We start from the raw sequence: 455,194 nt of genomic DNA, 5'->3' as shown, positions 1-455,194 counted from the left end.
CCTTTTGCGCCAGTTCGGCGCGGGTGGTGTCGGCCACGATGTCGTTGTTGAATTCACCGTCCGACAGGTCCAGCGCGAGCGCGCACAGTTCGGTGGTTTGCTGCTCGTCCTTGAGTTCCGGCGAGTTGGCGGATTTGCGCGGTACGGGGCGCTTGTTCTTAGGCATGTAGATGGGGTCGTCTTATCGTTCGTGGTGGAAGGCTTCGTGCAGCTCGTCGAGCAGGTCGGCGGTGTCGTCCTCGGACAGGCCGAGGTGCCGGCACGCCAGCGCGCCGCCTTTTTCCCATTCGTAGGACATCGGGCGGCCGTGCAGGCGTTCGATGCCTTTTTCGGCCAGCAGCGACAGCGCCACCAGCGAGCGCACGGCGTCGTCGGTGGCGGGGTCGTCGAGCACGCGGTAGTCGTGGTGCAGCAAGATCGCCCAGGAGACGTCCGGCGACAGCCCCCAGTTGCGCGCCAGCAGGCAGCCGATGGCGGCATGGTTGGTGCTGTAGCGCAGGTCTTCAACGGCGGTGAACGGCAGCTCGGCTTCGTGGCAGGCGTCGGCGTAGGTGTCGGCGTAGTCGCTGAAACGGTTCATCAGCAACGGCACGCCGATGTCGCAGAACAGGCCGAAGGTGTGGGCGATGTCGGGCGGGGCGATGCGCAGCTTGCGCGAGGTGAACACCAGCGCCTGGGCGCGCCGCGCCGACACTTCCCAGAACGCGTTCAGGTCCGATTCCTTGCCTTCGATGGCCTGGCGCGCGAGCAGCCCTGTCAACAGCGCGGCGCACTGGTCGACGCCGAGGAAGTTGATGCCCTGTTCGACCGACTTGGCCTTGCGCGCGGCGCCGAAGAACGGCGAGTTGGCCAGCTTGAGCAGCGCGCCGGACATGCCGACGTCGTTGCCGATGATGCGGGCGATGCGGCGCGGCGACGGGTCCGACTGGGCCAGCTCGCGCTGCAGGTCGACGAGCAGGCTGGGCCTTGGAGGAATACGGATGGAGCGCATCAGCGCTTCTTCCACCGCGTTTTCTACTGGCATGGCTGGGGCAGCAACTGTCGTCATGTTGATCTTCAGGGATAAAGGCGGCGCGCGGCCGGGGTGGGCGGCCGGCGCGGGCAAATGTTGATGGCATGCATAAGCAATATTATCGCCGCAAGCGCGCGCCGGTTGCGCGAATTTCTCCCAATTTTATTGCTTTGGGGCTATTCGGGCTTTAAATTTGTCGCTAATTTCCGCCCGCCCGTCAAATTTGATGGCGCTTTGATAACGATTCGATAGCCCGTTCGTGATCGCGCGGTCCAGATTGGCATTTACAATATCGCCATGACTAATGTTATCGCAGGGATCAATTTCGCCGCGCCATCGCACGAGGTGGCGCGTCTGCTCATCGGCGTGACGGTGCTGGTCGACGGCGTCGGCGGGCGCATCGTCGAGACCGAGGCCTACGACCGCGAGGAGCCGGCCTCGCATTGCTACATCGGCCAGACGCCGCGCAATTTCTCGATGTTCGGCCCGCCCGGGCGCAGCTATGTGTACCGCTCGCACGGGCTGCACTGGTGCCTCAATTTTGTCTGCCGCGAGGAGGGCCACGGCGCCGGGGTGCTGATCCGCGCGCTCGAGCCGGTGGCCGGACTGGACGTGATGCGCGAGCGGCGCGGCATGGACGACGAGCGCCTGCTGTGCGCCGGGCCGGGGCGGCTGTGCCAGGCGATGGGCGTGACGCGCGAACACAATAACCTGCCGCTCGACGCGCCGCCGTTTGTGCTGCTGCCACGCGATCACGCCTTGCCGGTGGAAGTGCTAGCCGGCCCGCGCATCGGCATTTCCAAAGCCATGGAGCTGCCGTGGCGCTTCGGCGTGGCCGGCTCGCGGTTTCTCAGCAAGCCCATGAGCAAACCCATGCGCGCCTGACGCTTGGGCGGGTGCAGCCTTCGGCGCGGCCGGCGGCTCGACCTTGAACACCGACACCGCCTGCGACAGGTGCACCGCCTGGTCCTGAAGGCTCTCGGCGGCGGCGGCGGCCTGCTCGACCAGCGCCGCGTTCTGCTGCGTCACATCGTCCATCTGGCCGACCGCCTGGTTGACCTCGGCGATGCCCAGCGCCTGGTCGGCGCTGGCGTCGCTGATGCGGGCGATGATGTCGTTGACCTCGCGCACCGAGTCGACGATGTCGCCCATGCGCTCGCCGGCCTGGTGCACCGAGGCGCTGCCGCTGTCGATGGTCGCCACCGAAGCCGCGATCAGGGTTTTGATCTCCTTGGCCGCCGCCGCCGAGCGCTGCGCCAGGGTGCGCACTTCCGAGGCCACCACCGCGAAGCCGCGTCCCTGTTCGCCGGCGCGCGCCGCTTCCACCGCGGCGTTGAGCGCCAGGATATTGGTCTGGAACGAGATGCCGTCGATGACGCTGATGATGTCGACGATCTGGCGCGAACTGGCGCGTATCGACGTCATCGTCTGCACCGCCTGCTGCACGGCGGCGCCGCCGCGCTGGGCCATGTCGGTGGCGCTGGCGGCCAGCTTGCACGCCTGCTGGGCGTTGGCGGCGTTTTCCTGCACCGCCCGGGTCAGGCTGTCCATTGCGCTGGCGGTTTGTTCGAGCGAGCTGGCCTGCATTTCGGTGCGGGTCGACAGATCGAGGTTGCCGCTGGCGATTTCGTGGGCGGCGGTGTCGATCGAGCGCACCGCCGTCAGGATGGTGCCGAGCGTCTGCGTCAGGTTGCTCATGGTTTGATCGAGCATGCGCGCGGTGTCGGCGATTTCATCGCGTCCGTCGTTGCGCTTGCCGGCCCCGAGCCGCCCGGCCGCCAGCGCCACCACCACGTCGGCGATGCCGCGGATGTCGCGCAGCATGGCGCCGCGCACGGCCATCGTCACGCCCAGCGACAACGCGATCGATAGCAGCACCACCACGCCCATGGTGGTGGTGAGGGTGGCGAAGTCGCCGGTGGCGCGCGCGTACGCCTGTTCGCTCAACTGTTTTTGCAGCGCCGATAGTTCGGCCAGCTTGTCGTTGAGGCGCAGGAACTGCGTCTCGGCCTTGGCCATCGAGTTGGTGGCGATGCTTTGGTCCATCTGCGCCATGTCCATGGTTTCCAGCACGGCCTTGCGGTAGGCCGCCAGCGACTGCAGCGATTGCTCGACGATCTTGTACTCGTCGCCGTCGACCTCGGACGCCGCCGCCAGCTGGCGCAGCCCGGCCTCGACGCCGGCGTGGCGCGACTTGATTTGCTTGCCCAGGGCGTCGAGCCGCGACTGCGCGAAGCTGCCGTTGACCCAGGCCAGCAACTGGTAGATGTGGGCGTGCGCATAGCGCGCCTCGCCGGAGACGTCGGCTGCCGCCTTGAGGCGCTCGGCGCGCACCCGCACCAGGTTCTCCATCGAGGCGTTCTGGCGCACCATGCCGTAGTAGCCGGCGGCGGCGGTGACGATCAGCAGCACCAGCACCAGGCCGGGCGCGAGCAGCAGTTTGGGACCTATACGTAATTTCTTCAACATGATGCTCTCCGGCTCTGCGCGCGAACGGCGGCTGCGGTTAGTGGTGCTTACTTTTTATAGATGCCGGCTTCCAGCACCGCATCGCCAACCCGCAGGATGTAGGTCGTCTTGGGCTCGATCTTGCCGGTGGTCGGATTCTTGTACTGGTAGTCGACCCAGCCGCTGCCTTTCTTGGCGGCCAGTTCGATGATCTCGCGGCGGTATTTTTTGCCGCTGGCGTCGGGCACGTCGGTCAGGTCCTTGCCGACGATGGACGGGTTGATCGGATGCGCCAGCACGATGCCGGTGTTGATGTCGCGCATGTCGACGTACAGCGAGCCTTGCACGTAGTCGGGATCCTTGGCGCTGATCTTTTTCATCATCGCTTCCTTGCCGTTGGCCTTCATGAAGGCGGCGCCTTTTTCGGCCATGGCGATGGCGTCTTTCTCGGTCGGCTCGGCGGCGATGGCGGCGTTGGCGGCGCACAGCGTGAACAGGGCGGTGGCGGCGATGGCGGCCGGGGCGAAGTACGGTTTCATGGCGGTTCCTTGTCAGGTGAGGGGGATTGCTCGGGTAAACTTTACGCCGGCGCCGGTGGCCGGGGTTGCGCTGTCGCAAGGTGTGGCCGCGTGGCAATTGCAACCGTGGTTTTATTGCCGCTTGCGCACAGTCTCTAAATATTTCCAAGCGTCACTTGATTTTGGGCAATTTGAACGGGCCTCGGGCGGCCTAGCATGGAGTTTCCGCCACCTCACAAAGCGATAGGAAACCGTCATGAGCACCCACCTGATTTCTTCCGCGAACCCCAGCGCCGCGCAGGCGCCCAAGTTCAAACCTTTCATCCGCCAGACCATCGCCAATTCGCGCCAGTGGGAGTGGATCCCGCCCGAGTTGCAGGAGGCGGTGCAGGTGGTGTCGCATGTGCTGCCGTTCCGCACTAACGAATATGTGCTCGACCACCTGATCGACTGGAACAACATCCCGGACGATCCGATCTACCGGCTGGTGTTCCCCCACAAGGACATGCTGCAGGCGGACGACTACGCCCAGCTGCGTGAGCTGGTGCTGGGCCACGCCAACCAGCCGGCGATGGCTGAACTGGTGCGCAAGATCCGCATGCGCATGAATCCCCATCCGGCCGGGCAGATGACCCACAACGTGCCGCGCGTGAACGACGCGCCGGTCAAGGGCCTGCAGCACAAGTACAAGGAAACGGTGCTGTTCTTCCCCAGCGCCGGCCAGACCTGCCACGCCTATTGCACCTTCTGCTTCCGCTGGCCGCAGTTCGTCGGCATGGACGACATGAAGTTCGACGCCCGCGAGTCGCACGAGCTGGCGGCCTATCTGAAGCTGCACCCGGAGGTGACCGATGTCTTGATCACCGGCGGCGATCCGCTGATCATGAACACCCGTTCGCTCGAGGCCTATATCGAGCCGCTGCTGGTGCCGGAGCTGGCGCACATCCAGAACATCCGCATCGGCACCAAGTCGGTGGCGTACTGGCCGCAGCGCTTCGTCACCGACCGCGACGCCGACGATCTGCTGCGCCTGTTCGAGCGGGTGGTCGCCAGCGGCAAGAACATGGCCATCATGGGGCACTACAACCACGCGGTCGAGCTGCGCTCGGAAATCGCCCAGCGCGCCGTCAAGCGCATCGTCGGCACCGGCGCGACGTTGCGCATGCAGGGCCCGTTGATCCGCCATATCAACGAAGACCCGAAAAGCTGGGCCGAGTTGTGGCAGACCGGCGTGCGCCTGGGCGCGATTCCCTACTATATGTTCGTCGAGCGCGACACCGGCCCGCGCGAGTATTTCGAGCTGCCGCTGGCGCGCGCGCACGAGATCTTCCAGGAGGCTTACCAGATGGTGTCGGGCCTGGCGCGCACCGTGCGCGGACCGTCGATGAGCGCCTTCCCCGGCAAGGTGGTGATCGACGGCGTTGCCAGCATCGGCGGCGAGAAGGTGTTCGCGCTGCAGTTCCTGCAGGCCCGCAATCCGAACTGGGTGCGCCGGCCGTTCTACGCCAAGTACGACCCGAACGCGACCTGGATGGATCATCTGAAGCCGGCCTTCGGCAAAGAGAAGTTCTTCTTCGAAGAGGAGGGCGGCAGCCGCAGCGAGTACGACATCGAGACGCCCGGCCACCGCAAGGTGATCCCGTTGATCTCGGCGCGGCAGGAGGCTGCCGCCGCTGCGGCGGCAGCCGGTTGCAGCGCCCCCAACGCCGCGTAGGTGGCGCCGTGCTGATCGGGGAACGTACGCGGAACGACGTGGCGATCCGCCATGCCGCCGCAGGGGGCGCCCCCCGGATGGGCGCCGAGGCCGCGACGCCGGTTTGCCGGCCGGGCGCGCCGGCGCCGAAGTTGTCGGGCGCCGCCGTGTTCATGTTGGTGTTCCTGCCGTTCGCGCTGGGGCACTATCTATCAAGCCTGATGCGCACGGTGAACGCCACGCTGGCGCCGCAGCTGGTGACGTCGCTGGCGCTGACGCCGGGCCAACTGGGCTTGCTCACCAGCGCCTTCTTCTTTTCGTTCGCGCTGGTCCAGCTGCCGGTCGGTATCGCGCTCGATCGCTGGGGCCCGGCCAAGGTCCAGTTGCCTATGCTGATCGTGGCGGCGCTGGGCGCGCTGGCTTTTTCGGGCGGCCACACTTTCACCGAACTGCTGGTGGCGCGCGCCGTCATCGGCCTGGGCGTGGGCGGCTGCTTCATGTCGGCGGTGAAGGCGATTTCGACCTGGATCGCACCGTCGCGCATGCCGTCGGTGCAGGGCTACCTGATCGCCGTCGGCGGCCTGGGGGCGGCGTCGGCCACCTTGCCGGTGCGCCTGGCCCTGCACTACACGGACTGGCGCGGCCTGTTCGTCGGGCTGGCGGTGGCGGCGGTGACCACCGGCCTGCTGATCCGCATGCTGGCGCCGTCGCAGCCGCCGTCTGCCACGCCCGGACCGGGGCGGGCCTCGGTGTTTTCGGCGATGGCCGACGTGTACCGTCATCCCGCCTTCCGCGAGGCGGCCATGCTGGTGCTGATTCCGCACACGGTATTCTTCGGCATGCAGGGCTTGTGGATCAGCCGCTGGCTGACCGACGTCGCGCGGTTTCCGGAGGAGGCGGTCGCCTACCTGCTGTATCTGAGCATGGCGGCTATCATCTTCGGAGCCATCGCGGTGGGCATGATCACCGAGTGGGCCGGCCGGCGCGGCGTGCCGCCGATCAGGGTGGCGGCGGCCGGCGTGGCGCTGTTCATGCTGGTACAGCTGGGTTTTGTATGCAACTGGGCGCCCAGCTTCCAGACCCTGGCAGTGTTGTTCACGCTGGTCGGCACGGTGACCGGCATCGAGTACGCGATCATCGCGCAAAGCCTGCCCGGCCGGTTGACGGGACGGGCCGCCACCTGTCTGAACCTGCTGATTTTCCTGGGTGCGTTCGCGGTGCAGGCGGGCTTCGGCATGGTGGTCGGCTGCTGGCGGCCCAACCTGCTGCAACAGTACCCGGCCCAGGCCTACCAGGTCGGCTTCGCGGTGCTGGTGTTGCTGCAGTCGCCAGGATTGGCGTGGTTCGTTTGGCGGCGCTGGAGACGGCCGGCCGGTTCCGGTAGAATGGACCTCCATTCCGGCAACCCGGCGACCAGCCCTCCATGACGCGATGACCAAACTTCAACAGGCACACAACGGCAACCGCGCGGACAACGCGTTCACCTCCCTGCCGCGCAGCTGGCAGGATTGGATCACGGAGAATCTGGCGCGCGCGTGCAGCCCGCTGGACATGGCCAACAGCATGGCCCGCTCGGGCCAGTACAGCATGGCCGTGGCCAGCGCCGCCATCGACGAGGCGCTGCGCATGCGCGCGCAGGGCGATGGCGGCGCCGTTGCTGGCGCTGGCGCGCCGGTGGCGGCGCAGAGCGTGTTCGTGGCGCCGCAGCAGATGCCCTTCATCGATATCGAACGCAATCGCGTGGCCGCGCCGGACCGCGACGTGGAGCTGCTGTTCGTGCTCAAGCAGCCACAGGTCATCCTGCTCGGCAATGTGCTCAGCATGGAGGAGTGCGACGCCATCGTCGCCCACTGCGGCACGCGCTACACCCGCTCGACGGTCACCGGCGAGGCCGACGGCGCCAGCGTGGTACACGAAGGGCGCACCAGCGAGATGGCCTTCATCCAGCGCGGCGAGGCCGAGGTGGCCGAGCGCATCGAACGGCGCCTGGCGGCGCTGGCGCACTGGCCGGCCGAATGCGGCGAGCCGTTCCAGCTGCAAAAGTACAACAGCACGCAGGAGTACCGTCCGCACTTCGACTGGCTCGACCCGGACAGCAGCGGCCATCAAAGCCACCTGCAGCGCGGCGGCCAGCGCCTGGCCACCTTCATCCTGTACCTGAGCGACGTGGAGCAGGGCGGTGGCACCGTCTTCCCTGGCATCGGCCTGGAAGTGTTCCCGAAAAAGGGCAACGCGCTGTGGTTCCTCAACACCGACGCCAACCACCAGCCGGACCGCCAGACGCTTCACGGCGGCGCGCCGGTGGTCAGCGGCACCAAGATCATCGCCAACAAATGGTTGAGACAGGGACGCTACGGTTAGAATGTCGCAGACATCTTAACCAAGGAACTGTATGAGACTCGTGCGTTACGGCCGTCCCGGCAAAGAAAAACCAGGCCTGATCGACGACGAAGGCAAGCTGCGCGACCTGTCCGGCGTGATCGCCGACATCGGCGCCGAGCAGCTCTCGCCCAAGGCGCTGCGCAAGCTGGAGAAGATTCCGCAGGCGTCGCTGCCGCTGGTGCGCGGCACGCCGCGCTACGGCGTGCCGGTCGCGCGCGTCGGAAAATTCATCGGCATCGGCCTCAATTATTCGGACCACGCGGCCGAAATCGGCATGCAGCCGCCGAAGGAGCCGGTGGTGTTCATGAAGGCCGTCACCTGCATCAATGGCCCGGACGATCCGGTGATGCTGCCGCAGGGGTCGAAAAAGACCGACTGGGAAGTGGAGCTGGGCGTGGTGATCGGCACGCGCGCGCAATACGTCAGCGAAACGGACGCGCTCAAGTACGTGGCCGGCTATTGCGTGGTCAACGACCTGTCGGAACGCGCGTTCCAGCTGGAGATGGGCACGCAGTGGGACAAGGGCAAGGGCTGCGACACGTTCGGCCCGATCGGACCGTGGCTGGTGACGCAGGAGGACATCTACGACGTGCAGAAGCTCGACCTGTACCTGGATCTGAACGGCAAGCGCATGCAAACGGGCTGCACCGAAACGATGGTGTTCTCGGTGGCGCAGATCATCAGCTATCTGTCGAAGTTCATGACCCTGGAGCCGGGCGACGTGATCGCCACCGGCACGCCACCGGGCGTGGGCCAGGCGCGCAAACCGCAGCGCTTCCTGAAAAAAGGCGACACGCTGCGCCTCGGCATCGCCGGCCTGGGCGAGCAGCAGCAGGACGTCATCGCCTGGCAAGCGCGCTAAGCGTTTCTGTCATCAACGCCGGGGTCAAGTCTGTCATTCGGACACGACCCCATCAGCAAAGCCGTGGTGATGGCTGAGGCCGTGTCCGATTGCCAGACTTGACCCCCTCAAGCGCGCTGCGCCTCGGCATCGCCGGCCTCGGCGAGCAGCAGGACGTCATCGCCTGGCAAGCGCGCTAAGCGTTTCTCTCATCAACGCCGGGGTCAAGTCTGTCATTCGGACACGACCCCATCAGCGAAGCCGTGGTGATGGCTGAGGCCGTGTCCGATTGCCAGACTTGACCCCATCGAGCGGTGGTGATGGCTGAGGCCGTGTCCGATTGCCAGACTTGACCCCCTCAAGCGCTCAAGCGAGATCACAGCACGCTCGCGAATGCCCGTTTGACTGCATCCTCGAGGCGGCTGGTAATCTCCGCCAGTTCGGCGTCGGTGCTGGTGAACGGCGGCGCTAATAAGATATGGTCGCCCAGCCGGCCGTCGATGGTGCCGCCCATCGGATACACCATCAATCCCACCGCCATCGCCTGCTCCTTGATCGCCGCGTGCAACTTGAGCGCCGGATCGAACGGCTCCTTGCTCTCGCGGTCCTTGACCAGCTCCATGCCGATAAACAGCCCGCGCCCGCGAATGTCGCCCACATGCGGATGCTGGCCGAACGCCTCGCGCAGCATGCGGCGGAAGCTGGCGCCGCGCACCGTGACGGCGCCCAGCAGATCGTCGCGCTGTATCACTTTTTGCACCGCCAGCGCGGCGGCGGCGGCGATCGGATGCCCCATGTACGTGTGACCGTGCTGGAAGGCGCCGCTGCCTTCGCGCAGGCGGGCGACGATGTGCTCGCGCGCCAGCACCGCGCCGATCGGCTGGTAGCCGGCGCCCAGGCCCTTGCCCAGCACTACCAGGTCGGGCAGCGCGTCTTCCTGCTCGAACGCGTACAACGTTCCGGTGCGGCCCATGCCGCACATGACTTCATCGGCGATCCACAGGATGCCGTACTGGTCGCACAATTGACGCACGCCGCGGAAGTAGCCCGGCGTGGGCGGCACCGCGCCCGAGGTGGCGCCAACCACCGTCTCGGCGCAGAAGGCGATCACGCGCGACGGCCCGGCGGCAAGGATGCGCGCCTCCAGCTCGCGCAGCAGGCCGTCGGTATAGTCGTCGACGCTTTGGTCCTTGGGACGGTGCCGGTATTCGTAGCAGGGCGACACGCGCGGCACGTTCATCAACAGCGGTTCGAACGGGCGGCGGCGCCATTCGTTGCCGCCGATGGCCAGCGCGCCCAGCGTGTTGCCGTGGTAGCTCTGGCGGCGCGCGATGAAGACGCTGCGTTCATTGTCGCCGGCCTCGACGAAGTACTGGCGCGCCAGCTTGAGGGCGGTCTCCATCGCCTCCGAGCCGCCGGAGACCAGGTAGACGTGATCGAGGTCGCCGGGGGCGTCGGTGGCCAGCCGGGTGGCCAGTTCCTCGGCTGGCTCGCAGGTGAAGAAGGCGGTGTGGGCGTAGGCATTGCGGTCGATCTGGGCGTGCATCGCGGCCAGCACGTCGGGGTGGCCGTGGCCCAGCGACGACACGGCGGCGCCGCCGCTGGCATCGAGATAGCTGTTACCCTGGCTGTCGCGCACCGTCAGCCCGGAGGCACTGACGGCCAGCGGCGGCGGGCGGCGCAGGTTGCGGTGGATGATGTGGCTCATGGCGTCCTTTCTGGCGTGGGGAAGAGTGTGACCGACAGCAGAAGATAGCGCCGATCGACTTGTATTCCCTTGATAAATGCCGGAACATAAGTAAATAGTTTCCCAAAGCCACAAGGAACAATGCTATGAACGATCGACTGGGACCGATTCCCTTCGCACACATGAGCGCGAGCCAGCAGGTGGCGGCGCAGGCGGTCATCGACGGCCCGCGCGGCGCGTTGTACGGGCCGTTCGTGCCGCTGATCCGCAGCCCGGAGCTGATGGCGGCGGCGCAGCGCATGGGTGAGTATTTGCGCTACCGCAGCGCCATCGGCACGCGGCTGACGGAGCTGGCGATCCTGGTGACGGCGCGCCAGTGGAGCCAGCAGGTGGAGTGGGCGATCCACGAGCCGATCGCGCGCGACCACGGCATCGCCGACGAGGTAATCGCGGCGATCGCGGCGCGCCGGCGGCCCGAGGACATGGCGCCGGACGAAGCGCTGGTGCACGATTTCTGCGTGATGCTGCATCAGCGCCAGCGCATCGACGACGACACCTATGCGGCGGCACTGGCCATGTTCGGCGAACATGGCGTGGTCGATTTGATGGGGATCAACGGCTACTACACGTTCCTGGCGATGGTGATGAACGCGGCCCAAACGGAAGTGCCGGCATCGGCCGCCCAGCCGCTGCCCGAGGTTTAGATAACGCGCTTGAGCCAGGCGCTGATGTCGACGATTTCTTGCTGGCACAGCGAGTGCTGCATCGGGTAGTCGTGCCATTCGACGGCGTAGCCCAGCTGTTTCAATGCGTCGCGCGATTGCTCGGCGCGCGCCAGCGGTATCACCGGGTCCATGCGGCCGTGCACCATGAAGATCGGCGTCGCCAGGCTCTCCTTGGTGTGCTCGGCGACAGCCTTGGGCGCGATCGGCAGGTAGCCCGACAGGCACATCATGCCGGCCAGCTTTTCCTTGAGCCGCAAGCCGGTCTGCAACGTCATCGCAGAGCCCTGCGAGAAGCCGCCCAGGATGATGCGCGAGGTGGGAATGCCGCGCGCGTTTTCGCGGGCGATCAGCGCTTCGATCTTCATCTGCGAGGCGCGCAGACCGCCCTCGTCCTCCTGCCGTCCGAGGTCGCTGGCGACGATGTCGTACCACGAGCGCATGACGTAGCCGTTGTTGACCGTGACCGGCATCGTTTCGGCGTTGGGGAAGATGAAGCGGATCGGCGGCAGGCCGCGCAAGTCGAGTTCCTGCGGCATCGGCAGGAAGTCGTTGGCGTCGGCGCCGAGGCCGTGCATCCAGATGATGGCGACGCCGGGGTTGTCGCCGGTTTCTCTTTCAATCGTTTGCAGCAGGGGGCTGGTCGTGCTCATGGGGCTCCTCGGGGATGCGGATGGTCGTTGGGCGAAATATAGCAGGCCCGCCGCGCCGGCGGCGCGCAGCCAGCGGCGCCGCGTCAGGCCCGGCGGGCGCTGGGCGGCCATGGAATGTTTCTTCAGGCTGCCGGCTGCGGGCGCAGCGCGGATTTGGGACGGAACGCCTTGCACACGGCCGGGTCGGTTTCCATATAGGGTCCGCCGATCAGGTCGATGCAGTAAGGCACGGCGGCAAAGATGCCGCCGGTAATGGTGGCGCCGTCGGCATCCTTGAGCCCGCCCAGCGTTTCGGCGATGGCCTTCGGCTGGCCCGGCAGGTTCATGATCAGGGCCGCATGGTCGGGCGTCTCGCGGATCACCGCCGTCTGCCGCGACAGGATCGCGGTCGGCACGAAGTGCAGGCTGATCTGGCGCATTTGCTCGCCGAAACCGGGCATTTCCTTGGTGCCGACGGCCAGGGTGGCCTCCGGCGTAACGTCGCGCCGCGCCGGCCCGGTGCCGCCGGTGGTCAGCACCAGATGGCAACGGTCGATGTCGACCAGGTCGGTCAGCGTGGCTTCGATGAGCGCGCGTTCGTCGGCGATCAGGCGGGTTTCAAGGCGGTAGGGAGTGGTCAGCGTACGCGCCAGCCACTCTTCCAGCGCCGGAATGCCCTGGTCCTGATACACGCCGCCGCTGGCCCGGTCCGAGACCGAGACCAGGCCGATGACCAGCAGTTGCGCCGGATCGACCGCGGCGCCGTCGACGATGGTGGTATTACTCGTCATCTTGCTCGCTGTCGTCGGCGCTGGCGTTGTCGGCGTCGTCGGTGGCCGCTTGCTTCTTCTTGCCGTCGATCTGCTTGAGGATCTGGAAGATCTCGCGGTAGGCCTTCGGCGGTTTGTTCTCGGCCTGTTCCTTGCGCGCGTTGCGGATCAAGGTGCGCAGCTGCTGCACGTCCAGTTCCGGGTTCTCTTCCAGCAGCACGGTCAGCGCCTTGTCATCGGCAAGCAGCTTGTCGCGGCGGCGTTCCATCGCGTGCATGGCGGCCGTCTCAGACTTGGAGGCGCCTTTCCAGCTGTCGATGGCTTTCTGGATCTCGGCCACTTCGGCCTCGTCGAGGGTGCGCATCTTCTTGCCGACGAACTGCATCTGGCGGCGGCGGCCCTCGTGGTTGGTGATTTGCTGGCACTCGAGGATGGCGTCGCGCACGTCCTCGGGCATCGGCACGCGCTTGACGCGGTCACGCGCCGCTTCGACCAGCGTTTCGCCCATTTTCTGCAGGGCGTCGGACTGGCGCTTCATCTCGGATTTGGAAGGGCGTTCGTATTCTTGCTCGAATTCGGTGGAGCTGAAGCCGACCGCGCCGCGATTTGGATTTACCATAATATCAACTTTCGGTGGGGCGTGTGCCTGCCCCTGTAAACTGTAAACGACTGCTATGATAACTGTTTTAGCGGCCAACCGAAGAAAACAGCCCATGAGCGATACCCATTTCACCCACACTCAGGACCAGTTGAGGCAGCTCGCGCGCGATGTGCTGGGCTTTGCCAAGGCGCAGGGCGGCACCGATTGCGCGGTCGAAATCAGCGAAGGCAGTGGTTTGTCGGTGTCCGTGCGCAAGAGCAAGATCGAGACGATCGAGCAAAACAAGGACAAGGGGATGGGCGTGACGGTGTTTATCGGCCAGCGGCGCGGCAACGCCAGCACGTCCGATTTTTCGCCGGCCGCGCTCAAGGCGACGGTGGAGGCGGCCTACAACATCGCCCGTTTCACCGCCGACGACGATTGCGCCGGCCTGGCCGACGAGGACATGCTGGAACTGGCGCCGCGCGACCTGAAGCTGTTCTATCCGTGGGACCTGAGCACCGAGGACGCGGTGGCGCTGGCCCAGCGCGCCGAGGCGGCGGCGTTCGACGTCGATCCGCGCGTGACCAATTCCGAGGGCGCCAACGTGCATGTGCAGCAGTCGCATTTTGTGTCGGCCAACTCGCGCGGCTTCATCGGCGGCTATCCGTTCTCGCGCCACACGCTGTCGGTGGCACCGATCGCCGGCAAAGGCTCGAAGATGCAGCGCGACGACTGGTATTCGTCGGTGCGCGACGCCAAGAAAATGTCGTCGCCGGAGGCCGTGGGCCGCTATGCCGCCGAGCGCGCGCTGGCGCGCCTGAACGCCCGCACCATCGATACGCGTACCTGCCCGGTGCTGTTCGAGGCGCCGCTGGCGGCCGGCTTGCTGGGCGCGTTCGTGCAGGCGACGTCCGGCGGGGCGCTGTACCGCAAGTCGAGCTTCCTGATCGATTCCCTGGGCAAGCAGGTGCTGCCCAAGCATGTGCAGATCCACGAAGACCCGCACATCGTCGGCGGTGTCGGCTCGGCGCCGTTCGACGACGAGGGCGTGCGCACCGTCAAGCGCGACGTGGTCAAGGACGGCGTGGTGCAGGGCTACTTCCTGTCGACGTACACCGGCCGGAAATTAGGCATGACAACCACCGGCAACGCCGGCGGCGCGCACAACCTGTCGCTGACGTCGACCCTGACCAAAAAGAGCGACGACTTCGTGGCCATGCTGAAGAAAATGGGCACCGGGCTGCTGGTGACCGAGTTGATGGGCCAGGGGACCAACTACGTGACCGGCGACTATTCGCGCGGCGCGTCGGGCTTCTGGGTCGAGAACGGGATCATCCAGTATCCGGTCGAGGAGATCACCATCGCCGGCAATATGAAAGACATGCTGGCGCAGATCGTCGCGGTCGGCGCCGATGTCCTGGCGCGCGGCACCAAGGAAACCGGCTCTATCCTGATCGAAAACATGGTGGTGGCAGGCGGTTGATCCGCCCTCCACACTAGCGCGGCTTGCAAAGCCGGCTTGACGGCAGGCCGCAGGAGATCAGCCGTTGCAGGCTATCGGCTGGCACCGGCACAACCGGCCGGGCCGCAGCGCCGCCTGCGATCTGCTGATCAGCCAGCGACAACAGCGGAATCGGATTGGCCGCCATCACCAGATAACGCAAGCGGTCGACCGCGCGCAGCGCCAGTTGCGACGCGCGCGAGCCGGCTTCCTCGTGCGTCATGCGCAGCAGCGTATCGAACAGTATCTTGCTGCCCAAGCTCTCCGACACCAACATCAGCGGCAGGCCGGCCGGCTCGTCGCTGGTTTCCAGCGCCTGCAAGATCGCGTCCCGCATGCGGCGCTGGATCTGGTCGCGCGCCACGCCCTGATAGATCAGCGCGTCCGGCAGGCAATCGTCGACCAGCACATCCTTGACGCGGGCGGTAGGGCGTGCTGCAGCCGCCCAGGCATAACGCCAGTGCGAATGCCCGCGTTGGCGAGATGGCGCACGCGAACGCGCGGCGCATCGACGATATCAAGATGATCATGGTGAACCTCCCGAAGCGGCACGGATGCGCCATATGAGGTTCAGTGTATTTTTCCCTGCGACACGCATATTGTCGTGCCGCAGGGATTGCCTTCAGCGCGCCTCAGGCCGCCAGGGAGGCGGCCGGGCTCAACGCATTACTGCTGCGCGAGCAGCGACTGCAACACCGGTTGCAACACCGCACGGCCCAGCTCGGCGCTGCGGGCGCCGTTCCAGCCGGTGTCCGGGTCCGGATCGTTGGCGTTGTCCTTGAACGGCATTTCCAGCGTCAGCGACAGGCAGCCGAACGCGTGGGTGATGTGCGGCGAACCCATCGTCAACGTCTCCGGCGTGTACGGCGTTTCGCCGTAGCCATACTCGTCCTGGAAGTCCGGGCTGGCGATCAGGAAGTTGTCGATGAAGTACTGCTGCGCCTCGGCCTGATCCGCCGTGAACTCCGGCAACGATTCGCTGCCGGCCACGAACACGTACGGCAAGCCTTCGTCGCCGTGGATGTCGAGGCACAGGTCGCAGCCGATCTCCAGCATCTTGTTCTTGACCAGGAACACTTCCGGGCTGCGTTCCATCGTCGGATTGAGCCATTCGCGGTTCAGGTTGGCGCCGGCCGCGTTGGTGCGCAGGTTGCCGCGCACCGAGCCGTCCGGATTCATGTTCGGCACCACGTAGAACACCGCTTCCTTCAGGCACTGGCGGCCGAACGGATTGGCCGGATCGAGCAGGGCGTCGACCATGCCTTCGACAAACCACTCGGCCATCGTCTCGCCCGGGTGCTGGCGCGCGATGACCCACACCTTTTGCTCCGCTTCCGGATCGCCGATGACCAGCATGTTCAGGTCGCGGCCGTCGATGGTGCTGCCCAGGTCGACCTGTTTGACCAGCGGCGACAGTTGCGCGTTGTCCAGCAATGCCAGATGGCGTTCCCACGAGTACGGCTCGAAATAGGCGTAGTAGACGCTGTCGTATTCCGGCGTGTGGTTGATCGTCATGACTTGGCCGTCATAGGTGGTCGGCACGCGGAACCAGCTGTCGCGGTCGTAGCTGGCGACGGCCTGGTAATCCTTCCAGCCGTCCGGGTAGGCGGCGTTGCCGGCGTTGAGGAAACGCAGGTTCAACGGCGTCGCTTGGGCGCCCTGGACGCGGAAATAAAACCATTGCGTGATGTCGGCGTGGGAATCCTTGCGGATGTTCAGGTCGATGGCGGCCGGATCGTCGGCACGCACGACTTCGATGGCGCCGGCATCGAATTGCTGGCTGATTTTGATAGACATTGCGTAAGTCCTGGTGGATTCAGTGTAAAGAGTATTTTTGCACTTTTGGCGCAGTGCCGACATCATACAGGCTCGCGGGGGCGGCGGGCGCGCGCTGATCCATGACGTTGCCGGCTGGTTAATGTTGTGTCAGACCGCCAAAGCGCTCGAAGAATGCCGGCTCGGCGGCGGGCGCGGCGGTGTCCTCGCGCCGCAGCACCGCCTCGACATGGCGCTCGGCGTCCGCGTACACCGACTGATATATATCGCGTGCCAATTCGTAGGCCAGCGCTCCCGGCCACGGCGTGGGCAGCAATTCCATCGGTAGTTGTGGATCGTGCAACTGCACGCGCCGGTAGGCATGGATCAGCAAGGTGCGGATCACGAAGGCCTGCTCCGGCGTCGGCTTGATGTCGCCATGTTCGCGCAGCGCCGCCAGCAGCGGCTCGAAGCGCGCGATAAAGCCCTGGTATCCGATCGCCACGTCGCTGACGTCCCAGCCGCTGGCCACCAGATCGCTCAACGGCCGCCCGGCGACGCGCTCCATCGACTTGGCCTGCACCACAAACAGCTTTCCGACCACGCCCAGCCGCTTGAGCAGCTCATCGAGCGCGCCGCCGTCGGCCGCCGGATGGCCCATGATACCGGGCGCGATCACGCTATAGCCTTCCCACAGCAACTCCTTGCGCACGGCGCTGCGTTCGGCCGCGTTGAGCGCGCCGTCACCGTTGAGCACCAGCGTCCAGCTGCCATCCCAATGCACGTTGAGCGGCGCGTAAATGCGGCGGTAGGCGTGCACGAAGCGGGCCATCGCGTCCGGCGTGATCGCGTACGAGCTGCGGCGGCCGTCGCGCTGGGCGCCCAGCCAGCCCTCCTGCGCCAGTCGGAACACGGACGTGCGCAGCAAGCGGTCGTTGACGCCGAACGGCGCCAGCAGCTCGATCAGGCTGCCCAGCCACACCATGCCGCCGTGCGGGACGATGGCGTCGCCGAAGATGGTCACCACCAGCGACTTCGAGCGCGGCGGATCACCGGCGAGGCAATCCGCTATCCATTCGGAATAATTCATAGGCAAACGTCGGTTCTGTACATGGAAACAATAGTTTACTTTGCCTCGACTGCGGCGCAGCATTTATTTGTCCCGCGTTTCTCTTGGGATACTCTATTCTAATATGATTCAAAAAAGACGTAGCAAAATCAGATTGTGTATCGTAATATGATGTGACACGAGGAGACAGCTATGTACGCACAAATGGTGGAAACCGGCCTGAGCACCGTCCGCACGGCCGACGACATGGCCGCCGACGAGCGCGCTTTCCAGGCCCGCATCGACGACGGCGTCAAGATCGAGGCCAAGGACTGGATGCCGGAGGCCTACCGCAAAACCCTGATCCGCCAGATCTCCCAGCACGCGCATTCGGAGATTGTCGGCCAGCTGCCGGAGGGGAACTGGGTCACGCGCGCGCCGACGTTGAAGCGCAAGTCCATCCTGCTGGCCAAGATCCAGGACGAGGCGGGCCACGGCCTGTATCTGTACAGCGCGGCCGAAACGCTGGGCGTCTCCCGCGACGAGTTGCTGGACGCGCTACACAGCGGCAAAGCCAAGTACTCCAGCATCTTCAACTACCCGACCCTGTCGTGGGCCGACATGGGCGCGATCGGCTGGCTGGTCGACGGCTCGGCCATCATCAACCAGATACCGCTGTGCCGCTGCTCTTACGGGCCGTACGCGCGCGCCATGATCCGCGTGTGCAAGGAGGAGTCCTTCCACGCTCGCCAGGGTTACGACATCATGATGTCGCTGGCGCGCGGCACGCCTGAACAAAAGGCGATGGCGCAGGATGCGCTCAACCGCTGGTGGTGGCCGTCGCTGATGATGTTCGGTCCCTCGGACGCGGAATCGGTCAACAGCGCGCAATCGGCGCAGTGGCGCATCAAGCTGTTCTCCAACGACGAACTGCGTCAGCGCATGGTCGACCAGACCGTCCCTCAGGCGGAGTTCCTCGGCCTCACTGTGCCGGACCCGGACCTGAAATTCAACGCCGAGACAGGCCACTACGAATTCGGCGAGATCGACTGGAGCGAATTCCAAAACGTCTTGAAGGGCAATGGCCCATGCAACCGCGAGCGCCTGCGCACCCGCGTCAAGGCATGGGAGGACGGCGCCTGGTTCCGCGAGGCGCTGGTCGTCCACGCCGACAAGAAGGCCGCCAAAGCCGCCGCATAAGTGGATCCACGTAGGGCGTATTAGCGAAGCGTAATCCGCCAAGCGCCGCCACCAGCATAAGAAAATCGAGGAGCACAACATGAGCAAAGAATGGCCCCTGTGGGAAGTATTCATCCGCAGCCAGCACGGCCTGGCGCACAAACACGTTGGCAGCCTGCACGCGCCGGATGCCGAAATGGCCGTCAACAACGCGCGCGACGTCTACACGCGCCGCAATGAAGGCGTCAGCATCTGGGTGGTGCGTGCCGCCGATATCGTCGCCAGCAGCCCTGGCGACAAGGGCGCGCTGTTCGAGCCGGCCAACAGCAAGGTCTATCGCCATCCGACCTTCTTCCCGATGCCGGCCGAAGTCAAGAACCTGTAAGCGGAGCGCATCGTGGATAACAAAGTCAATTACCTTTTGCGCCTGGGCGACAATGCGCTGATCCTCAGCCAACAGCTTTCGCAGTTGTGCGGCAAAGGCCCCGCGCTGGAAGAGGACATGGCGTTGACCAACGTCGCGCTCGACCTGCTGGGCCAAACCCGCCTGTGGTACGAATACGCCGCGGAAGTGGAAGGCGCCGGCCGAGACGAGGACAAGCTGGCCTACCATCGCGACGCGCACGACTTCAAGAACTGCCTGCTGCTCGAACAGCCGAACGGTAACTACGCCGACACCATGATGCGGCAGTTCTACTTCGACACCTGGCACTACTTCCTGATCGAAGGCCTGACGCGAAGCGCCGACCCGCGCATCGCCGCCATCGCCGAAAAGTCGCTCAAGGAAGTGACCTACCACCTGCGCCGCAGCGGCGATTTGATCGTGCGCCTGGGCGACAGCACCGAACTGGCGCATGCGCGCACGCAGACCGCCGCCGACGAACTGTGGATGTACAGCGGCGAAGTGTTCGCCTATGACGCCATCGACAACGCAATGGTGGACGAGGGTATCGCGCCACCGGCCGACGAACTGCGTGCGCATTGGCTGGCGCACGTGGCCGAAATCTTCGCCGAGGCCACCCTGACCATGCCGCCGGCCGACGCCTGGATGCAAAAGGGCGGCAAGCAGGGGCGCCATACCGAGCACCTGGGCTACATCCTGGCCGAGATGCAGTTCCTGCAGCGCGCCTATCCCGGCGCCGAGTGGTAGGAGTGTAGAAATGACAGCCGCCGCTATCGACGCTCCCGTCTTGAGCACCGCGCAGGTGTGGTCCTGGCTGGCCGAGGTGTCCGACCCCGAGATTCCGGTCATCTCGATCGTCGACCTGGGCATCGTGCGCGACGTGCGGCTGGACGATGGCGCCTGCACGGTCACGATCACGCCGACCTACTCCGGCTGCCCGGCGATGCAGGTCATCGCCGACGCGATCACCGAGGCGCTGCACGCGCACGGTGTCCTGGATGTCCGTCTGCAAAACCAGCTCTCGCCCGCCTGGACCACCGACTGGATGAGTGAAGAGGGCAGGGCCAAGCTGTCGGGCTACGGCATCGCGCCGCCAGCCGAACAGGTGATCGACATCAGCGGCCTCGCTGGTGGCGCGCGCGGCGCGCTAGCGGCCATTTCGCGCCGCCCGCAGCCGCGCGTGGCCATCGTCTGCCCCAATTGCGGCTCTTCTCACACCGGGATCACCAGCCAGTTCGGCTCCACGCCCTGCATGGCGCTATACAAATGCCTGGATTGCCGCGAGCCTTTCGACTACTTCAAGTGCCACTAACCACCATGAGCAAATTCCACCCGCTGACCGTCTCGCAAGTACGCAACGAAACGCGCGACACCATCGCCGTCACGTTCGCCGTGCCGCCCGAGCTGCAAGACAGCTTCCGTTACCAGCAGGGGCAGCACCTGACCTTGCGTGCGATGATCGACGACGAGGATGTACGCCGGTCGTACTCGATCTGTTCGGGGGTGCAGGAAGATACGCTGCGCGTGGCCATCAAGCGCACGCAGGGCGGGCTGTTCTCCAGCTGGGCCAACGAATCGATCAAGCCTGGCTTGACGCTCGACGTCATGCCACCGATGGGTCACTTCAACGTGCCGCTGGACGCCGCGAACCGCAAGCACTACCTGGCCTTCGCCGCCGGCAGCGGCATTACGCCGATCCTGTCGATCGTCAAGACCACCCTGGCGGCCGAACCGCACAGCCGCTTCACGCTTTTCTACGGCAACCGCGCCTCCTCGTCGGTGATCTTCAGGGACGAATTGTCGGACCTCAAAGATACGTACATGGATCGCCTGAAGCTGGCCTACGTCATGAGCCGCGAGCAGCAGGACATCGAATTGTTCAACGGCCGCATCACCAAGGACAAGTGCGCGCAGTTCCTGCGTCACTGGGTCCGCGTGGACGACATCGATGTCGCCTTCATCTGCGGCCCGGAGGACATGATGCTGGGCGTGTCAGAAGCGCTGCAGGAGGCCGGCATGCCGAAGTCGAACATCAAGATCGAGCTCTTCGCCGCCAGTATCCCGAAACATCAGCACAAACCGCGCGCGCTCGATGCGGCAGCGGCGCGCCACGAAACCGAAGTCACCGTCATCATGGACGGTAGCGCCAGCAGCTTCACCATGGACCAGGACAAGGAGTCGCTGCTCGACGCCGGCCTGCGCGCCGGCATCGACATGCGTTATTCGTGCAAGGGCGGCGTATGCTCCACCTGCCGCTGCAAACTGCTCGAAGGTAAAGTCGACATGGACGTCAACTACGCGCTGGAAGACTACGAGATCGCGCGCGGCTATGTCCTCAGCTGCCAGAGCTTCCCCATCACCGACAAAGTCGTCATCGACTTCGACCAGGCCGAATAAAAGAACGGAGACGCCATGAACTACGAAAATATCCTTTTTGAGATCAACGACGGCATCGCCCAGTTGACGCTGAACCGTCCCGACAAGCTGAATAGCTTCACGCAGGCCATGCACGACGAGGTGCGCCACGCCGTCAACAAGGTTGGCAGCGACAAAAGCGTGCGCGTATTGATACTTACCGGCGCGGGGCGCGGCTTCTGCGCCGGCCAGGACTTGTCCGACCGCGCGGTAGAACCGGGCGCGCGCGCCGTCGACCTGGGCGACTCGGTAGAAAAAAACTACGCACCGCTGGTGCTGGCGCTGCGCGGCTTGCCGATGCCCGTCATCTGCGCCGTCAACGGCGTGGCCGCCGGCGCCGGCGCCAATCTCGCGCTGGCGTGCGACATCGTCCTTGCCGCCAAGTCGGCGTCGTTTGTCGAGGTGTTCTGCAAACTGGGGCTGATCCCGGACACCGGCGGCACCTACTTCCTGCCACGCCTGATCGGCAGCGCCCGCGCCATGGGTCTGACCATGCTGGGCGAAAAACTCAGCGCCGAAAAAGCCGAATCCTGGGGCCTGATCTGGAAGGCCGTGCCGGACGAGGAGCTGGCCGCCGAAACCATGGCCATGGCGCGCCACTTTGCTACCGCGCCGACCAAGGGCCTGGCCTTCACCAAGCAGGCGCTGTACGCCAGTCCGCACAACACGCTGCAGCAGCAGCTCACGCTCGAATGCGGCATGATGAGCGAACTGGGTCGCACCGAGGACTACCGCGAAGGCGTTGCCGCCTTTATGGAAAAACGCGCACCGCAATTCCAGGGGAAATAACTATGCCAGCATTGAGCAAGGACCGTCTGGTCGCCGTCATCGGCAGCGGCGCGATGGGCGCCGGCATCGCGCAGGTGGCCGCCGTCGCCGGCTACACCGTCAAGTTGTACGACACGCGGCCGGAGGCGGTGGCCAAAGCCATCTCCGACATCGCGCTGGTGTTCAACAAGCTCGTGGCGAAGGATCGCATGAGCGCCGTCGCCGCCGCCGCCGCCATCGCCCGCCTGCACGCAGCCGTCACGCTCAGCGACGTGGCCGGCGCGGGCCTGGTGGTGGAAGCCATCGTCGAGGACCTCGGCGCCAAACGCGGCCTGTTCGCCGAATTGGAGGCGCTGGTCGCCGACGACTGTATCCTCGCCACCAACACCTCGTCTATCTCGGTGACCGCCATCGCCGCCAGGCTGCGCAAACCGGAGCGCCTGGTCGGCATGCACTTCTTCAATCCGGTGCCTTTGATGGCGCTGGTCGAAGTGATCAGCGGCCTGGCCACCGACGCCGCCGTCGCGCAAACCGTGTGCGACACCGCCGCCGCATGGGGCAAGAACCCGGTGCACGCCAAGTCGACGCCGGGATTCATTGTCAACCGCGTCGCAAGGCCGTTCTACGCCGAGGCTTGGCGCTTGTTGGGCGAACAGGCGGCGGATGCCGCCACCATCGACGCCGTCATGCGCGAAGCGGGCGGCTTCCGCATGGGGCCTTTCGAGTTGATGGACCTGATCGGGCACGACGTCAACTTCTCGGTGACGCAATCAGTGTTCAACGCCTACTTCAACGATCCGCGCTTTACGCCGTCGGTGCTGCAACAAGAGATGGTCAATGCCGGATATCTCGGCCGAAAATCGGGGCGTGGATTCTACGTCTACAGCGAGGCAGCGACCGCTTCGCCTCAACCGCAAACCGAGTCCGCGCAGCCGGTGCCGGAATTTGTCAGCTACACCGTCGAAGAGGGCGCGAAGGCGGGCGCGCCGCGCTTTTCCGGCAGCGCCGCCAGCGACGCGCTGGCCGAACGTCTGCGCGCGGCGGGCATCACCGTCGCCCATCGCCAATCGCCGGAAGCGCGCGGGCATGCCGCCGGTGCTGACGGCGCGCCTGCCTTCCACTGCAACGGCGCCGCCGTCTACCTGACCGACGGCCGCAGCGCCACCGAGCGCGCGCGCGACAACCATCATCCGGATACGGTTTTGTTCGACCTCGCGCTGGATTACGCCACCGCGAACCGTATCGCCGTCACCTGTGCCGACCAATGCTCGCCGGCCGCGTATCAGTCGGTGGTGGGGCTGTTCCAGGCCGCCGGTTTCGTCGTCACGCGTCTGGACGATGTTCCCGGCATGGCCGTCATGCGCACCGTCGCCATGCTTGCCAACGAGGCGGCGGACGCCGTCAACCAGGGCGTGTGCAGCGCCGAGGCGGCGGATATCGCCATGCAAAAGGGCGTCAATTACCCGCGCGGGCCGTTGGCGTGGGCGGATTCGATCGGCATCGGCCAGATCGTCACCGTGCTGACCAACCTGGCCGCAAGCTACGGGGAGGACCGCTACCGCGTCTCGCCGCTGCTACGCCGCAAGCATGCCAGCGGAGGCGGGTTTCATGCATAAGCCGCAGCCTTTGTCGTCGATCGCATCGTCCGACGATGCGCAAGCGTTGGCGGAGAAGGTTGCCGACGCGATGTTTTCACGCGATCCCGCTTCAAGGGGCTTGGGGATGACGATCAACGCGGTCGGTCCCGGCCGCGCCAGCATGTCCATGACCATCCGCGCCGATATGCTCAACGGCCATCAAAGCTGCCATGGCGGCTTTATCTTCACGCTGGCCGACAGTGCTTTCGCCTTCGCCTGCAACAGCTACAACCTGAACACGGTCGGCGCGGCCTGCACCATCGATTACCTGGCGCCCGGCCGTCTGCACGACGTGCTCACCGCCGAAGCGGTGGAGCTGGCGCTGAACGGCAAGAGCGGTGTGTACGACGTCAGGGTCAGTAATCAGGAAGGCCGTACGATCGCCCTGTTCCGCGGTAAATCGCTGCGTGTCGGCGGCGAAGTCATATAAAGAACGAGGAGACACCGATGGTCCAACGCATCCCCGAGCCGTCCGATCTGGAGCTGATCGAACGCGCCAGCAAGGACGAACTCCAGGCACTGCAACTGCAGCGCATGCAGTGGTCGCTGAAGCACGCGTATGACAACGTTCCGCATTATCGCGCCGCGTTCGACGCCGCCGGCGTGCATCCGGACGACCTGCGCACGCTTGCCGATATCGCCAGGTTCCCGTTCACCGGCAAAAAAGAGCTGCGTGATAATTACCCGTTCGGGATGTTTGCCGTCGCACGAGATAGAGTGGTTCGGGTGCATGCGTCAAGCGGCACCACCGGCAAGCCGACCGTGGTTGGCTATACGCAGAACGATATCGACACTTGGGCCAACCTGGTCGCGCGGTCGATCCGCGCGGCCGGCGGACGTCGGGGCGACATGGTGCACATCTCCTACGGCTACGGCCTGTTCACCGGCGGCCTGGGCGCCCACTACGGCGCCGAGCGGCTTGGCTGCACCGTCATCCCCATGTCCGGCGGGCAGACCGAGAAGCAGGTGCAATTGATCCAGGACTTCAAGCCGTCGGTCATCATGGTCACGCCGTCGTACATGTTGAACATCATCGAGGAGTTCGAGCGCCAGGGCCTCGATCCCGCCGCCAGTTCGCTCAAGGTCGGCATTTTTGGCGCCGAGCCATGGACCGATGCCATGCGCGCCGAGATCGAGCAGCGCGCCGGCATCGACGCCGTCGACATTTATGGCCTGTCCGAAGTCATGGGACCGGGTGTCGCCAGCGAATGCATCGAGAGCAAGGACGGTCCCGTGATCTGGGAAGACCATTTTTACCCCGAGATTATCGATCCCGAAACAGGGGAGGTGCTGCCGGACGGCGAGGAGGGCGAGTTGGTGTTCACGTCGCTGAGCAAGGAGGCGCTGCCGATCATCCGCTATCGCACGCGCGACCTTACGCGGCTGATGCCGGCCACGTCGCGCTCGATGCGCCGCATCGGCAAGATCACCGGCCGCTCCGACGACATGCTGATCATCCGGGGCGTCAACGTCTTCCCGTCGCAGATCGAAGAACTGATACTCAAGATGCCGAAACTGGCGCCGCAATACCAGCTGATCGTCTCGCGCGACGGCCATCTGGACAAACTCGAGGTGCTGGCCGAATTGCGCGCCGAAGCAGGCGACCTGCCGTCCAGCGAAACCGAGGCGCTGGCCAGGGAGCTTGAACAGCGCATCAAAACGAATGTCGGCGTCACCACCAAGGTGCGTCTGCTTGCCGCCAACGGTATCGAACGCACGCTGACCGGCAAGGCGCGCCGGGTGGTCGATCAGCGGCCGCGCGACCGGACCTGAAAGGCGAAACATGGTCAAGGTTTATGAGATCAATGGCGTTACCCCGGTGGTCCATCCGACCGCCTACGTGCATCCGAGCGCGGTGCTGATCGGCGACGTCATCGTCGGTCCGCGCTGTTACGTCGGCCCGCTGGCGGCTTTGCGCGGCGATTTCGGGCGACTGATACTGGAGGAAGGCGCCAATCTGCAGGACACCTGCGTCATGCACGGCTTTCCGGGCGCCGATACCGTCGTCGAACAGGATGGCCACATCGGCCATGGCGCCGTGCTGCACGGCTGTCGCATCGGCCGCAACGCGCTGGTCGGCATGAACAGCGTGATCATGGATAACGCCGTCATCGGCGCGGACAGCATCGTCGCCGCCATGACATTCGTTCGCGCGGGCATGGAGGTGCCGGCCCGCAGCCTGGTGGTCGGCACGCCTGCCAAGGTGGTGCGCGAACTGCGCGACGACGAAATTCAATGGAAGACCGCCGGCACCGGGCAATACCAGGAGCTGGCCGTGCGGTCCATGCAAACCATGCGCGAGGTGGATGCGCTGACCGAAGTGGAAGCGGACCGCAAGCGCATCGAGTGGGAAAGCTCGCTGCCACTGCACCTGCATAAAAACGCCTCGGCATAAATCACGGAGAACAGAACATGGCACCAATTTCAACCCCGGTATCAACCCTGCAAAGCCTGATCGGCGGCCGCTGGATAGGCCGCGAAGCTTCGACGCCGCTGCACAGCGCCTTGAACAACTCGCTGATCTACCACACCCACGCCGAGCGTATCGATTTCGACGAAGCGGTCACCTATGCCCGCAAGACCGGCGTACCGGGTCTGATGAAGCTCGACTTTCAGCAGCGCGCCGCGCGCCTGAAGGCGCTGGCGCTGTATCTGGTCGGCCGCAAGGAGGAGCTATATGCGGTCTCGCACCTGACCGGCGCCACCCGCGCGGACAGCTGGGTCGATATCGAAGGCGGCACCGGCACCTTGTTCGCCTACGCCAGCATGGGCGGGCGCGAACTGCCTTCGTCGAACGTGCTGCACGAAGGCCCTGCCATGGCGCTGGGTAAAAACGGCGGCTTCTCAGGCACGCATATCCTGGTGCCGCGCGGCGGCCTGGCGGTGCACATCAACGCCTTCAACTTCCCGATCTGGGGCTTGCTGGAGAAGTTCGCTCCCAGCTTCCTGGCGGCGATGCCGTGCATCGGCAAGCCCGCCACCGCCACCAGCTACCTGACCGAGGCGGTGGTGCGCATGATGCACGAATCCGGCCTGCTGCCCGATGGCGCGCTGCAGCTGGTCATCGGCAGCACCGGCGACCTGCTGGACCGGCTAGGCGGCGCGGACGTCGTCACCTTCACCGGCTCCGCCGACACCGCCGCCAGGCTGCGGGTCAATCGCAACCTGATCGCCAATTCCGTGCCGTTCACCGCCGAAGCGGACTCGCTCAACTGCGCCATACTGGCGCCCGACGTGATGCCGGACGACGCCGAATTCGACCTGTTTGTCAAAGAGGTGGCGCGCGAGATGACCGGCAAGGCGGGGCAGAAGTGCACGGCGATCCGCCGCATCATCGTCCCGGAGAACATGGTCGACGCGGTCGGCACGCGGCTGCGCGAACGCCTGGCCAAGGTCAGCGTCGGCGACCCCTCGGTCGAAGGCGTGCGCATGGGCGCCTTGGCGTCGAGGGACCAGCAGCGCGACGTCGGCGAGCGGCTGGCGATGCTCGCGCAGGGCAACGAGTTGCTGTTCGGCGAACGTGACGGCTTCAAGCCGGTCGGCGACGGCGTCGCGGAGGGCGCCTTCTTCGCACCGACCTTGCTGTTGTGCCGCGACGGCATGGTCAACGACGCCGTGCACGACGTCGAAGCCTTCGGGCCGGTCAGCACCATCATCAGCTACAACGGCATCGATGAGGCCTTGGCGTTGGCCGCGCGCGGCAAGGGCAGCCTGGTCTCGACGTTGGTGACAAAAGAGCCGGCCATCGCCGCGTATGCGGTGCCGGTGGCCGCCGCGTCGCACGGCCGGGTGCTGATACTGGAGCGCGAGGCATCGGTCGACTCGACCGGCCACGGCTCGCCGCTGCCGCAGCTCAAGCACGGCGGCCCGGGACGCGCCGGCGGCGGCGAGGAGTTGGGCGGCATCCGCGCGGTGCGCCATTTCCTGCAGCGCGCGGCGGTGCAGGGATCGCCGACGATGCTAGCCGCCGTCACCGGGGAATATGTGCGCGGCGCCAGGGTGCAGGAGAGCGAAGTGCATCCGTTCCGCAGATACTTCGAGGAGCTGAAGATCGGCGATTCGCTGCTCACGCACCGCCGCACCGTCAGCGAGGCGGACATCGTCAACTTCGGCGGCGTTTCGGGCGACTACTTCTACATGCACTTCGACGACATCGCGGCCAAGGACACGCAGTTCGGCAAGCGCATCGCGCACGGCTACTTCGTGCTGTCGGCGGCGGCCGGCCTGTTCGTCTCGCCGGCGCCCGGACCGGTGCTGGCCAACTATGGGCTCGACAACCTGCGCTTCATCACGCCGGTGGCGATCGGCGACACCATCCGCGCGCGTCTGACGTGCAAGCGCAAAGTGGACCGCAACCGCACCGACGACAAGGGTGTCGGCCAGGGCGTAGTCGCCTGGGACGTGCAGGTCACCAACCAGAACGACGAGCTGGTGGCCAGTTACGACATCCTCACCCTGGTGATGAAACGTAGCTGATGCTGGAGCGATGCTTTCCTTTTCCAGCGCCGCCGGTCACAATAGCGCTTTATTTTTAAGCAGGCGGCAGTCATGGCGAGCACCATCACCCAACACAAAATCGTTCTCAATCCACTGGAAAACCCGCGCAGCTGGCTGACTTTCGCCGTGGCGGTGTTGTGTCTGATCGTCGTGACGCAACTTCCACGTGGGTGGGATCTGGTCGGCGTGCTGCGGATAGTGTTGCTGGGCTTTGCCGGCTACATCGCCTCGGCGGCGATCGAGCATCTGCCGGTGCGCGGCATGGTGTCGGCGGAGGGCAGCACCGCCTTCCTGGGCCGGATCGCCCAATTCGGCTACATCCCGGCCGGGGAGACCGCGCAAAGCCGCACCTTCGTGCGCAAAAGCGGCTCGCCGCTGCGCGCGATGTTCGGCCCGATCATCGTCGGCCGGCCGGTAGGAAACGAATTCCCCGTCACCGTCCCGCTGCGCTTCCACCGCGCCCTCAAACGCATCCAGGCCTAAAAATCTGCGGGGGTCAAGTCTGTCATTCGGACACGAACTGAGCAGCATAGTGCCTGAGCCCGTGTCCGAATGACAGACTTGACCCCCTTTTTTTTCAGCTGAGGACGACCTTCCGGAAAACCTCGTAGCCCACCAGCGCGAAAAAGATATACGCGCACCAGGGAATGACAAACGCCGGAACGGCGGCAATGTAAATCGCCTTGTCCAGGATCGTATAGATCGAGGAAAAAGCGAAAGCCGCCGCCAGCACCCAGTTCTTCTGCTTTGTGAAAAGGCCGACACACGTTATCGATGCGGCCAGGCTGAGTATTGTCGCAGTCTGCATCGTGATACTCAGCGCGTCAGGCCAAACGGGTCGTCGATGCTGTGCGCCGGTTCGGTGAACCATTTCGGACCGTTCTCTGTCATGTAGAAATGGTCCTCGTGGCGCACACCGAATTCGCCGGGGATGCAGATCATCGGTTCGTTCGAGAAGCACATGCCCACGTCGAGCGGCGTCTTGTTGCCGCCCACCAGATACGGCCACTCGTGGATATCGAGCCCGATGCCGTGACCGGTGCGGTGCGGCAGGCCTGGCAGTTTGTAGCCGGGGCCAAAACCATCCGCTTCCAGCGAACGCCGTGCCGCTTGGTCCACTTCCTCGCATGGCACGCCCAGTTGCGCCGCGTTGAAGGCGGCCAGTTGCGCCGCCTTCTCGCTGTTCCACACCGAACGCTGACGCTCGCTGATCTCGCCATACACATAGGTGCGGGTGATGTCGGAGATGTAGTTATGCAGCTTGCAACCGGTATCGATCAGCACCGTGTCGCCCGGCTTGAGCGTCTGCACGTAGCTGACGCCGTGCGGATAAGCGGTGGCTTCGCCGAACAAGACGATGACAAAGTACGATCCCGAGGCGCCGACCTTGCGGTGCGCGCGGTCGATGAATTCCTCCACTTCGACCGTGGTGATCCCTTCGCGCAGAATGCTGGCCGCTGCTACGTGCACGGCCATCGTCATGTCCTTGGCGCGCTGCATCAGGGCGATTTCGTTGGCCGACTTGCGGGTGCGGCAGTGTGCGGTGACGGTGCTGGCGTTCTCCAGCGCGTAGCCCTCGGCCAGCGGACGGATGCCGTCGTAGATGAAGAAGGCTGCGCTTTCGCATATGCCAACGCGCGGAGCGGCCGCGCCGTCGGCGGGCGCGATGCCCATGCGCTTGAGCGTATCGATGAACAGCTGGTACGGGCTTTCATGCTCCTGCCAGCAGTTGACCGGCCCCTCGACCAGCATGAAGTCCTTCAGCGTACTTTCCTCGAACGCCGGGGCGATGTATTCGACGGCGCCGCTGGCGGGGATGATCGCGCCGACCATGCGTTCGCTGGCGTGCCACTTGGTGCCGGTGAAGTAGGTCATGTTGGCGCCGGCGTTGACATAGATCGCGGCGATGCCCTGCTGGCGCATGAAGGCCTGCGCGCGCTCGACGCGCTGCAGGTGTTCCTCCTTGCCGATAGGGATTGCGCCCGCCGTCATATCGGATAACGTCGACAAAGCCTGTTCTATGGTTTTTCCGCCAATAGTCATTTTTTTAACATCCCTGTTTGAGTTTTCGAGCGCCTGCGGAAGCGATCCGCGACAGCCCACGATGATAGCAGTTTTGCGCGCGCGCCTTGTCGGTCGGTCATCGTGCTGTCACAAGCAAATGCTAGTGTGCCGGCTTCTCCGCATTCACTTTCAGGACAATAGCATGCAGCGCAAAAAAGCCTTTTCCACCCGTCTCCTGTTGATTCCAACGGCCGCCGCGATCCTGGTGGCGGCCGTCGCCTGCGGCGGTGGCGACGAGCCAGTCCACTCGAGCGTGCCGCCGTTGCAAAGCGGCCGCTGGATCGCCGGCGATCTGCACACCCACACCACCCAGTCGGCCGACACGGATGTCAGCCAGACCCTCGACAAGGTGCTGGGCAAGGCCTTCACCACGTTTGGGCTGGACTGGATGGCGGTGTCCAACCACCTGCGCGTATCGACACGCGACGAAAAGGGCGCGACGCTGGCGTCGTCGATACCGATGTCGGTCGGCGCCGAGCGCTACGAAATCCCCCACGTGCAGGCCTTGCAGGCTGCCGGAACCTACGCCGACAAGCTGATTTTCAGCGGCTTCGAATGGGATATGCCAACCCACGACCATATTGGCGTGGGCATCTTCCAGGGCGCGGACAAGCTGACCTCCAGCACCAAGGGCATGAAGGAATTCGAATACCTGTTCACCACCCGCGACCCGGCCATGTTCGACGCCGCCGATGTCGCCGCGTGGAAGGCGAAGTACGGCGAGACCCGCTACAACAAGACCGCCGACGACGCGCTCAAGGCGATCAGCTGGTTGAAGGATAACTACCCGGACAGCAGCTATGGGGTGATCAACCACCCATCCCGCAACAAGGGCAGCTACACGGTCGACGACTTCCGCCGCTTCAACGATATCGCGCCGAACATCATGTTCGCCATCGAAGGCATGGTCGGCAACCAGATGGAACCGGATCGCGGCGGCTACACCGCCGCCTACACGCCGGAAAACGCGCCCCTGCGCGCCTATGGCGGCGTCGATTACGTGGTGGCCAAAGTCGGCGGCGTGTGGGACGCGCTGCTCGGCGAGGGACGTCGCGTCTGGAACCTGACCGATTCCGACACCCACTTCAAGATCGTGAACGGCAACAGCAGCGGCTACTTCCCGGGCGAGTATGCGAAGAACTATGTGTTCAACGCGGCCCAGGGAGCTCCCGCCATGAAGGACCTGCTGCAGGGTCTGCGCTCCGGGAAAATGTTCTCGGTCTACGGCGATTTGATCAACGCGCTGGACTTTAACCTGGCCAGCAAGGACGATCGCAAGGAGATGGGCGGCGAGTTAAAGGTCGCCAGCGGCGAAAAGGTGATCGTCACGATCCGCTTCAAGACCCCGGCGAAGAACAACTACGAGAAGCCGGTCGATAGCGGCACCGCCGCCAATGTCAAGCCGGTGGTCGATCACGTCGACCTGATCGTCGGCGATGTCGGGTCAAAGGCGGCGCAGGGCAGCGCGGCCTACAGCGTGGCCACCAACGCCAGCGCCAAAGTGGTCAAGCGCTTCACCAGCGCCGACTGGAAAGTCGATGCCGATGGCTACTTCACCATCAGCTACGAGACCACCGCCAGCAAGAACCAGTACTATCGCCTGCGCGGCACCAATCTGGGCACCGATGTCGCCGGCCTGACACAGGGCGGAGAACCGTTGGCGGACCAGCGCACCGAAGGCGCCGACAACACCCAGCGCTTCAACGACATCAACGACCGTAACTACCGCAGCCTGTGGTTCTACTCGAACCCGGTGTTCGTCACGCTGCGGTAATCGGAACAAGCCTCACTTGGCGAGCAGGCTGACTTTGTCGAGGACGAAGGAGGTTTTCAGCGATGCGTTCTCGCGCATCGCGAAGTGCAGTGTTACCTGTTTGCCCTTGAACTCACTGAGGTCGAAGCTGCGGACCTTGTAGCCGTCGGCGGCATCGACGTTGGAATAGGTGGCCAAGGTGCGCAACACCCGTCCGAGGCTGCCGCGCACGGTGACCACCAGCGTGTCGTGCGCGGTGCCGGTCGTGTCGGCGCTGTCGATGTGCAGCGCGAAGCTCAGCTCCGCGCTGGCCGATTCCGCCGGCACCGTTAGCGCCTGCGTCAATGTCTGGGTGGTCCGTTTGCCTTTGCCGCCCATCCAGGCAAAGCGGGTGCCTTCGTACGCGGTCTGACCGGGCAGACCGCCGATGGTAGTGGTGGCGCCGCGCCAGCCGGTGGTGCCGGTTTCGAAGCCGCCGTTGACAACAAGTTCGGTGGCATCCCCACCACCACCGCCACCACCACCGCCACCAGCCCCCGCTTCGTCGATATCGGCGCCGACGTTGATCGCAGCATAGGCGCGCTTGACGGCGATGGCTTCCTTCGAGTCGGCGCCGTACAGTTCTTGCGCCGATGCCAGCACCTTGTTGCGGGCATCCGCATAGTTGGTCGACGACGTGAACTTGGTCGTCAGCGCCTTGAACCAGATGCGATAGGCCTTGTCGTTGCCGATGCCGCTCATCGCCGCCGGCTGCTTGACCAGGTATTTGCTGTAGTAGTCGCTGGCGGGATCGGCGTTCGATCCCTGCGACAGGAAGTAGAACATGCGGTTATTCGGACCACTCGAATAGTGCACGTCCAGATTCTTGAGTGAGCTGCTCCAGGCATCCGGGCTGCTGCCATCCTTGCTTGGCTTGTACATCCAGCGCAGCGGTTCGCCGGTCTTGCTGATTTCCTTGCCCGTCACCCAGTCGTTGCCGGTCGCGGGCACCACATTGCCGGCGCCTCCCGCCCGCGCATAGGCTTCGACCATGTCGCCGCCGATGTCGGAATTCGACTCATTCAAGCCGCCCGATTCGCCGGAGTAGATCAGGTCCGCCGTGGAGGCAGTGACGCCATGCGACATCTCGTGGCCGATCACGTCGATCGAGCCAAGGTTGTAGAAAAACGAGCCGTCGCCGATGTACATGCATTTGCAGCTGTCGTCGTAGAAGGCGTTGTCGTAGTTCTTGTCGACGTGGACGGCGATGTAGGTCGCCGTATTGTTCCCGTCCAGCGACTGCCATCCCAGCACGTTCTTGTTGGTGTCGTAGGTGTTCATCAGTCCCCATAACGCGTTGACGGCGGCGGTCTGCCCATTCGCATCGGTCGTGCTGCCGCCGTTGTACTGCTGGCCGTCGCCCCAGTCGTTGGTGCCGTTGGTGTAAACGCTGCCGGGATTGGGATTGTTCGCCGAGCTGTGGTTGGCATTGGTGATGGCCATGCCGCCGAATTTTCCGCCGGTGCCGCGCGTCGCGTCCAGCATCTGGAAGGTGCTGCCCGATTGCGATGTACTAATCGGCACTACGCCGTTGTACTGGCTCTTGCCCTGGCCGACGACGGTTTGCAGCGCCTGCCACTGGGCGATGATCGCGCCCGTCTTTGCGTTGACCACGGTGTCGTAGTAGAACGGTTTGCCATCCTGCGCCATGCGGGTCTGCACATAGTAGGCCAGCTCGTGGCGCTCGACCACCTCCTGGAGATCGAGCGCATTGAGCTCGGCTTCGGACTTGCTGGCCGCCGAGGCCACGCGCACGGTTTTCATGATCGGATAGAGCAGCAGTTCGGCGCTGGGCGCCCAGCGGTGCACGCCGAGCGGCGAGGCCGACTTCACGGCGACATCGATCGCCTGTTCCGCCGTCAGCGCCGGCGTCATGTCCGCCGGCGTGGCGGCCGCGCTGGGGACCAGGCCGGGGCGCCGGTCCGTCACCGAGGAGCTGACGATGTCGCCGGCGTTGTTCGTCACTACCACCGACTCGGAGCCGAACACCCGCAAGCCCTTGTAGGTGTGCTGCGCGCGCGTGATCTTCTGACCGGCCACGCCGGGATGGTGGCCGCTGATGCGGAAGCTGTAGTCGGCCGGTACGCCGCGCGACCGTTCGAGCGCGGTCAGTTTCGATACCAGCCCCGCGCTTTCCTGCGGAGACGACGGAGTGATAGGCGCGGCCATCATCTGGACACCCGTCTGCGCAATGGCGGCTGTGCCCATGGTGGCGCTGGCGATGCAAGCGGCGATGCGTTTGCGAAGTAATGGCTTGTGCAGGTTCATCTCGTCCTCCTAATCCGTTCCGACGGGCATCGATTGATGGCGCCGACTCCGCAAAAAAGCGGATAAGTCACGCTAGACCGTCCGGGCGCGTGCGTTCTGTCGCAGATCAAAATATTATTAATTATGCACCAGTGTTGGCGCGCGCGGCAAGACGATGACCGTAGCGTGTGGGCGAGATGAGGAGTGGTTATTTTTGATACGGGGAGGGCGACACCTGGCAGGCCGCTGCGGCCTGCCAGGTGTTGTTATGACTGGTGGCGCACCAGCTTATTCCGCCACTTATTTAGCCAGCTGGTCGCGCACGCGTGCAATGGCCTTGCGCACCTGGTTGGGCGCGGTGCCGCCGACGTGGTCGCGCGCGGCCACCGAGCCCTCGAGCGTGAGCACGGCAAAGACGTCGTCCTCGATCAGCGCCGAGTAGGCCCGCAACTGGTCCAGCGTCATCTCGGACAGGTCGATCTTCAAATCGTCGCAGGCGCGCACCGCGTGGGCCACGGCTTCATGGGCGTCGCGGAACGGCAGGCCTTTTTTGACCAGATAGTCGGCCAGGTCGGTGGCGGTGGCGTAGCCTTGCAGCGCGGCGGCGCGCATCGCCTCCGGCTTGACGCTGATGCCGCCGGCCATGTCGGCGAAGATGCGCAAGGTGTCGACCACGGTGTCGACGGTGTCGAACAACGGTTCCTTGTCTTCCTGGTTGTCCTTGTTGTAGGCCAGCGGCTGGCCCTTCATCAGGGTCAGAAGGCCCATCAGGTGGCCGTAGACGCGGCCCGTTTTACCGCGCGCCAGTTCCGGCACGTCCGGGTTTTTCTTTTGCGGCATGATCGATGAACCGGTGCAGAAGCGGTCGGCGATGTCGATGAAGCCCACGCGGGGGCTCATCCAGATCACCAGTTCCTCGGACATGCGCGACACGTGCGTCATGATCAGCGAGGCGGCGGCGGTGAATTCGATCGCGAAGTCGCGGTCGGAGACGGCGTCCAGCGAGTTGTGGCAGACGTCGTCGAAGCCGAGCGTCCTGGCCACGCGCACGCGGTCGATCGGGAAGGTGGTGCCGGCCAGCGCGGCGGCGCCCAGCGGCAGGCGGTTGACGCGCTTGCGGCAATCGAGCATGCGTTCGGCGTCGCGGCCGAACATCTCGACATAGGCCAGCATGTGGTGGCCGAAGGTGATCGGCTGCGCCACCTGCATGTGGGTAAAGCCGGGCATGATGGTGTCGGCGTTTTTCTCGGCCAGGTCGGTCAGCGCGCCGCGCAGGGCGCCAAGCAGTTCGACCACGTCGTCGATGGCCGCGCGCACGTACAGGCGGATGTCGGTGGCCACCTGGTCGTTGCGGGAGCGCCCCGTGTGCAGGCGCTTGCCGGCGTCGCCAACCAGTTCGGTCAGGCGTTTTTCGATATTCAGGTGGACGTCTTCCAGGTCGAGCAGCCATTCGAACTGGCCGGCCTCGATCTCGGACGAGATTTGCGCCATGCCGCGCTCGATCTCGGCGCGGTCGGCGGCGCTGATGATGCCTTGCGCGGCCAGCATTTCGGCGTGCGCCAGCGAGCCCTCGATGTCGGCCTTGGCCAGGCGTTTGTCGAAGAAGACGGAGGCGGTGTAGCGTTTGACGAGGTCGGAAACAGGTTCGTTGAAGCGGGCCGACCAGGCTTCGCTCTTTTTGGAAAGTTGTGCGGTCATAGTGGTGGGAATGGCTTTCGCGGTATTGGTGTCGATTGTCAGGACGGATTATAAACCGTCAACTGCTCAAAAATATGTCATTATTGCTATTTTGGCCACGTAAAACATGACGACCCTGCAGATCAGCACCGACAAGGCGCGACTCGACGTGCCCCTGATTTACCAATTCCTCAGCGAGCAATCGACGTGGGCGATCGGCATGCCGCGCGCGGTGCTGGAGCGTGCCATCGTCAATTCGCTGTGTTTCGGCGCCTATCTGGACGGGCGCCAGGTCGGCTTCGCGCGCGTGGTGACCGACCGCGCCACCTTCGCCAACATGGTCGACGTGTTCGTGCTGCCGGAGCACCGGGGGCAGGGGTACAGCAAGCGCCTGGTGGAGGCGATCGTCGCGCATCCGGATTTACAGGGCTTGCGGCGCTTCACCCTGGCCACCGGCGACGCGCACGGTTTGTACGCGCAGTTCGGATTCACGCCGCCGGTGCGGCCGGCGACGCTGATGGAGCGCTACTGCCCCGACGTCTACCGCAATTAGTCGGGCGGATTAGGCGGAACGCCGTAATCCTCCCTGCGTCGTTCAGATTGACGCTTTGGCCTATTGCCAGTTCATCAGCACCGGCGGCACCAGCAGCGCCAGCGCCATCACCGCGTAGATCAGCTGCAGCGGTATCATCCACTTGGCCCAGGTGATCCACGGCACCCGCGCCAGCGCCAGCACGCCGACCGTGATGCCGGAAGTCGGGATCATCGGCGTGGTCAGCTCGCCGAACTGGAACGCCAGGATCGCCGTCTGGCGCGTCACGCCCACCAGGTCGGCCAGCGGCGCCATGATCGGCATCGTCAGCGCGGCCTGGCCGGTGCCGGAGTGGATGAAGAAGTTGATCACCGTCTGGATGCCGAACATCTTCCACGCCGTGAAAATGGGACTGGACGATTGCACCAGCGGCGTCAGGCCGTGCAGCATGGTGTCGATGATCTGGGCGTCGCGCGCCAGGATCATGGTGCCGCGCGCGAGCGCGATGACCAGCGCCGTGCCCACCAGATCGCGCGCGCCCTGGATGAAGCCCTCGACGATCTGTCCCGAGTCGAGCCGGCCCACCAGGCCGATGACCACCCCCATGGTCAGGAACAGCGCGGCGATTTCGTCGATGTACCAGCCGTAGTGCACCACGCCGACCACCATGATCGCCAGCGAGCCGGCGAAGATCCACAGCACGCGCTTGTGGCGCGCGGTCATGCCATGCAATTGGCCCAGGCCCTCGGGTTGTTCTTTGCGCTTTTCCAGATCGAGCGCGTAGGTCGGGCTCAGTTGCGGGTTTTTCTTCACGCGCGCCGCGTACCACATCAAAAAGGCGGCGGTGATGGCGGTGGCGATGGTCCAGGCGATCAGCCGGTAGCCCCAGCCGGAAAACACCGGCACGCCGGCGATGCCCTGCGCGATACCGACGTTGAACGGATTGAGGAAGGCGGCGCCGAAGCCCACCTGCGAACCGAGGAAGGGGATCGAGACGCCGGTGATGGTGTCATAGCCCAGCGCCAGCGCCAGCGGCACGAAAATCAGGATGAACGGTATCGCCTCCTCGTTCATGCCGAAGGTGGCGCCGCCGAGCGAGAACAAGGTGACGAACACCGGGATCAGCGCCTTCTGGATAAAGGCCGAATCCTTGTGCGCGCGCGCCAGCGCCTTGATCATCGAGTCGACCGCCTCGGTCTTTTGCAGCACCGCGAAGGCGCCGCCGACGATCAGCACGAAGCCGATGATCTGCGCCGCCTCCACGAAGCCCTTGATCGGCGCCTTGAGCAGCGCCACCACGCCCTGCGGCGCGCTTGGCACGTAGTGGAAGCTGTCCGGCACGATCAGCTGTTTGCCGTCGACCAGATGGGTGTCGTATTTGCCGCCCGGGACCAGCCAGGTGGCGGTGGCGATCAGCGCCAGGATGATGAACAGCAGGACGAAGGTGTGCGGTAGTTTGAATTTTTTGGTGGTCATGGGGACGCCGGCGTTGTGGTCGTTTTTATTGTTGTGGTTTTATTGGCTCAGCAAGTCGCCGGCGCGGTAGGCCTGTGTGCCGGCCACTTTGCCGACGTTCATCCCGCGCAGCACGTGGCGGTGGGCGCTGCGGGCGAAGAACACGCCGGCCACACCGGCGCGCAGCACCGTCGTCTCGCCGCTGACCGGGTCGATCAGGTCGGCGATGGCGTCGCCGGGGGACACCTGCTCGCCCAGGTCGCGGGTGTAGACCAGCACCCCGGCGTGCGGCGCGTACAGCGGCTCGACCCCTTCCAGCGGCGTGGCCTGGCACAGCGCTGCCGGCAGCGGCGCGGCGGCGATGGCGGCGGCGCCGGCGCCGCTGCCGTCGTCGAGCAGCACGCCGTTCAGCACCAGGAAGCGCAGCAGGCCGGTGGCGTCCTTCTCGGCCAGGTCGTAGCGCACTTCCATTTCGCCGCGCAGTTCCACGGTGGTCGACAGGCACGCCGGCGGAATCGGATATCGTCCTTCGAAGTGGCGCTCCAGATCCCACCACAGGCGGCTGCATGCCTCGTCGAACGGCTCGCCGCCGGCCTGGTAGGCCAGCAGCAGCGCGTGCGCGCCCATCAGCGCCGACAGCGGCGCGGTGGCCTCGGCCAGCGGCGTGCCGACGTAGATATGCATCACCGCCTCGTTGTCGCAGTGCAGATCGAGCACGATGTCGGCGTCGACCGCCATCGTCATCAGCGCTTTTTTCAACGTGTCGGCGTCGGTCGACGGGCGCCAGGCGGCGATGGCGGCGCGCGCGTGTTCGCGGATCAGGCGCACGTTGGCGTCGGCGTCCTGGCCGAGCAGGCCGTCCAGCGATTTTTTCAGGTCCTCGAACACGTGATTGTAATTGCGGTTGAAATTGACGCCGGTGGTCAGGTCGAAGCGGCCGAAGGCGGCGCCGTGGATCGCCTGCGCCAGGCCGATCGGGTTCGCCGCCGGCACCAGTATGACTTCGCCGGCGATCTGGCCGGCCGCCTCCAGCGCGACCAGGCGCCGGCGCAGGAACTGGGCCACCAGCATGCCGGGCACCTCGTCGGCGTGCAGCGAGGCCTGGATGTAGACCTTTTTGCCGGCGCCAGGGGTGCCGAAGTGCAGGCTGGTCAGTTCGAACGCGGTGCTGCTGTGCGGGCCGGAGAGGGGATGTTTTTGTACTTGCATGATGAGCTGGCAGGGAAGGTTGACGGGTCGGCGCGGGCCGTGGGCCATGCGTGGCCGTGATTTAGCGATTGAGTATGTAGCACTATTTTCACAAAGTAAATCGTTCGGCCCGAATCGGACGGCGCTTTCTTGAGTTTTCGGCGCGATGTGCGTACAGTTAGTTGATTAGAATTATTAACATATATCATAACTACCGGCGAGAGAGAAAAATATGGCAGAAGTGCACGGCATGCGAATTTCCACGATGGCGCGCTCGGTGCGCCGCGCGATCGGTCTGGGCGCGGTCATCGGCGTCCTTGGCCAACCTGGTCTGGCCCTGGCGCAGGATGCCTCCGCGCAGGACGCGCCGGCGCCGGCCGCCAAGCCGATGCCGCGTGTGGAAATCACCGGCTCGGCGATCAGGCGCATCGAGTCGGAGACGGCGTTGCCGGTCCAGGTCATCACCCGCGAGGAAATCGACAAGGTGGGTGTGACCACCGCCTCGGAAATCCTGGCCCGCCTGTCGGCCAACGTCGGCGGCCTGACCGACGGCGCCAGCATCAATGTCGGCGGCGACCAGCGCGGCTTCAACAGCGCCAACCTGCGCGGCATCGGCACCTCGTCGACGCTGGTGCTGCTCAACGGCCGGCGCATGGCCAATTTCGCCTCGCCCGGCGACGACACCGGCGTCGACCTCAATAACATCCCGGCCGCGGCGATCCAGCGCGTCGAAGTGCTGCTCGACGGCGCCTCGGCGCTGTACGGCACCGACGCCATCGGCGGCGTGATCAACTTCATCACGCGCAAGGATTACCAGGGCGTGGAGCTGAACGCCTACGGCCTCAAAACCGAAGAAGGCGGCGCCGGCAAGCGCAAAGCCAGCATCACGGCCGGTTTCGGCGACCTGGCCAAGGACGGCTTCAACGTCTTCGCCGTGGCCGACATCCAGAAATCGAACGCGCTGAGCACCTCGCAGCGCGACTTCATCGGCGATCTGCGGGTGCCCGAGCGCCTGCCGCACCTGTTGTCTGGTTATACGTCGCCGGCCAACATCCGCCTCTCCAGCGCCCAGCGCGACGAACTGCAGGCCCAGAATTTCCTCATCAACGGCAAGCCGATCACCAACCGCACCATCAATCCATCGGTGCCGACCTGCGCGGCGCCGGCCAACCTGTATCTGCCGGCCGGCATCGGCGGCATCGACGCCTGCACCTACGATTACATGCGCGACACCGAGTTGTTCCCCAAATCGGACAAGACCAACCTGCTCACGCGCGGCGTACTGCAGCTCACGCCGAACAGCCAGTTGTACGCCGAGGTGGCGCTGAGCCGCTCGAAAACCTGGTACATCGGCTCCGGCGCGCGCGCCGACGACGCCGAAATCGACTACAAGAAGATTCCGGCCTTTGCCGGCTTCACGCTGTCGCCGGAGGAGGATGCCGATCCGGACGCGCCGGTCACCGTCGGCCTGCGCATGCGCATGAACGAGGCCGGCCGCCGCGCCACCGAGTTGACCAGCGAAAGCCAGCGCTACGTGGTCGGCCTGACCGGCACCGCCGCCGGCTGGGACTATGATTTCGGCGTCAACCACAGCGTCAACAAGATCAAGGACCGCGACACCCACGGTTACCTGCTGAAGGACCGGATGCTGCAGGGGATCGCCGATGGCCTGATCAATCCATTCGGGCCATCGAGCCAGGCCGGCATCGATCTGCTCAACGGCATCCAGGTCGACGACGTCGCGCGGCGCGCGCGCGGCACCATGGATTCGGTCGATTTCAAGCTGTCGCACGCGATCGGCGCGCTGCCCGGCGGCGACGCCGCGCTGGCCGTCGGCGGCGAGTACCGCCGCGAACGCACCAGTTACAACCCGTCGGAGCTGCTGTTGAGCGACAACATCAACAACGATCCGGCGCCGGAGGAGGAGCGCGCCTACAGCAACAGCCGCAAGGTCAAGGCGGTGTACGGCGAGCTGCTGCTGCCGTTCACCAAGCAGTGGGAGGCGCAGCTGTCGGCCCGTTACGACCACTATCAGGTGATCGGCGGCGCCGCCAGCCCGAAGGTCGGCGTCAGCTACACCCCGACCAAGACCATGCTGTTCCGCGCCTCGGCCGGCCGCGGCTTCCGCGCGCCGTCGATGACCGACCTGTATCGCTCGACTATATATAGTGTCACCGCCACCTTGCCCGATCCGGTCGCCTGCGCGGTGGAAGACGCCACCCTGGCCGATTGCGCGGACAACTGGAGCACGCGCCGCTATTCGAACGTCAACCTCAAGCCCGAGCGCAGCCGCCAGTTCTCGACCGGCATGGTGATCCAGCCCAGCAAAAACGCCTCGATGACGATCGACTACTGGAACATCAAGCGCACCGATTTGATCAGCGAGATCGGCGACGATATCATCCTCGGCAACCTGGCCAAGTACGGCAACCTGGTGCACCGCGACGACGATGGCGTGATCGACTACATCGAACTGCGCAAGGAAAACCGCGGCGCGCAAAAAGCGTCCGGCATCGACGTGATCCTCGATTACAGCGGCGTGCGCACCTGGGCCGGCAATTTCGGCGGGCGCCTGTCGGGTACCTATGTGCTCAACTCGAAGATCCAGAACGACAACAACGACCCGTTTGTGAGCAATCTGGGACGCTTCGTCACCGACGGCGTGGTGCAGCGCTGGCGCCATACCATCAACTTCGACTGGGACAAGGGACCGTATTCGGCCACGCTGTCGAACACCTTCTCGAGCGGCTACCATGACCAGAACTCGGCCATCAACACCGACGACGGCACGGTGGTGGCGCCGAACGACGTCAGCTCGTATTCGCTGTGGGACCTGTCGGGGGCATGGCAGGTGAGCAAGTCCTTCAAGCTGCGCGCCGGCATCCAGAACCTGTTCGACAAGGCGCCGCCGTTCTCCAACCAGGCGTATTTCTTCCTGTCCGGTTACGATCCGACCTACACCGACCCGCGTGGCCGCCGCTTCTTCGCCAGCGCCACTTACGCATTCAAATGAAAGCCCCCACAATGTAATACATGCTTAAGTAATTGATTGGTATCATCTGTATTACCACGGCGCCGCGCGTAAGCCCCCGGCGCCGGTTTCATCATTGGAAGGGCAACATGAAATTTACAGGTTTTACGTTCCAGCGCCTTTGCTTGCTTTGGCTGCTGGTGTTCGCCGGCGTCAGCGCGCATGCGGCCCAGGGAGCGGCCGCCGCGTCGTCGGCCAAGGCGCAGTCGGGAACCAAGGCCAGCAAACCTGCCAAGGCGGTGCCGCCGCCCAAGCCGGTGCTGGCGCCGCCGGCGGGCAACCTGGTCATCATCGGCGGCGGCCTGCGCGCCGACAACGCGGAAGTCTGGCAGCGCATCGTGCAGCTGGCCGGTGGCCGTGGCGCGCGCATCGGCGTGTTCGGATCGGCCTCGATCAATCCGGAGAAGTCGGCGCAGAACACGGTTAACAAACTCAATCAATACGGCGCCCAGGCGTTCTTCATCCCGCTCGGCGTGACCCTGCCCAACAGCGATTACCGCAAGGCCGCCGAGGATCCGGAGGTGGTGGCGCTGATCCACTCGGCCACCGGCATCTACTTCACCGGCGGCGACCAGGCCCGCATCACCAAGGCGCTGGTGCGGCCGGACGGCTCGCGTACGCTAGCGCTGGAGGCGGTGTGGGACGTCTACCGCGACGGCGGCGTGGTGGCCGGCTCCAGCGCCGGCGCGGCGATCATGAGCACGACCATGTTCTACGACGCCAAGGCGACGCTGGACATGCTCAAGCAGGGCGTCACCGAGGGCAACGAGATCGCCCCGGGCCTGGGCTTCATCGGCGACGACGTCTTCGTCGACCAGCATTTGCTGGTGCGCGGCCGCTTCGCCCGCATGATCCCGGTGATGTTGAAAAAAGGTTATCAGATCGGTCTGGGCATCGACGAGAACAGCGCGATGGTGGTCAACGCCCGCCGCGACGTGGAAATCATCGGCTACAGTGGCGCGCTGCTGCTCGATCTGTCGGCGGCGATCACGGACCGCGGCATCAAGGGTTTCAATATTAGTAACGCCACCATCAGTTATCTGGACCGGGGCGACAAATTCAACCTGGTGTCGCGCGAGTTCACGCCATCGGCCGACAAGGCGGACAACAAGCTCGATCCGAACCAGCCGGATACGCGCGGCACCGTCTTCACCAACGACATCCTCGGGAACAACGCGGTGTTGGACCTGATGGTGAACCTGATCGACAACGCCCAGCAGGAGGCCATCGGCATCGCCTTCGGCAACCCGCGCGACTCGGCGCCGGACATCGGCTTTGAATTCCGCTTCAGTAAAACCATCAATAGCGTCGGTTACAGCTCCACCGAGGTGGAGGCCTATTCGGTGCTCAAGCTGAGGATGGACATCCGGCCGATCCAACTGCAGCAGCCGCTTTACCGATACCGGTAGCGGGCAAATCGGGTTATATTCGACGGGACGGCGCTTAAAGCACCGTCCCGTTTTTATTTGGGGAGTCGGCTGCCATGCGCACACCAGGCACCATGTTGAAGCACCTGATCCGGATGGTCCTGATGCTGGCCGTTCCGCTTGATGCAGCAGCGGCTGCTGCCGCTGCTGCGTCGGCGTCGCCTGCTCCCAAGGGTACGCTGGTGATCATCGGCGGCGGTCTGCGGGGCGACAACGCCGAAGTCTGGCAGCGCATCGTCGCGCTGGCCGGCGGGCCGGGCGCGCGCATCGCCGTGCTGCCGTCGGCGGCGGCCGATCCGCAGCGGACGGGCGACATGATCGTCGGCCGCCTCAATGGCTACGGCGCGGCGGCCTTCGTGGTGCCGCTGGCGGTGCGTCTGCCCGGCAGCGATTTCCGCCAGGTGGCCGAGGATGGCGAACAGGCGGCGGCCGTGCGCGGCGCCGGTGGCGTGTTCTTCTCTGGCGGCGACCAGTCCCGCATCACCCAGGCGCTGGTGCGCGAGGACGGCAGCCGCAGCGCGGTGCTGGAGGCGGTGTGGGACGTCTACCGCAAAGGCGGCGTGGTGGCCGGCGACAGCGCGGGCGCCGCCATCATGAGCAGCACCATGTTTTATTCGCCCCAATCGGTGTTCGGCACCCTGCGCGGCGGCGTCAACGACGGCCGCGAGATCGCGCCCGGCCTGGGCTTCATCGGCGACGATGTCTTCGTCGACCAGCACCTGCTGGTGCGTGGACGCTTCGCCCGCATGATCCCGGCGATGCTAAAGAAAGGCTACAAATTCGGACTGGGGATCGACGAGAACACCGCGATGGTGGTCGACAACCGCCGCAACGTGGAAATCGTCGGCCACAAGGGCGCGCTGCTAATCGACCTGTCGCGCGCGACCACCGACACCGCCAGCGCCGGCTTCAACATCTCCAATGCGGTGATCAGCTATCTGGACCGGGGCGACCGCTACGATTTGGCCTCGCATACCTTCACGCCGTCCGAGGCCAAGGCCGGCGGCCGGCTGCGGGCCGCGCATGAAGTACTGCATCAGCCGGTGTTCTCGCCCGATATCCTTGGTAGGAACGCGGTGGTGGAGCTGATGGAAAGCCTGATCGTCAACCGCCGCGTGGAGGCGATCGGCATCGCCACCAGCGGGCCGCAATCGCTGCTGCCGGAACTGGGCTTCCAGTTCACCTTCCGGAAAACGCGCGATAGCGTCGGCTATGCATCGGCGTCGGCGGCGCCGCAAAGCTACTCGATCCTTAACGTGAGGCTCGATATCCGCCCGCTCGATATCGGGCAGTCGCTGACGACGCCGAAAAACTAGGCAGGTCCGGGGCGCGACGGGATTAAAATAGCGGACACGTTTTCAATCGACCGCCAGGATTCCCATGACACTCTTTGCACGCTCTCGAGGCTTGATCGCCGCGCTGTTTATATCGGCGCTATCCGCCGGCGCCGTTTGCGCGGCCGCCACGCCGGCGGCGACCGACCAGCCGGCCACCGTCCGCCTCGACTACATCCACAGCGGCAACGCGCTCAACGAGCAGTACGCGATGGAACGCGTGGTGATCGAGCCGCTGCCGTGGCCGGGCGACATGCGCCGCACCATCGATGACACCAATCGCGGCAACAACCTGGTGGAGGTGGTCGACGCCGCATCCGGCAAGCTGCTGTACTCGCGCGGTTTTTCAACCGTGTTCGCCGAATGGGCCAGCACCGAGGAAGCCGGCAAGACCAATCGCGGCTTCCAGGAGTCGGTGCGCTTTCCGAAACCGGACAAGCCGGTGAAAGTGCGCATCCTCAAGCGCGACGAGCGCGGCGCCTTCTCCGTGGTGTGGACGACCAGCGTCGACACCGACGCGATGGACGTGGTGCGCAAGCAGGCGCCCGCGCCGGAAAAGCCGATCGGCATCCGCGTCAACGGCCCGTCGAAGGACAAGGTCGACCTGCTGATTTTGGGCGACGGCTACACGGCCGGCGAGATGAAGAAGTTCGAGGCGACCGCGCGCCGCCTGGCCGACCATCTGTTTAACACCTCGCCGTTCAAGGAGCGCGCCAAGGACTTCAACGTCTGGGCGCTGGCCTTGCCGACGCAGGAATCGGGGGTGTCGCGGCCATCGACCGGCGTGCACCATTCGTCGCCGCTGGGCACCCGCTACGACATCTTCGGCAGCGAGCGTTATGTGCTGACCACCGACAACCGCGCGCTGCGCGAACTGGCGCAGAACGCGCCCTACGAATTCATCGAAATCCTCGTCAACAACGACACCTATGGCGGAGGCGGCATCTTCGGCCAGTTCAGCACGGCGGCGGCCAACAACGATTGGGCCAACTATCTGTTTGTGCACGAATTCGGCCACCACTTCGCCGGACTGGCGGACGAGTACTACACCTCGCCGGTGGCTTACGCCACGGGCGGCGCCACGCGCCCGGAGCCTTGGGAGCCGAATGCGACGGCGCTGCACGATCCGACCAACGTAAAGTGGAAAAAGTTCGTCAAGCAGGGCACGCCGTTGCCGACGCCGTGGAAGAAGGACGACTACGAGGCGGCGTCGCGCGAGTACCAGAAGGAGCGCGTCGCGCTGCGCAAAGCCGACCGGCCGGAGTCGGAGATGAGCGCCTTGTTCCATAAGGACCTTCAGCACACCAACGAACTGTTCTCGCGCGATCCGAACCGCCACGTGGTGGGCGCCTTCGAAGGCGCCAACTACGAGGCCAAGGGTTATTACCGTCCCGAGATGCAGTGCATCATGTTCGACCGCAGCGACAAATTCTGTTCCGTGTGCGCGGACGGGATCAGCACCATCATCGATCTCTACTCCCGTCCGAAAAGCGAATAATCGGTTTAAGTACGCTACCGTACAGAGTTCATCGGCTTGGGTTGCTATTCTGGATACGTGATCTGGCGCTTCTAAACAAGAGCGCGACGCAGGCAAGGCCCGAGGCCCTGCCTTAATAAGATAAGAACGCATCCAAATTAAACTTGAGAGGAAATATCATGAGCAAAATCATCGCTACCCTGATCGCCGGCCTGTTCGCAACCGCAGCTTTCGCACAGACCCCTGCACAGACCAACGAAGTCGCCAAGGCGCAGCAAGAAGCCAACAAGGACGTCGCCAAGGCTGAACAGAAAGAGATGAAAGTTGACGCTAAAGCCGACAAGAAAGCCAACAAGGCCGTCGCTAAAGCCAACCAGTCCCACGACGAAGCCCAGGCTAAAGTAAACGTGGAAGCCGCCAAAGCGAACGAAAAAATCGCCAAGGCAGACCCGGAAGACAAAGCCAAAGCCGCCGCCAAAGGCGAAAAGAACATCGCTAAAGCCGAAGAAAAGGCCAACAAAAAGGCCGTGAAAGCCGACGCCAAAGCGATCAAGGCAACCGTTGACGCCACCGAAGACAAAGCGCTGGCCGCCAACAAGACCGATGCTGTCAAAGCCAAATCGGCAGCAGAAGTTAAAGAAGCCGCCGCTAAGCATTAATTAGCGCGCAATAGAAAAAAGACGGGCTTGCCCGTCTTTTTTTTCGTCCAGAGATTTGTCGATCCGGGGTCGGTAACGTGACCCCGGAGTTGTATCAGACGATAGGGGTGAGCGAGGTTGGCTTGATCTTCGTCGCCAGTGCCTTGCCTTTGCGGGCGCGCTTGCCGAAGTGGACCGCCAGGGCCGACGCCGACAGACGCTCTTCCTGCGCTTTGCCGCCACGTCCGATGCCGGAGACGATCACGCCTTTCTGGCTGATCGGCTTGGCCGCGATCAAGGTCTCCTTGTCGTCCAGTTCCATCAGGATGACGCCGCGGCCGCCGTTGGTCAGCACCTTCATTTCGTCCATGCCGAACACCAGCACCCGCGCGTTGGCCGACAATACCGCGACCGCGCTCGCGCCATCGGCCACCACCGCCGGCGGCAGCGGCACGTCGCCCTCGTCGAGGGTGACGAAGGCCTTGCCGCCCTTGATGCGGCTGACCATGTCGCCGGCCTTGGCGATGAAGCCGAAGCCCGCGCTGGTGGCCATCATCAGTTGCGTCGCGGCGGGACCGGCGAAGTAGTGCTGGATGCGCGCGCCGGAAGCCAGGTCGATCAAGGTGGTGATCGGCACGCCGTCGCCGCGCGCGTTCGGCAGCGCAGCCACGGGCACCGAGTACACCTTGCCGTTGCTGCCAAAGGCGAGCAGGTTGTCGACCGTGCGGCATTCGAACGCGCCGTACAGCGTGTCGCCTGCCTTGAACGTGAATTGCGTGGCGTCGTGGCCGATGCCGGTGCGCGCGCGTATCCAGCCTTTTTCCGAGATGATGACGGTGACCGGTTCGTCCACCACCTTCTGTTCGACCACGGCTTTTTGCGCTTCTTCGATCAGCGTGCGGCGGGCGTCGCCGTATTGCTTGGTGTCGGCTTCGATTTCCTTGATGATGGCGCGCTTCATCGACGATGGATTGTCGAGCAGGTCCTGCAGCAGCTGCTTTTCTTTGCGCAGTTCGGCCAATTCCTGTTGGATCTTGATCGCTTCGAGCCTTGCCAGTTGGCGCAGGCGGATTTCCAGGATGTCTTCGGCCTGGATGTCCGACAGGCGGAAGCGCTCCATCAGCGCCGCTTTCGGTTCGTCCGAGTTGCGGATGATGTGGATCACTTCATCGATGTTCAGCAGGATGGTCTCGCGGCCTTCCAGGATATGGATGCGCGCGTCGACCTTGCCCAGCTTGAACTTGGTGCGGCGGGTGACGGTGATGAAGCGGAAGTCGATCCATTCCTGCAGAATCTCGCCCAGGCCTTTTTGGCGCGGACGGCCATCGCCGCCGATCATCACGAGGTTGATCGACGCCGACGATTCGAGCGAGGTATGCGCCAGCAGCATCAGCATGAATTCCGTCTGATCCTGGTTCTTCGACTTCGGTTCGAACACCAGGCGCACCGGCGCCGCGCGGCCCGATTCGTCGCGGATGGTGTCGAGCGAGTTGAGGATCAGCGATTTGAGCGCCATCTGTTCCGGCGACAGCGCCTTCTTGCCCATCTTGATCTTGGGATTGGTCAGCTCCTCGATCTCTTCGAGCACTTTCTGCGACGAGGTGCCCGGTGGCAGTTCGGTGACCACCGCCTGCCACTGGCCGCGCGCCAGCTCTTCGATCTTCCAGCGCGCGCGCACCTTCATGCTGCCACGCCCGTTGGCGTACATCTCGCTGATCTGCGCCGCCGGCGTGATGATCTGGCCACCGCCCGGGAAGTCCGGACCCGGCACCAGCGCCATCAACTCGCTGTGCGAGATCTTCGGATTGCGGATCATGGCGACGGCCGCCTGCGTGACCTCGCCCAGGTTGTGCGACGGGATTTCCGTCGCCAGGCCCACCGCGATACCGGAGGCGCCGTTCAGCAGCACCATCGGCAGGCGTGCCGGCAGCAGGCACGGTTCCTCGGTGGAGCCGTCGTAGTTGGCCTGGAATTCGACCGTGCCCAGGTTGATCTCGTCGAGCAGCACCTTGGCGATTGGCGTGAGCCGCGCCTCGGTGTATCGCATCGCCGCCGCGCCGTCGCCGTCGCGCGAGCCGAAGTTACCCTGGCCGTCGACCAGCGGATAGCGCAGCGAGAAGTCCTGCGCCATGCGCACCATGGCGTCGTACACCGACTGGTCGCCGTGCGGGTGCAGTTTGCCCAGCACGTCGCCAACCACGGTGGCCGATTTGCGCGGCTTGGCGGTCGGGTTCAGGCCCATTTCGTTCATTGCGTACAGAATGCGGCGCTGTACCGGCTTCTGGCCGTCGCACACGTCCGGCAACGCGCGGCCCTTGACCACCGAGATGGCGTAATCGAGGTAGGCGCGTTCGGCGAAGGTGGACAGGGTCAGCGTTTCGCCGCCGTCGCCACCGTTACCGCCATCGCCGCCGTCGGGCGGACCGTCGCCGTCGCCGCCTTGTGGCGGAACGGGAGGCACAGGGGGCTGCGGCGGCTGGCCGGCTTGGGCCGGCGCCGCTGCGGATTCGTCAAAGAGATTTGCTTGAGTCATAGTCGTTCAAAATTAAATATCGGCTTCGGCTTCGTTGCCGTGTTCTTCGATCCACGCGCGGCGGGCGGCGGCTTCGCCTTTACCCATCAGCATATTGAAGCGCGCGGCCGATTCGCCGTGGGCGAAAGCGCCTAGCGACACCGGCAGCAGGCGGCGGGTGTCCGGATTCATCGTGGTTTCCCACAGCTGTTCGGCGTTCATCTCGCCCAGGCCTTTGAAGCGGGAGATCGACCAGGCGCCTTCCTTCAGGCCGTCCTTGCGCAGCTTGTCCTCGATGGCCACCAGCTCGCCCGGATCGAGCGCGTACAGTTTCTGGATCGGCTTCTTGCCGCGCGCCGGCGCGTCCACGCGGTACAGCGGCGGACGCGCGATGCAGACATTACCGTTGGCGATCAGGCCCGGGAAGTGCTTGAAGAAGAGCGTCAGCAGCAGCACCTGGATATGCGAGCCGTCGACGTCCGCATCGGAGAGGATGCAGATTTTGCCGTAGCGCAGACCGGACAAGTCGGGCGTGCTGTCGGCCGTGTGCGGGTCGACGCCGATAGCCACCGAGATGTCGTGGATCTCGTTGTTGGCGAACAGGCGGTCGCGGTCCGTCTCCCACGAGTTGAGCACCTTGCCGCGCAGCGGCAGGATGGCCTGGAATTCCTTGTCGCGGCCCATCTTGGCCGAACCACCCGCCGAGTCGCCCTCGACCAGGAACAATTCGGTGCGATGGACGTCGCTCGATTCGCAGTCGGTCAGCTTGCCCGGCAAGACGGCCACGCCGGACGATTTCTTCTTCTCGACTTTTTGCAGGGAGCGCAGGCGCGATTGCGCCTGTTTGATGACCAGCTCCGCCAGCTTTTTGCCGTAATCGACATGGTGGTTCAGCCACAACTCGAGCGCCGGCTTGGAGTAGGTCGACACCAGGCGCACGGCGTCGCGCGAATTGAGGCGTTCCTTGATCTGGCCCTGGAATTGCGGGTCCAGCACCTTGGCCGACAACACGAACGAGACGCGCGCGAACACGTCCTCCGGCAGCAGCTTGACGCCTTTCGGCAGCAGCGAGTGCATCTCGACGAAGTTCTTCACGGCGCCGTACAAGCCGTCGCGCAGGCCCGACTCGTGAGTGCCGCCGTTCGGCGTCGGAATCAGGTTGACGTAAGATTCGCGCACCACCGCGCCTTGCTCGGTCCACGCCACCACCCACGCCGCGCCTTCGCCCTCGGCGAAGCCTTCGGCGTCCGGGCCGGCGAACTGCGCGCCCTCGAACAGCGGGATCAGGGTCTCGCCGTCGGTCGATTGCGCCAGCGCCTCGGTCAGATAGCCGCGCAGGCCGTCGTTGTACTGCCAGGTTTGCGATTCGCCGGTCTTGGCGTTGGCCAGGGTGACGGTCACGCCGGGCAGCAGCACCGCCTTGGAGCGCAGCAGGCGCTGAAGTTCGGTCTGCGAGATCGCCGGCGAGTCGAAGTATTTGGCGTCCGGCCAGGCGGTGACGCGGGTACCGGACTTTTTGCCGTCGCGCGGCGCGACGATGGAGGACAGCGGCTCGACCACGTCGCCGTGTTCGAAGGCCAGCTTGTGCAGGCCGGTGCCATCGGGTTCCTTGCGCCAGACGGTGATCTCCAGGCGCTTCGACAGCGCGTTGGTGACCGATACGCCGACGCCGTGCAGACCGCCCGAGAAGGCGTACGCGCCGCCCGAGCCCTTGTCGAACTTACCGCCTGCGTGCAGGCGGGTGAAGACGATTTCCACCGTCGGCACGCCTTCTTCAGGGTGCAGGCCGACCGGGATGCCGCGGCCGTCGTCTTCGACGGTGATGCTGCCGTCGGCGTTTTGCGTGACGATGATGTTCTTGCAATGGCCGCCCAGCGCCTCGTCGGAGGCATTGTCGATCACTTCCTGGATGATGTGCAGCGGATTTTCGGTGCGGGTGTACATGCCCGGACGTTGCTTGACTGGTTCCAGGCCTTTGAGGACCCGGATGGATGATTCGCTGTAATCGGAAACTGGTTTTTTAGTGGCCATACGTTCAAGCTTGTGATTTTAATACTGGGTTTATGTACAGTTTTATACGTTCGTTTGCGTATTCTATCCTCAACCGGAGGCGATCGAGGCCTAAAACTGGACAAAAAATAGCTGCGGGCCAATTTATACACGATGTTTACAACGGGGACATGACTTTTTAGACCGTTTTTACGGGCGCTTGGATAAGCTGGTTTGTATCGCAACGATCAATCAGGAGTTCGATATGCCCGCTTTTTCCACTTCCCGAAACGCCTCCGGCGCCGAATTCGGCCGCTTTGTCGACCGGCCGGCGTCTTGATCGCGGCGATCCTGTCGCCAAATTTGTCAACCACTAGAAAGAACCGCAACATGAACAAACTAGTACTCGTCGCGGCGATCAGCGCCGCTTTCGTCTGCGGCCAGGCTTGCGCCGAGGATGGCGCGCCGGCCGTCGTCGCCAAGCCGGATAACGAAACCAGCTTCAATGCCGCCGTCGTCTCCGACTACCGTTATCGCGGCATCTCGCAAACCCGCCTGAAACCGGCGCTGCAGGGCGGCGTCGATTATGTGAACAACCCAACCGGTTTATATGTCGGCACCTGGCTGTCGACCATCAAATGGACCAAGGACGCCGGCGGCGATGGCGACGTCGAGGTGGACATTTACGCCGGCAAGCGCGGACAGGTCAGCGAGTCCGTGTCGTACGACGTCGGCGTGCTGACCTACGTTTACCCGTCCAACGACCTCAAAAACGTCCGCGGCTTCGCCAACGCCGACACCACCGAGATCTACGGGCAGCTCGGTTATGGACCCGCCTATATAAAGTACTCGCACGCGGTGACGAATCTGTTTGGCTTCGTCGACAGCAAAAACAGCGGCTATGTGGACATTGGCGCGAATATCGACGCCGGCCAGGGCTTCACCGTCAATCTGCATGCCGGCCACCAGAAGGTGAAGCACAATGACGCCTCCAGCTACACGGACTGGAAGATCGGCGCGACCAGGGACTTCGGCTTGGTGACCGGCGCGCTGGCGGTGATCGGCACGAATGCCGGTAAAACGGCTTACGCTTCGCCGGCCAACGGCAAGTTCCTCGGCAAGACGGCTTTGCAGCTGACGATCAGCAAGGTCTTTTAAGTTATCGGCCTGGATAGGCGAACATCATCCGCCCATCCAGGCTAGCTGTTAAACACTTCCCTGTACAGATGCCGCACTTCCGGCGCGCATAGCACGTTCGGGCATTTGTACATTTCCGGTTCCAGCTCGCTATGGTGCGAGTGATACCCGCCTTGCCCGTCCAATATCAGCATATCGGCCAGCCGCGCGCCAGGCAAGTGCGCGACGAACACCAGCACACACCCGGTTTGATGTGCCGACAGCGGCACGCTGCCATGCGCCACCGTGATCAGGATGCGCGCGCCGGGATTGGCCGATTGCGCTGCGCGCAGGCGTTCAAGAAGCGGCGCATGATCGGACAGCTCCAGCTCTTCACGCCGCAGCAGCGTCACGATCACGCTTGCCCGCGCCAGCGCCGCATCGGCCTTAACGCGCGCCGGCGCCGGCGAGATGCCTGCATCTGCAATCGGCGAGGCGTCGACCACAAGGTCGTCGTACAGCCGGGGATCATAGGCGCCGGGATCGGGGCACACCAACAGCACCCGGTTGCCTGCGGCCACCCGCAGCAGCGCCAGTTCCTCGGCCAGGTCGGAGACATCCCGATTGCCGTCCATTCCGGTGAGCGCGACGATCATATGGCCTCCGCCGTCAGGCGGACATGCGTGGCCGGTTGCTCGGCCTCGCAGCGATAGAAAGGTATTTCATCGAGCTCCTCCAGCGCGGCGGCTATGCCAAGCTTGCATTCGGTGCTGGCGGGTGTCATGGGCAGGCGCAGTTCGTCGCCCATCCGGCCCTGGATCGACAACGCGGCCTTGAGGGGCGCCGGATTCGGCTCGCAGAACAGCAGGCGGATGATTGGCAGCAGACGATCGAACAGGTCGCGCGCGTCCGCGAGCCGCTGCGCGCGCACCAGATCGTATAGCCGCACGTATAAATCAACTCTGATATGCGCGGCGGCCGAGATGGCGCCGTGGCCGCCGCCGCACAGCGCCGCGAACAACAGCGCGTCGTCGCCGCACAGCATCGACAGCGGCGTGCGGCGCACCAGCTCCGTCATCTGCTGCAAGCTGCCGCCGGCTTCCTTGATGCCGATGAATTGCGGGTTGACGGCAAGCCGGCGCGCGGTGGCCAGTTCCAGGTTGACGCCGGTGCGCGCGGGCACGTTGTACAGCACGATCGGCTGCGCCGTGGCGTCGGCGATCGTCTCGAAGTGGCGTATCAGTCCTTCCTGCGATGGCCGCACATAGGCCGGCGTGGAGACCAGGTAGCCGGCCACGCCGGAGTCGTCGAAGCGCAGCGCCTTGCCGGCTGCGGCGAAGGTGTCGCTGCCGCCGATGCCCATCAGGACCGGGCAGCGCTTGCGCGCCACTTCCAGCACCGCCGCCAGCGCGGCGTCCTGCTCGTCGAGGTCCAGCTGCGCCGCTTCGCCCGTGGTGCCACAGACCACCAGGCCGTGGGCGCCCTGGGCGATGAGTCCATCGGCCAGGTTCTGTAACAAGGTCAGGTCGATTTCGCCATGATGCAGCGGTGTGGCCAGCGGCACCCAGATGCCGCGAAGGGAGGTAAGCATGGTTTTCTCAGGTAGTGGCAATCGTTAAAGCTTATGCCGACGTTTGTAAAAATTATCTAAAGAGTCGGGTCCGGGGCGTAAACATCGTGTAAACGCGGACCGGTACAGGATTTTTACGGTTTGTTTACACCGCGTTCCGAAGTCTTTACAAAATCTTTAGACCCTTCCCGCTAACCTTCTCATCATCAAAACAAGACCTGTGAGGGTGTGATGGACATAGTATTTATCGGTGCGATGGTGGTGTTCTTTGCCGTGACCGTGGCGTTTGCCGCAGGTTGCGACAAGCTCGGAGGCCAACCATGACCCTCTTCTACATGATTGGCGCGATCGCCGCCGCCGGCCTGCTGGTGTACCTGATCGTGGCGCTGCTGAAGGCGGAGGAGCTGTGATGACCCTGCAATCGACCATTTTACTGGTGGCTTTCCTGGCTGCCGTCATCGCGCTGGCCTACCCGCTCGGCATCCTGCTGGCGCGCGTCGGCGACGGCGGCGTCATCCCCGGCATGGGCTGGATCGGCAAGATCGAGGCGCTGCTGTACCGCGCCGCCGGTATTGGCGACAAAGGCAGCAAGGACGGCAAACCCGAAGGCCAGAACTGGAAAGCCTACGCCATCGCGCTGCTGGCCTTTAACGGCATCGGTGCGCTGGCCGTCTACGCGCTTCAACGGGTTCAGGCCTTCTTGCCGCTCAATCCCCAGGGCCTGGCCAACGTCAGCCCCGATTCGTCGTTCAACACCGCCGTCAGCTTTGTCGCCAACACCAACTGGCAGGGCTACAGCGGCGAACAGACCATGAGCTACCTGACGCAGATGCTGGTGCTGACGGGGCAGAACTTCTTCTCCGCCGCTACCGGCATGGCCGTCGCATACGCGCTGATACGCGGTTTTTCCTCGCGCTCGGCCAAGTCGATCGGTAACTTCTGGGTCGACGCCACCCGTTCGACCTTGTATGTGCTGCTGCCGCTGTCGCTGGTTTTCGCAGTTTTCCTGATGGGGCAGGGCGTGATCCAGAACTTCTCCGCATATAAAGAAGTCACCTTGCTCGATCCGGTCACCTACACCCAGCCGAAAGTCGGCGCCGATGGCCAGCCGCTGAAGGACGCCAAGGGCGAGCCGGTCACCGAAACGCTGACCGCCACAACGCAAACCATCGCCATGGGGCCGGTCGCTTCGCAGGAAGCCATCAAGATGCTCGGTACCAACGGCGGTGGCTTCTTCAACGCCAATTCGGCGCACCCGTACGAGAACCCGACACCGCTGACGAACTTCCTGCAGATGCTGGCCATCTTCCTGATCCCGGCCGGCTTGTGCTTCGCCTTCGGCCGCATGGTGGGCGATCCGCGCCAGGGCTGGGCGGTGCTGGGCGCGATGACGTTGCTGTTTGTCGTCACCACCGTGGTGGTGCTGGGCGCGGAGCAGCAGGCGCATCCCGCTTTGCAGGCCATGCATGTCGATCAGGCCATGAGCGCGCTGCAATCGGGCGGCAATATGGAAGGCAAGGAGACCCGCTTCGGCATCAGCGCCTCGGCCTTGTTCGCCGCCGTGACGACGGCCGCCTCCTGCGGCGCGGTCAACGCCATGCACGATTCGTTCATGCCGCTGGGCGGAATGATCCCGATGCTGTTGATACAGTTCGGCGAGGTGATCTTCGGCGGCGTCGGCTCGGGCCTGTACGGCATGCTGATCTTCGCCATCATGGCCGTCTTCATCGCCGGCCTGATGATCGGCCGCACGCCGGAATACCTGGGCAAGAAGATCCAGACCTATGAGATGAAGATGACCTCCATCGCCATCCTGGTGACGCCGACCCTGGTGCTGGTTGGCACCGCCATCGCCGTCATGACGGACGTCGGCAAGGCCGGTATCGCCAATCCAGGCGCCCACGGCTTCTCCGAGATCCTGTACGCATTCAGCTCGGCCGCCAACAACAACGGCAGCGCTTTCGCCGGCCTGTCCGCCAACACGCCGTTCTATAACAGCATGCTCGCCGTGGCGATGTGGTTCGGCCGCTTCGCGATGATCGTACCGATCCTGGCGATCGCCGGTTCGCTGGCCGGCAAAAACAGGCTGCAGGCGAATGCCGGCACGATGCCAACCCACGGCCCGATGTTCATCGCGCTGCTGTGCGGCGTGGTGGCGCTGGTCGGCGTGCTCAATTACGTTCCGGCGCTGGCGCTCGGCCCTGTGGTCGATCACTTGCAGCTGTTTGCAAAATAAGGAATCACCATGTCGCAGACTATACAAAAAGAGATGACCATTTTTACCAATCCACCGGTCAAAAAGCAGGGTATGTTCGATAGTGAGCTGCTGATGCCGGCGATCGCCGACTCGTTCCGCAAGCTCAGTCCCGCCACGCAGTTGCGCAGCCCCGTGATGTTCGTGGTCTATGTCGGCAGCATCATCACGACCTTGCTGTATGTGCAGGCGTTGTTCGGTAAGGGCGAGACCAGCCCCGGTTTCATCCTGGCGATCGCCGTCTGGCTGTGGTTCACGGTGCTGTTCGCGAACTTCGCCGAGGCGATGGCCGAGGGGCGCAGCAAGGCACAGGCGGCGTCGCTGCGCAGCCTGAAGCAAACCGTGGTCGCCAAGAAGCTGGCCAGCCCGAAGTACGGCACCACCTGGCTGCCGCAGCCGGCGCTCGATCTGCGCAAGGGGAACTACATCCTGGTGGAGGCGGGTGATGTGATCCCGATCGACGGCGAGGTGATCGAAGGCGTGGCCTCGGTCGACGAGAGCGCCATCACCGGCGAATCGGCGCCCGTGATCCGCGAGTCGGGCGGCGACTTCTCGTCCGTCACCGGCGGCACGCGCGTGCTGTCGGACTGGCTGGTCGTGAAGGTCACGGCCAATCCGGGCGAGACCTTCCTCGACCGAATGATCTCGATGGTCGAAGGCGCCAAGCGCCAGAAAACGCCCAACGAAATCGCGCTGACGATCCTGCTGGTGGCGCTGACGATCGTGTTCCTGATCGTCACCGTGACCTTGCTGCCGTTTTCGCTGTTCTCGGTGGCCGCCAGCGGCAGCGGCGCGCCGGTGACGATCACGGTGCTGATCGCGCTGCTGGTGTGCCTGATCCCGACCACCATCGGCGGCCTGCTGTCGGCCATCGGCGTCGCCGGCATGAGCCGCATGATGCAGGCCAACGTGATCGCCACGTCGGGCCGCGCGGTGGAGGCGGCCGGCGACGTCGATGTGCTGCTGCTCGATAAAACCGGCACCATCACCCTCGGTAACCGCCAGGCGTCGTCGTTCGTGCCCGCGCCCGGCGTGACCGACCAGCAGCTGGCCGATATCGCGCAACTGGCTTCGCTGGCCGACGAGACGCCGGAAGGGCGCAGCATCGTGGTGCTGGCAAAGCAGAAATTCAACCTGCGCGAGCGCGAGATGGCGTCGCTGAACGCGGTGTTCGTGCCGTTCACCGCGCAAACCCGCATGAGCGGCGTCGATATCGGCGACCGCCAGATCCGCAAGGGCGCGGCCGACACCGTGCGCAAGTACGTCGAGGCCATGGGCCTGCCGTATCCGGGCGAAGTGACCCGTGCCGTCGACGACATCTCGCGCCGGGGCAGCACGCCGCTGGTGGTGGTCGACGGCGGCCGCGTGATGGGTGTCGTTGAGCTGAAGGACATCGTCAAAGGCGGCATCAAGGAGCGTTTCGCGGAACTGCGCCGCATGGGCATCAAGACCGTGATGATCACCGGCGACAACAAGCTGACCGCCGCCGCCATCGCCGCCGAGGCGGGCGTGGACGACTTCCTGGCCGAGGCGACGCCGGAGGACAAGCTCAAACTGATACGCAGCTACCAGTCAGAAGGCCGGCTGGTGGCGATGACCGGCGACGGCACCAACGACGCGCCGGCGCTGGCGCAGGCCGACGTCGCGGTGGCGATGAACTCCGGCACGCAGGCGGCAAAGGAGGCCGGCAACATGGTCGATCTGGATTCCAATCCGACCAAACTGCTGGAGATCGTTGAAATCGGCAAGCAGATGCTGATGACGCGCGGCTCGCTGACGACATTCTCGATCTCGAACGATATCGCCAAGTACTTCGCCATCATCCCGGCGGCTTTCGTCGGCACCTATCCGCAACTGAAGGCGCTCGACATCATGCACCTGGCCAGCCCGTCGTCGGCCATCATGTCGGCGGTGATCTTCAACGCGCTGATCATCGTCGCGCTGATCCCGCTGGCGCTCAAGGGCGTGCGTTACCGCGCCATCGGCGCCGTCGCGCTGTTGCGCCGCAACCTGCTGCTGTACGGCGTGGGCGGCATCATCCTGCCTTTCGTCGGCATCAAAGCCATCGACCTGCTGCTGTCGGCGCTCAACCTGGTTTAAGGAGTTCATCATGTCGTTTTCCGCTATTCGTCCCGCCGTCGTCATTTTCGGCGCTTTGACCCTGATCTGCGGCGTGGCCTATCCGCTTGCCGTCACCGGTATCGGCGCCGCCGCGTTTTCTGCCAAGGCGGCCGGCAGTCTGGTGCAAGCCGGTGGCAAAGAGGTCGGCTCCACACTGATCGGGCAGTCGTTTTCGTCGCCGGAGTATTTCTGGGGCCGTCCGTCGGCCACCGGCCCGATGCCCAACAACGCGGCCGGCTCCGGCGGTTCCAACCAGGGACCGAATCATCCGGCGCTGCTGGACGCCGTCAAGGGCCGCATCGACGCGCTCAAGGCGGCCGATCCGTCCAATACCGCCGACATACCGGTCGATCTGGTGACGGCGTCCGCCAGCGGACTCGATCCCGAGATCAGCGTGGCTGCCGCGCGTTATCAGGCCGGTCGCATCGCCGCCGCCCGCAAGCTGCCAGCCAAGCAGGTGCTGGCGCTGATCGAGCGCCACCAGATCGCCCAGGTGTTCGGCTTCTTCGGCGAACCGAGGGTCAATGTGCTGGCGCTGAATATGGCTTTGGATTCGGCGCAAAGGCGGGCGGCAGGGCCGGACAAAGGGTAAAATCACCGCATGTCCATGTTCCCCAACGAGAGCCAACGACCCGACCCCGATGCGCTGCTGGCGCAGGTGCAGGCGCAGGAGCGCAAGGCGTCGCGCGGCAAGCTGCGCATCTACTTCGGCGCCTCGGCCGGCGTCGGCAAGACCTACGCGATGCTTGCCGCCGCCCGCAAGTTACAGGCGGACGGCGAGGCGGTGCTGGTTGGCGTGGTCGAAACCCATGGACGCGGCGAGACCGCCGCCATGCTGGGGGATCTGGACGTGCTGCCACCGAGGCAGATCGAATATCGCGGCAAGACGCTCGGCGAATTCGATCTCGATGGCGCGCTGGCCCGGCGCCCGCGGCTGATCCTCATGGACGAACTGGCGCACTCCAACGCGCCCGGCTCGCGCCATCCCAAGCGCTGGCAGGACATCGAGGAGTTGCTCGACGCCGGCATCGACGTGCTCACCACCGTCAACGTGCAGCATCTTGAAAGCCTCAACGATGTCGTCGGCGGCATCACCGGTATCCGCGTCGGCGAGACGGTGCCCGACACCGTATTCGACCAGGCCGACGAGGTGGTGTTGGTCGACATTCCGGCCGACGAGCTGCTGGCGCGCCTCAAAAGCGGCAAGGTCTATCAGGAGCAGCAGGCCGAACGCGCGTCGAAAAACTTCTTCCGCAAAGGGAATCTGATCGCGCTGCGCGAGCTGGCGCTGCGCCGCACCGCCGACCGGATCGAGGACGACGTGCGCGCCTATCGCGTCGAGCAATCGATCGCCGACATCTGGAAGACCGGCGCGGCGCTGTTGGCCTGCGTCGGCCCGCGTCCGGGTGGCGAGCACACGGTGCGCAGCACGGCGCGGCTGGCCGGCCAGCTGGGTACCGGCTGGCACGCGATCTACGTCGAAACGCCGTCGCTTCACCGGCTGCCGGCCGCGCGGCGCGAGCAGATACTGAAAACCCTCAAGCTGGCGGAGAGCCTGGGCGCGACCACGGCGGTCATCTCCGGGCGCGATATTGCTTTGGCGGCCGTGGAGTACGCGCGCAGTCATAATTTGTCGAAGATCGTGGTCGGCCGCGCCCATCCGACATGGCCGTGGCGCCCGCCGCACATCAAGCGCCTGGCGCTGTATGCGCCCGACCTGGACCTGATCGAGATCGGCCGAGCCAGCAAGGAGACGGAGACGACATCGCTCGCACCCATCGGCAGGGAGGCCGACGCCGATACCTTGGGCGACGCCGACGACAATGTAAAAGTGCCCTGGCTGAGGAGCCGCGCCGCCGGCTACCTGATCGCGGCGACGGCCAGCGTGGTGACCGCGCTGGTGGCGACGCCGCTGGCGGTCTGGCTCGACCTGGCCAATATCGCCATGTTGTTTTTGCTGATGGTGGTGCTGGTGGCGGTGCGCTTCGGCCGGGGGCCTTCGGTGCTCGGCACCTGCGTCAGCGTGGCCTGCTTCGACTTCTTCTTCGTTCCGCCCCGTTTTACCTTTGCCGTGACGGATTTTCAGTACGTGATCACCTTTGTCGTCATGCTGGCGGTGGGTCTGATCACCGGCCACCTGACGGCCGGCCTGCGCTTCGAGGCGCGCATCGCCTCGCAGCGGGAGAAGCGCTCGCGCGCGCTGTACGAATTCGCGCGCGAGCTGTCGGGCGCACTGCAAACCGAGCAAATCTTCGAGACCACACAGGCGGCGATCCAGCGCGCGTTTCGGGCCCGCTCGACCTTGATGGTGCCCGACGACGATGGCCGGCTGCGGATGCCGGCTCCCGGAAACGGTGGCGGCAGCCTGGCCGTCGATGCCGCCTACATCGCGCACCGCTCCGACCTCGACATCGGCATCGCTCAATGGTCGTTCGACCACGCCGAAAGCGCTGGCCTGGGTACCGGCACACTGCCGGCCAGCCGCATTTTCTACCTGCCGCTGGAAGCCCCGATGCGCACGCGCGGCGTGTTGGCGATCGAGCCGGCGAACCCGCGCTGGATACTGATCCCGGAGCAGCGGCAGCAGCTCGATACCTTCGCCGCGCTGGCCGCCATCGCGCTGGAGCGGGTGCACTACATCGAAGTGGCGCAGAATGCGCTGGTCAACATGGAGTCCGAGCGGCTGCGCAACTCGCTGCTGGCCGCGCTGTCGCACGATTTGCGCACGCCGCTGACGTCCCTCGTCGGCCTGTCCGAATCGCTGGCCGGTTCTAAACCGGCGCTGTCTCCCTCGCAGCAGGATATGGCGGTCGCGCTGCACGACGAGGCGCTGCGTATGAGCGCCCTGGTCTCGAATCTGCTCGATATGGCGCGCATCCAGAGCGGGGAGGTCAAGTTCAACCTGCAATGGCAGCCGCTGGAGGAAGTGGTGGGCAGCGCGCTGCGCGCCAGCGGCTCCCAGCTGAAAGGCCATGTGGTGAGCACACGGTTGCCGCCCGGGTTGCCGCTGCTGCGCTACGACGCCGTGTTGATTGAACGGGTGCTGTGCAACCTGGTGGAAAACGCCGGTAAATATACGCCGCCGGGATCCCACATCGTCATCGCCGCCGAGCTGCATGGCGCGTGGATGAATATCCTGGTCTATGATGATGGTCCGGGTTTGCCGCCCGGGCGCGAGGAAGCCGTCTTTGAGAAATTTACGCGCGGCGAGCGGGAATCCGCCAAGCCTGGCGTCGGCCTGGGGCTGGCGATCTGCCGCGCCATCGTCGAGGCGCACGGCGGGCGCATCGCGTCGGCGCCATCGCCGTTGGGCGGAGCGGGCTTCGCGCTCGCACTGCCACTTGGCACACCGCCGGAAATGCCGGAGCTGCACGAGCTGGAACAGGATAGCTGATATGGATGACGTAAATGAGTGAAGCACCGAGCGCCCCCGTCGCCTTATTGGTCGAAGACGAGCCGCAAATCCGCCGCTTCGTGCGCGCCGCGCTGGAGGAGGAGGGCTGGCAGGTGCACGAGGCGGCGACCATGCAGCGTGGCCTGATCGACGCCGGCACCCGCAAACCGGACCTGATCGTGCTCGATCTGGGCCTGCCCGACGGCGACGGCATCGACTTTGTGGCCGATCTGCGCAAATGGTCGACGGTGCCGGTGATCGTGCTGTCGGCGCGAGTCAACGAGGCCGATAAGATCCGCGCGCTCGACGCCGGAGCCGACGATTACCTGACCAAACCTTTCGGCGTCGGCGAGTTGCTGGCGCGGGTGCGCGCCACCTTGCGGCGCCAGCGCCAGCCGGCCGCCGACAACGACGGATTGATCGTGTTCGGGGATGTGGCGGTCGATTTGAAGAATCGCCGCGTCACGCGCGGCGGCGAAAACGTCCATCTCACCCCGACCGAGTATCGGCTGCTGGCGGTTTTGGTGGGCAATGCCGGCCGCGTGATGACCAATCCGCAGTTGCTGCGCGCGGTGTGGGGGCCATCGCAGGGGGAGAACGGCCACTATCTGCGCATCTATATGGGGCATCTGCGGCACAAGCTGGAAGCCGATCCCACCCAGCCGCGCCATCTGCTGACCGAAACGGCGGTCGGCTACCGTTTGCAATTGCAGCCATGACGGCGCCGGTGCAGCCGCGTTTTGCGCGGGTGGCCGCCGCGATTGGCGAGCCGACACGCGCGTTGATGTTGTCACGGCTGCTCGACGGGCGCTGTTACACCGCCACCGAGCTGGCCGAACATGCCGGCGTGGCGGCTTCCACGGCATCGCAGCATCTCAAGTTGCTGGTGGACGAAGGGCTGGCGCAGGTGCGGGCGCAGGGGCGGCACCGCTATTTCATGTTGGCCGATGCCGATGTCGCGCATGCGCTGGAGGCGCTGCTGCGCGTGGCCGACGGCGCGCTGCCGGAGACGACGCGGTGGCACGGCCCGGCGTTGCGCGGGCTGCGTCATGCGCGCAGCTGTTACGGCCATCTGGCCGGGGAGCTCGGGGTTCGGGTGTGCGAGGCGATGGTGGCGCAGGGCTGGGTGGTGGAGGAGGGTGGCCGCGAATATGCGCTGACTGCGGCGGGGCGCGAGGGGCTGGCGCAACTGGGCGTGCCGGTGGAGGCCAGGGCGGGACGGCGGCAATTGTATGGCTGTGTCGACTGGTCGGAGCGGCGCGATCATTTCGCCGGTCCGCTGGCGGTGGCGATGCTCGACGCGTGGATAGAGCAGGGCTGGCTGCGCCGCGAGCGGGATACAAGGGAGCTGACGTTGACCGCTACCGGCGCCCAGCGGCTGGCGAGATTTTGACCGCCTGCGTCACTTGCTCAGGGTCCGCATGGCGCGTTCCAAGCCATCCATCGTCAGCGGGAACATGCGGTTGTTCATCAACTGGCGGATGATGCTGACCGATTGCCGATACTGCCAGATGCCTTCCGGCTCCGGATTGAGCCAGACGAATTTCGGAAACGCGCTGGTGAAGCGCGCCAGCCATTCGCTGCCCGCCTCGGGGTTGTTGTACTCCACCGAACCGCCCGGCTGCAGCACCTCGTAAGGGCTCATCGTGGCGTCGCCGACGAATATCAGCTTGGTGTCCGCCGGGTACTTGCGCAGGATGTCCCAGGTCGGAAAGCGCTCCGAATGGCGCCGCCGGTTGTTCTTCCACATATAGTCATAAACGCAGTTGTGGAAGTAGAAGAACTCCATGTTCTTGAACTCCGTTTTCGAGGCCGAGAACAGTTCCTCGGTGCGCTCGATATGGTCGTCCATCGTGCCGCCGACATCGAACAGCATCAACACCTTGATGTTGTTCTTGCGCTCGGGCTGCATCTTGATGTCCAGATAGCCGGCGTTGCTGGCCGTGGCGCGGATGGTGGCGTCGAGCGCCAATTCCTCCTCGGCGCCCTGGCGCGCAAACTTGCGCAGGCGCCGCAGCGCCACCTTGATGTTGCGCGTGCCGATTTCCTTGTCGCCGTCGTAGTCCTTGTAGGCGCGCGCCTCCCACACTTTGACCGCTGTGCGGTTGCCGCCCTTGCCGCCGATGCGCACACCTTCCGGGTTGGTGCCGCCGTTGCCGAAGGGCGAGGTGCCGCCCGTGCCTATCCATTTGCTGCCGCCTTCGTGGCGCTCCTTCTGCTCCTTGAGCAGCTCCTGCAGGCGGTCCATCAGTTTGTCGTAGCCGAATTTCTCCAGTCCGGCCCTTTGCTCGTCGCTGAGCTCACGCTTCATCCGCTGCAGCAGCCAGTCCAGCGGAATCGCGCTATTGGTCTCGAAGACGTCGTTGACGCCTTTGAAGTACATGCCGAAGGCGCGGTCGAATTTGTCGAAGTGGGCCTCGTCCTTGACCAGCGTGAGTCGCGACAGATAATAGAAGTCGTCGAGCGAGGCGTCGATGACGTTCTTCTGCATCGCTTCGAGCAGGGTCAGAAACTCCTTGATCGTGACCGGGATCTTGGCGTCCTTCAGCGTAAAGAAGAAATCGATCAGCATCTCAGACCTTCCCGTGCCGTTCCAGCCGGTAGCGCAGCTGCGCCTTGATCTCCGGCCACTCGCCGGCCGCGATGCTGTACATGACCGTGTCGCGCACGGTGCCGTCGCGCCGCACCGCATGGTGGCGCAGCACGCCGTCCTTGCGCGCGCCCAGGCGCTCGATGGCCGCCTGCGAGGCGTGATTGAAGTTATCGGTGCGCAGGCCGACCAGCGCCGCGCCCAGTTTCTCGAACGCGTGCGTCATCAAGAGCAGCTTGCAGGTGGTGTTGACGTGGCTGCGCTGGTGGCTTTTGGCGTACCAGGTGTAGCCGATCTCGATACGGGCGATGGCCGGCACGATGTCGTGATAGCTGGTCGAGCCGATGACGGCGCCGCTGGCCGCGTCGATGACGGCGAAGGCCAGCCGGCCGGGACGCATCTCCAGCGCCTTGTCGATGTAGGCGTCCACTTCGTTCGGCGCCGGCACGGAGGTGACGCGCAAGGTCCACAGCTCGCCGTCCTGCGCGGCGGCCAGCAGGCCCTCGGCGTGCTGCGGCCCGAGCGGCTCGAGCCGCACGCCGTTCAATTCCAGGGCGACGGGGGCGGGGGTTTTCATCAGCGGTTGGTCCTCGACATGAACACCAGCCGCTCGAACAGATGGACGTCCTGCTCGTTCTTGAGCAGCGCGCCGTGCAGCGGCGGCACGATGGCTTTGGCGTCCTGGCTGCGCAGCGCCTCGGCCGGGATGTCCTCGGCCATCAGCAGCTTGAGCCAGTCCAGAAACTCGGACGTCGACGGCTTTTTCTTCAGCCCCGGCACGTCGCGCACTTCGTAGAAGCTCTGCAGCGCCTGCGCCAGCAGATCCTTCTTCAGGTTCGGATAGTGCACTGCGACAATTTGCTCCATCGTGTCGCGGTCGGGGAACTTAATATAGTGGAAGAAGCAACGGCGCAGGAAGGCGTCCGGCAGCTCCTTCTCGTTGTTCGACGTGATGATCACCAGCGGGCGGTGCACGGCGCGCACCATTTCGCGCGTCTCGTAGACGTAGAACTCCATGCGGTCGAGCTCGCGCAGCAGGTCGTTCGGGAACTCGATGTCGGCCTTGTCGATTTCATCGATCAGCAACACCACCGGCTCGGGCGCGGTGAACGCCTGCCACAGCACGCCCTTGACGATGTAGTTCTGGATGTCGCGCACGCGCTCGTCGCCGAGCTGGGAGTCGCGCAAACGCGACACCGCGTCGTATTCATACAACCCCTGTTGCGCCTTGGTGGTGGACTTGATGTGCCATTGCATCAGCGGCATGTTCAGCGCCGCGGCCACTTCCTCGGCCAGCATGGTCTTGCCGGTGCCGGGCTCGCCCTTGATGAGCAGCGGACGTTGCAGCGTCAAGGCCGCATTCACGGCCAGTTTCAGGTCATTGGTCGCGACGTACTGGTCGGAACCCTCAAAGCGTGGAGTGGCTTGCATGCGTGATGTCTCGGTGAAAAAGGGATTTGACGAGTATAGGGGAGAACGGCCAAAGTTGTGGGCCGGTATCACGCGGAGCGGCGAGCTCAGCACTGTGTGGTTTCGGCAATGATTCTGGGTAGCTTAGAAAAATTTCTTGGGTTAGAATCGCAGGCTAATAGTGCAAAAGTCAAGTTTTGCATCCGCGGTAGTATCCGATTACTTACCTTGCAAACACCATGAAAAAAATCACCGCACTTCTCGTGCTCGCAGGCCTCGCTCAGACCGCCCAGGTCGCTGCCGCGGCGGAAATCGTGGGCAATGCCCAGAACGCCAAGGCAAAGGTTGAAATGTGTATCGGTTGTCATGGAATTCCGGGCTATAAAGCCACGTTCCCGGAAGTGTTTCAGGTGCCGATGATCGGTGGCCAGTCGGCCAAGTATATTGAAAACGCGCTGCAGGCCTACAAGAAGGGCGATCGCAAGCACCCATCCATGAAGGGCATCGCCGCCAGCCTGTCCGACCAGGATATCGCCGATGTCGCCGCGTTCTACGCGCAGCAGACGCGCACCGCCGCGAAATGAGGAACGCCACTATGAAAAAACTGATCGCCGCATTGTTCTGTTCCGCCCTGTCGTTCTCCGCCGTCGCCGCCGGTAACGTGGCCGCCGGCAAGGCCGTGGCCGACAAATACAGTTGCTTCGCCTGCCACGGCAAGGATTACAACAGCCCGATCGACCCCAGCTATCCGAAGCTGGCCGGCCAGCACAAGGATTACCTGCAGCACGCGTTGACCGCCTACAAACGCGGCGACAACGCCAACGGCCGCAACAACGCCATCATGACCGGCCAGGTCAAGCCGCTGACCAATCAGGACATCAAGGATCTGGCGGCGTACTTCAACAGCCTGCCCGGCAACCTGGCGGTGCATCGCTAACCGTAGCGACACCGTTCAGCCCTGAAAGCCACGCATTGCGTGGCTTTTTTGCATCTTATGCGCGTTTTTTTTTGCGCCGGTCTACGTAGTTTCTTTGCCTTTCCTTAAGTGTTATCCCTCATCTGGCGGCAACGTTGCGCTGCTAAAATCATCTTTCTTGATAATATCTATGGACACTCGCGCAATTCTATTGTCGGTTTTTACCGAAAGTAAGCATTGCGCAAGCATCGGCAGCCGTCACCCTCTTCGTCCGCGCGCACTCATCGCCGCGGCCGACCAGCCACCTTCGAATGCCACTTCCCGACGCCACCGGCGTGCGTGATGGCCGGCAACGCCAGTCCCGAATACAGTCGGTATCTATGAATGGAGTTACGTATGCGGAAGTCACTTGTAATTTTGATGTCGTGCCTGATCCTGGCCGCATGTAGCAAATCGCCGGCGCCCTCGGCCGACAAACCGGTCGACGTGCTGCTGGTCGGCGCCGGCACCATGAGCGCGACCTTGGGCGCCATGCTCAAGGAAATGGACCCGACCCTGACCATGGCGATCTACGAGCGCATGGATTCGGTTGCGGCGGAGAGCTCCGACGCCATGAACAACGCCGGCACCGGCCACTCGGCCTTCGCCGAGCTGAACTACACGCCGGAAGCGGCCGACGGCCACATCGAGACCAAGAAGGCGGTTGAAATCAACGAGCAGTTCGAGATTTCCAAGCAATTCTGGGCTTACCAGGTCAAGAACAAATACATTGGCGCGCCGCAAACCTTCATCAACAACGTGCCGCACATGGCCTTTGTCTGGGGCGACGACAACATCAACTTCCTGCGCAAGCGCTATGCCGCGTTGCAGAAGGAAAACCTGTTCAAGGGCATGCTGTACTCGGAAGATCCGGCCGTCATCCAGCAATGGGCGCCGCTGATCATGACCGGACGCGACAAGGGCCAGAAAGTGGCCGCCACCCGCATGGAGATCGGTACCGACGTCAATTTCGGTAACCTCACGCGCGCGCTGGTCAAGCACCTGACCGACACCCACGGCACCACGTTGAACCTGCGTCACCAGGTGGAAGACATCAAGCGCGGCACCGACGGCACCTGGAACGTCACCGTCAAGAACCTGGCCGACGACTCGGTCAAGACCGTGCGCGCCAAGTTCGTGTTCATCGGCGCCGGCGGCGGCTCGCTGCCGTTGCTGGAGAAATCGGGCATTCCGGAAGCCAAGGGCTACGGCGGCGTGCCGGTCGGCGGCCAATGGCTGGTCACCACCAACCAGGCGCTGATCGACCAGCACGCCGCCAAGGTGTACGGCAAGGCGTCGGTCGGCTCGCCGCCAATGTCGGTGCCGCACCTGGACACCCGCATCATCGACGGCAAGAAAGCACTGCTGTTCGGCCCGTTCGCCACGTTCTCGACCAAGTTCCTGAAAAACGGCTCGTGGATCGATTTGCCGGCGTCGATCGACAGCGGCAACGTTCGTCCGATGCTGCAAGCCGGCTATGACAACATCCCCCTGACCAAGTATCTGATCGCTCAGGTGATGAACTCGCCGCAAGACCGCCTGGCCGCGCTGAAAGAGTATCTGCCGACCGCGAAGCTGGAAGACTGGACGCTGCAAAACGCCGGCCAGCGCGTGCAGATCGTCAAGGATGACCCTGAAAAAGGCGGCCTGCTGCAATTCGGTACGGAAGTGGTGGGTTCGGCCGACGGCAGCATCGTCGCGCTGCTGGGCGCCTCGCCCGGCGCCTCGACCGCGCCGCCGATCATGATCAAAGTGCTGCAAACCGCGTTCAAGGCCAAGCTGGCCACGCCGGAGTGGGACGCGAAAATGAAGGCGATGGTACCGTCCTACGGTCACAAGCTGAACAGCGATCCGGTGCTGGCGAACAAGATACGCCACTACAGCAGCGACATCCTGGGTTTGAAGGCGTTCACGCTGGAAGAGCCGGCCGTGGCCGCCGCTCCGGCAGAGACCGCCGCCAAGTAAGCTCAGACAGCCGCAAAAACAAAAGCCACGCAGACGCGTGGCTTTTTTCATCCGCGCAATTTTATTTGATGCGGCGCTTGATCGCTTCGATGTAGGCGTCGCCGTCCGGCGGGGTGCCGGTGCGCTGGGCGTTCCAGATCATTTCGCCCAGGCATTCCATGATCTCGTGCTGCGCTTCGTGCGCGGAGTCGAGCTTGAGGGTGAGGGCGGTGGCGGCGTCGCGGATGCCGCGCGGCTGGTCGATCGAGATCTGCTCGTCGATCGACAGGTGCATCGACAGGTGCAGGAACGGGTTGGCTTGCGCGCCTTCGACCGAGTAGTCGCGCGACAGCGCCGTGTCGACATCGGCCAGCACGTCGTGGTATTCGGGGTGGTGGCGCGCCCAGTCGGCCGCCATCGCCTCGAGCGGGGTGAGGATTTCGTTGGCGCGCTGCTTGCGGTAGGCCTCGCAAAAGAAGCGGCGGACGTCGTCGGAAGATGGATTAAACATAGCGTCATTGTACCTCCGGCGAAAAAAAAGCGGGACAGTGTGCCTGTCCCGCTTTTATTCTTGCCGTCCTGCTAACCGTTCAGCTGTCGCTTTTGACCGGTTCGGCCGGCCCCGCCGCGACGGCGGCCACGCTGGAGGCGGCTACCGCCTCGGCCGGCGCGCAGCCCGAGCCCGGCGGTTCCGGGTTCGGACGCGGCGCGTGCGGCTGGCGCAAGTAGCGCGAGCCGTGCTGGCGCCGGTCGTGGCCGTTGGCCGGCCACGTCAGGAAGCGCGACAGCTCCTGCAACGCGCGCTGATAGACGTCGCGCTTGAATTCAATCACGACATCGAGCGGCACCCAGTATTCGTGCCAGCGCCAGGCGTCGAATTCCGGGTGGTCCGTCAGCCGCAGGTTGACGTCGTTGTCGCGCGCGCACATGCGCAGCAGGAACCAAATCTGCTTCTGGCCACGGTAATGGCCGCGGATTTCCCGCTTGATAAAATGATCCGGCACCTCATAGCGTAGCCAGTCGCGCGTGCGGCCGACGATTTTTACGTGCTCGGCCCGCAGGCCGATTTCCTCTTCCAACTCCCGGTACATCGCCTGCTCAGGCGTTTCTCCATATTTGATGCCGCCTTGCGGAAACTGCCACGAGTGCTCGCGCACACGTTTTCCCCACCATACCTCGTTCTGCGCGTTGAGCAGGATGATGCCGACGTTGGGCCGAAACCCCTCCCGATCGAGCATATTGCACCTCAAACTTTCTGCGACTGAGCTCCCTGCTTATATTTTTGCCCATAAAAAGACGCCTCGGCGGGATTTTCGGGGTACGAAAACGGTCGAAGGGCCATCTATTGAACGCATTTGTATAAAGTATGGACGCATCAGCCAGCTAATCCTTTAAAATTAGGTTGATTATAACTCTCTCTTTTTAAAAAGAATTCACCGTATGCGCGCCTCACGATTTTTTATTTCCACGCTTAAAGAAGCGCCTTCCGACGCCGAGATCGTCAGTCACCAGTTAATGATGCGTGCAGGCATGATCAAGCGCCTGGGTTCGGGCATCTACACCTACATGCCGATGGGCCTGCGCGTCATCCGCAAAGTCGAAGCGATCGTACGCGAAGAGATGAACAAGTCCGCCGCCATTGAGCTTCTGATGCCGCTGATCCAGCCGGCCGAGCTGTGGCAGGAGACCGGCCGCTGGGACAAGATGGGCGCCGAGTTGCTGCGCATCAAGGATCGTCACGGCCGCGAATTCGCCTTCCAGCCGACCGCCGAGGAAGTCATCACCGATGTTGTCCGCTCGGAAATCAAATCGTATCGTCAACTTCCGTTGAATTTTTACCACATTCAGACCAAGTTCCGCGACGAACGCCGTCCCCGCTTCGGCCTGATGCGCGGCCGCGAGTTCACGATGAAGGACGCGTACTCGTTCGACCGCGACCTGGCCGGCATGCAGGCGTCGTACAAGGTCATGTATGACGCCTATGTGCGCATCTTCAACCGTTTCGGCCTGAAGTTCCGCGCCGTGGCGGCCGACAACGGCGCCATCGGCGGCACCGGTTCGCACGAATTCCACGTTATCGCCAGCACCGGCGAGGACGCGGTCGTCTACTGCCCGACCTCCGACTACGCGGCCAATATGGAAGCGGCCGAGGCGCTGCCGCTGAACGCCACGCGTCCAGCCGCCGCCCAGGCGCTGACCAAGGTCGCCACGCCGGACGCCACCAAGTGCGAGCTGGTCGCCGAGCAGCTCAAGCTGCCGCTGGCGCAGACCGTCAAGACCCTGGCGCTGACCGTCGAGACCGAAAAAGACGGCAAAGTAGCTAAACAGTATTTCATGTTGCTGCTGCGCGGCGACCATGAGCTCAACGAAGTCAAGATGGGCAAGGTGGCCGGCCTGGCCGCGCACCGCTTCTCGACCGAGGCCGAAATCCTGGAAGTGTACGGCTGCGTGCCGGGCTATCTGGGCCCGATCGGCACCCTTGGCCCGGTCACCGTGGTGGCCGACCGCACCGTCGCCAACATGGCCGACTTCGTCTGCGGCGCCAATGACGCCGGCTTCCACTACACCGGCGCCAACTGGGGCCGCGACGTGGCCGAGCCGGCCATCGTCGCCGACTTGCGCAACGTTGTCGAAGGCGACGCCTCGCCGGACGGCAAGGGCGTGCTGGCGATCGAGCGCGGCATCGAAGTGGGCCACGTGTTCCAGCTCGGCACTGCGTACTCGGAATCGATGAAGGCCACCTTCCTCGACGAGAACGGCAAACCGGCGCCGCTGCAGATGGGTTGCTACGGCATCGGCATCACCCGCATCCTGGGCGCGGCGATCGAGCAGAACTTCGACGACAAGGGCATCATCTGGCCGACGTCGCTGGCGCCGTTCGAACTGGTGCTGTGCCCGATGGGCATGGACCGCAGCGAGGCGGTCAAGGAAGCGACCGAGAAACTGTACGCCGACGCGCAAGCGGCCGGCATCGACGTCATCCTCGACGACCGCGGCTTGCGTCCGGGCGGCATGTTTGCCGACTGGGAGCTGATCGGCGTGCCGCACCGCGTGGTGATCGGCGACCGTGGCTTGAAAGAAGGCAACCTGGAATACCAGGGCCGCCGCGACACCGAAGCGACCGCCGTGCCGGTGGCCGACGTGATCAGCTTCATCCAGGGCAAAATGTCGCAGTGAGCAGAAGCAGTGTAGCCGGCGCCTGGTTGGCGCTGGCGCTGTCAGTGATGATGGCGCCGGCCGCGCAAGCCGGCAATCAGAAGGAGGAGGCGCTGGCCGATGCGGTCCGCGTCGCCCTCGCCAACAGCATCAAGGACGCCACGCCGCCGCGCATCGTTTTCCGCAACGACGCCGAACGGCAGCGTTACGAAGGCTGGCTGGCGCAGATGTCGGCGCGCCTCAAGCGCAAGCTGCCCGACGAGCAAACCCGCCATGAGTTTCTTGCCACCGTGTGGTACGAGTCGCGCCGCGCCGGGCTCGAGCCGGGCATGGTGCTGGGATTGATTCAGGTCGAATCGGCGTATCGCAAATACGCGGTATCGCTGGTGGGCGCGCGCGGGTATATGCAGGTAATGCCGTTCTGGACCAATGTAATCGGCGACCGTGATCGGAGTGCGCTGTTTAATATGCAAACCAATTTGCGCTATGGCTGCGCGATATTGCGGATGTATATCGATATGGAGGGCGGTAACCTTTATCTGGCGCTAGGCCGCTATAACGGTAGCCGTGGACGGCCGCAATATCCGAACGCCGTGCTCACGGCGTGGAATAACTGGAAATAACCTTTAGAGTATCAATATGCCCTGGAGCGACGAGATGTTTTCGGCATCGGACCAGCTGCCGAGCAGGCGTCCGTCAGCGTCGAATTCAAGCAGCTGCTGGCCGTTGCCGCCGTTGTCCGGGCCGTGGCCCTGCCAGTTGGCGACGATCAGGCGGCCATCGCTCAACTGTTGGAACGTGGCGTAGAAAAACGGTGCGACGTCGGCCGGTACATCCGCTTCGCCACCAAATGTGCCCAGCAGTTCGCCCTCCGCGTCGAACCGCGCCATGAAGCCGCCATATCCGGCCGAGACCAACGTCGTCCCATCCGCGCACGGTTCCGCCTTCCACGCATGAAAGAAGCCCGGTGCCCGCAACTCGCGCACCGCCTTGAGCGCGCTGTCGGTTTCCAGAATGTGATCGTTCATGCATAGCAGATAGCCGCCGGCGGCGGTTCGGCGCATCAGCCGCACATAGTCGCCGTCGCGGCGCGCCGTGTGCGTCAGATTGAAGTCTCTATCCAGCGTCAACACGTTGATCCCGCCTGTGCCGTCCAGGTTGTAGCCGGTCACCAGGGTCGAGCCGTCGTCGAGCCGGCACGCGGAAGTGACGTCGCTCCAGCGGTCGCAGGACGCCAGCACCTCGCCGGTGCTGATCCGCAGCTCGAAGAATCCCCGTTCGAAGCCGATCAGCACGCGGTCGTCGTCGAGCCGTTGCATGTCGCGCGCCAGCGGGAAGTCGGCCAGATCGCGCGACCATAAGGCGCCGGTGCGCGTGGTGTCGATCAGCGAGATGCGCTGGTGGCCTTCGTCGATGGCAAGCAGTTTGTGTATCAATGTCATGTGGTTGTGTCCTCGTTACCAGTAGGGTTCCCACGTGCGGCTCAGGCGCACCAGGGATTCGAAATAGAAATAGTCGCCCCAGATGCAGCTCTCGTCGATGCCGATGCGGTGCGGCTTGTGATAGACGGCGTGACGCAGCAGCCCGCCGCCGGGCATGCCGTCCGTATCGGCGTACTGCTCGGAAAGTTGCCGCACGGTGCGCAGCGCGGCGGCCTCGTAGTCGCTGCGCAGCGGGTCGAGCAGCGGCAGGTTCTTGGCCAGCTCCAGGAGGCCGCAGGCGGCGATGGCGGCCGCCGAGCTGTCGCGCTCTTCGCTACCGGACGTAAAGATCAGATCCCAATAGCAAATGCCGTCTTCCGGCAGGCGGTTCAGATAATAATTGGCGAGCACTCTGGAGAGGTCGAGCAAACGCGTGTCGCCGTTGTGGCGGAACACCAGCGGGAAGCCGGAGATGCCCCACGCCTGGCCGCGTGCCCAGCAGGAGTCGTCGGCGAAGCCCTGGTGCGTCTTGCCGTGACGCGGCAGGCCGGTCGCCGTGTCGAAGAAGAAGGTGTGGAAGGTCGAGCCGTCCGGCCGCACGATGTGGCGCGCTGCCATGTCGATATGCCGGTCGGCGGCCTCTCGGAAGCGCAGGTCGCCGCTGTGCTCGCTCGCCCAGTACAGCAGCGGCAGATTCAGGTTGCAATCGATGATCATGCGGCCGCTTTGCTCGGGATCGTTCAGGTCGCCCCAGGCCTGGATGATGCCGGCGCGCGGCTGGTAGCGCTCGAGCAACAGATGGGCCGCGCCCATGGCCGCCTCGGCCGCGATGGCGCTGCCGGTGAGCTTGTAGGCCGCCACGCACGACAGGCTGTACAGGAATCCCAGGTCGTGGTGGTTGACGTTGATTTCTTCCGCCTGCCGCTGGTGGAAGCTGAGCACGTGCCGCTCGGCGGCGTCGCGGTAGCGCTGGGCGCCGGTCGCTTCGTAGGCCAGCCACAACATGCCGGTCCAGAAGCCGTTGGTCCATTCGATATTGCCGATGGCCGGGTAGACGCCGGCGGTGCTCGATGGTGCCGGGAAGCCGTCGCCGAAGTGGGCCAGGTTGCGGTCGATCGACGCCAGTGCCTGGTCGAGCGCGCGCGTCAGCATTTGCCGGCTTTGCCGGTCCGGCGCGGTGGCGCCTTTCAACGGTTCGATGACGGCGGCGTTCAGGGGTGCGGACATGGAATTTTCCTTGGTAATCACAGGGTTTTTTGCAGCGGCTCGGCCAGGTCGTTGGTGTCGGGCTTGCTGACGCTGCGGCGCGGCGTTTCGGCCGGCGTCGGCTCCAGCGCGAAGGCCGACAGCGCCAGGAAGACGAGTCCGAGTCCCGCCAGCAGCAGATAGGTCGACGGGAAGCCAACCATGTCGTAGCTCTTGCCGACCATCGGCGACAGGATCGCCAACCCCAGCGAGTGGCCGAAGCTGACGCCGACCATGTACAGCGTGGAGGCCAGCCGCGTGTCGAAATGGTGGGCGATGTAGCGAAATACCGACACCACCAGGATCGGCAGCTCGATCGAATGCAGCATCTTCAGCATCGAGATCGACACCGGACCGACGGCGAAGCTGGAGCCGCCGATGCGCACCATCATGATGGCCCCGGCCAGCATCAGCCCGTTCTTGGCGCCGATGCGCTTGATCAGTATCGGCGACAGGAACAAGCCGCCGGCCTCGATGAAGATCTGCGCCGAGTTCAGGTAGCCGAACATGGCCGCGCCCTGCTGCGGCGTCGGGAACAGCGAGGCGAAGTAGCTGGGGAATTGCTGGTCGAACACCAGGTACAGGTTCGTCACGCCCAGGATGAAGACCATGAAGCGCCAGAACTTGGGATCGCGCAGCAGGCCGAGCGCGTCGCCCAGTTTGACCTTGTTGGCTTCGGTGACGGCGCCGGTGTCGGTCTCGGTGCGCCACACCAGCAGCATGACGATCATCAGCAGGCCGGCGCCGGAGGCGATGAAGAAATTGATGCCCGGATTGATATTGAACAGGTGGCCCGTCATCATCGCCGCGCTGGCGAAGCCGAGCGAGCCGCACAGGCGCACGCGGCTGTACTCGAAGCCGTAGCGGCGGCCGATGCGGTCCACGTACGATTCGATCGCGTAGCTGCCGGCGATGAAGGTCACGCCCAGGTACAGGCCGCCGATGGCGGCGCCCAGCAGCAAGTTGGCCTTAAGCAGCGGCGCGTAGACGAACATGAAGAACAGGCCGCACATGGTGCACAGCGCGCTGACCGTCCACAGGATGTGCTTGCGCATGCCGACCTTGTCGGAGATAAAACCGTAGATCGGCTGCGAGCACATGGCGGCGATGAAGTTGGCGGCAAACACCACGCCCGCTTCGGTGCCGGACAGGTGCAGCGTGTTGCGCAGCCACAGGGTCAGCAGCGAGATGCTCATCGCCTGCGCGAAGAAGTACACGAAGACGAAGACGCTCAGGAACCGGAAATGCGATTGGGTTTGGGTCATGACGGGTTCCTGTTATGGCTGCGCCGGGGTGATCCGGATGGCCACGCCACCGGAAGCGGACAGCTTGGCGTCGATGACGGTTGAGGCGTCGACCGCCCGCCGCTCGATGCCGACGCGGGTGGCCGTGGAAGCGCTCGCATCATCGGCATACAAAGTGGCTTGATATTTTTTACCCTTTTCCAGGAAGCTCAGCGGGATGCTGACGTTGCGCGCGTCGTTGTTGGTGATGGCGCCAATGAACCAGTCGGCCCCGCTGCGGCGCGCGATCGTGACAGATTCGCCCGGCTTGCCCGAGATGACTTTGCTCTGGTCCCAGGTCACAGGAATTTTGTCCCAGAACTCCAGCTCCGGCTCGTTGTTCTCCTTCTCCGGACGGTCGTACCAGTACAAGGTCTGCAAAGGGCTGTAGTAGATCGCCGCGAGCGCCAACTGGTGCGCGTGCGTGGTCTTGATGCGCGGATCGAAGTAGCAGATCGTGTAGTCTGCCGCGCCGGCCAGGTAGCGGGTAAACGGCAGCACCGTGTTATGCGTGGCGTCCGGCATCTCCTCGTTGCCGCGCACGCCTTCGGACGTCAGCAGATTGGGCCAGGTGCGCTGCTCGCCGGTCGGGCGCCAGTCGTCGTGGATGTTGACCATGATTTGCGCATCGGCCGCTTGCTGGATGGCCTTGTTGATCCAGGTGGACCAGCGGTGCGAGCCGACCTGGACGAAGCCGAACTTCACGCCTTTGACGCCCCAGTCCTTGTAGGTTTTGAACAAGGTGTCGGACTGCGTCAGCAGCGCTTGCTGGTTGACGTACAGCCAGATGCCGACGCCGCGGTCCTTGCCGTATTTGATGATGGCCGGCAGGTCGAAGTCCGGTATCGCCACTTTCGTCGCGTCGGAATCGAAGGAGAAGGCGGGGCCGTACCATTTCCAGTCGAACAGCACGTACTGCAGCTTGTGCTTGACCGCGAAATCGATGTTGGCCTTGGCGGCGGTCGTGGTCTGCGTCATCACGCGCATGATCTTGCCGGGCTTGATCCAGTCCGGCTTGGCGATCTTCGACGGCGGATTGAGGTTGAGGATGAAGTGGTTGTTGTCGGCCAGCGCGCCGGCCGATTCGGCGACCATGATGCCGCGCCACGGCGTGGCGAACGGCGAGATCAGGTCGGCCGGATCGTACATGGCGGTGACGATGGTATTCGGCTTGCTCGTGCTGAGTTTGAACTTGGTGCGCGAGTAGTCGACCATTTGCGCTTCGAGCAGGGCGACGTGGGTGCCGCCGAGCAGTTCCAAGGTCAGCGGACGTTCGGCTTCGTCGGGCCAGTTGGCAAGGTCCAGTTTTTTGTAGGGCGCTTGCGCCCAGCCGGCGAACCAGGCCTTGGTTTCCACCGGCAGGGTGAACTCGGTGTTCTCCTGCGTCACGCGGTAGTAGCTGCCTTTGGGGTTTTCCGGGAACACGTAGCGGAAGGCGACGCCTTCGTTGTAAGCCCGCACTTCCAGCTTCATCGTGTAGTCGGGATTGTCGTCCTTGACCATGTTCACGGTGAGCTGATTGTAGTTGTCCGGGATCTCTGCTTGCTCGCCGTGCAGCGGTTTCCAAGTGGCGTTGTGGCTGATGGTGGTGTTGCCGGTGATCGCCAGGTTGTCGAACCACCTTTTGTGGCGGTCGATTTTCAGCGCCATCGAGCTTTCGGACAGGTGATTGTCCAGTTGCAGGTCGAGCAGGGAATCGAGGATGACCGCTTTGTGCTTGTAGTTGACGCGGTAGTACAGCTGCCGCTCGCCGGTGGCCGCTGTGGTTTGGTAGAAAATGTACTGCAGGTGCTTGTCGGGCGACTGTACCGTGGCCAGATGCTGCTGCTCCGCCGCGTGGCTCGGCGCGCCAAGCGCAAGCAAGACAATCAAGATCAGGCACGGAAAAACATAGGGCGGATTAGCGAAGCGTAATCCGCCAATCCGGTGTAATGCGTGGCTTATGTGGGCCAATATGTTCATTCTTGTCTCGTTTATAGTTGTCTTATGGATCGATTGTAGACTGTCAGGGCTCGGCCGCGATCAGATTGAGCACCTCGTAACACGCGCCCATCGTGTGGTAATCGACCTTGCCGGCCGGGCTCTTCTGGTTGCTGAGCTTGGCGTTCGACGGACTCAGCACCCGATACCACGCTCCATGCTGGTGATCCACAAAATGCTCCCAGCTATACGCCCAGATCCTGTCGTACCAATCCCAGTACCTCGGATCGCCGGTCCGCTCGGCCAGCATGGCCGCCGCCGCGAAACTTTCCGCCTGCACCCAGAAAGATTTGTCGCCATCGCATATCTCGTCCCCCGGGCCGAAGCCGTAGAAAATCCCGCCATGCTCCGCATCCCACGCCTTGCCCAGTGCGATGTCGAACAACTGCGCGGCGCGCGGCGCCATCCATTCGGTGGCGCCGTCCAGCGCCACCGGATGCCGCTCCAGTTGCAACAGCAACTTGGCCCATTCGGTCAGATGCCCCGGCTGGTAGCCCCACGGACGGAAGATATTGCTCTTGTCGTGACGGTTGTAGTGCCAGTCCACCGACCAGTCGGCGTGATAGTGTTCCCAGATCATGCCGCCGGCCAGCCCCGCCTGGCGCATCGTGATGTTGCGCGCCAGCGTGACGGCGCGCTGCAGATAATGCGTCTCGCCCGACGCCTCGAAAGCGGCGATCAGCGCTTCGCAAGCGTGCATGTTGGCGTTTTGCCCGCGATACGGATCGAGTACCTTCCAGTCGGCGCTGGCCTGGTCGGCGTACAGTCCCGGCTCCGCCTGCCAAAAGCGCTTCTCCATCAGATCGAACGTCTCTTTCATATAGACGCGCGCTTCGGTGATGCCGGCCGCCAGCGCCTGCGAATACGCCAGCAGTACGAACGCCAGGCCGTAGCAGTGGTTGTCGCCGTCGGTGACCTGTTTCTTGCCGTCGCGCCACGACAGCTGCCAGGCGTAGCCGCCGGTGCGCGCGTTGCGGTGGACGTTGCGCAGGAAGGCGACGCCGTGATGCAACGCTTCCAGATACGCCGGGTCGCGGAACTGGCGGTAGGCCTTGGCGTAGTTGAAGACAAAGCGCGTGCTGCTGACCAGGTGCCGCGTGTGGCGGTCGTAGACGGTGCCGTCGTCAAGGAAGAAGTGGAAGAATCCACCGCTCGGGTCGATGCAGCGCGGATGGTAGAACCGCATGGTGTGCGCGATGTGCGACAGCAGCATGTCGCGGGAGCGAAAGTCGGGATGCATGGTCCGGTTCTCCTAGCGGGTGGGGGGCGTGGCGTTGGGCCAGGCGGCGATGCGGTAGCGCGTGTGCCACGGTTGTTCCGGACTCAGCGCGACGCCGAGCCTGTCTTCCAGCGGATGGCCGGCCGGTGCGCGGGCGACCCTGCCCAGGTCGAACAGGCTGTTGACCGGCTCGGCGCCGATCGCCAGGTGACGGCTCATCCACGGATAATTGATGCGGCCGCCGTTGCTGATCCACAGCATCAGGTCCGGCAACTGCGCGGTGTCCCACCACATGCCGACGCAGGCGTCGTAGTCGAGGTAGTGCAGCGCGAACGGCGGCGCGTCGCCGGTGCTCGTCAAGGTGCTGACCTGCATCAACTCCTCGGTCGGCATGGTCAGCGGTAATTGCGCCAGATCGAGCGGACCATCGATGCCCGCCATGGCCGAGAGCGCGCCGGAGCGCACGTCCGGCAGCAGGCGCGAGACGGCGCCGGGCGCGGCGGTCGGGTAGCTGTGGACGCCGGCGTGCTCGCCGAGCACCACATTGACCCGTCCCGGCGTCGGCGGAATGCGGAAAGTCGGATGCAGGCCGACCGGCATGCGCGAGCGCCGGCGCGACCAGATGCCCAAGCTGATATCCAGCGCGGCAGCGTGTGGATCGACCGCGATAATTCTTTCGACGCGGGCGATGGCGCTGCCGGCCGGGTAGTCAATCGCCAGATGCACGCGGTGCGGCGTGGCCTCGATGCAGCGCCAGTGGTGATTGGCGGCGTAGCCGTGCATCCAGCCGTCGCCGGCTTGGTCGTTGTCGCCGGTGCGCAGCCAGCCGGGCGGCAGGGGGCCGGGATCGTCGGTGCGGCCAAACGGCACACAAGGCCATTCGCCGCGCATGCGCCGCAGCAGGCCGGGCAGGGCGGCCGCGCCGGTTGTGCTGGCCCACGGCGCCACGTGCATGATGTCGAGCTCGCGCTCGTCGTCGAGCCGCAGGCTCACCGGGCCGAGCATGCCGCCCAGCGCCTGCACCTCGGCGCTGCCGAAGTCCCACGCCAGTTGCCAGGCGCGGCTCGTCGCCTTTTCAGCCCGTTCGGTCATGCGGTTCGTCTCGTTCATCGCGCGAGCCACCCGCCATCCACCGGCAGGGTGATGCCGTGCACGTAGTCGCTGGCGCCGCTGGCGAGGAACACCGCCGCACCGGCCAGGTCTTCCGGCTTGCCCCAGCGTCCGGCCGGGATGCGGGCCAGTATCGCCTCGGAGCGCCGGGCGTCTTGGCGCAGCGCCGTGGTGTTGTTGGTCTCGAAGTAGCCCGGCGCCAGTGCATTGACGTTGATGCCTTTGGCGGCCCATTCATTCGCCAGCGCGCGCGTCAACCCGGCCAGCGCGCTCTTGCTGGCCGCGTAGGCCGGCACGCGAATGCCACCCTGGAACGACAGCAGCGAGGCGACGTTGATGATCTTGCCCGCGTGGCGCGTCGCCATGTGCCTGGCCACCGCTTGCGACAGGAAAAAGACCGATCGCAGATTGGTGTTCATGACGGCGTCCCAGTTTTCTTCGGTGACGTCGAGACTGTCGGCGCGGTGGATGGTGCCGGCGTTGTTCACCAGAATATCCAGCTGCCCGTTGAAGGCGATTGCCGCGTCGACCACGCGTTGCACCGGCTCGGTGGAGCCGAAATCGGCATTGACGAACAGAAAGCGGCGGCCCAGCGCTTCAACGTGTGCAGCGGTGTCGTCGGCGGGGCTGCGGCCGGCGGCAACGATGTCGGCGCCGGCGCCGGCCAACGCGATCGCGATCGCCTGGCCCAGCCCCGTATTGGCGCCGGTGACGAGCGCGGTGCGGCCAGCAAGATTAAACAGTTCGGACATCGATGCTCCTTATTTCAGCTGACAGATATCGAGCACGTTCATGTCGGTGTAGTCGAGGTTTTCGCCGCCCATGGCCCAGATGAAGGCATAGTTGGCCGTGCCAGAACCCATGTGAATCGACCAAGGTGGCGAGACGACGGCTTCTTCATTGGCGACGATGATGTGGCGCGCCGAATCCGGCTCCCCCATGAAGTGGAAGATGCGCTGTTGCTCGTCGAGGTTGAAGTAGAAATAGACTTCGGAGCGGCGGTCGTGCAGGTGCGGCGGCATGGTGTTCCACACGCTGCCGGTTTTCAGTATCGTCAGGCCGAGCAGCAGCTGCGCCGATTTGCATACGCCGGGAATCACGTATTGATAAATGGTGCGGGCGTTCGACGTCGCGGCGCTGCCGCGCTCCAGCGGAACGGCCTGTGCGTGGGTGATCTTGGTCAGTTCGTGGCGGGCGTGGGCCGGCGTCGAGGCCAGGTAAAAGCGCGCCGGATTGGCCGGGTCGACCGCTTCGAAGCTGACCTCATTGCTGCCCATCGGGATGTACAGGCCGTCGAGCGGCGCCATGTCGAACACCTGGCCGTCCACTGTGACGCGGCCGGCGCCGCCGCCGACGTTGATCACCCCCAGCTCGCGGCGCGACAGGAAGGGCTGGCCCAGCGCGGAAACCGGCTCGGTGTGCGTCGGCAGCGTGAGCGGCTCGGCGACGGGCGCGGCGCCGCCGATCACGAAGCGCTCGTGGTGGCAGTAATTGAGCTTGATCCGGTCGCTGACGAACAGGTTGCTGATTAAATAGCGCTCGCGTAACTGTTCATTGCTCACTTGCGTCATCATGTCCGGATGGGTGGCATGAAATATTTTTTCGTACATCTAAGTCTCCTGGAAATGAATTCTACTGATATCTGTTATCGATAACAAGTATAATGTCATACCCGTTTGAAAAGCAACGCGCAGGAAGCCGGGGATCGTGGTTTTTGCGATCCGGCCTGATCAACTTGAAGATTGATTCGTTAGGAGTGGTCCGTTGAAAACCGCTGTCGCCCTGTTGTTTAGCCTGTGTACGGTCTCGGCCGCCGCGCAGCCGCCGTCCAGCCAGCCTTGGGTCGCCGACCTCGGCAACGGCCAGTATCAGAACCCCATCCTGTACGCCGACTACTCCGATCCGGACGCCATCCGTGTCGGGCAGATGTTTTATATGACGTCGTCCAGCTTCAGCAACGCGCCCGGGCTGCCGTTGCTGCAATCGTCGGACATGGTCAACTGGGAGCTGGTGGGGCATGCGCTACCGAAGCTGGGACCGGAGGATGTGTTCGCCAAGCCGCAGCCGGGCAAGGGCGTGTGGGCGCCGGCGCTGCGCCACCACGCCGGCAAATTCTGGATCTTTTATCCTGACCCGGATTTCGGCGTCTACGTGATGACGGCGCAGCGTTTCGCCGGTCCGTGGAGCGCGCCGCATCTGCTGCTGGCGGGCAAAGGCATCATCGATCCGGCGCCGCTGTGGGATGACGACGGCAAGGCCTGGCTGGTGCACGGCTGGGCAAAGAGCCGCTCGGGCATCAACAACATCCTGACCTTGCGCAGCATGGACGCGGACGCACGCACACTGCTCGACGAGCGCGGCAAAGACATCATCAATGGGGACAAGTTGCCGGGCTATCATACGGTCGAAGGTCCGAAGTTGTACAAGAAGGATGGCTATTACTATGTTTTCGCGCCGGCGGGCGGCGTCGAACATGGCTGGCAGTCGGTGTTCAGGTCCCGCAATATCGAGGGACCGTACGAGGACAAGATCGTTATGGCGCAGGGCACTTCGACGATCAACGGGCCGCACCAGGGCGCCTGGGTCGACGGGGTGGACGGACGCGACTGGTTTTATCATTTCCAGGACAAGGGGCCGTATGGGCGCGTGGTCCATCTGCAGCCGATGCAGTGGCGCGATGGCTGGCCGGTAATCGGCGTGGATAAGGACAACACCGGCGTTGGCGAGCCGGTGCTGACTTACGCCAAGCCGGCCGGCAAGGATCGCGGCGTCCTGGTGCCGCCCACGGGGGACGAGTTCGGCGGCGGGGCGCTCGGCTTGCAGTGGCAGTGGAATGCCAATCCGGGGGTGGGCGCTGCTGGCGGTTGGTACTCGCTCGCGGCGCGGCCTGGCTTCCTGCGCCTGCCGGCCCTGGCGGCGCCGGAGGAGGGCAGCGTGCGCGAGGTGCCGTCTGTGTTGACGCAAAAGTTCCCCGCTCCTGTTTTTACCGTCGATACGAAGATCGAGGCGCGCGGGTCCGGTTTTCAACGGGCAGGGTTGCTGGTGCTTGGGATTCGCTATGCGTGGCTGGGTTTGCGTGACAGCGACGGCGTGAGGCAGCTGGTGCTGTCCACTTGCGAGGAGCCCGCGCTGACGTGCAAGGAGCGTGTGGAACCGCTGCGCGCCGTTGGCCGCCAGCCGGTGTATCTGCGCGCCGAAGTCGGCGATGGTGCGGTGGTGACGTTCTCATACAGCCTGGACGGCAAGCAGTACACGCCGGCAGGCAAGCCGTTTCAAGCGACTGTCGGACGCTGGGTTGGCGCGCAGGTCGGCCTGGTCAGCACGCGGCGGCCAACCACCGGCAACAAGTCCTCTGAGATGGACGTCGATTACTTCCGGGTGACACGGTAATGTGATAGCATCGGCCGCAATCGAGTTATCGATAACATGAAAATAAAATCAGGAGACTAGCGTGTTCAAAAAGATTCTAGCGGCGGCGGGTTTGCTGTGGTGTGCGTCGGCGTCGGCGCAGGTGCAGGTGTTCCCGTTCCCGGAGCCGGTCCGGTATTCGCACCACAACGACGACTTCACGGTGCGCGTGCGCACGCCTGGCGGCGTATGGCAGGACCTGTACGAATACAAAGTCAAAGTCGACCTCGATACACAAAGTACCGCCTCGATGGTCTATTTCAATTTCGACGGTCCGGTCGAAGTGGCGGTGCAAAAGAACAACGGGCGCTTCTCCAGCGTGGCGATCCGTCCGGACGCCAAAGGCATCAAACCGGTCATCAAGGGCCAGACCGCCTTCTTCACGCTGAACCGCCCGGCCAACCTCAGCATCGAATTCGACGACGACCGCCTGCACAACCTGCATCTGTTCACGCACGCGATCCGCAAGGACATGCCGAAGCCGCCGGCGCCCAAGCCGAACGAGGCGATCGGCAAGGGCGAGACGCCGGACTTCACCCAGCCTGTGGTGTATTTTGGCCCGGGCGTGCATGACGGCGAGTTCAACGTGCGCTCCAACACCACCGTGTATATCGACGGCTCGGCCATGCTCAAGCGGCCGCTGATCATCAACGGCGTGCAAAACGTCAAGGTCATCAGCGACGGCCTGTTCGACAGCGTCGATATGCTGGTGATCAAGGATTCCAAGAACGTGGTGATCGACGGGCCGATCTTCTTCAACCAGACGCACGGGACGATGCGCTGCATCACGTCCCAGGATATCGAGGAGCGCAACATCCGCACCATTGGCGGGGGCAAGTGGTCGGACGGGCTGGGTCACTTCGCCTGCGAGCGCGTCACCATCGCCGACAGCTTCATCCGCACGTCCGACGATTGCATCACCCTGTATAACCACCGCTGGGATATCTGGGGCAACACGCGCGACATCGTCGTCAAAGACTCGACCTTGTGGGCCGACATCGCGCACGCGGTCATGATCGGCATCCACGGCAACACGCCGTCGCCGGCGCATCCGGAGCCGGAGGTGCTGGAGCGCATCCGCTTCAGCAACATCGACATCCTCGATCACGACGAGGACGACCCCGAGTATGAAGGCGCGATCGGCATCATGGCCGCCGACGACAATCTGGTGCGCGATGTGGTGTTTGAGGATATACGGGTGGAGCGCATCGAGGAGGGCAAGCTGTTCAACCTGCACATCGCCTTCACGCCCAAATACAACACCAGCCCGGGGCGGGGCATCGAGAATGTCACGTTGCGCAACATCCATTTTTCAGGCAACGGCTCGCCCAGCGCTTCGGTGATTTACGGGCATGACGAAATGCGTAAGGTGAAGAACGTCACGATCGACAATGTGACGGTCGGCGGACGAAAGATAAGAGGCGCGGAAGCCAATGTGCTCGACATAGGCAAATTCGTCGAGGGCGTGACGTTCAGGTAGAGCGAAGACACTCTCGCGCTGTAGCAATCATGGGCAATCGGGGTCAAGTCTGTCATTCGGACACGAACCCGGCAATCGGGGTCAAGTCTGTCATTCGGGCAATCGGGGTCAAGTCTGTCATTCGGACACGGCCCCAGGCGTAGGCTGTTGAGTCCGTGTCCGAATGACAGACTTGACCCCCGCAGATTGCGGTTGCGGAAACCGACAGCCGTAGGTTCTTCGGGGGCGTGACATTCGGGTCGAGCGAAGACACTCTCGCGCTCTCGCAATCTTGAGTTCTGCTGAATGTTTCCCCGCTCATACGCACTTGTTTGGCCTAAAATTATGGCTCAGAAGTGGTTGCGGCACCCGTGGCGATTCGTCCGGTGGCCACACGAACGGCTTTCGCGTCGAAAGCACGGCGTAGCGCCCGTGAGGAGAAACAGTGGAATTTATCAGAAACGTAATAATTCTAGCGTTGGCTTTGGCTTTCACCGAAAACATTCACGCGCAAGAGAAAACGCTCTACGAACGGCTCGGTGGCGGCGAAGTTATTACGCGGGCGGCAAATGAAATAGTAGAGAACGTTTCACATGATCCCCTTTCAAGCCGTTCGTTCGAAGGGGTGGCGTTGAAACCGTTGAAGGCCAAGGTGGCCGAGCATCTGTGTGCCATTTCCAACGGGCCGTGCAAGTACACCGGCGAGAACATGGCTGTCGCCCATACGGGGCTGGCGATCACGGCTGACGAGTTCCAGATCATGGGCGCATACCTGCACACAGCGTTTTCGCGTCAAGGGGTCGATCCCCAAGCGCTAGCCGAGTTGGAAGCAATCCTCGAACGCCTGCGTCCAGATATTCTGCTTAAATAGGCAACTGGACCTGTTGCGGTGCCATCGGCGAAATGCCCGTGTTACCGCAGCTGAGCCGCAACAGTGCCTTGTTAGATGATGATATCGCTCTTCGGCGTGGCCGCCTTCGCTTCCAATTCCGCCAGACGCGTTTCCAGCGTTTCCAGTTTCGCGCGGGTTTTCGCTAAAACTTGCGTTTGAACATCAAATTCCTCGCGCGTCACCAGGTCCAGTTTGGAGAATCCCTGCGTCATCATGGACTTGACGTTCTTCTCAATGTCCTTTGCTGGTGAGTTTTGGACGGCTTGGCTGATCTTGTTTTGCAGGTCGTTAAAAAAAGTGTTCATATCCATAATATTCCTTGATCAGGTGGGGTTATGTGCGCACTATCGAAGTGCGCCAATGCATCATTGTGGTGCAAAACCAAAGACTCTTCCGTTCGACGCTTTCAAATTGTCACTTTCCTACGAGTACGTCCATTGTCGCGGATGCCACGGCAGCTATCCGGCGAGCAATATTAGCTGGCACGCATTCTGCTAAAGAAGTAAATGAATGCCGCTCTCTGCTTTGCCTCATAAGGATTTTACCCGTAACCGTATTCCCTATCTGTGACTAAGTTCGATAACTACAAGGACAAAATTATGAAAAGCACGAACCTGACCCTGCTCGCAGCATTGACGTTTGCATTCGCCACCATGGGCGCCTCCGTGGCGCAGGCCCAGGAAGCGCAACCGGCGCCTGCCGCCGCACCCGCTGCCGAACCGGTACCGGATAACCAAATCAGCTACAACGTGGCTGTGGCCAGCGACTACCGTTATCGCGGCATCTCGCAAACCCGCCTGAATCCGGCGCTGCAAGGCGGCGTGGATTACGTCAACAATCCGACCGGCCTGTATGTCGGCACCTGGGCGTCCACCATCAAGTGGGTCAAGGACGGTGGCGGCGACGCCGACGTGGAAATCGATATCTATGGCGGCAAGCGCGGCGAGATCGCCCCGAATGTGACCTATGACGTCGGCGGCCTGTATTACTACTATCCGTCCAACAAGCTGGCCACCAGCGCCAACACCTTCGAACTGTACGCCCAAATCGGCGTCGGTCCGTTCTCCGTCAAATACTCCCGTTCGACCACCAATCTGTTCGGCACCCCCGACAGCAAGAACAGCGGCTATGTCGACGCCCAACTCAACACCGATATCTATGACGGCTACTTCCTGAACGTCCACCTCGGCCGCCAGACCGTCAAGAACAATTCCGCCGTGAGCTACAACGACTACAAAATCGGCTTCACCAAAGATTTCGGCGTGGTGACCGTGGCGGTGGCAGGGATCTTCACCGACACCGACGCCTACGTCGGGCGCGGTAAGAACCTCGGCAAGAGCGGTGCCGTGCTTACCATTTCCAAAACCTTCTAAGCGAGGCCAGCATGAAAATGATTACCGCCATTATCAAGCCGTTCAAGCTCGACGAGGTCCGCGAGGCCCTGTCGGCGATCAACGTGCAAGGTATTACCGTGACCGAGGTGAAAGGCTTCGGTCGCCAGAAAGGCCACACCGAGCTGTATCGCGGTGCCGAATACGTCGTGGACTTCCTGCCGAAGACCAAGATCGAGGCGGCGGTGGACGATGCCATCGTCGAACAGGCGATCGAAGCGATCGAAGGCGCTGCCCGCACCGGCAAAATCGGTGACGGCAAGATCTTTGTGTACAACCTGGAACAGGTGATCCGTATTCGTACCGGTGAAACCGGCCACGAAGCTCTTTAAGGGGAAAATTGATGAAGAAAACTATAACAACATTGCTCGCTGGGGTTTCCATCCTGTTCGCACTAGCCGCGCCGGTCCATGCCCAGGAGGCCAAGCCGGCTGACGCGCCCGCCGCCGCAGCCACCGCGCCCGCCGCCGCCGCACCGGAAGCGCCGGCCGCGCCTGCCGCCGCGCCTGCCGCAGCCGCGCCTGCCGCAGCCGCGCCTGCCGCTACGGAGGCAGCACCTGCCGCCCCGGCGCCGGCGCCACAAAAAGGCGACACCGCCTGGATGATGGTCTCGACGCTGCTGGTGATCCTGATGACGATTCCCGGCCTGGCGCTGTTCTACGGCGGCCTGGTCCGCTCCAAAAACATGCTGTCGATCCTGATGCAAGTGTTCATGGTCTTCGCGCTGATCGTGGTGCTGTGGTGCGTGTACGGCTATTCGCTGGCATTCACCGAGGGCAACGCCTTCTACGGCAAATTCGACCGTGCCTTCCTGAACGGCATCTGGGATCCGGCCAAGGGCGCGTTCTCGTACGCCGCCACCTTCAGCAAGGGTGTGGTCATTCCTGAATTTATCTACGTCGCCTTCCAGGCCACGTTCGCCGCCATCACCTGCGGCCTGATCGTCGGCGCCTTTGCCGAACGCGCCAAGTTCACCGCCGTGCTCGCTTTTGTCGTGCTGTGGTTCACCTTCGCCTACCTGCCGATCGCCCACATGGTCTGGTTCTGGACCGGTCCCGACGCGATCAAGGACGCCGCGACCCTGGCGACCGAAACCGCCAAAGCCGGTTTCCTGTTCCAAAAAGGCGCGCTGGACTTCGCCGGCGGCACCGTGGTGCACATCAACGCCGCTGTTGCCGGCCTGGTCGGTGCCTACATGATGGGCAAACGCGTCGGCTACGGCCGCGAATCGATGGCGCCACACTCGGTCACCATGACCATGATCGGCGCTTCGCTGCTGTGGGTCGGCTGGTTCGGTTTCAACGCCGGTTCGGCGCTGGAAGCGGCTGACATCGCCGCACTGGCCTTCATCAACACCTTGCTGGCCACCGCCGCCGCCACCGTGGCCTGGGTGTTCGCCGAGTGGATCTTCAAAGGCAAGCCATCGATGCTGGGTGGTGCTTCGGGTGCGGTGGCCGGTCTGGTCGCCATCACCCCGGCCTGCGGTTTCGTCGGCCCGATGGGCGCGCTGGTCATCGGCCTGGCCGCTGGCGTCATCTGCCTGTGGGGTGTTAATGGTCTGAAACGCCTGCTGGGCGCCGACGACTCGCTGGACGTGTTCGGCGTTCACGGCGTCGGCGGTATCCTCGGCGCCATCCTGACCGGTGTGTTCGCCGCGCCATCGCTGGGCGGCCAGGGCATCTTCGACTACGTCGCCAACAAGGCATCGGCGGACTACTCGATCGCGGCCCAGGTCACCACCCAGGCGACCGCCGTCGGCGTCACCATCCTGTGGTCGGCTGTCGTCTCGTTCATCGCTTACAAGCTGGTTGACGTCGTCATCGGTCTGCGCGTTCCGGAAGAAGAAGAGCGCGAAGGCCTGGACATCACCACCCACGGCGAGTCCGCTTACCACGCTTAATTTTTAAATCTGGTCTCCCAAAGCGCCTCTGTATGAGGCGCTTTTTTTTCGGGTCAAGTGAGGGGACCGCTGAATTGCTTGATCCGCTGACCGATCTGCTGGATCGTGGACTGACACCGATTTGAGACTGTGCCCGTAGCCGGTGACGGCAAGCGTGAGCCCATCCCCGCCTTTTTTCCATTTCCACCTTTAAAATAGGGTTTTCGCCCCGATTTGGGCTATCTGCAAGGTAATATTTGAGGTTCTGCTGCCTGGAGGGCCGTCCTCCCGCACATTTAAGGAAGTAATCATGGTTCCCCATCTCGTCACGGCTCTGACCGGTCCGCTGCTCGATCTAGAAGAAAAAATCCTGGCCGCCACGCCGGCCATTGAGCGCTGGTTCCGTCTGGAGTGGCAGGAGCATACGCCGCCGTTCTATTGCTCGGTCGATATGCGAAACGCCGGCTACAAGCTGGCGCCGGTCGATACCAACCTGTTTCCGGGCGGTTTCAACCATCTGGCCACGGAAATGCTGCCGCTGTCGGTGCAGGCCGCCATGGCCGCGATCGACAAATACTGTCCCGACGCCCGCAACCTGCTGCTGATCCCGGAAATTCACCAGCGTCACCCGACTTACTGGCAAAACATCGCGCGGCTGATGCAGATTTTCCGCCAGACCGGGCTGCACGTGCGCCTCGGTTCGCTGGCGCCGGAAGTGACGCAGCCGACGCCGCTGGCTCTGCCGGACGGCAATATGCTGGTGGTCGAGCCGCTGGTGCGCTCGGCCAACGGCCGGCGCGTCGGGCTCAAGGACTTCGATCCGTGCACGATCTTGCTGAACAACGACCTGTCGGCCGGCATCCCCGAGATTTTGCAGAACATTCATGAGCAGAGCCTGCTGCCGCCGCTGCACGCCGGCTGGGCCGTGCGCCGCAAGAGCAACCATCTGAACGCCTATGACGAGGTGGTCAAGAAGTTCGGCAAGCTGATCGGTGTCGATCCGTGGATGCTCAACCCGTTCCACGCCAAATGCGACGCGGTCAACTTCCGCACCGGCGACGGCTACGATTGCCTGGCCGCCAACGTCGACGCGCTGCTGGCCAAGATCAAGAAGAAGTACAAGGAATACGGCATGAAGGACCACAAGCCGTTCGTGATCGTCAAGCCGGACGCCGGGACCTACGGCACCAGCATCCTGACGATCAAGGATTCCAGTGAAATCAAGGACTTGAGCCAGGCCCAGCGCGACAAGATGATCGTCATCAAGGATGGCAAGGAAGTGACCGACTTCATCATCCAGGAGGGCGTGCCGACCTTCGAGAGCATCAAGGACGACGTCGCCGAGCCGGTGGTCTATATGATCGACCGTTATGTTGTCGGCGGTTTCTACCGCGTGCACGCGGAAAAGGGCGTCGACCAGAACCTCAACGCGCCCGGTTCGCAATACGTGCCGCTGGCGTTCGCCCAGCAGCACGCCGTGCCCGATCTGAAGGCCAAGCCGGGCACGGCTGCGCCGAACCGCTTCTATGTCTACGGCGTGGTGGCGCGGCTGGCGCTGCTGGCGGCGTCGCTGGAAATGGAACGCACCGACCCGAATCCGGAAGTGTACTAAGCTAATATTGATGACTTGGCAAGCGCCACCGGGGTAGCGGCCTCATCCGCTCCCCGGTGCGGTCGGCGAATCTCGGCTAAAATCAGGCATTACCCAGACTGGATGCGCCCATGAAAATAGCTTTCCTCGCCGATCCCTTGGCCAGTTTCAAGACCTACAAGGATTCGACCTACGCCATGATGGTGGAGGCGGCCAAGCGCGGCCACACGGTCTACGCCTTCGAGCAAAAAGACATGGCCGTCAACGGCGGCGTGGCGTACGCCAAGGTTGCCGAAATTACCATTCTGGACGACCTGAAGGACTGGTACCGCGCCGCTCCGGCCGTGGAAACCAATCTGGGCGAGTTCGACGCCATCATCCAGCGCAAAGACCCGCCGTTCGACATGGAGTACATCTACGGCACCTATATGCTGGAGCTGGCCGAAAAGCAGGGCGCCAACGTCTTCAACAAGCCGTCCACCATCCGCGACCACAACGAAAAGCTGGCCATCGCCCAGTTCAGCGAGTTCACCTCGCCGACCTTGGTGACGGCCGACGAGGCGCGCATCCGCGCCTTCCAGGCCGAGCATGGCGACGTCATCCTCAAGCCGCTCGACGGCATGGGCGGCACCGGCATCTTCCGCGTCAAGCCGGACGCGATGAACCTGGGCGCCATCATCGAGACGCTGACCGACAACGGCAAGCGCACGATCATGGCCCAGCGTTTCATCCCGGACATCGCCAAGGGCGACAAGCGGATTCTGGTCATCGGCGGCAAGCCGGTGCCGTTTTCGCTGGCGCGCATCCCGCAAAACGGCGAAGTGCGGGGTAACCTGGCGGCCGGTGGCCTTGGGGTAGCGCAACCTTTGACCGAACGGGACTTCGAAATCGCCAATACCCTGGGTCCGGTACTGGCCGCGCGCGGCTTGTTGCTGGTAGGATTGGACGTGATCGGAGATTGCCTCACGGAAGTCAACGTTACCAGCCCGACCTGCTTCCAGGAAATCACCCAGCAAGCCGGTTTCCCTGTGGCGGCGATGTTCATCGATGCCGTCGAGGCGGCGGTGGCGTCGGTGGCAGGTCCGCGATGACGGATATTCAAAATAATTTTGCCGGACGGCCTCAAAAACCTCCGCGCTCACTGGCGGTTTAAGAATATGGTTGGCATACTGCTTATGACGCACGCTCCGCTTGGACAGGCATTCATTGCCGCCTGCGCGCATGTGTTCCGTGGTCCGACCGAGCGGCTCGAGGCGATCGATGTGATCGCCGACCAGGACCTCGGGGAAGTGCAGGCGCTGGCGGCGGCGGCGATCAGGCGGCTCGACGACGGCGACGGCGTGTTGATCATGACCGACGTCAAGGGCGGCACGCCCGCCAACTGCTGCGATCGGTTGGCGGACGCCGGCCGGGTGGAGGTCATCGCCGGCATCAGTTTGCCGATGCTGCTGCGGGCCATCACGTATCGCCGCGACACGCTCGACGTGGTGGTCGAGATGGCGCTGGCTGGCGCGCAAAGTGGCGCGGTGCGCGTCGACAACCGGATTCGCGTCGTGTAGCGACGACGCGGGAATTTTTTGTGCGGCTTATTTGCGCGGCGGATGTTTTGTAACGACTGCTGCGCTGATTTCTCATTGAGACAAAAGAAAAATGATTCAACAAGAACTTGAGATTATCAACAAGCTTGGGCTCCATGCCCGCGCTTCCGCCAAATTTACCCAACTGGCAGCAAAGTTTCAAAGCGATGTCTGGCTGACCCGCAACGCGCGCCGCATCAACGCCAAGTCGATCATGGGCGTGATGATGCTGGCCGCAGGCAAGGGCGCCAAGGTGACCCTGGAGGCCGACGGCCCCGATGAAAGCGAATGCATCGCCGCGCTGTCGGCGCTGGTCAACGACAAGTTCGGCGAAGGCGAGTAATGCCCTCGGATCGCGGCCGTTCCCGCATTTTCACTGGTCCACCCATGGCTTCCTTCACACTGCACGGCATTCCGGTCTCCCGCGGCATCGCCATCGGCCGCGCGCACAAGCTGGCGCCGGCGGCGCTCGACGTCAAGCACTATCTGGTGGCCGAGGAGCATCTGGAAGCGGAAGTGGTGCGGTTGCAGCAGGCGCTGGCCCAGGTGCACAAGGAACTGCAAACGCTGTGGAACGAGCTGCCCAAGGACGCGCCGACCGAGTTGGGCGCCTTTATCGACGTCCACGCGCTGATCCTGTCGGACCCGATGATCTCGGAGGCGCCGCTCGACATCATCCGCGCGCGCCACTACAACGCCGAATGGGCGCTGCTGACGCAGATCGACGAGCTGTCGGCGCAGTTCGACGAAATCGAAGACCCGTACCTGCGCGAGCGCAAGGCCGACATCCAGCAGGTGGCCGAGCGCGTGCTCAAGGTGTTGATGGGCACCGCGCAGATCCTGCCGCCGACCACCGCCGACGGCGACGAGTTCCAGGCGCAGATGATCATCGTCGCCCACGACATCTCGCCGGCCGACATGCTGCAGTTCCGCGACCGCTCGTTCATCGGCTTCGTCACCGATGTCGGCGGCCAGAACTCGCACACGGCCATCGTCGCGCGCAGCCTGGACATCCCGGCGGCCGTCGGCATGTCCGGTGCCTCGACCCTGATCGAGCAGGACGACTGGTTGATCATCGACGGCGACGCCGGCGTGGTCGTCGCCAACCCCAGCGCGCTGGTGCTGGAGCAGTACCGCGAGCGCCAGGGCGCCGCGCTGCGCGCCCGCAAAAAGCTCAATAAACTCAAGAAGACGCCGGCCATCACCAAGGACGGCACCGAGATCACGCTGCTGGCCAACATCGAGCTGCCGGACGACTGCCCGGCGGCGATGGAGGCCGGCGCCAACGGCGTGGGCCTGTTCCGCTCCGAGTTCCTGTTCATGGGCCGCAACAGCAAGATCCCGTCCGAAGACGAGCAGTTCGAACAGTACAAAAAGGCCGTGGTGGCGATGAAGGGCCGGCCGGTGACGATCCGCACGCTCGATATCGGCGCCGACAAGCCGCTCGACCAGACCGAGCACACCGCGCTCAATCCGGCGCTGGGTTTGCGGGCGATCCGCTACTGCCTGGCCGAGCCGCAGATTTTTCTGACCCAGTTGCGCGCCATCCTGCGCGCCTCGGCCTTCGGCAAGGTCAAGATCCTGATTCCGATGCTGGCCCACGCGTTCGAGATCGACCAGTCGCTGGCGATGATCGCCCAGGCCAAGGCCGAACTGCGCGAGGCGAAGATCAAATTCGACGACACCGTGCCGGTGGGCGCGATGATCGAAATCCCGGCGGCGGCGCTGGCGCTGCCGATGTTCGTCAAGCGCATGAACTTCCTGTCGATCGGCACCAACGACCTGATTCAATACACGTTGGCGATCGACCGGGTTGATTATGAGGTCGCGCACCTTTACAATCCGCTTCATCCGGCTGTGCTGCAATTGATCTCGATGACGATTGCGGCCGGGCATAAAGCCGGGATCGACGTCGCCGTGTGCGGCGAAATGGCGGGCGACGTCAAGCTGACACGCCTGCTGCTGGGCATGGGGCTGCGGGAGTTCTCGATGCACCCGGCGCAGCTGCTATCGGTCAAGCAGGAAATCCTGAACAGCGACCTTGCGCGTATCGTTCCGCAAACCCGCAAGATCATGCGCTCGATGGAACCCAACGTAATTGCAGACGCGGTCGAACAATTACAGTTGATGTAAGTCGGTGGGACCCATCCTCGCGGTCCCGCCCAGATTGATGGCCCGTGGGGCCGCCCCCAAACTCTCATAAAAATATGTCATCCCTGGGATACGTCAAACCGCAAACCATGCATTTCGCGCAGCCGCTGCCGCTGCAAAGCGGCGCCGCGCTGCAAGACTACATGCTGATGTACGAAACCTACGGCACCCTCAACGCCGACAAATCGAACGCGGTGCTGGTGTGCCACGCGCTCAACGCCTCGCACCACGTCGCCGGCGAATATGAAGGCGTGCCGAAAAGCCTGGGCTGGTGGGACAACATGGTCGGTCCCGGCAAATCGCTCGACACCGACAAGTTCTTCGTCATCGGCATCAACAACCTCGGCTCGTGCTTCGGTTCCACGGGGCCGATGCACACCAATCCGGCCACCGGCAAGCCTTACGGCGCCGCCTTCCCGGTCGTCACGGTGGAGGACTGGGTGGCCGCGCAGGCGCGCCTGGCCGACGCGCTGGGCATCACGCAATTTGCCGCCGTCATGGGCGGCTCGCTGGGCGGCATGCAGGCGCTGGCCTGGTCCATCATGTACCCCGAGCGGTTGCGCCATTGCGTGGTGATCGCTTCCACCGCCAAGCTGTCGGCGCAGAACATCGCCTTCAACGATGTCGCCCGCCAGGCCATCCTGTCCGACCCGGACTACCGGGGCGGCGATTTCTACGAATACGGCGTGGTGCCGAAAAACGGCCTGCGCGTGGCGCGCATGGTCGGCCATATCACCTACCTGTCCGACGACGACATGGCCGAGAAATTCGGCCGCAGGCTGCGCGCGGCGGTGGACGACATCGCCGGCGTCCCGGGCGACAATCCGGCCAATTACAAATTCGGCTTCGGCGTCGATTTCGAGATCGAATCGTACCTGCGCTATCAAGGCGACAAGTTCAGCGAATACTTCGATGCCAACACCTATCTGTTGATCACCAAGGCGCTGGACTACTTCGACCCGGCGCGCCACCATGGCGGCGACCTGGCCAAGACGCTGGCCGGCACCCGCGCCAAGTTCTTCCTGGCCTCGTTCACCACCGACTGGCGCTTCTCGCCGGAGCGCAGCCAGGAGATCGTGCAGGCGCTGGTGAGCAACCGCCGCCAGGTGACCTACGCGGAAATCGACGCGCCGCACGGCCACGACGCCTTCCTGCTGGAGGACCCGCGCTACCTGAACCTGGTGCGCGCCTACTACAACCAGGTATGGAACGACATCAACGCTCCAGTGAAAGGCAGCGCATGAACTTTACCCAATTAAGCACCGCCCGGCCGGACCTGGCCTTCATCGCCCACTGGGTGCCCAACAACGCGCACGTGCTGGACGTCGGCTGCGGCGACGGCGTGATGATGGACTACCTGCAAAGCGACAAGCAATGCAGCGGCTACGGCATCGAGATCGCCGACGACAAAGTCCTCGACAGCACCAAGCGCGGCGTGCAGGTGATCCAGCAGGATATGGAGAACGGCCTGTCGCTGTTCGGCGATAACACCTTCGACACGGTATTGTGCCTGTCGTCGCTGCAGATGATGAAGCACGTCGAGGCGCTGCTGCGCGATATCGTCCGCGTCGGCAAGGAGGCCATCGTCTCGTTCCCCAACTTCGCCTACTGGCCGCACCGCGTATCGCTGCTCAAGGGCCGCATGCCGGTGTCCGAATCGCTGCCGTACGAGTGGTACGACACGCCCAACCTGCGCTGCGCCACCATCAACGACTTCCGCGACCTGGCCGTCGAATGCGGTCTGGAAGTGATCGAGTACGTGGCGCTGGCGGAGGGCCGGCGCGTGTCGTTCCTGCCGAACCTGCGCGGCGACCTGGCGGTTTTCCGCCTGCGTAAGAAGCTCACCACGAAAATCGACGCGAAGGCTGCGCACTGATGACTACCCAGGAACCGAAGCGCCACTGGCTGTCTTACCTGAACGGCCGCACCATCTCGATTCTGTTCCTGGGCTTTAGCTCCGGGCTGCCGCTGTACACGCTGATCTACCTGATGCAGGCGTGGCTGGCCAAGTCCGGGCTGGATGTGAAGGCGCTCGGCCTGTTCGCGTTGGTGACGTTCCCCTACACCTTCAAATTCCTGTGGGCGCCGTTCATGGACCGCTACACCATCGGCCCGCTGGGCCGGCGGCGCGGCTGGATGGCGGTCACGCAGGTCGGCCTGTTCCTCGTCATCGGGGGACTGGGCATGCTCGATCCGAAGCTGGAACTGACGCTGATCGCGGTTTTCGTCGGCGTCATCGCCTTCCTGTCGGCCAGCCAGGACGTGGTGGTCGACGCCTACCGCCGCGAGATCCTGGCCGAGGACGAGCAGGGTCTGGGCGCGGCAATCATCGTCAACGCCTACAAGGCGGCCAGCCTGATTCCCAGCGCGCTGGGGCTGGTGCTGGCGGACACGATGTCGTGGCAGGCCGTGTTCTGGATCGTCGCCGCGTTCATGCTGCCGGGTTTTATCTGCACCCTGCTGGCGAAGGAACCGGCCGTCTACGGAGCGCCGCCTAAGAATTTGCAGGAGGCCGTGGTGCTGCCGTTCCGCGAATTCATCCTGCGCGACGGCTTGAAGCAGGCGATCATCATCATCATGTTCGTCCTGCTGTACAAGATCGGCGACAGCATGGCGACCGCGTTGTCGACCAAGTTCTTCCTCGATGTCGGCTTCACCACCAAGCAAATCGGGCTGGCGGCCAACGCCACCGGCTGGTGGGCGAGCCTCGCCGGCGGCGCCGTCGGCGGCATCTGGATGATCAAATTGGGCATCAACCGCGCGCTGTGGGTGTTCGGCGTGCTGCAGGCGATTGCGATTTTGGGCTTCGCCTGGCTGGCCAACGTCGGGCCGGACCCGGTGCTATTGAGCGCCGTCTTCGGCTTCGAGGCGTTCGCCAGCCTGGGACTTGGATCGGCGGCGCTGGTGGCATTTATGTCAAGAGCGACCGATCCCCGCTATACTGCCACCCAGTACGCGTTGTTTTCCAGTCTGGCTGCGGTCCCGCGCACATTCATTAATTCCTCGGTGGGTTATATTGTCGCCGAAACTGGTTGGTTCTGGTTCTTCATCGTGTGCTTTATCCTCGCCTTCCCGGCGATGATGATGCTGCCGAAAATCGCTCCTTGGAATAGTGCAAATGAAAAAGCTTAAATTAAAAAGCGCCGCCATGGTGCTGGTCTGCGTGATGGGCGCCTTGCCTGTCCACGCGCAAAACGACGGTATTCCGGTCGAAAAGCTGTCGCGCATGCGTGGGCTGGGTGGCGATTCCGCGCAGTTCGATCAACAGTCCAAGCTTCAATACGACCAGATGCTGAAGCAGGCGCACGACAAGGACGCCGTCGCCAGCGATAACAACCCGCAGCTGATACGCCTGCGCGCCATCGCCAAGCGCCTGATTCCATTCACCTCGCGCTGGAATCCCGACGCGGCGCAATGGAAGTGGGAAGTCAACCTGCTCAAGTCCGACACCGTCAACGCCTTCTGCATGCCGGGCGGGCGCATCGCTTTTTACAACGGCATCCTGACCAAGCTGAATCTGACCGACGATGAAGTGGCGGCGGTGATGGGTCACGAGATCGCCCACGCGCTGCGCGAACACGCGCGCGAGCAGGCCGGCAAGAACACCGTCACGCAGGTCGGCTCGCGCATCCTCGGCGCCATCGGCTCGGCCTATTTCGGTGTCGATCCACGCCTGGGCGATGCGGCAGCGGGCATGGTCTCGCAGGGCGCGGCGTTGACGTTCTCGCGCGGCGACGAAAGCGAGGCCGATCTGGTTGGCATCGATCTGGCTGCGCGCGCCGGCTTCGATCCGCGCGCCGGCGTGGCGTTGTGGCAGAAGATGGGCGCGATCAACAAGAGCCAGCCAATCAGCTTCCTGTCGACCCACCCGACCGGCAAGGACCGCATCGCGAACATGAACAAGAACATGCCGCTGGTGCTGCCGGTGTACGCCCGCGCCAAGGGACTGGACCCGAACAACCTGCCGAAGTACCACTCGCTGGCGCTGCCGAAGTCCTGATGTCGCTGCCACCGTTGCCGATGCGCGACGGCGTCGCGCCCAGCTATCTGTGGCTGCCGGAAGGGCAGTGGCCGGACCTGATCACCTTCCTGGTGGCGCGCTTTCCCGATGTCGACGTATCGACCTGGTACGAGCGCATGGCGCGCAACGAGGTCGTGGACGGCGACGGCAAGCCGCTGGCGCCGCACAGTCCATTCAAGCGCGGCATGCGCATTTTTTACTACCGCGAGCTGGAGGCGGAGACGCCGATACCGTTCACCGAGGAGATCCTCCATATGGACGAACATCTGGTGGTGGTCGACAAGCCGCACTTCCTGCCGATGACGCCGGGCGGGCGCTTCCTGCACGAGACCTTGCTGGTGCGGCTGAAGAAAACGCTGGGCGAGCAGGCGCTGACGCCGATCCACCGGCTCGACCGCGAGACGGCCGGCGTGGTGATCTTCTCGCGCAAGCCGGAGAGCCGTGGCGCGTATCAGTCGATGTTCCAGAAGCGGGTGATCGAGAAGGAATACGAGGCGCTGGCGCCGACGTTGAAGGGTGTCGAGTATCCGTTCACGTACCGCAGCCGGATGGTCGACGGCGACAAGTTCTTCATCATGAAGGAGGAGCCGGGCGAGCCCAATTCGGAGACCATCATCGAGGTCATCGAGCATCGCGCCGATTGCACCTTGTACCGGCTGTTTCCGCATACGGGCCGCAAGCACCAGCTGCGATTGCATCTGGCCTCGCTTGGCATCCCGATCATCAACGACGCATTTTATCCGGTGGCGCTGCCGTGCAAGGCGGACGACGTGTCGCAGCCGCTTAAGCTGCTGGCACGCCGCATCTCCTTCCTGGACCCGCTGACCAACGATTGGCGCGAGTTCAGCAGCCGCCGCAGCCTGTGATGTCCGACACCGGCGCCGACACTGGCACCGACGGCCCGCAGGCCCGGCACGACGGCATCCGTGCGCCTCACTCCGTATCGCGCGCGCCCTTGCGGTATTCCGTGGGACTACTCCCCGTCCATTGTTTGAACGCGCGGCAGAACACGGCGGAATTGGAGTAGCCGAGATCCTGCGCCAGCGCGGCGACGCGGACGTTCGAATGCGTCAGCCGATGCACGGCGATGTCACGCCGCAAATCGTCCTTCACCCGCTGGAAGGCGGTTCCCTCTTCGGCGAACTTGCGGGTGAGGTTGCGCACGGAGATATGTAAAGCTGCGGCGAGATCCTGGATCGTGACCGGTTCAACGATACGCGGCTCCAGAAAAACCCTCGCCTTCGCCGCGAGCGAAGTGCGGTTGACCGCAGCGAAAGTCCAGTCCTCCGGCGCGCGTTTGAGAAATCCCCATAGCTGGTGCTTTTCCCGTTTGAACACGGAGGCGCAGTCTTTTTCGTCGAGGTGGATGCTGGTCTCCGCCGCGTTGAAACCCACACCGCCCGGAAACAAAAAAACATAGTCTTTGACGTGGCGTGGCCGGGCAAAGCAAAACTCGACTTTGTGCACGGTGATCTCCCGCCCCAGCAGCCACGACGTTACGCCATGTATCAGCTTCATCATCAATCCGTGACCGAGCGGGTTGGCGCCGGTGCCGGGCGTGCGCGCGATCAGCGCCAGCCGCACCACGGTGTTTTTCCTGACCATGTGCAAGCGGTAATCGTCGAGCAAAAGATTCCAGAAACGGACGAAGCGGTTGAGCGCCACCATGATGGTCGGCGTATCGAGCAAACTGAGCATCAGATATTTCAGGGTGCCGCCGCGTATCGGCCGCGACCACAGACCCAGCATCTCGTCGTCCAGCTGCGCGGCCACCGCCTTGTATAGCGACACGTATTGCCGGCGCGTGATGCGGGCGTCCGGCTGTGCCAGCAGCGATTGGGGAATGCCGGCGCCGGCCAGCGCGTCGGCAATGGCCTGCCCACCCCGGCTGGCGCGCAGGAAGGTCAGCATTCCCTGCACGACATGCACGGAAAAAGTGTTGAAGATCAGTCCGGTCATCGTCAAAATGTTGGCGCGTTATGCATATCTGTTGGCTTGAACGGTCAAGCATGCGACGGCATGCGCACCTATACTCCCTTGAATCGCAGCGAACTGCGCCATCGCCGGGGCCGCTTAGCCTCGCGCCGGAATGGCGCGGTTTGCCTATTTTGCATGGCTTATCTTGATGGGACAAGTTTTGATGAACAAACGTATCGTCGTCACCGGCATGGGCGTCGTCTCGCCGCTCGGCAGTGGTTGTGAAACCGTGTGGCAACGCCTGCTGGCCGGCCGGTCCGGCATCGCCCGCCTGGGTGATGAGTACACCCTGGACATCGCGTGCAAAGTGGGTGGCATGGTCCCCGACTTTGACGCGGCGCTTGCCGTCGAACCGAAAGACCAGAAAAAAATGGACCGCTTTGCCTTGTTTGCCTTGGCGGCCGCGCGCGAAGCGCTCGACCAGGCCGGATGGCATCCCGCGACGGAAGACGAGCGGCTGCGCAGCGCGACCATCGTCGCGTCCGGCATAGGCGGCTTTGGCGCGGTGGTGGAGGCGGTGCGGACCACGGACGGCCGTGGCCCGCGCCGCCTGTCGCCGTTCACCGTACCCGGCTTCCTCGCCAATATGGCCGCCAGCCATATCTCCATCCAGCACGGCCTGCGCGGTCCGCTGGGCGCGCCGATCACCGCCTGTGCGGCCGGTGCCCAGGCCATCGGCGACGCCGCGCGCCTGATCCGTTCCGGCGAGGCCGACATTGCGGTCTGCGGCGGCGCCGAGGCGTGCGTCGACCGCGTCAGCCTGGGCTCGTTCGCGGCGATGCGCGCGTTGTCCACCGGTTTCAACGATGTTCCCGCATCGGCATCGCGGCCGTTCGACCAGGCGCGCGATGGCTTCGTCATGGGGGAGGGCGCGGGCATACTCGTTATTGAAGAGCTGGGGCACGCGCTGCGCCGGGGCGCGGTGCCGCTGGCGGAGCTGGTCGGCTACGGTACCACCGCCGACGCCTATCACATGACGTCACCACCGGATGACGGCGCCGGTGGCCGGCGGGCGATGGCCTTGGCGATACGCCAGGGCGGTGTGTCGGTCGCGGCGATCGGCCATCTTAACGCCCACGCGACGTCCACGCCGGTTGGGGATGCGGGCGAACTGGCCGCCATTCGCGCGGTCTTTGGCGCGGACGGCGGTCCGGCCATCTCCGCCACCAAGTCGGCCACCGGACATTTGCTGGGCGCGGCCGGCGGCGTGGAGGCCATTTTCACGGTTCAGGCGTTGCGCGACCAGATGGCGCCGGCGACATTGAACCTGGCCGAGCGCGACGCGGCGGCGGACGGCCTCGATATTGTGGCGGGCGCGCCCCGGCAGCTGCGGACCGAGTATGCGATGTCCAATGCGTTTGGATTTGGCGGCGTCAATGCCAGCCTGCTGTTCCGCCGCTGGCAGTGCTGATGCATCGATCCGCTGAACGGCGACCGGGGGAGAGCGGTCGCCCTTTATCGCTCATTGACGTGCACACGCGCTCGGTCGTGCGCGTAGTCCTCAGTCGTGCGCGTAGTCGATGATCAACGGCGCATGATCGGAAAACTTCTGTTCCTTGTACACCGCCACCGTGGTGGCCCTGGCGGCGATGCCCGGCGTCGCCACGTGATAGTCGATGCGCCAGCCGACGTTTTTCGCATACGCCTGGCCGCGGTTGCTCCACCACGTGTACTGCTCCTCGCGCGGGTCCAGGCCACGGTGCACGTCGACAAAGCCCACTTCGTCGAACACGCGCGTCATCCATTCGCGCTCCTCCGGCAGGAAGCCCGAATTTTTCTTGTTGCCCTTCCAGTTTTTCAAGTCGATTTCTTTGTGGGCGATGTTCCAGTCGCCACAGATGACCACTTCGCGGCCTTCGGCGTGCAGCTGCTGCAGGTGTGGCAGGAACAGCGCCATGAAGCGGAACTTGGCCTCCTGACGCTCCGGGCCCGATGAGCCCGACGGGCAATATACCGAAATCACGCTGAGATTACCGAAATCGCAACGAACGTAGCGGCCCTCGGCATCGAATTCCGGCGCGCCGAAGCCAATGACCACGCGGTCCGGTTCGATCTTGCTGTAGACGCCGGTGCCCGAGTAACCCTTTTTCTCGGCATAGTGGAAGTGGCCGTGGTAGCCGCCCGGGTTCAGGAACTCGGGCGTCATGTCCGGGGCCTGCGCCTTGAGTTCTTGTACGCAGATGAAGTCGGCGTCCTGCGTGGCCATCCACGTGAAAAAGCCCTTGGAGGATGCCGAACGGATGCCGTTCAGGTTGGCGGAGATGATTTTTGGCATGGAGAGGTGCTTAAGAAAGAGTGCTTAAAAATGAGACAGCATTTTGGAATGCGTTAGTGTAGCGTTAAAATACGGGCACTTTAAAGAAATGAGGCAGCATGAACAATCTACGTCAGCAATTTATCGAGTTTTCAGTCAACACCGGTGTGTTGCGCTTCGGCGAGTTCACCACCAAGGCCGGGCGCCAGTCGCCTTACTTCTTCAACGCCGGCCTGTTCCACGACGGAGCGACCCTGGCCCAGCTGGCACAGTTCTACGCGCAGACGCTGCTCGATTCCGGCATCGAGTTCGACATGCTGTTCGGCCCGGCCTACAAGGGCATCACCCTGGCGTCGGCCACAGCCGTGGCGCTGGCCGGCAAGGGCCGAAATACCTCGTTCGCCTTCAACCGCAAGGAAGCCAAGGCGCACGGCGAAGGCGGCAACCTGGTCGGCGCCAAGCTGCAAGGCAAGGTTGTCATCATTGACGACGTGATCTCGGCCGGCACCTCGGTGCGCGAATCGGTGGAGATGATACGCGCCGCTGGCGCCGAGCCGTGCGCGGTGCTGATCGCGCTTGACCGCATGGAGCGCTCGGGCGACGCGAACGGCGTGCTGTCGCCGAATTCGGCGGTGCAGGAAGTGTCCAACCTTTACAATATTCCGGTGATTTCGATCGGCAACCTGGATGACCTGTTCGCGTATTTGAACGGCAAGGGCGCCGATCCGCAGTTGCTGCAACATAAAGACGCCGTGGCGGCGTATCGCGAACGCTACGGAATCGCCTGATCTATCGCTCGGTTTGGTGTTTGTGCATTGTCGAATCGGCCATATTGCTAGACTTTGATATTTCTTTGGTGTAACCTTTTGAGACGGCATACAGGCCGTCGACAAACAAGGCAGATCCATGAACATCGCAACAATGAAGGTACACGGCGACGACGACGGGCTGGCGGACGTCCGCGACGGCTTGCCGACCGAACCCGATAGCGACTGGCAAAAGGGCGATGTCAAACCCGACGGCCGGGTGCGCATCGATTCCGGCTTCTATGTCGGCATCGGCACGGACGAGAATCCGGACGAGCTGCTCAAGCAGATCCGCCACTATCTGGCCGAGTGCCAGGCGCGAGGCATCCACTTCGAACGCTCGGACGTGGCGGCCGAACTGCGCGTCTCGTTCACCACCGAGCGTGGCGCGGCGACACCCAGCCTGGACTTCACGCTGGCCGATTTGACCTTGCTGGTCGAAATGGGCATCACGCTCAGCATCACCGCCTGATGCGCTTCGCCGAAACGCGGCTGGCCGCTTTTCGTTGCGGCCAGGCCGAGCGGCGCATTCATATCTGGGAGCCGGCGGCGCCGACGCCCCCTCGTGCCGTGCTGCTTGCCATCCACGGCGGCATGGCGCACGGCGGCGACTATGTCACGCCGGCGCTTTATTTCCGCCAGCATGGCGTCGCCACCGTCGCCTACGACCTGTGCGGGCATCAGGACGCGCGCCGGGTCGATATCCCCGGCTTTCACGTGTTTCTTGACGACAGCGTGCTGTTCCTGCACTGGGTCAAGCGTGAGTATCCGGGTGTGCCGGTGTTCGTCATGGGCCATTCGATGGGCGCGCTGATTGCCACGCATCTGGGACTGGGCCACTTCGCAGACGACGCCGCCATCGCAGGCTTTATCCTGTCGTCGCCTTACTACGTCAACGCGATCAAGGTGTCGCCGACGCTGCTGGCGCTGGCCGGCGTGCTGGGCGCGCTGGCGCCGCGCATGAAGGTGCCGCTGGCGCCGTTGACCGATGTGCTCACGCACGACAGCGCCATCACCGCGCGCCATCACGCCGACGAGCGCGACGGCGTGCGCGCCACCGAGATCACGGTCCGCTTCGGCAACGCGCTGACGGCGGCGCAGCGGGGACTGGCGGCGCGGCTGCCGTCGTGGCGGCACCACCTGTTCGCCGTGGTGGCGGGGGACGACAAGCTGGCCGACGCCGACGCGTCCGAGGCCATGCTCAAGTCAGTGCCGGCGTCGCTGCTGACGTATCAGCGCCATCCGCAAAACTATCACGAGAATTTCAACGAGCTCAATCGCGAGCAAATCTTTGCCGACATCCTCGATTGGATGCGGCTGCCGCTCGCCTAGGTTCCCGCCCCGGAACCAATCGTCACAGGGCGGGAGGCCTGCCTATTCCAGCGACCCGACTTATTGCACTTTCAAGGTCGAGTCGACCGGCTTGCCGCGCAGCGCGTGCCATCACGCCGGCAGTCTGATCGTGAAACGCGCACCGCCCAGCGGAGAGTCATCGACCGCGATATCGCCGTGGTGCAGTCGCACCGCCTTGAGCGCGATCGACAGCCCGAGTCCATAGCCGCCGACGGCGTCGTCCTGCTCGCGCGCCAGCCGCACGAAGGGATCGAACACCTTGCCGCGCGCGTCCAGCGGAATCCCCGGACCATCGTCTTCGACCACGATGACAACGGGCCCCGCGCCATCGCCCTCGCGCGCGGCGCGCAGCGTCACGCGCGAGGCGGCGTATTTCACGGCGTTGCCCAGCAGGTTGTTGAGCGCGCGGGCCAGCAGCCGTTCGTCGCCATCGAGATCTCCCAGGTCGGGCGCAAGGCTGGCGTCGTAGCGCAGCGCCGCCGATGGCGCGCAGCGGCGCAGCATCGGCGCCAGCGCGAAGCGTCGCGTCGACATGGCGCCGGCGTGATCGAGTTGGGTCAGATCGAGCAGTTCGTTGACCAGCGTTTTGAGCTCGTCGACATCGCTCTCCATCGCCAGCACGCGTTGCTCCAGCGCGGGATCGGCGGCGCCATGCCGATGGCGCAGCAGCTCGAGTGCGAATTCGAGCCGCGCGATCGGCGTGCGTAGTTCGTGCGATACCGAATGCAGCAAGTGCTTGCGCGTCTCGAGCAGCAGCGCGATGCGCCCGGCCATGTCGTTGATGCGGCCGGCCAGCGGGGCGACGCTCGAGGTGGCGCGTGGCGCGGCGCGCGCGCTCAGGTCGCCCCGGCCGAAATCGTCGGCGACCCGCGACAGCGCCTGCAAATCGCGCCAGTGGCGCCGCGACCACCAGCCGATCGGCACCAGCAGGCACAGGGCGATCACGCCGAAGCGGATCACCTCCATCGCCAGCGCCTGGCCGATGTCGATGGGCAGGCGCTGCGCGTGGATCACGTCGTCCCCGCTGCCGATGTAGCGCGCGCCGGTCAGGTCGACGCGGCGGTAGAAGGATGCGGTGCCGGGGTCGATGACGATGGCGCCTTGATTGAGCCGCGCCTGTTTCGATGCCGGCAGCGCGGCCAGTGCGGCCGGCAGCGGCACCAGCTCGAAGGTGGCCTCCGACACCTCGCGAACCTTGTTGAGGCGCGCCAGCCATTGGTCGGCCGGGGCCTGGTCGATATATTGCTCGAGCAGGAAGATCTGGCCGGTGGCCTGGCGCCGTGCGATTTCGTCGACCGGATCGCCGAACAGGGCGCTGAAGGCGGCGTAGACGACCAGGGTGCCCACGCTGATGGCCAGCAGCACCAGCGCCGCGAAGCGTGGAAAAATCCGGTTCATTCCCAGGCCGATGGGCTAAACAGATAGCCTTCGCCCCAGACGGTTTTGATGCGTTCGGCGGCGCCGTCGTCGAATTTGCGGCGCAGCCGCGAGATGCAATTGTCGATGCTGCGGTCAAGGCCGTCGAACTCGATGCCGCGCATTTTGATCAGGATGTCGTTGCGCGACAGGACCTTGCCTGCCGCCTCGGCCAGGATCAGGAACAGCTTGAACTCGGCGCCGTTCATCGCCACCTCGTCGTCGCGCCAGAACACCGCGCGGTTGGCGCGCGAGATGCGCAGCGCGCCGACCACTACGTCGCTGTCGACCGGTGCGCTGCCGCGCCGCTGCAGCGCGCGCAGCCGCGCCAGCAGCACGCGCGGCTGGATCGGCTTGTTGACGTAGTCGTCGGCGCCTTGTTCGAGTCCGGACACTTCGTCGAACATGTCCTCGCGCGCGGTCAGGATCAGTATCGGCACGGGGCTTAGCTGGCGCAGCTGGCGGCAGACGACCATGCCATCGATGCCGGGCAGCGTCAGGTCCAGGATCACCAGGTCGGGCCGGGTGGCGCTGAAGCGATCGAGCGCGCGGTCGCCGCGGGTGACCACATCGACCTCGTATTCGAATTCGCCGAGATATTCCTTGACCAGCGCTGCCAGGCGCGCATCGTCTTCCACCAGCATCACTCGCTGCATCGGGCCTCCTTTTGGATCAGCATTGTAGCGGCACGCGGCGCCGGCGTGGCAAATCAGACAATCGCATACAGATTCGTACACTTTCTATACAAATGCGTCCTACAAATTGACGACAATTGGTAGACAGTCCGAGGGGGATTTCAGCGGCGGCCGGTTTTAACATTCGAGGCTCTTACCTCAACCCGGAAACCATCATGAAAAAAATCCTTGCAAGTGCCGCCGTCACCCTCGTCCTCGCCCCCGCCCTCGCGCCTTCCGCGCAGGCCGAGGACCTGTATTTGGGCGCCAACATCGGCTCGCGCATCGACGGCTACGTCAACGAGCGCAATGGGGGCGTGACGACCCGCCACGACGCCGCTACGCATCAGCGGCGCGTCGGCGTGTTCGCCGGCTACGTGTTGACGCCCGTCTGGGCGCTGGAGACCGGCTATCAGGGCTTCGGCGGCTCGACCGGTTACGAGCTGGCCGGCGGGCGGATGGAGGTCAGCACCCAAATGGCCTATCTCGCCTTGCGGAGCACCTGGCGGCTTGGCGACGACTGGTCGCTGTACGGCAAGTCCGGCGTGGCGCAGGGGCGGCTCAAGGTCGATCTGACCGGCGGCGGCACCAGCGAGGCCCGCACTGCGCACAAGAATGGCGCGTACTTGGGCGTCGGCGCCGCTTGGAGGGTGGCCGGCGACGTGTCGCTGCAATTGGAGTTCGAACACACGAGCAAGATCAAATACGAAGGGTTGACGGCGAAGATGAACAAGTTATCGCTCGGCGCGCGCTTCGGCTTTTAAGGAAAACATGAACCAGCTGTCCCCGATATTCGCGTTACTTTCCCTGGCCGCGCTGCCGGCGCTGGCGGACGATGGCGCCGTTGGCATGATGCCAGACGGGAGCACCGATATGTACGTGGGACTGGCGATCGCCTCCCGCCTGTCGTCGGTCGACGACCACGAGCCGTCGACCGCGCTGCGGCCGCTGCTTCAGGTCCAGTGGAGCAACGGTATCTTCGTTTCCGCCAGCGGCGTGGTTGGCATGCATCTGTCGCACACGCCGGGGGTGGAGTACGGCCCGCTGCTATTGGATAGCAACGGCCGCGAACCGGGCGACAACCGCCGGCTGGCCAATACGCATTCCATCAAGGGTTCGTGGGACGCCGGCGGATTCTATAACTACTATCTGGGCTGGCGGGTGCGCCTGCTGACCAGCGCAGCCTACGATACCAGCGCCGGTGGCTTAGCTGGCAGCGTGGGGCTGCAAAAGACGCTGGCATCGGTGGTGCCGCACCACACCATCACGTTTTCCGCCGGTGCTACGCTGGGCAGCGGGGCCGTCATGCGGGAGCGCTACGAGGTGTTCGGCGCCTACCGCCCGTCCGGCGGCGTGATGGCGGTGAACGCGGGCGCCAACTGGAACTGGGAGTTGAGCAGCCGTTGGTTGATCAACACCGCCGTGTCGGCCCAGCGTCTGGGCAATGAACCGGCCGCCAGTCCGATCGTCGGGCGGCGCAATGTCGTGACGTGGTCCAGCGGGCTGGCATACCGGTTCTAGAACGTCATGGTCAAATTCTTCCTGCTCTGGCTTGTCGTCGCGCCCACGCTTTGTTGGGCGCAGCAGACGTCGGACTGGATCAGCTACCGGGACGTCTACCGGCAGATGATCTGGTTTGAAAAGTACGGCAAGCCGAAGCAGTTTTTGCAGAATCACTTTCGCCTTCGCCAGCGCGAGGCGGGCGCACAGGGTGAGGGACTGCGCCTGACGCTGGTCGGCAAGACGACGCGCGTCGATTTGCCGCTGGACGCGTTGGGGCGGGCGGTTTTTCCGTTTTCCAAGGCGGCCTATGACGAGAACGCGGAGCTGGTATTGAACCGTCCGGCGCGGCAGTTTTTTTCCGGTCCTTGGGTGTCGCTGGTGACGCGCGCCGATGGCGTGTACGCGGTCGCCGACCTGGCGACCGCGTGCGAACAGATGGCGGCCTATTTGCGCTACGTAGGCGCGACCGGCGGCAAGAACTGCGCCGGCGTGCAGTTCTCCTACGCGGCGGGCGAGGCGCCGCAACTGCGGGTGGTCAAAGGTGAGGGCACGGCCCCGGTGCTGTTGGCCGGCAGGGACGGTCCGGCTTTTGCCGGCGACGCGCTGGCCGGCTTCCGCAACTTCGTTTATCGTTTTACTGCCCATCCCGGCGGCGTCCAGGTGCTCACCAGCAGCACGCCGCTGGCGATCAGCGCCGTGCTCGAATAGGGCGCCGCGCGGCCCGAAAAATAAGCCGCGCAGCGCGCGGCTTTCTCATTGTCAGCCCGCCACGAGCTGGCGGTTCGCCGCGCCCGGCAGCATGCGCAAGGTCTTGCCGACCGACGCGCTGTAGGTCTTCGACTGGATGGTGTCGACATAGCGGTACTCGGCGCGCGTTTCGGTCGGCGTCACCGTCAGCACCACGAAGCCGCGCAACGACGTTTCCGCATATTGCAGTGGTCCGATCAGCTGTTCCATGCCGCCCGCCACGGTCGCCGGCGCGGCGCCCGGGAAGTAGCTCTCGAAGCCGGGCGAGGTCACCGACGGCACGCCGAATTCGACGCCGACCGCCTGGCCGTTGACGTCGGCCAGGTCGCTGGCCCAGGCGTTGTGGGTGTCGCCGGCCAGCACCACCAGATTCTTGTTGAGCGTGCGCGACATGTTGAGCACCGTCTCGCGCGCGGCCGCATAGCCGTCCCAGGCGTCGAGGTTGTACGGCACCGTCGGCGCGGCCAGCTGCTGCTTTTCGGTCTCGCTCAGGGCCACGCCGGCGCGCACCTTGGCGGCGATGCCGAGGTAAGTCGGGTAGCCGACGGTGCCCAGCACCATCGGCGCCGGCAGCATCATGCGCGCCATCAGCACCTGCTGGCCGAGGATCTGCCAGGTGGCGGTCGACTTGCTCATCTGGCCTTGCAGCCACGTGGTCTGCTCGGCGCCCATCAGCTGGCGCGCCGGGTTGGACACGTCGGCGGCGAAGGCGGCGCTGTTGAAGCTCTTGTCGGCGCCGACGTAACTGGCGAACGCCAATTGCTTGTCGCGGCCAATCACGCGCGTGTCGAGCATGTGCAGCGACAGCAGGTTGCCGAAGTCGAAGGAGCGGTAGATGCGGTCCGGCCGCGCGGCGTCGGGCACGCGGATCGGCATCCATTCGTGGTACGCCTGGATCGCCATCTTGCGCCGCGCCGACCACAGGCCCTCGGTGAGCGGGTCGTGGTTTTCCGCGCCGTCGCGCCAAGTGTCGTTCGACAGCTCGTGGTCGTCCCAGACGGCGATGAACGGGATGCGCGCGTGCACCGCCTGCAGGTCCGGATCGGTGCGGTATTGCTGGTAGCGGCGACGGTAGTCGGTCAGGGTGATGATCTCGGTGGCCGGCTGCGACACGCGGTTCAGGGTGGCGGCGTTCTGCGAGGCGTAGCCGCCGGCCGCGTATTCGTAGATGTAGTCGCCCAAGTGCAGGCCGACGTCGATGTCGTCGAACTTGGCCGCGTCGCCGTAGACGTTGAAGTAGCCGGCCGGGTAGTTCGAGCAGCTGAAGACGGCGAAGCGGGCGCGCGACACGGCGCCGGTCGGCAAGGTCTTGGTGCGCCCGACCGGCGAGTCCACGCCCTGGCAGCGGAAGCGGTAGTAGTAGGCACGGTTGGCCGACAAGCCGGTGGCGTCGACCTTGACGGTGTAGTCGCCGGCGGCGCCGGCGCGGGCGGTGCCGGAGGCGACGACTTTGGCGAAGGCGCTGTCTTCGGCCACCATCCAGCCGACGTCCATGTCGTCGGCGCCGGGCGTGGCCGTGACGCGGGTCCACAGGATGACGCGGTCGCTCAGCGGGTCGCCGCTGGCCACGCCGTGCGCAAAGCTGATCGGCTGGTAGTACGGGTCGCCGCCACCGCAGGCGGACAGCGAAATGGCGGCGGTGCCGACCGAGAAATTGCGGATGAACTGGCGACGCGAATTCGATTGTGTCATGGTTGGGCAATTGCCGAAAGTGAAAGAACGCGTATCTTAAGCAGCGTGCGTGACGCTTTGATGACATCGTGTATCGGGCGCGGAATAACTGTCGGTTTCAACGTCGATGCTTTTCGAGGAAGCGCCAGATGAGGTCGTTGGCGTCGATGTCGCGGGTGGTTTTCCCGATCGGCAGGCCGACGTTGAACGGGTCCGCGCCGGGCCAGGTGTGGCCGCCGTCCCTGATGGTCGCCAGCGCCACGCTTTGCCGGCCGTTGCTCTGCTCGACCCAGGTGACGTCGGTGCCGTCGCCCGGATCGGCGTCGATGACACGGCGGCTGGCGCTGTCGGCGCCGGCGCCGTTCCATTTCGCCCAATAGCCGAAGGTCTCCTCGGCCGACAAATACCCGGTCGGTTTGCCGCCATAGGCCACCACCTGGTCGGCGCTGCCGTGCAGCAGCAGCACGCCAACCTTGTCGGGCTTGGTATGGTGTTTGAGCACCGGTTCGGGCATTGGCGCGCCGACCGAGGCGACGGCCGCGAACAGGTGCGGCAACTCGGCGGCGATCCTCAGCGCGAAGAAGCCGCCGCGCGACAGGCCGGCCGCGTACACGCGTTCGCCGTCGACGCGGTAGTCCTGTTTCAGCCTGGCGAGCAGCGCTTCGGTAAAGCCGATGTCGTCGGTGCCGTCGAGATAGGACATGCCGAAGCCGACGTTCCAGTCCTGCTTGATACCCGCCGGATAGACGACGATGAACTGGTGGCGGTCGGCGGCGCGGTTCATTTGCGTGTAAAGCATTTGTTCGGCCATGGTCATGCCGCCGCCGTGGAAGTTGAACACCACCGGAAAGGCCTTGCGTGGCTCGCTGTCATAGGACGGCGGCGTGTAGACCAGGTAGCGGCGCTTCTCCTCTTTGTGGGGAAGGGATTTCACTTGCGCGACAGTGGCCTGCGAAGTGCAGGTGAGGACCAGCAGAGCGACAAAGATTTTCATGCTGCGTATCCGGAAGAAGTTAGGGAGTACGCAGCATAGAAAACCGGCGGTGAAATCCCGGTGAAATCCGGCCGGTTTCAGCGGGGGCGTGGCTGCACGAGCGGCACGGGAGGCATGAGAGGCACGATGTCGACCCGGTACGCCGCCGCTTCGGCGTGGAAGGCGATTTCCCAGTCCATGGCCTTGGCGATGCGCCGCAAAAGATGCTGGCCGTGCAGGAATCCCTGCATCGTGCCGGCCCGGTCGGGATCCACCGTGTTCGCGATGCTGAGCACGCCCTCGACGAACGACAGCCGCAGCCGGCAGCCGGCGCCGCCATGGAACAGCGCGTTGCCCAGGCAGTTATTTAGCAGCAGCATGGACAGATGGCGGTTTCCCGCGACCTCCAGCCGCTCCGGCAACTGCAGCGCCAGGCGGTCGTCGTCCCAGCCGGCCGTCTCCAGCAGGCGCAGCAGGCTGTCCTCGATACAGCCGCGCAGGTCGACCGCCTGGTTCGGGATGTGTTCCGCGCGCGCCAGGGCGAACAAGACGTCGACGGTGCCACCGAGCTCGCCGAGGCCGGCCCGCAGCTGCGATAACTCATGCGCTTGCAGCGGGCGGGACGCCGCCTGGCCGAGGACATTGTTCATGACCGTCAGCGGGGTGCGCAACTCATGGCCGACGTCGCGCGTGAAGGCCTGCTCGCGCTGCAGTGCCGCGTGTAACGCGGCGATCGTCGTGCCGAGTTTGTCCGCCAGGTAGCCGATTTCATCGCGGCGCCGCCGGGCGCTGAAGTGGACCGATCCCTCCGGCTTGAGGCTCTTTACTTCGTCCGCCAGCACCTGCAGCGGCAGCACCAGGCGCCGCGACAGCAGGTAGGCGAGCAGCAGCGCCAGGGCGGTCAGCCCCAGCGCGACCGCCACGAGCACGCCGCCGACGTCCTGGAACAGCTTGGACACCACGAGCAGCGGACCGACGTCGGCCAGCAGGTAGAGGCGTCGCGGACCGTTCTGCGCGCCGAGATCCAGAACGCGTAAATGATAGTGCTGGCCTGTGTCGGTAAAGATCTCGCCGCGTTCGCGGCCGGCGGCGACCTGCGCCCGCACGACGGGCGGCAACGCGTCGGCGTCGCGGTAGACGCGAATCAGGTCGCCGGTCGCTTGGATGTCGCCGCGCAGTTGGAATTGCGCGGTCACGGCGGCCGCCTCCCGCTGCAGCAGGCGGTCGACCAGCATGTCCTCGGTCACGTAGGAGATAATCAGCGCCAGGCCGGTATAGCAAACACACAGCAGCACCGTGAAGCCGGCCAGCGCCGCGAACAGGCCGTGGCGGATCGACCTAAACATGATCCGCCACATCTGGCTTGAGGCGGTAGCCGAGTTGGGGGATGGTGACGATGATGTCCGGCGCACCGGCCAGTTCCAGCTGTTTGCGCAGTGCGTAAATGTGGGATTTGAGGGCGTCGCTGTCCGGCGGATTGGCGCCCCACAGCGCGTGCGTCAGCGTCGACCGGGACACGGCATGCGGGTGCGCGGCGCACAGCGCGGACAGAATCTTGAAACCGGCCTGCGTCAGCGGCACCGGGGCGCCGTTGTGGAGCGTGCGCTGCTCCCTGGTAAGCAACGTCAGCGGGCCGACGCACAGTTGCTGGTCGACATGCAATTGTCCGCGCCGCGCCAGCGCCTCGCAGCGCAGGGCCAGTTCACGCAGGTCGAACGGTTTGGTCAGGTAATCGTCGGCACCGCCGTTGAAGCCGCGCGCCTTGTCTTCGAACGCGTCGCGGGCGGTGAGCATCAACACCGGCACGTTGCGCGGCGCGCGCGCCTTGATCGCGCGGCAGACTTCGAGGCCGTCGATGTCCGGGAGGTTGAGGTCGAGCAGGATGACATCGTAGGCCTCGCGCGTGGCCAGGTCGATGGCCAGCGCGCCGGTGGCTGCGTGGTCGGTTTGCCACTTCAGGCCATCGAGGAAGTCCACGATCTGGCGCGCGATCGTCGGGTGGTCTTCCACCACCAGGATGGTCAGGGAATTTTTCATTCGACGGTATCCGCCCCCCGGCTCGCTTTCTTCCGGAACTGGGCCGCCTTGTAGCGATTGCCGCACAGGGCCATGCTGCACCAGCGCCGCTTGTGCGCCTTGGTGCGGTCGTAAAACCAGAGAATACATTCGGGGTGCTCGCATTGCTTGACGAGGTCGAAGTCGCCTTCGACCAGCAGTTGCGCCGCCGCCTCGGCCACCGTGCCCAACATCGACGCGACCGGATCTGCGCGCACCAGGCGCGTGAGGGTCAGCCGGCCTTCGCTGTCGCGCGCCAGGTGGGGCGCGCTAACGTGCGCGTGCAGATACGCGTCCAGACCCGCGATATCGCCTAGCCTGTCCTCCTTGCGTTCCGCGATCAGCCGCTTGACCAGTGAGCGCAGCGTTTGCGCGCGTGTCAGCAGTGCGTCCAGGTCCATCTGGCTTTCCGTGCTCAGCGGCACGATGCCGTGCCGTGCCAGCCATCTGAGAACATCGTCTCCGCTATGCCAATAGTCGACCGTTTCTCCGTTCACGCTGGCCTCGGTGTTCAGCAGATCCATCGCCAAATGGTCGCCCACCATCGGCGCCTCGGATGAACCGCTACCGGGATGCATTTCTACTCTCATTTTTAGTAACCGTTAAAATTTATGTTGACAGGTTACTCAAAAGTTCCGATACTCCGTCTCAAGTAACCAACTTGAATCAATTATAGCGGTTATTCAAGCCGCTCAACGTTTACCAGTCAAAGGAACCATCATGAACCTCAAACCGTCGCTGTTCGCCGCAGCCAGCCTGGCCACCGCCCTGGTCGCCAACGCCGCAGACAATCCCGTGCAGGTCCATCACCGCACGATGGAAATACAGGGCGTCAACGTCTTCTACCGCGAAGCCGGTCCGGCCCAGGCGCCAGTCGTGCTGCTGCTGCACGGCTTCGGCGCCTCGTCGTATATGTTTCGCAATCTGATACCGCAATTGGCCGCGAAGTACCATGTGATCGCGCCCGATCTGCCAGGTTTCGGCCAGACGAACGTTGTGCCCGGCAAGCAGTTCGCCTACACCTTCGACAATCTCGCCAGCGTGATCGACGGCTTCACCGTGGCCAAGGGAGTGGAGCGCTACGCGATATACGTCTTCGATTATGGCGCCCCGGTCGGCTGGCGCCTGGCGGTGAAAAATCCGCAAAAGATCACGGCGGTCGTCACCCAGAACGGTAATGGTTACGAAGAGGGCTTGAGCGAAGGCTGGGCCGATATGCGCAAGGCCTGGGCCGAACCGACCGTCGCCAACCGCGAGGCCTTGCGCCGCTTTAATACGCTGGACATGACCAAGTGGCAGTACACCGAGGGTGTGCGGGATGCGTCGTTGATCGCGCCGGAAACGTGGCAGTTGGCGCACGCCGCCATCGAGCGCATCGGCGTCGAGGTGCAGATGGACTTGCTGCTGGACTACGGCCAGAATATCAAGCAGTACAGCCAGCTGCATGAGTTTTTCCGCAACCACCGCCCGCCGACCTTGGCGATCTGGGGCAAGAACGATCCGTTCTTCCTCCCTGCCGGCGCCGAGGCCTTCAAGCGCGACAACCCGAAAGCGGAAGTGCGCTTCCTGGACACCGGCCACTTCGCCATCGAGACCCATGGCGACGAGATCGCCAGTCAGATGCTGGAGTTTTTGAACCGTAGCGTCAAGCCTTGAGTCACAGGGCCTGGATCGACCTGATTAGATTCAGGCCGTGACCACCGAGACCATCCGCCGGGGGGAGTTTCGCTAGCACTTTCATCAGGTTCGGAACTAGCGGTAGTAGAGCTTGTAGTTCGTTGGAGTGGGCATCTAGTATTACCACCGCTAGACCCCGCCGGTTGCGAAAACGCCCCACAAGTCTCGCGGCTTGCGGGGCGTTACCGGTAGCTGATGTGATCGGCTTAACCGGCCAGCTTGGCCTTCAGCAGCTCGGTCAGCTGGGCCGGATTGGCCTTGCCGCGCGAGGCTTTCATCGCCTGGCCGATCAGCGCGTTGAGCGCCGCTTCCTTGCCGGCGCGGTACTGCTCCACCGACTTGGCGTTGGCGGCGATGACGTCGTTGACGATCGCTTCGAGTGCGCCGGTGTCCGAGATCTGCTTCAGACCCTTGGCTTCGATGATCGTGTCGACCAGATTCTCGTCGGTCGATTTGGCCTCCCACATGCCTGCGAAGACTTCCTTGGCGGCCTTGTTGGAGATCGTGCCGTCGGCGATGCGCTTGAGCAGCGCGGCCAGCTGCGCGGCCGATACGGGGGAGTCGTCCAAGTCCACGCCTTCGCGGTTCAGGGTCGACGAAACGTCGCCCATCAGCCAGTTGGCGGCGGCCTTGGCGTTTTCCTTGCCGGCCTTTTCCACCACGGCGACAAAGTAGGTCGCCATCGATTTGGACGCCGTCAGCACGAGCGAGTCGTATTCCGGCAGCGCGTATTCGCTCACAAAACGCGCGCGCATGGCGGCCGGCAGTTCCGGCATCGAGGCCTTTACTTTCGAGATCCATTCGTCCGAGATCACCAGCGGCGGCAGGTCCGGGTCCGGGAAGTAGCGGTAGTCCTGCGCGTCTTCCTTGCTGCGCATTTCGCGCGTCTCTTTGCGGTCCGGATCGTACAGGCGGGTGGCTTGCACGACCTTGCCGCCGTCTTCGATCAATTCGATCTGGCGGCGCACTTCGACGTGCACGGCTTCTTCGATGAAGCGGAAGGAGTTCAGGTTCTTGATCTCGCAGCGGGTGCCGTATTCCTTTTGGCCTTTAGGGCGCACCGAGACGTTGACGTCGCAGCGGAACGAGCCTTCCTGCATGTTGCCGTCGCAGACGCCGAGCCACATGACCAGCGAGTGCAGCGCCTTGGCGTAGGCCACCGCTTCGGCGGCGCTGCGGATTTCCGGCTCGGAGACGATTTCGAGCAGCGGCGTGCCGGCGCGGTTCAAGTCGATGCCGCTCATGCCGGCGTAGTCTTCGTGCAGCGATTTGCCGGCGTCTTCTTCCAGGTGCGCGCGCGTCAGGTTGACGGTCTTGGTGACGAATTCGCCATCCTTCTCGTAGCCGAACGTCAGCGAGCCGCCGATGACCACCGGGTCTTCGAATTGGCTGATCTGGTAGCCCTTGGGCAGGTCCGGATAGAAGTAGTTTTTACGGGCGAAGATCGACGCCGGCGCGATTTTCGCGCCGACGGCCAGGCCGAAGCGGATGGCGCGGTCGACCGCCTGCTTGTTCATCACCGGCAGCACGCCTGGCAGCGCCAGGTCCACCGGACTGGCTTGCGTGTTCGGCTCGGCGCCGAACTTGATCGGCGAGCCGCTGAAGATTTTTGATTCGGTCGTGAGCTGCACGTGGTTCTCAAGACCGATGACGACTTCCCATTCCATATGATTCTCGCTCTGTTCTATGTTAGATGCCGGCCGGAGCGCGGGTGTGCCAGTCGGTCGCCAGCTGATACTGGTGGGCGACGTTGAGCAGCTTCGCTTCGCCGAAATGCTTGCCGATGATTTGCAGTCCCACCGGGCGGTTGGCGTTCTTCTCGCCCTGGCCGAAGCCGCACGGGATCGACATGCCGGGCAGGCCGGCCAGGCTGGTCGACAGCGTGAAGATGTCTGCCAGGTAGGCGGCGACCGGGTCGTCGGACTTGTCGCCCAGGTCCCAGGCGACTGTCGGCGCGACCGGTCCCATGATGACGTCGCAGACGGCGTTCGGGCCGTTGAGCACCGCTTCGAAGTCCTGCGCGATCAGGCGGCGGATCTTTTGCGCCTTGAGGTAGTAGGCGTCGTAGTAGCCGTGGCACAGCACATAGGTGCCGACCATGATGCGGCGTTTGACTTCGGCGCCGAAGCCTTCGGCGCGGGTTTTGCGGTACATGTCCGACAGGTCTTTATATTCCGCGGCGCGGTGGCCGTAACGCACGCCGTCAAAGCGCGACAGGTTCGACGACGCTTCGGCCGGGGCGATCATGTAGTAGGCCGGGATCGACAGCGCGGTGTTCGGCAGCGAGATGTCGACCAGCGTCGCGCCCAAGGCCACATATTGTGCCAGCGCGGCGCGCACGGCGGCTTCCACATCGGCCGCCAGGCCTTCGCCGAAGTATTCCTTCGGCACACCGATGCGCAGGCCGGTCAGCGGCTGGCCCAGTTCACGCGTGAAGTCCTCTTCCACGCCGCCCAGTTCCGGCGTCAGCGAGGTCGAGTCGCGCTCGTCGAAGCCGGCCATGGCGTTGAGCAGCAGCGCGCAGTCCTCGGCCGTTTGCGCCATCGGGCCGCCCTGGTCGAGCGACGAGGCGAAGGCGATCATGCCGAAGCGCGACACGCGGCCATAGGTCGGCTTGATGCCGGTGATGCCGCAGAACGCGGCCGGCTGGCGGATCGAGCCGCCGGTGTCGGTGCCGGTGACGGCCGGCGCCAGGCGGGCGGCGACGGCGGCGGCCGAGCCGCCCGACGAGCCGCCCGGCACGGCGTTCTTGTCCCACGGGTTCTTGACCGGGCCGAAGGCCGAGTTCTCGTTGGCCGAGCCCATGGCGAATTCGTCGCAGTTCAATTTGCCCAGGGTGACCATGCCGGCCTTGCGGAACTTCTCGACGACGGTGGCGTCGAACGGGCTGACGTAGTCGGCCAGCATTTTGGAGCCGGCCGTCGAGCGCCAGTCGCGCGTGACGAAGATGTCCTTGTGGGCGATCGGCACGCCGGTCAGCGCGGTGGCGGTGCCGGCGGCGATGCGGGCGTCGGCCTCGGCGGCCTGCGCCAGGGTCAGGGCGCGGTCCACGTGCAGGAAGGCGTTCAAGTCGCTTTTCTCGATGCGGTCGAGGAAGTGCGTGGCCAGCTCGGTGGCGGTGACGGCTTTGCTTTGCAGGAGCGCGGACAGCTCTTTAAGGGTTTTGGTGTGCATGGCGTTTCAATTCAATTCGGGGATGATCGATGCGTAGGTGGGGGCGGATACGTGGTAAACCACGGCAAAGCCACGGCGCTTTTTTGCTTATTCGATCACTTTCGGCACAAGGTACAGGCCATCCTGTGTCTTGGGCGCGACGCTCTGGTAGTCCTCGCGGCGATTGGTTTCGGTGGCCGCGTCCTCGCGCAGGCGCAGCGCGATGTTGTTCATGTGCGCCGCCAGCGGGTGGCTGAGCGGGGCGACGCCGTCGGTGTCGACCGCCTGCATCTGTTCGGCCAGCGCGAAAATGCCATTCAGCTGCTCGAGCGCGGTGGCGCTTTGCTGCTCGCTCATCTCAAGTTGGGCCAGTTTGGCAATGCGTGTTACGTCGGATAGGGTCAGGGACATAGCGAATGGCGCGGACGGGCCGCGCGGGGTTTAATTGTTACATTGATAAAAAACTTGAAGTTCTGGCTAATCGCTGGCAAAAGCGGACGATTGCCGCTTAACTTGCAAGCTGGGCCGATACACTTTTGGGTGGATTTTCGGCAAATCGCATTCAAATTATAAGGTAGAATGGCGGGTTGATGCGTTGCCGGGGCTGAATCATTGCCGCCGCCGCTCACCACAGGACATCTTTCTACAGCTTACGCGCACCCAGCGGCGCCACAGGACACACATGTTTGGTTTTTTACGCAGGTATATCTCCACCGATCTGGCCATCGACTTGGGCACGGCCAACACCTTGATTTACGTCCGCGGCCAGGGCATCGTTCTGGATGAACCATCGGTCGTCGCGATCCGCCAAGAAGGCGGCCCCAACGGCAAGAAAACGATCCAGGCGGTTGGTAAGGAAGCAAAGCAGATGCTGGGTAAAGTCCCCGGCAACATCGAGGCGATCCGCCCGATGAAAGACGGCGTGATCGCCGACTTCACCGTCACCGAGCAAATGCTCAAGCAGTTCATCCGCATGGTGCACGACTCCAAATTCTTCCGTCCTTCGCCGCGCATCATCATTTGCGTACCGTGCGGTTCGACCCAGGTCGAACGCCGCGCGATCCGCGAATCGGCGCTCGGCGCCGGCGCCTCGCAGGTGTACCTGATCGAGGAACCGATGGCCGCCGCGATCGGCGCCGGCCTGCCGGTGTCGGACGCCACCGGCTCGATGGTGGTCGACATCGGCGGCGGCACCACCGAGGTGGGCATCATCTCGCTGGGCGGCATGGTCTATAAAGGCTCGGTGCGCGTCGGCGGCGACAAGTTCGACGAGGCGATCGTCAACTACATCCGCCGCAACTACGGCATGCTGATCGGCGAGCAGACCGCCGAGGCGATCAAGAAGGCCATCGGTTCGGCCTTCCCGGGTTCGGAAGTCAAGGAGATGGAAGTCAAGGGCCGCAACCTGTCCGAAGGTATTCCGCGCTCGTTCACGATTTCGTCCAACGAAATCCTGGAAGCGCTGACCGACCCGCTCAATAACATCGTCTCGGCCGTGAAGAACGCGCTGGAACAGACCCCGCCCGAACTGGGCGCCGACATCGCCGAAAAAGGCATGATGCTGACCGGCGGCGGCGCGCTGCTGCGCGATCTGGATCGCCTGCTGATGGAGGAAACCGGCCTGCCGGTGCTGGTGGCCGAAGATCCGCTGACCTGCGTGGTCCGCGGCTCGGGCATGGCGCTGGAACGGATGGACCAACTGGGCTCGATCTTCTCCTACGAATAATCCAAGACGGGGCCGCGAAACAGCGGCCCCGGTGCTTTGGGTGAGTTGACAGTCTCGTGGGCGCGGGAGCGCCGGATTATTGGAAGTCATGGAATACAGTCCTCCGCCACTTTTCAAGCAAGGCGCTTCGGCCCGGGTCAAGATGACGGTGTTCGCGTGCATATCGATTGCACTGCTGTTGGTCGACGCGCGCATGCGCACACTGTCGACCGTGCGCCAGGTCGCGGGTACCGTGCTGTATCCGCTGCAAATGGTCGCGCTGCTGCCGCGCGACGCCATCTACGGCGTCGGCGATTACTTCTCCACGTTGTCGTCGATGAAAAAGCAGGTCAATGAGCTGAAACGCCAGCAGATCGCCGACGCCCAGGCGCTGCAGCAGGCGCAGCTCCGCACCGTCGAAAACAACCAGCTGCGCAAGTTGATGGGCGCGCGCGAGCAGCTACCCGTCAAGTCGATGCTGGCCGAGGTGCTGTACGACGCGCGCGACGCCAACAGCCGCAAGATCATCCTCGACCGCGGCATCAAGAGCGACGTCATGCTCGGCATGCCGGTGATCGACAACCAGGGCGTGGTCGGGCAGGTGACGCGGGTATTCCCGTTCACCTCCGAGGTCACGCTGCTGACCGACAAGGAGCAGGCCATTCCCGTGCAGCTGCTGCGCAACGGCTTGCGCAGCGTCGCTTATGGACGCGGCAAGGTCGGCGCGCTGGAGCTGCGCTTCACCGCGCCCAACGCCGACATCCAGGTTGGCGACATCGTCGTCACTTCGGGCCTGGACGGCATCTATCCGGCCGGTCTGGCCGTCGCGCGCGTGACGCAGGTGGAAAACAGCGCTGGCGGTTCCTTCGGCGGCGTGATCTGCCAGCCGCTGGCCGGCGTCGCCAACAATACCCAGTTGCTGATCCTGATGTCGACGCCGGAGCTGCCTCCGCGTCCGCCGGCGGAAGAGCCGCGCGCGCTCAAGAAGGGCAATAACAAGATGGCGCCGGTGAAGGATCCGGCGAAAGAGGGCGCCGACGGCCAGGCCGCGCCGGCCGCCACTGCGCCCACCGCCACCAACGCCGCGCCGGGACTGATGCCGGTGATGCCGCCGCCGCTGCCGCCGAAGGCCGCGCCGGCCGACGGTGCCGCCACGACGCCGGCAAATGGCGCCGCCGCCAAACCGGCGACCACCGCGCCGTCAACGGCGACGCCGCCCGCTGCAACGCCAACCACCGCGCCGGCGGTCCGCGCTGGGGCCGCACCGGCTGCGACCACGGCTGCTCCGGCTACTCCGGCGGCCACCAGGGCCGTCGCACCTGCCGCAACTGCCACACCCGCCGTACCAGCTGGCCAAGGCCAGGCCCCGGCCGCCGCCACCACACCGAAGGAGCCGGCACGATGAATCGTCCGCACTATATTCTGCTGCCGGTCAGCCCGCTGTTCATCGCCTTCAGCCTGTTCTGCGCCTTTTTACTGAACCTGCTGCCGTGGGGGCAGTTCGTCGGCGTGCCCGATTTCGTCGCGCTGGTGCTGGTGTTCTGGGGCGTGCACCAGCCGCGCAAGGTCGGCATCGGCACCGCTTTTTTCCTCGGCCTGCTGATGGATGTCCACGACTCGACGCTGCTGGGCGAGAACGCGCTGGCCTACACATTGCTGTCGTACTTCGCCATCATGCTGCACCGGCGCGTGCTGTGGTTCCCGCTGCTGACGCAGGCGATGCACGTGTTTCCGCTGCTGGTCATGGCGCAGTCGATCCAGCTGGTGATACGCTTTTTCGTCTCGGGTAAATTCCCGAGCTGGTACTACTTCGTCGAAAGCGTGGTTGCCGTGGCCCTGTGGCCGGTCGCCACGTGGTTGCTGCTGGCGCCACAGCGGCGCGCGGTCGACCGCGACCACACCCGCCCGATCTGATTCCAGCCCGTTATGACTGAGCTTAAGGACAACCAGCGCGAACTTCACAAGTTCCGTCTGCGCCTGACGGTACTGGGCGGGCTTGTGTTCCTTTGTTTCGGGCTGCTGCTGGCGCGCTTCATCTGGCTGCAAGTGGTCAAGTACAGCGACTTCGCCGTCAAGGCGGAGGACAACCGCATCGCCATCGTGCCGATCGCGCCCAACCGGGGCCTGATACTGGACCGCAACGGCGTGGTCCTGGCGCGTAACTACTCGGCTTACACGCTCGAGGTCACGCCTTCGAAGCTGGCCATGACGCTCGACGAGACGATCGACGAGCTGGCCAAGCTGGTGGCTATCGAGGTCAAGGACCGCAAACGCTTCAAGAAGCTGCTGGAAGACTCCAAGCGCTTCGAGAGCGTGCCGCTGCGCACCCGCCTGACGGACGAGGAGGTGGCGCGCTTCTCGGCCCAGCGCTTCCGTTTTCCCGGCGTGGAGATCCAGGCGCGCCTGTTCCGCCAGTATCCGCTGGGCGAGGTGGCCTCGCACGTGATCGGCTATATCGGCCGCGTCAACCAGACCGAGGCCCGCGCCATCGCCGAAACCGACGACGCGGCCAACTACAACGGCACCAACCAGATCGGCAAGGAAGGCCTGGAAAAAAGCTACGAGAAGCAGCTGCACGGCACCACCGGCTACGAGGAGGTGGAGGTGTCGGCCGGCGGCCGGGCGATCCGCACGCTCTCGCGCACCAACGCCACGCCGGGCAACAACCTGATACTGTCGATCGACATCGAGCTGCAAAAGGTGATCGAAGAGGCCTTCGGCGAGTGGCGCGGCGCGCTGGTGGCGATCGAGCCGGAAACCGGCGACATCCTGGCCTATGTGTCGCGGCCCGGCTACGACCCGAACCTGTTCGTCGACGGCATCGACGCGCAAAACTGGAACGAACTCAATACCTCGCTCGACCGGCCGATGGTCAACCGCCCGCTGTCGGGCACCTATCCGCCGGGATCGACCTTCAAACCCTTCATGGCGCTGGCCGCGCTGGAGCTGGGCAAGCGCACCCCGCACCAGGCCATCTCCGATCCGGGCCACTTCACCCTGGGCGGGCACCGCTTCCGCGACGACAAGCCGGGCGGCCATGGCACCGTCGATATGTACAAGTCGATCGTCGACTCGTGCGATACCTATTACTACATGCTTGGCAACGACATGGGCATCGACGCGATCAGCGACTTTATGAAGCCGTTCGGCTTCGGCCAGCTCACGGGCATCGATCTGGAACACGAAAAGCAGGGCGTGCTGCCGTCGAAGGAATGGAAACGCAACCGCTTCAAGAAGAACGTCGCGGCGCAAAAGTGGGTCGGCGGCGACACCATCTCGATCAGCATCGGCAACGGCTACAACAACTACACGCCGCTGCAGATGGCGCACGCGGTGGCCAACCTGGCCAACAACGGCGTGGTGATGAAGCCGCACCTGGTCAAGATCGTCGAGGACGCGGCCACGCGCGCGCGCCGGCTGACGGTGCCCAAGGAAAGCTACCGCATCGCGCTCAAGCAGGAAAACATCGATTTCGTCAAAAGCGCGATGGTCGGCGTGACCACCGGCGGCACGGCGGCGCGCGCGTTCGCCAACGCCGGCTACACCTCCGGCGGCAAGACCGGGACCGCGCAGCTGTTCGCCATCAAGAAGAACGAGAAGTACAATGCCGCGCTGATATCGGAGCGCCTGCGCGACAACGCGCTGTACACCGCCTTCGCGCCGGCCGACAAGCCGCGCATCGCCATCGCCGTGGTGGTGGAAAACGGCGGCTTCGGCGCCGCCGTGGCCGCGCCCATCGTCCGCAAGGCCCTCGATTACTACATGCTCGGCAAGCGCTCCGGCGACAAGGACACCACGCCGGTGCCCAAGGAGGACGCGGTGCTGCGCTCCGTGACCGAGCTCCAGGCCGAACAGGGCGTGGTCGATGAAAAAAAACCGGGTGCTGAAACCCCGGGCAATACCGAATAAAAGGATCTGCATGCGCATCAACGAAAGGCGTTCCCTGTGGCGCCGTCTTCGCCCGTACTTCACCGTGTTCGACGGGCCGCTGACCTTCATCATCCTGCTGCTGCTGACGGTCAGTACGATCACGCTGTACTCGGCCAGCATCGGCATTCCCGGCAAGATGGAAGACCACCTGCGCAACATCCTGCTGTCGTTTGTGGTGATGTGGGTGGTCGCTAACATTTCGCCGCAGATGATGATGCGCATCGCGGTGCCGGCCTACACGGTCGGCATGATCCTGCTGGTGGCGGTGGCGCTGGTCGGCACCATCAAGCTGGGCGCGCGGCGCTGGCTGCACGTGGGGATCGACATCCAGCCGTCGGAGTTCATGAAGATCGTCACGCCGATGATGCTGGCCTGGTTCTTCCAGCAGCGCGCCGGCCAGTTGCGCTGGCAAAGCTACGCCATCGCCGCGCTGCTGTTGATGATGCCTGTGGGCCTGATCGTCCGGCAGCCCGACCTCGGCACCGCGTTGCTGGTGGTGGCGGCGGGTTTCTCGGTCATCTTCCTGGCCGGCCTTTCCTGGAAGGCGCTGGGCGGGCTGCTGCTGGCCGGCGCCGCGAGCCTGCCGGTGATCTGGTCGCTGCTGCACGACTATCAGCGCGAACGCGTGATGACCCTGATCGATCCGACCTCCGACCCGCTGGGCAAAGGCTTCCACATCATCCAGTCGACCATCGCGGTCGGCTCGGGCGGCATCACCGGCAAGGGCTGGACGCAGGGCACGCAGGCCCACCTCGAATTCATCCCCGAGCGCACCACCGACTTTATCTTCGCGGTCTATTCCGAGGAGTTCGGCCTGGTCGGCAATCTGGTGCTGATGCTGTTGTTTCTGCTGCTGATCGGGCGCGGCCTGATGATCGCCGGGAACGCGCCCAATTTCTTCAGCCGCCTGATGGCCGGCGCCATGACGATGATTTACTTCACCTACGCGTTCGTCAACATGGGCATGGTCAGCGGCATCCTGCCCGTGGTCGGCGTACCGCTGCCGTATATGAGCTACGGCGGCACGGCGCTGCTCACGTTGGGCATCGCCGGCGGTATCCTTATGAGTATCCAGCGCCACCGCAAGCTGGTGCAGACGTGACGCGCGCTGCGAGCGATGACGGCGACGCGCGCCGTTTCCGCCGCCGCCTCAAGGGGCTGGCGATCGTCGCGTTCATCGGCCTCGGGCTGCTGATGGCGCGCATCGTCTGGCTGCAGGTGGTGCGGCACGACGATTATGCCGCCATGGCCGAACACAATCGCGCCGCCGCGCAGCCGTCCGGGCAGCCGCCCGCCGGCGCCAACTAGGGGCGGCCGCATGCACTTCAACGACGGGCGCTCGCCATGGCAGCGCCTCCGCCCCCACGTCATGGTGTTCGACATTCCGCTGGCCCTGATCATCCTGGCGCTGCTGTCGGTGGGACTGGTCACGCTGTATTCGGCCGGCATCGCCATTCCGGGCAAGGTGTCAGACCAGTTGCGCAATATCGCCGCCGCCTTTGTCGTCATGTGGCTGGCCGCGAACATCCCGCCGCGAACGCTGATGCGTCTCGCCGTGCCGGTGTACGCGCTGGCCGTGGTGTTATTGATCGCCGTCGCCCTGGCGGGCACGATCAAAGGCGGCTCGCGCCGCTGGATCACCATCGGCATCCAGCTGCAGCCGTCCGAATTCATGAAGATCGCCATGCCGTTGATGCTGGCGTGGTTCTTCCAGCGCCAGGCCGGCCAGTTGCGCTGGCAGGGGTATGGGCTCGCCGCGCTGCTGTTGGTGGTTCCCGTCGGGCTGATCGCGCGCCAGCCCGATCTCGGCACGGCGCTGCTGGTGGTGGCTGCCGGCGCCTGCGTGATTTTCCTCGCTGGTCTGTCGTGGAAGGCGCTGATGGCGCTGGGCGCTGCCGCCTGCGTCGGCATGCCTTTGTTGTGGTCCGCGATGCACGACTACCAGCGCGAACGCGTGCTGACGCTGATCGATCCATATCACGACCCGCTGGGCAAGGGCTTCCACATCATCCAGTCGATGATCGCCATCGGTTCCGGTGGCGCGGCGGGCAAGGGCTGGACCCAGGGCACGCAGACGCACCTGGAGTTCATCCCCGAGCGCACCACCGATTTCATTTTCGCCGTCTTCTCCGAAGAATTCGGCCTCACCGGCAATCTGGTGCTGATGGTGCTGTACCTGCTGCTGATCTGGCGCGGGCTCTCCATCGCCCTCAACGCATCCACTCTCTTTACGCGCCTGCTGGCGGGCGCCATGACTATGATTTACTTCACCTACGCTTTCGTCAACATGGGCATGGTCAGCGGTATCGTGCCAGTGGTCGGCGTGCCGTTGCCGTTCATGAGCTATGGCGGCACCGCGCTGCTGACCCTGGGCCTTGGCGCCGGCATCTTAATGAGTATCCAGCGGCACAGCCGCAGTGTGCGTGACGGTTCCGGCGTGCCTGCCTGGGGCGCGCTGGCATGATGGAGATCAAAGACACGGAACGCGAACTGAAAGAGTTCCGCACGCGGATCGCCGTGCTGGGATTGACGGTGTTCATCTGCTTTGGATTGCTGCTGGCGCGTTTCATCTGGCTGCAGGTGATCAAGCATGACGACTTTGTGGTCAAGGCGGAGGAGAACCGCATCGCCATCGTTCCGATCACGCCCAACCGGGGCCTGATTTTGGACCGCAACGGCGTGGTCTTGGCGCGTAACTACTCGGCCTACACGCTGGAGATCACGCCGTCCAAGCTGACGGCCACGCTGGACGAGACGATCGACGAGTTGTCCAAGCTGGTCAACGTCGAGGTCAAGGACCGCAAACGCTTCAAGAAGCTGGTGGAGGAATCCAAGCATTTCGAGAGCGTGCCGCTGCGTACCCGGTTGACCGACGAGGAGGTGGCGCGGTTCACGGCGCAGCGTTTCCGGTTCCGCGGGGTCGAGGTGCAGGCCCGCCTGTTCCGTCAATATCCGCTGGGCGAGACGGCGTCGCACGTGATCGGCTACATCGGCCGCATCAGCCGCGCCGAGGCCCAGGCCATCGAGGAGGGCGACGACGCCACCAACTACAAGGGCACCGACCATATCGGCAAAGAGGGGCTGGAAAAAAGCTACGAGCAGCAGCTGCACGGGCGCACCGGCTACGAAGAGGTGGAGGTCACTGCCGGCGGCAGGGCGGTGCGCACCTTGTCGCGCAAGCCCGCCATCCCGGGCAGTAACCTGATACTGTCGATCGATATCGAGTTGCAGAAGGTGGTGGAAGACGCCTTCGGCGACCGCCGTGGGGCGCTAGTGGCGATCGAGCCGTCCACCGGCGACATCCTGGCGTACGTGTCGCGTCCCGGTTACGATCCCAACCTGTTCGTCGACGGCATCGACGCACAAAGCTGGAATGAACTTAACACCTCGCTGGACCGGCCGATGGTGAACCGGCCGCTGTCTGGCACCTACGCGCCGGGGTCCACCTTCAAGCCGTTCATGGCGCTGGCGGCGCTGGAGCTGGGCAAGCGCACGCCCATGCAGGCCACTTACGATCCGGGTTACTACTACCTCGGTGGCCACAAGTTCAACGACGATCTGGTCGGCGGCCATGGATCGGTCGCCATGCACAAGTCCATCGTCGTCTCGTGTAATACCTATTACTACGAGCTGGGTCATGACATGGGGATCGATATGATCCACGACTTCATGAAGCCTTTCGGATTCGGGCAAAAGACCGGCATCGACCTTTTCAACGAGAAGATCGGCGTGCTGCCGTCGCAAGAGTGGAAGCGCAAGCGCTTCAAGGGTGCGGCGGGACGCTGGGTCGGTGGTGATACTATCTCGGTCAGCAATGGTTCCGGCTACAACGCCTACACCCCGCTGCAGATCGCGCATGCGGTGGCCAACCTGGCCAACGACGGCGTGGTAATGAAGCCGCACCTGGTGAAGATCCTCGAGGACGGCGGCACGCGCGCGCGCACGCTGACGGTGTCGAAGGAGAGCTATCGGATTCCGCTTAAACAGGAGAACATCGACTTCATTAAAAACGCGATGGTCGGTGTGACCACGGAGGCCGGCGGCACCGGCGTGCGGGCGTTCGCGGGAGCCCAGTACCGCGTCGGCGGCAAAACCGGTACGGCGCAGGTGATCACGATTAAGAAGGGCGACAAGTACAATGCCGCCAGGCTGGCGGAGCGCCTGCGCGACAACGCGCTGTTTACCGCGTTCGCGCCGGCCGAGGCGCCGCGCATCGCGATCGCGCTGGTGGTGGAAAACGCCGGCAAGGGCGGCCTCGAAGCGGCGCCGATCGCGCGCAAGGCCCTTGATTATTACCTGCTGGGCAAACGCCCGGCCGGAAAGGATACAACCAAAGTGGAAAAAGAAGACGCGGAAGAAATCGTGCCTGTAGAAGGTCAAACCTTGGAAGAACAAGCTGCCGCAGCGCGGCTTCAGAGCGGCGGTGCCGGTGGCGCGAACGGTACGGCGCCGGCGCAGCCAGCGGGACCGGGCACACCGGCGCCATCGCCGGCCCCGGTGCCCGCCGCGCCGGCGCCCGCCACGCAACCGGCACCGGCGGTGCGGAAAAACCAATGAGGATGACGCCATGCGAATGAACCGACGCCAACTCCGAAACGCGTGCGGGACCCTGGCCCTGCTGGTGCTGGCCGGCTGCGGCACCGTTCCGACATCGGACGAGACGATCTCCAGGTCGCCGCGCACCTCTGGACCGGTGATCAAGGCGCCGTCCACCTCCAAACCGGCCACCGGCCTGCCGTCGCTGCCGCCGGCTAATTCCGGTCGCGGTGGCTATTATCAGGACGACGGCCCTGGCGATTCGCCGCCGGAGAACCTGGCCGACGTGCCGGACGCCGATGTGCGCAACGATCCCCTGCTGCCGCGCTCCAACAGGCCTTACGTCGTCTTCGGCAAGACCTACACGCCGCTCACCGACAACGAGCCGTTCACGCAGGTCGGCATGGGCACCTGGTATGGTAAGAAATTCCACGGACAACGCACGTCGTCGGGCGAGCTTTACGACATGTACAAGATGACGGCCGCGCATCCGACGCTGCCGATTCCGTCGTATGCGCGTGTGTCGAACATGGTCAGCGGGGCGACGGTGATCGTGCGTATCAACGACAGGGGGCCATTCCATGCCAAGCGCGCCATCGACGTGTCGTACACGGCGGCGCTGAAACTCGGATTGCTGGGCAAGGGCAGCCATGAGCTGAAGATCGAGCGCATTCTGCCCGAGGAGATCGACCGCATGCTGGCGACCAGGGAGGGTGTGTCGGGGACGAAGGCGCCGCGTTTGCAGCCGTCGTCGCAGTCCGGGGTGCGCCTGGCGTCGTACTCGGGGGAGAGTAGCAGGCAGCTGGCGACGACGCCGCAGCCATTGGTGCTGACACCGAAGGCGATATCGGGCGGGACGGCGGTCGCGGCGCCGATTGCCGCGGCGGTGGTGCCGGTCGTGGCGTCAAGCGCGAAGCCGGAGATCGAGGCGTTGATGCTGGCCGATAGCGTGCCGGCTGCCGCGAGCGGCTTTTATCTGCAGCTTGGCGCATACACGCGGGCGGAAAACGCGGAAGCCGTGCGTGGCAAGCTGGCGGGGAATGGTTTTTCTACGCTGGAGGTGGTGCAGAGCGGTCCTGTGCATCGCTTGTTCGGCGGCCCGTTCGCGAGCCGGCAGGAGGCGTTGCAGGCGGCGCAGGGATTGCCGTCGTCGCTGAGCCTCAAGCCGATCGTGGTGCAGCGCTGAGGCTAAACCTTATCTGCAGCTATGGGTTTGCGTATTCGGGAAATCGGCGCGGATCTTTTCCAGGTTGGCTTGCAATTCCGCGTCGACGTCGCGGAACTGGAACGCCAGCAGTTTGCTCCCGCTCATGCGCGGGGTGACGCGGGCGGTGCGCACGCCTTGCTTGACCAGCGCCGCAAGCTGGTTCTGCGCCGCCGTTTCGGTCTTGAACACGCCCAGCGAGATCGCCCAGCGCATCGGCGAGTTGTCGGACATGACGAAGTAGTTGGTCACTCCCATCCCTCGCAATTCGGCCGCTTTCTTGTCGGCGGCTTCCTTGCTGCCCATCGGCGGGATATGCACGATGTAGCTCGAAATCTCGGTGCCCGGCAGGTTGCGGCGCGATTGACGGTCGCCCAGGTTCAACGCGGCCAGACGCGCCTCGAACCGGCGCGCGTCGGCGATGACGAAGCTGCCGATCTCCACGCATGCCAGCGGTTGCGGCGCGGCTTTGCCGTCAACCGGCGCAGTGGCCGCGTCGCCCGCCGGCGCGTGGCCGGCGCTCTCCGCCGAAACGATCGTCAACTGATTGGCGTTGAGCTGATTGCGAAGGCGCGCCGGTTCGCGCTCGTTGCCGCTGAAATGACCGAGATAGCCCTGTCCATACGCGAACAGCGTGGCGTTGACGGCTAACAGCGACCAGAAAATAAACTTCAGCACGGGCATCCTCGGTGGGCCAATTCGATTCAGTCGGTCGGCGCGGCGCCGACGGCGGCGGCGGCGTGCAGGCCTATCAACACGATATTTTCGACGATACGGTGCGGCACCTTGAGCATCGGCGCGATGTAGGGCGCCGCGCCGCCGGAGATGATGCATTCCACCGCCTGGTGCCGCGCAAACGCGTGCTCGATGGCGCCGCTCTGCGCGGCCAGGCAGCCGCTCAAAATGGCGTCGTCGGTATTGTCGGCGAATCCGTCAGGCAGCTTACCGTCTTGCGCAATTTGCGGCAACTGCGCCGTGTTGCGCGCCAGCGAGCTGGCCATCAGCCCCAGGCCGGGCAGGATCATCCCGCCCAGGAACACGCCGTCGGCGGTGATGGCGTCGATGGTGGTGGCGGTGCCGCAGTTGGCGACGATGATCGCGCGCCCCGGCGCCAGCGTGTGGCCGGCGATGGCGGCGGCAAAACGGTCGCAGCCCAGTTGCGCCGGATTGCGGTAGCCGTTGGTCAGCCCCGCCAGCGATGGCCGCGATTCGAACCAATCTATAACCTGCGCCATGGCGGGGAAGGTCCGCCGCAGCACATATTCCAGGTGCACCCGCAGCGCGTTGCCGGCCACGTTGGCGATGAGGATACGCTCGATCGGGCCCTGGCCGACCGCCTCGCTCCAGATCAGCTCAAGCTGCGTCAGGTCGGCGTGGACCACGGCGCCATGCGCCAGCCACGCGCCGGAAGGTGCGCCGGCTTCCGCCAGCGCCCATTTGACGCGGGTGTTGCCGGCGTCGATCAGTAAAATCATGATAATCCGATGGAGGAGGGGATGTTTGATGACAGGCGCAGCGAGACATCGCCGGACAGCACCTCGACCCGCCCGTGTTCCGTGTCGAGCATCAGGCGTCCGATGGCGTCGACCCCGGCCGCGCGGCCCTGCTGCAACACCTGCCCGTGATCGAGGATGACGACCTCCTGTCCCTGCCACGCGTGCAGCAGGTTCCAGCGCTCGGTGAACGGGGCGAAGCAGGTATCGTCGAATTCGGCCAGCACGGCGGCCAGTCGGCTGAGCAGGGCGGCCATCAATTCGTTGCGGTCCATTTTTGCCAGCCACGGCGCGGCGGCCACCGCGCGGCCGATCTGTTCTTCCAGTTCGTCCGGCATCAGCAGGTTGATGCCGACGCCGATGACGGCCCACACGGCGCCGTCGCCGTCCCTGCGGGCGGACTGGGTCTCGACCAGGATGCCGGCCAGCTTTTTACCGTCGCGCAGCAGGTCGTTCGGCCATTTGATTTGCACCGGCACGCCCAGCGAGGCGATGGTTTCGGCCAGCGCCACGCCAACCGCCATCGGCAGGCCGGTCATGCGGTGCAGCGGTCCCTTGAAGCGCCAGGCCAGCGAGAACATCAGCGCGGCGCCCGGCGTGGACAGCCAGCTGCGGCCGGCGCGGCCACGGCCGGCGGTCTGGTTGCCGGCGATGCGCAGCAGCGGGCCGTCGAGCGTGTCGATGCGGGCCAGCAGGTCGGCGTTGGTGGAGCCGGTTTCGGCGACGACTTCGATCGCCACATGGGTGGCGCTGGTGGCGCAGCGGGCGGCGATGGCGTCCGGCGATAACGATGGAGATAACGATGGAGATACAGTGGTCATGGTGCGGCCTTGCGCGGTTTGTGCGGCGCCTTGGCAAAGGCGAAATCGTAGACGGCGTTCGGCAGCAGGCGCAGCACCTTGGCGACCACGCCCATCTGCCACGGGATGACGGCGTAGCTGCTGCCGGCGGCGATGGTGCGGGCGGCCCTGGCGGCGAATTTCGCCGGCGCCATCAGGAACGGCATCGGATACGGATTCGCCTTGGTCATTGGCGTATCGATGTAGCCGGGGCAGAGCGTGACGACCTTGATGCCGTAGGGTTTCATCTCCAGCCGCAGCGATTCGCAGTAGCTGATCACGGCCGCCTTGGAGGCGCTGTACGCCTCGGCGCCTGGCAGGCCGCGTATGCCGGCCACGCTGCCGATGCCGACCAGCCGCGCCGGCGTGCGCTGCGCACGCATCGCCGCGATGAATGGCGCGAAGGTGGCGGCGGTGGCGACCACGTTGGTGGCGATGATGTTGTCGAACACCGCGATATCCTCGGCGTACTCGGTCAGGGTGCCGACCGAGATGCCGGCGTTGGCGATGACCACGTCGATGCCGCCCGCATGCGCGAGGAAGTCGCGCGCGGCGGCCGCGATGGCGGCGTGGTCGCGCACGTCTACGACGTAGACGCGGTGTTTTTCCGGATGGGGGAGGGAGGCGACCAGGCTGTCGAGCGCGTCGCCGCGCCGGCCCAGCAGTCCGAGGACCGCGCCTTGCGACGCGTATTGCACCGCCAGCGCGGCGCCGATGCCGCTGGAGGCGCCGGTGATGAAGACGCGTTGACCGCTCATGCCACGCGCGGGGCCGAAGCCGTTGTCAACGCGTCCTTGGAAAGCATGCTTACTTCTTTTCCGCTTTCGCTTTCGCGACCAGGATATCCATCACCTGCAGGCCCTGGGTATGCAACTGGGCTTCGCTGGTGGCGCTCTTCGATCCTTCGTCGGACATCGACGGCGACGTCACATACTTGCCGTCGATGGCGAACATCGGCCACGAGTCGACGCCGTAGGTATCCATCATCGCCGTGGCCTTGCGGATGCGGGCCTGCACGCCGAAGCTGCGATAGGTGTCGATGAATTTCTGGCGGTCGATGCCCTGCTTGGCGATGAAGTCGAACACCATCTCGTCGCGGTTCATGCGGTTGCGGTTGACGTGCATCTCGGTGAAGATCTTGGTGTTGATCGCCTCGTTCATCAGCCCCATGGCTTCGAGCGTGAAGAACATTTTTTGCTGCGGCAGCTCGGTGCCGGTGCGCGAGATGTGGGTGCGCTTGAAGACGATGTTATCGCCCTGCTTTTTGACCCAAGCGGTCAGCGACGGGTCCAGCGCGTGGCAGTGCGGGCAGGCGTAGTCGAAGAATTCGATCACTTCCACCTTTTTGCCGGTATCGACCGGCTGCGGCGTCGGCAGGGTTTTGTATTCGACGCCGTTCTTCGGCTCGGCCGGGGATGCGGAAGCCGACATCGACGACAAGGCGACGGCGCTCAGCACCAGCGTACTCAAAACGTATTTCAGAATTCGCATCATTACTCCTGGCTTGGTTCGTTACTTTTGATTGCGTACGACTGCGACGTCGACGCCGTTTTCAGACAATTTGCTGCGGACTTTGTTCATCGCCTCGACCTGGTTGAACGGGCCGATGCGAACCCGGTGCAGCACGCCGGTGTCGGTGGTGCGGTCCGACAGGTTGGCCTCGAAGCCGAGCAATGCCAGCTTGGCGCGGGCGCTTTCGGCGTCCGCCACTTCGCGGAATGCGCCAGCCTGCAGATAATAGATGTACTTTTCGTCGCCGCCGCTGGCCGGCGCGGTGGCGCTTGCCGCCGGCGCCGCCGTATTCGCCGGCGTTTTGGCGACCGGCGTCGGCGTCACGTTCGATGCCGACGGCACGGTTTTCGGCTTGTCGGCGGCTGCGCCCTGGATGCGGTCGACCACCGCCTGAAGCGGATCGGCCGCCGGCGCTTTTGGCGCGGCTGGCGCTGGCGCGGGGGCTGCGGGCGCCGCCGGCGCGGTTTGCGGATCGCGGCCCAGGTCCTTGGCCGCGGCGCGCGCTGCTTCCTTGCTGCCGTACATAGGTTTGTTCGGATCGGCCGCCTGGCCCGCCGTCGTTTCCGTACTCTTGTTGCTGCGCCCCTTGTCGGTGAACGGGGAGGCCCCCTTGTTGATCACCAGCGCGACGACGACGGCGACGGTCAGGCCGATGACCAGTCCGATGACGATGCCGATGAAGGTGTTGCCCTGTTGGCGCGAACGCGGAGTGAGACGGGTACGGAAATTCATTGTGCGGGATATCCTTCGCAATTACATTTTGTTGGGAGCGGAGACGCCGATCAGCGCCAGGCCGTTTTGCAGCACCTGGCGGGTGGCGACCATCAGCGCGATACGGGCCGCCTTGAGCGCCTCGTCGTCGACCAGCACGCGTTCGGCGAAGTAGAAGCTGTGCAGGTTGGCGGCCAGGTCGCGCAGGTAGAACGCGATCTGGTGCGGGCCCAGTTCGGCCTGCGCGCGCGCCAGCGTCTCCGGGTACGCGGCCAAGGTGGCCAGCAAGGTCGCCTCGGTCGGCGCGGTCAGCGGCGACAGGTCGACATCGGCCAGCGCGGCGACGTCGCCGGTGAACTGTTCGAGCATGCGGCAGATGCGCGCGTGCGCGTACTGCACGTAATACACCGGATTTTCATCCGAGGTTTTCAGCGCGACGTCGACATCGAACACGAATTCGGTGTCGGCCTTGCGCGAGATGAGGAAGAAGCGCACCGCGTCGCGGCCCTTGGTGATGTCGCCGCCGCCGGACCATTCGATCAGGTCGCGCACTGTGACGTAGGAACCGGCGCGCTTGGAGATCTTGACCTCCTCGCCGCCTTTCATCACGGTGACCATCTTGTGCAGCACATAGTCCGGGAAACCCTGCGGGATGCCGACGTTGACCGCCTGCAGGCCGGCGCGCACGCGGGCGATGGTGCCGTGGTGGTCGGAACCCTGGACGTTGATCGCCTGGCCGAAACCGCGCTGGAACTTGACGATGTGGTAGGCCACGTCCGGCACGAAGTAAGTGTATGTGCCGTCCTTCTTGCGCATCACGCGGTTCTTGTCGTCGCCGTAGTCCTCGGTGCGCAGCCACAGCGCGCCTTCCTCTTCGTACGTCTTGCCGGATTTATTGAGCATGTCGACGGCCGCGTCGACCTTGCCGTCTGCGTACAGCGACGATTCGAGGTAGTAGTTGTCGAACTTGACGCCGAACGCCTGCAGGTCGATATCCTGCTCGTTGCGCAGGTAGGTCACGGCGAAGGCGCGGATCGATTCGATGTCGTCGATGTCGCCGGAAGCGGTGGCCGGCGCGCCGTCGGAGGCGGAAACGGTCTTTTTGGCCTTGAAATCCTCGGCGATGTCGGCGATGTAGTCGCCGTTGTAGGCCGATTCGGGCCACTGGGCGTCGCCCGGCTTGAAGCCGCGCAGGCGCGCCTGGACCGAATTGGCCAGCGTCTGGATTTGCACGCCGGCGTCGTTGTAATAGAACTCGCGGGTGACAGCGTAGCCCTGGGAGCCGAACAGCGACGACAGCGCGTCGCCCAGCGCGGCCTGGCGGCCGTGGCCCACATGCAGCGGGCCGGTCGGGTTGGCCGAGACGAATTCGATGATCACGCTCTTGCCGGCGCCGGCGTCGCTGCTGCCGTAGGCGGCGCCCTGCGCCAGCACGGCCTTGACCACGGCCTGTTTGGCGGCGGCGCTCACGCGCAGGTTGATGAAGCCCGGGCCGGCGATGTCGGCCGATTCCACCAGGCCCTTGCCGGCCGGGTTGGCCAGCAGCGCCTCGACCACCTTGGTGGCCAGTTCGCGCGGGTTCATTTTGAGCTGCTTGGCCAGTTGCATGGCGATGTTACAGGCCACGTCACCGTGCGACGGGTCGCGCGGGCGCTCCAAAACGACGTTGGCGGTGATGTCCGTACCCGCCAGTATCGGTGCGAGGGCGGCCTGGAACAGGGCGGTGATATCTTGTTTTTGTTGGGCGAGCATGAGCGAAATGGCGGCCGGGCCGCGCTAAAAAAATCATCTGAAAGCGAAAACGGCCGGCGCTCTGGCACCGGCCAAACAGTGACCATTATACTGGTTTGCACGGCGCCGGTGAGGGTGCTCTAGCGCTCGCGCTGCCGTGGCGCTAACCGACTTTTACATTCTTGTCGGCGACTTGTCATATGCGCTGCTGTGGCACTACTGTATACTGCGCGATCACGGCTGCCGGCCGCTTTCTGGAATTAGCATATGAACAAGCAGCGCCCGACGCTCTCACTGAAGTCACCCGCCAAGGCGGCAGCGCCGAAGCTGCGCGCCAGCCATGCGCGTGACCTGAAACCGGCGTTGCAGACCAGCTTCCAGACCGGCTTGCGGCCCGATTCGCTCGCTTTCAGCCTGATCGGCGCCGCCCACGCGGTGGCCCAGGTCCGCACCGGCACTAATTTGCCGCAGGCGCTGGCCCAGGTCTGGGCGAAGTTAGAGGTGAATCGCGAGGCCAAAAACGACCTCACCCCGCAGGCGCGCGGCGCCATGCAGGACATCGCCTACCGCTGCATGCGCCAGCTGGGCCAAAGCGAGACCTTGATCGCGCTGATGGCGCCCAAGGCGCCGGACCCGCTGGTCGGCGCGCTGCTGGCCTGCGCGCTGGCCCTCATCACCGCGCCGGACGCCGTCAAGCCGTACGAGGAATTCACCGTTGTCGACCAGACCGTGACGGCGGCCGACGCCCATCCGGACACCGCGCGCGCCAAAAACATGGTCAACGCCGTGCTGCGCCGCTTCCTGCGCGAGCGCAAGGCGCTGCTGGAAACCGCGCTGTTGCAGCCGCTGGCCAAGTGGAACTACCCGCAATGGTGGATCGACGCGGTGCGCGCGGCCTGGCCGCAGGACTGGCAGGCCGTGCTGACGAGCGGCAACAGCGCGCCGCCGCTGACGTTGCGCGTCAACGTCCGCAAAACCTCGGTGGAACAGTATCTGGCGACCCTGGCGCAGGCCGGCATGGACGCCACGCAAATCGGCCCTTACGCGGTGCGGCTGGCCAAACCGGTCGGCGTGAGCCAGATTCCAGGCTTCGCCGACGGCCTGGTGTCCGTACAGGACGCCGGCGCCCAACTGGCCGCACCGCTGCTGGACGTGCAAAACGGCATGCGCGTGCTCGACGCCTGCGCCGCGCCCGGCGGCAAGACCGGCCACATCCTCGAGCTGGCCGACGCCGATGTGACGGCCCTGGACGCCGACCCCAAGCGCCTGGCGCGGGTCGACGAAAATTTGCAGCGATTGCAGCTGAAAGCCGCATTGCAGGCGGCCGAGGCGCAAACGTCGACCTGGTGGGACGGCAAAAAGTTCGACCGCATCCTGGCCGACGTGCCCTGCACGGCCTCCGGCATCGTGCGTCGCCACCCGGATATCCGCTGGTTGCGCCGCAAGGGCGACACGCTCCAACTTGCAACACTTTCGGCCAAAATCCTCGACAACCTTTGGCAGATGCTTGCCCCGGATGGTAAATTGCTGTTCGTAACGTGTTCCTTGTGGCCGCAGGAATCGGAAGCGCAGGCGGCCGCCTTCGCCGTGCGCAACAATGCGGTGCGGCTCGATGCGCCCGGTCAGTTGCTGCCGGCCGGCGGTGACGGCCAGGACCACGATGGTTTGTTCTACGCGCTTTTCCAGAAAAATGCGTGAGCGTTTTTCCGGTTTTTTTGCCCGTTTTTTAGCAATACTCCCTGTCGCACCCCCGCGTATTACGCACCTATTGAGCACCGGCCCACACGTGATACAACGATTTTTTCGCCTGCTGATCGGGCCCTTGCTGCTGATACTGGCCTGCGCGCTGCCGCAGGCGGCCAGCGCTGCCGACGGCGTCGAGATCAAACGGGCCTACGTGGAGGCCACCGACGAGGGCTACCGCCTGTCGGCCAATTACGGCTTCGACCTCAGCCATGGGCTCGAAGACACCCTGCAATACGGCGTGGTGCTGTATTTCACCACCAGCATCGAATTCACCCGTCCGCGCTGGTATTGGTTCGACGAAAAGGCCATCGTTGCGCGCCAGACCATCAGCCTGTCGTACAACGTGCTCACGCGCCAGTACCACGTGGCCGTCATCGGCAGCGTGCGGCAGAGCTTCTCCTCGCTTGACGACGCGCTGTTCCTGATCCGCCGGCCCAACCGCTGGATCGTCGCGCCGCGCGGCGCGCTCAAGGTCGGCGAGACCTACAGCGTCAAGCTGAGCATGGGACTGGACCCGAACTACCTGCCCAAACCGATCCAGATCAACGCCCTCAATAATAATGAATGGCGCCTGGCGTCCGACAAGAAAACCTTCCTCTACAAGGCCGAGTAAGTGAGCACAGCGCTCCGGTATTTTGCCGTCATCGGCGGCGCCGTCGTCAGCATCCTGCTATTCCTGCTCGCCTCGGCATCCGACAATTCCGGCTTTTTCGACCGCTACTACGCCTGGCTGCTGGGCCTGAACGCGGCGGTGGCCGTCGCGCTGCTGCTGCTGGTGGCGGTGTCGCTGTTCCGGCTGTACGGGCGCTACAAGAGCGGCAAGTTCGGCTCCAAGCTGATGACGCGGCTGGTGCTGCTGTTTGCCGCCGTCGGCGTGCTGCCGGGACTGGTGATCTTCCTGGTGTCGGTGCAGTTCGTCTCCCATTCGATTGAATCGTGGTTCAACGTGCCGGTCGAGGAGGCGCTTGAGTCGGGCATCAACCTGAGCCGCGAGGGCCTGGATCGCGCCCTGAACGAGCTGACCGCGACCGCCGCCCGCACCACGCAGCGCCTCGCCGGCGAGGGCGACGGCACCGAACGGCTGATCCTGGCGCAGCTGGTCAAGGAGCAGCCGGGCATGCAGAACGCAATCATCGTCGACGCCGAGGGCGGGCTGGTGGTCAGCGCCCGCGCCAGCCGCAGCGGCAACCTCAGCGCCGACCTGCCGACCCGCGAAATGATGGCCAAGGCCAAGAGCGACGACGCTTACGGCGCACCCGAGGGCGGCAACGAGCTGCGCAGCGACCTGGTCGACGCGCCGGTCAACGCCCAGGACAGCATCAGCCAGCTGCGCCTGCGGGTGGTGATGGCGATTCCCGACCAGGTGCGCGCCAACGGCACCCAGCTGGCGCCGCGCTACCTGCAACTGATCCAGCTGGCGCCGGCGCAACTGGCCGCCGACGGCGAAACCATCCGCAGCGCCTATTCCAATTACAAGGAGCGCTTTGTCGCCCGCGTCGGCCTGCGCAAGATGTACATCGTCACCCTGACGTTGACCTTGCTGCTGGCCGTGTTCGGCGCCATCGCCAGTGCCTTCCTGATTGCCAGCGATCTGGCGCAGCCGCTGCTGCTGCTGGCCGAGGGGACGCGCGCGGTGGCCGAGGGCGACCTGTCGCCGCGCCCGATCGTCGCCACCTCCGACGAGCTGGGCACGCTGACGCAGTCGTTCAACACGATGACGCGCCAGCTGTCGGACGCCCGCAGCGCCGTCGAACGCAACCGCGCGGCGCTGCAAAACGCCAAGGCCCACCTGGAATCGGTGCTGGCCAATATGTCGGCCGGCGTGATGGTGCTGGACCACGAGTTCCATCTGATTAGTTTCAACGATTCGGTCGAGCGCATCCTGCAGCAGGCCGGCGTGACGATGATAGGCCGCAAGCTCAACGAGGTCGAGGGCATGCAGGAATTCGGCGCCGCCATCGTCGCCGCGTTTGCCGCGCAAAGCGCGCAGTCGGCCGCCGGCCGCAACCTGCAGCGCATGCACTGGCAGCGCCAGATCGAGGTGCCGCGCCGCTCGGCCAGCCTGGACGACAACGACCTGACGTTGCTCACGCGCGGCTCGCGCCTGCCGATCGAGGGCGGCATCGGCTACCTGGTGGTGTTCGACGATATCTCCGACGTGATCTCGGCGCAGCGCTCGATCGCCTGGGGCGAAGTGGCGCGCCGCCTGGCCCACGAGATCAAGAACCCGCTGACGCCGATCCAGTTGTCAGCCGAACGCCTGCAAATGAAACTTGAGGGTAAGCTGGCTGCGGACGACGTGCTGCTGCTGAACAAGGGAACCGCCACCATCGTCAACCAGGTGGCGGCGATGAAGCGCATGGTCGACGATTTCCGCGACTACGCGCGCACGCCGCCGGCGGTGCTGGAACCGCTCGACCTGAACGCGCTGGTCGAGGAAATCCTGCATTTGTACGTCAGCGGCGAGGGCGACGACATCATCCATCCGCAGCTGGCCGCCGGCCTGCCGCTGGTGATGGGCGACGCCACGCAACTGCGCCAGGTGATCCACAACCTGCTGCAAAACGCGCAGGACGCGATGGCCGAGCAGGCGGCCGGACGGCCCGACGTGCAGCCGCGCATTGACGTCGTCAGCGAAGCCATCCATTATCAGGGTGCGGACGGCAGCACGCGCGTGGCGGTACGGTTGGGTATCGTCGACAACGGCCCCGGGTTCGCGCCCAAGATCCTGGCGCGCGCGTTCGAGCCGTACGTGACGTCGAAGGCGCGCGGCACCGGCTTGGGTTTGGCGATGGTGAAGAAAATTATCGACGAGCATGGCGGCAGGATTGATATCCAGAATCATGTCGATGGAAGTGGCGCGTCAGTATTGATTTTGCTGTTAAAGTTAGCACCGACGACGCACAATGCGTAAAGTGAAGTTCAATACAAAATCATTTGCCGCATCGATGGCGAAAATGAGGAAGGCAAGGGAAGATGGCAAACATTCTGGTAGTGGACGATGAGATGGGTATCCGCGAGTTGCTCTCGGAAATCTTGAGCGACGAGGGACACGCAATACAGCTGGCCGAGAACGCCCAGCAGGCACGCGAAGCGCGCGCCGGCGGCGCACCGGATCTGGTGCTGCTCGATATCTGGATGCCCGATACCGACGGCGTGACCTTGCTCAAGGAATGGCAGCGCGACGGCCTGCTGACCATGCCGGTGATCATGATGTCCGGTCATGCGACTATCGATACGGCAGTCGAGGCCACGCGCATCGGCGCGCTCAATTTCCTGGAAAAGCCGATCGCGCTGCAAAAGCTGCTCAAGGCGGTACAGCAGGGGTTGACGCGCGCGCAGGAAACCGTGCGCGCGCCGGTGCTGGCGCCGCGTCCGGCGGCGGTGCAGCAGGAGGAAGCGCCCAGCGCCGGCTTCAACGCGCCGAACCCGGCCGCGGCGATCGCGGTGCGTGGCGGCGCCACCATCGCCGGCGCCGACAACCACATGTTCAACCTGTCGTTCGACCTGCCGCTGCGCGAGGCGCGCGACGCGTTCGAGCGCATGTACTTCGAGCACCACCTGGGTCGCGAAGGTGGCAGCATGACGCGCGTGGCCGAGAAGACCGGTCTCGAACGCACCCACCTGTATCGCAAGCTCAAGCAGCTGGGCGTCGAGCCGGGCAAGCTGGCCAAGAAAAACCTGTAACGCCGTGAGCGGTGTGGATGCCACCGGCGCCGGCGCTGCCGTGCGGGCGCCGGTGCCGACCTGGCTGGTTACCGGCGCGCGCGCCGGCGTTCGCGAAGCCGCCATCGCCGCCCGCCTGGGCAGCGAGGGCGCCGACCACGCACGGCGCGGTGTGGAATTGCCCACTGTTATCATTCTGGAAGGCTTGTCGGACGGCGGTTCGGCGCTGGCCTTCGATCCCGCCGACGGTCCCGTCGGTGTTGCTCCTGTTCCAAAAGTGTTGCGAATTGCCCCAGGCTGTCTCCATTGCAGCGGGAATCTCGTTTTGCGGGTAACATTGAATCGTGTGTTGCGCCATCCACCAGCGCAGCTCTACATCAGTCTGGCCACTGCTGAACACCTCGAACTGCTGCGTGCATGGCTGTCCGAGCCACCGTACGGCGACCTGCTAGACTTGCAATCCGACATCGCGGCCTAAGCCCTGCCTGCAGATCGGGTCCTGTTCTTTAGACTTGAATCGTCCACTTTAAGCCCCATGTGGGTTAGGAAGTGAAACCAAGCAGTGTTTCGCCCCTGAAGAAAGGAAGCAAAATGAACCTCATCTATAACAGCGAGCAATACAGCGTTGTCGAATTCGGCGCCGATCGTAGTCTGGATGCATTGCGCTTTGGCGGCTATGAAATCGTCGACAAAGGCGGCAAGCGGGAGATCTTTATCAACGGTATCCTGGCGCAGAATTTCCGCCGCGACGTCAACGAACTGATCGCCGGCGAGCCGACCATGGCCGAGATCGATGAATTTTTAGGCAGTTACGACGAACTCATGAGTCATCCGGTGTTGTTGCACTGATAACGTTCGGGCGCCGAGCGTGGTTGGCTTAACAGGGCGGGTCATCCTCGGGTGATCCGCCCTGTGCATTTCGGCGTTGGGTGTCGCTCTTCCGGCATTGGTTTTTCTACGCCACCTGTTATATTGGTGGTCGCAAGTAACGCTAGAAGAGAAAAGAAACAATGTGTCAGCTACTCGGCATGAACTGCAATGTCCCAACCGACATCGTGTTCAGTTTTACCGGCTTCGCCATGCGCGGCGGCCATACGGATACCCACCACGACGGCTGGGGTATCGCCTTTTTCGAGGGCGCCGGCGTGCGCCACTTCGTCGACCACCAGGCGGCCATCGCCTCGCCGATCGCCGAGCTGATCAAGCGCTATCCGATTAAATCCACCAACGTCATCGCACATATCCGCAAGGCCACGCAGGGCCAGGTGGCGCTGGAGAACTGCCATCCGTTCGTGCGCGAGCTGTGGGGGCAGTATTGGGTGTTTGCCCATAACGGCGACCTCAAGGAGTTCCAGCCGCTGCTGAACGGCGCCTTCCGCCCGGTCGGCACCACCGACAGCGAGCGGGCGTTTTGCTATATTTTGCAGCAGCTGCGCGCCCGCTTCGGCGAACAGCGGCCGGCGCTGGCGGAATTGCGGGCGGCGTTGGGCGCGCTGGTCGACGAAATCGCCGCCCATGGCACCTTCAACATGTTGCTCTCGTCGGGCGGCGAACTGTTCGCCCATTGCTCGACCAACTTGTTCTATCTGGTGCGCAAACATCCGTTCGACACCGCCAAGCTGTCCGACGAGGACGTCAGCGTCGATTTCTCGCAGGTGACCACGCCCAACGACCGGGTGGCGATTATCGTTACCCAGCCGCTAACGACCAATGAACAATGGACAGCATTTGCCAGCGGCGAACTGAAGCTTTTTATCGACGGCGTGCCACAAGCGGTTGATTAGCAGCTAAATTGTCAAGACAGTCTGGATTATTACTGTCAAAATCTTAGTACAGCGAAATATTCGCTCCCTGACAAGAATGGCAGAAGCAATGATCGATCTTTCCCAACATGACGCCGGTCCGCGCAATCTGCGCGTGCGCGAATTCTATCTGGGACGCCAGCCCATCCTCGACCGTAACCAGAATCTGTTCGGTTACGAATTACTCTTCCGTAATGCGCCCGTGGGTCCGGCCCATATCACCACCGAGCTGTCGGCCACGGCGGCGGTCATCGCCCACGCCTCGCAGCTGGGCATGGAAAAGACCATTGGCGACGCGCTCGGCTTCGTCAACGTCGATGCCGACGTCATCATGACCGACATTTTTTCCTTCCTGCCGCGTGAAAAAATGGCGCTCGAACTTTGCGCCACCGAGCCGGTCACGCCGCAATTGCTGGCGCGCGTGGAGGAGCTGGCCGGCCAGGGCTTCCGCTTTGCGCTGGCCGATGTCAGCGGCGAGAACGACACCGTCGTCGCATTGCTGCCGTGGATCGAGTACGTCAAGATGGACATGCGCAGCACGCCGCTGTCGACCCTGATGAAGCTGGCGCCGCGCTTCCGCCAGCAGAAAAAGAAGCTGGTGGCGGAGAAGGTCGAAACCCGCGAGGAATTCAAGAACGCGCTGGACCTGGAGTTCGATTATTTCCAGGGCTATTACTTCTCGCGGCCGGTCATCATGAGTGGCAAGAAATTGTCGCCGTCGCAGCTGGCGGTGATGGAGTTGATGACCCTGGTCACTTCGGACGCCGACAACGTCGATATCGAGCGCGCGATCAAGCGCGACGTCTCGCTGGCGCTCAACCTGCTGCGGCTGGTGAACACGCCGGCGGTGGGCGCGCGCCAGCGCATCGATTCGCTGAGCCAGGCGGTGACGTTGCTGGGCCGGCGCCAGTTGCAGCGCTGGCTGCAGATCATGCTGTATGCCGAGCCGAGCAAGCGCGGCCACAGCATGACGCCGTTGCTGATGCTGGCGACCACGCGCGGCCGCCTGCTGGAATTGTTGGGCGCCAAGCTGCGGCCGAGCCAGCGGCACGTCGCCGATATCGCCTTCACGGTCGGCATCATGTCGCTGATGGATACCTTGTTCGGCATGCCGATGGTCGAGATCCTGGCGCAGATTCCGGTCAACGACGACGTCTCGCAGGCGTTGCTGCATCGCGAGGGCTTCTACGGCGACCTGCTCAAGCTGGCCGAATGCATCGAGCGCATCGAGGAAATGGACGAGCATATCGTGCCCGCGCTGCGCAATCTGGCGATGTCCACCGACGAGCTGGTGGAGCTGGAGCTGGCCGCGTTCGAGTGGAGCGATAACGTGGTGCGGTACGCGCTGTAAGAAGTGCGGCGGTCACGCTCCAAGGATACTCAATCACCTCGGAATCACAAGGGCGTATTGGCGCACCCAGCAGGTTGAACGTGACGGCCCAGAAGTGCCGCTCAGCGTTTCAAGCCGTCGATGAAGCCGGACAGATCGCGGTTGAAGCGGTCCGTCTCCTCGATGAACGGCGCGTGGCCTGAGACGTCGTACAGCACGCTGCGGATACGCGGATTCACCTCGACAGCCCTGGCGATCGACGGCCGCGCCTTGACCAGCGCATCTTGTGCGCCGTAGATCAGCAACACCGGCACCTTGGCCTTGCCCAAACCGCCGGTGAGGTCGACCTTCATCGACTGGACCGCGCGCTGCATGTCCCAGGACGCGACGGCGGCGTTGGCCAGCAGGCGCTCGAAGTCGGATGCGGCGGGCTGGGTATGGAAGCACAGGCGCAGGAACGCGCGCACCGCGTCCAGGTGCGTCTTCAAGTCCGGCGCGTTAAGGTCGCGGTAGACCTCGGGATGGGCGACGATTTGCTCCGGTTTCAGTTCGATTACACCGTCGACGTAGACCACGCCGGCGATGGCGCCATCCCCGTACGCCGCCAGATAATTCGTGATGACCGCGCCGCCCAGAGACCAGCCGACCAGCACCGGCCTGGCCGCCCCCGACGATGCGATGACGGCGCGCAGATCGTCGGCCCAGCGTTGTCCGTCGCTGTACGCTTCGGCGACGGCCTGCTTGCCGGACAGGCCGTGTCCGCGCATGTCGTAGCTGATCAGACGGTAGCGCTGGAGCCGTGGATCGCCGACTTGCGCTTCCCAGTTGAGAGTGCTGCCGAGCAGGCCGTGGATGAAGATGACCGGGGCGCCTCGCGGATCGCCCGATTCCCGCACCGCTAAGGTGACGCCGTCCGGGGCTGTGACGGTATAGGTTTTTGTTTCGGCCATGGCGGACGAGGCGGCGGCCAGCGTGCAGGCGAGCAGCATGGCGCGCAGCAGTAAGAGCATTGATGGGAAGAGGGTCGACGGTGACATGATGCGGCTCCAAAAGTTGATCGGGAGCGCGTAGTGTCAAGCCTCACACCGGTGTCAGGGTCAAGCGAAAAGTGCTATGCTTTTCGCATGACCAACGCAAATCATTCCGAGCCGCTCAGCATCGGCAAACTGGCCAGTGCCACCGGCGCCAGCGTGCGCTCGATTCGCCACTACGACGAACATGGGTTATTGAAATCATTACGGGCGAGTAACGGCTACCGGGTGTTTTCGCCGGCGGCCGTCACCCAGGTGAAACAGATCCAGCGCATGATCGCCAGCGGATTCAGCTTGGCGGAGATCCGCTCGTTTCCCGATTGTATGCTGATGATCGAGGGCGCGGCCGCGTGCAGCGAGACCACCGACGCGCAGCGCAAGCGGCTGGCGTCGATTGAGGAACAAATCGCGGAGCTGGAAAAGCGCCGCGCGCGTCTGCTTAAAACTTTATCCGAGGGCACAATCCCGCCGCTCGATTAGGCGGCGGGGCGGCTCAACGGTAGAGCCCGTGTCCGAATGTCAGACTTGACCCCCGGTGGTTTAGGAGAGATTGGGGGCGAGCCAGCGCTCCAGTTCGGCCTTGTCGACGTTGCGGCGGGCCGCCATGTCGGCCAGTTGGTCCTCGCCGATTTTGCCGACCACGAAATACTTCGATTCCGGATGCGCGAAGTAAAAGCCCGACACGGCCGCGCCCGGGTACATGGCGAACGATTCGGTCAGCTCCATGCCGATCTCCCCGGCCTGCATGGTCTTGAACATGTCGCGCTTGACGGTGTGCTCCGGGCAGGCCGGGTAGCCGGGCGCCGGACGGATGCCGACGTACTTTTCGGCGATCATGTCGTCGTTGGTCAGCGCTTCGGCCGCCGCGTAGCCCCACAGGTCCTTGCGCACGCGCTCGTGCAGATATTCGGCGAAGGCTTCGGCCAGACGGTCGGCCAGCGATTTGAGCATGATCGACGAGTAGTCGTCGTGCGCGTCTTCGAAGCGCTTTTCGTACTTCTCGATCCCCAGGCCGGCGGTGACGGCAAACATGCCGATGTAATCCTTCACACCGGATTCTTTCGAGGCGATGAAATCGGACAGGCACTGGTTCGGCCGCTGCACGCCGTCGACCACCGGCTTGACGCCTTGCTGGCGCAAGCCGTAATAGGTGAAGTCGACCTTGCTGCGGGTGTCGTCGGTGTAGATCTCGATGTCGTCGTCGTTGACGGTATTCGCCGGCAGCAGCGAGATGACGCCGTTGGCGGTCAGCCAGCGGCCGTCGATGACTTTTTTCAGCAGCGCCTGGCCTTCCTCGAACACCTTGGTGGCCGCTTCGCCGACCACTTCATCGGTCAGGATGGCCGGGAACGGGCCGGCCAGGTCCCAGGTCTGGAAGAACGGGCCCCAGTCGATGTAGCGCGCGATGGTGGCCAGGTCGACGTTTTTGAATTCGCGGCGGCCGATGAACTTCGGTTTGACCGGCGCGGCGGCGCCGTCGAAGGACAGCTTCATCTTGTTGGCGCGCGCGTCTTTCAGCGACAGCATCGGCAGCGCCTTTTTGTTGGCGTGCTGCTCGCGGATGCGCACATAGTCCGACGCGATGTCGTCGATGTATTGCTGGCGGCTTTCGGGCGTCAGCAGTGACTGCGCCACCGACACCGAACGCGAGGCGTCCGGCACGTACACCACCGGGCCTTCGTAGTTGTGGGCGATCTTGACGGCGGTGTGGGCGCGGCTGGTAGTGGCGCCGCCGATCAGCAGCGGGATTTTGAGCATGCGGAAATGCTCGTCGCGCTGCATCTCTTTCGCCACGTAGGCCATCTCCTCGAGCGACGGCGTGATCAGGCCGGACAGGCCGATGATGTCGGCGTTTTCCAGCTTGGCGCGCGCCAGGATCTCGGAGCAGGGCACCATCACGCCCATGTTCACCACCTCGAAGTTATTACACTGCAGGACCACCGAGACGATGTTCTTGCCGATGTCGTGGACGTCGCCCTTGACGGTGGCGATGACGATCTTGCCCTTCGGTTTGGCGACGATGCCGGTGCGCTTTTCCTCGGCCAGCTTTTCCTCTTCGATGTACGGAATCAGGTGGGCCACGGCCTGCTTCATCACGCGCGCCGATTTGACCACCTGCGGCAGGAACATCTTGCCCTGTCCGAACAGGTCGCCGACGATGTTCATGCCGTCCATCAGAGGGCCTTCGATCACATGGATCGGACGGCCGTTGGCGGCCAACACCTGCTGGCGCATTTCCTCGGTGTCGTCGGTGATGAACTGCGTGATGCCGTGCACCAGCGCGTGCGCCAGGCGCTTTTCGACGGGCGCGTTGCGCCATTCGAGGTTCTGCGCGTCCTGCTTGCCGGCGCCAGCCTTCAGGGTGCCGGCGATGTCGATCATGCGCTCGGTGGCGTCGTCGCGGCGGTTCAGCACCACGTCCTCGACGCGCTCGCGCAGTTCGGCCGGCAGGTCGTCGTAGACGCCGACCATGCCGGCGTTGACGATACCCATCGTCATGCCGGCCTTGATCGCGTGGTACAGGAACACCGTGTGGATGGCTTCGCGCGCCGGGTCGTTGCCACGGAAGGAGAACGAGACGTTGGAGACGCCGCCCGAGATCTTCGCGTGCGGCAGATTTTCCTTGATCCAGCGGGTGGCGTTGATGAAGTCCACCGCGTAGTTGTTGTGCTCTTCGATGCCGGTGGCGATGGCGAAGATGTTCGGGTCGAAGATGATGTCTTCCGGCGGGAAGCCGACCGTGTTCACCAGCAGCTTGTAGGCGCGCTCGCAGATTTCGGTCTTGCGCTCGAAGGTGTCGGCCTGGCCTTTTTCGTCGAAGGCCATGACGATGACGGCGGCGCCGTAGCTCAGGCACAGGCGCGCCTGGCGGATGAATTCCTCTTCGCCTTCTTTCATCGAGATCGAATTGACAATCGATTTGCCCTGCACGCATTTGAGGCCCGCTTCGATCACCGACCATTTCGACGAGTCGATCATGATCGGCACGCGCGAGATGTCCGGTTCGGACGCAATCAGGTTCAGGAAGCGCGTCATCGCGGCCTGCGAGTCGAGCATCGCCTCGTCCATGTTGATGTCGATGACCTGGGCGCCGTTTTCCACCTGCTGGCGCGCCACCGACAGCGCTTCGTCATACTGTTCGTTCAAAATCATGCGCGCGAACGCCTTCGAGCCGGTGACGTTGGTGCGCTCGCCAACGTTGACGAACAGCGAGCTCTCGTCGATGGTGAACGGTTCGAGGCCCGACAGGCGCTGCGCCACCGGCACGTCCGGCACCGCGCGCGGCGCGGTGGTGGCGAGCATTTCGCCGATCGCCTTGATGTGGTCCGGCGTGGTGCCGCAGCAGCCGCCAGCGATGTTGACGAAGCCGGCGTCGGCGAACTCGCGCAGCAGCGCCGAGGTGTCGGCCGGCAGTTCGTCGAAGCCGGTGTCGCTCATCGGGTTGGGCAGGCCGGCGTTTGGATAAATGCAGACGAAGGTGTCGGCGATCTGCGACAGCTCCTGCGCGTAGGGACGCATCAGCGCCGCGCCAAGCGCGCAATTGAGGCCGATCGTCAACGGTTTGGCGTGGCGCACCGAGTTCCAGAAGGCCGGCACGGTCTGGCCGGACAGGATGCGGCCCGACGCGTCGGTGACGGTGCCGGAGATCATCAGCGGCAGGCGCGGGACGCCCGGGTTCTCGGCATAGAATTTGTCGATCGCGAACAGCGCGGCCTTGCAGTTCAGGGTGTCGAAGATGGTTTCGACCAGCAGCACATCGACGCCGCCTTCGACCAGCGCCGTGGTTTGCTGGTGGTAGGCGTCGACCAACTGGTCGAAGGTGATGTTGCGCGCGGCCGGATCGTTGACGTCCGGTGAAATCGACGCGGTTTTCGGCGTCGGCCCGAGCGCGCCGGCGACAAAGCGCGGCTTGTCGGCGCTGCTGTACTTGTCGCATGCGGCGCGCGCCAGCCTGGCCGCTTGCAGGTTCATCTCGTAGGCCAGGTGGGCCATGTGATAGTCGTCCTGCGCGATCGTGGTGGCGCCGAAGGTGTTGGTCTCGATCAGGTCCGCGCCGGCGGCCAGATAGCGTTCGTGGATCTCCTGGATCACGTGCGGCTGCGTCAGCGTCAGCAGCTCGTTGTTACCCTTGACGAACAGCTCGCGCGCGCCGCTGTCGGCTGGGGCGGCGAAGTCGATGAAGCGTCCCGTCGGGCCGCCACGGTAGGCGGTCTCGTCGAGTTTGTACTGCTGAATGATCGTGCCCATCGCGCCATCGAGGATCATGATGCGGCGCGCCAGGATCTCGCGCAGCTGGGCATCGCTCTTGGACATGACGGTATGGGACACGGTGTTATTCATTGATTACTTTCTTTGAGCTGTGGGCGCGGCGGACGAGTGCGGTCGCCGGTCTAAAATTATACGGCATACCAGAATAAGCTTCAGGCCACCGCTGCGTCTCAGCAACAGAAATTCGGTTGACAAGGTCTATCTACCGATGAATACTGTACATATCGGTTCGCTTTTGAACTTTTGTCTCTGCGGGCAGGGGGAAGCATTTATACTTCTCGTTCGCAAAATAAGGAATTCTGATGTCCATATCCCTCGTATTTCGCTGCATCGCCGCCGCCGGCGCGCTGACCCTGGCGCTCGGCGCCAATGCCGAGAGTTTCGCTTCGTCGGCCTCCAGCGCCGGTTCCGCCTCGAGCGGCAGCGTCTCCGATTCGCTGTCCGGCTCCAGCGACAGCTCCAAGGGCGACCGCAAGGTAGCCGATGGCGACTACCGCATCATCCAGATCGCGCAAACGCCCGACCGCGCAGGCCGCACCCGTTTGACGCTGCAGGCCGACAATCCGGACGAACGCATCGTGCTCGATATGCCGCAGGCCACCTTCGAGCAGCAGCAACTGGCGGCCGGCGACAAGATGTACGCGCAAAACCGCGTCTATGGCATCGAGTTCGGTCGCGGCGACACGCGCCAGCCGTTTTATCTGGTGCTGGCCGACGAGTGGTATAGCGAACTGGCTTCGCGTCCCGTCACTCTTTAAGTCTTTGTGAAGATTTTGCGGACGCTGGCGCCGCTGCTACTGGCGTGCGGCGCGCTGGTCCTTTCAGGCGCGGCGTATGCCGGCGGCTCCAACTCATCGCGCTTTTGCGACCGTGCGCAGCCGCTGACGGCGGCCGAGCAGGATCGCTTGCTGCGCTTCGCCGGCGTGCTGCGCGAGGAGCTGGCCGGCGGTGGCGACAGCGTGGCGCTGGTCAGCCGCTCCGGCCTGGACTTGTCGCGCTTCGGCATCCGCTATTCGCATGCGTCGCTGGCCTGGCGCTCGGAGGAGGGCGTGTGGTCGGCGCGCCAGTTGTATTACGCCTGCGACGAAAGCCGCCCGCGTATTTTCGATCAGGGCCTGGCCGGTTTTGCCATGGGCACCGACGATCCCAAAGTGGGTTATCTGAGCATCGTGCGGCTGCCGCCGGAAGCGGTGCTGGCCGTGCGTCCCGCCTTGCTGGACCGGCCGCGCGTGCAGAGCATGCTGGCCGCGCAATACAGCGCCAACGCTTACGCTTACGGCACGCGCTATCAAAACTGCAATCAGTGGGTGATGGAGATGCTGGCCGCCGGCTGGGGCGACCTGGCCGATGGCGGCGATCTGCGCGAGCGCGCGCAGGACTGGCTGCGCTTGCAGGGCTATGCGCCGCAGCCGGTCGATGTGGATTCGCGTTTGTTGATGCTGGCGTCGTACTTCGTGCCGCTGGTGCATTTGAGCGATCATCCGCAGCAGGATGTGGCGGAGATGAAGCTGCGCGTCAGCCTGCCGTCGACGATAGAGATCTTTGTACGGGCGCGCTTCCCGGCCAGCGAGCGCGTGGAGCTGTGTCATGATGAACGCCAGATCGTCGTCCGGCGCGGCTGGACGCCGATCGCCGATGGCTGCAAGCCGGAACAGGGCGACCGCGTCGTGCGGCTGGATTAGGTCTTGGCTTCGCGCTGTGCGTGGGCCAGGGCGTCGTCGAGCCGGTCGTTCCCCCAGAACATCGCATCGTCCACCATGAAGGTCGGGGCGCCAAAGATGTGCAGCGCCTTGGCTTGTTCGGTGCGCGCGCGCAGGCGGGCTTTGTTGTCGTCGGTTTGGGCGTCGCGCAGGATGGTGCCGGCGTCCTGGCCGAGGGCTGAGAGAATCTCGGCAATGCAGTCGGTGCTGGCGATGTCGCGGTCGTCGGCGAAATTGGCCAGCATCACCCGTTCGCAGAAGTCCGTCATCCATGGCTGGTTTTCGCACAGGAGGCCGACGCGCGCGGGCCAGCATCGAGTTGCGCGGGAACGCGGATGGCTGGCGCCAAGGCAGGCCGTATTTCGCGCATTGGCGCGGCATGTCCTGCCAGACGTAGGCGCCTTTATCTTTTTGCAGAACGAAGGGCGAGTTGTTCCAGCCTGCGTCCTTGAAGATGGGACCGAGCAGGAAGGGGCGCCACACCACGCCATCGGGGGCGAGCTGGCGGATGCGCATCACGCTCAGGTAGCTGTAATTGCTGGCGAAGTCGAACCAGAATTCGATGGGCATGTGAGGCCTTCTTCCGTGCTCGGGGTTTTACAGGGCCGTCACCAGCTTTTCGCGTGGACGGCGTACTTTCTTCAGGCCTTCCAGCCAGTCGCCTTCGGGTTCGCGGTGGCCGAGCGGCAGTATCACGACGCTGCGCAGGTTGCGCTCCTTGAGCGACAGGATAGTGTCGACGGCGGCCGGATCGAAGCCTTCCATCGGCGTGCTGTCGATGCCCTCAAACGCGGCCGCGACCAGCGCAACACCCAGCGCGATGTAGGTCTGGCGGGCGGCGGATTCGTAGTTGCCCTGCTGGCCGCGCGCGGCGACGATGGCTTTCAATTTGACGCGGTAGGCTTCCCAGCCTTCGTTGACGGTGCCGCGCTGCTCGTTGGTCAGGTCGAACATCATGTCGATGCGCGCTTCGGTGATGTCGTCCCACGCCGCGAACACCAGCAGGTGCGACGCTTCGGTCACCTGCGGCTGGCCCCAGGCGACTTCGCGGATCTTGGCGCGCAGCTCAGGGTTTTCAACGACGAATACTTCAAACGGCTGCAGGCCGCTGGAGGTCGGGGCCAGGCGCACCGCTTCGAGGATGCGGTCGAGCTGTTCGGCTTCCACTTTTTTGGCGGGATTGTAGTTTTTGGTGGCGTAGCGCCAGTGCAGTTTGTCGATCAGATCGGTCATGTAAGGCTCCTGTCAAAAGTGCTTCCAGGCGACGCTGGAAGCGGGGGAACCATCATAACGTGCAATCCGGGAGCTTGCTTGAACCCGCCCAAAACTTACCCGAAAGTAAGGTTCTCTAGCGGGAAACCCTTGATGAACTCGGCCGCCGGCAGGCGTTTGCCACCCGGTTTTTGCAGCTCCGTCAGGCGCAGCGCACCGGTGCCGCAGGCGACCACGATGCCGTGCTGCGCGTCGACCGCCAGCACTTGGCCGGCCGGCGCTTTGCTGTCGGCTTCCACCAATTCGGCGCCCCACAGCTTGACGTTGACGCCGTTGACGATGGCGTGCGCGCCGGGGAAGGGATTGAAGGCGCGGATCTTGCGGCCGATCTCGACGGCGGACTGGCCGAAGTCCAGCGCCGCCTCTTCCTTGCTGATCTTGGCGGCGTAGGTGACGCCTTCTTCCGGCTGCGTGACCGCTTCGAGCTGGTTGTGTTCCATCTTGCGCAGCGCTTCGACGATCATCTTGCCGCCCAGCGCGGCCAGCTTGTCGTGCACCATGCCGGTGGTGTCGCGCTCGCCGATGGCGACGCGTTCGATCAGCAGCATCGGGCCGGTGTCCAAGCCTTCCTCCATCTCCATGATGGTGATGCCGGTTTCGTCGTCGCCGGCCTCGATGGCGCGGTGGATGGGCGCGGCGCCGCGCCAGCGCGGCAGCAGCGAACCGTGGATGTTGAGGCAGGGTTTGATGTCGAGCGTGCTGCGCGGCAGGATCAGGCCGTAGGCGGCCACCACCATCACGTCATACGGCGTCGACAGCAGGCGCGCGTGGGCGGCCAAGGCCTCCTCGGCGCGCTGCGGGTCTTTGCTGTCGGTGCGCAGCGACAGCGGCTGCAGCACCTCGATGCCGTGCGCGACCGCGTATTGCTTGACGGCCGACGGTTGCAAATGCATGCCGCGACCGGCGGGGCGGTCGGGCTGGGTCAGCACCAGCGGGATTTCAAAGCCGGCCTCGTGCAGGGCTTGCAACGCCACGGCGGCGAATTCCGGGGTGCCGGCGAAGATGACCTTCATGCTCAGTACCGGCGCCCTTGGGCGCGCAGCTGGGCTTCGCGCTCCAGGCCGCGTTCTTCCTTGATCATTTTGGTCTTGATGCGGTTGCGCTTGAGCGGCGACAGGTATTCGACAAAGACCTTGCCCAGCAGGTGATCCATCTCGTGCTGGATGCACACGGCCAGCAGGCCGTCGGCTTCCACTTCGAACGGCTGGCCCTTGACGTCGAGCGCGCGCACCTTGATTTTGGCGTGGCGTTCGACGCCGTCGTAGACGCCGGGCACCGACAGGCAGCCTTCGTCGTAGACCTGCTTTTCGTCGCTGGCCCAGATGATTTCCGGGTTGATGTAGGTGACCAGGGCGTCTTTGGTCTCGGTGATGTCGATGACCAGCAGTTGCTCGTGCACGTCCACCTGCGAGGCGGCCAGGCCGATGCCGGGCGCGTCGTACATGGTCTCGGCCATGTCGGCGACCAGTTTTTCCAGGCGCTCGTCGAAGACGGTGACTGGCTTGGCGACCTTGTGCAGGCGCGGATCGGGGTAACGCAGAATATTTAAGATGGCCATGTCTGTACTGTGTTGATAACTATGTGATTGCCTTGATAACGCACGGTCCTGGAAGACGGACGCCGTGAGATTTTCCCCACCAAAAATGCAACAGCCGCGCTGCTTGCCGTAGCGCGGTTTCGCTTGCCAGTTCAGGGTTTTATGGGCAGAATTTGATTCAAATTAGCAACCTTATCCTCTGATAAGGGCACTGCTTGCTGTTGTGTGCCGGCGCTGGTTGCTAGCGCATCTACCGGACCTACTAATGAAAAATTTTAGCACAGTCGGCAACCGCTTAGTACGGACGGTGCTATTTTGCGGCCTGGTGGCGGCGCCGGCGGTCTCGGCGGCGGCGCTCAAGTGCGAGTTCCGGGCCGACGCGCCCGAGCAGCACACCGTGGTGCGGGGCGATACGCTGTGGGATATTTCCGGCAAGTTCCTGCAACAACCGTGGTGCTGGCCCACGGTCTGGGGCATGAACCGCGACGACATCGCCAATCCGCACTGGATCTATCCGGGTCAGATCATCTGGTTCGACCGCGCGGCCGGCCGCCTGCGCCTGGGTAACCGGATCGACGCCAACGGCGGCAACGATCCGGCCACGCAGCGCCGCGCGCCCGCAGTGCGCGTCGAGGGACTGGGCAAGGACGCGGTGCCATCGATACCGGCAGGCGTCATCGAGCCCTTCCTGACCCAGCCGCTGATCATCGAAAACGACGAGCTCAAGGGCGCGCCGCGCATCATCGCCACGCAGGACGACCATGTGTTCATCGGCAAGGACGACAAGGCCTACGTCCGTGGCGAACTCAACGGCAACACGTCGTTTCAGGTGTTCCGGCCGGGCACTCCGCTGCGGGACCCGGTCACCAAACAGGTGATCGGCCACGAGGCCTTCTATTTAGGTACGCTGAAATTGCAGAGCGCCGCGCAAGCCGGCAGCGGCAGCGACGTGCACACTTTTGTGGTCGCCAGCGCCAAGGAGGAAATGGGCAAGGGCGACCAGCTGCGCGCGATTCCGCCGATGCCGATGCAGAACTACGTGCCGCACCCGCCCGCGCAACCGGTCGAATCGCGCGTGATGGCGATCTACGGCGGCGTCACGCACGCCGGCCAGAACCAGGTGGTCAGTATTAATCGCGGAAAGCTTGACGGACTCGATGTCGGCGCCGTGCTGCAGCTGTACCATGCGGGAAGAACTGTGAGCGATTCCACCGCGCCGAAAAGCTGGCTGGGGATGCGCGAGCAGCAGGTCAGGCTGCCGGACGAGCAAGTGGGCAGCCTGTTTATCTTCCGCGTGTTCAGGCAGATTTCCTACGGCCTGATCATGCAGGTGACGGCGCCGGTGGAAGTGGGCGACGTCGCCAAGTCGCCGGAGTAACCCCCGCCGTGCAAGCCACGGAAACCCTGATCCCTCCCACGGCGCCCGCGCTGATCGCCTGGCTGCGCCTGGAGCGTACCGATGGCATCGGCCTGCTGAGCGCGCACCGGCTGCTCGACAAGTTCGCCTCGCCGCAAGCGATCTTCGACGCCAGTCGCCAACAATTGCTGGCGCTGGTCAAGCCCGGCCAGGCCGACGCCTTGCTGCGGCCGCCATCGCCCGCCGAGATGGCCGCCTTGACGGCCCAGGCCGACGCGGTGCTGGCCTGGCGCGAGCTGCCGGGCAACCTGTTCCTGACCTTGCACCATGCCGACTATCCGGCGAGTCTGCGCGAGATCGCCGCCGCGCCGCTGATGCTGTACGTTAAGGGCCGCGCCGAACTGTTGACGCGCCCGGCGGTGGCGGTGGTCGGTTCGCGCAACGCCAGCGTCCAGGGCATGCTCAACGCCGAGCGCATGGCGCGCGCGCTGTCGGAGGCCGGCTTGACCATCGTCTCCGGGCTGGCGCTGGGCATCGACGCGGCCGCACATGCAGGCGGTCTGTGCGGCGCCGGTGGCACCCTGGCCGTGATCGGCACCGGCGCCGACCGCATCTATCCCGCCAGCAATGGCAACCTCGCGCGCCGGATCGCCGAGGAGGGGTGTATCGTCAGCGAGTACCCGCTCGGCACGCCGCCGCTGCGCGACAACTTTCCGCGCCGTAACCGCGTCATCAGCGGGCTGGTGCGCGGGGTGCTGGTGGTGGAGGCGGCCGCAAAGTCCGGCTCGCTGATCACGGCGCGGCTGGCGATTTCGCAGGGGCGCGACGTGTATGCGATGCCGGGTTCGGTGCACGCGGCGCTGGCCAAGGGCTGCCACCGCTTGATCCGCGAGGGCGCCAAGCTGGTCGAGACCGCCGCCGACGTGCTGGAGGATATGCAGATGGCAACCGACGGCATGGCCGGCCCGCGGGCCGCGATCGACGACAGCTTCGTCGACCGGGTGCTCGACGCGATCGGCGAGCATCCGGCCGGCGCCGACGCCCTGGCCGCCTCGCTGGGCCAGTCCGCCGCCGAGCTGCAGGGGCAGTTGCTGGCGTTGGAATTGGCCGGTTTGCTCGAGCGTTTGCCGGGCGGAATGTTTCAACGCTTGCGTTCGTAAGCGGACGGACAAAGAGGCAAGCTGTGCGGTACTTGTGTCCGATCTGTTTTAACTGATAGAGTAGAGTCATGTTCGACATCCTTGTTTATCTCTACGAGACTTATTACCGTCCCGATGCTTGCCCCGAACCGGCTGCGTTGGCCAAGAAGCTGTCGGCTGTCGGTTTTGATGATGTCGAAATTTCCGAGGCATTGGTCTGGCTCAACGATTTGACCGCCATGGCCGGCGTCGAGCACTCGCTGACGGCCGCCTCGACCGGCACCCGCTTCTATGTCGAGGAAGAGCAGGACGTGCTGGGCACCGCCGCGATCGGCTTCATCCAGTTCCTCGAATCGGCCAAGGTCTTGTCTCCGCTGCAACGTGAAATCGTTGTCGAGCGGGCGCTGGCGCTGGAGGAGGCGCCCGTCACCTTGGGCAAGCTCAAGGTCATCGTGCTGATGTTGCTCTGGAGTCAAGGCAAGGAACCGGACGCGCTGATGTTCGACGACCTGTTCGGCTCGGACGAAGACCAGGCGCCGCGCCTGCTGCACTAATAAGAACAGCCGGCGGCACGCTGGCGATCGTTCTACGTTCCAAAAAGCAACACTTTAATCGGGACCTGCATCGCAGCGTGGCGCGCGGTTCGCTGCCTGCCAAAACGCGTCATCGCGCGGTTTGCTTGCAGTCCTGCCGACAACCCGCTTATCATTTGCGCTTTGACAAGACTGTCACACTTCGGCCTTGCCATCGGCGGCGCAAAAGTGCAGACTGCGGCGCGATCCATGTATGATGCGCATGCTGACCCCACCCAAAGTGTTAAAAACGAGATACGAAATATGACGAAAACCCTCATCATCGCCGAGAAGCCTTCTGTCGCGAACGACATCGCGAAGACGCTTGGCGGCTTTACCAAGCACGATGAGTACTTTGAGTCCGACGAGTACGTGCTGTCCTCCGCCGTCGGCCACCTGCTGGAAATCGCTGTGCCGGAAGAGCACGACGTCAAACGCGGCAAATGGAGCTTCGCGCACCTGCCGATGATCCCGCCGTACTTCGCGCTCAATCCGATCGCCAAGACCGAAGCGCGCCTCAAGGTGCTCAACAAGCTGATCAAACGTAAAGACGTCACCGCCATCATCAACGCATGTGACGCGGGCCGCGAAGGGGAACTGATCTTCCGTTTGATCGCCCAGAACGCCAAGGCCAAGCAACCGGTCAAGCGCCTGTGGCTGCAATCGATGACGCCTGGCGCGATCCGCGAAGGCTTCACCCATCTGCGTTCCGACGAGGAAATGCTGCCGCTGGCCGACGCCGCGCGCTGCCGCTCGGAAGCGGACTGGCTGATCGGCATCAACGGCACCCGCGCGATGACCGCGTTCAACTCGAAAGAGGGCGGCTTCTACCTGACCACCGTGGGCCGCGTACAGACGCCGACCCTGTCGATCGTGGTCGAACGCGAAGAGAAGATCAAGAAATTCGTCGCCCGCGACTTCTGGGAAGTGCGCGCCGAGTTCGTGTGCGCCGCCGGTGTGTATGAAGGCCGCTGGCTCGACACCAAGTTCAAGAAGGACGAAAACGATCCCGAAAAGCGCGCCGAGCGCCTGTGGAGCAAGACCGCCGCCGACTCGATCGCCACCGCTTGCCGTGGCAAGCAGGGCATCGTCACCGAGGAAGCCAAGCCGACCACGTCGATGGCGCCGGCGCTGTTCGACCTGACGAGCCTGCAGCGCGAAGCGAACTCGCGCTTCGGCTTCTCGGCCAAGAACACGCTGGGCCTGGCCCAGGCGCTGTACGAAAAGCACAAAGTGCTGACCTATCCGCGTACCGATTCGCGCCACCTGCCGGAAGACTACTTGCCGACCGTGCAGCAGGCGCTGGAAACGGTCAAGGAAAACCCGAACTACCACCAGTTCGCCAAGCAGATCCTCGACAAGGGCTGGGTCAAGCCGAACAAGCGTATTTTCGACAACACCAAGATCTCGGATCACTTCGCGATCATCCCGACCACCATTGCGCCGAAAAACCTGTCCGAGCCGGAACAGAAGCTCTACGACCTGGTGACGCGCCGCTTCATGGCGGTGTTTTTCCCGCCGGCCGAGTTCCAGGTCACCACCCGCTACACGGAAGTGTCCGGCCATCAGTTCAAAACTGAAGGCAAGGTCATGACCAATCCGGGCTGGCTGGCGATCTACGGCAAGGAAGCGTCCACCGACGACGACAAGGAAGGGAACGCCAACGGTAATCTGGTACCGGTCGCCAAGGGCGAGAAGGTGCTGACCGACAAGGTCAACGCCAACGGCCTGGTCACCAAGCCGCCGGCGCGCTACACCGAGGCGACGTTGCTGTCGGCCATGGAAGGCGCCGGCAAGCTGGTCGAGGACGACGAGTTGCGCGACGCCATGGCCGGCAAGGGCCTCGGCACGCCAGCGACGCGCGCGGCCACCATCGAAGGGTTGCTGACCGAGCGCTATCTGTTGCGCGAAGGCCGCGAACTGATGCCGACCGCCAAAGCGTCGCAGTTGATGACGTTGCTGCGCGGCCTGGGTGTCAATGAGCTGACCGCGCCGGAACTGACCGGCGAATGGGAATACAAGTTGTCGCAGATGGAAAAGGGCAAGATCTCGCGCGAGGAATTCATGCGCGAAATCGCCCAGATGACGCAGATCATCGTCAAACGCGCCAAGGAATACAACAACGACACGATCCCCGGCGATTACGCCACCCTGACGACGCCGTGCCCGAATTGCGCCAGCGTGGTCAAAGAGAACTATCGCCGCTTCGCCTGCACCAAGTGCGATTTCTCGATGAGCAAAACGCCGGGCAGCCGCCAGTTCGAGATCGAGGAAGTGGAACAGTTGCTCAAGGAACGCACCATCGGTCCGCTGCAAGGTTTCCGCTCGAAGATGGGACGTCCGTTCGCGGCCATCCTGCGCATCGTGCGCGACGAAGAGATCAAGAACTTCAAGCTGGAGTTTGATTTCGGCCAGAACGACGATTCGGAAGACGCGGAAGCGGTCGACTTCACCGGCCAGACCCCGCTGGGGCCTTGTCCGAAGTGCGCCGGCGGCGTGTATGAAATGGGTCTGGCGTATGTGTGCGAAAACAGCGTCGCCAAGCCGAAGACGTGCGACTTCCGCAGCGGCCGCATCATTCTGCAACAGGAGATTTTGCCTGAGCAAATGGCCAAGCTGATCAACGAAGGCAAGACCGACCTGCTGCCGGGCTTTGTTTCGCAGCGCACGCGTCGTCCGTTCAAGGCCTTCCTGGTCAAGGGCAAGGACAACAAGATCAGCTTCGAGTTCGAAGAGCGCAAGGCCAAGGCGCCCGCCAAGGGCAAGGCTGCCGCCGTAGCGGACGAAGGCGCTGACGGTGTCGCGACCGACGCGGCGCCAGCCAAGAAGGCGCCGGCCAAGAAGGCCGCCGCCGCCAAGGCCGCGCCAGCCAAGAAACCTGCGGCCAAGAAAGCGCCGGCTAAGAAGGCCGCGCCGAAGAAGGCTGCTGCGACCGCCGAGTAGTCTTCGGCAGGCTCGAATAAAAGGACCGTCGAAGGCAACTTCGCGGTCCTTTTTTTATCGATGTAAGTGCATCGCTTTCTGCTTATTATCCTGTTTCGACAACATAAACGATGACATCGCATCATTTAACTGTTGCGTACGCCAATCGGCGGTGTCCGTGACGTCCGGGTGCAGCGTCGGTCCATCCAATACGGTAGCCAAGTGAAATTAGTTTTTTGGCACATTTAACGGCTTGCTATCACAATTCTTTATTACAGCAGTAAATTAATTGCTGTGCTAAACTATTGATTCTTTAGGGCAACTCACGTCTTCTGCCCATTCGCGGTTCTCAAACGTCGCACCGCTTCTTAATTCCAGATACTGCCTTGACCGGCAATTATTACCATGAAAAATTTGAAAATCGGCACGCGCCTTGCCGCAGGCTTTGGCTTGGTCCTCGCCATGATGACTTTGATGACGGTGATCGGCATCACGCATATGCAAGACGTGGCAGAGGCGACCCGCGACATGATGCAACAGCCTTTGGCCAAGGAACGCATGATCAGCGACTGGTATCGCCTGATCCACACCAGCGTGCGCCGGACGTCGGCGATCTCGAAGAGCACCGATCCGTCGCTTGGACCGTTCTTTGCCGAGGAAACCGCCGCCTCCACCGCCGAGGTCACCGGCTTGCAAAAGAAGGTCGAGCCGCTGCTGGAGACCGAACAGGAAAAAACGCTGTTCGAGCAGATGATGGCCAACCGCAAGCGTTACCTGGCGTCGCGTGACGAGATCGTCAAGCTAAAGAAGGAAGGGCAGCTCGAGCAGGCCAACGAAGTGCTCAACCAACGCTTTACGCCGGACGGCAAAGCCTACCTGGGCTCGCTAAGCGGCTTGCTGGAAATGCAGCGCAAAAGCATCGACGCCAACGCCGCCGAGATCGAGACGATCTACCAGAACAGCCGCCGTTTCATGATCATGTTCGGTCTGGTGGTGCTGGCGCTGGGCGTCGTCTGCGCCTGGCGTCTGACGCGCGGCATCACGGTGCCGCTGAACCGCGCGGTGGACATCGCCGTGGCGGTGGCCAACAAGGATCTGACATCGACCATCGAGGTCGACAGCACCGATGAGACCGGACGCCTGCTGCAAGCGCTGCGTGCGATGAACGACGGCCTGATCGGCATCGTCAACGATGTGCGGCATGGTACGGAGAGCATCTCGACGGCGTCGAGCGAGATCGCCGCCGGCAATATGGACTTGTCTGCCCGCACCGAGGAACAGGCGTCCAGCCTGGAAGAGACGGCAGCGTCGATGGAAGAGTTGACCTCGACCGTCAAGCAGAATTCCGACAACGCCCGCCAGGCCAACCAGCTGGCGGTCAAGGCGTCGGAAGTGGCGCGGCGCGGCGGCACGGAAGTGGCTGACGTGGTCGACACGATGGAAGCGATCAGCGGCTCGGCGCGCAAGATCGTCGACATCATCAGCGTCATCGACGGCATTGCCTTCCAGACCAACATCCTGGCCTTGAACGCGGCGGTGGAAGCGGCGCGCGCCGGCGAGCAGGGCCGTGGCTTCGCGGTGGTCGCCAGCGAGGTGCGCAACCTGGCGCAGCGCAGCGCCACCGCCGCCAAGGAAATCAAAGCGCTGATCGACGACTCGCTCGACAAGGTCGACGCCGGCAGCACGCTGGTCACGCAAGCGGGCATGACGATGAGCGACGTGGTCGACAGCATCCAGCGCGTAACCGACATCATGGGCGAAATCAGCTCGGCCAGTCACGAGCAGAGCGCCGGCATCGAGCAAGTCAACCAGGCGGTGATCCAGATGGACCAGGTCACGCAGCAGAACGCCGCGCTGGTCGAGGAAGCGGCAGCCGCCGCCTCCTCGCTGAACGATCAGGCCGATGACCTGCGCGCCATCGTCAGCATCTTCAAAGTTGCCACCTAAACCCCGGGGTCAAGTCTGTCATTCGGACACAAACTGGACCTTAGCGCCTAAACCCCGGGGTCAAGTCTGTCATTCAGCGCCTAAACCCCGGGGTCAAGTCTGTCATTCGGACACAGACCGGACCTTAGCGGTGCTTGACCGACGGGCCCGTGTCCGAATGACAGACTTGACCCCCGCAGGTTTATTGCGCTTGCAGCTCGACGTTGACCATGTTGTCGTCGGGCTTGCGGTCGATGAGCTTGTTGTCGGGGTCGATGCCGGCCCTGGCCGGACGGCCGCTGACAATCACCGTGTAGCTGTTGTCCTTGCGCTCGATCAATTTGCGCTCGCGCAGCAGGCTGTTGCCGTCCTTGTCGTCGACACCGATGTCGATGTAGTCCTTTAACGCCGCGTCCCGCTCCTCGCCCTGGTCGTTGGCGCGCACCTTGGCCGCGCTGACGACGAAGCTGACCTCGTATTTGCCGTCGTTGAGCTTGCGCGCCGTCGCCGAGACGCCGTGGTTTTCGTACAGCACGATGTGGTTGAACAGGTCGTCGATCAGGTAGGCGTGCTCCGGCGGCGTGATGCCGCGCAGCGTCTCCACCAGCACCGATACGCTTGGATACGGCCCGCCGCTGCGCCCGTGTTTCAACAGCAGTGTCTTGAGCGCGTCGTTGATCCTGGCCTCGCCAAGAATGTCCTGCAACTGGTACATCGCCAGACTGCCCTTGCGGTACTGGATGTAGTTCTGGTTCTCGTTGTCCGCCAGCGGTAGTTCCTTCTTGCGTTCGAGCGCCCGTCCCAGCAGGTATTGATGCAGGTCGTAGTACAGGAAGCGGCGCATTTTATTGGCGCCAAAATTCTTCTTCATCACCATCAGCGCCGAGTATTCGGCCAGCGTTTCGCTCAGCACACTGCCGCCGCGCGTGTTGCCCCCGACCAGTTGATGGCCCCACCATTGGTGCGCGACCTCGTGCGCGGTGACGTAGAACGGGTAGTCGATGTCCTTGGGGTTGCCGTCGTCGACCTTGGCAATGAAGCCCAGCGATTCGGCGTACGGAATGGTGTTCGGGAACGATTGCGCGAACGTGGCGTAGCGCGGGAATTCGACGATGCGCACCAGTTTGTGCTGGTACGGTCCGAAGTTGCGCGTGTAGTAATCGAGCGATTCCTTGATGCCCTTGTTCATCCGCTCGAGGTTGTACTCGTGGCCAGGGTGGTAGTAGATCTCGATGCCGACATCCTGCCACCAGTCGCGCTTGACCAGGTAGCGTGCCGATTGGAAAGCGTAGAAGTTCAGGATCGGCTGGTCCATCTTGTAGTGGTAGTAGTGCCGGCCCTTGCTGCTCCAGTCCTTGACCAGCGTGCCCGGCGCGATGGCGATCTGGTCGGCGCTGGTGCTGACGATGGCGTCAAAACCGATCCAGTCGGCGTCGTTGCCGCTGGCATTGTTGGCCAGGCCACGGGCGTCGTCGCGCGGCAACATGCGTTCGCGCGCGGCCAAGTTGTGCTTCCTGCGGTCGCGCGCGTCGCTCAGTTCGTTGTCTTGCTGGTAGCCGATGTGCGGCAGCACGCTGTTGTTAAAGAAGGTGCCGTTGTACACGACCGGCGTGTCCTGGCCCATGCCGAAGATGCCCTTCGGTACGTAGTCAACTTCGAACTCGAACGCCATCCGCGCGCCCGGCGCCAGCGGCGTGGCCAGCTTGTAGGTGTAAAAGCCGAGGCCGCTGTCGCGCAGGCCCGCGCGGACTTCCTGGCTGAAGCGCGCCTTGTAGCCGGTGGCGTCGGCGTCCTGCTGGATGATGATGTCGCTGACCGGCTGCGTGGTCTTGTTTTGCAGCACGTACCGCCCCTTGACCTTGAGGCTGCGTTGCGCCGGCGTGATGGCGACGTCGAGCTTGACGTCGGTGATGCGCGGCTGCGGCAACGCGGCGTATTGCTTGTACTTGCGTTCGTAGTCGGCGCGCCCGGCGTCTTTTTGGTAGGTCGACTTGTAGGCGTGGACGATGTGCGTGTTGTAGAACAGTACCGCGCCGGCGCCGGCGAAGATCAGCGCGCCGGCCGCCGTCGCCGTCAGCACCGGCATGGTCAGCGCGTGGCGCGCCAGCTGCATGCGCTGGCGCCAGCCGTCGTTGGTGCCGCGCGCCCAGAACAGCAGCGCGGCAACCACCAGCAGCAGCGCGGCGCCGGCCCAGTAGGCTTCGAACCAGCGCTCGCGCGGCAGGAAGTGGCCGAAGCCGTTCATGGCGGAATAGATGAAGTGCGGCATGGCGCCGTAGGCCAGCAGCGGTTCTTCCAGGCCCATCGAGCTCATGGTCAGCAGCGCGACGTAGTACATGATCATCGCGAAGTAGGCCAGGTAGCGCTGGTTGATCAGCACCTGCAGCGCGATCGCCAGCACCGCCGCCAGCGCGTAGTCCGGCAGCTGGATCAGGAATAGCTGGTACAGATACAGCCCCGGCTCCAGATTGAAATAACCTTTGAAGATCTGGATCGTCATGCCGCACAGCATGACGACCACCAGCAGCAGCGCTTGCAGTCCGATCAGCGCGAACAGCTTGGACAACAGCGGCAGCCAGCTTGGGATCGGCAGCGCGTCGAGCATCTGTCCCATGCGCGCCTCGCGTTCGCGCCAGATCAGCTCGCCCGCGTAGAAGGTGGTGATCACCAGCATGAACAATTCAAACGTTTCCGTCACCGAGTCGAGGATCAGGTAGGTGGCCGGGAACGTGTTGGTGCCGAACATCGAGCCCATGTCCAGCGCGCCGGCGAACATCATCAGCACGCCGGCCAGCACGATGACGACGAAGTAAATGTTCTTGGTCGTTTCGCGCAGGTTCAGCCAGCTCATCTTGACGAGCAGCGCGGCCAGGCTGCGCGATTTGAAGTCCGGTGTTTCCTGGGTGTTGGTCGAGGTGGCCGATAGGTGCTGCGGCGGTTCGCCTTCGCCACGGCTGGCGTTGCCGCTGGCGCCGCTGTCGACGGTGGCGATGAAGTGGAAGCGCCAGTACCCGAGCAGCAGGCCGGCCAGCGCAAACGACGACCACAGCACGCGATTAATCAGGTACACGCCTTCCGGCCACACCATGCGCGTGTTGCGTTCGATGATGGGCCAGTATTCGGTCAGGCGCAGCACGGCGGTGGTGCCGAAGGGGTCGATCAGCGCGGCCAGGGTTTTGTAGTCGAGGTCGCGCGCCAGGCCGGGGGCGACGATGTAGCCGATCAGCATGACCACGCTGCTGATGTAGACCGGCAGCATGCGCCGCGTCAGCGCGGCGAGAATGAAGAAGACGGAGCCGAAGATGAAGATGTTGGGCAGGATGACGACGCAATACGGGATCAGGTAGCCCAGCGGGCCGGGCAGGCCCAGGCGCTCGGGGTCGATGCCCGGCAGCATGCTGCCCAGCCAAGCGCCCAGGATAATGCTGGTGAAGATGACCGCCAGCGTGAAATAGGCGCCGAGGAAGCGGCCGAACATGTACTGGTGCTTCTTGATCGGCGCGCTGAAGAAGAAGTGCTGCATGTCGTACTCGAAATCCTGCTGCACCGAGCGGCCCATCATGGCCGCGATCACCACCACGCCAAGCGAGCCGAGCGCGCTGACGGTGAACATCAGCGAGCGCGGCGAATTGATCGCCATGCTGCCGAAGGTGACCTGGGCTTCCTTGAAGAAGCCGCCGGCGGCGGCCATCCACAACAGCGATAGCGCCAGGAAACCGAGGAAATAGACCCAGGTCGACAGCAGCTTGAGGCGCTGGCGCGCTTCAAAATAGGCGATGGCGAACATGCGGCGCCTTAGTCGCAGGTGGCGGCGGCCTGGTGGCGGCCGGCAATGGTGGCGAAGTAGACATCCTCGAGGTCGCCGATAGCCTCCTCGAACCCGTCGCCGGGATCGTTGTCGCTGTAGACGTGGATCAAGGTCCGGCCCGACAGCAGGCGCGACGAGATGACCGGGTGGCGCAGCTGGAACGATTGCAGGTCGCGCTTGTCGATGAAGCGGGCCCAGATTTTGTCGCTGACCTCGTGGATCAGGTCCTGCGTGGGGCCGCACAGCAGCAGGTGGCCCTTGTTGATGATCGCCATGTTGGCGCACAGGTCGGCCACGTCGCTGACGATGTGGGTCGACAGGATGACGGTCTTGTCCTCGCCGATGTCCGACAGCAGGTTGTGGAAGCGCACCCGCTCTTGCGGGTCGAGGCCGGCGGTCGGCTCGTCGACGATGATGAGCTTGGGGTCGCCCAGCAGCGCCTGGGCGATGCCGAAACGCTGGCGCATGCCGCCGGAAAAGCCGCCAAGCCGTTGGTTGCGCACGTCGAACAAGTTGGTTTGTTGCAGCAGGCCGTCCACCACTTCGCGCCGGCGATTGCGGTTCGACAAGCCTTTCAGCTCGGCGAAATGGTCGAGCAGCTCGTAGGCCGTCACTTTCGGGTAGACGCCGAAGTCCTGCGGCAAATAGCCGAGCAGGCGCCGCACTTCGTCCTTTTCGTCGAGCACGTCGATGTCGTCGAGGAACACCGAACCGGAATCGCATTCCTGCAACGTCGCCAGCGTCCGCATCAGGGTCGACTTGCCGGCGCCGTTGGGTCCGAGCAAGCCGAACATCCCGGTGGGGATGGTGAGCGAAATGTTGTCCAACGCTACGACGCCGTTGCCGTAGGTTTTAGACAAGTTGCTGATGCGTAATTCCATGCTGACTCCTGAATGATTCTGCCGCGGCACAACCAGCATTTCTGCACGGCCATACACTTTTCACATGATGGCATTGTATTGAATTTGTTCTATACATGGGGCCCCATTGCGATGGGCGGCTGAAACCGTGCGCCAGACTGCGCAAACTACCTACCAGAACGGCGCACCGCGCGATTGAAATCGCGTTGCTTGAATAGACAACTTGCCCAATTCAGTACGCTTATCGGCATCAATTTCGGAACAGCACCGCCTCGCGGTTGAACCACCAGCGGCACAGCGCGAGCAGGGCGCCGGCTGTGACCGTGGTCGACAGCATGATCACCGACAACATGCTGTAGTCCATGGTGCCCTTGACCAGCTCTTTCATTGCCAGCGATACATTGGTCAGCGGCACCAGGGCCCACTTCCAGTTCATTTCCACGCCCGGCAGCAGCGCCGCCAGGGTCGGCAGGATGGTGACGATCATCAACGGCGAAATCAGGCCGGAGGCTTCCTTGTAGCTTTTCGCGTACACCGAGATCGCCAGCAGGATCGAGGCGAACATGGCCGCCGTCGGCACCAGCATCAGCGCCACCATGACCAGGTCGAACAGGCCGATCGAGCGCGCCATCAGCGCGACATCGCCGCTCATCAGCGACTCGCCGAAGATCAGCAGCGCGCCCAGGCTGGCGATCATCAGCAACGCCGAGGTCAGGCCGACGGTGAACAGCATCAGGAACTTCGCCAGCACGATGCGGGTGCGCGAGACCGGCGCCAGCAGCAGGGTTTCCAGTGTGCCGCGTTCTTTCTCGCCGGCGCCGGTGTCGATGGCCGGATACATCGCCGACACCAGGCACACCATCAACAGGATGTAGGGCACCAGGCCGCCGACCATGGCGCCGGTCTGCTCGCGCTTGTCGGCGGTCGAGTGGTCCTCCAGCTTGATCGGATCGAGCGCGAAACGCAGCTGGTCTTTAGTCAGATTGAGCGCGGGTAGCGCCAGCTCGCGCACCGCGTTGTTGTAATTGCCCAGCACCGCGGCCACGCGCTTGCGCGTCATGTCCACGGCCGAGGCGCTGTTGTAATGCAGCGCGATCACGCCTTGCCGGTGCCGCGCCAGCGTGCTCTCGAGGTCGTCCGGTATCACCAGCGCGAACTTGATGCGGTCGTCGCCGATGGCACGCTTGATCTCGTCGGGGCCGGACAGGACAACCTCGCGCAAGCCTTTCTCTTCGGCAAAGCGGGCCGCGAGCTGCGGCGCGTGCTCCTTGCCGAAAATGGCATAGGTCATTTGCGCCTGGCTGGCCTGCTTGAACATATTGGTCGACAGCATGCCGAAGCCGGTGAAAATGAGCGGCATCGCGATGACCGGCACGAAGATGGTGAAGAAGAACGTTTTGCGGTCGCGCACCAGTTCCAGCAATTCCTTCAGATAAATGGTCCACATGGCTCAGTCTCCCCGGTTGATGACGCCGACGAACGCGTCGTACAGATCGGCGCTGCCGCCCAGCTCGCGCAAGGCTTCGACGGTGCCGTGGAAGGCGGTCTTGCCGTGGTTGATGATGCAGACCCGGTCGCACAGTTTTTCCACCTCGTGCAAATGATGGGTGGAAAAGATCAGCGGCACCCGCAGCGCCTTGTAGCTGGCGATAAAGTCGAGCAGGACCTTGGCGGCCATCACGTCGAGGCCGGTGGTGGGCTCGTCGAGGATGACGATTTTCGGCTCGTGCACGACGGTGCGGGCGATCGAGCATTTTTGTTTCATGCCGGTGGACAGCTGGTCGGCGCGCTTGTTGCCGTACTCGTGCATTTGCAGCAGGTCGAACAGCGCGTCGCAGCGGCGCTTCAGGTGCTCGCCCCGCATGCCGTGCAGGCGGCCGAAGTATTCGACGTTCTCGCGCGCTGTCAGGCGGCCGTACAGGCCCGTGCTGCCGGACAAAAAGCCGATGTGCTGGCGCGCCACGAGCGGGTTGTGCAGCAGGTCGATGCCGTTGGCGTGCATGCTGCCGGCGTCGGGCTTGAGCGCGGTCGACAGCAAGCGCAAGGTGGTGGTCTTGCCGGCGCCGTTGGGGCCCAGCAGGCCGAGCACTTCGCCGGGCGCGCAGTTGAAGCTGACATCGCGGACTGCATGGAACCAGCCGTCGTGGTCGCGTGGATCGAGCGCCGGTGCGGCCTTGCCGCCGCGCGTGGGCAAGCGGAAGCGTTTGGCCAGGCCTTTTACCTCGATCATTTCGCCGTCCTTTGCTGTTCTTTTGTTAAAGGTTTCAAGAATAGCATGTAAAAATTCTGGCTTGCAAGCAAGTATGGCGACTAATGTCTTGTTATAGTGGTGATATGGAGAACGGTGGAATATGAATGCTCAGCTGCAGGAAAAAATACTCGCGGTGACGCAATGCGGCGTCGACCGCACCGAATGCACGGGCTTTTTCCGCGTGGCCCTGGGCCTGTATTACCTGTCCGGTCTGATGACCAAGGAAACGCTGGATTTCAAGGTGCTGGACCGCGATTTCAACCGCTTCATCTACCACACGATCGGCAAGGGACACAGCATCACCAGCATCCTGCAGTACATGAGCGGGGAAAAAGTGGTGCGGGTGGTCGAATCCAAGCGCTTCCTCAAGGCGTTTTCCGAGCATTGCAACGACGTGCCGGTCGAGAACATTCCCTTCCTGCTGGGGCTGAATCTGGGCGTGGCCAAGGATATCTCCAAAATCGACGTGCGCGGCCCGGTGGCCGACTACATCGAGCGTCAGCGGCAACTGCGCGAAGAGACGGACGCAAACTAAAACGCCCCTTTATAATGGTGTTTTCGACGAACCACGAACCGCCATGGCCGCCTTCCACCACACTCCGCTGGACCGTTTTATCGCCGATGCCGACAAGGCGCTGCGCGTGATCGCAGGCGTCGCCTCGGCGTCGCGGCCGACGCCGGGCGCGCATGCCGACGACGCCCAGCTGAGCGAGGCGGAGCAACGCCACAGCGCCGGCCTGATGCGGGTCAACCATGTGGGCGAGGTCTGCGCGCAGGCGCTGTACAACTCGCAGGGCCGCTTCGCCAAGACGGCGGAAATGCGGGCCCAGTTCGAGCAGGCGGGCAGGGAAGAGGAGGATCATCTGGCGTGGACCGCGCAACGGCTGGCCGAGCTGGGCTCGCACACCAGCGTGCTCAATCCGCTGTTCTATGCCGGCGCCTATGCGCTCGGCACGGTGGCGGCGGTGCTGGGCGACGCCCGCAGCCTGGGTTTTGTGGTCGAGACCGAGCGTCAGGTGGAGGCGCACCTGGCCAGCCATCTGGACAAGCTGCCGCCGCAGGACGCCAAGTCGCGCGCGATTGTCGAGCAGATGCGCATCGACGAGATCGAACACGGCGCCGCCGCGCAAGCGCTGGGCGCCGCGCAAACGCCGGCGCCGGTGCAGGCGGTCATGTCGGTGATGGGCAAGATCATGACCAGCAGCGCGTATTACATCTGACACATCTGACACATCTGACACATCTGACACATCTGACACATCTGACGGGTTTATTCGACTTCGACGATCTCGAACGAGTGCGTGATCTCGGCCATCTTGCCCAGCATGATGGACGCTGAACAATATTTGTCGTGCGACAGCGAAATCGCCCGTTCCACCGCCTCCGGCTTCAAGCCCTTGCCGGTGACGACAAAGTGGAAATTAATTTTGGTGAACACTTTCGGGTCGACATCCGCGCGCTCGGCCTTCAACGTGCATTCGCAGCCGCGAATATCGGCGCGACCCTTTTTCAGGATCAGCACCACGTCATACGCGGTGCAACCGCCGGTGCCGAGCAGCACCATTTCCATCGGACGCGGCGCCAGGTTGTGACCGCCGCCCTCGGGCGCGCCGTCCATGTTGACCAGATGACCGGAGCCGGTCTGGGCCAAAAAACTCATGCCCGACGGGCCGTTCCAGCTGACTTTGCATTCCATCATACTCTCCGTGAAAATTGTTGTGCGTATTGTAAAGGAGTCCGGGGGCGCGGTGCCGGGGCGGTCGCTATTTCAAGCCGGGCTTGACTCCGCTGGGCGTTCCCGCTTATACTTGTCGGCTTTCCGTTCGCTCAGGAAAGTAAATAAGAAGGCCGAGTCCGCTGAAGCAATGGCGGAACCACCATTTGAGCGTGTTTTACTATTTAGGAAGTCAACATGAAAACTTTTTCCGCTAAGGGCCATGAAGTCCAGCGCGATTGGTTCGTGATTGACGCGACGGACAAAGTCCTCGGACGTGTTGCCAGCGAAGTGGCACTCCGACTGCGCGGCAAACACAAGCCAGAATTTACTCCTCACGTCGATACCGGCGATTTCATCGTCATCATCAACGCAGGCAAACTGCGCGTGACCGGTACCAAAGCCACCGAGAAGACTTACTACCGTCACTCGGGCTACCCAGGCGGCATCTACGAGACCAACTTCCTGAAAATGCAACAGCGTTTCCCAGGTCGTGCTCTGGAAAAAGCAGTCAAGGGTATGTTGCCGAAGGGCCCACTGGGCTACGCAATGATCAAGAAGCTGAAAGTGTACGCTGAAGGTTCGCACCCGCACGCTGCCCAGCAACCTAAAGCACTCGAAATCTAAGGAACTGACATGATCGGTAACTACAATTACGGCACCGGCCGTCGCAAGAGTGCAGTAGCTCGTGTGTTTATCAAAGTTGGCACTGGCCAAATCATCGTTAACGGCAAGCCAGCGGCTGAGTACTTCTCCCGCGAAACCGGCCTGATGGTTATTCGTCAACCACTGGAACTGACCGGCAACGTCGAGCGTTTTGACATCAAAGTCAACGTGCACGGCGGCGGCGAGTCCGGCCAGGCAGGTGCTGTGCGTCACGGCATCACCCGCGCCCTGATCGACTACGATGCAGCGCTGAAGGGCGATCTGGCACGCGCCGGCTTCGTTACCCGCGATGCACGTGAAGTTGAGCGTAAAAAAGTTGGTCTGCGCAAAGCACGTCGCGCAAAGCAATTCTCGAAGCGTTAATTTATACGCTGTGGCGCGCTGCTTGCGGCGCGTCCTCAAAAAAGCCGCCGGCCTTGTGTCGGGCGGCTTTTTTGCTATTTGGTACGGTCATGCGCCTGTCGCGCATGGCTGATAAAATGGACGCCATTTCTCCACGCACTTATACCTCGAAGGAAAGAACATGATCAAAGTTGGCATCGTCGGCGGCACCGGTTACACCGGAGTGGAATTGCTGCGACTGTTGGCCGTCCACCCCGATGTGCAGCTGACGGCTATCACGTCGCGCAAGGAGGATGGTTTGCCGGTTGCCGACATGTTCCCTTCGCTGCGCGGCCGCGTGGACATCGCTTTCTCGTCGCCGGACAAGGCCGACCTCAAGCAGTGCGACGTGGTGTTCTTCGCCACCCCGCACGGCGTGGCCATGGCGCAGGCGCCCGAGCTGCTGGCGGCCGGCGTCAAGGTCATCGACCTGGCGGCCGACTTCCGCATCAAGGACAAGGCCGTCTTTGAAAAATGGTACAAGATCGAGCACACCTGCGCCGACCTGCTGGAAGAAGCCGCCTATGGCCTGGCCGAGCTGAACCGCGATGCCATCAAGGGCGCGCGCCTGGTCGCCAATCCGGGTTGCTATCCGACCACCATGCAGCTGGGTTACTACCCGCTGCTCAAGGCCGGCGTGATCGACGCCGGTTCGTTGATCGCCGACTGCAAGTCCGGCGTCTCCGGCGCCGGCCGCAAAGCCGAGATCGGCACCTTGTTCTCCGAGTCGAGCGACAACTTCAAGGCCTACGGCGTGTCGGGCCACCGTCACACCCCGGAAACCGTGGCGCAGCTGCAAAAGTTTGCCGGCGAAAAGGTTGGTTTGGTGTTCACGCCGCATTTGGTGCCGATGATACGCGGCATGCATTCGACCTTGTACGGCCGCCTGACCAAGGAAGTGAGCAACGAGGAACTGCAGGCCTTGTTCGAAGAGCAATACAAAGATTCGCCGTTCGTCGATGTGATGCCATTCGGTTCGCATCCCGAAACCCGCTCGACGCGCGGCGCCAATGTGCTGCGCCTGGCGCTGCATCGTCCCGACAACGGCAACACGGTCATCGTGCTGGTGGTGCAGGACAACCTTGTCAAGGGCGCATCCGGCCAGGCCGTGCAGTGCATGAATTTGATGTTCGGTCTGGAAGAATCGACCGGCCTGACGCAGATAGCGTTGCTGCCGTAACACGGGGCGCCATCGGGCATTGATATTTGCCACAAGACCCCCCATTTTTGAGGGGTCCGGAGCATAAACAACGCCAACGGTCTATAATGACCTAAATGTTTTCACGTAGGAGTCTGAAATGAATGCTGTCGCCGAATCACTAGTAGATGTAATCCCGTCGCCGATCATCTTCACCGATAGCGCGGCCGAAAAGGTTGCCCAACTGATCGAGGAAGAGGGTAATCCCGACTTGAAACTGCGTGTGTTCGTGCAGGGTGGCGGTTGTTCCGGCTTCCAGTACGGCTTCACGTTCGACGAAATCGTCAACGAAGACGACACCACCATGGTCAAGAACGGCGTTCAGCTGTTGATCGATTCGATGAGCTACCAGTATCTGGTGGGCGCCGAGATCGATTACAAAGACGACCTGGAAGGCGCGCAATTCGTCATCAAGAACCCGACCGCGACATCGACGTGCGGCTGCGGCTCCTCGTTCTCGGTATAAATCGGTTCTGGCTGTATAACGCGGCGGACAACTTCGGTTGTCCGCCGTTGTCGTTTACATCGTTCAATCGGGGTCAAGTCTGTCATTCGGACACCGGCCCAACCGTATCGTCGTCTTTTCGCATGGGTTCGTGTCCGAATGACAGACTTGACCCCGGAGGGGTTAGCGAGGGTAGAGGGCGCCCAGCACGCGTTCGCCCTTGGCGCCAGTGACGCTTGGCAGATTGCCGGCCAGGCGTTCGCTGAAGCGGTAGCCCAGCCAGGCGAAGGCTAGCGCCTCGACCCGGTTCGGCGCCACGCCCAGCGCTTGCGTCGATGCCACCAGGACGTTATTGCCCAGCGCGGTGCCCAGTTCGCTCATCAGCACGCCGTTGTAGGCGCCGCCGCCACACACGTACACCGCGTCCGCGTTGCCGCCATACGCCTGTATGGCCCGCGCCAGCGATACCGCCGTCAGCTTGGTCAGCGTGCGCTGCACATCCTCGGGCGCTGCCTCGTGATACACCGCCAGCCGGGTGTCGAGCCAGTCCAGATGGAACAGGTCGCGGCCCGTGCTTTTCGGCGCCGGCAGCGCGAAATAGGGCTCGTGCAGCAATTCCTGCAGCAGCTCCGGGATTTCCTTGCCAATCGCCGCCCAGGCGCCGTCGGCGTCGTATTCCTTGTCCAGATGGCGGCCGATCCACGCATCCATCAAGACGTTGCCAGGACCGGTATCGAAGCCGATCACGCCGCCTTCGCCGTCCAGCACGCTGATATTGGAGATGCCGCCGATGTTGGCCACCACGCGCGCCTGGCCGGGCCGGCCGAACAGCGCCTGGTGGAAGGCGGGCACCAGCGGCGCACCCTGACCGCCGGCGGCGATGTCGCGGCTGCGGAAGTCGGCGATGACGTCGATGCCGCACAGCTCGGCCAGCATGGCGGGGTTGTTGGTCTGGCGGGTGTAGCCCAGCTCGGGCCGATGGCGGATGGTCTGGCCGTGCACGGCAATGGCGCGCACCGTGTCCGCCTTTTGGCCGGACTCGTCCAGCAGTTGTGCGACGCACTGGGCGTAGAACTGCGCCAGCTGGTTGGCGGCCAGCGCCTCGCGCTCGATCTCGTTGTCACCGGGCGCTTGCAGCGCCATCAGCTCGGCACGTAACGACGGAGGAAACGCGATGTAGGCCGCCGCCAGCGTGTCGATCGTCTCGCCGGAGAAATCCGCGAGCGCGCCGTCGACGCCGTCCAGGCTGGTGCCGGACATCAAACCGATATAGTGGGTCATTGTTGTTTCCTCAAGCTGAAAAAGCTATTTTGCCTGAGCTTGCGTGTGGTGTCGCACGGAACAAGCGCTCTGGGCAGAGCATTATGTGTCTAGAGCAAAAGAAACAGGCGAAAAAAAACAGGCCGATGCGGCGGCCTGTTTCGTGTAGTGCGGTATGAAGCGTCGAGACTTATTTTGCCGCGACGCGGGTGCCGGTCGAGCCACCGGGTTGCAGCAGCGCGAAGCGGTGCGACATGTCCGATGCGTAGACTTTGAAGCGCGACAGTTCGGCAGCCGTCAACGGCGCCTGTGCGGTCACGTTCAGTTTGCTCGGATCTTTGGCTTCGCCGCCGACACGGAATTCGTAGTGGAGATGCGCGCCAGTCGACCAGCCGGTGCTGCCCACATAGCCGATCACGTCGCCCTGGCTGACTTTGCTGCCTTTTTTCATGCCAGGCGCAATGCGGCTCATGTGGGCGTAGGCCGTCGAGTAGTTGTTCCAGTGCTTGATGGTGACGAAGTTGCCGTAGCCATTCTGCGTGCCGGCGAAATCGATGACGCCATCGCCCGAAGCGCGGATCGGCGTCCCGGTGGGCGCAGGGAAGTCGATGCCCTTGTGGGCTTTCCACTCACCCGAGACAGGATGCACGCGCATCGAGAAGCCCGACGAAATCCGCGTGAATTCCACCGGCGACTTCAGGAAGGCCTTTTTCAGCGCCTTGCCGTCGAAGCTGTAGTAACCGCCGCCTTGCTTGGTCTGCGGATCTTCAAACCACACCGATTGATACGTCGTGCCGCGGTTGGTGAATTCGCCAGCCAGGATGCGGCCCGCGCGAACAAATTCCCCATCCTGCCAGAACGTTTCATACACCACATTGAAATGGTCGCCGCGCTTCAGGTCGCCCCGGAAGTCGATGCTGGTCGAGAACATCTCGACGATTTGCTTGACGATCGTGTCCGGCAGCTTGGTGCCGTCTTCGTTCGAATCGGTGGCGGCAAACAGGGTCGAGTTGATGGTGCGGGCATGCATCTCGACACGGCGTTCCAGCTTGGCCGGTTCTTCTTCGGCAACAAAGCGCTCGTTTTTGCGGGAAATCTTGATGTTCTTGACAGGGATATCCTTGCCGTCGACCACGACCGCGCGCAGCCATTGCAGATTGCCTTCGTCGTCGGTCTGCGCCTGGACGCGTTTGCCCGTCTTCAGCTGCATGACGCCTTTGGCGACCTTGTCTTTTTTGATGAAGTTCTCGGCGGCGTCGTCTTCCACACCCAGGCGGGTGAGCAGCGTTGCCAAGGTATCACCGGCGCGGATGCGTTCTTCGTGGACGAAGTGCTCGCTGGAGGATTGTTGCTCAAGTGCGTCGATCTGCGGTGCAAGATCCGGCATTGTGACGGCTTCTTGCACGGACTTAACCGGCAGATCGGCAGGATCCGGAGCGAGCGGCGCGACGCCGGCGGCACCGAACGCACATACTGTGAGGAACAGTGCCGAGGCGCTGACAATGCGCGCTTTGCGCGTTGAAGCCATCAGACTGTACAAGCGTGAGCTCGTGAATTTATGTATTTGGTTCATGCAATCAGTTAAAATTTGCCGCTTGAACTATTCAGGAACCTTTTATTTCTTCTAATTATTGTCGGGTTTCGTTTTCGTACGGCAAGATTGATGGATCGAGGATTATAACAAACTCCTGGCGCTGACTACCTTTTTTTGAAAAAAAACTCCCAAAATATATGACTACCCCTTCTTCCACACCGCCCGCCGCCTCGCCGGTCGCCTCTAAAGTACTGCCCTTGACCGACCGTGTACAAGAGGCGCTCGCGATCACCAAACGGGGTGTCGACGAGTTGCTGATTGAAAGCGAGTTCGCCCAAAAGCTGGCGCGCTCCGAGCAAAGCGGCGTTCCGCTGCGCATCAAACTGGGCCTGGACCCGACCGCGCCGGATTTGCACCTCGGCCACACCGTCGTGCTCAACAAGATGCGTCAGTTGCAAGATCTGGGCCATCAAGTCATTTTCCTCATCGGCGACTTCACTTCCATGATCGGCGACCCGTCCGGCCGCAATATGACGCGTCCGCCGCTGACCAAGGAGCAGGTCGAGCAAAACGCCATGACCTATTTCAAGCAAGCCTCGCTGGTGCTGGACCCGTCCAAGACCGAAATCCGCTACAACTCCGAGTGGTGCGATCCGCTGGGCGCGCGCGGCCTGATCAAGCTGGCCTCGCACTACACCGTCGCGCGCATGATGGAGCGTGACGATTTTAGCAAACGATTCAAGGGTGGGACACCGATTGCGGTCCATGAGTTCCTTTATCCTTTGATGCAAGGCTACGATTCGGTCGCTTTGAAGTCCGATCTGGAACTCGGTGGTACCGACCAGAAATTTAATCTGCTGGTCGGCCGTGAGCTGCAGAAAGACTACGACCAGGAACCGCAGTGCATTTTGACCATGCCGCTGCTGGAAGGGCTGGACGGGGTCGACAAAATGTCCAAGTCGAAGAACAACTACATCGGCATCACCGAACCGGGCAACACCATGTTCGCCAAGATCATGAGCATTTCCGACGTGATGATGTGGAAATACTATGAGCTGCTGTCGTTCCGCTCGATCGCCGATGTGGCGGCCCTGAAGGCCACCATCGACGGCGGCGCCAATCCGCGCGACGCCAAAGTGGCGCTGGCGCAGGAAATCGTCGCTCGCTTCCACTCGCAGGCGGCGGCCGACGAGGCGCTCAACGACTTCGTCAACCGCTCCAAGGGCGGCATTCCGGACGACGTGCCGGAAGTAGCGCTGGGCGGCGCACCGGTCGGCATTCCGCAATTGCTGAAGATGGCCGGCCTGTGCCCGTCCACCTCCGAGGCGATGCGCATGATCGACCAGGGCGGCGTACGCCTGGACGGCGCCGTCGTCAGCGACAAGGCCGTCAAGATCGAGGCCGGCACCTTCGTATTGCAAGTGGGCAAGCGCAAGTTCGCCCGCGTGACGTTGTCCGCATGATCGCGCTGCTGCAACGGGTCAGCGACGCCAGCGTGGTGGTCGATGGCGCCACCATCGGCGCCATCGGGGCGGGGCTGATGGTGCTGCTGTGCGCCGAACGCAACGACACCGAAAAGGACGCCGACACCCTGCTGACCAAAATGCTGGGCTACCGCGTCTTTTCGGACGATGCGGGCAAGATGAACCGCAGCGTGACCGACGTCGCCGGCGGCCTGCTGCTGGTGCCGCAATTCACGTTGGCGGCCGACACCAAGTCCGGCACCAGGCCGTCGTTCACGCCGGCCGCCGCGCCGGCGGACGGGCTGCGCCTGTTCAATCATTTCGTCGAGCAGGCGCGCTTGCGGCACTCGATGGTGCAAACGGGCCAGTTTGGTGCGGACATGAAAGTTACGCTGACCAACGACGGACCTGTAACGTTTTGGCTGCAAACCAACTCTAAAACAGATTGAAAATTCGGCCGGGAGACCAGTATGAAACTGTCGAGTGAGAGCTTTCGCGACGGCACGGCGATTCCAGCCGCCTGCGCCTTTGCCACCATGGGCGCCGATGGCCAAGTGGCGCTGTCCGCCAACCGCAATCCCCAACTGAGCTGGAGCGACGTTCCGGCCGGCACCGAGTCGCTGGTGCTGCTTTGCATCGACGGCGACTTGCCGCAGGACGCCACCGATGTCAATCGCTCCGGCGTCACTCTGCCGGCGAGCATGCCGCGCGACGATTTTTTCCACTGGAGCCTGATCGATATCCCGGTCGGCCTGCACCAGATCGCCGAGGGCGCCTTGTCCGACAATGTCGTCGCGCACGGCAAGCCGGGGCCGGAAACCAGTCTGGATGGCGTCGCTTTGCGGCATGGCGTCAACGATTACAGCCGGTGGTTTTCCACCGACCCGGCGATGGCGGGCGACTATTACGGGTATGATGGCCCCTGTCCGCCGTGGAACGACGAGCGCGTCCACCATTATATTTTTCGCATGTATGCGCTCGATGTGCCGCGTTTGGCATTGGTAGGGCGCTTCACCTGCGTCGACGTGCTCAACGCCATCCACGGCCATATCGTCGACGAGGCGCAACTGATCGGCACGTACACTTTGAATCCGGCCCTGGCCGCCGAATCGGGCCGCAAGCCCAGAAAAAAGACCGCATGAACAACACCAATATTTTGCTGATCCGCCACGGCGAGACGGCCTGGAACGCTGTGCGCCGGCTGCAGGGCCATATCGACATCCCCCTCAATGCCGAAGGCGAACGCCAGGCCGGCGCGCTGGCCCAGGCGCTGGCCGCCGAATCGCTCGACGTGATCGTCTCGAGCGACCTGCAACGCGCCCGCCAGACCGCCCAGGCCGTGGCCGACCAGTACGACGGCTTCGAGGTCCAGACCGACGCCAACCTGCGCGAACGCTGCTATGGCGTCTTCGAAGGCATGTTGTATACCGAAGTCGAGCAGCAATACCCGGCCGACTTCGCGCTGTGGCAGGCCCGCGATATCGACGCGGTGATGCCGCCCGGCGAGCGCGTGGCCGAAAGTTTCCGCCAGTTTTATGCGCGCGCCACGTCGGCCATCCGCGAGTGGGCCGAACGTTATCCGGGCAAAACCATTGCCATCGTCGCCCACGGCGGCGTGCTCGAATGCGCCTATCGCGAGGCGGTCGGCATGCAGCTCGACAGCCCGCGCGATTTCCAGGTCAAGAACGCCAGCATCAACCGCTTTAGCTTCTCGGGCGGGAAGTTAGCGCTAACTAGCTGGGGCGAAGTAGAGCACCTGAGCCTGGCCGCAATGGACGATGTGATCTGATCGTTCATAACGTTCAGGCTGCACATTTGCAGTTTTCATAAAAAATAGTGCTTATTATTTGAGCACCCCTTCGGTTAAAATAGAAGGTTCCTTCTTCCCCATCAGGTATCGCCAGTGCAAATCGGCCCTCATTTACTGCGCAACAACGTTTTTGTCGCTCCCATGGCGGGCGTGACGGATCGGCCTTTCCGCCAGCTGTGCAAGCAGCTGGGGGCGGGGTACGCGGTGTCTGAAATGGCGGCGTCCAATCCGCGCCTGTGGGCGACGGAAAAGAGTTCGCGCCGCACCGACCATACCGGCGAAATGGAGCCGAAGGCGGTGCAGATCGCCGGCGCCGACCCCAAGGATCTGGCCGACTGCGCCCGCTTCAACGTCGAGCGCGGCGCCCAGATCATCGATATCAACATGGGTTGCCCGGTCAAGAAGGTGTGCAACAGCTGGTGCGGTTCGGCCCTGTTGCAGAACGAGGCGCTGGTCAGGGAAATCGTCGAAGCGGTGGTGGGCGCGGTCGATGTGCCGGTCACGTTGAAGTTCCGCACCGGCTGGAACCGCGAAAACAAGAACGCTTTGAAGATCGCGCGCATCGCCGAGGACGCCGGCATCGCCATGCTGACCTTGCACGGCCGCACGCGCGCCGACGGCTACACCGGCGACGCCGAGTACGACATGATCGCGGCGGTCAAGCAGTCAGTGGCGATACCCGTGGTGGCCAACGGCGACATCACCACGCCGGAAAAAGCCAAGTTCGTGCTCGATTACACCGGCGCCGATGCCGTCATGATCGGCCGCGCGGCGCAGGGCCGGCCGTGGATCTTCCGCGAGATCGAGCACTACCTGCGCACCGGCAGCCATTTGCCGTCGCCGTACGTCGATGAAGTGCGCGCGCTGATGGACGAACACCTGCGCGCCCACTACGCGTTTTACGGCGAGTACCTGGGCGTGCGCACCGCGCGCAAGCACATCGGGTGGTATGTGCGCGACCTCGAAGGGGGCGAAGAGTTCCGCCAGAAGATGAATCTGCTGGAGTCCACCGACGAGCAGTTGCTTGCCGTTGACCAGTTTTTCGAATCCCAATGGACTTACGGCGAGCGGTTACAATACCGCCTCCCAGAATTGTTGCAAGCCGATAAGTTGCAAACGGCATAGGTCCAGCTAGCGAGCACTAAAAAAGTTATATCAGAAGGGTAAGCGCCGGGGTCACAAGTCCTGGATTGATTTACCAGCGTCAACAGATTATTTAGCGAACGACATCAAAATGAGCAAAGAAAGTATCCAGGAAGTAGTCCAGAAGAGCCTTGAAGATTACTTCAACGACCTGGGCGAGCAGCAGGCATCGAATATCTACGATATGGTCGTGCTGACCGTGGAAAAGCCGATACTGGAAGTGGTCATGACGCGCGCCGACGGCAACCAGTCACACGCGGCGCAGATGCTGGGCATCAACCGCAACACCCTGCGCAAGAAACTGCAAGAACACGGCCTGCTGTAAACAGCGGCGTTTTTCCGGCATGGCGGCTGGGAACGGCCGTTGGGCCGGTCCGCAATCAGATATCAACCCACCTAGCCTTTCACAGCCATGATTAAACAAGCTCTCATCTCCGTCTCCGACAAAACCGGTGTGCTGGACTTCGCCCGCGCGCTGTCCGCCATGGGCGTCAAGATCCTGTCGACCGGCGGCACCGCCAAACTGCTGGCCGACAACGGCGTGGCCGTGACCGAGGTCGCCGACTACACCGGCTTCCCGGAGATGCTCGATGGCCGCGTCAAGACGCTGCACCCGAAAGTGCACGGCGGCATCCTGGCGCGCCGCGATTTCCCGGAGCACGTGGCCAAGCTGGAAGAGCACGCGATTCCGACCATCGACATGGTGGTGGTCAACCTGTACCCGTTCCAGGCCACCGTCGCCAAGCAGGATTGCTCGCTGGAAGACGCCATCGAGAACATCGACATCGGCGGCCCGGCCATGCTGCGCTCGGCGGCCAAGAACCACAAGGACGTGATCGTCATTTGCGATCCGTCGGACTACGACGTGGTGCTGGGGGAAATGAAGACCACCGACAACGCGCCGGGCGTAGTCGGCTACGATACCCGTTTCAAGCTGGCCACCAAGGTCTACGCGCACACCGCGCAATACGACGGCGCCATCGCCAATTACCTGACCAGCCTGGGCGCCGAGCGCCAGCACGCCAGCCGCAACGCTTATCCGAACACCTTGAACGTGGCGTTTGAAAAAGTGCAGGACATGCGCTACGGCGAGAATCCGCACCAGTCGGCCGCGTTCTACCGCGACGTCGCCGCCACCGACGGCGCGCTGGCCAACTATCGCCAGCTGCAGGGCAAGGAACTGTCGTTCAACAACATCGCCGACGCCGATGCCGCGTGGGAATGCGTCAAGAGCATGGGCAGCTTCCAGCAAAGCGCGGCCTGCGTCATCGTCAAGCACGCCAATCCGTGCGGCGTGGCGCTGGGCACCGACGCCGCCGACGCTTACAAGCGCGCGCTGCAGACCGATCCGACCTCGGCGTTCGGCGGCATCATCGCCTTCAACGTCGAGATCAACGCGGCCGCCGCCACCGAGCTGGCCAAGCTGTTCGTCGAAGTGCTGATCGCGCCGTCGTACTCGGCCGAAGCCAAGCAAATTTTGTCTGCCAAGCAGAACGTGCGCTTGCTGGAAATTCCGCTGGGCAACGGCGTCAACGCGATGGACTTCAAGCGCGTCGGCGGCGGTTTGCTGGTGCAGTCGGCCGATGCGAAAAACGTGCTGCTGACGGATCTGAAAGTGGTCAGCAAGCTGCAGCCGACGCCGCAGCAGTTGCAGGACATGATGTTCGCCTGGCGCGTGGCCAAGTATGTCAAGTCGAACGCCATCGTCTTCTGCGGCAACAACATGACCCTGGGCGTGGGCGCCGGCCAGATGAGCCGTATCGACTCGGCCCGCATCGCCTCGATCAAGGCGCAGAACGCCGGCCTGTCGCTGACCGGTTCGGTGGTGGCGTCGGACGCGTTCTTCCCGTTCCGTGATGGCCTGGACGTGGTGGTCGACGCCGGCGCGACCTGCGTGATCCACCCGGGCGGCTCGATGCGCGACCAGGAAGTGATCGATGCGGCCAACGAGCGCGGCGTGGTGATGGTGTACACCGGCATCCGCCACTTCCGCCACTAATTCGCAGCGTCCCTCGGGGCGGACGGGCTCGTGTCCGAATGACAGACTTGACCCCCGCAGTGCGATAAAAGCGCCCGCTACCTTGCGGGCGCTTTCTTTACTGCATACAATCCAGCAATGATAATTCTCGGCATCGACCCCGGCTTGCGCACGACCGGCTTTGGCGTTATTCGCAAGCAGGGCGCGAAGCTGTACTATGTTGCCTCGGGCACCATCAAAAGCGGCGAGGGCGGCCTGCCGGCGCGCTTGAAGGTGATCCTCGACGGCGTGGCCGAGGTCGCCCGCATCTACCAGCCCGAATGCGCGGCCATCGAGCAGGTGTTTGTCAACGTCAATCCGCAGTCGACTTTGCTGCTGGGGCAGGCGCGCGGCGCGGCCATTTGCGCGCTGGTGTCGGCCGAACTCAGTGTGGCCGAGTATTCGCCGACGCAGGTCAAGCAGGCGGTCGTCGGCACCGGCCGCGCCGTCAAGGCGCAGGTGCAGGACATGGTGGCGCGGCTGCTGTCCTTGCCCGGCCTGCCCGGCACCGATGCCGCCGACGCGCTCGGCATCGCCATCTGTCACGCCCACAGCCGCGAGACCTTGACCCTGATCGCCGGCGCCGGCAAGGGCACCAGCACCGCCAAGAGCGGGCCGCTGGCCGGCCTGCGCATGAAGAACGGCCGCCTGGTCGGCTAACTCCCCTAATTAAGAAGGCTACAACACGATGATCGGTCGTCTCTCCGGTATTTTGCTTGAAAAAAATCCGCCGCAACTGCTGGTCGAGTGCGCCGGTGTCGGCTACGAAGTTGATGTGCCGATGAGCACGTTCTACAACCTGCCGCATGTCGGCGAAAAGGTGGTGCTGTTCACGCACCAGGCGATCCGCGAGGACGCGCATTTGCTGTTCGGCTTTGGCAACGCCGAGGAGCGCGCCGTGTTCCGCCAGCTGATCAAGATCAGCGGCGTGGGCGCGCGCACCGCGCTGTCTATCCTGTCCGGCATGTCGATTTCCGACCTGGCGCAGGCGGTGACGTTGCAGGAATCGGGGCGCCTGATCAAGGTGCCCGGCATCGGCAAGAAAACCGCCGAGCGCTTGCTGCTGGAACTGAAGGGCAAGCTGGGCGCGGACATCGGCGCCGGCGGCGGCCACGCGGTGCCCGATTCGCAGTCCGATATCCTCAACGCGCTGCTGGCGCTGGGCTACTCGGACAAGGAGGCGCTGCTTGCGCTCAAGACCGTGCCGGCCGGCAGCGGCGTCTCGGACGGCATCAAGCAAGCATTGAAGGCGCTGTCCAAAGGCTGATTCGCCTCAAACGAAGCGCCGGTGCCGCCGCCTATGATTGAAGGTCGAGCAAAGCGGAGGCGCCGATCATGGACCAGCCCGTTAGATTTCCCTGGGACGACTTTCCGGACATCCTGATTCACGCCTTGGCCAGGTTTCTTGCCATTACCTTGCACTGGCCCTACGACCATACAGTGGTGCAGGCCAACAAGGTTAGTCATACTGGCGCCAACGGGTTCGATCGGCTTCGACGCCTAGCGATTTTCAGCGGTGTTGTCGGAACTGGCCTAAACTACCTGATGGTCGACGACTTCATTGGTCAGGGAGGCACTCTGACCAACTTGAGAGCTCTTCGGGCTAAGGAGGAAACATGGAAACATTGAAGACTGGTGGCGCCAGCGCTTTGGCTACGGATTCGAGTGCCTCACCGCTTCAGAGGCCAGATATCTCAGGCGAACTCCAGCGAGCGAAACAATCCTTACTCGCTTGGAAGGAGTTGCTAGCTGAAGGCAAGGTAGAATCGTTGGTTGTTAAGCTTGCTCCGCCATTGGACCCCGGCACGCCTGCGCGAATGCTCACGCCGCAAGAGCTTGACCAATTGCGAGCATCCAAAAAAGCGATTGGCGATTACGTCGAGCGCATATTAAAGACACCACCACTGAAGAACGAATGAGCATCCAGACCGACAGCTTCACCGAACAGCGCATCATCGACGCGGCGCCGTCGTCGCCCAACGAGGAGGCGATCGAACGGGCATTGCGCCCCAAGCATCTCGATGAATATGTCGGGCAGGCCAAGATCCGCGACCAGCTGGAAATCTTCATCGCCGCCGCGCGCAACCGCAAGGAGGCGCTCGACCATACCTTGCTGTTCGGACCGCCGGGCCTGGGCAAGACCACCTTGGCCAACATCATCGCGCGCGAGATGGGCGTGAACCTGCGCCAGACGTCCGGCCCGGTGCTCGAGCGCCCGGGCGACCTGGCCGCCATCCTGACCAACCTGGAAGCGAACGACGTGCTGTTCATCGACGAGATCCACCGGCTGTCGCCGGTGGTCGAGGAGATCCTGTATCCGGCGCTGGAGGACTACCAGATCGACATCATGATCGGCGAGGGGCCGGCCGCGCGCTCGGTCAAGCTCGACCTGCAACCGTTCACCCTGGTCGGCGCCACCACCCGCGCCGGCATGCTGACCAATCCGCTGCGCGACCGCTTCGGCATCGTTGCCCGCCTCGAGTTCTATAACACCGAGGAATTGACCAAGATCGTTACCCGCAGCGCCGCGCTGCTCAAGGCCAATATCGCGCCGGACGGTGCCGTCGAGATCGCCCGCCGCGCGCGCGGCACGCCGCGCATCGCCAACCGCCTGCTGCGCCGCGTGCGCGACTACGCCGAGGTCAAGGCCGACGGCGACATCACCAAGACCGTGGCCGACGCCGCGCTGGTCATGCTCGATGTCGACACGGTCGGCTTCGACGTCATGGACCGCAAGCTGCTCGAGGCGGTGCTGTACAAATTCGGCGGCGGCCCGGTCGGCATCGGCAACCTGGCGGCGGCCATCGGCGAGGCGGCCGACACCATCGAGGACGTGCTGGAACCTTATCTGATCCAGCAGGGCTTCCTGCAGCGCACGCCGCGCGGACGGGTCGCCACGCCGGCCGCCTACAAGCACTTCGGCGTGACGCCGCCGCGCACCAATCCCAACGGCGAACTGTGGGACCTGTGATGCAGATCTGGGTTGACGCCGACGCCTGTCCGGCGGTCATCAAGGACATCCTGTACCGCGTGGCCGAGCGCATGCAGATGCAGGTCACCCTGGTGGCCAACCAGCTGCTGCGGGTGCCGCCGTCGCGCTTTGTGCGCTCGGTGCAGGTGCCGTCCGGCGCCGACGTGGCCGACCAGGAAATCGTGCGCCTGCTGGCGCCGGGCGACCTGGTCGTCACCGGCGACATCCCGCTGGCGTCGGACGTTCTCAAGAAGGGCGGCTATGCGCTCAATCCGCGCGGCGAGTTCTACACCAACGACAACATCGCGCAGATGCTCAGCATGCGCGCCTTCATGGACGAATTGCGCGGCAGCGGCGTCGACACCGGCGGCCCGGCCGCCTTCAACCAGGGCGACCGGCAGAATTTCGCCAACAGCCTCGACCGGCACTTGCGCAAATACGCCACGCCGCCGGCGTCGCCGTAACGCCGGATCAGCGGGGCGCGGCTTGTCCTCAACGCGTTCGCCGGCAAGGGCTCCGGCGTCATGAGCATAGAGCGACTGGTCGAACGCATGGAGCGCGACGAGTTCGACCTGATCGCGGTGGGCCGGGCGCTGCTCAGCGATCCGGAATGGGCCGCCAAGATCGAGGGCAGCAACACCGGGGTCCTGAAAAGTTTCGACGCGGTGGCGCTCGCCGAGCTCGTTTAAGCGTCGACAGAGGGCGGTGGCGCATGGCCGCTGCCGCCTGCTAAGGTTCGCGCGCGGTGGCGGCCGGCGTCGGCATCGTCGGCACGAAGCGTGTCAGATAGATGGTCACGCAGAACCCGATGAGCACGATCGACACCCGCGCGTACAACGGCTCGGTGCGCCAGATCGAGTAGCCCATCGAGCCCCACATAAAGAGCAGTATCCAGATTTTCCCCCGCAACGGGATGCCGTGGCCGTTCTCATAGTTGCGCAGATACTTTCCGAACACGCGATTGGTCTGCAACCAGTGGTGCAGGCGCGTCGAGCCGCGCGCGAAGCAGGCCGAGGCCAGCAGCAGGAACGGCGTGGTCGGCAGCAGCGGCAGGAAGATGCCCAGCACGCCGAGCGCCACCGCCACGCATCCGATCAGATTCAATACTATTTTCATCGAATGTGCATTGCTTGCTGGATTGCAAGCGTGACGAGAATCGTATCACCACTTCCATGAAAAAGTGTATATTGAACCGCCTGTAATGATAGCGCTAACTATACGGAGACGACACATGAGAAAAATCATATTGGCCTGTATGGCCGTGGCTGGATTGTTGCTGTGGGCGAGCGGCGCGCGCGCCGACGACCAATACAAAATCCTGGTGCTGGCCATGCCGGGAAAATACCACTACGAATACATTCCGATCGCCCGCGAAAGCCTGGAAAAGCAGGCCAAGCTGCACGCGTTCGAGCTGGTGTACACGCACCGGCCGGAGGTGTTCGACGGCGACCTGAGCCAGTATGCGATGGTGATGTTCCTTAATACCCCGGGTGAGGAGCTCAGCGAGCCGCGCCGCAGGAAGTTCGAGGACTACATGCGCAACGGCGGCAACGCCATGCTGGTGCACCGCGCGCTGATCATTCCGCCCAATACCTGGCCGTGGTTCGAGAGGTTGATCGGCCGCCGGGTCGGCAACCATCCGATGCTGCAGACCGGCGTGGCGGAGGTGGTCGACAAGACATTCCCGGCGACCTTCGGGCTGCCGGCGCGCTGGATCTGGAGCGACGAGTGGTACGTGTTCGACAACCCGTACAACATCAAGATCAACCCGGTGCTCAACGTCGACGAGAGCACCTACGACCCGACCAAGATCTGGCCGGGGCAGGTGTCAAAAGGGATGGGCAAGGACCACCCGGTGGCATGGTACCACCAGGTGGAAAAGGGCCGCGTGTTCGTCACCTCGCTGGGGCACAACGGCGAGATGTACAAGGACCCGCAATACCTGTCGCACCTGATGGGCGGCATCTATTGGACCGCCACCGGCAGGGGTGCCCAGCAGTGACGGGTCTTAGTTGCCCGATTTACCGGACTTGCGGGAGCGGCGGCCGCGCCAACCGATCAGCACCATGCCGGCCATCAGCATCGCGTAGGTTTGCGGTTCCGGCACCGCCGCCGCAGGCGTCAGCGCGGTGATCGTGCTGTCGATGCGGACGTAGCCTCCCGTGGGCAGGAAGTAATACAACTCATAGCCGGCGTAGTTGAAGCTGGACAGGCTCAGTGCCGTCGGCACGCCGCCGTGGTCAAATGCCGTGCCGCTGAAGTCATACAGGGAAATGTTGCTGTTGAAACTGCCAAAGTCAGGCGCCATCATCGTGGTGGACAGCGCCAAAATATCGCCGCCGGAGAACGTCGTCGCATCGTTGGCAATTTGCAGCAGATTCGTTTCATAGATCACCTCTTGCGGCCGGCTGAACACGGTTGGCGCGGTGATGTTGGTTGTGTTGTTGAGATCGTTGTATAACAGGTAAGTGCCGCTGGCCTGCGGCGCCGGCTGATAGATCGCGTTCAGTCCCATGGCGGTATCGTAGCTGAACGAGCCGTGGATCGCCTGTCCCACCGACACCGTCATCCCGGTTAACGTGCTCAGGTCCCGGAGGGTGGACGTATAAGCCGGTGGCAACGATTCTTCGATAGAAGCGACCGTTGCCGTGAAGTTGTAGGTGACAACGGCGGCATGCGCCGAACCCAGCATCGCGAACCCGGCGAGCAGTCCAATTATCTTTTTCATGTAAACCCCTAGTTTTATTTTAAAAGGGGCTTAGTAGAACACCAATGAAAAAATGTGTCAATTGGTCAATGAACTTGTCCGGGTGGTAATGCTGGTCCGGCGCTAGCGCCGGCTCATTCCTGGCGCACCCACACCTGCGAGCGGCCCAGCATCGGCATGCCGATGTAGCCGCGCAAGTTGAGTTTCTTGCCGGCGTCGGTCAGGTGCATCTTGGCCTTGTAGACCTTGCCGTTTTTCGGGTCGACGATCTCGCCGCCGTTGAATTCCTCGCCATCCTTTTTCAGCCCCGACAGGATCACCATGCCGACGATCGGCTGGTCCTTGCGCGCGCCCTCGCATTTGTCGCATTTCGGGTTCTGGTCTTCGTTCGGCTCGCGGTACAGCTTCTCGATCTGGCCCTGGAACGCGCCGTCGTTTTCGGTGATGCGGATCAGCGCCTTCGGCTTGCCGGTCTCGTCGTCGATGTTCTTCCACAGGCCGACCGGCGTGTCGGCGGCAAAGGAGAAGGCGGGGGCGATCGACAGCAGCGCGGCAGCGGCAAATGCGGCAAGTTTCATGGTGGTCTCCAAGGGGTTATTTTTTGTCAGACGAGTGTAGCAAATAAATGACCGGTCGTACTATTTTCTATCGAATTACACAAATTATCTAAAACAAGATAATATGTGCAGATGAAAAAAACACCCGAACAGCAAAACCTGCTGGCGCAGATGAAGCAGGTCGCCGACGGCCTGGGCCAAACGCTGGCGCCGTTTTGCGAGGTCGTGCTGCACGACCTGCTCGACCCGGAGCACGCCATCCTTGCCATCCACAACAACCTGTCGGGCCGCAGCGTCGGCGCGCCGGCCACCGAGCTGGGACTGGCGCGCGCCGCCAATCCGGACTTCGCGCAGGTGATCGCCAACTACCCGAACACCTTCGCCGACGGCCGGCTGGCCAAGAGTACCTCGATCGGCATCAAGGACAGCGAGGGGCGCTATATCGCGGCGCTGTGCATGAATGTGGACCTGACCGTGTTCCGCAGCCTGAACAGCCTGCTGACGCAGTTCGGCAGCGTCAATACCGCCGCCGGCTTCAGCGAGACGCTGGAGCCGGCCGGCGCCGACGCCATCCGCGCACGGATCGACCAGTTCGCGGCGCGGCTGGCGACCACGCCGCGCGCGCTCAAGGCCGACGAGCGCAAGGCGCTGATGCGCGAATTGAAGGAATCAGGATTGAGCGATGTCCGGCGCGCGATGGAAGTCGTCGCCGCGTATTTGAACGTCTCACGCGCCACGGTGTACAACGATGCCAGATAACGCAAGCCTCCTCTTATTGGACCGCGACCAGGCCGGCGCGTTGCTGCGGGCGGACGACGTGCTGGCGGCCGTGCGCGAAGCCTTCCTGCTGCACGCCAGCGGCGCCGGCAAGATCTTCCCGCTGGTGCGCGAGGCGCTGCCGGCCGGCGTGTTCGGCATCAAGTCCGGCGGCGTGCCGGAGCGCGAACTGCTCGGCATGAAGGCGGCCGGCTTCTGGCCCGGCAACCGCGCGCAAGGCGCCGACGGCCATCAGGCGACGATCATGCTGTTCGACCCGGCCACGGGGCGGCCGCAATGCGTCATCGACGGCAACGCCGTCACCACCACGCGCACGGCGGCGGCCGGCGCGCTGGGACTGCTGGCGTTGGCCCGTCCCGACAGCGAGAGCTTGTGCGTGTTCGGCACCGGCTTGCAGGGCGTGGCGCATACCGATTACGCGCTGCGCGTGATGCCGGGCATACGGCGTGTGCGCTATCTGACCTCCGACGGGCGGCGCGATGCACAATTCGAAGCGCTGTTCGCCGCGCGTTGCGACGTCGGCGCCGGCGCCAGCGCCGATGCCGCCGTCGCCGAAAGCGATATCGTCATCACCGCGACGCGCGGCGCCGGTCCGCTGTTTTCCGCAAGCGCGGTCAGGCCGGGCACGCACCTGAACTGCGTCGGCAGCGACACGCGCGGCAAGCGCGAACTGCCGGAAGGCTTGCTGGCGGTGGCCGGCGTCTGGGCCGACGACTTGCATCAGGCGCGCGCCATCGGCGAGCTGCAATGGGCGGGCGAGATGGTGGGCGAGATGGTGGGCAAGACGGCGCCAGGGGAGCTGGGCGCGCTGCTGGCCGGGCGCACGCTGGGACGCGACGCCATCGCCGCCGGCGCCATCACCATTTTCGATATGACGGGCATCGCCCTGCAGGATCTGACAGTGGCGCGCATGCTGTATCAGCGCGCTTTGGAAAACGGCAGCGGGACCAGCATCGTCTGGCCCTGGTAATCACAAAGGAACAAGATGAGCGAATACCTTCCAACCTATGCCGACGTCGTCGCCGCGTCGGAACGCATCGCCGGCCACGCGCACCGCACGCCGGTGTTGACCTCGCGCACGGCCGACGCCGAACTGGGCGCCCACGTCTTCTTCAAGGCGGAGAACTTGCAGCGCATGGGCGCATTCAAATTCCGCGGCAGCTACAACGCGCTGGCGAAGTTCGACGCCCAGCAGCGCCGCGCCGGCGTGGTGGCTTTCTCGTCCGGTAACCACGCGCAGGGCATAGCGCTGTCGGCGCAGTTGCTGGGCATTCCCGCCACCATCGTCATGCCGCACGACGCGCCGCCGTCGAAGATCGCCGCCACGCGCGGCTACGGGGCGCAAGTGGTGCTCTATGACCGCTATACGGAGGACCGCGAGCAGATCGGCCGCGACCTGGCGGCCAGGCATGGGCTGACGTTGATTCCGCCATACGATCACGCCGACGTGATCGCGGGGCAGGGCACGGCGGCCAAGGAGTTGTTCGAGGACGTGGGCGAGCTGGATTATCTGTTTGTCTGCCTTGGCGGTGGCGGTTTGCTCAGTGGCTCGGCGTTGGCGACGCGGGCGCTGTCGCCGAGGACGAAGCTATTTGGCGTGGAGCCGGAGGCCGGCAACGATGGCCAGCAATCGTTCCGCAGCGGCGCCATCGTGCACATCGACACGCCGAAGACGATCGCCGATGGCGCGCAGACGCAGCATCTGGGCCAACTTACGTTCCCGATCATCAAACGCGATGTGGACGATATTTTGACGGTGAGCGACGAGCAGCTGCGCGCCGAGATGCGCTTCTTCGCGGCGCGGATGAAGATCGTGGTGGAGCCGACCGGCTGCCTGGGGCTCGCCGCCGCGCGGGCGATGAAGGATCAGCTGCAGGGTAAGCGGGTGGGCGTCATCATCAGCGGCGGCAACGTCGATATCGAGCGCTACGCCGCGTTGCTGTCGCAATAATAATCGCGTTACCGCGTTACCGCGTTACCGCGTTAATTTGCGCGGTTGTTTTTCTTGGTGCGGCGCTTATGGCGGCGCGCGCGTTTTCCAGCGGCGTGCCCGCGCTGGGCGCGATCGTCTTCGTCGCCCCCCAGCAAGCGTTTGATGGATGCCTTCCGCGCGGCCCGACAGACATCGGCGAGCAGCCACTCATCGCTGCCCGGCAGGCGCAGCCAAATCGCTTTCCACGCGTTGCGGTTACCGCTGCCGTGTAGATTTGCAAAGCAGGACGGCGACACGGCTTGCTCTTCATATGTGATTTCCGCGCCCTCCACGCTGGCGAAATACGGCTGGCTGCCGAAATTAGCACGCAGTTTGGTCCCCTCGGGCAAAAAAACCTCCTTCCATTGGTAGCCCGGCTCGCATCGCGGCTTGGATAGCGCCGTCGGCAGCGGCTGAGGCTGGGATTGGACCGGCTGGGGGGCGATGTAGCTCCGAATCGCTTTGCAAATGTGGGGTTCCAGCGCTAGAGAGTCCGACCAGAAAAGGCCGGTGAATGCGCCTAATTCTTCAAGCAGTTCGCTCGGCACGCGAATGGGGAAGTGGAGAGACATGATGGTGGGGCTCCCGAAAAGGCGGCTTTTACTAGACATTACTAATCGCAGCTCATTTGTTCTAAAGCGCGCTAATACTTACTAAAAATTCCGTAGTGAACGCTAATCCACACTATTCTTGTAGCGCTTATATTCTTTAGAGGCAGTTAGTAGTATTTAGTTCAGAATTAGTACGCACCCGCGCGAAATAGCGCGTTCTCTCGTGATTTAGTAAGCGTTAGTACGTTTTAGTAAAACGCGCAAAAATGGGAGGGCATCCCTCTCCTGCTCATTGCGCCGGGTGAGATCCAGCGCGTCGCCTGCGCTCGCCGTCGGCGGCTCGCGGCGTGAAAAAAGCCGCGCGGCTTGCACCGGGCGGCTTTCTTGATTTGCTGCGGAGGGCTACGTCATCACGCCGCTGGCAGCTTGGCGAACTGCTCGCGCATCTTGTCCAGCGTTGCCGAGAAGTTGGCCACGCGTTCCTTCTCCTGCGCTACCACTTCGGCCGGCGCGCGGGCGACGAAGCTTTCGTTCGACAGCTTGCCGTTGGCCTTGTTGATCTCGCCCTCGACGCGCGCGATCTCCTTGGACAAGCGCTCACGCTCGGCCTTGACGTCGATCTCCACCTTCAGCATCAACTTGGTGGTGCCAACGATCGATACGGCCGCCGGCGATTCCGGCAGGGCGTCGACGATCTGCACTTCCGACAGTTTGCCCAGCGACTGGATGTAAGGCGCATAACCTTCCATCGCCGCCTTGTCGGCCGCGTTGCCGGCTTCAACGATCAGCGGCACGCGCAACGACGGCGCCAGCTGCATTTCGCCGCGCAGGTTGCGGGTGGCGTCGGTCAGCGTCTTGAGTTGCTGCATCCACGCCTCGGCCGCCTCGTCGATGTTGGCGGTGTTGGCGATCGGGTAGGGCTGCGTCATGATGGACTGGCCACCGTCCGCCGTCGCTTTGCCGGCCAGCGGCGCAACCGCCTGCCACAGCGCCTCGGTGACGAACGGAATCACCGGATGCGCCAGGCGCAGCACCACTTCCAGCACGCGCAGCAGGGTGTGGCGGGTGGCGCGCTGCTGGCCTTCGGTGCCGGTTTGCACCTGCACCTTGGCCACTTCCAGATACCAGTCGCAGTACTCGTCCCAGACGAACTTGTAGATGGTCGAGGCGATATTGTCGAAGCGGTAGTCGGCAAAGCCCTTGGCCACGTCCAGCTCGGCCTTTTGCAGCAGCGAGATGATCCACTTGTCGGCGTTGGACAGGTCGGCAACGCTGGCGCTGCAATCCTTCTCTTCCGTGTTCATCAGCACGAAGCGGGTGGCGTTCCACAGCTTGTTGCAGAAGTTGCGGTAGCCTTCGGCGCGGCCGAGGTCGAAGTTGATGTTGCGGCCCAGCGAGGCGTACGACGCCATCGTGAAGCGCACCGCGTCGGTGCCGTAGGCGGCGATACCGTCGGGGAATTCCTTGCGCGTGGCCTTGGCGATCTTTTCGGCCGCCTTCGGATTCATCAGCCCCGTGGTGCGTTTTTCCACCAGCGCGTCGATGCCGATGCCGTCGATCAGGTCGATCGGGTCGAGCGTGTTGCCCTTCGATTTGGACATCTTCTGGCCCTGCGAGTCGCGCACCAGGCCGTGCACGTACACGGTCTCGAACGGCACCTTGCCGGTGAAGTGCAGGGTGAACATTACCATGCGCGCGACCCAGAAGAAGATGATGTCAAAGCCGGTCACCAGCACCGACGACGGCAGGAAGGCTTTCAGGTCCGGCGTTTCCTCGGGCCAGCCGAGGGTAGAGAACGGCACCAGCGCCGACGAGAACCACGTGTCGAGCACATCGTTGTCGCGGCGCAGCGGACCGCTGCTGCCGGCCGCCTGCTGCTTGATCTGCGCCTCGGCCTCGGTCTTGGCGACAAAGATGTTGCCGGCCTCGTCGTACCAGGCCGGGATCTGGTGGCCCCACCACAGCTGGCGCGAGATGCACCAGTCCTGGATGTTGTTGAGCCACTGGTTGTAAGTGGTGCTCCAGTTTTCCGGCACGAACTTGATGTCGCCGCTGGCGACCTTCTCCAGCGCGACCTCGGCGATCGATTTGCCCGGGAAAAAAGTGCCTTCCGGCGCCGGCTGGCTCATGGCCACAAACCACTGGTCGGTCAGCATCGGTTCGATGATGACGCCGGTGCGGTCGCCGCGCGGCACCATCAGCTTGTGCGGCTTGACCTGTTCGAGCAGGCCCTGCGTGTCGAGGTCGGCGACGATCTGCTTGCGCGCGACAAAGCGGTCCATGCCGCGATACGCCTCGGGCGCCTCGTCGTTGATCTTCGCTTCCAGGGTCATGATCGACAGCATCGGCAGCTTGTGGCGCTGGCCCACCGCGTAGTCGTTCAAGTCGTGCGCCGGCGTGATCTTGACGCAGCCGGTGCCGAAGGCCTTGTCGACGTATTCGTCGGCGATGATGGGGATTTCGCGGCCGACCAGCGGCAGCACCAGCATCTTGCCCACCAGCGCCTGATAGCGCTCGTCGGTCGGATCGACCGCCACGGCGACGTCGCCAAGCATGGTTTCAGGACGGGTGGTGGCCACCGTCAGCGAACCGCTGCCGTCGGCCAGCGGGTACTTGATGTACCACATCGAGCCGTCTTCCTCTTCGGACACCACTTCGAGGTCGGAGACGGCCGTGCCCAGCACCGGGTCCCAGTTGACCAGGCGCTTGCCGCGGTAGATCAGGCCCTGTTCGTGCAGGCGCACGAAGACGTCGGTGACGACCTTCGAACGCGTCTCGTCCATCGTGAAGTATTCGCGCTGCCAGTCCGGCGACGCGCCCAGCCGGCGCATCTGGCCGGTGATGGTGGAACCGGATTTCTCCTTCCACTCCCAGACCTTCTTGACGAACGCTTCGCGGCCGAGGTCGTGGCGCGAGATCTTTTGCGCGTCCAGCTGGCGCTCGACGACGATCTGCGTGGCGATGCCGGCGTGGTCGGTGCCGGGGATCCAGGCGGTGTTGTGGCCCAGCATGCGGTGGTAGCGGGTCAGGCCGTCCATGATGGTCTGGTTGAAGGCATGGCCCATGTGCAGGGTGCCGGTCACGTTCGGCGGCGGCAGCTGGATGCTGAACGACGGTTTGCCGGCGTCGAGGGTGGCGGTGTAGTAACCGCGCTGTTCCCACTCGGTGCGCCAGAATTGTTCAATGTCGGCAGGCTCGAAAGACTTGGCTAATTCCATGATTTGGCTGATGTATTGAAGTAAACGCGGTCGCGAAAACAGCCATTATAGATGACGCGACGGCGGACGCGGACGGCGCCGCCGCGGGCATGTCAAAAAATCACTCCTCGCCGGCCAGGCGCCAGGCGTTGCGGCCGGCCGCCTTGGCCCGGTACAGCGCGACGTCGGCGCGCTTGTAGAGCTCCTCGTGGGCGCCGGCCTGGCCCTCCTGCCCGTCCTTGCCCTCCTTGCCATCGTGGACGGCGGCGCCGACGCTGGCGCTGATGCACATCGTGGCCGCGCCGTGCGGCAGCGGCTGCGCCAGGTTCTCGAGGATGCGCTGGCACACCGGTTCGAGCGTGGCGCGCTCGGTGGTCTGGCCCAGCAGCACGGCAAACTCGTCGCCGCCCAGGCGGAACGGCCGGTCGGTTTCGCGCACGGCCGCCCGCAGGCGCGCGGCGGCGGCCACCAGCAGCGCGTCGCCGGCGTCGTGCCCGAGGGTGTCGTTGATCTGCTTGAAGTGGTCGAGGTCGATCAGCAGCAGGGTGAAACCGGGGCCGCCGCGCGCCGCCTGCGCCACCAGGTGGCGCAGCTCGTCGTTGAACAGGCGCCGGTTCGCCAGCCCGGTCAGCGGGTCGCCGTAGGCCAGCTGCTCGAGCTGCGACTGCGTCGCGCGCAGCTCGGCGGTGCGGGCGTCGACCATCGCCACCAGCTCGCGCTGGCGGCGCCGCAGCAGGGCCGTGCGCGCCTGCACCAGCGCGGCCAGCAGCGCCAGCGCCAGCACGCCGGCGCCGGCGCGCGCGAGCGGGCGCTGGTGCCACGCCGGCAGCACCCTGACCGGCACCTCGAGCGGCGCCGACCACTCGCCGTTGCGGTTCGAGCCGCGCAGCTGCAGCACGTAGTCGCCCGGCGGCAGGTTGGTGTAGCCGGCCCGGCGCGACGTGGCGTCGGCCTTGATCCAGTCCTGGTCGAAGCCGGCGAGCCGGTAGGCGTAGCGGTTGCGCTCGGGCGCCGAGTAGTCCAGCGCGGCGAACTCGAGCGAGAAGCCGCGCCCGCGCCCCTGCGGCGTGACCGTGATCGGCGCGGCCCGGGCGCCGGCGCCGCCGGCGCCGCCAGCGCCGCCATTGTAGCGGCCGACCGGCATTTCGCGGTCGTCGACCAGCAGGCGGGTGGCCACCACGGGCGGGCGGTAGTGCCACGGGCTCAGGCGCTCCGGGCGCAGCACCGTCACGCCCGACAGGCCGCCGAACACCAGCTCGTCGGCGCCCGTGCGCACGCCCGAGGCGGTCCAGTAGGTGGGCACGTGGACGCCGTCGGCCGCGCCGAAGGTGCGGATCGCGTAGCTGACCGGATCGATGCGCGCCAGATTGGCGTCGGTGCTGGCCCAGATGGCGCCGGCGGCGTCCGCGAGCAGCATGTTGGCGCCGCTGTCCTCGAGGCCGTTGGCGTTGCCGAGCCGCCGGAAGCGGCGCCGGCCGTCGGCGTCGGTGCGCTCGAGGATCACCACGCCGGTGCCGAACTGCGACAGCCACAGGCGCCCGCGGCGGTCCAGCAGCATCGACGACACATAGCCGGGCGCCATGCGATCGGCCTCGGCCAGCACCGTCGGCACCAGCTCGACGCCGCCGTCGTCGCCGACCCGCGCCAGGCCGACGCGGGTGCCGACCCAGATGCCGCCGACGGCCGGCAACAGGTAGGTCACGCGCGGGTCGCCCAGGCGCTGCTGTTCGTGGCGGCGCAGCACCCATCGCCCGTCGGCGGCGCCCGAGAACGCCCACAGGCCCTCGGTGCCGCCCAGCCACAGTACGTCGCCGACCAGCGCCAGCGCCCACACCGCCGCGTCAAGGCGGCGCTGCGGCATGGCCAGCCGGCGCACGTTGCCGCCATCGGCGTCGGCCTGGTACAGGCCCTGCTCGGTGCCGAGGTAGACGGTGCCGCCGCGCCCCAGGGTCATCGTCAGCACGCGGCCGGTCGGCAGCGCGCCCGGCGTGCCGGCCGGCGCCGGCGTCAGGTGGGCCATGACGCCTTGTTGCGGATCGACGATGTCGACGCCGCCGCCGACCACGCCTAGCCACAGCCGCCCGTCCGGGTGGGCCAGCATGCTGGGCACGCTCAATTTGTTGGCGCCGCCGCCGACGTTGCCGATGTTGCCGGTGGTCCGGATCGTCGTCACCGCGCGCGGCAGCGGATCGTGCTGGCTCAACGCGCCCATGGTGCCGACGAAAATGATGCCGCTGCGCTCGCGGAACAGCGCCATGACGTCGTTTTCGTACAGGCTGTCGGGGGTGTCGGGCTGGTGGCGGATGCGGCGCGTGGTCCCCAGCAGCGGATCGACCGCCACGATGCCGCCGTTGACGCCGTCCGTGCCCAGCCAGACCTCGCCCAGCGCCGCCTCGACGATGGCGGTGACGCGCTCGCGCGCCAGGGTCGGCGCCGGCCCGCCCTCGCGCACGGCGCGCGCGGCGGCGCTGCCCGGCTCGATGACGAAGGCGCCGTGGTTGCGGGTGCCGATCCAGATCCGGCCCGAGCTGTCCTGCAGCAGCGCGCTGATGTTGGCGCCGCCGTCGCGCCCTTCGAGCGGCACGTCCAGCGGCGCCGGCGCGCCCGGCGCCAGTTTCAATAAACCGTCCGGCGTGCCGATCCACAAGGCGCCGCCGCGCTCGCGCAGCAGCGCGCCGACCGCGCGCGCCGGCAAGGCGATGGCGCCCGGCGCGCCGCCGCGGATAACGACGTCGCGCGCGTCGATATGATCGAGGCCGCCGCCGGTGCCGACCCACACGCCGCCGGCGCCGTCGTCGGCCAGCGCGGTGACCTGGGCGTTGCCCAGGCCGGACGGGCCGTGCGCGAAGCGGCTGAAGGTTTCCTGCTCGGCGTTGTAGCGCGCCAGGCCGCCCGAGCTGGTGCCGGCCCACAGCCGGCCGGCGCTGTCGACGAGCAGGCTGGTGATGTAATTGTCGGGCAGGGCGTCGCTGCGCAGCGGGTCGGCGAAAAATTTGCGCGGGCGGTGGCCGTCCCAGCGCACCAGTCCGGTCTGGGTGCCGACCCACACGAAACCGCTGCGGTCCTGCGCGAAGCTGACGCCGGCGCCGGTGTCGGCGTACGGTTGGTGCTTGAACGCCGTGTGGGTCAGCGCGGCCCAGCGGTCCGGCTCGGCGGCGAGCGCGCGCGCCGGCGCCAGCAGCCAGCACAATATCAGCGCCGGCACCGCCGCCAGCGCCAGCCACCGCAGCCACGGCCCGCATCGACCCCGGCGCGCCGGCATGGCATGGTCAGGCGGCGCGACAATAGCGCAATGAAAGTTGCATTTTGGCATAAATCGACTATACATCAGCCGAACTCAACCACGGCCACCAGCGCCATCGGGAGGCGTCCGGGCGTCGGATTTTCGCCACGCGCCGGCTGGTGCGTTTTGTGGTTTGTTCGCCGATCTGGCCGTTTTTATCATGTTGGCTCTGTTATAATCGTCCCGCTGCCGCAAGGCGGCACACGCTAGGGGTCCTGCGCGTCGTCATGCAATGCATGCGATGCGCGGGTGAGAAATACCCTCCGAACCTGATCTGGATAATGCCAGCGAAGGGAAGCTTAGGACAACGCCGCAATCCCACGATGCCATCGATTCCATCGATTCCATCGATTTTTCGGGCGCGGCGCCGTCCAACCTCCTTTGCTGGCTCCTGTAGCCCACCAAGGAGCCAAATGAACGCCAATCCCAAATTCCTGTCCGCCACCGCCACCGTGGACGAGGCAGCGATCAAACCGCTACCCAATTCCCGCAAGATCTACGTGGAAGGCAGCCGGCCCGACATCCGCGTGCCGATGCGCGCTATCACGCAGTCCGACACGCCCGCGTCGTTCGGCTTCGAGGCCAATCCACCGGTCTACGTCTACGACACCTCCGGCCCCTACACCGATCCGGACGCCGTCATCGACATCCGCTCCGGCCTGGCCGCCACGCCGCGCCTGCCGTGGATACTGGAGCGCGGCGACACCGAGGAGCTCGACGGCCCGACCTCCGACTACGGCAAGGCGCGCCTGGCCGATCCGGCGCTGGCCGAACTGCGCTTCAACCTGCACCGCAAGCCGCGCCGCGCGCGCGCGGGCGCCAACGTCACGCAGATGCACTACGCGCGCCAGGGCATCGTCACGCCGGAGATGGAGTTCGTGGCGATCCGCGAAAACCTGCGCCGCAAGGAATACCTGGAAAACCTGAAGACCTCTGGCCCGATGGGCCAGCGCCTGGCCGATTTGATGGGCCGCCAGCATCCGGGCCAGTCGTTCGGCGCCAGCATCCCGAACGAGATCACGCCGCAATTCGTGCGCGAGGAAATCGCCCGCGGCCGCGCCATCATCCCGGCCAACATCAACCACCCCGAGATCGAGCCGATGATCATCGGCCGCAATTTCCTGGTCAAGATCAACGCCAACATCGGCAATTCGGCGGTCACCTCGTCGATCGGCGAGGAAGTCGAAAAAATGACGTGGGCGATCCGCTGGGGCGGCGACAACGTCATGGACCTGTCGACCGGCAAGCATATCCACGAAACGCGCGAGTGGATCATCCGTAACAGCCCGGTGCCGATCGGCACCGTGCCGATCTACCAGGCGCTTGAAAAGGTCAACGGCAAGGCCGAGGACCTGACCTGGGAGATCTTCCGCGACACGCTGATCGAGCAGGCCGAGCAGGGCGTCGACTACTTCACCATCCACGCCGGCGTGCTGCTGCGCTACGTGCCGATGACGGCCAAGCGCCTGACCGGCATCGTCTCGCGCGGCGGCTCGATCATGGCCAAGTGGTGCCTGGCGCACCACAAGGAGTCGTTCCTGTACACGCACTTCGACGACATCTGCGCCATCATGAAAGCCTACGACGTGTCGTTCTCGCTGGGGGACGGCCTGCGCCCCGGCTCGATCTACGACGCCAACGACGAAGCCCAGCTGGGCGAACTCAAAACCCTGGGCGAACTGACGCAGATCGCCTGGCAGCACGACGTGCAGGTGATGATCGAAGGCCCGGGCCACGTGCCGATGCAGCTGATCAAGGAGAACATGGACCTGCAGCTGGAGCAGTGCCACGAGGCGCCGTTCTACACGCTGGGGCCGTTGACCACCGACATCGCGCCCGGCTACGACCACATCACCTCCGGCATCGGCGCCGCGCAGATCGGCTGGTACGGCACCGCGATGCTGTGCTACGTCACGCCCAAGGAGCATCTGGGCCTGCCGGACAAGAACGACGTCAAGGACGGCATCATCACGTACAAGATCGCCGCCCACGCGGCCGACCTGGCCAAGGGCCATCCGGGCGCGCAGATCCGCGACAACGCGCTGTCGAAGGCGCGCTTCGAATTCCGCTGGGACGACCAGTTCAACCTGGGCCTCGACCCGGACAAGGCGCGCGAATTCCACGACGAGACCTTGCCCAAGGACTCGGCCAAGGTGGCGCATTTCTGCTCGATGTGCGGCCCGCATTTCTGCTCGATGAAGATCACCCAGGAGGTGCGCGAGTACGCCGCCGCCAACGGCATGAGCGACGGCGTGGCGATCGAACAGGGCATGCAGGTCAAGGCGGTGGAGTTCATCAAGAACGGCGCCGAACTGTATCGCAAGCTGTGAGGCCGGCATGACGGACGACTGCATTTCGATAGAACTGAACGGCGCGCCGCACCAGGTGCCGCCGCAACAGACGCTCGACCAGCTGGTCGACGCGTTGTCGCTGACGGGCCAGGCGCTGGCGCTGGCGGTCAACCGCGCGGTGGTGCCGCGCCAGCAATGGCCGCGGCGCGTGCTGCAGCCGCTCGACAAGGTCGACATCGTGCGCGCCATCGGCGGCGGCTAACAAGGAAAGGAACAGACATGAGCAACGATGCAACAGACAATCAAGACTACCTCACCATCGCGGGCAGGCAATACGGCTCGCGGCTGCTGGTCGGCAGCGGCAAATACAAGGACCTGCAGCAGACCCGCGAGGCCACCGACGCCGCCGGCGCGCAGATCGTCACGGTGGCGATCCGCCGCGTCAACATCGGCCAGGACCCGAAGGCGCCCAGCCTGCTGGACGTGCTGCCGCCGTCGCAGTACACCATCCTGCCCAACACGGCCGGCTGCTACACCGCCAGGGACGCGGTCTACACCTTGCAGATGGCGCGCGAGCTGCTCGACGGCCACAAGCTGGTCAAGCTCGAAGTGCTGGGCGACGAGAAGACGCTGTTCCCGCACATGCCCGAGACCCTGATCGCGGCCGAGGCCCTGGTCCGGGACGGCTTCGACGTGATGGTCTACTGCAGCGACGATCCGATCCAGGCCAGGCTGCTGGAGGACATCGGCTGCGTGGCGGTGATGCCGCTGGCGTCGCTGATCGGCTCCGGCATGGGCATCCTCAATCCGTGGAACCTGTCGCTGATCATCGAGCAGGCCAGGGTGCCGGTGCTGGTCGACGCCGGCGTCGGCACCGCGTCCGACGCCGCCATCGCGATGGAGCTCGGCTGCGACGGCGTGTTGATGAACACCGCCATCGCCGGCGCGCGGGACCCGGTGCGCATGGCGCGCGCGATGAAGCTGGGCGTGCAGGCCGGCCGCGAAGCCTATCTGGCCGGGCGCATCGTGCGCAAGTTCGCCGCGTCGCCGTCGTCGCCGATGGCTGGCCGGCTGGCATGACGGGCACTGCGTCCGCGCGGCCCTGCGTGCTGGTGTTTTCCGGCATGGACCCTTCCGGCGGCGCCGGCATCGTCGCCGACGCGCAGGCGGTGGCCGGGCAGGGCGCGCACGCGCTGTGCGTGGTCACCGCGCTGACGGTGCAGGACAACGACCGCGCCTACGCGGTGCAGCCGGTCGAACCGGACCTGCTGCTGCGCCAGGCGCGCGCGCTGACGTCCAAGATCGCGGTGGCCGCCGTCAAGATCGGCATTCCGGGCAGCGCCGCCAACGCGCTGGCGATCGCGCAGGTGATCGGCGAGCTGCGCGCGCTGCAGCCGGCGCTGCCGGTGGTGCTCGACCCGGTGCTGGCCAGCGGCCATGGCGACATGCTCTCGCGCGGCGACGCGGTGGCGGCGCTGGCGCCGTTGCTGCCGCTGGTGACGGTGCTGACGCCGAACGCGCCGGAGGCGCTGGCGCTGAGCGGCCAGGCCACGGCCGACGCGCAGGCGCGGGTGCTGCGCGCGCTGGGCTGCCGCCACGTGCTGATCACCGGCGGCCATGGCCAGGGCCAGGACCAGGACCAGGACCAGGACGTCACCGACGAGGTGGTGAACCGCTGGTTCGGTCCCGGCGACGATCCACCCGACACGCGGCAATGGCGCTGGCAGCGCCTGGACGGCGGCTTTCATGGCAGCGGCTGCACGCTGGCCTCGGCCATCGCCGGCCAGCTGGCGCTGGGCATGCCGACCGGCTACGCCCTCGAACAGGCGCAGTCCTATTGCAATGCCGCGTTGCGCGGCGCCTACAGCATCGCCCCCGGCCAGCGTATCCCGCTGCGCTAGACCCAACCATCATCAGGAGAACGCATCATGCAAGGACTGTATCTGGTCACCCCCAACTGGGACGACACCGCGCGGTTGCTGGACGCGAGCGAAGAGGCGCTCGACGCCGGCGCGGCCGCCAAAAAGGACGGCATCGGCGGCGGCGAAGGGCTTGGCAACCTCGTCGCGCTGCTGCAATACCGCCACAAGGAAGCGGCGGGCGAGCTGCGCCTGGAGCAGGCCGCCGCGCTGCTGGCGCTGTGCCGGCGCTACGGCGTGCCGTTCATCGTCAACGACCACGTCGAGCTGTGCCTGCAGACCGGCGCCGACGGCGTGCACCTTGGCGGCACCGACGCCGATGTGGCGCAGGTGCGCGGCCGGCTCGGCGCCGACAAGATCATCGGCGCGTCGTGCTACGGCGACCTGCCGCGCGCGCTGGCGGCGCAGCGCGCCGGCGCCAGCTATGTGGCCTTCGGCGGCTTCTACCCGTCCCGTGTTAAGCAATACGCGGTCACCACGCGGCCCGAGATCCTCGACCAGGCGCATGCAACGATCCGCGTGCCGACGGTCGTCATCGGCGGCATGACGCCGGAGAACGCGGCGCCGCTGGTGGCGCGCGGCGCCGGCATGGTCGCCGCCATCAGCAGTGTCTATCAAGCTGAAAGCGTGCGCGACGCGGTCGGCCGATTCGCGGCGATGTTTGTCTTACACAACAACCGCAAATCATTCTAGCGCCAAGGTCTTTCCGCTTTATAATTGGGCCGTTAGCAATAGCCCAAGGTTGCCGCCACATGCCAGTTTCTCCTAGCCCCAAGCGTCTGATCCTTATCGTCGACGACGACCAACTGCTGCTCGATTTTCTCGGTGAGGTGCTCGGCAACGCCGGCTACGACATCCTGAAGGCCTCGTCGGCCGAGCAGGCGCTGGGCGTGATCGCCCAGCGCGAACCGGACCTGGCGCTGCTCGACATCCACATGCCCGGCATGACCGGCCTGGAACTGGCCAAGCAGCTGCACGCGACCAGCTCGGTGCCGTTCATGTTCCTGTCCGGACGCGGCGACGCCGACGCCGGCAAGCAGGCCGCCTCGTACGGCGCGGTCGGCTTCCTGGTCAAACCGGTCGACGAAAAACACCTGATGCCGGCGTTTGCCGCCGGCCTGGCGCGCGCCGACGAGATCCGCCAGCTGCGCCGCACCGAGCTCAATCTGAACGCCGCGCTGGCCGCCGGGCGCGAAACCAGCCTGGCCGTCGGCCTGCTGATGTGCAAATTCCAGACCGACCGCAACACCGCGTTCGAGGTGTTGCGCGACCACGCGCGCTCGAACCGGCGCAAGGTCAACGAGGTGGCCGACCAGCTGCTGGCGGCCGAGGAAACGTTAAACGGCTTGCACACGGCGTTTAACCAACGTCTGAAAAAGTAGACAACAGCGTCATTGCGTGACACCGAAGGCGGGAATTTCCCGCCTTTTTATTTCCTTGTGGAATTTTTGTTGTACAATATCAACTAGCAACACCGTACCAGTAACACAGCATCGACCGCCGCAGGGCCTGATCTTCGCCTGCCGCCGCTCCGGCCGCCACTTCCCCGCGGCCGTCCCAACCTCTCGGCCCAACTCCGCCGACCTGCTTCCGTCAGCTTTTACCCCATCGCTGCCGGCTTTGCATTGATTTCAGCCTTGTGCGGAGAACACCATGACCAACGATGCATCCAACGACACCTTTCGTGCGTTCGGCGACCACGACGGCGCCCCGATCGGCTTTTCCATCTACGCGGCCGCGCCGCGCGTGCTGCACATCGACAGCGACGCCGACGCCGCGCTGGTGCTGGCCACGTTGCTGGTGCCGGAAACCCAGGTGACCCACGTGGCGACCATGGCCGCCGCCCGCGAGCTGCTGCACCGCGAGCAGTTCGCGCTGGTGGTGATCGATCCGGACCTCGAGGACGGCGACGGCGGCGCGCTGCTGCACGGCTTGCACCAGCACCAGCACGACGCCCGCGTGCTGCTGTACTCGGCCCGCCATCCGGAACGCCACACGGCCGGCAGCAGCTTCCTGCCCAAGCCGTGGACCTCGCCGCGCCAGCTGTGGCGCACGGTGTCGGACCTGCTGGCCATCGGCCCGGCGATGCCGGTCGAGCCGCAATAGGCCGCCGCCGCTTGCAAGGCAGCTGCAATATCCCTGTTTGGCCCCCGGCTTGTTATCATGATGGATCGACCGCAACGGTTCGCCGTTCCGGTCTCCCGGATTCCGTCGTATTCCCTACACCGCCAAAGGACAAACAATGAAAACCAAAGCCGCCATTGCATGGCAAGCGGGCCAGCCGCTGACGATCGAGGAAGTCGAGCTTGGCGGGCCGCGCGAAGGCGAAGTGCTGGTCGAGATCAAGGCCACCGGCATCTGCCACACCGATTACTACACCTTGTCGGGTGCCGACCCGGAAGGCATCTTCCCGGCCATCCTGGGCCACGAGGGCGCCGGCGTGGTGGTCGACGTCGGCCCCGGCGTCAAGTCGCTCAGGAAGGACGACCACGTCATTCCGCTGTACACGCCGGAATGCCGCCAGTGCAAATTCTGCCTGTCGCAAAAGACCAACCTGTGCCAGTCGATCCGCTCGACCCAGGGCCGCGGCCTGATGCCCGACGCCACCAGCCGCTTCTCGATCGACGGCAAGCCGATTTACCACTACATGGGCACGTCGACGTTCTCCAACTACATCGTGGTGCCGGAAATCGCGCTGGCCAAGATCCGCGAGGACGCGCCGTTCGATAAGGTGTGCTACATCGGTTGCGGCGTCACCACCGGCGTCGGCGCGGTGCTGTTTACCGCCAAGGTGGAGGCGGGCGCCAACGTGGTCGTGTTCGGCCTGGGCGGCATCGGCCTGAACGTGATCCAGGCCGCGCGCATGGTCGGCGCCGACAAGATCATCGGCGTCGACATCAATCCGGCCCGCCAGGACATGGCGCGCAAGTTCGGCATGACCCATTTCATCAACCCGACCGAGGTGGAAAACGTCGTCGACACGATCGTCCAGCTGACCGACGGCGGCGCCGACTACAGCTTCGAGTGCATCGGCAACACCACCACGATGCGCCAGTCGCTCGAGTGCTGCCACAAGGGCTGGGGCCAGTCGATCATCATCGGCGTGGCGGCGGCCGGACAGGAGATTTCCACCCGTCCGTTCCAGCTGGTGACCGGCCGCGTGTGGAAGGGGTCGGCCTTTGGCGGCGCCCGTGGCCGCACCGACGTGCCGAAGATCGTCGACTGGTACATGGAAGGCAAGCTCAACATCGACGACCTGATCACCCATCGCTTGCCGCTCGAGCGCATCAACGAAGGCTTCGACCTGATGAAGAGTGGCGAATCGATCCGTTCCGTCGTGATCTACTAAGGACGATCGCCGCTTCGGCAAGGATGTAGAAAAAAAGTTCTAGACATAGCGTTCTAGATAATTTATTCTACATCCATCAACCGGGGAGTGCGGCATGGTTACGTTACACAGCAAGTCAGGTATTACGTTACGCATCGACATCAATTCACGGCGGGCAGGCCTCCATGGCTAGCGCGCTGTCCGTCCTCGTGCCGGCCATCGGCTGGGCGCTGCTGCACTTCATCTGGCAAGGCCTGCTGATCGGCTGGGGCGTGTCGATTGCGCTGTTTTTACTGCGCAAGGCGCGTCCGCAGACGCGTTATGCGGTCGCCTGCGCCGGCTTGTTGCTGTGCGCCGCGCTGCCGCTGGCCAGCATCATCATGCAGGTCAACGCGGCCGATGCCGCCGAGCGTACGCTGGGCGCCGGACTTGGCGCCGCCGCCTTGCTGATTCCCGTCCTCTCGGCCGGCGCCGACGCCGCTCAATCGGGCGTCGTCGCCGCCAGCGCGTTGATCGACGACGGCACACTGGCCGGCTGGGAAGCCACGTTGCGCGGCCAGCTGGCGTGGGTCGTCGGGCTGTGGCTGGCCGGCGCCGCGCTGATGTCGCTGAGGCTGACCATTGGCCTGAAATGGGTTGCCGACCGCACCCGCAGCGACCACTACACCGTCAACCATTATTGGCAGCGCCGCTTGTCGGAGATGGCGCGCCGCTTCGAGATTCCGCAACACGTGCGCCTCGGCGTGGCCGACCTGCTCGACAGCCCGATCACGGCAGGCTGCTGGCGCCCCATCGTGCTGGTGCCGGCCTCGCTGATCACCGGCATGGCGCCCAACCTGCTCGAGGCGCTGCTGGCGCACGAGCTGGCGCACATCAAGCGCCGCGACTATTTGGTCAACCTTATTCAAAGCGCGGTGGAAATCGTGCTGTTCTATCACCCTAGTGTTTGGGCCTTGTCGCGCCGTATCCGTGTAGAGCGAGAACAAATCGCCGATGACCTTGCAGTCACCATGCTCGGTCAACCGCAGATGCTGGCAAAGGCCTTGTCCGAACTGGATAAGTTCCAGTTCGATACCACACAACTAGCCCACGCGGCTCACGGAGGAAATCTCATGTCTCGTATTAAACGCTTGCTGCGTCCCGATGTTGAACCGGTCAGCTGGAAAATGACTGTGCCCCTGATCGGCCTGTTCGCGGCCACGGCCGTGTTTTATGTGCAGGCCGCGCCGCAGCCGTCGACCGCGCTGCCGGCTGCCATCGGGGCGGTCGCCGCCGTGGAAGCGGTGGCCGACGCCGCACCGGCCGCAGAGATGGCCGAACTTCCAGCGTTGCCTGAATTGCCGGAGCCGGCTTTGCCACCGGAGCCGCCCGAGGTGGCCGGAGTGGCCGGAGTGGCCGGAGTGGCCGGCGTGGCGCCTGCGGCACCGGCCGCGCCAGCCGCTCCCGCTGCGGCTGCGATGCCCGCCGCACCGGCGATGCCGGCCTTGCCTGCCATTCCAGCGGCCCCGGCAGCGCCAGCGCTTCCCGCCGCGCCGGCGGCACCGGCCGCGCCAGCTGCGCCTTTCTCGTTCGGCGCCAGCGCGATCAACCTGTCCGTCAACAGCGGCGACCATGCCTACGCGATCGTCACCAGGGATATCGATCAAGTTCAGGTTTCCGGCTCGTCCGACGACATGCGCCGCATCGCCGAACTGCGTACGAGCGCCAAGGGCGACTTCGTCTGGTACCGCGAAGGCGGCAAAACCTATCTGATCAACGACCCGGCCGTCATCGCCAAGGTCCGGCAGCTGTGGAAGCCCGTCAACGAGCTCGGCGAGCGAATGGACGCGCAAGGCAAGCGGATGGACCTGCAGGCCAAGGTCATGGACGGCCTGGCCGCGCGGATCGACGCGGTGACCCGCGACGTCGACAGTGGCCCTGTGGCGCAAGAGCGCCAGCGGCTGGAGCGCCAGATGGAAGCGCTGGCGGCGAAGCAGGAAGCGATCGCCGAGCGCATGGTGGCCGCGAGCGGACCGCCGAGCCACGACCAGGGCAAGGAAAGCCTGCGCAAACAGCGCGAGCTGGAGGCGGCGCTGCACCGCGAAATGGCCCCGACGCAACGCGAAATGGCGCAACTGCAGCGCGACATGGCCGAGAAAATGGCCGGCCTGCAGCGTAACCAGGCGCCGATGAAGGCGCTCAACCTGCAGATGGCCGAAGCCAGCAAACCGATGGCCGAACTGGGGCGCCGCATGGGCGAACTGGGCCGCGAGCAGGCCAAGGCCAGCCGCGAAGCCGAGCGCAACTTCAAGGCGCTGGTGCAGGACGCCATCCGCAGCGGCAAGGCGGTGCCTGCACAGGGCGTAATGTAGCGGGAGCGTTGGCCGCCGGGCCGCTTCGGCGCATCCCGGCGGATGCCGCAACGCCACACATGGACCGACCCCGAAAGGCCGCTGCCGGTATAATCACGGCATGCAAAATCTTCTTCACAATCTTAACGACGAACAACTCGCTGCCGTGACCCTGCCGGCCCAAAGCGCCCTGATTCTGGCGGGCGCAGGCTCCGGCAAAACCCGCGTACTGACGACTCGTATCGCCTGGCTGATCCAGACCGGGCAGGTGTCGCCGTCCGGCATCCTGGCGGTGACCTTCACCAACAAGGCCGCCAAGGAAATGACGGCGCGCTTGTCGGCGATGATGCCGATTAATACACGCGGCATGTGGATCGGCACCTTCCACGGATTGTGCAACCGGCTGCTGCGCACGCACCACCGCGACGCCGCACTGCCGCAGACGTTCCAGATCCTCGATTCGCAGGACCAGCTGTCGGCGATCAAGCGCCTGATCAAGGCCAACAACATCGACGACGAGAAGTTCCCGCCGAAGGATGTGATGTATTTCATCAACGGCGCCAAGGACCAGGGCCTGCGCGCCGACAAGATCGACCCGTACAACGCCGACGAGCGCAAGAAGGTCGAGCTGTACCAACTGTACGACGATCAGTGCCAGCGCGAAGGCGTGGTCGACTTTGCCGAGTTGCTGCTGCGCACCTATGAACTGCTCAGCCGCAACCAGCCGTTGCGCCAGCACTATCAGCAGCGCTTCCAGCACATCCTCGTCGACGAGTTCCAGGACACCAACGATCTGCAATACAAGTGGCTCAAGCTGCTGGCCGGCCACGGCGAGCAGGGCGGCGGCGCGCTGTTTGCGGTCGGCGACGACGACCAGAGCATTTACGCCTTCCGCGGCGCCAACGTCGGCAACATGAGCGCCTTCGAGCGCGAGTTCCACGTCAAGAACCTGATCAAGCTGGAGCAGAACTACCGTTCGCACGGCCACATCCTGGACGCGGCCAACGTGCTGATCGCCAACAACAGCAAGCGTCTGGGCAAGAACCTGCGCACCGACGCCGGCCATGGCGAGCAGGTGCGCGTGTACGAAGCGAGCTCCGACCTGGCCGAGGCGCAGTGGATCATCGAGGAAACGAAAAACCTGATCGCCGACGGCGCCTCGCGCAGTGAGATCGCCGTGCTGTACCGCTCCAACGCGCAATCGCGGGTGATCGAGCACGCGCTGTTCTCGGCCGGCATTCCGTACCACGTCTACGGCGGCCTGCGCTACTTCCAGCGCGCCGAGGTCAAGCATGCGATCGCGTATTTGCAGCTGATGGACAACCCGCACAACGACTCGGCCTTCCTGCGCGTCGTCAACTTCCCCACGCGCGGCATCGGCCTGCGCTCGATCGAGGCGCTGCAGGCGGCCGCCGACCAGCACCGGGTGTCGCTGTACGCGGCGGTGCCGTACGTGATGGGCAAGGCCGGCTCGTCGCTGGGCGGCTTCGTCAAGCTGATCGAAGGCGCCCGGTTTGAAACCCAGCAGATGGCGTTGCCGGAACTGGTGCGTGTGGTGCTGGAGGCCAGCGGGCTGCTGGCGCACTACCAGACCGAAAAAGAAGGCGCCGACCGTATCGAGAACCTGGAGCAAATGGTCAGCGCGGCAACGCAATTCGTCTCGGAAGAGGGCTTCGGCCAGGGCGCCCCGGCGCATCTGGGACCGCGCGCGCAGGAGCAGTCCGGCCTGCCGGTGGTCAACGAGGACGGCTTCGAAATCCTCGACGCCGACGCCCCGCTGGCGACGGTGATGTCGCCGTTGTCGGCGTTCCTGTCGCACGCCTCGCTCGAGGCCGGCGACAACCAGGCCACGGCCGGCCAGGAAGCAGTGCAGATGATGACGGTGCACTCGGCCAAGGGGCTCGAGTTCAACAACGTCTTCATCACCGGGCTCGAGGAGGGCTTGTTCCCGCACGAGAGCAGCTCGCGCGAGGACGGCGGCGTGGAAGAGGAGCGGCGCCTGATGTACGTGGCGATCACGCGCGCGCGGCAGCGTCTGTACATGTGCTTCGCGCAGACGCGCATGCTGCACGGACAGACCCGCTACAACATGAAGTCGCGTTTCTTCGACGAATTGCCGGAGGACGCGCTCAAGTGGCTGTCGCCGAAGGTGCAATCGCACTGGTTCGCCAACAAGAAGACGCCGTGGGACGATGTCGTGCCGCTGACCGGTTCGGACAACGCGATCGCGCAAAAGATCGCGCACAAATCGCCGGGCGCGGGCTGGCGCATCGGCGAGTCGGTCGCGCACGGCAAGTTCGGCGAAGGCGTGATTGTCAACATCGAAGGCAGCGGCGCCAACGCCCGGGCGCAGATCAACTTCGGCAGCAACGGCATGAAGGTGCTCGACCTCAGCATCGCCAAGCTCGAGCGCCTGAACCACTAACCCGTCGGGGTCAAGTCTGTCATTCGGACACGAGCTTAGCCGTGTGCCGCCCAGAGACGGATGCGTGCAGCGTAAACCGCCAAGCTCGGCCGTCGATTCATGCTGAACTACGGTCCAGGCCGTGTCCGAATGACAGACTTGACCCCGGCGTGGCCCGTGGTTAAAGCAGGGGCTCGGGGGTGTCGTCTTTAACAGGCACAGCGAGGTCGGTCGGGCCGAAGATTTGCCGGTACGCGACGTACAAGGTGCAGTGCGTCAGTACGATGGTGATCAGGAACAGCGTGAAGATGCCGGCCACCGCCAGTTGCGACGAGCCCAGGATCAGCACGACGATCTTGCAACCGACGAAGTACATCAGGTGCAACGTCACCGCAGCCGTCAGGAACGCTTTCCAGCCACGCAACACCGCGACCACGCTGAAAAACAGCGCCTTGTTCAACTTCATCTGTTGCCAGTAGATCAGCGGCGCCGTCAGGCAGGTCAGCATCCAGCCGACCGTGTAGATCGTCGACGCGGTGAACACCGCGCCGAGCAACCCTTCAAGCTGGTCCGGGTCCATTTTCGGCGGCCGCGTGCTCATCTGCATGACTGCGTCGCCGGCCATCGCGTACAGCACCCCCAGCGCCATCACCATCAGCAAAAAATTGAGCACGCCCATGGCCAGCAGCGGACTGCGCACCGGCTTGCGGAAACCGCTCAGCAGTAAATTCGGCAGCGCACGCTTGCCCTGGTCGACCTGCGCACAACCTTCCAGCAGCGCGACCGTAAACAGCGGCGTGAGGATGAACGGCGCGATCTGGCCCAGAAACGGCACGATCATCGAGAACAACGACACGAACATGCAGCAAAAGAACAGCGCCATGAGCCCGCCGGGCTGCTTGCGGAACAGCATCATGCCCTGCTTGACCCATTGCCATCCGGCGCGCGCGGGGAATTTATTCATCAGAAAAGCTTCGGCGCCAGCGTGGCGATGCGTTCGCGCAAGATGCGCTCAAAGTGGGTCGGATCGTGCGGGGTTAGCATTTCGGCTTCGCGCGGCTGGTAATAATCATACAGGCGCGACAGCCAGAAGCGCAGCGCGGCAGCCCGCAGCATCGGCTGCCAGGCGGTTTGTTCGGCCTCGGTGAACGGCCGCACGCCGTGGTAGGCGTCGAGCAGCGCGCGCACGCGGGCCGTGTCGAGCACGCCGGTGTCGAGGTCGATGCACCAGTCGTTGACCGTGACAGCCACATCGAACAGCCAGGTGTCGCAACCGGCGAAGTAAAAATCGAAGAAGCCGGTCAGCCGCTCGCCGTCGAACATGACGTTGTTGCGGAACAGGTCGGCGTGCACGGGGCCGCTTTGCAACTGGCGGTAGGTGGCGCAACCGGCAAACGCCTCCTGGAAGTGCATCTCGGCCTTGAGCAGATGGGCGTTGCCTTCGGACAGGAAAGGCAGCACTTGCGGCGTGGTGGCGTTCCACCAGTCCAGGCCGCGCAGATTGGGCTGTTGCAGCGGGTAGTCGCGGCCGGCCAGATGCATGCGCGCAAGCATGGCGCCCACTTCGGCGCAATGCGCCGGTTGCGGATCCATCTGCGAGCTGCCGTCGAGCTTGGTGACGATGGATGCCGGCTTGCCGTGCAGCGACGCGATCAGCTCGCCCTTGTCGTTGGCGATCGGCGCCGGCACGGCCACGCCGCGATCGGCCAGGTGGCGCATCAGGTTCAGATAGAACGGCAGTTGCTCGAACGATAAGTTTTCAAAAATCGTGAGCACAAACTCGCCGCGCTCCGTGGTCAAGAAGAAATTGCTGTTCTCGATGCCGGAGGCGATGCCCTTGAGTGCCAGCGGTTTGCCGAGGGGGAATTGCGTGATCCACTGGGTGACATCGTCCAGGGTGACCGGGGTAAACACTGCCATGTGCAAACTTGATGAGGTTCGGTGTAGCGGCGCCCGCCTTGGCGGACGTCCGGAATGCCTGCCGAGGCAGGCGCGTCTGTGATGATATGTTCGGTGATACTACCGCGTTTACTTGGCCGCTGGCGCTGCCGGCGGCGGTGGCGGGGCGTCGGCCTCGACCGCCGCTTCGTCTTCCGGATTTTTCTTTTTCTTGCCGCCAAAGGTCATCACGGTCCACTGCGGACCGCGCGCGGCGCCGGACATGGCGTCGCCCGGCAAGGCGCTGCCGACCGGATGGGTCGGGCGCAAGGTGTACGTGCTGGGACCGCTTTTAACGGTCGCTTCCACCACGTTGCCGCTGTTGTCGCGGCGTTCGGTGATCTGGCGCTCGGGCGCCGGCTTGGCGGTCACGGTGATCGGATCGTCGCCCACTTCCTCGATTTTTTCCAGTTTCGGCGGCGCCTGGCTCGGCGTCGACTGCGCGAACGCGTTGGCGCCGAGCGCCAGGAGGAGTGCCGGCCAGAGGAGGGAGGTGCGCGTCATGATGGATCGCCTTAGTAGGTAAGAAGCCGTGGAATTTTTATGTATGATCCATTGTAACAAACAGACACGCTTCGCTGTGCGCGGTGGCCGATTTCCGCCGGATTTATGGCGTAATTCCCAACAGAGAACATTGAATATTGTCATACTTGAAACGCGGGCCCGACAGGCGGACGCCGGTCAAAACCTGCGATAATGCGGCATTCGTGGCAAATCACGCGCTTTTGCCCTCACATTTCTTTAGTTCCTATGCAAAATACCCTGCTGTTAGTTGACGGTTCCAGTTACCTTTACCGCGCCTTCCACGCGCTGCCCGACCTGCGCAGCCCGGACGGCCACCCTACCGGCGCCATGCATGGCATGGTCAATATGCTGCGTCGCCTGCGCGCCGACTATCCGGCCGCCTACATCGCCTGCGTGTTCGACGCCAAGGGCAAGACCTTCCGCGACGACATGTATGCCGACTACAAGGCCACCCGTGCGCCGATGCCCGACGACCTGCGCCTGCAGATCGAGCCGATCCACGAGGCGGTCAAGGCCATGGGCTGGCCGATCCTGATGGTCGACGGCGTCGAGGCCGACGACGTCATCGGCACGTTGTCGGTGGACGCCGCAAAGGCCGGCATGAACGTGGTGGTGTCGACCGGCGACAAGGATCTGGCGCAACTGGTCAATCCGCAAGTCATGCTGATCAACACGATGACCAACGAGAAAATGGACGAGGCCGGCGTGCTGGCCAAATTCGGCGTGCCGCCGAACCGCATCATCGATTACCTGACCCTGATCGGCGACACCGTCGACAACGTGCCCGGCGTGTCCAAATGCGGACCGAAGACGGCGCTCAAGTGGCTGACGCAGTACGACAGCCTGGACGGCGTGATGGCCAATGCCGACAAGATCACCGGCGCCGTCGGCGAGAACCTGCGCAAGGCGCTCGAGTGGCTGCCGAAGGGACGCGAGCTGATCACCGTCAAGACCGACTGCGACCTGTCCGAGCACATGATGTCGATCAGCGAATCGCTGGTCGCGCGCGCCGAGGACGCGGAAACCCTGCTGACCTTCTTCGGCAAATACGGTTTCAAGACCTTGCTGCGCGAGCTGAACGCGCTGACCCCGGCCGCACCGATCGGCGCTCCCGGCAAAGCTGCTGCCGCTGCCGCTGCGGCCGGCGGCGCGGTCTCGGCCAACGGCGACCTGTTTGGCGAAGTGCCGAAGGTCAACGTCAACTACGAAACCGTGTTCAACGACGAGCAGCTCGACAAGTGGATCGCGCTGATCGGCGCCGCCGAGCTGACCGCCGTCGACACCGAAACCACGTCGCTGGAGCCGATGACGGCGCAGCTGGTCGGCATTTCGCTGTCGGTGCAGCCCGGCGTGGCCTGCTACATCCCGGTCGCGCACGCCTATCCCGGCGTGCCGGAACAATTGGCGCGCGAGCATGTGCTGGAAAAACTCAAGCCATGGCTGGAGGACGACACCAAGCTCAAGGTCGGCCAGAACCTGAAATACGACAGTCACATCTTCGCCAACCATGGCGTGCGGCTGCGCGGCATCCATCACGACACCCTGCTGCAATCGTATGTGTTCGAATCGCACCGCACGCACGACATGGACGGCCTGGCGCTGCGCCACCTGAACCATACGACGATTCCGTTCGTCGATGTCTGCGGCAAGGGCGCCAGCATGATCACCTTCGACAAGGTGGACATCGCGCGCGCCACCGCCTACGCGGCCGAGGACGCCGACATCACGCTGCGGCTGCACCTGGCGATGGTCGGCGAGGTCGAGAGCGACGAGCGCCTGAGCTATATCTACCGCAACATCGAGCTGCCGACGGCGGTGGTGCTGCAAAAGATCGAGCGCAACGGCGTCCACATCGACGCCGCGCTGCTCGACACCCAATCGGCCGAGCTGGGCGCGCGCATCGTCGAGCTCGAGGCCAAGGCGCACGAGCTGGCCGAGCAGCCGTTCAACCTGGGTTCGCCAAAGCAGATCGGCGAAATCTTTTTTGAAAAGCTGAAGCTGCCGGTGGTCAAGAAAACCCCGAGCGGGGCGCCGTCGACCGACGAGGAAGTGCTGCAAAAGCTGGCCGAGGATTATCCGCTGCCGAAGGTGCTGCTGGAATACCGCAGCCTGTCGAAGCTGAAGTCGACCTACACCGACAAGCTGCCGAAGGGCATCAACAAGGAAACCGGCCGCGTGCACACCAACTACGCGCAGGCGGTGGCGGTGACGGGACGTCTGGCGTCGAACGATCCGAACCTGCAAAACATTCCGATCCGCACCAAGGAAGGGCGCCGCATCCGCGAAGCGTTTATCGCGCCGCCGGGCAGCCACATCGTCTCGGCCGACTATTCGCAAATCGAGCTACGCATCATGGCGCACATTTCGGGCGATGAAAACATGCTGCGCGCGTTTGCCGAAGGCGTCGACATCCACCGCGCCACCGCCGCCGAGATCTTCGGCGTCGCGCCCGACGACGTGACGAGCGAGCAGCGCCGCTACGCCAAGGTCATCAACTTCGGGCTGATCTACGGCATGAGCGCGTTCGGCCTGGCGTCCAACCTGGGCATCGAGCGCGCCGCCGCGCAAAGCTATATCGACCGCTATTTCGCCCGTTTCTCCGGCGTGAAGCAATATATGGACGACACGCGGCTGCAGGCCAAGGCGCGCGGTTATGTCGAGACGGTGTTCGGACGGCGCCTGTGGCTGCCGGAGATCAACTCGCCGAACGGTCCGCGCCGCCAGGGCGCCGAACGGGCCGCGATCAACGCGCCGATGCAGGGCACGGCCGCCGACCTGATCAAGCTGGCGATGGTGGCGGTGCAGAACTGGCTCGAGACGGACAAGCTGCAGACCAAGATGATCATGCAGGTGCACGACGAACTGGTGCTGGAAGTGCCCGATGCGGAGCTCGAGCTGGTCAAGCGCAAGCTGCCGGAGTTGATGGCCGGCGTCGCGCAGCTGAAGGTGCCGCTGACGGCCGAAGTGGGCGTCGGCAAGAACTGGGATGAAGCACATTAATTGACGTTAAACCAAGGAGGAGTCGCATGGATGATTTGAAGCGGGACGCAGAGAGTTTGCTGACGAAAACCAGTTTGTCGGACGGTGTCGACCGCCGCGACTTCCTCAAGGTGGCGCTGGGCAGCGGTTTCGCCGTTGCCGCGATGCCGGTGATGGCGCAAAACGTCATCAAAACCGACACCGCCGGCCTGACCGCCGGTACCGTCACGCTCACGGTCGACGGCCAGACGGTGCCCGTCTACCGCGCCCAGCCGGAAGGCAAAACCAACCTGCCGGTGGTACTGGTGATCTCCGAAATCTTCGGCGTGCACGAGCACATCGCCGACGTCGCCCGCCGCTTCGCCAAGCTCGGCTACCTGGCGCTGGCGCCGGACCTGTTCGTGCGTCAGGGCGATCCGCAAAAATCCGCCTCGATCGCCGACCTGCAGCGTGACATCATCTCCAAAACCCCCGACACCCAGGTCATGACCGACCTCGACGCGCTGGTCGCCTGGGCCAAGGCCAACGGCGGCAATGCCGACAAGATCGCCATCACCGGCTTCTGCTGGGGTGGACGCGTAACGTGGATGTACGCGGCGCACAATCCGTCGATCAAGGCCGGCGTCGCTTGGTACGGCCGCCTGGTCGGCACCTCCAACGCCAACACGCCCACCAATCCGATCGATATTGCGGCCAAGCTGAACGTACCCGTGCTGGGCCTGTACGGCGAGAAAGACACCGGCATCACCCAGGATTCGATCAAGGCGATGCAGGCCATGCTGGCCAAGGGACCGAACAAATCGACCTTTGTCATCTACCCCAATTCCGGCCACGCCTTCCATGCGGACTACCGTCCCAGCTATGTGGAAGCGGACGCCAAGGACGGCTGGGGCCGCATGCTGGCGTGGTTCAGGCAGAACGGGGTCGCCTGAACCCGGTCAATACAGCCGTTTTAACTGTTTTTAGCCAAAAATGAGCAGGAAAGCGTGCCGGGCGGTAAAATAACGCCCCCGGCCTGCGCAGCGGCACGGCTCCAGGTACAAGAGGCTATAACATCGATCCCATTCTCATCTCCATATTACTGGCGACCACACTAGCCGGTGTCTTCAGCATTTCAGCCGCTGCCGTGTTCTCCTTTACGCTGCTGTCGAAGGTGGTCGAGCCCATGGTCAGCCTGTCGGTCGGCATCATGCTGTCGACGTCGCTGCTGCACGCCTTGCCGGAAGCGTTCGAATCGCACGCCAGCGCGCGCAGCCTGTTCGCGACCCTGCTGGCCGGCCTGCTGGCGTTCTTCCTGCTGGAAAAGCTGGCGATCATGCGCCATTCGCACCATCACGAGGGCGACGGCCACCACCATCATCACGGTCACGACAAGCACGAAGCAGGCAAGGCCGGCTGGATGATTCTGGTCGGCGACGGCATGCACAACTTCACCGACGGCATCCTGATCGCTGCCGCCTTCATGGCCAATCCGGAGCTGGGCCTGGTGACGGCGCTGGCCATCATCGCCCACGAGATTCCGCAGGAGATCGGCGACTTCATCGTGCTGCTCAACGCCGGTTTTTCGCGGACGCGCGCGTATGTCTACAATTTGCTGTGCAGCTTGCTGGCGATCGCCGGCGGCCTGCTGGGTTATTACACGCTGGACCGCGCCAGCGAGCTGATTCCGTATGTACTGGTGTTCGCGTCGTCGGGCTTCATCTACATTGCCGTCAGCGACCTGATGCCGCAGATGCAACGCCGCGCCACCTTGCGCGAATCGGTGCCGCAGGTGTTGCTGATCGCCACCGGCGTCGCGATCGTACTGTTCCTGACCCGCAACCATTGATCCACGCGTTCCGCTTGCGCTGAAGCGCTAGCGGCCAGCACCGCCGGGCGTATCATGGCGATACCTCACGAAGAAGTAATGGAGCAGGCTTGGCGCATATTGAATAGTCGTGCCAAGCCGAAGTAAGACGGGCTCAGTTGCGCATTCGGTCGGGCCGATTGCCAGGAGAAGATATGGATTTGAAATCGACAAAGCAGTTGGCGGCGTTTGCTGCGCTCTCCGATGCGGAGCGTTCACGCTTGGAGCAGTTGGCAGCGATGGCGAAGCTTAGCGCCGACGATCTTTGGCCGGATGTCTGGCTTTACGGTTTCGACGACGTCGAGAAGGGGATTCTTGCAGACATTGAAGCCGACGAGTACTTTAAGTCCAACGCGGGCATCGACAACGCGGAAGTGATGGCTGATATCAAGAAATTGATTGCTGTCCATGGCAAGCCAAGGGGCTAAGCAAAAGAACTTTCCCGTGCGCTGGATTCCCAGTGCGCGCAACGCCTATACGCAATCCATTACTTATATTGCTAGCCAAAACCAGGAGGCTTCGACGCTCGTAGCACAACGCGTGGAAAAAGCGCTTCTTCTGATTTCTGCTCAGCCAGAGATAGGAACTCCCACTCGTGCAGGGCGTCGCCGATACCCAGTGCCGAGAACAGGGCATATTCTGGAGTACTACTTCGCGAGCAATGAAGTCAGAATCACTCGTTGGGCGCGGCACAGTCGTGGGCCTTAGCCCCCGGTCGCCACTGGCCTTTCCGGGTCCGCGCACCACTCGCTCCACGAGCCGGGATACAGCGCCGCGCCGGGCAGTCCGGCAACCTCCAACGCCAGCAAATTGTGGCAGGCCGTCACACCCGAGCCGCACTGCATGATCGCTTGCGGCGCGGCCGCGAACAACGGCGAGAATTCCTGCTTCAACTGTTCGGCGCTTTTGAAGCGACCGTCCGGCGTCAGGTTGTCCTTGAAGAAGCGGTTTTTGGCGCCGGGGATGTGGCCGCCGACCGGATCGATGGTCTCGTTCTCGCCACGGAAGCGGTCGGCCGCGCGCGCGTCCACCACCACCCGCGTCTGCGTGACCAGGTTCGATTCCACATCTTCGACCGTGACCGTGTGCATCAGCGATGGCTTGTCGGCGATGGTGCCGCCGGAGCGCGTGACCACCATCGTCACCAGCGGCAAACCCTGCGACTGCCAGGCGGCCAGGCCGCCGTCGAGCACCGCCACCGCCGGATGGCCGATCCAGCGCAGCAGCCACCACAGGCGCGCGGCGAACATACCGCCGTGCGCGTCGTACGCCACCACTTGCGTGTCGTCGTCGATGCCCCAGCTGCGCAGCGTCGCGATCAGCGCGGCGCGATCCGGCAGCGGATGGCGTCCGTGGAACTTGCCGTCCGCATCGATCTTGGCGCCGGACAGGTCGGTGTCGATATTGGCGAACCGGGCGTTCTGGATATGTCCGATGGCAAAACCTTCCCGGCCCGCGTTAGGGTTCATCAGATCGTGCCGGCAATCGAGGATGACCCACTTGTCATCGTTCAGATGCTGGGACAGGTCGGCGGCGCTGATCAACGTGGTGTGCATATTCCGGACTCCTTAGACTTCGCTGGCGATCGGGTCGGTATTGGCGATGGCCTTACCGCGTTCGGTGTTGCGGGTATTGTAGAACGTCGCGGCCACGCCGGACGCCAGAATGATGCCGATGCCAGCCCAGCTGTGCCAGCTGAACACGTCGCCGAACACCAGCACGCCCCAGATGCTGGAGAAAACGATGCCGGTATATTGCAGATTGGCGACCACCAGCGTCTGGCCGAGGCGGTAGGCGCGCGTCATGGCGATCTGGGCGCTGGTGGCGCACACGCCGATGCCCAGCAACAGCAGGGCGCCGTGGACCGTGTTGACCGGATGCCAGACGGCAGGCTTGTCGCCGGCGAACAGGAAATTGCCGGCCACGCCGGCGACGATGTTCATCACCGCGAAGTAGAACACCACGCGGTTCTCCGGTTCGCCGGCCAGGCCCAGCTTGCGCACCTGCATATAGGCCATCGCCGTCAGCACGCTCGAGAACAGCGCGATCAGCGCCGGCACCAGCTGGTTGGCGTGGAAGGCCGGCTGCAGCAGCAGCGTGACGCCGACAAAGCTCATCGCCACGGCCACCAGCAGCGGCCATTTCACCTGGTCCTTGGCATGCCACCAGCCCATCGCGAACAGCCAGACGGCGATCCATATCGGCGACAGGTAGTTGAGCGTCATGGCCGTGGCCAGCGGCAGGTTGGCGATCGAGTAGTACCACAGCCACAGCGAGATGACGCCGATCAGGCAGCGCCAGAAGTGCGCCATCGGCATGGTCGTGCGGAAACTACCGCCTTGCGCGCGGATGATTACCCCCAGCACGATGACGCCGACGATGCCCCGGTACATGACCATTTCAGACGTGGAAAACTCTTCGGAAGCCAGCTTGACGCATACCCCCATGATGGCGAACATGAAGCTAGCAAACAACATCCAAAGCGATTGCATCCGAAATCCGTTTCTATAAGTCTATGTTGGCGCGGTACCACTCGTGGAAATGCTGCATGCCGTCTTCCATCGGCGACTGGTAGGGACCGGCGTCGCTGGTGCCGCGCTCGAACAGGGCCTTGCGGCCGGCGTCCATGCGCAGCGCGATCTCGTCGTCCTCGGCCACGGTTTCCATGTAGGCGGCGCGTTCGGCCTCGATGAACTCGCGCTCGAACAGCACGATCTCCTCGGGGTAGTAGAACTCCACCACGTTGCGGGTGCGCTGCGGGCCGTCCGGCCACAGGGTCGAGACGATCAGCACGTGCGGATACCATTCGACCATGATGTTCGGGTACAGCGTGAGCCAGATGGCGCCGTACGGCGGTGGTTCGCCGCCACGGAACTTCAGTACCTGCTCCTGCCAGCGCTTGTAGATCTCGGAGCCCGATTTGAGCAGGCCCTTGTTCACGCCCACGGTTTGTACGCTGTAGTCGCGGCCGAATTCCCAGCGCAGGTCGTCGCAGCTGACAAAGCCGCCCAGGCCCGGGTGGAACGGCTCGACGTGGTAGTCCTCCAGATAGACCTCGATGAAGGTCTTCCAGTTGTAGTTGCAGATCTGGACTTCGGCGTGGTCGAACATATAGCCGGAAAAATCCAGGTCGCCGGTCACCGACAGGTTCTTGAGCTTGTCCATGACGTTGTAGCCGTTCTGCTCGAACAGCAGGCCGTTCCAGCTTTGCAACTGGGTCTTGGGCAGGTTCAGGCAGGGCGTTTCGGCGAAATGCGGCGCGCCGATCAATTCGCCCTTGAGGTCGTAGGTCCAGCGGTGCAGCGGGCAGACAATGTTGTTGGCATTGCCACGGCCATTGAACATCAGCGCCTGGCGATGGCGGCAGACGTTGGACAGCAATTCAAGCCCGTTTGCGTTGCGCACCAGCATACGCCCTTCGTTTTCGGAAACGAGGGTCGCAAAGTCGCCGACGTTCGGCACCATCAGTTCGTGTCCGACGTAACGCGGACCGGCCTGGAATAATTGCTGCATTTCACGCTGCAACAGCGCTTCGTCGAAGTAGACGTTTACCGGCAGTTGCGCGTGTGGACGCGCCAGCTTGGCGTGGGTACCCAGATCGGACATCCCAACCCCCCTTAATATGTACATCAAACCAAAGAGAGACAGAATCCGTAAAGACCTGAATTCAAGTTCGTTGAAAATGGTATTTCGGACAGAACCGGCGATTATAGCGTGTTTCATCCCCTGCCGACAGACGCCAGTGCTTGTTTTCTGTGCAAAAACTTGTAACAAACACATGCAGATCATGCATATGGGGTCGATTGCGATAAAATCCATAGTTCGCCAACGGTGCGGCCGCTATAGTTCCACCGGAGAAGGTGGTTTGTTCTAAAATAACGGGCTACACTGCGCTGGCGGGTATTGTTAACCGCAAGTTAGCCTGGAATAAGCCCTGAAGTTTGCCTTGAAGCCTGAGTGACTATGTCTAAGAAATTAACCGCCGACGCGACCGCCGCCGCCCCCGTCTCGTTTGAAGAAGCGATGGCGGAGCTGGCAACCCTGGTCGCGCAAATGGAAGCAGGGCAACTGCCGCTCGAAGCGTCGGTGGCAGCCTATGCGCGCGGCTCGGAGCTCGTCAAGTTCTGCGCCGCCCAGCTGGAAAAAGTCGAATCCCAGGTCAAGGTGCTGGAAGGCGACATGCTCAAGCCGTTCGCCGACAGCGGCGAGGCCGACCAATGAGCGGCGCCTTCGACGACTGGATGAAAACGGTGCAGGCCGGGTCCGAAAACGACTTATCCGGTTTCCTGCCCGCCGCAACGACGGTGCCCGCCAAGCTGCACGACGCCATGCGCTATGCGCTGCTCGGCGGCGGCAAGCGCGTGCGTCCGCTGCTGGTGTACGCCGCCGGCGCGCTGTTCGACGCCGATGCCGCCACGTTGAGCCGCGCGGCGGCCGCCGTCGAAATGATCCACGCCTATTCGCTGGTGCACGACGACATGCCATGCATGGACGACGACGCGCTGCGCCGGGGCAAGCCCACCGTGCACATCGCCTACGACGAGGCGACCGCGCTGCTGGTCGGCGACGCGCTGCAATCGCAGGCTTTCCTCGTATTGTCGGAGGCGACCGGCGTGCCCGCGTCGCGTCAGGTGGCGATGCTGCGTTTGCTGGCGCACGCCTCCGGCTCGGCCGGCATGTGCGGCGGCCAGGCCATCGATCTCGACAGCGTCGGCCTCAGCCTGACGCTCGAACAGCTGGAGCAGATGCACCAGCTCAAAACCGGCGCCTTGCTGCGCGCTGCCGTGATCCTTGGCGCGCTGGCCGGCAAGGATCTGGACGACGCCGAACTGGCCGCGTTCAACACCTACGCGCGCGCCATCGGCCTGGCGTTCCAGGTGGTTGACGACGTGCTCGACGCCACGGCCGATTCGGCCACGTTGGGCAAGACCGCCGGCAAGGACGCCGCCGACAACAAGCCGACCTACGTGTCGATACTGGGTCTGGAACCGTCGCGCGCGCTGGCGCAAACATTGCGGCTCGATGCGCACGCAGCGCTCGCGCCGTTCGGAGACAAAGCTCTGCGGTTACGCGAACTCGCGGATTTGATCGTGCAGCGGAAGGCATAAATGAACTTGCTACAAAATATAGATTCACCAGCCGATGTGCGCAAACTGGCGTACACCCAACTGACGCCGCTGGCGCACGAACTGCGCGCCTACCTGCTCGATTCGGTCTCCAAGACCGGCGGACACTTGTCGTCCAATCTGGGCACGGTCGAATTGACGGTGGCGCTGCACTACGTGTTCAACACGCCGCACGACCGCATCGTCTGGGACGTCGGCCATCAGACGTACTCGCACAAGATCCTCACCGGACGGCGCGATCGCATGAACACCCTGCGCCAGTTGAACGGCATCTCCGGCTTCCCCAAGCGCGACGAGAGCGAGTACGACACCTTCGGCACCGCGCACTCGTCGACGTCGATTTCGGCCGCGCTGGGCATGGCGCAGGCGGCCAAGATCAAGGGCGAGCAGCGCCACGCCATCGCCGTCATCGGCGACGGCTCGATGACCGCCGGCATGGCGTTCGAAGCGTTGAACAACGCCGGCGTGCAGGACGACATCAACCTTCTGGTCATCCTCAACGACAACGACATGTCGATCTCGCCGCCGGTCGGCGCCTTGAACCGCTACCTGGCGCGATTGATGTCGGGGCAGTTCTACGCCGCCGCCAAGAACGTCGGCAAATCGGTGCTGCCCGGCCCAGTGCTGGAACTGGCCAAGCGCCTGGAGGAACATGCCAAGGGCATGGTGGTGCCGGCCACGATGTTCGAGGAGTTCGGTTTTAACTATATCGGCCCGATCGACGGCCACGATCTGGACTCGCTGATCCCCACGCTGCAAAACATCAAGCAGCTCAAGGGGCCGCAGTTCCTGCACGTGGTGACCAAAAAAGGCCAGGGCTACAAGCTGGCCGAGGCCGAGCCGACCTTGTACCACGGTCCAGGCAAGTTCAATCCGGCCGAGGGCATCAAGCCGGCTACCGCTCCCGGCAAGATGACCTACACCGAGGTGTTCGGCAACTGGTTGTGCGACATGGCGGCCGCCGACAAGAAGCTGGTCGGCATCACGCCGGCCATGCGCGAAGGCTCGGGCATGGTGCGCTTCGAGCAGGAATTCCCGGACCGCTACTTCGACGTCGGCATCGCCGAGCAGCACGCGGTGACCTTCGCCGGCGGCCTGGCCTGCGAGGACATGAAGCCGGTGGTGGCGATTTATTCGACCTTCCTGCAGCGTGGCTACGATCAGTTGATCCACGACGTCGCGCTGCAAAACCTGGACGTGACGTTCGCGCTGGACCGCGCGGGGTTGGTCGGCGCCGACGGCGCCACGCACGCCGGCAATTACGACCTGGCTTATCTGCGCTGCATTCCGAACATGGTCGTCATGGCCGCGTCGGACGAAAACGAATGCCGCCAGATGCTCACCACCGGCTACCAGTACAACGGTCCGGCGGCGATCCGCTATCCGCGCGGCGCCGGCATCGGCGCGGCCATCGCGCCGGAGCTGACCACGATCGAAATCGGCAAGGGCGAGATCAAGCGCGCGGGCAAAAAGATCGCGATCCTGGCATTCGGTTCGATGGTGACGCCGTCGATGACGGCGGGCGATACGCTCGATGCGACGGTCGCCAATATGCGCTTCATCAAACCGCTGGACGTGGAGCTGGTCAGGAAGCTGGCCGCAGACCACGACTATCTGGTGACGGTGGAAGAGGGTGCGATCATGGGCGGCGCCGGTTCGGCCGTGGCCGAGGCCCTGGCCGCCGAAGGCATCGCCAAGCCGCTGCTGATGATTGGTCTGCCTGACAAATTCATCGACCATGGTGATCCGGTCAAGCTGCTGGCCAGCGTAGGTCTGGATGGCGCCGGCATCACGGCCTCGATCAAGAAGCGCTTCGACAGCGCCGGCGAAGAGCCGCGCCTGGTGGTCGTCAACAACGGCTGATACGCGCGACGGTTACTGCAACCCCCTCGTCGCCACCTCTTTGGCCATCGCCTCGTATCCCGCGTCACCGGGATGCAGGTGATCGCCGCTGTCGTAACGCGGCAGCATGCGCGCCGGCCGTGCCGGATCGCGTAGCAGCGCGTCAAAATCGACCACCGCGTCGAACTCCCCGCCGTCCCTGATCCACCGATTGACCTCGCGCCGCACCACGTCTTTCGACGGCGTGTAATAACCTTCAAGCGGCGTGCCTTGCAGCGCGCCCTCGAACGGCAGCAACGTGGCGCCGACGATGCGCACCCCACGCACGCGCGCCTGCGCGATCAACTGACGATACACGGTGATCATGCGCTCCGCCCGCATCGGCGGCTCGTCCGGCGCAAAGGCGCTTTGCGGCCATCCTATGTCATTGATCCCCAAGAGCACCACGACAGTGCCGACACCCGGCTGGCTCAATACATCTTGCTCGAAGCGCGCCGCCGCATTGGCGCCCATGCGATCACCCAGCAAGCGCGCGCCGGAGATGCCGGCATTGACCACCGCAATGCCGTCCGGGCTTAACCGGGTGGCCAGATAATCCGGCCAGCGCCGGTCGAGATCCGGTGTCGAGCCATTGCCATCGGTGATGGAGTCTCCCAGCGCAATCAAAGCGCCCTTGCGATTCGGCGTTTCGACCACGATGGCGCTAAGTAGCGCGCGGCCATGCAGCGGCTGCGCATTCTTCAGCGCCGCCGCTCCAACAGCGTTGCCCTCGGCGATATGGCCGGTCTGCTGCGCGCCCCAATGGAAGGTCTTCAACTGCGTCGCCTGCGGCAGGTACACGCTGACCGCGAGCTTTTCCAGCGCGCCGACGCGCATCTCCACCGGATCGCTGACCAGCGGTGCGCCGGGCGGGATGGTGGCCGTGCGTTTGCCGCCGAAGGTCAGCTCGCGCGCGGAGCCTGCCATGTCACCGGCTCGGGCGACGCGCGCCTCTCCGATGACGAGCGGCCGGTCGCCGTAGCGGTTCGACAAGACGATACGCACGCGCGTCCCGCCGACGCTGATGCGCGCCGTTTCGCGCACGGTTTGCCGCTCCAGCGTGGCGGGAACGGCCGTCGGTAGCGGAAAATCCGCGCCCCAGGTAGCCTGCGGGCTGGCATACCAGCTGGTCACCCAGCCGCCGGATCGGTCGGCGGCAAATGACGGCGCAGCCAGTGCCAGCGCGGCGGCGAATGCGAAATGGTGCAAGGTTTTCATCGTGGGCTCCTGTAAAACTGCACGATAGGCCATTCGAGAAGCCACGGGAAGAGGAGGAAACAGACTATACTTCATTCAAATATCGAATAAGCCACTTATGGATACCATCCGTTCACTACGCTGTTTCGTGCGCGCCGTCGAATTGGGCAGCCTCTCGGCCGTCGCACGCGAAGAGGGCACCACCCAACCGACTGTCAGCAAGTTGATGGCGGCGCTGGAGCGCGAACTGGGCGTGCGCCTGCTGGAGCGCAGTACCACCAGCCTGTCGCCGACATCCGAGGGTGACCGCTTCTATCAGCGCGCGCTTGGCGTGCTGGCGGAATATCAGGAGGCGGTGGCCGAGGCGCGCGGCCAGACCGATACGCCGGCCGGGCTGATACGGGTCAACGCGCCAGCCGCCTTCGGCCAGTTGCGGCTGAACGCGATGCTGGCGTCTTTTCTCGACCTGTATCCGCAGGTCGATATCGAGCTGATACTGGACGACCGCATGGTCGATCTGGTGAAGGAGGGTGTCGATATCGCGCTGCGGCAGGGCCGCGAACTGCCGCCGGACGTGGTGGCGCGGCTGGCCGGCGTCTCGCCGAGGCATCTGGTGGCCGCGCCGTCGTACCTGAAGCGCCACGGCAAACCGCGCCAGCCGCGCGACCTGGCGGACTTCGATTACATCCGCTTCGCCTGGCTGGCCGATGGCGACATGCTGACGCTACACCGGGGCGAGCGGATTGAAATCGTGGCCACGCGCGGCCGCTTTCGCGTCAACCACGCGCTGGCGATCCGCGACAGCCTGGCCGCCGGCGGCGGTATCGGATTGTGTCCATTATGGCTGGTGCAGGATTTGCTCGACAGCGGGGCGCTGGTGCGCGTGCTGCCGCAGTGGGAAGGACAGCCGCAGGCGCTGCACCTGCTGTCGCCGTCGCGCCGCTATCAGCCGCTGCGCGCGCGGCTGCTGCTCGATCATCTGGCGCGGCACATCGCGCAACTGCCCGGCTATTCGGGAATGCCTCCCGCGCGTTGAGAATTCAGCCGCGTTTGCGCTCGTGCTGCCACAGCACGTCGCTGCCGCCGCCGAAGCGATTCAAGACCCGCGACAGCACGAACATCAGGTCCGACAAGCGGTTCACATACTGGCGCGGATGCTCGTGGATGGTCTCCGCCTTGCCCAGCGTGACGATGGCGCGTTCGGCGCGGCGGCACACGGTGCGGCACACGTGCGCCTGAGACGCCGCCCGCGAGCCGGCCGGCAGGATGAATTCCGTCAGCGCCGGCAAGGTGGCGTTGTATTTTTCCAGCAGCGTGTCGAGCCGCTCGACGTGCGCCTCGGTGATCATCTGGTAGCCGGGGATGCACAATTCGCCGCCAAGATCGAACAGGTCGTGCTGGATCGTCACCAGCTCTTCGCGCAAGTCGGCGGGCATGTCCTCACACAGCAGCAGGCCGATATGCGAGTTCAGTTCGTCGACTTCGCCGATCGAATGAATGCGCACGCTGTCCTTGTCGGTGCGGCTGCCGTCGCCCAGACCGGTGGTGCCGCCGTCGCCGGTGCGGGTGGCGATCTTTGAGAGTCGGTTGCCCATGGTGGCTCCTTGTATTGGTTATTTTCCCGCGACGCTGGCGCGCTTCGGGTTATACGGATGGAAGCCCGGCGTGTTCCAGAAGGCTTCGGTGCCCTTGGCCTCGTACAGTGCGATTTCCTCGTCATACATGGGGAACAGGCCGGCCAGGTAAATGGTACGGTCCTGGAGCTCGAACTTGACCTGGTCCTTGTCCATGAACTGCGGACGGTAGACGAAGCAGGCGTTCATCGCGCTGTCCTTCGACATCGGCATATGCAGCGCGAACGACGACTGGTAGGAGAACGGTCGTTTGTTGAAGAATTCCTGCGCGAGGTAGGCCGCGCTCTTGCCCCAGCCTTGATCGGTGGTCTGCAGCGCGAAGCTCAGCTCCGGCTTGCCGTGCACCCAATCCGGATGGCTGGCGCTCGACAGGCCGGCGGTAACGGCCGTCAGCATGCCCTGCGCCGGGAAGTCGGCGAAGTAGAAAATCAGCATGCGCGGACGACCGCTCAGCGTGATCTCGGCGATTTCCGTCGCCTGCCGGTTGAAGCGCCGCTCCAGCGCCAGGAGCCACTCTCTTTCAAAATTGTATTCCATACTATTCCAATGAGTTGATATAGAGACGGCCGGCAGATTATACGCCGCGTATCCGCCTAAGTACCCGCCAAAGATATCGCATGGCCGCACGTTTGTGCTTACAATCGAGGCCCACTCGTGTTTTCAGGCCGCCGTCCATGAACACCGTCATACCCGAAGCGGAAATTCTGGCCGATATCGCCAGCCGTCGCGCGCAGGTTTCTGCGGCGCTGCACCATGTGCTGCCGTCCGGTGCCATCCTGTCGGCGCCGGAGGATACCCGGCCTTACGAATGCGACGGCCTGGCCGCCTACCGCCAATTGCCGATGATCGTGGTGCTGCCCGACAGCGAGGCGCAGATTGTCGCCGTGTTGGGCGTATGCCGCGAGCTGAATGTGCCGATCGTGCCGCGCGGCGCCGGCACCGGCCTGTCCGGCGGCGCGATGCCGATCGCCGATGGCGTGGTGCTGTCGACCGCGCGCCTGAACCGCATCGTGCGCATGGACGCCTACTCGCGTACGGCGGTGGTCCAGCCGGGCGTGCGCAACCTTGCGATCTCCGAGGCGGCGGCGCAGCACCGCTTGTACTACGCGCCCGACCCGTCGTCGCAGATCGCCTGCACCATCGGCGGCAATGTGGCGGAGAACTCCGGCGGCGTGCATTGCCTGAAGTACGGCCTGACGGTGCACAACGTGCTGCGCGTGCGGATGGTGACCATCGACGGCGACGTGGTGGAACTGGGCGGCGAGGCGCTGGACGCGCCGGGACTCGATCTGCTGTCGGTCTTTGTCGGCTCGGAGGGAATGCTCGGTATCGTGACCGAGGTGACGGTCAAACTGATTCCGAAACCGGCGACGGCGCGCGTGATCATGGCGTCGTTCGAGCAGGTGGTGGCCGGCTGCGAGGCGGTGGCCGCGCTGATCGCGGCGGGCATCATCCCGGCCGGTCTGGAGATGATGGACCAAACCTCGTCGCGCATGGTCGAACCGTTCGTCCGGGCGGGCTACGACACCGACGCCGCCGCCATTTTGCTGTGCGAGGCCGACGGCACCGCCGAGGAAGTGGAGGAGGAAATCGCCCGCATGTCGGCCGTGCTGCAGGTTGCGGGCGCCAGCGCGATCGCCGTCTCGCAATCGGAGGCGGAACGCCTGAAGTTCTGGTCCGGCCGCAAAAACGCCTTTCCGGCGGCCGGCCGCATCTCGCCGGATTACTACTGCATGGACGGAACCATTCCACGCAAACGGCTAGGCGAGGTATTGACCGGCATCGCGCAAATGGAAACCAGATACGGCCTGCGCTGCGCCAACGTCTTCCACGCCGGCGACGGCAACCTGCACCCGCTGATTTTGTTCAATGCGAACATCCCCGACGAATTCGAGCGCGCCGAAGCCTTCGGCGCCGAGATCCTGGCGCTGTGCGTGGCGGTCGGAGGCACCATCACCGGCGAGCATGGCGTGGGCATCGAGAAGATCGATTCGATGTGCGTGCAGTTCGCGCCGTCGGAGTTGGCGGCGTTCTTCTCGGTCAAGCGCGCGTTCGACCCGGCCGGCCTGCTCAATCCGGACAAGGCGATACCGACCCTGAACCGCTGCGCCGAATTCGGCAAGATGCGCGTCAGCGGCGGCGCGCTGCCGTTCGCCCACCTGCCCCGGTTTTGAACGGAGCCACATGACTGACGCACTGAACGATTTATCGACCGACTCGTCAAGCGCCATCGCCGCGCAACTTGGCGTGCGCGTTCGCGCCGCCGCAGCTGCCGGCAAGCCGTTGCGCATACGCGGCGGCGGCACCAAGGACTGGTACGGACAGACACTAGCCGGGGAAGTGCTGGACACGCGTGCCTATTCGGGCATCGTGTCGTACGAGCCCACCGAGTTGGTGATCACCGCGCGCTGCGGCACACCGCTGGCCGAGATCGAGGCGCTGCTGGCGCGCCACAATCAAATGCTGGCGTTCGAGCCGCCGCACTTCGGCGTAGGTTCGACAATCGGCGGGGTGGTCGCCAGCGCCTTGTCCGGGCCGCGCCGCGCCAGCGCCGGCGCGGTGCGCGATTTTGTGCTGGGCGCCGTGCTGATGGACGGACGCGGCGAGGGGCTGCGGTTCGGCGGCCAGGTGATGAAAAACGTCGCCGGCTACGACGTCTCGCGCCTGCTGGCAGGTTCGCTCGGCACCTTGGGCCTGATCCTGGAGGTGTCTCTCAAGGTGCTGCCGGTGCCCGTCAGCGAAACCAGCCTGCGGTTCGAGATGAGCGAGATCGACGCGCTGACCCGCTTGAACGAGTGGGCGGGCCAGCCGCTGCCGATATCGGCAAGCTGCTGGCATCGGGGCGCGCTGTCGCTGCGCTTGTCCGGCGCGGGAGCCGCTGTGGACGCGGCGCGGCAAAGGCTTGGCGGCGTAGCGTTGGACGACGGCGCCGCCTTCTGGGCATCGCTGCGCGACCAGTCGCACGAATACTTCAGCGGCGGCGTGTTGTGGCGGCTGTCGGTGCCGCCGGCCGCCAGCGCCATCATCCTGCGCGGCGAGCAGCTTGTCGAGTGGGGCGGCGCCCAGCGCTGGCTCAAGGTGGACGGTTGCGACGCCGCACAGGCGGCAGGCATCCGCAGTGCCGTGGCGGCGGCGGGCGGACATGCGACGCTGTATCGTGGAGGCGATAAGCAGCTTGGTGTTTTTCATCCTCTGGCGCCGGCGGTGGCGAAGATTCACGACCGGCTGAAGCAGTCCTTCGATCCTGCGGGGATCTTCAATCCCGGCCGCATGTATTGACAAGAACCTATGCAAACCAACCTCGCTGATTTCATCAAGAACACCCCGGAAGGCGAAGAGGCCGACGCCATCCTGCGCTCCTGCGTGCATTGCGGGTTTTGCACCGCCACCTGTCCCACGTACCAGCTTCTGGGCGACGAACTGGATGGGCCGCGCGGACGCATTTATTTGATCAAGCAGGTGCTGGAAGGCGCGCCCGTCACCAGCAAGACGCAAACGCATCTGGACCGCTGCCTGACCTGCCGCAACTGCGAGACCACCTGTCCGTCCGGCGTGCAATACGGACGACTGATCGACATCGGCCGCAAGGTGGTCGAGGAGCGCGTCGCGCGTCCGCTGATGGAACGGCTCAAGCGCAAGGTGTTGAAGGAGGGCTTGCCGCGCAAGGCGGTGTTCACGGCGGCCCTGCGTGCCGGCCAGCTTTTCCGCCCCCTGCTGTCGCCGGCGATGCAGGACAAGATCCCGGCCATGACAGGCGCCGGCGCTTGGCCGATGCGCGAGCATGGACGCAAAATGCTGGTGCTGGAAGGCTGCGCGCAGCCGGCGATGGCGCCCAACATCAACGCCGCCACCGCGCGGGTGCTCGATGCGGTGGGCGTGCAGTTGATCGTCGCACCCAAGGCCGGCTGCTGCGGCGCGGTGCGTCATCACCTGAACGATCACGAGGCGGCGCTGGACGACATGCGCCGCAATATCGACGCGTGGTGGCCGTATGTGGAAAGCCGGGCGGTGGAAACGATCGTGATGACGGCGTCCGGCTGCGGCGTCACGGTGAAGGAATACGGGCATCTGCTGGCGCATGACAGCGAGTACGCCGGCAAGGCGGCGCGCATCGCGATGATGACGCGCGATCTGAGCGAAGTCATGCCGGAGTTCGAGGAGGGACTGACGCGCCTCGGCGCCGTCATCAAGGAGCGTGTCGCCTATCATCCGCCTTGTACGTTGCAGCATGGGCAGCAGATACGCGGCAAGGTGGAGGGCGTGTTGCGCGCGGTGGGCGTGGATGTGGTCTTGTGCGCGGAGAGTCATTTGTGCTGCGGCTCGGCGGGCACGTATTCGCTGTTGCAGCCGGAGTTGTCGTTGCAGCTGCGCGACCGCAAGCTGGCGAATCTGGCCGATACGGGGGCGACCACCATCGTCTCGGCCAATGTCGGCTGCACCGCGCATCTGCAATCGGGAACGCAGACGCCGGTGGTGCACTGGATCGAGTTGATCGACCGCGCGCTGGCGGCGCGCAAGCGGCGATAAGGCGCCGGCGCTTTTTCCTACCCCACGAACAAGGGTATCTGCGCGGTGCCGCCGGCCGGCCCCTCTCCATGCAGGCTGACGATAGGCGGTAGCCCTGCTGCGGCCTGCCAGGTCGGCGCCCGGTCGAAAGCGCCTACCCACGCCAGCACCTCGTCCGCCGGCATCGGCCGCGCGATACCGTAGCCCTGTACCAGATCGCAGCCCAGCCGCATCAACATGGCTCCGTGTTCGACCGTCTCGACGCCCTCGGCGATCACACCCAGGCCGAACGACCTGGCCAGGCCAATGACCGCGCTCACCAGATGCAGATCGTCGCGGTCGACCAGCATGTTGCGAACGAAGCTCTGATCGATCTTCAGCACGTCCGCCGGTAATCGTTTGAGGTAGGACATCGATGAATAGCCGGTGCCGAAATCGTCCAGCGCGAAGCTGATGCCCAGCGCCTGGCAGTCCAGCATGATCGTGCGCACGTGGTTGATATCGCTGAGGGCCGACGACTCCAGGATCTCCAGTTCCAGCATGTGCGGCGGCACGTCCGGGAACTCGGACAGGATCGCGGTGAGGCGGTCGACGAAGTCGCCGCGCTGGAAATGACGCGCGGCTATGTTGACGCTGATGACCCAGGCCGGATCGAAGCCGCGCCATTGCTGCAGCTGGCGCAAAGCCTCGCGCAGTACCCACTCGCCGATGTCGACGATCACGTCGCTATGTTCGACGATGGGCAGGAACTCCATCGGCCCGACGATGCCGCGCGACGGATGCTGCCACCGCAGCAGCGCCTCCATGCCGACGATGCGGCCTTTGCGCATGTCCAGCTTGGGCTGATAGTACAGCCGCAGTTGGCCGTCGAGCATGGCCGAGCGCACCTCGGTGCGGCGATTGTGGTGGGTGCGTACCTGCTCGTCGAGGTCCGCGTCGAAGAAGTGGAAACGGTTGCGGCCCATGATCTTGGCCTGGTACAGCGCCTGGTCGGCGTGGCGCAGCAGGCTGTCGGCGCTGATCTCGTTGCCGGTGTAGACGGCGATGCCGACGCTGGCCGACATGGCCACCGCCTGGCCGTCGGCCAGGTAGTCGCGCGACAGCGCCGGCATCAGCCGGTCCAGCGCCACCTCCACGGCGGCGCGCGAATGCATCTCCGGCAGCAGCAGCACGAATTCGTCGCCACCCAGGCGCGCGACGTAGTGGCGCTGGCCGGCAAAATCGTGCAGGCGGCTGGCGACCTGCTTGAGCACCTCGTCGCCGACGGATTGGCCCAGCGTGTCGTTGACCTGCTGGAAGTGGTCCAGATCGAACAGGCACACGGCCAGCAGGTAATCCTGCGCGCGAGCGCGCGCAACCTCGTTTTCGAAGCGCGCCGCCAGCGCCGCGCGGTTGGGCAGGCCGGTGAGCACATCGTGGTTGCTTTGCCAGGAGATCTGCTGCATCAGCTGGCGGCGTTCGGTCACGTCGCGGAACACCAGCACCGAGCCTTGCACCTCGCCGTGGGCGGCGCGGATGCCGTTGGCCGTGTACTCCACCGTGAAGGTCTGCCCGGTGCGGCTGCGCAGGCTCTGATTGCCGACCTTGACCACGTCGCCGCCTTCGTAGATGCCCGACATCGCCTTGAGCAGCGAGTGCTGGCCGAAGTTATTCGCCAGGACGAACACCTGGTGCAGTTCCATGCCGCGCGCGAGCGGCTCGGACCAGCCGGTGAGGCGCTGTGCGACGTCGTTGATCGATTCGATCCTGCCTGTGAGGTCGGTGGTGATGACGGCGTCGCCGATCGACGCCAGCGTCACCTCGATGCGCTCCTTTTGCGCCTGCAGCTGTTCCTGTGCGACCAGCGTGCGTTTCAGCTGTTCGCTCAACTCCTTCTCGCTCGCTTGCAGCCTGCCCACCAGCGCCTGCACGCGCTGCGCCATGTTGTTGAAGGTGACCGCCAGCATGCGCGCCTCCAGCGTGCCGCCAACCGGCAGGCGCACGTCATGTTCGCCGCCCTGGAAGCGCCGGGTGGCGTCGTTGAGGCGCTTGAGCATGCGCTTGTTGGCGAAGATGATAATGCCCAGCAGCGTGTAGATGACGGTCACGTTGAGGGCGGTGATGACCATCTGCTTCCAGACCGAGGCCCACACGCCCGCCACCGGCAAGGCGGGATCGAATTCGAGCACCAGGCTGGCGGTGCCGATGTAGATGTGGCGGCGGATCGGCTTGAGCGGGTGCAGCCTGGCGAACCACGCGGGGACGTCGGACCGCGGCAGCGGCGGTCGCAGCGCCTCGAGGTGGCCGCCGGCGAAGTCGACGCGGGCGGCGGCCAGGTCGGGACTGAGCAGCAGCGCGTCGGCCAGCGCGCTGTCGATGGCGGCGCGGTCGGGCACGGCCAGCGCCGGCAGCAGCGCCTTGTGCAGATAGATGCCGATGTCGCTGGCGTCCTTTTGATAGCGCGCGTCGGCGCTCGCGGTCTCCGCCTGGAACAGCAACGTGTAGCGGACGCCCACCACCATGGCGATGATGATAAAAATGGGCACGAACAGGCGGGAATACATCCCCATCCGCAGCCACGGCGACAGTAGTTTTCCAAACACGGACATAGGTACTTGATTCGATTGGAAAGGGCCAGGGCCCATTATTACCGAAAAGTTTAACCTAAAGCACGTTTTTCGGATGACAATTGCAGAACTTACATGATGTACTAGACAAGTTTTACACGCTTTTATTCTGCTAGCAGCTTCTCGATGTCCGCGATCAGGTCTTCCGGCTTGGTGGCGGGGGCGTAGCGGTTGAAGACGGTGCCGTCCTTGCGGATCAGGAATTTGGTGAAGTTCCACTTGATCGCCTCGGTGCCGAGGATGCCCGGCGCGTCCTTCTTGAGCTGGACGAACAGCGGGTGCGCGTGTTCGCCGTTGACATCGATCTTGGCGAACAGCGGGAAGGTCACGCCGTAGTTTTTTTCGCAGAAGGCGCCGATTTCGTCGGCCTGTCCCGGCTCCTGCGCGCCGAACTGGTTGCACGGGAAGCCGAGCACCGTCACGCCCTTGTCCTTGAACTGCTGGTAGACCTGCTCAAGCCCCTTGTACTGCGAGGTGAAGCCGCACTTGCTGGCGGTGTTGACGATCAGCAGGACCTGGCCCTGGTACTGGCGCAGGTCCACGGGGGCGCCGGTCAGGCTGTCTGCGGAGATGTCGAAGATGGTGCTCATGGAAGTCCTGGTGAAATGGTTGGGATTAGATCAGGCCCAGATGTTCGGTGCCGGCCGACAGGTCGCGGTTGGTGGCCGCCTTGCCTTCCAGCTTGATAGCCAGGCGCAGATCGTTCACGGAATCGGCGTTGCGCAGCGCGTCCTCGTACGTGATGATATCCGCTTCGTGCAAATCGAACAGCGACTGGTCGAATGTCTGCATGCCCAGCTCGCGCGACTTCTTCATCAGCTCCTTGATCTCGTGGACCTGGCCCTTGAAGATCAGGTCCGAGATCAGCGGCGAATTGAGCATGATCTCGATCGCCACCGCGCGGCCCTTGGATTCCTTCTTCGGGATCAGGCGCTGCGAAATCATGCCCTTGAGGTTCAGCGACAGGTCCATCAGCAGCTGCTGGCGGCGCTCCTCGGGGAAAAAGTTGATGATGCGGTCGAGCGCCTGGTTGGCGCTGTTGGCGTGCAGCGTGGCCAGGCACAGGTGGCCGGTCTCGGCGAAGGCGATCGCGTGGTCCATGGTTTCGCGGTCGCGGATCTCGCCGATCTGGATCACGTCGGGCGCCTGGCGCAGCGTGTTTTTCAGCGCGATGGCCCAGTCGTCGGTGTCGACGCCGACCTCGCGCTGGGTCATGATGCAATTCTTGTGCGGGTGGACGTATTCGACCGGGTCCTCGATGGTGATGATATGGCCGTAGCTGTTCTCGTTGCGGTGGTTGACCATGGCCGCCAAGGTGGTCGACTTGCCGGACCCGGTGGCGCCGACCATGATCACCAGGCCGCGCTTGGCCATGACGACGTCCTTGAGCACCTCGGGCAGGCGCAGGTCGTCGAGTTTGGGAATCTCGCTGGTGATAGTCCGCAGCACCATGCCGACCGAACTCATCTGCACAAACGCCGACACCCGGAAGCGGCCCAAGTCGCCGGGGCTGATGGCGAAGTTGGCTTCTTTGGTCAGCTCGAACGACGCAGTCTGCTTATCGTTCATGATCGAGCGGGCCAGGTCGACGGTGTGGGCGGCGGTCAGCACCTGGGACGACACGGGCGTCAACTTGCCGTCGATCTTGATCGCTGGCGGGAAGCCGGCGGTGATAAACAGGTCCGAGCCTTTTTTGCTGGTCATCAACCTCAGCAGATCGAACATGAATTTGGAGGCCTGGTCGCGTTCCATGATATCCCTTCAGAACGGGGTCAAGTCTGTCATTCGGACACGAGCTGTACCGCCACGTGTCGAGTCCGTGTCCGAATGACAGACTTGACCCCAGTAGTTTTAGCCGGGGAAGTTGTCCGGGGTTTTGGCGGCGCTGCGGGCGGCGGCGGCGGAGATGACGTTGCGCCGCACCAGGTCCGTGAGGTTCTGGTCCAGCGTTTGCATGCCGACGTTGCTGCCGGTCTGGATCGCCGAGTACATTTGCGCGATCTTCGATTCGCGGATCAGGTTGCGGATCGCCGGCGTGGCGACCATGATCTCGTGCGCGGCCACCCGGCCCGAGCCGTCCTTGGTCTTGAGCAGCGTTTGCGAGATCACCGCTTGCAGCGATTCCGACAGCATCGCGCGCACCATTTCCTTTTCGTCGGCAGGGAAGACGTCGACGATGCGGTCGATCGTCTTGGCCGCCGACGACGTGTGCAGGGTGCCGAACACCAGGTGGCCGGTCTCGGCCGCCGATAGCGCCAGGCGGATCGTTTCCAGATCGCGCAACTCGCCGACCAGGATGGCGTCCGGGTCTTCCCGCAGCGCCGAGCGCAACGCGTTGTTGAACGACAGCGTGTGCGGCCCAACCTCGCGCTGGTTGATCAGGCATTTCTTCGATTCGTGGACGAATTCGATCGGGTCCTCGATCGTGAGGATGTGGCCGTATTCGTTTTCGTTGAGGTGGTTGACCATCGCCGCCAACGTGGTCGATTTGCCCGAGCCGGTCGGGCCGGTCACCAGCACCAGGCCGCGCGGTTTGAGCGCGAATTCGGCAAAGATCTTCGGTGCGTTGAGCTCTTCGAGGCTGAGGATTTTCGACGGGATCGTGCGCAGCACCGCCGAGGCGCCGCGCTCCTGGTTGTAGGCGTTGACGCGAAAGCGCGCCAGTCCCGGTATCGCGAACGAGAAGTCGACTTCGAGCATCTCTTCGTAGGCCTTGCGCTGGCCGTCGTTCATGATGTCGTAGATCATGCCGTGCACTTCCTTGTGCTCCAGCGGCGGCAGATTGATGCGGCGCACGTCGCCATGCACCCGTATCATCGGCGGCAGCCCGGCCGACAGGTGCAAATCCGATGCCTTGTTCTTGACCGAGAATGCGAGTAGTTCGGATATGTCCATTTATAATCCCTGCCTGGCGTTGGTGTGATGACGCTTACCGCTGTCTTTTACTGGATGATTATGTCTCCGATCCCCCAAAACTTGCAAGCAATCACCGCGACTATCGTTGCCGCCGCTCAAGAATCCGGCCGGCCGGCGCCCACGGTGCAGCTGCTGGCCGTGTCCAAGACTTTCGGACCGGAAGCCGTGCTGGAGGCGGTGCGGGCCGGCCAGCGGGCCTTTGGCGAAAATTATCTGCAGGAGGCGCTCGACAAGATCGCGGCGTTGCGCGCGCAGCCGGAGGTCGCAACCCTTTCATTGGAATGGCATTTCATCGGGCCGATCCAGAGCAACAAGACGCGGCCCATCGCCGAGCATTTCGATTGGGTGCATACGGTCGAGCGGGAGAAGGTGGCGCAGCGCCTGTCCGAACAGCGTCCGGCCGGCATGGCGCCGCTGCAAATCTGTTTGCAAGTGAATATCAGCGGCGAGGCCAGCAAGAGCGGCGTCGCCCCGGAAGAGGTGGCGGCGCTGGCCCACAAGGTCGCGGCGCTGCCGAAACTGACGTTGCGCGGCCTGATGGCGATCCCCGAGCCGGCCGTGGAATTCGACCAGCAGCGCGCCGCGTTTGCGCAGTTGCGGAAGTTGTACGAGCAATTGCGCGCCGACGGCCTGGCGCTCGATACGCTGTCGATGGGCATGTCGGCCGACCTGCGCGCGGCGATTTTCGAGGGCGCGACCATCGTGCGCGTCGGCAGCGCCATTTTTGGAGCACGAACTTACAACAAGGCTTGATATGAAGATTGCATTTATTGGCGGCGGCAACATGGCCGCCGCGTTGATCGCCGGGCTGGCCGGCAAGTTGACCGCCGGTGCGGACATCCATGTGGTCGATCCGAATCCGGCGTCGCTGGCAAAGCTGTCCCAGCAACATGGTGTGACGACGGCCACCGCCGCCGACGCCGCCGTGGGCGCGGCCGACGTGATCGTGCTGGCGATTAAGCCGCAGAGCATGCGCGAGGTGGCGGCGCAGCTGCTGCCGTTGCTGGATTCGTCCAAGCAGACCTTGATCGTGTCGGTCGCGGCGGGCATCCGCAGCGCCGACCTGTCGCGCTGGCTGGGCGGCTATGGCGCCATCGTGCGGTGCATGCCCAACACGCCGGCGCTGATCGGCATGGGCATCACCGGCATGGTGCCGTCCGCCGGCGTGAGCGCCGCGCAAAAGCAGACCGCCGACGATATCCTGCGCGCGGTCGGACCAACCGTGTGGCTGGACGATGAATCGAAGATCGATGCGGTGACGGCCCTCTCGGGCAGCGGCCCGGCCTATGTGTTTTACTTTATCGAGGCGATGCAGCAGGCCGCCGGGGAGCTGGGCCTGAGCGCGGAACAGGGCACGCAGCTGGCGCTGGCCACCTTTGCCGGCGCGGCGCAACTGGCCAACCAGTCGAGCGAGCCGGTGTCGCTGCTGCGCGAGCGGGTGACGTCAAAAGGCGGCACCACTTACGCGGCGTTGACCAGCATGGAGGACAGCGGCGTGAAGGCGGCCATCGTGACGGCGGTGAAGGCCGCCGCCGCGCGTGGCAAGGAAATGGGCGACGAGCTGGGCGCGGCGAACTAAAGACCAACAAGGCCGGCCGCGCGCCAGGCCGGACGCGCGTTTATCGGCGCGACACCAGAATGCCGATGAGCACGCCAACGGCCGCGCCCACGCCGACCGCTTTCCACGGATTGTCGCGCACATAGACGTCGGCGTTCTGCGCGACTTCGTGGCTGCGGGCGATGACGCTGTCCTCGAGCTTGCGCAGGTCGGTCTTGGCGGTGCGCAGCGTGTCCTCGAAGCGGGCGCGGACCTCGGAGGCTTTTTCGCTGACCTGTTCGCCAGCATCGCTGAGGAAATGTTCCGCTTCGCCGATGGCGCTTTTCAAGCCGTCCATCAGCTTGTCGCGCGCCGCGCCGCTGGCGGCCTGGCCGTCGGCGACGCCATTACCGTTGCCGTTGCTGATACCGTTGCCGTTCTGATGAGTCTGATCCATGGTGGTGACCTCCTGTCTGTGGCTCGTTGAAAGGGGATAGCCAGTGTAGGCGCCGAATGCGGAACGCTCTTGCGCTGGCTCAATCGTTTCAGCGCAGCGCGTAATCGACGGCAATACCGGCGAACACCGCTGCACCCAGCCAGTTATTATGGCGGAAAGCGTAAAAACACGCGTCGCGCTCGCGTGCGCGGATGAGTGTGTAGTGATACAGCGCGATGCCGGTGGCCACCACCAGGCCGGCGACGAACCACAAACCCAATCCCAACTGCAAGCCGCACACCAGCAACAGCGCCAGGTGCACGCCGTAGCACAGCATGACGGCGGCGATATCGTAGCGCCCGAACGTGATGGCCGAGGTCTTGATGCCGATCTTTAAGTCGTCGTCGCGGTCGACCATCGCATACTCGGTGTCGTAGGCGACCGCCCAGAAGACGTTGCCCAGCAGTAGCAACCACGCCACCGGCGGCACGGTGTTCTGGATCGCGGCGAACGCCATCGGGATGCCGAAGCCGAAGGCGATGCCCAGGTACGCTTGCGGGATGGCGAAGAAGCGCTTGAAGTACGGATAGGTGCCGGCAATGATCACGGCCGCCACCGACAGTTGCTTGGTCAGCGTGTTGAGCGGCAGGATCAGGCAAAACGAGACGATGGCCAGCGCGGCGGCGATCGCCAGCGCTTCCTTGCCGCTGATGCGGCCGCTGGTGATGGGACGCTGCGCGGTGCGCTTGACGTGCTTGTCGATATCCTGGTCGGCGTAGTCGTTGATCGCGCAGCCGGCCGAGCGCATCAGCAGGGTGCCGAGCGAGAAAATCAGGATCAGCTTCCAGTCCGGTTTGCCGTTGGAGGCCAGCCACAACGCGCACAGCGTCGGCCACAGCAGCAGCAGTGTGCCGATGGGTTTGTCCAGTCTGACCAGGCGGAAATACAGCTGCAGCTTGTTCATCGATTGCGTCGCTTGAAGGGAAAGATGGGCATTATCGCAAATCTTTCCCGGACGGTCGTCGGACGGCCGGGGACACCCGGTTTATTCGTCGTTGCAGAGGGTGGTGATGCCGGGCAGGTTGCAGGAGGCGACAACCTCGCAGACAGCGTCGATGGCGGCCTTGCGGGTGAAGCTCTTGCGCCAGACGATGACCACGCGGCGCGATGGCTGCGGCGCGTCGAAGTTGCGGAATTGCAGCATGCCTTCGGTGGTGTTCATGTCGGGCACCGAGGCGCGCGGCAGCACGGTCAGGCCGATGCCGCTGGCGACCATGTGGCGGATGGTTTCCAGCGACGAACCTTCGAAGGTGCGTTGCATGCCATTACCGGGCGCCGAGAAGCGCGCCATTTCGGGACAGACTTCCAGTACCTGGTCGCGGAAACAATGTCCGTTACCGAGCAGCAGCATGTTTTCTGTCTTGAGGTCGTCCGCCGGGATGGTCTTGCGCTTGGTCCACGGATGCTGGGCCGGCATGGCGACCACGAACGGCTCGTCGTACAGCGCCTGCATCGCCATGCCGTGATCGGGCAGCGGCAGCGCCATGATGGCCGCGTCGAGCTCGCCCTGGCGCAGCATTTCCAGCAGGCGCACGGTGAAGTTCTCCTGCAATATCAACGGCATTTGCGGCACTTTGTCGATCATGCCCTTGACCAGCGGCGGCAGCAGGTAAGGGCCGATGGTGTAGATCACGCCCAAGCGCAGCGGGCCGGCCAGCGGGTCTTTATTTTGTTTGGCCAGTTCCTTGATCGCGGCGGTTTGCTCCAGCACGCGTTCGGCCTGGGCGACGATTTGCGCGCCCAGCGGCGTGACCGAGATCTCGGCGCCGCCCCGTTCGAACAGCACCACGCCCAGCTCGTCCTCGAGTTTCTTGATGGCGACCGAAAGCGTCGGCTGCGCGACGTAGCACGCTTCGGCGGCGTGCCCGAAGTGTTTCGCCCTCGCAACGGCTACGATATATTTCAGTTCGGTCAGAGTCATGAATCTATTTGAACACAGGCAATGTACAGATGCAATAATTGTGGGACAACAAAGATCATTGTAGCGGAATGGTGTCGATATAATGCACCATGGCAGCGCAAACCGACGAAAAGACCCACATGCCCCAATTTGAAGACAAGATTTGCACCCGTGAACAACTGGCCGCGCGCGTGGCCGCGCTGCCCAAGCCGGTGGTGCTGACCAACGGCGTATTCGACATCCTGCACCGCGGCCACGTCACCTATCTGGCGCAGGCGCGCGCGCTGGGCGCGTCGCTGGTGGTGGCCGCCAACACCGACGCGTCGGTCAAGCGGCTGGGCAAGGGCGACGACCGCCCGCTGAACAACTGCGCCGACCGCATGGCTGTGCTGGCCGCGCTGGAGTCGGTCAGCCTGGTGGTCGATTTCGACGAGGACACCGCGCTGGAAGTGGTTCAGCAGGCGCGGCCGGAAATTTACGCCAAGGGTGGCGATTATCGGATGGATGCGATTCCGGAAGGTAAGGCGGTACTGGCTTACGGCGGGCAGGCGATCGCGATCGATTTCGAGCATGACCGCTCGACCACCAAACTGTTGACCAAGGTGCGCGCGCAGCGTCCGGCATGAGGCTGCTGCTGATCGCCTTGGCGGTGCTGGTGTTTATCGGCGTGCTGTGGGGGCCGGTGACGTACGTGGCGTGGCGGCTCTGGCAGCGCGGCGACGCGGTCGCGTTCCAGCAGTTGCGGTTCATGCTGCCGGCGCAGCTGATGGCGGCGGTGGCGCTGGCCTTCGCGGCCGATGTGCTTGGCATGCGCAATCCTCCGGCGCTGTTTGCCGCCTCGACCATCATCGTCAGCGCCGTCGGCACGGGCGCGCTGGCGCTGGCGCGCTACGTCGCCAGGCGGCGCGGACGCTGAATCTCAGGCGCCGCCGGCGTAACCGTTCTGGCGCCAGGCTTCGAACACCACCACCGCCACGGTGTTGGACAGGTTCAGGCTGCGGTTGTCCGGACGCATCGGCAGACGGATGCGCTGGGCCGGCGGGAAATTCTCGCGCAGCGCCGGCGGCAGGCCGCTGGTCTCGGAACCAAACACAAACACATCACCCGGCTGGAAACTGGCCTGCGCGAACGGCGACGAACCGTGCGTGGTCATGGCAAACATGCGCGACGGGTCCGGCTGCAGGTCCGTCAAAAACGCCTGCCAGTCGGCGTGCACCTTCATCTTGGCGTACTCGTGGTAATCCAGCCCGGCGCGCTTCATCTTCGAATCCTCCAGCGGGAAGCCGAGCGGTTCGATCAAGTGCAGCTGCGCGCCGGTATTGGCGCACAAACGGATGACGTTGCCGGTGTTCGGCGGAATTTCGGGGTGGACCAGTACTACATGAAACAAGTTGTTCTCCTCATGACAATTCAATGCGACATTCAATGCGGCGGCGTGCGCGCGAACACCAGGTTGCTCACGCGCGCGGCGCCGTGGCGCTTCAACGTGGTCGCCAGTTCGTCCAGGGTGCGGCCGCTGGTCATGACGTCGTCGACGATGCCGATATGCCTGCCGCGCACCAGCGCGGCGTCCGGCACGGCGAAAGCGCCGGCGATATTGCGCTGGCGCTGCTCCGGCGCGACGCTGCTTTGCGCCACCGTCTCGCGCACCCGGGCCGTCAGACGCGGATGCAGCGCGACGCCGAGGCTGCGCGCCAGCGGCCGGGCGATTTCCAGCGCCTGGTTGTAGCCGCGCTCGGCCAGCCGGCGCGGTCCCAGCGGAACCGGACAGATCAGCGCAGGCAACACGAAGCCGGGCTGCTGCAAAACGGCGTCGCGCAGCAGGCGCGCGAACAGCGTGGCCAGCGCCAGCCGGTGGCCGAATTTCAGTTGCAGCACCAGTTGGTCGACCGGCATCGCGTAGTCGGCCGCCGTCAGCGTGACGTCGAAGGCCGGCGGATTCGTTGCGCACAGGCCGCACAACGGAGGGCGGGAGGCGTCGCGTGCCGCTTCACCGCTGTGGCCTTGGCGGTCCCGCGCCAGCGGCGCGCCGGGCAGCGGATTGGCGCAGCAGCCGCAACGCGCGAGCGCAACATCGGCGCCGAAAAACTGCGCGGCGCAGGCCGGGCAGAGCGTGTGGTCGCTGCCAAGGCCGCACAACGCGCACGAGGTCGGCAGCAGCGATCGCAGCAGTCTGGCGCTGGTGCGCCGCAGCAAGCCACCGGCCGGACCGGCGCTGGCGCCGCGTCGCCTGTCCGTTGCTTCTTCGATCAGTTTGTCACGCATGCCACGCTCCCGGCAAAAAACGCGGGCCTTGGGCGTCGCGTTTGCGTCCAACCATGTACACTGCGGACATTATCGCATTACAGACCACCCCACGATGCATGTGTCCGCAAATCCACCCAAACTGAGCGCGCCTATCGATCTGGAGCGTGTGCGCACGCTATTCTCCCGACCTGACCGCATCGCCCCGGCCGATTTCCTGCGCCGCGAAGTGTCGTCGCGCATGTTTGATCGCCTGGAATTGATCAAGATCACGCCACAGCGTGTGCTCGACGCCGGCTGTGGCACGGGTGCCGACCTGCCGCTGTTGCAAAAATCCTACCCAGCAGCACAAATACTCGGACTCGATGCCGCCGAGGCCCAGCTGCGCGCCGCGCAAGGTCAATCGACCAGGCCATCGTCGTTGAATCAGTTGTTGAGCAAACTGTTGCCGTCCAAGACGGGCGTCGACCTGGTGTGCGGCGATTTCGCTGATTTGCCGTTGGGACCGAACTCGATCGACCTCGTATGGTCTAACCTGGCCCTGCACTGGCATCCACAGCCGGACCGCGTGTTTGCCGAATGGCGCCGCGTGCTGCGTGTCAATAGTCTGCTGATGTTTTCGTGTTTTGGTCCCGATACCTTCCGCGAGTTGCGGGCGGCGTTTGCCGAGGCCGATCTGGCGCAGCACGCGCTGCCGTTTGTCGATATGCACGACTTCGGCGATCAATTGGTGGAGGTCGGTTTCTCGACGCCGGTGCTGGATATGGAAGTCATTACCGTGACCTACGACACGCCGCTGGCGATGCTGGCCGATGTGCGCGCGCTGGGCGGTAATCCGCTGGCGACGGTGAACAGGGGGCTGACGGGAAAGCATGCCTGGCAACGCATGCTGGACGCGCTGGAAAAGACCCGTCGCGCGGACGGAAAGCTGGGGCTGACGTTCGAGGTGATTTACGGCCATGCGTTCCGGCCGGCGCCGAAAGTGACTTCCAAAGGTGAAGCCATCATACGCTTCGATCTGCCCCGCAAGCCGCGCCAGTAGCGGGTTTGCGGCTGTTTCACCTGCCGCCGCCCATTTCGCACTGTGGTAAAGCTGAGTGCGCTGTGAGGGACGGAAGAGTTGCAAAATGGATTATTTGTTGATGTGCGCCGTTGTTGTTATATATAATCATTGACTAATTTTGCCAGCATGTCACGTCGCCAGCTATAACCCACCGACGCGAGGCGAAAGCAGTTAGAACGAACAAGAACAAGCAGTTGAATTAAGCAGAATCAGGCTTTTATGTTGTCCTTAGGCAGTATGTCGGGACGACATGACAAGTCTCAAGGTCCCGCCGGGGCCGCGTTGAAGAAATTTTCAAACGTGGCTGGCATGGGGCCTGAAGTTGTTTAAGGAGCGGCGCCGGTTCAGTTCACCGAAATCCGGAGTCGTTAAAAAAATACTTTTTAATTTCTTGGGTGGTTGGGGAAAACATGACACATGCGAAGCGACTTCAATCGTTGATGCTCGGGCTGACGATGACGGCAGCCAGTATCCCAGCGTGGGCGGCGGAGACGGCGGCAGGCACCTATGGCCCGGCGACCGGCGGCACCGGCGGCCCCGTCACCGGGCAGATGAATCTGCAACCGCCCGCAACCCAGATTGCTTCCCAGATCTACGACCTCCACACCTGGATGATGGTGGTCTGCCTGGTCATCTTCGTCGGCGTGTTCGGCGTGATGTTCTATTCCATTTTCAAGCACCGCAAGTCGCTCGGCCACAAGCCGGCCACCTTCCACGAATCGACCGCTGTCGAAATCGCCTGGACCGTGGTGCCGTTCCTGATCGTCATCGGCATGGCGCTGCCCGCCACCCGCACTGTGGTCGGCATGAAGGACACCTCCAACGCCGACATCACCATCAAGGCCACCGGCATGCAGTGGAAATGGGGCTATGACTACCTGAAAGGCGACGGCGAGGGCATTTCCTTCCTGTCGAACCTGAAAACGCCGCGCTCGCAAGTGGGCGCGCCGGGCTTTGCGCCGACCGAGGCGCGCGGCGACAACTACCTGATGGACGTCGACAACGAAGTCGTGGTGCCGGTCAACAAGAAGATCCGCATGGTCACCACCGCCAACGACGTGATCCACTCGTGGTCGATCCCGGCCTTCGGCGTCAAGCAGGACGCGATTCCCGGCTTCGTGCGCGACACCTGGTTCAAGGCCGACCACACCGGCACCTATCGCGGCTATTGCTCCGAGCTGTGCGGCAAGGAACACGCGTTCATGCCGATCGTCGTCAAGGTCGTCACCGACGCCGAGTACAAGACCTGGGTCGACGGCAAGAAAAAGGAAATGGCGGCAGCGGCCGACGATCCGAACAAGACCTGGACCATCGACGAACTGAAAACCCGTGGCGAAAAAGTCTATACGGCCAACTGCGTGGTCTGCCACCAGGCCACCGGCAAGGGCGTGCCGAACGCCTTCGCGGCGCTGGACGGCTCGGCCGTGGTCAACGGCCCGCGCGCCGCGCAGATCCACGTGCTGCTGAACGGCCAGAAGAGCGGCAAATACCCGGCCGAGATGCCGGCGTGGAAGCAACTGTCGGACACCGACATCGCCGCCGTCATCACCTATACCCGGAACAGCTGGTCGAACAAGGCCGCCGAAAACATCGTTCAACCAGCCGAAGTCTTGGCTGCACGTAAGTAATCAGGAGCGCACCACATGAGCACTAGCACCTTGGATCACGCACACGATCACGATCACGCTCACGACCACCCGCACGGGCTGTCGCGCTGGTTGTTCGCCACCAACCACAAAGACATCGGCACGCTGTACCTGTGGTTCTCGTTTATCATGCTGCTGTCGGGCGGCGTGCTGGCGCTGATGATCCGCAGCGAGCTGTTCAAGCCCGGCCTGCAGTTCTTCCAGCCCGAGTTCTTCAACCAGCTGACCACGATGCACGGCCTGGTGATGGTGTTCGGCGCCATCATGCCGGCCTTCGTCGGCTTCGCCAACTGGATGATCCCGCTGCAAATCGGCGCCTCCGACATGGCGTTCGCGCGCATGAACAACTTCTCGTTCTGGCTGCTGCCGCCGGCCGCGCTGCTGCTGGCGACCTCGTTCCTGGCGCCGGGCGGCGCCACCGCCGCCGGCTGGACCCTGTACGCGCCGCTGTCGACCCAGATGGGACCGGGCATGGACATGGCCATTTTCGCGATGCACCTGATGGGCGCGTCGTCGATCATGGGTTCGATCAACATCATCGTCACCATCCTGAACATGCGCGCGCCCGGCATGACCCTGATGAAAATGCCGATGTTCTGCTGGACCTGGCTGATCACCGCCTACCTGCTGATCGCCGTGATGCCGGTGCTCGCGGGCGCCATCACCATGACGCTGACCGACCGCCACTTCGGCACCACGTTCTTCAACGCGGCCGCCGGCGGCGACCCGGTCATGTACCAGCACATCTTCTGGTTCTTCGGCCACCCCGAGGTGTACATCATGATTTTGCCGGCGTTCGGCATCGTCTCGCAGATCCTGCCGGCCTTCGCCCGCAAGCAGCTGTTCGGCTACGCGTCGATGGTGTACGCCACCGCGTCGATCGCGATCCTGTCGTTCATCGTCTGGGCCCACCACATGTTTACCACCGGCATGCCGGTGACGTCGCAGCTGTTCTTCATGTACGCCACCATGCTGATCGCGGTGCCGACCGGCGTGAAGGTGTTCAACTGGATCGCCACCATGTGGAAGGGCTCGATGACGTTCGAGACCCCGATGCTGTTCTCGGTCGGCTTCATCTTCGTGTTCACCATCGGCGGCTTCACCGGCCTGATCCTGGCCGTGACGCCGATCGACATCCAGCTGCAGGATACTTACTACGTTGTGGCGCACTTCCACTACGTGCTGGTGGCCGGCTCGCTGTTCGCGCTGTTCGCCGGCTTCTACTACTGGTCGCCGAAGTGGACCGGCCACATGTACAACGAAACGATGGGCAAGGCGCACTTCTGGCTGTCGCTGATCACCTTCAACGTCACGTTCTTCCCGATGCACTTCCTGGGGCTGGCCGGCATGCCGCGCCGCTATGTCGACTACTCGGCGCAGTTCACCGACTACAACATGATCGCCACCATCGGCGCCTTCGGTTTCGGCCTGTCGCAGGTGTTCTTCCTGTTCGCGGTGATCATTCCGACCATTCGTGGCGGCAAGAAAGCCGAAGCGAAGCCATGGGAGGGCGCCGAAGGCCTGGAGTGGACCGTGCCGTCGCCGGCGCCGTTCCACACCTTTGAAACCCCACCGCAGTTCAAGTAACGCGGGTGGCATAGAATCATGACAGATCGTAAGAAGCCGAACAACGCGCGCACCGGCTGGATATTGGCCGGCCTCGCGCTGTTCTTTTTCCTGTCCGTGTTCGTCAAACGAATCTGGTTGAGTTAAACCTTGAACGGGATGCTGTGAGTCGCGACAACGAAACCAGCGGATTGAACCGCACCTTGTTGGGCAAGCTGATCGTCATCGCGGTGGTGATGTTCGGCTTCGCCTACGCGCTCAATCCGTTCTACCGCCAGATCTGCGAAGCGCTGGGGCTGAACGTGCTGACGCAAAAGGACGGCACGGTCGAGTTCGACAAGAACACGCAGGTCGACAAGACGCGCAACGTCGTCATCGAGTTCGACGCCAACGCGCAGGGGCCGTACCGCTTCCGCCCGACGGTGACGAACATGACGGTGCACCCGGGCGAGCTCGCCACGGTGATGTACGAAGTGGTCAACACGCAAAACCGCGATGTCGCGGCGCAGGCGATTCCAAGCTACGCGCCGCAGAATGCGATGCAGCACTTTAAAAAGGTCGAATGCTTCTGCTTCAAGCAGCAGGCGCTCAAGCCGAACGAGGCGCGGCAGATGCCGGTGGTGTTCTTCATCGACCCGGCGCTGCCGAAGGATGTGAAGACGATCACATTGTCCTACACCTTCTTCGAGGTGGGCGGCATGGACAAAACAGCGGACAAAACAGCGGCGGTGAGCGAGGGCGCTAAAAATGCCGTCCGATAAGAAGGAAAACGCTTCGTTCCTGTATTCGTTGCGGGCGGTGTTCTGGTCGTTTTTCGGCCTGCGCCGCAAGAGCGATTTCGATACCGATTCGGCGAGGCTGAATCCGTTGCACATCGTCATCGCCGCCCTGATCGGCGTGGCCGTTTTCATCGGCCTGCTGATCACGGTAGTCAAATTAGTAGTGGCACCATAAAAAGTAGCATCCTCGCATAAATGATTTAGGGAGATGAAGATGAGTTCACAGGTCGGTTCACACGTCGGATCACACGGCGCCACGGCCCCGTACTATTTTGTACCGGGTCCGTCCAGATGGCCGTTGTTGGCCGGCATTTCGTTGTTGATCACCATGGTCGGCGCCTCCGGCTGGGTGAACGATGCGTCATGGGGTATGTCGGTGAACTTTATCGGTTTGGCGGCGATCATCACGGTGCTGTATTTCTGGTTTGGCGACGCCATCAAGGAATCCGAGGCCGGCCAATACAGCCAGCGCATCGATTACTCGTACCGCTGGTCGATGGGCTGGTTCATCTTCTCGGAAGTGATGTTCTTCGGCGCCTTCTTCGGCGCGCTGTTCTATGCGCGCACGATCACGATGCCGTGGCTGGGCGACCTCGATCACAAGTTCATCTGGCCCGACTTCGCCGCGCACTGGGGCAACACCGGTCCGGCCGGCACCGTGGAAACCTTCAGCACGATGGGCCCGTTCCCGATTCCGACGATCAACACCGCTCTGCTGCTGACCTCGGGCCTGACGTTGACGATTTCGCACCACGCGCTGCGCGCCGGCCATCGCGCGCAGACCGCCATCTGGCTGTTCGCCACGGTGTTGCTGGGCGCGGTCTTCATGGGCTTCCAGGCTTACGAATACATGCACGCCTACTCGGAACTGAACCTGAAGCTGACCTCGGGCATCTACGGCTCGACCTTCTTCATGCTGACGGGCTTCCACGGTTTCCACGTCACGATGGGCGCGATCATGCTGTCGGTGGTGCTGTACCGGGTGCTCAAGGGCCACTTCACGCCGGACAACCACTTCGCGTTCGAAGGCGCGGCCTGGTACTGGCACTTTGTCGACGTGGTCTGGCTCGGTTTGTACGTTGTCGTGTACTGGCTGTAAGGGCGCAGCGTTATAATGCCGCGACGGGTTCGTCGCGGCGAAAAAGCCGCAGACGGGTTGCCCGGACGCGGCTTTGTTTTTTTGGTGTCCCGCTTTAACCCCTGATGCCGGTGGGGTGGATGTAGCCGAGCTTGTAGGCGAGCAGGATCAGCAGGAACAGGGCGATCGACAGGCCCACCCGCAGCGCGAGCGCGTTGACGGTGTTGTTGTTCTTGCCCTTGTCGCGCATCAGGAAGAAGAAGGCCGATCCCAGGCTGCCCAGTATCAGGATGAACGCGATGGCGACAGCAATTTTCATGACAGGACCGGGCGGTGAAATGATTGAGGCTCCATTGTAATGCCTATTAGCTTCCGCTTTAAACTGATCCCGTTCGTGGCGACGGTGTTGTTGGTGACACTCGGCATCCAGCTGGGCAACTGGCAGGAACGGCGCGCCGCGCAAAAAATCTCCGCACAGGATAAACTTGCTCAAGGCAATCTGGCCGGGCCGATGGTGCTCGACGGGAAGGCGCTCGACGCCGGCGCCGTCGAATTCCGCCGGGTCACCGCGACCGGCCGGTTCGTGGCCGACTGGCCGCTGTATCTGGATAATCGCCCGTACCAGGGCCGCTCCGGCTTTTACGTGCTGATGCCGTTCAAGATCGCCGGATCGGGCATGCATGTGCTGGTGCAGCGCGGCTGGCTGCCGCGCGATTCGGCGCAGCACGACAGGTTGCCGGCCTACGCGACGCCGACGGGCGAGGTCACGCTGGAAGGCGTGGCGCGCCTGACCCCGGGCCACGTGATGCAATTGGGAACGGCGCCGCCGCTGGCGCCAAACGCGATCGTGCAGAACGCCGATCCGCTGCAGGTGGCCGCGCAGAGCGGGCTGACGATGCAGCCGTTCGTGCTGCAGCAGACCGCGCCGGCCAGGCCGGGCGGCGACGACACCGGCATGGTGCGCGATTGGGCGCTGCCGGCGATGAGCGTCGAAAAACATCAGGGCTATGCCTTCCAGTGGTACGCGCTGGCGGCGATGGCCGTTGTCTTCTTTGTTGTGAACGGATTCAGACGTGCAAAACCCGCCAAATAATCAAATCTCCCGTGGCCGCTGGAAGCTGATGGTCGTGCTGGCCGTGTGCGCCGCGCCGCTGATCGCGTCGTATTTCATGTATTACGGGGTTAAGCCCAAGGGCGGCGTGACCAATTACGGCACCTTGCTCGATCCGCGCCTGTATCCGATTCCGGCTATGGCCAGCACCACGCTCGACGGCAAGCCGGCCACCCTGGACAACTACAAGGGCAAGTGGATCATGCTCAAGGTCGGCCCGTCCGAATGTCTGCAGGAGTGCCAGGACCAGCTGTTCGCGATGCGCCAGCTGCGCACCATGCAGGGCAAGGAGATGGAGCGCGTCGAGCGCGTGTGGCTGATCACCGATAACGAGCCGCTCGACACGGTGCTGATGCGCGTCAACGACGGCACCCGCATGCTGCGCGCGCCCGCCGACGTGGTCGACAAGTGGTTGCCGCTGGACAAAACGGTGCCGACCGACAAGCTCTCCGACCATGTCTACCTGATCGATCCGCTGGGCAACTTGATGATGCGCTACCCGAAAGGCGCGGTCTCCAGCGACACCGAAAAAGTGCGCAAGGTCCACAAGGACATCGCCAAGCTGCTTAAAGCCTCGGCGATCGGATAGCCATCATGCACATGACCCTGATCCAAATGGCCGTCACGGCGTTGCTGGTCGCGCTGCTGCCGTTGTCGCTGGTCTACACCTCGTCCGACGCCAGCAAGTATCGCAAGCTGGTGTGGGTCAGCGTGTTCCTGACGTTCGACCTGATCGTGTTCGGCGCCTTCACGCGCCTGACCGATTCCGGCCTGGGCTGCCCGGACTGGCCCGGCTGCTACGGCGCCGCCAACCCCTTCCTGGCGCACGCGCAGATTGTTGCCGAGGAAACCCTGCGCCCGACCGGCCCGGTGACCGTGGTCAAGGCCTGGATCGAAATGATCCACCGCTACCTGGCGATGGCGATCGGCGTGCTGATCGTGGCGATGATGTCGCAGGCGTGGTACCGCTGGATCAAGTCCAAGCGCACCCGCATCGAGTACGCGCCGGCCATGCCGACTTTCCTGTTCTTCTTTGTTTGCCTGCAGGGCGCGTTCGGCGCCTGGACCGTGACGTTGAAGCTGCAGCCGGTGATCGTCACCATCCACCTGCTGCTGGGCATGGGGCTGCTGGCGCTACTGGTGTGGTACGGCGGCCGCCAGAACCAGCTGATTTCGCCGACGCGTACCGTCACGGCGTCGCCGCCGGCGATGCGCAACATCCGCCTGCTGGCCGGCGCCTCGGCGCTGATACTGCTGGTGCAGATCGCGCTGGGCGGCTGGGTCAGCACCAACTACGCGACCCTGGCCTGCACCGATTTCCCGCTGTGCGGCGGCAAGCTGGTGCCGGAGATGGACTTCGAACACGGCTTCACGCTGTGGCGCGAGTTGGGCAAGACCGCCGCCGGCCACTATTTGCCGTTCTCGGCGCTGACGGCGATCCACTGGGTGCACCGGAACATGGGTTTCCTGGTGGCGCTGGTGGCCGGCTACACGGCTTGGCGGGCATGGGACCATCCGTCGCTGCACAAGACGGCGCGCGGCATCGCCATCCTGCTGGCGGTGCAGATCGCCAGCGGCGTCGCCACCATTTACCTGAGCTTCCCGTTGACCATCGCCGTGCTGCATAACGCCGGGGCGGCCATGCTGGTCCTGCTGCTTACCATGTTAAACTACAAGGCTAAGTACCAGTACGATCTTGCCAAAAAAGCAGCTTCAGGCTCGGCTTTTCCGCAGATCTTACCGGTCAGGCAACGATAAGCACACCTGATGACCACACACACCGCGATTTCCAAACCACCCAGCCGCGCCTCGCAATATTGGGCGCTGACCAAGCCGCGCGTCACCCAGATGGCGGTGTTTTGCGCCGTCATCGGCATGTTCCTCGCCACCGAGGGCATGCCGGACTGGCGCGTGGTGGTCGCCGCCACCATCGGCATCTGGTTGCTGACGGGCGCCGCCTTCGCCGTCAACTGCCTGGCCGAGCGCGAGATCGACGCCCGCATGGCCCGCACCGCGCGCCGTCCGATGGCGCTGGGCGACATCACCGTCATGCAGACGGTGGTGTTTGCCACCGTGATCGGCGGCGCCGGCATGTGGATACTCTACACCATGGTCAATCCGCTGACGATGTGGCTGACGTTTGTCACCTTCATCGGCTATGCCATCATTTACACGATGATCCTCAAGCCGTCGACGCCGCAGAACATCGTCATCGGCGGGCTGTCCGGCGCGATGCCGCCGGCGCTGGGCTGGGCCGCCATCGCCAACGAGGTGCCGATGGAAGCGTGGCTGCTGGTGCTGATCATCTTCGTCTGGACGCCGCCGCACTTCTGGGCGCTGGCGCTGTACCGTCGCGACGACTACGCCAAGTCCGGCCTGCCGATGCTGCCGGTCACGCACGGCATGCAGTTCACGCAGTTCCACGTCTGGCTGTACTCGATCGCGCTGGCCGCCACCACCTTGCTGCCGTTCGCCGTGCACATGAGCGGGCTGATTTATCTGGTGTCCGCCGTGATCCTCAACGTCGTGTTCCTGCATCACGCGTGGAAAATCTACCGTCACTACACCGACCTGGTGGCCCGCAAGGCGTTCACCTGGTCGATCATTTATCTGTCGCTGCTGTTCGCTGCGCTGCTGGTGGACCACTACTTCAAACTATGAAAAAAATTCTCGCCCTGGGCCTGCTGGCCGTCTCCATGATGTTGGCCGGCTGCGGCGAGAAAACAGCGGCGCCGACCTTCAAGAACGTCGACATCACCGGCGCCGCCTTCGCGCGCGACTTCGCGCTGACCGACCACACCGGCAAGCCGCGCACATTGGCCGACTACAAGGGCAAGGTGGTGGTGATGTTCTTCGGCTTTACCCAATGCCCGGACGTGTGCCCGACCACGATGGCGGAAATGTCCGCCGTGATGAAGGAACTGGGTCCGCAAGCCGAGCAGGTGCAGGTGCTGTTCGTCACCGTCGATCCCGAGCGCGATACCAGGGAATTGCTGGCGGAATATGTGCCGGCGTTCGACAAGCGCTTCGTCGGCCTGTACGGCACGCCGGAGCAGACCGCCGCCGTCGCCAAGGAATTCAAGGTGTTCTACGCCAAGGTGGAGGGCAAGACGCCGGGCAGCTATTCGATCGACCACACGGCCGCCAGCTACATCTTCGACCGCAACGGCAAGGTGCGCCTGCTGGTGCGCCATGCCCAGGGGCCGGCGCCGATCGTCCACGATATCAAGCAACTGCTATGAGCGGCGACGGCGCGGGACAGCGCTTCCAGCCATTTACCCGGCTCACCGCCGTCGTCCTGCTGGTGATCGGCTGCCTGTTCGTGCTGCGGCCGTTCCTGGCCGCGATCCTGTTCGCCTGCGCCATCGTCATCTCCAGCTGGCCGCTGTACCTGCGGCTGCTCGAGCGCGTCAAGGGGCGGCGCTGGCTGGCCGCCATCATCATGAGCGTCGGCCTGACCTTGCTGATTGTCGTGCCGCTGACTTTGGTCACCTGGAACATCGCCGACAACGCCTCCGAATTCTACGACCACTTCAAGGGCGATCTCGACACGGGCGCCTTGTTGCCGCCGGCGTGGCTGAAGGATATCCCGATCGTCGGCGACATCATCGACACCTATCTGCGCAAGCTGCTGGGCAGCCGCGACGAACTGGTCAACACGGCCAAGGGCATGCTGGAACCGGCGCGCCACTTCCTGCTGGGCGGCGGCATGGTGCTCGGCAGCGGCGTGGCGCAGGTCAGCCTGGCCGTGTTCGTCAGCTTCTTCCTGTACCGGGACGGTCAGAACATTGTCGTGTCGCTGTCGAACGCGATGAACAAGCTGATCGGCGCGGAACACAGCCTGTCGGTGTCCGACACCGTCAGCCGCACCGTTCGCGGCGTCATGTACGGTTTGCTGGGCACGGCGCTGGCGCAATCGGTGGTGGCCGCGGTCGGCTTTTTGATCGCCGGCGTGCCGGCCGTCGCGCTGCTGTCGGTGGCGACCTTTTTGTTCTCGCTGATCCCGGTCGGCCCGCCGCTGATCTGGGGCGGCGCGGCGCTGTGGCTGTTCAACGAGGGCAGCGTGGCGTGGGGCGTGTTCATGCTGGTCTGGGGCGTGTTCCTGATCAGCGGCGTCGACAACGTCGTCAAGCCCTTGCTGATCAGCCGGGGCAGCAGCCTACCGTTCGTCCTGGTGCTGCTGGGCGTGATGGGCGGGGTGCTGGCGTTTGGATTTGTCGGCCTGTTCATCGGGCCGACGTTGCTGGCGGTCGGGCTCGGGTTGCTGCGCAACTGGACCGGCCAGCCGGTGTGATCGTCCGCGTTTGTTGACATCGTCCCGTAGGGCGGTTTAGCGCAGCGTAATCCGCCAAGCGCCGTAGGCGGCCACAAAAAAGCGTTATCTACAGATGTCGCGTCTCCGCCGGCGGCGTTTCCCAATTGTCGTTGCGACCGTCCAGATAGGTGATCGGCGCGTTGATCAGCTCTTCGCTGGTGACGTCGTCGAGGCAGGTCACGTTGACGGCGTAGAACTCGCCCCAGCGCGGCGAATTGCCGATGCCAAATGAGCGTACGCCGCAGTGACGGCAAAACAGATGCTTGTCCCGTTTGCTCAGGAACTGGTAGTTGGTCAGATCCGCTTCGCCCGAAATGAGGCGGAAGGCCGCCGGCTGGACGATGGCCGGCCAGAACCGTACTTTGGTGCAGATCGAGCAGTTGCAGCGCAGCGTACCCTGGCTCAAATCGATGTCCGCCTCGAAGCGCACGGCGCCGCAATGGCAACTTCCACGGTAGGTTTTCACAGACTCTCCGACGGGTTTCAAAGTGGCAAGACTAGCAGGGGATTGCCTCTCGCGTAGCCCATCCACCGGAGCCTGTGTCGCATCCGAACGGCCGTTAATCCAGATCGGCGTTGTCCTCGGTGTCATCCTTTGGAATGACCTTTACCAGCAGGATGCGCGGGCCGTTCATCTTCTTCGCCACGATATCGAAGTGGCGGAAGCTGATGCGCTGCCCCTGTTTCGGGATGTCGCCCAGCTTCAGCATGATCAGGCCGCCCACCGACTCCACCTCGTCCATGCCCAGTTCCTCGTTCTCGATATCGATGCCCAGCGTGCGTTCGAGCGAGAAGATCGGCAGGCTGGCCTTACCGATCAAGGTGCCGTCCGGCTGCTTGAGCCAGTCGTTTTCGTTGAGGCGGAATTCGTCGTGAATCTCGCCGACCATCGCGCCGAGCAAATTGTCGAGCGTGATGAAGCCCAGCGGCCGCTTGCCCTTTTCGCCGATCAGCGCGAAGTGCGGGGCGCCGTCCCGGAAACGGCGGAACTGTTCCAGCGCCGGCGTGCGCGCCGAAATCGTCTCCACCGGCCGCAGGTACGGCATCAGGTCGGTGATCGGCTTGCCCGATTGCTGGGCGAAGAACAAATCCTTCAGGTGCACCACCCCCAGCACCGTCTCGCCATCCTTGTCGTAGTATGGATAGCGGCTGAAGCGGTTGCGCAGCATGGTTTGCAGATTGTCGGACAGCGAGCGGCCCGCGTGCAGGCTGATCACCTCGTTGATCGGACGCATCAGGTCCGATACGGCCAGATCGCTGAAATCGAGCGAATGGGCCAGGATGTTGCGCTCGTCCTTGTTGTACTTCTCACCAGGCTGGCTGGTGCGCAGGATCATTTTCAATTCCTCGACCGAATAATGGCTCTCGTGGCCGCCCTTGCCGGACAGGCCGGCAAGGCGCAGCACCATGTTGGCGCTGCCGTTGAGCACCCAGATGAACGGATACATGGCCCAGTAGAAGGCGTACAGCAATGGCGCGCACCACAGGCCGATCGCCTCGGGCATGCGGATCGCCAGCGATTTGGGCGCCAGTTCGCCGACGACGATGTGCAGGAAGGAGATCACGCCAAAGGCGAACACGAAGGCGATGCTGTGGATCAGCTTGGGCGAGTCGATGCCGATGGCGACTAGGAACGGTTCGAGCAGGCTGGCGAAGGCCGTTTCGCCGACCCAGCCCAGGCCGAGCGAGGCGAGCGTGATGCCGAGTTGGCAGGCCGACAGGTAGGCGTCGAGCTGGCCGTGTACTTTGCCGAGGATGCGACCGCGGAGGCCCTGGGTCTTGGCGATGGCGCGAACGCGCGTCTTGCGCAGCGTGACGATGCCAAATTCGGCCGCCACAAAGAATCCATTGAGCGCGACCAGGAACAGGGCGAGCACGACAAGCATAACGTTTTGCATAGGGGCCGAGCGGCAGATGACGTAGTTAAAACATGCATCTTAAACCACTGCGCGCAGAAGGGGCGCAAATTGCCGTTTGCCAACAGAACACCGGCCGTCGGGGCGATCGTTAATTCGACCGTGGTGAGAATTCGCGTACTTTCCAATTGGGCAAGATGATATTCTGACCGCAGGTTCACTGAGATCGGAGACGGAATGCGCACCACCGGCAAATGCACGCAATTTTTTCTTTTGGCAGCAGCGCTGCTACTCGTGTCGGCGCGCAGCGTAGCGGCGCCCACCACGGTAACCTGCCTCAAGCCGGAGTGGCCGCAGGAAGCGCGCCGCTATGAACTCGAAGGCACGACCACGCTGCGTTTTGCCGTCGGAGCCGATGGCAGGCCCATCTCGGCTACGGTGGAGAAAAGTTCTGGCTGGAATATTTTGGACAAGGCCTCCCTGATCGGGCTGTCGCGTTGCACTTTCCCGAAATCGGATTCGGGCGGCGAGACCAAACCGACGCAATTCGTGTGGCGGCTGAGTGGCAAGCCGATGCTGCACCCGTCGGTGGTGGAGGGCAGTTGTCCAGCGTCGGAGTCGTTCAGCACATTCAAGAGTCTGGATAAATCGCCCAGCGACGCCAATGGCATCTTGCTGCGCATGCTAGTGAACAGCGACGGAACTGCCTGGAACGTAAAGGCGGAGGCAACAGGGCTGCCGCCGGAACTGCTGGAGGCCGCCGCAGCGTTTGTCCAAAGCTGCCGCTTCGCGGTGGACCCGGACGCCAAAGGGACACGGACGGATACCACGTACGGAAGACTGCTGCTGAAAAACTAGCGTGTTTTCTTTGTGGCCCCGGAGACCAGGAAAATGAAGGCATTCTCAGTTAGCGGCATGGCCGCTTTACGGCGCGGTCTTTTGGCGCTCGGCATATCGTGGCCTTTGCTGAACCATGCGGCGGGCGAACTTCCACCGCATTTGACTGGAACCTGGGGAACGGCGGAATCGCTGTACGCCGGCCAGAGCGGCGTCCCGATGGTGATGAAGCGGCTCAGTGAAACGGTGGCGCCAGAGGCCGCTCAAATGATCGAATCCGCCCGTTTGTCGAGTACTGAGTAAGTAGTCGGAGGCTCAATAAGCGTTTTGAACGGGCTTATTTCGGACTCACCGGGCCTGGGCTGATAGCGGGCGCGCGCGCCGGTCCGGACGTGTCAGCCGGAACCCGGCATCGCGTTCGTTCAGCACGCTTCGGGTCCATCCTTGGGCGATATAAAACCTGTCGGCCCGTGTATCTTTTGAAGTGCTCAGATGAACGCTTTCGTGGCCGAGTTCGAACAACCAGTCCACGGCCGCTGCGAGCAAGCGCTTTGCGATACCTTTGCCTTCGTACCCCGGCGATATAAACAGCGCCCAGATGGAGCCGTCGTTTTTGTCGGCGTAGCAAAAGCCGACGACTTTATCATCGACCTCGGCCACCCAGCCGCGTCCCAACAGGTCCAAATAGTCGCGATACATTTGTTCTGTGATCCGGCTCGGATCGGACAAGACATTTTCGTTGACGGCCAGACGGATCGCCGACATGGCGTCGATATCGCTCGGCAAAGCCTGCCGGATATTTGCAATGTCGAAAAAACGCATGCCGGCGTACGGTTGTTCGCGACATTGCGCCAGTCTCGAACCAAGCGTTCCCACATGCGCTTCGAGCTGATGGCCGTCCGGGTCGAGAAAATAAAACGAGTCGCCTTCGCTTCGATTTACTTTGCTTTCCGCGATGCCTGCCGCCTGAAGCCGCTGTCGGAACCCGGCAAAATCCTGCTGTCGAATCGAGAAGGCATAGTGTGTGTAGCCAGCTTGGTCCGCATTGCGACCGACCCCATCCAACGACAGGCAAATCCACAGCTCGCCCAGCGAAAGATAGGCGCCGGCATCCCAGGTCGCCAGCAAGCGAAAATTGAGCAGGCGGGCGTAGAAATCGATGCTTCGCGCCAGATCCGTGACCCCGAGGGTGAGATGATTGATGCCAGTGAGCACAGAAGTCCCGGTGCGAATTTGTAGAGCTGTCATCTTAGCAAATGTCTGCGGCGATTGGGACTGGCTCAGGGCCAAGCCAGCATTGCGGTGCCGGCTACCTTCAACAACTTGTCGCGCGTCGCGCCATCCCTTGCCAGCGTCGACATCCCCTGAATGACGCTCATGGTCAGGCCTGCCAGCGTGTCGGCGTCGGTGTCGCGCGGCAGCTCGCCTTGTTCGATCGACGCATCGATTTTGTCGCGCAGACGCGTTTCGATGCGGCGCCGTAGCGCGGCCAGCTCTTCCTTCACATCGTTGGCCGCGTCCGAACAGCTGATCGCCGAGCTGGCCAGCAGGCAACCGGGCGGCGTGTTGTCGCCGGTGTAGCCCACCGCCGAGACATTGAGCAGTTCGCGCGCCGCGTCGCGCGCGGTCGGCGCATCGTCGATGATGCCCAGGGCCGTAACCGGGCCGGACATGTATAGCGCCACCGCGTCCAGAAACAGTCCCTTCTTGTCGCCAAACGCGGAGTAGATACTCGACGGCTTGACCTCCAGCGCCGCCGTCAGATCGTTCAGGGACGTGGCCTCGTAGCCATGCCGCCAAAACAGCAGCATCGCTTTTTGCAGCGCGTGGTCGCGATCGAAAGAAAGCGGTCGTCCCTTCTTGCGTTGAGTCGCGTTCATATTAATTGAGTGATCACTAGGAAATATGTTGTGTTGAAAAATGAACTGGGCTATGATTTTCCTATCAATCACTCGGAAAGTAAAGCCATGCCCTTGACCGACTATCGCACGCTCGGACGTTCCGGCCTCGCCGTCAGCCCTTTGTGCCTCGGCACCATGACGTTCGGCACCGCCCGATGGGGTTCCGGCGAGGCGGAATCACGCGCCGTCTTTAACGCTTACGTGGAAGCGGGCGGCAATTTCATCGACACTGCCGACGTCTATTCCGGAGGCCGCAGCGAGGAGATGCTGGGCGCCTTCATCGCAGAGGGATCGTTGCGCGACAAGATCGTGCTGGCGACCAAGGCGGGATTCGCGGCCGGCCAGGGCCCGCACGTGGGCGGCAATGGTTCCAAGCACATCCGTGCGGCGCTGGACGGATCGCTCAAACGCTTGCAGTCCGATTACATCGACATGTTCTGGGTCCACGTATGGGATTCAGTCACGCCGGCCGAGGAGTTGCTGGAAACGATGGCGGCGCTCGTTCGGTCGGGCAAGATCCGCTATTGGGGCATGTCCAATTCGCCGGCCTGGTATGTGGCCAAGCTGGCGACGCTGGCTGCGGTCAGGGGATTGCCGGGACCGATCGCATTGCAGTACTTTTACTCGCTGGCCGATCGCGGTATCGAGGACGAGTTTGTACCGCTGGCGGCGGAGTTCGGCATGGGTATCGTGCCCTGGAGTCCGCTGGCGTTCGGTCTGTTGACGGGCAAGTACGACCGGGCAATCGTTGACAGCGCGGCGCCGAGAGCCGGTGGCTTGCCGCGCGACGCGGCCCGGGCTGACGAGGCCAGGCCCGACGGCGACAAGCGCCTGGACGGGACGAATCCGTTTGGGGACACGCTTTTTACCGAGCGCAATTGGGCGATTGTCGACGCGGTCAAGGCGGTGGCGCGGGAAACCGGGTTGAGTCCGGCGAAGGTGGCGCTGGCCTGGGTGACGGGCAGGGCGGGGGTGGCCTCTACGTTGATGGGCGTGAGCCGGGTCGAGCAGTTGCTGGATAACGTCGGGGCGTTGGACCTGGTTTTGTCGGCGCAACATGTTGCGACGCTCGATGCCGTCAGCGCGCCGGATCAGGCGATGTTGTATAGCTTGTTCACGCCGCCGGTTAGGCAACATGCCGTGTTCGGGGGCAGTTCGGTGCAAGCGCATGCGGTGTCGGCGGTGCGTGGCGGTTTACGCCGTGACGGGTAACCCGCGCCGGGATTCAGGCGTCGATCGGTAGCGATTCGAGCATCGAATCGTTGCCGGATGCGCGCCCGCCGAACAGGCCTTTTTCGTAGCGCAGACAGCGGCCTGCAAGTTGCGCGGCGGCCGTCCGGCCATCTTTCAATGTCAAAGTTACGGTGCAAAGGAATGGCTCGCCGACGACATCCCATCCCTCGCCGGGTATTCGCACATCGGCATTGAAGCGCAACTCGACCTTGGCTGCCGCCAGCTTCTCAAGCGGCACGCCCTTGCTGATGGTGGCGCGGCACAGGAATTCCCCATAATTGCGGGCGACGATCTGCGTGATGCTGGTCAGTGGAACTGCGGTGCGGTCAAGCAGGTCCAGCCGCATGCACTGGTCCGCCGGCGCGTCGCGATACAGCAAACCGAGCGCCCATTGGCCGCCCACGTCGTTATTGCGCCGGACAAAAGAGCTCAGCGTGCCCGCGGCAATGTGCCGAAGCTTTTTCAGGCTGATCGCCGGTGGGATGCTCACCTTGTCGGCAACCAGCGCGGCTTAGTTTCCACAAACAGTTCGCGCTCGACCGGGCCGTTGTATTCCGGCTCCATCGTGCCCAAGGTGAGGGCGATCCGGTCCGGGCTGTGCGTGCTGCGCCAGAACAAGGTTGACCCGCACACGCGGCAAAAGCCGCGGCGGCCATCGTCGGACGAGGCGTATTCCGTGACAAGGTCGGCGCCGCGCTCCAGCACGAAGCCGCCGCTGTCGACGTTGGCGTAGCTGCCGGCCGCCGCGCCGTGCTGTTTCTGGCACATGGTGCAGTAGCAATGGCTGGCGTGCGAGACCGGCCCGTCGGCCCGGTAGGCGACGCCGCCGCATAAGCAGGTTCCTTTCAACATCGCGACCTCCCTCGTCAAAAGTAGTCGCCAGACTTTAACCGATTCGACAAGCTCTGTCAGCTTGCCACCGCGAACGGTCCGCTGTGCACGGTCGACAGGATCGCTTCGATCGCCGGGTGCTTGATCTTGCGGGCGTTGGAGATGGCGTAGAAGTGCTCGCGCAGCTCCGGCGCGTCGCCGACCAGCACGGCGCCGAATTGCTCCTCGATATCCTGGGCCAGCGCCGACGTGGCAAAGAACAAGCCCATGCCGTTGCGCCCGAAGGTGTTGAGCATGGCGTTGTCCTCGAACTCGCCGACGATTTCCGGCCGCACCTCGTGCTGCACCAGCCAGGCGTCGATGCGTCCGCGCAGCGCGTTGTTGCGCGTGGGCACGAGCAGCGGCGCGTGGTTCAGGCTGGCCGGAAAGCCGGGCCGGTATTTGTCCGCCAGACGCGGCACGCCAAACAGCTTCATGTCGCTTTCGCCCAGCAGGTGGCTAAACAGCTTGAGGCTGCCGCCGGCGTGCACCGTGCGGTCCGTCAGTACCACGTCGAGCTTGCCCAGCGCCAGGTCGGCCAGCAGATCCTCGAAATGGGCCTCCATGCACACCAGCCGCACCTGCTTGTCCATTTCCTGCGTGGCCTGCAGCAGCCGGAAGGCGATCAGCTTGGGCAGCGAGTCGGAGATGCCGACCGTCAACCGCATCTTGCCGGCCTCGGCCTCGTCGAGCGCGTCTTGCAATTGTTCGCCGAGCAGGAAGATCTGGTCGCAGTAGTTCAGCGCGAGCCGGCCGGCCTCGGTGGGCACCAGGCGTCGTCCCTGCGGCTCGAGCAGTTGCTTGCCCACCGATTGCTCGAGCGACGCCAGCTGCATGCTGATGGTTTGCACCGCCAGCCCCAGGCGTTCGGCCGCGCGCGTCACGCCGCCTTCCTTGGCCACCATCCAGAAAAAATACAGGTGCCGGAAATTCAATCCACTGGTCTTCATTGGGCCTATCTTCTGTTTTTGCGAAGTAATACTTCAATTATCTTCTATTTTTAAATTGTTCGCACGCCTATACACTGCGCTACATCAATCTATAAACGGGGAAACAATCAATGAAGCATTTTAGAATTTCCTTCCTGGTCAGCTTCATCTGCCTTGCGGCGGCGGGCTGGTGGGGATACTCGCTGAACGGATGGCCTGGCGCCTTGTCCGCTTTCGGTGTCGCACTGATACTGGCGGCGATGGAAGTGTCGCTGTCGTTCGATAACGCGGTGGTCAACGCCTCCGTGCTGAAGGATTGGGATGAGTTCTGGCAAAAGCTGTTCCTGGGCCTGGGCATCATCATCGCCGTGTTCGGTATGCGTTTGCTGTTCCCGCTGGTCATCGTCGCGGTCGCGGCCGACATCGGCATCATGGACGTGTGGACCCTGGCGCTGAACGATCCTAAAACGTATTCGATGCACCTGACCAACCACCACGCGGAAGTGGCGGCATTCGGCGGCATGTTCCTGCTGCTGGTGTTCCTGAATTTCCTGCTGGACGAGGACAAGGAAGTGCATTGGCTGGGTAACTTCGAGAAGAAGCTGGGCTCGCTGGGCAAGGTCTCGTCGATCTCGGTGATGATTTCGCTGGGCGTGCTGATGGCCTGTATGGGCCTGGTGACCGAGGCGCAAAAGCTGGTGGTGTTGATTTCCGGTCTGTGGGGCATTTTGGTCTACGTCGGTGTCGACGCGATCAGCGGCCTGCTGGAGAAGGAAGAGTCGGGCGGCAGCGATGTCGGCGACATGGTCAAGAAGGGCGGTATCGGTGGTTTCCTGTACCTGGAAGTGCTCGATGCTTCGTTCAGCTTCGACGGCGTGATCGGCGCGTTCGCCATCACCACCGACGTCGTGATCATCATGCTGGGCCTGGCCATTGGCGCGATGTTCGTCCGCTCGATGACCGTCTACCTGGTGAAAAAGGGCACGCTCGACCAGTTCGTCTTCCTGGAGCACGGCGCCCACTATGCGATCGGTATCCTGGCCGCGATCATGCTGGCAAGTATGAAGTTCCACGTGCCGGAAATTTTCACCGGTCTGATTGGTGTGGCCTTCATTGCCGCCTCGGTCTGGTCTTCGGTACGCCATCGCCGCAAAGAGGCTTCGGCCGCAGCGATCGCCGTGTAACGAACATGTAGTCAAGCAAAGTTAGAGTTGTACCAGAACACGGCGGGTCGTTAAATACGGACACGATCCGCCGCATGCAGTACCCAAGTCCGGTTTCTTTAAGGAGTATCACATTATGGCAATCAGTCTGCAAAAAGGCGGTAACGTTAATCTGAGCAAGGAAGCCCCGGGCCTGTCGCAAATCGTCGTCGGCCTCGGCTGGGACGCACGCGCCACCGATGGCAGCGCCTTCGACCTGGACGGTTCGGCCTTCCTGTTGAAGGTCGACGGCAAGGTGCGCGCCGACAACGATTTCATCTTCTATAACAACCTGAAATCGTCCGACGGCGCCGTCACCCACTCGGGCGACAACCGCACCGGCGCCGGCGACGGCGACGACGAAACCGTCACCATCGACCTGACCAAGGTGCCGGCCGATGTCGAGCGCATCGCCATCTGCGTGACGATCCACGACGGCGACGCCCGCAAGCAAAACTTCGGCATGGTGCAGAAGGCATACATCCGCACCGTCAACGCCAGCGGCAACGCGGAAATCGCCCGCTACGACCTGTCCGAAGACGGTTCGACCGAATCGGCGATGGTGTTCGGCGAGGTGTATCGTAACGGTACCGATTGGAAGTTCAAGGCCGTCGGCCAGGGCTTCAAAGGCGGTCTCGGTCCGCTCGCCGCATCGTTCGGCGTCGGCGTTTAATTGTTGTAAAGTCGTGTTTTAACTGAAAGGACTCAGCCATGCCAAAATTTTCGATCACCGGTGATGTCGACCCGTTTCTGCACGTTTCGCTGGCGCAGGGAGAGAAGATCTACTGCGAGTCGGATGCGATGGTGATGATGGAAGCGACGCTCGATTTGAAGGGCAAGGTCACCGGCGGTATCGGTGCGGCCATCATGCGTCGCTTCGCCAACGGCGAGTCCTTCTTCCAGCAACACATCGAGGCGGTGCGCGGCGGCGGCGATTGCCTGCTGGCGCCCACCTTGCCCGGCGCGATGCAGGTGCTTGACGTCGGTCAGGCGCAATACATGCTCAGCGACGGCGCCTTTGTCGCCGCCACCTCCGGCGTGGAGTTGAAGGTGCGCACGCAAAGCCTGGGCAACGCGCTGTTCGCCCAGAGCGGCGGCTTCTTCATCACCGAAACCGGTGGCACCGGCCAGGTGGCGGTGTCGGGCTTCGGCTCGATGTCGCAGCTCGATGTGACGCCGGGCAACGATGTGGTCATCGACAACTCGCACGTGGTGGCGTGGGACAACAGGCTGCGCTACGAAATCTCCGTCACCACCGGCGGCAACAGCGGCTTTTTGAGCAATCTCGTCAATAGCCAGACCAGCGGCGAAGGCATGGTGCTGCGCTTTTCCGGAACCGGAAAGATCCTGGTGTGCTCGCGCAACGGCGCGGCATTCCGGGCTTGGGCCCAGCGCCCTGGGTCGCAGTAACGCATGATCGCCAACCAAACCAATTAAGGAGCACACAATGTCAGTCAATTTGAGCAAGGGCCAGAAAATCTCTCTGGAAAAAGAAAGCGGCGGCGCGCTCGGCAAGGTCACCATGGGCCTGGGCTGGGATGCGATCAAGAGCAAGGGCTTCCTGGGCTTCGGCGCCAAGACCGAGGCGGTCGACCTGGACGCTTCCGTCGTCATGTTCGACGAAGGCCAGCGTCCGGTGGACGTGATCTGGTTCCGCCAGCTGAAGAGCAAGGACGGCAGCATCGTCCACACGGGCGACAACCGCACCGGCGCCGGCGATGGCGACGACGAGCAGATCAATGTCGACCTGAACGCCGTGCCGGCCAACGTCAAGAGCCTGGTGTTCACGGTCAACAGCTTCACCGGCCAGACCTTCGCCCAGGTCGAGAACGCGTATTGCCGCCTGCTGGACGCGTCCAACGGCAAGGAAGTGGCGCGTTTCAATCTGTCGGTGCAAGGTCCGCACTCGGCGCAGATCATGGCCAAGGTGTACCGTCACAACGGTGAGTGGAAGATGCACGCGATCGGCGAAAACGGCAACGGCCGTACCTTCGACGATTTGCTGCCGCAGATCGCCGCGCACCTGTAATCGTTTTACCCGTAGTACCTGTCGTACCCGCAGTTGAAGCGCAGCACCGTACCGGCGGTGCTGCGCTTTTTTGCGTTAGAACGCGTGGCGGATGCCGAGGCTGACGATGGTGGTTTTAGCGTCGAGGTTCTGGCCGGCGCCGGCGAACAGCGGCACTTCCTGCGAACCCAGCGGCAGCAGCAGCGCGCCCGGACCGCCGGCGATCGGCAGCGGGGTGATGGCGCCACGGACGATGTTGCCGCGCTTGTCCTTGACGCCGCCGACCCGTGTGTACAGCGCGGTGCGCTTGGAGAAGTTGTAGTCCAGGCCCAGCATCAGGCCGCGCTCGCGACCGCGCGTGTAGTTGGTGAAGCGCGTGTCGAGCAGGTGCGCGCTGATATCGACCTGGCCGATGGCCTGCTTGATAGTCGCGCCCCAGGTGTTGACGGTCGGATCGGTGTTGCCGCCCAAGTTGAACTTGCCCTGGTGGCCGACCAGGGCGAAAGTGGTGCCGGTGCTTGCCAGGATGTATTTGAACGACGCCATGTAGGCGCGGTAATTCTCGATGGTGAACAGCGGCACCAGTGTGGTGCCCGAGACGACGCCCAGCGGTACGCCGCCGAAATCGTTGCGGTGGTACGAGGCGAGCGCGGTCAGGCTTTCGCCGCGCCAGGCCAGCATGGCGCCGACCGCACGGCCGCGGTGGTCGGTGGTTTCGGCGCCGGCGGTCAGGCCGCCGACGATTTGCCCGGTGCTGGCGCTGGCCACCGGCGTGGTGGCGGTGGGGAACGAGCGCGCGGCGCTGACGCCGGTGCCGACGCCTGCATTGGTCGCGAACGACGCGATCGCCGTCCACGGTCCCTGTTTGACCGCATAGCTGACCTGGTTGTCCTGGAAGGTTTGCAAGGTGTTGACCGCCAGCCCGGCGCTGAACAGGTCGGTGCTGCCGATCGCTTCCGGCGTGACCAGATAATAGGCGATCAGCATCGGGCTGGCCTGGCGCCCGATCTTGACCTCGCCGGCTGGCGTCGTCAGGCCGACATAGGCCTGGCGGCCGAACAGGCGGCCGTCGTTGGCGAGGCCGCCGTTGTCGAGCGTCAGGCCGCCTTCGAGTACGAACAGGCCGCGATAACCGCCGCCCAGGTCCTCGACGCCGCGCATGCCGAAATTACTCTGCCGGGTATGCGACGGGCTGACCCGCACCGAGGTGCTGGCCGGCGACGCGATCGCGTTCGGGATCGGCGTGGTGCCGCGCAAGCCGAACAGTGTGCCCTGGACGTTGCCTTCCCCTTTTTCGATGCGGTCGACGCCGACATCGAGGGTGCCGTACAGGGTGACCGAGGATTGCGCGAAAGCGTGCCCCATGCCAAGCAAGGCAAGAGCGGACAGGCATGCTGCGGATGCGGCGGTACGTTTCATATTCTTGTCTCCATTTTTTTAGTGGTGATGAAAACCGACCGTTTGCTCGGTCGTGTTCGAATCTAGTGTAGGTCAACATTCCTTGCGCCACGCATCGTTGTCATTAAAAGAAGGGTATTTTTGGCGGATTGTGCGCACGCCGTGGCTATCCAAACACAGTTGTCGCGGCGCACAAGGTAATTGCAGCGCCGCAATGAGACTGGCGGATCGCTAGTGGCGCGGTGCGTATAATTTGGGGACCGCAAACAATTCGATCCGAACCCATGTTGTTTCCAAGTGTTTTTGCCGAGGCCGGCGTATGAGCGGCGACGCCGTGCAGCCCGCAGCGGCCAGTCAATGGATCGCGCTGCTGGTGGCTGGCGCCTTCTTCATGGAAAACCTGGACGGCACCATCATCACCACCGCGCTGCCGGACATCGCCAAATCGTTCGGCGTGGCGCCGCTGGCGCTGAACATCGGCGTCAGCGCTTACTTGCTGACCCTGGGCGTGTTCATCCCGATCAGCGGCTGGGTGGCCGAGCGGCTTGGCGCGCGCCGGGTGTTCGCGGCGGCGCTGACGATCTTCACGCTCGCCTCGGTCCTGTGCGGCATGGCCGACAGCCTGATCGAATTCGTCTCGCTGCGCGTGTTGCAGGGCGTGGGCGGGGCGATGATGGTGCCGGTCGGGCGCCTGCTGGTGCTCAAGAACACTCCCAAGGAAAAACTGATCGGCGTGATCGCCACCTTGACCTGGCCGGCGCTGGTGGCGCCGGTGCTGGGGCCGCCAGTGGGCGGCTTCATCGCCAGCTACCTGTCGTGGCGCTGGATCTTTTATCTGAATCTGCCGCTCGGCCTGATCGCGCTGGCGCTGGCCCTGTGGCTGATCCCGGAGCAGCGCGCCGAGACGCGCCGGCCCTTCGATTGGCCGGGTTTCGTGCTGAGCGCGGGCGGGGTGCTGTTGCTGACCTGGGGCGCGGAATCGGTCGGCGGCGCTAATCCCGACTGGTTCGAGGCGATTTCCTGCATGGCGGCCGGGGCGGTCATGCTGGCGGCGATGGTCTGGCACCTGCGCCGCGCCGCCCATCCGCTGATCGACCTGGGCGCGTTTGCGATACCCACGTTTGCCATCACGCTGGTCGGCGGTTCGCTGTTCCGCATGGCGATCGGCGCCGTGCCCTTCCTGCTGCCGCTGATGTTCCAGCTGGGTTTTGGGCTCGACGCCTTCCAGTCCGGGTTGCTGGTGGTGGCCGTCTTTGCCGGCAACCTGATGATGAAGCCGGCTACCACGCCCATCCTGCGGCGCTTCGGCTTCAAGCCGGTGTTGCTGGTGAACGGTCTGGCCAATGTCGCCTCGCTGGCGGCGTGCGCGCTGCTGTCGCCGGCCACGCCGGTATGGCTGATCGCCGCCGTGCTGTTCGTCGGCGGGCTGACGCGTTCGATGCAGTTCAGCGCGCTCAATACGCTGGCCTTCGCGGATGTGCCGCAGCAGCGCATGGCGGCCGCGAATACCTTGTTCAGCACCTCGTTCCAGGTGGCGGTGGGCTTGGGCATCGCGATGGGGGCGGGCGGGGTGCGGTTGGGCCACTGGAGCGCCCAGCACTTGGGCATGGCCGACTGGCCCGCCATCGAGTATCGATTGGCGTTTTTGCTGGTGGCGCTGGTTAGTTTGCTGGCCATGTTGGACACAATGTTCCTCAAATCTGGCGCCGGTGCACAAGTTGTTACAAAGCCTCGTGGCCTTTAACGCTATAATCTTGCTATGGAAAAACTAAAAGACCTCTCGCAAATAGTGACGCAAGCCTCACGCGGCGAGTTGGTCTTTCCTACCAGCGTGAATGCCGCATTGCGGCTGCAACTGACGCTGGCCGATCCCGATTGCGATACCGAGGACGTGATCCGCAAGGTGCTGGCCGAGCCGCTGCTGGCGGCGCGCACCGTTGCGCTGGCCAACGCGGCTGTGTTCAACCGAGGCGGCGTGCCGGTCACCAGCGTGCGTTCTGCCGTGGCGCGGGTCGGCTACCGCCACCTGTACACGATGGCGGCGGCGATGGTGGTGCGCCAGTTCGGCAGCCGCATCCGCGACGCCGCATTGCGCGCCAAGGCCGAGCAGTTGTGGCGCCATACCGCCCATGTGGCCGCGCTGTCGCACGTGATCGCCCGCAAGCTGACCGCCACCGACGCCGACACCGCGCTGTTCGCCGGCATCGTCCACGAGGCTGCGGGCTTCTATTTGCTGTCGCGCGCCGACGAGATTGCCGGCTTGCTGGACGACCCGGCCGACTGGATGGGCGCCGCCCACGAAATCATCAGCCGCGAAATGATGAAGAAGATGGCGATACCGGAGCCGGTGAGCCTGGCCATCGTCTCGCTGCGCGGGGCAACGCTGACGCCGCCGCCGCTGGGCCTGCGCGACACGCTGCTGATCGCCAAACGGCTGGCGCCGGTGGCCTCGCCGTTTTCGCTGGGGCAGGACCACGCCAGCCTGGCCGGCTTTATGGACGACAACGCGGCGCTGGAGCAGATGCTGGCCGAGTCCGCCGAAGAGGCGGCGTCGATGAGCGCGGCGCTGCTGGTGTAGCGCGCCCCTCTTGTGGCGGAAACGATGTATAAGCAATCATTTTTGTCGAAACTCTGGCAATATGCACATCGTACGACCCTGATCAGCGATAATGCCAAATAGTCGTCATACAACAAGCCATCAGCCATGAATCAACCCGCAGCAGTCCCATCGCCCGCCGCGCCGGCGCCCTTGCCCAAGAAGAAGTACCGCAACCTCGCCCAAGGCGTGGTGGAGAGCTTCACCCACAGCATCCAGGCCGGCACCCTCAAACCGGGCGAGAAACTGCCGACCGAATCGGTGATCATGGAAATGCACGGCGTCAGCCGCACCGTGGTGCGCGAGGCCATTTCCCACCTGCAGGCGGCCGGGCTGGTGCAGACGCGCCATGGCATCGGCACCTTCGTGCTCGAGCCGCAGCCGGCCAACCTGCGTATTTCGTCCGACACCATCCGCACCCTCGGCGACGTGCTGGCCATCCTGGAACTGCGCATCAGCCTGGAAACCGAGGCCGCATGGCTGGCGGCGAGCCGCCGCAGCGAAGAGCAGGTGCAGGAAATGGGCGTGGTGCTCAAGCGCATCCAGGAGTCGCAAACCCGTCCCGGTTCGGTCGAGTCGGACGTCAAATTCCACCTGTTGATCGCGCAAGCCACCGGCAACCGCTATTTCGTCGATATCCTGAGCGATTTGGGCAATACCATCATCCCGCGTACCCGCGTCGATTCGGCCCAGCTGGCGCACGACGATCCGGTTGTGTACCAGGAGCGCGTCAATCGCGAACATGATGATATTTACAACGCCATCCTGCGCAAGGACGCCGAGGCGGCGCGCGCGGCCATGCGCACCCACCTGAGCAATAGCCGCGAGCGCCTGCGCCGGGCGCAAGAGGATATCGCGGCCAAGAACAGCTGAGCAGGCGAGGGCGGCTGCGGTTCGGTCCTGCATTCAGGCGGTCCGGACGCCCCCGAACAGCAACGCTTGCGACAGTGAACAGAGAGTTTTCGCTAAATCGCTTGCTCCCGTCCGAATATGGTTGTACGATGTCATACAACACGCGACGGGAAGCCCGTCGGACTTCCCCTTCCACATTAGACGTCGATTATTGGAGACTTTATGCAACCGAATGACCTGAAAAAAATCCTTTCCTCTGGCCTGCTGTCGTTCCCGATCACCGACTTCGACGCAGAAGGTAACTTCCGCAAGTCGACCTACATCGAGCGTCTGGAATGGCTGGCACCGTACGGCGCGACCGCGCTGTTCGCCGCCGGCGGCACCGGCGAGTTCTTCTCGCTGACCCCGAACGAATACACCGACATCATCAAGACCGCCGTCGACACCTGCGCCGGCCAAGTGCCTATCCTGGCCGGTGTCGGCGGTCCGACCCGCGTTGCCGCCGCTTACGCCAAGGAAGCCGAGCGCGTTGGCGCCGCCGGCCTGCTGTTGCTGCCGCACTATCTGACCGAAGCATCGCAGGACGGCCTGATCGAGCACGTGGCCGAAGTCTGCAAGGCCACCAAACTGGGCGTGGTGGTGTACAACCGCGCCAATTGCCGCCTGACCGCCGACTCGCTGGCCAAGCTGGCCGACCGTTGCCCTAACCTGATCGGCTTCAAGGACGGCGTCGGCGACATCGAACTGATGGTCTCGATCTGGCGCAAAATGGGCGACCGTTTCAGCTACCTGGGCGGCCTGCCGACGGCCGAAGTGTACGCGGCAGCCTACAAGGCGCTCGGCACTCCGGTATACTCGTCGGCGGTGTTCAACTTCATGCCGAAGCTGGCGATGGACTTCTACCACGCGGTCGCCTCGGACAACCATGCCGAACAAAACCGCATGCTGGACGAGTTCTTCCTGCCGTACCTGGAGATCCGCAACCGCAAGGCCGGCTACGCCGTCAGCATCGTCAAGGCCGGCGCCCGCCTGGTTGGCCACGACGGCGGTCCGGTGCGCGCACCGCTGACCGACCTGACCGCGGAAGAGTGCGACATGCTCGACAAGCTGATCCGCAAGCAGGGCGCGCAATAATCCGGTAAGCTGTCGTCATAGAACGTCATACAACATGAAGCGCGGCTAGTCCGCGCTTTTCACACATCTAAGGAGTCGATATGCAAGTAGCTGGCGAAATGATCATTGGCCGCAGCGCCGTTGTGGGGAAAGAAGGCACGATGAAGGCGATCGATCCATCGCGCAACGTCGAAATCGAACCGGCGTTCGGCCTGGCCGGCGCCGCCGACCTGGCGCGCGCCTGCGAACTGGCCGATGCGGCCTTCGACGTCTACCGCGCCACTGGCCTGGAAGCGCGCGCCAAGTTCCTCGAAACCATCGCCGACCGCATCATGGACCTGGGTCCGACCCTGATCGAGCGCGCGATGCAGGAAACCGGCCTGCCGCAGGCGCGCCTGGAAGGCGAGCGCGGTCGCACTTGCAATCAACTGCGTTTGTTCGCCAAAGTCGTGCGCGATGGCCGCTTCCAGTCGGCCACGCTCGACAGCGCGCTGCCGGAACGCACGCCACCACGCAGCGATCTGCGTCTGCGCAAGATCGGCCTGGGCCCGGTCGCCGTGTTCGGCGCGTCGAACTTTCCGCTGGCGTTCTCGGTGGCCGGCGGCGACACCGCCTCGGCACTGGCTGCCGGCTGCCCGGTCATCGTCAAAGCCCACTCGGCCCACCTGGGCACCTCGGAACTGGTCGGCAAAGCTGTCGCCAAGGCCGCTGAAGAAAGCGGCATGCCGGAAGGCGTGTTCTCGATGCTGATCGGCTCCGGCCAGACCATCGGCCAGGCGCTGGTAAGCCATCCTGCGATCAAGGCGGTCGGCTTCACCGGCTCGCGCGCCGGTGGCATCGCCCTGATGAAAACCGCCGCCGAACGCAAGGAACCGATCCCTGTGTACGCCGAAATGAGCTCGATCAACCCTGTGTTCCTGCTGCCGGGCGCGCTGGACAACGCCAAGCTGCCGCAAGCTTTCGCCGACTCGCTGACGATGGGCGCCGGCCAGTTCTGCACCAACCCAGGCCTGTTGATCGGCCTGAAAAGCGACAAGCTGCAAGCCTTCGTCGACGCCGCCGCCGGCTCGCTGGGCGCCAAGCCAGCGGCCACCATGCTGACCCCTGGCATCCACAAAGCCTACGTCAACGGCGTCAATGGCCTGTCGGGTATCGCCGGTGTTTCGCAACTGGCCGCCGGTCAGACCACCGAAGCGCCATGCGCCGCGCAAGCTTTCCTGTACCAGGTCGACGCTAAAACCTTCCTGAGCAATCCAGCGCTGGAAGGCGAAATCTTCGGACCAACCTCGCTGCTGGTGGTCGCCAACGACGAAGCCGAGCTGCTGGCCGTGGCCGAACACGTCGAAGGTCAGCTGACCGCCGCCGTTCACGCCACCGCCGACGACCGTCAACTGGCCGCGCGCCTGATGCCGGTGCTGGAACGCAAAGTGGGCCGCATCCTGTTCAACGGCTTCGGCACCGGCGTGGAAGTCTCGCACGCGATGGTGCACGGCGGTCCGTTCCCATCGACCTCGGACAGCCGTTCGACGTCGGTTGGCGCCGGCGCCATCGACCGCTTCCTGCGTCCTGTTTGCTATCAGGACGTGCCTTCCTACCTGCTGCCGGAATCGCTGGCTGACGAAAATCCGCAAAAGCTGCCGCGCATCGTCAACGGTGACTTGGTATGGAACGCGTAAGCGACATCCAATGCGCGGTGGGCGAAAGCCCGACGTGGAGTGCGGCGGAATCGGCCTTTTACTGGACCGATATCCCCGCCAAGCGTGTCTGGCGTCTGGACCCCGCGTCCGGCGCCACGCGTTTCTGGACGCTGGATGAAATGGCCGGCTGCGTCGCGGTCAAGGCCGATGGTGGCCTGATCGCCGGCATGGAAACTGGCGTGTTCAGTCTCGCGCTGGGCGAAGGCCCGGCCGCCGTATCGACCAAACTGGCCACGCCATCGGTGGAGTCGGGAGCACTCGGCGAGGGCAAGCGCTTCAACGACGGTCGCTGCGACCGCCAGGGGCGTTTTGTGGCTGGCACCATGTTCATGGACATGTCGGCCAATCGTCCGGTCGGTAAGCTGTTCCGCTACGACACGGCGCATGGTATTTCGGCGCCGCTGGTGGTGGAACTGCTCACGCAGAACGGCACCGCGTTTTCAGCCGACGGACGCACGATGTACCTGTCGGATTCGCATCCGCTGCGGCGCATGGTGTGGGCGTTCGACTACGACATCGCCGATGGCGTGCCGTCGAACCAGCGCGTGTTCGCCGACTTGACGGCCGAAGTTGGCCGTCCGGACGGCGCGGCGGTCGACGCCGATGGCTGCTACTGGGTCGCCGGCAACGACGGCGGCTGCCTGCTGCGCTTCACGCCCGACGGCAAGCTCGATCGCCGTTTGGAGGTGCCGATGAAGAAGCCGTCGATGTGCTCCTTCGGCGGCAAGGATCTGGACACGCTGATCGTCACGTCCATCCCTTCCGGCAAACCGGAAGACGCGGAATGGGGCGGGGCGGTGCTGTTGCTGCGGCCCGGCGTCAAAGGGCTGGCGGAAACGCCGTTCGCATCATGATAAAAGGGCAGACGCCTTCCAGCGTCTGCCCTTTTTCAATCCGCAGTTGGAGCACTGCGGCAAGTTACTTTACTTCGAGCTCTTCGCCGCCATCTCATGTTCCAGCTTGGCGTGGTTGGCCAGGTACTCAGCGTGCTGCGCCTCGGTGCGTTTTGATCCCAGCTTGTTGAAAAGCTCGGTCAATTTGTCGGCAGTCAGGTCGGCACCGTAAGCTGGCGTCCCCGGTTGCTGGCGCCACGACTCGTGCAGACTACCGTCATCGACGGCGTCAAAGCCCAGTTCCTCGACCAGCGCCATGACTTTTTGCTTCGCAGCGGCGTCGTCGCCGGCAACTGGCAGCGCAACACGGCCGGCCGTGCCTTCTGGCAGACCCTTGGTTGGAATATGTTCGGCGTGAATATTGTTAAATACCTTCACAACCGGACGGCCCAAGTGCTGCTGCACCCATTCGCTTTCGGTGAGGTCACCGGTTTCCAGCTCCGGGATCTTACCGTCGCGAAGGATAGGGTAATAGTTACTTGTATCAATAACCGGCACGTCGGCCGCAACATTCGCAAACAGGTCCTTTGGCAGATCAGGAATGTTTTTGAGCGGAATGGTGACCACGAGAATTTCGCCATAACTGGCAGCTTCCTGGATCGTCACCGGCTTCGCGCCGGTTTTTTCCGCCACGTCCTTTAACGTTTCTGGTCCACGAGAGTTAGCGATCTGTACCGAGTGGCCAAGCTTGGTCAGCTGCATGGCAAGGGCGCTGCCGATGTTACCGGCACCAATAATTCCAATTTTCATATAATCCTCCGGGGCTAGTGGTGTAAACCATGCGTTCATCAAACCAAGTTGAAAAACTAGCCCGATGTTACACACCAGCCTTGCAATGTGTCGGTACGGTTCTGCACGGCTAGCGAAGAGTCGATTGTCAGACCGGGGTCAAGTCTGTCATTCGGACACGGGCCCGTCTGTTGCTGGCGGCGCCCAGCCGCCCAACACCCATGACGGCGTGCTGTAGTTCTTGATCAGCTCCGCATCGCGCTCCCTGGTCAGCTGGCGCGAGGCAGGATGCCGCTGACTCACATCGACCGGCGTGCCGTCGGCATTGCGGCTGTTGTACTCCCAGAAGCGCACGTTGGCAGCGTCGCCGACTATCTCGCCCCAGCCGTGCGGATTGACCCCGCTCAGCGTGGCGTTGATCAGCACCGCCTCCGCATACGGATAGCCCCTGCCCTTGTTAGCCGGCGAGCGGGCGAGGTGCGGCTGTCCACCGCCGATAGCGTTGAAGCGGCAATCGACGAACACGTTACCGTGGTTGGCCGACGTATTGCGTATCCACATAAACGGCCCGCGCGATTCGATCTCGCAGCGCCGGAAAAACGCGGGTCCACGCCCGAGTATCGTGTCGCCATGGCCGACGATCTTCACGCCCTCGAGATAGGTGCTGCCGTTGACCTGCAACGCGTCGCCGGAACCGATGACGGTGACATCGCTGACGATGTTTTCCTCGCCCGTGATCAGCAAACCTTCCGCCTGGCCTTCCAATGTCGTCTGCAAGGTCATGTTCTTCAGATGGACGCCCTTGACGTTATCGGCGGCGAAGGCCGCCCGGCGCGACGGAAATGTACCCGGCGCCTCGTTGATGCTAATATTGACGGGATGCGGATTGAATACCTCGTTGTTGGCGTAGTGGATCCGCACCTTGTCGCGATGCTCGCCTTCGACGGTCAGGTTCGACTTGCGCCGGAAGTAGACGATTTCCTCGTAGTCGCCGTTGCGGACGAAAATCGTGGTGCGCCGCGCCGGATGGTCGGGGACGAAGTCGACCGCGCCCTGAACGGTATTGAAATCGCCGCTGCCATCGGCGTTGACCGTCACGCGGTCGCTGTCCGCACGCGGAGCCTCGGCCTTGGTGTTGAAGCGCCAAGCCGTTTTCCCGCCGATGCCCTTGAAGCCGGCAATCACGCCCGGATCGATCTGCACGTAATAGCGCTTGCCGTATTCAAGCAGATTGTGATGCGGGTAGATGGTTGCCGTGTTGCCCCGCACGATGACCGGATGGAAGTGGAAGCCGTCCGTAAAGCCGCCGATGATCGTGAGCTGGTAGCTGCCCGGCGTCGGCTCGGCGCCGGCGGAAGGCGTGCCGGCCCTGGTGTTGGCATTGGTGCGGCGCGGCCCCTCCGGATAAGCGTAGGGCGTGGCCAGGTAAGGCGCCGCCGGCAGTTTGGTGCGCTCGGTCGGACCTGCCGGAATGGCCAGGTCCAGCGTATCGACAAGCCGGTCGTCGGCTGCATCGTAAATGCGGATGCGGCCGGACTTGCCGATCACTGGCGGCTGCGTGAACCGCAGCACCAGATGCGTATCCGGATTGACGTCGCGCGCACCGCTGGCGGGTGACGCCAGCTGTGGCACTTCCTCCGCGAGGGGGGTTGACCCGGCGATCGGCAATGTCATGGCCGCCAGCAGCGCCGGCAGCCTCCTTAGCAAAGCACGCCGGGTGGTCGCCATGTTATGCGCCGACGTTGAGCGTGGTGTTGTGCACCTTGCCGCCGATGGTGACGTTCTTCAAAGTCAGGCCCTTGACGTTGTACAGGAACCAGGGCTGCGCGGCGTTGACCGGAACGCCGAAATCGCAGTCGGTGATGGTGACGTCGGTGACCGGCACCACCGGCGGCATCGGTCCCGGACCGTTGTAGTCCGACGCCACAGGGCCGAGAATCACGATCGCCTGGAAGCACGACGCCGTCTTGCCGTCCTTGGTCACGTTGCCGACCTTGATGTTGGAGATATGGATGTTCGACACCACTGGCGGGCGCGTACGCACATTGTCGCTGATCGGCGTGTAGTCGCAATCGAAGGTGACGATGGCGCCTGCGGCCGTGGCCACCGTCTTTGACTGGATCGGCGACCCTGGCAGGGAGGCGTAGAACGACGGCGACAGCTGCACGCCATTCGGTACCGTGCAATCGCGCACGTAGAAATTGCGCAGATAGCCGCCGCGATTCATGTTGGTCTTCATGCGGATCGCGGTGTTGAGCGGGTTGGTCTTCCAGTTGGCGTTTTCGAACACCAGCTTTTGTGCGAACACGTTCTGGATGCCGCCGGCCATCTCGCTGCCCAGGGTCACGCCACCATGGCCGCTGTGCATAATGCAGTTCTGGATCACGATATTTTGCGACGGGCCGAATTGCGTGTCCAGGTCTTTGCCGGCCTTGATGGCGATGCAGTCGTCGCCGGTGTCGAAGGTGCAGCCGTCGACCAGCACGTGGTCGCAGGCTTCCGGATCGAAGCCGTCGCTGTTCGGCCCATGGCTTTCGCAGTGCACCTTGCGGATGACGATATTGCGGCAGTGGACCGGGTGGTGCATCCAGAACGGCGTGCGCGTCACGTGATAACCCTGCAGCAGCACGTTGGTGCAGCCGATCAGCTGGATCATCGGCGCGCGCAGATAGTGGCCGATGCCGAATACGCGCTTCGACAGCGGCACGCCCGCTTCGGACAATGCCGGGAGATACTGGGCATCGGCGCGCCAGCGCTGGCCTTCGCCCTGGATCAAAAGGCGTTCGGCCTCCGTCAGGTTCGGCGCGACCGTCGACAGCGACACGGCGTTGAGCGGGTTCTCCGTGTTCTCCGACATTTTGCCGGCCTTGAAGTTGGGCGTGGTGCCCTGGCCGATCGAGTTGATGGTTTTTTGCTTGCCCTTCCAGGTCCACCAGCAGTCGCCTTCGTCGTTGAACGGCACGCCGCCCTGGCCGTCCAGGGTGCTGGTCCAGTCGTCGCCCGTCAGCGCGATATTGTGCTGGTTGTAGGCGTAGATCATCGACGAGTAATTCAGCACGTCGTTGCTCTGCCAGCGCGAGATCGACAGCTTGCCATGCTTGCCGCAGTCGATGTCGCCGTATTTGGCGTAGTCGGCCGGGTTGTGGCTGAAGTAGACGTGGGCCTTGGCGCTCAGATGAACGTTCACGTTCGACAGCAGCACGATCGGGCCGGCGCAGTACCAGTCGCCGGCCGGGATGACCACGCGGCCGCCGCCGGCGTCGCTGCAGGCCTTGATGGCGTCGCGGATGGCGGCGTAGCAGTCGGGCGATCCGGCCGCCGGCGTGTCGATCGTATCCTGCTCCTCGAACGAGATCCAGGCCTTGACCTTGGACAGCTTGCAGGTCTTGGCCCCGTACGCGGTGATGTCGAAATCCTGCTTGCGGAAGGTGAGCGGCTTGGATACGCGGTCGACGATCGCCTGCGCCTGCAGCCACGGATCGGGCGCGGTGGCGGCGTTGGCCGTCATCGCGGCGGGAAGGCCAAGCGACAGGCCTGCGGCCGGCAGGGCTTTCATCAGACTGCGGCGCTGGGTATTGATAGACATGCTGTATTCCTTATTCGTCCTGATTGTTGAATTCACCGATAAAGATATCGGCGGGAGTAGGTTTTGCGGTGTAGCCGAGATCCTTGACCGGGTCGATGCCCGCCTGGATCAAATTGTTCCAATAGTCGTCGGAGTTGTATTGCACCGGGCGGTAAGCCAGGCTGCCAGGCTTGTTCCAGTCCGACCACGGCTTGGCGCGGTTGATATGGGCGCCGATGCGCGAATTGAGCACGGCCATTTTTCCAACCGCCTCCAGCGAGACGCGGGCGATGGTGCCGGTCGGTGCCTGGTAGCCGTTGGTGTCGCCCAGCAGGCAGGCGTAACCTTCTACCTGAACCGGGGCGTAGGGCGTGCAGCGGGAACTGTGGAACCATTGGCGCAGCAGGTAGAAGGTCCCGCGCCGCGCGTTGTCGGAGCCGTCGTGCGTGAAGCGGCAGTTGTCGAAGACGAAGCCGTATCTGGTTTTTAGATGCGTGTCCGGCGCCGCGACATACGACAGGCCACGGTCGCCGATCGATTTGATCTCGGTCTGATGGAAGTAGGCGGTGCTGTCGCCGAAGATGAAATCGACGTCGCCTTCGATGTAGGACTTGTTAAAGAAGCTGCGCGAGGTGCTGCCGATGCGCGGCGACTTGAGGTACAGCGTATCCTGGAAGCCGATCAGGCGGATGTTCTCGAATTGCGCCTTGTCCGCGCCGTCCACCTGCAACGCCAAAGCCTGGTGGTGCACGTTGTTGACGTTCGGTAGCGACTCGGCGCGGGCATTGCCGATGTCCTTGTTGTAGCCGTTTTCGAACGTCAGGTTGCGCGCCTGGAAGCCGTTGTTCTGCACCCAGACGGTGGCGGTGCCGAAGGTGCCGATGACGGCGCGGTCCTTGATCGTCGCGTACATCGCCTGCGCGCCCGGCGCCGCCTTGGCGAATTGCGCGCCGTAGCGCGCGGCGTAGGCGGCGCCGGTCACCGAGGCGTCCAGTTTGGCGGTGATTTTGGTGGCGGCGGGGTCCTTGCCGTCGCCGTACATCGTCAGCGGCGCGGTGTTGGCAGGCACGTAGACCAGTTCCTGGTAGGTGCCCGGCTTGACCAGCAGGTACAGGCGCCTGGCCGGCTGCGCGACACTATCGATCACCGCGCGGTTGACCGCTTGCTGGATGGTGTTGAAGGTTTTCACGCCGTCCGCCTTCGCGGCCTGGTCGACGATGTAGTCGGGCGTGAACGCGGCGCCTTTGGCCAACGGGTCGGCGAGCGGGTCCCACGGATCGACGCTTTCCTTGCCGGCGGCGCCGACATACTTGAGCACTTCGCTGTAAGAGAATTGCCTGGCTTGCGTTGCGCTCAGCTGGGGGCGCGTGCTGGAATGACCCGGCGCCGCCCAGGCGCCGGCGGCCGTCAGCGCGGCGGCCGAAAAAACGATAGCCGCCAGCCTCACTGCTCGCCCTCGCGCTTGAACATGCCCACGCTCTCGGGCACGGCGCGCTTCATCTCTTCCACCACCATGTTCGAGAAGAACGCGGCGCCTTTCGGCCCGACGTGGGTGCGGTCGAAAGCCGATTTGGCCGCGCCGGCCACTTCCACCTTGCCGGCGGTCGGCGCGGGTGTGGCCTCGGCGGTTTTCTCCGGACGCGGCGCCATCGCCAGCGTGTCGGCTTCCTGCTGGCCCATCGCCTGCACGGCGGCGTAGCTGTCGGCGTTCAGGTCCAGCAGCGGAACATGCTGCGCGGCGGCTGTGGCGCGGATCACGTCGGCCCACGGCTGCAGGTTGTTTTCCAGGACGTTGTCCTTGAAGGTGCGGCGCGTCAGCGGCGTGACCAGTACGGGAACGCCGCCAAGGGCTTTCACTTCCTGCGCGTAGCGCGTCATATTGACCGGAAATTCGGTTTTGAGATCGGTCGAGCGGCCGGGTTTTCCCGGCTGGTCGTTGTGGCCGAACTGGATCAGTACATAGGTCGCGCGGTAGGCGGCGCTGCCGCGCAGCAGTCCCTCGACCTCGTCCCAGCGGCCCTCGGCGCGGAAGCTGCCGGAGCTGCGGCCGCCACGGGCCAGGTTGATGCAGGTATTGGAGCGTTGTACGCGGGCGCAGAAGGCGTCGCCGTAGCCGCTGTTGTTTGCCATCGTCGAATCGCCGACGAGGATGAAGCGCACCGGCTTGGCCGGAGGCAGGGGCACGGGGTCGGCGGCTTGGGCGGCGTGGGCGCACATCGACACGGCGACGGCGGCGAAAAAGCTGATCGGGAGTTTCATGGGCTTCTCGAATAAAAAAAGGCGCCGGCCGCAATCGCTGCGGTCCGGCGCCGTTGATCAAGCATCCATCGACATCATCGGATTCTATTAATAGAACTTGTAGGTGGCGCGGAAGTTGAAGGCGCGGCCGATCGGGCTGGCGGCGCTGCTCAGATAACCATTGCTATACAGGCTGCTGTTGGTGACCGGTGGCTTGGCGTCGAACAGATTGGTGATGCCGGCGGTAAGCGACAGGTTTTTGAAGCCGTTGTAGGTGGTTGTCCACTGCCAGTTCTTGTACGAGTTGATGTCGCGCCAGTACTGCTGCGCCACCAGATTCTGGTCTTCGTACTTCGAGTTGTAGTTCTGGGTCAGGGTGCTGTTCCAGTTACCCAGCGCCCAGTTCAACTTGGCCACGTGCTTCCAGCGATAGGTGATGATCGGGAAGCTGCTGGTGGTGCCGTTCGACGCCAGGCCGAAGCGGCCGATGTTGGACACATACGGGCTGCCGCTATCGAGCTGGTTGTCGAACTTCGTCAGGTAAGTACCGTCGATCGAGACCTTGAAGTCACCGAAGGAGCTGCGCGGGAAGGCATACGATGCCGAGACGTCGATACCCGCAGCCTTTTGTCCGCCCAAATTCATGATGGTGTTGCGGATGAAGTTGATGGTGCCGTCGGGATTGCGCACGAAATCGGACGCGTACTTGGTCGGATCGAGGAAGTAGACCTGCTCCGGCAAGTTCGCCAGCATGTCGGTCATGCGGATGTTCCAGTAGTCGATCGACACCATCGAGGTGGCGGTCGGCTCGAACACGGTACCGAGCGTGAAGCCCTTCGATTTTTCCGGCTGGACGTCGGCGTTGCTGCCGGTTTGCTTCGGCAGTTGCACGTTGCAGACGTTCGCGGAGACGTAGCCCGCCAGCGCGGTGCCGGTGCCTGCCACGCCTGGACGGCCGCCAGGGCACAGTACCGGATCATCCCAGCGCGCCGACGTCAAGCCAGTGGCGCCCGGCAGGCGGTAGCCGTAACGGTCGAACAGGGTCGGTGCGCGGAAGCCGGTGTTGGCCGAGCCGCGGAACATCAGCTGCTTGGTCGCCTCGTAGCGGAAGCTCACCTTCGGATTGATGGTGTTGCCAAAGTCGCTGAAATGGTCGTCACGCACGGCGACGTTGACGTTCAGTTTTTTGGTGAACGGCATATCCAGTTCGGCGAACAGCGCGGCGACATTGCGGCCACCCTCGCCGTGCGACGGGCTTGCGTTGGCGTAGGTGACCTGGCGGACGATGTCGAGGCGCGTGTCCTCGTTGGTGTCGCGGCTAAAGCTGGTGCCGACGGCCAGTGCCAGGTCGCCGCCGCCCAGTTCCATCACGGAGCGGCTGGCGGTGAAGTCAATGCCCTTGTAGGTGCTCTTCGATTCGCGATTTTTCTGGCCGTCGACGTTGATGCTTTCCAGGTAGGCGCGGCCGGCGGCGTCCTGCAGGCCGAATGGATTGAGCTGGCCGTTGCGCAGGCCGTCGAGCAGACCCTGGCCGGTGAAGTAGCCGTTGTCGTAGTAGTTGTCGCGGTTCGAGATACCGATCACCAGGCCGGTCTTGTAGTCCCAGCCCTTGACGGTGCCTTCGGCGGTGATGGCCACGCGCTGGTTCAGCTGCACGTCCTTGGTGGCGGCGGCGCCGTAGTCGGCGACGGCCCAGGTGGGGATCAGTGTGGCGCCGTTCAGCCCAGACATCGCCGGCACGCCGCCGCTGTTACCCGGATACCATTTGCTGGTCGACGGCAGCTGCGGCTGCACCCCGTTGACCGCCAGCGCGTTGGTCGGATTGCGGGTGCCGATGATGTGTTCTTCGCCGCGCGAGTAGTCGATCGAGACCACGTGGTCTTCGCCGAGTTTTTTCGAGGCGCGGGCGTAGAACGTCACCTGCTGGTTTTCGTACAGTGCGTTGCCGTAGGCGTTCGCGTCCAGCACGCAGGTGCTCGAACGGCCCGGGAGCGAGTACGGCGCGACGCAACCGGTGGCCGCGTACGGATTGCGCGCGGTACGGTTGGTGGCGGTGGTGAAGTTGGCCGGCGTGGCGTTGCCGCCGGTGCCCAGCGATGGCGAGCGGCCGATGCTGGTCAGCAGCTCCGGGGAGCTCAGACTGGCGCGGTCGCTCGCGGCCAGGGCCGAGCGCTTGTGCGCGTCGACCGTGCCCCAAACGCTCCAACCGTCGCGTTCCAGATTGCCCTTACCCCAGGTCAGGGTGCCGCGTTCCTCTTCGCCGCCGCCGCGACGGCCCACTTCCACGTGCTGCAGGGTCGCTTCCAGACCCTCGTATTGGGTGCGGGTGATGAAGTTGACCACGCCGCCGATGGCGTCGGAGCCGTAGATCGACGATGCGCCGTCGCGCAGGATCTCGACGCGCGCGATCGCGCTCATTGGAATCACATCCAGGTTGGCGTAGCCGTCGGCGATCGCCTCGTTGGCCAGACGGCGGCCGTTCAACAGCACCAGCGTGCGGTTCACACCGAGGCCGCGCAGATTGATGTTGGTGCCCGCGCCGGCGTTGGATGGCGCCAGCGACGCCGATTGCGGCAGCGCCATCATCAGGTCGGCCAGTGTGGTCATGCCTTGCTTGACCAGGTCTTCGGCCTTGACGGTGCTGACCGGCAGCGATGCCTCGGTGGCCAGGCGTTTGATGCTCGAACCGGTCACTTCGACGCGTTGCATCGCCGGTTCGGCCGCTTCCTGTGCCTGCGCGGTTTGGTTGGCGAGCGTCAGCACGGCCAGGGTAATGGCCGACAACAGCAGCCGTGGTTGTGCGGATCGGTTTTGGACCGGGTGCTCGGGCTTGATCATTCTAGTCTCCTTCGTGTTTTTGAATAAAGTTATACGCTTTGCCGCGACAGCAATGAACGTGAGTGGAGCACCTCGCGTACTCCGTGCCGTTGAGACGAGGGTCGCTGTGCTGGGCACAGTCCGGGGTCGCAAACGGTCAATAACTTGATTACTTTTATCTAGCGGGCAGCATCAAGGCCGCTCCTGCTTTACTGCCGGTACTGCAAATCTGTGTATATCCAGCCGCGCGTCAACCGCGCGAGAACGTGCGGGTCACCCGCTCCAGGTGGGCGCGCATGGCTTTGCGCGCGGCCGCCGGATCGTGGGCGGCGATCGCCTCCAGGATGCGGCGGTGGTCCTTCAGCGTTTCCTGGCGCAGTTCCTCGGTCTGGAAGTGTTCTTTGAGCTTGTGCCACAGGCGGCCGCGCTGGTCCCACAGGTAGTCGAGGGACCCCACCAGCGCGCTGTTGCCGGTGGCGCGCGCGATAGCGATATGGAAGTTGCGGTCGGCCGCTTCGTTGCTTGAATAATTGGAGTGGTTCTGTTCCATCTCGACGACCGCCTTGAGGATGGCGTCGATGGCGCTATCGGTGGCGACGCGCGCGGCAATGGCGGCGATTTCCGATTCGATCAGGCGGCGCGCGGACAGTACTTCGAACGGACCGGGGCCGGCTTCGGGCAAATCGGCCGGGGTGGGGCGCTCGCTGACGTAGACGCCGGAGCCGCCGCGCACCTCGATCACGCCGCCCAGTTCCAGCGCGATGAGCGCTTCGCGCAGCGAGGCGCGGCTGACACTGAGCTTGGTGGCCAGGTCGCGTTCCGACGGCAGGCGCTCGCCGGGGGAGATGTGTTCGTCGCGGATCAGTTCCTGGATACGGTCGGCCACGAGACGGTATAACCGCGTCTCCGGAGTGGTGCCGTCGTTGGCCGCTAAAGTTCTCTTCAGCATCGTTCTTGTCTCTTAATGTTATGGTCGTGGCGTTTTTGATACTGCCATCTGGTCAGGCCATTCTAAGGTGGTCTGACCAAAAGGGCAACGTGGACTAGCCAAATTTATTTTTAGCTGTCATACTAAATTCGTCAGGTAACCGCTTTCCGACCGTGTTTTCCAGATGAAGAACCTCTAAAAACACGGTAGAATCAGGGCTGTAAGCTTGTGGCGCCCCGGATACACACAGAACGCTGGCCGGCCAATATCCAAATTGGTCTGACCAATTTACGCTACCAAAAAACAACGTTAGCCGGGCAGAGACTCCCGGAAAGGAAGCCAGAATGATGCCACCGACTAGCGCCGCCACGCCGCGCTACATCCTCATGCACGACAACGACAACGTCGCCATTGTTGTCAACGACGGCGGCCTGCCCGCCGGCGCCGTATTCGCCGACGGCTTGACCTTGTTGGAAGCGGTCCCGCAAGGGCACAAGGTCGCGCTGCGCGCCGTCGCCAAGGGCGAAGCGGTGATCCGCTATAACGTCACCATCGGCTTTGCCGCCCACGACCTGCCGGCCGGCAGTTGGCTCAACGAGCAGAATGTGCAGATGCCGGACGCGCGCGAACTGGTCAACCTGCCAATTTCGACCCGTTTGCAACCGCCGGGCGAAGCGCTCGAGGGCTACACCTTCCAGGGCTTCCGCAATCCGGACGGCAGCGTCGGCACGCGTAACATCCTGGCCATCACCACCACCGTGCAATGCGTAGCGGGCGTGGTGGAATTCGCCGTCAAGCGCATCAAGGAAGAACTGCTGCCCAAGTACCCTAACGTCGACGACGTGGTGGGTCTGGAGCACACCTACGGCTGCGGCGTGGCGATCGACGCCCCGGGTGCGATGATCCCGATCCGCACGCTGCGCAATATCACGCTCAATCCGAACTTCGGCGGCCAGGCCATGGTCGTCAGCCTCGGTTGCGAGAAGCTGCAGCCAACGCGCCTGTTCCCGAAAGGGTCGATTCCGATCCAGAACGGCGGCGGCAACGAGCCGGCGCTGGTGTGCCTGCAGGACGCGCAACACGTCGGCTTCATGTCGATGATCGATTCGATCATGAAGCAGGCCGAGGCCAACCTGGCCAACCTGAACAAGCGCCAGCGCGAAACCGTACCGGCCTCGGAGCTGGTGGTCGGCGTGCAGTGCGGCGGCAGCGACGCTTTCTCCGGCGTGACCGCCAATCCGGCCGTCGGTTTCGCCACCGATCTGCTGGTGCGCGCCGGCGCCACCGTGATGTTCTCGGAGACGACCGAGGTGCGCGACGGTATCGACCAATTGACCTCGCGCGCGGCGACGCCCGAAGTGGCCGACGCCATGATCCGCGAGATGGCCTGGTACGACAACTACCTGCAGCGCGGCGGCGTTGACCGCAGCGCCAACACCACGCCCGGCAACAAGAAGGGCGGCCTGTCGAACATCGTCGAGAAGGCCATGGGCTCGATCGTCAAATCCGGCAGCAGCGCCATTTCCGGCGTGCTGTCGCCAGGCGAGAAGCTGACGCAAAAAGGTCTGATCTACGCCGCCACGCCGGCCAGCGATTTCATTTGCGGCACCTTGCAGCTGGCCGCCGGCATGAATGTGCATATCTTCACCACCGGCCGCGGCACGCCGTACGGCCTGGCCGAAGTCCCGGTGATCAAGGTCGCCACCCGCAACGACCTGGCCAAGCGCTGGCACGATCTGATGGACATCAACGCCGGCCGCATCGCCAGCGGCGAGGCCACCATCGCCGATGTCGGCTGGGAGATGTTCCAGTTGATACTGGACGTGGCCAGCGGCCGCGAAACCTGGGCCGAGAAGTGGAAGCTGCATAACGCGCTTGTGCTCTTCAACCCGGCGCCGGTGACCTGATCACCGATTTACACTCAACGATAATCCTTCAATAAAAACCGAACGAGAGACATATAACAATGAGTAAGCCATTCAAACGATTGCTGCTGACCGGCGCCGCCGGCGGCCTGGGTAAGGTTTTGCGCGACCGCATCAAGCCATGGGCCGATGTGGTGGTGCTGTCCGATATCGCCGACATGGGCGAAGCGCGCGAGGGCGAGGAAATCATCCAGTGCGACCTGGCCGACAAGGCAGCCGTCATGAAGCTGCTCGAAGGCGTGGAGGCGGTCCTGCACTTCGGCGGCATCTCGACCGAGAACACGTTTGAAAACATCATGCAGGCGAACATTCTCGGCACCTACAACCTGTATGAGGCGGCGCACAAGCACGGCACCAAGCGCATCATCTTCGCCAGCTCGAACCACACCATCGGCTACTACAAGTGGACCGATTACATCGACGCCGACAGCCCGACCCGCCCGGACAGCTTCTATGGCGTGAGCAAATGCTTCGGCGAGTCGCTGTCGCGTTACTACTACGACCGCACAGGCCTGGAGACGGTTTGCCTGCGTATCGGTTCGTCGTTCCCGGAACCTGCCAACCCGCGCATGCTGGTGACCTGGTTGAGCTATGACGATTTGGAAGAGGCGCTGCGCTGCTCGCTGTTCACGCCGCGCGTCGGCCATACCATTTTGTTCGGCGCGTCGGCCAACCCGGCCAGCTGGTGGGACAACAGCAAGGCCGCGCACCTGGGCTACGTGCCGAAGGACAGCTCGGTGCAGTTCTCCGACAAGTTCCCGGACACCGGCGTGTACCCGGCCGCCGATGACCTGGCGACCGTTTATCAGGGCGGCGGTTTCGCCGCCGTCGGTCCACGCTACCAGGACTGATCGGGAATCAGGCGCCGTTGGCGGCGTGGGATGAGAACCGGTCGCGGTACTGGCCGGGGCTCACGCCCAACTGCCGCTGGAACACGCGGCGCAAATTCTGCTCTTCCACATATCCCGTGTTGGCCGCGATCGTCTTCAATGGCAGCGCGGTTTTCTCCAGCGCGCGACAGGCCGCTTCCAGCCGCATCGCTTCCACCATCTTTGCCGGCGTGCGTCCCGACTGGGCGGCATAGGTCCGCGCGAAAGTGCGCGCCGACATGCCGGCCTGCTCGGCCAGGCGGTCCACCGTCAACGATTCGTGCAGGTGCGTGGCGACCCAGGCGTGCAACTCGTCGAAACGTCCCCCTTCGTGCGACTGCGCCGCCAGCGGCACGCTGAATTGCGATTGCCCGCCGGTGCGCTTCATGAACACCACCAGTTGGCGCGCCGTTTCGATGGCGATTTGGTGGCCGTAATCCTCCTCGATCAGTGCCAGCGTGAGGTCGATGCCCGCGCTGACGCCGGCCGAGGTCCAGACCGAACCATCCCTGACGAAGATCTTATCGGCGTCGACATCGATGCGCGGGTGGCTGTCACGCAAGCGCTCCGCCCATTCCCAATGCGTGGCCGCGCGCCGGCCTTCGAGCTGGCCGGCGGCGGCCAGCAGGAAAGCGCCGGTGCAAACGGAGCAAAGGCGGCGCACATGCGGTGCCCGCAGCGCGATCCAGTTCACCAGCGCGGGCGAGGCGTTGAATTGCTGGCCTTTGCAGCCACCGGGCGCGATCAGCGTGTCGATGGCGACGCCGTCGAGCGTGGCGATGGACACCGTCGCCACCGGCAATCCGGCGCTGGTGGTGATCAGGCCACCGTCGGCGGAAGCGACGATGGTTTCGTACAAGGCCGGTTCGTTGTCGGGACGGCGTTTGCTGGCTGTCGCCAACGCTTGCAGCGGGCCGCATAGATCCAGCAGATTCATGTCGTCGTAGGCGAGCAGCACGACGCGCAGCGTGTTTCTTGGTAAGGACATGTTCATGATGGTCAGTGTAGCGTGATCGCGTGCGGCGAAGGCGCGCTCGCGAGGAGGTATTCGAATTCGAGCGCCACCAGCTTCGCCGTGCCGGGGCCATAACGTTTTGCGATCGCGTCCAGCGACTCGTCCAGCGCTGTGCCGGGCGGGGTGGTGGTCGACAGCGGCGGCAGCATTCGCAGGCCTGCGACGCCGGCGCCGTCCGGTAGCAGCGCCAAGCCGTTCAGGGTAGGCACCGGAAGGCCGTCCGCCGCCACAGCGTGGACTTTGCTGCGTTTACTGCGCGACCAGGCGTCTGCGGTGTAGGCCAGCGCGATCTCGTCGACACCCGCCGCCACCGGCAGGCCAAGCTGGTCGATCCCGTGGAACCATTGATTCGTGTAGCCGGTGATGTACGCCCCCAGGTTGGTGCCCAGGCGGGGCTTGAAGATGTCGCTGTCGTGGGCCGTGCCCCAGTCGCCGGCACCGATCTGCCGCGCCAGGTCCGCGGCGAGCTCACGGCCGGCGATCGCCTCCACCAGCGCCAGCGCGGTCGGCATGGCGGCGCTTACGCCGGCGCTGGAAACCACTTTGCCGTCGGCCACGTAGCGAACATTGCTGAGCCATTGCGTATCCGGATAGCGCTCTTTTCGGTAGGATTCAGTGGCCCAATGCCCGGTGGCGCGCCGGCCCTTGAATAAGCCGCTGTTGGCAACCACCAGCGCGCCGTCGCAAATACTAACCACGGTCGCACCTTTGGCGCCTTGCGCCGCGACCCATGCCAGCAGGGCGGGATCGCTGGACTTTGAGACGGCCGGCACGATCAGGTAATCGGCACCATCCGGGTAGCGGGCGTCGAATTCATCGATCGTCGCCTGCGGATTGATGCTCAGTGCCGGAAGCATCTTCACCGGACCGGCCTGCGTGGCCACTGCCACCAGTTCGGCGGAGCGCGAACGGGAGATGACGCCATAGGGGATGACAAAGTCGGTTAGTTCGGTGCCGTGGTTTTCGGCGATGACGGCAATCACCGGCTTGTCGCGACCGAAACGGTTTTGGTAGGGATCGATTTCCCCCGCGAGGGCCATGCGGCCGATCAGCAGGACAAGTAAAAACAAAGTGCGCATGATATTCCCTGACGGTTGTTGGTCAGGCATTATCGAAGGTGGCATGGCTGGCAGAATGCCATTAAACAGTCAATTCCTGCCACGCTTCGCGGCCGTGCGGCTGTATTTACAATTGGCTCGCGACCATCGCGGCGTTGTAGGCCGCGTGCACCAGCATCGGCGCCAGCAGCGTCTTGTTGCGCTCATAGACCCATGCCGTACACAGTCCCAGCACGAACACCGGCAACAGCGACAAGGTCGGATGGACCGCCGCGAAGACCGCCGCGCTGATGACGATGGCCTGCGCGGCAGGCATCGAACGTCGTAGCCCCCCGAAAATCAAACCACGGAAGATGAACTCCTCGCACAGCGGGGCGGCCAGCACGGTGAGCGCGAACAGCCATACGCGCGTGTCCGGAGCCTGCGGAAGTGCCGGCAGCAGTCCCGCCAGCGACGAGTGCTTCAATGCGTACAGATAGCCGAAAGCGACCGCGCAGCTGACGGCGATGGCGACTGCGGCATCCCGCAGCGAAGCGCCCAGCCGGATGCCGCGCCATATCACCGGCACGTTCGCCGTCTTGCTGCGCCAGTAAATCAGCCGCACCAGCGCATAGACCACCAGGCCGGACAAGCCGAAGGCCAGCGTGATGACATCAAGCCCCGGCGCCCGGGCGTCAGTCGCGAGCAGCAGCACCAGGATGCCCTGCATGATGAAAAAGGCGGTGGCGGCGATCAAGCCGTCAGAGGTCGACACGCGTGCCGGCGGCGCTGCGGCGGGATCGAGCAGGTAGGGCAGGGCGTCGCGCGCTTTCTGCCACAGGGCCAGCGCGAAGGACGCCGTTAACACCATTGTTATCAGCCGCTGCGCCCAGTTGTCGCTGTAGATCGACCAGGTATAAAAGCTCGCCAACAGCATGTACAGATAGGCGTAGGTGGGCCGCACGCGAGTGCGCACTTCCACCGCCGTGGGGTCGCAGGCGAACACGCCGAGCGAGACGGCGATCATCGAGTAGATCGGAATACCGGCGAGCACCGTCAGCGCCAGCACCAGTGCGCGCCAGTCCCACACGTCGGTATGCATGGCGGTGAACGCCAGTACGATCAGCGGATAGGTCATCGCCAGCACGCCCCACAGCTTGGCCTTTTCCTTCAACACGCTCTCCATCGAGCGCGGCACGGTGTACAGCAGCCAGAGCACGTGGCCTTCGTTGTTCAGGGTCTGGAACGCCGACAGCATCAGCACATACACGCCGATGCCGAACGCGATCGCGGCGGCCATGGTGTGGTGCTGGCCCAGCTCTCCCATGCTGTTCAGCGTCCCGTTGAAAACGATCTGGCTACCGACGATAATGACCGGCAGCAGCAGCGTTTGCACCAGGAAGTTGCGGTCGCGGCTTAGCAAGCGCAGCTCGCGGCGCTGGATGGTCGACAGCAGCGATCCGATCGCCGACAAAGCGCGCGCAGGAGCCTTGGCGGCGGCGACCTTGCCGCGCGTGCTCTCGCGCGAGCTGGAACCGACCACGCCATTACGCAGTTGATAGCGCATCAGCGCGACGCCGCTCCACAACAGCACCAGCAACTGCGCCAGCAGCAGCGCGGCGGCGGACCCGAGCTGCGACAAGGTCTGCGCCTGTATCGCTTGCAGCGCCACGCCCGGCGGCGTCCAGATTATCCAGGCCGGGAAGCCGGCTGCCCATTGCATCGCGAAGCCGTCGGCGCGCGGCATGCCCAACGCCATGACCAGATAGATCAGCGGCATGTTGAACAGCGAGGCCACCGCCTGCAGATTGCGCAACTGCGACGCCGGAAGCCACATGCGCAGGCCGGTGTCGGCCAGGGTGTGCAGCAGCGCCGCCAGCGGCAGCAGCAGCGCGGTGGCCAGCAGCGCGATCGGCAGCGCGGTCCATTTGAAGCCGGAGTACCAGGCAATCATCACGTAGGGCGCCGTCAGGGCGACGATGCCGGCGCTGTTGCTGGCGCTGCGTTCGAGCAGGCGTCCCCACAACAACGTGGAGCGTTTGATCGGCAATGTGACCAGCCATTCGAGATCCCAGTCCGGCTGCGCCATTTCCTTGCTGCCCAGCGGCAGGAGCACCGCGACCGCGAACAGGATCGTCAGCTCCATGGTCAGCCCGTTGAGCAGCGTGGGATCGAACGGCCCCGCATGCAGTTCGCCGGCCGCGATCTCGACGTCCACATGCCGCTGCCCCTGTTTGTCCACGCTCGGGCACGCGCTGGTCTCCACCAGCTGGCACTGCATGTTGACGATCACCGTGCGCGCCAGGCTGCCGAACGAGAACGAAAACAGCAGCGCCACCACCAGCGTCAGTATCCACATGTTGCCGCGCTTTGCGGCGATGCCGTCGCGCGTATTTTTCTTTTTGAAGCGGTTGAACATGGCGCTGGCCATGATCTGGTTGAACTGGCGCGTCAGGCGCATCTTCGCCATCAGCCAGATGGCGCGCGGCGCCGTCGGTTGCCGCATCATTGTGGCGTCTCTGCGCCGGCTTCGTCGGTGATCTTCAGGAAGACATCTTCGAGCGACCCGCTGGTGGCGGCCTTGGCGCGGATTTCGTCAAGCGTGCCGGTGGCCGCAAGCTCGCCGCGATGGATGATGCCGACGCGGTCGCACAGCTTCTCGGCCATGTCCAGCAAGTGGGTGGAGACGAAGATGGTGACGCCTTGTGCGGCCGCCGCCAGCAGGCGCTCCTGCACTTCGCGCGAGGCGCGCGGATCGAGGCCGTTGATCGGTTCATCGAGGATCAGCACCGACGGCTCGTGGATCAATGCGCAGGCCAGGCCAAGCCGCTTCTTCATGCCCAGCGAGTAGTTGACGGCGTAGTCCTCGCCGGCTTCCTGCAGGCCGAATTCGGCGATCAGGCGCGCGGCACGTTCGGCCGCCTCTCCGTGCGAATAGCCGTGCATCTCGCCGACGAATTGCAGGATTTCGCGCCCGCGCAGGTAGTCGTAGAAAATCGGCGTATCGGGCAGGTAGCCCACGCGGCGTTTGACTTCGGTCGCCTCGGCGTGGCAATCGAGGCCGTCGATGACCACCTTGCCGCCGCTGGGAACGAGGATGCCCATCATCATGCGGATGGTGGTGGTCTTGCCGGCGCCATTCGGACCGAGGAAGCCGAACACTTCGCCGCGCCGGACGGTCATCGACAGCGGTTTGACGGCGTCGAAGCCGCCGTAGGTTTTAGACAGGCCCTGGAATTCGATCATGGGTTGCTAGCGGCCACGGCGGGCGCAATGTTAAGAAGTTGATATCCATCATAGCATTGGTCGTAGCACCTGTGACAGGCCACGATCGGCGACCGGCTATGGCGCCTTGTAGAGACTCATGCCAAAGCGTTCGGTGCGCGGCAGCCAGTTGCCCTTGATGTCGGCCGACGCCAGCACCCGTTCGGCGCGGCCGATCAGCAGCGCGCGCGGCACCAGGCCGATGTAGCGCGAATCCTCGCTGTTGTCGCGGTTATCGCCCAACATCATGTACTGGCCTGCGGGGACGGTGAGTGCGGCGAAGTCGCGCCGCGCCATCACTTGCGGCAGGATCTGGATCGCGTGGCCGCCGCCGTCGCCGCCAAGCGATTCGCCCAGGCGCACGGCATCGACGTCGCCAACGCCGGCGAGCGTTTCTGTGGCGGTGCCGATGGGCGCATAGTCGGCCGGCAGGCCGTTGATGACCAGGCGCTCGTTGCGCATCTCCACGCGGTCGCCGGGCAGCGCGATGATACGCTTGATCAGGCGGGTGCCGTTTTTCGGCGAGGAGAAGGTGACGATGTCGCCGCGCTTGGGATCACCGGTGGCGCCGAGCACGATGTCGGTCAGCGGCACCTTGACGTTGTACGCCAGGCGATTGACGAAGACGACATCGCCCTCGAGCAGATTGGGGCGCATTGATGCGGACGGGATCGGATTCCAGTCCGCGACGGCGGTGCGGAAGATCCCGAACAGCATCAGGAACATCAGAAAGCCTTTATTCGCGCGCAGCCATTTGTTCATCACGTCTCCGATTGGTGTATGGTGGGGGAGACGCCATCATGTGGTGAAAAACTTAACCCCGGCTTAGTGTGGTTTTTTCTGCACCAGCGCGCTGCCGACGCCGTGGCGTCGGCCTTCGCTGACGGCGGTCACGGTGCCGTCCGGATTGAACACCAGCGCATTGGCGGCGCCGATTTCCTCCGGCGTGGCGCTCCAGCGCTGCCCGCTTTTTTCCAGCGCTGTGGCCTGCGCGCTGCCGGGGAAGCCAGGCTCCACATCGGTCGCCTCGCCATTGCGCTCGGACAGGCGCGGCGCGTTCAACGCGTCCGGCATGGTCATGCCCAGGTCGACGTGGTTGACTATCGTCTGCAGCACGGTGGTGATGATGGTCGCGCCCCCCGGACTGCCGATGGAGAACGCCGGCTTGCCTTTTTTGAACGCCAGCGTGGGCGACATGCTGCTGCGTGGCCGCTTGCCAGCCTCCGGCACGTTGGGATGCGGGCCGGAGAAATCGAAATCGGTCATCTCGTTATTGAGCAGGAAGCCGTAGCCCGGCACCACGATGCCGCTGCCGCCCCAGTCCTCGATCGTGTAGGTGTAGGCGACGATATTGCCATCCTTGTCGGACACCGTCAGGTGCGTGGTGTGCGCGCTTTCCTTCAGCAACTTGACGAAGGTAACGGGTCGCAACGGCACGCTCTGATCGAACTGGAAGGCGTACGGATCGCCGGCCGCCGCCGGCCTGCGCGCCTGCGCCAGATCGATCTGCTGGCGGCGCTGCGCGGCGTAGTCCTTGCTCAGCAAGCCCGCGACCGGCGCGTCGACATATTCGGGATCGGCCAGATAGGCGTTGCGGTCGGCGAAGGCCAGGCGGCTCGCTTCCAGATACAGGTGTTCCGCCTGCGCGCGCGGCATCGACTTCAGATCGTAGCCTTCGAGGATGTTGAGCGCCTCGGCGATGGCGATGCCGCCCGAACCGGGGAGCGGCATGCCGTAGATGTCGTAGCCGCGATAGGTGCTGTGCACCGGCTGGCGCAGGCGCGCTTCGTAGTTGGCCAGATCGGCCAGGGTCATGTTTCCGCCCCGGACTCGCACACCGGACGCGGTGGCCGGCCGGTTGACCGCGTCGACCACGGCGCGCGCCATTTTGCCGGAGTAGAAAGCCTTGACGCCGCCGGCGGCCAATTCGCGATACGCTTTGGCCAGGTCTGGATTGCGCAATGTGCCGCCAGCCGCGACGGCCTCGCCGTTTTTGAGGTACAGCGCGGCGGTGGCGGGGAACATGGCAAACTTGGCTTTGTTTTCGCCCGCCATGCGCGAGAAATTCTCGCTGACCGTGAAGCCGTTGGTGGCGACAGCGATGGCCGGCGCCAGCACCTGTTTGAACGTCATCGATCCGTAGCGGTCCAGCGCCTCGTGCCAGCCGCGCACCGTGCCCGGCACGCCGACCGACATGCCGCTGTCGCGCACCGTCTCGAACTTCATCGGCGCGCCGTTTTCCTGGAACACGGTCGGCGTGAAGCCGGCTGGCGCCGTCTCGCGGTGGTCGATGGTGATGACGCGCTTGTCCTTGGCCAGATAGATCACCATGAAGCCGCCGCCGCCGATGCCGCAGCTGAAAGGATCGGTGACGCCCAGCGTGGCGGCGGCCGCGATTGCCGCGTCGATGGCGTTGCCACCCTGGTTGAGGATGGCCAGCGCGGCCTTCGACGCCGGTTCGCTGATCGTCGCGACGGCGCCGCCGGTGCCGGTGGCGACCGGGGTTTTGGTCCATGCCGTGGACGGCAGGACCAGTGTGATGACAATGGCGGAAAGTAAGACGGTGCGGGCGGGACGAGTTTGAGGTGTCATGAAGGGCGCGGTGTCGGGTCTGAGGGTGGCGTATTGCTCACTCTCAAGCTTACCCGATAATCCGGCGCTGCTTCATTTTTGGCGGGCACCGCCTGCGGTTCGACGCCGGCCAGGGCAAAGGTCAGACCGTCCTGGGTCACGCTGGGTTTGCCGTTGGGCATGCTATCTGACAGCACGAAGTTGCTGGTGGTGCCATCGGCCTTGGTCAGGGTAAAGCTGTAGCTGATGTAGCCGGCCCAGACGCACACCGCGCCGGTGCGGCAACGGCTGTCGTTGACGCGCTCGAGCCTGACGGTGGGCGCGGCGGCGCCGCCGGCGATGCCTTGGGTGGCGGCCTGGGTGATCACGGCGCTGGCGCCTTGTTGCAGCACGTAAGTGGCGTTGAACGGCTTGTTGGCGCCGGCGCCGGCGGTGGCGCGGCCGTTGGCGGTGCCACAGGCGTACAGCATGGCCATGGCGCCTATGAGCAAGGGCAGAACGATCAGCTGCCGCAGTATTGTCTTCATCATGTGCGACCTCTTGAATGCAAAGTGGCCGTTAGCTTAGCAAAAGTATCATTTTGACGGCGCACGAACCGCATGCCGCCACGGTTTGCTCAATAATGGCCACGCGGGTTGGATAAGCTGCGTAGAATGTCTGCTCTGAATTATTTTTGGATTAAAGACATGAAAAAAACTGGCCTGGCGAAGAGTGATGCCAAAAAATTGATGGGCAAGATGGCCGGGCCGAGCGCTGCGACCTTTGGCAAAGTGGCCGAGGTGGTCGACAAGCGCGAGCAGCGCCGGCGCGATCAGGCGGCTGGCCTGGTGCCCTTTGCGGTGAAGCTGAATAGCGATTTGGTGGCCCAGTTGAATGCGCAGGCCACGGAACGTAGCCTTGATATGAATCAGTTGGTGGCGGAGTTGTTGACCAAGGCTCTGGCGTCGGCGGTCTAGCCTATTTCGGGATGTTTATTCACACGGCGACCGGCCAGATTATTCGCGAGCCGGATGTTAAGACCAGCCGCGATAAGAATTTAATGCGTGAGGCTGTTCTTAACGCTGTTAAACGATCAGAAAAGCGCAACTAGAGCCTGTTAGATGCCAAGGCCGCCAGTATTTGAGAAGAGTGTCTTTATCACGTTTGGTCAGAGCAGATGGCTTGATGGTTCGCTGAGTGCACATAAAAAAACCGCGCAGTTCGCACCGCGCGGCTTTTTTTGCTCCGACCTCCACGTCTTACACGTAGGCGGCCAGCGAGCCTTTCATTTTTTTCAGCGCGGCCGATTCGATCTGGCGAATGCGCTCTGCCGATACGCCGAACTCGTCCGCCAGCGTGTGCAACGTGGCGCCGGAGCCGTCGTCGTTGGCCAGCCAGCGCGCTTCGACGATGCGGCGCGAACGTGGGTCCAGCTTGCCCAGCGCTTGCTCCAGACCTTCCGATTGCAGACGGGTGACTTGCTCCGCTTCCAGCACGCGGGTCGGCTCGCTCTGCTCGGACGACAGGTAGGCAATCGGGGCGAACTTGTCGTCCTCGTCGTCGTTCGGCGATTCCAGCGCGATGTCGCGACCGCTCAGACGGGTTTCCATCTCGATCACTTCTTCGCGTTTGACATCCAGCAGCTTGGCCAGGTTGTCGATCTGCGCCGGGCTCATCGCGTCCAGGCCGGTCTTGTGGCTGCGCAGGTTGAAGAACAGCTTGCGCTGTGCCTTCGTCGTCGCCACTTTGACCAGGCGCCAGTTTTTCAGGATGTACTCGTGCATCTCGGCTTTAATCCAGTGCATCGCATACGACACCAGACGCACGCCCTGGTCGGGATCGAAACGCTTGACGGCTTTCATCAGGCCGATATTGCCTTCCTGAATCAGGTCGGCGTGCGGCAAGCCATAGCCCAGATAGCCACGGGCGATCGACACCACCAGACGCAGATGCGACAACACCAGCTCTTGCGCGGCGCCCAGGTCGTTGTTTTCCTTGAGGCGCTTGGCCAGCGAGATTTCATCATCGTGCGTCAGCATCGGCAGGCGGTTGACGGCGGAAATATAGGCGTCCAGGTTCCCCAGGTTGCCAGTGAACCCGAGTCCTAAAGCGCCCTTGTTGGTGGGGACCAACGCGGCAGGTGCGGACATCATAGTCATTTTCATTCCTTCGCTCGAAGATTACCAAGTCTCGATGGGCTGGGGCCATAAGACGGAAATTTACTTAAATAGTGCAAAATTGCCATTTCCGCAGAGTGTCGATAACTTTGCAGATTTCATATATTAGCACTCTCCTCGGGTGAGTGCCAATCACCTTATATTTATCGCCACGATAGGGAAAATACTATCGGGTTCGACTGGGCAATGGCTTTTGATTAATCAAGCATGCACGATGGAGCTTAGGCCTGACTTAATGAAGTACCGGGGAGATGGGTCCATCGTAGGCGGGTGCGAAGACCGTTTCCGTGCGCGGGCGCACGGAAAGGCGGACAGAATTAACTCAGCAATTAATTCAGGCGGGACAGGTGGCGTTGCACCGACAGCAGCGCGGCGATCAAGCCGAGGCCGGCGGAAAGCGCCAGCAAGCCAGCCATCATCGGCGGTTGCAGCGGCGTCAGCTGGAATTCGGATGCGTATAGTCTTGCAAATTCGGCAATCGCAGTGTTCAACGGACGCAACGCCAGCGCCACCGCGCCCAACGCCAGTCCGCCAGCGCACAGGCCCAGCAGCGCGCCCGTGTAATAGAAAGGCCGATGGATGAAGCTGTCAGTCGCGCCGATCAGCTTGGACACCAGGATTTCCTCGCGCTGTGTCATCACCTGCAGGCGGATGGTGTTGAAGATGACCGCCACCACCACGGTGCCGAGCGTAACTGCCAGCAACAGCAGTCCCAGATGCAAAATATTCAGCAACGCGGCCAGGCGCTTGACCCACGCCGAGTCGACCTGCACGGTGTCGACGCCGGGCAGGGCGCGGATCTGCTCGGCCAGGTGATCGACGTCGCCGCCGGACTGCGCCAGGCGGAAAGCGTCCAGCTTGAGCACATAGCTGTCCGGCAACGGGTTTTCGCCCAAGGTGGTCAGCACATCGGCCAGGCCGCTCTTTTCGCGCATGCTTTCCAGCGCTTTTTCGCGCGGGGTGAAGATGATCTTGGCTTGCTTGTCCGGCAGCGCCTGGCGCAGCTGCACGGCCAGCGCTTCGGCCTGGTCGCGCGGCGTGTCCTGTTTGACGAAGACGCTGATTTCCGGATCGACCGACAGCTGCTCGGACATCGGGCGCACGTTGTCGAGCAGGGTCACGCCGGTGAACGGCAAGGCCAGCGCGATCGCGACGACGATGATGTTGAACAGGAAACTGCCCGGCGAGCGGCGCAGATGAACCAGCGCGGCGGACAGCGCGTAACGATGTTGGCGGAACCAGTACGTCATGCCGCCACCTCCAGTTGACCCTGATTGAGGTAGATGACACGCGCGGCCGAATCGAGCATTTGCTCGTCGTGGCTGGATATCAGGCAGGTGACGCCGACCGAGTGGAAGGCCTTGAGCGCATCGAGCACCTTGTTGGCGCTGGCACGGTCGAGGTTGGCGGTCGGTTCGTCGGCCAGGATCACTTGCGGCCGGTTGACGATGGCGCGCGCGATCGACACGCGCTGTTGCTCGCCGCCGGACAGGGCCAGCGGCTGCGAATTGGCGCGGTCGGCCAGGCCGACCTTGTCGAGCGCGGCGCGGGCGCGTTGCTCGGCCTGGTGGTGCGAGGCGCCCGTCACCAGCAGCGGCAACATGACATTGGCAAGGATGGTGCGGTCGTTGAGCAGGCGTTGTTGCTGGAAGATCAGACCGAGATTGCGGCGAAGAAACGGCACGGCGGCCGGCTTGATGCGCGCGATGTCCTGGCCGTTGACGATCACATGGCCGGAAGTGGGCCGCTCGACGGCCGCGATCATCTTCAACAGCGTGGATTTGCCGGCGCCCGAGGGGCCGGCAAGAAACACCAGTTCGCCTTTTTCTACCGTCAGCGAGATGTCGCGCAGCGCCATCGCGTCGGGGGAGTATTGTTTCGAGACGTTCCGGAATTCGATCATGTAATAGTGGTTATCTGGGGATTATCCGAGCGGTTATGGGAGCAACGCATCGACGAACTCGGCGGCCACGAACGGCTGCAGGTCTTCGATTTTTTCGCCGATGCCGATGAAATACACCGGGACCGGACGCACGCGGGCGATGGCCGCCAGCACGCCGCCCTTGGCGGTGCCGTCCAGTTTGGTGATCACCAGACCGGTCAGTTTCAGGGCGTCGTCGAAAGCTTTCACTTGCGCCAACGCATTTTGCCCGGTATTGCCGTCGATAACCAGCAGCGTTTCGTGCGGTGCGCCGTCCATGCCCTTGCCGATGACGCGTTGCACCTTCTTTAACTCTTCCATCAGGTGCAGCTGGGTCGGCAGACGGCCGGCGGTGTCGATCATGACCACGTCGAGCCCGCGCGCCTTGCCGGACTGCACCGCGTCAAACGAGACGGCGGCCGGGTCGCCCGACGCTTGCGAGATGACGGTGATGTTGTTGCGCTGGCCCCAGACCATCAATTGCTCGCGGGCGGCCGCGCGGAAGGTGTCGCCGGCCGCCAGCAGCACCGACTGGCCGTTCGATTGCATGTGTTTGGCCAGCTTGCCGATGGTGGTGGTCTTGCCGGCGCCGTTGACGCCGGCGATCATCATGACCATCGGCTGGTGGCGGCCCAGTTCGAACGGACGCTGGAGCGGCGTCAGCAGTTCGACCATCAGCTGCTTGAGCGCGGTCTTGACGGCGGCGGCGTCGAGCAGCTTGTCGTCCTTGACCTTTTGCTTGAGCGCGTCGAGCAGGTATTCGGTGGCGTCGACGCCGGCGTCGGACATCAGCAGCGCCGCCTCGAGCTCGTCGTACAGGTCGTCGTCGATCTTGGCGCCGACAAACAGCAGTGACAGGTTATTGGAGGTTTTGGACAGGCCGGCCTTCAGCCGCGTCATCCACGACTGTTTTTGTGCCGGTTCCTCGATGGCCATCAGCGGCTCGGAAACGTAGGCATCGGCAACGGGATCGGGGCTGAAAGCAGGGCTGGCGACTGGCGCCGGCGCGGGGATCTGGACCTCTGGCGCCTCGGGGGCGACAGTTTTTTTCTTGAAGAAACTAAACATGGATATGTGGTTGGGGGCGCTTCAAGCTGATGCCCGGCAGCGCCGGACACGGGGAAATGCGGCTATTTTACCAGAGCGCGGCCGGGCGGCCGTGGGCCGCTACCGGATTGACAACTTTTTCAGCCCGTCGCGACGTTGGCGTTGCGCATGCGCCATTCGGCGATGGCGGCGGTGATGTCGGACAGCGCGAACACCCGCACATAGGGCGGACGGCGCCGTTTGAGCGCAGTGTTGCTGCCGCCGGCCCACAGTTCGACGCTGCCGTTGAGGCGGGTATGCAGCTCGGCCAGGCCGTCAAGCGCCTGGCGCGGATTCATCGCCACCGAGAACGACAGCGCGATGATGTCGACCCGCTGCACGCGCGCCGCCTCGACGATGTCGAGCAGCGGCGTTTGCACGCCCAGCGAGATGCAGTGCGCCCCTTCGGCCACGCACATGGCTTCCGCCATCAGCAGCCCCAGCCCGTGGCGCTCCTGCGGCATGGTGGTCAGCATGATGCGCGGCGCGCCCAGGTTGCTGGCGGCCGCCTGCGGCATGGCGAAGATGGCGCTGCGCATCACCACCGTCAGCGACTCTGTATATAAGTGTTCCTCGAAGGTGGCCAGCTGGCCGCTGGCCCAGGCGTCGCCGACCAGCGTTGTCAGCGGCGCCACCAGGTCGATGACGAAACTCTTCAAGCCCATCATCAGCAAGGCCTGCGACAACTGGCGCCGCAGCGCTTCCATTTGATGCGTTTTGCACAAGTCGAGATAGCGCTGCAGCTCGGGCGGTGGCAGCGACGGGCCGTTGGCGCCGCCGGTGGCCTGGCCGGTCAGCGTCTGCAATTCCTCGGCGCTGAACTGGATCACTTTGCCCGGACGATAGCCGAGGTCGATCAACCGTTTGACCAGACGCAGCTTTTGCACCTGCTCGATCGGATAGACACGTTCGCCATTAGGATCGCGCAGCGGCTGCGGAAAGTCATAGCGACGTTCCCAAACCCGCAGGGTTTCCTTGGCAACGCCGGTGTCTCGCTCGACGTCGCTGATCGTGCTCGGAACTGGTTGTGAAGAAACGGTAGTTGTCATTAGAGAATCTTTAGCAATTGCCGTTCTGCGGCAGTCGCATGTGTTGGCACAGGGTCGGGGTGCACTGCGCTGGAAGCGGTTCTGATCCGGCGCGACCTGCATTTTACCTTCGTTTTGCGCTCAAAAGTTTCCACATCCAAAGCTCCTTTCGGTGCGTATAAGCCTTGCTGATGAGCTTGTCCACGACATGCAGTTGACATTGAGAACTAATTAACAGATTATCGCCTTTGCCCATGAGTTGTCCTGGACAAAATATTTTGTAACGGTGGAAAATAATGAAAATAGCTGTTGTTGGCAGCGGAATTTCCGGCCTCTCCTGCGCGTATCGCCTGGTTCAGGGCGGTCATGAGGTGGTTTTGTACGAGGCTGGAGGGTATTTCGGCGGCCATAGTAATACGGTGGATGTAACTTTCGGTGGTAAAACCCATGGTGTCGACACCGGTTTCCTTGTATTTAATCACCATACCTATCCCAATCTGACCGCGCTGTTCGCCGAACTGCAGGTGGACACGGCCGACAGCGACATGGGTTTTTCCATCAAGCTGCCGGTTGGCGGCCGGCTGCTGGAATGGGCGGGCGGCAATCTGGACCAGGTATTCTGTCAGCGAAGCAACTTGTTGCGTCCGGCTTTCCTGCGCATGCTGCGCGACATCCTGCGTTTCAATCAGGAAGCGACGGCGCTGGCGCAAGCGCCGGGGGCCACGCCTCAAGTTTCACTGGGATCATACCTTGATGCGCAGGGTTACAGCGCACAGTTTTGCAACTGGTATCTGTTGCCGATGGCGGCCTGTATCTGGTCTTGCCCATCCGAACAGATGCTCGCTTTCCCGCTGACCAGTTTTGTCCAGTTCTGCCACAACCACGGACTGCTACAGGTCAACGACCGGCCGCAATGGCGCACCGTGCGCGGCGGCTCGCGCCAGTATGTCGAGCGCCTGCTGGCCGGCATACCGCAGCGGCATCTGAATACGCCGGTGACGGCGATCGCGCGCACCGCGAACGGGGTGGCATTGCGCTCGGCGCAGGGGAATGCGCTGTTCGATGAAGTTGTGCTGGCCACGCATAGCGACCAGTCGCTGGCGATGCTGACCGACGCCAGCGACGAGGAACGCGGCGTGCTGTCGGCTGTCGGCTACCAGGCCAATCGTGCGGTGCTGCACACCGACACCAGCTGCCTGCCGGAGAACCGCAAGGCCTGGTCGGCGTGGAATTACCAGGGCAGCGGCGATGGACCAGCGGGCGGCAAGCCCGGTCATGCCGTCTGCGTGCACTACCTGCTGAACAAACTGCAGCCGTTGCCGTTCGAGCAGCCGGTGATCGTCTCGCTCAATCCGCTGACGCCGCCCGACCCGCGCACGGTGCTGCGCGAGTTCGACTACGCCCATCCGGTGTTCGACGCGGCGGCGGTCCATGCGCAACAGCGCCTGCCGGGCATACAGGGCCGCAACCGCGTATGGTTCGCCGGCGCCTGGACCGGCTACGGCTTCCATGAGGATGGCCTGAAGTCCGGATTGGCGGTGGCGTCGGCCATCGCCGCGCGCGCGCAGCAGATCACCTTGGCCTCCCATGCCGCCTGAGCTTACAGAACCTCCGGCCGCGCCGCAGCTTTGTTTCGGCAAGGTGCGGCATCAGCGTTTGCGGCCCGTGCGCCATGGTTTTCAATACGGTATGTACTTTGTGCGCCTGCCGCTGCGGACGCTGGGACAGCAGGATTTCGGCTGCCGCCTGTTCGCGCGCAACCGCTTTAATCTGCTGTCGTTCCACGACGCCGACCATGGCGACGGCATCCAGCCGTTGCTGCAATGGCTCGATGGGCTGCTGGCGGCGGAGGGCGTGCGCGATGCCGACGGCGAGGTGTGGCTGCAAACCATGCCGCGCGTGCTCGGCTACGTGTTCAATCCCGTCTCGTTCTGGTTCTGCCATCGCGCCGACGGCACGCTGCGCGCCATCGTCGCCGATGTGCACAATACGTTCGGTGAGCGGCACTGCTACCTGCTGGAGAACGGCGGCGCCATCGGCGTCGGCGAGGAACTGGCGGCGCGCAAGATCTTCCACGTGTCGCCGTTTTGCGATGTGCGCGGCGGCTACCGCTTCCGCTTCTTCTGGGGCCGCCGCGGCGCCGGCCCGCACGCCGGCCAGGAACACACGCTGGCCAGTATCGATCACGACGACGGCGACGGACCGCTGATCGAAACCAGCCTGTCCGGCCGCGCCGCGCCGCTGGATAACCGCAACACGGCGCGCGCCTTTTTCACGTATCCGCTGATGACCATCGGTGTGATCGTCCGCATCCATTGGCAGGCCGCCAGGCTTTGGCTCAAGCGCGTGCCATTCTTTTCAAAACCACTACCGCCTCAACAGAAGGTATCACGATGAGTACAGAATCCCTCGCCACTGCGGCAGCGCCCTTGTCCACGCCATCGGCCACCCACGCACCCGCGCACGGCGGCCAGACGCCGCCCGCCGCCCGGGTGATCCTCAAGATGCTGCGGCGCCTGAAGCATGGCGCGCTGCTGCTGCAGCGGCCCGACGGCCATGTCGAGGTGTTCGGCGACGGCTCCTTTCCGATCGCACTGCAACTGAAGAACTGGACGCTATTCGGCGCGGCCATGCGCTCCGGCGATATCGGCTTTGCCGAAGCGTTCATCGACGGCGACTGGAAGACCGATAACCTGAGCGGTCTGGTCGAACTGTTGATACGCAACCGCGACGAATTCGAGCAGCTGGTCTACGGCAGCTGGTGGGGCAGCCTGCTGTATCGCCTCAAGCATCTGATGAACCGTAATTCGCGCGCCGGCAGCCGCAAAAACATCCATGCCCATTACGATATCGGCAACGCGTTTTATCAGTTATGGCTGGACCCGACGATGACGTATTCGAGCGCGATCTTCCGCGACGGCGACGGCGGCGACCTGGCCACCGCGCAACTGGCCAAGTACCGACGCATCGTCGGCGCCTTGAACCTGGGGCAGGGCGCGCGGGTGCTGGAAATCGGTTGTGGCTGGGGCGGTTTTGCCGAGACGGCCGCGCGCGAGGCGCAGGCGCACGTCACCGGCCTGACGCTGTCGACCGAGCAGCTGGGTTATGCGAAGCAGCGCTTGGCCGGTGCTGGACTGGCCGCGCTGGCCGATTTGCAGTTGTGCGATTACCGCGATTGTGACGGCCAGTTCGACGCCATCGCGTCGATCGAGATGTTCGAGGCGGTCGGCGAGAGCTACTGGCCTAGCTACTTCGCCTGCGTGGCGCGCAACCTGAAGCGGGGCGGGCGCGCCTGCATCCAGACCATCACCATCGACGACCGCTTGTTCGAGCGCTATCGCAAGGGCACCGATTTCATTCAGCAGTATATTTTCCCCGGCGGGATGCTGCCGTCGCCGTCGGAGTTCCGGCGCCAGGCCGCCTTGCACGGCTTGCGGGTGGTGGACGAATTCTGCTTCGGCATCGACTATGCCGACACGCTGCGCCAGTGGCGCGCCAGCTTCCTGGCCCGGCGCATCGAGGTGGAAGCGCAGGGCTTCGACCAGCGCTTCATGCTGACCTGGGAGTTCTATCTGGCCTATTGCGAGGCTGCCTTCCGCGCCGGGAACACCGACGTCATGCAGTTCACGCTGGTGAAGGATTGAGGGTGCGCGCGGCGTTGCGATCCTGGTGCTTGGCCCTGGCGGCGCTGTGCGCGCCGATGCTGGCGGCCGCGCAGACTGTTCGGGCGGTGGAGGCGCCGGCCCACGTGGAGCGTGAGCTGGGCGCCGCGCGGCTGTCGGGGCAGGGCGTGTTCACCTATTTCGGGCTGTCGATCTACACCGCCGAATTGTGGGTCGGCCCCAAGGGATACCGGACGGCTGCGCGGGACGCCGCGCCGTACGTGCTCGATCTGCGCTACGCGCGAGAACTCGACGGGCGCCGGATCGCCGAGGCCAGCGCCGCGCAGATGGAAAAGATCGGCGCCGGCAGCCCGGCGCAGCGCGCCGCCTGGCTGGAAAAGATGCTGGCGATTTTCCCGGATGTGAAGGAGGGCAGCCGCTTGAGCGGGCTATTCCTGCCGGGCGAGGGCATACGCTTTTACCGCGACGGCAAGCCGCTGGCGACGGTGGCCGATCCGGCGTTCGCGCAGGCGTTCTTCGGTATTTGGCTCGATTCCGCCACCACCGCGCCCAAGCTGCGCGAGGCGCTGCTGCGCGACGCCGCGCCCAGATCGTGAATCCCGATCCAGCGGGCGCCGGGACGGCCGCCGAAACCGGGGACGCAGCCGTGCGTCCGCCATCGCTGTCGCTGGTGGCGATGCTGTATTACGGTTTGTTCGGCCTGCCGCTGGCGATGCTGGCGCTGCCCATCTATGTCTACGTGCCGCAGTTTTACGCGCAGCGCGGCGCGTTGACGCTGGCCGTCATCGGCGCCGCGCTGCTGGCCGCGCGCACGGTCGCGGCGTTCATCGATCCGCTGCTTGGCTGGTGGATCACGCGCGCCGGCGGCGCCTACCGCCGTTCGGTGCTGATTGCGCTGCCGCTGCTGATCGTCGGCTACACGATGCTGTTCCATCCGCCGTCGCTGACAGGCGCGCCGGCGCTGGGCTGGTTCCTGCTGTCGCTGATGCTGGTGTACACGGGCTTCAGCCTCGCCACCATCGCCCATCAAAGTTGGGGCGCCGCGTTGACCCAGCTGCCTGGCGAGCGCTCCAGGCTGGCGGCGGTACGCGAGAGCTGCGGTTTGCTCGGCGTGATGACGGCCGCCGTGCTGCCCGCCGTCTTCAATTACGATGCGTTGAGCTATGCCTTCGCCGCCTCCTTGCTAACGGGCGCCGCGTGCCTGTTGTACAAGGCGCCGCAACCGCCCCGGTCTCCCCGTCCGGTCGGGGACCTGGCGGCGGTTCCTTTACGGTTTGCCGAACTGGCCGCGCCGTTCAAACAGCGCCGTTTCCGCGCGCTGTTCCTGGTGCTGATGGTGAACGGCGTCGCCGCGTCGATACCCGCCACGCTATTCCTGTTTTTCGCCGAGGACCGTCTGAAGCTCGGGTCCAACGCCGGCCTGTTCCTGTTGCTGTACTTCGCCAGCGCGGCCGCGTCGATGGCCGCCTGGCCGCTGGCGGCGCGGCGCCTTGGCGAGGCCCGCGCCTGGGTCGCCAGCATGCTGCTGACGGCCGCCGTCTTCGTCTGGGCGTTCTGGCTGGGCCCTGGCGACGCCGTTTCGTTCGGCGTCATCTGCGCCATTTCCGGCCTGGCGCTGGGCGCGGACCTGGCGCTGCCGCCGGCGCTGCTGGCCGGCGTCATCGCCAGCGCCGGCGACAGCGGCCGCCGCGAGGCCGCCTATTTCGGCGTCTGGAACTGGGGCGTGCAAATGACGCTGGCGCTGGCGGCCGGTGTCGCCTTGCCGGTGCTCGAATGGCTGGGCTATACGCCCGGCACGCAGCAGGGCCTGGGCGCGCTGTCGTTCGCCTATGCGCTGCTGCCTTGCTGTTTAAAACTGATCGCGGCCGCGCTGTTATGGCGCGCGCCGCTACGCGATTGCTGAACTGGAGACCACACAATGAAACTAACCCGCCTTTGCGCCGCTGCGGCGATGACCTGCGCCTTCCTGTTGAACGGCTGCTCGCTGCCGGTGCAGCCCGACCACTATGCGCAGCAGACGCCCAAGCTCGATATCCAGCGCTACTTCAACGGCACGCTCGACGTCCATGGCATGTTCCAGGACCGCGCCGGCACGGTGGAGAAGCGCTTCACGGTGCTGATGCGCTGCAGCTGGAACGGCGATGTCGGCACGCTCGACGAGGAATTCGTCTACTCGGACGGCAGCAAGCAACGGCGCGTCTGGACCTTGCGCAAGACATCGGAAGGCCGCTACGTCGGCACCGCGCCGGACGTCGTGGGCGAGGCGAAGGTGGAGGTCTCGGGCAACGCGATGCGCTTGCAGTACGTGCTGGCGCTGCCGGTCGGCGACAAGGTCTATAACGTCGATTTCGACGACTGGATGTATTTGATCGACGACCGCGTGATGCTCAACCGCGCGCAGATGAGCAAGTTCAATTTCGGGCTGGGCAGCCTGACGGTGGTGTTCAACCGCCGCTCCGACCAGGTGCGATGATGGCGATGAACCACATCATCGAAGACTGGGCCGACCAATATGTCTGGATCGTCGGCGCGTCAACCGGCATCGGCGCGGCCACCGCCCGGCTGCTGCTGGAGAAGGGCGCGCATGTGGCGTTGTCGGCGCGGCGGCAGCAGGCGCTGGACGATCTGGCGGCCGCCGACGCCGATGCCGCGCCGAGGACGCTGGCGGTGGCGCTGGATGTCACCAACCACGCCAGCGTGGCGCGCGCGCGCGACGATATCCTCGCCAGCTGGCCGCGCATCGACCTGGTATTGCTGGTGGCCGGCGGCTACAACGAAATGCGCGCCGACAGTTTCGACCTGGAGCAGGCAAATCAGCTGATCGATCTGAATCTGCGCGGCGTCTTCAATTGCCTGGCGCCGGTGCTGCCCATGCTGATCCGGCAGGGCGGCGGCGGCGTCGGCATCGTCAGTTCGGTGGCCGGATACAGCGGCTTGCCGAAGGCGCTGGTCTACGGGCCGACCAAAGCGGCGCTGATCAACCTGGCCGAGTCGCTGTATTTCGACCTGCATTCAAAGGGTATCGGCGTGTATCTGATCAATCCGGGCTTCGTCGATACGCCGCTTACCAAGGGCAACGATTTTCCGATGCCGGGATTGATGCGGCCGGCCGACGCCGCGTGGGAGTTGGTGCGCGGCGTCGAGCGCGGCGCGTTCCATATTCATTTTCCGAGGAAGTTCACCAACACGCTACGGTTCGCGCGGCTGCTGCCGTATCGTGTGTATTTCTGGCTCATCGCCAAGGTGACACGATTATGAGCGACAGGCACATCGCTTTGCATCGTTTGATTGTGCTGTACGAGACGCTGACGCCGGCGACCGTGCCGGGAATCGTGGATGTTTACGCGGCCGACGCGGCGTTCAAGGACCCGTTCAACGACATCCGGGGACACGCGGCCATCATCAAAGTGTTCGAGCACATGTTCAAGCGCTTGCGCGATCCGCGTTTTATCGTGCTCGAGCATATGGGACGGGGCGACCAGGCGTTCCTGACGTGGGAGATGCAGTTCCGGTTCGTGCGCTGGCCGGAGCAGCCGCACGTGATACGCGGCGCCACGCATGTGCGCTTCGATGCCGATGGCAAGGTCGTGCTGCACCGCGATTACTGGGACGCGGCCGAGGAGTTATACGAAAAGCTGCCGGTGCTGGGCGCCATGATGCGCTATCTAAAACGGTCCGCCGCGCGCTGAACCCGCACTGCATATAGCGCTTTATTAGTTTGGCTCATGCGTTCCATGTCTGTCTCCACACGCTTTTGCCTCCCTCCTTTGGGGCAACAATGTGTCGAATTGGTGCGCAATGTGTCGTTTCTGTGCAACACGTAGCAATTTCTTACAAATTCCTGATGCACCGCAATAGTTGCCCTACGGACAGAATTTATGGATAGTTTACTCCCATAACACTATGATCATAGTTGGTTTGGCGGCTATTTTGCTGTATTTCCATGCCAAACATTCTCATGAGTTGTTAGCTTATTACCATTGAGCACAGGCGTCGTTCCGTGGGCTTCAGTATAAAATAGCCCCAGAAATAGCAAAGTGGCTATTTTTACTTGGTCCGACAACGATGTAGTACGCATGCATTGATCTTGCATTTGTCACTAGGGCGGCCCGCAAAACGGGTTGCTGCATGAAGTTCATCGTGCGGAAAAACTGGGCTAGTTCGCTTGCTCGGCATGAAATATTGCGATGCGTTAAAATACGGATGTTTTGAAAATCTGACAAGGACATGGACGTTGCAGCATGAACGTTTTTGTACTTGAAGGAGTCGACTAGCATCAGTATAGTGCCGCCTCCGGTGCGTTTGAGCACCGCGAACCTGCGAGCGTCGATTAAATCGGCCGCAACTTAAGTGAGCGCGTTCCGCCTGATGGGACCGCACAGTGGCAGCTGGGGAGTTTGCCCTCACGCACATACGGCGCCTGCTGGTGACGCCGATAAGCACCGTATTTAGCCGCACTACTAGCTATACCTTTTTACAGCAACACAACTGAAGGAAACACGTAATGAAAAAATCCCTGATCTCCATCGCCATCCTGGGCGCCCTGAGCAACGTAGCTATGGCGCAATCGAACGTCACCATGTACGGTATCGTCGATGCCGGCCTGACCTCCGAGCGCGGCGGTGCTGCTGGTAACGTCACCAAAGTACAGAGCGGCGTGGCTTCGGCTTCGCGTATCGGTTTCAAAGGCACCGAAGACCTGGGCAGCGGTCTGAGCGCGATCTTCAAGTTGGAAGCCGGCGTTAAAATCGACGACGGTTCGCTGGACAACGCCAACAACCGCCTGTTCAACCGCGAAGCCTACGTTGGTCTGAGCTCGAAGACCGCCGGTACCCTGACCATCGGTCGTCAGTACACCCCTTACTACGAAACCCTGCGCGACGTGGCTGACCCGTTCGCAATGGGCTACGCTGGTACCGCTAAAAACCTGTTCCCGGTTGCCGGCAACATGACCCGCAACGACAACGGCGTTGTGTACAAAACCCCATCGCTGTACGGTTTCTCGGCTGCTGCTTCGTACAGCCTGGGCGAAACCGCTGATGATTCGGCTGCACAGCGTCAACTGGGCGCGTCGATCGGTTACACCAACGGTCCTCTGAACGTTGCCGTCGCTTACAACAACCGTAACAACGACACCGCTACCGTTAAAACCAACAACATCGGCCACAACAGCCTGATCGCCGCGAACTACGACTTCAAAGTTGTTAAAGTTTTCGCAGCCTACGGTCAAGACAAGAACCAGAACAGCGCGCCTTTGGCTAACACCAGCAACCCGTTCGGCTACACCGTTGCTCCAGTCGCGTCGCAAGACAGCGCTGACGCACTGGTCGGCGTAACCGTTCCAGCCGGTAACGGCGTTGTCATGGCTTCGTACATCCGTAAAAACGATAAAGAAGCCGCTAACAACGACGCAAGCCAGTGGGGCGTTGGCTACTCGTATAACCTGTCGAAGCGCACCAGCGCTTACCTGGCGTACGCTAAAATCAAAAACAAAAACGGCGCAGCTTACACCGTTGGCAACAACACCGAAGTTGGTACTGGCGACAAAGCCTTCAACATCGGCGTGAAACACAGCTTCTAATCTGTTCATTCAGAGTTAGTATCAACAACGGCTGCCTGGTGCAGCCGTTGTTCTTTTCTGAAAGCGGTTTTATTGATGACGACGACCATGATGATGAAACGACGCGCCGCATTCGCCGGCGCCATGCTGCTCGCCTCGTGCGCCGTGCTGGCCGCGCCCAAGGCGCGCAAGCCGGCCGCCAATGCCGGCCTGCCGCGTTACGGCATGGTGGTGTTTTCCGATTTGTGCATCAACGCCGAGAGCGGCGAATTCGGCGGCCAGCGCATCACGCTGCAGCGTTTCGCCGAGGTCGATACGGTGCTGTACGAGTACACGGCGGGCGGCTTGAGCTGGCCGGTGGTGGCGAGCGACGTCAATATCGATCCGCGTGGACGGCAGATGTATTTCACGGTGCGCCCGCCCGACGAGGAGGAGCGCACCATCAGCGGCAAGATCGCCGACGGCGGCAAGGCGCTGGTGCTCGACGGCGGTTATTGCGGCGACGAGGCGGTGCCCATGCGGCTGCCGCTGGTGACCGATTTCGGACGCAAGGCCGGCACCTGCAAGGTTTGTCCGGATACCAAAAAAAACAAGGAGAAGGCGGAAGAGGCGCCGTCGAACCAGGCGCCGTCTTGACCCTTGGCTAACCCACGCCGTCGGCCTATGCCTTCTTGGCCGCTTCGGCGTTTTTGCGGATCGTTTCGAGCGTGGCGCCGGGCGTGATCAGATTGCCGTCGTAGCGCAGTTCGATCAGCGCCGGCAGATTGCGGCTGTTGGCATGCGCCAGCGCGCGCTCCAGCGCCGGGCCGAAATCGGCCGTCTTGTCGACCACTTCCCCATGCGCGCCATAGGCCACCGCCAGCGCGGCGAAATCGGGATTGTGCAGCTCCGTGCCCGATACCCGGCCCGGATAATCGCGCTCCTGATGCATGCGGATGGTGCCGAACATGCCGTTATTGAACACGATGATGACCACCCCCGCCTTGTACTGCACCGCCGTGGCCAGCTCCTGGCCGTTCATCATGTATTCGCCGTCGCCGGCAAAGGTGATCACCGTGCGTTTCGGGTCGATGATCTTGGCGGCGACGCCGGCCGGCACGCTGTAGCCCATCGCGCCGCTGGTCGGCGCCAGTTGCGTGCGCATGCCGCCATAACTGTGGAAGCGGTGCGCCCAGGTGGCGTAGTTGCCGGCGCCGTTGGTGATAATGGTGTCGTGCGGGGCGATCTTGTCGATCTGTTGCACCACCTGCCACAAGTCCAGCGGCGCCTGGCCGTCCTGGAAAATCGCCGGCTGCAGCTGCCATGCCGCCAGATCGGCCTTGGCTTCGGCCACCATGCCGCTCCAGGCGCTGGCATCGACCGGCGCCATCGCCGCCAGCATGGCCGCGATTTGCGGCATGCCGCTGTTGATCATCAATTCCGCCTGGTAGACGCTGCCCAGTTCCTGCGCGTCCGCGTGCACGTGAATCAGCCGCTGCGCCGGCACCGGCGCGGCAATCAGCGCGTAGCCGCCGGTGGTCATCTCGCCCAGGCGCGGGCCGATGGCGAGGATCACGTCGGCCTCGCGCACGCGCGCCGCCAGCTTGGGGTTGATGCCGATGCCGACGTCGCCGATGTAGTTGGGATGGGCGTTGTCGAGCAAATCCTGGAAGCGGAAGGCGCAGCTGACCGGCAGGTGGTTGGCTTCGGCGAAGCGCTGCAGGTCGGCGCAGGCTTGCGCGTTCCAGCCGCCGCCGCCCAGCAGGACCAGCGGTTTCTTGGCGCTGGCCAGCATCGCGCGCAGCACGTCGATCTGCGCCGCCGACGGCGAGGCTTGCACCGCCTGGTAGCAGCGCGTATCGGCGACTGCGGCCGTATCGATCAGCATGTCCTCGGGCAGCGCCAGCACCACCGGGCCCGGACGGCCGCTGGTGGCGACCTGGAAGGCGCGCGCGAGGTATTCGGGAATGCGTTCGGCGCGGTCGATCTGCGCCACCCATTTGGCCATCTGGCCGTACATGCGGCGGTAATCGATCTCCTGGAAGGCTTCGCGGTCGATGAAGTCGTTGCCGACCTGGCCGATGAACAGGATCATCGGCGTCGAGTCCTGGTAGGCGGTGTGCACGCCGATCGAGGCGTTGGTCGCACCGGGGCCGCGCGTGACGAAGCAGATGCCCGGCTTGCCCGTCATCTTGCCGTAGGCGTCGGCCATGAAGGCGGCGCCGCCCTCCTGGCGGTTGATGATGAAGCGGATGTCCGAGTCGTGCAGCGCGTCGAGCACGTCCAGGTAGCTTTCGCCGGGTACGCCGAAAGCGGTGTCGACGCCGTGGATCTTCAGGGCGTCGACCAGGATCTGGCCGCCGGTGCGGGTTGGGTGCGTCATGTTCTGGCCTTTAGGGTATGGGTAGCATGATTCTACGGCCGGTCAGGGACCCGCGCTTTTCAAATGGCGACACCAAATTTCAGATTTGCCGGCCCCACTGTTACAATAGCGCCTGAAGCAAGCCAGACAGCCGCTGGCCAGCGCGTAATGCCTGGCGGGAGGAAGGTCCGGACTCCATAGAGCGGGGTGACGGTTAACGGCCGTCCGCTGAAAGCCGCAAGCGCAAGCCCAAGGTATAAGGCGAGGAATAGGGCCACAGAGACGAGCGTATTAAGTTACGGTGAAACGCGGTAACCTCCACCTGGTGCAATTCCAAATAGGCACGCGATGATGCTGCTCGCGGAGCGTGCGGGTAGGAAGCTTGAGCGCTGGAGTAATCCAGCGCCTAGAGGAATGGCTGTCATAGCGCGGGTTCGCCCGCGCCGTAACAAAATCCGGCCTATCGGCTTGCTTCAACTTACATACATATATATAGATTCAGATTCGCGGCTGCCGCGGGACCGACGCGCATACCGTGTCGACCTGGGGACGTGCCGATGAAAAAATATATACTGGCCTTGGATCAAGGCACCACCAGTTCGCGCGCCATCCTGTTCGACCATCAGGGACAGATCCGCGGCAGCGCGGCGGCCGAATATCCCCAGCACTTTCCGCAGCCAGGCTGGGTCGAGCACGACCCCAACGACATCTGGAACAGCCAGCTGGCCGTGGCCCGCCAGGTCATGCACGACAACCAGGTTGATAGTCGCCAGATCCTCGCCATCGGCATCGCCAACCAGCGCGAGACCACCGTGGTGTGGGACCGCAAGACGGGCGAACCGATCGCGCCGGCCATCGTCTGGCAGGACCGCCGTACCGCCGACGCCTGCGACGCGCTGCGCGCCGACGGCAAGGCCAGGCGCATCGCCGACATCACCGGCCTCGAACTCGATTCCTATTTCTCCGCCACCAAACTGAAATGGCTGCTCGATCACGTGCCCGGGGCCCGCGAGCGCGCGCGCCAGGGCGGGCTGGCGTTCGGCACCGTCGACAGCTGGCTGATATACAAGCTGACCGGGCGCCATGTGACGGACGTCAGCAACGCCTCGCGCACACTGCTATTTAATATCCACCTGCTGCGCTGGGACCAGGATTTGCTGGACCTGTTCGACATTCCGGAGCAGATGCTGCCGCAAGTGGTGTCGTCCAGCGAGGAAGTCGGCATGACCAGGGCGTCGCTGTTCGGCGCGCCCATCGCGGTGGCCGGCATCGCCGGCGACCAGCAGGCCGCCACCTTCGGCCAGGCCTGCCACGCGCCGGGCATGGTCAAGAACACCTATGGCACCGGATGCTTCATGCTGATGCACCTGGGCGAGCATCCCGTCGCGTCGCACAACCGCCTGCTGACCACCGTCGGCTGGCGGGTCGACGGCGCCACCGAATATCTGATGGAGGGCAGCGTCTTCATGGGCGGCGCCACCGTGCAGTGGCTGCGCGACGGCCTTGGCATCATCGACAAATCGTCCGACGTCGAGCCGCTGGCCGCCAGTGTGCCCGACAGCGGCGGCGTGTTCATGGTGCCGGCCTTCGTCGGCCTGGGGGCGCCGCACTGGGACCCGTATGCGCGCGGCGCGCTGGTGGGGCTGAGCCGGGGCAGCAACCGCGCCCACATCGCCCGCGCGGCGCTGGAGGCGATCGCCTATCAAAGCGCGGAATTGATGGCGGCCATGCAGAAGGACGTGGCGGCGTCGGGCCGCGACATTCCGCTCACTGAAATGCGGGCCGACGGCGGCGCCGCCCGCAACGACCTGCTGATGCAGTTCCAGGCCGATTTGCTGGGCGTGCCGGTGGTGCGTCCGCGCGTGACGGAAACCACGGCGCTGGGCGCGGCCCACCTGGCCGGCCTGGCGGTGGGATTCTGGCAGACCCGCGAGGAGGTCGCCGCCCAGTGGACATGCGAGCGGCGCTTCGATCCTGTGATGGGCGCCGACCGGCGCGGCGCGCTGATGGCAGGGTGGGCGCGCGCCGTCGATCGTTCGAGGGGCTGGGCGAGCTGAGCTGTAGGCAACACAAATTATAATTTTGCTATAGGCTACGCCGATTTTTATGTGTATAAGCGCTGGAAACGGGCCCCGGCGCAGGCGTATAATGACGCTTTTGGTGCAGTGCGGCAGTCATAAATTTGTATAGACAAATTGCTTGTCGAAAATACATTCGCCGATGCACAGTTATTGGCTAGCAAAAGCGAAGTTGCAGTTATTAAAAGGTTTCATACTCCCCGTCATCGCGCTGCTGGCGCGACATCCGACCACTCCCCGATCAAATCACCCCACTGTCAGCGCCATTCGCCGATCTATTGATCAGTTATCAATATGATACGGCAATGTTGGCGCTTTGCAACTATATGTAAATATTTCAATTATTTTGAGAATTCATTTTCACCGCTTTAGTGCGCGCATACACATGTGTGTAGATGAGGTTGCACATTCACAGTCGTCGATAAGTGCTTAATTTGTTGAGTTATTTTATTTCTAGCTGGCTTCAAGGAATTACGCTAAGTCCTTAATTTCATTAATAAAATCCCAGTTTCGTTTGCCTGAAAGCGCTTGACCGCCCTTCGCCCATCCACTAAAGTGGGCACCTGTGTGAAAAAGTGTCTTTTTGTGGGAAATTTCTTCTGACTTAGCGGCGGGGGAGATGAAACTGGGAAAGTCGCTCGTCATGCTCCGCTAACCATATTGAGGTCAAAAGGTAATCCCGTGTTTCAAGGCGCGTCCGCAATCAATCTCGATGCAAAAGGCAGGATGTCCATCCCTGCCAAGCATCGTGACGCGCTCTCGATCCAATGCGAAGGCCGCCTCACCCTGACCCGCCATCCCGATGGCTGCGTCATGTTGTTCCCCCGCCCGGTGTGGGAACAGCACCGTCAACAGATTGCCCAGTGGCCGATGCAGGCCCGCGCGTGGCAACGCATATTCCTCGGTTACGCCACCGACGTCGAAATGGACACCGCCGGCCGCATCCTGATTTCGCCGGAACTGCGGGCCGCCGTCGGCCTGGAGCGCGAAGTCATGATGATGGGCATGGGCTCCCATTTCGAAATCTGGGATGCCGCCAAGCAGGCGGAAAAAGAGCAGCAGGCGATTGAAGCCGGCACCCCCGATGTACTCGCCAATTTCTCTTTCTAAGGTCCCGTGATGACATCAACATCGGTGCCTGAATTTCAGCATCGCACGGTGCTGCTTGACGAAGCGGTCGACGCGCTGGCGCTGCACGGCGCGCGCGCCGACGGCGTCTACGTCGACGGCACCTTCGGCCGCGGCGGCCATTCGCGGCTGATCCTGTCGAAGCTGGGCGCCAACGCGCGCCTGATCGCCTTCGACAAGGACTTGCAGGCCATCGCCACCGCCGAACAAATCGACGATCTGCGCTTCACCATCGTCCACGACAGCTTTGCCACGATGACGGCGGCGCTGGCCGAACGTGGCGTGGCAAAGGTCGACGGCATCCTGCTCGACCTGGGCATCTCGTCGCCGCAGGTGGACGACGCCGCGCGCGGCTTCAGCTTCCGTAACGATGGTCCGCTCGACATGCGCATGGATACCACGCGCGGCATGTCGGCGGCGGCGTGGCTCGCCACAGAAACCGAACAGACACTGGAAAAGGTGATCAAAGAATATGGGGAAGAACGGTTTGCTTTTCAGATTGCAAAGGCGATTGTTGCTCGCCGGGCAGTCGAACCAATTTCAACCACACGACAGCTTGCCGGCATCGTGGCAGGCGCGGTCAAGACTCGGGAAAAGGGCAAGGATCCGGCAACCCGCACATTTCAAGCTATCCGGATTTTCATCAATAAAGAGCTTGAAGACCTGGAAGTCGGTTTAAACCAGGCCTACGCCAGCCTGGCGCCGGGCGGCATCATCGCGATCATCAGCTTCCATTCGCTGGAGGACCGCATGGTCAAGCGCTTCTTCGCGTCCAAGGCCAATGTCGAACAGCCGGACCGGCGCCTGCCGATCCGCGCGGTCGATTTGCCGCAGCCGGAGCTCAAGCTGCTGGCCAAGATGAAGCCGTCCGACGCCGAAGTCGACGCCAATCCGCGTTCCCGCTCGGCGGTGATGCGGGTTGCGCGCCGCCTGCCGATTCCTGCGATGTCCGTGGAGGCGGCATGAGCGGCAAGATCAACCTGGTGCTGACGGCGCTGCTGGTGGGCTGCGGCCTGTCGCTGGTCAACGCGCAGTACCAGGCGCGCCATTTGTTCATCGAACTGGAACGCTCGCAGTCGAAGGCGCGCCAGCTCGATATCGAGTGGTCGCAGCTGCAGCTTGACCAGTCGACCCTGGGCAAGCATGCGCGCATCGAGGAGATCGCGCGCCGCGACCTGACCATGACGCCGCTGACCGCCGCGCGCACGCAGTACCTGACGCCGGAAGGATCGAAATGAGCCGCGGCAGCAGCGCGAACACCTCGCGCGTAGCACGCTCCAAGGGCGTGCCGTTCTCGAAGAACCCCGTACTGGCGGTTCGTCTGCCGGTATGGCGTTCGCGCGTGGTGCTGTTCGTGCTGTTCTTCGCCTTTGCCGCGCTGGCCGCGCGCGCCGCCTGGCTGCAAGGCCTGTCGACCCAGTTCCTGCAAAAGCAGGGCGAGATCCGTTACGCGCGCACGCTGGACCTGCCGGCCACGCGCGGCAAAATCACCGACCGCGATGGCCAGGTGCTGGCGTCGTCGGTGCCGGTCAAGGCCATCTGGGCGATCCCGGACGACGTGCAGAACGCACCGGCCGACAAGCTCAAACAACTGGCGCAGCTGCTTGGCATGAGCAACGCCGAGCTGCAGAAAAAACTCGATTCGGACCGTGGCTTCGTCTATCTGAAACGCCAGGTCGAGCAGGACGTGGCCGACAAGATCGTCAAGCTGGGCATCGAGGGTGTACAAACCCGCAAGGAATACAAGCGTTTCTACCCGCAGGGCGAAGTGACGACCCACGTGGTGGGCTTCACCAACGTCGAGGACGTGGGCCAGGAATCGATGGAACTGGCGCAGCAAAAAACGCTGGTCGGCCAGCCGGGCAGCCGCCGCGTGATCAAGGATCGCCTGGGCCACATCGTCGAGGATATCGAATCGATCCGCGAGCCGCACGACGGCAAGGATCTGACCCTGTCGATCGACAGCAAGATCCAGTACATCGCCTTCACCCAGATCAAGGAAGCGGTCGAGAAGTTCAACGCCAAGGCCGGCGCCGCCGTGGTGCTGGACGTGCACACCGGCGAGGTGCTGGCGCTGGCCAACTACCCGACCTACAACCCGAACGACCGCTCCAAGCTGACCGGCGAACAGCTGCGCAACCGCGTGATGACGGACACCTTCGAGCCGGGATCGTCGATGAAACCGTTCCCGGTGGTGATGGCGCTCGAAGCGAAAAAAATCACGCCGCACACCATGTTCGACACCGGCAACGGCGCCATGGTGATCGCCGACCGCGTGATCCACGATACCCACGCCAACCACACCATCGACGTCCAGACCGTGATTCAGAAGTCGTCCAACATCGGCACCACCAAGATCGCCATGTTGATGACGCCGCAGGATCTGTGGGAGATGTTTACCAAGCTCGGTTTCGGCCAGCAGCCCAAGTGGGGCTTCCCCGGCGCCGTGGCCGGCCGCGTGCGTCCCTATAAGTCGTGGCGCCCGATCGAACACGCCAACATGAGCTTTGGCCAGGGTATCTCGGTGTCGCTGATCCAGCTGGCGCGCGCCTACCTGGTGCTGGCGCGCGACGGCGACATCATCCCGCTGTCGTTCCAGAAGGTGCATGAAGCGCCGCACGGCACCCAGGTCATCAGCCCGAAGACCGCCGCGCAAATGCGCGAGATGCTGGAAATGGTCACTCTGCCGGGCGGCTCCGCCGTCAAGGCGCAGGTGCCGGGCTATCGCGTGGGCGGCAAGACCGGTACCGCGCAAAAGTTCATCGGCGGGCGCTATTCGCATACCAAATACATCGGCAACTTCGTCGGCATGGCGCCGATGTCGGATCCGCGCTTCATCATCGCCGTCATGATCGACGAACCAAGCGGCCCGCTGAAATACGGCGGCGACGTCGCCGGCCCGGTGTTTTCGGCCCTGGCGGCGCAGGCCCTGCGCGCGAAGAACGTGGCGCCGGATTCGGACCTGACCCATATCATCATCCCCGAGTCCGCAGCACAGGAGAACATGTGACGACTTTTAACTTCGACCCGTCGGCCGATTTCATGGCCATCGCGGCAGCGATCCGCAAGCTGGCGCCGACCGCGCAGCTGGCGTCGGACTCGCGCCGCATCAAGCTGGGCGATGTGTTTTTTGCTTTTGCGGCCGATACGGCCAACGTGGTGGACGGCCGTGGCTTCATTGACAGCGCCATCGAGCAGGGTGCGGCACTGATCGTGCTGGACCCCGCAGGCTTCACCTGGAACGACAGCTGGAGCGTGCCGTACCTGACAGTCGAGAACCTGAAACAGCATGCGGGCTTGATCGCCCACGCGTTTTACCAGCAGCCGGATACGGCGATGTTCACGGTTGCCGTCACCGGCACCAATGGCAAAACCTCCAGCGCGGTGTGGCTGGGGCAGGCCTTGTCGCGCGGCGCCGAACCGGCCGCTGTCATCGGCACCTTGGGCGTGGGTGTGTTCCGCGCACGCGGCGAAGTCGAATACGACGTCACCGGCTATACGACGCCGGACGCGGTGCTGCTGGCACGAACACTGGCCGATTTGCGCGACCAGGGCGCCAGGTCGCTGGCGATCGAGGCGTCGTCGATCGGCCTGGAACAGGACCGTCTGGCGGGCATGCATTTCGACGTCGCGCTGTTCACCAACCTGACTCGCGATCATCTGGATTATCACGGCGACATGGCGGCGTACGAGGCGGCCAAGACCAAACTGTTCGACTGGCCCGGCCTGAAAACGGCCGTCGTCAACCTGGACGATGCGATGGGCTTGCGCCTGATCGCGCACCTGAAATCGAAGGCACCGCTGGGCGCCGCACTTTCCGGCACCATTCCGCTGATCGGCTACACGCTGCGCGACGCCGCCGCACAGCCGGACATCGACGGTGTGCTGATGCTGCGCGCCAGCCAGTTCCGCAGCACCCGCAGCGCCGGCACCGAATTCCATCTGGAGTCGGCGCTGGGCGTGGCGCTGATCAAAACCAAGTTGGTCGGCCATTTCAACATCAGCAACGCGCTGGGTGTGATGGGCGCGATGCTCGCTAAAGGCCTGGGCTTGCGCGCCGCAATCGAGGCGGTCGAGGCGCTGCGTCCGGCCCCCGGCCGCATGCAGCAGGTCGGCGGCCAGGACGCGCCGATGATCGTCATCGATTACGCGCACACGCCGGACGCGCTGGAGAAAACGCTGGCGGCGCTGCGCGCCGTCGCGACCGACCGTAATGGCCAGCTGTGGTGCGTGTTCGGCTGCGGCGGCGACCGCGATCCGGGCAAGCGCCCGCAAATGGGCAAGATCGCGCAGATGGCCGATCACGTGCTGGTCACCAGCGACAACCCGCGCAGCGAAGATCCGCATTCGATCATCGAGCAGATCGTCGCCGGCATGGACCGTAACAATCCCGCTTCGACGGTGCAGACGCTGGACGACCGCGCGGCCGCGATCCTGTCGGCGATCAAGCACGCCGCCAAGCCGGATGTGATTCTGCTGGCTGGTAAAGGCCATGAGCCGTACCAGGAAATCAAGGGCAAGAAACTGCCATTTTCAGATGTCGACCACGCGCAGCTGGCGTTGTCGGCCCGTTTAACCATGATGAGGACGAATTGATGCGTGCAGCACTCGCACAGATTCTGCCTTCCCTCCCGGGCGCGCGGCTGGTGAACACCTCCGCCGGCTCGGGTGAAGTTGTATTTGCCGGCGTGTCGACCGACAGCCGCAATGTATTCGCAGGTTCTCTGTTCGTCGCGTTGCGCGGCGAAGTTTTCGACGCCCACAACTTCCTCGCGCAGGTCGCGGAGAAGGGCGTCGCCGCTGTCGTGGTCGAGGAGCTGCCGGAAGGCTGGACGCTGCCGGCGCTGGTGGTGCCCGATACGCTGGCCGCGTTGGGACAGATCGCCAATTACTGGCGCCGCCAGTTCGCCATGCCGGTCATCGGCGTCACCGGCAGCAACGGCAAGACCACGGTCAAAGAGATGATCGCAGCGATCCTGGCCGCCGCTCACGGCGAAGAAGGCCGGTTGGCCACGCGCGGCAACCTGAATAACGAGATCGGCGTGCCGCTGACGCTGTTCCGCATGGAAGCGAAGCAGGAATCTGCCGTCATCGAGATGGGCATGAACCATCCCGGCGAGATCGGCCGCCTGGTCGCCATCGCCGAGCCGACCATCGCCATGGTCAACAACGCACAGCGCGAACACCAGGAGTTCATGCACACGGTGGAAGCGGTCGCGCGCGAGAACGGCGCCGTGCTGGCCGGCCTGGCGGCCGACGGCGTGGCGGTATTCCCGCATGGCGACGAGTTCACCCCGGTGTGGGAAGAACTGTCGGCGGGCCGCCGCATGATCCGTTTCGGCCTGACCAAGGACGCTGAAGTCAGCTGCACCTTCCGCGCGGGGGACTTCGGCAGCGAGATGTTCATCACCATCCGTTCGGACGATGGCGCGGAACCGGAACAGTTCTTCGTCAACCTTCAGGCGGCCGGCGAACACAATGTGCGCAACGCGCTGGCCGCCGTGGCATGCACGTATGCCGCCGGCATCGCGCCGGACCGGATCAAACTTGGACTCGACACCTTTGCGCCGGTCAGCGGCCGTCTGCAAAAGAAGGCAGCCGCCAACGGCGCCGTCGTTATCGACGACACCTACAACGCCAATCCGGACTCGGTGCGCGCCGCCATCGACGTGCTGTCGAAAGCGGCCGCGCCGCGCGTGCTGGTGCTGGGCGACATGGGCGAAGTCGGCACGCAAGGCCGTGAGTTCCACGAAGAGATAGGCGCGTATGCGCACAGCAAAGGCATCGAACAGGTGCTGACCACCGGCGAACTGGCATCCCACATGAAGGGGGGCGCCATTCGTCATTTTGAACAGTTCGGCGACTTGCTGGCTGCCGTGGAGGCAGCCGTCGCACCGAATGCAACCGTATTAATCAAGGGCTCCCGCTTCATGAAAATGGAACGGGTCGTGCAGCATTTGATTGGATCGCAACAAGCTAACAAGGAAAGTCACTAATCATGCTGCTCTGGCTCGCACAGTTTTTCCAGGACGAGATCGGCCCCCTGCGGGTCTTTAACTTCATCACCTTCCGCGCGGTGTTCGCCGCCGCCACCGCATTGCTGATCGGCCTGTGCGCCGGTCCGGCCGTGATCCGCATGCTGACCGCCATGAAGTACGGCCAGGCCGTGCGCACCGACGGTCCGCAGACGCACCTGAAAAAACACGGCACGCCGACCATGGGCGGCTTGCTGATCCTGATCGCCATCGGCGTCTCGACCCTGCTGTGGTGCGACCTGTCGAACCGCTTGATCTGGCCAGTGCTGGTCGTCACGCTGGGTTTTGGCGCCGTCGGCTGGGTCGACGACTACCGCAAAGTGGTGCGCCAGGACCCGGAGGGCATGCGCTCGGCGGAAAAATACTTCTGGCAGTCGCTGGTCGGACTGGCCGCCGCGCTGTACCTGGCGTTCTCGGTATCCGCGCCGAACGCCGCCAAAGTGTTCGAGCTGTTCTTCGCGTGGGTGCAGTCGGGCTTTTCGATGGATCTGCCGCCGAAGGCCGACTTGATCGTCCCCTTCGTCAAGACCATCAGCTACCCGCTGGGCGTGTGGGGTTTCATCGCGTTGACATATTGTGTCATCGTCGGCACCAGCAACGCCGTTAACTTCACCGATGGCCTGGACGGCCTGGCGATCATGCCGACGATTATGGTCGGTTCGGCGCTTGGCCTGTTCGCTTACCTGACCGGAAGCGCGACGTATTCGAAGTACCTGTTCATTCCGCACATTCCCGGCGCGGGCGAATTGATTATCTTCTGCGGCGCGCTGGCCGGCGCGGGCCTGGCCTTCCTGTGGTTTAACACGCACCCGGCGCAAGTGTTCATGGGCGATGTCGGCGCGCTGGCCTTGGGCGGCGCGCTCGGCACCATCGCCGTAATCGTCCGCCAGGAAATCGTGTTGTTCATCATGGGCGGTATTTTCGTCGCCGAGACGGTGTCGGTGATCATGCAGGTGAGCTGGTTCAAGTACACCAAGAAGCGTTTCGGCGTGGGCCGCCGCGTGTTCCTGATGGCGCCCCTGCACCATCACTTTGAACAAAAAGGCTGGAAAGAGACCCAGGTCGTCGTGCGCTTCTGGATTATCACGATGATGCTGGTGCTGGTCGGACTCTCTACTTTGAAACTGCGCTGATGATTTACGAAGGCAAAAACGCACTGGTACTGGGGCTCGGAGAATCGGGCCTGGCGATGGCGCTGTGGCTCGCCCGCAGCGGCGCGCGCGTGCGCGTTGCCGATACCCGTGAAGCGCCCGAGCGTTTGCCGGCGCTGAAGGAAGCGATCGCCGACGTCGAATTCGTCGCCGGTGCGTTCGGCTCGCAGCTGCTGGAAGGCGTGGACTTTGTCGCCGTCAGCCCCGGCCTGGCCCCGTATCGCGAGCTGGCCGAGATCGGCCCGGCCGCAGGCGCCGCCGGCATTCCCGTCTGGGGCGAGATCGAGCTGTTCGCGCAGGTGCTGGAATCGCTGGAGAAGGAGCGCGCATACGCGCCGAAGATCATCGCCATCACCGGCACCAACGGCAAGACCACCGTCACCACCCTGGTCGGCCAGCTGTGCGAGCGCGCGGGCAAGAGCGTGCGCGTCGCTGGCAATATCAGCCCGGCGGCGCTGGACGTGCTGCGCGAGGTGATGGATGAAGATGCGCTGCCAGAGGTGTGGGTGCTCGAGCTGTCCAGCTTCCAGCTGCAAACCACGTTCACGCTGGAAGCGGATGCCGCCACGGTATTGAACGTGACGCAGGACCATCTGGACTGGCATGGCGACATGCCGTCGTACGCCGCCGCCAAGCACCGCGTGTTCGCGGCCGACACCGTGCGCGTGCTCAATCGCGAAGACGCCACCGTCATGCGCATGGCCAGCGCCACCGGCAATAACGTCACCTTCGGCACCGACGCGCCGACCTTGCGCGACGATTTCGGCCTGAATAACGAACGTGGCGTGTTGTGGCTGGCGACGGCGATTCCATCGGAAGAGGAAGCCGAGCCGAAAAAACGCAAGAAGAACGACCCGCCGCCTCCACCGGCCGAATGCATGGTCAAGAACCTGATGCCGGCCGACGCGCTACAAATTCGCGGTTTGCACAACGCCGCCAACGCATTGGCCGCGCTGGCGCTGTGCCGCGCCATCGATTTGCCATTGGCGCCGCTGCTGCACGGCCTGCGCGAATATCGCGGCCAGCCGCACCGCGTGGAATTGGTCGGCGCGATCAACGAGATCGAATACTACGACGACAGCAAGGGCACCAATGTCGGCGCCACCGTGGCCGCATTGAATGGCCTGGGCAAGGCTTTCACCGGCGCCGACCAGCGCCTGCTGGTGATCATGGGCGGCGACGGCAAAGGCCAGGACTTCGCGCCGCTGGCCGAACCGGTGTCGCGTTACGCGCGCGCCGTGCTGCTGATCGGCCGCGACGCGCCGCTGCTGCGCGCCGCGCTGGCGCCTGCCGGCGTTGAGCTGGTGGACTGCGGCACCGACCTGCCGCTGGCCGTCAAGCGCGCCAGCGAACTGGCCAAGGGCGGCGACGCCGTGCTGCTGTCGCCGGCCTGCGCCAGCATGGACATGTTCAAGAACTACGCGCATCGCGCGCAGGTGTTTATCGACACCGTGCGCGATATCGCCCTCGACAACGGACAGGAGATCTGATGGCGCTCCAGATGCCGTTCCGTTTTGGCGCGAAATCGACGGTTCCGTCGATAGACAGCCGCGCGCGGCAATCCAAGATGATGGAGTACGACCAGCCGCTGGTCTGGGTCACCCTGTTGCTGATGCTGATGGGGATGGTGATGGTGTATTCGGCCTCGATTTCGCTGCCCGATTCGCCCAAGTTCGCCAACTACATCCGCTGGCAGAACACTTACTTCCTGCAGCGGCAGGCGATGTTCGTGGTCGTCTCGCTGGTGATCGGCCTGTTCGTGTTCCGCACCCGCATCTCGACGTTGCAGAAGGCGGCGCCGTACCTGTTCATCGCCACTCTGGTGCTGCTGGTGATGGTGCTGATACCGGGCCTCGGCTCGGTCGTCAACGGCAGCCGCCGCTGGCTGTCGCTGGTGGTGATCAAGATCCAGCCGTCGGAGCTGATGAAGGTCGTCGCGGTGCTGTACGCGGCCGACTACACGGTGCGCAAGCAGGAATACATGCACAAGCTGACCAAGGGCTTCATGCCGATGGCGGCGGCGGTCGGCTTCGTCGGCCTGTTGCTGCTGCTGGAGCCGGATCTGGGCGCGTTTGGCGTGATCGTCTGCATCGCCATGGGCATCCTGTTTTTGGGCGGGATCAACGCGATCTGGTTCGGCGGCATCGGCGTCATGCTGGTGGCGATCTTCGGTTCGATCATCGCGCTGTCCAAATTCCGCCGCGAGCGTTATTTCGCCTACCTGAATCCGTGGGAAGAGGACAACGCCTTGAACAAGGCGTACCAGCTGACCCACTCGCTGATCGCCTTCGGGCGCGGCGAGATCTTCGGCGTGGGCCTGGGCGGCAGCGTCGAGAAGCTGCACTACCTGCCGGAGGCGCATACCGACTTCCTGATGGCGGTGATCGGCGAGGAACTGGGCCTGGTGGGCGTGCTGGTGGTGATCGGCTGCTTCTACTGGATCGTCAAGCGCGCCTTCGATATCGGCCGCCAGGCGATCGCCATCGACCAGACCTTCGCCGGCCTGACTGCCAAGGGCATCGGCATCTGGATCGGTGTGCAGACCTTTATTAACATGGGCGTGAACCTTGGCCTGCTGCCGACCAAGGGCCTGACCCTGCCGCTGATGAGCTATGGCGGCACGGGTGTTGTCATCAATTGCGTCGGACTCGCGATCCTGCTCCGGATCGACTACGAGAACCGGGTCCTGATGCGTGGTGGCAGATTATGACGCGACCTATGAAGAAACTGATGATCATGGCGGCCGGCACCGGCGGTCACATATTCCCAGGCCTGGCGATCGCGCAGACGATGCGCGCGCGCGGCTGGGAGGTGACGTGGCTGGGCACCTCCACCGGCATGGAGCAGGAACTGGTGCCGAAGCACGGCATCGCGATGGACAGCATCGACTTTACCGGCATGCGCGGCAAGGGCTTGAAGCACTCGCTCGGCGGCGCGCTGAAGATGGTCAAGGCGTTCATCGCCTGCCGTGGCTACGTCGGCAACCGCAAGCCGGACGTGGTGCTGGGCATGGGCGGTTACGTGACCGTGCCGGGCGGGCTGATGGCACGCATGGGCGGCGTGCCGCTGGTGCTGGTCAACGCCGACGCCGCGTTGCTGTTGTCGAACAAGACCCTGGTGCCGTTCGCGGACCGCGTTTGCTTCGGCTTCCCGGCCGATTTCGGCAAGGCCGCCGGCAAGGCAGTCGTCACCGGTAATCCTGTGCGCAAGGAGATTCTGGACATGCCGGCGCCGGCGCAGCGTTTCGCCGGCCGCGAAGGTCCGCTACGGATACTGGTCGTGGGCGGCAGTCTGGGCGCGAAGGCGCTCAACGACAACCTGCCGGCGGCGCTGGCGTTGATACCGGCAGGCGAGCGTCCGCTGGTGACGCACCAGTCGGGCAAAAAGAACATCGATGCGTTGCGCGCGTCGTACGCGCAGGCCGGGGTGCAGGCCAACGTGGTCGACTTCATCGACGACATGGCCGCCGCCTACAGCGCGGCTGATGTGGTGATTTGCCGCGCCGGCGCGATCACAGTGTCGGAGCTGACCGCCGCCGGCGTGGCCAGCGTGTTGGTGCCGCTGGTGGCGTCGACCACCAGCCACCAGCGCGACAACGCGCAGTGGATGGCGAAGCAGAACGCGGCGATCCATATGCCGCAGACGGAAATGAGCGCGCAAAGTGTGGCGACGCTGTTGGAAACGCTGACCCGCAATGCCTGCCTGACGATGGCGACGGCGGCGCACAAGGTCGGCAAACGCGACGCGAACGAATCGATCGCTCAAGTATTGGAATCATCGGTAAAGGCAAAAGGTTAAGCAGTGAAGCATAAAGTACAGAACATACACTTCGTCGGCATCGGCGGCAGCGGCATGAGCGGCATCGCCGAAGTGCTGCTCACGCTCGGCTACACCGTCTCCGGCTCGGACCTGGGCAGCAACGCTGTCACCCAGCGTCTGGCGGACATGGGTGCGAAAGTGTTCCAGGGCCACGCGACCGAAAACATCGGCGACGCCGACGCTGTCGTGACCTCGACCGCTGTACAACAGGACAATCCTGAAATCGTGGCCGCACGCAGCCGCAAGATCCCCATCGTTCCGCGCGCGGTGATGCTGGGCGAGTTGATGCGCCTTAAACGCGGCATCGCCATCGCCGGCACCCACGGCAAAACCACCACCACCAGCCTGGTGGCGTCGGTGCTGGCGCAGGGCGGGCTGGACCCGACCTTTGTCATCGGCGGCCGCCTGACCGCCGCCGGCGCCAACGCCAAGTTGGGTAGCGGCGAGTATCTGGTGGCGGAAGCCGACGAATCGGATGCCTCGTTCCTGAACCTGACGCCGATGATCGAGGTGATCACCAACATCGACGCCGATCACATGGAAACCTACGAGCACGACTTCGAAAAGCTCAAACAGGCCTTCGTCCACTTCACGCACCGCCTGCCGTTCTACGGCCGCGCCATGCTGTGCATCGACGACGCCAACGTGCGCTCGATCATCCCGCATGTGACCAAGCCGGTGACCACTTACGGCTTCCACGAGGATGCGGAAGTACGCGCCGTGAACGCCCGCGCCGTCGGCGTGGAGATGCACTTCACCGTCATCCAGGAAGGCTATCCGGATCTCGACGTGGTGCTGAACCAGCCCGGCATGCACAACGTGCAGAATGCCTGCTCGGCGATCGCCATCGCCCGCGAGATCGGCATCGAGGACAGCGCCACCCAGGCCGGCCTGGCCGGATTTGCCGGTGTCGGCCGCCGCTTTACCAAGTACGGCGAGGTTGCGATTCCGGGCGGCGGCAGCTTCACCTTGGTGGACGATTTCGGCCACCACCCGCTGGAAATGGAAGTGACCACCGGCGCCGCGCGCGCCGCCTACCCGGGCCGCCGCCTGGTGCTGGCCTTCCAGCCGCACCGTTACAGCCGCACGCGCGACCTGTTCGAGGACTTCGTCAAGGTATTGGGTACGCCCGACGTGCTGGTGCTGGCCGAGGTCTACGCCGCCGGCGAAGCGCCCATCGTGGCGGCCGACGGCCGCGCATTGGCGCATGCCTTGCGCGCACGCGGCAAGACGGAACCGATTTTTGTGGAAGCCATCGGCGATATGCCGGAAACCATCATGAACGTGGTGCGCGACGGCGACGTCGTCATGACCATGGGCGCAGGCTCGATCAGCGGCGTCCCGGCGAAACTGACTAATTATCCAAAGGTCTCATCGTGAACCAGCTTACTTCTATCGATGTAAAAACTTTCGGCAAGGTCGGCGTGCTGCTCGGCGGCCGCTCGGCCGAGCGCGAAGTGTCCCTGATGTCCGGCGCCGGCGTGCTCGCCGCGCTGCAAAGCAAAGGTGTCGACGCCCATGGCTTCGATACCGGCGAACGCTCGCTGGCCGAACTGGCGGCGGAAAAATTCGACCGCGTGTTCATCGCGCTGCACGGCCGCTACGGCGAAGACGGCAGCCTGCAAGGCGCGCTGGAACTGCTGGGCATTCCATACACCGGCAGCGGCGTGATGGCCAGCTCGGTGGGCATGGACAAGATCACCACCAAGATCGTGTGGCTGGCCGCCGGCCTGCCGACGCCGAACTACGCGGTGCTCGATTCCACCTCCGATCTGGACAAGATCGCCGCCGGTCTGGGCTTGCCGCTGATCGTCAAGCCGCCGCACGAGGGCTCGACCATCGGCATCACCAAGGTCAATGCGGCCGGAGAATTCAAGGCCGCCTACGATATCGCCGCCGCGCTGGACGACTCGGTGCTGGCGGAGGAATTCGTCACCGGCCGCGAGTTCACGGTTGCGGTGCTGGGTGGCGGCGCCGACGCGCGTCCGCTGCCGATCGTAGAGATCATCGCGCCGGCCGGTAATTACGACTACCAGAACAAGTACTTCACCGACGACGTCAAATACGTTTGCCCGGCCGTGCTGCCGGACGCGCTGACCGCCGAGATGCAGCGCATCGCCGTGGAAGCGTACCGCGCGCTCGGTTGCGAGGGCTGGGGACGGGTCGACGTGCTGCTGCGCGAACGCGATCAGAAACCGTTCCTGCTGGAGGTGAACACCTCGCCCGGCATGACCGGCCACTCGCTGGTGCCGATGGCGGCGCGCGCGACGGGCATCAGCTATGAAGACCTGTGCGTGGAGATTTTGCGCACGGCCCGTTTGAAGATGAAGGGATAAGTATCAGATGTGGCAAGACGCTAAAGCCTTGAATGCAACCGCCAACGGCATTTTCGCCCTGGTGCTGTTGGCATGCATCGCCGCCGGCGTGTGGTGGGTGGCGCAGCGCCCGGCGTTCAACCTGCGCACGATTCGTATCGAGAGCATCGGGCATGACGAGTTACAGCATGTGAACCACCTGACCTTGCGCAACAACGCGCTCGGTCGCATCAAGGGCAACTTCTTCACGACCAACCTGGACGCGGTGCGCCAGGCGTTTGAATCGGTGCCCTGGGTGCGCCGCGCAACGGTGCGCCGCGAGTGGCCGGATCAGTTGATCGTGGCGCTGGAGGAGCATGAGGCGCTGGGCACGTGGGGCGAGGATGGCCGCCTGCTGTCGGTCAAGGGCGATGTGTTCACCGCCAACCTGGCCGAGGCGGAAGAGGATCACGAGTTGCCGGCGTTCGACGGACCGGATGGCAGCGAAAAGGAAGTGCTGTCGCGTTACGCCGAGCTGCGTGGCTGGTTCGCGCCGCTCAAGCTGGTGCCGGAGGCGCTGTCGCTGTCCAGCCGCTATGCGTGGACGGTGCGGCTGAATAACGGCATGAGCGTGGCGCTGGGTCGCGAACAGACCAGCACCACGTTGAAGGAAAGGGTGGACCGGCTGACGGGAATTTATCCGCAACTGGTGGAGCACTTGCCCGATATTGAAACGATAGATATGCGGTACCAGAACGGCCTGGCCCTGAGCGCGACGGGATTGAAGATCCCGAAAGAGGGTGTCAAGCCAAAAGCGGCAGCAAAAAAAACGATAAGCGTTAAACCCCAACACTAGGTAGCAACAGACATGACAAAAGACGCTAAAAACCTGATCGTCGGTCTCGACATCGGCACCTCGAAAGTGGTGGCCGTGGTGGCCGAGGTGATGGGCGATGGACGCCACGAGGTGATCGGGCTGGGTCAGCACGAATCGAAAGGCCTGAAGAAGGGCGTGGTGGTCAACATCGAAGCGACCGTCGAATCGATCCAGCGCGCGCTGGAAGAAGCGGAGCTGATGGCCGACTGCAAGATCCGCAATGTCTATGCGGGGATCGCCGGCAGCCATATCCGCAGCTTCAATTCGAGCGGCATGGTGGCGATCAAGGAAAAGGAAGTGACCGCGACCGACGTGGCGCGCGTCATCGAAACGGCAAAGGCGGTTAACATTCCGACGGACCAGCAACTGCTGCATACGGTGCCGCAGGAATTCATCGTCGACAGCCAGGAAGATGTGCGTGAGCCGATCGGCATGAGCGGCATCCGCCTGGAAGTGAAAGTCCATATCGTCACCGGCGCGGTGTCGGCGGTGCAGAACATCGTCAAGTGCGTGCGCCGCTGCGGGCTGGAAGTGTCGGATTTGATTTTGCAGCCGATGGCATCGGCCGACGCGGTGCTGACGCCGGACGAAAAAGAACTGGGTGTTGTGCTGATCGATATCGGCGGCGGCACCACCGACGTGGCGGTGTTCTCCGATGGCGCGATCCGCCACACGGCGGTGATCCCGATCGCCGGCGACCAGATCACCAACGATATCGCGATGGCGCTGCGCACGCCGACCTCCGAGGCCGAAGAGATCAAGATCCGCTACGGCGTGGCCAAGCAGGTGCTGGCCGATCCGGGCGAGAGCCTGGAGGTGCCGGGACTGGGCGACCGGGGTCCGCGCAACCTGTCGCGCCAGGCGCTGGCGGCGGTGATCGAGCCGCGCGTCGAGGAGCTGTTCGCGATGGTGCACCAGGTGGTGCGCGAGTCCGGTTACGAGGGCGTGCTCTCGTCGGGCATCGTGCTCACCGGCGGCACGGCGATCATGCCGGGCATGGTCGAAATGGCGGAAGACATCTTCCTCAAGCCGGCGCGCCTTGGCACGCCGGACTATCGTGGCCAGTTGGCCGACGTGGTGCGCAGCCCGCGCTACGCGACCGTGCTTGGCTTGCTGTTGGAAGCGAAAAAGCAGTACCTGCGTGGTCACATCGTCACGCGGCAGGATGGGTCGGTGAAGGCGGTATGGCAGCGCATGAAGGAATGGTTCTTAGGTAATTTTTAAGGCAGCACGAGTAAAAGATTCGAAGCAGGTACGAAGCACAAATACGGGTGGTTTTTTCACTAAACTTTTTTTAAATTGAAACCGCAGTTTTCAATCCCCAGTTCTTCTACCAATATGAGGACTGGCGCTTGAAAACCGCATTCTGATAGGGAGTACATCATGGAGTTTGATATGGTCGATAACGCAGCTTTGGGCACCGTCATCAAGGTCGTCGGAGTCGGCGGAGCAGGTGGCAATGCAGTTCAACACATGATCGTCAAAGGCATGTCCGGCGTGGAGTTCATCGCCGCAAACACCGACGCGCAGGCGCTGTCGACCTCGCGCGCGCACAACGTCATCCAGATCGGCGAGACCGGCCTGGGTGCGGGCATGAAGCCTGACGTCGGCCGCAAGCTGGCCGAGGAATCGCGTTCGCGCATAGAAGACGCACTGCGCGGCGCGCACATGGTGTTCATCGCCGCAGGCATGGGCGGCGGCACCGGCACCGGCGCGGCGCCGATCGTGGCCGAAGTGGCCAAGTCGCTCGGCGCGCTGACCGTGGCGGTGGTATCGAAGCCGTTCTCGCACGAAGGCCAGAAGTGCATGGACATCGCCGACGAGGGCCTGGAGCAGCTGTCGGAACACGTCGACTCGCTGATCGTGATCCTGAACGAGAAGCTCGAAGAGATCTACGAAGACGAATCGCTGATCGAATGGCTGCAGCACGCCGACGATGTGCTGAACAACGCCGTTGCCGGTATCGCCGAGATCATCAACGTGCCGGGCCACATCAACGTCGACTTCAACGACGTCAAAACCATCATGGGCGAGCAGGGCAAGGCCATGATGGGCACCGCGACCGCGTCGGGCATCGACCGCGCACGCATCGCGGCCGAACAGGCGGTGGCTTCGCCGCTGCTGGACGGCGTCGATCTGTCGGGCGCGCGCGGTGTGCTGGTCAACGTGACCGCAAGCCGTGGCCTGAAAGGTAAAGAGATCAAGGAAGTCATGGCTGCGGTGCGCGCGTTCGCTGCGCCGGACGCTTCGATCGCACAGGGTATCGCCTACGACGACACCATGGGCGACGAGATCCGCGTGACCGTGGTGGCGACTGGCCTGGGCAAGGGCAAGAAGCACGTGCAGCTGGTGCCACAGCAAATGCTGCGCACCGGTACCCACAACAGCCCGATGATGCCTTCGGGCGCCTTGGGCGGCGCGGCGTCGGCCGGCGTGTCGATGGGTGCGACCAGCGGCATGGGCGGCGGTGGCGCTCCTGCCTTCGACGGCATGAAGGCGCCGGCGGTATGGCGTCGCGAATCGGCTTCCGAGCAGGTGCGCGCGATGGAAAAGAACGGCATGGAGACCTACGACATTCCAGCCTTCCTGCGCAAGCAGGCCGACTAAGGGTCGATCGGCGCTACCAGGAGTCAACCAAGGCCATCCGGCACGATTGTGCAGGATGGCCGGGGATCAGGCATACTGTGCGTTCTATGCCGGGAAGAGCCGCGCTTGCGCGGCTTTTTTACGTTCACACCCCAACAAAAGGAGTCACACATGACCATCAAAATTGGCGATACCCTGCCGGAAGGCACCCTGTCCGAATTCGTTGAAACCGAAACCGAAGGCTGCTCGCTCGGCCCGAACACCTTCAATGTGCAAGACCTGGTAAAGGGCAAGAAGATCGCGATCTTTGGCCTGCCAGGCGCCTACACGCCAACCTGCTCGGCACAGCACGTGCCAGGCTACGTCAAGCACGCCGCCGACCTGAAGGCCAAGGGCGTCGATGAAATCTGGTGCATCTCGGTCAATGACGCGTTCGTCATGGGCGCATGGGGCCGCGATCAGAAAGCCACCGGCACCGTTCGCATGATGGCTGACGGCAACGCCGCCTACAGCAAGGCGCTGGGCCTGGACGCCGACTTCAGCAAGCACGGCATGGGCACGCGTTCGCAGCGTTACTCGATGCTGGTCGAAGACGGCGTCGTCAAGCAGCTGAACGTGGAACAAGGCGGCAAGTTCGAAGTGTCAAACGCCGAGACCCTGCTGGGCCAGGCGTAAGCCGGCAGTGACGCAGTGAACAAGGCGCCGGCGACGGCGCCTTTTTTTCGTCCGCAGGTTTAGTAGATATCTCCGTGGTGATGGGTGGCCGTGAACAAGGTCGAGGCGATGGTGAACGAGTCGTCGGATTGGACCTCGAAGTGTCGGCGGGTTTCCTGCGGCGCGCTGGCGAACAGGCTGCGGATCGCCGCGACCCGCTCGGGCGGCGTGCGCATGCGCGCGGTCCACTCGTCGAACACCATTTGCAGCTTCCAGTCGCCGGCGCGCTCGGGCCGGAAGCCTGCCGCCTGCAGCATCGCCGTCCATTCGGACGGACGGTAGTCGCGCACATGCGAGCCGTCGCGCAGCAGTTCGACCGCCTGCAGGGTGGTGTCGTGCAGCGGCGTTTCCGGCGCGGTGATGTCGATCACGACCAGCAGGCCGTTGGGCTTGAGCACGCGCTTGACTTCGCGCAGCGCGGCCGGAACGTCCGGCCAGTGGTGCGCCGAGAAGCGCGTGACGACCATGCAGAACGAGGCGTCGGCAAAGGGCAGGCTGGTGGCGTCGCCTTGTTCGGTGACGATGTTGTCCATGCCGCGCTCTTGCGCGGCGGCGCCCACCACGGCCAGCATCTCGGGCGACAGATCGAACGCGGTAGCCGAGCGCGCGACCGGGGCGACGGCGAAGCTGGCGTGGCCTGCGCCGCAGCCCAGATCGAGCACCAGCGGTTTGCCAAGGGCGGCGGCAAGTTCGCGCAGCATGGCCAAGTCCGCGCCCTGCGAGTGGACGGTGCTGGTCAGGTAGGCGCTGGCGGTGGGGCCGAACTGCTGGGCGACGACGGCTTGCTGTTGCATTTTATTTCTCCTGAAATGGGCGGGTCAGGGCAGAATAGGCGGGTTTATATCCTGTAACAAGACAAGTACTTATCCTGGTATAAAACCTACCATGCAAAACAAATTAGGCGATTTCATCCGCGCGCATCGTGAACGCACCACGCCGGCCAGCGTCGGACTGCCGGGCGGCGGACGGCGGCGTACTCCCGGCTTACGGCGCGAAGAGTTGGCGCAGCTGTGCGAAGTCAGCCCGACCTGGCTGACGTGGCTGGAGCAGGGCAGGCCGGTGTCGGCATCGGGCAAGATGCTGGCGCGGCTGGCCGAGGTGCTGCAGCTGAGCGCGGCCGAGCGCGAATATCTGTTCGGCCTGGCAGCGCGGCTCGATCCTCAGGATGGCGCCGACGGCGCGCCGGCCGACGTTGCGCTCGATGCGATCGTGTCGGCCGTGGACGCGCCGGCCTATGTGCTCGACCTGTGCTGGGACGCGGTGGCGTGGAACGACGCGGCGGCGCGCTTGCTGGCCGGCTGGCTCGATGGGCCGTCGCCGAACCTGCTGCGCTTTATGTTTCAGTCGGCCGCCGCGCGGGAATTGATCGTTGACTGGCCCGAGCGCGCGCGCCGGCTGGTGGCCGAGTTCCGCGCCGACATTGGCAAGCACGCCGAACATCCGGCCGTGCGCGCGCTGATCGCCGATGTGGAGCGCGACAGCGCCGAGTTCCGCCAGCTGTGGCGTTTGCAGGATGTGGTAGGCAGAGAGGGCGGGCTGCGGCGTTTCCAGACCTCGGCGGAGCAGGAGCTGAGCTTTAATCAGGTGACCTTGCATCTGGCCAAACGCCACGACCTGAAGTTGGTGATGCTGCTGCCGGTGTGAGGCGCGACGGCGGATCAGTCGCCATGGCGCCGCAGCCACTGGCCCAGCTCCGCAGCGATGCAGTGACGCTCCTGAGTGCTGAGAAAGCGCCCGAGCACCACCATCCGGTCGCGGTGGTCACTCAGGCGTATCGGATCGCTCTCCCGCTCCGACGGCATCAAGCGGGTGGTCCACAGGTCCAGTTGCCGGCGGCTGCAATCGGCGCCCCGGCGCTGTTCGATGACGATGCCGATTTCCGAGATATCGATGCGGTCGTAGTCGTCGAGGTGCTTGGCATACATGTGCAGGCACAGGGCCAACGCCGCCATCTCAAGCAGCGCATATCCGAGTATGTGCCAGTATCCCAGGAACATAAACCCAACCCCGACGCCCATCGTCGGCGCACAGAGCGTGGCGAACAGCAGCGTCAGTTGTGGACGGCGCAGGACGCAGCGCTTTTGCAGCAGCCAGCTACGGCGCTCCGAGGGCATATCACGAGGCATGCTGGCTCCTGCTTAAATGATCGTGGGTGGCTTTTCGAAGGTGTGGAACGGCGCCGGGCTCGGCACCGTCCACTCCAGGCCATCGGCGCCTTCCCACGGCTTGGCCGGCGCCGGCGTGCCGCCACGGATGGTCGGGATCACGATGGCGAACAGGAAGTAGACCTGCGACAGTCCGAACAGCAGCGCGCCGACCGTGGCGACCTGGTTGTAGTCGACGAACTGGGTCGAGTAGTCGGCGTAGCGGCGCGGCATGCCGGCCAGTCCGAGGAAGTGCATCGGGAAGAACGTGACGTTGACCCAGATGAGCGAGTTCCAGAAGTGGAAGCTGGCGCGCCGCTCGTTGAACATGTGCCCGGTCCACTTGGGCACCCAGTAGTAGTAGCCGGCGAACAGCGCGAACAGCGAACCGGCCACCAGCACGTAGTGGAAATGCGCGACCACGTAGTAGGTGTCGTGCACCTGGATGTCGATCGGCGACACCGCCAGGATCAGTCCCGAAAAGCCGCCCAGCGTGAACACCCACAGGAAGCCGACCGAGAACAGCATCGGCGCCTCGAACGTCATCGCGCCGCGCCACATTGTGGCGATCCAGTTGAACACCTTGACGCCGGTGGGCACGGCCACCAGCATGGTCGCGTACATGAAGAACAGCTGGCCGGTGATCGGCATGCCGGTGGCAAACATGTGGTGGGCCCACACGATGAACGAGATGATGGCGATCGAGCCGGCCGCGTACACCATCGAGGCATAGCCGAACAGCCGCTTGCGCGAGAACGCCGGGATGACTTCGGAGATGATGCCGAACGCCGGCAGGATCAGGATGTAGACCTCGGGGTGGCCGAAGAACCAGAAGATGTGCTGGTACATGACCGGATCGCCGCCGCCGGCGGCGTTGAAGAACGTGGTGCCGAAGTGCCGGTCGGTCAGGATCATGGTGACGGCTGCCGCCAGCACCGGCATGACGGCGATCAGCAGGTAGGCGGTGATCAGCCAGGTCCAGCAGAACATCGGCATGCGCATCAAGGTCATGCCCTTGGCGCGCATGTTGAGGATGGTGGTGATGATGTTGATCGCACCCATGATGGACGAGGCGCCCATCAGGTGGATGGCGAAAATGGCCAGGTCCATGCCGATGCCCATCTGCGTGGACAGCGGCGGGTACATGGTCCAGCCGGCGGCGGTGGCGCCGCCGGCGCTGAAGAATGATCCCACCAGCATCAGGCCGGCCGGCGGCAACAGCCAGAACGAGAAGTTGTTCATGCGCGCGAAGGCCATGTCGGAGGCGCCGATCTGCAACGGGATCATCCAGTTGGCGAAGCCGACGAAGGCCGGCATGATGGCGCCGAAGATCATCACCAGGCCGTGCATGGTGACCATTTGATTGTAGAACTCGGGATAAAAATACTGCAGACCGGGCTGGAACAATTCGACACGGATCAGCATGGCCAGCAGGCCGCCGCTCATCAGCATCACCAGCGAGAACCACATGTAGAGCGTGCCGATGTCCTTGTGGTTGGTAGCGTACAGCCAGCGGCGCCAGCCGTGTGGGTGGTCGTGTGCGTGGCCCGCCTCATCGCCATGGACGAAGTCCGGTGACGGTGACTTGAGCGTGGGTTGTGAGGCTTCGTCGAACGTGTCAATGGCCATGGTTGCTCCTTCATCAGTCAAGCCAGCATATGGCGAGCAGAGCGCGTTCGAAAGCGTCAAGCGTGCCGCATCGATGTAGGCGACAGCGCTATAATTTTTTCAGAAATTTCCGAAGCGGGGCGGGAGTGTCGAGGAACCTCGGCGTCCGCCATTTGTCTAATGTTTCTTGAAGGAGTGAGCGATGAAATCTCAGCAACGATCAGATACTCTGCTGCCGGCCGATGACCAGGTGGCCGAAGAAGTGAACACCGACCAGCAATCGGAGCAGGCGCGCAAGACCGGCCATGCGCCCGAGCAACCGCCAGGCGCGCCGGCGGTGGACGAAGCGGTGGCCGATACGCTAGGCGGCGGCAAGGAGAAGTAGCGTTGGCGGGATCGGCCGTCGCTCAGCCGGCGGTCCACACCAGATTCCACAGGTGCCCGTCGAGATCTTCGAAGCCCTGGTCGTACATGAAGCCGCGGTCTTCCGGCGGATGCGGCGTGCGGCCGCCGGCGGCGACCGCTTTGGCGATCAGGCTGTCCAGCTCGTCGCGGCTCTCACAGCTGAGGCAGATAATGACTTCATTGGCCTCTTTCGCTTGCGCAAGCGGCTTGTCGATCAAAGACCGGAAGAAGTCTTCGGTCATCAGCATGGCATAACTGCTGTCCTCCACGATGACCATGAAGGCCGCGTCGTCGTTGCTGAACTCCGGCTTGAAGCTGAAGCCGAGAGCGGTGAAGAAAGCCTTGGACCTGTCGAGGTCCTTGACGGCGAGGTTGAAGATGATTTGTTTTTTCATGACGTCTCCATGTTGATAATCCGATCGATAAAAGGTGTTTCATGATGGCGACGAATGACGATGCCTGAATTCGACAACCCGTTGTAAAAATAACTGCCCAAGCCGTTGCCTCCTGCTGCAAAGAAATTATCAACTTGCTATAATCAAAGCCGATCACGGCGCCGCCGACCATAGCCGCCGCCCGCGATCCTGGCTCCGGACGTCGCCATGATGACGTTCCCAGTGGCCCGCGCCGGGCCTGTAGCAAGGAGCTTCTTCTGTCTTTCGTCGCCACTCCCATCTCCCGCATGGAAAACCTGCACAGCATTTACGCGATGCTGATCGCCGTAATGATGTTCTCATTCATGGACACCACCATGAAGCTGCTGTCGGCCCATTATCCCGCCATGCAGGTGACGGCCTTACGCGCGCTCAGTTCGCTGCCTCTGCTGTGCGGCTACATCATTTATCGCGGCGCCTTCCGTGGCATCTTCGCGGTGCGCTGGTCGATGCAGATATTCCGCGCCGTGCTCGGCATCGCCATGCTGACCACTTTCGCGTTCGGCCTGAAGTCGCTGTCGCTGGCGGAGGCGTATTCGATCTTCTTCATCGCGCCGTCGCTGATCACGGCGCTGTCGGTGTTCGTGTTGAAGGAAAAGGTCGGCCCGGGCCAGTGGGTCGCCATCGTGGTCGGCCTGGTCGGCGTGCTGGTGGTGCTGCGCCCGGAAGGCACCGGCTTCCTGACTCTCGGCGGCCTGGCCATCCTGGCGGCGGCCGCCTGCTATGCGATGTCGGCCATCGCGGCGCGCGTGCTGGCGCGCTCGGACAGCACCGAGTCGATGATGTTCTGGTTGCTGACCATGATGGCGGCCGGCGCCGTGACGTTGTCGTACAGTAGCTGGGTGCCGGTGCGCGCGGAGGACGGCTGGGTGCTGCTGGCGCTGGCGCTATCGGGATTTTTCGGCCAGTTGGCCATCACCAAGGCGTTCAGCACCGGCAAGGCGTCGGTGGTGGCGCCGTTCGAATACTCGGCGCTGGCCTGGGGCGTGGCGATCGACTGGCTGCTGTGGCAGACGCTGCCCGATGGCTATACCTTGCTCGGCGCCGGCATCATCATCGCCAGCGGCATTTACCTGGTGCGGCGCGAGGCGGTGCACGTCGAGGCCGAGCATCCTTAACAGCAGGAAACGCTGCCCGCAGCGCGGCGATCTCAACTTCGTTATAATCGGGCCATGTTAAAACAACGCACTATTAAAGAACTGGTCCGCACCACGGGTGTCGGCCTGCATTCCGGCACCAAGGTCGAGTTGACCTTGCGTCCGGCCGAGCCCGATACGGGCATCGTCTTCCGCCGCGTCGACCTGTCGCCGGTGGTGGAGTTCCCCGCCAGCGCCATGGCCGTCGGCGACACCCGCATGGCGTCGGTGCTGGTCAAGGACGGCGCCCGCGTGTCAACCGTCGAGCACCTGATGTCGGCCTGCGCCGGCCTCGGTATCGACAACCTGTATATCGAGGTCAGCGCCGAGGAAATCCCGATCATGGACGGATCGGCGTCGTCGTTCGTGTTCCTGCTGCAGCAAGCCGGCGTGCTCGAGCAGCCGGCCGCCAAGAAATTCATCCGCGTGCTGAAGCCGGTGGAAGTGCGCGAAGGCAAGGGCGACAAGGAAAAGTGGGCGCGCCTGACCCCGCACGACGGCTTCAAGCTGGACTTTTTCATCGAATTCAACCATCCGGCGGTCGATGGCACGCAGCAGCGCGCCAATGTCGACTTCGGCGATGTGTCGTACGTGCACGACGTGGCGCGCGCGCGCACCTTTGGCTTCATGCAGGACGTCGAGATGTTGCGCGGCATCGGCCTGGCGCGCGGCGGTTCGCTCGAGAACGCCATTGTCATGGACGAGTACCGCATTCTCAATTCGGACGGGTTGCGCTATGACGACGAGTTTGTGCGCCACAAGATTCTCGACGCCATCGGCGATTTGTACCTGGTCGGCCATCCTTTGCTGGCTAGTTACGAGGCGCACAAGTCCGGCCACGCGCTGAACAACCAGCTGTTGCTGGAGCTGCTCAAGCATCCGGATGCGTATGAGATCGTCTCGTTCCAGACCAACGAATCCGCGCCGCCGTCGTATTTGCGCCAGATGGCGCGTGAGTGGGCGCTAACTTAAGCGGGCCGGCGGCGGGCCACCATGGCCTTCAGCGCCGCGATCAGCGTGGCGTTCTGCGGGGTGTCCTCCAGCGTCTCGCCCAGCGCGTCGAAGGCGGTGACGGCCGCGTCCGGTAGCGACAGCGCCCGCATCTGCTCCTTGATCTCGGCCGGCTTGGTCATCTGCACCCGCAGTTTGACGCCGTTGACCTGCCAGCCGCGCCGCGCCAGCGTCTCCTGCAGCTTCGGAATCTGCTGCTTGAGCTTGGCGGCCAGCGACGCGTTCGGCAGCGACAGGGTCAACTGGCCGTCGTCGAAAGCGAGGATCTCGCAATACTTGAACATCGCCGGCAGGGCGATGGCACAATCTTTTTGCAGCGACGCCATGCGTTCGATGGCCGGCATCATCGCTGCCAATTTGTCATCACGGCGCAGGAAGTCGGTTGCGCCGACCGGCGTGCGGCGGTTGATCGATAGATTGGAGGAATTAAATCGCATGCGGCGAAACATATCACAGCGCAGGATTCCCGTCATCAGCCCGCCTGGCTGCCGGCCCGGCGCCGGGCGCCAACCAGTAAAATAGGTTGATTTTGTGACATTGTTTGCCTTTGGGGTATTGTTATATAGGTCAATAACCCAACCTTGGCACGGACGCATGATAAAATCACCGTCTTTTGCCATAGTCGAACTCCGTGCGGTAAGGCGTTTTTCACCTACAGAGCTTTTTTTAACGGCGTTTTTTCAAGAATTCAAGCATGTCATTACTGACCCAGATTTTCGGCAGCCGCAACCAGCGTCTGCTCAAGCAATACCAAAAAACGGTACGCGAGATCAATGCGCTCGAGCCGGCGATGGAAAAACTGTCGGATGCCGAGCTGCAAGCGAAGACGCCCGCCTTCAAGGCGCGCATCGCCAATGGCGAGGCGCTCGACGCGCTGTTGCCTGAGGCGTTCGCCGTCTGCCGCGAAGCGAGCAAGCGCGTCTTCAAAATGCGCCATTTCGACGTTCAGTTGCTGGGCGGTATGGTTCTGCACTTCGGCAAGATCGCCGAAATGGGCACGGGCGAGGGCAAGACCCTGACCGCGACCCTGCCGGCCTACCTGAATGCGCTGTCGGGCAAAGGCGTGCACATCGTCACCGTCAACGACTATCTGGCCCAGCGCGACGCCGAGACCATGGGCAAGCTGTACGCCTGGCTCGGCTTGACGACCGGCATCAACCTGTCGCAGATGGAGCACTCCACCAAGCAGACCGCGTACGCGTCCGACATCACCTACGGCACCAACAACGAATTCGGTTTCGACTACCTGCGCGACAACATGGTGTTCGAAGCCAGCGACCGCGTTCAGCGCGCGCTCAACTTCGGCATCGTCGATGAAGTCGATTCGATCCTGATCGACGAAGCCCGCACCCCGCTGATCATCTCCGGCCAGGCCGAGAACCACACGGACCTGTACCACAAGATCAACGAAGTACCGAAGCTGCTCACGCAGCAGATCGGTGAAGAGACGTCGGACGGCAAGGGCAAGGTTGAAGTGCCGGGCGATTACGTCAAGGACGAAAAAGCCCACTCGGTGCTGCTGACCGAAGCCGGCCACGAAAAAGCCGAAGGCATCCTGACCCGTATGGGCCTGCTGCCGGAAGGCGCGTCGCTGTACGACTCGGCCAATATCACGCTGGTGCACCACCTGTACGCGGCGCTGCGCGCGCACGCGCTGTACTTCAAGGATCAGCACTACGTGGTGCAGAACAATGAAGTCGTCATCGTCGATGAATTCACCGGCCGCCTGATGACGGGTCGCCGCTGGTCCGACGGCCTGCACCAGGCGGTCGAGGCGAAAGAAGGCGTCAAGATCCAGAACGAGAACCAGACCTTGGCCTCGATCACGTTCCAGAACTACTTCCGCATGTATGCCAAGCTGGCCGGCATGACCGGCACCGCCGATACCGAAGCGTACGAGTTCCAGGAAATCTACGGCCTTGAAACCGTCGTTATCCCGCCGAACCGGCCGTCGCAGCGCAAGGACCGCCAGGACCAGGTGTACAAATCGGCGGCCGAGAAGTACAACGCCATGATGCTGGAAATCCGCGAATGCTACGACCGCGGCCAACCGGTGCTGGTCGGTACCACCTCGATCGAAAACTCCGAGCTGTTGTCGAGCATCCTGACCAAGGGCGGCCTGCCGCACAACGTCCTGAACGCGAAACAGCATGCCCGCGAAGCGGAAATCATCGCGCAGGCGGGTAGCCCGAAAGCGATCACCATCGCCACCAACATGGCCGGTCGCGGTACCGACATCGTCTTGGGCGGTAACGTCGAAAAGCAGATCCAGTTCATCGAAGCCAATCCCGACCTGAGCGACGCCGACAAGGCGGCGCAGGCCAAGGCGATGCGCGACGGCTGGCAAGCGTTGCACGAGCAGGTCGTTGCCGCCGGCGGTCTGCATATCGTCGGCACCGAGCGCCACGAATCGCGCCGCGTCGACAACCAGCTGCGCGGCCGCGCCGCGCGCCAGGGTGATCCGGGCATGTCGCGTTTCTTCCTGTCGCTCGACGACCAGCTGCTGCGCATCTTCGCGGGCGACCGCGTGCGCGCCATCATGGACCGTCTGAAGATGCCGGAAGGCGAACCGATTGAAGCGGGCATCGTCTCGCGTTCGATCGAATCGGCACAGCGCAAGGTCGAGGCGCGCAACTTCGACATCCGTAAGCAGCTGCTCGAATACGACGACGTCGCCAACGACCAGCGTAAAGTGATTTACCAGCAGCGTAACGAGCTGCTGGAAACCACCGACATCTCGGAGCTGATCGAATCGCTGCGCCACGGCGCCTTCACCGACCTGGTACGCGAATACGTGCCGGCCGAATCGGTCGAAGAGCAGTGGAACATCAAGGGCCTGGAAGCGGCGCTGGCGTCGGAATGGCAGATCGACGTGCCGCTGACGGCGATGCTGGATTCCGAGCAGAATCTCAACGACGACGATATCCTGGAACGCGTGCTGGCGGCAGCCGATGCGGTGTATCAGGCCAAGATCGATATCGTTGGCAAGGAATCGTTCGGCGGCTTCGAGCGCAACGTCATGCTGCAAAGCGTCGACAGCCACTGGCGCGAGCACCTGGCCGCTCTGGACCACCTGCGCCAGGGTATCCACCTGCGCGGTTACGCGCAAAAGAATCCGAAGCAGGAATACAAGCGCGAAGCGTTTGAACTGTTTGGCCAGATGCTGGAAATGATCAAGAACGAAGTAGTCAAGTTGATCATGACGGTGCGTATCCAGTCGCGTGAAGAAATCGACGCTGCGGAAGCGGCGATGCAGCAATCGCACGTGGAAAACGTCAGCTACCAGCACGCGGACTTCAACCCGAACGCGGCGCCGGAAGAGTTGTTGGCGCCACAGGCGGCGCCGAATCTGGGCGGTTTGCCGCCGGAGCTGCAAGGCCTGAGCGGCGAGCAGCTGATGGAGCTGGGCCTGAAGGTCGGCCGCAACGACCCTTGCCCTTGCGGCAGCGGCAAAAAGTACAAGGCTTGCCACGGCAAGCTGGCGTAAATAAAAACCGGAGCCTGGCGCTCCGGTTTTTTTTCGTGGGTCTTCGCGGGCCTAACGACTGCCGTCCCTTTGCGGCGCTGTGCGCGGCAACAGCATCCGTACCGAGGTTCCCGCACCCTGCGCCGACGAGACGCTGATGCGCCCACCCAGCACCGCCGTGACGATGTTGTACACGATGTGCATACCCAATCCCGTCCCGCCCTGGCCCATGCGCGTGGTGAAGAACGGATCGAACACCCGCCGCAACACGTCGTCCGTCATGCCGATACCATCGTCGCTGAACGTCAGCTCCACCATGCCGTCCGCCGCCGCCGCCGCGTGCACGGTGATGGTCCCGCTGCCGCCAGCGTCGAACGCGTGATTGAGCGCGTTGTTCATCAAATTATTCAGCACCTGATACAACCCGCCGGGATAGGAGTCGAAACGCAAGCCATCCTGTATCTCCAGCACCACCTCGCAACCGGCGCGGCGCAGGCGTGGCGTATAGGTGGCGATGGTGTCGCGCACCGCTTCCTGCAGGTCGAACTCGCGGCGCTGGTCGTTGGTCTGGTCGACGGCGATCTGTTTGAACGACGAAATCAGCTCAGCCGCCTTGTGCAGCGAGTTCGATATCAGCTGGCTGGCCATGCGCACCTCTTCCAGATGCACGATCAGCTCCGAGCGGCGCAACGCGCCGGCGGCGACGTGGCTTTCGAAATCCTCGACGCGGTCGCGCAGCGAGGTCGAGGCCAGCAGGCTGTTGCCGATCGGCGTATTGAGTTCGTGCGCGATGCCCGCCACCAGCGATCCTAACGAGGCCATTTTCTCCGACGCCAGCAGCTCGACCTGCGTGCGCTGCAAGGTGGACAAGGCGGCGCTCAAATCGGCGTTGGCCCGCTCCAGCGCGGCCGAGCGCTCGGTCACGCGGCTCTCCAGCGAGACGTTGAGGTCTTTCAGATCGCGCTTGGCTTCCGACAGGCGCAGCTCCGAGTGCTCCAGTTGCGCGATGCGCTCGCGCAGCGCCCCGCTCATGGTATTGAGCGCACGCGCGAAGGCGGCGATTTCGTCGTCGCCGTCGACCGCCAGCGCCTTGCTGTAGTCACCCAGTTCCATTTGCGCCGATTGTCCCATCAGCGCGCGCAGCCGGCGCCCGATGCCGTGGGTGAAGGCGTAGAACAGCAGCAGGCCTATCGCCAGGCCGGCGAGTGAAATCACGCCGCCCTGCAACATGACCTTGTCGCGCGCGTGTTTCAGATCTTCCGTGGTGAGACCGAAGTTGATGCTGCCGATGCGGTTATTTTGCAGCAGCAGCGGCGAGCGCGCATGCAAGGTCGCGCCGTCGATGATGGTGTGGACACCCTTGAAGCTGGTGCCGCCACCTTGTTTGAGGATCACGGGCAGCGGCGCGTTGCGCTTGCCCACTTCGATGATCGGTTGTTCGTTTTCGTCCAGTATCAGCAGATAGCGCAGCAGGCTGTCGTCGGGATCGGCCAGCATTTCGGCCAGATAGCCGCTCAGCTCCGGCAGGCGGTTGCGTGTGGCATAGGGACTGAGGGAGAGATTGAGCGTGACCGCGTATTCCTGCGCGACCCGCTCGGCGTTGGTGCCGACCGCCTGGTTCATCAGCCGGATGCTATTCCATATCAGCAGGGCGACCACCAGCGCCTGGATCACGGCACTGAGCAAGAGGAATTTGGCGCGCAGCGATAGGCTCACGATGGACGGCTCACAATGATCGCCAGGTCGTGCCGGGACGCGGACAGCCGTCCCGGCACGACGAAGGCGAGGGTTAAGGCAGCGTCAGAATCACCTTGACGGTATCGTCCACTGCGGACTTGTCAATATAACCGATCGCCTTCGGGTCTGCGGCCACGGCTTTTTTCACTTCGGCGTTGCCGCTGTATTCCTTCGGCGGCGTAGCCTTACCGGTGAACACCAGCTTGGACCACAGCGCCTTGACCTGCGCGGCATCCTTGTCGGCGACCTTGCGATAAAAGTCGGCACGGATCGGCGAACCCTCTGCCTGGTCGACCGGCGTGAACAGCGTCGATTTACCCAGGAAGAATTGCGATGCCTGTTCCGAGAACATGCGCGTGGCCGGATTTTTCTGGCTGACGATAACGACGGTTTCCGCCGACGCCGACAGCGCGAACGAGGCCATGGCCAACGCGGACAGCGCGAGCGAGATAACGATTTTTTTCATGTGCGCTTTCCAATCAGAATACGAAGTCGAGCGAAGCACCGACGACGGTGACGCTATTGCGGTAGCCGGCGGCCGGCGCGAAGATCAGCATGCCCGATTTGGTCTTGGGCTTGACGCGGTCCACCTGGACTTTGAGCGCCAGCGATTTGGCGAAGTCCCAGCGCACGCCGACCAGGTCGGAGCTCTGTTCGGCCGACACCAGCGTGCCGCGCACGGCGGTCGACAGCGCGCCAGCGCGCGGGAAGTTGGCCGGCAGGTTCACCGAGGTGCCGGCGTCCTTGGTGGACGCGTGCGAGTAGTACGGCAGGAATTTGCCAAGGCGGTAGCCGGTCATGAAGTACCAGGCGTTGGTGTCCGGGATGTAGACCGGGTCCTTGGCGCGGCGCTGCGCGTACTCGGTCTGCACCAGGATGTTATTCCAGTCCATGGTGGCGCCGAGCGACGTGAAGGCGATCTTCTTGCCATCGGTCAGATTCAAATCGCTGGCAAGTTGCGCGAAGCCGACCTGGCGCAAGGTCGCGCCAAGGCTGTTGATCGGCGCCAGATCCTTGATCTTCAAGTCGGCGCGGGCATGGCCGACGCGTACCGTGAACGGACCGTATTCGCCACCCAGGCTGATACCCGCGGCCGGAGCGCGATAGTTGGCCACCGAGCCGGCGCCGGTCGGCACGAACAGCTTGCCGCGGCTGCGGCCGACGAAGGCCTGGCCGGTGAAGTTGAAGTCACCGAAGGCGCGCTGGTAGTTGACGTCCGCGCCGTCGGCGTTTTCCATTGGCTCCTGGCCGTACATCTCGATCGGTGGACGCATCATGGTGTTGGCGTAGCCGACGTTCTGGTAGTCGGAGATCAGGAAGATCGGCATGACGATGCGGCCCACGCGCACGCTCACTTCATCGGTGACGCGCGCCTTCAGGAAGCCCCAGGTCAGGTCGGTGGAATAGCTGTCGCTGGTGCTCTTGCGGGTCAACACCTGCACGGTGCCGGACAACCAGTCGTTCATTTTGTAGGTCGCTTGCAGACCCAGATTGGTATCGAGGCCGATGCGGGCCTTGTCGCCGATGCCTTCGGCCTGGTTGTAGCGGGCGAATTGCACATCGTCGGTGTTGCTCTTGGCAACACCCAGCGTGCCGAAGCCACTGATGGTCAGGTTGCCGTCGTCCAGCGTTCCCGCGCGCGCCTGGGTGGCGGTGGCGGTGAGGGCCGACAATACTGCCGCTACTAAAAGTTGCTTTTTCATGTGATCAAAATCCTTGTTCGTGTTCGATTTTTTAGTTGGCTTTGTTTATGACAATGCGGGGGTGGGGCATTCGTTGCTCACGTTAAACTAATTTCTCAAATGCATGAAAGCCAAACTGGAGAAATGGACGACCGTGCTAAAAATATGTGGTTTTTGTGCAAAAACTCCCATGAATTCATGGGCTTGTGTTGCAACGTTAAGATTCTTTTTGCGCATATTTATCAATTTCGCCAGTGATCGGGCGACGTTCGCGCGTGTGACCAATAGTTACTGATTTGTTTGACGCCGCGTCGCGCAGGCGGGGGCGCGAAGGCATGCGACGTTTTATGCGTCAGGTATTACAATAGCGGCTCCCGATTCCCAACTTCGCACCCACGAGATCACTTATATGGCCGTCAATTCCCCTCTGCCCCTTGCCTCCGCCCTGAAGCCTGTCGCCGGCGTCGAAATCGGCTTTGCCGAAGCCGGCATCAAAAAGCCGAACCGCAAGGACGTGCTGGTGGTGAAGGTCGCGCCGACGGCCACCGTGGCGGGCGTGTTCACGCTCAACCGCTTCTGCGCCGCGCCGGTGCAGATCGCCAAAGCCCACCTGGCCGCCGCCAAAGAGAGCGGCAAGCCGATCGCCGCGCTGCTGATCAACACCGGCAACGCCAACGCCGGCACCGGCGAACTGGGTCTGTCGCTGGCCAACGAAACCTGCGCCGCGCTAGCCGCGCAACTGGGTTGCGAGCCGTCGCAGATCCTGCCGTTTTCGACCGGCGTGATCCTCGAACCGCTGCCGGCCGCGAAAGTCATCGCCGGCCTGCCGCAAGCGGTCGCCGGCCTGAAGGCCGACAACTGGTACAACGCGGCCGAAGCCATCATGACCACCGACACCCAGCCGAAGGCCGGCTCGCGCACGGTCGTCATCGGCGGCCACACGGTCACCATGAGCGGCATCAGCAAGGGCGCCGGCATGATCAAGCCGAACATGGCCACCATGCTGGGCTACCTGGCGCTGGACGCCAAAGTCGCGCAGCCGGTGCTCGACGTGCTGGTCAAGCAGGTCGCCGACAAGAGCTTCAACTGCATCACCATCGACGGCGACACGTCGACCAACGACTCCTTCATGCTGATCGCCACCGGCGCCGGCACGCTGGAAGTGAACTCGGTCGACTCGCCGGAATATGCCGAACTGGCGGCCGCCGTCACCGAGCTGTCGCTGTTCCTGGCGCAGGCCATCGTGCGCGACGGCGAAGGGGCGACCAAATTTATCACCATCACGGTGGAAGAGGGCGAGAGCGTCGAAGAGTGCCGCAAGATCGCCTATTCGATCGGCCATTCGCCGCTGGTCAAGACCGCGTTCTTCGCCTCCGATCCGAACCTGGGCCGCATCCTGGCCGCCATCGGCTACGCCGGCGTGGATCTCGACGTCGGCAAACTGAATCTGTACCTGGACGATGTGTGGGTGGCCAAGGACGGCGGCCGCAATCCGGACTACAAGGAAGAAGACGGCCAGCGCGTGATGAAGCAAAGCGAAATCACCGTGCGCGTCAAGCTGGCGCGCGGGGCGGCGGCGGCCACCGTCTACACCTGCGACCTGTCGCACGACTACGTCAGCATCAACGCCGACTACCGTTCCTGATATGGCCACGCCTCTCGAACAATTCCTGGTGCGCGCGGAGGCGCTACTCGCGCGCGTCGAAGCGGTGCTGCCGCAGGCGCCGCGTGAACCCGACTGGAAGCTGGGTTTCGCCTTCCGCTGGAGGAAGCGCAGCGGCGGTGGCGCCAGCTATCTGCAGGCGGTGGCGCACGTGTCGCCGATCGCGCTGGACGACTTGCAGCATATCGGCCCGCAGAAAGAGCAGATCGAGCAGAACACCCGCCAGTTCGTGCAGGGGCGGCCGGCCAACAACGTGCTGCTGACGGGCGCGCGCGGCACCGGCAAATCGTCCTTGATCAAGGCGTGCCTGAACCAGTTCGGCAAGGACGGCCTGCGTCTGATTGAAGTCGACAAGGCCGATCTGGCCGAGCTGCCGGACATCGTCGACATCGTCGCCGGCCGGCCGGAGCGCTTCATCATCTTTTGCGACGACCTGTCGTTTGAAGAGGGCGAGAGCGGCTACAAGGCGCTGAAGGTGGCGCTTGACGGCAGCATCTCGGCGCAGTCGGACAATGTGCTGATCTACGCCACCTCCAACCGCCGGCACCTGATGCCGGAACGGATGTCGGACAACACCAGCTACAAGCATGACGAGGATGGCGACCTGCATCCCGGCGAAACGGTCGAGGAAAAGATATCGCTGTCGGAGCGCTTCGGCCTGTGGCTGTCGTTCTACCCGTTCAAGCAGGACGATTACCTGGCCATCGTCGGCCACTGGCTGTCGTCCTTGGGCTGCACGGAACAGCAGATCGAAGCGGCGCGCGGCGACGCCCTGCGCTGGGCCTTGCAGCGCGGCTCGCGCTCGGGCCGGGTGGCGTGGCAGTTCGCCAAGGACTACGCCGGCAAACTGCCGCAGGGCGGCCAGGCATGAGCGACGGCGAAGCGAAGATCAAGCCGGTCGACGTCGCTGTCGGCATCCTGATGAAGCCGAACGGCGACGTCCTGCTGGGCCAGCGTCCGGCCGGCAAACCGTATGACGGCTACTGGGAATTCCCGGGCGGTAAAGTCGACCCCGGCGAAACAATACTGCAAGCGCTCAAGCGCGAGTTTGTCGAAGAACTGGGGCTGACGATCAACAGCGCCGAGGAATGGTGCGGCGTCGAATACGTGTACCCGCACGCGCACGTGCGGCTGCATTTCTACATCAGCAGGGATTGGGAAGGCGAGCCGCAAAGCCTCGAAGGCCAGGCCTTCGCGTGGCAGGGCACGGTCGGCGTCGAACCGCTGCTGCCGGCGACGATACCGCTGCTCGAATGGCTGGACGTGGTCCGCGCCGAGCGCGCCGCGCTGTGATTCGCCAAATTTATTTGCATCGGGCTGCATCCAAACGCGTCGCTGGCGTGTAGTACTGGCATCAACGGGACAATCCCGCTGGTTCTCACTACTACTCAGGAGCCTGACATGCAAATCCAACAATCCGCCGCCATCCTTGCCGCCGCCGTCCTGCTGTCCGCTTGCGCCAGCGCCCCGACCTTCAACCAACAGGCTTTGCCGGCCGCCGTGCAGGTGCCGGAAGGTAATAAGGTCGCGCTGGAAACCGTCGGCGCCGGCGATATCACCTATGAGTGCAAGGCCAAGAAGGATGCCGCCGGCCAGTTCGAGTGGACTTTCGTCGGCCCGGACGCCGGCTTGAGCGATCGCAGCGGCATGAGCGTCGGTAAATACTTCGGCCCGCCAGCGACCTGGCAGAGCAACGACGGCTCCAAGGTCACCGCCACCCAGGTCGCGGTCGCTCCGGCCGGCGCCGGCAATATTCCGTCGCAACTGGTCAAGGCCAACCCGGCCATGGGCAGCGGCGCCATGACCGGCGTCACCTACATCCAGCGCGTCGCCACCAAGGGCGGCGTGGCGCCGGCCAGCGCTTGCGCCGCCGCCAATCTGGGCGCCAAGGAAACCGTGAAATACCAGGCCGACTACATCTTCTGGAAAGCCGCGTAATTTCGTTGCCAGGCCGGCGGTCGCAAGGATGTGATCGGCTATAATCGGCCGACACTCAGCAGATCACCGCCGGGCCGCGCCCAACCTTTTTTCCTGACTGCTGATGCCGAACGCCCCGGACGGTTTTGACTACGACGCCGCGCTGCACGCCTGTGCCAAAGGCGACCAGCGTGCCTTGCAGCGCCTGTACGAACAGGACGGGCGCCATCTGCTCGGCGTGGCGCTGCGCATCGTGCGCCGCCGCGACGTGGCCGAGGACGTGCTGCACGACGCCTTCGTCAGCATCTGGCAGAAGGCCGCCAGCTTCGATCCGCAACGCGGCGCCGCGCGCGGCTGGATTTTCACCGTGGTGCGCCATCAGGCGCTCAACACGCTGCGTTCGCGCGAGCGCGAAGTGTATGCCGAGGCCGACACGCTCGACGCCTTGCAGGAAGACCGGACCGACACCGTGGCCGAACAATTTGAACTGCAGGCCAGCATGGGCCGCTTGAACGATTGCCTCGGCCATCTCGATAGCGCCAAGCGCAACAGCATTGTCTGCGCCTATGTCGACGGCTGCAGCCACAGCGAAATCGCGACGCGGCTGAACGCGCCGCTGGGCACGGTCAAGGCCTGGCTCAAGCGCGGCCTGGCCGCATTGCGGGAGTGCATGGGATGAACGAATCACTGGAGGAATTGCAGCAGCTGGCCGGCGAATACGTGCTGGGCACCTTGTCGCTGGCGGCGCGCTTGCAAGTGGAGCTTCGCATGCGGGACGAGCCGCTGTTGCGCGCCGAAGTCGACGCCTGGGAGCGCCGCCTGCTGCCGCTGACGGCGCTGGCCGAGCCGGTCGATCCTTCACCGAAACTGTGGCCGCGCATCGTCGGCAACCTGCGACCGCAGGCCGTGACGCATGCCGGTGGATGGCGTCGCTGGTGGGACGACCTGCGGCTGTGGCGCGCGCTTGCCGGCGTGGCGCTGGTCGCCACGCTGGTGCTGGCCAACATGCTGCTGCTGCGTCCCGATCCGGCGCAGCCCGCCTACATGGTGGTGCTGGTGTCGCCGCAGCAGCGCAACGCCGGCTATGTGGTGCAGGCCAGCCTGAACAATCAGCTGACCTTGACGCCGCTCGAAGGCACGCCGGTGCCGAGCCAAAAATCGCTGCAGTTCTGGACCAAGGGGAAAGACTGGAGCAAGCCGGAGTCGCTGGGACTGGTGACGCCGAATCAGCCGCTGAAGGTGGCGCTGGGCAAGTTGCCGCAGGTCGAGGCCGGGCAGCTGTTTGAAATCACGCTGGAGCCCGCAGCCGGCTCGCCGACCGGCCGACCGACCGGTCCGATCCTGTACATCGGCAGGGCCGTGAAGGTGAAATCGACCGCGATGTAAGGCGTCCAGGTGGCGGCGGCTTACTCTTCCTCGAGCGGATCTTTGGGCGGCGCGGCGGGGATGGCGTACTTTTCCTCGGCCCAGGCGCCGAGATCGATCTGTTTGCAGCGTTCCGAACAGAACGGGCGATACTTATTCTCTTCCTTCCACTCCACTTTGGCGGAGCAGGTAGGGCAGTCAACTACGGTGGCCATGATCAATCTTTAGAAGTTACAGAGTGTGAGCTCGAATGGTACATCATCTTCCAGCGCCTTGGGTTTCAGGTCGCCGCCCTGGGTTGTAAAGCGCACCCACAGCATGTACTTGTTGGCCGAGATCTCCGGGATCGCGCCCATCGATTCGTCCAGCGTCAGCCGCAGCATCTGATAGACCTTGCCCTGCAACATTTGCTGATAACTGCCGGCGACGGCAATCATCTTGACCGGGCCGCCGGAATCGCGCAGCAGGCGCAGCACCAGCGCCAGCGCGTCGAACAGCGGCGCCAGCGGCGCGAACCATGTGACGATGTCGTTGAAGCGCTGCTCGGCGGGCCGCTTTTGCCAGGCGTAATACGACGGCAAATCGAATTCGCAGGCGCCGCCGGGAATGATGGTGCGGCCGCGTATGCTCATCAGCCATTCGTTGTCGCGCACATTCTGGCCGGTCTTGCCCTGCGCCGCGACCAGCGCACTGCTGACGCCGTCGAGTTCCGCGAGGATGGCGTCCAGGGTTTCCGTCTGGACATTGGGATTCATGCGGTAGCCAAGCAGGCTTTGGCGCTGGCGCTCGAGCTCCTGCAGCAGGTCGGATTTGAGGTCGGCGCGGCCGGCCACTTCCAGCATATCGAAGATCGTCGACAAGGCGACGTGATGCTGCATCGGATGTTCCTGATGCACAAAGAATTTGAATTTCTCGTACAGATCCTCTAATCGCAACAACGTGCGGATGCGCTCGTTGAAAGGATATTCGTAGACAATCAAAATAACATCCCTCTATTGGTGGACCTGCGGTGAATTCACGTGATTCTGAAGCAAGCCAAGCAAAAATACAAACGTTGCGAAGGTATTGTTACCGTTCTTTTTGAAATTGCTAGCGAATTTTCATGTACAAGGCGTGTAAACGGTCGATTTGGGGCTTCAAAGCGGCAATTCCGTCGTTATTCTCGATAATGTCGTCGGCGGCAGCCAACCGCTGCGCGCGGCTGGCCTGGGCCGCCATGATGGCCAGCACTTGCGATTCCGTTAGATTGTTACGCGTCATCACCCTTGAAATTTGCACTTCCTCCCGGCAATCGATCACCAGTACGCGCGACACGCGGGACCGCCAGGTTCCGGACTCGACCAGCAGCGGCACCGCGTAGATGACATAGCTGCCGGTCGCCGCCGCGCCGGCCGCCAGCGCGCCGTCGCGAATGCGCGGATGCAGGATGGCTTCCAGGCGCGCCTTGGCGCCGGCGTCGGCGAACACCAACTGGCGCATGCGCGCGCGGTCCAGCGCGCCGGTGGCGTCGGCAAACTCGGCGCCGAATTCGGCGATGATGGCCGGCATGGCGGGGCCGCCCGGCGCGGTCAGGCTGTGGGCGATGAGGTCGGTGTCGACAATAGTGGCGCCGCGCTCGGCGAACATATTGGCGACCGTGGTCTTGCCGCTGCCGATGCCGCCGGTCAGGCCGATGGAGAATGGGGCAGTGCTCATGCGGTGGATTTGCTCTTAATAGTAAGGATAGACGACCCGGGTGAAGGCGGTCAGCGGTTCCCGGTACAGGAAGGTGATCAGGCCGGCGGCGGCCAGATACGGCCCGAACGGGATCTGGTAGTCGAAGCCGCGCCGGTTGGCCACCATGAGCGCGATACCGACCACGGCCCCGACCAGCGAGGCCATCAGCACTATGGCTGGCAACGTCGCCCAGCCCATCCACGCACCCAGCGCGGCCAGCAGTTTGAAATCGCCATAACCCATGCCTTCGCGGCGACGCACCAGTTTATACACCCAATAAATGGTCCACAGCGCCAGATAGCCGGCGGCCGCGCCAATCACCGAATCGTGCAGCGACACGTAGGTGCCGTTGATGTTGATCAGCAAGCCGGCCCAGATCAGCGGATAGGTGAGGTCGTCGGGCAAAAATTGGGTGTCGGCGTCGATGAAGGTCAGCGCGATCAGGAAATACAGGAAGAACAGCCCGCCCAGGCCCTGCCAGCCGGTGCCCAGCTTCCACACCACCAGCGCCGACAGCGCGCCGGTCAGCAGCTCGATGGCCGGGTAGCGCGGCGAGATCGGTGCCTTGCATTGGCTGCATTTGCCGCGCAAGGCCAGATAGCTAATCACCGGAATGTTCTCCAGCGCGGTGATCTGGTGGTGGCAATGCGGACATGCCGAGCGCGGCACCATCAGGTTGTAGCGTTCGGTGTGGATCTCAGGCTTGCCCGCTTCCACGGCGCAATAGTTGTCCGATTCGCGCTGCATCATCTTCGGCAGGCGGTGGATGACGACGTTGAGGAAGCTGCCGATCAGCAGGCCGAACAGCGCGCCGATCAGGCTGATGGCCAGATCGGCGGCGGGGGCAAACAACAGCGGCGATTGCGGTATCGAGTCGAGCATACGGGGTCATCGGCCCTTGGCGGGCGGGTAGATAGGCACAGGCCCATATTAAAGCATCGTGGCAACATTGCGGCGCGTTTTTCAGGGACGCCGCACTGCGCGGTTCGCGTGCGCCTCTCTCGTTGGGGATATGGGAAGGCTATTGAAATGATGGCAATGTGCGGGGGCCGGATACCGGAATACCGGTAAAAAATACACAGGAGCCGTTTTTGCTGTTGTTCTTACAATCCCCCTTATTTGTGATGCTGGGCTTGGTCCTCGAATGCTTGCTGCTGGGCGTGTTATTCCGGATCTGCCTGCGCAACTACTCGCGCCGCTTCGAATCCCGTCTCAAGCAACTCGAAGAGCGTGAACGGGTCGCCTTCGATCTGCACGACACGCTGCTGCAAAGCATGCAGGGGGTGTTGCTGCGGGTGCAAAGCGTCGGCCAGCGCTTGCCCGATGGCAGCGCCGAGCGCGATACCATCGAAGCCATCCTCGACCAGGCCGACGAGGTGCTGGCCGAGGGCCGCCACCAGGTGCTGGCGCTGCGCACGCCGCTGGTGTATGGCGACAATGTCAGTCAGGCGTTCGCGCAGGTCGGGCACTCGTTGCGGGACAATTTCAAGACGCCGTTCCGCATGATCGTGACCGGACGTGCACTGCCGCTCGATAGCGAGTTCAGCGAGGAGATTTACCGGATCGGAAGGGAGGCGTTGTTCAATGCGTTTCAACATGCCGAGGCCGGTCATATCGAGCTGGAGCTGGTGTATGGCTGCGAGTTCTTTTCGCTGTTGGTGCGGGATGACGGCAAGGGCATCGATACGACCAGGGCGTCGGAGGTGGGCTATCGCGGCTTGAGCGGCATGCGCGAGCGGGCCGAGCGCATGGGCGGCGGCGTGGAGGTGCTGAGTTTGCCCGAGCGCGGCACCGAAGTGATTTTCAAGGTGCCGGGCGAGGTGTGCTATCGGCCGCAGGCGAAGCAAGGTGGACTTTGGCGGCACCGGATCGCAGCCTGGCTGGGCCGCACAGAGTCGCGCGGGTGATCCGCGCGGATCTTGCTGATTTAGTCTGGAGGAGCATGGCGGCGAGCTTATGTCAACCGATACCCCGGCAGGAGGCGTTGACGCAGGCGCTGGAAATTTTTGATGAAATTTGCGGTTTCCTAAGATAGGCTTGTCGGCCAGACGCCATGAGAGCGTAAGCTGCTTAAACCACCGACCCCAGCTTGAATATCGGCAAATACATCGCCACGACAAGCCCGCCGATCAGCACGCCCAGGATCACCATGATCGCCGGCTCCATCAAGCTCGACAACGACGCCACCGCCTCGTCCACTTCTTCCTCATAGAAATCGGCGACCTTGCCCAGCATGGCGTCCAGCGAGCCCGATTCCTCGCCGATGGCGACCATCTGCGTGACCATGTTGGGAAACACCTCGACGTTCTGCATCGCCACCGTCAGGCTGGTGCCGGTGCTGACCTCGTTCTGGATCCTGCGGGTGGCATCCAGGTACACCGCGTTGCCGGCCGCGCCGCCGACCGAGTCGAGCGATTCGACCAGCGGCACGCCGGCGGCGAACATCGTCGCCAGGGTCCGCGTCCAGCGGGCGATCGTGGCTTTGCGGATCACGTCGCCAAACACCGGCAGCCTGAGCAGCAGCTTGTCCATGAAGCGCTGCATTTGCAGCGAACGTTGCCACGCCCGGAAGAACAGGTACAGGCCCATGCCGATCGTAAAGAAAATCACATGCCACCACGTGACGAAGAACTCCGACAGCGCCATGACGAACAAGGTCGGCGCCGGCAGGTTGGCGCCGAAGCTGGCAAACACTTCCTTGAACGCCGGCACCACCCAGATCATGATCACCGCCGTGACGACAAACGCCACCGCGAGAATCGATATCGGATACATCAGCGCCGATTTGATCTTGGCCTTCATGGCCAGCGTTTTCTCTTTGTAGACCGCCAGCCGCGTCAGCAGGTCTTCCAGGATGCCGGCCTGTTCGCCGGCGCCGACCAGGTTGCAGAACAGCGGGTCGAAGTACAGCGGAAACTTGCGGAAAGCCTGGTTCAGGCTGGTGCCGGTTTCGATGTCGGCGCGCAGGTCCATCACCAGTTTCGAGACGGACGGGTTGGAATGGCCCTTGCCGACGATGTCGAACGATTGCAGCAGCGGCACGCCGGCCTTCATCATCGTCGCCAGTTGGCGGGTGAACAGCGAGATGTCCTTGTCGGTGATGCGCTTGCCGCTGCGGTAGGCCTTCTTCTTGACCTTGGTGACCATGATGCCCTGGCGGCGCAAGGTGACGTTGACCACGGCTTCGCCGCCGGCGCGCATTTCTCCGCGCACGGTCTTGCCGGTCTTGTCCTTGCCCTCCCAGGCGAAGATCAGTTCCTTGACCTGGTTGCCCGCGTTGCCCGAAGTCGCCATGATCGTTGTCCTCTTCTTTACCGCTTATTCGTTGGTGCAGCCGAGCACTTCTTCGAGGCTGGTCAGGCCGTTCTTGACCTTTACCAGTCCCGACTGGCGCAGCGACTTCACGCCTTCCTCTTCGGATTTTGCAGCGATTTCCATCGAGTTGCCATGCGCGAGGATAATGCTTTCGATCGCCGGCGTGATCGGCATGATCTGGTAGATGCCGACCCGGCCCTTGTAGCCGCCGCCGTTGCAGCGCTCGCAGCCGACCGGGCCGTAAGGTTTCCAGCTGCCGTCCAGTTCATGCTGTTGGAAGCCGGCCTTGAGCAGCAGGTCGTGCGAGATCTCGACCGGCTGCTTGCAGTTGCACAGCCGTCGCGCCAGCCGCTGCGCGGTAATCAAAATCACCGACGAGGCGATGTTGAACGGCGCCACGCCCATATTCATCAGCCGCGTCAACGTCGATGGCGCGTCGTTGGTGTGCAGGGTCGAGAACACCATGTGACCGGTCTGCGCGGCCTTGATGGCGATGTCGGCCGTCTCAAGGTCGCGGATCTCGCCGACCATGATGATGTCCGGGTCCTGGCGCAGGAAGGATTTCAGCGCCACCGGAAACGTCAGGCCGGCCTTGTCGTTGACGTTGACCTGGTTCACGCCGGGCAGGTTGATCTCGGCCGGGTCCTCGGCGGTGGAGATGTTGATGCCGGGCTTGTTGATGACGTTCAAGCACGTGTACAGCGACACCGTCTTGCCCGAGCCGGTCGGGCCGGTCACCAGCACCATGCCGTACGGCCGCTGGATGGCGTCGAGCAGCAATTCCTTCTGGTCCGGATCGTAGCCGAGCGCGTCGATGCCCATCTGCGCCTGCGTGGCGTCGAGGATACGCATGACGGTTTTCTCGCCGAACAGCGTCGGCAGGGTCGAGATGCGCAGATCGACGGTCTTGGTCGGCGAGACGATCAGGCGCATGCGCCCGTCCTGCGGCACGCGCTTTTCCGAGATGTCGAGCTTGGCGAGCACCTTGATGCGCGACACCAGCTTGTCCTTGATCGAGATCGGCGGCTGGGCATGCTCCATCAACACGCCGTCGACGCGGAAGCGCACCCGGTAGAACTTTTCGAACGGTTCGAAATGCAAGTCCGACGCGCCCATGTTGACCGCGTCCATCAGCATCTTGTTGAGGAATCGCACCACCGGCGCATCCTCGACGTCGTTGGTGGCCGATTCGGCCGCCGCCACCACCGCCGCCGCCGCGCTTTCCTCCTCGGCGAACTGGATGTCCGCCTCGTCGCCGGCCAGGTCCGATATGGTTTGCTCGCTGGACTTGTTGAGCCGCGCGAGCAGCTGCAGCAGCGTGTCGTGCGGCACGATGACGGGCTCGACCGTGGACTCGGTCTGGAACTTGATCTGGTCGAGCGCCTGCAGATTGGTCGGGTCGGAAATGGCCACCGACATCTTGTTGCCGCGCTTGGCCAAGGCGATGACGCGCTGGGCTTGCATCAGCTTGTTGTCGATGGCCTTGGCGGGCAGCGCGTCGATATTGAGCGCGGCCACGTCCATCAGCGGATAGGCGAACGTTTCGGCGCAGAAGGCGGCGAGGGCGCGCGCATCGATCAGCCCGCTTGCCAGCAAGGCGTCGATGAAGGGCGACTTCTCGTGCACGGCCTTTTTTTGCAGCGCCTCGGCCTGCATCGCGGAGAGCCGCCCGGCTTGCAGCAATGCGCGCGCCAATCCCGGCATCGGGGCGCCTGGCGCGGCGTTGGGTAGGACTGCTGCCATAGAAGCATCTATCTTGATAGGGGACGGGCGATCAAAGAATCATGCTCTTGAGCATTAATTTTGTAAAGCCGTTTGTCGCTGCCAAGAAACGATTGTACGCCCGGGTGTTGCGTTAGCCGCGTGGGCTTAGCAATCAGACACCGCGTTTGGTGCCGGGCCTTATCAATTTGACGACCTTGATGGATTGATCATGCGCCTGGATCACCTCGATGATGCAGCTGCCGATTTTGATACTGATCGGTGCTTCCGGGATTTCCTGCAATAGCTCCAGCAGCATGCCGTTCAAGGTTTTGGGGCCGTCGAGCGGGAAGTTCAGGCCCAGGCGTTTGTTGACGTCGCGCAGCGCGGTCGCGCCCTCCAGCAGGCACTCGCCGTGCTCGTTCCAGGCGAAGCTGTCGGCGCCGGCGTCGCCCGGCAGCGAGGTGGTGAACTCGCCGATCATTTCCTCGATGATGTCGTCCAGCGTGACCAGCCCCTGGACCTCGCCGTACTCGTCGACGATGATGCCCAGGCGCTCCTTGCGTTCCTGGAAGTACTGCAACTGCGTGAACACGCCGCTGTCCTGCGGGATGAAGTAAGGCGTGGTCAGCAGCGCGCGAAAATGCTCCACGGTCAGCTCGTCTTCCTGGTTCAGCAGCGCCACCGCCTTGCGCACGTGCAGGATGCCGACGATGCGGTTGATCTCGCCTTCGTAGACGGGCAGCTTGCTGTGGTAGCAGGTGGTCAGCTCGCGCTTGATTTCCTCGACCGATTGTTCCAGGTCCAGCGCCTCGATCTGCGCGCGCGGCGTCATGATGTCCTCGACGACGATGGTTTCCAGGTCGAACAGGTTGAGCAGGATGCTCTTGTGTTTTTGCGGAATGAAGTTGCCGCCCTCAAGCACGATCGAGCGCAGTTCCTCCGGCGACACGCGGGCCTCCTGCCGGTGCGCCCCGGCCTTGAGCCGGAACAGCCTGAGCACCTGGGTGACGAACAGGTTGACGAACCAGATCACCGGTTTGAACAGCGCCATCAAAGGCCGCAGCACGACGCTGGTGGGCAGGGCGATGCGCTCGGGATAGGTGGCGCCGATCAGCTTCGGCGAGATCTCGGCGAACACGATCAGCAGGAACGCCACCACGCCGGTGGAGATGATGATGACGTTGTCGTCGTGGCCGAAATACTCGATGGCGATCGACGTCACCAGCGCCGTGGCCATGGCGTTGACCAGCGTGTTGGCGATGAGGATCAACGACAGCAGCTTATCGGTGCGGTCGAGCAGCCACAGCGTGGTGATCGCGGCGCGGCTGCCGCGCTTGGCCTCGTGGCGCAGGCGATAGCGGTTGGCCGCCATCAGGGCGGTTTCGGCCATGGCGAAAAAGGCCGAGCACAAAATCAGGAGGGCGAGTGCAAGAAGTTGCACCCATAAGGGCACGGTATCCAATTGTCACCGTAAAGAGTCTGGAAAACTGGTCGCCGTGCAGCGGTTGCCGGCCCAGAGCATTATCAGCTGGAATTTTAAGGTATGGATGAGTTAGGTGCAAGTTGGCCTATGGGGCGCGGAGTTCGCGCGGTACTATGGAGCTCACTTTCATACAGCGATAAAGGTGGTGCACGATGCGTAAGAACTTTGTTTTGCTTGGTTTGATGTTGGGACTCGGCGGCGGCGCAGCGCAAGCCGCGCCGCTGAACCAGGCTTTGTTGACGCAGGCCGAAAAAGCCAAGCCCGAGGCATTGGCGTTGCTCGAGCGCTTGGTCAACATCGACTCCGGCACCTACAACGAAGCGGGGCTGGACAAGGTCGGCGCCATTGCGCGGGAGGAGTTGAAAAAACTTGGCGCGCGCATCGAGGTGTTGCCGGCGTCACCGGCCAAGTCGAGCAATATCGTCGCCAGCTGGACCGGCAAGGGCAAGGGCCGTATCCTGTTGGTCGCGCACATGGATACCGTCTTTGGCGATGGCGCGGCCGCGGCCCGGCCTTTCCGCGTCGACGGCAAGCGCGCCTACGGTCCCGGCATCATGGACGACAAGGGCGGTATTGTCATGGCGTTGTACTCGATGAAACTGCTGCGCGAGGCAAAATTCGACGATTACGCGAAGGTGACCCTGATCCTCAATACCAACGAGGAAACCGGCTCGGCCGGCACGCTGGCGCTGATCAACAAGCAGGCGAAGGAGCATGACGTGGCCTTCAACCTCGAACCGGGCCGTCCGGCCGATGGTTTGGTGATCTGGCGCAAGGGCAGCGGCGGCATCGAGCTCGACGTCAAGGGCAAGGCGGCGCACGCCGGCGTGGCGCCGGACGCTGGCCGCAACGCCGCGCTGGAGGCGGCGCATCAGGTCCTCCAACTGAGCAAACTGGGCGACGCCGGCAAGCAGACCACGGTCAACTTCACGGTAATCAAGGCGGGCGAACGCAGCAACGTCATTCCGGATGCCGCGCACGCCGAGGCCGACGTGCGGGTGGCGGTGGCGGAGGAGTTCGACCGGGTCGAGAAGGACATGGCGCGCATCTCCGCCAACCAGCTGATCCCGGACACGCAGGTGAGCGCGAAGCTGCGCCGTGGCTTCCCGCCGATGCCGCAAAACGCCGCGACCGACAGCATGGCGGCGCGAGCGCAGGCCATCTACGGCGAGTTGGGCAAGAAGCTGACGCTGGAAGGCAGCGGCGGCGCGGCCGATTCGAGCCTGATCGCGGCGGCCGGCGTACCGACCATCGACGGCCTGGGCATCGTCGGCGGCGGCATCCACACGCCGGAGGAATATATCGAAGTCGACAGCATCGCCCCGCGCCTGTACCTGCTGACGCGGTTGATCATGGACTACAGCAAATAAATCACGTCAAGTTGCGCAGGATGACGGCGTGGCCGGCGATGGTCGCGCCGTTTTCCTGTCGCGCGGCGAGCGGCTCGGCCGCCAGGACCTCGAAACCATTGGCCTTTGCCAGGCGTTCCAGATAGCCGAGCGTGTGGGCGTAGCGATTGGTGGGGCGTAAGGTGAAGTCGGCGCCGTCGCCGGCTTCGACGGAAAAGCAGAAGCGCCCGCCCGGCTTCAACGCGCGCTGCACGCGTTCGAACACCGGTTGCAGGTCGCCGATGTAGACGAAAACGTCGGCTGCGACAGCCAAATCCCAGTGGTTGTCGAAGCCGTCCAGATAGCGCAGCAAATCGGCGCAGACCAGCGTATCGTAGCCGCCCCGTTCAGCCGCTTTGTCCAGCATCTGCTGCGACAGGTCGACGCCATCCAGCCGGCGCGAGTAAGCCTTCAGATAAGGCGCACACAGACCGGTGCCGCAGCCGATGTCCAGCGTCTCAAGATCGGTCGCCGGCGCCACGCGCCGCAGCATCGCGTCGAGATAGGCCGGGGTCTGGTACTCCAGCACCTTCACCAGATGCTCGTCGAAGTGATTCGCGTATTGATCGAACAACGAGCGCACGTATTCGGCCGGCAGCACGGCCGGCGTTTCGCCGACGCCAAGCGACGCCAGGGCGAAGGCGATGGTTTCCGGATTGTCGCCATGCGCCAGCGCGGCGCGGTAGGCGGCGATCGCCTCGTCGTTGCGGCCCAGCGAGCGTAGCGCGTTGCCGCGATGGTAGTGCGCCAGCGCGTGGTCCGGTTTCAGCTTGATCGCCTGGTCGTAGCTATCCAGCGCCGCGTCGAATTCGCCCAGCCGGAACAGGCTCGCACCCTGCGCGCTGTATGCCTCCGCCCACTGCGGCCGCAGATGGATGGCGCGGTCGAAACTCTCCACCGCGTCTGGCAGCTGGCGCAGGCAGTGCAGGGCGTTACCGCGCGCGAACCAGGCGTCGGCGTAGCGGTCCTTGACGTTGAGCGCATCTTCCGCCGCGCCCAGCGCCTCCGGATAACGGGCCTGGTCTTGCAACACGATCGCGCGGTTGCAGTGCGCCTCGGCGTAATTCGGCTGGATTTCGATCGCGCGCTGGTAACTGAGTAGCGCTTCGTCGAGACGTCCCAACTTGCGCAGCGCATTGCCGCGATTACTCCAGGCCATGGCGTAGTCGGGGAGCAGGGCGATGGCGCGGTCGTGGCTGGCCAGCGCTTCTTCGGCGCGTCCGGCATCGAGCAGCGCCACACCGAGGTTGGCGTGGGCTTTGGCTTGTTGGCCGTCGATGTCGATCGCTTGTGAGATCAGCGCGATGGCCTGTGCGGTGTCGCCCTGCTGGCGGGCGATCACGCCCAGCAGATGCAGCGCATCGAACTGGCGGGGATTGAGATCGAGCACCTGGCGGTACAGCGCCTGCGCGGGTTCGAGGCGGCCTTGCTGGTGCAATTCAACGGCCTGTTGCAGGAAGGACGCCTCGAGGGCGGAACGGGATTCGGTCATGGTGAGCGCATCTTAGCTTCAACTGCCCCTATACGTCGAATACGCCCATGGCGACACGACCAGCGGGACATGGTAATTTTGCTCCGCGCTCGCCACACCGAAAGCGATGGTCACCTCGTCGATAAAACGTGGCTCCGGCAGCTCAACCCCCTGCGACGCGAAATAATCCCCGGCGCTGAACACCAGCTCATATTTCCCCATTTTCATCGTCTCGCCCTCCAGCAGCGGCGCCGAACAGCGGCCGTCGGCGTTGGTGACGTCGGTTTTGATCAGGGTCCGCCCCTGCGCCCCGACGGCATACAGCGCCACCTTGACCCCGGCCCCCGGCTTGCCTTGCGTGATGTCGAGAACGTGCGTACTGAGCTTGCCCATAATTGTCCTATATGTGTACGTCATAAGTATCTATTGTACAAATAATATACCGATGACGGTCGACGCATATATGATTACAGATATATTCCCCATCGACCCGCCTGCGCCCATGACCACTTACGACAACTATCCGCGCGACATGATCGGCTACGGGCCGAAGCCGCCGCACGCCCAGTGGCCCAACCAGGCCCGCGTGGCGCTGCAGTTCGTCCTGAATTACGAAGAGGGCGCCGAAAACAACGTGCTGCACGGTGATGCAGGATCGGAAACATTCCTGTCCGAGATCATCGGCGCGGCCTCGTTCGGCAACCGCCACATGAGCATGGAATCGCTGTACGAGTACGGCTCGCGCGCCGGCTTGTGGCGCCTGCTGCGCATGTTCGAGGAGCGCAAGCTGCCGCTGACGGTGTTCGGCGTGTCGATGGCGCTCAAGCGGCACCCGGAGGCGGTGGCCGCGTTCCAGTCGCTGGGCCACGAAATCGCTTGCCACGGCCTGCGCTGGATCACGTACCAGAATATGGACGAGGCGACCGAGCGCGCGCACATGAAGGAGGCGGTCGATATCATCCGCGAACTGACAGGAAGCGCGCCGCAAGGCTGGTACACGGGCCGCGATTCGCCCAACACGCGCCGGCTGGTGATGGAGCACGGCGGCTTCCGCTACGATTCCGACCACTACGGCGACGACTTGCCGTTCTGGCAAAAGGTGGACTACACCGACGCCGATGGCAAGGCCGCCACGGCGCCGCAACTGATCGTCCCCTACACGCTGGACACCAACGACATGCGTTTCGCCGCCGCGCAGGGCTTCAATTCCGGCACGCAGTTCTTCGACTATCTGAAGGACGCCTTCGACGTGCTGTACGCGGAAGGCGACCCGGATGGGTTGAACCAGCCGAAGATGCTGTCGATCGGCCTGCACTGCCGCATCGCCGGCCGACCGGCGCGGGCAGCGTCGCTGGCGCGCTTCCTCGACTACGTGCAAGGGCACGACAAGGTCTGGATCGCGCGCCGGATCGATATCGCCGATCACTGGCGCGCAGTACACCCTGCCGCACAAACCTTAGATTGAGAATACGATGTCCGAACCGATTCGTTTTTACTTCCGTGCCGCGGTCCAGGAGATCACCAACGTCGCACCGACGCGCACCTTGCTGCAGCATCTGCGCGAGGACCTGCATTGCACCGGCACCAAGGAAGGCTGCGCCGAGGGCGATTGCGGCGCCTGCACGGTCGTCATCGGCAGCTTGAACCTCGACGGTGAACTGGAGATGAAGTCCGTGAACTCCTGCATCCAGTTCGCGCCCACGCTGGACGGCAAGGCGCTGTTCACCGTCGAGGATTTGCAGCAGGCCGACGGCACGCTGCATCCGGTGCAGCAGGCGATGGTCGAATGTCACGGTTCGCAATGCGGTTTCTGTACGCCCGGTTTCGTCATGTCCTTGTGGGGCATGTACCTCGATAAAAACGGCCAGCCGGCGCAGCGCAAGGAAATCGACGATTGCCTGTCCGGTAATCTGTGCCGCTGCACCGGCTATCGTCCGATCATCGACGCCGCGCACCGCATGACCGAGCTACCCAAAGTCGGTTTCGACCGCGAAGCGCTGGCGGAGCAGTTGCGCGGCTTGCGGCGCGACGCGGGCGCCAGCTACTCCGCGCACGGGCAGACTTTCCACGCGCCGCGCACGCTCGATGAACTGGTGGCGTTGCGCGCCGCCCATCCGAAAGCGACGCTGCTGGCCGGCTCCACCGACATCGGCCTGTGGGTCACCAAGCAAATGCGCGAACTGGGCGACATCATCTATCTCGGTCACGTCACCGCGCTGCAAACCATGACGCAGAAAGACGGCATGCTGGAAATCGGCGCCGGCGTCTCGCTCGACGATGCATACCGCTCCCTGGCCGATTTGTATCCAGCCCAATTGAGCGAAATGCGCCAGCGCTTCGCCTCCCTGCCGATCCGCAATGCGGGCACCCTCGGCGGCAACGTCGCCAACGGTTCGCCGATCGGCGATTCAATGCCGTGGATGATCGCGCTGGGCAGCGAAGTGGTGCTGCAAGGCGCCGCCGGCAAGCGCGTGCTGCCGCTGGAGGCGTTCTACCTCGATTATCAGAAAAAGGATATGCGGCCGGACGAATTGGTGGTTGCCCTGCGCGTGCCGTTGCCGCGCGCGGGGATCGAATTCCGCACCTATAAACTCGCCAAGCGCTTCGACCAGGATATCTCCGCCGTCTGCGCCGCGTTCGCGTTCAAGCTCGATGGCGAGGTGGTGGCCGACGCCCGCATCGCCTTCGGCGGCATGGCCGCGACACCGCGCCGCGCCCCGCGCGCGGAGGCTGCGCTGATCGGCTTGCGCTGGAACGAGGCCAATCTGCGCATGGCGATGGATATGCTGGCGCAGGACTTCGCACCGCTGTCGGACATGCGCGCTTCCAGTTCCTACCGCATGCAAACGGCGCAAAACCTGCTGCGCCGCTTCTGGTTCGAAACGCGCGCCGATGCGCCGCTCGCGGCCGATGCCGTCAACGCTTTCGCTTGCCGCGCCTGAAAGGAGCCACCATGAACCATCCAGCCGCTCCGGTTTCCCTGGATGCCGCCAAGGCCGCCGCCGCCGAGGCGTGGAAGGCCGTCGGCGTCGCCCGCCCGCATGAATCGGCAGAGCTGCACGTGCTTGGCCAGGCCACGTACACAGATGATATCCCCGAGCTGCAAGGCACCTTGCACGCGGCGCTGGGCCTGTCGTCGAAGGCGCACGCGCGTATCACCGCGATCGACCTGGCGCCGGTGCGCGCTTCGGCCGGCGTGGTGGCGGTGTACACCGCCGGCGATATCGTCGGCACCAACGACTGCGGCCCGATCATCCACGACGATCCGATTTTCTGCGTCGAAGAAGTGATGTACGTCGGCCAGCCGATCTTCATCGTCATCGCCGACACGCACGACAACGCCCGCCGCGCCGCGCGCCGGGCCGTTGTCGACTACGACGAACTGCCGGCCATCTTCACGCCGCAGGAGGCCAAGGCCGCGCAATCGTACGTGCTGCCGCCGATGCAGCTCAAGCGAGGTCAATTCCAGAGCGCTTTCGACGCCGCGCCGCGCGTGGTCAAGGGGCAGTTGTTCGTCGGAGGGCAGGAACAGTTCTATCTGGAGGGCCAGATCGCCTACGCGATCCCGAAGGAGGACAACGGCATGCTGGTGCAGTGCTCGACCCAGCATCCGAGCGAAATGCAGCACGTGGTCGCCCATGCGATCGGCGTGCATTCGCACAAGGTGCAGGTCGAGTGCCGCCGCATGGGCGGTGGTTTCGGCGGCAAGGAATCGCAATCGGCGCTGTGGGCCGCCGCGGCCGGCATCTCTGCCGCCAAACTGCGCCGACCGGTCAAGTTGCGCGCCGATCGCGACGACGACATGCTCGTCACCGGCAAACGACATTGCTTCTTCTACGAATATGAAGTCGGCTACGACGATAACGGAAAAATCCTCGCCGCCAAGGTGGATATGACGCTGCGCGCCGGCTATTCGGCCGACTTGTCGGGCCCCGTGGCCACGCGCGCCGTCTGCCACTTCGATAATACCTATTATTTGTCCGACGTCGACATTCGTGCGGCCTGTGGCAAGACCAATACGCAGTCGAATACCGCCTTCCGTGGCTTTGGCGGTCCGCAGGGGGCCATCGCCATCGAATACGTCATCGACGAAATCGCCCGCAATCTGGGCCGGGACGCGCTCGACATCCGCCGCCTGAATTTTTACGGCAAGACCGAGCGCAATGTCACGCCTTACGGCCAGGAGATCGTCGACAACGTGATCGAGGCGCTGACGACGGAGCTGGAGCAAAGCAGCGAGTACCGCGCCCGGCGCAAGGCTATCGACGCGTACAACGCCGGCAGCCCGGTGCTGAAGAAAGGGCTGGCGCTCACGCCGCTGAAGTTTGGCATCGCCTTCAACGTCACGCACCTGAACCAGGCCGGCGCGCTGGTGCACGTCTACGTGGACGGCTCGGTGCTGGTCAATCATGGCGGCACGGAGATGGGGCAGGGCATCAACACCAAGGTGATGCAGGTGGTCGCGCATGAACTGGGACTGGACCTGGAACACGTGCGCGCCACGGCGACCGACACCAGCAAGGTGTCGAACACCTCGGCGACGGCGGCATCGACCGGCGCGGATTTGAACGGCAAGGCGGCGCAGGATGCCGCGCGCCAGATCCGCGACCGCCTGACTGCCTACGCGGTCAAATTGTATGGCGACGAGGACGGGCAAGCGGTGCGTTTCTTCGACAACGCCGTCCACGTGAATGGCCACCGCGTGCCGTTCCCGGAACTGGTGCAGAAGGCGTATCTTGCGCGCGTGCAGTTGTGGTCCGACGGTTTCTACGCCACGCCCGGTCTGCACTGGGACCCGAAGACGATGAACGGCCATCCATTTTCTTACTATGCCTACGGCGCCGCCGTATCCGAGGTGGTGGTAGACACACTGACCGGCGAATGGAAGCTGCTGCGCGCGGACGCGCTGTACGACGCCGGTCGCTCGCTCAATCCGGCGATCGATATCGGCCAGGTGGAAGGCGCCTTCATCCAGGGCATGGGCTGGCTGACCACTGAGCAGCTGTGGTGGAACCCGGCCGGCAAGTTGATGACGCACGCGCCGTCGACCTACAAGATTCCCGGCGTATCGGACTGTCCGGAGGATTTCCGCGTCAAGCTGTATGACAATGGCAATGTGGAAGACAGTATCCATCGCTCCAAGGCGGTGGGCGAGCCGCCGCTGTTGCTGCCGTTTTCGGTGTTCTTCGCCATCCGCGACGCGATATCCAGTGTGGGCGGCCATCGCGTCAACCCGCCGCTGAACGCGCCGGCGACCAGCGAAGAGATACTGCGCGCGGTATCCGCAGTGGAAATGGCGGCTTAAGTGAACGAATGGCTGACAGCCCGGATCACGGAACCGGCGGTGCTGGTGACGGTGGCCATCGTCGAAGGCTCCGGCCCGCGCGAGCCGGGCGCCAAGATGCTGGTGACGGCGCAGGGACAGGTCGACACCATCGGCGGCGGGCATCTTGAGATGTGCGCGGTCGAGATGGCGCGTGGGATGCTGGACGACGGACAGGGTGCGCGGCTGGAGCGTTACGCGCTCGGGCCGACGTTGGGACAATGCTGCGGTGGCGTGGTCCATCTCGCGTTCGAGTTGGTCGATGCTGGGTTGCGCGCCGTGCTGGAAGGCTTGAGAACGCGCCGCCGCGAGGACAATTGGCGCCTCAGCGCCATCGATGGCGCGCCTGTCGCGCTGCTGCTCGATGCCGATGGCATGACCGTCGCGGGCGAGGACCAAAATGCGCCGGTCGTCGATCGCATGCGCGGTACGCATGTGGTCAAGGATGCCACGGGACGCCGCTGGCTCGCCGACCCGTGCCTGGCTCCGCGCGCGCATCTGCTATTGTTCGGCGCCGGCCATGTCGGCGCCGCCATCGTCCGCATGCTTGGCGAGTTGCCGTGTACTGTCACCTGGGTCGACGAGCGGGAAGATATGTTCCCGTCGACGATCCCGGCCAACGTCACGGTCGAAGCGACCGATATGCCGGAGGCGCTGGTCGCCAGCGCGCCGGCGGATGCGAGTTATCTGGTCATGACCCACAGCCATGCGCTGGATCAGCGCTTGAGCGAAACGATCCTGGCGCGCGCGGACGTCGGCTGGTTTGGCCTCATCGGCTCCAAAACAAAGCGCGTGCAGTTCGAACGCAGGATGTCTGCGCGCGGCCTGCCGAAAGACCGCATCGACGCGATGGTCTGCCCGATAGGCCTGGCCGGCATCACAAACAAACTGCCCGCCGCCATCGCGGCATCCGTCTGCGCCCAGTTGTTGATGATATGGGAAGCGCAACAGAGCCTGGCGTTGAATGACGTAGGGCGGATTAGCGCAGCGTAATCCGCCATGCATGCGCCGTCGGCGACGCAAGCGGCACCACGAAATTTTTTGAAAGAACACATGTCCACCCCAACCCTGCAAGCCTACCGAGGCAGCTTGCTCCACTTCCTTGCCGATCCGGCCTTCAGCGAGCATTCCCACGACTGGCACGAAGACGGCCTGCTGATCGTCGCCGACGGCAAAGTCCAGGCGGCGGGCGACTACGCCACGCTGCACGCCACGCTCCCGCCGGGAGCCGAGGTACACGATTACAGCGGCAAGCTGCTGATGCCCGGCTTTATCGACACCCACATCCACTATCCGCAGACCGACATGATCGCCTCGCCGGCAGAAGGCCTGCTGCCATGGCTGGAGACCTACACCTTCCCGGTCGAGAGCAAGTTCGGCGACCCCGCGCACGCCGCCGGCGTGGCCGACTTCTTCCTCGACGAGCTGCTACGCTGCGGCACCACCACCGCCATGGTCTATTGCAGCGTGCACCCGCAATCGGTCGACGCCTTCTTCGCCGCCAGCGAACAGCGAGGCCTGCGCATGGTCGCCGGCAAGGTGATGATGGACCGGAACTGCCCCGACTACCTGCGCGACACCGCCGAATCGAGCGCGCGCGATACCGAAGCGCTGATCAAGCGCTGGCACAACCACGGCCGCTCGCTGTACGCGATCACGCCGCGCTTCGCGCCCACCTCCACCGAAGAACAGCTGCACCTGGCCGGCGAACTGGCGCGCGCCTATCCGGACACCTTCATTCAAACCCACGTGTCGGAAAACGAAGCCGAATGCGCGTGGGTGCGCGAGCTGTTCCCCAAATCGCGCAGCTACATCGACGTCTACGACAGCTACGGCATGATGCGTCCGCGCGCGATGTATGGCCACTGCATCTGGCTCAATGAGCGCGACCGCGAACGCATGGCCGAAACGCGGTCCGCCGCCGCCATCTGTCCCACCTCCAACCTGTTCCTCGGCAGCGGCTTGTTCGACTTCGAACAGGCCGACCAGGCCGGCGTGCTGCTGTCGCTGGCGACGGATGTCGGCGGCGGCACCTCGTTCTCGATGTTGCAAACCATGAATGAAGCCTATAAAGTAGCGCGCTTGGGCGGCAGTTATCTGCCGGCTTTGCGGATGTTCTACCTGGCTACGCTGGGCGCGGCGCGCAGCATGCAGCTCGAAGGCACGATCGGCAGTTTCTGCGCCGGCGCGGAGGCCGATTTCATTGTCGTCGACCCGCAGGCCACGCCACTGCTGCAACGGCGCACCGGCCGCGTCGAAAGCCTGGAGGAGCTGCTGTTCGCGTTAGCGCTGCTGGGCGACGACCGCGCCATCGCGGCGACGTATTCCGCCGGCCGCAAGGTGCACGCCCGCGCCTCGACTTGAATGTCGGGATACGAACGGACTAAATTCACATTGGAAGCCACATGCAAAAAAATATCGCCAGCCTGAAGGCCATCGCCCTAGCCGCCGCCGTGTTGTGCGCCGTGCCGCAAGGCGCGCACGCCGCCAGCAACGAGGACATCGTCAAAAGCCACTTCGCCTCGCTGGTCTCCGGCAAGGAGCCGAAACTGGCCGAGCTGACGATGTTCTTCACGATGATGCCCAAGGGCGGCGATCTGCATCACCACTATTCCGGCGCGATCTATGCCGAGCAGTATCTGGATTGGGTGGACAAGCAGGGCTACTGCGTCAACAAGACCAGCTTCATGATCGACACGACCAAGGAGACCGCCGCCAGCGAGCGCGCCAAACCGCTGGCCGAGCGCGCGTGCCTGTCCGGCCAGGACGTTTTGCAGAACAACACCGTGCTGGCCAACCTGCTGCAGAAATGGTCGGACAAGGACTTTTATAACCATAGCGGCATGCAGTCGCCGCCGGACCGCCAGTTCTTCGACACCTTCGCCTACTTCACTCCCGTGGCGTCGACCAACGCCGCCGAAGGCCTGAAGACGCTCAAGCAGCGCGCCATCCAGGAAAACCTGAGCTACATCGAGACCATTTACGAGATCGCGCCGATCGCGCAGGACCCGGCCTTCGACGACAAAGCCATCGTCGGCGGCGTGACCGACGCCGACCTGGCTGCCTACAGCGCCAAACTGGAAGACGACAAGGCCTTCCAGGGCTGGATAGCCGCCTACCTGGAAAACGTCAAGACCTCTGGCGCCGGCATCGACGACGCCGATTTCACGATGCGCTACCAGCCGTTCGCGCTGCGCTTCCTGTCGCCGTCGCAGGTGTTCTCGCAGATGGTGTCGAGCTTCAAGCTGGCTTCTTCGAGCCCGATGATCGTCGGCGTCAACATCGTGGGACAGGAGAGCGTGCATGTGTCGATGCGCGACTACGCGATGCATATGCAGATGTTCAAATTCCTGAAGACGAAGTATCCGAAGGTGAAACTGGCGCTGCACGCCGGCGAGCTGTCGCTGGGCATGGTGCAGCCGGAAGGCCTGACCTTCCACATCCGCGACGCCATCGACGTTGCCGGCGCCAGCCGCATCGGCCATGGCATGGACATCGCCCACGAGACCAATCCGCTGGCGATTATGAAAAAAATGCGCGATCGGCAGATTCCGGTCGAGGTCAATCTCAGTAGTAACGACTTTATTTTGGGTGTGAAGGGCGCCGCGCACCCGGTGACCTTGTACCGCAAATATGGCGTGCCGTTCGTGCTGTCGACCGATGACGCCGGCGTGTCGCGCAATAACCTGTCCGGCGAGTATGTGCTGTACGCCGCCCGTTATCAGCCGACGTATGGGGAAGTTAAAAAACTTTCATACGACAGCATCCGTTATTCCTTCCTGGCCGACACCGACAAGCAGCGCCTGCTGAAATCATTGGACGGCAAGTTCAGCAAGTTTGAATCCGAAATTGCTGCATCGCAAAGCAAGCCTGCGCGCTAAAGCGGCACGCATCGCCGGGCGAAAAGCAGGCTCAACAGCAGGGTGGTGTGGTGCGCAGTCCACACCATGCTGTTGTTTGTTACAAAAAATCCTTCCGCACAGCAGCATCCGGCTGTTGTCATAAATTCCTCTCTGTGGCAAACGCCGCACTGTTTTTTATTACTCTGTGGTCGCGATACGACATAAGCAACGCCAGCGGTGTTGCTTTTTGCGTTTTTACCAATGAAAAGATTTCACGTGAGAATGGCTACATTATAATTTCGGCTTATTCCGAAGTCGTCGTCGCACCCGCGTCAAAATTTAGCCCTATTTATATATTTTTCATCTGAATTCTTAAAATAAATCGTATTTGTCATGCTTTTTTCGATCCTGCATAGTTGGACGAAATGATCCAAAAAAGCAAGATTTTTGCTTTTCTCACAGTTCGGTAGATACGTGGCAAACCAGGCGGAAGCGTCACCTACGGACGTCACAGCCCTGACATATTAAGTCGTTACACTCACCCGCTGCCGTTGGCACGCCGGGGTTTGGGCGGCTCGACCAGTTGCAGCAAACGTAAAGCGGAGTACCGCCATCAGCGGGATTTCCACATAACTATTAGTCTTTTTTGGGGTTATACAATGATCAATCATAAACGGCTCAAGCTGACGCAAATCGCGCTCAGCCTGTCTATCGCGCTAGCGGCGGCACCGGCCTTTGCACAGAACACGACGTCGGCCATCGGCGGCCGCGTCTCGGTGGCCGATGGCAAACCTGCGGCCGGTGCCGTGGTCTCCATCCTCCACACGGAATCCGGTTCGGTCACCAATGTGGTCACCGACGCAGAGGGCCGTTATGTGCAGCGCGGCTTGCGTACCGGCGGGCCGTACACGATCACCATCACCAAAGACGGCGTCACGGAAACGCGCAAAGACGTCTTCATCCAGCTGGCTGAAACGGCCAGCGTCGACGCCACCCTGGGTGCGCCGGCCATGCAGACCGTCACCATCGCCGGCTCCGCCGGCCGTTCCGACAAGTTCAACAAATCGAATATGGGCGCCGGCACCAGCATCAGCGCAACCGACCTGGCGATCCAGGGTTCGATCAACCGTAACCTGCAGGACTACGCTCGCGCCGACCCGCGCGTGTCGCAGACCGACAAGGAACGCGGCGAGATGTCCGTCGCCGGCCAGAACTCGCGCTACAACTCGCTGACCATCGACGGCGTGTCCGTCAACGACACCTTCGGCCTGGAAGCGAGCGGCTCGCCGACCGCCAAGCAGCCGATCTCGATCGACGCTATCCAGTCGGTGCAGATCAACGTCGCCAACTACGACGTGACCCAGAAGGGCTACACCGGCGGCAACATCAACGCGGTCACCAAGTCCGGCACCAACACCGTCAAGGGCAGCGTCTACTACGTGTTCCGCAACGACTCGATGGCCGGCGACCGCTACAACGCGACCACCAACACGTACGCAGCGCCAGCGCCATTCAAGGAAACCACCAAGGGCGGCACCATCGGCCTGCCACTGATCCAGGACAAGCTGTTCCTGTTCGCCGGCTGGGAAAAACTGGAATCGACCCGCGCCGCGCCGGCCTTCGGCCCGCTTGGTAGCTCGGTAACCAACGTTGGCATCACGCCGTCGGCCATCGCGTCGGCGCAGTCGATCGCACAGAGCGCCTACGGCGTCGACGTCGGCAATACCAACGTGCCGTCGGGCGCCGCGCTGGACGTCACCGACAAGCTGCTCAAGTTCGACTGGAACATCAACGACAACCATCGCGCCATGTTCCGTTATTCGAAGACGGACCAGACCGAGCCTATCTTCAGCGGCCTGTCCGCCACGGGCCTGTCGCTCAACAGCGAATGGTATCAACAGGGCAAGACCATCGAAACCAAGGTCGCCCAGTTGTTGTCGGACTGGACGCCAACGTTCTCGACCGAGTTCAAGTTGTCCTCGCGCGACTACGATTCCGTGCCGAAGCTGAACGCGGAACTGCCGTTGATCGGTCTGCAATTCTCCGGTGCGCTGCCACCGGGCACGCCGTCGACCGTGTCGTCGGCCAACCGCACGCTGTTCTTCGGTACCGATAACAGCCGTCAGCGCAACGTCCTGGGCACCAAGACCATCGACGCCTACGCCGGCGCCAACTGGTCGCTGGGCGACCATGAAGTCAAGTTCGGCGGTGACTACAGCCGCAACAAAATCTACAACGCGTTCCTGCAAAACGTTTGGGGTAACTACACCTTCGGCTGCGTCAACGGCATTTCGTACCAGTTCAATAACAACCAGAACCTGACCTGCGGCACGGCCACCAACGCCCAAGTCGAGGCGGCGGTATTGGAAAACTTCCGCCGTGGCCGTCCAAGCAGCTATAGCGTGCAAGTTGCCAATCCGGGCCTGACACTGGATGACGCGGTGTCGCGCTTCACCATGAAGAACTACGGCGCCTTCATCCAGGACACCTGGGCAGTCAGCTCGAAGCTGAACGTCAGCTTCGGCGTGCGTATGGACAGCACCGACGTGTCCGAGCGTCCACTGCGCAACGACCGCGTTGCCCAGGCGGCGATCGCAGGCACCGCCGCCACGGGTGGCCGCGCCACCGGCGGGTTTGGCCTCGACAATACCAATACCTTCGACGGCCAGCATTTGATCCAGCCGCGTGCCGGCTTCAACTACAAGCTCGACACCGCGCGCCAGACGCAAATTCGCGGCGGCGCCGGCTTGTTCCAAGGATCGGCCCTGACCGTGTGGTTGTCCAACCCGTTCTCCAATACCGGCGTGCAGACCCGCACCGTCGGTTGCGGCATTTCCGGCTACGCGGCGTGCCCGAGCGCCGACGGCCTGTTCCGCACCGATATCAACAATCAGGTGACCAACTTCACCGGCTCGGTTCCGGCCGCTAACGTCGATGTCCTGGCGTCCGGCCTGAAGCAGCCTTCGGTGTGGAAAGCCAATATCGCGATTGAAACCGAGCTGCCATGGTATGGCCTGGTGCTGAGCGCCGAGTTCCTGAAGACCAAGGCCAAGGACGCGATCTACTACCAAAACGCCAACCTTGGCGTGGCAACCCGCACCGGTACCGACGGCCGCGCGTTGTATTACAGCCCGCAGGGTTACAACCAGGCTTGCTGGTCGGCGACCGGTTCGTCGCTCTCCAATGGCGTTTGCTCGGGCTTCGTCGCCAAGGCCGCGAGCAACTCGGCTTTCAATAACGTGCTGGTCGCCACCAAGACCGATCAGGGCTACAGCAATGTCGCCACCGTCTCGCTGACCCGTCCGATGGTGAACGGCTGGAGCTGGTCGGCCGCCTACAGCTACACCTCGGCCAAGGAAGTGTCGCCGCTGACCTCGTCGACGTCGTCGTCGAACTACGCCAGCCGCGCCACCTTCAATCCGAACGAGGAAGTCAACGCCAACTCGACCTACCTGGTGAAAGACCGTATCAGCGCGCTGCTGAACTTCCGCAAGCGCTTCTTCGGTAGCTACAACACCACCTTCGGCGTGTTCTATGAAGGTCGTTCGGGCAAGCCTTACAGCTGGACCGTGAACAACGACTTGAACGGCGACGGCCTGGCCGGCAACGACCTGATGTTCATCCCTTCGGCGCCGGGTTCGGGCCAGGTGGTGTTCTATGGCGACACGGCCACCAGCCACGCCAACGAAGACAAGTTCTGGAGCATCGTCAATTCCAACGGCGTGCTGCGTAATTCGAAAGGCCGCGTCGTCGATCGTAACAACGACTTCGCGCCATGGACCAACAGCTTCGACGTTCGCATTGCGCAGGAAATTCCCGGCCTTTTCAACAACAAGGCGACGTTCTCACTGGACATCTTCAACTTCGGCAACCTGCTGAACAAGAAATGGGGCCGTATCAATGAAGTCGGCTTCCAGACCAACGGCGGTGTGGCTCGCAGCTTCGTCGATTACCAAGGCCTGGATGCATCCGGCAAGTACGTCTACCGTGTTCGCGACGTTGAAAACCTTGATGTTCGTCAAGTCAAGGGCGAGTCGCAGTGGGCGATCCAGGCAACGGTGCGTTACGAGTTCTAAGTTCGTAGCACGTCCCTGATCTGCAAAACGGCTGGTGGCGACATCAGCCGTTTTTTTATGGCGGGACGGTTTGTAACGTAATATTTTCGCCGGGCCCTGCGGCGTTTTTCGGGCGGTCCGGGCTGTACAATATTTGATTATCTCCAAGTTGATTAGTAATGACTAAACCTCTGAGTTCCATCGCCGGCGCCGTAGTGGCCGGCGCGCTGGCGGCCCTGTCCGGCGGCTGCGCTTTCAGGTCGCCGCAGTTGCCGCCAGGCGTCGTCGAGGTGCAACTGGCCACGCTCAATGACTTTCACGGCAATCTCGAGCCGAGCAAATACGTTTGGGACAGCGTTCGCAATGACGATGTGCGCACGGTGATGGCCGGCGGTATCGACACGCTCGGCGCGGCGCTGCAGGCGTGGCGCAAGCAGGACCCTGAACTGCTGCTGGTGGGCGCCGGCGATTTGATCGGCGCCAGCCCGGCCATCTCGTCGATGTGGGCCGACGAGCCGACCATGACCGCGATGGATATGCTTGGCCTGCGCGCGAGCACCGTCGGCAACCACGAATTCGACGGCGGCAGGATCGAGCTGCTGCGCCAGCAAAACGGCGGCTGCAAATCGACGCGCGCCGACAAAGCCTGCAAGTTCGATCCGGACTACGCCGGCGCGAAATTCAGTTATCTGGCGGCGAACGTGATCGACATGGTCACCCGCAAGCCGATCCTGCCGGCCTACAAGATCGAGACCGCGCATGGCGTCAAGCTGGCCTTCATCGGCACCGTGCTGCGCGAGACCGCGGAAACCTCGCTGGCCTCGGGTATCGCCGGCCTCGAATTCATCGACGAGGCGGACGCGATCAACCGTCAGCTGCCGGAACTGCGCAAGCAGGGCGTGGGCGTGTTCGTCGTCCTGCTGCATCAGGGTGGCACCACGCCCGAGAAGTTCGACCAAGAGGACTGCAGCCGACTGAAAGGTCCTGTCGTCGATGTGGTCAAACGCCTCGACCCGGCGATCCGCGTGGTGGTCAGCGGCCACTCGCATAAAGGGTATCTGTGCCGGGTGGATGGCCGTCTGGTGACGCAGTCCGATTCCGCCGGCCATGTGATGGCGCGCATCAAGCTGAGAGTCGATACCGCGACCAACACCTTGCGCGATGTCAGCGCCACACAGGAGGTGATGGTGCCCGGTACCTGGCCGGCCGATCCGGCGCTTGCCGCTTATTTAAAGAAGGCGCGCGAGCGCAGCGAGGCCCAGCTGGCGCGGCCGGTGGCGGCGCTGGCGGTACCGGTCGTGATGCGCGGCGTCGATGACAACGGCGAGTCGCCATTGGGTGATTTGGTGGCCGACTCGGTGCTGGCGGCGGGTCGTCCATTCGGCGTGCAGATCGCTTTCATGAACAACGGCGGTATGCGCAGGGATCTGGAAAGCGGCGCGGGTAACCGTGTCGCCGTCGGCCAGGCGCAGGTGGTCCTGCCGTTCGGTAACAAGTTGGTGGCGATGAATCTGAAAGGGTGGCAGATCTACGAGCTGCTGGAGCAGCAGTGGCTCGGCGGGCGCAACGCGTGGCGCGGGCTGCTGCAGGTGTCCGACGGCTTTAGCTATGAGTGGGATGCGAAGCGCGGCGAAGGCAGCAAGGTGGTGCCGGACAGCGTAAGGCTGAACGGCGTGCCGTTGCAGAGGGAGTCGTCCTATCGTGTGATGGCGAATAACTTCCTGGCTGAAGGCGGCGATGCGTTTCCGATGTTCGCCAACGGTACCAACCGCGCCGACACGGGCGTACTCGCTGTCGATGCGCTGACCGCCTACCTGGTCAAGCAAGAGGAAAGCCGCAAGCCCGCCGGCAAGGCGGAAACGCAGCAGCGCATCAGGCGCCTGCGGTAGTCAAGACTGAATTTTCTAATTGGAGTAGCCGCTATGCGTCGTGTTTTACTTTCTGTTGCCGTGTCGGCGCTGCTGGCATCCGCCGCGCCGGCGCGCGCCGAGTTTTCCATACCCGGCTTTGAACTGGTGCAGACGGCGCCTGTCGAAACGTCGCTGCGCAGCGATGACTTGCGCGATCCCGCCACGGTGTGGAGCGAAATGTTCGACAACGCCAAAAGCGAGATCGTGATCGGCCAGTTCTATGCCGTCAACAAGACTGGCAGCGTGTTCGACAAAGTCGTCGAGCGTCTCGCGGCGGCCGGCAAGCGCGGCGTCAAAATCCGCTTCCTGCTTGAGCAAAAAGGTCTGGGCCTGTCGGAGAAACCGACCCTCGACCAGTTGCGGGCGATTCCGAACCTGGAGCTGCGTGTCCTCGATTTCAGCAAGCTGACCGGCAATGGCATCATCCACGCCAAGTATATGGTGGTCGATGGCGCCACGGCCTTCATCGGCAGCCAGAACTTCGACTGGCGCGCTTTCGAGCATATCCACGAAACGGGTGTGCGCATCACCGATCCGAAGCTTGTCGGGCAGGTGCTTGCGGTGTTCAACCAGGACTGGCGCGCGCAGGCGCTAACGGAGCAGGGTACGGCGGTGCCGGCGCTGAACGCCATCACTGCGGCGCCGAACTATCGCCAGGAGACCTTCCTGCTGGCCAGCCCTAACCGCTACAACCCGGCCGGCATCGGCGATTCCGAATCCGGCTTGCCGGCACTGCTGGCGGACGCCAAAAGCGAAGTGCGCGTGCAGCTGCTCGACTACGCGCCACTGAGTTATGGCCCGAAAGGCACGCGTCCATACTACGCGGTGATCGACAACGCGGTGCGCGCAGCAGCCAATCGCGGTGTCAAGATCAAGCTGATGGTCTCCAACTGGAATCTGGAACAGCCGGCGCAAGCCTATCTGAAAAGCCTGGCGATGCTGCCGAACGTGGAGATCCGCGTGGTGACGATACCTGCGGCGTCCAGCGGCTTCATTCCGTTCGGGCGCGTCATCCACAGCAAGACCATGGTGATCGACAATCAGATCGCTTGGGTCGGCACCAGCAACTGGTCCGGTGGCTACATGGATTTGTCGCGTAATATGGAAGTGGTGATGCGTAACGAGAAAATGGCGCAGCGCCTGGCCGCGACGCAGGAACAGATCTGGAGCTCGCAGTACGCGCAGCCTCTCGACATCAACAAGCAGTATCCCAAACCGGTAAAAGGCAAAGCGGAATGAAGAAGCTCTTCATGGCAGCGGCGCTGGGCTGCGTCTTCGCCTCCGTCTCCTTCAACGCGCAGGCGTGGGGTAACGACGGCCACCGCACGGTCGGCGCCATCGCCGATCAACTGATCAAGGGTAGCAACGCCGAACAGCGCGTGAAGGCCTTGCTGCTGCCGGGCGAGAGCCTGGAAAGAATCGCCACCTGGGCCGACTGCGTCAAAGGTACTTCTTGCGGCCCGCAGACCGGGGAGATGGAAGCCTACGTGGCGGCCAATCCGCGCCACAGCGAGTACCACTACACCAATGTGCCGTTCCAGCTGACCGAGTATCACGACCACGCGGTCGGCACCGCCGACGACGACATCGTGCAGACGCTGAAGCAGTGCATACTCACGTTGCAGGGTAAGGCCGACAAGACCAGCAACCCGCGCAATTTCACGCCGCGCCAGGCGTTGCTGATCCTGGCGCACCTGACCGGCGACATCGCGCAACCGCTGCATGTGGGCGAGGCCTATGTCGGCAAGGACGGCGGTTTCGTTGTGCCGGCGGGGCAGGCCCAGATCGACGCCGGCGAGGCATTCGGCACGCTGGGCGGTAACAACCTGCTGCTCGATGACGTCAAACTGAGTGAAGCCAGCGGACGCCTGATTCCACCGCCGGAGGCCGAAAACGTCGATCCGCCGGGCACTCCGCGCGCACCGAGGGCCACCCGGCCGTTGCACTCGTACTGGGATGGCACGGTGGTGAACTACGCCTTCCGCCGTATCGACGCGCGCACGCCGCAGCAGTTCGCGCAAGCGGTCATCGCAACCAATCCGACGGTGGCCGTCGACAGCGGCGATCCGCTAACCTGGCCTTATCAATGGGCCGAGCAGGCGCTGGTTGTGTCCAAACGGGCATATCAGGGGCTGGTGCCGGGACCCGGCGCCAAACAGACCAGCAAATCCACCGGCGCGGTCTACTACGTCTGGCCGGTGTCGGTGCCGGACGACTATCCTGTTCCGACGTCGGCCGACGCCAAGACGCAGCTGATCCGGGGCGGCTATCACCTGGCCGCCGTGCTCAAGGCGATCTGGCCCTGAGCCGGCGCGGCGTCGATGATATTGTCGGCGGCTTTGCCGGCGGTTTGCAGTTTGAGCTGATGGCCGATGCGGGCGATCTGGTGGATCGCGGGCAGTAGTTGATGGCCGAGCGGCGACAGGCTGTACTCCGCCGACGGCGGCGACGTCGCCATCACGGTGCGCAGCACCACACCCTTGTCCTCCATGTCCTTGAGGCGGCCCGACAGCACCTTGGCCGAGATGCCGGGTATGTCGGCCCGCAATTCGCCGAAGCGGCGCGGGCCGCCGCTCAAGTTCCACAGCAAGCTAGGTGTCCACGCGCCGCCCAGTAGCCACATGCACGCGTCGATCGGGCAGTCCGGCATCGGCTGATTCACTTTGTTCTTGCGCATCTTCAAACCCACGGCTGATCGCCCTCCAAAGCTTGGTTTCCGGAACCTCACCAGGTAACCAAATGGATACTGGATTATTGCGTCACCCGGGGTTACCACGTAACCATAGGTTATCTCCGGCGGCTATTATACGGTCCAACATCAACCCAAGTAAGGATCGTCACCATGAAGCTGTACTACTCTCCGGGCACCTGTTCCATGGCCTCCCACATCGTGCTGCGTGAAGCCGGCGCGCCCTATGAACTGGTAAAAGTCGATCTGCGGCAGCACAAGACGGAGTCCGGTGCAGACTTCTACGCCATCAATCCCAAGGGCGCGGTGCCGGCTCTGATGCTGGACGACGGCGCTTTGTTGACAGAGGGCGCCGCCGTGCTGCAATACCTCGGCGACCACTACGCGCCTGCACTGCTGCCGGCCAACGGCACGCTGGAGCGCGCCCGCCTGCAGGAGATGCTGAACTATCTGGCGTCGGAATATCACAAGGCGTTCGTGCCGCTGTTTTATCTGCCAAAGGACGGTGACGGCACCGAACTTAAAACCAAGGTCGCCGCTCGCCAAACCTATCTGGACAAGCTGCTGGCGGAAGGGCGCGACTTCATCCTGGGCGACAGCTTCGGCGTGGCCGACTGCTATCTCTACACAGTAACCCGCTGGTCCGCCACTTTCGGCATGACACTGGACGCGCTGCCTGCGCTGAAGGCCTACATGGCGCGGGTGGAGGAGCGTCCGGCGGTCAAGGCGGTGCTCAAGGCCGAGGAGCAGCCGGCGTTCGCGTAACGCAGCGCCTCAGTCGGCCAGCACCACTTCTATCCCCAGCGCGCGGTAGGGTGTGAGCAGGGCATCGGGCACGCCGGCGTTGACGATGATCGCGCCGACATCGTCCATCGGCGCGATCTGGAAGGGTGATGCGGTGTCCAGCTTTTCCGGCGACGCCAGCACCACGGTCTTGTGCGCCGCCGCCGCGATCGCGCGTTTGACGCCGGCTTCGTCGTAGTCGCCGGTGCTGATGCCTTGTTGCGGATGCAGGCTGCACACGCCCATGAAGTAGATATCGGTGCGGATCTGCGCGATCGCGTCCAGCGCCGCCGGCCCCATGGTCACGATCGAGTGTTTGAACAGTCGGCCGCCGATGATGATCACGTCGATCAACGGATGGTCCGCCAGCTCGACTGCGATACTGGGACTGTGCGTGACGACGGTGCACTGCAAGTCGGCCGGCAAATGACGCGCCAGTTGCACCGCCGTCGTGCCGCCGTCGATGAACACCACCTGTCCGGCCTTGATCATGCTTGCAGCCGCACGTGCGATGGCCGGTTTGGCGTCGCTCGATATGTGCTGGCGTTCGGCGAAATTGCCCATCGCGGGCGATGCAGGCAGCGGCGCCGCCATCGGCAGCGCGCCGCCGTGGACCCGCTGCAGCAATCCTTCGCCGGCCAGCTCGCGCAGGTCGCGGCGTATCGTATCTTCCGATAATCCCAACTCCTCGCTGAGGGACTTGGCGACGATCTGGCCATCCTGTTTCAGGCGGGAGAGCAGTAGTTCTTTGCGTTGACGAGTCAGCATGATTTGCACGAATTATCTTGATATTGCACGATAATGCATGATATCGTAAAAATACGCAATCAGAAAAGGAAGGCCGCCATGCCCGAAGACCGAATCCGCATTCACAAAGTCGAAACCCTGTCCGACGACTGGTTCGTGCTGAAGAAAACCACTTTCGACTACCGCCGCAGCGACGGTACCTGGCAGCGTCAGTCGCGCGAAACGTATGATCGCGGTCACGGCGCCACCATCCTGTTGTACAACCGCGAGCGCCGCAGCGTGGTGCTGGTACGGCAGTTTCGCTTTCCGGCGTATGTCGAAGGACACCCCGGCTTTTTGATCGAGGCGCCGGCCGGGCTGCTGGACCAGGCCACGCCGGAAGTGCGCATCAAGGCCGAGGTGGAGGAGGAGACCGGCTACCGCATCGGTGAAGTGCACAAGGTGTTCGAAGCGTTCATGAGTCCCGGATCGGTCACCGAGCGGCTGCATTTTTTCGTGGCCGAATACGATCCGGCATCGCGTCCAGGCACGGGCGGCGGGCTGGCGGAAGAGGGCGAGGACATCGAAGTGCTGGAACTGACGATGGAGCAGGCGATGGCGATGATGGCTTGCGGTGAAATCGCAGACGGCAAAACCATCATGCTGCTGCAATACGCCGCGCTCCACCTGCTGCGTTAGTTTTGACCATGAGGCTCGGTGATATCTTTTGAGTGCCCTCAATCGTCGAAAAGGTTTAAAGTCCTACAGTGACGGATGCGCCTCGTTTCCGGAAAAGTATTGAAGGATTTTTGCTCCCGGTTACCGCCAAGGAAAGGTGAAACCATGAATAATCTCGCTGATAAAGTCGATGGCGCTGACCTGGTGGCGGCGTGGCAGCGGTTTGACCAGATTACGCAGCTCCGGCCGATTAACTCGGAAGCCGACTATGATCACGTTGTCGGGTTAATGAACCGCGTGCTGGATGTCATGGGCGACGATGAACAGCATCCGCTGTCAGGACTGTTGGTGTTGTTAGCGGAGATGGTTAGCGGCTACGATAAGATCCATTATCCGGTGGAGCGATTATAGAAAGTACCAATGCGCAGCGTTAGCAGGATACTCGTCGGTGTCATCATGGTTTTGCTCATCTCCGGCCACGCCGGCGCTGCCGGCTACGTCGGCAACGCCAAAGCCGGCGAAGCCGCGTTCCGCAAGTGCGCCTCTTGCCATCAGGTCGGCCGCTACGCGCAGGCGGGCTACGGCCCGCAGCTGAACGGCATCATCGGGCGCAAGGCGGCCACCACGCCGGACTTCAAGTATTCCGAGGCGATGAAGAAATCGGGGATAGTCTGGACCGAACAAAAGCTGGCCGCCTACCTGCGCGCGCCGCACGATGTGGTCCCCGGGACAAGCATGCGTTTCTGGGGGATCGGTGACGACCAGCAGATCGCCGATCTGCTGGTGTATATGCGGGAGTTCCGCTAGAGGGACGTGCGCTTAGCGCGACTTGACGAACGGGATGCCGAGCGATTTCGGCGCCACCGACTTGGCCATCAGGCCGGCCAGCACGATCACCGTCAGCACGTACGGCACCATCTGGATCATCGCGCCCGGCAGGCGACCGATGCCCGGCAATTCCACGCCTTCGATCTGGATCTGCACCGCGCCGAAGAAGCCGAACATCAGGCAGCCCAGGAAGGTGTACAGCGGACGCCAGTTACCGAACACCATGGCGGTCAACGCCAGATAACCCGCGCCGGCCGACATGTCGCGCAGGAAGAAGCCGCTCTGCACGATCGACAGGTAGGCGCCCGAGAACGAGCACAGGAAACCGGCGATCAGCATCGCCATATAGCGCTGGCGCTCGACGCTGACGCCGGCCGCGTCGGCTGCGTGCGGATTCTCGCCGCAGGCGCGCAGGCGCAGGCCGAAGCGGCTGTGGTAGACGATCCAGTGCACCAGCGGCACCAAGGCGAAGGCCATGTACACCAGCACCGAATGGCCGCCGATCAGATGCGCGTACACCCAGCCGATGAAGGGAATGCCTTCCACCGCTGCGGTCCCTGGGAGCACGACGTCGAACAGGCGCGCCTGGCCCAGGTCCGGCGTGCGGCCGCCCTGCTGGAAGATGTATTGCGCCACCACGAAGGTCAGGCCGCTCATGGCGATGTTGATAGCGATGCCGGCCACCAGCTGGTTGCCCTTCTGGGTGATGGCGATGTAGGCCTGCAGGCTGGCCAGCAGCATCGATACCACGATGCCGGCCATCACGCCGTACCATGGGTTCTGCGTGGTGAAGGCAACCGCCGCCGACACGAACGCCGACGCCAGGATTTTGCCTTCGAGGCCGATGTCGATCACGCCCGAGCGCTCGGCAAACAGGCCGGCCATGCCGGCGAAAATCAGCACCGGCGCGTTGCGCACGGTCGATACCAGGATGCTGCCGATATGGAGGTCGTCGAGAGTCATAGTGTCCTCACTTCTTCAGTTTGAGCAGTTTGGCGATCGCCGGCGCGTACAGGTTTTCCATCGCGCCGCAGAACAGGATGATCAATCCCTGCACCAGGATCACCGTCTCCGGCGGGATGTTCTGCTTTTCCAGCGACAGGTCGAAGCCGCCCTGTGTCAGGGCGCCGAACAGCAACGCCGACAGGAAGATACCGACCGGATGCTGGCGGCCCATCAGCGCGATGGCGATGCCGATGAAGCCCGCGCCGCCGACGAAGTTGAGCGACAGGTAATGGGTCGAGCCCATGATGGAATTGACCGAGCCGAGACCGGCCAGCGCGCCCGAGATCAGCATGACGATGATGATCATCTTGCTGATGCGGATGCCCGCGTAGTGGGCGGCGTGCTTGTTCAGGCCCGTGGCGCGCAGCTTGAAGCCCCACGAGGAACGCGACACCACCACGCCATAGATCACCAGCGCGATGATCGCCAGGAAGAAGCTGATGTTGAGCGGTGTCTCGCCCAGCACCGGGAACCATTGGTTCAGGCGTGGCATTTCGGCGGCGGCCGCGAAGGCGCGGCTGGCCGGATTCTGCTCGCCCGGCGGCACCAATTTGACGATCACGGTGTTCATCAACGCGGCGGCGATGTAGTTGAACATGATGGTGGTGACCACCACGTGGCTGCCGCGCTTCGCTTGCAGGTAGCCGGGCACGAACGCCCACAATGCACCGAACAACGCCGCGCCGATCATGCCGACCGGGATCAGGAACAGCGCCGGCAGCGAGCTGTCGAAGGTCAGCATGGCCAGCGTCAGGCCAAGGCCGGCGAAGTACATCTGGCCTTCGGCGCCGATGTTGAACAGGCCCGCCTCCATGGCGATCGACACGGCCAGGCCGGTGAAGATGAAGGTGGAAGCGTAGAACAGCGTGTAGCTCAAGCCCTCCGGATTGATGACGGCGCTGTTGATCAGGATCGCCAGCGATTCGGTCGGGCTCTCGCCCAGCAGGTGGATCACCAGCGCGGTCACCAGCAGTGCCGATAGAAGGTTCAACAGGGGCAGGGCAAACGCGGTCGCCCAGCGTGGCAGGTCTTTGTTCATGATTTGTGCATTCCGCCCATCAGCAAGCCGATACGGGTCGTGTCGAATTCTTCAATTTTCAGTTCGCCGGTGATGCGGCCGCCGCACATGACGAGGATGCGGTCCGCCAGCGCGCGCACTTCTTCCAGCTCCACCGACACCAGCAGGATCGCCACGCCGGAGTCGCGCAGGGCCAGCAGCTGCTTGTGGATGCTCTCGATGGTGCCGATGTCGACGCCGCGCGTGGGCTGGCCGACCAGCATCAGCTTGGGCTGCGCCAGCACTTCGCGCGCGATCACCACTTTTTGCTGGTTGCCGCCGGAGAGCAGGCCGATACGCAGGTCATGGTTATCGGGACGCACGTCGAAGCTTTTCATCAGCGCGTCGCAGCGCGCCGCAATGGCCTTGAAGTTGAGCAGGCCCCATTTGTTTTTCAGCTTGTCCTGGTAGCCCAGGATGGTGTTGTGCATGACCGAGAAGGCTTTCACGACGCCATCGCGCAGGCGGTCCTCCGGCACGTGGGCGATGCCCAGTTCGCGGAAGGTGCGTGGCAGGCCGTCGGCGTCGGAGCGGCTGCCGAAGGGCAGGTCCTTGCCGAGGAATTCGAGCTTGCCGGAGGTCGGCAGGCGCATGCCCGACAGGATCTCCATCAATTCGCTCTGGCCGTTGCCGGAGACGCCGGCAATCGCCACGATCTCGCCGGCGCGCAGGGTGAAGCCGATGTCGGCCAGCAGCTTGACCTGCTGGTCGTCGCTTAACTGCAGGTTCTCCACCCGCAGCACCGGCGCGCCCGGATTGTACGGCGCGCGCGGCAGGTTGTTCTCGATCGGACGGCCGACCATCATGTTGGCCAGGGCTTCCTTGGTGGTGCCGGCGGTCGGCACGGCGCCGATCACGCGGCCGCCGCGCATCACGGTGACGGTGTCGGTGATATCGAGGATTTCCTGCAGCTTGTGGGTGATCAGGATGATGGTCTTGCCCTGTTCCTTGAACAGGCGCAGGATCTCGAACAGCGACGCGGTCTCCTGCGCCGTCAGCACGGCGGTCGGTTCGTCCAGGATCAGGATGTTGGCGCTGCGGTAGATCTGCTTGAGGATCTCGACCCGCTGCTGCGCGCCCACCGACAGGTCGTGGATGGTGGCCAGCGGATCGACGTCGAGCCGGTAGCGGGCGCAGATCTCGCGCAGCTTCGCCTCGACGGCGGCGCGCTTCGACTGTAGCTTGAAACCGCCCTCGCTGCCCAGCATGACGTTATCGAGCACGGTCATGTTCTCGACCAGCATAAAATGCTGGTGCACCATGCCGATGCCGAGGGCGATCGCCTCCTGGCTGTTGTGGATGCGGCGCGCCTGGCCGTCGAGCAGGATCTCCCCGCCGTCGGCGCGGTAGTAGCCGTACAGGATACTCATCAGTGTCGATTTGCCGGCGCCGTTCTCGCCCACCAGGCCGTGGATCGATCCCTTGGCGATGGCGAAGCTGACGTCCGTGTTCGCCTTGACAGCTCCGAAATGCTTGGAGATGCCGCGAAATTCTACTGCTGGCTGCATAGGGTCGTTTCGGTTCGGTTGAATAAACGGTAAGGCGTAAACGTTAAATGCGTCAACGCGTAAAACGTTAAACGCGCCGCACGGGGACAACCCCGGCGGCGCGCTCAATGTTCAAACGGGCGTCAGACGGGGCAGGCCGCGCCCGAACGGATATCGATGACCTTGACCTTGCCGTCGATGATGTCCTTGCGCGCGCCCAGCACGCGCTTCTCGATTTCCGGCGTGATCAGCGAGCGGTTGTTGGCGTCCAGCGCCCAATCGACGCCGCCTTCCTTGATGCCCTTGGCGGTCACGCCGGCCTTCCAGGTGCCGGCCTTGACCTGCGTGAACGCGTCGAAGACAGCGTTGTCGACGCGCTTGACCATCGAGGTCAGGATCGAACCCGGATACAGGTGGTTCTGGTTGGAGTCGACGCCGATGGCCAGCTTGCCTTTTTCCTTGGCCGTCTGCAGCGTGCCGAGACCCGAGCCGCCGGCCACCGCGAACACCACGTCGACGCCGCGGTCGAACTGCGACCGGGCCAGCTCACCGCCCTTGGCCGGGTTGTTCCACGAGTCGGCGGTGGTGCCGACCATGTTGGAAGTGACGTCGGCCTTCGGGTTGACCGACTTCGCGCCCTGCGCGTAGCCGCAGGCGAAGGTGCGGATCAGCGGGATGTCGACGCCGCCGATGAAGCCGAGTTTTTTGGTTTTGGACGCCATCGCGGCGGCCACGCCGACCAGGTACGAGCCTTCTTCTTCCTTGAAGGTGATCGAGTTGATGTTGGCGCCTTGCGCCACGCCGTCGATCAGCACGAAACGCACCTTGGGGAATTCCTTGGCGACCTTCTGCACGGCCGACTGCTGGGCGAAGCCGATCGACGCGATCAGGTCCATGTTTTTGCGCGCCAGGCCGCGCAGCACTTGCTCGGCCTGGGTGTCGCTGGAGGCTTGCACCTCGGTGAAATTGATGTTGGTTTCCTTCTTGAAGCGCGAGGCGCCTTCAAAAGCGGACTGGTTGAACGATTTGTCGAACTTGCCGCCCGCGTCATACACGATGGCCAATTTTGGGTCCGCCGCGGACGCGCTGGCAGCGATACAGATTGCTGCAACCGTCAAACTAAGTTGTGAAAGTTTCATGAATAGGCTCCTGGAAGATCGATATTGTATATTTTTATTGGACGAAACATATAATCCGGCGCCGTTTTATAGCGGCAAACCCCTGATTTCTAGCGCTTTCGCTCTGACCGGACGACCACCGGCGGCCAATGCTTGCTGAAAGCTTGTCTAAATTGCAGCGTCCGCTCGACCGCTCGCGGACCGCCGGCACGCGTTCCCGGTCCGCCCCCGCAAGTTCATGTCGCACTGCCGCAACAGTCGGCGCCGAATTAAATATTTTTATATTGTTGCTTTTTGTCCTATTGGAAAAACTTCCTGCCATCTGGATAATCCCCGCTCCAAGCATAAAGCGACCTCTGCCAGCGTACCTTCGCCATTCTTAAAGCACCTTCCTCGGTGCAAGTTACCGGCATTTCCTCTGGGGAAGCGGCTATTTTTTGAGCAATCCGTCACTATGCATCAGCCTGGATATGTACGACAAATTCGATTTTATTTAGTCATTTAGACAAAATTGATATGAATCGAACCATGGAAAAAGTGGGTTTATGTCATTTTTTTCCATGCTAGGATGATTGGAATAACTACAAATACCATCCAAACCTATACAAAACGGGAGCAGCATTTATGAGCAAGAACAGTAGTGGTTTCGCAGTGCGGTCATTGATCGCCCTGGCCGTGGCAAGCGCCTTCCCGCTGCACGCGGCCCTGGCCACCGAAGCGGGCGAGTTGGCCCAGCCGGCAGCCGCTGAGGGACAAGACACTGCGGCCGCGACCGCCGCCCCGAGCACTCCGGGCCAGCTCGAAACCGTGATCGTGACCGCGCAGCGCCGCGCCGAAAACATCAAGGACGTGCCGATGTCGATCGCCACCATCAAGGGCGACAAGCTCGACGTGCTGACCTCCGGCGCCGGCGACATCCGCGTGCTGTCGGGCCGCTCGCCGTCGCTCAACATCGAATCGGACTTCGGCCGCGCCTTCCCGCGCTTCTATATCCGCGGCCTCGGCAACACCGACTTCGACCTGAACGCCTCGCAGCCGGTCGGCTACGTGATGGACGACATCGTCCAGGAAAACGCCATGCTCAAGGGCTTCCCTGTGTTCGACGTCGACCAGGTCGAAGTGCTGCGCGGCCCGCAAGGCACGCTGTTCGGCCGTAACTCGCCGGCCGGCGTGATCAAATTCGACTCGGCCAAACCGGTATTCAAGCAGGAAGGCTATCTGCAGGTCGGCATCGGCAACTACTCGGCCAAGAACGTCGAGGGCGCTTTCAACGTCCCGGTCAGCGACACCGTGGCGCTGCGCTTCTCGGGCACCAGCCAGCACCGCGACGACCGCGTGCACAACACCAACCCGACCCCGGGCAAGGGCACCCAGGACTTCGAAGGCTACGGCGACAACGCCTTCCGCCTGCAGGCGCTGGTGCAGCCGAACAAGGATTTCAGCGCGCTGTTTAACTACCATCAGCGCAACTACCACGGCAGCGCCACCTTGTTCCGCGCCAATATCATCAAGCAGGGCACCAACGACATCGTCGACGGCTTCGACTACGGCTCGTACCCGAGCGACGGCGTCAACTACCAGAAGCTGGAAACCAAGGGCGGCAGCATGCGCCTGAAGTACAACCTGGCCGACATCACGCTGCACTCGATCACCGGCTACGAAAAGCTCAAGTTCAACAGCCGCGCCGACGTCGACGGCGGCTATGGCGCCGTGTTCGCGCCACCGTACGGCCCGGGCCGGATTCCGTTCCCGGTCGAGACCGCCGACTTGCTGCCCGACCACAAGCAACTGACGCAGGAATTCCGCGCCGAGTCGAACTACAAAGGCCCGCTGCAGTGGATCGGTGGCCTGTTTTACTTCAAAGAGAACATCCAGATCGACAGTATCAGTTTTGACACGCTGTCGGCCGGCAATCCGCAAAACACCGCCTACGCGCGCCAGTTCCAGGATTCCAAGTCGTGGGCCGCGTTCGGTTCGCTGAACTACACCGTCTCCGAGAAGCTCAAGCTGCGCGGCGGCGTGCGCTACACCAACGACAAGAAGGATTTCCAGGCCTCGCGCACGGACTTCAACGCCGCCAACGTGCTGGTGACCGTGCCGCATTCGCTGAGCAGCGACTCGAGCAACGTCAGCTGGGACGCCAGCGGCACCTATGAACTGGACAAGAACACCAACCTGTTCGCCCGCGTGGCCACCGGCTACCGCGCGCCGTCGATGCAGGGCCGCCTGAACGGTCTGGCCGACGTGCCGTCGATGGCCGGCGCCGAGAAGGCGCTGTCGTTCGAGGCCGGCGTCAAGCAGGACCTGTTCGACAAGCGCGCCCGCCTGAGCGCGGCCGTGTTCCAGTACCGCGTCAAGGACAAGCAGCTGACCGCCGGCAGCGGCACGGTCAACATGAACCAGCTGCTCAACGCCGACAAGGTCACCGGCCAGGGCGTCGAGCTCGACTTCCAGGCCAATCTGGGCTACGGCTTCAGCACCACGGCCGGCTACAGTTTCAACGACACCGAGATCAAGGATCCACGGGTGCGCGTGCAGTACTGCGGCAACCTGGCCAACAACGCCGGCCTGGGCTGCACCCCGACCGATCCGGTGGCCGTCGGCTTCCCGGGCAACGTCCTGATCGACGGCAACGACCTGCCGCGCGCGCCGCGCCACCAGGCCAACTTCACGCTCAAGTACAGCACCGACGTCGCCAATGGCGAGCTGTATGCGCTGACCGACTGGAGCTACCGTAGCGGCTACAACTTCTTCCTGTACACGGCACCGGAATACCGCGCCAAGTCGCTGGTCGAAGGTGGCGTGCGGGTCGGTTACAAATGGGGCGACGGCAAGTATGAAGTGGCCGCCTTCGGCCGCAACATCACGAACAAGATCGTCCTGCTCAGCGCCATCGAGTTCGACAACCTGACCGGCATGTTGAACGAGCCGCGCACCTGGGGCGCGACCTTCAAAGTCAACTTCTAAAACGAAGCCACGACCGATCCCCGCGCATCGCAAGGTGCGCGGGGATTTTCACATCCACGGAGCTGAAATGAATCACACTGTTAATCTTTGGCCGCTGCTCGGGGTGGCCGTCATCATTCTCGGTTTCGCGCTGCGCGCCCATCCGGTGCTGGTGGTGATCGCCGCTTGCGCCGTGACCGGATTCGCCGCGTCGATGGATGTGGAGCACCTGCTGGCGGTGCTGGGCGCGGCCTTCATCAAGACCCGCAACCTGCCGCTGATCCTGCTGCTGCCGCTGGCGGCCATCGGCCTGCTGGAACGCTACGGCCTCAAGGAACACGCGCAGGCGTCCATCGCCCGCATCAAGTCGGCCACTACCGGGCGGTTGCTGATCGTTTATCTGGCGATCCGCGAAATCAGCGCCGCCTTCGGCCTGACCAGCATCGGCGGCCATCCGAACATGGTGCGCCCGCTGATCGCGCCGATGGCCGAGGGCGCGGCCGAGAACCGCTATCCGGCGCTCACCGACGCGCTGCGCCACCGCATCCGCGCGATGTCGGCCGCCACGGACAACGTCGGCCTGTTCTTCGGCGAGGACGTGTTCGTGGCCTTCGGCGCCATCGTGCTGATGCAAACCATCCTGCGGGGCGAAGGCATCGAGGTCGATCCGCTGCACATGGCGCTGTGGGGCATCCCGACGGCGGTGACGGCCTTCATCATCCATTCGTGGCGGCTGCACCGGCTCGACGCGCATATCGCCCGCGCGATGATGAAGGGCGGCCAAGCATGATACTCAAGCTCGAATACTTTTATGTGGTGCTGGGCGCGATGCTGCTGATGATCGCGGTGATGGCGCTGCGCGACCCTCATAATCCCAAGCGCTATTCCAGCGCCTTGTTCTGGGCCTTGTACGCGGTGGTCTATCTGGCCGGCGACTGGCTGTCGCCGGTGGCGGCGGGCGCGCTGATGGTGGTGATGGCGCTGATCGCCGGTTTCGGCGGCGTCACGCTGGGACGCTACGGCGAGCGCTCGCCCGAGCAGCGCCGCGACAGCGCGCAGCGGCTGGGCCACAAACTGCTGATACCGGCGCTGATCATTCCAGTCACGACGATGATCGGTTCGACCTTGCTGAAGGACGTAAAATTCGACGGCCTGTTCCTGCTCGATCCGAAGAACTCGACCCTGGTCAGCCTGGGTTGCGGTTCGCTATTCGCCGTCGCCACCGCGTGCTGGCTGACGCGCGCCACGCCACTGCAGGCGATGCGCGAGTCGCGCCGGCTGGTCGATCATCTGGGTTGGGCGGTGGTGCTGCCGCACATGCTGGCGGTGCTTGGCCTATTGTTTACCGAGGCGGGCATGGGCAAGGCCGTGGCGCACGTGGTTACCTCGTACATCAACATGGATGTGAAGCTGGTGGCGGTGGCGGTGTACTGCATCGGCATGGCGCTATTCACCATCATCATGGGCAATGGCTTTGCCGCCTTCCCGGTGATCGCCGGCGGCGTCGGCATCCCGGTGCTGGTGGGCGTTTACCACGCCAACCCCGCCGTCATGGCGGCCATCGGCATGTTCAGCGCCTATTGCGGGACCCTGATGACGCCGATGGCGGCCAACTTCAACATCGTGCCGGCGGCGCTGCTGGAGCTGCCCGATAAAAACGCCGTGGTCAAAATCCAGGTGGCGACCGCGCTGCCGATTTTGCTTGTTAATATTGCACTACTGTATTTTCTGTTGGACATGTAAACGACAATCATTTAGGTTAGAGTAGCAGTCTGGTAGTCGAGTGTGGAGTCAAAGCGGATGAAAAAGATCATATTGTTGACGGGTTTCGAGCCCTTCAACCAGGAGCCGGTCAACCCCTCGTGGGAAGCGGTACAAGCCCTGCAGGGCTGGCATGAAGGTGATTTTGTCGTGCATGCGCGCCAGCTGCCGTGCGTGTTCGGACAGGCAAAGAAGGCGATGCACCAGGCGGTGGAGGAGCTGCAGCCGAGTATCGTGATCGCCGTCGGCCAGGCCGGCGGCCGCGTTGACCTGTCGATCGAGCGGGTCGCCATCAATATCGACGACGCGCCCATCGCGGACAACCAGATGCGCCAGATCGTCGACCAGCCCATCGTCACCGGCGGTCCCGCCGCCTACTTCTCGACGTTGCCGATCAAGGCGATCGTGCAGGCGCTGCGCGAAGCCGGGCTGCCGTCGTCGGTATCGCAAAGCGCTGGCACCTTTGTTTGTAATCACGTGTTCTACGGCTTGATGCACCAGGCCAGCGAGTGGGGCACGACGATGCGCGCCGGCTTTATCCACATTCCGTATCTGCCGCAGCAGGCGGCCCGGCATCCGGGTTCCGCCAGCATGAAGCTGGAGGACATGGTCGAGGGACTGCGCATCGCCATCCGCACCACGCTCGCGCACACCGTCGATGTGCGCGAGGCGGGCGGCGTGACGCACTAGGCGCCTGGCTTGGAGGGATTGAGGATATTGAGGAAAGCCCGCACCACCGGCGCGTCGTCCAGCGTGGTGTAGGTGATGTACAGATTGGCCGACGGCGGGTTGCTGCGGATCGGCAGGAACACCACGCCCGGCCAGCCGATACGACTGGTGGTCTCGGGCAGCAGTGCCACGCCCAGGCCCGCGCCCACCATCGCCAGCAAGGTTTGCGGCTCGGACGCCTCCTGGAAAATCGTCGGCTGGAAGCCGGCCTTCACACAGCACTGGATCAGATAGCGCGGGAACGACGACTTGTCGAGCGCCAGCGTCAGCATCGGTTCGTCGGCGATGTCCATCAACTCGATCGACTCCTCCTTGGCCAGCGGATGGTGCTCGTTGATGGCCACGCACACGTCCTCGCGGAAGCACAGCTCCTGGCGCAGGTTGTCCTGCTTCAGATCGTCCTCGTCGAGCTTGGGCTCGCGCCAGAAACCGACGTCCACCTGCTTGGCGCGCAGCGCTTCATACTGCAAGGTCGGCCCCAGTTCGTGCAGGGTCCACGTCACGCGCGGGAACTTGGTCTGGAACTCTTCCAGCAAACTGGGAATCGGCCCCCACATCGCCGAGCCGACAATACCCACCCGCAAGCGTCCCACCTCGCCGCGGTCGATCTGGCGGATGGTGTCGATCGTCATGCGCATCTTCGCCAGCAGCTCGGACGCCTCGCTCATGAGCGCCTTGCCGGCCACCGTCAGCTCGAAGGTGCGGGTGGTGCGGGCGAACAGTTTGACACCCAGCTCGCTCTCCAGTTTCATGATCTGCTGGCTCAGTGGCGGCTGCGAGATGTGCAGGCGTTCGGCGGCGCGGCTAAAACTCTTTTCCTCGGCGACCGCCAGGAAGTACCTCAATTGTTTCAGATCGATGGACATGGCGGGCCTGGTGTCGGTGGTCTCGGTTAGCGCGTTTGCATGGAGCAGGCCAGCGCGGCGCCGCAGCGGGCATTGTTCTTCACCAGCGCGATATTGGTCGCCAGGCTGCGGCCCTCGGTCAACTGTTTGATGCGGCCGAGCAGGAAGGGCGTGACGTTCTTGCCGGTGACGCCCTGCGCATCCGCTTCGCCCAGCGCCTGGATGGTGATGGCGTCGATCTCCGCCTTCGGCATCGCTTCCGCTTCCGGCACCGGATTGCTGACGACGATGCCGCCTTCGAGGCCCAACTGCCATTTGGTCTGGATGAAAGCTGCCTGCTCGGCCGGGGTGTCGAGCTGGAAGTCGGCGTTGAAGCCGCTCTCGCGCGTGAAGAAGGCCGGGAAGCCGCGCTGGCCGACGCTGATCACCGGCACGCCGTGCGTCTCCAGGTATTCGAGGGTCAGGCCGATGTCGAGGATCGATTTGACGCCGGCGCACACCACCGCCACCGAGGTGCGCGCCAGTTCCTGCAGGTCGGCCGAGATATCGAAGCTGGTTTCCGCGCCCCGGTGCACGCCGCCGATGCCGCCGGTGACGAACACCTGGATGCCGGCCAGCGCCGCGCAGATCATGGTCGCCGCCACGGTGGTGGCGCCCAGTTTCGATTGCGCCAGCGCGTACGGCAGGTCGCGGCGGCTGACCTTCATCGCCTCGGGCGAGGTGCCCAGCAACTCGAGCTGTTCTTCCGACAGGCCGATACAGATCCTGCCGCCGATGACGGCGATGGTGGCCGGTACGGCGCCGCCGTCGCGGATGATTTGTTCGACTTCACGCGCCATCTGTACGTTTTGCGGGTACTGCATGCCGTGCGAGATGATGGTCGATTCCAGCGCGACGATTGGTTTGCCGGCGGCGCGGGCGGCGGCCACTTCGGCCGAGAACAGGAGGAATTGGTGCATGGGTCAGTCCTTATGGGGGAAGAGGGGAGGCTCGAAGCTCGAGGGCATCGGCGGTATCGGGAGGATCGGTGTCGGATAAAAATCCTGGATCTCGTCGAGGACGTCGGCGGCCAGCATGGGCGACACGGTTTCGTGGCTTTCCAGTGTCATCGCTGCGACCTTCAGGCCGCGCCGGCAGGCCAGAGTCAGGTCCTGGCTGCCCTGGTATAGCGACCAGCAGACGGCGGCCGAGAAGGCGTCGCCGGCGCCGGTGACATCGACCACGTCGACCTGGTGCGCGGCCAGCCATGTCAGCTCGCCGTCGCGGGTGTGGAACACGCCCTCGCCGCCGCAGGTGACGATGACATCGCGCGCGCCCCGCGCCAGCACCGCGCGGCATGCCAGGCGCACGTCGGCCTCGGTGGGCAGCGCGCGGTCGGCCAGCGTTTCGAGCTCGCCGCGATTGAGTATCAGCAGGCGCAGGCCGGTCAGGTCGGCCGGCAGGCGCGCCATCTTCGGCTGCGACACGGCCACCAGTATCAGCGGCACATTGTCGACGCGCGCGCTATCGAGCAGCGCGCTGACGGTATCGGCGGGCAGGTTCAGGTCCGCCACCGTCATCGAGGCGGCGGCGCGCTGCGGCAAGCGGTTGTCGAGGAATTCTCGCGTCATGCGGTCGTACAGCGCCATGTCGGCCAGCGCCACCACCAGTTCGCCGCGCTCGTCGAGGATGGCGGTATAGGTGCCGGTGGCGGTGTCGGCCAGGTTGAGCGAACCGCGCATGTCGATGCCGGCTTTTTCGGCATGCTCGCGCAGCGCGCGGCCGGCGCCGTCGTCGCCCAGGGCGGTCAGCAGCGCGGTCGGCAGATTCAAACGCGCCAGGTTCTCGGCGATGTTGCGCGCCACGCCGCCGTAGACTTCCTCGGCGGTGGCCGGGTTTGAGGTCCCCAGCTGCATGGCGGCGATGGTGCGCAGCTTGCGGTCCAGGTTTGCCGCGCCGATGCATAGCACCGGCCGTTTGTCCGGCAGCACGTAGGCGCGCCCCAGCAGGCGGCGCTCGCGGATCAGGCTGGCGATATGCCCGGCCACGGCCGAGCGCGACAGGCGCAGGCCCACCGCCAGATCTTGCTGGGAGATGAAGGGATTGGCGCGGATCAGCTCGTAAAGCTGTTCTTTTTTGGAGTTATCGTTCACGGTCGGCCTGAAAACATTTGTCCGTTATAATAAACATTTGTTTGTAACCGGTCAATCCGCCCATGGTGACTGTTTCGGCTCAGTTAGCACGCATTAATAATACGCCTTATTTATAGCGGTTTTATATAAATGAGCAAGAAAAATGGTATTTGCCATACATATAGCGGATGATGCATAGTGTCAGTATCTCCAGTAAAACTTCAATCGGCCAACCTACGGCCCGCAGCGCGTCATTTATAAAAACAGAGGATAACCATGTCTAATAATTCCCCATTCCAGGCCGCCGAAATCATCCGAGCGCGTATTCCTGCGAACTTCAAGCCACGCGTCGCCATGATCCTGGGTTCCGGCCTGGGCGTGTTGGCCGAGCAGATGACCGACGCGGTCACCATCAGCTTCAACGAACTGCCTGGCTTCCCGATCAGCACTGTGCACGGTCACGCCGGTGAACTGGTGATCGGCACCCTGGCCGGCGTAGCGGTGGTGTGCATGAAGGGCCGGGGCCACGTCTACGAAGGCTATGGCCTGGGCGTGATGACCAGCGCCGTGCGCACCATGAAGCTGCTGGGCTGTGAGATGCTGTTCGTGACCAACGCCGCCGGTTCGCTGCGTCCGGAAGTCGACGCCGGCGCGCTGGTCGCGCTGACCGACCATATCAACTTCATGCCCGGCACGCCGATGATGGGCCCCAACGACGAGCGTTTCGGTCCGCGCTTCTTCAGCATGGCCAACGCCTACGACGCCGACCTGCGCGCGCTGCTGAAGGCTTCCGCCGAAGAGAAGAAGGTCACCTTGCACGAAGGCGTGTACATCGCCTACGCCGGCCCGAACTTCGAAACCCCGGCCGAAATCCGCGCCTTCAAAACGCTGGGCGCCGATGTCGTCGGCATGTCGGTGGTGCCGGAGGTGGTCTCGGCCCGTCATTGCGGCCTGAAAGTGGTCGGCGTATCGGCCATCACCAACCTGGCGGAAGGCCTGTCGCCGTTCCCGCTGTCGCACGAGCAGACCTTGAAGTACGCGGCCATCGCCGCGACGTCGCTGATTGAAGTCATCCTCGGCTTCCTGGCCAACGTGGCCAAGACACCGCAGGCGTAAGAACCCGAAGGGCGGCTAAGCCGCCTTTTTTGCTTTTTGGAGCACACTATGAAACGCGCATTTATCCTGCTGCTGGACTCCTTCGGTCTGGGCGCCACGCCCGACGCAGCCAAATACAACGATGTCGGCGCCAATACCTTCGGCCACATCGCCGCCTGGGCCGCCAAGGCCGGCAAGCCGATGTCGTTGCCGACGATGGAAAAACTGGGCCTGGCCGCCGCCGCCCATGCCGCCAGCGGCCAGTGGGCCGAGGGCTTCGCGCAGCGAGACGGCTTCACCGCCGCCTATGGCGCCGCGCGCGAGCGCTCGACCGGCAAGGACACCCAGTCCGGCCACTGGGAAATCGCCGGCGTGCCGGTGGAATTCGATTGGGGCTACTTCCCGAAGACGGTGCCGTCGTTCCCGGCCGAGCTGACCCAGAAGCTGCAGGAGCTGACCGGCGTGCCGGGCTTCCTGGGCGACTGCCACGCCTCCGGCACGGAGATCATCAACAAGCATGGCGATGAACACGTCGCTACCGGCAAGCTGATTATCTATACCTCGGCCGACTCGGTGTTGCAGATCGCCGCGCACGAGGAGTCCTTCGGCCTGGAGCGCCTGTACGAAGTGTGCGAGATCGCTTTCAAACTGGTCGAGCCGTACAACATCGGCCGCGTGATCGCGCGTCCGTTCACTGGCGCCAACGGCAACTACACCCGCACCACCAACCGCCACGACTACGCGGTCGCGCCGCCGGCGCCGACCTTGCTGGACCACGTGAAGAACGACGGCGGCGAAGTCATCGCCCTCGGCAAGATCAGCGACATCTTCGCGACCCAGGGCGTGTCGCGCGTCGTCAAGGGCAAGGACAACATGGCGCTGTTCGATGCGCTGATGAAGGTCGAGCAGGAAGCCGGCGACAAGTCGCTGACGTTCGTGAACTTCGTCGACTTCGACCAGGCTTTCGGCCACCGCCGCGACGTCACCGGTTACTCGAACGCGCTGCACGAGATGGACGCGCGCCTGCCGGAGTTCATCGCGCAGCTCAAAGAGGGCGACCTTGTGGTCATCACCGCCGACCATGGCTGCGATCCGACCTGGCCGGGCTCCGACCACACCCGCGAGCATATCCCGATGATCTTCTTCGGCCCGGGCGTGAAGGCGCAACAGCTGCCGATTTCCGAAACCTTCTCCGATATCGGCCAGACCCTAGCCCACCACCTCGGCGTGAAACCACTTTCCCACGGAAGCAATCTGTTATGAGCGTAAGCACAGACGTGAAACTCGCTGATTTCAAGCGTAATGAAGCCGTCCCGCTGGACCTGGGCTGGATTAATCACATCCACATCAACAAGAGCGCGGCCGACCGCCGCGCCGCCAGCCTGGCCAACCGCCGCACCGTCAAGAAGGAATACCAGGCAGCGTGGCTGGTCAAGGCCATCGGCCTGATCGACCTGACCACCTTGTCCGGCGACGATACGCCGGGCCGCATCGAACGCCTGTGCATGAAGGCCATGCGTCCACTGCGCGCGGACCTGGTCGAGGCGCTCGGCCTGCAAGGCGAGAAGCTGACCACCGGCGCCGTCTGCGTCTACCACGAGATGATCAAGCCTGCGGTGCAGGTGCTGCAAGGCCGCTTGCCCATCGCCGCCGTGTCGACCGGCTTCCCGGCCGGTCTGACGAGCATGGAAACCAAGGTGCGCGAGATCGAATTGTCGGTCGCCGCCGGCGCCAGCGAAATCGATATCGTCATCACGCGCCAGCACGTGTTGACGGGTAACTGGCAGGCGCTGTACGACGAGATGGTGGCGTACCGCCAGGCTTGCGGCGAAGCGCACGTAAAGGCGATCCTGGCGACCGGTGAACTGGTCACCCTGGAAAACGTGGCCAAGGCGTCGTGGGTTTGCATGATGGCCGGCGCGGACTTCATCAAGACGTCGACCGGCAAGGAGCCGGTCAACGCGACGATTCCCGTCTCGCTGACGATGGTGCGCGCGATCCGCGACTACCACGAGCAGACCGGCTTCAAGATCGGCTACAAGCCTGCGGGCGGCGTCGGCACGGCCAAGGCCGCGCTGCAGTATCTGACGTTGATGAAGGAGGAACTGGGCAACGAGTGGCTGGAGCCGCACCTGTTCCGCATCGGCGCATCGAGCCTGCTGACCGACATCGAGCGTCAGCTTGAGCATTACGTGACCGGGAACTACTCGGCCGCCCACCGCCACGCACAACCCTAATACGGACACGGATCACGTCATGCCATCAATCAAAGAGATACTGAATACTATGGAATACGGCCCAGCACCCGAAAGCCAAAAAGAAGCGCAAGCGTGGCTGGAACAGCATGGCCGCACCTTTGGTCTGTTCATCGACAACGCGTGGAGCGAGCCGGGCGAACTGTTCGCCTCGACCAATCCGGCCGATGCCGGCAAGCTGGCCGACCTGACGCAGGCCACCGGCGCCGACGTCGATCGCGCCGTCGAAGCCGCGCGCCGCGCGCAGCCGGGCTGGCAGGCGCTGGGTGGCCACGGCCGCGCCAAGGTGATGTACTCGCTGGCGCGCCTGCTGCAAAAGCACGCGCGCCTGTTCGCGGTGCTGGAGACGCTGGACAACGGCAAAACCATCCGCGAAACGCGTGATGTCGATCTGCCGCTGGCCGCGCGCCACTTCTACTATCACGCCGGCTGGGCGCAGCTGCAGGCCGAGGAATTCGCCGACTACCGCGCCGTTGGCGTGGTCGGCCAGATCGTGCCGTGGAATTTCCCGCTGCTGATGCTGTCGTGGAAAATCGCCCCGGCCATGGCGGCCGGTAACACCATCGTTTTCAAACCGGCCGAATTCACGTCGCTGACGGCGATGTTGTTCGCCGAGATCTGTGTGCAGGCCGGCGTGCCGGCCGGTGTGGTCAACATCGTCACCGGCGATGGCCGCGTGGGCGAAGCGATCGTCAACCATGCGGGTATCGATAAAATCGCCTTCACCGGTTCGACCGAAGTCGGTCGCCTGATCCGCGTCGCCACCGCCGGCAGCGGCAAGAAGCTGTCGCTGGAACTGGGCGGCAAGTCGCCATTCGTGGTTTTCGACGATGCCGATCTGGATGCCGCCGTCGAGGGCCTGGTCGATTCGATCTGGTTCAATCAGGGGCAGGTTTGCTGCGCCGGTTCGCGCCTGCTGGTGCAGGAATCGGTGCAGGATAAATTCCTCGCCAAGCTGCGCGCGCGCATGGACAAGCTGACCCTCGGTTCGCCGCTGGACAAGTCGATCGACATCGGCGCCCTGGTCGATCCGGTGCAGCAGCAACGTATCGCCGCGCTGGTGGAATCGGCCCGCGCCGAAGGTTGCGACGTGTACCAGCCTGCGTGCGAGATCCCGGCCAACGGTTCGTGGTATCCGCCGACCCTGATCACCGGCGCATCGACCTCCGCCGCCGTGGCGCAGGCCGAGATCTTTGGCCCGGTGCTGGTGGCGATGAGCTTCCGCACTCCGCCGGAAGCCGTGCAACTGGCGAACAACACCGTCTACGGCCTGGCCGCCTGCGTGTGGACCGAGAACATCTCGCTGGCGCTGGATGTCGCGCCGCAGATCAAGGCCGGCGTGGTGTGGATTAACACCGCCAACCAGTTCGACGCCGCCTGCGGCTTCGGCGGCTACCGCGAGTCGGGCTTCGGCCGGGAAGGCGGCCGCGAAGGCATGTATGAATATATGACCGCGCTGTCGGAGGATGCGCGTCCGGCCGCGCCGCTGATCGAGGCTAAGCAAAAGGCCAGGGCGGCCGCACCGGTTGCTGGCGCGTTCGCCATCGACCGCACCGCCAAGATGTACATCGGCGGCAAGCAGGCGCGCCCGGATGGCGCCTACAGCCGACCGGTGCACGGCGCCGACGGCTCCTTCATCGCCGAAGTGGGCGAGGGCAGCCGCAAGGACATCCGCAATGCGGTGGAAGCGGCGCACAAGGCCGGCGGCTGGGCGAAAGCCACGTCGCACAACCGCGCGCAGGTGCTGTACTACATCGCCGAGAACCTGGCCGCGCGCGGCGAGGAATTCGCGGCGCGCATCACCGCGATGACCGGCGCCAAGAACGCCGAGAAGGAAGTGCAAGCGTCGATCGAGCGTCTGTTCTACTACGCCGCATGGGCCGACAAGTACGATGGCCTGGCGCACCAGCCGCCGATGCACGGCGTGACCGTGGCGTTGAACGAGCCGGTCGGCGTGATTGGCATCGTCTGCCCGAACGAGGCGCCTTTGTTGGGCTTCATCTCGCTGGTGGCGCCTGCGATCGCGCTGGGCAACCGCGTGGTCGTGGTGCCGTCGGAAGCGTATCCGCTGTCGGCCACCGATTTGTACCAGGTGCTCGATACGTCGGATCTGCCGGATGGCGTGATCAATATCGTCACCGGTTCGGCCGACGAGTTGGCGCGCACGCTGGCGACGCACTCTGATATCGATGCGGTGTGGCGTCATGACGGTTCGGCCGAGGGTTGCGCCGAGGTGGAACGCCTGTCGGCCGGTTCGCTGAAGCGCACCTGGGTCGGCGGCGCGAAAGGGCGCGACTGGTATAGTACGGCCCAAAGCGGCGGCCGCGCGGTGCTGGCGCATGCCTCGCAAGTCAAGAATGTCTGGATACCTTACGGCGTTTAACGCCATTCCTGGCGGGTCCGGCGGACCCGCCCCGCATTTTCAATACCCCCATACTCAACGCGGAGAATCGCATGTTTTTACCTCAAGAGATCATACGCAAAAAGCGTGACGGCGGTGTCCTGAGCGCCGAAGAGATCCAGTTCTTCGTCGGCGGCATCACCAGCAACCGTGTGACCGAAGGCCAGATCGCGGCGCTGGCCATGGCCGTGTTCTTCAACGATATGACCATGGACGAACGTGTGGCCTTCACCCTGGCCATGCGCGACTCCGGCGAAGTGCTGGACTGGCGCTCGCTGGACCTGCCGGGCCCCGTCGTCGACAAGCATTCGACCGGCGGCGTCGGCGACGTCGTCTCGCTGCTGCTCGGACCCATGATCGCCGCGTGCGGCGGCTTCGTGCCGATGATCTCCGGCCGTGGCCTGGGCCACACGGGCGGTACGCTCGACAAATTCGATTCCATTCCCGGCTACACCACGGTGCCGGACAACACCTTGTTCCGCAAGGTCGTCAAGGAAGTCGGCGTTGCCATCATCGGCCAGACGTCGTCGCTGGCGCCTTCCGACAAGATCTTCTACGGCGTGCGCGATGTCACCGCCACGGTGGAATCGGTGGCGATGATCACCGGCTCCATCCTGTCGAAGAAACTGTCGGCCGGCCTGGACGCGCTGGTCATGGACGTCAAGGCCGGTAGCGGCGCCTTCATGCCGACCTATGACAAGTCGGTCGAGCTGGCGGACAGCATCGTCAAGGTGGGCAACGGCGCGGGCATGATGACCTCGGCCATCCTGACCGACATGAACGAATCGCTGGCGCCATACGCCGGCAACGCGCTGGAAGTACGCGGCGCGATGGATTATCTGACGGGCGTGTCGCGCCCTGCGCGCCTGCACGAAGTGACGATGGCGCTGTGCGCCGAGATGCTGGTGCTGGGTAAGCTGGCCGCGAACGAGGCCGAAGCCCGCGCCAAGCTGCAGGCTTGCCTGGACAACGGTTCCGCCGCCGAGCGCTTCGCGCGCATGGTGGTGGCACTGGGCGGCCCGGCCGACCTGATGGAAAATCCGGACAAGCATCTGGAAAAGGCGCCGATTGTTATCCCGGTGCCGTCGCTGAAATCCGGATACGCATCGACCACCGATTGCCGCGGCATTGGCCTGGCGGTGGTGAGCCTTGGCGGTGGACGTCGCCGCGCGGCCGATCCGATCGACTTCGCGGTCGGCCTGACGGAATTGGCGGGCCTGGGCGACAAGATCGAAGCTGGCCAGCCGCTGGCGATGGTGCATGCGCGCACCCAGGAAGCGGCCGAACAAGCGGTACGGGAGATCCAGGCGGCCTATCAGATCGGCGACGCCGCGCCAGCGGCCAATCCGGTCGTGTACCGCACGATCCGTCCATAACCAGGCAGCGCAACGAAAGCCACGATGAACAAACAAGAACTGATCGCCGAAGCCGCCGCCGCGCGGCTGAAGGCTTACACGCCTTATTCCAACTTCAAGGTCGGCGCCGCGCTGCTAACCAACGACGGCAAGGTTTTCCACGGCTGTAACGTGGAGAACGCGGCCTACGGTTTGTGCAACTGCGCCGAACGCACCGCCTTCTTCAGCGCCTTCGCGCATGGCTACAAGCCGGGCGAATTCGACCAGCTGGTGGTCATCGGCGAGACCGACGGCCCGATCGCTCCTTGCGGCGCCTGCCGACAGGTGATCCTGGAACTGGGCGGTGACGAGCTGCCGGTGCTGCTGACCAACCTGAAAGGCGACATCCTGGAAACCACGGCTGCCGCCCAGCTGCCGAACGGCTTTGGCCGCGCCGATCTGAAGAAGTAAAGCACTTGGCCCTCAAGAAGACGATCGATGTGCAGGCGGCCGTCGCGATCGCGGCTGCCGAGGCGATCGCCGCCAAGACCCAGGGCACCTTTGGCGTCGGTGGCCTGATGCTGGACCATCACGGCAACGTGCTGCAGTCGCTGCATAATAACGTCGTCAAGCAGGGTTTGATTTTCGATCCCACCGCCCACGGCGAGCGCCAGTTGATCGACTGGTACTACGCCGAACGCGCCAAGGGCCGCGACCTGCCGCCGCCGCACGACATCACCATCGTCACCTCGCTCGATCCGTGCTGCATGTGCAGCGGCGCGATACTGGCTGGCGGCTTTAATGTGGTGGTGGCCGCGCCGGACCGCGAAGCCGGCATCGACCACGATGTCAGCGCCGGCTTCGGCGCGCTGCCGCAGGGGTTGCGCGCGCAAGCCGCTGCGACCTTCAGCTATCCGGCGATTCTGGGTTCTTCGCTGTACGCGCGCACCGCGTCAGGTGCCGCGCCCAAGTCCTTCTTCATCGGTAAAACCATCGCCGAACCGACGCAGGCCTTGTGCGCGCTGGTGTTCGAGGCGACCTCCGACGAAGTGATGCGCTTGTTCCAAACCGATCTTCCGGCGGATCAGCTGTGCGATCCGGCCTCCCTCGCGCGCGACCACCATATCGTGCAAGCCCTCAAGCAGGTCTATCCAGACGCGTTGACCCACCGCTGCGCGCCGCACACGCCCGATGCCGGCCTGGCGCCGTTCCTGCTCGCGGCGATGGCGCGCGACCGGGAACATGGCGGCGATGGTGATGCCGTCGCGCTGCTCGATTCGTTCGGCAATCTGCTGCTTTGCCTGCCGGGCAAGATGACGCAATCGGGCATCCGCAGCGCCTTCATGGAAGCGACGCGCGCGTACGCGCAACTGCGCTACAAATTGATGGCGGGCGCCACGCCGGAACGGCAGCGGGAGGTGCGCCGCTACCTGGGCCACCCGAAGGACGGCACACTGGTGTTCGCCAGGGGACCGGACGCCGGCGCGGTCAGTTTCATGAACCTCGGCGCTTACGGCTCGACGATGGAGGGGCCGCTACCATCGAACAATCCAATGCAGTTCCAATATGTGCTCCCGGCCATCGCGCAGGCGGAGCTGGACGCCATCTGCGCGGCGATGCCGCCGCTGTATAGCGACATCATGCGGATTCATCCCACCCAGGTCACCGACCGGGCCTTGATCGACGCGCTCGCGCCGGCCTGACCGCCAGCGGGCGATAACAAGTCATCGGCGCTCAACCCTGCGGGTCGTAGGTGCCGATGCTCCACACGTGGCCTTCGGGGTCGCGGCAGGTGAAACCCCGGCCGCCGTAATCTTCATCTTTGATATCGAGCAGGATTTTGGCGCCCGCTTCGAGCGCGCGGCCGTACACCAGGTCGGCATTGTTGACCACCAGGTAGGTGCTTTGCGTGACAAACTGGCCGATTTCGGCGGGTTGTTTCATTAGCCGGCCGAATTCGGTGTCGAACACGGAACCGAGCATGATCATGCTGTTGCCGAACGAAAGCTGGGCGTGGGCGATGGTGCCGTCCTCGTTGGGGACGACCAGTTGCGGTTCGAAGCCGAAGGTGTCGCACAGCCATTCGATGGCGGCCGGCGCGTCGCGGTAGCGCATGCAGGGTACAACCGTGCAGAGGGTCTGCTTGGGTATGCTGGACATTCTTTTCTCCCCGTTCTGTCGATGGAACAGATTCGATCGATTTTGCGCACGGTCCGTTCGCCGTGCTGATGCAAACAGGCTTGGAAAAGAAAGTATATATTGATAACGCTCAGGCGAAAATCACAAATCCTCACATTTGCTGGAACAGGTGGGTATTGCCTCGGCTGACCTCCAGCTGCTCGGAGAAGTTCCTGATCTTGACCATTTGCCGGCCGCGCAGGTCGCGCGTCACCCCTTCGATGGCGTCCACCCGGACCAGGGTCGAGCGGTGGATGCGCCAGAACTCGTCCGGGTCCAGCTCGTCCGCCAGCTCTTTGAGCGTCTTGCGTATCAATACCTCCGACTGCTCGGTCTGGACCCGGGTGTATTTTTCGTCGGCGCGGAAGAACAGCACCTCGCGCGTGCTGATCATGCGCAGGTTGGCGCCGACCACCGCCTGGATCCAGCGCAGGTATTCGGGCTTGGCCGGGTCGGGCCGGGCCGGTTTGCCCTGGGCCGCCAACAGCGCGCCCAGTTGGCGCTCGATGTTTGACGGCTGGCGGCCGATCAGGGTTTGCAGCCGCGCGCACGTGGTCTTGAGCCGCTCGCCGCCGGCCGGCTTGAGCAGATAATCGAGCGCGCCCTGTTCGAAAGCCTCGATCGCGTACTGGTCGTAGGCCGTCACGAACACCAGGTGGCAGCGGTTGAACAGCATGCGCGCCGCCTCGATGCCGGACAGGCCGGGCATGCGGATGTCGAGGAAGACGATGTCCGGCTGGTGCTGGCCGGCCAGCGCAACGGCCTCGATGCCGTTGGCCGCTTCGGCGACGATCTCCAGGCCGGGCCAGGCCTCGCGCAGGCGGTTGCGCAGTTGTTCGCGCATCGGCTCCTCGTCGTCGGCGATCAACGCCGTGGCGCGGCGCGGCGCGATGGTTTGCGGATTCATTTGACTCCTTCTGCAAAGATATCGGGCGCGTACGGCACACGGATGCTGGCGCGGGTGCCGCCGGTCAGCGGCGCTTCGATCACCAGCTGCGCGCGCTGGCCGTACAGGATGCGCAGGCGTTCGCGCACATTGGCCAGCCCCAGGCCGTCGCCGGCGTGGACGTTGAAACCGATGCCGTCGTCGATGACGTCGACCTGCAGCATCTTGCCGTCGACGTTGGCGCGGATGTCGATGCGGCCGCCGTCGATCTTCGGCTCCAGCCCGTGCTTGATGGCGTTCTCGATGAGGATCTGCAGCATCATCACGGGGAAGGTGGCGCTGAGCATCTGGTCCGGCACGTCGACCGAAACGGCCAGGCGCGTGCGCATGCGCGCCTGCATGATGGCCAGGTAGGCGCGCGACATCTCGATCTGCCGCCCCAGCGTGCCGGCGCCTTTGGCGCGCATCTGCGGCAGCGTGGCGCGCAGGTAGTCGATCAAATTCTGGTGGATGCGTGCGGCGTGCGGTGGGTCGGTTTCGATCAGCTGGCCGATCAGCGCCAGGGTGTTGAATAAAAAGTGCGGCTCGACTTGCGCCTGCAGCGCCGCCATGCGCGCTTCCACCAGCCGCCGCTCCAGGCCCTCCTCGTCGGCATGGCTGGTGGCGTCGCGCGCCTCGATTTCGGCCTTGCGCTTGCCGCCGGCCAGCACCTTCAGGCCCAGCGACAGCAGGATGAAGCCGACCGTCTGTTTGGGCAGGCCGAATGGCGTCAGGCCGACAATCAGCAGCAGTAGCCAAATGATGATCAGCTTGCGCCATTCGACTTGCGCCAGCCAGTCGAAAAAGCGCCACCACAGGCTGGCGGCGGTCTCGCCGATCTCGCGGACGATGTCGAGCAGGCTTTTGGCATTGTCGTAGCCGGCCTTGGCCAGCCGCGACCTTTTCATTGCAACCGCTCCTTGCGTTGCCGCTGGCGGCGCTTGGCCATGACGCAGCCGACCACCGCGAGTTTGACCAGCATGAAGGCGGCGAACAGCACGATCGCCATCGGCAGGATGGCCAGGATCAGCGCCAGGGCCAGCGCCACGCCCAGCAGCGCGGATGGCGGCATGGCGCCGATCAGGCGACCGGCGCGGCGCAGCATGTGCATGCAGGTGGCGAAAACTTCGTCGAGCAGGTTGGATAACGATTCGATGGGCGGTTTGCGCATGGTGTGTCTCCGTGGTGTGTTGCGATGTAGCTACTGTAGCAAAACATGTGTGGCGGTCAGGAAGGAATCCGATCAACTGCGGTTTGAGCGGGTTGACCGGCGCTACCCGGCGATAAGCGGGCTGGGAGGTCCGCGCCGATCCGTGTGCCCTTGTTGCTGCGCACGATCAAGTAGATGACTCGCGGCAACAGCAGATTGTTGCGAAAAATCAAAAATATATGTGTTCTTGGCAATTATCAATGATATACTACGTGCAATTGAGTTGTTGACCGGTAATCTGCGTGCCGCCTTAGCGGCATTTATTCTTAACGTAAGGAAATTTAATGTCCCGCTATTTCGCACTGAGCACGCTGGCCGCCGCCGCCATTTTCGTCGCCCCCGCACAGGCTGGTTCGCTTAACCAGCAACAGATTTTTGACCAGTTCAACGTTGTCACGCTGGGCAATATGAAGTCGAATTCGCACGTCGACGGCCGTACTTATGTGACCGGAGCGATCCAGGGTAACGGCGCCGTGCTGGGCATGCACCCGGCCGATATGCGCGCGTCCAACTACGCCGCCGTGACCGTCAAGGGCGTCGGCGTCAGCGCCGGCCAGGCCGCGATGAGCAACACCCAGGTGACCGACAAGGGCGCCGTCGTTTACGGCAACATCGTCAATTCGACCGTCAACAACGGTAGCAGCGCAATCTACGGCAATTCGGTCAACACCAGCTACAACGGCAATGGCAGCGTGTACGTCCAGGGCACTACCAACGGCGGCAACGTCAATGTGAGCAAGCTCGGTTCCGTACCTGCCGGCAGCGTGCAGGCGACCAACTCGGCCGCCGCGACATCGACCGACATGGGCAAGGTTCTGACCGCCGTGTCGAATCAGATGAAAACCTACAAATCAACCGGCAGCGACGTCGTCATCGATTCGGGCAAGGCCACTTTCAATGCCAAGGTGAACAGCCAGGGCGTGGCGGTGTTCGATCTGACCAGCGTTGAAAGCACGTTGTTCAACCAGAATCTGGTGCATGAATTCAGCTTCAACTTCAACGGCGCCACCTCGGTGTACATGAACAGCGGCATCACCTCGGCCGTGATCAACGATAACTTCCTCGGTGGCAGCGCGCGCGCGGCCGGCCAGAAAGTCATCTGGAACTTCTACGACGCCACCGACCTGACCATCAACGCCGAGTTTGGCGGTTCGATCCTGGCCGTCAAGTCCAATCTGATCAACAACGCCAACATCGAAGGCGGCGTCTACGTCAACAACCTCGATTCGCGCGCAGAGATCCACATCAACAACTTCGCCGGCGCCGTGCCGGAGCCGGAAACCTACGCCATGCTGCTGGCCGGTCTGGGCCTGATGGGCTTCATGGCCCGGCGCCGCAAGCAGGCTTAAGTAAACGCCGGGCCGCCTGGCCACGCACCAACAATCGCCGCCCCGCAAGGGTGGCGATTTTTTTTCCAGTCATCCATTCCCATAGTGAGATAACAATAACCATGATGAAAAAGCTAGCAACTTGCTTCGCCTTTCTTTGCGTAATGTCCTTGATGACCGGCTGTGCCGTCAACCGCGCCACCGCCACGCTCACGCCCGGTAGCGACCTGGCCAAAGTCAAAAGCGCTTACGTCGTCAAGCAGCCGAAAGACGAACGCGGCATCGACGACCTGATCGCCGTCAACCTGGAGAAGCGCGGCTACGTCGTCACCAAGGGACCGGAACTGAGTCAGCCTTACAGCGCGGACGTGGCCATTACCTACGTCGATAAATGGATGTGGGACATCACCATGTACATGATCGAACTGACCGTGACGCTGCGCGATCCGCAGAGCGGCTTTCCCATGGCTGTGGGCAACTCGTTGCATACGTCTCTGACCCGCAAGTCGCCCCCTGAAATGGTCGATGAAGTGATCGACAACATCCTCCAAGCACCGAAGAAATAACTTTACCCTCAACGGAAAAAAATCATGAACATCAACTTCCCATCCCTGCGTTCCGCCGTCCTGGCATCCTGTTTCGCGGGCGTGTTGCTCGGCCTGGGCGGCTGCGCCGCTCCGGTCACCCATGAGGCGCTGGTCCCAGTGTCGATGGAAGTGGCCAAGCGCCACGACAAGTCGGTCGCGGTGGTTGCCGGCGGCGGCTCGGAAACGTCGGCGGCGGGCAAATCGCAGGTGAGCGATGCGGAATTGCAGAAGGCGGTCGCAGAAGCCATCACCCGCACCAAGACGTTCTCCAAGGTGGTGGACGGTAAAGGTGGCGACTACATCCTGACCGTCAGCATTTTCAACCTCACCCAGCCGTCGTTCGGCTTTTCGTTCACCGTGACCGCGGAGATGGGTTGGACGCTGACCCGTGCGGACACCGGCGCCAAGGTGTGGCAGGAGTCGATCAAATCGGAGCACACCGCCAGCGCGACCGACGCCTTCGCCGGCGTCACCCGCTTGAAGATGGCAACCGAAGGCGCCATCCGCAACAACGTCCAGCAAGGCTTGACCAAGCTGTCGGCGCTGTCGCTTTAAGCCGCTGACGGCGGCGTCGGCACGCTGATCGCCGCCAGCACCATATCGACGATGACCTTCTCGGCGTCGTCGAAGTCTTTTTTATTGAGCTGCTTGCGGTTCAATACCAGCGCCATCTGCGCCGAGAAATCGGCGTACGACTGCGTCATCGCCCAGATGGCGAACAGCAGGTGGGTCGCGTTGATCGGCGCGATCTTGCCGGCACTGATCCACTTTTCAAACACCTCGATATCCTTGCGCAGCAGCGGCACCACGCGGCTCTGGATCTGCGCGCCGTACAGCTGCGCGCCGCTGATCACCTCCATCGCATACACCCGCGAGGCCCACGGCTGCTCGCGCGAGAACTTCAGCTTGGCCTGCACGTAGGTGCGCAGTACCTCGCGCGGGTCCTGATCCTCGGCGGCCAGGTTCTCCATGCGTTCGAGCCACTCGTCGAGCACCTCGTCCAGCACACGCTGGTACAGCGACTGCTTGGTGGGGAAGTAGTACATCAGGTTCTGCTTCGACAGCCCGGCGTTCTCCGCCACGGTGGCGATCGACGTGCCCTCGTACCCGCATTCGGCGAACACCCGCACCGCCTCGGCGGCGATTTCCGCTTCGAGCCTGTCGCGGTTCAGGACGCGTCGTTTGATTTTCGGCGGTGGCGCTGCGGTCAGTTTGGCTGTCGACATATGCGTCTCAGGAAGGTCAGTAGTTGCGGGTGGTCGGTGTAGGCGACGTTGAAGCGGAACCAGATCGTCTCCGGCTGGCGCAGCATGAAGAAATCGCACGGCGACAGCAGGATGCCGGCCTTGAGCGCCTGGTCGGCGATGACCTGGCCGTTCCATTCGGCCGTCGGAGGCTGCTGCCAGCCTGCGCTGACGAACATGCCGCCGCGCGGCTTGGCCAGCGGTGTCATGCCGACGCCGCGCAGGCTGTCGATGGCGCGCTCGCGGCCGGCCTCCAGCTGGGCGATCAATTTGTCGACCATGCGTTTGTAGGGCCGCGCGCTGATGGCGTGGTAGACGGCGCGCTCGTTGATCTCGGAGGTGGTCAGCCCGGCCAGCATCTTGACCCGCACCAGTTCCGGCAGCAGCGACGACGAGGCGCAGATCGAGCCGACCCGCAGCACCGGCGACAAGGTTTTGGAGAAGCTGCCGACCCGGATCACGCGCCGCAGGCCGTCCATCGCCGCCAGCGACGCCTCGCCGCGCGGCGCCAGTTCGCGGTAGATATCGTCCTCCACCAGCCAGAAGTCGAACTGCTCGGCGAGGCCTAGCAAACGGTGCGCCTGCGCCGCGCTGAGCGAAGTGCCGAGCGGGTTTTGCAGCACCGTGTTGACGAACATGAGTTTGGGCTGGGTGAGCGCCGCCTGTCTGGCCAGTGCCTCGAAGTCCAGCCCCTGGTCGCCGCGCGGGATGCCGACCGCCACGCAACCGTGGTGGCGGATCAGCGACAGCAGATTGCTGTAGCCCGGATCCTCGACGAAGACTGTGTCGCCCGGCCGGGTGAGCGTGCGCAGGATCAGATCGAAGGCGTGGGTGGCGCCATGCGTGAGCAGGATCTGCTCCGGCTCCACCGGGAACAGGTCCTCGGTCAGGCAGGCTGCGAGATGCTGGCGCAAGGTCGGGAACCCGAGCGGATGGCCGTAGCCGCGCAGGCGGTTGGCCGGGATGCGCATGGCGTGGCGCACGGCGTCGAGGATGGTGTCCTCGCCGTACCACTCCGGCGGCAGCCAGCCGGCGCCCACGGCCAGCGCGTCGGACATGCCGGAGTACAGGTGGGCGGTGAGGGCGTCGATGGCGGTCGGCGCGACCTCGCCAGCCATTGGCAGCAGCGCCGCCGGCAGGTCCTGGCGCGCCACGAAGTAGCCGGAGCCGCGCCGCGATGACAGCAGCCCCAGGGTGACCAGGCGGTCGTAGGATTCCACAACTGTAAAGGTGCTGATGCCATTACACTTGGCGAATTGCCGCACGGACGGCATTTTGGTGCCGATGCGCAACTCCCGCGCACCCACCATCGCGCTGATGGCCGAGACGATCTGATCCACGAGGCTGCCTTTGCCGCCGCGCGCTATGGCGACCACCGGCCAGCCGGGCGCGCCGGGCGGCGCCGGCGGTCCGCTGGCGGATTGATCGATCGCAGACGACGCTTGTTCCATCCTTGACTCCAAAGGCGGCATAAAGCAAAACTGTACTGTTTTTACTACCGATACGGTTGGACAGTTTTGATATTTGTGTATCTGTGCCATAGTTGTAGCGCTGTCTATTATTGCATCATCATTTTGCCAACTGGTAAATTTTTTTACGGTTCGTCAAAAAATCCGCTTGGCGCCTCAGGAGATATGCATGAACGAATCACGACCAGAATCGATGGCGTCCTTCTGGATGCCGTTCACGAACAACCGCGACTTCAAAGCCCATCCGCGCCTGCTGGTGTCGGCCGAAGGCATGTACTACAAGGACGTCGACGGCAACAGCATCCTCGATGGCACGGCGGGCCTGTGGTGCGTCCCTTGCGGCCACGCGCAGCCGAAGATCGTCGCCGCCGTGCGCGAGATGGTCGGCCAGCTCGATTTCGCGCCAACCTTCCAGATGGGCCATCCGGCCGCCTTCGACCTGGCCGAGAAGCTGATGGAGTACACCAACCACCGCTTCGGCCACGTCTTCTACACCAACTCCGGTTCGGAGGCTGTCGACACCGCGCTGAAGATGGCGCTGGCGTACCACAAGGCGCGCGGCGAGGCGGGCCGCACCCGCTTGATCGGGCGCGAACGCGGCTACCACGGCGTCGGCTTCGGCGGCATCTCGGTCGGCGGCATCGCCGGCAACCGCAAGCAGTACACCATCATGCTGCCCGGCGTCGACCACCTGCCGCACACGCACAACCTGGAAAAGAACGCCTACACGCGCGGCGAGCCGGAATACGGCACCGAGCTGGCCGATGAACTGGAGCGCATCGTCGCGCTGCACGACGCCTCCACCGTGGCCGCCGTCATCGTCGAACCGGTCGCAGGATCGACCGGCGTGCTGATACCGCCGAAGGGCTATCTGAAGCGCCTGCGCGAGTTGTGCACCAAGCACGGCATCCTGCTGATCTTCGACGAAGTGATCACCGGCTTCGGACGTTTGACGACGCCTTTCGCGGCGGACTATTTCGACGTCGAGCCGGACATGATGACCACCGCCAAAGGACTGACCAACGGCGTCATTCCAATGGGCGCGGTGTTCTCCAAAAAGCATATCCACGACGCTTTCATGGACGCGCCGGCGGGCATTGAGCTGTTCCACGGTTATACCTATTCAGGCCACCCGGTGGCTTGCGCGGCCTCGCTGGCCACGTTGGAGGTGTTCAGGGAGCAGAACATCCTCGAACACGCGGCCGGCATGGCCGAGTACTGGGCCGACGCGGTGCACTCGCTCAAGGGACTGCCGCACGTGATCGACATCCGCACCATCGGCCTGATCGCCGGTATCGAGCTGGCGCCGATTCCCGGCAAGCCCGGCGTGCGCGCGTTCACCGCGTTCAAGCAGGCCTTCGCCGACGGGATTTTGATACGCACGACGGGCGATACGATCGCCTTGTCGCCACCGCTGGTGCTGGAGAAAAAACATATCGATGAATTGTTTGGAAAGTTGACGACGGTGCTGAAAAACCTGGAGTGAGCGGTATGAAAACGAGGAGACAATCATGCTGGTAGGCGTTCCAAAAGAAATCAAGAACCAGGAGTCCCGCGTCGGCCTTACCCCGGCCAGCGTGAAGGAACTCGTACTGCGCGGTCACCAAGTCCTTGTACAAAAGGACGCGGGCGCCGCCATCGGACTGACCGACGCGATGTATGAAGGCGCCGGCGCCGAAATCGTCGACAACGCGCCGGACATTTTCGCGCGCGCCGGCATGATCGTCAAAGTCAAGGAGCCGCAGCCGGCCGAATGCGCGATGCTGCGCAGGGATCAGGTCCTCTACACCTATCTGCACCTGGCGCCGGACGCCGAACAAACCAGGGCGCTGGTCGATTCCGGCGCGGTATGCATCGCCTACGAAACCATCACCGGCGAAAACGGCGGTCTGCCGCTGCTGGCGCCCATGAGCGAGGTGGCTGGGCGCATGTCGATCCAGGCCGGCGCCGCGCACCTGGAAAAATCCAAGGGCGGCATGGGCCTGCTGCTGGGCGGCGTACCGGGCGTAGCGCCCGGCCATATCGCCATCATCGGCGCCGGCGTGGTCGGCACCAATGCCCTGCAGATGGCGGTCGGCATCGGCGCGCGCGTGACGGTTCTCGACAAGAACATCGACCGCCTGCGCCAGCTCGATCTGGTGTACGGCAACCGCATCTCGACGATGTTCTCCAGCGCCCATTCGATAGAGCAGGCGGTGCTCGACGCGGACCTGGTCATCGGCGGCGTGCTGGTGCCCGGCGCCGCCGCGCCAAAGCTGGTCACCCGCAGCATGATCTCGCGCATGAAGGCCGGCGCGGTGGTGGTGGATGTCGCCATCGATCAGGGTGGATGCTTTGAAACCTCGCGCGCCACCACGCACCAGGAGCCGACCTTCGTGGTCGACGATGTGGTGCACTACTGCGTGGCGAATATGCCTGGCGCGGTGGCGCGCACATCGACCTTCGCACTGAATAACGCAACGATCGTTCACGCGCTGGCGCTGGCCGACAAAGGCTGGCAAAAAGCGCTGAAGGCCAACGTCCATCTGAAGAACGGCTTGAATGTATGCCAGGGCCACGTCACCTATGCAGCGGTGGCGCACGCGCTGGGCTACCCCTATGTAGACGCGGACGGCCTGCTGGGCTGACCACATAAACGAAAGAAGAACACCATGAGTAACCTGGACACCATCACCCACTTCATCAACGGCGCCAAAGTCGACACCCAGAGCGGACGCTATGCGGACGTTTTCAATCCGGCGCTGGGCGAACCGGTGGCACGCGTTGCGCTTGGCACCGTCGAGGAAGTCGACGTCGCGGTGCGCGCGGCGGAAGCGGCATTTCCCGCCTGGTCGGCGACGCCCCCGCTGACACGCGCGCGCGTGCTGTTCAAGTATCTGCAGCTGTGCCAGCAGCACGTCGACGAATTCGCCGCGATGCTGACGCGTGAACACGGCAAGACCTTCGCCGACGCGCAGGGCGAGGTCGCGCGCGGTATCGAGATGGTGGAATTCGCGGTTGGCATTCCGCAGATGCTGAAGGGCGAATTCACCGATCAGATCTCGCGCGGTATCGATGCCTGGTCGATGCGCCAGGCGCTGGGCGTGGTGGCCGGCATCACGCCGTTTAACTTCCCGGTGATGGTGCCGATGTGGATGTTCCCGGTCGCTATCGCGTGCGGCAACACTTTTATCCTCAAGCCGTCCGAACGCGATCCGTCGCCGTCGCTGCTGCATGCCAAGCTGCTGAAGGACGCCGGCCTGCCGGACGGTGTGTTCAACGTCGTGCAGGGCGATAAAACCACCGTCGACGCGCTGCTCGATCATCCGGTGGTGCAGGCGTTGAGCTTTGTCGGCTCCACGCCGATCGCTGAATACATCTATGCGCGCGGCTGCGCGGCGGGCAAACGCGTGCAGGCTTTGGGCGGCGCCAAGAACCACATGGTGGTCATGCCGGACGCGGACATCGACATGACCGTCGATGCATTGATGGGCGCCGCATACGGTTCCGCCGGCGAGCGCTGCATGGCCATTTCGGTGGTTGTCGCCGTCGGCGACGCGGGCGATAAAATCGTCGATGCACTGGCAAAGCGCACCGCTGCACTGAAAGTGCGCGACGGTATGGAACATGATGCGGAAATGGGGCCTGTCGTTTCAAGCGCCGCCAAGCAGCGCATAGAGCGCTTGATCGGCGAAGGCGTGGAGCAGGGCGCGAAACTGGTGGTCGATGGCCGCAATCACGTCGTGCCGGGACGGGAGAATGGCTTCTTCGTCGGCGGTACATTGTTCGACCACGTCACGCCCGATATGACGATCTACAAGGAAGAGATTTTCGGGCCTGTGCTGTGCATGGTCCGCTTGCCTGATGTCGGCAGCGCGGTGGAGCTGATCAACCGCAATGAATACGGCAACGGCGTAGCGATCTACACGCGTGACGGCGGTGTGGCGCGCGAGTTCGTGCGCCAGATCCAGGTCGGCATGGTGGGGGTGAACGTGCCGCTGCCGGTGCCGATGGCGTTCAATAGTTTCGGCGGCTGGAAGCGCAGCCTGTTCGGCGATCACCACGCTTATGGTCCCGAAGGCGTGCGTTTCTACACGCGCCACAAAGCGGTAATGCAGCGCTGGCCGAACACCGCCAGCGCTGGCGCGGAATTTGCATTCCCTCAGATGAAGTAGCCGGACGAATTCGTCGTCTGAGTTGTCTGAAACTACCGAGCCATTTGCCAGGAAAATGAATGATGATCGAATCCCTGAAATACCTGCCGCATCCGAAGCAAGCCAATGCGGCGCTGGCGGAAAACTTTACCGATCTCGCGCCGGCGCTCAACGCGCGCAAGGCCGCGATTGAGAGTTCGCGTTGCCTGTACTGCTACGATGCGCCGTGCACGCGCATCTGCCCATCGGACATCGACGTCGCCAGCTTCATTCGCAATATCCACGACGGAAACGTCAACGGCGCGGCGGTCGGTATCCTGAAGCAGAATATTTTGGGCGGTAGTTGCGCGCGTGTTTGCCCGACCGAGATACTGTGCGAGGATGCCTGCGTACGCAATCACGACGCCGAAGGGCAGCCGGTGAAAATCGGCCTGCTGCAGCGCTACGCCATCGACAACATGTCGCTCGACGAACATCCATTCAAACGCTTCCCGTCCACCGGCAAAAAGATCGCCGTGGTTGGCGCTGGACCAGCAGGTCTGTCGTGCGCGCACCGCCTGGCGATGCTGGGCAACGACGTGGTGATCTTCGAAGCGCGCGAGAAGTCCGGCGGCCTCAATGAATACGGCATCGCCAAGTACAAGCTGACCGATAACTTCGCGCAGAAGGAGATCGACTTCCTGCTGGCGATCGGCGGCATCGAGATCCGCCACGGTCAGACCTTGGGCGGCAACGTGCAGCTGAAGGACCTTCACGCCCAATATGACGCGGTGTTCCTTGGCCTGGGTCTTGGCGCCAGCAAGCAGCTTGGCTTGACCGGCGAGGAAGCCCCCGGTCTGCTGGCCGCTGTCGACTACATCGCCGCGCTGCGGCAGGCGGATGATTTGAGCCAGCTGCCTTTGCCGTCGCGCGCGATCGTCATCGGCGCCGGTAATACCGCGATCGACATGGCGGTGCAGATCCAGCGCCTCGGCGCGGAGGAGGTCACGCTGGTGTATCGGCGCGGCTTCGAGGGCATGAGCGCCACTGACCACGAGCAGCACATCGCCAAGGAAAACCAGGTACGCATGCGCACCTGGGCGCAACCGCAGCAAGTGTTGTTGGACGAGGCGGGCCGTGTGCGGGGAATGCGCTTCGAGAAGACCGCCATGATCGACGGCCGCTTCGGCGGCACCGGCGAGACTTTCGAGATCGCGGCCGACGCCATCTTCAAGGCCATCGGCCAGAGCATGGATGAAACAAGCATTCAAGATCCGCTGGCGAAAACGCTGAAACGCGCGGGCGACAAGATTCATGTCGACGATCAGTTCCGCACCGTTCTGCCGGGGATCTATGCCGGCGGCGACTGCGTGGCGCCGGGCCAGGACCTGACCGTGCAGGCGGTCCAGCATGGCAAGCTGGCGGCGCATGCCATTCATGAGGACCTGAAGTCAATGACCGCGTCGATAACCGAAACATCGAAAGTGGAGGCTGCATAATGGCTGACCTGAGCATAGAATTCTGCGGCATCAAGTCGATCAACCCGTTCTGGCTGGCCTCCGCGCCACCGACCGACAAAGCCTACAACGTGGTGCGCGCCTTCGAGGCCGGATGGGGTGGCGTGGTGTGGAAGACGCTTGGTGAAGACCCGGCCGCCGTCAACGTCTCGTCGCGCTACTCGGCGCATTACGGAAGGAACCGCGAAGTCCTCGGCTTCAATAACATTGAACTGATCACCGACCGCTCGCTGGACATCAACCTGCGCGAGATCACACAGGTGAAAAAAGATTGGCCCGACCGCGTGATCATCGTCTCGCTGATGCTGCCGTGCGAGGAGAAATTGTGGGCGGATATCCTGCCGCTGGTGGAGGCCACCGGCGCCGACGGCATCGAACTCAATTTCGGTTGTCCGCACGGGATGCCGGAGCGCGGCATGGGCGCGGCGGTCGGCCAGGTGCCCGAGTACGTGGAGATGGTCACCCGTTGGTGCAAGACGCACAGCAAGCTGCCGGTAATCGTCAAGCTCACGCCGAACATTACCGACGTGCGTGCGCCGGCTCGCGCCGCCAAGGCAGGCGGTGCGGACGCCGTCTCCCTGATCAACACCATCAATTCGATCACGCACCTCGATCTGGACCAGATGGTGGCGTTTCCGATCGTCGGCGGCGCCAGCACGCATGGCGGCTACTGCGGCTCGGCGGTCAAACCGATTGCGCTGAACATGGTTGCGGAGATCGCGCGCGATCCCGCCACCAAAGGCTTGCCGATTTCCGGTATCGGCGGCATCGGCAACTGGCGCGACGCGGCCGAGTTCATGGCGCTCGGCTCCGGCTGTGTACAGGTCTGCACGGCGGCCATGCTGCATGGCTTCCGCATCGTCGAGGAGATGAAAGACGGCTTGTCGCGCTGGATGGACGAGAAGGGCTACACGAGTATCAGTCAATTCGTCGGCAAGGCGGTTGCCAACACCACTGACTGGAAGTACCTGAACATGAACTATCAGGTCATCGCCCATATCAACCAGGACGACTGCATCAAGTGCGGCCGCTGTTATGTGGCGTGCGAAGATACGTCGCACCAGTCGATTGCGCAACTGATCGACGCCGCCGGCGTGCGCACCTATGAGGTGATCAAGGAGGAATGCGTCGGTTGTAACCTGTGCGAGATCACCTGCCCGGTGCAGGGCTGCATCACGATGGTGCCGCAGGAGACGGGCAAGCCTTACATGAACTGGACGCAGGACCCGCGCAACCCGCGCGCGGAAAATGTGAAGGTGCCGGAGACTGCATAGGAACGGATCTTGCAATGGAAGATGGACGATTGTTTGATCAACCCTTGGAGAACGCCTCGTGAGTAAAGAACTCTCTGGCAGCACGCAACTCTGGAACGAAGACCTGGCGCCGACCACCGAAGCGCAGCGCACCTGGCGCTGGTATCACTTCGCGGCGCTATGGGTCGGCATGGTGATGTGCATTCCCGCGTACACGCTGTCGGCGAGTTTGATTGAAGGCGGCATGTCCGGTTACCAGGCGGTGCTGACTGTGTTCATCGCCAACGCCATCGTGCTGCTGCCGATGCTGTTGATCGGCCACGCCGGCACCAAGTACGGCATCCCTTACGCGGTGCTGGCGCGGGCCTCGTTCGGTACTTCGGGTGCGCGGCTGCCGGCGCTGATGCGCGCTATCGTCGCCTGCGGCTGGTACGGCATCCAGACCTGGTTCGGCGGCTCGATGATCTACACGCTGCTCGGCGTGATGATGGGCGGCGAAATCGGCGGCGCCAAACTCGGTTTCCTCGGCATCAACGGCGCGCAGCTGCTTTGCTTCCTGGCTTTCTGGGCCATCCAGTTCTGGTACATCGTGCACGGCATGGACGCGATCCGCAAACTGGAGACCTACACCGCGCCGCTGAAGATCGCCATCTGCTTCGTGCTGCTGGCGTGGGTGCATAACAAGGCGGGCGGCTTCGGCGACCTGCTGTCGGCGCCGTCGCAGTTTGTCGAGGGCGGCAAGAAGGCCGGCCAGTTCTGGTCCGTGTTCTGGCCATCGCTGACGGCGATGGTCGGCTTCTGGGCCACGCTGGCGCTGAATATCCCCGACTTCACCCGCTTCGCCAAATCGCAGCGCGACCAGGTCATCGGCCAGTCGGTCGGCCTGCCGGTGCCGATGGGATTACTCGCGGCGATGGCGGTGATCGTCACCTCGGCCACCGTGGTCTTGTACGGGAAGGCGATCTGGGATCCGGTCGATCTGGCCAGCCGTATGACCGGCGTGGCGGTGCTGGTGGCGCTGCTGATCCTGTTGATCGACACCGTCTCCGTCAATCTGGCCGCCAATCTGGTTGGCCCGGCGTACGACTTCTCGTCGTTGGCGCCGAGGCAGATTTCGTACAAGACCGGCGGTTACATTACCGCCGGTATCGCCATCGTCATGATGCCGTGGAAGATACTCGAATCGACCCAGGGCTATATCTTCACGTGGTTGATCGGATATTCAGCGCTGCTCGGTCCCATCGCCGGCATCCTGATTATCGACTATTACATGGTGCGCAAGACCGAACTCAATGTCGCCGAGCTGTATCGGGAGGATGGCGCTTATTCATATGGCAACGGCTGGAACGTGGCTGCGCTGGTGGCTTTCGTGGTGGGCGTGGCGCCGAACATTCCGGGCTTCCTCAACGCCGCCTTCCCGGCCTCGTTCCCGGATGTGGGTGAAGGTTTCAAAACGATTTATACCTACGCATGGTTCGTCGGAATCGTGATCTCCGCAATCGTGTATGGGGTTATGATGAAGGGGAAGACGGTGCCCGCCGTGAGGACGCCCGCCCACCCCTAAGATTCACAGGATTCAGGAGATGTAAATGACTACTATCATCCGCGGCGGTACCGTCGTCAACGCCGACCGCGCTTTTCGTGCCGATGTGCTCTGCTATGGCGACAAGATCGTCGCCGTCGGCGAAAACCTCGATGCGCCGGCGTCCGCGCGCGTGATCGACGCCGCCGGGCAGTACGTCATGCCCGGCGGGATAGATCCCCACACCCATATGAACCTGCCCTTCATGGGCACCGTCACCCAGGATGACTTTTATACCGGTACCGCCGCCGGTCTGGCCGGCGGCACCACCACCATCATCGACTTCGTGATTCCCGCGCCGGGGCAGAACCTGATCGAGGCCTATCATCAATGGCGCGGCTGGGCGCAGAAAGCCGCCGGCGATTACACCTTTCACGTGGCGATCACGTGGTGGGACGAGACCGTGCACCGCGATATGGAAATTCTGGTCCGTGACCATGGCGTCAACAGCTTCAAACACTTTATGGCGTACAAAAACGCCATCATGGCCGACGACGAAACGCTGGTGAAGAGTTTCCGGCGCTCGCTGGAGCTGGGCGCCATTCCGACCGTGCACGCGGAGAACGGCGAGCTGGTTTATCAGTTGCAGCAGGATTTGCTGAAGAAGGGCCTGACCGGTCCGAGTTCACATCCGCTGTCGCGCCCTCCGGCGGTCGAGGCGGAGGCAGCCAACCGGGCCATCGCCATCGCCAACGTCCTCAATACGCCGGTCTATATCGTCCACGTGTCCTGCGCCGAGTCGCTTGACGCCATCACCCGCGCACGGGCCAGCGGCCAGCGGGTGTACGGCGAGGCGCTGGCAGGCCACCTGCTCATCGACGAAAGCGTCTACCAAAGCGACGATCTGGAATACGCCGCCGCCCACGTGATGAGTCCTCCGTTCCGGAGCAAGCATCACCAGGCCGCGTTGTGGCATGGTCTGCAAAGCGGAAACCTGCACACCACCGCGACGGACCATTGCACTTTCTGCGCGGAGCAGAAGGCGGCCGGCAAGGACGACTTCACCAAGATTCCGAACGGCTGCGGTGGCGTCGAGGACCGCATGTCGGTGATCTGGGACGCGGGTGTCAACAGCGGCACGTTGACGCCTTCGGAGTTCGTCAAGGTCACGTCGACCAACGCCGCGCAGATTTTCAATATATATCCGCGCAAGGGGTTGATCGCGGTTGGATCCGACGCCGATATCGTCGTCTGGGACCCGGAAGGCACCCGCACGATTTCGTCGCTGACCCAGTTCGCCAAGGGCGGCTTTAACGTCTTCGAGGGCCGCACTGTGCGTGGCATCCCCAGCACCACGCTGGCCGCCGGTAATGTCGTGTTCCATCGCGGCGTGCTGATGGCAGTGGAGGGCGCCGGCCGCCACATCGATCGTCCCGCGTTTAAAGCCACATCGGCGCGTTAATCAACAGGAGCAGGGTTATGAGTGAAATGCGCATCAATGGCGACCGCCTGTGGGCGGCGCTGATGGAACTGGCCCAAATCGGCGCCACGCCCAAAGGTGGCGTCAAGCGTCTGGCGTTGACGGACCTGGACAAGCAGGGCCGCGATCTGGTGGTGGGCTGGGCGAAGGACGCCGGCATGTCGATCACGATCGACCAGATCGGCAATGTCTTCATGCGCCGCGACGGCACCAACAATGCGCTGCCGCCGATTATGACCGGCAGCCATATCGACACCCAGCCCACCGGCGGGAAGTTCGACGGTAACTACGGCGTGCTGGCCGGCCTGGAGGTGGTGCGCACCCTGAACGATTTGAAGATCAAGACCGAGGCGCCGATCGAAGTCGCCTTCTGGACCAACGAGGAGGGCTCGCGCTTCGTGCCGGTGATGATGGGTTCCGGCGTGTTCTGCGGCGCCTTCAGCCTCGAGACGGCGTATGCCGCCAAGGATACCGAGGGCAAGACGGTTGGCGAGGAACTGGCGCGCATCGGCTACAAAGGCGATCAGGTGCCGGGCGAGCATCCGATCGGCGCCTACTTCGAAACCCATATCGAGCAAGGGCCGGTGCTGGAGGATGCCGACAAGGTGATCGGCGTGGTGCCGGCGGTGATGGGCCTTTCGTGGTACGACTGCGTGGTCAGTGGTATGGAGGCGCACGCCGGTCCGACCCCGATGGGATTGCGCAAGGACGCGCTGCAGGTCTCGACACGCATCATGCAGGAAGTGGTGGCCATCGCCAACCGCTACCCGCCGTATGGTCGCGGCACGGTCGGCATGGTGCAGGTGTTCCCGAACAGCCGCAACGTGATACCCGGCGAAGTCAAATTCAGCATAGACCTGCGCAACGTGAACGACGAGCTGCTTAACACCATGCACGAGGAGATGCTGGCCTTTATCGACAAGACCCGCGCCGACAGCGGCTTGGGGATTTCGATCGAGCGGGTGTCCTACTACCCGCCATGCCCGTTCCATCCGGACTGCGTGGACGCAGTGCGCAACGCCACCGCCAAGCTGGGATATTCGACGATGGACGTGGTTTCCGGCGCCGGCCACGATGCGATTTATGCGGCGCGTCTGGCGCCGTCGGGCATGATCTTCGTGCCCTGCAAGGACGGCATTAGCCACAACGAGATCGAGGACGCCAAGTCCGAACATCTGGAAGCAGGTTGCAATGTGCTGCTGCACGCCATGCTGGAGCGCGCGCGGGTAGTGTGAAAGAGTACAAAGACCCACAGCAAGCCTACCTCGATGGCAACCGGCGCATGGCCGTCGGCGACGCACTCGGCGCCGAAGAATGCTTCTGGCAGGCGATCGCGCTGCAGCCGGAGCACGCGGGTGCGCGCGCCAATCTGGGCTACCTGAAAGAACTGCGCGGCGACCTGCTGGAGGCGGAGTTCCACTACCTGCACGCGATCGCGCTGCTGCCAGATAACGCCCAGCTCTATCAAAATCTCGGCGTACTGTTGCAGAAGTCCAGGCGCTTCGACGAGTCGGAGGCAGCCGCACGGATGGCGCTCGATATTGCGCCCGAGTCGCCGTCGGCGTGGAGCCAATTGGGCGTGCTGCTCGCGTGCGTGAAGCGCGAGCAGGAGGCCGAGGCGTGCTACCGGCGTGCGCTGGAGCTGGACGAGGACTATCCGAAGGCGCAATTCAATCTCGCGTACATCCTGCTGCGGCAAGGCCGTTTTGCCGAAGGCTGGCCGTTGCTCGAGTCGCGCTGGCACTTCGACAGCCTTGCGCAGCCGTTCAATTGTCCTCCGTGGGAGGGCGAAACGCTGTCAGGCAAATCGGTGGTGATCGTGTCCGAGGCGGGGCAGGGCGACATGATCCATTTCAGCCGCTACGCCGCGAAGCTGAAGGCAGCGGGCGCGCCGCGCGTCGCGGTGGCATGTCCGCCATCGCTGCGCCGGCTGATGGCCGGATTGGAAGGTGTCGATGAAGTCTACGTGCAGCACGCCGCGGTGCCGGGCAGCGGTTGGGATTTCTGGACGCACCCGATGCGTTTGCCGGCGATGTTCGGCACCGACTTGTCCAACATCCCAGCCGCGCCGTATATCACTCCTGATCCGGAGTCGGTGCGTTATTGGGCGGGGATGCTGCCTCAGACTGGGTTGCGGGTTGGCCTGGCGTGGAAAGGCAATCCGCATTTCGAGAACGATGCGGACCGTTCGCTGCCTTCCCTGCACACGCTGTCGCCGTTGGCCGATATCGATCATGGCGCGCGCCTGCATTTCGTCAGTCTGCAAAAAGGCGATAGCGAGAATGAGGCATCGACGCCGCCAGCTGGAATGACGCTGCAAGCGATCGCTCCACGTCTGCAGGACTTTGCCGATACGGCCTGCGTGATCGCCAATCTGGACTTGGTGATCAGTGTCGACACGGCGGTGGCGCATCTGGCGGGCGCGCTGGGGAAGCCTTGCTGGCTGCTGCTGCCGGATCATCGCTGCGACTGGCGCTGGCTGACGGATCGCAGCGATACGCCGTGGTATCCATCGATGCGGTTGTTCCGCCAGCCGTCTGGAGGAGGATGGACCGAAGTGATCGCAGAAGTCACATCCGAACTGCGACGCAAGCTCCATTCTGAAAAATCAATGGCGGATTAGCGCGCGGCGCGTAATTGCGACGCATGCATGCGCTGCCGACGGCTCGGCGATGGCGGAGTACGGCGTTCCGCCTAATTCGCCCTACGTGGAACGGTGGATCGCTTATGCTTCGTAATGGCGCAGGAAATCCAGCAGCACCTGCGCCGCGATATCGGCATCGTCGGCCGTCATCGTCTCCAGTGGATTATGGCTGATGCCACCATTGCCGCATCGCGTGAACAACATCGCCACGTCCGTGACCGCAGCCATCGCCATCGCATCGTGTCCGGCCCCAGACAGCAAATCGAAGCGCGGCAAACCGGCGCGCTCTATCGCCGCCCCCAGCTGGTCCATCAAACGCGGCGCGCAGGGCGCTGCCGCAGCATCGACTATTTGCTGCAAGCTGAATTCCACCTGGCGCCGCGCGCAAATCTGCGCGATGCCATCCAATACATCCTTGACGGCCGCCTGCCGCACCGCGTCGTCTGCCGCGCGGATGTCCAGCGACAGCTTGCACGCGCCGGGTATCACGTTGACCGAGCCGCCAGGCACCTGCAACTGCCCGACAGTTCCCACGAGGGCCACGCCTTGTGCGCAACGCCGCTCCACCAGCAGCACGATCTCCGCCGCCGCCGTCGCCGCGTCCTTACGCATCGTCATCGGCGTGGTGCCGGCGTGGCTGGCCAATCCGGTCAATTCGACCAGATAGCGCGAGCTGCCGGCGATCGCCGTCACCACGCCCAGCGCCAGATCACGTTGCAACAACACCGGTCCTTGCTCGATATGCACTTCGACAAAGCCGAGCAGTTGCGCCGGATCGCGCGCGATCGCGGGAATGCGCGACACGTCATGGCCGGCGGCCAGCAGCGCGTCGCGCATGGCGATGCCGTCGGCGTCCGTCTGATCGAGCAGCGACAGGTCGAAGCGGCCCGTCACCGCGTTACTACCCAGGAAGGTGCTCTTGAATCTCACTCCTTCCTCCTCGGCGAAACCGACGATCTCGAAGTGATACGGCAGCTTCTCGCCGCGCTGATGCAGATGACGCACGATGGCGATGGGCAGCAGGATGCCTAGCCGGCCGTCATATTTTCCGCCATTGCGCACCGTGTCGTAGTGCGACCCGGTCATCAGCGTCTTCGCGTCGGGAACGTCCGAACGGTAGACGCCGACCACATTGCCGACGTTGTCGATGTGCGCTTCCATGCCGGCTTCGCCCATCCATTCCGCCAACTGCGCGGCGGTGCGGCGGTGCGCCGGCGTCATGTAGGCGCAAGTCAGGTCGAAATCCTCGTTGGCGCTGTTGTCGGTGTCGCTCCAGGCGCCGATGATCTCCGACCACTGCATGATGGCCGGGCCGAAGTCCAGGGTTATTCCCAGAAGGTCGTTCAGGCGGATCTCGGCGATGCGCTTGATCTGGCGCAGGCACTCGGCTATTTCGTCCGCGCGCTGGTTCTTCAGGCGGCGCGTAAAGGTGGCGATAATGTGGCGCCGGGTCAGTCCCTGTCCGTCCGGGCCTTTGACCGCCAGGATGAACGGGAAGCCGAATTTGGCGTTGTAGTCGGCGTTAAGCCGGTGCAGCGTGGCGAATTCCTCGGCGCTGCACAGGTGCAGCCCGGACTTGGCCTGCTCGCTGGTCGATTCGGCCGTCAACTGGCCGGCGACGGCCGCTTTGCCCGCCAGCTCCGGGTGCTCGCGGATCAAAGCCAGTTGCTCGTCCAGCGTGGCGGCGTTGACCACATCCTGCAACGCCAGCTTGAGCGCGGTGGCGTTGGCGTACGGCCGCCGCGCCGCCGCCCGCTGTGGTATCCAGGGCGAGTGCTCATAGATGCCGCGCAAGTGCTCGACGAAAGTGGCGGCGTCGCAGCTGTTTAAATCGGAGAGTGTGATCATGGCGTGGTATCCGGTATCGAACCCTCATCATAACCTCGCCGGCGCTCGCGCGATATACGCGGTATGCCGTAAGATGTATATCGTCAGGCTTAGCTCGTGCGGCTTACTTTTGCACCAGCGCCTTGGCGGCGGCCGCCACCTGCTCGCGCAGCCATTTGTGCTCCGGCGCCTGGTGCACGCGCTCATGCCACAGCTGGTAGAAGCGCATCGCGGGGAACTTGACCGGCACCGTGTAGGTTTTCAGCGACATCTGTTTTTCGTAGTAGCGGACGAACTGGCGGCCGGTGGTCAGCACCAGGTCCGTCTGGGTCAGCATGTAGGGGATCAGGCCGAAATAGGCCGATTCGACGACCACGTTGCGCTGCAGGTCCTGGCGCTCCAGATAGTCGTCGATGACGCCGTGGTAGCCGGGAAGGATCTGGGTCGGCGCGACGTGGGGCAGGGCCAGATAATCCGGCAGCGTCATGGCGTCGCTGGCGGTGCGCAGCGCGTACGGGCAGTCGGCGCGCATCACGCAGATGATCGGGTCCTCGAACAGCTTGGACATATGCAGGTGCTCGGGCGGCTCGTCCCAGTTGGCGATGACCAGGTCCATGTCGCCGTCGGACAGCAGGCGGACGTAGTCGACGCCGGGTCCTAGGCTGTGAATCTTGACGCGGCTGTTGGGCGAACCCCGTCGCAGCAGCGCGACCAGGTTGGGCAGGAATTGGCTGTCCAGGTAATCCGGCGCGGCGATGTGGAAGGTGCGCGCTTCCTCCTGCGGCACGAAGGGCGACTTTTTGAGGAACAGGTTCTCGGTCTCGTCGAGGATGCGCTTGGCCGGAATCAGCAGGCTCTCGCCGTGCTGGGTGGGCACCATGCCGCGCGCGCCGCGCACCAGCAGCGGATCGCCGGTCAGCTCGCGCAGCTTGCGAAGCGACGCGGAGATCGAGGGCTGCGGTTGATTGAGCTTGAGCGCGACGCGGGAGACATTTTTCTCCACCAGCAGCAGGTAGAGTATGCGGATCAGGTGGAGGTCCAGGTGTTGCGGCAGGGCGGCCATGAACTATACGCGCTTGAATAGGGGTTATACGGGAATGGATATGTTTAATATACTCTAATCTTCATGTGGCCGGTATCAAATCCGTTTATCTTCTGTAAATTAGCCACGTCTTCGACCGGAAAGAATCCATGGAATTATTCGCCTATCTGATCCCGTACGGCCTTGAGTGGCTGAACCTGATCGTCCGCTGGCTGCACGTCATCACCGGCATCGCCTGGATCGGCGCCTCGTTCTACTTCGTCTGGCTGGATAACTCGATCCGGCCGCCCGCGCCGGGGTCCGAGCTGGCGAAGAAGGGCGTCTCGGGCGAACTGTGGGCGGTGCACGGCGGCGGTTTCTATAACCCGCAAAAATATCTGGTCGCCCCGGCGGAGCTGCCCAAGGTGCTGCACTGGTTTAAATGGGAAGCCTATTCCACCTGGCTGTCCGGCATTGCGCTGCTGACCATCGCCTACTACTTCAACGCCCAGGCGATGATGATCGATAAATCCGTGGCCGACATCAGCAGCCTGCAGGCGATCGGCATCGGCGTCGGCACGCTGGTCATCGGCTGGACGGTGTACGATCTGCTGTGCCGCTCACCGCTGGGCAAGCATGACCTGTGGTTCGGCATCGTCGTGTTTGTGCTGATCGTCGCGGCGGCCTATGGCCTCACGCATGTGCTGAGCGGCCGCGCCGCCTACATCCACGTCGGCGCGCTGATCGGCACCATCATGGTCGGCAATGTGCTGATGCTGATTATCCCGGGGCAGCGCAAGATGGTGGAGGCCATGTCGGCCGGCCGCATGCCCGATCCTGTCCATGGGCAGAAGGCCAAGCAGCGCAGCGTCCACAATAACTACTTCACATTGCCGGTGCTGTTCATCATGATCAGTAACCATTACGCGATGACTTATCGTCACGATCACGCGTGGCTGGTGCTGGCGTTTATCATGGCGGCCGGCGTTTTCATTCGCCACTTCTTCAATCTGCGCCACAAGGGCCGCGTCGAGTGGCGATATCCGGCGATCGGCGTCGCGCTGCTGGCCGCCGTCGCCGCGGCGATCGCGCCGCCTCGCCCGGTGGCGGTGGCGCCGGCAGCCGATCCGGCCGCGCAATTCGCCAAAGTACAGGCCATCATCGCGCACCGCTGCGCAACCTGCCACGCTGAGCGGCCGACGCAGCCCGGCTTCGCGGCGGCGCCTTTGGGCGTTATGCTTGAGAACGAGGCCGAAATCCATCAAAATGCCGAGAAAATCTACAAGCAGACGGTCCAGCTGAAAGCCATGCCGTTGGCGAACCTGACGCAAATGACCGATGCCGAACGGGCGCAAATCGCCGCCTGGTACGAAGCCGGCGCAAAATAAAGGAAGCGATTATGAGCGGCACCAAGGAAAAACTGGCCAAATGGATCGATGACCACTTCGACGAGGAGGTCGGCGTTTTGCAGCAGTTGTTGCGCGTACCGACCGATACGCCGCCCGGTAATAACGCGCCGCACGCGGACATGGTGGCCGACCTGGTCAAGGCCTACGGCTGGAACGCCGAGAAGCACGCGGTGCCGCAGCAGGTGGTGCGCGACTACGGCATGGAGACGATCACCAACCTGATCGTCCGCCGCCCCTACCAGGCCGGCGGTCCGACCGTCGCGCTGAACGCCCACGGCGACGTGGTCCCGCCGGGCGACAACTGGAGCTATCCTCCCTACGGCGGCGTGGTGGAAAACGGCTTTATCTACGGGCGCGCGGCCGCCGTCTCCAAATGCGACTTCGCCACCTACATCTTCGCCACCCGCGCGCTGGAGGCACTGGGCGTGCCGCTCAAGGGTGGCCTCGAGCTGCATTTCACCTATGACGAGGAATTCGGCGGCCTGCTCGGGCCGGGCTGGCTGCTGGAGCAAAAGCTGACCAAGCCCGATTACGTCATCGCGGCGGGCTTCAGCTACAACATCGTCACCGCGCACAACGCGTGTCTGCAACTGGAGATCACGGTCAACGGCAAATCCGGCCACGGCGCGATGCCGGAAACGGGCCACGACGCGCTGCAGGCGGCGACGAAGATCCTCAACGCCATCTACGACCAGCTGCCGGAGCTGAAGAAGATCAAGTCCAAGGTGGACGGCATCGACTCGCCGACGATGCTGGTGGGCCGCATCGACGGCGGCACCAACACCAACGTCGTCCCGGGCAAGGTGGTGCTGAAGATGGACCGCCGCATGATTCCCGAGGAGGAGCCGGCGGAAGTCGAGGCGCAGGTGCGCGCGATGATCGAGAGCGCCGTTCGCGGCATCCCCGGCATCAGCCTGGAGATCAAGCGCCTGCTGTTGTCGCACGCGCTGCGCGAGCAGCCGGGAACAGAAAAGCTGGTCGCCAGCCTGCAGCAAAACGCGCAAACCTACATCGGCGAGCTGATTCCGGCGCAGGGCACGCCGCTGTACGCGGACGCGCGATTGTACGGCGAGCATGGCATCCCGGCGGTGTTGTACGGCGCCGGCCCGCGCACGGTGCCCGAATCGAACGCCAAAAAGGCCGATGAGCGCCTCGACCTCGAGGACTTGCGCAAAGCCACCAAGGTAATTGCCGCCACCCTGCTCGATTTCCTCGGATAAACCCCGGGGTCAAGTCTGTCATTCGGACACGAGCCCGGCGGTCAAGCCCGCTACGGTCCAGGTTGTGTCCGAATGACAGACTTGACCCCCGTAGTTGGGGTGTTGGGTAGCGCACCGCAGCTGCAATCAAGATTGCCGTATGATATGGAAATTATTGTCCATACGGCTAGCCTGTGCTTCGATACGAGTTGATCAGTTGCCATGACTGCGGGGTGCTGTACCAGTACCGCCCGGTGCGGCCGCGCGAGAAGGCGCGCTGCGTTCGCTGCGGCTCCGTCCTCTATCGCGGCATCCATTCCGATCCGAACCGCATGGCCGCCATCACCCTCGGCGCCATCGTCACCTTTCTGATCGCGCAGTTTTTCCCTATCGTCGAGCTGCAAATTGGCGACAATAGCACCAGCGCGACTTTGCTGGGCGCCATCCGCGTGCTTTGGCATGAGCAGATGCAGCTGGTGGCGGCCGTCGTGTTCCTGTTTACGATGCTGCTGCCGGCGGTGGAGCTGGGGGCGCTGTTTTATGTGACGATGTCCCTGCGCGCCGGCCGTCGTCCTCCCGGCTTCGACCATCTGCTGCGTGCCGTCGGCGCCGCGCGTCGCTGGGGCATGACCGAGGTGCTGATGATCGGTATCCTGATCACCATCGTCAAAATGACCAGCCTCGCACAGGTTTTGCTGCAGCCAGGGCTGTTCGCTTTCGGCGTGCTGACACTGATGCTGGCCATCGTGGTCTCCTTCGATCCCAAACACCTGTGGAATATCGGCGAACATTTGCCCGGCCCTGGCGGGCCGCGTGCGTCCCAGCGTGAGTTTCACTACAAGTTCGTGCCCGGCGGCGCGCATATGGAAGCCTGCCATGGCTGCGGCCTGGTGGCCTCGGTGCCGCGCAGCGCACGCCATCAGCGCTGCGAGCGTTGCGGCGCGGCCCTGCATCGGCGCCGCCCAGATAGCGTCGGCCGCACCTGGGCCTTTCTGCTGGCGGCCACCATCCTGTATATCCCGGCCATGCTGCTGCCGGTGATGTACACCGATTCGCTGTTCGGTAAAGAGGACGATACGATCATCAGCGGTGTGATGTTGTTCTGGAATAGCGGCTCGCAGGCGCTGGCGATCATTATTTTCGTCGCCAGTATCGTGGTGCCGGTGCTGAAGCTGGCCGCGTTGTCGCTGCTGGCACTGACCGCGCAGACGCGATCACGCTGGCGTCCGCAGCAACGCACGGCGCTTTACCGGATCGTGGAGTTTGTCGGCCGCTGGTCGATGCTCGATATTTTTGTCATCACCTTGACCGTGGCGCTGGTGCGCTTCCAGACGCTGGCGGTGATCACCGCCGGTCCCGGCGCGCTGGCATTTTGCGCGGTGGTGGTGCTGACGATGCTGGCGTCGATGCAGTTCGACCCGCGCCTGATTTGGGATCCAACCGATTCAAATGGAGAAAAACATGCCTGAAAACGAAGGCGGCCAGCCGCCCCTGAACGAGCCACACGTGGAGAAGGCCAGCCGCTTGCCTTCGCTGGTGTGGCTGATTCCCTTGCTGGCGGCCTTGATCGGCGCCGGCCTGGTGGTGAAGTCGTTCATCGATCGCGGACCTACCGTGACGGTGAGCTTCCGCAGCGGCGATGGCCTGGAACCCGGCAAGACCAAAGTCAAGTTCAAGGATGTCGACATTGGCCTGGTGCGCTCGATTTCGCTGGCGCGCGATCTGACCAAGGTGCTGGTCACCATCGACATGCGCAAGGAAGCGTCGCGCTTCACCGCCATCGATACCCGTTACTGGGTGGTGCGGCCGCGCATTGGCGCCAGTGGCGTCTCCGGTCTGAATACCCTGCTGTCCGGGTCTTACATCGGCGTCGATGCCGGCAAGTCGGAAGAGACCAAAGACGAATTCACCGGCCTTGAACAGGCGCCGCAGGTGGCCTTCGACGAGAAGGGCAGCTATTTCACGCTCCACGGCGAGACCCTCGGTTCAATTGATGTCGGTTCGCCGATTTTCTATCGCCGCATCCCGGTCGGGCAGGTGGCCGCCTACGATCTGGAGCCGAAAGGGCGCGGCATCAACATGAAGGTGTTCGTCAAGTCGCCTTACGACCAGTACGTCGGCAAGGGTACGCGCTGGTGGCATGCCAGCGGTGTCGACGTGCGGCTCGATTCGAACGGCTTCAAGGTCAATACGCAGTCGCTGGCGGCACTGCTGGTCGGCGGTATCGCCTTCGAGAGCATGAACGGCCAGAAGCCCGCCGCCGCAGCGCCCACCGGCAGCGAATTCCTGCTGGCCGCCGATCAGGCCAGCGCGCTGCGCGAGCCCGATGGCGCGCCGATCACCACGGTGCTGTATTTCGACCAGTCGCTGCGCGGCCTCTCGCAGGGCGCCACCGTCGATTTCCGCGGCATCGTGCTGGGCGAGGTGCGCTCGGTCGGCGTGGAGTTCGATCCGGTCAAGAAGTCGTTCCGCATGCCGGTGACGGTCGATATGTATCCGGCCCGCCTGGGCCGCGCCTTCCAGAAGAGCGTCGACGAGGATCAGCGCAACAGCGCCGGCTCGCAAGTGCTGGAGCGGATGGTGGCGCGCGGCCTGCGTGGCCAGCTCCGCACCGGCAATCTGCTTACCGGACAGCTGTATGTGGCGCTGGACTTCTTCCCCAACGCGGCGGCGGTCAAGCTTGACATGAGCAAGGAGACGGTTGAATTGCCGACGGTTCCTAACAGTTTGGACGAACTGCAAACGCAGCTTGCCAGCATCGCGCGCAAACTCGATAAGGTGCCGTTCGACGAAATCGGCGTCAATCTGCGCGATACGCTGAAGAGCGCCAATATCCTGCTCAAGCAGCTCGACTCGCAAGTGGTGCCGGAGATGAAGGACACCCTTGGCGCGGCGCGCAAGACGTTCAGCACCGCCGACCAGATACTGCAAAAGGATTCGCCGGTGCAGTCGGATTTGCGCGAGGCCTTGCAGCAGCTGACGCAGACCATGCAATCGCTGAACGCCTTGTCCGATTATCTGGAACGCCATCCGGAATCGCTGTTGCGCGGCAAAGGCAGCAAGCAGGATAAACTGGGAGAGAAAAAATGACGCAGACGACTAATCGACGCACCGGCGCCGTGCTGGCGGTATTGACGGCGACGGCGCTTGCGCTAACCGGCTGCGCCAGCACGCCGCCTGAGCATTTCTACAGCCTGAGTAACGGCATGGGCGTCGCACCGAAGGCCGACACCCCGGCCGCCGCCTACTATATCGAGGTGCCGGCGGTGACCGTGCCACAGCAGGTTGCGCGCAATCAGATGGTGGTCACCACGGGTGCCGGTAGCATCGATCTGCTGGAATACGACCGCTGGGCGTCGCCGCCCGCGTCTGAGATCGGCCAGGCGCTGTCGCTGGCGATTTCCGGCGAGCTGGGAACCATCGACGTGTTCCGCACGCCGTCGCCGGACGGCATGCCGGTCTACCGCATCAGCACCAACGTGCAGCGCTTCGAATCGGCGCCCGGCAAGTACGCGCTGATCGACGCGGTGTGGAGCGTGCGGCTGGTGGGCGGCACCAAGGTGCTCACCTGCCGCAGCGTCGCCAACGAGGAGGTCGGCGCCGGCAACGACGCGCTGGTGGCCGGCCACCGCCGTGCCGTGGTGCGCATTGGGGCCGACATTTCCAAGGCCGTACGTGCGCTGGCCGCCGGCGGCAACGCCGGCTGCTGAATGGATCGCTAGCGTCCCGCCCACACCGGCGGGACGCGTCCGGTCCACGGCGCGGCTTGTTCCAGCTGGCCGGCGAGGCGCAGCAGCAGGCCATCCTGGCTGAAGCCGGCGGCGAACTGCACGCCGATCGGCAATCCATCCCGGCTCGATCCCAGTGGCACCGACATCGCCGGCACGCCCGCCACGTTGAACAGCGGCGTGTAAGGCGAGTGGCGGAATACGTGGCCCGTCCATTCCAGTCCGTCCATTTGCGCCGTTCCCTCGGTGTAGACGCCGATGCGCTGCGCGGTGTCAGGCAGCGTGGGCGTGAGCAGCACGTCGTACCGGCCGAAATAATCCGCGACGGCGCGGCTGACGCGGTTGCGTACCTCCAGCGCACGCGCGAACGCCGGCGCGAGCGCGCGGCGGCCATACTCGTAACAGGCCAGCGTGGAGGGCTCCAAAGTCGAAAGATCGGCTTTGCGCCCCGTGGCCGCCGCGAAGCCGTCGATCCATCCCACCAGATTGGCGCACCAGATCTGCGCGTTGGCGTGCACGAATTCCTCCCACGTCACGCCGATGTCCAGCTTTATCTCATCGACGTCGTGGCCCAGTTGACGGCATAGCTCCGCCGCCGCCTGCGTCGCCGTCGCCACTTCCGCGCTGGGCCACTGGCCGCTCCACGCTTGCTGCATCACGCCGATGCGCAGCCTGCCCGGCGCGCGCGTTACCTCGGACAGGAATGTGTGTTGCGCCGGCTCGGTGAAATAAGGTTCGCCCGCGTCTGGACGGTTGATTGCATCCAGCAGCGCGGCGCTGTCGCGTACCGAGCGGCTGACACCCAGCTGAACGCCAAGTCCATTGAATACCTCGTCCATCCCGGGGCCGTTGGACACGCGGCCGCGTGTCGGTTTCAGGCCGAACAGTCCTGTCGACGCGGCCGGAACGCGGATCGAGCCCGCCGCGTCGGTGGCGTGCGCCATCGGCACGATGCCGGCGGCCACTGCCGCCGCGCTGCCGCCGCTCGAACCACCGGCGCTGTGCTCGAGATTCCAGGGGTTGCGGGTCGGCCCGTTGAACAGCGATTCGGTGGTGGTGCTGAACGCCATTTCCGGCGACGCAGTGCGTCCCAGCGTTACCAGACCGGCGCGGTGGAAGTGTCGCATTAGATTGGAGTCATCAGCGGCGATGTAGCCTGCCGCGATACGGCTTCCCAGTTCCATCCGTTTGCCCGCCATCGTGATGGCGACGTCCTTGATCAGGAATGGCACCCCAGCGAAAGCGCCGCCGGCGCCTTTCTCGTCGGTCGTTTCGGCCGGCCACTGTTATACCACGGCGTTGACCAGCGGATTGACGTTGGCGATTGCGTGGGCGGCAACCGTTCGCAGTTCGGCGCCGCTCACATCGCCATGTGCCACCAGCGCGGCCAGGCCCAGGGCGTCGTACTGCACGTATTCGGAGAGTTTCATGTAGATCCCTTAAAGTCAGGATGATACCGATCGGTATCATCAGTTTGTGGGATAATGATACCGAACGGTATCTTTGTCAAGAAAATCCTGGAGAGATCATGAGCGAAGCAAAGCAGTCCATCCGCGAGCGCTTGTTCGACGCGGCGTCGCAGTTGTTTTACGCCGAAGGCATACGCGGTGTCGGCGTGGAGGCGATCGCCAAGGCCGCGCAGACCACCAAAATGGGTCTGTACCGTCATTTTGAGTCGAAGGATGTGCTGATCACCGAATGGGTGCGGGAACTGGTGGCGGAGTATGCGGCGGTCCTCGACGGGCTGGAGGCGTCGCACCCCGACGATCCGCGCGCACAGTTGATGGGTTTTGCGGAATTCATCGCCGACGATGTGGCCGGCTCTTCGTACCGGGGCTGCCCGTTCATCAATACCATCGCGGAGCTGCCAGCCGCCGACCATCCTGCGCGGCAGCTGATCGAGGCGCACAAGGTTCGGCAGCTGCGGCGTCTCGGCGCGCTGTGCGCCAAGGCCGGCATCGCGGAGCCAAAGCAGGCCGCCGTCCATCTGACCTTGCTGCTCGAAGGCGCCCAAAGCGCCGCGCAGAATGGATCGGTGCCGCGTTTGCGCGAAAACCTGCTCAAACTGGCCGACTCGATACTGAAAGCGGCCTAGCGTGATGAAATAAAAATATTCATTTGATGATTTTTACCCCGGCCGTTAAGCTGTGCGGGACTGTTTGGACAGGACTAAAAATATATGGGACAAATTTACCTGGTGCGCAGCGGACAAGCCTCCTTCGGCAGCACCAATTACGATCAGCTGTCAGCGATGGGTTACGAACAGGCGCGCCTGCTGGGCGGTTGGTTCGCCAAAGCGGGGCAGCCGTTTCACTGCATGATCACCGGCGGCATGGCGCGTCACCACCAGACCGCCGACGCCTGCGTCGCGCAGCTGGAAAGTAAGCAAGTGCAGCACGCCGAGTGCCTGACTGACCAGGGTTTCGCCGAATTCGATCATCATGAGGTGATGCTGCGGCATTGTCCCGAGTTTGCCGACGCCGGTACTTTCCAGCGGCTGCTGGCGCGTTCGGCCGATCCCCAGCGGGCGGCGGAGCAGTTGTTCCGGGCCGCGATGCAGCGCTGGATGACCGGCTGGCACGACGACCAATATGCTGAAACGTGGCCGGACTTCCGCCGCCGCGTGGTGTCCGCGCTGGAACGGCTGGATACGCCGGACAGCAAACGTACCACGATCGTATTCACCTCCAGCGGCGTGATCGCGACCGTCATCCAGCACGTGCTGGGGTTTCAGGATTTTCAGGTGATGGAGATGACGTGGAAGCTGGCCAATTGCGCCGTCACCCGTTTGCTGCACCGTCCGGGCGAATTCGGTCTGAGTTATCTGAACAATTATTCGCACCTCGAGCAACCGGGGCGGGACAACGCGGTGACGTACCGCTGAACCAGGACCTGTTGGCCGGATCTTGACTGTATGCGCGTACAGTATAATGACGTATGCTTACTCCCGCAGATCCACCTTCACGGCAAGGATTTATCCTGACCCGCCATTGGCGCGACGCGGCCAATGGCACGGAGATCGAGTTTTGGCTGGCGACCGACGACGGCCCCAGGAAAATCCGCCTGACGATGCAAACCTCCGTGGCCTTTGCCGAGGCGCGGGAGCGCTCGGCCATCGAGGCGCTGCTGGATAAATCCGACGGCATCGAGCTGCGCGAATTGAAGCTCAAGACCTTTGAGCGCGAACCTGTCATCGGTGTCTACTCATCCCGCTATAAGCAGCTGACGGCGCTGGAGCGCACGCTGCGCGACCATGGCATCAAGATGTACGAGGCCGATATCCGCCCGCCGGAGCGCTATCTGATGGAGCGCTTCATCACCGCCGGCGTGCAGGTGGAGGGCGGCCGCGTCGAAGGCGCCACCATCCGCGACTGCAAACTCAAACCCGCGCCGGACTACCGCCCCAAGCTCAAGATGGTGTCGCTCGATATCGAGACCAGCGCCTACGAGGACCTGTATTCGATCGCGCTTGAAGGCTGCGGCCAGCGCCAGGTATATATGCTTGGCGCGCCCCCCGCCGAGGCGCCGGACGAAATCGACTTCGACCTGGAATACTGCGCCACGCCGCGCCAGCTGATCGAAAGGCTCAACGCCTGGATGGCGCGCCACGATCCCGATGTGCTGGTGGGCTGGAACGTGGTGCAGTTCGACCTGCGCGTGCTGCAAAAAAACGCCGACAAGCACAAGATCGCGCTGACCCTGGGCCGCGAGGGCAAGACCATCGAATGGCGCGAGCATCCCGGCAAGCAGGGATACATGTTCGCGCCGGTGGTCGGCCGCGTGGTCCTCGACGGCATCGATGCGCTGAAGGCGGCGTCGTGGATGTTCCCGTCCTTTAGCCTGGAGAACGTCTCGCAGGCGATGCTGGGCGAGGGCAAGGATATCGGCGACGTCTATGACAAGATGGCGGAAATCGAACGTCGCTTCAGGGAAGACAAGCCGGCGCTGGCCCACTACAACCTGAAAGACTGCGAACTGGTCACGCGCATTTTCGACAAGGCCAATCTGCTGGCCTTCATGATCGAACGCGCGACGGTGACCGGTTTGCAGGCCGATCATCTGGGCGGTTCGATCGCCGCCTTCGGCCACCACTACCTGCCGCGCATGCACCGCGAAGGCTACGTGGCGCCGAACGTGGGCGACATCGCCGGGGGCGCCTCGCCGGGCGGCTTCGTCATGGATTCCAAGCCCGGGCTGTACGATTCGGTGGTGGTGCTGGATTATAAAAGCCTGTATCCGTCGATCATCCGAACCTTCCTGGTCGATCCGGTCGGGCTGGTCGAGGGCGAAGCAGCGGAAGATCCGGCGTCGGTGGTGGAGGGCGTCAACGGCACCGTGTTCTCGCGAGAGAAGCATTGCCTGCCCGAGATCACCACGCGGATGTGGAAGCAGCGCGACGCCGCCAAGCGTGCCAGGAACGAGCCGCTGTCGCAGGCGCTTAAGCTGCTGATGAATTCCTTCTGCGGCGTGCTTGGCGCGACAGAATGCCGGTTCTTCAATCCGCGCCTGATCTCCTCGGTGACACTGCGCGGACACCAGATGATGAAGCAGACCCGCGAACTGGTCGAGGCGGAAGGCTATGACGTCATCTACGGCGACACCGATTCGATCTTCATCTGGCTCAAAAAAGAGTACAAGAACGCCGACGCGCTGGAAATCGGACAGCAACTGGCGAACAAGATCAACGCGTGGTGGCACGCCATGTTAAAAGAGAAGCATGGCCTGGACTGCCATCTGGAGATTGAATTCGACACGCATTTCCAGAAGTTTTTCATGCCGACGATACGCGGCACGGAAATGGGCAGCAAGAAGCGCTATGCCGGCTTGACGATCAATGCCAAGGGCGAGGAAGAAGTGATCTATCGTGGCCTGGAAGTGGCGCGCAGCGACTGGACGCCGTTGGCGCAGCAGTTCCAGAAGGGCCTGTTCCTGCGCATCTTCAAGGACGAACCGTACCAGGAATTCGTCCGCGACTACGCGCGCAAAACGCTGTCCGGCGATTTCGACGAGCTGCTGGTTTACCGCAAGCGGCTGCGCCATCGGCTCGACGAGTACAAGGTCAACGTGCCGCCGCAGGTGCGCGCCGCGCGCCTGGCCGACGAATATAACCAGTCGCATCACCGCCCGCTGCGGTATCAGAACGGCGGCTGGATCAGCTACGTGATGACCACCGGCGGTCCCGAGCCGCTGGAGGCGATGCGCTCGAATATCGATTACGATCACTATCTGACCAAGCAATTGCAGCCGATCGCCGATTCGATTTTGCTGCCGATGAAGGACAGTTTTTCCAGCCTGACCACCTCACAAGCCAGTCTTTTTTAAGGGAGCGACCATGAGCGATTTCAAGAAACTGCACGACGGCAGCAAGCTGCTGCACCTGCCCAACGCCTGGGATGCCGGCAGCGCGCGTTTGTTCGAGAGCCTTGGCGCTCCCGCCATCGCGACCACCAGCGCCGGCGTGGCCTGGGCTGCCGGATACGCCGATGGCGACAACATGCCGGCCGACGTGGCCATCGCCGTCGCCATCAACATCGCGCGCGTGCTGACGGTGCCGTTGTCGGTCGATCTGGAAAACGGTTATTCGGATGATGCGGAAGTGGTCGCGCAAAACGCGTCCAAGCTGGCCGACGCCGGTGTGGCCGGCATCAACCTGGAAGATGGCCACGGCACGCCTGAAGCGCTGGCCGCGAAGATCGTCGCGATCAAGAAATCGGTCGCGGCAGCGGGCAAGGATATCTTCATCAACACCCGCACGGATGTATATCTGAAGGGATTGGCGGCCGAAGGTGAGAGGGTGGCGGAGGTGTTGAAGCGCGCCGCGATCTACAAGGCGGCAGGAGCCGATGGTTTGTTCGTGCCGGGTATCTGCAAGGTCGACGAGATCGAGGCCGTGGTTGCCGGCGCCGGCTTGCCGGTCAACGTGATGGATTGGCCGGGCGTGCCGTCCGCCGATGCGTTGCATAAGCTGGGCGTGCGCCGCTTGAGCGCAGGTTCCGGCATACCGCAGGCTTTGTGGGCCGTTGCCGCCGACATGGCGAAGGGTTTTCTGACCACCGGCAGCGCCGGTCCGTTGGTGGACAAGGCGATGCCTTATGGTCAGTTGCAGGCGCTATTCATCAAACCGTGATGGACGCGCATCAGCCCCGTGACACGCTTGCCTTCGCGCGGTTGTCCAGGCTATAGGCTCCGGCGCCAAACGCCACCACCTGCAGCAGGCCACCAGCCATCGCAAAGTTCTTCAGCAGATGGATCATTTGGTTCTGGTCACCCACCGCGTGGTGGAAGGCCAGGCCGGTGACGATGGAGAACGCCGCCAGCGCCAGCGCCACCAGGCGCACGCGGAAGCCCAGTATCAGCAGCAAGCCGCCGCCAACTTCGGCCACCACCGCGACCGCCATCGCCAACGGCGCGAATGGCAGGCCGCTCGCGGCGATATAGCCTATCGTCGCCTCGGGCGCCGCCAGCTTGCCAAGGCCACTCAAGAGGAAGATGGCCGCCAGCAGTACGCGGCCGATCACCGGGATGACGGAATTGGTTGGGTTGATGGTGTTCATGCTTGTTCCTTTCGAGGATAAATGTAGATTTTTTTACGGAACTGCTTACATCAGGTTCGCGGCGCGCAAATGGGCGCCGATACGCTGGATTTCTTTTTCGCCCTGTTCCAGCGCGGCAGCGCTGGTATGGACCGAGTAGTAGCCGGTAACCAGGTCGTACGGATGCCTGGTGGCGGAACCGAGCACGAAGTCGGTGACGCCCTCGGCGACGAAATCGATGGCTTCATTGCCTTCGGCGAAAACCGCCACCTCGCGGCCGACCGTGGTGCCTGCGGTGCGCAACGCGCCTTGTGCGACCGATACCCAAGCCACGTCGTGTCCCGCCGGCGGCGTATAGGTCCAGCGTTCGCCGTCACGCAGCTTGACGTGCAGGTAGTTGATCGAAGCGCGCGGACGAATCGGGCTGACGGCGCCGCCGTAGCTGCCGATGATGACGCGCGCCGGGCCGACGCTTGGCACCTGTTCAGGTGCCAGATAGTTGCTGTGCGCCGGGCCGTTCTCGTCTTCGGCGGGCAAGGCCAACCACAATTGGAAGCCGGACACGCGCTCGCCTGCGGCCGGGCCGCCGTCGTGCCAGACGCCGCCGCCGGCGCTCATCCACTCGACGCCGCCAGCGGCCAGCACGCCGCTGTTGCCCGTCGTTTCCCGGTATTGCGAAGCGCCCTCAAGCAACACGGTGACGGTGGCGATACCCGAGTGGGGATGCATTCCCATCATGCCGCCATCACTGGATTCCGCCTGGAACAGGTCGAGGAACACGAAAGGTTTAATCAGTTGGCCGACATCTCCAGGGCTGACGAGGCGGGTGATAGGTCCCCGAGTCTTGCCGGTGGTGCGGAATACCAGACGACGTTCGCTTGCTTGTTTCATGTTGTTCTGCTTGGCATTGATTGCATGGATGAATCATAGAACCGCATGATCCATCTGCGAAGCCTATATAATTGGATGGATAGTATCCAGGGAGTAGATGCATGCTTGATGCGATGTCGATGGACCAGTTGCGCACCTTTATCGCCGCAGCGGACGAGGGAAGCTTTTCCGCCGCCGGTCGCAAGTTGGGCCGCGCGCAGTCGGTGGTCAGCACCACGCTTGCCAACCTTGAGCAACAGGTCGGCTTTCCGCTGTTCGAACGAACCGGGCGCTATCCCCGCCTGACCGAGGCCGGCAGGGCGCTGCTGGAACAGGCCAGGGCGGCGGCCGACAGCATGGATGCGTTCAAAGCCAAGGCGCGCACTCTGGCCGAGGGGCTGGAGCCGGAGTTGGCGGTGGCGGTGGATGTGATGTTTCCGATTGAAACGCTGACGGCGGCGGTGCAAGCGTTTAAAAAAGCTTATCCGGACACGCCGTTGCGGCTATACGTGGAAGCGCTGGGTGCGGTCTTGCAGCCGCTGTTGAATGGCAATTGCCGGATCGCGATTATCGGTACGTTACCGGATATCCCCGACGGCTGCGCCTCGGATTTTTTACTCACGGTAACCGGCGTCGCCGTGGTTGCGCCCAGCCACCCGCTGGCGGCTTTCAGCGGGCCGATTCCGCGCTCGGTGGCCACCGGTCATGTGCAGCTGGTGCTGACCGACCGCACCAGCCTGACGGCCGGCCGCGACTTTGGCGTCATGTCATCGCAGACCTGGCGCCTGGGTGACCTGGGCGCCAAACATGCTTTCCTGCGGGCCGGCCTGGGGTGGGGTTACATGCCCGTGCACATGGTCGACGAGGATTTGCGCACCGGCAGGCTGGTCAAGATTACGCTCGAAACACATCCCGCCGCCGGCTCCGGTATCGCCATGCACGCGCTGCACATGAAGGATTTGCCGCCCGGACCCGCCGGCAGATGGTTCGTCAACCAGTTAAAACTGTAGCAGCTGTAGAACCGGGACTTTAGAACATGCTGGCCGTCGGCCGCACGATGATCTCGCTCACATCCACGTCGGCCGGCTGGTCGATGGCGAATTGGATCGCGCGGGCGATCGCCTCCGGCTTGATCGAGATCTGGCGGAAAGCGCGCATTTCCTCGCGGCCGCCCGCATCCGAAATCGATTCGGCCAGTTCGGACTCCACCACGCCCGGCGACACCACCGTCACGCGGATGTCGCCGCCCACCTCCTGTCGCAGGCCTTCGGAAATCGCCGCCACCGCGAACTTGGTGGCGCAATAGACCGCTGCCGTCGGGCTCACCGTATAGGCGCCGATCGACGCCAGGTTGATGATCTGGCCGCTGCGCTGTTTCTGCATCAGCGGCAGCGTTGCCGCGATGCCGTGCAAAACGCCGCGAATGTTCACATCGATCATGCGGTTCCACTCGTCGACCTTGAGCGCCTCCAGTTTCGACAGCGGCATCACCCCCGCATTGTTGATGATCACGTCGACGCGGCCATGCCGGTCGACAGCAGCGTCGACGAAGCGTTGCATGCTTTCCTGGCTGGTCACGTCGAGCGCGGCCACGCTGGCCGAGCCGCCCGCCGAGCCGATCTCGACGGCCAACGCTTCCAGCCGATCGGTGCGGCGCGCGCCCAGCACCACATGCATGCCCTGGGCCGCCAGATGCTTCGCGGTGGCTTCGCCGATACCGCTGCTGGCGCCGGTGATGAGGACGACTTTTTTCGATGGCTGATTGATTGCATTGTTCATTTTTGCTCCCTGTGGTTGAAGTGCGATGGAGCAAGTATGAGCAAAGAGGTGCGCCGCGAGAATACCGGATCGTCTTTCTAGCTTGCCTGATCCTCCAAAACAGTTGCAATGGGTTGATTGGTATTTGTAGCGAAATAGAAACATTCTTAACTGCACAGTTGCAGCGACAAGATGAGCGGTTTTTACTTTTTCCAAACGGACAAATATCGTGTTGAACGCCGGTGCCTTGTCATAGGGAAGTGACTGAGGTTTATCGTAATCTGAAACTTTTTGTTACAGTTTCTTGACGGAATATCACATATTCCCACGGAAACTTGGTTACATTTTCCTTACAAAATAGTTTCATGCAAGCTTTGACAGTCGAGGTCGCCGAACAACAGAATCGGCCTACACCCGCTTAAGAAAACATTAATTCTGATGTGCTTCCAAGCTGGCTTTTGGCCATCCGCCAGATGTCGGAAAAGCGGGTGTGGTGTTAGCGCTATCTCTCTAACTGTCTGATAAAAAAGGAAGACTCATGACTTTGAATAAAGCAATGATGGCATTGACGTTGTCCCTGGCCGGTGGCTTGGCAATGGCTGCGCCGAGCTCCTCGTTCGTCGATTTTTCCAACGGTGCCCAGGGATGGGAAGGCATGCAACCGCTGGATGGTATCGGCGGTTCGGGCATCGATCCCAACATGGGAAATGGTGCGCCGGCCCTGCATACGGTGATGGAAAACTTCGGTATCAGTTTCAGCAACAGCACCAACCAGTCGTATCTGGGCGATTACGGCAAACTGGGTAGCGTCACCATTGGCCTGGACGTGGTGGCCAATTCGATCCGCTATTTCAACCAGGAAGTTTCGCGCCACATGGTCGTGGAGTTGCGCGACTACGGCAACACGCCGCAAGGCATGCCCTACACCAGTGTTTGGTACGACCTGGGCACTATCGACTACACCAAAGGCTGGCAGCATCTCTCTGTGACTATCGGTGACACGACATCGACCGCGCTGCCTACCGGCTGGGGCGGTTACGGCACCTCCGACGACGCCGGCGGCCCTGGCCTGCCGCCGGGCCGTACCTTCGCCGACGTTCTGTCCAGCATCGACGAACTGGTGTTCACCACCTACGTTCCCGGCTACATGTACGGCTTCACGGACTATGACGTCGCGGTCGACAATATTTCCGTCAGCGCCGTGCCGGAGCCATCGACCTACGCCATGATGCTCGGCGGCCTGGGCATGGTGGGCTGGATGAAGCGCCGCAAATCGCGCGCCGCCTCGTCGGCAACGATGGCCTAAGCTCCACTGTTAGAAAAATTTGTTGATGAATCGGAGAGTGGGGCCCCGCTTTCCGATTGCATGATTCTACAAAACCGCCAGCTTCGCCGACCACGCTCCGCACGATTGCCCCTTGCGTGACCGACAATCAGTCAATAAAATGCGAATGATTCTTATTTAGAAATATCAGCCAGGTGCAGCGCTCCCCAGCCAGATAACAATCCATCGTTATACAAGGGGAGTGGTAATGCGATCAGAGAAGTTAGAGGCCGGTGTTGCGGGTAGCGTTCCGGTGCAGCGAGGGGTAGCGGTATGGCGCCCGCGCATGATGTCGATGGCGGTTGCCGGGGCGCTCGCGGTGCTCGGCGTCAACACCGCTCATGCGGAAGACAAGGCAGCCGACGGTGCCGATCCGGCACCGATACCGACCGTACAGATTACCGGCCAGGCGGGTCCGGGCGACACCACCGAGGGCACCGGCTCCTACACGACCCGCAGCATGAACACCGCCACCCGGCTGGACATGTCGGTGCGCGAAACGCCGCAGTCGATCAGTGTGGTCACGCGCCAGCAGATGGACGACCTGAACCTGCAATCGGTCGACCAGATCGTCAACATCACGCCGGGTCTGTCGCTTAACCGGAACGGCACCGACCGCAACAGCATCTATTCGCGCGGCTTCGCCATCTCCAACTTCACCGAGGACGGCCTGACCATGGCCAGCGAGAGCGACACGCTCGGCTTTGCCACGCTAGCGATGTACGACCGCATCGAAGTGCTGCGCGGCTCGGCCGGCATGGCGATCGGCGCGGGCACGCCCGCTGGCACGCTCAACTTCGTGCGCAAACGCCCGACCGCCGACACCCGCGTAGCGCTCACCGGCAGCGTCGGCCGCTACAACGATTATCGCGGCGAGGTCGACGTCAGCGGCGCCCTGAACGCCGCCGGCACCTTGCGCGCGCGCGCCGTGCTCGCCTACCAGGACACCGACACCTTCATCTCCAATTACGGCCACAAGCGCAAACTGGCCTACGTCGCGGCCGACGCCGACCTGTCGCGCGACACCACATTGAGCGTCGGCTTCCACTACAACCAGGAAAAGAACAACGGTTCGACCTGGTACGGCTTGCCGACATCGCAAACCGGCGTCTTCCTGCCGCTGGACCGCTCCGCCAGCAACGCGCCGGACTGGACCACGTGGGACAAGACCAACACCCGCGTCTTCGCCGAACTCGAGCACAAGCTGGGCGGCGGCTGGAAGGTCAGGCTGGCCGGCCAGGCGTTGACCGACGACATGGATTCGGAAGTGGTCGGCATCGGCCGGGTGCCGCGCACCGAGCTGTTCCGTTTCATCGCCGCGGACAACTTCATCTACGACCGCGAGCAGCGCAGTTATGACGCCCAAGCCTCCGGTCCGTTCTCGCTGCTGGGCCGCCAGCATGAGATCGTCTTTGGCGCCAACTACCGCAACCGCCATACGTCCGACAAAGGCCTGCAATCGGTGCCTGCGTACGATTATGTTTTCGATCCGGTCAACTGGGACAGCAGCGCGCCGCAGCGTCCGGTGATGAACGATTTCTACTACGGCCAGGCGGTCAAACTCAAGCAGCAGGCCGTCTATGCCACCGCGCGATTCAGCCTGGCCGAGCCGCTGTCGCTGCTGCTGGGCGCCCGCGTGGACTGGTATGACTACGCCTTGCACAACACCTTCACCGGCGCCCGCTCGGGCTACAAGATCGACAACGAGAAGACGCCCTACGTCGGCCTGGTCTACGACATCAACGGCACCTATTCGCTGTACGGCAGCTGGACCAGCATCTTCAATCCGCAAAGCGCGGTGGACCGTGACGGCGCGCTGCTCGACCCGGTCACCGGCATCAACATGGAGGCCGGCGTCAAGGGCGAATACTTCGGTGGCGCGCTCAACGCCTCAGCTGCCGTGTTCCGCATCCGGCAAAAAAACCTGGCCAACGCGCTGCCGGTGGGCCAATGCGCGCCCGGCGTGCTGTCGTGCTCGGAATCGACTGGCGAAGTGCAAAGCGAGGGCGTCGAGCTGACCCTGGCGGGCGAGCTGGCGAAAGACTGGCAGGCCAGCGCCGGCGTTACCGTCAACTCGGCCAAGTATGCCAAGGCGCAGGGCAGCAACAAGGCCGGCGCGCGCTTTGCCGCCGAGCGTCCGACCCGGCTGCTGCGATTGGCGACCAGCTACCGTCTGCCCGGCAATCTGAACGCATGGCGCGTAGGCGCGGCCGTGCGCGCGCAAAACCGCATTTTCAGGACCAACGTGCCGATCCGGCAAAGCGGCTACGCGATCGTCGATCTCAACGCCGGCTGGCAGGCAACCAGGCAACTGGATCTGAGCATGAGCGTGACCAATCTGTTCGACCGCAGCTATTACCAGAGCATTTCGGCCCTCGACAGCGGCAACGCCTTTGGCGACCCGCTGAGCTATAACGTGACGGCGAGATACCGTTTCTGAGCGATACCGCGTGAACGCGCACGTCGTCGCCAGTCGTGAAGTGGAGAATTTTCAGCCATGACATAATCGCTGGAATTCTCCACAAACGAAGGGCACGGCGTGAGCAAACTTTTTTCCTCTTTCAAGATTGGGCAGCTGGAGCTGGCCAACCGCATCGTCATCGCACCGATGTGCCAATATTCGGCCGAGCAGGGCAGCGCGACCGACTGGCATATGATTCATCTGGGCACTCTGGCGCTGTCAGGCGCCGGCCTGCTGATCCTTGAGGCCACCGCCGTCTCGCCACAGGCGCGCATCTCGCCCGCCGACCTGGGTTTGTATTCCGATGAGAACGAACAGGCGTTGGCGCGCGTGCTCGCCGCCATCCGCAAGCACTCCGACATGCCGGTCGGCATCCAGCTAGGGCACGCGGGACGCAAGGCTTCCTGCGCCGCGCCGTGGGACGGCGGGACGCAAGTGGCGTCGGATGCTGGCGGATGGCAAACCGAGGCGCCGTCCGCAGTACCGTACGCGGACACGGACCGTCCGCCCACGGCGCTGGACGACGCCGGCCTTGCGCGCGTACGCGAAGAGTTCGCACAGACCGCGCGCCGTGCGGCCAGGCTGGGGCTGGACATGATCGAGGTGCACGCAGCGCACGGCTATCTGTTGCACCAGTTCCTGTCGCCGTTGTCCAACCAGCGCACCGACCAATACGGCGGCTCGCTGGAGAACCGCATGCGCTTCCCGCTGGAAGTATACGACGCCGTGCGCGCAGCCTTCCCGGCGGATAAGCCGGTTGGCGTGCGCATCTCCGCCACGGACTGGGTCGAAGGCGGCTGGGATGTCGAACAAAGCGTGGCGTTTTCCAAGGCGCTGGCCGAGCGCGGCAGTGCCTATGTGCACGTGTCGAGCGGCGGCCTGTCGTCACAGCAGAAGATCGACGTGGGTCCGGGCTACCAGCTGCCGTTCGCGCAGGAGATCAAGCGCCAGGTCGCCGTGCCGGTCATCGGCGTTGGCATGATCACCACGCCGGAACAGGCGGAAACGGCGATCCGCGACGGCAGCGCCGATCTGGTGGCGCTGGCGCGCGGCATCCTGTACGACCCGCGCTGGCCATGGCACGCGGCGGCCACGCTTGGCGCGCAGGTCAAGGCGCCGAAGCAGTATTGGCGTTCGCAGCCCTCGGCGTACAAGAACCTGTTCGCGACCGGGAAGTAGTTTATAGCTGGCTTACTCGAAGCTGTGCTCTTCCAGGGGGGGCGCGGGCGGGCGATAGATGCAGGATAAAAGCGGCAGAATAAAGCTCGGGAAACAGTGCGAATTGGAGGAGGTAGGTCCTGCAGGCGAGCGTGTCGTGCTGGCTTCTGTCAAGTTGACTTCGGCGGCGCACGAGACGACGAGGGCGTCATTGCGCGAGCTACGGAGCAGTGCGTTTCGGTTTGCCGTTGGATGCGTGCAGCATACTTTTTCCAAACCTCTATCCCGAAGCCGATTTACCGCTTGGTTAGCTTGCGGTTTCATTCATGCGCGCGGTGCATAAAGGCATTCGCGTCCGCAGGCTATATCCGGGCCCTGCTTGAGACTACAGTCATGTCATCGACGATTACTCAAACAGGAGCACAGCATGAACGAAATCGGGATCGGCGTGCTCGGTGTGTGCGGCAGCGGCAGTTTCGTCATCAGCGCGGCGAAGATCGATCCGCGCATGAAGGCGATTGCCACCGTGAGCATGTACGACATGGGCGCGGTCAACCGCAATGGCTTGCGCCACGCGCAGAGCGTCGAGCAAAGAAAGCAGATCATCGCCGAGGCGGCGCAGCAGCGCTATGTGGAGTTCAAAGGCGGCGAGACGCGCTACACCGGGGGCACCACCCATGTGCTGAACAGCGACACGCATCCGGTCCAGCGCGAGTTCTACGATTTCTATCGCACCAAACGCGGTGAGTTCACGCCGAAAGGCTCGTCGCCGCTGCTGACCACCCACCCGACGTTAAGCAGCAACGTCAAGTTCATGAACTTTTATCCGTTTAACGATATCGAGACGATTTCGCCGCGCCCGATGTTGTTCATCACCGGCGACCTGGCGCACTCGCGCGAATTCAGCGAGGAGGCCTACAAGCTGGCGGCCGAGCCGAAGGAGATCGTCATGATTCCCGGTGCGGGGCACGTGGATTTGTACGACCGGACCAAGCTTATTCCCTTCAATAAGCTGGCCAATTTCTTTACGCTGCACCTGAAATAAAGGCGCCGCTTAGCCCTGGTAACGCAGCGCGTCGATGACCAGCGTGAAGGCGCGCGATGGATGGCGCCGCGACAGGTAGTAGGCGTGCAGGCCAGGGAATGGCCGGCACCACGCTTGCATCACGCTCACCAGCCGGCCGTCCTTGACGTATGGCTCGGCGAATTCCGCCGTCACGAACGCCAGGCCGACACCGCTCACCGCCGCGTTCAGCATCTGATACGCGCTGTTGAAGGTGGCCTGGCCGCTGACCTTCACCTCGATCGGCTTGTCGCCGTCGCACAGCTCCCACGCGTAGACGCCGCCGTTGGACGACAGGCGCAGGGTGATGCAGTTGTGCTGTAACAGATCCTGCGGCGATGCCGGTACGCCGCGCCGTTTGAAGTAGTCCGGCGAGCCGACGATGGCCATCGGCGCGTCGGCCGTCAGGCGCACGGCGATCATGTCCTGTTCGACCTGGTCTCCCCAGCGCACGCCGATATCGAAGCGTTCGGCCACGATGTCGTGCATCCGGTAGTCGGAGTTGATCTCGATGCGCAGGTCGGGATATTGCGGCAGCAGGTGGGCCACGCGCGGCCACAGCACGCTGTCGATGATGTGGTCGATGGCGGTGATGCGGATCAAACCCGCCGGGCTGCCGCCAAGGTCGCTGATGGCGGCGATCTCCGCCTCGATCTCGGCAAAGCGCGGCGCCACGGTTTCCATCAGCCGCTCGCCGGCTTCGGTCGGGGCCACGCTGCGGGTGGTGCGCGCCAGCAGTTGCACGCCCATGCGCGCCTCCAGCCCGCGCACGATGTGGCTCAGTCCCGACTGCGACATGCCCAGTTTGGCGGCCGCGCGCGTGAAACTGCGCTCGCGCGCCACCTCGAGGAACACAAGAATGTCGTTGATGTTTTCGCGGGCCATGGGGGCGCTTTCGGGTGGGTGATCTTGCATTCTAGCAGTTGCACGGTGCCTCGCGGATGGGCGCGATTGATGATTTCGCTGCATAAACCCTAGCGAATCCGCATGGCGTACGGGCCTCTTAATACCGCTACCATGCCTGATTGGAATTGGAAAGACGAACACAATGGAAATCGCAAGCAACTCTCTACCCAAGCAATCTTTCACCGGCCAACCCGCCTGGAGCGCGGTCGGTTCCATGGCCATGTGCGTGACGATGCTGATCGCGTCCGAATTCATGCCGGTCAGCCTGCTCACGCCGATCGCCAGCGACCTGGGCGCCACGCAAGGCATGGCCGGGCAGGCGATCTCGATCTCCGGCCTGTTCGCCGTGGTGACCAGCCTGCTGATCCCGGCGATCGCCAGCCATTTCGACCGGCGAAACGTGCTCATCGCGCTGACCGGCGTGATGCTGGCCTCGCTGGTGCTGATCGCCTGCGCGCCTAACTTCGCCGTGCTGATGGTTGCCCGTTCGTTATTGGGTGTCACCATCGGCGGCTTCTGGGCCCTGGCCACGGCCACGGTGATGCGTCTGGTTCCAGCCGAGTCAATTCCCAAGGCACTCGGCTTGATGTACACGGGTAACGCCGTCGCGGCCGCGTTTGCCGCGCCCATCGGCAGCTACTTCGGCGCCATCATCGGCTGGCGCGGCACGTTCTGGGCCCTGACGCCGTTCGTCATCGCCAATCTGGTGTGGCAATGGATCAGCTTGCCATCGATGCCGCCGCAGGCCGCCAACCCGGTAGGCAAAGTGCTTGGCCTGCTGAAACGCCCGAACGTGGCGTTCGGCATGGCCGGGGTGATGCTGTCGTTCGCCGGCGCGTTCGCCACGTTCACCTATCTGCGGCCCTTCCTGGAGGCCTACACCGGCGTCACGGTGCCGCAGCTCTCGATGTTGTTGCTGGGCCTGGGCGCGGCAGGCTTCTTGGGCACGTATGGCGCGACCGTGATGCTGGGCACTCATTTGTACGGCTTGCTGCGGTGGCTGCCGCTGGCGCTGGGTGTCGTCACGCTCGCGCTGCTGGCCGTCGGCCACGTGTTTTGGGCGGTGGGGATCGCGCTGGTTGTGTGGGGCGCGTTGAACGCGGCCATTCCGGTGGCCTGGTCGACCTGGCTGAGCAAAGGCATCGCCGACGAGCCGGAAAGCGGCGGCGGCCTGCTGGTGGCGGCGATTCAACTGGCGATCATGCTCGGCGCCGCGCTTGGCGGCGTGCTGCTGGACCATTTGTCGATCATGGCCACGTTGATCGGCGGGGCGCTCATGCTGGCGCTTTCATCGATCATCGTCGGCCATGGCGGCCGGCTCAAGCCGCAAGCGCCGGCCTGATTCCACGATACCCAGTATTTTTTTTCCTGAACCAAGACAGATCGGAACCCCATGGACAATTCCAGCGAGATCAAGATAACCCGGCGCGAGCTGCTCATCGCCGGCGCGGTGTCGGCGACGGCGGTGGCGGTGCCGCTGGCGCAAGCGCAGTCGCGCGTGGCGACCGATTTCAGTAACGCGCCCTTCATCACCAAGGTCTCGTTGCGCGTCAACGACAAGCCGCACACGCTGCACCTGGACACGCGTACCACTTTGCTCGACGCGCTGCGCGAACACCTGCACCTGACCGGCACCAAAAAGGGTTGCGACCATGGCCAGTGCGGCGCTTGCACCGTGATGGTTGATGGCCGCCGCATCAATTCCTGCCTCACGCTGGCCGTAATGCACGAGGGCGCGCAGGTCACCACCATCGAGGGCGTGGGCCAGCAGGACAAACTGCATCCGATGCAGGCGGCGTTCATCAAGCACGATGGCTACCAGTGCGGTTACTGCACGCCGGGGCAAATCTGTTCCGCCATCGCGGTGCTCGATGAGATCAAGCAGGGTATTCCGAGCCATGTCAGCCCGTCGCTGACGGTGCGCCCGCTGCTCAGCGCCGACGAGATACGCGAACGCATGAGCGGTAACATCTGCCGCTGCGGCGCTTACGCCAACATCCTAGACGCCATCGTCGAAGTGGGAGGTGCTGCATGAAGGTCTTCACCTATCAACGCGCCGGCACGCCGGTGGAGGCGGCCGTCGCGGCGTCCACCGTTCCGGGCGCCCGCTTCATCGCCGGCGGCACCAACCTGCTCGATTTGATGAAGCTCGAGATTGAAACGCCGGCGCACCTGGTCGACGTCAACGGGCTTGGCCTC

Annotated in this window: 419 protein-coding genes, 1 other RNA gene, 3 pseudogenes and 1 riboswitch (2 of these 424 cut by a window edge); of the genes and pseudogenes, 262 read left to right on the top strand and 161 right to left on the bottom strand. The window is 63.6% G+C overall.

Annotated features, from left to right (window positions below; genetic code table 11):
• Positions 1-166, bottom strand: partial view of a hypothetical protein gene (locus ACZ0BA_RS19170; RefSeq protein ID WP_463452794.1) — the 5' portion only. It extends 1,055 nt beyond the left edge of the window; the window shows 166 of its 1,221 coding nt (coding positions 1-166); the start codon lies at positions 164-166; the stop codon falls past the left edge of the window.
• A 15-nt stretch (positions 167-181) separates the two neighbouring features.
• The gene (locus tag ACZ0BA_RS19165; protein WP_463452793.1) at positions 182-1,048 is read right to left on the bottom strand and encodes an HDOD domain-containing protein; all 867 of its coding nucleotides are present in this window, start codon (positions 1,046-1,048) and stop codon (positions 182-184) included.
• Between the two features lie 261 nt (positions 1,049-1,309).
• Here ACZ0BA_RS19165 and ACZ0BA_RS19160 point away from each other — a divergent pair, with 261 nt between their 5' ends.
• Complete coding sequence (locus tag ACZ0BA_RS19160) at positions 1,310-1,897, top strand: DNA-3-methyladenine glycosylase (protein WP_463452792.1); 588 nt, start codon at positions 1,310-1,312, stop codon at positions 1,895-1,897.
• Here the strand turns inward: ACZ0BA_RS19160 and ACZ0BA_RS19155 are convergent.
• Positions 1,787-3,481 (bottom strand): methyl-accepting chemotaxis protein, encoded by a 1,695-nt coding sequence (locus tag ACZ0BA_RS19155; protein WP_463452791.1) that lies wholly within the window; start codon positions 3,479-3,481, stop codon positions 1,787-1,789. The genes ACZ0BA_RS19160 and ACZ0BA_RS19155 overlap by 111 nt on opposite strands.
• Positions 3,482-3,528: 47 nt before the next feature.
• Entirely contained in the window at positions 3,529-3,999 is a 471-nt protein-coding gene (locus tag ACZ0BA_RS19150; RefSeq protein WP_463452790.1) for a cache domain-containing protein, read from the bottom strand.
• A 235-nt stretch (positions 4,000-4,234) separates the two neighbouring features.
• On the opposite strand from ACZ0BA_RS19150, the gene ACZ0BA_RS19145 reads away from it, so the two are divergent.
• From ACZ0BA_RS19145 to ACZ0BA_RS19130, 4 genes are all read left to right on the top strand, one after another.
• Positions 4,235-5,692: a KamA family radical SAM protein gene (locus ACZ0BA_RS19145; RefSeq protein WP_463452789.1), complete on the top strand. Its 1,458-nt coding sequence runs from the start codon at positions 4,235-4,237 to the stop codon at positions 5,690-5,692.
• Between the two features lie 77 nt (positions 5,693-5,769).
• Positions 5,770-7,098: an MFS transporter gene (locus ACZ0BA_RS19140; protein ID WP_463454787.1), complete on the top strand. Its 1,329-nt coding sequence runs from the start codon at positions 5,770-5,772 to the stop codon at positions 7,096-7,098.
• Positions 7,099-7,102: 4 nt separating this feature from the next.
• Positions 7,103-8,032 (top strand): 2OG-Fe(II) oxygenase, encoded by a 930-nt coding sequence (locus tag ACZ0BA_RS19135; protein WP_463452788.1) that lies wholly within the window; start codon positions 7,103-7,105, stop codon positions 8,030-8,032.
• Between the two features lie 31 nt (positions 8,033-8,063).
• A complete protein-coding gene (locus tag ACZ0BA_RS19130) occupies positions 8,064-8,915 on the top strand; it encodes a fumarylacetoacetate hydrolase family protein (RefSeq protein WP_463452787.1) in 852 nt (283 codons plus the stop codon).
• Positions 8,916-9,270: 355 nt separating this feature from the next.
• Here the strand turns inward: ACZ0BA_RS19130 and ACZ0BA_RS19125 are convergent, their stop codons facing one another.
• Positions 9,271-10,602 carry an aspartate aminotransferase family protein gene (locus ACZ0BA_RS19125; protein ID WP_463452786.1) on the bottom strand — a complete coding sequence of 444 codons (1,332 nt, stop codon included), beginning with the start codon at positions 10,600-10,602 and terminating at the stop codon, positions 9,271-9,273.
• 125 nt (positions 10,603-10,727) lie between these two features.
• On the opposite strand from ACZ0BA_RS19125, the gene ACZ0BA_RS19120 reads away from it, so the two are divergent.
• Entirely contained in the window at positions 10,728-11,285 is a 558-nt protein-coding gene (locus ACZ0BA_RS19120) for a carboxymuconolactone decarboxylase family protein (RefSeq protein ID WP_463452785.1), read from the top strand.
• On the opposite strand, the gene ACZ0BA_RS19115 is transcribed toward ACZ0BA_RS19120, so the two are convergent.
• From ACZ0BA_RS19115 to yjgA, 3 genes are all read right to left on the bottom strand, one after another.
• Entirely contained in the window at positions 11,282-11,956 is a 675-nt protein-coding gene (locus ACZ0BA_RS19115) for an alpha/beta hydrolase (protein WP_463452784.1), read from the bottom strand. The two genes, ACZ0BA_RS19120 and ACZ0BA_RS19115, sit on opposite strands and share 4 nt — an antisense overlap.
• Before the next feature lie 122 nt (positions 11,957-12,078).
• On the bottom strand, positions 12,079-12,726 hold the full coding sequence (gene mog, locus ACZ0BA_RS19110; protein WP_463452783.1) for a molybdopterin adenylyltransferase: 648 nt from the start codon (positions 12,724-12,726) through the stop codon (positions 12,079-12,081).
• Complete coding sequence (yjgA, locus tag ACZ0BA_RS19105) at positions 12,716-13,324, bottom strand: ribosome biogenesis factor YjgA (RefSeq protein ID WP_463452782.1); 609 nt, start codon at positions 13,322-13,324, stop codon at positions 12,716-12,718. Before yjgA ends, mog begins: the two co-directional genes overlap by 11 nt.
• Positions 13,325-13,418: 94 nt before the next feature.
• On the opposite strand from yjgA, the gene pmbA reads away from it, so the two are divergent.
• Positions 13,419-14,771: a metalloprotease PmbA gene (pmbA, locus tag ACZ0BA_RS19100; RefSeq protein ID WP_463452781.1), complete on the top strand. Its 1,353-nt coding sequence runs from the start codon at positions 13,419-13,421 to the stop codon at positions 14,769-14,771.
• Between the two features lie 13 nt (positions 14,772-14,784).
• On the opposite strand, the gene ACZ0BA_RS19095 is transcribed toward pmbA, so the two are convergent.
• The 3 genes from ACZ0BA_RS19095 to paaX form a co-directional block, all read right to left on the bottom strand.
• Positions 14,785-15,198, bottom strand: coding sequence for a hypothetical protein (locus tag ACZ0BA_RS19095; RefSeq protein ID WP_463452780.1), 414 nt, complete (start codon positions 15,196-15,198; stop codon positions 14,785-14,787).
• A gap of 257 nt (positions 15,199-15,455) precedes the next feature.
• A complete protein-coding gene (locus tag ACZ0BA_RS19090) occupies positions 15,456-16,586 on the bottom strand; it encodes a M14 family metallopeptidase (protein ID WP_463452779.1) in 1,131 nt (376 codons plus the stop codon).
• 118 nt (positions 16,587-16,704) lie between these two features.
• Positions 16,705-17,634, bottom strand: a complete 930-nt coding sequence (paaX, locus tag ACZ0BA_RS19085; RefSeq protein WP_463452778.1) for a phenylacetic acid degradation operon negative regulatory protein PaaX — start codon at positions 17,632-17,634, stop codon at positions 16,705-16,707.
• Between the two features lie 171 nt (positions 17,635-17,805).
• On the opposite strand from paaX, the gene paaA reads away from it, so the two are divergent.
• From paaA to ACZ0BA_RS19025, 12 genes are all read left to right on the top strand, one after another.
• Positions 17,806-18,792: a 1,2-phenylacetyl-CoA epoxidase subunit PaaA gene (gene paaA, locus ACZ0BA_RS19080; RefSeq protein ID WP_463452777.1), complete on the top strand. Its 987-nt coding sequence runs from the start codon at positions 17,806-17,808 to the stop codon at positions 18,790-18,792.
• 79 nt (positions 18,793-18,871) lie between these two features.
• The gene (paaB, locus tag ACZ0BA_RS19075) at positions 18,872-19,156 is read left to right on the top strand and encodes a 1,2-phenylacetyl-CoA epoxidase subunit PaaB (protein WP_090317313.1); all 285 of its coding nucleotides are present in this window, start codon (positions 18,872-18,874) and stop codon (positions 19,154-19,156) included.
• Between the two features lie 12 nt (positions 19,157-19,168).
• Positions 19,169-19,921 (top strand): 1,2-phenylacetyl-CoA epoxidase subunit PaaC, encoded by a 753-nt coding sequence (gene paaC / locus ACZ0BA_RS19070; protein WP_463452776.1) that lies wholly within the window; start codon positions 19,169-19,171, stop codon positions 19,919-19,921.
• Positions 19,922-19,931: 10 nt separating this feature from the next.
• On the top strand, positions 19,932-20,486 hold the full coding sequence (gene paaD, locus ACZ0BA_RS19065; protein WP_463452775.1) for a 1,2-phenylacetyl-CoA epoxidase subunit PaaD: 555 nt from the start codon (positions 19,932-19,934) through the stop codon (positions 20,484-20,486).
• Between the two features lie 5 nt (positions 20,487-20,491).
• The gene (paaE, locus tag ACZ0BA_RS19060) at positions 20,492-21,571 is read left to right on the top strand and encodes a 1,2-phenylacetyl-CoA epoxidase subunit PaaE (protein WP_463452774.1); all 1,080 of its coding nucleotides are present in this window, start codon (positions 20,492-20,494) and stop codon (positions 21,569-21,571) included.
• Between the two features lie 15 nt (positions 21,572-21,586).
• Positions 21,587-22,378, top strand: a complete 792-nt coding sequence (gene paaG / locus ACZ0BA_RS19055; protein ID WP_463452773.1) for a 2-(1,2-epoxy-1,2-dihydrophenyl)acetyl-CoA isomerase PaaG — start codon at positions 21,587-21,589, stop codon at positions 22,376-22,378.
• A 2-nt stretch (positions 22,379-22,380) separates the two neighbouring features.
• Positions 22,381-23,973 (top strand): 3-hydroxyacyl-CoA dehydrogenase PaaH, encoded by a 1,593-nt coding sequence (gene paaH / locus ACZ0BA_RS19050; protein WP_463452772.1) that lies wholly within the window; start codon positions 22,381-22,383, stop codon positions 23,971-23,973.
• Positions 23,966-24,424, top strand: coding sequence for a hydroxyphenylacetyl-CoA thioesterase PaaI (gene paaI / locus ACZ0BA_RS19045; protein WP_463452771.1), 459 nt, complete (start codon positions 23,966-23,968; stop codon positions 24,422-24,424). Before paaH ends, paaI begins: the two co-directional genes overlap by 8 nt.
• A gap of 17 nt (positions 24,425-24,441) precedes the next feature.
• Positions 24,442-25,767, top strand: a complete 1,326-nt coding sequence (gene paaK, locus ACZ0BA_RS19040; protein ID WP_463452770.1) for a phenylacetate--CoA ligase PaaK — start codon at positions 24,442-24,444, stop codon at positions 25,765-25,767.
• Positions 25,768-25,777: 10 nt separating this feature from the next.
• Entirely contained in the window at positions 25,778-26,389 is a 612-nt protein-coding gene (gene paaY / locus ACZ0BA_RS19035; RefSeq protein WP_463452769.1) for a phenylacetic acid degradation protein PaaY, read from the top strand.
• Between the two features lie 17 nt (positions 26,390-26,406).
• Positions 26,407-28,470, top strand: a complete 2,064-nt coding sequence (paaZ, locus tag ACZ0BA_RS19030) for a phenylacetic acid degradation bifunctional protein PaaZ (RefSeq protein ID WP_463452768.1) — start codon at positions 26,407-26,409, stop codon at positions 28,468-28,470.
• Positions 28,471-28,542: 72 nt separating this feature from the next.
• Entirely contained in the window at positions 28,543-28,974 is a 432-nt protein-coding gene (locus ACZ0BA_RS19025) for a hypothetical protein (protein ID WP_463452767.1), read from the top strand.
• Between the two features lie 94 nt (positions 28,975-29,068).
• On the opposite strand, the gene ACZ0BA_RS19020 is transcribed toward ACZ0BA_RS19025, so the two are convergent.
• Positions 29,069-29,299, bottom strand: coding sequence for a hypothetical protein (locus tag ACZ0BA_RS19020; RefSeq protein WP_143067948.1), 231 nt, complete (start codon positions 29,297-29,299; stop codon positions 29,069-29,071).
• Positions 29,300-29,307: 8 nt separating this feature from the next.
• Positions 29,308-30,534 carry a M24 family metallopeptidase gene (locus tag ACZ0BA_RS19015; protein ID WP_463452766.1) on the bottom strand — a complete coding sequence of 409 codons (1,227 nt, stop codon included), beginning with the start codon at positions 30,532-30,534 and terminating at the stop codon, positions 29,308-29,310.
• A 163-nt stretch (positions 30,535-30,697) separates the two neighbouring features.
• On the opposite strand from ACZ0BA_RS19015, the gene ACZ0BA_RS19010 reads away from it, so the two are divergent.
• Positions 30,698-32,329 (top strand): CehA/McbA family metallohydrolase domain-containing protein, encoded by a 1,632-nt coding sequence (locus tag ACZ0BA_RS19010; RefSeq protein ID WP_463452765.1) that lies wholly within the window; start codon positions 30,698-30,700, stop codon positions 32,327-32,329.
• Between the two features lie 12 nt (positions 32,330-32,341).
• On the opposite strand, the gene ACZ0BA_RS19005 is transcribed toward ACZ0BA_RS19010, so the two are convergent.
• Complete coding sequence (locus ACZ0BA_RS19005; protein ID WP_463452764.1) at positions 32,342-34,615, bottom strand: M4 family metallopeptidase; 2,274 nt, start codon at positions 34,613-34,615, stop codon at positions 32,342-32,344.
• Positions 34,616-34,894: 279 nt separating this feature from the next.
• Positions 34,895-36,292, bottom strand: a complete 1,398-nt coding sequence (gene argH, locus ACZ0BA_RS19000; protein ID WP_463452763.1) for an argininosuccinate lyase — start codon at positions 36,290-36,292, stop codon at positions 34,895-34,897.
• Positions 36,293-36,398: 106 nt separating this feature from the next.
• On the opposite strand from argH, the gene ACZ0BA_RS18995 reads away from it, so the two are divergent.
• A complete protein-coding gene (locus ACZ0BA_RS18995) occupies positions 36,399-36,824 on the top strand; it encodes a GNAT family N-acetyltransferase (RefSeq protein WP_463452762.1) in 426 nt (141 codons plus the stop codon).
• A gap of 60 nt (positions 36,825-36,884) precedes the next feature.
• Here ACZ0BA_RS18995 and ACZ0BA_RS18990 read toward each other — a convergent pair whose 3' ends face one another.
• On the bottom strand, positions 36,885-38,279 hold the full coding sequence (locus ACZ0BA_RS18990; protein WP_463452761.1) for a YfcC family protein: 1,395 nt from the start codon (positions 38,277-38,279) through the stop codon (positions 36,885-36,887).
• A 39-nt stretch (positions 38,280-38,318) separates the two neighbouring features.
• The gene (locus ACZ0BA_RS18985) at positions 38,319-39,467 is read right to left on the bottom strand and encodes a succinylglutamate desuccinylase/aspartoacylase family protein (RefSeq protein ID WP_463452760.1); all 1,149 of its coding nucleotides are present in this window, start codon (positions 39,465-39,467) and stop codon (positions 38,319-38,321) included.
• Positions 39,468-39,696: 229 nt separating this feature from the next.
• Between ACZ0BA_RS18985 and ACZ0BA_RS18980 the strand changes: the two genes are divergently transcribed.
• The 5 genes from ACZ0BA_RS18980 to ACZ0BA_RS18960 all read left to right on the top strand — a co-directional run bounded on the left by ACZ0BA_RS18980 (position 39,697) and on the right by ACZ0BA_RS18960 (position 47,374).
• On the top strand, positions 39,697-42,459 hold the full coding sequence (locus ACZ0BA_RS18980) for a TonB-dependent receptor (RefSeq protein ID WP_463452759.1): 2,763 nt from the start codon (positions 39,697-39,699) through the stop codon (positions 42,457-42,459).
• 107 nt (positions 42,460-42,566) lie between these two features.
• Positions 42,567-43,886, top strand: coding sequence for a cyanophycinase (locus tag ACZ0BA_RS18975; protein WP_463452758.1), 1,320 nt, complete (start codon positions 42,567-42,569; stop codon positions 43,884-43,886).
• A 74-nt stretch (positions 43,887-43,960) separates the two neighbouring features.
• A complete protein-coding gene (locus ACZ0BA_RS18970; RefSeq protein WP_463452757.1) occupies positions 43,961-45,220 on the top strand; it encodes a cyanophycinase in 1,260 nt (419 codons plus the stop codon).
• 64 nt (positions 45,221-45,284) lie between these two features.
• A complete protein-coding gene (locus ACZ0BA_RS18965) occupies positions 45,285-46,736 on the top strand; it encodes an IgA Peptidase M64 (protein ID WP_463452756.1) in 1,452 nt (483 codons plus the stop codon).
• 158 nt (positions 46,737-46,894) lie between these two features.
• Complete coding sequence (locus ACZ0BA_RS18960; protein WP_463452755.1) at positions 46,895-47,374, top strand: hypothetical protein; 480 nt, start codon at positions 46,895-46,897, stop codon at positions 47,372-47,374.
• Positions 47,375-47,468: 94 nt separating this feature from the next.
• Here the strand turns inward: ACZ0BA_RS18960 and parC are convergent, their stop codons facing one another.
• Both parC and ACZ0BA_RS18950 read right to left on the bottom strand, forming a co-directional pair.
• Positions 47,469-49,886: a DNA topoisomerase IV subunit A gene (gene parC / locus ACZ0BA_RS18955; RefSeq protein WP_463452754.1), complete on the bottom strand. Its 2,418-nt coding sequence runs from the start codon at positions 49,884-49,886 to the stop codon at positions 47,469-47,471.
• Positions 49,887-49,898: 12 nt separating this feature from the next.
• Positions 49,899-51,896 (bottom strand): DNA topoisomerase IV subunit B, encoded by a 1,998-nt coding sequence (locus ACZ0BA_RS18950; protein ID WP_463452753.1) that lies wholly within the window; start codon positions 51,894-51,896, stop codon positions 49,899-49,901.
• Between the two features lie 348 nt (positions 51,897-52,244).
• Between ACZ0BA_RS18950 and ACZ0BA_RS18945 the strand changes: the two genes are divergently transcribed.
• Positions 52,245-53,012 carry a TorF family putative porin gene (locus ACZ0BA_RS18945; protein ID WP_463452752.1) on the top strand — a complete coding sequence of 256 codons (768 nt, stop codon included), beginning with the start codon at positions 52,245-52,247 and terminating at the stop codon, positions 53,010-53,012.
• Positions 53,013-53,053: 41 nt separating this feature from the next.
• Here the strand turns inward: ACZ0BA_RS18945 and ACZ0BA_RS18940 are convergent, their stop codons facing one another.
• Together ACZ0BA_RS18940 and dapA are read right to left on the bottom strand one after the other, a co-directional pair.
• Positions 53,054-53,626 carry a hypothetical protein gene (locus tag ACZ0BA_RS18940; protein ID WP_463452751.1) on the bottom strand — a complete coding sequence of 191 codons (573 nt, stop codon included), beginning with the start codon at positions 53,624-53,626 and terminating at the stop codon, positions 53,054-53,056.
• The gene (dapA, locus tag ACZ0BA_RS18935) at positions 53,623-54,561 is read right to left on the bottom strand and encodes a 4-hydroxy-tetrahydrodipicolinate synthase (protein WP_463452750.1); all 939 of its coding nucleotides are present in this window, start codon (positions 54,559-54,561) and stop codon (positions 53,623-53,625) included. The genes ACZ0BA_RS18940 and dapA overlap by 4 nt, the downstream gene beginning before the upstream one ends.
• A 299-nt stretch (positions 54,562-54,860) precedes the next feature.
• Here dapA and kdpF point away from each other — a divergent pair, with 299 nt between their 5' ends.
• Genes kdpF through ACZ0BA_RS18900 form a run of 7 tightly spaced genes read left to right on the top strand, consistent with a single transcriptional unit; the run spans position 54,861 to position 63,702 of the window.
• A complete protein-coding gene (gene kdpF, locus ACZ0BA_RS18930) occupies positions 54,861-54,950 on the top strand; it encodes a K(+)-transporting ATPase subunit F (RefSeq protein WP_463452749.1) in 90 nt (29 codons plus the stop codon).
• Positions 54,950-56,776 carry a potassium-transporting ATPase subunit KdpA gene (gene kdpA / locus ACZ0BA_RS18925; RefSeq protein ID WP_463452748.1) on the top strand — a complete coding sequence of 609 codons (1,827 nt, stop codon included), beginning with the start codon at positions 54,950-54,952 and terminating at the stop codon, positions 56,774-56,776. Before kdpF ends, kdpA begins: the two co-directional genes overlap by 1 nt.
• A 33-nt stretch (positions 56,777-56,809) precedes the next feature.
• Positions 56,810-58,894, top strand: coding sequence for a potassium-transporting ATPase subunit KdpB (gene kdpB / locus ACZ0BA_RS18920; RefSeq protein WP_463454786.1), 2,085 nt, complete (start codon positions 56,810-56,812; stop codon positions 58,892-58,894).
• A 10-nt stretch (positions 58,895-58,904) separates the two neighbouring features.
• Positions 58,905-59,507 (top strand): potassium-transporting ATPase subunit KdpC, encoded by a 603-nt coding sequence (gene kdpC, locus ACZ0BA_RS18915; RefSeq protein ID WP_463452747.1) that lies wholly within the window; start codon positions 58,905-58,907, stop codon positions 59,505-59,507.
• A 15-nt stretch (positions 59,508-59,522) separates the two neighbouring features.
• Entirely contained in the window at positions 59,523-62,309 is a 2,787-nt protein-coding gene (gene kdpD / locus ACZ0BA_RS18910) for a two-component system sensor histidine kinase KdpD (RefSeq protein WP_463454785.1), read from the top strand.
• Between the two features lie 14 nt (positions 62,310-62,323).
• A complete protein-coding gene (gene kdpE, locus ACZ0BA_RS18905; RefSeq protein WP_463452746.1) occupies positions 62,324-63,028 on the top strand; it encodes a two-component system response regulator KdpE in 705 nt (234 codons plus the stop codon).
• A complete protein-coding gene (locus ACZ0BA_RS18900) occupies positions 63,025-63,702 on the top strand; it encodes an ArsR/SmtB family transcription factor (protein ID WP_463452745.1) in 678 nt (225 codons plus the stop codon). The genes kdpE and ACZ0BA_RS18900 overlap by 4 nt, the downstream gene beginning before the upstream one ends.
• 9 nt (positions 63,703-63,711) lie before the next feature.
• On the opposite strand, the gene ACZ0BA_RS18895 is transcribed toward ACZ0BA_RS18900, so the two are convergent.
• From ACZ0BA_RS18895 to ACZ0BA_RS18885, 3 genes are read right to left on the bottom strand one after another with little or no spacing between them, the layout of a single operon-like run.
• Positions 63,712-64,881: a vWA domain-containing protein gene (locus ACZ0BA_RS18895; protein ID WP_463452744.1), complete on the bottom strand. Its 1,170-nt coding sequence runs from the start codon at positions 64,879-64,881 to the stop codon at positions 63,712-63,714.
• A 1-nt stretch (position 64,882) separates the two neighbouring features.
• Complete coding sequence (locus ACZ0BA_RS18890; RefSeq protein ID WP_463452743.1) at positions 64,883-65,476, bottom strand: GNAT family N-acetyltransferase; 594 nt, start codon at positions 65,474-65,476, stop codon at positions 64,883-64,885.
• Positions 65,476-66,330 carry an AAA family ATPase gene (locus ACZ0BA_RS18885; RefSeq protein ID WP_463452742.1) on the bottom strand — a complete coding sequence of 285 codons (855 nt, stop codon included), beginning with the start codon at positions 66,328-66,330 and terminating at the stop codon, positions 65,476-65,478. The genes ACZ0BA_RS18890 and ACZ0BA_RS18885 overlap by 1 nt, the downstream gene beginning before the upstream one ends.
• 218 nt (positions 66,331-66,548) lie before the next feature.
• On the opposite strand from ACZ0BA_RS18885, the gene ACZ0BA_RS18880 reads away from it, so the two are divergent.
• The 3 genes from ACZ0BA_RS18880 to mqo all read left to right on the top strand — a co-directional run bounded on the left by ACZ0BA_RS18880 (position 66,549) and on the right by mqo (position 69,229).
• Positions 66,549-66,893, top strand: coding sequence for a c-type cytochrome (locus tag ACZ0BA_RS18880; RefSeq protein WP_463452741.1), 345 nt, complete (start codon positions 66,549-66,551; stop codon positions 66,891-66,893).
• Between the two features lie 11 nt (positions 66,894-66,904).
• Positions 66,905-67,246 carry a c-type cytochrome gene (locus ACZ0BA_RS18875; protein ID WP_463452740.1) on the top strand — a complete coding sequence of 114 codons (342 nt, stop codon included), beginning with the start codon at positions 66,905-66,907 and terminating at the stop codon, positions 67,244-67,246.
• Positions 67,247-67,621: 375 nt separating this feature from the next.
• The gene (mqo, locus tag ACZ0BA_RS18870) at positions 67,622-69,229 is read left to right on the top strand and encodes a malate dehydrogenase (quinone) (RefSeq protein ID WP_463452739.1); all 1,608 of its coding nucleotides are present in this window, start codon (positions 67,622-67,624) and stop codon (positions 69,227-69,229) included.
• 61 nt (positions 69,230-69,290) lie between these two features.
• On the opposite strand, the gene ACZ0BA_RS18865 is transcribed toward mqo, so the two are convergent.
• Entirely contained in the window at positions 69,291-69,719 is a 429-nt protein-coding gene (locus tag ACZ0BA_RS18865; protein ID WP_315220284.1) for a DUF1841 family protein, read from the bottom strand.
• 79 nt (positions 69,720-69,798) lie between these two features.
• Positions 69,799-70,446, bottom strand: coding sequence for an RNA pyrophosphohydrolase (locus ACZ0BA_RS18860; RefSeq protein ID WP_463452738.1), 648 nt, complete (start codon positions 70,444-70,446; stop codon positions 69,799-69,801).
• Between the two features lie 202 nt (positions 70,447-70,648).
• Here ACZ0BA_RS18860 and ACZ0BA_RS18855 point away from each other — a divergent pair, with 202 nt between their 5' ends.
• Positions 70,649-72,385 carry a proline--tRNA ligase gene (locus ACZ0BA_RS18855; protein WP_463452737.1) on the top strand — a complete coding sequence of 579 codons (1,737 nt, stop codon included), beginning with the start codon at positions 70,649-70,651 and terminating at the stop codon, positions 72,383-72,385.
• Between the two features lie 47 nt (positions 72,386-72,432).
• Complete coding sequence (locus ACZ0BA_RS18850; RefSeq protein WP_463454784.1) at positions 72,433-72,987, top strand: lytic transglycosylase domain-containing protein; 555 nt, start codon at positions 72,433-72,435, stop codon at positions 72,985-72,987.
• A 3-nt stretch (positions 72,988-72,990) separates the two neighbouring features.
• Here the strand turns inward: ACZ0BA_RS18850 and ACZ0BA_RS18845 are convergent, their stop codons facing one another.
• The 8 genes from ACZ0BA_RS18845 to kduI all read right to left on the bottom strand — a co-directional run bounded on the left by ACZ0BA_RS18845 (position 72,991) and on the right by kduI (position 82,232).
• Positions 72,991-73,806: a hypothetical protein gene (locus ACZ0BA_RS18845; protein WP_463452736.1), complete on the bottom strand. Its 816-nt coding sequence runs from the start codon at positions 73,804-73,806 to the stop codon at positions 72,991-72,993.
• A gap of 15 nt (positions 73,807-73,821) precedes the next feature.
• Positions 73,822-75,012 (bottom strand): glycoside hydrolase family 88 protein, encoded by a 1,191-nt coding sequence (locus ACZ0BA_RS18840; RefSeq protein ID WP_463452735.1) that lies wholly within the window; start codon positions 75,010-75,012, stop codon positions 73,822-73,824.
• A gap of 17 nt (positions 75,013-75,029) precedes the next feature.
• A complete protein-coding gene (locus ACZ0BA_RS18835) occupies positions 75,030-76,295 on the bottom strand; it encodes an oligosaccharide MFS transporter (protein WP_463452734.1) in 1,266 nt (421 codons plus the stop codon).
• A 12-nt stretch (positions 76,296-76,307) separates the two neighbouring features.
• The gene (locus tag ACZ0BA_RS18830; RefSeq protein ID WP_463452733.1) at positions 76,308-78,185 is read right to left on the bottom strand and encodes a glycoside hydrolase family 97 protein; all 1,878 of its coding nucleotides are present in this window, start codon (positions 78,183-78,185) and stop codon (positions 76,308-76,310) included.
• Between the two features lie 133 nt (positions 78,186-78,318).
• Positions 78,319-79,533, bottom strand: coding sequence for an AGE family epimerase/isomerase (locus ACZ0BA_RS18825; RefSeq protein ID WP_463452732.1), 1,215 nt, complete (start codon positions 79,531-79,533; stop codon positions 78,319-78,321).
• 12 nt (positions 79,534-79,545) lie between these two features.
• The gene (locus ACZ0BA_RS18820) at positions 79,546-80,622 is read right to left on the bottom strand and encodes a hypothetical protein (protein WP_463452731.1); all 1,077 of its coding nucleotides are present in this window, start codon (positions 80,620-80,622) and stop codon (positions 79,546-79,548) included.
• Positions 80,619-81,374 (bottom strand): 2-dehydro-3-deoxy-D-gluconate 5-dehydrogenase KduD, encoded by a 756-nt coding sequence (kduD, locus tag ACZ0BA_RS18815; RefSeq protein ID WP_463452730.1) that lies wholly within the window; start codon positions 81,372-81,374, stop codon positions 80,619-80,621. The genes ACZ0BA_RS18820 and kduD overlap by 4 nt, the downstream gene beginning before the upstream one ends.
• Positions 81,375-81,383: 9 nt before the next feature.
• Positions 81,384-82,232, bottom strand: coding sequence for a 5-dehydro-4-deoxy-D-glucuronate isomerase (gene kduI, locus ACZ0BA_RS18810; protein ID WP_463452729.1), 849 nt, complete (start codon positions 82,230-82,232; stop codon positions 81,384-81,386).
• 154 nt (positions 82,233-82,386) lie between these two features.
• On the opposite strand from kduI, the gene ACZ0BA_RS18805 reads away from it, so the two are divergent.
• The 3 genes from ACZ0BA_RS18805 (at position 82,387) to ACZ0BA_RS18795 (ending at position 86,360) form a co-directional block, all read left to right on the top strand.
• Positions 82,387-84,012, top strand: coding sequence for a glycoside hydrolase family 43 protein (locus ACZ0BA_RS18805; protein ID WP_463452728.1), 1,626 nt, complete (start codon positions 82,387-82,389; stop codon positions 84,010-84,012).
• A 61-nt stretch (positions 84,013-84,073) separates the two neighbouring features.
• Positions 84,074-85,510: a glycoside hydrolase family protein gene (locus ACZ0BA_RS18800; protein WP_463452727.1), complete on the top strand. Its 1,437-nt coding sequence runs from the start codon at positions 84,074-84,076 to the stop codon at positions 85,508-85,510.
• 424 nt (positions 85,511-85,934) lie between these two features.
• Entirely contained in the window at positions 85,935-86,360 is a 426-nt protein-coding gene (locus ACZ0BA_RS18795; protein ID WP_463452726.1) for a group I truncated hemoglobin, read from the top strand.
• Positions 86,361-86,431: 71 nt separating this feature from the next.
• Here the strand turns inward: ACZ0BA_RS18795 and ACZ0BA_RS18790 are convergent, their stop codons facing one another.
• The gene (locus tag ACZ0BA_RS18790) at positions 86,432-86,692 is read right to left on the bottom strand and encodes an accessory factor UbiK family protein (RefSeq protein WP_463452725.1); all 261 of its coding nucleotides are present in this window, start codon (positions 86,690-86,692) and stop codon (positions 86,432-86,434) included.
• A gap of 288 nt (positions 86,693-86,980) precedes the next feature.
• On the opposite strand from ACZ0BA_RS18790, the gene ACZ0BA_RS18785 reads away from it, so the two are divergent.
• The 13 genes from ACZ0BA_RS18785 to ACZ0BA_RS18725 all read left to right on the top strand — a co-directional run bounded on the left by ACZ0BA_RS18785 (position 86,981) and on the right by ACZ0BA_RS18725 (position 99,857).
• Positions 86,981-87,754: a TorF family putative porin gene (locus tag ACZ0BA_RS18785; RefSeq protein ID WP_463452724.1), complete on the top strand. Its 774-nt coding sequence runs from the start codon at positions 86,981-86,983 to the stop codon at positions 87,752-87,754.
• Positions 87,755-87,765: 11 nt separating this feature from the next.
• Entirely contained in the window at positions 87,766-88,104 is a 339-nt protein-coding gene (locus tag ACZ0BA_RS18780; protein ID WP_090317127.1) for a P-II family nitrogen regulator, read from the top strand.
• An 11-nt stretch (positions 88,105-88,115) separates the two neighbouring features.
• On the top strand, positions 88,116-89,672 hold the full coding sequence (locus ACZ0BA_RS18775) for an ammonium transporter (protein WP_463452723.1): 1,557 nt from the start codon (positions 88,116-88,118) through the stop codon (positions 89,670-89,672).
• Positions 89,673-89,961: 289 nt separating this feature from the next.
• Positions 89,962-91,263 (top strand): glutamate--cysteine ligase, encoded by a 1,302-nt coding sequence (gshA, locus tag ACZ0BA_RS18770; protein WP_463452722.1) that lies wholly within the window; start codon positions 89,962-89,964, stop codon positions 91,261-91,263.
• A gap of 110 nt (positions 91,264-91,373) precedes the next feature.
• Positions 91,374-92,333, top strand: a complete 960-nt coding sequence (gene gshB, locus ACZ0BA_RS18765; protein ID WP_463452721.1) for a glutathione synthase — start codon at positions 91,374-91,376, stop codon at positions 92,331-92,333.
• Positions 92,334-92,399: 66 nt separating this feature from the next.
• Positions 92,400-92,801 carry a PTS sugar transporter subunit IIA gene (locus ACZ0BA_RS18760; protein WP_463452720.1) on the top strand — a complete coding sequence of 134 codons (402 nt, stop codon included), beginning with the start codon at positions 92,400-92,402 and terminating at the stop codon, positions 92,799-92,801.
• Between the two features lie 91 nt (positions 92,802-92,892).
• On the top strand, positions 92,893-93,162 hold the full coding sequence (locus tag ACZ0BA_RS18755; RefSeq protein WP_090317115.1) for an HPr family phosphocarrier protein: 270 nt from the start codon (positions 92,893-92,895) through the stop codon (positions 93,160-93,162).
• A gap of 44 nt (positions 93,163-93,206) precedes the next feature.
• A complete protein-coding gene (ptsP, locus tag ACZ0BA_RS18750) occupies positions 93,207-94,952 on the top strand; it encodes a phosphoenolpyruvate--protein phosphotransferase (RefSeq protein ID WP_463452719.1) in 1,746 nt (581 codons plus the stop codon).
• Positions 94,953-95,026: 74 nt separating this feature from the next.
• On the top strand, positions 95,027-96,214 hold the full coding sequence (gene metX, locus ACZ0BA_RS18745; protein WP_463452718.1) for a homoserine O-succinyltransferase MetX: 1,188 nt from the start codon (positions 95,027-95,029) through the stop codon (positions 96,212-96,214).
• The gene (metW, locus tag ACZ0BA_RS18740) at positions 96,211-96,846 is read left to right on the top strand and encodes a methionine biosynthesis protein MetW (RefSeq protein ID WP_463452717.1); all 636 of its coding nucleotides are present in this window, start codon (positions 96,211-96,213) and stop codon (positions 96,844-96,846) included. Before metX ends, metW begins: the two co-directional genes overlap by 4 nt.
• Positions 96,846-98,102: an AmpG family muropeptide MFS transporter gene (locus ACZ0BA_RS18735; RefSeq protein WP_463452716.1), complete on the top strand. Its 1,257-nt coding sequence runs from the start codon at positions 96,846-96,848 to the stop codon at positions 98,100-98,102. The genes metW and ACZ0BA_RS18735 overlap by 1 nt, the downstream gene beginning before the upstream one ends.
• A complete protein-coding gene (locus ACZ0BA_RS18730; protein ID WP_463452715.1) occupies positions 98,089-98,970 on the top strand; it encodes a M48 family metallopeptidase in 882 nt (293 codons plus the stop codon). Before ACZ0BA_RS18735 ends, ACZ0BA_RS18730 begins: the two co-directional genes overlap by 14 nt.
• Complete coding sequence (locus ACZ0BA_RS18725; protein WP_463452714.1) at positions 98,970-99,857, top strand: pseudouridine synthase; 888 nt, start codon at positions 98,970-98,972, stop codon at positions 99,855-99,857. The genes ACZ0BA_RS18730 and ACZ0BA_RS18725 overlap by 1 nt, the downstream gene beginning before the upstream one ends.
• A 67-nt stretch (positions 99,858-99,924) precedes the next feature.
• On the opposite strand, the gene ACZ0BA_RS18720 is transcribed toward ACZ0BA_RS18725, so the two are convergent.
• Entirely contained in the window at positions 99,925-100,950 is a 1,026-nt protein-coding gene (locus tag ACZ0BA_RS18720) for an AraC family transcriptional regulator (RefSeq protein ID WP_463452713.1), read from the bottom strand.
• Between the two features lie 166 nt (positions 100,951-101,116).
• On the opposite strand from ACZ0BA_RS18720, the gene fabF reads away from it, so the two are divergent.
• The gene (fabF, locus tag ACZ0BA_RS18715) at positions 101,117-102,379 is read left to right on the top strand and encodes a beta-ketoacyl-ACP synthase II (protein WP_463452712.1); all 1,263 of its coding nucleotides are present in this window, start codon (positions 101,117-101,119) and stop codon (positions 102,377-102,379) included.
• A 90-nt stretch (positions 102,380-102,469) separates the two neighbouring features.
• On the opposite strand, the gene ACZ0BA_RS18710 is transcribed toward fabF, so the two are convergent.
• Complete coding sequence (locus ACZ0BA_RS18710) at positions 102,470-103,243, bottom strand: exodeoxyribonuclease III (protein WP_463452711.1); 774 nt, start codon at positions 103,241-103,243, stop codon at positions 102,470-102,472.
• Positions 103,244-103,341: 98 nt separating this feature from the next.
• Here ACZ0BA_RS18710 and pyrE point away from each other — a divergent pair, with 98 nt between their 5' ends.
• The 3 genes from pyrE to ACZ0BA_RS18695 all read left to right on the top strand — a co-directional run bounded on the left by pyrE (position 103,342) and on the right by ACZ0BA_RS18695 (position 105,360).
• Complete coding sequence (gene pyrE, locus ACZ0BA_RS18705; protein WP_463452710.1) at positions 103,342-104,010, top strand: orotate phosphoribosyltransferase; 669 nt, start codon at positions 103,342-103,344, stop codon at positions 104,008-104,010.
• A gap of 118 nt (positions 104,011-104,128) precedes the next feature.
• On the top strand, positions 104,129-104,500 hold the full coding sequence (locus tag ACZ0BA_RS18700; protein ID WP_463452709.1) for a hypothetical protein: 372 nt from the start codon (positions 104,129-104,131) through the stop codon (positions 104,498-104,500).
• Positions 104,500-105,360, top strand: a complete 861-nt coding sequence (locus ACZ0BA_RS18695; RefSeq protein ID WP_463452708.1) for an alpha/beta fold hydrolase — start codon at positions 104,500-104,502, stop codon at positions 105,358-105,360. The genes ACZ0BA_RS18700 and ACZ0BA_RS18695 overlap by 1 nt, the downstream gene beginning before the upstream one ends.
• Positions 105,361-105,471: 111 nt before the next feature.
• Here the strand turns inward: ACZ0BA_RS18695 and ACZ0BA_RS18690 are convergent, their stop codons facing one another.
• A complete protein-coding gene (locus tag ACZ0BA_RS18690) occupies positions 105,472-106,779 on the bottom strand; it encodes an ATP-binding protein (protein WP_463452707.1) in 1,308 nt (435 codons plus the stop codon).
• Positions 106,776-107,453: a response regulator gene (locus tag ACZ0BA_RS18685; RefSeq protein ID WP_463452706.1), complete on the bottom strand. Its 678-nt coding sequence runs from the start codon at positions 107,451-107,453 to the stop codon at positions 106,776-106,778. The genes ACZ0BA_RS18690 and ACZ0BA_RS18685 overlap by 4 nt, the downstream gene beginning before the upstream one ends.
• Positions 107,454-107,647: 194 nt before the next feature.
• Between ACZ0BA_RS18685 and ACZ0BA_RS18680 the strand changes: the two genes are divergently transcribed.
• From ACZ0BA_RS18680 to ACZ0BA_RS18670, 3 genes are read left to right on the top strand one after another with little or no spacing between them, the layout of a single operon-like run.
• Positions 107,648-108,235, top strand: coding sequence for a porin family protein (locus ACZ0BA_RS18680; RefSeq protein ID WP_463452705.1), 588 nt, complete (start codon positions 107,648-107,650; stop codon positions 108,233-108,235).
• Positions 108,236-108,242: 7 nt separating this feature from the next.
• Positions 108,243-108,992: a MipA/OmpV family protein gene (locus ACZ0BA_RS18675; protein WP_463452704.1), complete on the top strand. Its 750-nt coding sequence runs from the start codon at positions 108,243-108,245 to the stop codon at positions 108,990-108,992.
• 6 nt (positions 108,993-108,998) lie between these two features.
• Positions 108,999-109,682: a hypothetical protein gene (locus tag ACZ0BA_RS18670; RefSeq protein ID WP_463452703.1), complete on the top strand. Its 684-nt coding sequence runs from the start codon at positions 108,999-109,001 to the stop codon at positions 109,680-109,682.
• Positions 109,683-109,733: 51 nt separating this feature from the next.
• Here ACZ0BA_RS18670 and ACZ0BA_RS18665 read toward each other — a convergent pair whose 3' ends face one another.
• The 5 genes from ACZ0BA_RS18665 to ACZ0BA_RS18645 form a co-directional block, all read right to left on the bottom strand.
• A complete protein-coding gene (locus ACZ0BA_RS18665; RefSeq protein ID WP_463452702.1) occupies positions 109,734-111,413 on the bottom strand; it encodes an alkaline phosphatase D family protein in 1,680 nt (559 codons plus the stop codon).
• Positions 111,414-111,510: 97 nt separating this feature from the next.
• Positions 111,511-112,386 carry an extracellular catalytic domain type 1 short-chain-length polyhydroxyalkanoate depolymerase gene (locus ACZ0BA_RS18660; protein ID WP_463452701.1) on the bottom strand — a complete coding sequence of 292 codons (876 nt, stop codon included), beginning with the start codon at positions 112,384-112,386 and terminating at the stop codon, positions 111,511-111,513.
• 77 nt (positions 112,387-112,463) lie between these two features.
• A complete protein-coding gene (locus ACZ0BA_RS18655; RefSeq protein ID WP_463452700.1) occupies positions 112,464-113,711 on the bottom strand; it encodes a sensor histidine kinase in 1,248 nt (415 codons plus the stop codon).
• The gene (locus tag ACZ0BA_RS18650) at positions 113,704-114,402 is read right to left on the bottom strand and encodes a response regulator transcription factor (RefSeq protein WP_463452699.1); all 699 of its coding nucleotides are present in this window, start codon (positions 114,400-114,402) and stop codon (positions 113,704-113,706) included. The genes ACZ0BA_RS18655 and ACZ0BA_RS18650 overlap by 8 nt, the downstream gene beginning before the upstream one ends.
• Positions 114,399-115,010 (bottom strand): CGNR zinc finger domain-containing protein, encoded by a 612-nt coding sequence (locus ACZ0BA_RS18645; protein WP_463452698.1) that lies wholly within the window; start codon positions 115,008-115,010, stop codon positions 114,399-114,401. Before ACZ0BA_RS18645 ends, ACZ0BA_RS18650 begins: the two co-directional genes overlap by 4 nt.
• Before the next feature lie 130 nt (positions 115,011-115,140).
• Between ACZ0BA_RS18645 and ACZ0BA_RS18640 the strand changes: the two genes are divergently transcribed.
• Positions 115,141-116,076 carry an alpha/beta fold hydrolase gene (locus ACZ0BA_RS18640; RefSeq protein WP_463452697.1) on the top strand — a complete coding sequence of 312 codons (936 nt, stop codon included), beginning with the start codon at positions 115,141-115,143 and terminating at the stop codon, positions 116,074-116,076.
• Between the two features lie 227 nt (positions 116,077-116,303).
• Here ACZ0BA_RS18640 and gatB read toward each other — a convergent pair whose 3' ends face one another.
• The 3 genes from gatB to gatC all read right to left on the bottom strand — a co-directional run bounded on the left by gatB (position 116,304) and on the right by gatC (position 119,661).
• Positions 116,304-117,764: an Asp-tRNA(Asn)/Glu-tRNA(Gln) amidotransferase subunit GatB gene (gatB, locus tag ACZ0BA_RS18635; RefSeq protein WP_463452696.1), complete on the bottom strand. Its 1,461-nt coding sequence runs from the start codon at positions 117,762-117,764 to the stop codon at positions 116,304-116,306.
• Between the two features lie 22 nt (positions 117,765-117,786).
• Complete coding sequence (gene gatA, locus ACZ0BA_RS18630; RefSeq protein WP_463452695.1) at positions 117,787-119,271, bottom strand: Asp-tRNA(Asn)/Glu-tRNA(Gln) amidotransferase subunit GatA; 1,485 nt, start codon at positions 119,269-119,271, stop codon at positions 117,787-117,789.
• Between the two features lie 87 nt (positions 119,272-119,358).
• Positions 119,359-119,661, bottom strand: a complete 303-nt coding sequence (gene gatC, locus ACZ0BA_RS18625) for an Asp-tRNA(Asn)/Glu-tRNA(Gln) amidotransferase subunit GatC (RefSeq protein ID WP_463452694.1) — start codon at positions 119,659-119,661, stop codon at positions 119,359-119,361.
• Between the two features lie 271 nt (positions 119,662-119,932).
• Here gatC and ACZ0BA_RS18620 point away from each other — a divergent pair, with 271 nt between their 5' ends.
• The 9 genes from ACZ0BA_RS18620 to ACZ0BA_RS18580 all read left to right on the top strand — a co-directional run bounded on the left by ACZ0BA_RS18620 (position 119,933) and on the right by ACZ0BA_RS18580 (position 130,607).
• Positions 119,933-120,976 carry a rod shape-determining protein gene (locus tag ACZ0BA_RS18620; RefSeq protein WP_008445008.1) on the top strand — a complete coding sequence of 348 codons (1,044 nt, stop codon included), beginning with the start codon at positions 119,933-119,935 and terminating at the stop codon, positions 120,974-120,976.
• Between the two features lie 88 nt (positions 120,977-121,064).
• Positions 121,065-122,360, top strand: coding sequence for a rod shape-determining protein MreC (mreC, locus tag ACZ0BA_RS18615; protein ID WP_463452693.1), 1,296 nt, complete (start codon positions 121,065-121,067; stop codon positions 122,358-122,360).
• Positions 122,357-122,869, top strand: coding sequence for a rod shape-determining protein MreD (gene mreD / locus ACZ0BA_RS18610; RefSeq protein WP_463452692.1), 513 nt, complete (start codon positions 122,357-122,359; stop codon positions 122,867-122,869). The genes mreC and mreD overlap by 4 nt, the downstream gene beginning before the upstream one ends.
• A 12-nt stretch (positions 122,870-122,881) precedes the next feature.
• On the top strand, positions 122,882-124,864 hold the full coding sequence (gene mrdA / locus ACZ0BA_RS18605; RefSeq protein WP_463452691.1) for a penicillin-binding protein 2: 1,983 nt from the start codon (positions 122,882-122,884) through the stop codon (positions 124,862-124,864).
• A gap of 10 nt (positions 124,865-124,874) precedes the next feature.
• Positions 124,875-125,987, top strand: coding sequence for a rod shape-determining protein RodA (rodA, locus tag ACZ0BA_RS18600; protein WP_463452690.1), 1,113 nt, complete (start codon positions 124,875-124,877; stop codon positions 125,985-125,987).
• A complete protein-coding gene (locus ACZ0BA_RS18595) occupies positions 125,984-126,193 on the top strand; it encodes a hypothetical protein (RefSeq protein ID WP_463452689.1) in 210 nt (69 codons plus the stop codon). The genes rodA (ACZ0BA_RS18600) and ACZ0BA_RS18595 overlap by 4 nt, the downstream gene beginning before the upstream one ends.
• 10 nt (positions 126,194-126,203) lie before the next feature.
• A complete protein-coding gene (gene rodA / locus ACZ0BA_RS18590) occupies positions 126,204-127,349 on the top strand; it encodes a rod shape-determining protein RodA (RefSeq protein ID WP_463452688.1) in 1,146 nt (381 codons plus the stop codon).
• On the top strand, positions 127,346-129,442 hold the full coding sequence (mrdA, locus tag ACZ0BA_RS18585; protein ID WP_463452687.1) for a penicillin-binding protein 2: 2,097 nt from the start codon (positions 127,346-127,348) through the stop codon (positions 129,440-129,442). Before rodA (ACZ0BA_RS18590) ends, mrdA (ACZ0BA_RS18585) begins: the two co-directional genes overlap by 4 nt.
• Positions 129,443-129,452: 10 nt before the next feature.
• Positions 129,453-130,607 (top strand): septal ring lytic transglycosylase RlpA family protein, encoded by a 1,155-nt coding sequence (locus ACZ0BA_RS18580; RefSeq protein WP_463452686.1) that lies wholly within the window; start codon positions 129,453-129,455, stop codon positions 130,605-130,607.
• 9 nt (positions 130,608-130,616) lie between these two features.
• Here the strand turns inward: ACZ0BA_RS18580 and ACZ0BA_RS18575 are convergent, their stop codons facing one another.
• From ACZ0BA_RS18575 to argS, 7 genes are read right to left on the bottom strand one after another with little or no spacing between them, the layout of a single operon-like run.
• Positions 130,617-131,309, bottom strand: a complete 693-nt coding sequence (locus ACZ0BA_RS18575) for an SPOR domain-containing protein (protein WP_463452685.1) — start codon at positions 131,307-131,309, stop codon at positions 130,617-130,619.
• 20 nt (positions 131,310-131,329) lie between these two features.
• Positions 131,330-132,100, bottom strand: coding sequence for a type III pantothenate kinase (locus ACZ0BA_RS18570; protein WP_463452684.1), 771 nt, complete (start codon positions 132,098-132,100; stop codon positions 131,330-131,332).
• Positions 132,097-132,939: a biotin--[acetyl-CoA-carboxylase] ligase gene (locus ACZ0BA_RS18565; RefSeq protein ID WP_463452683.1), complete on the bottom strand. Its 843-nt coding sequence runs from the start codon at positions 132,937-132,939 to the stop codon at positions 132,097-132,099. The genes ACZ0BA_RS18570 and ACZ0BA_RS18565 overlap by 4 nt, the downstream gene beginning before the upstream one ends.
• Positions 132,936-133,715 carry an SDR family oxidoreductase gene (locus ACZ0BA_RS18560; protein ID WP_463452682.1) on the bottom strand — a complete coding sequence of 260 codons (780 nt, stop codon included), beginning with the start codon at positions 133,713-133,715 and terminating at the stop codon, positions 132,936-132,938. The genes ACZ0BA_RS18565 and ACZ0BA_RS18560 overlap by 4 nt, the downstream gene beginning before the upstream one ends.
• A gap of 49 nt (positions 133,716-133,764) precedes the next feature.
• Positions 133,765-134,448 (bottom strand): thiol:disulfide interchange protein DsbA/DsbL, encoded by a 684-nt coding sequence (locus ACZ0BA_RS18555; RefSeq protein WP_463452681.1) that lies wholly within the window; start codon positions 134,446-134,448, stop codon positions 133,765-133,767.
• A gap of 21 nt (positions 134,449-134,469) precedes the next feature.
• Entirely contained in the window at positions 134,470-135,201 is a 732-nt protein-coding gene (locus ACZ0BA_RS18550; protein WP_463452680.1) for an SPOR domain-containing protein, read from the bottom strand.
• 21 nt (positions 135,202-135,222) lie between these two features.
• Positions 135,223-136,932: an arginine--tRNA ligase gene (gene argS, locus ACZ0BA_RS18545; protein ID WP_463452679.1), complete on the bottom strand. Its 1,710-nt coding sequence runs from the start codon at positions 136,930-136,932 to the stop codon at positions 135,223-135,225.
• Between the two features lie 246 nt (positions 136,933-137,178).
• Here argS and rsmB point away from each other — a divergent pair, with 246 nt between their 5' ends.
• The 8 genes from rsmB (at position 137,179) to ACZ0BA_RS18505 (ending at position 145,476) form a co-directional block, all read left to right on the top strand.
• On the top strand, positions 137,179-138,609 hold the full coding sequence (gene rsmB, locus ACZ0BA_RS18540) for a 16S rRNA (cytosine(967)-C(5))-methyltransferase RsmB (protein WP_463452678.1): 1,431 nt from the start codon (positions 137,179-137,181) through the stop codon (positions 138,607-138,609).
• The gene (locus ACZ0BA_RS18535; protein ID WP_463452677.1) at positions 138,602-139,270 is read left to right on the top strand and encodes a DUF4390 domain-containing protein; all 669 of its coding nucleotides are present in this window, start codon (positions 138,602-138,604) and stop codon (positions 139,268-139,270) included. The genes rsmB and ACZ0BA_RS18535 overlap by 8 nt, the downstream gene beginning before the upstream one ends.
• On the top strand, positions 139,271-141,571 hold the full coding sequence (locus ACZ0BA_RS18530) for a sensor histidine kinase (protein WP_463452676.1): 2,301 nt from the start codon (positions 139,271-139,273) through the stop codon (positions 141,569-141,571).
• A 62-nt stretch (positions 141,572-141,633) separates the two neighbouring features.
• Positions 141,634-142,344, top strand: coding sequence for a response regulator (locus ACZ0BA_RS18525; RefSeq protein ID WP_463452675.1), 711 nt, complete (start codon positions 141,634-141,636; stop codon positions 142,342-142,344).
• A gap of 4 nt (positions 142,345-142,348) precedes the next feature.
• Positions 142,349-142,801 (top strand): GTPase, encoded by a 453-nt coding sequence (locus ACZ0BA_RS18520; protein ID WP_463452674.1) that lies wholly within the window; start codon positions 142,349-142,351, stop codon positions 142,799-142,801.
• A 113-nt stretch (positions 142,802-142,914) separates the two neighbouring features.
• The gene (locus ACZ0BA_RS18515) at positions 142,915-143,172 is read left to right on the top strand and encodes a BTH_I0359 family protein (protein ID WP_090316980.1); all 258 of its coding nucleotides are present in this window, start codon (positions 142,915-142,917) and stop codon (positions 143,170-143,172) included.
• 161 nt (positions 143,173-143,333) lie between these two features.
• The gene (locus ACZ0BA_RS18510) at positions 143,334-144,107 is read left to right on the top strand and encodes a class II glutamine amidotransferase (RefSeq protein WP_463452673.1); all 774 of its coding nucleotides are present in this window, start codon (positions 143,334-143,336) and stop codon (positions 144,105-144,107) included.
• 88 nt (positions 144,108-144,195) lie between these two features.
• Positions 144,196-145,476, top strand: coding sequence for an EAL and HDOD domain-containing protein (locus ACZ0BA_RS18505; RefSeq protein ID WP_463452672.1), 1,281 nt, complete (start codon positions 144,196-144,198; stop codon positions 145,474-145,476).
• A gap of 101 nt (positions 145,477-145,577) precedes the next feature.
• On the opposite strand, the gene ACZ0BA_RS18500 is transcribed toward ACZ0BA_RS18505, so the two are convergent.
• A complete protein-coding gene (locus ACZ0BA_RS18500) occupies positions 145,578-146,492 on the bottom strand; it encodes an alpha/beta fold hydrolase (protein WP_463452671.1) in 915 nt (304 codons plus the stop codon).
• Between the two features lie 87 nt (positions 146,493-146,579).
• Between ACZ0BA_RS18500 and ACZ0BA_RS18495 the strand changes: the two genes are divergently transcribed.
• Entirely contained in the window at positions 146,580-146,966 is a 387-nt protein-coding gene (locus tag ACZ0BA_RS18495; RefSeq protein ID WP_463454783.1) for a MerR family transcriptional regulator, read from the top strand.
• A 60-nt stretch (positions 146,967-147,026) separates the two neighbouring features.
• Here the strand turns inward: ACZ0BA_RS18495 and metH are convergent, their stop codons facing one another.
• Entirely contained in the window at positions 147,027-150,800 is a 3,774-nt protein-coding gene (gene metH / locus ACZ0BA_RS18490) for a methionine synthase (protein WP_463454782.1), read from the bottom strand.
• Positions 150,801-151,057: 257 nt separating this feature from the next.
• Between metH and ACZ0BA_RS18485 the strand changes: the two genes are divergently transcribed.
• Positions 151,058-151,513 carry a hypothetical protein gene (locus ACZ0BA_RS18485; RefSeq protein ID WP_463452670.1) on the top strand — a complete coding sequence of 152 codons (456 nt, stop codon included), beginning with the start codon at positions 151,058-151,060 and terminating at the stop codon, positions 151,511-151,513.
• 6 nt (positions 151,514-151,519) lie between these two features.
• Positions 151,520-152,437, top strand: coding sequence for a DUF2145 domain-containing protein (locus ACZ0BA_RS18480; protein WP_463452669.1), 918 nt, complete (start codon positions 151,520-151,522; stop codon positions 152,435-152,437).
• On the opposite strand, the pseudogene ACZ0BA_RS18475 reads toward ACZ0BA_RS18480, so the two are convergent.
• The 4 genes and pseudogenes from ACZ0BA_RS18475 to def form a co-directional block, all read right to left on the bottom strand.
• Positions 152,434-153,025 (bottom strand): annotated as a pseudogene (locus ACZ0BA_RS18475) (DsbA family protein). The gene ACZ0BA_RS18480 and the pseudogene ACZ0BA_RS18475 sit on opposite strands and share 4 nt — an antisense overlap.
• Positions 153,026-153,052: 27 nt before the next feature.
• Positions 153,053-153,688 carry an NAD(P)H-dependent oxidoreductase gene (locus tag ACZ0BA_RS18470; RefSeq protein ID WP_463452668.1) on the bottom strand — a complete coding sequence of 212 codons (636 nt, stop codon included), beginning with the start codon at positions 153,686-153,688 and terminating at the stop codon, positions 153,053-153,055.
• A 95-nt stretch (positions 153,689-153,783) separates the two neighbouring features.
• Positions 153,784-154,740 carry a methionyl-tRNA formyltransferase gene (gene fmt / locus ACZ0BA_RS18465; protein WP_463452667.1) on the bottom strand — a complete coding sequence of 319 codons (957 nt, stop codon included), beginning with the start codon at positions 154,738-154,740 and terminating at the stop codon, positions 153,784-153,786.
• A gap of 2 nt (positions 154,741-154,742) precedes the next feature.
• On the bottom strand, positions 154,743-155,285 hold the full coding sequence (gene def, locus ACZ0BA_RS18460) for a peptide deformylase (RefSeq protein WP_463452666.1): 543 nt from the start codon (positions 155,283-155,285) through the stop codon (positions 154,743-154,745).
• Between the two features lie 244 nt (positions 155,286-155,529).
• Between def and ACZ0BA_RS18455 the strand changes: the two genes are divergently transcribed.
• The 5 genes from ACZ0BA_RS18455 (at position 155,530) to ACZ0BA_RS18435 (ending at position 163,201) form a co-directional block, all read left to right on the top strand.
• Positions 155,530-156,642 carry a LysM peptidoglycan-binding domain-containing protein gene (locus ACZ0BA_RS18455; protein ID WP_463452665.1) on the top strand — a complete coding sequence of 371 codons (1,113 nt, stop codon included), beginning with the start codon at positions 155,530-155,532 and terminating at the stop codon, positions 156,640-156,642.
• A gap of 8 nt (positions 156,643-156,650) precedes the next feature.
• Positions 156,651-157,781, top strand: a complete 1,131-nt coding sequence (dprA, locus tag ACZ0BA_RS18450) for a DNA-processing protein DprA (protein ID WP_463452664.1) — start codon at positions 156,651-156,653, stop codon at positions 157,779-157,781.
• Positions 157,782-157,849: 68 nt separating this feature from the next.
• Entirely contained in the window at positions 157,850-158,314 is a 465-nt protein-coding gene (locus ACZ0BA_RS18445) for a Smg family protein (RefSeq protein ID WP_209725183.1), read from the top strand.
• 282 nt (positions 158,315-158,596) lie between these two features.
• A complete protein-coding gene (locus tag ACZ0BA_RS18440; protein ID WP_463452663.1) occupies positions 158,597-161,275 on the top strand; it encodes a DNA topoisomerase III in 2,679 nt (892 codons plus the stop codon).
• Positions 161,276-161,659: 384 nt separating this feature from the next.
• Entirely contained in the window at positions 161,660-163,201 is a 1,542-nt protein-coding gene (locus ACZ0BA_RS18435; RefSeq protein WP_463452662.1) for a methyl-accepting chemotaxis protein, read from the top strand.
• A gap of 181 nt (positions 163,202-163,382) precedes the next feature.
• Here ACZ0BA_RS18435 and ACZ0BA_RS18430 read toward each other — a convergent pair whose 3' ends face one another.
• The 4 genes from ACZ0BA_RS18430 to ACZ0BA_RS18415 form a co-directional block, all read right to left on the bottom strand.
• Positions 163,383-166,967 (bottom strand): ABC transporter permease/M1 family aminopeptidase, encoded by a 3,585-nt coding sequence (locus ACZ0BA_RS18430; RefSeq protein WP_463452661.1) that lies wholly within the window; start codon positions 166,965-166,967, stop codon positions 163,383-163,385.
• A gap of 8 nt (positions 166,968-166,975) precedes the next feature.
• A complete protein-coding gene (locus ACZ0BA_RS18425) occupies positions 166,976-167,869 on the bottom strand; it encodes an ABC transporter ATP-binding protein (RefSeq protein ID WP_463452660.1) in 894 nt (297 codons plus the stop codon).
• Positions 167,870-168,098: 229 nt separating this feature from the next.
• Positions 168,099-169,295: an ABC transporter permease gene (locus ACZ0BA_RS18420; RefSeq protein WP_463452659.1), complete on the bottom strand. Its 1,197-nt coding sequence runs from the start codon at positions 169,293-169,295 to the stop codon at positions 168,099-168,101.
• A gap of 3 nt (positions 169,296-169,298) precedes the next feature.
• Complete coding sequence (locus ACZ0BA_RS18415; RefSeq protein WP_463452658.1) at positions 169,299-170,078, bottom strand: ABC transporter ATP-binding protein; 780 nt, start codon at positions 170,076-170,078, stop codon at positions 169,299-169,301.
• 121 nt (positions 170,079-170,199) lie between these two features.
• Between ACZ0BA_RS18415 and ACZ0BA_RS18410 the strand changes: the two genes are divergently transcribed.
• Both ACZ0BA_RS18410 and coq7 read left to right on the top strand, forming a co-directional pair.
• Positions 170,200-170,634 carry a hypothetical protein gene (locus tag ACZ0BA_RS18410; protein ID WP_463452657.1) on the top strand — a complete coding sequence of 145 codons (435 nt, stop codon included), beginning with the start codon at positions 170,200-170,202 and terminating at the stop codon, positions 170,632-170,634.
• A 43-nt stretch (positions 170,635-170,677) separates the two neighbouring features.
• Positions 170,678-171,319 carry a 2-polyprenyl-3-methyl-6-methoxy-1,4-benzoquinone monooxygenase gene (coq7, locus tag ACZ0BA_RS18405; protein WP_463452656.1) on the top strand — a complete coding sequence of 214 codons (642 nt, stop codon included), beginning with the start codon at positions 170,678-170,680 and terminating at the stop codon, positions 171,317-171,319.
• Positions 171,320-171,369: 50 nt separating this feature from the next.
• On the opposite strand, the gene ACZ0BA_RS18400 is transcribed toward coq7, so the two are convergent.
• Positions 171,370-171,795 carry an OsmC family protein gene (locus ACZ0BA_RS18400; RefSeq protein ID WP_463452655.1) on the bottom strand — a complete coding sequence of 142 codons (426 nt, stop codon included), beginning with the start codon at positions 171,793-171,795 and terminating at the stop codon, positions 171,370-171,372.
• A 216-nt stretch (positions 171,796-172,011) separates the two neighbouring features.
• Here ACZ0BA_RS18400 and rplM point away from each other — a divergent pair, with 216 nt between their 5' ends.
• From rplM to erpA, 4 genes are all read left to right on the top strand, one after another.
• Entirely contained in the window at positions 172,012-172,440 is a 429-nt protein-coding gene (gene rplM, locus ACZ0BA_RS18395; RefSeq protein WP_056157909.1) for a 50S ribosomal protein L13, read from the top strand.
• A 9-nt stretch (positions 172,441-172,449) separates the two neighbouring features.
• The gene (gene rpsI / locus ACZ0BA_RS18390) at positions 172,450-172,842 is read left to right on the top strand and encodes a 30S ribosomal protein S9 (RefSeq protein ID WP_008445137.1); all 393 of its coding nucleotides are present in this window, start codon (positions 172,450-172,452) and stop codon (positions 172,840-172,842) included.
• Between the two features lie 160 nt (positions 172,843-173,002).
• The gene (gene argC, locus ACZ0BA_RS18385; protein WP_463452654.1) at positions 173,003-174,040 is read left to right on the top strand and encodes an N-acetyl-gamma-glutamyl-phosphate reductase; all 1,038 of its coding nucleotides are present in this window, start codon (positions 173,003-173,005) and stop codon (positions 174,038-174,040) included.
• Between the two features lie 118 nt (positions 174,041-174,158).
• On the top strand, positions 174,159-174,524 hold the full coding sequence (erpA, locus tag ACZ0BA_RS18380) for an iron-sulfur cluster insertion protein ErpA (protein ID WP_090316908.1): 366 nt from the start codon (positions 174,159-174,161) through the stop codon (positions 174,522-174,524).
• Positions 174,525-174,686: 162 nt separating this feature from the next.
• On the opposite strand, the gene ACZ0BA_RS18375 is transcribed toward erpA, so the two are convergent.
• Positions 174,687-175,784 carry an anhydro-N-acetylmuramic acid kinase gene (locus ACZ0BA_RS18375; RefSeq protein ID WP_463452653.1) on the bottom strand — a complete coding sequence of 366 codons (1,098 nt, stop codon included), beginning with the start codon at positions 175,782-175,784 and terminating at the stop codon, positions 174,687-174,689.
• A 169-nt stretch (positions 175,785-175,953) separates the two neighbouring features.
• Positions 175,954-177,336 (bottom strand): peptidoglycan DD-metalloendopeptidase family protein, encoded by a 1,383-nt coding sequence (locus tag ACZ0BA_RS18370; RefSeq protein ID WP_463452652.1) that lies wholly within the window; start codon positions 177,334-177,336, stop codon positions 175,954-175,956.
• 158 nt (positions 177,337-177,494) lie between these two features.
• On the opposite strand from ACZ0BA_RS18370, the gene tyrS reads away from it, so the two are divergent.
• From tyrS to ACZ0BA_RS18300, 14 genes are all read left to right on the top strand, one after another.
• Positions 177,495-178,760 carry a tyrosine--tRNA ligase gene (tyrS, locus tag ACZ0BA_RS18365; RefSeq protein WP_463452651.1) on the top strand — a complete coding sequence of 422 codons (1,266 nt, stop codon included), beginning with the start codon at positions 177,495-177,497 and terminating at the stop codon, positions 178,758-178,760.
• Positions 178,757-179,209 carry a D-aminoacyl-tRNA deacylase gene (dtd, locus tag ACZ0BA_RS18360; protein ID WP_463452650.1) on the top strand — a complete coding sequence of 151 codons (453 nt, stop codon included), beginning with the start codon at positions 178,757-178,759 and terminating at the stop codon, positions 179,207-179,209. The genes tyrS and dtd overlap by 4 nt, the downstream gene beginning before the upstream one ends.
• 21 nt (positions 179,210-179,230) lie before the next feature.
• Entirely contained in the window at positions 179,231-179,902 is a 672-nt protein-coding gene (locus ACZ0BA_RS18355) for a YbhB/YbcL family Raf kinase inhibitor-like protein (protein WP_463452649.1), read from the top strand.
• A complete protein-coding gene (locus ACZ0BA_RS18350; RefSeq protein ID WP_463452648.1) occupies positions 179,899-180,549 on the top strand; it encodes a histidine phosphatase family protein in 651 nt (216 codons plus the stop codon). The genes ACZ0BA_RS18355 and ACZ0BA_RS18350 overlap by 4 nt, the downstream gene beginning before the upstream one ends.
• A 114-nt stretch (positions 180,550-180,663) precedes the next feature.
• Positions 180,664-181,695 carry a tRNA dihydrouridine synthase DusB gene (gene dusB, locus ACZ0BA_RS18345; protein ID WP_463452647.1) on the top strand — a complete coding sequence of 344 codons (1,032 nt, stop codon included), beginning with the start codon at positions 180,664-180,666 and terminating at the stop codon, positions 181,693-181,695.
• Positions 181,696-181,804: 109 nt separating this feature from the next.
• Positions 181,805-182,038: a helix-turn-helix domain-containing protein gene (locus ACZ0BA_RS18340; protein WP_008445162.1), complete on the top strand. Its 234-nt coding sequence runs from the start codon at positions 181,805-181,807 to the stop codon at positions 182,036-182,038.
• 87 nt (positions 182,039-182,125) lie between these two features.
• Positions 182,126-183,712, top strand: a complete 1,587-nt coding sequence (gene purH, locus ACZ0BA_RS18335) for a bifunctional phosphoribosylaminoimidazolecarboxamide formyltransferase/IMP cyclohydrolase (protein WP_463452646.1) — start codon at positions 182,126-182,128, stop codon at positions 183,710-183,712.
• Positions 183,713-183,829: 117 nt separating this feature from the next.
• Positions 183,830-184,390 carry a crossover junction endodeoxyribonuclease RuvC gene (gene ruvC, locus ACZ0BA_RS18330; RefSeq protein ID WP_315212374.1) on the top strand — a complete coding sequence of 187 codons (561 nt, stop codon included), beginning with the start codon at positions 183,830-183,832 and terminating at the stop codon, positions 184,388-184,390.
• Between the two features lie 28 nt (positions 184,391-184,418).
• Complete coding sequence (gene ruvA / locus ACZ0BA_RS18325; protein ID WP_363503419.1) at positions 184,419-184,997, top strand: Holliday junction branch migration protein RuvA; 579 nt, start codon at positions 184,419-184,421, stop codon at positions 184,995-184,997.
• A 68-nt stretch (positions 184,998-185,065) separates the two neighbouring features.
• Positions 185,066-185,359, top strand: a complete 294-nt coding sequence (locus ACZ0BA_RS18320) for a hypothetical protein (RefSeq protein WP_463452645.1) — start codon at positions 185,066-185,068, stop codon at positions 185,357-185,359.
• Entirely contained in the window at positions 185,347-185,649 is a 303-nt protein-coding gene (locus ACZ0BA_RS18315; RefSeq protein ID WP_463452644.1) for a hypothetical protein, read from the top strand. The genes ACZ0BA_RS18320 and ACZ0BA_RS18315 overlap by 13 nt, the downstream gene beginning before the upstream one ends.
• Complete coding sequence (ruvB, locus tag ACZ0BA_RS18310; RefSeq protein ID WP_463452643.1) at positions 185,646-186,701, top strand: Holliday junction branch migration DNA helicase RuvB; 1,056 nt, start codon at positions 185,646-185,648, stop codon at positions 186,699-186,701. The genes ACZ0BA_RS18315 and ruvB overlap by 4 nt, the downstream gene beginning before the upstream one ends.
• Positions 186,701-187,165 carry a YaiI/YqxD family protein gene (locus ACZ0BA_RS18305; protein ID WP_463452642.1) on the top strand — a complete coding sequence of 155 codons (465 nt, stop codon included), beginning with the start codon at positions 186,701-186,703 and terminating at the stop codon, positions 187,163-187,165. The genes ruvB and ACZ0BA_RS18305 overlap by 1 nt, the downstream gene beginning before the upstream one ends.
• Positions 187,166-187,225: 60 nt before the next feature.
• Positions 187,226-187,390, top strand: coding sequence for a hypothetical protein (locus ACZ0BA_RS18300; protein WP_463452641.1), 165 nt, complete (start codon positions 187,226-187,228; stop codon positions 187,388-187,390).
• A 40-nt stretch (positions 187,391-187,430) separates the two neighbouring features.
• Here ACZ0BA_RS18300 and ACZ0BA_RS18295 read toward each other — a convergent pair whose 3' ends face one another.
• Complete coding sequence (locus ACZ0BA_RS18295; RefSeq protein WP_463452640.1) at positions 187,431-187,817, bottom strand: YbaN family protein; 387 nt, start codon at positions 187,815-187,817, stop codon at positions 187,431-187,433.
• Positions 187,818-187,932: 115 nt separating this feature from the next.
• Here ACZ0BA_RS18295 and ACZ0BA_RS18290 point away from each other — a divergent pair, with 115 nt between their 5' ends.
• A complete protein-coding gene (locus tag ACZ0BA_RS18290; RefSeq protein ID WP_463452639.1) occupies positions 187,933-188,703 on the top strand; it encodes a ThuA domain-containing protein in 771 nt (256 codons plus the stop codon).
• 6 nt (positions 188,704-188,709) lie between these two features.
• On the opposite strand, the gene ACZ0BA_RS18285 is transcribed toward ACZ0BA_RS18290, so the two are convergent.
• On the bottom strand, positions 188,710-189,429 hold the full coding sequence (locus tag ACZ0BA_RS18285) for a PEP-CTERM sorting domain-containing protein (RefSeq protein ID WP_463452638.1): 720 nt from the start codon (positions 189,427-189,429) through the stop codon (positions 188,710-188,712).
• A 113-nt stretch (positions 189,430-189,542) separates the two neighbouring features.
• On the bottom strand, positions 189,543-189,986 hold the full coding sequence (locus ACZ0BA_RS18280) for a DUF2147 domain-containing protein (protein ID WP_463452637.1): 444 nt from the start codon (positions 189,984-189,986) through the stop codon (positions 189,543-189,545).
• A 111-nt stretch (positions 189,987-190,097) separates the two neighbouring features.
• Between ACZ0BA_RS18280 and ACZ0BA_RS18275 the strand changes: the two genes are divergently transcribed.
• Genes ACZ0BA_RS18275 through ACZ0BA_RS18265 form a run of 3 tightly spaced genes read left to right on the top strand, consistent with a single transcriptional unit; the run spans position 190,098 to position 192,693 of the window.
• Positions 190,098-190,724, top strand: coding sequence for a helix-turn-helix transcriptional regulator (locus tag ACZ0BA_RS18275; RefSeq protein WP_463452636.1), 627 nt, complete (start codon positions 190,098-190,100; stop codon positions 190,722-190,724).
• A complete protein-coding gene (locus ACZ0BA_RS18270; RefSeq protein ID WP_463452635.1) occupies positions 190,714-191,712 on the top strand; it encodes an ornithine cyclodeaminase family protein in 999 nt (332 codons plus the stop codon). The genes ACZ0BA_RS18275 and ACZ0BA_RS18270 overlap by 11 nt, the downstream gene beginning before the upstream one ends.
• Before the next feature lie 15 nt (positions 191,713-191,727).
• Positions 191,728-192,693, top strand: a complete 966-nt coding sequence (locus ACZ0BA_RS18265; protein WP_463452634.1) for a threo-3-hydroxy-L-aspartate ammonia-lyase — start codon at positions 191,728-191,730, stop codon at positions 192,691-192,693.
• A gap of 32 nt (positions 192,694-192,725) precedes the next feature.
• On the opposite strand, the gene ACZ0BA_RS18260 is transcribed toward ACZ0BA_RS18265, so the two are convergent.
• The 3 genes from ACZ0BA_RS18260 to ACZ0BA_RS18250 form a co-directional block, all read right to left on the bottom strand.
• Positions 192,726-193,286, bottom strand: a complete 561-nt coding sequence (locus ACZ0BA_RS18260) for a hypothetical protein (RefSeq protein ID WP_463452633.1) — start codon at positions 193,284-193,286, stop codon at positions 192,726-192,728.
• A gap of 389 nt (positions 193,287-193,675) precedes the next feature.
• Positions 193,676-196,483 (bottom strand): valine--tRNA ligase, encoded by a 2,808-nt coding sequence (locus ACZ0BA_RS18255; RefSeq protein ID WP_463452632.1) that lies wholly within the window; start codon positions 196,481-196,483, stop codon positions 193,676-193,678.
• 100 nt (positions 196,484-196,583) lie between these two features.
• Positions 196,584-199,724 carry a diguanylate cyclase domain-containing protein gene (locus tag ACZ0BA_RS18250; protein ID WP_463452631.1) on the bottom strand — a complete coding sequence of 1,047 codons (3,141 nt, stop codon included), beginning with the start codon at positions 199,722-199,724 and terminating at the stop codon, positions 196,584-196,586.
• Between the two features lie 219 nt (positions 199,725-199,943).
• Positions 199,944-200,058: riboswitch (TPP riboswitch) on the top strand.
• 100 nt (positions 200,059-200,158) lie between these two features.
• On the opposite strand from ACZ0BA_RS18250, the gene thiC reads away from it, so the two are divergent.
• From thiC to ACZ0BA_RS18200, 10 genes are all read left to right on the top strand, one after another.
• Entirely contained in the window at positions 200,159-202,075 is a 1,917-nt protein-coding gene (thiC, locus tag ACZ0BA_RS18245) for a phosphomethylpyrimidine synthase ThiC (protein WP_463452630.1), read from the top strand.
• 7 nt (positions 202,076-202,082) lie between these two features.
• Positions 202,083-202,298 (top strand): sulfur carrier protein ThiS, encoded by a 216-nt coding sequence (gene thiS / locus ACZ0BA_RS18240; protein WP_463452629.1) that lies wholly within the window; start codon positions 202,083-202,085, stop codon positions 202,296-202,298.
• 17 nt (positions 202,299-202,315) lie between these two features.
• Positions 202,316-203,116, top strand: a complete 801-nt coding sequence (locus ACZ0BA_RS18235; RefSeq protein WP_463452628.1) for a thiazole synthase — start codon at positions 202,316-202,318, stop codon at positions 203,114-203,116.
• Positions 203,113-203,937, top strand: coding sequence for a bifunctional hydroxymethylpyrimidine kinase/phosphomethylpyrimidine kinase (gene thiD, locus ACZ0BA_RS18230; protein WP_463452627.1), 825 nt, complete (start codon positions 203,113-203,115; stop codon positions 203,935-203,937). Before ACZ0BA_RS18235 ends, thiD begins: the two co-directional genes overlap by 4 nt.
• Before the next feature lie 27 nt (positions 203,938-203,964).
• Complete coding sequence (thiE, locus tag ACZ0BA_RS18225; protein ID WP_463452626.1) at positions 203,965-204,648, top strand: thiamine phosphate synthase; 684 nt, start codon at positions 203,965-203,967, stop codon at positions 204,646-204,648.
• 59 nt (positions 204,649-204,707) lie between these two features.
• Positions 204,708-205,337, top strand: a complete 630-nt coding sequence (locus tag ACZ0BA_RS18220) for an ANTAR domain-containing response regulator (protein ID WP_463452625.1) — start codon at positions 204,708-204,710, stop codon at positions 205,335-205,337.
• A gap of 271 nt (positions 205,338-205,608) precedes the next feature.
• A complete protein-coding gene (locus tag ACZ0BA_RS18215; protein ID WP_463452624.1) occupies positions 205,609-206,061 on the top strand; it encodes a response regulator in 453 nt (150 codons plus the stop codon).
• Between the two features lie 136 nt (positions 206,062-206,197).
• The gene (locus ACZ0BA_RS18210) at positions 206,198-207,304 is read left to right on the top strand and encodes an S-(hydroxymethyl)glutathione dehydrogenase/class III alcohol dehydrogenase (protein WP_463452623.1); all 1,107 of its coding nucleotides are present in this window, start codon (positions 206,198-206,200) and stop codon (positions 207,302-207,304) included.
• Positions 207,305-207,468: 164 nt separating this feature from the next.
• On the top strand, positions 207,469-209,634 hold the full coding sequence (locus tag ACZ0BA_RS18205; protein WP_463452622.1) for a M56 family metallopeptidase: 2,166 nt from the start codon (positions 207,469-207,471) through the stop codon (positions 209,632-209,634).
• A gap of 100 nt (positions 209,635-209,734) precedes the next feature.
• Positions 209,735-212,038, top strand: coding sequence for a UvrD-helicase domain-containing protein (locus ACZ0BA_RS18200; RefSeq protein ID WP_463452621.1), 2,304 nt, complete (start codon positions 209,735-209,737; stop codon positions 212,036-212,038).
• Between the two features lie 160 nt (positions 212,039-212,198).
• On the opposite strand, the gene ACZ0BA_RS18195 is transcribed toward ACZ0BA_RS18200, so the two are convergent.
• The 3 genes from ACZ0BA_RS18195 to ACZ0BA_RS18185 all read right to left on the bottom strand — a co-directional run bounded on the left by ACZ0BA_RS18195 (position 212,199) and on the right by ACZ0BA_RS18185 (position 214,459).
• On the bottom strand, positions 212,199-212,981 hold the full coding sequence (locus ACZ0BA_RS18195) for a BPSS1780 family membrane protein (RefSeq protein ID WP_463452620.1): 783 nt from the start codon (positions 212,979-212,981) through the stop codon (positions 212,199-212,201).
• Positions 212,981-213,937 (bottom strand): homoserine kinase, encoded by a 957-nt coding sequence (locus tag ACZ0BA_RS18190; protein ID WP_463452619.1) that lies wholly within the window; start codon positions 213,935-213,937, stop codon positions 212,981-212,983. Before ACZ0BA_RS18190 ends, ACZ0BA_RS18195 begins: the two co-directional genes overlap by 1 nt.
• Positions 213,938-214,045: 108 nt before the next feature.
• Positions 214,046-214,459, bottom strand: coding sequence for a hypothetical protein (locus tag ACZ0BA_RS18185; RefSeq protein ID WP_463452618.1), 414 nt, complete (start codon positions 214,457-214,459; stop codon positions 214,046-214,048).
• 246 nt (positions 214,460-214,705) lie between these two features.
• On the opposite strand from ACZ0BA_RS18185, the gene polA reads away from it, so the two are divergent.
• From polA to ACZ0BA_RS18160, 5 genes are all read left to right on the top strand, one after another.
• A complete protein-coding gene (gene polA / locus ACZ0BA_RS18180; RefSeq protein ID WP_463452617.1) occupies positions 214,706-217,480 on the top strand; it encodes a DNA polymerase I in 2,775 nt (924 codons plus the stop codon).
• Positions 217,481-217,506: 26 nt separating this feature from the next.
• A complete protein-coding gene (locus ACZ0BA_RS18175) occupies positions 217,507-218,391 on the top strand; it encodes a dienelactone hydrolase family protein (protein WP_463452616.1) in 885 nt (294 codons plus the stop codon).
• Between the two features lie 137 nt (positions 218,392-218,528).
• Positions 218,529-219,287, top strand: a complete 759-nt coding sequence (locus tag ACZ0BA_RS18170; protein WP_463454781.1) for a ZIP family metal transporter — start codon at positions 218,529-218,531, stop codon at positions 219,285-219,287.
• Between the two features lie 173 nt (positions 219,288-219,460).
• The gene (locus ACZ0BA_RS18165; protein ID WP_463452615.1) at positions 219,461-219,733 is read left to right on the top strand and encodes a hypothetical protein; all 273 of its coding nucleotides are present in this window, start codon (positions 219,461-219,463) and stop codon (positions 219,731-219,733) included.
• Positions 219,714-220,013: a type II toxin-antitoxin system RelE/ParE family toxin gene (locus tag ACZ0BA_RS18160; protein WP_463452614.1), complete on the top strand. Its 300-nt coding sequence runs from the start codon at positions 219,714-219,716 to the stop codon at positions 220,011-220,013. Before ACZ0BA_RS18165 ends, ACZ0BA_RS18160 begins: the two co-directional genes overlap by 20 nt.
• Here the strand turns inward: ACZ0BA_RS18160 and ACZ0BA_RS18155 are convergent.
• From ACZ0BA_RS18155 to ACZ0BA_RS18145, 3 genes are read right to left on the bottom strand one after another with little or no spacing between them, the layout of a single operon-like run.
• Positions 220,010-220,861: a sulfurtransferase gene (locus ACZ0BA_RS18155; protein WP_463452613.1), complete on the bottom strand. Its 852-nt coding sequence runs from the start codon at positions 220,859-220,861 to the stop codon at positions 220,010-220,012. The two genes, ACZ0BA_RS18160 and ACZ0BA_RS18155, sit on opposite strands and share 4 nt — an antisense overlap.
• A 12-nt stretch (positions 220,862-220,873) precedes the next feature.
• Entirely contained in the window at positions 220,874-221,797 is a 924-nt protein-coding gene (locus ACZ0BA_RS18150; RefSeq protein WP_463452612.1) for a DMT family transporter, read from the bottom strand.
• 13 nt (positions 221,798-221,810) lie between these two features.
• Positions 221,811-222,911 (bottom strand): aromatic ring-hydroxylating oxygenase subunit alpha, encoded by a 1,101-nt coding sequence (locus ACZ0BA_RS18145; protein WP_463452611.1) that lies wholly within the window; start codon positions 222,909-222,911, stop codon positions 221,811-221,813.
• Positions 222,912-223,268: 357 nt separating this feature from the next.
• Between ACZ0BA_RS18145 and ACZ0BA_RS18140 the strand changes: the two genes are divergently transcribed.
• The 3 genes from ACZ0BA_RS18140 to dxs are packed head-to-tail and all read left to right on the top strand — an operon-like array spanning position 223,269 to position 226,294.
• On the top strand, positions 223,269-223,526 hold the full coding sequence (locus tag ACZ0BA_RS18140) for an exodeoxyribonuclease VII small subunit (RefSeq protein WP_463452610.1): 258 nt from the start codon (positions 223,269-223,271) through the stop codon (positions 223,524-223,526).
• A complete protein-coding gene (locus tag ACZ0BA_RS18135; protein WP_463452609.1) occupies positions 223,523-224,413 on the top strand; it encodes a polyprenyl synthetase family protein in 891 nt (296 codons plus the stop codon). The genes ACZ0BA_RS18140 and ACZ0BA_RS18135 overlap by 4 nt, the downstream gene beginning before the upstream one ends.
• On the top strand, positions 224,414-226,294 hold the full coding sequence (gene dxs, locus ACZ0BA_RS18130; protein WP_463452608.1) for a 1-deoxy-D-xylulose-5-phosphate synthase: 1,881 nt from the start codon (positions 224,414-224,416) through the stop codon (positions 226,292-226,294).
• Between the two features lie 12 nt (positions 226,295-226,306).
• Here the strand turns inward: dxs and ACZ0BA_RS18125 are convergent, their stop codons facing one another.
• Positions 226,307-227,530: an SGNH/GDSL hydrolase family protein gene (locus ACZ0BA_RS18125; RefSeq protein WP_463452607.1), complete on the bottom strand. Its 1,224-nt coding sequence runs from the start codon at positions 227,528-227,530 to the stop codon at positions 226,307-226,309.
• A 97-nt stretch (positions 227,531-227,627) separates the two neighbouring features.
• Between ACZ0BA_RS18125 and ACZ0BA_RS18120 the strand changes: the two genes are divergently transcribed.
• Positions 227,628-228,545: a LysR family transcriptional regulator gene (locus ACZ0BA_RS18120; protein WP_463452606.1), complete on the top strand. Its 918-nt coding sequence runs from the start codon at positions 227,628-227,630 to the stop codon at positions 228,543-228,545.
• 4 nt (positions 228,546-228,549) lie between these two features.
• Here ACZ0BA_RS18120 and ACZ0BA_RS18115 read toward each other — a convergent pair whose 3' ends face one another.
• Together ACZ0BA_RS18115 and ACZ0BA_RS18110 are read right to left on the bottom strand one after the other, a co-directional pair.
• A complete protein-coding gene (locus tag ACZ0BA_RS18115; RefSeq protein ID WP_463452605.1) occupies positions 228,550-229,104 on the bottom strand; it encodes a cob(I)yrinic acid a,c-diamide adenosyltransferase in 555 nt (184 codons plus the stop codon).
• 18 nt (positions 229,105-229,122) lie between these two features.
• Positions 229,123-229,680 (bottom strand): suppressor of fused domain protein, encoded by a 558-nt coding sequence (locus ACZ0BA_RS18110; protein WP_463452604.1) that lies wholly within the window; start codon positions 229,678-229,680, stop codon positions 229,123-229,125.
• A gap of 137 nt (positions 229,681-229,817) precedes the next feature.
• On the opposite strand from ACZ0BA_RS18110, the gene ACZ0BA_RS18105 reads away from it, so the two are divergent.
• Genes ACZ0BA_RS18105 through glcF form a run of 3 tightly spaced genes read left to right on the top strand, consistent with a single transcriptional unit; the run spans position 229,818 to position 233,670 of the window.
• On the top strand, positions 229,818-231,317 hold the full coding sequence (locus ACZ0BA_RS18105; protein ID WP_463452603.1) for an FAD-linked oxidase C-terminal domain-containing protein: 1,500 nt from the start codon (positions 229,818-229,820) through the stop codon (positions 231,315-231,317).
• A gap of 10 nt (positions 231,318-231,327) precedes the next feature.
• The gene (gene glcE, locus ACZ0BA_RS18100) at positions 231,328-232,422 is read left to right on the top strand and encodes a glycolate oxidase subunit GlcE (protein ID WP_463452602.1); all 1,095 of its coding nucleotides are present in this window, start codon (positions 231,328-231,330) and stop codon (positions 232,420-232,422) included.
• Between the two features lie 9 nt (positions 232,423-232,431).
• On the top strand, positions 232,432-233,670 hold the full coding sequence (gene glcF / locus ACZ0BA_RS18095; RefSeq protein ID WP_463452601.1) for a glycolate oxidase subunit GlcF: 1,239 nt from the start codon (positions 232,432-232,434) through the stop codon (positions 233,668-233,670).
• Positions 233,671-233,687: 17 nt separating this feature from the next.
• Here glcF and ACZ0BA_RS18090 read toward each other — a convergent pair whose 3' ends face one another.
• The 4 genes from ACZ0BA_RS18090 to ACZ0BA_RS18075 form a co-directional block, all read right to left on the bottom strand.
• Positions 233,688-236,192, bottom strand: coding sequence for a putative bifunctional diguanylate cyclase/phosphodiesterase (locus tag ACZ0BA_RS18090; RefSeq protein ID WP_463452600.1), 2,505 nt, complete (start codon positions 236,190-236,192; stop codon positions 233,688-233,690).
• A 167-nt stretch (positions 236,193-236,359) separates the two neighbouring features.
• Complete coding sequence (locus ACZ0BA_RS18085; RefSeq protein WP_463452599.1) at positions 236,360-236,845, bottom strand: glutathione peroxidase; 486 nt, start codon at positions 236,843-236,845, stop codon at positions 236,360-236,362.
• Positions 236,846-236,870: 25 nt separating this feature from the next.
• Positions 236,871-238,007 (bottom strand): PilT/PilU family type 4a pilus ATPase, encoded by a 1,137-nt coding sequence (locus ACZ0BA_RS18080; RefSeq protein ID WP_463452598.1) that lies wholly within the window; start codon positions 238,005-238,007, stop codon positions 236,871-236,873.
• A 99-nt stretch (positions 238,008-238,106) separates the two neighbouring features.
• Complete coding sequence (locus ACZ0BA_RS18075; protein WP_363501451.1) at positions 238,107-239,150, bottom strand: type IV pilus twitching motility protein PilT; 1,044 nt, start codon at positions 239,148-239,150, stop codon at positions 238,107-238,109.
• A gap of 60 nt (positions 239,151-239,210) precedes the next feature.
• On the opposite strand from ACZ0BA_RS18075, the gene ACZ0BA_RS18070 reads away from it, so the two are divergent.
• Together ACZ0BA_RS18070 and proC are read left to right on the top strand one after the other, a co-directional pair.
• The gene (locus ACZ0BA_RS18070) at positions 239,211-239,924 is read left to right on the top strand and encodes a YggS family pyridoxal phosphate-dependent enzyme (protein ID WP_463452597.1); all 714 of its coding nucleotides are present in this window, start codon (positions 239,211-239,213) and stop codon (positions 239,922-239,924) included.
• Between the two features lies 1 nt (position 239,925).
• Entirely contained in the window at positions 239,926-240,750 is an 825-nt protein-coding gene (proC, locus tag ACZ0BA_RS18065) for a pyrroline-5-carboxylate reductase (protein ID WP_463452596.1), read from the top strand.
• 40 nt (positions 240,751-240,790) lie between these two features.
• On the opposite strand, the gene ACZ0BA_RS18060 is transcribed toward proC, so the two are convergent.
• The 3 genes from ACZ0BA_RS18060 to ACZ0BA_RS18050 form a co-directional block, all read right to left on the bottom strand.
• Entirely contained in the window at positions 240,791-241,165 is a 375-nt protein-coding gene (locus tag ACZ0BA_RS18060) for an ElaB/YgaM/YqjD family protein (RefSeq protein ID WP_463452595.1), read from the bottom strand.
• Between the two features lie 88 nt (positions 241,166-241,253).
• Positions 241,254-242,108 (bottom strand): 4-hydroxybenzoate octaprenyltransferase, encoded by an 855-nt coding sequence (ubiA, locus tag ACZ0BA_RS18055; protein ID WP_463452594.1) that lies wholly within the window; start codon positions 242,106-242,108, stop codon positions 241,254-241,256.
• An 81-nt stretch (positions 242,109-242,189) separates the two neighbouring features.
• Positions 242,190-243,125 carry a hydrogen peroxide-inducible genes activator gene (locus ACZ0BA_RS18050; protein ID WP_463452593.1) on the bottom strand — a complete coding sequence of 312 codons (936 nt, stop codon included), beginning with the start codon at positions 243,123-243,125 and terminating at the stop codon, positions 242,190-242,192.
• 119 nt (positions 243,126-243,244) lie between these two features.
• Here ACZ0BA_RS18050 and rfaE2 point away from each other — a divergent pair, with 119 nt between their 5' ends.
• Positions 243,245-243,730 (top strand): D-glycero-beta-D-manno-heptose 1-phosphate adenylyltransferase, encoded by a 486-nt coding sequence (gene rfaE2, locus ACZ0BA_RS18045; protein ID WP_463452592.1) that lies wholly within the window; start codon positions 243,245-243,247, stop codon positions 243,728-243,730.
• Positions 243,727-244,020 (top strand): hypothetical protein, encoded by a 294-nt coding sequence (locus tag ACZ0BA_RS18040; protein ID WP_463452591.1) that lies wholly within the window; start codon positions 243,727-243,729, stop codon positions 244,018-244,020. Before rfaE2 ends, ACZ0BA_RS18040 begins: the two co-directional genes overlap by 4 nt.
• A 3-nt stretch (positions 244,021-244,023) precedes the next feature.
• Here ACZ0BA_RS18040 and trmL read toward each other — a convergent pair whose 3' ends face one another.
• Both trmL and ACZ0BA_RS18030 read right to left on the bottom strand, forming a co-directional pair.
• Positions 244,024-244,494 carry a tRNA (uridine(34)/cytosine(34)/5-carboxymethylaminomethyluridine(34)-2'-O)-methyltransferase TrmL gene (gene trmL, locus ACZ0BA_RS18035; protein WP_463452590.1) on the bottom strand — a complete coding sequence of 157 codons (471 nt, stop codon included), beginning with the start codon at positions 244,492-244,494 and terminating at the stop codon, positions 244,024-244,026.
• Positions 244,495-244,526: 32 nt separating this feature from the next.
• Positions 244,527-245,369, bottom strand: a complete 843-nt coding sequence (locus ACZ0BA_RS18030) for a ComF family protein (RefSeq protein WP_463452589.1) — start codon at positions 245,367-245,369, stop codon at positions 244,527-244,529.
• A 94-nt stretch (positions 245,370-245,463) separates the two neighbouring features.
• On the opposite strand from ACZ0BA_RS18030, the gene ACZ0BA_RS18025 reads away from it, so the two are divergent.
• The 7 genes from ACZ0BA_RS18025 to ACZ0BA_RS17995 all read left to right on the top strand — a co-directional run bounded on the left by ACZ0BA_RS18025 (position 245,464) and on the right by ACZ0BA_RS17995 (position 251,501).
• Positions 245,464-246,390 (top strand): methyltransferase domain-containing protein, encoded by a 927-nt coding sequence (locus ACZ0BA_RS18025; RefSeq protein ID WP_463452588.1) that lies wholly within the window; start codon positions 245,464-245,466, stop codon positions 246,388-246,390.
• A gap of 431 nt (positions 246,391-246,821) precedes the next feature.
• Positions 246,822-248,039: a cytochrome c oxidase subunit II gene (coxB, locus tag ACZ0BA_RS18020; protein ID WP_463452587.1), complete on the top strand. Its 1,218-nt coding sequence runs from the start codon at positions 246,822-246,824 to the stop codon at positions 248,037-248,039.
• A gap of 15 nt (positions 248,040-248,054) precedes the next feature.
• Positions 248,055-249,644, top strand: coding sequence for a cytochrome c oxidase subunit I (ctaD, locus tag ACZ0BA_RS18015; protein WP_463452586.1), 1,590 nt, complete (start codon positions 248,055-248,057; stop codon positions 249,642-249,644).
• 18 nt (positions 249,645-249,662) lie between these two features.
• A complete protein-coding gene (locus tag ACZ0BA_RS18010) occupies positions 249,663-249,770 on the top strand; it encodes a cytochrome oxidase small assembly protein (protein ID WP_463452585.1) in 108 nt (35 codons plus the stop codon).
• A 17-nt stretch (positions 249,771-249,787) separates the two neighbouring features.
• The gene (locus ACZ0BA_RS18005) at positions 249,788-250,384 is read left to right on the top strand and encodes a cytochrome c oxidase assembly protein (protein ID WP_463452584.1); all 597 of its coding nucleotides are present in this window, start codon (positions 249,788-249,790) and stop codon (positions 250,382-250,384) included.
• The gene (locus tag ACZ0BA_RS18000) at positions 250,371-250,577 is read left to right on the top strand and encodes a DUF2970 domain-containing protein (RefSeq protein WP_463452583.1); all 207 of its coding nucleotides are present in this window, start codon (positions 250,371-250,373) and stop codon (positions 250,575-250,577) included. Before ACZ0BA_RS18005 ends, ACZ0BA_RS18000 begins: the two co-directional genes overlap by 14 nt.
• Before the next feature lie 39 nt (positions 250,578-250,616).
• Positions 250,617-251,501: a cytochrome c oxidase subunit 3 gene (locus ACZ0BA_RS17995; protein WP_463452582.1), complete on the top strand. Its 885-nt coding sequence runs from the start codon at positions 250,617-250,619 to the stop codon at positions 251,499-251,501.
• A 94-nt stretch (positions 251,502-251,595) separates the two neighbouring features.
• On the opposite strand, the gene ACZ0BA_RS17990 is transcribed toward ACZ0BA_RS17995, so the two are convergent.
• Entirely contained in the window at positions 251,596-251,799 is a 204-nt protein-coding gene (locus tag ACZ0BA_RS17990) for a twin transmembrane helix small protein (RefSeq protein WP_463452581.1), read from the bottom strand.
• A gap of 39 nt (positions 251,800-251,838) precedes the next feature.
• On the opposite strand from ACZ0BA_RS17990, the gene ACZ0BA_RS17985 reads away from it, so the two are divergent.
• From ACZ0BA_RS17985 to ACZ0BA_RS17960, 6 genes are read left to right on the top strand one after another with little or no spacing between them, the layout of a single operon-like run.
• Positions 251,839-252,573, top strand: coding sequence for an SURF1 family protein (locus ACZ0BA_RS17985; RefSeq protein WP_463452580.1), 735 nt, complete (start codon positions 251,839-251,841; stop codon positions 252,571-252,573).
• Between the two features lie 28 nt (positions 252,574-252,601).
• Positions 252,602-253,180 (top strand): SCO family protein, encoded by a 579-nt coding sequence (locus tag ACZ0BA_RS17980; protein ID WP_463454780.1) that lies wholly within the window; start codon positions 252,602-252,604, stop codon positions 253,178-253,180.
• Positions 253,181-253,185: 5 nt separating this feature from the next.
• Positions 253,186-254,349, top strand: coding sequence for a COX15/CtaA family protein (locus tag ACZ0BA_RS17975; RefSeq protein WP_463452579.1), 1,164 nt, complete (start codon positions 253,186-253,188; stop codon positions 254,347-254,349).
• 9 nt (positions 254,350-254,358) lie between these two features.
• Positions 254,359-255,252 carry a heme o synthase gene (cyoE, locus tag ACZ0BA_RS17970; RefSeq protein ID WP_463452578.1) on the top strand — a complete coding sequence of 298 codons (894 nt, stop codon included), beginning with the start codon at positions 254,359-254,361 and terminating at the stop codon, positions 255,250-255,252.
• Positions 255,249-255,833: an SCO family protein gene (locus ACZ0BA_RS17965; protein WP_463452577.1), complete on the top strand. Its 585-nt coding sequence runs from the start codon at positions 255,249-255,251 to the stop codon at positions 255,831-255,833. Before cyoE ends, ACZ0BA_RS17965 begins: the two co-directional genes overlap by 4 nt.
• A complete protein-coding gene (locus ACZ0BA_RS17960; RefSeq protein WP_463452576.1) occupies positions 255,830-256,885 on the top strand; it encodes an AI-2E family transporter in 1,056 nt (351 codons plus the stop codon). Before ACZ0BA_RS17965 ends, ACZ0BA_RS17960 begins: the two co-directional genes overlap by 4 nt.
• A gap of 88 nt (positions 256,886-256,973) precedes the next feature.
• Here ACZ0BA_RS17960 and ACZ0BA_RS17955 read toward each other — a convergent pair whose 3' ends face one another.
• Positions 256,974-257,372, bottom strand: coding sequence for a GFA family protein (locus ACZ0BA_RS17955; RefSeq protein WP_463452575.1), 399 nt, complete (start codon positions 257,370-257,372; stop codon positions 256,974-256,976).
• A 94-nt stretch (positions 257,373-257,466) separates the two neighbouring features.
• Positions 257,467-258,804, bottom strand: a complete 1,338-nt coding sequence (locus ACZ0BA_RS17950; protein ID WP_463452574.1) for a hemolysin family protein — start codon at positions 258,802-258,804, stop codon at positions 257,467-257,469.
• Between the two features lie 195 nt (positions 258,805-258,999).
• On the opposite strand from ACZ0BA_RS17950, the gene ACZ0BA_RS17945 reads away from it, so the two are divergent.
• Together ACZ0BA_RS17945 and ACZ0BA_RS17940 are read left to right on the top strand one after the other, a co-directional pair.
• A complete protein-coding gene (locus ACZ0BA_RS17945) occupies positions 259,000-259,620 on the top strand; it encodes an energy transducer TonB (protein ID WP_463452573.1) in 621 nt (206 codons plus the stop codon).
• A 33-nt stretch (positions 259,621-259,653) separates the two neighbouring features.
• Positions 259,654-259,902 (top strand): hypothetical protein, encoded by a 249-nt coding sequence (locus ACZ0BA_RS17940; RefSeq protein WP_463452572.1) that lies wholly within the window; start codon positions 259,654-259,656, stop codon positions 259,900-259,902.
• Positions 259,903-259,947: 45 nt separating this feature from the next.
• Here ACZ0BA_RS17940 and ACZ0BA_RS17935 read toward each other — a convergent pair whose 3' ends face one another.
• From ACZ0BA_RS17935 to ACZ0BA_RS17925, 3 genes and pseudogenes are all read right to left on the bottom strand, one after another.
• Entirely contained in the window at positions 259,948-260,298 is a 351-nt protein-coding gene (locus ACZ0BA_RS17935; RefSeq protein ID WP_463454779.1) for a GNAT family N-acetyltransferase, read from the bottom strand.
• Positions 260,299-260,406: 108 nt separating this feature from the next.
• A pseudogene (locus tag ACZ0BA_RS17930) lies at positions 260,407-260,814 on the bottom strand (VOC family protein); the annotation flags it as partial.
• Between the two features lie 65 nt (positions 260,815-260,879).
• The gene (locus ACZ0BA_RS17925; RefSeq protein WP_463452571.1) at positions 260,880-261,479 is read right to left on the bottom strand and encodes a TetR/AcrR family transcriptional regulator; all 600 of its coding nucleotides are present in this window, start codon (positions 261,477-261,479) and stop codon (positions 260,880-260,882) included.
• Between the two features lie 30 nt (positions 261,480-261,509).
• Between ACZ0BA_RS17925 and ACZ0BA_RS17920 the strand changes: the two genes are divergently transcribed.
• Positions 261,510-262,712 (top strand): aldo/keto reductase, encoded by a 1,203-nt coding sequence (locus ACZ0BA_RS17920; protein WP_463452570.1) that lies wholly within the window; start codon positions 261,510-261,512, stop codon positions 262,710-262,712.
• 13 nt (positions 262,713-262,725) lie between these two features.
• Here the strand turns inward: ACZ0BA_RS17920 and ACZ0BA_RS17915 are convergent, their stop codons facing one another.
• The 3 genes from ACZ0BA_RS17915 to nhaR are packed head-to-tail and all read right to left on the bottom strand — an operon-like array spanning position 262,726 to position 264,553.
• Positions 262,726-263,223, bottom strand: a complete 498-nt coding sequence (locus ACZ0BA_RS17915) for a hypothetical protein (RefSeq protein ID WP_463452569.1) — start codon at positions 263,221-263,223, stop codon at positions 262,726-262,728.
• Positions 263,220-263,585, bottom strand: coding sequence for a GFA family protein (locus ACZ0BA_RS17910; protein WP_463452568.1), 366 nt, complete (start codon positions 263,583-263,585; stop codon positions 263,220-263,222). The genes ACZ0BA_RS17915 and ACZ0BA_RS17910 overlap by 4 nt, the downstream gene beginning before the upstream one ends.
• Before the next feature lie 56 nt (positions 263,586-263,641).
• Complete coding sequence (nhaR, locus tag ACZ0BA_RS17905) at positions 263,642-264,553, bottom strand: transcriptional activator NhaR (protein WP_463452567.1); 912 nt, start codon at positions 264,551-264,553, stop codon at positions 263,642-263,644.
• A gap of 110 nt (positions 264,554-264,663) precedes the next feature.
• On the opposite strand from nhaR, the gene ACZ0BA_RS17900 reads away from it, so the two are divergent.
• From ACZ0BA_RS17900 to ACZ0BA_RS17885, 4 genes are all read left to right on the top strand, one after another.
• Complete coding sequence (locus ACZ0BA_RS17900; RefSeq protein ID WP_463452566.1) at positions 264,664-265,716, top strand: DUF475 domain-containing protein; 1,053 nt, start codon at positions 264,664-264,666, stop codon at positions 265,714-265,716.
• 115 nt (positions 265,717-265,831) lie between these two features.
• A complete protein-coding gene (locus tag ACZ0BA_RS17895; protein WP_090316687.1) occupies positions 265,832-266,407 on the top strand; it encodes a TerD family protein in 576 nt (191 codons plus the stop codon).
• Between the two features lie 38 nt (positions 266,408-266,445).
• On the top strand, positions 266,446-267,144 hold the full coding sequence (locus ACZ0BA_RS17890; RefSeq protein ID WP_463452565.1) for a TIGR00266 family protein: 699 nt from the start codon (positions 266,446-266,448) through the stop codon (positions 267,142-267,144).
• A gap of 37 nt (positions 267,145-267,181) precedes the next feature.
• Entirely contained in the window at positions 267,182-267,763 is a 582-nt protein-coding gene (locus ACZ0BA_RS17885) for a TerD family protein (RefSeq protein WP_090316681.1), read from the top strand.
• A gap of 75 nt (positions 267,764-267,838) precedes the next feature.
• Here ACZ0BA_RS17885 and ACZ0BA_RS17880 read toward each other — a convergent pair whose 3' ends face one another.
• Positions 267,839-269,161, bottom strand: a complete 1,323-nt coding sequence (locus ACZ0BA_RS17880) for a porin (RefSeq protein ID WP_463452564.1) — start codon at positions 269,159-269,161, stop codon at positions 267,839-267,841.
• 298 nt (positions 269,162-269,459) lie between these two features.
• Between ACZ0BA_RS17880 and ACZ0BA_RS17875 the strand changes: the two genes are divergently transcribed.
• The 6 genes from ACZ0BA_RS17875 (at position 269,460) to ACZ0BA_RS17850 (ending at position 276,252) form a co-directional block, all read left to right on the top strand.
• Positions 269,460-270,884, top strand: a complete 1,425-nt coding sequence (locus ACZ0BA_RS17875; RefSeq protein WP_463452563.1) for a DHA2 family efflux MFS transporter permease subunit — start codon at positions 269,460-269,462, stop codon at positions 270,882-270,884.
• A 15-nt stretch (positions 270,885-270,899) separates the two neighbouring features.
• Complete coding sequence (locus ACZ0BA_RS17870; protein ID WP_463452562.1) at positions 270,900-271,718, top strand: HDOD domain-containing protein; 819 nt, start codon at positions 270,900-270,902, stop codon at positions 271,716-271,718.
• 126 nt (positions 271,719-271,844) lie between these two features.
• Entirely contained in the window at positions 271,845-272,609 is a 765-nt protein-coding gene (locus ACZ0BA_RS17865; RefSeq protein WP_463452561.1) for a FadR/GntR family transcriptional regulator, read from the top strand.
• A gap of 201 nt (positions 272,610-272,810) precedes the next feature.
• Positions 272,811-273,722, top strand: coding sequence for a 5-dehydro-4-deoxyglucarate dehydratase (gene kdgD, locus ACZ0BA_RS17860; protein WP_463452560.1), 912 nt, complete (start codon positions 272,811-272,813; stop codon positions 273,720-273,722).
• An 80-nt stretch (positions 273,723-273,802) separates the two neighbouring features.
• Positions 273,803-275,377, top strand: coding sequence for an aldehyde dehydrogenase (NADP(+)) (locus ACZ0BA_RS17855; RefSeq protein ID WP_463452559.1), 1,575 nt, complete (start codon positions 273,803-273,805; stop codon positions 275,375-275,377).
• Complete coding sequence (locus tag ACZ0BA_RS17850) at positions 275,365-276,252, top strand: SMP-30/gluconolactonase/LRE family protein (protein ID WP_463452558.1); 888 nt, start codon at positions 275,365-275,367, stop codon at positions 276,250-276,252. The genes ACZ0BA_RS17855 and ACZ0BA_RS17850 overlap by 13 nt, the downstream gene beginning before the upstream one ends.
• Before the next feature lie 69 nt (positions 276,253-276,321).
• On the opposite strand, the gene ACZ0BA_RS17845 is transcribed toward ACZ0BA_RS17850, so the two are convergent.
• The 7 genes from ACZ0BA_RS17845 to ACZ0BA_RS17815 form a co-directional block, all read right to left on the bottom strand.
• Positions 276,322-277,041 carry an NADPH-dependent F420 reductase gene (locus ACZ0BA_RS17845; protein WP_463452557.1) on the bottom strand — a complete coding sequence of 240 codons (720 nt, stop codon included), beginning with the start codon at positions 277,039-277,041 and terminating at the stop codon, positions 276,322-276,324.
• A 147-nt stretch (positions 277,042-277,188) separates the two neighbouring features.
• Entirely contained in the window at positions 277,189-278,748 is a 1,560-nt protein-coding gene (locus tag ACZ0BA_RS17840) for a pectinesterase family protein (RefSeq protein WP_463452556.1), read from the bottom strand.
• A 1-nt stretch (position 278,749) separates the two neighbouring features.
• Positions 278,750-280,606, bottom strand: coding sequence for a glycoside hydrolase family 28 protein (locus tag ACZ0BA_RS17835; RefSeq protein WP_463452555.1), 1,857 nt, complete (start codon positions 280,604-280,606; stop codon positions 278,750-278,752).
• 10 nt (positions 280,607-280,616) lie between these two features.
• Positions 280,617-282,032: a pectinesterase family protein gene (locus ACZ0BA_RS17830; RefSeq protein WP_463452554.1), complete on the bottom strand. Its 1,416-nt coding sequence runs from the start codon at positions 282,030-282,032 to the stop codon at positions 280,617-280,619.
• Positions 282,029-282,844, bottom strand: coding sequence for a rhamnogalacturonan acetylesterase (locus ACZ0BA_RS17825; protein ID WP_463452553.1), 816 nt, complete (start codon positions 282,842-282,844; stop codon positions 282,029-282,031). Before ACZ0BA_RS17825 ends, ACZ0BA_RS17830 begins: the two co-directional genes overlap by 4 nt.
• Positions 282,845-282,931: 87 nt before the next feature.
• Positions 282,932-285,661, bottom strand: coding sequence for a TonB-dependent receptor plug domain-containing protein (locus ACZ0BA_RS17820; RefSeq protein WP_463452552.1), 2,730 nt, complete (start codon positions 285,659-285,661; stop codon positions 282,932-282,934).
• Positions 285,662-285,890: 229 nt separating this feature from the next.
• Positions 285,891-286,589: a FadR/GntR family transcriptional regulator gene (locus ACZ0BA_RS17815; RefSeq protein ID WP_463452551.1), complete on the bottom strand. Its 699-nt coding sequence runs from the start codon at positions 286,587-286,589 to the stop codon at positions 285,891-285,893.
• 323 nt (positions 286,590-286,912) lie between these two features.
• On the opposite strand from ACZ0BA_RS17815, the gene garD reads away from it, so the two are divergent.
• Both garD and ACZ0BA_RS17805 read left to right on the top strand, forming a co-directional pair.
• Complete coding sequence (gene garD, locus ACZ0BA_RS17810) at positions 286,913-288,475, top strand: galactarate dehydratase (RefSeq protein WP_463452550.1); 1,563 nt, start codon at positions 286,913-286,915, stop codon at positions 288,473-288,475.
• 59 nt (positions 288,476-288,534) lie between these two features.
• Positions 288,535-289,344: an NAD-dependent epimerase/dehydratase family protein gene (locus ACZ0BA_RS17805; protein WP_463452549.1), complete on the top strand. Its 810-nt coding sequence runs from the start codon at positions 288,535-288,537 to the stop codon at positions 289,342-289,344.
• A gap of 7 nt (positions 289,345-289,351) precedes the next feature.
• On the opposite strand, the gene ACZ0BA_RS17800 is transcribed toward ACZ0BA_RS17805, so the two are convergent.
• The 7 genes from ACZ0BA_RS17800 to ACZ0BA_RS17770 form a co-directional block, all read right to left on the bottom strand.
• On the bottom strand, positions 289,352-290,350 hold the full coding sequence (locus ACZ0BA_RS17800; RefSeq protein ID WP_463452548.1) for a GlxA family transcriptional regulator: 999 nt from the start codon (positions 290,348-290,350) through the stop codon (positions 289,352-289,354).
• A gap of 11 nt (positions 290,351-290,361) precedes the next feature.
• Positions 290,362-291,456 (bottom strand): DJ-1/PfpI family protein, encoded by a 1,095-nt coding sequence (locus ACZ0BA_RS17795; RefSeq protein WP_463452547.1) that lies wholly within the window; start codon positions 291,454-291,456, stop codon positions 290,362-290,364.
• Positions 291,457-291,562: 106 nt separating this feature from the next.
• The gene (locus ACZ0BA_RS17790; RefSeq protein ID WP_463452546.1) at positions 291,563-293,923 is read right to left on the bottom strand and encodes a lysostaphin resistance A-like protein; all 2,361 of its coding nucleotides are present in this window, start codon (positions 293,921-293,923) and stop codon (positions 291,563-291,565) included.
• Positions 293,920-294,660 carry an ABC transporter ATP-binding protein gene (locus ACZ0BA_RS17785; RefSeq protein WP_463452545.1) on the bottom strand — a complete coding sequence of 247 codons (741 nt, stop codon included), beginning with the start codon at positions 294,658-294,660 and terminating at the stop codon, positions 293,920-293,922. Before ACZ0BA_RS17785 ends, ACZ0BA_RS17790 begins: the two co-directional genes overlap by 4 nt.
• 96 nt (positions 294,661-294,756) lie before the next feature.
• Entirely contained in the window at positions 294,757-295,440 is a 684-nt protein-coding gene (gene lepB / locus ACZ0BA_RS17780; RefSeq protein WP_463452544.1) for a signal peptidase I, read from the bottom strand.
• 63 nt (positions 295,441-295,503) lie between these two features.
• On the bottom strand, positions 295,504-297,270 hold the full coding sequence (gene ggt / locus ACZ0BA_RS17775) for a gamma-glutamyltransferase (protein WP_463452543.1): 1,767 nt from the start codon (positions 297,268-297,270) through the stop codon (positions 295,504-295,506).
• A complete protein-coding gene (locus tag ACZ0BA_RS17770) occupies positions 297,267-297,779 on the bottom strand; it encodes a hypothetical protein (protein ID WP_463452542.1) in 513 nt (170 codons plus the stop codon). The genes ggt and ACZ0BA_RS17770 overlap by 4 nt, the downstream gene beginning before the upstream one ends.
• Positions 297,780-297,935: 156 nt before the next feature.
• Between ACZ0BA_RS17770 and ACZ0BA_RS17765 the strand changes: the two genes are divergently transcribed.
• On the top strand, positions 297,936-298,205 hold the full coding sequence (locus ACZ0BA_RS17765; protein ID WP_463452541.1) for a hypothetical protein: 270 nt from the start codon (positions 297,936-297,938) through the stop codon (positions 298,203-298,205).
• 282 nt (positions 298,206-298,487) lie between these two features.
• Here the strand turns inward: ACZ0BA_RS17765 and rpoH are convergent, their stop codons facing one another.
• From rpoH to ACZ0BA_RS17740, 5 genes are all read right to left on the bottom strand, one after another.
• The gene (gene rpoH, locus ACZ0BA_RS17760; RefSeq protein WP_463454778.1) at positions 298,488-299,381 is read right to left on the bottom strand and encodes an RNA polymerase sigma factor RpoH; all 894 of its coding nucleotides are present in this window, start codon (positions 299,379-299,381) and stop codon (positions 298,488-298,490) included.
• A 353-nt stretch (positions 299,382-299,734) separates the two neighbouring features.
• Positions 299,735-300,655 carry a permease-like cell division protein FtsX gene (ftsX, locus tag ACZ0BA_RS17755; protein ID WP_463452540.1) on the bottom strand — a complete coding sequence of 307 codons (921 nt, stop codon included), beginning with the start codon at positions 300,653-300,655 and terminating at the stop codon, positions 299,735-299,737.
• A complete protein-coding gene (locus ACZ0BA_RS17750; RefSeq protein WP_463452539.1) occupies positions 300,652-301,308 on the bottom strand; it encodes a cell division ATP-binding protein FtsE in 657 nt (218 codons plus the stop codon). Before ACZ0BA_RS17750 ends, ftsX begins: the two co-directional genes overlap by 4 nt.
• Before the next feature lie 33 nt (positions 301,309-301,341).
• A complete protein-coding gene (gene ftsY / locus ACZ0BA_RS17745; protein ID WP_463452538.1) occupies positions 301,342-302,394 on the bottom strand; it encodes a signal recognition particle-docking protein FtsY in 1,053 nt (350 codons plus the stop codon).
• Positions 302,395-302,513: 119 nt separating this feature from the next.
• Complete coding sequence (locus ACZ0BA_RS17740; protein WP_463452537.1) at positions 302,514-303,461, bottom strand: MerR family transcriptional regulator; 948 nt, start codon at positions 303,459-303,461, stop codon at positions 302,514-302,516.
• Positions 303,462-303,736: 275 nt separating this feature from the next.
• On the opposite strand from ACZ0BA_RS17740, the gene ACZ0BA_RS17735 reads away from it, so the two are divergent.
• The 10 genes from ACZ0BA_RS17735 (at position 303,737) to ACZ0BA_RS17690 (ending at position 313,259) form a co-directional block, all read left to right on the top strand.
• Positions 303,737-305,038: an NAD(P)/FAD-dependent oxidoreductase gene (locus tag ACZ0BA_RS17735; protein ID WP_463452536.1), complete on the top strand. Its 1,302-nt coding sequence runs from the start codon at positions 303,737-303,739 to the stop codon at positions 305,036-305,038.
• Positions 305,028-305,837, top strand: coding sequence for a DUF1365 domain-containing protein (locus ACZ0BA_RS17730; protein WP_463452535.1), 810 nt, complete (start codon positions 305,028-305,030; stop codon positions 305,835-305,837). The genes ACZ0BA_RS17735 and ACZ0BA_RS17730 overlap by 11 nt, the downstream gene beginning before the upstream one ends.
• Positions 305,834-307,084 (top strand): class I SAM-dependent methyltransferase, encoded by a 1,251-nt coding sequence (locus ACZ0BA_RS17725; RefSeq protein ID WP_463452534.1) that lies wholly within the window; start codon positions 305,834-305,836, stop codon positions 307,082-307,084. The genes ACZ0BA_RS17730 and ACZ0BA_RS17725 overlap by 4 nt, the downstream gene beginning before the upstream one ends.
• Before the next feature lie 2 nt (positions 307,085-307,086).
• Entirely contained in the window at positions 307,087-307,659 is a 573-nt protein-coding gene (locus ACZ0BA_RS17720) for a chalcone isomerase family protein (protein WP_463452533.1), read from the top strand.
• Positions 307,656-308,966, top strand: a complete 1,311-nt coding sequence (locus ACZ0BA_RS17715; RefSeq protein WP_463452532.1) for an MFS transporter — start codon at positions 307,656-307,658, stop codon at positions 308,964-308,966. Before ACZ0BA_RS17720 ends, ACZ0BA_RS17715 begins: the two co-directional genes overlap by 4 nt.
• Before the next feature lie 15 nt (positions 308,967-308,981).
• On the top strand, positions 308,982-309,536 hold the full coding sequence (locus ACZ0BA_RS17710; RefSeq protein WP_463452531.1) for a DUF3833 domain-containing protein: 555 nt from the start codon (positions 308,982-308,984) through the stop codon (positions 309,534-309,536).
• Positions 309,537-309,541: 5 nt separating this feature from the next.
• Positions 309,542-310,321 (top strand): SDR family NAD(P)-dependent oxidoreductase, encoded by a 780-nt coding sequence (locus ACZ0BA_RS17705; RefSeq protein ID WP_463452530.1) that lies wholly within the window; start codon positions 309,542-309,544, stop codon positions 310,319-310,321.
• Positions 310,318-310,752 carry a nuclear transport factor 2 family protein gene (locus tag ACZ0BA_RS17700; protein ID WP_463452529.1) on the top strand — a complete coding sequence of 145 codons (435 nt, stop codon included), beginning with the start codon at positions 310,318-310,320 and terminating at the stop codon, positions 310,750-310,752. The genes ACZ0BA_RS17705 and ACZ0BA_RS17700 overlap by 4 nt, the downstream gene beginning before the upstream one ends.
• 815 nt (positions 310,753-311,567) lie before the next feature.
• Positions 311,568-312,644 (top strand): porin, encoded by a 1,077-nt coding sequence (locus ACZ0BA_RS17695; protein ID WP_463452528.1) that lies wholly within the window; start codon positions 311,568-311,570, stop codon positions 312,642-312,644.
• A gap of 87 nt (positions 312,645-312,731) precedes the next feature.
• Complete coding sequence (locus ACZ0BA_RS17690; RefSeq protein ID WP_463452527.1) at positions 312,732-313,259, top strand: hypothetical protein; 528 nt, start codon at positions 312,732-312,734, stop codon at positions 313,257-313,259.
• A gap of 25 nt (positions 313,260-313,284) precedes the next feature.
• On the opposite strand, the gene ACZ0BA_RS17685 is transcribed toward ACZ0BA_RS17690, so the two are convergent.
• Entirely contained in the window at positions 313,285-314,985 is a 1,701-nt protein-coding gene (locus ACZ0BA_RS17685; protein WP_463452526.1) for a thiamine pyrophosphate-binding protein, read from the bottom strand.
• Between the two features lie 114 nt (positions 314,986-315,099).
• Here ACZ0BA_RS17685 and rnpB point away from each other — a divergent pair.
• The 18 genes from rnpB to ACZ0BA_RS17595 all read left to right on the top strand — a co-directional run bounded on the left by rnpB (position 315,100) and on the right by ACZ0BA_RS17595 (position 335,607).
• An RNA gene (gene rnpB, locus ACZ0BA_RS17680) (RNase P RNA component class A) lies at positions 315,100-315,443 on the top strand.
• Between the two features lie 78 nt (positions 315,444-315,521).
• On the top strand, positions 315,522-317,021 hold the full coding sequence (glpK, locus tag ACZ0BA_RS17675) for a glycerol kinase GlpK (RefSeq protein WP_463452525.1): 1,500 nt from the start codon (positions 315,522-315,524) through the stop codon (positions 317,019-317,021).
• A 702-nt stretch (positions 317,022-317,723) separates the two neighbouring features.
• Entirely contained in the window at positions 317,724-318,152 is a 429-nt protein-coding gene (mraZ, locus tag ACZ0BA_RS17670; protein WP_090316576.1) for a division/cell wall cluster transcriptional repressor MraZ, read from the top strand.
• A 9-nt stretch (positions 318,153-318,161) separates the two neighbouring features.
• The gene (gene rsmH / locus ACZ0BA_RS17665; RefSeq protein WP_463452524.1) at positions 318,162-319,136 is read left to right on the top strand and encodes a 16S rRNA (cytosine(1402)-N(4))-methyltransferase RsmH; all 975 of its coding nucleotides are present in this window, start codon (positions 318,162-318,164) and stop codon (positions 319,134-319,136) included.
• Positions 319,133-319,408, top strand: a complete 276-nt coding sequence (gene ftsL / locus ACZ0BA_RS17660) for a cell division protein FtsL (protein ID WP_463452523.1) — start codon at positions 319,133-319,135, stop codon at positions 319,406-319,408. The genes rsmH and ftsL overlap by 4 nt, the downstream gene beginning before the upstream one ends.
• Positions 319,405-321,180, top strand: a complete 1,776-nt coding sequence (locus ACZ0BA_RS17655; RefSeq protein ID WP_463452522.1) for a peptidoglycan D,D-transpeptidase FtsI family protein — start codon at positions 319,405-319,407, stop codon at positions 321,178-321,180. The genes ftsL and ACZ0BA_RS17655 overlap by 4 nt, the downstream gene beginning before the upstream one ends.
• A 32-nt stretch (positions 321,181-321,212) precedes the next feature.
• Positions 321,213-322,766 carry a UDP-N-acetylmuramoyl-L-alanyl-D-glutamate--2,6-diaminopimelate ligase gene (locus ACZ0BA_RS17650; RefSeq protein WP_463454777.1) on the top strand — a complete coding sequence of 518 codons (1,554 nt, stop codon included), beginning with the start codon at positions 321,213-321,215 and terminating at the stop codon, positions 322,764-322,766.
• Complete coding sequence (locus tag ACZ0BA_RS17645; RefSeq protein ID WP_463452521.1) at positions 322,766-324,166, top strand: UDP-N-acetylmuramoyl-tripeptide--D-alanyl-D-alanine ligase; 1,401 nt, start codon at positions 322,766-322,768, stop codon at positions 324,164-324,166. Before ACZ0BA_RS17650 ends, ACZ0BA_RS17645 begins: the two co-directional genes overlap by 1 nt.
• A gap of 2 nt (positions 324,167-324,168) precedes the next feature.
• On the top strand, positions 324,169-325,338 hold the full coding sequence (mraY, locus tag ACZ0BA_RS17640; RefSeq protein ID WP_463452520.1) for a phospho-N-acetylmuramoyl-pentapeptide-transferase: 1,170 nt from the start codon (positions 324,169-324,171) through the stop codon (positions 325,336-325,338).
• The gene (gene murD / locus ACZ0BA_RS17635) at positions 325,338-326,846 is read left to right on the top strand and encodes a UDP-N-acetylmuramoyl-L-alanine--D-glutamate ligase (protein WP_463452519.1); all 1,509 of its coding nucleotides are present in this window, start codon (positions 325,338-325,340) and stop codon (positions 326,844-326,846) included. The genes mraY and murD overlap by 1 nt, the downstream gene beginning before the upstream one ends.
• The gene (ftsW, locus tag ACZ0BA_RS17630) at positions 326,846-328,066 is read left to right on the top strand and encodes a putative lipid II flippase FtsW (RefSeq protein WP_463452518.1); all 1,221 of its coding nucleotides are present in this window, start codon (positions 326,846-326,848) and stop codon (positions 328,064-328,066) included. The genes murD and ftsW overlap by 1 nt, the downstream gene beginning before the upstream one ends.
• A gap of 8 nt (positions 328,067-328,074) precedes the next feature.
• Positions 328,075-329,154 (top strand): undecaprenyldiphospho-muramoylpentapeptide beta-N-acetylglucosaminyltransferase, encoded by a 1,080-nt coding sequence (murG, locus tag ACZ0BA_RS17625; RefSeq protein WP_463452517.1) that lies wholly within the window; start codon positions 328,075-328,077, stop codon positions 329,152-329,154.
• Positions 329,155-329,157: 3 nt separating this feature from the next.
• Entirely contained in the window at positions 329,158-330,555 is a 1,398-nt protein-coding gene (gene murC, locus ACZ0BA_RS17620; protein WP_463452516.1) for a UDP-N-acetylmuramate--L-alanine ligase, read from the top strand.
• On the top strand, positions 330,552-331,511 hold the full coding sequence (locus ACZ0BA_RS17615; protein ID WP_463452515.1) for a D-alanine--D-alanine ligase: 960 nt from the start codon (positions 330,552-330,554) through the stop codon (positions 331,509-331,511). The genes murC and ACZ0BA_RS17615 overlap by 4 nt, the downstream gene beginning before the upstream one ends.
• A 7-nt stretch (positions 331,512-331,518) precedes the next feature.
• Positions 331,519-332,325 carry a cell division protein FtsQ/DivIB gene (locus tag ACZ0BA_RS17610; RefSeq protein ID WP_463452514.1) on the top strand — a complete coding sequence of 269 codons (807 nt, stop codon included), beginning with the start codon at positions 331,519-331,521 and terminating at the stop codon, positions 332,323-332,325.
• Positions 332,326-332,337: 12 nt separating this feature from the next.
• Positions 332,338-333,570: a cell division protein FtsA gene (ftsA, locus tag ACZ0BA_RS17605; RefSeq protein WP_209724832.1), complete on the top strand. Its 1,233-nt coding sequence runs from the start codon at positions 332,338-332,340 to the stop codon at positions 333,568-333,570.
• Positions 333,571-333,729: 159 nt separating this feature from the next.
• Positions 333,730-334,953 (top strand): cell division protein FtsZ, encoded by a 1,224-nt coding sequence (gene ftsZ / locus ACZ0BA_RS17600; RefSeq protein ID WP_463452513.1) that lies wholly within the window; start codon positions 333,730-333,732, stop codon positions 334,951-334,953.
• Between the two features lie 150 nt (positions 334,954-335,103).
• Positions 335,104-335,607, top strand: a complete 504-nt coding sequence (locus ACZ0BA_RS17595) for a peroxiredoxin (protein ID WP_463452512.1) — start codon at positions 335,104-335,106, stop codon at positions 335,605-335,607.
• Positions 335,608-335,666: 59 nt separating this feature from the next.
• On the opposite strand, the gene ACZ0BA_RS17590 is transcribed toward ACZ0BA_RS17595, so the two are convergent.
• On the bottom strand, positions 335,667-336,440 hold the full coding sequence (locus ACZ0BA_RS17590) for a class I SAM-dependent methyltransferase (protein WP_463452511.1): 774 nt from the start codon (positions 336,438-336,440) through the stop codon (positions 335,667-335,669).
• Between the two features lie 91 nt (positions 336,441-336,531).
• On the opposite strand from ACZ0BA_RS17590, the gene ACZ0BA_RS17585 reads away from it, so the two are divergent.
• Complete coding sequence (locus tag ACZ0BA_RS17585; RefSeq protein WP_463452510.1) at positions 336,532-337,290, top strand: helix-turn-helix transcriptional regulator; 759 nt, start codon at positions 336,532-336,534, stop codon at positions 337,288-337,290.
• A 14-nt stretch (positions 337,291-337,304) separates the two neighbouring features.
• Here the strand turns inward: ACZ0BA_RS17585 and ACZ0BA_RS17580 are convergent, their stop codons facing one another.
• The gene (locus ACZ0BA_RS17580) at positions 337,305-337,772 is read right to left on the bottom strand and encodes a DUF2244 domain-containing protein (protein ID WP_463452509.1); all 468 of its coding nucleotides are present in this window, start codon (positions 337,770-337,772) and stop codon (positions 337,305-337,307) included.
• A gap of 12 nt (positions 337,773-337,784) precedes the next feature.
• On the bottom strand, positions 337,785-339,419 hold the full coding sequence (gene ctaD, locus ACZ0BA_RS17575; RefSeq protein ID WP_463452508.1) for a cytochrome c oxidase subunit I: 1,635 nt from the start codon (positions 339,417-339,419) through the stop codon (positions 337,785-337,787).
• Between the two features lie 181 nt (positions 339,420-339,600).
• On the opposite strand from ctaD (ACZ0BA_RS17575), the gene ACZ0BA_RS17570 reads away from it, so the two are divergent.
• Positions 339,601-339,783, top strand: coding sequence for a hypothetical protein (locus ACZ0BA_RS17570; protein ID WP_463452507.1), 183 nt, complete (start codon positions 339,601-339,603; stop codon positions 339,781-339,783).
• A 22-nt stretch (positions 339,784-339,805) separates the two neighbouring features.
• Here ACZ0BA_RS17570 and ACZ0BA_RS17565 read toward each other — a convergent pair whose 3' ends face one another.
• On the bottom strand, positions 339,806-340,198 hold the full coding sequence (locus ACZ0BA_RS17565; RefSeq protein ID WP_463452506.1) for a VOC family protein: 393 nt from the start codon (positions 340,196-340,198) through the stop codon (positions 339,806-339,808).
• Positions 340,199-340,512: 314 nt separating this feature from the next.
• Here ACZ0BA_RS17565 and ACZ0BA_RS17560 point away from each other — a divergent pair, with 314 nt between their 5' ends.
• Positions 340,513-341,355 (top strand): DMT family transporter, encoded by an 843-nt coding sequence (locus tag ACZ0BA_RS17560; protein WP_463454776.1) that lies wholly within the window; start codon positions 340,513-340,515, stop codon positions 341,353-341,355.
• Positions 341,356-341,409: 54 nt separating this feature from the next.
• The gene (gene lpxC, locus ACZ0BA_RS17555; RefSeq protein ID WP_463452505.1) at positions 341,410-342,345 is read left to right on the top strand and encodes a UDP-3-O-acyl-N-acetylglucosamine deacetylase; all 936 of its coding nucleotides are present in this window, start codon (positions 341,410-341,412) and stop codon (positions 342,343-342,345) included.
• Here lpxC and ACZ0BA_RS17550 read toward each other — a convergent pair.
• A complete protein-coding gene (locus ACZ0BA_RS17550; protein ID WP_463452504.1) occupies positions 342,342-342,821 on the bottom strand; it encodes a hypothetical protein in 480 nt (159 codons plus the stop codon). The two genes, lpxC and ACZ0BA_RS17550, sit on opposite strands and share 4 nt — an antisense overlap.
• Positions 342,822-343,078: 257 nt before the next feature.
• Between ACZ0BA_RS17550 and secA the strand changes: the two genes are divergently transcribed.
• Positions 343,079-345,871 carry a preprotein translocase subunit SecA gene (gene secA, locus ACZ0BA_RS17545; RefSeq protein WP_463452503.1) on the top strand — a complete coding sequence of 931 codons (2,793 nt, stop codon included), beginning with the start codon at positions 343,079-343,081 and terminating at the stop codon, positions 345,869-345,871.
• A gap of 51 nt (positions 345,872-345,922) precedes the next feature.
• Here secA and ACZ0BA_RS17540 read toward each other — a convergent pair whose 3' ends face one another.
• The 3 genes from ACZ0BA_RS17540 to ACZ0BA_RS17530 all read right to left on the bottom strand — a co-directional run bounded on the left by ACZ0BA_RS17540 (position 345,923) and on the right by ACZ0BA_RS17530 (position 349,290).
• Entirely contained in the window at positions 345,923-347,566 is a 1,644-nt protein-coding gene (locus ACZ0BA_RS17540) for a sensor histidine kinase (protein ID WP_463452502.1), read from the bottom strand.
• Between the two features lie 73 nt (positions 347,567-347,639).
• On the bottom strand, positions 347,640-348,053 hold the full coding sequence (locus ACZ0BA_RS17535) for a type 2 periplasmic-binding domain-containing protein (protein WP_463452501.1): 414 nt from the start codon (positions 348,051-348,053) through the stop codon (positions 347,640-347,642).
• A gap of 13 nt (positions 348,054-348,066) precedes the next feature.
• Complete coding sequence (locus tag ACZ0BA_RS17530; RefSeq protein WP_463452500.1) at positions 348,067-349,290, bottom strand: porin; 1,224 nt, start codon at positions 349,288-349,290, stop codon at positions 348,067-348,069.
• Between the two features lie 388 nt (positions 349,291-349,678).
• On the opposite strand from ACZ0BA_RS17530, the gene argJ reads away from it, so the two are divergent.
• The 6 genes from argJ (at position 349,679) to ACZ0BA_RS17500 (ending at position 354,235) form a co-directional block, all read left to right on the top strand.
• Positions 349,679-350,914, top strand: a complete 1,236-nt coding sequence (gene argJ / locus ACZ0BA_RS17525; protein WP_463452499.1) for a bifunctional glutamate N-acetyltransferase/amino-acid acetyltransferase ArgJ — start codon at positions 349,679-349,681, stop codon at positions 350,912-350,914.
• A 1-nt stretch (position 350,915) separates the two neighbouring features.
• Positions 350,916-351,803: an ATP-binding protein gene (locus ACZ0BA_RS17520; RefSeq protein ID WP_463452498.1), complete on the top strand. Its 888-nt coding sequence runs from the start codon at positions 350,916-350,918 to the stop codon at positions 351,801-351,803.
• Positions 351,800-352,225 carry an 8-oxo-dGTP diphosphatase MutT gene (gene mutT, locus ACZ0BA_RS17515; RefSeq protein WP_463452497.1) on the top strand — a complete coding sequence of 142 codons (426 nt, stop codon included), beginning with the start codon at positions 351,800-351,802 and terminating at the stop codon, positions 352,223-352,225. The genes ACZ0BA_RS17520 and mutT overlap by 4 nt, the downstream gene beginning before the upstream one ends.
• Positions 352,226-352,333: 108 nt before the next feature.
• The gene (locus ACZ0BA_RS17510; RefSeq protein WP_463452496.1) at positions 352,334-352,870 is read left to right on the top strand and encodes a DUF3455 domain-containing protein; all 537 of its coding nucleotides are present in this window, start codon (positions 352,334-352,336) and stop codon (positions 352,868-352,870) included.
• A gap of 103 nt (positions 352,871-352,973) precedes the next feature.
• Positions 352,974-353,528 (top strand): sigma-70 family RNA polymerase sigma factor, encoded by a 555-nt coding sequence (locus tag ACZ0BA_RS17505; protein ID WP_315212118.1) that lies wholly within the window; start codon positions 352,974-352,976, stop codon positions 353,526-353,528.
• Positions 353,525-354,235: an anti-sigma factor gene (locus ACZ0BA_RS17500; protein ID WP_463452495.1), complete on the top strand. Its 711-nt coding sequence runs from the start codon at positions 353,525-353,527 to the stop codon at positions 354,233-354,235. The genes ACZ0BA_RS17505 and ACZ0BA_RS17500 overlap by 4 nt, the downstream gene beginning before the upstream one ends.
• Before the next feature lie 20 nt (positions 354,236-354,255).
• Here the strand turns inward: ACZ0BA_RS17500 and yacG are convergent, their stop codons facing one another.
• From yacG to ACZ0BA_RS17480, 4 genes are all read right to left on the bottom strand, one after another.
• Positions 354,256-354,429: a DNA gyrase inhibitor YacG gene (gene yacG, locus ACZ0BA_RS17495; protein ID WP_090316479.1), complete on the bottom strand. Its 174-nt coding sequence runs from the start codon at positions 354,427-354,429 to the stop codon at positions 354,256-354,258.
• Positions 354,430-354,438: 9 nt separating this feature from the next.
• The gene (zapD, locus tag ACZ0BA_RS17490; RefSeq protein WP_463452494.1) at positions 354,439-355,194 is read right to left on the bottom strand and encodes a cell division protein ZapD; all 756 of its coding nucleotides are present in this window, start codon (positions 355,192-355,194) and stop codon (positions 354,439-354,441) included.
• A gap of 109 nt (positions 355,195-355,303) precedes the next feature.
• Positions 355,304-355,909: a dephospho-CoA kinase gene (coaE, locus tag ACZ0BA_RS17485; protein WP_463452493.1), complete on the bottom strand. Its 606-nt coding sequence runs from the start codon at positions 355,907-355,909 to the stop codon at positions 355,304-355,306.
• A gap of 15 nt (positions 355,910-355,924) precedes the next feature.
• A complete protein-coding gene (locus tag ACZ0BA_RS17480) occupies positions 355,925-356,812 on the bottom strand; it encodes a prepilin peptidase (protein WP_463452492.1) in 888 nt (295 codons plus the stop codon).
• A gap of 215 nt (positions 356,813-357,027) precedes the next feature.
• On the opposite strand from ACZ0BA_RS17480, the gene ACZ0BA_RS17475 reads away from it, so the two are divergent.
• On the top strand, positions 357,028-357,837 hold the full coding sequence (locus ACZ0BA_RS17475) for a sensor histidine kinase (protein ID WP_463452491.1): 810 nt from the start codon (positions 357,028-357,030) through the stop codon (positions 357,835-357,837).
• Between the two features lie 163 nt (positions 357,838-358,000).
• Here ACZ0BA_RS17475 and ACZ0BA_RS17470 read toward each other — a convergent pair whose 3' ends face one another.
• The 3 genes from ACZ0BA_RS17470 to ACZ0BA_RS17460 all read right to left on the bottom strand — a co-directional run bounded on the left by ACZ0BA_RS17470 (position 358,001) and on the right by ACZ0BA_RS17460 (position 362,411).
• Positions 358,001-359,224 (bottom strand): type II secretion system F family protein, encoded by a 1,224-nt coding sequence (locus ACZ0BA_RS17470; RefSeq protein ID WP_463452489.1) that lies wholly within the window; start codon positions 359,222-359,224, stop codon positions 358,001-358,003.
• A gap of 24 nt (positions 359,225-359,248) precedes the next feature.
• Positions 359,249-360,988: a type IV-A pilus assembly ATPase PilB gene (pilB, locus tag ACZ0BA_RS17465; RefSeq protein ID WP_463452488.1), complete on the bottom strand. Its 1,740-nt coding sequence runs from the start codon at positions 360,986-360,988 to the stop codon at positions 359,249-359,251.
• Between the two features lie 133 nt (positions 360,989-361,121).
• A complete protein-coding gene (locus tag ACZ0BA_RS17460; protein WP_463452487.1) occupies positions 361,122-362,411 on the bottom strand; it encodes an HlyC/CorC family transporter in 1,290 nt (429 codons plus the stop codon).
• Positions 362,412-362,584: 173 nt separating this feature from the next.
• Between ACZ0BA_RS17460 and ACZ0BA_RS17455 the strand changes: the two genes are divergently transcribed.
• On the top strand, positions 362,585-363,802 hold the full coding sequence (locus ACZ0BA_RS17455; RefSeq protein ID WP_463452486.1) for a glutamate carboxypeptidase: 1,218 nt from the start codon (positions 362,585-362,587) through the stop codon (positions 363,800-363,802).
• Position 363,803: 1 nt separating this feature from the next.
• On the opposite strand, the gene ACZ0BA_RS17450 is transcribed toward ACZ0BA_RS17455, so the two are convergent.
• Complete coding sequence (locus ACZ0BA_RS17450) at positions 363,804-365,312, bottom strand: tetratricopeptide repeat protein (RefSeq protein WP_463452485.1); 1,509 nt, start codon at positions 365,310-365,312, stop codon at positions 363,804-363,806.
• Positions 365,313-365,330: 18 nt separating this feature from the next.
• Entirely contained in the window at positions 365,331-365,684 is a 354-nt protein-coding gene (gene uraH, locus ACZ0BA_RS17445; RefSeq protein ID WP_463452484.1) for a hydroxyisourate hydrolase, read from the bottom strand.
• 109 nt (positions 365,685-365,793) lie between these two features.
• On the opposite strand from uraH, the gene puuE reads away from it, so the two are divergent.
• The 10 genes from puuE to ACZ0BA_RS17395 all read left to right on the top strand — a co-directional run bounded on the left by puuE (position 365,794) and on the right by ACZ0BA_RS17395 (position 382,727).
• Positions 365,794-366,756: an allantoinase PuuE gene (puuE, locus tag ACZ0BA_RS17440; protein WP_463454775.1), complete on the top strand. Its 963-nt coding sequence runs from the start codon at positions 365,794-365,796 to the stop codon at positions 366,754-366,756.
• 7 nt (positions 366,757-366,763) lie between these two features.
• Positions 366,764-368,233: a xanthine dehydrogenase small subunit gene (gene xdhA / locus ACZ0BA_RS17435; RefSeq protein WP_463452483.1), complete on the top strand. Its 1,470-nt coding sequence runs from the start codon at positions 366,764-366,766 to the stop codon at positions 368,231-368,233.
• An 11-nt stretch (positions 368,234-368,244) separates the two neighbouring features.
• Positions 368,245-370,596 (top strand): xanthine dehydrogenase molybdopterin binding subunit, encoded by a 2,352-nt coding sequence (gene xdhB, locus ACZ0BA_RS17430; RefSeq protein ID WP_463452482.1) that lies wholly within the window; start codon positions 368,245-368,247, stop codon positions 370,594-370,596.
• Positions 370,597-371,607 carry a xanthine dehydrogenase accessory protein XdhC gene (xdhC, locus tag ACZ0BA_RS17425; protein ID WP_463452481.1) on the top strand — a complete coding sequence of 337 codons (1,011 nt, stop codon included), beginning with the start codon at positions 370,597-370,599 and terminating at the stop codon, positions 371,605-371,607. It begins immediately after the preceding gene.
• Positions 371,608-371,667: 60 nt separating this feature from the next.
• Complete coding sequence (gene guaD / locus ACZ0BA_RS17420) at positions 371,668-372,978, top strand: guanine deaminase (protein WP_463452480.1); 1,311 nt, start codon at positions 371,668-371,670, stop codon at positions 372,976-372,978.
• Positions 372,979-373,019: 41 nt separating this feature from the next.
• Positions 373,020-374,495, top strand: coding sequence for an adenosine deaminase (locus ACZ0BA_RS17415; RefSeq protein ID WP_463452479.1), 1,476 nt, complete (start codon positions 373,020-373,022; stop codon positions 374,493-374,495).
• 620 nt (positions 374,496-375,115) lie between these two features.
• Positions 375,116-378,532 (top strand): TonB-dependent receptor, encoded by a 3,417-nt coding sequence (locus ACZ0BA_RS17410; protein WP_463452478.1) that lies wholly within the window; start codon positions 375,116-375,118, stop codon positions 378,530-378,532.
• 158 nt (positions 378,533-378,690) lie between these two features.
• Positions 378,691-380,400 (top strand): bifunctional metallophosphatase/5'-nucleotidase, encoded by a 1,710-nt coding sequence (locus ACZ0BA_RS17405; protein WP_463452477.1) that lies wholly within the window; start codon positions 378,691-378,693, stop codon positions 380,398-380,400.
• Positions 380,401-380,433: 33 nt separating this feature from the next.
• Positions 380,434-381,660 carry a phospholipase D-like domain-containing protein gene (locus ACZ0BA_RS17400; RefSeq protein WP_463452476.1) on the top strand — a complete coding sequence of 409 codons (1,227 nt, stop codon included), beginning with the start codon at positions 380,434-380,436 and terminating at the stop codon, positions 381,658-381,660.
• Positions 381,657-382,727: a S1/P1 nuclease gene (locus ACZ0BA_RS17395; RefSeq protein ID WP_463452475.1), complete on the top strand. Its 1,071-nt coding sequence runs from the start codon at positions 381,657-381,659 to the stop codon at positions 382,725-382,727. The genes ACZ0BA_RS17400 and ACZ0BA_RS17395 overlap by 4 nt, the downstream gene beginning before the upstream one ends.
• Here ACZ0BA_RS17395 and ACZ0BA_RS17390 read toward each other — a convergent pair.
• Positions 382,691-383,098 carry a winged helix-turn-helix transcriptional regulator gene (locus ACZ0BA_RS17390; protein ID WP_463452474.1) on the bottom strand — a complete coding sequence of 136 codons (408 nt, stop codon included), beginning with the start codon at positions 383,096-383,098 and terminating at the stop codon, positions 382,691-382,693. The two genes, ACZ0BA_RS17395 and ACZ0BA_RS17390, sit on opposite strands and share 37 nt — an antisense overlap.
• A 165-nt stretch (positions 383,099-383,263) precedes the next feature.
• Between ACZ0BA_RS17390 and gstA the strand changes: the two genes are divergently transcribed.
• On the top strand, positions 383,264-383,875 hold the full coding sequence (gene gstA, locus ACZ0BA_RS17385) for a glutathione transferase GstA (RefSeq protein ID WP_463452473.1): 612 nt from the start codon (positions 383,264-383,266) through the stop codon (positions 383,873-383,875).
• A gap of 9 nt (positions 383,876-383,884) precedes the next feature.
• Here gstA and ACZ0BA_RS17380 read toward each other — a convergent pair whose 3' ends face one another.
• Complete coding sequence (locus ACZ0BA_RS17380; protein ID WP_463452472.1) at positions 383,885-384,661, bottom strand: DeoR/GlpR family DNA-binding transcription regulator; 777 nt, start codon at positions 384,659-384,661, stop codon at positions 383,885-383,887.
• Between the two features lie 78 nt (positions 384,662-384,739).
• Between ACZ0BA_RS17380 and ACZ0BA_RS17375 the strand changes: the two genes are divergently transcribed.
• The 3 genes from ACZ0BA_RS17375 to ACZ0BA_RS17365 all read left to right on the top strand — a co-directional run bounded on the left by ACZ0BA_RS17375 (position 384,740) and on the right by ACZ0BA_RS17365 (position 386,104).
• Complete coding sequence (locus ACZ0BA_RS17375; protein WP_463452471.1) at positions 384,740-385,318, top strand: NUDIX domain-containing protein; 579 nt, start codon at positions 384,740-384,742, stop codon at positions 385,316-385,318.
• Between the two features lie 144 nt (positions 385,319-385,462).
• Entirely contained in the window at positions 385,463-385,708 is a 246-nt protein-coding gene (locus ACZ0BA_RS17370) for a hypothetical protein (protein WP_463452470.1), read from the top strand.
• Between the two features lie 45 nt (positions 385,709-385,753).
• On the top strand, positions 385,754-386,104 hold the full coding sequence (locus tag ACZ0BA_RS17365) for a c-type cytochrome (RefSeq protein WP_463452469.1): 351 nt from the start codon (positions 385,754-385,756) through the stop codon (positions 386,102-386,104).
• A 12-nt stretch (positions 386,105-386,116) separates the two neighbouring features.
• On the opposite strand, the gene ACZ0BA_RS17360 is transcribed toward ACZ0BA_RS17365, so the two are convergent.
• From ACZ0BA_RS17360 to ACZ0BA_RS17345, 4 genes are all read right to left on the bottom strand, one after another.
• Positions 386,117-387,088 carry an ABC transporter permease gene (locus ACZ0BA_RS17360; RefSeq protein ID WP_463452468.1) on the bottom strand — a complete coding sequence of 324 codons (972 nt, stop codon included), beginning with the start codon at positions 387,086-387,088 and terminating at the stop codon, positions 386,117-386,119.
• A gap of 7 nt (positions 387,089-387,095) precedes the next feature.
• Complete coding sequence (locus tag ACZ0BA_RS17355; RefSeq protein WP_463452467.1) at positions 387,096-388,169, bottom strand: ABC transporter permease; 1,074 nt, start codon at positions 388,167-388,169, stop codon at positions 387,096-387,098.
• Entirely contained in the window at positions 388,166-389,695 is a 1,530-nt protein-coding gene (locus ACZ0BA_RS17350) for an ABC transporter ATP-binding protein (RefSeq protein ID WP_463452466.1), read from the bottom strand. Before ACZ0BA_RS17350 ends, ACZ0BA_RS17355 begins: the two co-directional genes overlap by 4 nt.
• Before the next feature lie 122 nt (positions 389,696-389,817).
• Positions 389,818-390,813 (bottom strand): BMP family lipoprotein, encoded by a 996-nt coding sequence (locus ACZ0BA_RS17345; protein ID WP_463452465.1) that lies wholly within the window; start codon positions 390,811-390,813, stop codon positions 389,818-389,820.
• 603 nt (positions 390,814-391,416) lie between these two features.
• Here ACZ0BA_RS17345 and ACZ0BA_RS17340 point away from each other — a divergent pair.
• From ACZ0BA_RS17340 to pcp, 4 genes are all read left to right on the top strand, one after another.
• On the top strand, positions 391,417-393,759 hold the full coding sequence (locus ACZ0BA_RS17340; protein ID WP_463452464.1) for a TonB-dependent receptor: 2,343 nt from the start codon (positions 391,417-391,419) through the stop codon (positions 393,757-393,759).
• Positions 393,760-393,826: 67 nt separating this feature from the next.
• On the top strand, positions 393,827-394,528 hold the full coding sequence (locus ACZ0BA_RS17335; RefSeq protein WP_463452463.1) for a DUF969 domain-containing protein: 702 nt from the start codon (positions 393,827-393,829) through the stop codon (positions 394,526-394,528).
• The gene (locus tag ACZ0BA_RS17330; protein WP_463452462.1) at positions 394,525-395,481 is read left to right on the top strand and encodes a DUF979 domain-containing protein; all 957 of its coding nucleotides are present in this window, start codon (positions 394,525-394,527) and stop codon (positions 395,479-395,481) included. The genes ACZ0BA_RS17335 and ACZ0BA_RS17330 overlap by 4 nt, the downstream gene beginning before the upstream one ends.
• 57 nt (positions 395,482-395,538) lie before the next feature.
• Complete coding sequence (gene pcp / locus ACZ0BA_RS17325; protein ID WP_463452461.1) at positions 395,539-396,189, top strand: pyroglutamyl-peptidase I; 651 nt, start codon at positions 395,539-395,541, stop codon at positions 396,187-396,189.
• On the opposite strand, the gene ACZ0BA_RS17320 is transcribed toward pcp, so the two are convergent.
• The 3 genes from ACZ0BA_RS17320 to ACZ0BA_RS17310 are packed head-to-tail and all read right to left on the bottom strand — an operon-like array spanning position 396,186 to position 399,205.
• The gene (locus ACZ0BA_RS17320) at positions 396,186-397,094 is read right to left on the bottom strand and encodes a LysR family transcriptional regulator (RefSeq protein WP_463452460.1); all 909 of its coding nucleotides are present in this window, start codon (positions 397,092-397,094) and stop codon (positions 396,186-396,188) included. The two genes, pcp and ACZ0BA_RS17320, sit on opposite strands and share 4 nt — an antisense overlap.
• Positions 397,095-397,120: 26 nt before the next feature.
• On the bottom strand, positions 397,121-398,032 hold the full coding sequence (locus ACZ0BA_RS17315; protein ID WP_463452459.1) for a pseudouridine-5'-phosphate glycosidase: 912 nt from the start codon (positions 398,030-398,032) through the stop codon (positions 397,121-397,123).
• Between the two features lie 3 nt (positions 398,033-398,035).
• Positions 398,036-399,205, bottom strand: a complete 1,170-nt coding sequence (locus ACZ0BA_RS17310; RefSeq protein WP_463452458.1) for a carbohydrate kinase — start codon at positions 399,203-399,205, stop codon at positions 398,036-398,038.
• Between the two features lie 255 nt (positions 399,206-399,460).
• On the opposite strand from ACZ0BA_RS17310, the gene xapA reads away from it, so the two are divergent.
• From xapA to ACZ0BA_RS17275, 7 genes are all read left to right on the top strand, one after another.
• Positions 399,461-400,300 carry a xanthosine phosphorylase gene (xapA, locus tag ACZ0BA_RS17305; protein ID WP_463452457.1) on the top strand — a complete coding sequence of 280 codons (840 nt, stop codon included), beginning with the start codon at positions 399,461-399,463 and terminating at the stop codon, positions 400,298-400,300.
• A gap of 48 nt (positions 400,301-400,348) precedes the next feature.
• Entirely contained in the window at positions 400,349-401,542 is a 1,194-nt protein-coding gene (locus tag ACZ0BA_RS17300) for a phosphopentomutase (RefSeq protein WP_463452456.1), read from the top strand.
• A complete protein-coding gene (gene deoC / locus ACZ0BA_RS17295; protein WP_463452455.1) occupies positions 401,539-402,516 on the top strand; it encodes a deoxyribose-phosphate aldolase in 978 nt (325 codons plus the stop codon). The genes ACZ0BA_RS17300 and deoC overlap by 4 nt, the downstream gene beginning before the upstream one ends.
• A 19-nt stretch (positions 402,517-402,535) precedes the next feature.
• Entirely contained in the window at positions 402,536-404,917 is a 2,382-nt protein-coding gene (locus tag ACZ0BA_RS17290; protein WP_463452454.1) for an aldehyde dehydrogenase family protein, read from the top strand.
• 71 nt (positions 404,918-404,988) lie between these two features.
• Positions 404,989-406,311 (top strand): thymidine phosphorylase, encoded by a 1,323-nt coding sequence (gene deoA, locus ACZ0BA_RS17285; protein WP_463452453.1) that lies wholly within the window; start codon positions 404,989-404,991, stop codon positions 406,309-406,311.
• A gap of 24 nt (positions 406,312-406,335) precedes the next feature.
• Positions 406,336-406,740, top strand: a complete 405-nt coding sequence (locus tag ACZ0BA_RS17280; protein WP_463452452.1) for a cytidine deaminase — start codon at positions 406,336-406,338, stop codon at positions 406,738-406,740.
• A gap of 5 nt (positions 406,741-406,745) precedes the next feature.
• Entirely contained in the window at positions 406,746-407,972 is a 1,227-nt protein-coding gene (locus ACZ0BA_RS17275; RefSeq protein WP_463452451.1) for a nucleoside deaminase, read from the top strand.
• 31 nt (positions 407,973-408,003) lie between these two features.
• Here ACZ0BA_RS17275 and ACZ0BA_RS17270 read toward each other — a convergent pair whose 3' ends face one another.
• From ACZ0BA_RS17270 to ACZ0BA_RS17255, 4 genes are all read right to left on the bottom strand, one after another.
• Positions 408,004-408,429 carry a VOC family protein gene (locus ACZ0BA_RS17270; protein ID WP_463452450.1) on the bottom strand — a complete coding sequence of 142 codons (426 nt, stop codon included), beginning with the start codon at positions 408,427-408,429 and terminating at the stop codon, positions 408,004-408,006.
• A gap of 130 nt (positions 408,430-408,559) precedes the next feature.
• Positions 408,560-409,354: a LytR/AlgR family response regulator transcription factor gene (locus ACZ0BA_RS17265; protein WP_463452449.1), complete on the bottom strand. Its 795-nt coding sequence runs from the start codon at positions 409,352-409,354 to the stop codon at positions 408,560-408,562.
• Positions 409,351-410,280 carry a sensor histidine kinase gene (locus tag ACZ0BA_RS17260; protein WP_463452447.1) on the bottom strand — a complete coding sequence of 310 codons (930 nt, stop codon included), beginning with the start codon at positions 410,278-410,280 and terminating at the stop codon, positions 409,351-409,353. The genes ACZ0BA_RS17265 and ACZ0BA_RS17260 overlap by 4 nt, the downstream gene beginning before the upstream one ends.
• Positions 410,277-410,543: a hypothetical protein gene (locus ACZ0BA_RS17255; RefSeq protein WP_463452446.1), complete on the bottom strand. Its 267-nt coding sequence runs from the start codon at positions 410,541-410,543 to the stop codon at positions 410,277-410,279. Before ACZ0BA_RS17255 ends, ACZ0BA_RS17260 begins: the two co-directional genes overlap by 4 nt.
• A 323-nt stretch (positions 410,544-410,866) precedes the next feature.
• On the opposite strand from ACZ0BA_RS17255, the gene ACZ0BA_RS17250 reads away from it, so the two are divergent.
• The 3 genes from ACZ0BA_RS17250 (at position 410,867) to ACZ0BA_RS17240 (ending at position 413,052) form a co-directional block, all read left to right on the top strand.
• Positions 410,867-411,931, top strand: a complete 1,065-nt coding sequence (locus ACZ0BA_RS17250) for a collagen-binding domain-containing protein (RefSeq protein ID WP_463452445.1) — start codon at positions 410,867-410,869, stop codon at positions 411,929-411,931.
• Positions 411,932-412,083: 152 nt separating this feature from the next.
• Positions 412,084-412,476: a hypothetical protein gene (locus tag ACZ0BA_RS17245; protein ID WP_463454774.1), complete on the top strand. Its 393-nt coding sequence runs from the start codon at positions 412,084-412,086 to the stop codon at positions 412,474-412,476.
• 24 nt (positions 412,477-412,500) lie between these two features.
• Entirely contained in the window at positions 412,501-413,052 is a 552-nt protein-coding gene (locus ACZ0BA_RS17240; protein WP_463452444.1) for a hypothetical protein, read from the top strand.
• Here the strand turns inward: ACZ0BA_RS17240 and ACZ0BA_RS17235 are convergent.
• Positions 413,049-413,723 carry a TetR family transcriptional regulator C-terminal domain-containing protein gene (locus ACZ0BA_RS17235; protein WP_463452443.1) on the bottom strand — a complete coding sequence of 225 codons (675 nt, stop codon included), beginning with the start codon at positions 413,721-413,723 and terminating at the stop codon, positions 413,049-413,051. The genes ACZ0BA_RS17240 and ACZ0BA_RS17235 overlap by 4 nt on opposite strands.
• Entirely contained in the window at positions 413,705-415,192 is a 1,488-nt protein-coding gene (locus tag ACZ0BA_RS17230) for an aminotransferase-like domain-containing protein (RefSeq protein WP_463452442.1), read from the bottom strand. The genes ACZ0BA_RS17235 and ACZ0BA_RS17230 overlap by 19 nt, the downstream gene beginning before the upstream one ends.
• 187 nt (positions 415,193-415,379) lie before the next feature.
• Here ACZ0BA_RS17230 and aptA point away from each other — a divergent pair, with 187 nt between their 5' ends.
• Genes aptA through ACZ0BA_RS17185 form a run of 9 tightly spaced genes read left to right on the top strand, consistent with a single transcriptional unit; the run spans position 415,380 to position 427,717 of the window.
• Complete coding sequence (aptA, locus tag ACZ0BA_RS17225) at positions 415,380-416,696, top strand: omega-aminotransferase AptA (RefSeq protein WP_463452440.1); 1,317 nt, start codon at positions 415,380-415,382, stop codon at positions 416,694-416,696.
• Between the two features lie 25 nt (positions 416,697-416,721).
• Positions 416,722-417,837, top strand: a complete 1,116-nt coding sequence (ald, locus tag ACZ0BA_RS17220) for an alanine dehydrogenase (protein ID WP_463452439.1) — start codon at positions 416,722-416,724, stop codon at positions 417,835-417,837.
• 24 nt (positions 417,838-417,861) lie between these two features.
• Positions 417,862-419,364 carry a CoA-acylating methylmalonate-semialdehyde dehydrogenase gene (locus ACZ0BA_RS17215; RefSeq protein WP_463452438.1) on the top strand — a complete coding sequence of 501 codons (1,503 nt, stop codon included), beginning with the start codon at positions 417,862-417,864 and terminating at the stop codon, positions 419,362-419,364.
• Between the two features lie 59 nt (positions 419,365-419,423).
• Entirely contained in the window at positions 419,424-420,821 is a 1,398-nt protein-coding gene (locus ACZ0BA_RS17210; protein WP_463452437.1) for an NAD(P)-dependent oxidoreductase, read from the top strand.
• Entirely contained in the window at positions 420,821-422,113 is a 1,293-nt protein-coding gene (preA, locus tag ACZ0BA_RS17205; protein WP_463452436.1) for an NAD-dependent dihydropyrimidine dehydrogenase subunit PreA, read from the top strand. The genes ACZ0BA_RS17210 and preA overlap by 1 nt, the downstream gene beginning before the upstream one ends.
• A 58-nt stretch (positions 422,114-422,171) precedes the next feature.
• On the top strand, positions 422,172-423,656 hold the full coding sequence (locus ACZ0BA_RS17200) for an NCS1 family nucleobase:cation symporter-1 (RefSeq protein ID WP_463452435.1): 1,485 nt from the start codon (positions 422,172-422,174) through the stop codon (positions 423,654-423,656).
• A gap of 25 nt (positions 423,657-423,681) precedes the next feature.
• Positions 423,682-425,076, top strand: a complete 1,395-nt coding sequence (hydA, locus tag ACZ0BA_RS17195) for a dihydropyrimidinase (RefSeq protein ID WP_463452434.1) — start codon at positions 423,682-423,684, stop codon at positions 425,074-425,076.
• A gap of 17 nt (positions 425,077-425,093) precedes the next feature.
• The gene (locus ACZ0BA_RS17190; protein WP_463452433.1) at positions 425,094-426,329 is read left to right on the top strand and encodes a Zn-dependent hydrolase; all 1,236 of its coding nucleotides are present in this window, start codon (positions 425,094-425,096) and stop codon (positions 426,327-426,329) included.
• Positions 426,326-427,717 carry a tetratricopeptide repeat protein gene (locus ACZ0BA_RS17185; RefSeq protein WP_463452432.1) on the top strand — a complete coding sequence of 464 codons (1,392 nt, stop codon included), beginning with the start codon at positions 426,326-426,328 and terminating at the stop codon, positions 427,715-427,717. Before ACZ0BA_RS17190 ends, ACZ0BA_RS17185 begins: the two co-directional genes overlap by 4 nt.
• A 102-nt stretch (positions 427,718-427,819) precedes the next feature.
• On the opposite strand, the gene ACZ0BA_RS17180 is transcribed toward ACZ0BA_RS17185, so the two are convergent.
• Both ACZ0BA_RS17180 and ACZ0BA_RS17175 read right to left on the bottom strand, forming a co-directional pair.
• Entirely contained in the window at positions 427,820-429,586 is a 1,767-nt protein-coding gene (locus tag ACZ0BA_RS17180) for an allantoate amidohydrolase (RefSeq protein WP_463452431.1), read from the bottom strand.
• A 103-nt stretch (positions 429,587-429,689) separates the two neighbouring features.
• Complete coding sequence (locus ACZ0BA_RS17175) at positions 429,690-430,628, bottom strand: LysR substrate-binding domain-containing protein (RefSeq protein ID WP_463452430.1); 939 nt, start codon at positions 430,626-430,628, stop codon at positions 429,690-429,692.
• Between the two features lie 128 nt (positions 430,629-430,756).
• Between ACZ0BA_RS17175 and ACZ0BA_RS17170 the strand changes: the two genes are divergently transcribed.
• The 5 genes from ACZ0BA_RS17170 (at position 430,757) to ACZ0BA_RS17150 (ending at position 436,904) form a co-directional block, all read left to right on the top strand.
• Positions 430,757-431,974, top strand: coding sequence for a urate hydroxylase PuuD (locus ACZ0BA_RS17170; protein ID WP_463452429.1), 1,218 nt, complete (start codon positions 430,757-430,759; stop codon positions 431,972-431,974).
• 11 nt (positions 431,975-431,985) lie between these two features.
• Entirely contained in the window at positions 431,986-433,215 is a 1,230-nt protein-coding gene (locus ACZ0BA_RS17165; RefSeq protein WP_463452428.1) for an ArgE/DapE family deacylase, read from the top strand.
• Positions 433,216-433,388: 173 nt separating this feature from the next.
• Positions 433,389-434,663, top strand: coding sequence for a paraquat-inducible protein A (locus tag ACZ0BA_RS17160; RefSeq protein ID WP_463452427.1), 1,275 nt, complete (start codon positions 433,389-433,391; stop codon positions 434,661-434,663).
• Positions 434,656-436,284 carry a PqiB family protein gene (locus tag ACZ0BA_RS17155; protein WP_463452426.1) on the top strand — a complete coding sequence of 543 codons (1,629 nt, stop codon included), beginning with the start codon at positions 434,656-434,658 and terminating at the stop codon, positions 436,282-436,284. Before ACZ0BA_RS17160 ends, ACZ0BA_RS17155 begins: the two co-directional genes overlap by 8 nt.
• Positions 436,281-436,904: a PqiC family protein gene (locus ACZ0BA_RS17150; RefSeq protein ID WP_463452425.1), complete on the top strand. Its 624-nt coding sequence runs from the start codon at positions 436,281-436,283 to the stop codon at positions 436,902-436,904. The genes ACZ0BA_RS17155 and ACZ0BA_RS17150 overlap by 4 nt, the downstream gene beginning before the upstream one ends.
• Positions 436,905-436,912: 8 nt before the next feature.
• On the opposite strand, the pseudogene ACZ0BA_RS17145 reads toward ACZ0BA_RS17150, so the two are convergent.
• Positions 436,913-438,187, bottom strand: a pseudogene (locus ACZ0BA_RS17145) (amidase); the annotation flags it as partial.
• A gap of 21 nt (positions 438,188-438,208) precedes the next feature.
• On the bottom strand, positions 438,209-438,352 hold the full coding sequence (locus ACZ0BA_RS17140; RefSeq protein WP_463452424.1) for a hypothetical protein: 144 nt from the start codon (positions 438,350-438,352) through the stop codon (positions 438,209-438,211).
• Positions 438,353-438,450: 98 nt separating this feature from the next.
• Here ACZ0BA_RS17140 and ACZ0BA_RS17135 point away from each other — a divergent pair, with 98 nt between their 5' ends.
• The 4 genes from ACZ0BA_RS17135 (at position 438,451) to ACZ0BA_RS17120 (ending at position 443,049) form a co-directional block, all read left to right on the top strand.
• The gene (locus ACZ0BA_RS17135) at positions 438,451-439,017 is read left to right on the top strand and encodes a TetR/AcrR family transcriptional regulator (RefSeq protein WP_463452423.1); all 567 of its coding nucleotides are present in this window, start codon (positions 438,451-438,453) and stop codon (positions 439,015-439,017) included.
• Between the two features lie 84 nt (positions 439,018-439,101).
• A complete protein-coding gene (locus tag ACZ0BA_RS17130) occupies positions 439,102-439,806 on the top strand; it encodes a histidine phosphatase family protein (RefSeq protein ID WP_463452422.1) in 705 nt (234 codons plus the stop codon).
• Positions 439,807-439,859: 53 nt separating this feature from the next.
• Positions 439,860-442,244, top strand: a complete 2,385-nt coding sequence (locus ACZ0BA_RS17125; protein ID WP_463452421.1) for a DNA polymerase II — start codon at positions 439,860-439,862, stop codon at positions 442,242-442,244.
• A 10-nt stretch (positions 442,245-442,254) separates the two neighbouring features.
• Positions 442,255-443,049, top strand: a complete 795-nt coding sequence (locus tag ACZ0BA_RS17120; RefSeq protein ID WP_463452420.1) for an isocitrate lyase/PEP mutase family protein — start codon at positions 442,255-442,257, stop codon at positions 443,047-443,049.
• 10 nt (positions 443,050-443,059) lie between these two features.
• Here the strand turns inward: ACZ0BA_RS17120 and ACZ0BA_RS17115 are convergent, their stop codons facing one another.
• The gene (locus tag ACZ0BA_RS17115; RefSeq protein ID WP_463452419.1) at positions 443,060-443,476 is read right to left on the bottom strand and encodes a DoxX family protein; all 417 of its coding nucleotides are present in this window, start codon (positions 443,474-443,476) and stop codon (positions 443,060-443,062) included.
• Positions 443,477-443,521: 45 nt separating this feature from the next.
• The gene (locus ACZ0BA_RS17110; RefSeq protein WP_463452418.1) at positions 443,522-444,346 is read right to left on the bottom strand and encodes a pirin family protein; all 825 of its coding nucleotides are present in this window, start codon (positions 444,344-444,346) and stop codon (positions 443,522-443,524) included.
• A 101-nt stretch (positions 444,347-444,447) separates the two neighbouring features.
• On the opposite strand from ACZ0BA_RS17110, the gene ACZ0BA_RS17105 reads away from it, so the two are divergent.
• On the top strand, positions 444,448-445,335 hold the full coding sequence (locus ACZ0BA_RS17105; RefSeq protein WP_463452417.1) for a LysR family transcriptional regulator: 888 nt from the start codon (positions 444,448-444,450) through the stop codon (positions 445,333-445,335).
• Between the two features lie 19 nt (positions 445,336-445,354).
• On the opposite strand, the gene ACZ0BA_RS17100 is transcribed toward ACZ0BA_RS17105, so the two are convergent.
• The gene (locus tag ACZ0BA_RS17100) at positions 445,355-446,104 is read right to left on the bottom strand and encodes an SDR family oxidoreductase (RefSeq protein ID WP_463452415.1); all 750 of its coding nucleotides are present in this window, start codon (positions 446,102-446,104) and stop codon (positions 445,355-445,357) included.
• Between the two features lie 517 nt (positions 446,105-446,621).
• Here ACZ0BA_RS17100 and ACZ0BA_RS17095 point away from each other — a divergent pair.
• The 4 genes from ACZ0BA_RS17095 to ACZ0BA_RS17080 all read left to right on the top strand — a co-directional run bounded on the left by ACZ0BA_RS17095 (position 446,622) and on the right by ACZ0BA_RS17080 (position 452,071).
• Complete coding sequence (locus ACZ0BA_RS17095) at positions 446,622-447,389, top strand: PEPxxWA-CTERM sorting domain-containing protein (RefSeq protein ID WP_463452414.1); 768 nt, start codon at positions 446,622-446,624, stop codon at positions 447,387-447,389.
• Positions 447,390-447,693: 304 nt separating this feature from the next.
• Positions 447,694-449,847, top strand: coding sequence for a TonB-dependent siderophore receptor (locus ACZ0BA_RS17090; protein WP_463452413.1), 2,154 nt, complete (start codon positions 447,694-447,696; stop codon positions 449,845-449,847).
• Positions 449,848-449,946: 99 nt separating this feature from the next.
• On the top strand, positions 449,947-451,047 hold the full coding sequence (locus ACZ0BA_RS17085; protein ID WP_463452412.1) for an NADH:flavin oxidoreductase/NADH oxidase: 1,101 nt from the start codon (positions 449,947-449,949) through the stop codon (positions 451,045-451,047).
• A gap of 406 nt (positions 451,048-451,453) precedes the next feature.
• Positions 451,454-452,071 (top strand): alpha/beta hydrolase, encoded by a 618-nt coding sequence (locus ACZ0BA_RS17080; protein WP_463452411.1) that lies wholly within the window; start codon positions 451,454-451,456, stop codon positions 452,069-452,071.
• A 9-nt stretch (positions 452,072-452,080) separates the two neighbouring features.
• Here the strand turns inward: ACZ0BA_RS17080 and ACZ0BA_RS17075 are convergent, their stop codons facing one another.
• Positions 452,081-452,974, bottom strand: coding sequence for a LysR family transcriptional regulator (locus ACZ0BA_RS17075; RefSeq protein WP_463452410.1), 894 nt, complete (start codon positions 452,972-452,974; stop codon positions 452,081-452,083).
• A gap of 163 nt (positions 452,975-453,137) precedes the next feature.
• Between ACZ0BA_RS17075 and ACZ0BA_RS17070 the strand changes: the two genes are divergently transcribed.
• The 3 genes in view from ACZ0BA_RS17070 to ACZ0BA_RS17060 are tightly spaced (at most 51 nt apart) and all read left to right on the top strand, a layout consistent with a single transcriptional unit that may run on beyond the window.
• Complete coding sequence (locus ACZ0BA_RS17070; RefSeq protein WP_463452409.1) at positions 453,138-454,337, top strand: MFS transporter; 1,200 nt, start codon at positions 453,138-453,140, stop codon at positions 454,335-454,337.
• Between the two features lie 51 nt (positions 454,338-454,388).
• Entirely contained in the window at positions 454,389-455,030 is a 642-nt protein-coding gene (gene paoA, locus ACZ0BA_RS17065; RefSeq protein WP_463452408.1) for an aldehyde dehydrogenase iron-sulfur subunit PaoA, read from the top strand.
• Positions 455,027-455,194, top strand: the 5' end (the start) of a protein-coding gene (locus ACZ0BA_RS17060; RefSeq protein WP_463452407.1) for an FAD binding domain-containing protein. Its footprint extends 786 nt past the window's final position; only the first 168 of its 954 coding nucleotides appear in the window; the start codon lies at positions 455,027-455,029; its stop codon lies beyond the right edge, outside the window. Before paoA ends, ACZ0BA_RS17060 begins: the two co-directional genes overlap by 4 nt.

This window comes from Duganella sp. AC917 (assembly GCF_979258245.1).
The sequence above is the reverse complement of the archived record's forward strand: the minus strand, read 5'-3'. Positions and strand labels throughout refer to the sequence as shown.

Bases quoted from the DNA above. Each gene is read 5' to 3' on its own strand.
- mqo (WP_463452739.1), top strand. From the start codon at position 67,622: ATGCGGAAGTCACTTGTAATTTTGATGTCGTGCCTGATCCTGGCCGCA.
- ACZ0BA_RS18470 (WP_463452668.1), bottom strand. From the start codon at position 153,688: ATGACCGATCTGATCGACAAACTGCACTGGCGCTACGCCACCAAAAAC.
- ACZ0BA_RS17740 (WP_463452537.1), bottom strand. From the start codon at position 303,461: ATGACAACTACCGTTTCTTCACAACCAGTTCCGAGCACGATCAGCGAC.
- yjgA (WP_463452782.1), bottom strand. From the start codon at position 13,324: ATGGTAAATCCAAATCGCGGCGCGGTCGGCTTCAGCTCCACCGAATTC.
- ACZ0BA_RS17770 (WP_463452542.1), bottom strand. From the start codon at position 297,779: ATGATGAAGACAATACTGCGGCAGCTGATCGTTCTGCCCTTGCTCATA.
- ACZ0BA_RS17925 (WP_463452571.1), bottom strand. From the start codon at position 261,479: ATGAACGCGACTCAACGCAAGAAGGGACGACCGCTTTCTTTCGATCGC.
- argH (WP_463452763.1), bottom strand. From the start codon at position 36,292: ATGACCGCACAACTTTCCAAAAAGAGCGAAGCCTGGTCGGCCCGCTTC.
- ACZ0BA_RS17900 (WP_463452566.1), top strand. From the start codon at position 264,664: ATGAAGCATTTTAGAATTTCCTTCCTGGTCAGCTTCATCTGCCTTGCG.
- rfaE2 (WP_463452592.1), top strand. From the start codon at position 243,245: ATGCCCCAATTTGAAGACAAGATTTGCACCCGTGAACAACTGGCCGCG.
- ACZ0BA_RS17695 (WP_463452528.1), top strand. From the start codon at position 311,568: ATGAAAAAATCCCTGATCTCCATCGCCATCCTGGGCGCCCTGAGCAAC.
- ACZ0BA_RS18990 (WP_463452761.1), bottom strand. From the start codon at position 38,279: ATGACCACCAAAAAATTCAAACTACCGCACACCTTCGTCCTGCTGTTC.
- def (WP_463452666.1), bottom strand. From the start codon at position 155,285: ATGGCCATCTTAAATATTCTGCGTTACCCCGATCCGCGCCTGCACAAG.
- ftsX (WP_463452540.1), bottom strand. From the start codon at position 300,655: ATGACGTACTGGTTCCGCCAACATCGTTACGCGCTGTCCGCCGCGCTG.
- ACZ0BA_RS17215 (WP_463452438.1), top strand. From the start codon at position 417,862: ATGAGTAACCTGGACACCATCACCCACTTCATCAACGGCGCCAAAGTC.
- kdpE (WP_463452746.1), top strand. From the start codon at position 62,324: ATGAGTGAAGCACCGAGCGCCCCCGTCGCCTTATTGGTCGAAGACGAG.
- ACZ0BA_RS17785 (WP_463452545.1), bottom strand. From the start codon at position 294,660: ATGATCGAATTCCAGGGCCTGTCTAAAACCTACGGCGGCTTCGACGCC.
- ACZ0BA_RS18950 (WP_463452753.1), bottom strand. From the start codon at position 51,896: ATGGCCACTAAAAAACCAGTTTCCGATTACAGCGAATCATCCATCCGG.
- ACZ0BA_RS18285 (WP_463452638.1), bottom strand. From the start codon at position 189,429: ATGAAAAAGATAATTGGACTGCTCGCCGGGTTCGCGATGCTGGGTTCG.
- lpxC (WP_463452505.1), top strand. From the start codon at position 341,410: ATGTTAAAACAACGCACTATTAAAGAACTGGTCCGCACCACGGGTGTC.
- ACZ0BA_RS18305 (WP_463452642.1), top strand. From the start codon at position 186,701: ATGCAGATCTGGGTTGACGCCGACGCCTGTCCGGCGGTCATCAAGGAC.
- ACZ0BA_RS17270 (WP_463452450.1), bottom strand. From the start codon at position 408,429: ATGTCCAGCATACCCAAGCAGACCCTCTGCACGGTTGTACCCTGCATG.
- ACZ0BA_RS17590 (WP_463452511.1), bottom strand. From the start codon at position 336,440: ATGCAACAGCAAGCCGTCGTCGCCCAGCAGTTCGGCCCCACCGCCAGC.
- ACZ0BA_RS17240 (WP_463452444.1), top strand. From the start codon at position 412,501: ATGAACATCAACTTCCCATCCCTGCGTTCCGCCGTCCTGGCATCCTGT.
- ACZ0BA_RS18215 (WP_463452624.1), top strand. From the start codon at position 205,609: ATGACCAACGATGCATCCAACGACACCTTTCGTGCGTTCGGCGACCAC.
- ACZ0BA_RS18110 (WP_463452604.1), bottom strand. From the start codon at position 229,680: ATGGAATACAATTTTGAAAGAGAGTGGCTCCTGGCGCTGGAGCGGCGC.
- thiD (WP_463452627.1), top strand. From the start codon at position 203,113: ATGACGGGCACTGCGTCCGCGCGGCCCTGCGTGCTGGTGTTTTCCGGC.
- ACZ0BA_RS17825 (WP_463452553.1), bottom strand. From the start codon at position 282,844: ATGAAACTCCCGATCAGCTTTTTCGCCGCCGTCGCCGTGTCGATGTGC.
- ACZ0BA_RS18165 (WP_463452615.1), top strand. From the start codon at position 219,461: ATGGATTTGAAATCGACAAAGCAGTTGGCGGCGTTTGCTGCGCTCTCC.
- ACZ0BA_RS18980 (WP_463452759.1), top strand. From the start codon at position 39,697: ATGCGAATTTCCACGATGGCGCGCTCGGTGCGCCGCGCGATCGGTCTG.
- ftsY (WP_463452538.1), bottom strand. From the start codon at position 302,394: ATGTTTAGTTTCTTCAAGAAAAAAACTGTCGCCCCCGAGGCGCCAGAG.
- ACZ0BA_RS17975 (WP_463452579.1), top strand. From the start codon at position 253,186: ATGCACATGACCCTGATCCAAATGGCCGTCACGGCGTTGCTGGTCGCG.
- ACZ0BA_RS18340 (WP_008445162.1), top strand. From the start codon at position 181,805: ATGAGCAAAGAAAGTATCCAGGAAGTAGTCCAGAAGAGCCTTGAAGAT.
- ACZ0BA_RS17710 (WP_463452531.1), top strand. From the start codon at position 308,982: ATGAAACTAACCCGCCTTTGCGCCGCTGCGGCGATGACCTGCGCCTTC.
- gstA (WP_463452473.1), top strand. From the start codon at position 383,264: ATGAAGCTGTACTACTCTCCGGGCACCTGTTCCATGGCCTCCCACATC.
- ACZ0BA_RS17130 (WP_463452422.1), top strand. From the start codon at position 439,102: ATGGGACAAATTTACCTGGTGCGCAGCGGACAAGCCTCCTTCGGCAGC.
- ACZ0BA_RS18315 (WP_463452644.1), top strand. From the start codon at position 185,347: ATGGAAACATTGAAGACTGGTGGCGCCAGCGCTTTGGCTACGGATTCG.
- thiC (WP_463452630.1), top strand. From the start codon at position 200,159: ATGAACGCCAATCCCAAATTCCTGTCCGCCACCGCCACCGTGGACGAG.
- ACZ0BA_RS17375 (WP_463452471.1), top strand. From the start codon at position 384,740: ATGCCCGAAGACCGAATCCGCATTCACAAAGTCGAAACCCTGTCCGAC.
- ACZ0BA_RS18415 (WP_463452658.1), bottom strand. From the start codon at position 170,078: ATGATCGAGGTAAAAGGCCTGGCCAAACGCTTCCGCTTGCCCACGCGC.
- gshA (WP_463452722.1), top strand. From the start codon at position 89,962: ATGGTTCCCCATCTCGTCACGGCTCTGACCGGTCCGCTGCTCGATCTA.
- ACZ0BA_RS17115 (WP_463452419.1), bottom strand. From the start codon at position 443,476: ATGAACACCATCAACCCAACCAATTCCGTCATCCCGGTGATCGGCCGC.
- ACZ0BA_RS17550 (WP_463452504.1), bottom strand. From the start codon at position 342,821: ATGCGATTTAATTCCTCCAATCTATCGATCAACCGCCGCACGCCGGTC.
- argC (WP_463452654.1), top strand. From the start codon at position 173,003: ATGATCAAAGTTGGCATCGTCGGCGGCACCGGTTACACCGGAGTGGAA.
- ACZ0BA_RS17645 (WP_463452521.1), top strand. From the start codon at position 322,766: ATGCGTGCAGCACTCGCACAGATTCTGCCTTCCCTCCCGGGCGCGCGG.
- ACZ0BA_RS18515 (WP_090316980.1), top strand. From the start codon at position 142,915: ATGAACCTCATCTATAACAGCGAGCAATACAGCGTTGTCGAATTCGGC.
- kduD (WP_463452730.1), bottom strand. From the start codon at position 81,374: ATGTCCGAACTGTTTAATCTTGCTGGCCGCACCGCGCTCGTCACCGGC.
- ACZ0BA_RS18960 (WP_463452755.1), top strand. From the start codon at position 46,895: ATGAGCAAAATCATCGCTACCCTGATCGCCGGCCTGTTCGCAACCGCA.
- ACZ0BA_RS18185 (WP_463452618.1), bottom strand. From the start codon at position 214,459: ATGACGCGCACCTCCCTCCTCTGGCCGGCACTCCTCCTGGCGCTCGGC.
- ACZ0BA_RS18495 (WP_463454783.1), top strand. From the start codon at position 146,580: ATGACCAACGCAAATCATTCCGAGCCGCTCAGCATCGGCAAACTGGCC.
- ACZ0BA_RS19020 (WP_143067948.1), bottom strand. From the start codon at position 29,299: ATGCAGACTGCGACAATACTCAGCCTGGCCGCATCGATAACGTGTGTC.
- ACZ0BA_RS17960 (WP_463452576.1), top strand. From the start codon at position 255,830: ATGAGCGGCGACGGCGCGGGACAGCGCTTCCAGCCATTTACCCGGCTC.
- ACZ0BA_RS17985 (WP_463452580.1), top strand. From the start codon at position 251,839: ATGCCTATTAGCTTCCGCTTTAAACTGATCCCGTTCGTGGCGACGGTG.
- ACZ0BA_RS18355 (WP_463452649.1), top strand. From the start codon at position 179,231: ATGAAACTGTCGAGTGAGAGCTTTCGCGACGGCACGGCGATTCCAGCC.
- ACZ0BA_RS18250 (WP_463452631.1), bottom strand. From the start codon at position 199,724: ATGCCGGCGCGCCGGGGTCGATGCGGGCCGTGGCTGCGGTGGCTGGCG.
- mrdA (WP_463452691.1), top strand. From the start codon at position 122,882: ATGACTGAGCTTAAGGACAACCAGCGCGAACTTCACAAGTTCCGTCTG.
- rplM (WP_056157909.1), top strand. From the start codon at position 172,012: ATGAAAACTTTTTCCGCTAAGGGCCATGAAGTCCAGCGCGATTGGTTC.
- dapA (WP_463452750.1), bottom strand. From the start codon at position 54,561: ATGCTTACCTCCCTTCGCGGCATCTGGGTGCCGCTGGCCACACCGCTG.
- ACZ0BA_RS18535 (WP_463452677.1), top strand. From the start codon at position 138,602: ATGCGTGAGCGTTTTTCCGGTTTTTTTGCCCGTTTTTTAGCAATACTC.
- ACZ0BA_RS17070 (WP_463452409.1), top strand. From the start codon at position 453,138: ATGGAAATCGCAAGCAACTCTCTACCCAAGCAATCTTTCACCGGCCAA.
- ACZ0BA_RS18090 (WP_463452600.1), bottom strand. From the start codon at position 236,192: ATGTATTCCCGCCTGTTCGTGCCCATTTTTATCATCATCGCCATGGTG.
- metW (WP_463452717.1), top strand. From the start codon at position 96,211: ATGAACTTTACCCAATTAAGCACCGCCCGGCCGGACCTGGCCTTCATC.
- kdpF (WP_463452749.1), top strand. From the start codon at position 54,861: ATGACCCTCTTCTACATGATTGGCGCGATCGCCGCCGCCGGCCTGCTG.
- ruvA (WP_363503419.1), top strand. From the start codon at position 184,419: ATGATCGGTCGTCTCTCCGGTATTTTGCTTGAAAAAAATCCGCCGCAA.
- ACZ0BA_RS18845 (WP_463452736.1), bottom strand. From the start codon at position 73,806: ATGACATTGATACACAAACTGCTTGCCATCGACGAAGGCCACCAGCGC.
- rpsI (WP_008445137.1), top strand. From the start codon at position 172,450: ATGATCGGTAACTACAATTACGGCACCGGCCGTCGCAAGAGTGCAGTA.
- ACZ0BA_RS18690 (WP_463452707.1), bottom strand. From the start codon at position 106,779: ATGAACCGGATTTTTCCACGCTTCGCGGCGCTGGTGCTGCTGGCCATC.
- ACZ0BA_RS17845 (WP_463452557.1), bottom strand. From the start codon at position 277,041: ATGAAAATTGGAATTATTGGTGCCGGTAACATCGGCAGCGCCCTTGCC.
- ACZ0BA_RS18890 (WP_463452743.1), bottom strand. From the start codon at position 65,476: ATGAAAACCCCCGCCCCCGTCGCCCTGGAATTGAACGGCGTGCGGCTC.
- proC (WP_463452596.1), top strand. From the start codon at position 239,926: ATGAAGATTGCATTTATTGGCGGCGGCAACATGGCCGCCGCGTTGATC.
- paaX (WP_463452778.1), bottom strand. From the start codon at position 17,634: ATGAATTATTCCGAATGGATAGCGGATTGCCTCGCCGGTGATCCGCCG.
- ACZ0BA_RS18265 (WP_463452634.1), top strand. From the start codon at position 191,728: ATGAGCGAATACCTTCCAACCTATGCCGACGTCGTCGCCGCGTCGGAA.
- ACZ0BA_RS17530 (WP_463452500.1), bottom strand. From the start codon at position 349,290: ATGAAAAAGCAACTTTTAGTAGCGGCAGTATTGTCGGCCCTCACCGCC.
- preA (WP_463452436.1), top strand. From the start codon at position 420,821: ATGGCTGACCTGAGCATAGAATTCTGCGGCATCAAGTCGATCAACCCG.
- ACZ0BA_RS18080 (WP_463452598.1), bottom strand. From the start codon at position 238,007: ATGGAACGCGACCAGGCCTCCAAATTCATGTTCGATCTGCTGAGGTTG.
- ACZ0BA_RS18580 (WP_463452686.1), top strand. From the start codon at position 129,453: ATGCGAATGAACCGACGCCAACTCCGAAACGCGTGCGGGACCCTGGCC.
- ubiA (WP_463452594.1), bottom strand. From the start codon at position 242,108: ATGAACAAGCTGCAGCTGTATTTCCGCCTGGTCAGACTGGACAAACCC.
- ACZ0BA_RS17170 (WP_463452429.1), top strand. From the start codon at position 430,757: ATGGAATTATTCGCCTATCTGATCCCGTACGGCCTTGAGTGGCTGAAC.
- ACZ0BA_RS17795 (WP_463452547.1), bottom strand. From the start codon at position 291,456: ATGCGCACTTTGTTTTTACTTGTCCTGCTGATCGGCCGCATGGCCCTC.
- ACZ0BA_RS17685 (WP_463452526.1), bottom strand. From the start codon at position 314,985: ATGACGCACCCAACCCGCACCGGCGGCCAGATCCTGGTCGACGCCCTG.
- ACZ0BA_RS18565 (WP_463452683.1), bottom strand. From the start codon at position 132,939: ATGACCACTGTATCTCCATCGTTATCTCCATCGTTATCGCCGGACGCC.
- ACZ0BA_RS19115 (WP_463452784.1), bottom strand. From the start codon at position 11,956: ATGAGCACGACCAGCCCCCTGCTGCAAACGATTGAAAGAGAAACCGGC.
- ACZ0BA_RS17560 (WP_463454776.1), top strand. From the start codon at position 340,513: ATGCTGATCGCCGTAATGATGTTCTCATTCATGGACACCACCATGAAG.
- ACZ0BA_RS17255 (WP_463452446.1), bottom strand. From the start codon at position 410,543: ATGCGCAAACCGCCCATCGAATCGTTATCCAACCTGCTCGACGAAGTT.
- xdhB (WP_463452482.1), top strand. From the start codon at position 368,245: ATGAACCATCCAGCCGCTCCGGTTTCCCTGGATGCCGCCAAGGCCGCC.
- pcp (WP_463452461.1), top strand. From the start codon at position 395,539: ATGAAAAAGATCATATTGTTGACGGGTTTCGAGCCCTTCAACCAGGAG.
- ACZ0BA_RS17105 (WP_463452417.1), top strand. From the start codon at position 444,448: ATGCTTGATGCGATGTCGATGGACCAGTTGCGCACCTTTATCGCCGCA.
- ACZ0BA_RS17100 (WP_463452415.1), bottom strand. From the start codon at position 446,104: ATGAACAATGCAATCAATCAGCCATCGAAAAAAGTCGTCCTCATCACC.
- ACZ0BA_RS18840 (WP_463452735.1), bottom strand. From the start codon at position 75,012: ATGTCCGCACCCCTGAACGCCGCCGTCATCGAACCGTTGAAAGGCGCC.
- ACZ0BA_RS17850 (WP_463452558.1), top strand. From the start codon at position 275,365: ATGGAACGCGTAAGCGACATCCAATGCGCGGTGGGCGAAAGCCCGACG.
- paaH (WP_463452772.1), top strand. From the start codon at position 22,381: ATGCCAGCATTGAGCAAGGACCGTCTGGTCGCCGTCATCGGCAGCGGC.
- pyrE (WP_463452710.1), top strand. From the start codon at position 103,342: ATGAACAATCTACGTCAGCAATTTATCGAGTTTTCAGTCAACACCGGT.
- ACZ0BA_RS18550 (WP_463452680.1), bottom strand. From the start codon at position 135,201: ATGAATTTCCGTACCCGTCTCACTCCGCGTTCGCGCCAACAGGGCAAC.
- mrdA (WP_463452687.1), top strand. From the start codon at position 127,346: ATGATGGAGATCAAAGACACGGAACGCGAACTGAAAGAGTTCCGCACG.
- ACZ0BA_RS18725 (WP_463452714.1), top strand. From the start codon at position 98,970: ATGTCGCTGCCACCGTTGCCGATGCGCGACGGCGTCGCGCCCAGCTAT.
- rodA (WP_463452688.1), top strand. From the start codon at position 126,204: ATGCACTTCAACGACGGGCGCTCGCCATGGCAGCGCCTCCGCCCCCAC.
- ACZ0BA_RS17175 (WP_463452430.1), bottom strand. From the start codon at position 430,628: ATGGCCGCCCTGCCGCAACACCTGGACCTCCACCTGATCCGCATACTC.
- ACZ0BA_RS17260 (WP_463452447.1), bottom strand. From the start codon at position 410,280: ATGAAAAGGTCGCGGCTGGCCAAGGCCGGCTACGACAATGCCAAAAGC.
- ACZ0BA_RS18135 (WP_463452609.1), top strand. From the start codon at position 223,523: ATGAGCGGCGCCTTCGACGACTGGATGAAAACGGTGCAGGCCGGGTCC.
- ACZ0BA_RS17820 (WP_463452552.1), bottom strand. From the start codon at position 285,661: ATGATCAAGCCCGAGCACCCGGTCCAAAACCGATCCGCACAACCACGG.
- ACZ0BA_RS18760 (WP_463452720.1), top strand. From the start codon at position 92,400: ATGGTTGGCATACTGCTTATGACGCACGCTCCGCTTGGACAGGCATTC.
- rodA (WP_463452690.1), top strand. From the start codon at position 124,875: ATGCGCATCAACGAAAGGCGTTCCCTGTGGCGCCGTCTTCGCCCGTAC.
- ACZ0BA_RS17410 (WP_463452478.1), top strand. From the start codon at position 375,116: ATGATCAATCATAAACGGCTCAAGCTGACGCAAATCGCGCTCAGCCTG.
- ACZ0BA_RS18940 (WP_463452751.1), bottom strand. From the start codon at position 53,626: ATGATCGTCGCGCTCACCGGAATGGACGGCAATCGGGATGTCTCCGAC.
- ACZ0BA_RS17705 (WP_463452530.1), top strand. From the start codon at position 309,542: ATGAACCACATCATCGAAGACTGGGCCGACCAATATGTCTGGATCGTC.
- ACZ0BA_RS17535 (WP_463452501.1), bottom strand. From the start codon at position 348,053: ATGAAAAAAATCGTTATCTCGCTCGCGCTGTCCGCGTTGGCCATGGCC.
- argJ (WP_463452499.1), top strand. From the start codon at position 349,679: ATGGCCGTCAATTCCCCTCTGCCCCTTGCCTCCGCCCTGAAGCCTGTC.
- ACZ0BA_RS18945 (WP_463452752.1), top strand. From the start codon at position 52,245: ATGAACAAACTAGTACTCGTCGCGGCGATCAGCGCCGCTTTCGTCTGC.
- ACZ0BA_RS18145 (WP_463452611.1), bottom strand. From the start codon at position 222,911: ATGTCCGATCTGGGTACCCACGCCAAGCTGGCGCGTCCACACGCGCAA.
- thiE (WP_463452626.1), top strand. From the start codon at position 203,965: ATGCAAGGACTGTATCTGGTCACCCCCAACTGGGACGACACCGCGCGG.
- ACZ0BA_RS17250 (WP_463452445.1), top strand. From the start codon at position 410,867: ATGTCCCGCTATTTCGCACTGAGCACGCTGGCCGCCGCCGCCATTTTC.
- ACZ0BA_RS17570 (WP_463452507.1), top strand. From the start codon at position 339,601: ATGAAATCTCAGCAACGATCAGATACTCTGCTGCCGGCCGATGACCAG.
- ACZ0BA_RS18790 (WP_463452725.1), bottom strand. From the start codon at position 86,692: ATGGATATGAACACTTTTTTTAACGACCTGCAAAACAAGATCAGCCAA.
- ACZ0BA_RS17965 (WP_463452577.1), top strand. From the start codon at position 255,249: ATGAAAAAAATTCTCGCCCTGGGCCTGCTGGCCGTCTCCATGATGTTG.
- ACZ0BA_RS17360 (WP_463452468.1), bottom strand. From the start codon at position 387,088: ATGACTCTCGACGACCTCCATATCGGCAGCATCCTGGTATCGACCGTG.
- ACZ0BA_RS18200 (WP_463452621.1), top strand. From the start codon at position 209,735: ATGCAAAATCTTCTTCACAATCTTAACGACGAACAACTCGCTGCCGTG.
- ACZ0BA_RS18575 (WP_463452685.1), bottom strand. From the start codon at position 131,309: ATGCCCGTGCTGAAGTTTATTTTCTGGTCGCTGTTAGCCGTCAACGCC.
- ACZ0BA_RS17895 (WP_090316687.1), top strand. From the start codon at position 265,832: ATGGCAATCAGTCTGCAAAAAGGCGGTAACGTTAATCTGAGCAAGGAA.
- ACZ0BA_RS17980 (WP_463454780.1), top strand. From the start codon at position 252,602: ATGGTCGTGCTGGCCGTGTGCGCCGCGCCGCTGATCGCGTCGTATTTC.
- ACZ0BA_RS18195 (WP_463452620.1), bottom strand. From the start codon at position 212,981: ATGAATAAATTCCCCGCGCGCGCCGGATGGCAATGGGTCAAGCAGGGC.
- paaE (WP_463452774.1), top strand. From the start codon at position 20,492: ATGAGCAAATTCCACCCGCTGACCGTCTCGCAAGTACGCAACGAAACG.
- kdgD (WP_463452560.1), top strand. From the start codon at position 272,811: ATGCAACCGAATGACCTGAAAAAAATCCTTTCCTCTGGCCTGCTGTCG.
- ACZ0BA_RS18040 (WP_463452591.1), top strand. From the start codon at position 243,727: ATGAGGCTGCTGCTGATCGCCTTGGCGGTGCTGGTGTTTATCGGCGTG.
- ACZ0BA_RS17870 (WP_463452562.1), top strand. From the start codon at position 270,900: ATGGAAAAACTAAAAGACCTCTCGCAAATAGTGACGCAAGCCTCACGC.
- ACZ0BA_RS17165 (WP_463452428.1), top strand. From the start codon at position 431,986: ATGAGCGGCACCAAGGAAAAACTGGCCAAATGGATCGATGACCACTTC.
- ACZ0BA_RS18410 (WP_463452657.1), top strand. From the start codon at position 170,200: ATGAATGCTCAGCTGCAGGAAAAAATACTCGCGGTGACGCAATGCGGC.
- ACZ0BA_RS18755 (WP_090317115.1), top strand. From the start codon at position 92,893: ATGATTCAACAAGAACTTGAGATTATCAACAAGCTTGGGCTCCATGCC.
- ACZ0BA_RS17805 (WP_463452549.1), top strand. From the start codon at position 288,535: ATGAGTAAGCCATTCAAACGATTGCTGCTGACCGGCGCCGCCGGCGGC.
- ACZ0BA_RS18050 (WP_463452593.1), bottom strand. From the start codon at position 243,125: ATGACTCTGACCGAACTGAAATATATCGTAGCCGTTGCGAGGGCGAAA.
- ACZ0BA_RS18720 (WP_463452713.1), bottom strand. From the start codon at position 100,950: ATGACCGGACTGATCTTCAACACTTTTTCCGTGCATGTCGTGCAGGGA.
- ACZ0BA_RS18000 (WP_463452583.1), top strand. From the start codon at position 250,371: ATGCCGTCCGATAAGAAGGAAAACGCTTCGTTCCTGTATTCGTTGCGG.
- ACZ0BA_RS18620 (WP_008445008.1), top strand. From the start codon at position 119,933: ATGTTTGGTTTTTTACGCAGGTATATCTCCACCGATCTGGCCATCGAC.
- ACZ0BA_RS18825 (WP_463452732.1), bottom strand. From the start codon at position 79,533: ATGCATCCCGACTTTCGCTCCCGCGACATGCTGCTGTCGCACATCGCG.
- dtd (WP_463452650.1), top strand. From the start codon at position 178,757: ATGATCGCGCTGCTGCAACGGGTCAGCGACGCCAGCGTGGTGGTCGAT.
- ACZ0BA_RS17945 (WP_463452573.1), top strand. From the start codon at position 259,000: ATGCGCACCACCGGCAAATGCACGCAATTTTTTCTTTTGGCAGCAGCG.
- gshB (WP_463452721.1), top strand. From the start codon at position 91,374: ATGAAAATAGCTTTCCTCGCCGATCCCTTGGCCAGTTTCAAGACCTAC.
- gatB (WP_463452696.1), bottom strand. From the start codon at position 117,764: ATGGAATGGGAAGTCGTCATCGGTCTTGAGAACCACGTGCAGCTCACG.
- ACZ0BA_RS18445 (WP_209725183.1), top strand. From the start codon at position 157,850: ATGTTCGACATCCTTGTTTATCTCTACGAGACTTATTACCGTCCCGAT.
- ACZ0BA_RS18430 (WP_463452661.1), bottom strand. From the start codon at position 166,967: ATGTTCGCCATCGCCTATTTTGAAGCGCGCCAGCGCCTCAAGCTGCTG.
- ACZ0BA_RS18370 (WP_463452652.1), bottom strand. From the start codon at position 177,336: ATGAACCAAATACATAAATTCACGAGCTCACGCTTGTACAGTCTGATG.
- gatC (WP_463452694.1), bottom strand. From the start codon at position 119,661: ATGTCCCTGACCCTATCCGACGTAACACGCATTGCCAAACTGGCCCAA.
- kduI (WP_463452729.1), bottom strand. From the start codon at position 82,232: ATGTACGAAAAAATATTTCATGCCACCCATCCGGACATGATGACGCAA.
- ACZ0BA_RS17300 (WP_463452456.1), top strand. From the start codon at position 400,349: ATGAAACGCGCATTTATCCTGCTGCTGGACTCCTTCGGTCTGGGCGCC.
- ACZ0BA_RS17245 (WP_463454774.1), top strand. From the start codon at position 412,084: ATGACCGGCTGTGCCGTCAACCGCGCCACCGCCACGCTCACGCCCGGT.
- ACZ0BA_RS19025 (WP_463452767.1), top strand. From the start codon at position 28,543: ATGGCGAGCACCATCACCCAACACAAAATCGTTCTCAATCCACTGGAA.
- ACZ0BA_RS17910 (WP_463452568.1), bottom strand. From the start codon at position 263,585: ATGTTGAAAGGAACCTGCTTATGCGGCGGCGTCGCCTACCGGGCCGAC.
- ACZ0BA_RS17400 (WP_463452476.1), top strand. From the start codon at position 380,434: ATGCGTCGTGTTTTACTTTCTGTTGCCGTGTCGGCGCTGCTGGCATCC.
- kdpA (WP_463452748.1), top strand. From the start codon at position 54,950: ATGACCCTGCAATCGACCATTTTACTGGTGGCTTTCCTGGCTGCCGTC.
- ACZ0BA_RS19165 (WP_463452793.1), bottom strand. From the start codon at position 1,048: ATGACGACAGTTGCTGCCCCAGCCATGCCAGTAGAAAACGCGGTGGAA.
- ACZ0BA_RS18555 (WP_463452681.1), bottom strand. From the start codon at position 134,448: ATGCGAATTCTGAAATACGTTTTGAGTACGCTGGTGCTGAGCGCCGTC.
- ACZ0BA_RS19150 (WP_463452790.1), bottom strand. From the start codon at position 3,999: ATGAAACCGTACTTCGCCCCGGCCGCCATCGCCGCCACCGCCCTGTTC.
- ACZ0BA_RS18970 (WP_463452757.1), top strand. From the start codon at position 43,961: ATGCGCACACCAGGCACCATGTTGAAGCACCTGATCCGGATGGTCCTG.
- ACZ0BA_RS18075 (WP_363501451.1), bottom strand. From the start codon at position 239,150: ATGGACATATCCGAACTACTCGCATTCTCGGTCAAGAACAAGGCATCG.
- paaK (WP_463452770.1), top strand. From the start codon at position 24,442: ATGGTCCAACGCATCCCCGAGCCGTCCGATCTGGAGCTGATCGAACGC.
- ACZ0BA_RS18865 (WP_315220284.1), bottom strand. From the start codon at position 69,719: ATGTTTAATCCATCTTCCGACGACGTCCGCCGCTTCTTTTGCGAGGCC.
- ACZ0BA_RS18780 (WP_090317127.1), top strand. From the start codon at position 87,766: ATGAAAATGATTACCGCCATTATCAAGCCGTTCAAGCTCGACGAGGTC.
- gatA (WP_463452695.1), bottom strand. From the start codon at position 119,271: ATGCACACCAAAACCCTTAAAGAGCTGTCCGCGCTCCTGCAAAGCAAA.
- ACZ0BA_RS18425 (WP_463452660.1), bottom strand. From the start codon at position 167,869: ATGGAATTACGCATCAGCAACTTGTCTAAAACCTACGGCAACGGCGTC.
- fabF (WP_463452712.1), top strand. From the start codon at position 101,117: ATGGGACAAGTTTTGATGAACAAACGTATCGTCGTCACCGGCATGGGC.
- ACZ0BA_RS18730 (WP_463452715.1), top strand. From the start codon at position 98,089: ATGAAAAAGCTTAAATTAAAAAGCGCCGCCATGGTGCTGGTCTGCGTG.
- dxs (WP_463452608.1), top strand. From the start codon at position 224,414: ATGAACTTGCTACAAAATATAGATTCACCAGCCGATGTGCGCAAACTG.
- ACZ0BA_RS17865 (WP_463452561.1), top strand. From the start codon at position 271,845: ATGAATCAACCCGCAGCAGTCCCATCGCCCGCCGCGCCGGCGCCCTTG.
- ACZ0BA_RS18655 (WP_463452700.1), bottom strand. From the start codon at position 113,711: ATGTTTAGGTCGATCCGCCACGGCCTGTTCGCGGCGCTGGCCGGCTTC.
- glcF (WP_463452601.1), top strand. From the start codon at position 232,432: ATGCAAACCAACCTCGCTGATTTCATCAAGAACACCCCGGAAGGCGAA.
- ACZ0BA_RS18155 (WP_463452613.1), bottom strand. From the start codon at position 220,861: ATGCACACCACGTTGATCAGCGCCGCCGACCTGTCCCAGCATCTGAAC.
- metX (WP_463452718.1), top strand. From the start codon at position 95,027: ATGTCATCCCTGGGATACGTCAAACCGCAAACCATGCATTTCGCGCAG.
- ACZ0BA_RS18205 (WP_463452622.1), top strand. From the start codon at position 207,469: ATGGCTAGCGCGCTGTCCGTCCTCGTGCCGGCCATCGGCTGGGCGCTG.
- coxB (WP_463452587.1), top strand. From the start codon at position 246,822: ATGACACATGCGAAGCGACTTCAATCGTTGATGCTCGGGCTGACGATG.
- ACZ0BA_RS17095 (WP_463452414.1), top strand. From the start codon at position 446,622: ATGACTTTGAATAAAGCAATGATGGCATTGACGTTGTCCCTGGCCGGT.
- ACZ0BA_RS18785 (WP_463452724.1), top strand. From the start codon at position 86,981: ATGAAAAGCACGAACCTGACCCTGCTCGCAGCATTGACGTTTGCATTC.
- ACZ0BA_RS17380 (WP_463452472.1), bottom strand. From the start codon at position 384,661: ATGCTGACTCGTCAACGCAAAGAACTACTGCTCTCCCGCCTGAAACAG.
- paaG (WP_463452773.1), top strand. From the start codon at position 21,587: ATGAACTACGAAAATATCCTTTTTGAGATCAACGACGGCATCGCCCAG.
- ACZ0BA_RS18995 (WP_463452762.1), top strand. From the start codon at position 36,399: ATGACGACCCTGCAGATCAGCACCGACAAGGCGCGACTCGACGTGCCC.
- ACZ0BA_RS18685 (WP_463452706.1), bottom strand. From the start codon at position 107,453: ATGCAGCGAGTGATGCTGGTGGAAGACGATGCGCGCCTGGCAGCGCTG.
- glpK (WP_463452525.1), top strand. From the start codon at position 315,522: ATGAAAAAATATATACTGGCCTTGGATCAAGGCACCACCAGTTCGCGC.
- ACZ0BA_RS19015 (WP_463452766.1), bottom strand. From the start codon at position 30,534: ATGACTATTGGCGGAAAAACCATAGAACAGGCTTTGTCGACGTTATCC.
- ACZ0BA_RS18710 (WP_463452711.1), bottom strand. From the start codon at position 103,243: ATGCCAAAAATCATCTCCGCCAACCTGAACGGCATCCGTTCGGCATCC.
- ACZ0BA_RS17815 (WP_463452551.1), bottom strand. From the start codon at position 286,589: ATGCTGAAGAGAACTTTAGCGGCCAACGACGGCACCACTCCGGAGACG.
- ACZ0BA_RS18650 (WP_463452699.1), bottom strand. From the start codon at position 114,402: ATGAAAAATTCCCTGACCATCCTGGTGGTGGAAGACCACCCGACGATC.
- ACZ0BA_RS18570 (WP_463452684.1), bottom strand. From the start codon at position 132,100: ATGATTTTACTGATCGACGCCGGCAACACCCGCGTCAAATGGGCGCTG.
- ACZ0BA_RS17235 (WP_463452443.1), bottom strand. From the start codon at position 413,723: ATGTCGACAGCCAAACTGACCGCAGCGCCACCGCCGAAAATCAAACGA.
- ACZ0BA_RS17990 (WP_463452581.1), bottom strand. From the start codon at position 251,799: ATGAAAATTGCTGTCGCCATCGCGTTCATCCTGATACTGGGCAGCCTG.
- kdpB (WP_463454786.1), top strand. From the start codon at position 56,810: ATGACCATTTTTACCAATCCACCGGTCAAAAAGCAGGGTATGTTCGAT.
- ACZ0BA_RS18665 (WP_463452702.1), bottom strand. From the start codon at position 111,413: ATGACACAATCGAATTCGCGTCGCCAGTTCATCCGCAATTTCTCGGTC.
- metH (WP_463454782.1), bottom strand. From the start codon at position 150,800: ATGTCCAAGAGCGATGCCCAGCTGCGCGAGATCCTGGCGCGCCGCATC.
- ACZ0BA_RS18290 (WP_463452639.1), top strand. From the start codon at position 187,933: ATGAGAAAAATCATATTGGCCTGTATGGCCGTGGCTGGATTGTTGCTG.
- ACZ0BA_RS17520 (WP_463452498.1), top strand. From the start codon at position 350,916: ATGGCCACGCCTCTCGAACAATTCCTGGTGCGCGCGGAGGCGCTACTC.
- ACZ0BA_RS18645 (WP_463452698.1), bottom strand. From the start codon at position 115,010: ATGAGAGTAGAAATGCATCCCGGTAGCGGTTCATCCGAGGCGCCGATG.
- rsmH (WP_463452524.1), top strand. From the start codon at position 318,162: ATGACATCAACATCGGTGCCTGAATTTCAGCATCGCACGGTGCTGCTT.
- ACZ0BA_RS17340 (WP_463452464.1), top strand. From the start codon at position 391,417: ATGAGCAAGAACAGTAGTGGTTTCGCAGTGCGGTCATTGATCGCCCTG.
- ACZ0BA_RS19135 (WP_463452788.1), top strand. From the start codon at position 7,103: ATGACCAAACTTCAACAGGCACACAACGGCAACCGCGCGGACAACGCG.
- ACZ0BA_RS17135 (WP_463452423.1), top strand. From the start codon at position 438,451: ATGAGCGAAGCAAAGCAGTCCATCCGCGAGCGCTTGTTCGACGCGGCG.
- rsmB (WP_463452678.1), top strand. From the start codon at position 137,179: ATGAACAAGCAGCGCCCGACGCTCTCACTGAAGTCACCCGCCAAGGCG.
- ACZ0BA_RS18850 (WP_463454784.1), top strand. From the start codon at position 72,433: ATGATGGCGCCGGCCGCGCAAGCCGGCAATCAGAAGGAGGAGGCGCTG.
- lepB (WP_463452544.1), bottom strand. From the start codon at position 295,440: ATGAACAAATGGCTGCGCGCGAATAAAGGCTTTCTGATGTTCCTGATG.
- ACZ0BA_RS18105 (WP_463452603.1), top strand. From the start codon at position 229,818: ATGAACACCGTCATACCCGAAGCGGAAATTCTGGCCGATATCGCCAGC.
- ACZ0BA_RS17455 (WP_463452486.1), top strand. From the start codon at position 362,585: ATGCGTAAGAACTTTGTTTTGCTTGGTTTGATGTTGGGACTCGGCGGC.
- fmt (WP_463452667.1), bottom strand. From the start codon at position 154,740: ATGAAGGTCATCTTCGCCGGCACCCCGGAATTCGCCGCCGTGGCGTTG.
- ACZ0BA_RS17320 (WP_463452460.1), bottom strand. From the start codon at position 397,094: ATGTCCATCGATCTGAAACAATTGAGGTACTTCCTGGCGGTCGCCGAG.
- paaA (WP_463452777.1), top strand. From the start codon at position 17,806: ATGTACGCACAAATGGTGGAAACCGGCCTGAGCACCGTCCGCACGGCC.
- ACZ0BA_RS18440 (WP_463452663.1), top strand. From the start codon at position 158,597: ATGACGAAAACCCTCATCATCGCCGAGAAGCCTTCTGTCGCGAACGAC.
- ACZ0BA_RS19160 (WP_463452792.1), top strand. From the start codon at position 1,310: ATGACTAATGTTATCGCAGGGATCAATTTCGCCGCGCCATCGCACGAG.
- ACZ0BA_RS18300 (WP_463452641.1), top strand. From the start codon at position 187,226: ATGAGCATAGAGCGACTGGTCGAACGCATGGAGCGCGACGAGTTCGAC.
- ACZ0BA_RS17290 (WP_463452454.1), top strand. From the start codon at position 402,536: ATGCCATCAATCAAAGAGATACTGAATACTATGGAATACGGCCCAGCA.
- ACZ0BA_RS18125 (WP_463452607.1), bottom strand. From the start codon at position 227,530: ATGAAAACCTTGCACCATTTCGCATTCGCCGCCGCGCTGGCACTGGCT.
- ACZ0BA_RS17730 (WP_463452535.1), top strand. From the start codon at position 305,028: ATGCCGCCTGAGCTTACAGAACCTCCGGCCGCGCCGCAGCTTTGTTTC.
- ACZ0BA_RS17510 (WP_463452496.1), top strand. From the start codon at position 352,334: ATGCAAATCCAACAATCCGCCGCCATCCTTGCCGCCGCCGTCCTGCTG.
- ACZ0BA_RS18295 (WP_463452640.1), bottom strand. From the start codon at position 187,817: ATGAAAATAGTATTGAATCTGATCGGATGCGTGGCGGTGGCGCTCGGC.
- glcE (WP_463452602.1), top strand. From the start codon at position 231,328: ATGACTGACGCACTGAACGATTTATCGACCGACTCGTCAAGCGCCATC.
- paoA (WP_463452408.1), top strand. From the start codon at position 454,389: ATGGACAATTCCAGCGAGATCAAGATAACCCGGCGCGAGCTGCTCATC.
- ACZ0BA_RS18895 (WP_463452744.1), bottom strand. From the start codon at position 64,881: ATGCTGATCGATTTCTTCTTTACGCTGAAGGACGCCAAGATCCCGGTC.
- garD (WP_463452550.1), top strand. From the start codon at position 286,913: ATGATGCCACCGACTAGCGCCGCCACGCCGCGCTACATCCTCATGCAC.
- ACZ0BA_RS18210 (WP_463452623.1), top strand. From the start codon at position 206,198: ATGAAAACCAAAGCCGCCATTGCATGGCAAGCGGGCCAGCCGCTGACG.
- ACZ0BA_RS17735 (WP_463452536.1), top strand. From the start codon at position 303,737: ATGAAAATAGCTGTTGTTGGCAGCGGAATTTCCGGCCTCTCCTGCGCG.
- ACZ0BA_RS17585 (WP_463452510.1), top strand. From the start codon at position 336,532: ATGCAAAACAAATTAGGCGATTTCATCCGCGCGCATCGTGAACGCACC.
- ACZ0BA_RS17405 (WP_463452477.1), top strand. From the start codon at position 378,691: ATGACTAAACCTCTGAGTTCCATCGCCGGCGCCGTAGTGGCCGGCGCG.
- ACZ0BA_RS19090 (WP_463452779.1), bottom strand. From the start codon at position 16,586: ATGTCTATCAAAATCAGCCAGCAATTCGATGCCGGCGCCATCGAAGTC.
- ACZ0BA_RS18085 (WP_463452599.1), bottom strand. From the start codon at position 236,845: ATGAGCACCATCTTCGACATCTCCGCAGACAGCCTGACCGGCGCCCCC.
- aptA (WP_463452440.1), top strand. From the start codon at position 415,380: ATGAACGAATCACGACCAGAATCGATGGCGTCCTTCTGGATGCCGTTC.
- ftsW (WP_463452518.1), top strand. From the start codon at position 326,846: ATGGCGCTCCAGATGCCGTTCCGTTTTGGCGCGAAATCGACGGTTCCG.
- ACZ0BA_RS18700 (WP_463452709.1), top strand. From the start codon at position 104,129: ATGAACATCGCAACAATGAAGGTACACGGCGACGACGACGGGCTGGCG.
- ACZ0BA_RS18255 (WP_463452632.1), bottom strand. From the start codon at position 196,483: ATGGAATTAGCCAAGTCTTTCGAGCCTGCCGACATTGAACAATTCTGG.
- ACZ0BA_RS17110 (WP_463452418.1), bottom strand. From the start codon at position 444,346: ATGAAACAAGCAAGCGAACGTCGTCTGGTATTCCGCACCACCGGCAAG.
- ACZ0BA_RS18640 (WP_463452697.1), top strand. From the start codon at position 115,141: ATGAACCTCAAACCGTCGCTGTTCGCCGCAGCCAGCCTGGCCACCGCC.
- ACZ0BA_RS17840 (WP_463452556.1), bottom strand. From the start codon at position 278,748: ATGGCGACCACCCGGCGTGCTTTGCTAAGGAGGCTGCCGGCGCTGCTG.
- ACZ0BA_RS19145 (WP_463452789.1), top strand. From the start codon at position 4,235: ATGAGCACCCACCTGATTTCTTCCGCGAACCCCAGCGCCGCGCAGGCG.
- ACZ0BA_RS18280 (WP_463452637.1), bottom strand. From the start codon at position 189,986: ATGAAACTTGCCGCATTTGCCGCTGCCGCGCTGCTGTCGATCGCCCCC.
- ACZ0BA_RS18975 (WP_463452758.1), top strand. From the start codon at position 42,567: ATGAAATTTACAGGTTTTACGTTCCAGCGCCTTTGCTTGCTTTGGCTG.
- deoA (WP_463452453.1), top strand. From the start codon at position 404,989: ATGTTTTTACCTCAAGAGATCATACGCAAAAAGCGTGACGGCGGTGTC.
- ACZ0BA_RS18855 (WP_463452737.1), top strand. From the start codon at position 70,649: ATGCGCGCCTCACGATTTTTTATTTCCACGCTTAAAGAAGCGCCTTCC.
- ACZ0BA_RS17120 (WP_463452420.1), top strand. From the start codon at position 442,255: ATGAGCGATTTCAAGAAACTGCACGACGGCAGCAAGCTGCTGCACCTG.
- ACZ0BA_RS17565 (WP_463452506.1), bottom strand. From the start codon at position 340,198: ATGAAAAAACAAATCATCTTCAACCTCGCCGTCAAGGACCTCGACAGG.
- paaZ (WP_463452768.1), top strand. From the start codon at position 26,407: ATGGCACCAATTTCAACCCCGGTATCAACCCTGCAAAGCCTGATCGGC.
- thiS (WP_463452629.1), top strand. From the start codon at position 202,083: ATGACGGACGACTGCATTTCGATAGAACTGAACGGCGCGCCGCACCAG.
- ACZ0BA_RS18525 (WP_463452675.1), top strand. From the start codon at position 141,634: ATGGCAAACATTCTGGTAGTGGACGATGAGATGGGTATCCGCGAGTTG.
- paaB (WP_090317313.1), top strand. From the start codon at position 18,872: ATGAGCAAAGAATGGCCCCTGTGGGAAGTATTCATCCGCAGCCAGCAC.
- ACZ0BA_RS17880 (WP_463452564.1), bottom strand. From the start codon at position 269,161: ATGAAACGTACCGCCGCATCCGCAGCATGCCTGTCCGCTCTTGCCTTG.
- paaD (WP_463452775.1), top strand. From the start codon at position 19,932: ATGACAGCCGCCGCTATCGACGCTCCCGTCTTGAGCACCGCGCAGGTG.
- ACZ0BA_RS17345 (WP_463452465.1), bottom strand. From the start codon at position 390,813: ATGAAACTTTCACAACTTAGTTTGACGGTTGCAGCAATCTGTATCGCT.
- ACZ0BA_RS17650 (WP_463454777.1), top strand. From the start codon at position 321,213: ATGGCCATCGCGGCAGCGATCCGCAAGCTGGCGCCGACCGCGCAGCTG.
- ACZ0BA_RS17395 (WP_463452475.1), top strand. From the start codon at position 381,657: ATGAAGAAGCTCTTCATGGCAGCGGCGCTGGGCTGCGTCTTCGCCTCC.
- ACZ0BA_RS19120 (WP_463452785.1), top strand. From the start codon at position 10,728: ATGAACGATCGACTGGGACCGATTCCCTTCGCACACATGAGCGCGAGC.
- ACZ0BA_RS17885 (WP_090316681.1), top strand. From the start codon at position 267,182: ATGTCAGTCAATTTGAGCAAGGGCCAGAAAATCTCTCTGGAAAAAGAA.
- ACZ0BA_RS18455 (WP_463452665.1), top strand. From the start codon at position 155,530: ATGAAAAATTTTAGCACAGTCGGCAACCGCTTAGTACGGACGGTGCTA.
- ACZ0BA_RS18775 (WP_463452723.1), top strand. From the start codon at position 88,116: ATGAAGAAAACTATAACAACATTGCTCGCTGGGGTTTCCATCCTGTTC.
- ACZ0BA_RS18275 (WP_463452636.1), top strand. From the start codon at position 190,098: ATGAAAAAAACACCCGAACAGCAAAACCTGCTGGCGCAGATGAAGCAG.
- hydA (WP_463452434.1), top strand. From the start codon at position 423,682: ATGACTACTATCATCCGCGGCGGTACCGTCGTCAACGCCGACCGCGCT.
- ACZ0BA_RS18560 (WP_463452682.1), bottom strand. From the start codon at position 133,715: ATGAGCGGTCAACGCGTCTTCATCACCGGCGCCTCCAGCGGCATCGGC.
- ACZ0BA_RS17415 (WP_463452479.1), top strand. From the start codon at position 373,020: ATGCAAAAAAATATCGCCAGCCTGAAGGCCATCGCCCTAGCCGCCGCC.
- ACZ0BA_RS18985 (WP_463452760.1), bottom strand. From the start codon at position 39,467: ATGCAAGTACAAAAACATCCCCTCTCCGGCCCGCACAGCAGCACCGCG.
- ACZ0BA_RS18260 (WP_463452633.1), bottom strand. From the start codon at position 193,286: ATGTCTCTCCACTTCCCCATTCGCGTGCCGAGCGAACTGCTTGAAGAA.
- ACZ0BA_RS18660 (WP_463452701.1), bottom strand. From the start codon at position 112,386: ATGAAAATCTTTGTCGCTCTGCTGGTCCTCACCTGCACTTCGCAGGCC.
- ACZ0BA_RS17125 (WP_463452421.1), top strand. From the start codon at position 439,860: ATGCTTACTCCCGCAGATCCACCTTCACGGCAAGGATTTATCCTGACC.
- ACZ0BA_RS17950 (WP_463452574.1), bottom strand. From the start codon at position 258,804: ATGCAAAACGTTATGCTTGTCGTGCTCGCCCTGTTCCTGGTCGCGCTC.
- ACZ0BA_RS18060 (WP_463452595.1), bottom strand. From the start codon at position 241,165: ATGGATCAGACTCATCAGAACGGCAACGGTATCAGCAACGGCAACGGT.
- rpoH (WP_463454778.1), bottom strand. From the start codon at position 299,381: ATGATGTCCGCACCTGCCGCGTTGGTCCCCACCAACAAGGGCGCTTTA.
- ACZ0BA_RS18500 (WP_463452671.1), bottom strand. From the start codon at position 146,492: ATGTCACCGTCGACCCTCTTCCCATCAATGCTCTTACTGCTGCGCGCC.
- ACZ0BA_RS18485 (WP_463452670.1), top strand. From the start codon at position 151,058: ATGTCCATATCCCTCGTATTTCGCTGCATCGCCGCCGCCGGCGCGCTG.
- ACZ0BA_RS17505 (WP_315212118.1), top strand. From the start codon at position 352,974: ATGCCGAACGCCCCGGACGGTTTTGACTACGACGCCGCGCTGCACGCC.
- ACZ0BA_RS18695 (WP_463452708.1), top strand. From the start codon at position 104,500: ATGCGCTTCGCCGAAACGCGGCTGGCCGCTTTTCGTTGCGGCCAGGCC.
- guaD (WP_463452480.1), top strand. From the start codon at position 371,668: ATGTCCACCCCAACCCTGCAAGCCTACCGAGGCAGCTTGCTCCACTTC.
- ACZ0BA_RS18010 (WP_463452585.1), top strand. From the start codon at position 249,663: ATGACAGATCGTAAGAAGCCGAACAACGCGCGCACCGGCTGGATATTG.
- ACZ0BA_RS18820 (WP_463452731.1), bottom strand. From the start codon at position 80,622: ATGAACGAGACGAACCGCATGACCGAACGGGCTGAAAAGGCGACGAGC.
- ACZ0BA_RS17450 (WP_463452485.1), bottom strand. From the start codon at position 365,312: ATGACCGAATCCCGTTCCGCCCTCGAGGCGTCCTTCCTGCAACAGGCC.
- ACZ0BA_RS17080 (WP_463452411.1), top strand. From the start codon at position 451,454: ATGAACGAAATCGGGATCGGCGTGCTCGGTGTGTGCGGCAGCGGCAGT.
- ACZ0BA_RS17210 (WP_463452437.1), top strand. From the start codon at position 419,424: ATGATGATCGAATCCCTGAAATACCTGCCGCATCCGAAGCAAGCCAAT.
- ACZ0BA_RS17230 (WP_463452442.1), bottom strand. From the start codon at position 415,192: ATGGAACAAGCGTCGTCTGCGATCGATCAATCCGCCAGCGGACCGCCG.
- yacG (WP_090316479.1), bottom strand. From the start codon at position 354,429: ATGGCCACCGTAGTTGACTGCCCTACCTGCTCCGCCAAAGTGGAGTGG.
- ACZ0BA_RS17155 (WP_463452426.1), top strand. From the start codon at position 434,656: ATGCCTGAAAACGAAGGCGGCCAGCCGCCCCTGAACGAGCCACACGTG.
- ACZ0BA_RS17480 (WP_463452492.1), bottom strand. From the start codon at position 356,812: ATGCTCGACTCGATACCGCAATCGCCGCTGTTGTTTGCCCCCGCCGCC.
- ACZ0BA_RS18070 (WP_463452597.1), top strand. From the start codon at position 239,211: ATGTCTCCGATCCCCCAAAACTTGCAAGCAATCACCGCGACTATCGTT.
- murG (WP_463452517.1), top strand. From the start codon at position 328,075: ATGAAGAAACTGATGATCATGGCGGCCGGCACCGGCGGTCACATATTC.
- ACZ0BA_RS18160 (WP_463452614.1), top strand. From the start codon at position 219,714: ATGGCAAGCCAAGGGGCTAAGCAAAAGAACTTTCCCGTGCGCTGGATT.
- ACZ0BA_RS18875 (WP_463452740.1), top strand. From the start codon at position 66,905: ATGAAAAAACTGATCGCCGCATTGTTCTGTTCCGCCCTGTCGTTCTCC.
- deoC (WP_463452455.1), top strand. From the start codon at position 401,539: ATGAGCGTAAGCACAGACGTGAAACTCGCTGATTTCAAGCGTAATGAA.
- ACZ0BA_RS17790 (WP_463452546.1), bottom strand. From the start codon at position 293,923: ATGATGCGGCAACCGACGGCGCCGCGCGCCATCTGGCTGATGGCGAAG.
- ACZ0BA_RS18270 (WP_463452635.1), top strand. From the start codon at position 190,714: ATGCCAGATAACGCAAGCCTCCTCTTATTGGACCGCGACCAGGCCGGC.
- ACZ0BA_RS19010 (WP_463452765.1), top strand. From the start codon at position 30,698: ATGCAGCGCAAAAAAGCCTTTTCCACCCGTCTCCTGTTGATTCCAACG.
- ald (WP_463452439.1), top strand. From the start codon at position 416,722: ATGCTGGTAGGCGTTCCAAAAGAAATCAAGAACCAGGAGTCCCGCGTC.
- ACZ0BA_RS17470 (WP_463452489.1), bottom strand. From the start codon at position 359,224: ATGGCGACTTCGGGCAACGCGGGCAACCAGGTCAAGGAACTGATCTTC.
- ruvB (WP_463452643.1), top strand. From the start codon at position 185,646: ATGAGCATCCAGACCGACAGCTTCACCGAACAGCGCATCATCGACGCG.
- ACZ0BA_RS19140 (WP_463454787.1), top strand. From the start codon at position 5,770: ATGGGCGCCGAGGCCGCGACGCCGGTTTGCCGGCCGGGCGCGCCGGCG.
- ACZ0BA_RS17390 (WP_463452474.1), bottom strand. From the start codon at position 383,098: ATGCGCAAGAACAAAGTGAATCAGCCGATGCCGGACTGCCCGATCGAC.
- ACZ0BA_RS17180 (WP_463452431.1), bottom strand. From the start codon at position 429,586: ATGATCACACTCTCCGATTTAAACAGCTGCGACGCCGCCACTTTCGTC.
- ACZ0BA_RS18965 (WP_463452756.1), top strand. From the start codon at position 45,285: ATGACACTCTTTGCACGCTCTCGAGGCTTGATCGCCGCGCTGTTTATA.
- argS (WP_463452679.1), bottom strand. From the start codon at position 136,932: ATGCTCGCCCAACAAAAACAAGATATCACCGCCCTGTTCCAGGCCGCC.
- ACZ0BA_RS18835 (WP_463452734.1), bottom strand. From the start codon at position 76,295: ATGACCCAAACCCAATCGCATTTCCGGTTCCTGAGCGTCTTCGTCTTC.
- ACZ0BA_RS17280 (WP_463452452.1), top strand. From the start codon at position 406,336: ATGAACAAACAAGAACTGATCGCCGAAGCCGCCGCCGCGCGGCTGAAG.
- ACZ0BA_RS17150 (WP_463452425.1), top strand. From the start codon at position 436,281: ATGACGCAGACGACTAATCGACGCACCGGCGCCGTGCTGGCGGTATTG.
- coaE (WP_463452493.1), bottom strand. From the start codon at position 355,909: ATGAGCACTGCCCCATTCTCCATCGGCCTGACCGGCGGCATCGGCAGC.
- parC (WP_463452754.1), bottom strand. From the start codon at position 49,886: ATGACTCAAGCAAATCTCTTTGACGAATCCGCAGCGGCGCCGGCCCAA.
- kdpC (WP_463452747.1), top strand. From the start codon at position 58,905: ATGTCGTTTTCCGCTATTCGTCCCGCCGTCGTCATTTTCGGCGCTTTG.
- ACZ0BA_RS18150 (WP_463452612.1), bottom strand. From the start codon at position 221,797: ATGCAATCGCTTTGGATGTTGTTTGCTAGCTTCATGTTCGCCATCATG.
- ACZ0BA_RS18220 (WP_463452625.1), top strand. From the start codon at position 204,708: ATGCCAGTTTCTCCTAGCCCCAAGCGTCTGATCCTTATCGTCGACGAC.
- kdpD (WP_463454785.1), top strand. From the start codon at position 59,523: ATGTTCCCCAACGAGAGCCAACGACCCGACCCCGATGCGCTGCTGGCG.
- ACZ0BA_RS18680 (WP_463452705.1), top strand. From the start codon at position 107,648: ATGAAAAAAATCCTTGCAAGTGCCGCCGTCACCCTCGTCCTCGCCCCC.
- ACZ0BA_RS17370 (WP_463452470.1), top strand. From the start codon at position 385,463: ATGAATAATCTCGCTGATAAAGTCGATGGCGCTGACCTGGTGGCGGCG.
- ACZ0BA_RS18670 (WP_463452703.1), top strand. From the start codon at position 108,999: ATGGTCAAATTCTTCCTGCTCTGGCTTGTCGTCGCGCCCACGCTTTGT.
- ACZ0BA_RS17350 (WP_463452466.1), bottom strand. From the start codon at position 389,695: ATGCAGCCAGCAGTAGAATTTCGCGGCATCTCCAAGCATTTCGGAGCT.
- ACZ0BA_RS18350 (WP_463452648.1), top strand. From the start codon at position 179,899: ATGAACAACACCAATATTTTGCTGATCCGCCACGGCGAGACGGCCTGG.
- ACZ0BA_RS18860 (WP_463452738.1), bottom strand. From the start codon at position 70,446: ATGCTCGATCGGGAGGGGTTTCGGCCCAACGTCGGCATCATCCTGCTC.
- ACZ0BA_RS18675 (WP_463452704.1), top strand. From the start codon at position 108,243: ATGAACCAGCTGTCCCCGATATTCGCGTTACTTTCCCTGGCCGCGCTG.
- ctaD (WP_463452586.1), top strand. From the start codon at position 248,055: ATGAGCACTAGCACCTTGGATCACGCACACGATCACGATCACGCTCAC.
- ACZ0BA_RS17075 (WP_463452410.1), bottom strand. From the start codon at position 452,974: ATGGCCCGCGAAAACATCAACGACATTCTTGTGTTCCTCGAGGTGGCG.
- ftsL (WP_463452523.1), top strand. From the start codon at position 319,133: ATGAGCGGCAAGATCAACCTGGTGCTGACGGCGCTGCTGGTGGGCTGC.
- ACZ0BA_RS17765 (WP_463452541.1), top strand. From the start codon at position 297,936: ATGAAAAAAACTGGCCTGGCGAAGAGTGATGCCAAAAAATTGATGGGC.
- ACZ0BA_RS17610 (WP_463452514.1), top strand. From the start codon at position 331,519: ATGTGGCAAGACGCTAAAGCCTTGAATGCAACCGCCAACGGCATTTTC.
- tyrS (WP_463452651.1), top strand. From the start codon at position 177,495: ATGACTACCCCTTCTTCCACACCGCCCGCCGCCTCGCCGGTCGCCTCT.
- ACZ0BA_RS17140 (WP_463452424.1), bottom strand. From the start codon at position 438,352: ATGAAACTCTCCGAATACGTGCAGTACGACGCCCTGGGCCTGGCCGCG.
- ACZ0BA_RS19130 (WP_463452787.1), top strand. From the start codon at position 8,064: ATGAGACTCGTGCGTTACGGCCGTCCCGGCAAAGAAAAACCAGGCCTG.
- xapA (WP_463452457.1), top strand. From the start codon at position 399,461: ATGTCTAATAATTCCCCATTCCAGGCCGCCGAAATCATCCGAGCGCGT.
- ACZ0BA_RS17750 (WP_463452539.1), bottom strand. From the start codon at position 301,308: ATGATCGAATTCCGGAACGTCTCGAAACAATACTCCCCCGACGCGATG.
- ACZ0BA_RS18735 (WP_463452716.1), top strand. From the start codon at position 96,846: ATGACTACCCAGGAACCGAAGCGCCACTGGCTGTCTTACCTGAACGGC.
- ACZ0BA_RS17800 (WP_463452548.1), bottom strand. From the start codon at position 290,350: ATGTCCTTACCAAGAAACACGCTGCGCGTCGTGCTGCTCGCCTACGAC.
- ACZ0BA_RS18190 (WP_463452619.1), bottom strand. From the start codon at position 213,937: ATGGCAGTGTTTACCCCGGTCACCCTGGACGATGTCACCCAGTGGATC.
- mraY (WP_463452520.1), top strand. From the start codon at position 324,169: ATGCTGCTCTGGCTCGCACAGTTTTTCCAGGACGAGATCGGCCCCCTG.
- ACZ0BA_RS17580 (WP_463452509.1), bottom strand. From the start codon at position 337,772: ATGCCTCGTGATATGCCCTCGGAGCGCCGTAGCTGGCTGCTGCAAAAG.
- mreC (WP_463452693.1), top strand. From the start codon at position 121,065: ATGGAATACAGTCCTCCGCCACTTTTCAAGCAAGGCGCTTCGGCCCGG.
- ACZ0BA_RS17940 (WP_463452572.1), top strand. From the start codon at position 259,654: ATGAAGGCATTCTCAGTTAGCGGCATGGCCGCTTTACGGCGCGGTCTT.
- ftsA (WP_209724832.1), top strand. From the start codon at position 332,338: ATGACAAAAGACGCTAAAAACCTGATCGTCGGTCTCGACATCGGCACC.
- ptsP (WP_463452719.1), top strand. From the start codon at position 93,207: ATGGCTTCCTTCACACTGCACGGCATTCCGGTCTCCCGCGGCATCGCC.
- ACZ0BA_RS18320 (WP_463452645.1), top strand. From the start codon at position 185,066: ATGGACCAGCCCGTTAGATTTCCCTGGGACGACTTTCCGGACATCCTG.
- coq7 (WP_463452656.1), top strand. From the start codon at position 170,678: ATGGCCGCCTTCCACCACACTCCGCTGGACCGTTTTATCGCCGATGCC.
- ACZ0BA_RS18235 (WP_463452628.1), top strand. From the start codon at position 202,316: ATGAGCAACGATGCAACAGACAATCAAGACTACCTCACCATCGCGGGC.
- ACZ0BA_RS17315 (WP_463452459.1), bottom strand. From the start codon at position 398,032: ATGCACCAATTCCTCCTGTTCTCGGCCGAAGTGGCCGCCGCCCGCGCC.
- ACZ0BA_RS19155 (WP_463452791.1), bottom strand. From the start codon at position 3,481: ATGTTGAAGAAATTACGTATAGGTCCCAAACTGCTGCTCGCGCCCGGC.
- ACZ0BA_RS17690 (WP_463452527.1), top strand. From the start codon at position 312,732: ATGATGATGAAACGACGCGCCGCATTCGCCGGCGCCATGCTGCTCGCC.
- ACZ0BA_RS17935 (WP_463454779.1), bottom strand. From the start codon at position 260,298: ATGTATCGCGACTATTTGGACCTGTTGGGACGCGGCTGGGTGGCCGAG.
- pmbA (WP_463452781.1), top strand. From the start codon at position 13,419: ATGAGCGATACCCATTTCACCCACACTCAGGACCAGTTGAGGCAGCTC.
- ruvC (WP_315212374.1), top strand. From the start codon at position 183,830: ATGATAATTCTCGGCATCGACCCCGGCTTGCGCACGACCGGCTTTGGC.
- paaY (WP_463452769.1), top strand. From the start codon at position 25,778: ATGGTCAAGGTTTATGAGATCAATGGCGTTACCCCGGTGGTCCATCCG.
- ftsZ (WP_463452513.1), top strand. From the start codon at position 333,730: ATGGAGTTTGATATGGTCGATAACGCAGCTTTGGGCACCGTCATCAAG.
- ACZ0BA_RS18120 (WP_463452606.1), top strand. From the start codon at position 227,628: ATGGATACCATCCGTTCACTACGCTGTTTCGTGCGCGCCGTCGAATTG.
- ACZ0BA_RS17330 (WP_463452462.1), top strand. From the start codon at position 394,525: ATGATACTCAAGCTCGAATACTTTTATGTGGTGCTGGGCGCGATGCTG.
- xdhA (WP_463452483.1), top strand. From the start codon at position 366,764: ATGTCCGAACCGATTCGTTTTTACTTCCGTGCCGCGGTCCAGGAGATC.
- ACZ0BA_RS17500 (WP_463452495.1), top strand. From the start codon at position 353,525: ATGAACGAATCACTGGAGGAATTGCAGCAGCTGGCCGGCGAATACGTG.
- ACZ0BA_RS17725 (WP_463452534.1), top strand. From the start codon at position 305,834: ATGAGTACAGAATCCCTCGCCACTGCGGCAGCGCCCTTGTCCACGCCA.
- ACZ0BA_RS17355 (WP_463452467.1), bottom strand. From the start codon at position 388,169: ATGAACAAAGACCTGCCACGCTGGGCGACCGCGTTTGCCCTGCCCCTG.
- ACZ0BA_RS18510 (WP_463452673.1), top strand. From the start codon at position 143,334: ATGTGTCAGCTACTCGGCATGAACTGCAATGTCCCAACCGACATCGTG.
- erpA (WP_090316908.1), top strand. From the start codon at position 174,159: ATGAATGCTGTCGCCGAATCACTAGTAGATGTAATCCCGTCGCCGATC.
- ACZ0BA_RS18030 (WP_463452589.1), bottom strand. From the start codon at position 245,369: ATGCGTGACAAACTGATCGAAGAAGCAACGGACAGGCGACGCGGCGCC.
- uraH (WP_463452484.1), bottom strand. From the start codon at position 365,684: ATGGGCAAGCTCAGTACGCACGTTCTCGACATCACGCAAGGCAAGCCG.
- murD (WP_463452519.1), top strand. From the start codon at position 325,338: ATGATTTACGAAGGCAAAAACGCACTGGTACTGGGGCTCGGAGAATCG.
- ggt (WP_463452543.1), bottom strand. From the start codon at position 297,270: ATGACACCTCAAACTCGTCCCGCCCGCACCGTCTTACTTTCCGCCATT.
- secA (WP_463452503.1), top strand. From the start codon at position 343,079: ATGTCATTACTGACCCAGATTTTCGGCAGCCGCAACCAGCGTCTGCTC.
- purH (WP_463452646.1), top strand. From the start codon at position 182,126: ATGATTAAACAAGCTCTCATCTCCGTCTCCGACAAAACCGGTGTGCTG.
- ACZ0BA_RS17700 (WP_463452529.1), top strand. From the start codon at position 310,318: ATGAGCGACAGGCACATCGCTTTGCATCGTTTGATTGTGCTGTACGAG.
- mutT (WP_463452497.1), top strand. From the start codon at position 351,800: ATGAGCGACGGCGAAGCGAAGATCAAGCCGGTCGACGTCGCTGTCGGC.
- ACZ0BA_RS17835 (WP_463452555.1), bottom strand. From the start codon at position 280,606: ATGTCTATCAATACCCAGCGCCGCAGTCTGATGAAAGCCCTGCCGGCC.
- ACZ0BA_RS18900 (WP_463452745.1), top strand. From the start codon at position 63,025: ATGACGGCGCCGGTGCAGCCGCGTTTTGCGCGGGTGGCCGCCGCGATT.
- ACZ0BA_RS18375 (WP_463452653.1), bottom strand. From the start codon at position 175,784: ATGACCCACTATATCGGTTTGATGTCCGGCACCAGCCTGGACGGCGTC.
- ACZ0BA_RS17595 (WP_463452512.1), top strand. From the start codon at position 335,104: ATGACCATCAAAATTGGCGATACCCTGCCGGAAGGCACCCTGTCCGAA.
- ACZ0BA_RS17995 (WP_463452582.1), top strand. From the start codon at position 250,617: ATGAGTTCACAGGTCGGTTCACACGTCGGATCACACGGCGCCACGGCC.
- nhaR (WP_463452567.1), bottom strand. From the start codon at position 264,553: ATGAAGACCAGTGGATTGAATTTCCGGCACCTGTATTTTTTCTGGATG.
- mog (WP_463452783.1), bottom strand. From the start codon at position 12,726: ATGACGAGTAATACCACCATCGTCGACGGCGCCGCGGTCGATCCGGCG.
- ACZ0BA_RS18420 (WP_463452659.1), bottom strand. From the start codon at position 169,295: ATGTGGACCATTTATCTGAAGGAATTGCTGGAACTGGTGCGCGACCGC.
- ACZ0BA_RS17265 (WP_463452449.1), bottom strand. From the start codon at position 409,354: ATGAATCCGCAAACCATCGCGCCGCGCCGCGCCACGGCGTTGATCGCC.
- ACZ0BA_RS18880 (WP_463452741.1), top strand. From the start codon at position 66,549: ATGAAAAAAATCACCGCACTTCTCGTGCTCGCAGGCCTCGCTCAGACC.
- ACZ0BA_RS18435 (WP_463452662.1), top strand. From the start codon at position 161,660: ATGAAAAATTTGAAAATCGGCACGCGCCTTGCCGCAGGCTTTGGCTTG.
- ACZ0BA_RS18140 (WP_463452610.1), top strand. From the start codon at position 223,269: ATGTCTAAGAAATTAACCGCCGACGCGACCGCCGCCGCCCCCGTCTCG.
- mreD (WP_463452692.1), top strand. From the start codon at position 122,357: ATGAATCGTCCGCACTATATTCTGCTGCCGGTCAGCCCGCTGTTCATC.
- ACZ0BA_RS17855 (WP_463452559.1), top strand. From the start codon at position 273,803: ATGCAAGTAGCTGGCGAAATGATCATTGGCCGCAGCGCCGTTGTGGGG.
- ACZ0BA_RS18400 (WP_463452655.1), bottom strand. From the start codon at position 171,795: ATGGAATGCAAAGTCAGCTGGAACGGCCCGTCGGGCATGAGTTTTTTG.
- ACZ0BA_RS19005 (WP_463452764.1), bottom strand. From the start codon at position 34,615: ATGAACCTGCACAAGCCATTACTTCGCAAACGCATCGCCGCTTGCATC.
- pilB (WP_463452488.1), bottom strand. From the start codon at position 360,988: ATGGCAGCAGTCCTACCCAACGCCGCGCCAGGCGCCCCGATGCCGGGA.
- ACZ0BA_RS17090 (WP_463452413.1), top strand. From the start codon at position 447,694: ATGATGTCGATGGCGGTTGCCGGGGCGCTCGCGGTGCTCGGCGTCAAC.
- ACZ0BA_RS17335 (WP_463452463.1), top strand. From the start codon at position 393,827: ATGAATCACACTGTTAATCTTTGGCCGCTGCTCGGGGTGGCCGTCATC.
- ACZ0BA_RS19125 (WP_463452786.1), bottom strand. From the start codon at position 10,602: ATGAGCCACATCATCCACCGCAACCTGCGCCGCCCGCCGCCGCTGGCC.
- ACZ0BA_RS18175 (WP_463452616.1), top strand. From the start codon at position 217,507: ATGGATGATTTGAAGCGGGACGCAGAGAGTTTGCTGACGAAAACCAGT.
- puuE (WP_463454775.1), top strand. From the start codon at position 365,794: ATGACCACTTACGACAACTATCCGCGCGACATGATCGGCTACGGGCCG.
- ACZ0BA_RS18115 (WP_463452605.1), bottom strand. From the start codon at position 229,104: ATGGGCAACCGACTCTCAAAGATCGCCACCCGCACCGGCGACGGCGGC.
- ACZ0BA_RS18025 (WP_463452588.1), top strand. From the start codon at position 245,464: ATGCATGTGTCCGCAAATCCACCCAAACTGAGCGCGCCTATCGATCTG.
- polA (WP_463452617.1), top strand. From the start codon at position 214,706: ATGCAAAATACCCTGCTGTTAGTTGACGGTTCCAGTTACCTTTACCGC.
- ACZ0BA_RS18505 (WP_463452672.1), top strand. From the start codon at position 144,196: ATGATCGATCTTTCCCAACATGACGCCGGTCCGCGCAATCTGCGCGTG.
- ctaD (WP_463452508.1), bottom strand. From the start codon at position 339,419: ATGGCCATTGACACGTTCGACGAAGCCTCACAACCCACGCTCAAGTCA.
- paaI (WP_463452771.1), top strand. From the start codon at position 23,966: ATGCATAAGCCGCAGCCTTTGTCGTCGATCGCATCGTCCGACGATGCG.
- ACZ0BA_RS17890 (WP_463452565.1), top strand. From the start codon at position 266,446: ATGCCAAAATTTTCGATCACCGGTGATGTCGACCCGTTTCTGCACGTT.
- cyoE (WP_463452578.1), top strand. From the start codon at position 254,359: ATGACCACACACACCGCGATTTCCAAACCACCCAGCCGCGCCTCGCAA.
- ACZ0BA_RS17190 (WP_463452433.1), top strand. From the start codon at position 425,094: ATGAGTGAAATGCGCATCAATGGCGACCGCCTGTGGGCGGCGCTGATG.
- ACZ0BA_RS17365 (WP_463452469.1), top strand. From the start codon at position 385,754: ATGGTTTTGCTCATCTCCGGCCACGCCGGCGCTGCCGGCTACGTCGGC.
- ACZ0BA_RS17875 (WP_463452563.1), top strand. From the start codon at position 269,460: ATGAGCGGCGACGCCGTGCAGCCCGCAGCGGCCAGTCAATGGATCGCG.
- ACZ0BA_RS17655 (WP_463452522.1), top strand. From the start codon at position 319,405: ATGAGCCGCGGCAGCAGCGCGAACACCTCGCGCGTAGCACGCTCCAAG.
- ACZ0BA_RS18885 (WP_463452742.1), bottom strand. From the start codon at position 66,330: ATGCAAGCCACTCCACGCTTTGAGGGTTCCGACCAGTACGTCGCGACC.